Annotated in this window: 419 protein-coding genes, 3 tRNA genes and 1 other RNA gene (1 of these 423 only partly in view); 256 read left to right on the top strand and 167 right to left on the bottom strand. The window is 32.9% G+C overall.

The window, feature by feature from the left end; all coding sequences use genetic code 11:
* The 3 genes in view from ACXAFS_RS08220 to ACXAFS_RS08210 are tightly spaced (at most 57 nt apart) and all read right to left on the bottom strand, a layout consistent with a single transcriptional unit that may run on beyond the window.
* A protein-coding gene (locus ACXAFS_RS08220) for a hypothetical protein (RefSeq protein WP_475306324.1) crosses the window boundary here: on the bottom strand, positions 1–43 show its beginning. The gene continues 500 nt to the left of window position 1, outside the view; the window shows 43 of its 543 coding nt (coding positions 1–43); it begins with the start codon at positions 41–43; its stop codon lies beyond the left edge, outside the window.
* Positions 44–52: 9 nt separating this feature from the next.
* On the bottom strand, positions 53–289 hold the full coding sequence (locus ACXAFS_RS08215) for a putative signal transducing protein (protein WP_475306323.1): 237 nt from the start codon (positions 287–289) through the stop codon (positions 53–55).
* 57 nt (positions 290–346) lie between these two features.
* A complete protein-coding gene (locus ACXAFS_RS08210) occupies positions 347–1,060 on the bottom strand; it encodes a hypothetical protein (RefSeq protein WP_475306322.1) in 714 nt (237 codons plus the stop codon).
* Between the two features lie 273 nt (positions 1,061–1,333).
* Here ACXAFS_RS08210 and katG point away from each other — a divergent pair, with 273 nt between their 5' ends.
* Positions 1,334–3,568 (top strand): catalase/peroxidase HPI, encoded by a 2,235-nt coding sequence (gene katG, locus ACXAFS_RS08205; protein ID WP_475306321.1) that lies wholly within the window; start codon positions 1,334–1,336, stop codon positions 3,566–3,568.
* 78 nt (positions 3,569–3,646) lie between these two features.
* Positions 3,647–4,117 carry an ankyrin repeat domain-containing protein gene (locus ACXAFS_RS08200; protein ID WP_475306320.1) on the top strand — a complete coding sequence of 157 codons (471 nt, stop codon included), beginning with the start codon at positions 3,647–3,649 and terminating at the stop codon, positions 4,115–4,117.
* A 52-nt stretch (positions 4,118–4,169) separates the two neighbouring features.
* On the opposite strand, the gene ACXAFS_RS08195 is transcribed toward ACXAFS_RS08200, so the two are convergent.
* Entirely contained in the window at positions 4,170–4,808 is a 639-nt protein-coding gene (locus tag ACXAFS_RS08195) for a peroxiredoxin (RefSeq protein ID WP_475306319.1), read from the bottom strand.
* Between the two features lie 102 nt (positions 4,809–4,910).
* The gene (gene nhaC, locus ACXAFS_RS08190; protein ID WP_475306318.1) at positions 4,911–6,398 is read right to left on the bottom strand and encodes a Na+/H+ antiporter NhaC; all 1,488 of its coding nucleotides are present in this window, start codon (positions 6,396–6,398) and stop codon (positions 4,911–4,913) included.
* A gap of 182 nt (positions 6,399–6,580) precedes the next feature.
* Between nhaC and ACXAFS_RS08185 the strand changes: the two genes are divergently transcribed.
* Both ACXAFS_RS08185 and ACXAFS_RS08180 read left to right on the top strand, forming a co-directional pair.
* Positions 6,581–7,009 (top strand): hypothetical protein, encoded by a 429-nt coding sequence (locus tag ACXAFS_RS08185; RefSeq protein ID WP_475306317.1) that lies wholly within the window; start codon positions 6,581–6,583, stop codon positions 7,007–7,009.
* Positions 7,010–7,059: 50 nt separating this feature from the next.
* A complete protein-coding gene (locus ACXAFS_RS08180) occupies positions 7,060–8,082 on the top strand; it encodes a metal-dependent hydrolase (protein ID WP_475306316.1) in 1,023 nt (340 codons plus the stop codon).
* A gap of 42 nt (positions 8,083–8,124) precedes the next feature.
* Here ACXAFS_RS08180 and ACXAFS_RS08175 read toward each other — a convergent pair whose 3' ends face one another.
* Positions 8,125–9,339 carry an aminotransferase class I/II-fold pyridoxal phosphate-dependent enzyme gene (locus ACXAFS_RS08175; RefSeq protein ID WP_475306315.1) on the bottom strand — a complete coding sequence of 405 codons (1,215 nt, stop codon included), beginning with the start codon at positions 9,337–9,339 and terminating at the stop codon, positions 8,125–8,127.
* Positions 9,340–9,501: 162 nt separating this feature from the next.
* Between ACXAFS_RS08175 and ACXAFS_RS08170 the strand changes: the two genes are divergently transcribed.
* The 5 genes from ACXAFS_RS08170 to ACXAFS_RS08150 all read left to right on the top strand — a co-directional run bounded on the left by ACXAFS_RS08170 (position 9,502) and on the right by ACXAFS_RS08150 (position 13,305).
* Complete coding sequence (locus tag ACXAFS_RS08170; RefSeq protein ID WP_475306314.1) at positions 9,502–9,957, top strand: Lrp/AsnC family transcriptional regulator; 456 nt, start codon at positions 9,502–9,504, stop codon at positions 9,955–9,957.
* A 1-nt stretch (position 9,958) separates the two neighbouring features.
* Positions 9,959–10,585: a CPBP family intramembrane glutamic endopeptidase gene (locus ACXAFS_RS08165; protein ID WP_475306313.1), complete on the top strand. Its 627-nt coding sequence runs from the start codon at positions 9,959–9,961 to the stop codon at positions 10,583–10,585.
* A gap of 68 nt (positions 10,586–10,653) precedes the next feature.
* Positions 10,654–11,208 (top strand): porin family protein, encoded by a 555-nt coding sequence (locus tag ACXAFS_RS08160; protein ID WP_475306312.1) that lies wholly within the window; start codon positions 10,654–10,656, stop codon positions 11,206–11,208.
* 5 nt (positions 11,209–11,213) lie between these two features.
* The gene (gene lpdA, locus ACXAFS_RS08155) at positions 11,214–12,614 is read left to right on the top strand and encodes a dihydrolipoyl dehydrogenase (RefSeq protein ID WP_475306311.1); all 1,401 of its coding nucleotides are present in this window, start codon (positions 11,214–11,216) and stop codon (positions 12,612–12,614) included.
* Positions 12,615–12,699: 85 nt separating this feature from the next.
* Positions 12,700–13,305 carry a hypothetical protein gene (locus ACXAFS_RS08150; RefSeq protein WP_475306310.1) on the top strand — a complete coding sequence of 202 codons (606 nt, stop codon included), beginning with the start codon at positions 12,700–12,702 and terminating at the stop codon, positions 13,303–13,305.
* A gap of 10 nt (positions 13,306–13,315) precedes the next feature.
* On the opposite strand, the gene ACXAFS_RS08145 is transcribed toward ACXAFS_RS08150, so the two are convergent.
* From ACXAFS_RS08145 to ACXAFS_RS08135, 3 genes are all read right to left on the bottom strand, one after another.
* The gene (locus ACXAFS_RS08145; RefSeq protein ID WP_475306309.1) at positions 13,316–13,906 is read right to left on the bottom strand and encodes a hypothetical protein; all 591 of its coding nucleotides are present in this window, start codon (positions 13,904–13,906) and stop codon (positions 13,316–13,318) included.
* A 66-nt stretch (positions 13,907–13,972) separates the two neighbouring features.
* The gene (locus ACXAFS_RS08140; protein ID WP_475306308.1) at positions 13,973–14,683 is read right to left on the bottom strand and encodes a LytR/AlgR family response regulator transcription factor; all 711 of its coding nucleotides are present in this window, start codon (positions 14,681–14,683) and stop codon (positions 13,973–13,975) included.
* Positions 14,676–15,677 (bottom strand): sensor histidine kinase, encoded by a 1,002-nt coding sequence (locus ACXAFS_RS08135; protein WP_475306307.1) that lies wholly within the window; start codon positions 15,675–15,677, stop codon positions 14,676–14,678. Before ACXAFS_RS08135 ends, ACXAFS_RS08140 begins: the two co-directional genes overlap by 8 nt.
* A gap of 260 nt (positions 15,678–15,937) precedes the next feature.
* Between ACXAFS_RS08135 and ACXAFS_RS08130 the strand changes: the two genes are divergently transcribed.
* The 6 genes from ACXAFS_RS08130 to ACXAFS_RS08105 all read left to right on the top strand — a co-directional run bounded on the left by ACXAFS_RS08130 (position 15,938) and on the right by ACXAFS_RS08105 (position 19,216).
* The gene (locus ACXAFS_RS08130) at positions 15,938–16,324 is read left to right on the top strand and encodes a MotA/TolQ/ExbB proton channel family protein (RefSeq protein WP_475306306.1); all 387 of its coding nucleotides are present in this window, start codon (positions 15,938–15,940) and stop codon (positions 16,322–16,324) included.
* On the top strand, positions 16,311–17,006 hold the full coding sequence (locus ACXAFS_RS08125; protein WP_475306305.1) for an energy transducer TonB: 696 nt from the start codon (positions 16,311–16,313) through the stop codon (positions 17,004–17,006). Before ACXAFS_RS08130 ends, ACXAFS_RS08125 begins: the two co-directional genes overlap by 14 nt.
* Before the next feature lie 100 nt (positions 17,007–17,106).
* Positions 17,107–17,511 carry a DUF2721 domain-containing protein gene (locus ACXAFS_RS08120; RefSeq protein WP_331810124.1) on the top strand — a complete coding sequence of 135 codons (405 nt, stop codon included), beginning with the start codon at positions 17,107–17,109 and terminating at the stop codon, positions 17,509–17,511.
* Between the two features lie 88 nt (positions 17,512–17,599).
* Positions 17,600–18,193, top strand: coding sequence for an RNA polymerase sigma factor (locus tag ACXAFS_RS08115; protein WP_475306304.1), 594 nt, complete (start codon positions 17,600–17,602; stop codon positions 18,191–18,193).
* Positions 18,177–18,350 carry a hypothetical protein gene (locus ACXAFS_RS08110; RefSeq protein ID WP_171032484.1) on the top strand — a complete coding sequence of 58 codons (174 nt, stop codon included), beginning with the start codon at positions 18,177–18,179 and terminating at the stop codon, positions 18,348–18,350. Before ACXAFS_RS08115 ends, ACXAFS_RS08110 begins: the two co-directional genes overlap by 17 nt.
* A 32-nt stretch (positions 18,351–18,382) precedes the next feature.
* Positions 18,383–19,216 carry a mechanosensitive ion channel family protein gene (locus ACXAFS_RS08105; protein ID WP_475306303.1) on the top strand — a complete coding sequence of 278 codons (834 nt, stop codon included), beginning with the start codon at positions 18,383–18,385 and terminating at the stop codon, positions 19,214–19,216.
* Positions 19,217–19,310: 94 nt separating this feature from the next.
* On the opposite strand, the gene ACXAFS_RS08100 is transcribed toward ACXAFS_RS08105, so the two are convergent.
* Together ACXAFS_RS08100 and ACXAFS_RS08095 are read right to left on the bottom strand one after the other, a co-directional pair.
* Positions 19,311–20,669 carry a DEAD/DEAH box helicase gene (locus ACXAFS_RS08100; RefSeq protein ID WP_475306302.1) on the bottom strand — a complete coding sequence of 453 codons (1,359 nt, stop codon included), beginning with the start codon at positions 20,667–20,669 and terminating at the stop codon, positions 19,311–19,313.
* A 39-nt stretch (positions 20,670–20,708) separates the two neighbouring features.
* Positions 20,709–21,599, bottom strand: coding sequence for an aldose 1-epimerase family protein (locus ACXAFS_RS08095; RefSeq protein ID WP_475306301.1), 891 nt, complete (start codon positions 21,597–21,599; stop codon positions 20,709–20,711).
* Between the two features lie 83 nt (positions 21,600–21,682).
* On the opposite strand from ACXAFS_RS08095, the gene ACXAFS_RS08090 reads away from it, so the two are divergent.
* Positions 21,683–22,984 (top strand): anthranilate synthase component I family protein, encoded by a 1,302-nt coding sequence (locus tag ACXAFS_RS08090; RefSeq protein ID WP_475306417.1) that lies wholly within the window; start codon positions 21,683–21,685, stop codon positions 22,982–22,984.
* Positions 22,985–23,083: 99 nt separating this feature from the next.
* On the opposite strand, the gene ACXAFS_RS08085 is transcribed toward ACXAFS_RS08090, so the two are convergent.
* Positions 23,084–23,773 carry a hypothetical protein gene (locus tag ACXAFS_RS08085; protein ID WP_475306300.1) on the bottom strand — a complete coding sequence of 230 codons (690 nt, stop codon included), beginning with the start codon at positions 23,771–23,773 and terminating at the stop codon, positions 23,084–23,086.
* Between the two features lie 113 nt (positions 23,774–23,886).
* Between ACXAFS_RS08085 and tilS the strand changes: the two genes are divergently transcribed.
* Both tilS and ade read left to right on the top strand, forming a co-directional pair.
* Positions 23,887–25,218, top strand: a complete 1,332-nt coding sequence (gene tilS / locus ACXAFS_RS08080) for a tRNA lysidine(34) synthetase TilS (RefSeq protein WP_475306299.1) — start codon at positions 23,887–23,889, stop codon at positions 25,216–25,218.
* Positions 25,219–25,256: 38 nt separating this feature from the next.
* Positions 25,257–26,909 (top strand): adenine deaminase, encoded by a 1,653-nt coding sequence (ade, locus tag ACXAFS_RS08075; protein ID WP_475306416.1) that lies wholly within the window; start codon positions 25,257–25,259, stop codon positions 26,907–26,909.
* Positions 26,910–26,918: 9 nt separating this feature from the next.
* Here the strand turns inward: ade and ACXAFS_RS08070 are convergent, their stop codons facing one another.
* Positions 26,919–27,110: a hypothetical protein gene (locus ACXAFS_RS08070; protein ID WP_475306298.1), complete on the bottom strand. Its 192-nt coding sequence runs from the start codon at positions 27,108–27,110 to the stop codon at positions 26,919–26,921.
* A gap of 160 nt (positions 27,111–27,270) precedes the next feature.
* Here ACXAFS_RS08070 and ACXAFS_RS08065 point away from each other — a divergent pair, with 160 nt between their 5' ends.
* The 9 genes from ACXAFS_RS08065 (at position 27,271) to ACXAFS_RS08025 (ending at position 41,562) form a co-directional block, all read left to right on the top strand.
* Positions 27,271–29,163 (top strand): CocE/NonD family hydrolase, encoded by a 1,893-nt coding sequence (locus ACXAFS_RS08065; protein ID WP_475306297.1) that lies wholly within the window; start codon positions 27,271–27,273, stop codon positions 29,161–29,163.
* A gap of 152 nt (positions 29,164–29,315) precedes the next feature.
* Positions 29,316–30,278 (top strand): YheT family hydrolase, encoded by a 963-nt coding sequence (locus tag ACXAFS_RS08060; protein ID WP_475306296.1) that lies wholly within the window; start codon positions 29,316–29,318, stop codon positions 30,276–30,278.
* A 78-nt stretch (positions 30,279–30,356) separates the two neighbouring features.
* Positions 30,357–33,035 carry a hypothetical protein gene (locus ACXAFS_RS08055; RefSeq protein WP_475306295.1) on the top strand — a complete coding sequence of 893 codons (2,679 nt, stop codon included), beginning with the start codon at positions 30,357–30,359 and terminating at the stop codon, positions 33,033–33,035.
* A 9-nt stretch (positions 33,036–33,044) separates the two neighbouring features.
* Positions 33,045–33,641, top strand: coding sequence for an N-acetylmuramoyl-L-alanine amidase (locus ACXAFS_RS08050; RefSeq protein WP_475306294.1), 597 nt, complete (start codon positions 33,045–33,047; stop codon positions 33,639–33,641).
* A gap of 78 nt (positions 33,642–33,719) precedes the next feature.
* The gene (locus tag ACXAFS_RS08045; RefSeq protein WP_475306293.1) at positions 33,720–35,258 is read left to right on the top strand and encodes a YifB family Mg chelatase-like AAA ATPase; all 1,539 of its coding nucleotides are present in this window, start codon (positions 33,720–33,722) and stop codon (positions 35,256–35,258) included.
* A 27-nt stretch (positions 35,259–35,285) separates the two neighbouring features.
* Positions 35,286–38,081, top strand: a complete 2,796-nt coding sequence (locus ACXAFS_RS08040; RefSeq protein WP_475306292.1) for a hypothetical protein — start codon at positions 35,286–35,288, stop codon at positions 38,079–38,081.
* Between the two features lie 116 nt (positions 38,082–38,197).
* Complete coding sequence (locus ACXAFS_RS08035) at positions 38,198–39,478, top strand: LVIVD repeat-containing protein (protein WP_475306291.1); 1,281 nt, start codon at positions 38,198–38,200, stop codon at positions 39,476–39,478.
* Positions 39,479–39,592: 114 nt separating this feature from the next.
* Positions 39,593–40,150 (top strand): RNA polymerase sigma factor, encoded by a 558-nt coding sequence (locus tag ACXAFS_RS08030; protein WP_475306290.1) that lies wholly within the window; start codon positions 39,593–39,595, stop codon positions 40,148–40,150.
* Positions 40,147–41,562, top strand: coding sequence for a hypothetical protein (locus ACXAFS_RS08025; RefSeq protein WP_475306289.1), 1,416 nt, complete (start codon positions 40,147–40,149; stop codon positions 41,560–41,562). The genes ACXAFS_RS08030 and ACXAFS_RS08025 overlap by 4 nt, the downstream gene beginning before the upstream one ends.
* A 16-nt stretch (positions 41,563–41,578) precedes the next feature.
* On the opposite strand, the gene ACXAFS_RS08020 is transcribed toward ACXAFS_RS08025, so the two are convergent.
* Positions 41,579–43,750, bottom strand: a complete 2,172-nt coding sequence (locus ACXAFS_RS08020; RefSeq protein WP_475306288.1) for a tetratricopeptide repeat protein — start codon at positions 43,748–43,750, stop codon at positions 41,579–41,581.
* A 170-nt stretch (positions 43,751–43,920) separates the two neighbouring features.
* On the opposite strand from ACXAFS_RS08020, the gene ACXAFS_RS08015 reads away from it, so the two are divergent.
* The 7 genes from ACXAFS_RS08015 (at position 43,921) to ACXAFS_RS07985 (ending at position 50,632) form a co-directional block, all read left to right on the top strand.
* The gene (locus ACXAFS_RS08015; RefSeq protein ID WP_475306287.1) at positions 43,921–45,033 is read left to right on the top strand and encodes a DUF2891 domain-containing protein; all 1,113 of its coding nucleotides are present in this window, start codon (positions 43,921–43,923) and stop codon (positions 45,031–45,033) included.
* Positions 45,033–46,256: an Nramp family divalent metal transporter gene (locus ACXAFS_RS08010; protein ID WP_475306286.1), complete on the top strand. Its 1,224-nt coding sequence runs from the start codon at positions 45,033–45,035 to the stop codon at positions 46,254–46,256. The genes ACXAFS_RS08015 and ACXAFS_RS08010 overlap by 1 nt, the downstream gene beginning before the upstream one ends.
* Positions 46,253–46,993, top strand: coding sequence for a 5-oxoprolinase subunit PxpA (gene pxpA, locus ACXAFS_RS08005; protein WP_475306285.1), 741 nt, complete (start codon positions 46,253–46,255; stop codon positions 46,991–46,993). The genes ACXAFS_RS08010 and pxpA overlap by 4 nt, the downstream gene beginning before the upstream one ends.
* A gap of 6 nt (positions 46,994–46,999) precedes the next feature.
* Positions 47,000–47,728 carry a 5-oxoprolinase subunit PxpB gene (gene pxpB / locus ACXAFS_RS08000; protein ID WP_475306284.1) on the top strand — a complete coding sequence of 243 codons (729 nt, stop codon included), beginning with the start codon at positions 47,000–47,002 and terminating at the stop codon, positions 47,726–47,728.
* On the top strand, positions 47,721–48,566 hold the full coding sequence (locus ACXAFS_RS07995) for a 5-oxoprolinase subunit C family protein (protein ID WP_475306283.1): 846 nt from the start codon (positions 47,721–47,723) through the stop codon (positions 48,564–48,566). The genes pxpB and ACXAFS_RS07995 overlap by 8 nt, the downstream gene beginning before the upstream one ends.
* An 86-nt stretch (positions 48,567–48,652) precedes the next feature.
* Positions 48,653–49,150, top strand: coding sequence for a hypothetical protein (locus ACXAFS_RS07990; RefSeq protein ID WP_475306282.1), 498 nt, complete (start codon positions 48,653–48,655; stop codon positions 49,148–49,150).
* A 657-nt stretch (positions 49,151–49,807) separates the two neighbouring features.
* Positions 49,808–50,632 (top strand): sensor histidine kinase, encoded by an 825-nt coding sequence (locus ACXAFS_RS07985; RefSeq protein ID WP_475306281.1) that lies wholly within the window; start codon positions 49,808–49,810, stop codon positions 50,630–50,632.
* On the opposite strand, the gene ACXAFS_RS07980 is transcribed toward ACXAFS_RS07985, so the two are convergent.
* From ACXAFS_RS07980 to panB, 3 genes are all read right to left on the bottom strand, one after another.
* Positions 50,629–51,333 (bottom strand): RluA family pseudouridine synthase, encoded by a 705-nt coding sequence (locus ACXAFS_RS07980; RefSeq protein ID WP_475306280.1) that lies wholly within the window; start codon positions 51,331–51,333, stop codon positions 50,629–50,631. The two genes, ACXAFS_RS07985 and ACXAFS_RS07980, sit on opposite strands and share 4 nt — an antisense overlap.
* A gap of 1 nt (position 51,334) precedes the next feature.
* Positions 51,335–51,691 carry a four helix bundle protein gene (locus tag ACXAFS_RS07975; protein ID WP_475306279.1) on the bottom strand — a complete coding sequence of 119 codons (357 nt, stop codon included), beginning with the start codon at positions 51,689–51,691 and terminating at the stop codon, positions 51,335–51,337.
* 68 nt (positions 51,692–51,759) lie between these two features.
* A complete protein-coding gene (panB, locus tag ACXAFS_RS07970) occupies positions 51,760–52,578 on the bottom strand; it encodes a 3-methyl-2-oxobutanoate hydroxymethyltransferase (protein WP_475306278.1) in 819 nt (272 codons plus the stop codon).
* A gap of 107 nt (positions 52,579–52,685) precedes the next feature.
* Here panB and ACXAFS_RS07965 point away from each other — a divergent pair, with 107 nt between their 5' ends.
* Entirely contained in the window at positions 52,686–53,144 is a 459-nt protein-coding gene (locus tag ACXAFS_RS07965; RefSeq protein WP_475306277.1) for a nuclear transport factor 2 family protein, read from the top strand.
* 96 nt (positions 53,145–53,240) lie between these two features.
* Here ACXAFS_RS07965 and ACXAFS_RS07960 read toward each other — a convergent pair whose 3' ends face one another.
* A complete protein-coding gene (locus tag ACXAFS_RS07960; protein WP_475306276.1) occupies positions 53,241–54,665 on the bottom strand; it encodes an L-serine ammonia-lyase in 1,425 nt (474 codons plus the stop codon).
* A gap of 105 nt (positions 54,666–54,770) precedes the next feature.
* Positions 54,771–55,265, bottom strand: a complete 495-nt coding sequence (locus ACXAFS_RS07955) for a hypothetical protein (RefSeq protein ID WP_475306275.1) — start codon at positions 55,263–55,265, stop codon at positions 54,771–54,773.
* Positions 55,266–55,473: 208 nt separating this feature from the next.
* Between ACXAFS_RS07955 and dnaK the strand changes: the two genes are divergently transcribed.
* The 7 genes from dnaK (at position 55,474) to ACXAFS_RS07920 (ending at position 64,145) form a co-directional block, all read left to right on the top strand.
* Positions 55,474–57,378 carry a molecular chaperone DnaK gene (dnaK, locus tag ACXAFS_RS07950; RefSeq protein WP_475306274.1) on the top strand — a complete coding sequence of 635 codons (1,905 nt, stop codon included), beginning with the start codon at positions 55,474–55,476 and terminating at the stop codon, positions 57,376–57,378.
* Positions 57,379–57,595: 217 nt separating this feature from the next.
* Positions 57,596–58,144 (top strand): RNA polymerase sigma factor, encoded by a 549-nt coding sequence (locus ACXAFS_RS07945; RefSeq protein WP_475306273.1) that lies wholly within the window; start codon positions 57,596–57,598, stop codon positions 58,142–58,144.
* Positions 58,131–58,886 (top strand): hypothetical protein, encoded by a 756-nt coding sequence (locus ACXAFS_RS07940; protein ID WP_475306272.1) that lies wholly within the window; start codon positions 58,131–58,133, stop codon positions 58,884–58,886. Before ACXAFS_RS07945 ends, ACXAFS_RS07940 begins: the two co-directional genes overlap by 14 nt.
* On the top strand, positions 58,886–59,944 hold the full coding sequence (locus ACXAFS_RS07935; protein WP_475306271.1) for a hypothetical protein: 1,059 nt from the start codon (positions 58,886–58,888) through the stop codon (positions 59,942–59,944). The genes ACXAFS_RS07940 and ACXAFS_RS07935 overlap by 1 nt, the downstream gene beginning before the upstream one ends.
* Positions 59,945–60,153: 209 nt before the next feature.
* Complete coding sequence (locus ACXAFS_RS07930; protein ID WP_475306270.1) at positions 60,154–61,458, top strand: phenylacetate--CoA ligase family protein; 1,305 nt, start codon at positions 60,154–60,156, stop codon at positions 61,456–61,458.
* Complete coding sequence (locus ACXAFS_RS07925; protein ID WP_475306269.1) at positions 61,458–62,834, top strand: hypothetical protein; 1,377 nt, start codon at positions 61,458–61,460, stop codon at positions 62,832–62,834. The genes ACXAFS_RS07930 and ACXAFS_RS07925 overlap by 1 nt, the downstream gene beginning before the upstream one ends.
* Positions 62,835–62,861: 27 nt before the next feature.
* Positions 62,862–64,145 (top strand): phenylacetate--CoA ligase family protein, encoded by a 1,284-nt coding sequence (locus ACXAFS_RS07920; protein ID WP_475306268.1) that lies wholly within the window; start codon positions 62,862–62,864, stop codon positions 64,143–64,145.
* Here the strand turns inward: ACXAFS_RS07920 and ACXAFS_RS07915 are convergent, their stop codons facing one another.
* Complete coding sequence (locus tag ACXAFS_RS07915) at positions 64,146–64,811, bottom strand: acetyltransferase (protein ID WP_475306267.1); 666 nt, start codon at positions 64,809–64,811, stop codon at positions 64,146–64,148.
* Between the two features lie 215 nt (positions 64,812–65,026).
* Here ACXAFS_RS07915 and ACXAFS_RS07910 point away from each other — a divergent pair, with 215 nt between their 5' ends.
* Together ACXAFS_RS07910 and ACXAFS_RS07905 are read left to right on the top strand one after the other, a co-directional pair.
* Entirely contained in the window at positions 65,027–66,256 is a 1,230-nt protein-coding gene (locus tag ACXAFS_RS07910; RefSeq protein ID WP_475306266.1) for a class I SAM-dependent rRNA methyltransferase, read from the top strand.
* A 109-nt stretch (positions 66,257–66,365) separates the two neighbouring features.
* The gene (locus tag ACXAFS_RS07905) at positions 66,366–67,313 is read left to right on the top strand and encodes an NAD(P)H-dependent flavin oxidoreductase (protein WP_475306265.1); all 948 of its coding nucleotides are present in this window, start codon (positions 66,366–66,368) and stop codon (positions 67,311–67,313) included.
* A gap of 91 nt (positions 67,314–67,404) precedes the next feature.
* On the opposite strand, the gene ACXAFS_RS07900 is transcribed toward ACXAFS_RS07905, so the two are convergent.
* The gene (locus tag ACXAFS_RS07900) at positions 67,405–67,773 is read right to left on the bottom strand and encodes a hypothetical protein (RefSeq protein ID WP_475306264.1); all 369 of its coding nucleotides are present in this window, start codon (positions 67,771–67,773) and stop codon (positions 67,405–67,407) included.
* Positions 67,774–68,063: 290 nt separating this feature from the next.
* On the opposite strand from ACXAFS_RS07900, the gene ACXAFS_RS07895 reads away from it, so the two are divergent.
* The 3 genes from ACXAFS_RS07895 (at position 68,064) to ACXAFS_RS07885 (ending at position 69,890) form a co-directional block, all read left to right on the top strand.
* Positions 68,064–68,732 carry a gamma-glutamylcyclotransferase family protein gene (locus ACXAFS_RS07895; protein ID WP_475306263.1) on the top strand — a complete coding sequence of 223 codons (669 nt, stop codon included), beginning with the start codon at positions 68,064–68,066 and terminating at the stop codon, positions 68,730–68,732.
* Between the two features lie 207 nt (positions 68,733–68,939).
* Positions 68,940–69,458, top strand: a complete 519-nt coding sequence (locus ACXAFS_RS07890; protein ID WP_475306262.1) for a RidA family protein — start codon at positions 68,940–68,942, stop codon at positions 69,456–69,458.
* 108 nt (positions 69,459–69,566) lie between these two features.
* Positions 69,567–69,890, top strand: coding sequence for a YtxH domain-containing protein (locus ACXAFS_RS07885; protein ID WP_475306261.1), 324 nt, complete (start codon positions 69,567–69,569; stop codon positions 69,888–69,890).
* A 276-nt stretch (positions 69,891–70,166) separates the two neighbouring features.
* Here ACXAFS_RS07885 and ACXAFS_RS07880 read toward each other — a convergent pair whose 3' ends face one another.
* Positions 70,167–70,742 carry a GNAT family N-acetyltransferase gene (locus tag ACXAFS_RS07880; protein ID WP_475306260.1) on the bottom strand — a complete coding sequence of 192 codons (576 nt, stop codon included), beginning with the start codon at positions 70,740–70,742 and terminating at the stop codon, positions 70,167–70,169.
* Between the two features lie 173 nt (positions 70,743–70,915).
* Positions 70,916–71,569: an alpha/beta hydrolase gene (locus ACXAFS_RS07875; RefSeq protein ID WP_475306259.1), complete on the bottom strand. Its 654-nt coding sequence runs from the start codon at positions 71,567–71,569 to the stop codon at positions 70,916–70,918.
* Between the two features lie 54 nt (positions 71,570–71,623).
* Here ACXAFS_RS07875 and ACXAFS_RS07870 point away from each other — a divergent pair, with 54 nt between their 5' ends.
* The 6 genes from ACXAFS_RS07870 (at position 71,624) to ACXAFS_RS07845 (ending at position 77,290) form a co-directional block, all read left to right on the top strand.
* Positions 71,624–72,049, top strand: a complete 426-nt coding sequence (locus ACXAFS_RS07870; RefSeq protein ID WP_475306258.1) for a PaaI family thioesterase — start codon at positions 71,624–71,626, stop codon at positions 72,047–72,049.
* Positions 72,050–72,052: 3 nt separating this feature from the next.
* A complete protein-coding gene (locus tag ACXAFS_RS07865) occupies positions 72,053–73,168 on the top strand; it encodes a chorismate-binding protein (RefSeq protein ID WP_475306257.1) in 1,116 nt (371 codons plus the stop codon).
* Between the two features lie 30 nt (positions 73,169–73,198).
* Entirely contained in the window at positions 73,199–74,959 is a 1,761-nt protein-coding gene (gene menD, locus ACXAFS_RS07860; protein WP_475306256.1) for a 2-succinyl-5-enolpyruvyl-6-hydroxy-3-cyclohexene-1-carboxylic-acid synthase, read from the top strand.
* Between the two features lie 105 nt (positions 74,960–75,064).
* On the top strand, positions 75,065–75,403 hold the full coding sequence (locus ACXAFS_RS07855) for a DUF2853 family protein (RefSeq protein ID WP_475306255.1): 339 nt from the start codon (positions 75,065–75,067) through the stop codon (positions 75,401–75,403).
* A 104-nt stretch (positions 75,404–75,507) separates the two neighbouring features.
* Positions 75,508–76,338, top strand: a complete 831-nt coding sequence (locus ACXAFS_RS07850; RefSeq protein WP_475306254.1) for a CvfB family protein — start codon at positions 75,508–75,510, stop codon at positions 76,336–76,338.
* A gap of 43 nt (positions 76,339–76,381) precedes the next feature.
* The gene (locus ACXAFS_RS07845; protein WP_475306253.1) at positions 76,382–77,290 is read left to right on the top strand and encodes a DNRLRE domain-containing protein; all 909 of its coding nucleotides are present in this window, start codon (positions 76,382–76,384) and stop codon (positions 77,288–77,290) included.
* On the opposite strand, the gene ACXAFS_RS07840 is transcribed toward ACXAFS_RS07845, so the two are convergent.
* Together ACXAFS_RS07840 and ACXAFS_RS07835 are read right to left on the bottom strand one after the other, a co-directional pair.
* Complete coding sequence (locus ACXAFS_RS07840) at positions 77,287–77,715, bottom strand: hypothetical protein (protein WP_475306252.1); 429 nt, start codon at positions 77,713–77,715, stop codon at positions 77,287–77,289. The two genes, ACXAFS_RS07845 and ACXAFS_RS07840, sit on opposite strands and share 4 nt — an antisense overlap.
* A gap of 147 nt (positions 77,716–77,862) precedes the next feature.
* Positions 77,863–78,270 (bottom strand): hypothetical protein, encoded by a 408-nt coding sequence (locus ACXAFS_RS07835; protein ID WP_475306251.1) that lies wholly within the window; start codon positions 78,268–78,270, stop codon positions 77,863–77,865.
* Positions 78,271–78,384: 114 nt separating this feature from the next.
* Between ACXAFS_RS07835 and ACXAFS_RS07830 the strand changes: the two genes are divergently transcribed.
* Genes ACXAFS_RS07830 through ACXAFS_RS07820 form a run of 3 tightly spaced genes read left to right on the top strand, consistent with a single transcriptional unit; the run spans position 78,385 to position 80,854 of the window.
* Positions 78,385–79,224, top strand: coding sequence for a 1,4-dihydroxy-2-naphthoyl-CoA synthase (locus ACXAFS_RS07830; protein ID WP_475306250.1), 840 nt, complete (start codon positions 78,385–78,387; stop codon positions 79,222–79,224).
* A gap of 13 nt (positions 79,225–79,237) precedes the next feature.
* Positions 79,238–80,158: a 1,4-dihydroxy-2-naphthoate octaprenyltransferase gene (gene menA / locus ACXAFS_RS07825; protein ID WP_475306249.1), complete on the top strand. Its 921-nt coding sequence runs from the start codon at positions 79,238–79,240 to the stop codon at positions 80,156–80,158.
* Between the two features lie 18 nt (positions 80,159–80,176).
* Complete coding sequence (locus tag ACXAFS_RS07820; protein WP_475306248.1) at positions 80,177–80,854, top strand: metal-dependent hydrolase; 678 nt, start codon at positions 80,177–80,179, stop codon at positions 80,852–80,854.
* Here the strand turns inward: ACXAFS_RS07820 and ACXAFS_RS07815 are convergent, their stop codons facing one another.
* The gene (locus ACXAFS_RS07815) at positions 80,855–81,646 is read right to left on the bottom strand and encodes an SDR family oxidoreductase (protein ID WP_475306247.1); all 792 of its coding nucleotides are present in this window, start codon (positions 81,644–81,646) and stop codon (positions 80,855–80,857) included.
* Entirely contained in the window at positions 81,643–82,548 is a 906-nt protein-coding gene (locus ACXAFS_RS07810) for a sterol desaturase family protein (RefSeq protein WP_475306246.1), read from the bottom strand. Before ACXAFS_RS07810 ends, ACXAFS_RS07815 begins: the two co-directional genes overlap by 4 nt.
* Positions 82,549–82,607: 59 nt before the next feature.
* Here ACXAFS_RS07810 and ACXAFS_RS07805 point away from each other — a divergent pair, with 59 nt between their 5' ends.
* From ACXAFS_RS07805 to ACXAFS_RS07795, 3 genes are read left to right on the top strand one after another with little or no spacing between them, the layout of a single operon-like run.
* Positions 82,608–83,648, top strand: coding sequence for an o-succinylbenzoate synthase (locus ACXAFS_RS07805; RefSeq protein WP_475306245.1), 1,041 nt, complete (start codon positions 82,608–82,610; stop codon positions 83,646–83,648).
* Complete coding sequence (locus ACXAFS_RS07800; RefSeq protein WP_475306244.1) at positions 83,645–84,583, top strand: lysostaphin resistance A-like protein; 939 nt, start codon at positions 83,645–83,647, stop codon at positions 84,581–84,583. Before ACXAFS_RS07805 ends, ACXAFS_RS07800 begins: the two co-directional genes overlap by 4 nt.
* Positions 84,583–85,665 carry an AMP-binding protein gene (locus ACXAFS_RS07795; protein WP_475306243.1) on the top strand — a complete coding sequence of 361 codons (1,083 nt, stop codon included), beginning with the start codon at positions 84,583–84,585 and terminating at the stop codon, positions 85,663–85,665. Before ACXAFS_RS07800 ends, ACXAFS_RS07795 begins: the two co-directional genes overlap by 1 nt.
* Positions 85,666–85,753: 88 nt before the next feature.
* On the opposite strand, the gene ACXAFS_RS07790 is transcribed toward ACXAFS_RS07795, so the two are convergent.
* The 3 genes from ACXAFS_RS07790 to ACXAFS_RS07780 all read right to left on the bottom strand — a co-directional run bounded on the left by ACXAFS_RS07790 (position 85,754) and on the right by ACXAFS_RS07780 (position 88,159).
* Positions 85,754–86,611 carry an OmpA/MotB family protein gene (locus ACXAFS_RS07790; RefSeq protein ID WP_475306242.1) on the bottom strand — a complete coding sequence of 286 codons (858 nt, stop codon included), beginning with the start codon at positions 86,609–86,611 and terminating at the stop codon, positions 85,754–85,756.
* Between the two features lie 105 nt (positions 86,612–86,716).
* Entirely contained in the window at positions 86,717–87,709 is a 993-nt protein-coding gene (locus tag ACXAFS_RS07785) for a glycosyltransferase family 2 protein (RefSeq protein ID WP_475306241.1), read from the bottom strand.
* A complete protein-coding gene (locus ACXAFS_RS07780; protein ID WP_475306240.1) occupies positions 87,710–88,159 on the bottom strand; it encodes a type I restriction enzyme HsdR N-terminal domain-containing protein in 450 nt (149 codons plus the stop codon).
* Positions 88,160–88,207: 48 nt separating this feature from the next.
* On the opposite strand from ACXAFS_RS07780, the gene holA reads away from it, so the two are divergent.
* Positions 88,208–89,215, top strand: a complete 1,008-nt coding sequence (holA, locus tag ACXAFS_RS07775) for a DNA polymerase III subunit delta (protein WP_475306239.1) — start codon at positions 88,208–88,210, stop codon at positions 89,213–89,215.
* Here holA and ACXAFS_RS07770 read toward each other — a convergent pair whose 3' ends face one another.
* Both ACXAFS_RS07770 and ACXAFS_RS07765 read right to left on the bottom strand, forming a co-directional pair.
* On the bottom strand, positions 89,216–90,307 hold the full coding sequence (locus ACXAFS_RS07770; RefSeq protein ID WP_475306238.1) for a T9SS type A sorting domain-containing protein: 1,092 nt from the start codon (positions 90,305–90,307) through the stop codon (positions 89,216–89,218). It abuts the gene before it with no gap.
* Between the two features lie 83 nt (positions 90,308–90,390).
* The gene (locus ACXAFS_RS07765) at positions 90,391–90,903 is read right to left on the bottom strand and encodes a GNAT family N-acetyltransferase (protein WP_475306237.1); all 513 of its coding nucleotides are present in this window, start codon (positions 90,901–90,903) and stop codon (positions 90,391–90,393) included.
* Between the two features lie 93 nt (positions 90,904–90,996).
* Between ACXAFS_RS07765 and ACXAFS_RS07760 the strand changes: the two genes are divergently transcribed.
* Positions 90,997–92,553 (top strand): NAD(P)H-hydrate dehydratase, encoded by a 1,557-nt coding sequence (locus tag ACXAFS_RS07760; protein ID WP_475306236.1) that lies wholly within the window; start codon positions 90,997–90,999, stop codon positions 92,551–92,553.
* Between the two features lie 9 nt (positions 92,554–92,562).
* On the top strand, positions 92,563–94,098 hold the full coding sequence (hutH, locus tag ACXAFS_RS07755) for a histidine ammonia-lyase (protein ID WP_475306235.1): 1,536 nt from the start codon (positions 92,563–92,565) through the stop codon (positions 94,096–94,098).
* 13 nt (positions 94,099–94,111) lie between these two features.
* Here hutH and ACXAFS_RS07750 read toward each other — a convergent pair whose 3' ends face one another.
* Both ACXAFS_RS07750 and ACXAFS_RS07745 read right to left on the bottom strand, forming a co-directional pair.
* Complete coding sequence (locus ACXAFS_RS07750; RefSeq protein ID WP_475306234.1) at positions 94,112–94,483, bottom strand: hypothetical protein; 372 nt, start codon at positions 94,481–94,483, stop codon at positions 94,112–94,114.
* A 79-nt stretch (positions 94,484–94,562) separates the two neighbouring features.
* Complete coding sequence (locus ACXAFS_RS07745) at positions 94,563–97,115, bottom strand: ATP-dependent Clp protease ATP-binding subunit (protein WP_475306233.1); 2,553 nt, start codon at positions 97,113–97,115, stop codon at positions 94,563–94,565.
* Positions 97,116–97,377: 262 nt separating this feature from the next.
* Between ACXAFS_RS07745 and gyrA the strand changes: the two genes are divergently transcribed.
* On the top strand, positions 97,378–99,915 hold the full coding sequence (gyrA, locus tag ACXAFS_RS07740; RefSeq protein ID WP_475306232.1) for a DNA gyrase subunit A: 2,538 nt from the start codon (positions 97,378–97,380) through the stop codon (positions 99,913–99,915).
* A gap of 29 nt (positions 99,916–99,944) precedes the next feature.
* Positions 99,945–101,231: a tetratricopeptide repeat protein gene (locus ACXAFS_RS07735; RefSeq protein ID WP_475306231.1), complete on the top strand. Its 1,287-nt coding sequence runs from the start codon at positions 99,945–99,947 to the stop codon at positions 101,229–101,231.
* Positions 101,232–101,283: 52 nt separating this feature from the next.
* Here ACXAFS_RS07735 and ACXAFS_RS07730 read toward each other — a convergent pair whose 3' ends face one another.
* Together ACXAFS_RS07730 and ACXAFS_RS07725 are read right to left on the bottom strand one after the other, a co-directional pair.
* Positions 101,284–102,033 carry a C40 family peptidase gene (locus ACXAFS_RS07730; protein ID WP_475306230.1) on the bottom strand — a complete coding sequence of 250 codons (750 nt, stop codon included), beginning with the start codon at positions 102,031–102,033 and terminating at the stop codon, positions 101,284–101,286.
* 9 nt (positions 102,034–102,042) lie between these two features.
* Positions 102,043–103,221, bottom strand: a complete 1,179-nt coding sequence (locus ACXAFS_RS07725) for an acetyl-CoA C-acyltransferase (RefSeq protein WP_475306229.1) — start codon at positions 103,219–103,221, stop codon at positions 102,043–102,045.
* A gap of 113 nt (positions 103,222–103,334) precedes the next feature.
* Here ACXAFS_RS07725 and ACXAFS_RS07720 point away from each other — a divergent pair, with 113 nt between their 5' ends.
* Positions 103,335–105,377 carry an HD family phosphohydrolase gene (locus tag ACXAFS_RS07720; protein WP_475306228.1) on the top strand — a complete coding sequence of 681 codons (2,043 nt, stop codon included), beginning with the start codon at positions 103,335–103,337 and terminating at the stop codon, positions 105,375–105,377.
* A gap of 37 nt (positions 105,378–105,414) precedes the next feature.
* On the opposite strand, the gene ACXAFS_RS07715 is transcribed toward ACXAFS_RS07720, so the two are convergent.
* From ACXAFS_RS07715 to ACXAFS_RS07705, 3 genes are all read right to left on the bottom strand, one after another.
* A tRNA-Arg gene (locus ACXAFS_RS07715) sits at positions 105,415–105,488 on the bottom strand.
* Between the two features lie 34 nt (positions 105,489–105,522).
* Positions 105,523–105,597 (bottom strand) — tRNA-Pro (locus tag ACXAFS_RS07710).
* Positions 105,598–105,616: 19 nt separating this feature from the next.
* Positions 105,617–105,700 (bottom strand) — tRNA-Ser (locus tag ACXAFS_RS07705).
* A gap of 145 nt (positions 105,701–105,845) precedes the next feature.
* On the opposite strand from ACXAFS_RS07705, the gene ACXAFS_RS07700 reads away from it, so the two are divergent.
* From ACXAFS_RS07700 to ACXAFS_RS07675, 6 genes are all read left to right on the top strand, one after another.
* Entirely contained in the window at positions 105,846–106,439 is a 594-nt protein-coding gene (locus ACXAFS_RS07700; RefSeq protein ID WP_475306227.1) for a hypothetical protein, read from the top strand.
* 61 nt (positions 106,440–106,500) lie between these two features.
* Positions 106,501–107,538: a ligase-associated DNA damage response exonuclease gene (locus tag ACXAFS_RS07695; RefSeq protein ID WP_475306226.1), complete on the top strand. Its 1,038-nt coding sequence runs from the start codon at positions 106,501–106,503 to the stop codon at positions 107,536–107,538.
* Positions 107,535–109,124, top strand: a complete 1,590-nt coding sequence (locus tag ACXAFS_RS07690; protein WP_475306225.1) for an ATP-dependent DNA ligase — start codon at positions 107,535–107,537, stop codon at positions 109,122–109,124. The genes ACXAFS_RS07695 and ACXAFS_RS07690 overlap by 4 nt, the downstream gene beginning before the upstream one ends.
* A complete protein-coding gene (locus ACXAFS_RS07685) occupies positions 109,121–111,574 on the top strand; it encodes a ligase-associated DNA damage response DEXH box helicase (protein WP_475306224.1) in 2,454 nt (817 codons plus the stop codon). The genes ACXAFS_RS07690 and ACXAFS_RS07685 overlap by 4 nt, the downstream gene beginning before the upstream one ends.
* Positions 111,575–111,702: 128 nt before the next feature.
* Entirely contained in the window at positions 111,703–112,353 is a 651-nt protein-coding gene (pdeM, locus tag ACXAFS_RS07680; RefSeq protein ID WP_475306223.1) for a ligase-associated DNA damage response endonuclease PdeM, read from the top strand.
* Positions 112,354–112,473: 120 nt separating this feature from the next.
* The gene (locus ACXAFS_RS07675; RefSeq protein ID WP_475306222.1) at positions 112,474–112,887 is read left to right on the top strand and encodes a hypothetical protein; all 414 of its coding nucleotides are present in this window, start codon (positions 112,474–112,476) and stop codon (positions 112,885–112,887) included.
* Here ACXAFS_RS07675 and ACXAFS_RS07670 read toward each other — a convergent pair.
* From ACXAFS_RS07670 to tsaD, 7 genes are all read right to left on the bottom strand, one after another.
* A complete protein-coding gene (locus ACXAFS_RS07670) occupies positions 112,877–114,055 on the bottom strand; it encodes a THUMP-like domain-containing protein (RefSeq protein ID WP_475306221.1) in 1,179 nt (392 codons plus the stop codon). The two genes, ACXAFS_RS07675 and ACXAFS_RS07670, sit on opposite strands and share 11 nt — an antisense overlap.
* Positions 114,056–114,062: 7 nt before the next feature.
* Positions 114,063–115,157 (bottom strand): AI-2E family transporter, encoded by a 1,095-nt coding sequence (locus ACXAFS_RS07665; RefSeq protein ID WP_475306220.1) that lies wholly within the window; start codon positions 115,155–115,157, stop codon positions 114,063–114,065.
* A 37-nt stretch (positions 115,158–115,194) separates the two neighbouring features.
* On the bottom strand, positions 115,195–115,695 hold the full coding sequence (locus ACXAFS_RS07660; RefSeq protein WP_475306219.1) for a TrmH family RNA methyltransferase: 501 nt from the start codon (positions 115,693–115,695) through the stop codon (positions 115,195–115,197).
* Positions 115,696–115,784: 89 nt separating this feature from the next.
* A complete protein-coding gene (locus ACXAFS_RS07655; RefSeq protein WP_475306218.1) occupies positions 115,785–116,426 on the bottom strand; it encodes a DUF4159 domain-containing protein in 642 nt (213 codons plus the stop codon).
* 1 nt (position 116,427) lies between these two features.
* Positions 116,428–117,132 carry a 16S rRNA (uracil(1498)-N(3))-methyltransferase gene (locus ACXAFS_RS07650; protein ID WP_475306217.1) on the bottom strand — a complete coding sequence of 235 codons (705 nt, stop codon included), beginning with the start codon at positions 117,130–117,132 and terminating at the stop codon, positions 116,428–116,430.
* On the bottom strand, positions 117,132–117,761 hold the full coding sequence (locus ACXAFS_RS07645) for a peptidylprolyl isomerase (protein ID WP_475306216.1): 630 nt from the start codon (positions 117,759–117,761) through the stop codon (positions 117,132–117,134). Before ACXAFS_RS07645 ends, ACXAFS_RS07650 begins: the two co-directional genes overlap by 1 nt.
* Positions 117,762–118,322: 561 nt before the next feature.
* Positions 118,323–119,345, bottom strand: coding sequence for a tRNA (adenosine(37)-N6)-threonylcarbamoyltransferase complex transferase subunit TsaD (tsaD, locus tag ACXAFS_RS07640; protein WP_475306215.1), 1,023 nt, complete (start codon positions 119,343–119,345; stop codon positions 118,323–118,325).
* Between the two features lie 182 nt (positions 119,346–119,527).
* On the opposite strand from tsaD, the gene ACXAFS_RS07635 reads away from it, so the two are divergent.
* The 6 genes from ACXAFS_RS07635 to ACXAFS_RS07610 all read left to right on the top strand — a co-directional run bounded on the left by ACXAFS_RS07635 (position 119,528) and on the right by ACXAFS_RS07610 (position 127,654).
* Positions 119,528–123,919, top strand: a complete 4,392-nt coding sequence (locus ACXAFS_RS07635; protein ID WP_475306214.1) for a translocation/assembly module TamB domain-containing protein — start codon at positions 119,528–119,530, stop codon at positions 123,917–123,919.
* A gap of 136 nt (positions 123,920–124,055) precedes the next feature.
* On the top strand, positions 124,056–125,042 hold the full coding sequence (gene pfkA, locus ACXAFS_RS07630; protein ID WP_475306213.1) for a 6-phosphofructokinase: 987 nt from the start codon (positions 124,056–124,058) through the stop codon (positions 125,040–125,042).
* Between the two features lie 12 nt (positions 125,043–125,054).
* A complete protein-coding gene (gene gap, locus ACXAFS_RS07625) occupies positions 125,055–126,056 on the top strand; it encodes a type I glyceraldehyde-3-phosphate dehydrogenase (RefSeq protein ID WP_475306212.1) in 1,002 nt (333 codons plus the stop codon).
* Between the two features lie 85 nt (positions 126,057–126,141).
* Positions 126,142–127,005 carry an N-acetylglucosamine kinase gene (locus ACXAFS_RS07620; protein WP_475306211.1) on the top strand — a complete coding sequence of 288 codons (864 nt, stop codon included), beginning with the start codon at positions 126,142–126,144 and terminating at the stop codon, positions 127,003–127,005.
* Positions 127,006–127,368 (top strand): methylglyoxal synthase, encoded by a 363-nt coding sequence (locus tag ACXAFS_RS07615; RefSeq protein WP_475306210.1) that lies wholly within the window; start codon positions 127,006–127,008, stop codon positions 127,366–127,368.
* Between the two features lie 103 nt (positions 127,369–127,471).
* Positions 127,472–127,654, top strand: coding sequence for a hypothetical protein (locus ACXAFS_RS07610; RefSeq protein ID WP_475306209.1), 183 nt, complete (start codon positions 127,472–127,474; stop codon positions 127,652–127,654).
* 73 nt (positions 127,655–127,727) lie between these two features.
* Here ACXAFS_RS07610 and ACXAFS_RS07605 read toward each other — a convergent pair whose 3' ends face one another.
* Positions 127,728–129,371, bottom strand: coding sequence for an acyl-CoA carboxylase subunit beta (locus ACXAFS_RS07605; protein ID WP_475306208.1), 1,644 nt, complete (start codon positions 129,369–129,371; stop codon positions 127,728–127,730).
* A 155-nt stretch (positions 129,372–129,526) separates the two neighbouring features.
* On the opposite strand from ACXAFS_RS07605, the gene ACXAFS_RS07600 reads away from it, so the two are divergent.
* The 6 genes from ACXAFS_RS07600 (at position 129,527) to ACXAFS_RS07575 (ending at position 133,594) form a co-directional block, all read left to right on the top strand.
* Entirely contained in the window at positions 129,527–130,060 is a 534-nt protein-coding gene (locus tag ACXAFS_RS07600) for an NADPH-dependent FMN reductase (protein WP_475306207.1), read from the top strand.
* Positions 130,061–130,062: 2 nt separating this feature from the next.
* Positions 130,063–130,500 (top strand): MarR family winged helix-turn-helix transcriptional regulator, encoded by a 438-nt coding sequence (locus ACXAFS_RS07595; RefSeq protein WP_475306206.1) that lies wholly within the window; start codon positions 130,063–130,065, stop codon positions 130,498–130,500.
* A 24-nt stretch (positions 130,501–130,524) separates the two neighbouring features.
* Entirely contained in the window at positions 130,525–131,250 is a 726-nt protein-coding gene (locus tag ACXAFS_RS07590; protein WP_475306205.1) for a pirin family protein, read from the top strand.
* A 109-nt stretch (positions 131,251–131,359) separates the two neighbouring features.
* Complete coding sequence (locus tag ACXAFS_RS07585; protein WP_171032479.1) at positions 131,360–131,536, top strand: CAL67264 family membrane protein; 177 nt, start codon at positions 131,360–131,362, stop codon at positions 131,534–131,536.
* A gap of 2 nt (positions 131,537–131,538) precedes the next feature.
* Positions 131,539–133,230, top strand: a complete 1,692-nt coding sequence (ettA, locus tag ACXAFS_RS07580; RefSeq protein ID WP_475306204.1) for an energy-dependent translational throttle protein EttA — start codon at positions 131,539–131,541, stop codon at positions 133,228–133,230.
* Positions 133,231–133,429: 199 nt separating this feature from the next.
* Positions 133,430–133,594: a hypothetical protein gene (locus ACXAFS_RS07575; protein ID WP_475306203.1), complete on the top strand. Its 165-nt coding sequence runs from the start codon at positions 133,430–133,432 to the stop codon at positions 133,592–133,594.
* A 139-nt stretch (positions 133,595–133,733) separates the two neighbouring features.
* On the opposite strand, the gene ACXAFS_RS07570 is transcribed toward ACXAFS_RS07575, so the two are convergent.
* Entirely contained in the window at positions 133,734–134,504 is a 771-nt protein-coding gene (locus ACXAFS_RS07570; RefSeq protein WP_475306202.1) for an MBL fold metallo-hydrolase, read from the bottom strand.
* 167 nt (positions 134,505–134,671) lie between these two features.
* On the opposite strand from ACXAFS_RS07570, the gene ACXAFS_RS07565 reads away from it, so the two are divergent.
* From ACXAFS_RS07565 to ACXAFS_RS07515, 11 genes are all read left to right on the top strand, one after another.
* Complete coding sequence (locus tag ACXAFS_RS07565) at positions 134,672–136,012, top strand: microtubule-binding protein (protein ID WP_475306201.1); 1,341 nt, start codon at positions 134,672–134,674, stop codon at positions 136,010–136,012.
* 191 nt (positions 136,013–136,203) lie between these two features.
* On the top strand, positions 136,204–137,253 hold the full coding sequence (locus ACXAFS_RS07560; protein ID WP_475306200.1) for a hypothetical protein: 1,050 nt from the start codon (positions 136,204–136,206) through the stop codon (positions 137,251–137,253).
* An 86-nt stretch (positions 137,254–137,339) separates the two neighbouring features.
* Positions 137,340–139,301 carry an AAA family ATPase gene (locus tag ACXAFS_RS07555; RefSeq protein ID WP_475306199.1) on the top strand — a complete coding sequence of 654 codons (1,962 nt, stop codon included), beginning with the start codon at positions 137,340–137,342 and terminating at the stop codon, positions 139,299–139,301.
* Positions 139,302–139,359: 58 nt separating this feature from the next.
* Complete coding sequence (locus ACXAFS_RS07550) at positions 139,360–139,653, top strand: hypothetical protein (RefSeq protein WP_475306198.1); 294 nt, start codon at positions 139,360–139,362, stop codon at positions 139,651–139,653.
* Positions 139,654–139,657: 4 nt separating this feature from the next.
* On the top strand, positions 139,658–140,248 hold the full coding sequence (locus ACXAFS_RS07545; protein WP_475306197.1) for an NUDIX domain-containing protein: 591 nt from the start codon (positions 139,658–139,660) through the stop codon (positions 140,246–140,248).
* Between the two features lie 70 nt (positions 140,249–140,318).
* Positions 140,319–141,554 (top strand): DUF6638 family protein, encoded by a 1,236-nt coding sequence (locus ACXAFS_RS07540; protein ID WP_475306196.1) that lies wholly within the window; start codon positions 140,319–140,321, stop codon positions 141,552–141,554.
* An 87-nt stretch (positions 141,555–141,641) separates the two neighbouring features.
* A complete protein-coding gene (locus ACXAFS_RS07535) occupies positions 141,642–141,995 on the top strand; it encodes a four helix bundle protein (RefSeq protein WP_138433445.1) in 354 nt (117 codons plus the stop codon).
* Between the two features lie 66 nt (positions 141,996–142,061).
* Positions 142,062–142,610 carry a hypothetical protein gene (locus ACXAFS_RS07530; protein ID WP_475306195.1) on the top strand — a complete coding sequence of 183 codons (549 nt, stop codon included), beginning with the start codon at positions 142,062–142,064 and terminating at the stop codon, positions 142,608–142,610.
* Positions 142,611–142,699: 89 nt separating this feature from the next.
* On the top strand, positions 142,700–144,400 hold the full coding sequence (locus ACXAFS_RS07525; protein WP_475306194.1) for a hypothetical protein: 1,701 nt from the start codon (positions 142,700–142,702) through the stop codon (positions 144,398–144,400).
* 3 nt (positions 144,401–144,403) lie between these two features.
* Complete coding sequence (locus ACXAFS_RS07520) at positions 144,404–145,123, top strand: hypothetical protein (protein ID WP_475306193.1); 720 nt, start codon at positions 144,404–144,406, stop codon at positions 145,121–145,123.
* 107 nt (positions 145,124–145,230) lie between these two features.
* A complete protein-coding gene (locus ACXAFS_RS07515) occupies positions 145,231–146,886 on the top strand; it encodes a SulP family inorganic anion transporter (protein WP_475306192.1) in 1,656 nt (551 codons plus the stop codon).
* Here ACXAFS_RS07515 and ACXAFS_RS07510 read toward each other — a convergent pair.
* Together ACXAFS_RS07510 and ACXAFS_RS07505 are read right to left on the bottom strand one after the other, a co-directional pair.
* Positions 146,883–147,347 (bottom strand): GNAT family N-acetyltransferase, encoded by a 465-nt coding sequence (locus ACXAFS_RS07510; protein WP_475306191.1) that lies wholly within the window; start codon positions 147,345–147,347, stop codon positions 146,883–146,885. The two genes, ACXAFS_RS07515 and ACXAFS_RS07510, sit on opposite strands and share 4 nt — an antisense overlap.
* Positions 147,337–148,350, bottom strand: a complete 1,014-nt coding sequence (locus ACXAFS_RS07505) for a formimidoylglutamase (RefSeq protein WP_475306190.1) — start codon at positions 148,348–148,350, stop codon at positions 147,337–147,339. The genes ACXAFS_RS07510 and ACXAFS_RS07505 overlap by 11 nt, the downstream gene beginning before the upstream one ends.
* A gap of 110 nt (positions 148,351–148,460) precedes the next feature.
* Between ACXAFS_RS07505 and ACXAFS_RS07500 the strand changes: the two genes are divergently transcribed.
* Positions 148,461–149,348, top strand: a complete 888-nt coding sequence (locus ACXAFS_RS07500; RefSeq protein ID WP_475306189.1) for a chromosome partitioning protein ParA — start codon at positions 148,461–148,463, stop codon at positions 149,346–149,348.
* A 26-nt stretch (positions 149,349–149,374) separates the two neighbouring features.
* On the opposite strand, the gene hutI is transcribed toward ACXAFS_RS07500, so the two are convergent.
* From hutI to ACXAFS_RS07480, 4 genes are all read right to left on the bottom strand, one after another.
* Positions 149,375–150,643, bottom strand: coding sequence for an imidazolonepropionase (gene hutI / locus ACXAFS_RS07495; protein WP_475306188.1), 1,269 nt, complete (start codon positions 150,641–150,643; stop codon positions 149,375–149,377).
* Positions 150,644–150,736: 93 nt separating this feature from the next.
* On the bottom strand, positions 150,737–152,146 hold the full coding sequence (locus ACXAFS_RS07490; protein ID WP_475306187.1) for a T9SS type A sorting domain-containing protein: 1,410 nt from the start codon (positions 152,144–152,146) through the stop codon (positions 150,737–150,739).
* Between the two features lie 184 nt (positions 152,147–152,330).
* Entirely contained in the window at positions 152,331–153,728 is a 1,398-nt protein-coding gene (gene fumC / locus ACXAFS_RS07485) for a class II fumarate hydratase (protein WP_475306186.1), read from the bottom strand.
* A 141-nt stretch (positions 153,729–153,869) separates the two neighbouring features.
* Positions 153,870–154,604 (bottom strand): DUF6263 family protein, encoded by a 735-nt coding sequence (locus tag ACXAFS_RS07480; RefSeq protein ID WP_475306185.1) that lies wholly within the window; start codon positions 154,602–154,604, stop codon positions 153,870–153,872.
* Positions 154,605–154,788: 184 nt separating this feature from the next.
* On the opposite strand from ACXAFS_RS07480, the gene ACXAFS_RS07475 reads away from it, so the two are divergent.
* Positions 154,789–156,045: a hypothetical protein gene (locus ACXAFS_RS07475; protein WP_475306184.1), complete on the top strand. Its 1,257-nt coding sequence runs from the start codon at positions 154,789–154,791 to the stop codon at positions 156,043–156,045.
* A gap of 209 nt (positions 156,046–156,254) precedes the next feature.
* Positions 156,255–156,707, top strand: a complete 453-nt coding sequence (locus ACXAFS_RS07470) for a hypothetical protein (protein WP_475306183.1) — start codon at positions 156,255–156,257, stop codon at positions 156,705–156,707.
* Between the two features lie 5 nt (positions 156,708–156,712).
* Here the strand turns inward: ACXAFS_RS07470 and ACXAFS_RS07465 are convergent, their stop codons facing one another.
* On the bottom strand, positions 156,713–157,375 hold the full coding sequence (locus ACXAFS_RS07465; protein ID WP_475306182.1) for an ABC transporter ATP-binding protein: 663 nt from the start codon (positions 157,373–157,375) through the stop codon (positions 156,713–156,715).
* A 318-nt stretch (positions 157,376–157,693) separates the two neighbouring features.
* Complete coding sequence (locus ACXAFS_RS07460) at positions 157,694–160,246, bottom strand: DUF5916 domain-containing protein (RefSeq protein ID WP_475306181.1); 2,553 nt, start codon at positions 160,244–160,246, stop codon at positions 157,694–157,696.
* Between the two features lie 256 nt (positions 160,247–160,502).
* Here ACXAFS_RS07460 and ACXAFS_RS07455 point away from each other — a divergent pair, with 256 nt between their 5' ends.
* Positions 160,503–160,772, top strand: coding sequence for a hypothetical protein (locus ACXAFS_RS07455; RefSeq protein WP_475306180.1), 270 nt, complete (start codon positions 160,503–160,505; stop codon positions 160,770–160,772).
* A 56-nt stretch (positions 160,773–160,828) separates the two neighbouring features.
* Here the strand turns inward: ACXAFS_RS07455 and ACXAFS_RS07450 are convergent, their stop codons facing one another.
* The 9 genes from ACXAFS_RS07450 to ACXAFS_RS07410 form a co-directional block, all read right to left on the bottom strand.
* Entirely contained in the window at positions 160,829–161,386 is a 558-nt protein-coding gene (locus tag ACXAFS_RS07450; protein ID WP_475306179.1) for a type 1 periplasmic binding fold superfamily protein, read from the bottom strand.
* Positions 161,387–161,417: 31 nt separating this feature from the next.
* Positions 161,418–163,817 (bottom strand): TonB-dependent receptor, encoded by a 2,400-nt coding sequence (locus ACXAFS_RS07445; RefSeq protein ID WP_475306178.1) that lies wholly within the window; start codon positions 163,815–163,817, stop codon positions 161,418–161,420.
* A 78-nt stretch (positions 163,818–163,895) separates the two neighbouring features.
* Positions 163,896–164,237 (bottom strand): hypothetical protein, encoded by a 342-nt coding sequence (locus ACXAFS_RS07440; RefSeq protein ID WP_475306177.1) that lies wholly within the window; start codon positions 164,235–164,237, stop codon positions 163,896–163,898.
* A complete protein-coding gene (locus ACXAFS_RS07435) occupies positions 164,234–164,722 on the bottom strand; it encodes a DUF6787 family protein (RefSeq protein WP_475306176.1) in 489 nt (162 codons plus the stop codon). Before ACXAFS_RS07435 ends, ACXAFS_RS07440 begins: the two co-directional genes overlap by 4 nt.
* 28 nt (positions 164,723–164,750) lie before the next feature.
* The gene (locus ACXAFS_RS07430) at positions 164,751–165,188 is read right to left on the bottom strand and encodes a DUF6146 family protein (protein ID WP_475306175.1); all 438 of its coding nucleotides are present in this window, start codon (positions 165,186–165,188) and stop codon (positions 164,751–164,753) included.
* A gap of 190 nt (positions 165,189–165,378) precedes the next feature.
* Complete coding sequence (locus ACXAFS_RS07425; protein ID WP_475306174.1) at positions 165,379–166,014, bottom strand: DUF937 domain-containing protein; 636 nt, start codon at positions 166,012–166,014, stop codon at positions 165,379–165,381.
* Positions 166,015–166,118: 104 nt separating this feature from the next.
* Positions 166,119–167,069, bottom strand: a complete 951-nt coding sequence (locus tag ACXAFS_RS07420; RefSeq protein WP_475306173.1) for a D-2-hydroxyacid dehydrogenase — start codon at positions 167,067–167,069, stop codon at positions 166,119–166,121.
* Between the two features lie 28 nt (positions 167,070–167,097).
* Entirely contained in the window at positions 167,098–168,159 is a 1,062-nt protein-coding gene (gene serC / locus ACXAFS_RS07415) for a 3-phosphoserine/phosphohydroxythreonine transaminase (RefSeq protein WP_475306172.1), read from the bottom strand.
* Between the two features lie 113 nt (positions 168,160–168,272).
* Entirely contained in the window at positions 168,273–169,331 is a 1,059-nt protein-coding gene (locus ACXAFS_RS07410; RefSeq protein ID WP_475306171.1) for an acyl-CoA reductase, read from the bottom strand.
* Positions 169,332–169,407: 76 nt separating this feature from the next.
* On the opposite strand from ACXAFS_RS07410, the gene ACXAFS_RS07405 reads away from it, so the two are divergent.
* The 3 genes from ACXAFS_RS07405 (at position 169,408) to ACXAFS_RS07395 (ending at position 171,617) form a co-directional block, all read left to right on the top strand.
* Positions 169,408–169,761, top strand: coding sequence for a 4Fe-4S dicluster domain-containing protein (locus ACXAFS_RS07405; RefSeq protein ID WP_475306170.1), 354 nt, complete (start codon positions 169,408–169,410; stop codon positions 169,759–169,761).
* 119 nt (positions 169,762–169,880) lie between these two features.
* Entirely contained in the window at positions 169,881–170,798 is a 918-nt protein-coding gene (locus ACXAFS_RS07400; protein WP_475306169.1) for a hypothetical protein, read from the top strand.
* Positions 170,799–170,900: 102 nt separating this feature from the next.
* On the top strand, positions 170,901–171,617 hold the full coding sequence (locus tag ACXAFS_RS07395) for a toxin-antitoxin system YwqK family antitoxin (protein ID WP_475306168.1): 717 nt from the start codon (positions 170,901–170,903) through the stop codon (positions 171,615–171,617).
* A 78-nt stretch (positions 171,618–171,695) separates the two neighbouring features.
* Here ACXAFS_RS07395 and ACXAFS_RS07390 read toward each other — a convergent pair whose 3' ends face one another.
* A complete protein-coding gene (locus ACXAFS_RS07390) occupies positions 171,696–172,826 on the bottom strand; it encodes a carboxypeptidase-like regulatory domain-containing protein (RefSeq protein ID WP_475306167.1) in 1,131 nt (376 codons plus the stop codon).
* Positions 172,827–173,139: 313 nt separating this feature from the next.
* Between ACXAFS_RS07390 and ACXAFS_RS07385 the strand changes: the two genes are divergently transcribed.
* The 4 genes from ACXAFS_RS07385 (at position 173,140) to ACXAFS_RS07370 (ending at position 175,313) form a co-directional block, all read left to right on the top strand.
* Positions 173,140–173,721 (top strand): hypothetical protein, encoded by a 582-nt coding sequence (locus ACXAFS_RS07385; protein ID WP_475306166.1) that lies wholly within the window; start codon positions 173,140–173,142, stop codon positions 173,719–173,721.
* 188 nt (positions 173,722–173,909) lie between these two features.
* Positions 173,910–174,404, top strand: coding sequence for a hypothetical protein (locus ACXAFS_RS07380; protein WP_475306165.1), 495 nt, complete (start codon positions 173,910–173,912; stop codon positions 174,402–174,404).
* Positions 174,405–174,552: 148 nt separating this feature from the next.
* Positions 174,553–174,900, top strand: a complete 348-nt coding sequence (locus ACXAFS_RS07375) for a hypothetical protein (protein WP_475306164.1) — start codon at positions 174,553–174,555, stop codon at positions 174,898–174,900.
* Entirely contained in the window at positions 174,891–175,313 is a 423-nt protein-coding gene (locus ACXAFS_RS07370) for a hypothetical protein (protein WP_475306163.1), read from the top strand. The genes ACXAFS_RS07375 and ACXAFS_RS07370 overlap by 10 nt, the downstream gene beginning before the upstream one ends.
* Positions 175,314–175,518: 205 nt before the next feature.
* Here ACXAFS_RS07370 and ACXAFS_RS07365 read toward each other — a convergent pair whose 3' ends face one another.
* Together ACXAFS_RS07365 and ACXAFS_RS07360 are read right to left on the bottom strand one after the other, a co-directional pair.
* Positions 175,519–175,899: a Rid family detoxifying hydrolase gene (locus ACXAFS_RS07365; RefSeq protein ID WP_475306162.1), complete on the bottom strand. Its 381-nt coding sequence runs from the start codon at positions 175,897–175,899 to the stop codon at positions 175,519–175,521.
* A gap of 107 nt (positions 175,900–176,006) precedes the next feature.
* A complete protein-coding gene (locus ACXAFS_RS07360; RefSeq protein ID WP_475306161.1) occupies positions 176,007–178,811 on the bottom strand; it encodes a putative LPS assembly protein LptD in 2,805 nt (934 codons plus the stop codon).
* A gap of 110 nt (positions 178,812–178,921) precedes the next feature.
* Here ACXAFS_RS07360 and ACXAFS_RS07355 point away from each other — a divergent pair, with 110 nt between their 5' ends.
* The 9 genes from ACXAFS_RS07355 to bshA all read left to right on the top strand — a co-directional run bounded on the left by ACXAFS_RS07355 (position 178,922) and on the right by bshA (position 190,113).
* Positions 178,922–180,046, top strand: coding sequence for an N-acetylmuramoyl-L-alanine amidase family protein (locus ACXAFS_RS07355; protein WP_475306160.1), 1,125 nt, complete (start codon positions 178,922–178,924; stop codon positions 180,044–180,046).
* Positions 180,047–180,100: 54 nt separating this feature from the next.
* Positions 180,101–181,042: an MlaD family protein gene (locus ACXAFS_RS07350; RefSeq protein WP_475306159.1), complete on the top strand. Its 942-nt coding sequence runs from the start codon at positions 180,101–180,103 to the stop codon at positions 181,040–181,042.
* 5 nt (positions 181,043–181,047) lie between these two features.
* Positions 181,048–182,361: a 4Fe-4S dicluster domain-containing protein gene (locus ACXAFS_RS07345; RefSeq protein WP_475306158.1), complete on the top strand. Its 1,314-nt coding sequence runs from the start codon at positions 181,048–181,050 to the stop codon at positions 182,359–182,361.
* A gap of 91 nt (positions 182,362–182,452) precedes the next feature.
* Positions 182,453–183,235, top strand: coding sequence for a (Fe-S)-binding protein (locus tag ACXAFS_RS07340; RefSeq protein ID WP_475306157.1), 783 nt, complete (start codon positions 182,453–182,455; stop codon positions 183,233–183,235).
* A 13-nt stretch (positions 183,236–183,248) separates the two neighbouring features.
* Complete coding sequence (locus ACXAFS_RS07335; protein ID WP_475306156.1) at positions 183,249–183,884, top strand: hypothetical protein; 636 nt, start codon at positions 183,249–183,251, stop codon at positions 183,882–183,884.
* 1 nt (position 183,885) lies between these two features.
* Positions 183,886–184,371 (top strand): ABC transporter ATPase, encoded by a 486-nt coding sequence (locus ACXAFS_RS07330; protein ID WP_475306155.1) that lies wholly within the window; start codon positions 183,886–183,888, stop codon positions 184,369–184,371.
* Positions 184,372–184,534: 163 nt separating this feature from the next.
* Positions 184,535–185,755, top strand: coding sequence for a phosphoserine phosphatase SerB (gene serB, locus ACXAFS_RS07325; RefSeq protein WP_475306154.1), 1,221 nt, complete (start codon positions 184,535–184,537; stop codon positions 185,753–185,755).
* Between the two features lie 122 nt (positions 185,756–185,877).
* Positions 185,878–188,835 carry a glycoside hydrolase family 3 N-terminal domain-containing protein gene (locus ACXAFS_RS07320; protein WP_475306153.1) on the top strand — a complete coding sequence of 986 codons (2,958 nt, stop codon included), beginning with the start codon at positions 185,878–185,880 and terminating at the stop codon, positions 188,833–188,835.
* A 138-nt stretch (positions 188,836–188,973) separates the two neighbouring features.
* Entirely contained in the window at positions 188,974–190,113 is a 1,140-nt protein-coding gene (gene bshA / locus ACXAFS_RS07315) for an N-acetyl-alpha-D-glucosaminyl L-malate synthase BshA (protein WP_475306152.1), read from the top strand.
* 53 nt (positions 190,114–190,166) lie between these two features.
* Here bshA and ACXAFS_RS07310 read toward each other — a convergent pair whose 3' ends face one another.
* From ACXAFS_RS07310 to ACXAFS_RS07295, 4 genes are all read right to left on the bottom strand, one after another.
* Positions 190,167–190,517 carry a ribose-5-phosphate isomerase gene (locus ACXAFS_RS07310; protein ID WP_475306151.1) on the bottom strand — a complete coding sequence of 117 codons (351 nt, stop codon included), beginning with the start codon at positions 190,515–190,517 and terminating at the stop codon, positions 190,167–190,169.
* A 16-nt stretch (positions 190,518–190,533) separates the two neighbouring features.
* On the bottom strand, positions 190,534–190,905 hold the full coding sequence (locus ACXAFS_RS07305; protein ID WP_475306150.1) for a DUF2200 domain-containing protein: 372 nt from the start codon (positions 190,903–190,905) through the stop codon (positions 190,534–190,536).
* A gap of 237 nt (positions 190,906–191,142) precedes the next feature.
* The gene (locus tag ACXAFS_RS07300; RefSeq protein WP_475306149.1) at positions 191,143–191,514 is read right to left on the bottom strand and encodes a hypothetical protein; all 372 of its coding nucleotides are present in this window, start codon (positions 191,512–191,514) and stop codon (positions 191,143–191,145) included.
* A gap of 266 nt (positions 191,515–191,780) precedes the next feature.
* Positions 191,781–192,851, bottom strand: a complete 1,071-nt coding sequence (locus ACXAFS_RS07295) for an alpha/beta fold hydrolase (RefSeq protein ID WP_475306148.1) — start codon at positions 192,849–192,851, stop codon at positions 191,781–191,783.
* Between the two features lie 197 nt (positions 192,852–193,048).
* Here ACXAFS_RS07295 and ACXAFS_RS07290 point away from each other — a divergent pair, with 197 nt between their 5' ends.
* Complete coding sequence (locus ACXAFS_RS07290; protein WP_475306147.1) at positions 193,049–194,428, top strand: alanine/glycine:cation symporter family protein; 1,380 nt, start codon at positions 193,049–193,051, stop codon at positions 194,426–194,428.
* Here the strand turns inward: ACXAFS_RS07290 and ACXAFS_RS07285 are convergent.
* Positions 194,418–195,338 (bottom strand): AraC family transcriptional regulator, encoded by a 921-nt coding sequence (locus tag ACXAFS_RS07285; protein ID WP_475306146.1) that lies wholly within the window; start codon positions 195,336–195,338, stop codon positions 194,418–194,420. The genes ACXAFS_RS07290 and ACXAFS_RS07285 overlap by 11 nt on opposite strands.
* A 172-nt stretch (positions 195,339–195,510) precedes the next feature.
* On the opposite strand from ACXAFS_RS07285, the gene ACXAFS_RS07280 reads away from it, so the two are divergent.
* The 13 genes from ACXAFS_RS07280 (at position 195,511) to ACXAFS_RS07220 (ending at position 209,808) form a co-directional block, all read left to right on the top strand.
* Positions 195,511–197,007: an aldehyde dehydrogenase family protein gene (locus ACXAFS_RS07280; RefSeq protein ID WP_475306145.1), complete on the top strand. Its 1,497-nt coding sequence runs from the start codon at positions 195,511–195,513 to the stop codon at positions 197,005–197,007.
* Between the two features lie 69 nt (positions 197,008–197,076).
* The gene (locus ACXAFS_RS07275) at positions 197,077–197,439 is read left to right on the top strand and encodes a DUF779 domain-containing protein (protein WP_475306144.1); all 363 of its coding nucleotides are present in this window, start codon (positions 197,077–197,079) and stop codon (positions 197,437–197,439) included.
* A 281-nt stretch (positions 197,440–197,720) separates the two neighbouring features.
* Positions 197,721–198,140: a transposase gene (locus tag ACXAFS_RS07270; protein WP_475306143.1), complete on the top strand. Its 420-nt coding sequence runs from the start codon at positions 197,721–197,723 to the stop codon at positions 198,138–198,140.
* Positions 198,141–198,249: 109 nt separating this feature from the next.
* The gene (locus ACXAFS_RS07265; protein ID WP_475306142.1) at positions 198,250–199,473 is read left to right on the top strand and encodes a hypothetical protein; all 1,224 of its coding nucleotides are present in this window, start codon (positions 198,250–198,252) and stop codon (positions 199,471–199,473) included.
* A gap of 41 nt (positions 199,474–199,514) precedes the next feature.
* A complete protein-coding gene (locus tag ACXAFS_RS07260; RefSeq protein WP_475306141.1) occupies positions 199,515–199,775 on the top strand; it encodes a DUF4212 domain-containing protein in 261 nt (86 codons plus the stop codon).
* 30 nt (positions 199,776–199,805) lie between these two features.
* Entirely contained in the window at positions 199,806–201,581 is a 1,776-nt protein-coding gene (locus tag ACXAFS_RS07255; protein ID WP_475306140.1) for a sodium:solute symporter family protein, read from the top strand.
* A 71-nt stretch (positions 201,582–201,652) separates the two neighbouring features.
* Positions 201,653–201,847 carry a hypothetical protein gene (locus ACXAFS_RS07250; protein WP_475306139.1) on the top strand — a complete coding sequence of 65 codons (195 nt, stop codon included), beginning with the start codon at positions 201,653–201,655 and terminating at the stop codon, positions 201,845–201,847.
* On the top strand, positions 201,840–204,530 hold the full coding sequence (locus tag ACXAFS_RS07245) for an ATP-binding protein (protein ID WP_475306138.1): 2,691 nt from the start codon (positions 201,840–201,842) through the stop codon (positions 204,528–204,530). The genes ACXAFS_RS07250 and ACXAFS_RS07245 overlap by 8 nt, the downstream gene beginning before the upstream one ends.
* A gap of 20 nt (positions 204,531–204,550) precedes the next feature.
* A complete protein-coding gene (locus tag ACXAFS_RS07240; protein ID WP_475306137.1) occupies positions 204,551–204,913 on the top strand; it encodes a response regulator transcription factor in 363 nt (120 codons plus the stop codon).
* A 65-nt stretch (positions 204,914–204,978) separates the two neighbouring features.
* Entirely contained in the window at positions 204,979–205,206 is a 228-nt protein-coding gene (locus ACXAFS_RS07235; protein WP_475306136.1) for a hypothetical protein, read from the top strand.
* Positions 205,203–207,104 (top strand): acetate--CoA ligase, encoded by a 1,902-nt coding sequence (locus ACXAFS_RS07230; RefSeq protein ID WP_475306135.1) that lies wholly within the window; start codon positions 205,203–205,205, stop codon positions 207,102–207,104. Before ACXAFS_RS07235 ends, ACXAFS_RS07230 begins: the two co-directional genes overlap by 4 nt.
* A gap of 6 nt (positions 207,105–207,110) precedes the next feature.
* Positions 207,111–209,018: an acetate--CoA ligase gene (acs, locus tag ACXAFS_RS07225; protein WP_475306134.1), complete on the top strand. Its 1,908-nt coding sequence runs from the start codon at positions 207,111–207,113 to the stop codon at positions 209,016–209,018.
* 136 nt (positions 209,019–209,154) lie between these two features.
* Complete coding sequence (locus ACXAFS_RS07220) at positions 209,155–209,808, top strand: HAD family hydrolase (protein ID WP_475306133.1); 654 nt, start codon at positions 209,155–209,157, stop codon at positions 209,806–209,808.
* On the opposite strand, the gene ACXAFS_RS07215 is transcribed toward ACXAFS_RS07220, so the two are convergent.
* Positions 209,805–211,280, bottom strand: coding sequence for a helix-turn-helix domain-containing protein (locus ACXAFS_RS07215; protein ID WP_475306132.1), 1,476 nt, complete (start codon positions 211,278–211,280; stop codon positions 209,805–209,807). The genes ACXAFS_RS07220 and ACXAFS_RS07215 overlap by 4 nt on opposite strands.
* Positions 211,281–211,400: 120 nt before the next feature.
* Between ACXAFS_RS07215 and aceB the strand changes: the two genes are divergently transcribed.
* From aceB to ACXAFS_RS07195, 4 genes are all read left to right on the top strand, one after another.
* Positions 211,401–212,999 carry a malate synthase A gene (aceB, locus tag ACXAFS_RS07210; RefSeq protein ID WP_475306131.1) on the top strand — a complete coding sequence of 533 codons (1,599 nt, stop codon included), beginning with the start codon at positions 211,401–211,403 and terminating at the stop codon, positions 212,997–212,999.
* Between the two features lie 89 nt (positions 213,000–213,088).
* Entirely contained in the window at positions 213,089–214,720 is a 1,632-nt protein-coding gene (locus ACXAFS_RS07205; RefSeq protein WP_475306130.1) for an isocitrate lyase, read from the top strand.
* A gap of 255 nt (positions 214,721–214,975) precedes the next feature.
* Positions 214,976–215,815: a tetratricopeptide repeat protein gene (locus ACXAFS_RS07200; protein WP_475306129.1), complete on the top strand. Its 840-nt coding sequence runs from the start codon at positions 214,976–214,978 to the stop codon at positions 215,813–215,815.
* On the top strand, positions 215,812–218,733 hold the full coding sequence (locus tag ACXAFS_RS07195) for a T9SS type A sorting domain-containing protein (RefSeq protein ID WP_475306128.1): 2,922 nt from the start codon (positions 215,812–215,814) through the stop codon (positions 218,731–218,733). Before ACXAFS_RS07200 ends, ACXAFS_RS07195 begins: the two co-directional genes overlap by 4 nt.
* A 71-nt stretch (positions 218,734–218,804) precedes the next feature.
* On the opposite strand, the gene ACXAFS_RS07190 is transcribed toward ACXAFS_RS07195, so the two are convergent.
* The 7 genes from ACXAFS_RS07190 to ACXAFS_RS07160 all read right to left on the bottom strand — a co-directional run bounded on the left by ACXAFS_RS07190 (position 218,805) and on the right by ACXAFS_RS07160 (position 227,334).
* Positions 218,805–219,467: a 3'-5' exonuclease gene (locus ACXAFS_RS07190; protein ID WP_475306127.1), complete on the bottom strand. Its 663-nt coding sequence runs from the start codon at positions 219,465–219,467 to the stop codon at positions 218,805–218,807.
* A 1-nt stretch (position 219,468) separates the two neighbouring features.
* The gene (locus ACXAFS_RS07185; protein WP_475306126.1) at positions 219,469–221,358 is read right to left on the bottom strand and encodes a DUF294 nucleotidyltransferase-like domain-containing protein; all 1,890 of its coding nucleotides are present in this window, start codon (positions 221,356–221,358) and stop codon (positions 219,469–219,471) included.
* 74 nt (positions 221,359–221,432) lie between these two features.
* Positions 221,433–223,916, bottom strand: a complete 2,484-nt coding sequence (locus tag ACXAFS_RS07180) for a TonB-dependent receptor (protein WP_475306125.1) — start codon at positions 223,914–223,916, stop codon at positions 221,433–221,435.
* Positions 223,917–224,034: 118 nt separating this feature from the next.
* A complete protein-coding gene (locus ACXAFS_RS07175) occupies positions 224,035–224,508 on the bottom strand; it encodes a hypothetical protein (RefSeq protein WP_475306124.1) in 474 nt (157 codons plus the stop codon).
* A gap of 10 nt (positions 224,509–224,518) precedes the next feature.
* Positions 224,519–224,860 (bottom strand): arsenate reductase (glutaredoxin), encoded by a 342-nt coding sequence (arsC, locus tag ACXAFS_RS07170; protein ID WP_475306123.1) that lies wholly within the window; start codon positions 224,858–224,860, stop codon positions 224,519–224,521.
* Between the two features lie 45 nt (positions 224,861–224,905).
* A protein-coding gene (gene prfB / locus ACXAFS_RS07165) for a peptide chain release factor 2 (RefSeq protein ID WP_475306122.1) occupies positions 224,906–226,004 on the bottom strand; the annotation gives its coding sequence in 2 pieces (ribosomal slippage) (positions 224,906–225,940 and positions 225,942–226,004; 1,098 coding nt in all).
* Positions 226,005–226,143: 139 nt separating this feature from the next.
* A complete protein-coding gene (locus tag ACXAFS_RS07160; protein WP_475306121.1) occupies positions 226,144–227,334 on the bottom strand; it encodes a hypothetical protein in 1,191 nt (396 codons plus the stop codon).
* A gap of 288 nt (positions 227,335–227,622) precedes the next feature.
* On the opposite strand from ACXAFS_RS07160, the gene ACXAFS_RS07155 reads away from it, so the two are divergent.
* Together ACXAFS_RS07155 and ACXAFS_RS07150 are read left to right on the top strand one after the other, a co-directional pair.
* The gene (locus tag ACXAFS_RS07155) at positions 227,623–228,798 is read left to right on the top strand and encodes an ATP-grasp domain-containing protein (RefSeq protein ID WP_475306120.1); all 1,176 of its coding nucleotides are present in this window, start codon (positions 227,623–227,625) and stop codon (positions 228,796–228,798) included.
* Positions 228,799–228,829: 31 nt separating this feature from the next.
* Positions 228,830–229,849 carry a threonine aldolase family protein gene (locus tag ACXAFS_RS07150; RefSeq protein ID WP_475306119.1) on the top strand — a complete coding sequence of 340 codons (1,020 nt, stop codon included), beginning with the start codon at positions 228,830–228,832 and terminating at the stop codon, positions 229,847–229,849.
* A 2-nt stretch (positions 229,850–229,851) separates the two neighbouring features.
* Here ACXAFS_RS07150 and ACXAFS_RS07145 read toward each other — a convergent pair whose 3' ends face one another.
* Complete coding sequence (locus ACXAFS_RS07145) at positions 229,852–230,175, bottom strand: YbaB/EbfC family nucleoid-associated protein (RefSeq protein ID WP_475306118.1); 324 nt, start codon at positions 230,173–230,175, stop codon at positions 229,852–229,854.
* Positions 230,176–230,254: 79 nt separating this feature from the next.
* Between ACXAFS_RS07145 and ACXAFS_RS07140 the strand changes: the two genes are divergently transcribed.
* The 3 genes from ACXAFS_RS07140 (at position 230,255) to capB (ending at position 234,889) form a co-directional block, all read left to right on the top strand.
* On the top strand, positions 230,255–232,318 hold the full coding sequence (locus tag ACXAFS_RS07140; protein WP_475306117.1) for a S9 family peptidase: 2,064 nt from the start codon (positions 230,255–230,257) through the stop codon (positions 232,316–232,318).
* 70 nt (positions 232,319–232,388) lie between these two features.
* Positions 232,389–233,426 (top strand): cysteate synthase, encoded by a 1,038-nt coding sequence (gene capA / locus ACXAFS_RS07135; protein ID WP_475306116.1) that lies wholly within the window; start codon positions 232,389–232,391, stop codon positions 233,424–233,426.
* A gap of 203 nt (positions 233,427–233,629) precedes the next feature.
* Positions 233,630–234,889 (top strand): cysteate-C-fatty acyltransferase, encoded by a 1,260-nt coding sequence (gene capB / locus ACXAFS_RS07130; protein WP_475306115.1) that lies wholly within the window; start codon positions 233,630–233,632, stop codon positions 234,887–234,889.
* Between the two features lie 54 nt (positions 234,890–234,943).
* On the opposite strand, the gene ACXAFS_RS07125 is transcribed toward capB, so the two are convergent.
* Together ACXAFS_RS07125 and ACXAFS_RS07120 are read right to left on the bottom strand one after the other, a co-directional pair.
* On the bottom strand, positions 234,944–236,062 hold the full coding sequence (locus tag ACXAFS_RS07125; RefSeq protein ID WP_475306114.1) for a GTP cyclohydrolase: 1,119 nt from the start codon (positions 236,060–236,062) through the stop codon (positions 234,944–234,946).
* 8 nt (positions 236,063–236,070) lie between these two features.
* The gene (locus ACXAFS_RS07120) at positions 236,071–237,066 is read right to left on the bottom strand and encodes a transporter (protein ID WP_475306113.1); all 996 of its coding nucleotides are present in this window, start codon (positions 237,064–237,066) and stop codon (positions 236,071–236,073) included.
* A 104-nt stretch (positions 237,067–237,170) separates the two neighbouring features.
* On the opposite strand from ACXAFS_RS07120, the gene ACXAFS_RS07115 reads away from it, so the two are divergent.
* The 4 genes from ACXAFS_RS07115 to ACXAFS_RS07100 all read left to right on the top strand — a co-directional run bounded on the left by ACXAFS_RS07115 (position 237,171) and on the right by ACXAFS_RS07100 (position 242,789).
* A complete protein-coding gene (locus ACXAFS_RS07115) occupies positions 237,171–237,464 on the top strand; it encodes a DUF4834 family protein (protein ID WP_475306112.1) in 294 nt (97 codons plus the stop codon).
* A gap of 75 nt (positions 237,465–237,539) precedes the next feature.
* Positions 237,540–239,993, top strand: coding sequence for a YfhO family protein (locus ACXAFS_RS07110; protein WP_475306111.1), 2,454 nt, complete (start codon positions 237,540–237,542; stop codon positions 239,991–239,993).
* A gap of 12 nt (positions 239,994–240,005) precedes the next feature.
* Positions 240,006–241,295, top strand: a complete 1,290-nt coding sequence (locus tag ACXAFS_RS07105; RefSeq protein WP_475306110.1) for a glycosyltransferase family protein — start codon at positions 240,006–240,008, stop codon at positions 241,293–241,295.
* 36 nt (positions 241,296–241,331) lie between these two features.
* On the top strand, positions 241,332–242,789 hold the full coding sequence (locus tag ACXAFS_RS07100) for an oligosaccharide flippase family protein (protein WP_475306109.1): 1,458 nt from the start codon (positions 241,332–241,334) through the stop codon (positions 242,787–242,789).
* Positions 242,790–242,883: 94 nt separating this feature from the next.
* On the opposite strand, the gene ACXAFS_RS07095 is transcribed toward ACXAFS_RS07100, so the two are convergent.
* Positions 242,884–244,179: a hypothetical protein gene (locus ACXAFS_RS07095; RefSeq protein ID WP_475306108.1), complete on the bottom strand. Its 1,296-nt coding sequence runs from the start codon at positions 244,177–244,179 to the stop codon at positions 242,884–242,886.
* A gap of 159 nt (positions 244,180–244,338) precedes the next feature.
* On the bottom strand, positions 244,339–244,995 hold the full coding sequence (locus ACXAFS_RS07090) for a hypothetical protein (protein WP_475306107.1): 657 nt from the start codon (positions 244,993–244,995) through the stop codon (positions 244,339–244,341).
* A gap of 212 nt (positions 244,996–245,207) precedes the next feature.
* Here ACXAFS_RS07090 and ACXAFS_RS07085 point away from each other — a divergent pair, with 212 nt between their 5' ends.
* Positions 245,208–246,278, top strand: a complete 1,071-nt coding sequence (locus tag ACXAFS_RS07085; RefSeq protein ID WP_475306106.1) for a DUF3667 domain-containing protein — start codon at positions 245,208–245,210, stop codon at positions 246,276–246,278.
* Here ACXAFS_RS07085 and ACXAFS_RS07080 read toward each other — a convergent pair.
* On the bottom strand, positions 246,275–246,934 hold the full coding sequence (locus tag ACXAFS_RS07080; RefSeq protein WP_475306105.1) for a hypothetical protein: 660 nt from the start codon (positions 246,932–246,934) through the stop codon (positions 246,275–246,277). The genes ACXAFS_RS07085 and ACXAFS_RS07080 overlap by 4 nt on opposite strands.
* Before the next feature lies 1 nt (position 246,935).
* The gene (gene uvrA, locus ACXAFS_RS07075; protein ID WP_475306104.1) at positions 246,936–249,725 is read right to left on the bottom strand and encodes an excinuclease ABC subunit UvrA; all 2,790 of its coding nucleotides are present in this window, start codon (positions 249,723–249,725) and stop codon (positions 246,936–246,938) included.
* 230 nt (positions 249,726–249,955) lie between these two features.
* Between uvrA and ACXAFS_RS07070 the strand changes: the two genes are divergently transcribed.
* Together ACXAFS_RS07070 and ACXAFS_RS07065 are read left to right on the top strand one after the other, a co-directional pair.
* On the top strand, positions 249,956–250,540 hold the full coding sequence (locus ACXAFS_RS07070; protein ID WP_304140873.1) for an RNA polymerase sigma factor: 585 nt from the start codon (positions 249,956–249,958) through the stop codon (positions 250,538–250,540).
* Positions 250,541–250,597: 57 nt separating this feature from the next.
* Positions 250,598–250,744: a hypothetical protein gene (locus ACXAFS_RS07065; RefSeq protein ID WP_171032501.1), complete on the top strand. Its 147-nt coding sequence runs from the start codon at positions 250,598–250,600 to the stop codon at positions 250,742–250,744.
* Between the two features lie 25 nt (positions 250,745–250,769).
* On the opposite strand, the gene ACXAFS_RS07060 is transcribed toward ACXAFS_RS07065, so the two are convergent.
* Entirely contained in the window at positions 250,770–251,321 is a 552-nt protein-coding gene (locus tag ACXAFS_RS07060; RefSeq protein WP_475306103.1) for a hypothetical protein, read from the bottom strand.
* A 48-nt stretch (positions 251,322–251,369) separates the two neighbouring features.
* Positions 251,370–252,026: an endonuclease III domain-containing protein gene (locus ACXAFS_RS07055; RefSeq protein WP_475306102.1), complete on the bottom strand. Its 657-nt coding sequence runs from the start codon at positions 252,024–252,026 to the stop codon at positions 251,370–251,372.
* Positions 252,027–252,231: 205 nt separating this feature from the next.
* Here ACXAFS_RS07055 and ACXAFS_RS07050 point away from each other — a divergent pair, with 205 nt between their 5' ends.
* Both ACXAFS_RS07050 and bcp read left to right on the top strand, forming a co-directional pair.
* A complete protein-coding gene (locus tag ACXAFS_RS07050; protein ID WP_475306101.1) occupies positions 252,232–253,347 on the top strand; it encodes a glycosyltransferase in 1,116 nt (371 codons plus the stop codon).
* Positions 253,348–253,426: 79 nt separating this feature from the next.
* Entirely contained in the window at positions 253,427–253,882 is a 456-nt protein-coding gene (gene bcp / locus ACXAFS_RS07045; RefSeq protein WP_475306100.1) for a thioredoxin-dependent thiol peroxidase, read from the top strand.
* A gap of 66 nt (positions 253,883–253,948) precedes the next feature.
* On the opposite strand, the gene ACXAFS_RS07040 is transcribed toward bcp, so the two are convergent.
* Complete coding sequence (locus tag ACXAFS_RS07040) at positions 253,949–255,400, bottom strand: TonB-dependent receptor (RefSeq protein WP_475306099.1); 1,452 nt, start codon at positions 255,398–255,400, stop codon at positions 253,949–253,951.
* Positions 255,401–255,492: 92 nt separating this feature from the next.
* Between ACXAFS_RS07040 and ACXAFS_RS07035 the strand changes: the two genes are divergently transcribed.
* Together ACXAFS_RS07035 and ACXAFS_RS07030 are read left to right on the top strand one after the other, a co-directional pair.
* The gene (locus ACXAFS_RS07035; RefSeq protein ID WP_475306098.1) at positions 255,493–256,254 is read left to right on the top strand and encodes an MBL fold metallo-hydrolase; all 762 of its coding nucleotides are present in this window, start codon (positions 255,493–255,495) and stop codon (positions 256,252–256,254) included.
* A 9-nt stretch (positions 256,255–256,263) separates the two neighbouring features.
* The gene (locus tag ACXAFS_RS07030) at positions 256,264–256,770 is read left to right on the top strand and encodes a hydrolase (RefSeq protein ID WP_475306097.1); all 507 of its coding nucleotides are present in this window, start codon (positions 256,264–256,266) and stop codon (positions 256,768–256,770) included.
* Here ACXAFS_RS07030 and ACXAFS_RS07025 read toward each other — a convergent pair.
* The 6 genes from ACXAFS_RS07025 to ACXAFS_RS07000 form a co-directional block, all read right to left on the bottom strand.
* Positions 256,767–257,411 (bottom strand): alpha/beta hydrolase, encoded by a 645-nt coding sequence (locus ACXAFS_RS07025; RefSeq protein WP_475306096.1) that lies wholly within the window; start codon positions 257,409–257,411, stop codon positions 256,767–256,769. The genes ACXAFS_RS07030 and ACXAFS_RS07025 overlap by 4 nt on opposite strands.
* A 2-nt stretch (positions 257,412–257,413) precedes the next feature.
* A complete protein-coding gene (locus ACXAFS_RS07020; protein ID WP_475306095.1) occupies positions 257,414–257,746 on the bottom strand; it encodes a magnetosome magnetite crystal formation protein family in 333 nt (110 codons plus the stop codon).
* A 3-nt stretch (positions 257,747–257,749) separates the two neighbouring features.
* A complete protein-coding gene (locus ACXAFS_RS07015) occupies positions 257,750–259,009 on the bottom strand; it encodes a dihydroorotase (RefSeq protein WP_475306094.1) in 1,260 nt (419 codons plus the stop codon).
* On the bottom strand, positions 259,006–260,931 hold the full coding sequence (locus ACXAFS_RS07010) for a BatA domain-containing protein (protein WP_475306093.1): 1,926 nt from the start codon (positions 260,929–260,931) through the stop codon (positions 259,006–259,008). The genes ACXAFS_RS07015 and ACXAFS_RS07010 overlap by 4 nt, the downstream gene beginning before the upstream one ends.
* Before the next feature lie 27 nt (positions 260,932–260,958).
* Positions 260,959–261,705, bottom strand: coding sequence for a hypothetical protein (locus ACXAFS_RS07005; RefSeq protein WP_475306092.1), 747 nt, complete (start codon positions 261,703–261,705; stop codon positions 260,959–260,961).
* 67 nt (positions 261,706–261,772) lie between these two features.
* A complete protein-coding gene (locus ACXAFS_RS07000) occupies positions 261,773–262,780 on the bottom strand; it encodes a glycosyltransferase family 2 protein (RefSeq protein ID WP_475306091.1) in 1,008 nt (335 codons plus the stop codon).
* 86 nt (positions 262,781–262,866) lie between these two features.
* On the opposite strand from ACXAFS_RS07000, the gene ACXAFS_RS06995 reads away from it, so the two are divergent.
* Positions 262,867–264,756 carry a M61 family metallopeptidase gene (locus tag ACXAFS_RS06995; protein WP_475306090.1) on the top strand — a complete coding sequence of 630 codons (1,890 nt, stop codon included), beginning with the start codon at positions 262,867–262,869 and terminating at the stop codon, positions 264,754–264,756.
* Positions 264,757–265,025: 269 nt separating this feature from the next.
* Here ACXAFS_RS06995 and ACXAFS_RS06990 read toward each other — a convergent pair whose 3' ends face one another.
* On the bottom strand, positions 265,026–265,796 hold the full coding sequence (locus tag ACXAFS_RS06990) for a TIGR02757 family protein (protein ID WP_475306089.1): 771 nt from the start codon (positions 265,794–265,796) through the stop codon (positions 265,026–265,028).
* A 108-nt stretch (positions 265,797–265,904) separates the two neighbouring features.
* Between ACXAFS_RS06990 and ACXAFS_RS06985 the strand changes: the two genes are divergently transcribed.
* From ACXAFS_RS06985 to ACXAFS_RS06955, 7 genes are all read left to right on the top strand, one after another.
* Positions 265,905–267,782, top strand: a complete 1,878-nt coding sequence (locus ACXAFS_RS06985) for a transglutaminase domain-containing protein (protein ID WP_475306088.1) — start codon at positions 265,905–265,907, stop codon at positions 267,780–267,782.
* Complete coding sequence (locus ACXAFS_RS06980) at positions 267,748–269,778, top strand: DUF3857 domain-containing protein (protein WP_475306087.1); 2,031 nt, start codon at positions 267,748–267,750, stop codon at positions 269,776–269,778. Before ACXAFS_RS06985 ends, ACXAFS_RS06980 begins: the two co-directional genes overlap by 35 nt.
* Positions 269,779–270,161: 383 nt before the next feature.
* Positions 270,162–271,256: a redox-regulated ATPase YchF gene (ychF, locus tag ACXAFS_RS06975; protein ID WP_475306086.1), complete on the top strand. Its 1,095-nt coding sequence runs from the start codon at positions 270,162–270,164 to the stop codon at positions 271,254–271,256.
* A gap of 410 nt (positions 271,257–271,666) precedes the next feature.
* Positions 271,667–272,128, top strand: coding sequence for an SRPBCC family protein (locus ACXAFS_RS06970; protein ID WP_475306085.1), 462 nt, complete (start codon positions 271,667–271,669; stop codon positions 272,126–272,128).
* A gap of 123 nt (positions 272,129–272,251) precedes the next feature.
* The gene (locus ACXAFS_RS06965) at positions 272,252–274,111 is read left to right on the top strand and encodes a DNA topoisomerase IV subunit B (protein ID WP_475306084.1); all 1,860 of its coding nucleotides are present in this window, start codon (positions 272,252–272,254) and stop codon (positions 274,109–274,111) included.
* Positions 274,108–274,581 carry a hypothetical protein gene (locus ACXAFS_RS06960; protein WP_475306083.1) on the top strand — a complete coding sequence of 158 codons (474 nt, stop codon included), beginning with the start codon at positions 274,108–274,110 and terminating at the stop codon, positions 274,579–274,581. The genes ACXAFS_RS06965 and ACXAFS_RS06960 overlap by 4 nt, the downstream gene beginning before the upstream one ends.
* Entirely contained in the window at positions 274,582–277,269 is a 2,688-nt protein-coding gene (locus ACXAFS_RS06955) for a DNA gyrase/topoisomerase IV subunit A (RefSeq protein WP_475306082.1), read from the top strand.
* 2 nt (positions 277,270–277,271) lie between these two features.
* Here ACXAFS_RS06955 and ACXAFS_RS06950 read toward each other — a convergent pair whose 3' ends face one another.
* The 5 genes from ACXAFS_RS06950 to ACXAFS_RS06930 all read right to left on the bottom strand — a co-directional run bounded on the left by ACXAFS_RS06950 (position 277,272) and on the right by ACXAFS_RS06930 (position 281,377).
* Positions 277,272–278,213, bottom strand: coding sequence for a hypothetical protein (locus ACXAFS_RS06950; protein WP_475306081.1), 942 nt, complete (start codon positions 278,211–278,213; stop codon positions 277,272–277,274).
* 2 nt (positions 278,214–278,215) lie between these two features.
* A complete protein-coding gene (locus ACXAFS_RS06945) occupies positions 278,216–279,625 on the bottom strand; it encodes an MBOAT family O-acyltransferase (protein WP_475306080.1) in 1,410 nt (469 codons plus the stop codon).
* A gap of 141 nt (positions 279,626–279,766) precedes the next feature.
* Entirely contained in the window at positions 279,767–280,549 is a 783-nt protein-coding gene (locus ACXAFS_RS06940; protein ID WP_475306079.1) for a TerC family protein, read from the bottom strand.
* Between the two features lie 5 nt (positions 280,550–280,554).
* Complete coding sequence (locus ACXAFS_RS06935; RefSeq protein WP_475306078.1) at positions 280,555–280,944, bottom strand: hypothetical protein; 390 nt, start codon at positions 280,942–280,944, stop codon at positions 280,555–280,557.
* A gap of 64 nt (positions 280,945–281,008) precedes the next feature.
* Positions 281,009–281,377, bottom strand: a complete 369-nt coding sequence (locus tag ACXAFS_RS06930; protein WP_475306077.1) for a helix-turn-helix domain-containing protein — start codon at positions 281,375–281,377, stop codon at positions 281,009–281,011.
* Between the two features lie 303 nt (positions 281,378–281,680).
* Between ACXAFS_RS06930 and ACXAFS_RS06925 the strand changes: the two genes are divergently transcribed.
* Entirely contained in the window at positions 281,681–282,826 is a 1,146-nt protein-coding gene (locus tag ACXAFS_RS06925; RefSeq protein WP_475306076.1) for a M14 family metallopeptidase, read from the top strand.
* A gap of 74 nt (positions 282,827–282,900) precedes the next feature.
* The gene (locus tag ACXAFS_RS06920) at positions 282,901–283,380 is read left to right on the top strand and encodes an Lrp/AsnC family transcriptional regulator (protein ID WP_138434066.1); all 480 of its coding nucleotides are present in this window, start codon (positions 282,901–282,903) and stop codon (positions 283,378–283,380) included.
* A gap of 65 nt (positions 283,381–283,445) precedes the next feature.
* Here the strand turns inward: ACXAFS_RS06920 and aroB are convergent, their stop codons facing one another.
* Positions 283,446–284,519 (bottom strand): 3-dehydroquinate synthase, encoded by a 1,074-nt coding sequence (aroB, locus tag ACXAFS_RS06915; RefSeq protein ID WP_475306075.1) that lies wholly within the window; start codon positions 284,517–284,519, stop codon positions 283,446–283,448.
* Positions 284,520–284,616: 97 nt separating this feature from the next.
* On the opposite strand from aroB, the gene ACXAFS_RS06910 reads away from it, so the two are divergent.
* Positions 284,617–285,789, top strand: coding sequence for a proline dehydrogenase family protein (locus ACXAFS_RS06910; RefSeq protein WP_475306074.1), 1,173 nt, complete (start codon positions 284,617–284,619; stop codon positions 285,787–285,789).
* A gap of 37 nt (positions 285,790–285,826) precedes the next feature.
* On the opposite strand, the gene ACXAFS_RS06905 is transcribed toward ACXAFS_RS06910, so the two are convergent.
* From ACXAFS_RS06905 to ACXAFS_RS06820, 18 genes are all read right to left on the bottom strand, one after another.
* Positions 285,827–288,190 carry a GumC family protein gene (locus tag ACXAFS_RS06905; RefSeq protein WP_475306073.1) on the bottom strand — a complete coding sequence of 788 codons (2,364 nt, stop codon included), beginning with the start codon at positions 288,188–288,190 and terminating at the stop codon, positions 285,827–285,829.
* Positions 288,191–288,207: 17 nt separating this feature from the next.
* The gene (locus ACXAFS_RS06900; protein ID WP_475306072.1) at positions 288,208–288,990 is read right to left on the bottom strand and encodes a polysaccharide biosynthesis/export family protein; all 783 of its coding nucleotides are present in this window, start codon (positions 288,988–288,990) and stop codon (positions 288,208–288,210) included.
* Positions 288,991–289,026: 36 nt separating this feature from the next.
* On the bottom strand, positions 289,027–290,922 hold the full coding sequence (locus tag ACXAFS_RS06895) for a polysaccharide biosynthesis protein (protein ID WP_475306071.1): 1,896 nt from the start codon (positions 290,920–290,922) through the stop codon (positions 289,027–289,029).
* Positions 290,916–292,043 carry a DegT/DnrJ/EryC1/StrS family aminotransferase gene (locus tag ACXAFS_RS06890; protein ID WP_475306070.1) on the bottom strand — a complete coding sequence of 376 codons (1,128 nt, stop codon included), beginning with the start codon at positions 292,041–292,043 and terminating at the stop codon, positions 290,916–290,918. The genes ACXAFS_RS06895 and ACXAFS_RS06890 overlap by 7 nt, the downstream gene beginning before the upstream one ends.
* A 218-nt stretch (positions 292,044–292,261) precedes the next feature.
* Positions 292,262–292,876 carry a sugar transferase gene (locus tag ACXAFS_RS06885; protein WP_475306069.1) on the bottom strand — a complete coding sequence of 205 codons (615 nt, stop codon included), beginning with the start codon at positions 292,874–292,876 and terminating at the stop codon, positions 292,262–292,264.
* A gap of 68 nt (positions 292,877–292,944) precedes the next feature.
* Positions 292,945–294,078, bottom strand: coding sequence for a glycosyltransferase family 4 protein (locus tag ACXAFS_RS06880; RefSeq protein ID WP_475306068.1), 1,134 nt, complete (start codon positions 294,076–294,078; stop codon positions 292,945–292,947).
* Between the two features lie 4 nt (positions 294,079–294,082).
* Positions 294,083–295,987, bottom strand: a complete 1,905-nt coding sequence (asnB, locus tag ACXAFS_RS06875; protein WP_475306067.1) for an asparagine synthase (glutamine-hydrolyzing) — start codon at positions 295,985–295,987, stop codon at positions 294,083–294,085.
* Positions 295,988–295,992: 5 nt separating this feature from the next.
* A complete protein-coding gene (locus tag ACXAFS_RS06870) occupies positions 295,993–297,144 on the bottom strand; it encodes a glycosyltransferase (RefSeq protein ID WP_475306066.1) in 1,152 nt (383 codons plus the stop codon).
* Positions 297,145–297,258: 114 nt separating this feature from the next.
* A complete protein-coding gene (locus tag ACXAFS_RS06865; protein WP_475306065.1) occupies positions 297,259–298,332 on the bottom strand; it encodes a glycosyltransferase in 1,074 nt (357 codons plus the stop codon).
* A 30-nt stretch (positions 298,333–298,362) separates the two neighbouring features.
* Positions 298,363–298,947: a serine O-acetyltransferase gene (locus tag ACXAFS_RS06860; protein ID WP_475306064.1), complete on the bottom strand. Its 585-nt coding sequence runs from the start codon at positions 298,945–298,947 to the stop codon at positions 298,363–298,365.
* Positions 298,948–299,880, bottom strand: a complete 933-nt coding sequence (locus ACXAFS_RS06855) for a hypothetical protein (protein WP_475306063.1) — start codon at positions 299,878–299,880, stop codon at positions 298,948–298,950. It lies immediately after the preceding gene.
* A gap of 5 nt (positions 299,881–299,885) precedes the next feature.
* Entirely contained in the window at positions 299,886–301,319 is a 1,434-nt protein-coding gene (locus tag ACXAFS_RS06850) for an MBOAT family O-acyltransferase (RefSeq protein ID WP_475306062.1), read from the bottom strand.
* 12 nt (positions 301,320–301,331) lie between these two features.
* Positions 301,332–302,303, bottom strand: a complete 972-nt coding sequence (locus ACXAFS_RS06845) for a hypothetical protein (protein WP_475306061.1) — start codon at positions 302,301–302,303, stop codon at positions 301,332–301,334.
* 176 nt (positions 302,304–302,479) lie between these two features.
* The gene (locus tag ACXAFS_RS06840; protein WP_475306060.1) at positions 302,480–303,196 is read right to left on the bottom strand and encodes a GDSL-type esterase/lipase family protein; all 717 of its coding nucleotides are present in this window, start codon (positions 303,194–303,196) and stop codon (positions 302,480–302,482) included.
* A 25-nt stretch (positions 303,197–303,221) separates the two neighbouring features.
* A complete protein-coding gene (locus ACXAFS_RS06835) occupies positions 303,222–304,436 on the bottom strand; it encodes an O-antigen ligase family protein (protein WP_475306059.1) in 1,215 nt (404 codons plus the stop codon).
* A 1-nt stretch (position 304,437) separates the two neighbouring features.
* Entirely contained in the window at positions 304,438–305,499 is a 1,062-nt protein-coding gene (locus tag ACXAFS_RS06830; RefSeq protein WP_294070593.1) for a glycosyltransferase family 4 protein, read from the bottom strand.
* Positions 305,496–306,839 carry a murein biosynthesis integral membrane protein MurJ gene (gene murJ, locus ACXAFS_RS06825; protein WP_475306058.1) on the bottom strand — a complete coding sequence of 448 codons (1,344 nt, stop codon included), beginning with the start codon at positions 306,837–306,839 and terminating at the stop codon, positions 305,496–305,498. Before murJ ends, ACXAFS_RS06830 begins: the two co-directional genes overlap by 4 nt.
* A gap of 180 nt (positions 306,840–307,019) precedes the next feature.
* Positions 307,020–308,129 (bottom strand): acyltransferase family protein, encoded by a 1,110-nt coding sequence (locus ACXAFS_RS06820; protein ID WP_475306057.1) that lies wholly within the window; start codon positions 308,127–308,129, stop codon positions 307,020–307,022.
* 250 nt (positions 308,130–308,379) lie between these two features.
* On the opposite strand from ACXAFS_RS06820, the gene ACXAFS_RS06815 reads away from it, so the two are divergent.
* Together ACXAFS_RS06815 and ACXAFS_RS06810 are read left to right on the top strand one after the other, a co-directional pair.
* Entirely contained in the window at positions 308,380–310,044 is a 1,665-nt protein-coding gene (locus ACXAFS_RS06815) for a glucosamine inositolphosphorylceramide transferase family protein (protein WP_475306056.1), read from the top strand.
* Positions 310,045–310,258: 214 nt separating this feature from the next.
* The gene (locus tag ACXAFS_RS06810) at positions 310,259–314,104 is read left to right on the top strand and encodes an Ig-like domain-containing protein (RefSeq protein ID WP_475306055.1); all 3,846 of its coding nucleotides are present in this window, start codon (positions 310,259–310,261) and stop codon (positions 314,102–314,104) included.
* A gap of 74 nt (positions 314,105–314,178) precedes the next feature.
* On the opposite strand, the gene ACXAFS_RS06805 is transcribed toward ACXAFS_RS06810, so the two are convergent.
* From ACXAFS_RS06805 to porX, 8 genes are all read right to left on the bottom strand, one after another.
* Positions 314,179–315,558: a nucleotide sugar dehydrogenase gene (locus ACXAFS_RS06805; RefSeq protein WP_475306054.1), complete on the bottom strand. Its 1,380-nt coding sequence runs from the start codon at positions 315,556–315,558 to the stop codon at positions 314,179–314,181.
* Positions 315,559–315,718: 160 nt separating this feature from the next.
* Positions 315,719–316,741 (bottom strand): NAD-dependent epimerase, encoded by a 1,023-nt coding sequence (locus tag ACXAFS_RS06800; RefSeq protein ID WP_475306053.1) that lies wholly within the window; start codon positions 316,739–316,741, stop codon positions 315,719–315,721.
* An 80-nt stretch (positions 316,742–316,821) separates the two neighbouring features.
* Positions 316,822–317,199, bottom strand: coding sequence for a hypothetical protein (locus ACXAFS_RS06795; RefSeq protein ID WP_475306052.1), 378 nt, complete (start codon positions 317,197–317,199; stop codon positions 316,822–316,824).
* A 13-nt stretch (positions 317,200–317,212) separates the two neighbouring features.
* Positions 317,213–318,412: an alanine dehydrogenase gene (locus tag ACXAFS_RS06790; RefSeq protein ID WP_475306051.1), complete on the bottom strand. Its 1,200-nt coding sequence runs from the start codon at positions 318,410–318,412 to the stop codon at positions 317,213–317,215.
* A 108-nt stretch (positions 318,413–318,520) separates the two neighbouring features.
* Positions 318,521–318,940, bottom strand: a complete 420-nt coding sequence (locus tag ACXAFS_RS06785; RefSeq protein WP_475306050.1) for a hypothetical protein — start codon at positions 318,938–318,940, stop codon at positions 318,521–318,523.
* A gap of 76 nt (positions 318,941–319,016) precedes the next feature.
* The gene (locus ACXAFS_RS06780) at positions 319,017–319,160 is read right to left on the bottom strand and encodes a hypothetical protein (RefSeq protein WP_475306049.1); all 144 of its coding nucleotides are present in this window, start codon (positions 319,158–319,160) and stop codon (positions 319,017–319,019) included.
* A gap of 156 nt (positions 319,161–319,316) precedes the next feature.
* A complete protein-coding gene (gene tsaE, locus ACXAFS_RS06775; RefSeq protein ID WP_475306048.1) occupies positions 319,317–319,781 on the bottom strand; it encodes a tRNA (adenosine(37)-N6)-threonylcarbamoyltransferase complex ATPase subunit type 1 TsaE in 465 nt (154 codons plus the stop codon).
* A gap of 98 nt (positions 319,782–319,879) precedes the next feature.
* Entirely contained in the window at positions 319,880–321,433 is a 1,554-nt protein-coding gene (gene porX / locus ACXAFS_RS06770; RefSeq protein ID WP_475306047.1) for a T9SS response regulator signal transducer PorX, read from the bottom strand.
* A 33-nt stretch (positions 321,434–321,466) separates the two neighbouring features.
* Between porX and ACXAFS_RS06765 the strand changes: the two genes are divergently transcribed.
* The 22 genes from ACXAFS_RS06765 to ACXAFS_RS06660 all read left to right on the top strand — a co-directional run bounded on the left by ACXAFS_RS06765 (position 321,467) and on the right by ACXAFS_RS06660 (position 343,670).
* Positions 321,467–322,696, top strand: a complete 1,230-nt coding sequence (locus ACXAFS_RS06765; protein ID WP_475306046.1) for an HD domain-containing protein — start codon at positions 321,467–321,469, stop codon at positions 322,694–322,696.
* Between the two features lie 51 nt (positions 322,697–322,747).
* Positions 322,748–323,776, top strand: coding sequence for a UDP-3-O-(3-hydroxymyristoyl)glucosamine N-acyltransferase (gene lpxD / locus ACXAFS_RS06760; RefSeq protein WP_475306045.1), 1,029 nt, complete (start codon positions 322,748–322,750; stop codon positions 323,774–323,776).
* Positions 323,763–325,169, top strand: a complete 1,407-nt coding sequence (locus ACXAFS_RS06755; RefSeq protein ID WP_475306044.1) for a bifunctional UDP-3-O-[3-hydroxymyristoyl] N-acetylglucosamine deacetylase/3-hydroxyacyl-ACP dehydratase — start codon at positions 323,763–323,765, stop codon at positions 325,167–325,169. Before lpxD ends, ACXAFS_RS06755 begins: the two co-directional genes overlap by 14 nt.
* A 91-nt stretch (positions 325,170–325,260) precedes the next feature.
* Positions 325,261–326,046, top strand: coding sequence for an acyl-ACP--UDP-N-acetylglucosamine O-acyltransferase (gene lpxA / locus ACXAFS_RS06750; RefSeq protein WP_138434034.1), 786 nt, complete (start codon positions 325,261–325,263; stop codon positions 326,044–326,046).
* 21 nt (positions 326,047–326,067) lie between these two features.
* Positions 326,068–326,634 carry an elongation factor P gene (gene efp / locus ACXAFS_RS06745; RefSeq protein WP_475306043.1) on the top strand — a complete coding sequence of 189 codons (567 nt, stop codon included), beginning with the start codon at positions 326,068–326,070 and terminating at the stop codon, positions 326,632–326,634.
* 47 nt (positions 326,635–326,681) lie between these two features.
* Complete coding sequence (locus ACXAFS_RS06740) at positions 326,682–327,617, top strand: UDP-3-O-(3-hydroxymyristoyl)glucosamine N-acyltransferase (protein WP_475306042.1); 936 nt, start codon at positions 326,682–326,684, stop codon at positions 327,615–327,617.
* A 98-nt stretch (positions 327,618–327,715) separates the two neighbouring features.
* Complete coding sequence (gene sucD / locus ACXAFS_RS06735; protein ID WP_475306041.1) at positions 327,716–328,588, top strand: succinate--CoA ligase subunit alpha; 873 nt, start codon at positions 327,716–327,718, stop codon at positions 328,586–328,588.
* Between the two features lie 128 nt (positions 328,589–328,716).
* Positions 328,717–329,463, top strand: a complete 747-nt coding sequence (gene fabG / locus ACXAFS_RS06730) for a 3-oxoacyl-[acyl-carrier-protein] reductase (protein WP_475306040.1) — start codon at positions 328,717–328,719, stop codon at positions 329,461–329,463.
* A gap of 34 nt (positions 329,464–329,497) precedes the next feature.
* Positions 329,498–330,034, top strand: coding sequence for a hypothetical protein (locus ACXAFS_RS06725; RefSeq protein WP_475306039.1), 537 nt, complete (start codon positions 329,498–329,500; stop codon positions 330,032–330,034).
* A 4-nt stretch (positions 330,035–330,038) separates the two neighbouring features.
* Positions 330,039–332,072, top strand: coding sequence for a VWA domain-containing protein (locus tag ACXAFS_RS06720; RefSeq protein WP_475306038.1), 2,034 nt, complete (start codon positions 330,039–330,041; stop codon positions 332,070–332,072).
* A 10-nt stretch (positions 332,073–332,082) separates the two neighbouring features.
* Complete coding sequence (locus ACXAFS_RS06715; RefSeq protein WP_475306037.1) at positions 332,083–332,898, top strand: prohibitin family protein; 816 nt, start codon at positions 332,083–332,085, stop codon at positions 332,896–332,898.
* 253 nt (positions 332,899–333,151) lie between these two features.
* Positions 333,152–334,009 (top strand): ATP phosphoribosyltransferase, encoded by an 858-nt coding sequence (gene hisG / locus ACXAFS_RS06710; protein ID WP_475306036.1) that lies wholly within the window; start codon positions 333,152–333,154, stop codon positions 334,007–334,009.
* 78 nt (positions 334,010–334,087) lie between these two features.
* Positions 334,088–335,407 carry a histidinol dehydrogenase gene (gene hisD / locus ACXAFS_RS06705; protein WP_475306035.1) on the top strand — a complete coding sequence of 440 codons (1,320 nt, stop codon included), beginning with the start codon at positions 334,088–334,090 and terminating at the stop codon, positions 335,405–335,407.
* A gap of 2 nt (positions 335,408–335,409) precedes the next feature.
* Positions 335,410–336,462 carry a histidinol-phosphate transaminase gene (hisC, locus tag ACXAFS_RS06700; protein ID WP_475306034.1) on the top strand — a complete coding sequence of 351 codons (1,053 nt, stop codon included), beginning with the start codon at positions 335,410–335,412 and terminating at the stop codon, positions 336,460–336,462.
* A 108-nt stretch (positions 336,463–336,570) separates the two neighbouring features.
* On the top strand, positions 336,571–337,704 hold the full coding sequence (gene hisB / locus ACXAFS_RS06695) for a bifunctional histidinol-phosphatase/imidazoleglycerol-phosphate dehydratase HisB (protein ID WP_475306033.1): 1,134 nt from the start codon (positions 336,571–336,573) through the stop codon (positions 337,702–337,704).
* 60 nt (positions 337,705–337,764) lie between these two features.
* Positions 337,765–338,358, top strand: a complete 594-nt coding sequence (gene hisH / locus ACXAFS_RS06690; RefSeq protein WP_475306032.1) for an imidazole glycerol phosphate synthase subunit HisH — start codon at positions 337,765–337,767, stop codon at positions 338,356–338,358.
* A 15-nt stretch (positions 338,359–338,373) separates the two neighbouring features.
* The gene (gene hisA / locus ACXAFS_RS06685; protein ID WP_475306031.1) at positions 338,374–339,108 is read left to right on the top strand and encodes a 1-(5-phosphoribosyl)-5-[(5-phosphoribosylamino)methylideneamino]imidazole-4-carboxamide isomerase; all 735 of its coding nucleotides are present in this window, start codon (positions 338,374–338,376) and stop codon (positions 339,106–339,108) included.
* 84 nt (positions 339,109–339,192) lie between these two features.
* Positions 339,193–339,948, top strand: a complete 756-nt coding sequence (hisF, locus tag ACXAFS_RS06680; protein WP_475306030.1) for an imidazole glycerol phosphate synthase subunit HisF — start codon at positions 339,193–339,195, stop codon at positions 339,946–339,948.
* Positions 339,945–340,280: a cyclic-phosphate processing receiver domain-containing protein gene (locus tag ACXAFS_RS06675; RefSeq protein ID WP_475306029.1), complete on the top strand. Its 336-nt coding sequence runs from the start codon at positions 339,945–339,947 to the stop codon at positions 340,278–340,280. Before hisF ends, ACXAFS_RS06675 begins: the two co-directional genes overlap by 4 nt.
* Positions 340,277–340,876, top strand: coding sequence for a bifunctional phosphoribosyl-AMP cyclohydrolase/phosphoribosyl-ATP diphosphatase HisIE (gene hisIE, locus ACXAFS_RS06670; protein ID WP_475306028.1), 600 nt, complete (start codon positions 340,277–340,279; stop codon positions 340,874–340,876). The genes ACXAFS_RS06675 and hisIE overlap by 4 nt, the downstream gene beginning before the upstream one ends.
* A 95-nt stretch (positions 340,877–340,971) precedes the next feature.
* Positions 340,972–342,774 (top strand): zinc-dependent metalloprotease, encoded by a 1,803-nt coding sequence (locus ACXAFS_RS06665; protein ID WP_475306027.1) that lies wholly within the window; start codon positions 340,972–340,974, stop codon positions 342,772–342,774.
* A 110-nt stretch (positions 342,775–342,884) separates the two neighbouring features.
* A complete protein-coding gene (locus tag ACXAFS_RS06660; RefSeq protein WP_475306026.1) occupies positions 342,885–343,670 on the top strand; it encodes a tRNA pseudouridine synthase A in 786 nt (261 codons plus the stop codon).
* Positions 343,671–343,722: 52 nt separating this feature from the next.
* On the opposite strand, the gene ACXAFS_RS06655 is transcribed toward ACXAFS_RS06660, so the two are convergent.
* Together ACXAFS_RS06655 and ACXAFS_RS06650 are read right to left on the bottom strand one after the other, a co-directional pair.
* Entirely contained in the window at positions 343,723–344,148 is a 426-nt protein-coding gene (locus tag ACXAFS_RS06655; protein ID WP_475306025.1) for a hypothetical protein, read from the bottom strand.
* Between the two features lie 162 nt (positions 344,149–344,310).
* Positions 344,311–344,532: a hypothetical protein gene (locus ACXAFS_RS06650; protein ID WP_138434016.1), complete on the bottom strand. Its 222-nt coding sequence runs from the start codon at positions 344,530–344,532 to the stop codon at positions 344,311–344,313.
* 252 nt (positions 344,533–344,784) lie between these two features.
* Between ACXAFS_RS06650 and ACXAFS_RS06645 the strand changes: the two genes are divergently transcribed.
* The 7 genes from ACXAFS_RS06645 to ACXAFS_RS06615 all read left to right on the top strand — a co-directional run bounded on the left by ACXAFS_RS06645 (position 344,785) and on the right by ACXAFS_RS06615 (position 348,293).
* On the top strand, positions 344,785–345,276 hold the full coding sequence (locus ACXAFS_RS06645; RefSeq protein ID WP_475306024.1) for a Dps family protein: 492 nt from the start codon (positions 344,785–344,787) through the stop codon (positions 345,274–345,276).
* Between the two features lie 53 nt (positions 345,277–345,329).
* Complete coding sequence (locus ACXAFS_RS06640; protein WP_475306023.1) at positions 345,330–346,232, top strand: mechanosensitive ion channel family protein; 903 nt, start codon at positions 345,330–345,332, stop codon at positions 346,230–346,232.
* A gap of 107 nt (positions 346,233–346,339) precedes the next feature.
* The gene (locus tag ACXAFS_RS06635; protein ID WP_331809893.1) at positions 346,340–346,504 is read left to right on the top strand and encodes a DUF1328 family protein; all 165 of its coding nucleotides are present in this window, start codon (positions 346,340–346,342) and stop codon (positions 346,502–346,504) included.
* A 45-nt stretch (positions 346,505–346,549) separates the two neighbouring features.
* Entirely contained in the window at positions 346,550–346,732 is a 183-nt protein-coding gene (locus ACXAFS_RS06630; RefSeq protein ID WP_475306022.1) for a hypothetical protein, read from the top strand.
* 11 nt (positions 346,733–346,743) lie between these two features.
* Positions 346,744–346,956 carry a hypothetical protein gene (locus tag ACXAFS_RS06625; protein ID WP_475306021.1) on the top strand — a complete coding sequence of 71 codons (213 nt, stop codon included), beginning with the start codon at positions 346,744–346,746 and terminating at the stop codon, positions 346,954–346,956.
* A gap of 48 nt (positions 346,957–347,004) precedes the next feature.
* Complete coding sequence (locus tag ACXAFS_RS06620) at positions 347,005–347,544, top strand: hypothetical protein (RefSeq protein ID WP_475306020.1); 540 nt, start codon at positions 347,005–347,007, stop codon at positions 347,542–347,544.
* 71 nt (positions 347,545–347,615) lie between these two features.
* The gene (locus ACXAFS_RS06615; protein ID WP_475306019.1) at positions 347,616–348,293 is read left to right on the top strand and encodes a DUF2461 domain-containing protein; all 678 of its coding nucleotides are present in this window, start codon (positions 347,616–347,618) and stop codon (positions 348,291–348,293) included.
* Here ACXAFS_RS06615 and ACXAFS_RS06610 read toward each other — a convergent pair.
* A complete protein-coding gene (locus tag ACXAFS_RS06610) occupies positions 348,290–348,706 on the bottom strand; it encodes a glyoxalase (RefSeq protein WP_475306018.1) in 417 nt (138 codons plus the stop codon). The two genes, ACXAFS_RS06615 and ACXAFS_RS06610, sit on opposite strands and share 4 nt — an antisense overlap.
* A gap of 180 nt (positions 348,707–348,886) precedes the next feature.
* On the opposite strand from ACXAFS_RS06610, the gene ACXAFS_RS06605 reads away from it, so the two are divergent.
* The 3 genes from ACXAFS_RS06605 to ACXAFS_RS06595 are packed head-to-tail and all read left to right on the top strand — an operon-like array spanning position 348,887 to position 350,674.
* Positions 348,887–349,780: a DUF72 domain-containing protein gene (locus tag ACXAFS_RS06605; protein ID WP_475306017.1), complete on the top strand. Its 894-nt coding sequence runs from the start codon at positions 348,887–348,889 to the stop codon at positions 349,778–349,780.
* Complete coding sequence (locus ACXAFS_RS06600) at positions 349,746–350,276, top strand: hypothetical protein (RefSeq protein ID WP_475306016.1); 531 nt, start codon at positions 349,746–349,748, stop codon at positions 350,274–350,276. The genes ACXAFS_RS06605 and ACXAFS_RS06600 overlap by 35 nt, the downstream gene beginning before the upstream one ends.
* A gap of 5 nt (positions 350,277–350,281) precedes the next feature.
* Positions 350,282–350,674, top strand: coding sequence for an acyl-CoA thioesterase (locus ACXAFS_RS06595; protein WP_475306015.1), 393 nt, complete (start codon positions 350,282–350,284; stop codon positions 350,672–350,674).
* On the opposite strand, the gene ACXAFS_RS06590 is transcribed toward ACXAFS_RS06595, so the two are convergent.
* Both ACXAFS_RS06590 and ACXAFS_RS06585 read right to left on the bottom strand, forming a co-directional pair.
* Positions 350,671–351,909, bottom strand: a complete 1,239-nt coding sequence (locus ACXAFS_RS06590; RefSeq protein WP_475306014.1) for a mechanosensitive ion channel family protein — start codon at positions 351,907–351,909, stop codon at positions 350,671–350,673. The genes ACXAFS_RS06595 and ACXAFS_RS06590 overlap by 4 nt on opposite strands.
* Entirely contained in the window at positions 351,902–352,195 is a 294-nt protein-coding gene (locus tag ACXAFS_RS06585) for a DUF3817 domain-containing protein (RefSeq protein ID WP_475306013.1), read from the bottom strand. Before ACXAFS_RS06585 ends, ACXAFS_RS06590 begins: the two co-directional genes overlap by 8 nt.
* A 137-nt stretch (positions 352,196–352,332) precedes the next feature.
* Between ACXAFS_RS06585 and ACXAFS_RS06580 the strand changes: the two genes are divergently transcribed.
* From ACXAFS_RS06580 to ACXAFS_RS06565, 4 genes are read left to right on the top strand one after another with little or no spacing between them, the layout of a single operon-like run.
* Positions 352,333–354,804 carry a zinc-dependent metalloprotease gene (locus tag ACXAFS_RS06580; RefSeq protein WP_475306012.1) on the top strand — a complete coding sequence of 824 codons (2,472 nt, stop codon included), beginning with the start codon at positions 352,333–352,335 and terminating at the stop codon, positions 354,802–354,804.
* A gap of 5 nt (positions 354,805–354,809) precedes the next feature.
* Entirely contained in the window at positions 354,810–355,265 is a 456-nt protein-coding gene (locus ACXAFS_RS06575) for a DUF4251 domain-containing protein (RefSeq protein ID WP_475306011.1), read from the top strand.
* Positions 355,266–355,748, top strand: coding sequence for a GyrI-like domain-containing protein (locus ACXAFS_RS06570; protein ID WP_475306010.1), 483 nt, complete (start codon positions 355,266–355,268; stop codon positions 355,746–355,748).
* Positions 355,741–356,679 (top strand): hypothetical protein, encoded by a 939-nt coding sequence (locus ACXAFS_RS06565; protein ID WP_475306009.1) that lies wholly within the window; start codon positions 355,741–355,743, stop codon positions 356,677–356,679. Before ACXAFS_RS06570 ends, ACXAFS_RS06565 begins: the two co-directional genes overlap by 8 nt.
* Here the strand turns inward: ACXAFS_RS06565 and ACXAFS_RS06560 are convergent, their stop codons facing one another.
* Together ACXAFS_RS06560 and ACXAFS_RS06555 are read right to left on the bottom strand one after the other, a co-directional pair.
* Positions 356,680–358,899 (bottom strand): type IA DNA topoisomerase, encoded by a 2,220-nt coding sequence (locus ACXAFS_RS06560; RefSeq protein WP_475306008.1) that lies wholly within the window; start codon positions 358,897–358,899, stop codon positions 356,680–356,682. It abuts the gene before it with no gap.
* Positions 358,900–358,957: 58 nt separating this feature from the next.
* Positions 358,958–359,890, bottom strand: coding sequence for a peptidoglycan DD-metalloendopeptidase family protein (locus ACXAFS_RS06555; RefSeq protein ID WP_475306007.1), 933 nt, complete (start codon positions 359,888–359,890; stop codon positions 358,958–358,960).
* Between the two features lie 123 nt (positions 359,891–360,013).
* Between ACXAFS_RS06555 and ACXAFS_RS06550 the strand changes: the two genes are divergently transcribed.
* From ACXAFS_RS06550 to ACXAFS_RS06460, 19 genes are all read left to right on the top strand, one after another.
* Positions 360,014–361,567 (top strand): DEAD/DEAH box helicase, encoded by a 1,554-nt coding sequence (locus tag ACXAFS_RS06550; protein WP_475306006.1) that lies wholly within the window; start codon positions 360,014–360,016, stop codon positions 361,565–361,567.
* A gap of 42 nt (positions 361,568–361,609) precedes the next feature.
* The gene (locus ACXAFS_RS06545; protein ID WP_475306005.1) at positions 361,610–362,059 is read left to right on the top strand and encodes a DUF2452 domain-containing protein; all 450 of its coding nucleotides are present in this window, start codon (positions 361,610–361,612) and stop codon (positions 362,057–362,059) included.
* A gap of 84 nt (positions 362,060–362,143) precedes the next feature.
* Positions 362,144–363,448, top strand: a complete 1,305-nt coding sequence (locus ACXAFS_RS06540; protein ID WP_475306004.1) for a GAF domain-containing sensor histidine kinase — start codon at positions 362,144–362,146, stop codon at positions 363,446–363,448.
* Positions 363,449–363,507: 59 nt separating this feature from the next.
* Positions 363,508–364,080, top strand: coding sequence for a DUF4251 domain-containing protein (locus ACXAFS_RS06535; RefSeq protein WP_475306003.1), 573 nt, complete (start codon positions 363,508–363,510; stop codon positions 364,078–364,080).
* A 60-nt stretch (positions 364,081–364,140) separates the two neighbouring features.
* Positions 364,141–365,013, top strand: a complete 873-nt coding sequence (locus tag ACXAFS_RS06530) for a helix-turn-helix domain-containing protein (protein WP_475306002.1) — start codon at positions 364,141–364,143, stop codon at positions 365,011–365,013.
* Between the two features lie 91 nt (positions 365,014–365,104).
* Positions 365,105–365,506, top strand: a complete 402-nt coding sequence (locus ACXAFS_RS06525; protein WP_475306001.1) for a DUF5367 family protein — start codon at positions 365,105–365,107, stop codon at positions 365,504–365,506.
* Between the two features lie 3 nt (positions 365,507–365,509).
* A complete protein-coding gene (locus ACXAFS_RS06520) occupies positions 365,510–366,016 on the top strand; it encodes an anthrone oxygenase family protein (protein ID WP_475306000.1) in 507 nt (168 codons plus the stop codon).
* A gap of 55 nt (positions 366,017–366,071) precedes the next feature.
* On the top strand, positions 366,072–366,920 hold the full coding sequence (locus ACXAFS_RS06515; RefSeq protein ID WP_475305999.1) for an NAD(P)H-binding protein: 849 nt from the start codon (positions 366,072–366,074) through the stop codon (positions 366,918–366,920).
* A 47-nt stretch (positions 366,921–366,967) separates the two neighbouring features.
* Entirely contained in the window at positions 366,968–368,356 is a 1,389-nt protein-coding gene (locus ACXAFS_RS06510) for a serine hydrolase domain-containing protein (RefSeq protein ID WP_475305998.1), read from the top strand.
* Entirely contained in the window at positions 368,349–368,759 is a 411-nt protein-coding gene (locus tag ACXAFS_RS06505; RefSeq protein WP_475305997.1) for a hypothetical protein, read from the top strand. The genes ACXAFS_RS06510 and ACXAFS_RS06505 overlap by 8 nt, the downstream gene beginning before the upstream one ends.
* 92 nt (positions 368,760–368,851) lie before the next feature.
* Positions 368,852–369,733, top strand: a complete 882-nt coding sequence (locus ACXAFS_RS06500) for a TolB-like translocation protein (protein WP_475305996.1) — start codon at positions 368,852–368,854, stop codon at positions 369,731–369,733.
* Positions 369,734–369,983: 250 nt separating this feature from the next.
* Positions 369,984–370,586: a hypothetical protein gene (locus tag ACXAFS_RS06495; RefSeq protein ID WP_475305995.1), complete on the top strand. Its 603-nt coding sequence runs from the start codon at positions 369,984–369,986 to the stop codon at positions 370,584–370,586.
* 93 nt (positions 370,587–370,679) lie between these two features.
* A complete protein-coding gene (locus tag ACXAFS_RS06490) occupies positions 370,680–371,264 on the top strand; it encodes a hypothetical protein (protein WP_475305994.1) in 585 nt (194 codons plus the stop codon).
* A gap of 98 nt (positions 371,265–371,362) precedes the next feature.
* The gene (locus ACXAFS_RS06485; RefSeq protein WP_475305993.1) at positions 371,363–371,800 is read left to right on the top strand and encodes a hypothetical protein; all 438 of its coding nucleotides are present in this window, start codon (positions 371,363–371,365) and stop codon (positions 371,798–371,800) included.
* A gap of 399 nt (positions 371,801–372,199) precedes the next feature.
* Positions 372,200–372,766 carry a hypothetical protein gene (locus tag ACXAFS_RS06480; protein WP_475305992.1) on the top strand — a complete coding sequence of 189 codons (567 nt, stop codon included), beginning with the start codon at positions 372,200–372,202 and terminating at the stop codon, positions 372,764–372,766.
* Positions 372,767–372,882: 116 nt separating this feature from the next.
* Positions 372,883–374,103 carry a DNA cytosine methyltransferase gene (locus ACXAFS_RS06475; RefSeq protein WP_475305991.1) on the top strand — a complete coding sequence of 407 codons (1,221 nt, stop codon included), beginning with the start codon at positions 372,883–372,885 and terminating at the stop codon, positions 374,101–374,103.
* A 5-nt stretch (positions 374,104–374,108) separates the two neighbouring features.
* A complete protein-coding gene (locus tag ACXAFS_RS06470) occupies positions 374,109–374,918 on the top strand; it encodes a hypothetical protein (RefSeq protein ID WP_475305990.1) in 810 nt (269 codons plus the stop codon).
* A 4-nt stretch (positions 374,919–374,922) separates the two neighbouring features.
* Entirely contained in the window at positions 374,923–375,669 is a 747-nt protein-coding gene (locus ACXAFS_RS06465) for a hypothetical protein (protein ID WP_475305989.1), read from the top strand.
* Between the two features lie 7 nt (positions 375,670–375,676).
* A complete protein-coding gene (locus tag ACXAFS_RS06460) occupies positions 375,677–378,250 on the top strand; it encodes an RAD55 family ATPase (protein ID WP_475305988.1) in 2,574 nt (857 codons plus the stop codon).
* Between the two features lie 982 nt (positions 378,251–379,232).
* Here the strand turns inward: ACXAFS_RS06460 and ACXAFS_RS06455 are convergent.
* Positions 379,233–379,898 carry a hypothetical protein gene (locus ACXAFS_RS06455; protein WP_475305987.1) on the bottom strand — a complete coding sequence of 222 codons (666 nt, stop codon included), beginning with the start codon at positions 379,896–379,898 and terminating at the stop codon, positions 379,233–379,235.
* Positions 379,899–380,014: 116 nt separating this feature from the next.
* Between ACXAFS_RS06455 and ACXAFS_RS06450 the strand changes: the two genes are divergently transcribed.
* On the top strand, positions 380,015–380,518 hold the full coding sequence (locus ACXAFS_RS06450; RefSeq protein ID WP_475305986.1) for a hypothetical protein: 504 nt from the start codon (positions 380,015–380,017) through the stop codon (positions 380,516–380,518).
* A gap of 81 nt (positions 380,519–380,599) precedes the next feature.
* On the opposite strand, the gene ACXAFS_RS06445 is transcribed toward ACXAFS_RS06450, so the two are convergent.
* Positions 380,600–381,184 carry a hypothetical protein gene (locus ACXAFS_RS06445; protein ID WP_475305985.1) on the bottom strand — a complete coding sequence of 195 codons (585 nt, stop codon included), beginning with the start codon at positions 381,182–381,184 and terminating at the stop codon, positions 380,600–380,602.
* Between the two features lie 426 nt (positions 381,185–381,610).
* Here ACXAFS_RS06445 and ACXAFS_RS06440 point away from each other — a divergent pair, with 426 nt between their 5' ends.
* The 6 genes from ACXAFS_RS06440 to ACXAFS_RS06415 all read left to right on the top strand — a co-directional run bounded on the left by ACXAFS_RS06440 (position 381,611) and on the right by ACXAFS_RS06415 (position 397,166).
* Positions 381,611–382,078, top strand: coding sequence for a hypothetical protein (locus tag ACXAFS_RS06440; RefSeq protein ID WP_475305984.1), 468 nt, complete (start codon positions 381,611–381,613; stop codon positions 382,076–382,078).
* A gap of 267 nt (positions 382,079–382,345) precedes the next feature.
* Positions 382,346–383,665: a hypothetical protein gene (locus ACXAFS_RS06435; protein WP_475305983.1), complete on the top strand. Its 1,320-nt coding sequence runs from the start codon at positions 382,346–382,348 to the stop codon at positions 383,663–383,665.
* Between the two features lie 69 nt (positions 383,666–383,734).
* A complete protein-coding gene (locus tag ACXAFS_RS06430) occupies positions 383,735–385,204 on the top strand; it encodes a T9SS type B sorting domain-containing protein (RefSeq protein WP_475305982.1) in 1,470 nt (489 codons plus the stop codon).
* Between the two features lies 1 nt (position 385,205).
* Positions 385,206–387,857 carry a PorP/SprF family type IX secretion system membrane protein gene (locus ACXAFS_RS06425; RefSeq protein ID WP_475305981.1) on the top strand — a complete coding sequence of 884 codons (2,652 nt, stop codon included), beginning with the start codon at positions 385,206–385,208 and terminating at the stop codon, positions 387,855–387,857.
* A 65-nt stretch (positions 387,858–387,922) separates the two neighbouring features.
* On the top strand, positions 387,923–396,145 hold the full coding sequence (locus ACXAFS_RS06420) for a T9SS type B sorting domain-containing protein (protein WP_475305980.1): 8,223 nt from the start codon (positions 387,923–387,925) through the stop codon (positions 396,143–396,145).
* Between the two features lie 31 nt (positions 396,146–396,176).
* On the top strand, positions 396,177–397,166 hold the full coding sequence (locus ACXAFS_RS06415; RefSeq protein ID WP_475305979.1) for a PorP/SprF family type IX secretion system membrane protein: 990 nt from the start codon (positions 396,177–396,179) through the stop codon (positions 397,164–397,166).
* A gap of 76 nt (positions 397,167–397,242) precedes the next feature.
* Here the strand turns inward: ACXAFS_RS06415 and ACXAFS_RS06410 are convergent, their stop codons facing one another.
* Complete coding sequence (locus ACXAFS_RS06410) at positions 397,243–397,623, bottom strand: hypothetical protein (RefSeq protein ID WP_475305978.1); 381 nt, start codon at positions 397,621–397,623, stop codon at positions 397,243–397,245.
* An 11-nt stretch (positions 397,624–397,634) separates the two neighbouring features.
* On the bottom strand, positions 397,635–399,755 hold the full coding sequence (locus ACXAFS_RS06405) for an elongation factor G (RefSeq protein ID WP_475305977.1): 2,121 nt from the start codon (positions 399,753–399,755) through the stop codon (positions 397,635–397,637).
* A 144-nt stretch (positions 399,756–399,899) separates the two neighbouring features.
* Between ACXAFS_RS06405 and ACXAFS_RS06400 the strand changes: the two genes are divergently transcribed.
* Positions 399,900–400,466 carry a pseudouridine synthase gene (locus tag ACXAFS_RS06400; RefSeq protein WP_475306415.1) on the top strand — a complete coding sequence of 189 codons (567 nt, stop codon included), beginning with the start codon at positions 399,900–399,902 and terminating at the stop codon, positions 400,464–400,466.
* Here the strand turns inward: ACXAFS_RS06400 and ACXAFS_RS06395 are convergent.
* Together ACXAFS_RS06395 and ACXAFS_RS06390 are read right to left on the bottom strand one after the other, a co-directional pair.
* On the bottom strand, positions 400,456–401,196 hold the full coding sequence (locus ACXAFS_RS06395) for a hypothetical protein (RefSeq protein ID WP_475305976.1): 741 nt from the start codon (positions 401,194–401,196) through the stop codon (positions 400,456–400,458). The genes ACXAFS_RS06400 and ACXAFS_RS06395 overlap by 11 nt on opposite strands.
* 97 nt (positions 401,197–401,293) lie before the next feature.
* Positions 401,294–402,802, bottom strand: a complete 1,509-nt coding sequence (locus ACXAFS_RS06390; protein ID WP_475305975.1) for a DEAD/DEAH box helicase — start codon at positions 402,800–402,802, stop codon at positions 401,294–401,296.
* Between the two features lie 137 nt (positions 402,803–402,939).
* On the opposite strand from ACXAFS_RS06390, the gene ACXAFS_RS06385 reads away from it, so the two are divergent.
* Positions 402,940–403,506 carry an ExbD/TolR family protein gene (locus ACXAFS_RS06385; protein WP_475305974.1) on the top strand — a complete coding sequence of 189 codons (567 nt, stop codon included), beginning with the start codon at positions 402,940–402,942 and terminating at the stop codon, positions 403,504–403,506.
* Here ACXAFS_RS06385 and ACXAFS_RS06380 read toward each other — a convergent pair.
* Positions 403,503–403,820 carry a 3D domain-containing protein gene (locus ACXAFS_RS06380; protein ID WP_475305973.1) on the bottom strand — a complete coding sequence of 106 codons (318 nt, stop codon included), beginning with the start codon at positions 403,818–403,820 and terminating at the stop codon, positions 403,503–403,505. The two genes, ACXAFS_RS06385 and ACXAFS_RS06380, sit on opposite strands and share 4 nt — an antisense overlap.
* Before the next feature lie 475 nt (positions 403,821–404,295).
* The gene (locus tag ACXAFS_RS06375) at positions 404,296–406,296 is read right to left on the bottom strand and encodes an alpha-ketoacid dehydrogenase subunit alpha/beta (RefSeq protein ID WP_475305972.1); all 2,001 of its coding nucleotides are present in this window, start codon (positions 406,294–406,296) and stop codon (positions 404,296–404,298) included.
* Between the two features lie 143 nt (positions 406,297–406,439).
* On the opposite strand from ACXAFS_RS06375, the gene ACXAFS_RS06370 reads away from it, so the two are divergent.
* The 5 genes from ACXAFS_RS06370 to ACXAFS_RS06350 all read left to right on the top strand — a co-directional run bounded on the left by ACXAFS_RS06370 (position 406,440) and on the right by ACXAFS_RS06350 (position 410,449).
* Positions 406,440–407,390, top strand: a complete 951-nt coding sequence (locus tag ACXAFS_RS06370) for an isopenicillin N synthase family dioxygenase (RefSeq protein WP_475305971.1) — start codon at positions 406,440–406,442, stop codon at positions 407,388–407,390.
* On the top strand, positions 407,390–407,719 hold the full coding sequence (locus ACXAFS_RS06365) for a translation initiation factor (protein WP_475305970.1): 330 nt from the start codon (positions 407,390–407,392) through the stop codon (positions 407,717–407,719). Before ACXAFS_RS06370 ends, ACXAFS_RS06365 begins: the two co-directional genes overlap by 1 nt.
* 5 nt (positions 407,720–407,724) lie before the next feature.
* Positions 407,725–408,666, top strand: coding sequence for a DUF1835 domain-containing protein (locus ACXAFS_RS06360; RefSeq protein ID WP_475305969.1), 942 nt, complete (start codon positions 407,725–407,727; stop codon positions 408,664–408,666).
* Entirely contained in the window at positions 408,656–409,528 is an 873-nt protein-coding gene (locus tag ACXAFS_RS06355) for a nucleoside phosphorylase (RefSeq protein ID WP_475305968.1), read from the top strand. Before ACXAFS_RS06360 ends, ACXAFS_RS06355 begins: the two co-directional genes overlap by 11 nt.
* 66 nt (positions 409,529–409,594) lie before the next feature.
* A complete protein-coding gene (locus tag ACXAFS_RS06350; protein ID WP_475305967.1) occupies positions 409,595–410,449 on the top strand; it encodes a substrate-binding domain-containing protein in 855 nt (284 codons plus the stop codon).
* A gap of 351 nt (positions 410,450–410,800) precedes the next feature.
* On the opposite strand, the gene ACXAFS_RS06345 is transcribed toward ACXAFS_RS06350, so the two are convergent.
* Complete coding sequence (locus tag ACXAFS_RS06345) at positions 410,801–411,475, bottom strand: uracil-DNA glycosylase (RefSeq protein ID WP_475305966.1); 675 nt, start codon at positions 411,473–411,475, stop codon at positions 410,801–410,803.
* Positions 411,476–411,576: 101 nt separating this feature from the next.
* Here ACXAFS_RS06345 and ACXAFS_RS06340 point away from each other — a divergent pair, with 101 nt between their 5' ends.
* The 3 genes from ACXAFS_RS06340 (at position 411,577) to ACXAFS_RS06330 (ending at position 415,543) form a co-directional block, all read left to right on the top strand.
* Positions 411,577–413,742 carry an endonuclease MutS2 gene (locus ACXAFS_RS06340; RefSeq protein ID WP_475305965.1) on the top strand — a complete coding sequence of 722 codons (2,166 nt, stop codon included), beginning with the start codon at positions 411,577–411,579 and terminating at the stop codon, positions 413,740–413,742.
* 59 nt (positions 413,743–413,801) lie between these two features.
* Positions 413,802–414,224: a thiol-disulfide oxidoreductase DCC family protein gene (locus ACXAFS_RS06335; RefSeq protein ID WP_475305964.1), complete on the top strand. Its 423-nt coding sequence runs from the start codon at positions 413,802–413,804 to the stop codon at positions 414,222–414,224.
* 572 nt (positions 414,225–414,796) lie between these two features.
* Entirely contained in the window at positions 414,797–415,543 is a 747-nt protein-coding gene (locus tag ACXAFS_RS06330; RefSeq protein ID WP_475305963.1) for a hypothetical protein, read from the top strand.
* A 1-nt stretch (position 415,544) separates the two neighbouring features.
* Here ACXAFS_RS06330 and ACXAFS_RS06325 read toward each other — a convergent pair whose 3' ends face one another.
* The 8 genes from ACXAFS_RS06325 to aroC form a co-directional block, all read right to left on the bottom strand.
* Positions 415,545–416,300, bottom strand: a complete 756-nt coding sequence (locus tag ACXAFS_RS06325; protein WP_475305962.1) for a hypothetical protein — start codon at positions 416,298–416,300, stop codon at positions 415,545–415,547.
* Between the two features lie 120 nt (positions 416,301–416,420).
* Positions 416,421–417,581 carry a flavohemoglobin expression-modulating QEGLA motif protein gene (locus ACXAFS_RS06320; protein WP_475305961.1) on the bottom strand — a complete coding sequence of 387 codons (1,161 nt, stop codon included), beginning with the start codon at positions 417,579–417,581 and terminating at the stop codon, positions 416,421–416,423.
* A complete protein-coding gene (locus ACXAFS_RS06315; protein WP_475305960.1) occupies positions 417,581–418,411 on the bottom strand; it encodes an N-formylglutamate amidohydrolase in 831 nt (276 codons plus the stop codon). Before ACXAFS_RS06315 ends, ACXAFS_RS06320 begins: the two co-directional genes overlap by 1 nt.
* Complete coding sequence (locus tag ACXAFS_RS06310; RefSeq protein WP_475305959.1) at positions 418,411–418,746, bottom strand: hypothetical protein; 336 nt, start codon at positions 418,744–418,746, stop codon at positions 418,411–418,413. The genes ACXAFS_RS06315 and ACXAFS_RS06310 overlap by 1 nt, the downstream gene beginning before the upstream one ends.
* A 5-nt stretch (positions 418,747–418,751) precedes the next feature.
* Entirely contained in the window at positions 418,752–419,549 is a 798-nt protein-coding gene (locus tag ACXAFS_RS06305; protein WP_475305958.1) for a sulfurtransferase, read from the bottom strand.
* Between the two features lie 54 nt (positions 419,550–419,603).
* Positions 419,604–420,641 (bottom strand): glutathione synthase, encoded by a 1,038-nt coding sequence (gene gshB / locus ACXAFS_RS06300; RefSeq protein WP_475305957.1) that lies wholly within the window; start codon positions 420,639–420,641, stop codon positions 419,604–419,606.
* A 62-nt stretch (positions 420,642–420,703) separates the two neighbouring features.
* The gene (locus ACXAFS_RS06295; RefSeq protein WP_475305956.1) at positions 420,704–422,029 is read right to left on the bottom strand and encodes a dicarboxylate/amino acid:cation symporter; all 1,326 of its coding nucleotides are present in this window, start codon (positions 422,027–422,029) and stop codon (positions 420,704–420,706) included.
* A 42-nt stretch (positions 422,030–422,071) separates the two neighbouring features.
* Positions 422,072–423,145 carry a chorismate synthase gene (gene aroC / locus ACXAFS_RS06290; RefSeq protein ID WP_475305955.1) on the bottom strand — a complete coding sequence of 358 codons (1,074 nt, stop codon included), beginning with the start codon at positions 423,143–423,145 and terminating at the stop codon, positions 422,072–422,074.
* Between the two features lie 208 nt (positions 423,146–423,353).
* Here aroC and ACXAFS_RS06285 point away from each other — a divergent pair, with 208 nt between their 5' ends.
* Positions 423,354–424,205, top strand: coding sequence for a UDP-2,3-diacylglucosamine diphosphatase (locus ACXAFS_RS06285; protein WP_475305954.1), 852 nt, complete (start codon positions 423,354–423,356; stop codon positions 424,203–424,205).
* Here ACXAFS_RS06285 and ACXAFS_RS06280 read toward each other — a convergent pair.
* Positions 424,197–427,121 (bottom strand): FAD-binding and (Fe-S)-binding domain-containing protein, encoded by a 2,925-nt coding sequence (locus ACXAFS_RS06280; RefSeq protein WP_475305953.1) that lies wholly within the window; start codon positions 427,119–427,121, stop codon positions 424,197–424,199. The two genes, ACXAFS_RS06285 and ACXAFS_RS06280, sit on opposite strands and share 9 nt — an antisense overlap.
* 147 nt (positions 427,122–427,268) lie before the next feature.
* Here ACXAFS_RS06280 and ACXAFS_RS06275 point away from each other — a divergent pair, with 147 nt between their 5' ends.
* The 10 genes from ACXAFS_RS06275 (at position 427,269) to ACXAFS_RS06230 (ending at position 436,966) form a co-directional block, all read left to right on the top strand.
* Positions 427,269–427,745 carry a hypothetical protein gene (locus ACXAFS_RS06275; RefSeq protein ID WP_475305952.1) on the top strand — a complete coding sequence of 159 codons (477 nt, stop codon included), beginning with the start codon at positions 427,269–427,271 and terminating at the stop codon, positions 427,743–427,745.
* Between the two features lie 135 nt (positions 427,746–427,880).
* Positions 427,881–428,963, top strand: a complete 1,083-nt coding sequence (gcvT, locus tag ACXAFS_RS06270; protein ID WP_475305951.1) for a glycine cleavage system aminomethyltransferase GcvT — start codon at positions 427,881–427,883, stop codon at positions 428,961–428,963.
* A gap of 27 nt (positions 428,964–428,990) precedes the next feature.
* A complete protein-coding gene (locus ACXAFS_RS06265) occupies positions 428,991–429,821 on the top strand; it encodes a sugar nucleotide-binding protein (RefSeq protein ID WP_475305950.1) in 831 nt (276 codons plus the stop codon).
* A 152-nt stretch (positions 429,822–429,973) separates the two neighbouring features.
* Positions 429,974–430,261, top strand: a complete 288-nt coding sequence (locus tag ACXAFS_RS06260) for a 4a-hydroxytetrahydrobiopterin dehydratase (protein WP_475305949.1) — start codon at positions 429,974–429,976, stop codon at positions 430,259–430,261.
* 21 nt (positions 430,262–430,282) lie between these two features.
* The gene (locus ACXAFS_RS06255; RefSeq protein ID WP_475305948.1) at positions 430,283–432,322 is read left to right on the top strand and encodes a S41 family peptidase; all 2,040 of its coding nucleotides are present in this window, start codon (positions 430,283–430,285) and stop codon (positions 432,320–432,322) included.
* Between the two features lie 16 nt (positions 432,323–432,338).
* A complete protein-coding gene (locus ACXAFS_RS06250) occupies positions 432,339–433,364 on the top strand; it encodes an LIC11966 family surface protein (protein ID WP_475305947.1) in 1,026 nt (341 codons plus the stop codon).
* A 98-nt stretch (positions 433,365–433,462) separates the two neighbouring features.
* A complete protein-coding gene (locus ACXAFS_RS06245) occupies positions 433,463–434,209 on the top strand; it encodes a YebC/PmpR family DNA-binding transcriptional regulator (protein WP_475305946.1) in 747 nt (248 codons plus the stop codon).
* 169 nt (positions 434,210–434,378) lie between these two features.
* A complete protein-coding gene (locus tag ACXAFS_RS06240; RefSeq protein WP_475305945.1) occupies positions 434,379–435,053 on the top strand; it encodes a class I SAM-dependent methyltransferase in 675 nt (224 codons plus the stop codon).
* Between the two features lie 12 nt (positions 435,054–435,065).
* Entirely contained in the window at positions 435,066–435,812 is a 747-nt protein-coding gene (locus ACXAFS_RS06235; RefSeq protein ID WP_475305944.1) for a class I SAM-dependent methyltransferase, read from the top strand.
* Between the two features lie 59 nt (positions 435,813–435,871).
* On the top strand, positions 435,872–436,966 hold the full coding sequence (locus ACXAFS_RS06230) for a heparan-alpha-glucosaminide N-acetyltransferase domain-containing protein (RefSeq protein WP_475305943.1): 1,095 nt from the start codon (positions 435,872–435,874) through the stop codon (positions 436,964–436,966).
* Here ACXAFS_RS06230 and ACXAFS_RS06225 read toward each other — a convergent pair.
* Positions 436,963–437,886 carry a LysR family transcriptional regulator gene (locus ACXAFS_RS06225; protein WP_475305942.1) on the bottom strand — a complete coding sequence of 308 codons (924 nt, stop codon included), beginning with the start codon at positions 437,884–437,886 and terminating at the stop codon, positions 436,963–436,965. The genes ACXAFS_RS06230 and ACXAFS_RS06225 overlap by 4 nt on opposite strands.
* Before the next feature lie 106 nt (positions 437,887–437,992).
* Here ACXAFS_RS06225 and ACXAFS_RS06220 point away from each other — a divergent pair, with 106 nt between their 5' ends.
* Genes ACXAFS_RS06220 through ACXAFS_RS06210 form a run of 3 tightly spaced genes read left to right on the top strand, consistent with a single transcriptional unit; the run spans position 437,993 to position 439,554 of the window.
* Positions 437,993–438,217: a hypothetical protein gene (locus ACXAFS_RS06220; RefSeq protein ID WP_475305941.1), complete on the top strand. Its 225-nt coding sequence runs from the start codon at positions 437,993–437,995 to the stop codon at positions 438,215–438,217.
* 12 nt (positions 438,218–438,229) lie between these two features.
* Complete coding sequence (locus ACXAFS_RS06215) at positions 438,230–438,541, top strand: hypothetical protein (RefSeq protein ID WP_475305940.1); 312 nt, start codon at positions 438,230–438,232, stop codon at positions 438,539–438,541.
* A gap of 41 nt (positions 438,542–438,582) precedes the next feature.
* Positions 438,583–439,554 (top strand): sodium-dependent bicarbonate transport family permease, encoded by a 972-nt coding sequence (locus ACXAFS_RS06210; RefSeq protein ID WP_475305939.1) that lies wholly within the window; start codon positions 438,583–438,585, stop codon positions 439,552–439,554.
* Positions 439,555–439,624: 70 nt separating this feature from the next.
* Here the strand turns inward: ACXAFS_RS06210 and ACXAFS_RS06205 are convergent, their stop codons facing one another.
* Positions 439,625–440,677 carry a hypothetical protein gene (locus tag ACXAFS_RS06205; protein ID WP_475305938.1) on the bottom strand — a complete coding sequence of 351 codons (1,053 nt, stop codon included), beginning with the start codon at positions 440,675–440,677 and terminating at the stop codon, positions 439,625–439,627.
* A gap of 102 nt (positions 440,678–440,779) precedes the next feature.
* On the opposite strand from ACXAFS_RS06205, the gene ACXAFS_RS06200 reads away from it, so the two are divergent.
* Positions 440,780–441,244 carry a nuclear transport factor 2 family protein gene (locus ACXAFS_RS06200; RefSeq protein ID WP_475305937.1) on the top strand — a complete coding sequence of 155 codons (465 nt, stop codon included), beginning with the start codon at positions 440,780–440,782 and terminating at the stop codon, positions 441,242–441,244.
* 97 nt (positions 441,245–441,341) lie between these two features.
* On the opposite strand, the gene ACXAFS_RS06195 is transcribed toward ACXAFS_RS06200, so the two are convergent.
* The 5 genes from ACXAFS_RS06195 to ACXAFS_RS06175 are packed head-to-tail and all read right to left on the bottom strand — an operon-like array spanning position 441,342 to position 445,927.
* Positions 441,342–441,890: a 1-acyl-sn-glycerol-3-phosphate acyltransferase gene (locus tag ACXAFS_RS06195; protein WP_475305936.1), complete on the bottom strand. Its 549-nt coding sequence runs from the start codon at positions 441,888–441,890 to the stop codon at positions 441,342–441,344.
* Between the two features lies 1 nt (position 441,891).
* Positions 441,892–442,974: an iron-containing alcohol dehydrogenase family protein gene (locus tag ACXAFS_RS06190; protein WP_475305935.1), complete on the bottom strand. Its 1,083-nt coding sequence runs from the start codon at positions 442,972–442,974 to the stop codon at positions 441,892–441,894.
* A 40-nt stretch (positions 442,975–443,014) separates the two neighbouring features.
* On the bottom strand, positions 443,015–443,725 hold the full coding sequence (locus ACXAFS_RS06185; RefSeq protein WP_475305934.1) for an HAD family hydrolase: 711 nt from the start codon (positions 443,723–443,725) through the stop codon (positions 443,015–443,017).
* The gene (gene kdsB, locus ACXAFS_RS06180; protein ID WP_475305933.1) at positions 443,716–444,444 is read right to left on the bottom strand and encodes a 3-deoxy-manno-octulosonate cytidylyltransferase; all 729 of its coding nucleotides are present in this window, start codon (positions 444,442–444,444) and stop codon (positions 443,716–443,718) included. The genes ACXAFS_RS06185 and kdsB overlap by 10 nt, the downstream gene beginning before the upstream one ends.
* Positions 444,445–444,484: 40 nt before the next feature.
* Positions 444,485–445,927 carry an ATP-dependent DNA helicase gene (locus tag ACXAFS_RS06175; protein WP_475305932.1) on the bottom strand — a complete coding sequence of 481 codons (1,443 nt, stop codon included), beginning with the start codon at positions 445,925–445,927 and terminating at the stop codon, positions 444,485–444,487.
* A gap of 140 nt (positions 445,928–446,067) precedes the next feature.
* Here ACXAFS_RS06175 and ACXAFS_RS06170 point away from each other — a divergent pair, with 140 nt between their 5' ends.
* From ACXAFS_RS06170 to rsmD, 3 genes are read left to right on the top strand one after another with little or no spacing between them, the layout of a single operon-like run.
* On the top strand, positions 446,068–446,793 hold the full coding sequence (locus tag ACXAFS_RS06170; RefSeq protein WP_475305931.1) for a hypothetical protein: 726 nt from the start codon (positions 446,068–446,070) through the stop codon (positions 446,791–446,793).
* Between the two features lie 2 nt (positions 446,794–446,795).
* Complete coding sequence (locus tag ACXAFS_RS06165; RefSeq protein ID WP_475305930.1) at positions 446,796–447,602, top strand: DUF3822 family protein; 807 nt, start codon at positions 446,796–446,798, stop codon at positions 447,600–447,602.
* On the top strand, positions 447,602–448,141 hold the full coding sequence (gene rsmD, locus ACXAFS_RS06160; RefSeq protein WP_475305929.1) for a 16S rRNA (guanine(966)-N(2))-methyltransferase RsmD: 540 nt from the start codon (positions 447,602–447,604) through the stop codon (positions 448,139–448,141). Before ACXAFS_RS06165 ends, rsmD begins: the two co-directional genes overlap by 1 nt.
* Before the next feature lie 206 nt (positions 448,142–448,347).
* Here rsmD and rnpB read toward each other — a convergent pair.
* Positions 448,348–448,664, bottom strand: an RNA gene (gene rnpB / locus ACXAFS_RS06155) — RNase P RNA component class A.
* A 102-nt stretch (positions 448,665–448,766) separates the two neighbouring features.
* Here rnpB and ACXAFS_RS06150 point away from each other — a divergent pair.
* Genes ACXAFS_RS06150 through ACXAFS_RS06135 form a run of 4 tightly spaced genes read left to right on the top strand, consistent with a single transcriptional unit; the run spans position 448,767 to position 452,841 of the window.
* Positions 448,767–450,491: a DNA polymerase III subunit gamma/tau gene (locus ACXAFS_RS06150; protein WP_475305928.1), complete on the top strand. Its 1,725-nt coding sequence runs from the start codon at positions 448,767–448,769 to the stop codon at positions 450,489–450,491.
* Positions 450,492–450,495: 4 nt separating this feature from the next.
* A complete protein-coding gene (locus ACXAFS_RS06145; RefSeq protein WP_475305927.1) occupies positions 450,496–451,080 on the top strand; it encodes a hypothetical protein in 585 nt (194 codons plus the stop codon).
* A gap of 4 nt (positions 451,081–451,084) precedes the next feature.
* Positions 451,085–451,666: a MiaE family protein gene (locus ACXAFS_RS06140; RefSeq protein ID WP_138433911.1), complete on the top strand. Its 582-nt coding sequence runs from the start codon at positions 451,085–451,087 to the stop codon at positions 451,664–451,666.
* Between the two features lie 38 nt (positions 451,667–451,704).
* Positions 451,705–452,841 (top strand): META domain-containing protein, encoded by a 1,137-nt coding sequence (locus tag ACXAFS_RS06135; protein WP_475305926.1) that lies wholly within the window; start codon positions 451,705–451,707, stop codon positions 452,839–452,841.
* A gap of 48 nt (positions 452,842–452,889) precedes the next feature.
* Here ACXAFS_RS06135 and ACXAFS_RS06130 read toward each other — a convergent pair whose 3' ends face one another.
* The 4 genes from ACXAFS_RS06130 to ACXAFS_RS06115 form a co-directional block, all read right to left on the bottom strand.
* Positions 452,890–453,423: a porin family protein gene (locus ACXAFS_RS06130; RefSeq protein ID WP_475305925.1), complete on the bottom strand. Its 534-nt coding sequence runs from the start codon at positions 453,421–453,423 to the stop codon at positions 452,890–452,892.
* A gap of 106 nt (positions 453,424–453,529) precedes the next feature.
* Positions 453,530–454,435, bottom strand: a complete 906-nt coding sequence (locus ACXAFS_RS06125) for a Ppx/GppA phosphatase family protein (protein ID WP_475305924.1) — start codon at positions 454,433–454,435, stop codon at positions 453,530–453,532.
* A gap of 1 nt (position 454,436) precedes the next feature.
* Entirely contained in the window at positions 454,437–456,491 is a 2,055-nt protein-coding gene (gene ppk1, locus ACXAFS_RS06120) for a polyphosphate kinase 1 (protein ID WP_475305923.1), read from the bottom strand.
* Positions 456,488–456,976: a SixA phosphatase family protein gene (locus tag ACXAFS_RS06115; RefSeq protein ID WP_475305922.1), complete on the bottom strand. Its 489-nt coding sequence runs from the start codon at positions 456,974–456,976 to the stop codon at positions 456,488–456,490. The genes ppk1 and ACXAFS_RS06115 overlap by 4 nt, the downstream gene beginning before the upstream one ends.
* Positions 456,977–457,342: 366 nt before the next feature.
* On the opposite strand from ACXAFS_RS06115, the gene ACXAFS_RS06110 reads away from it, so the two are divergent.
* On the top strand, positions 457,343–461,373 hold a 4,031-nt coding region (locus ACXAFS_RS06110; protein ID WP_475305921.1), incomplete at its 3' end, for an Ig-like domain-containing protein.

Raw genomic sequence — 461,373 nt, 5'->3', positions numbered from 1 at the left:
CATTGTGTCTAGAGGCAATTTTTTCTAAAGACTTTGCAATCATCTACTAGTATTAAGCCTCCATCTCAGCTTTTACTTGTTCAACTATGGCAAGTGCTTTGTCTAATTCGTCATTATTAACATAGATTTCTTGGAAACCTTGGTTAAGCGAGCCATAGCCAGCTAAACGTTGCGATTCGCCCTCATCTTTTATGATAGGAATAATACCGTTGTTCTCTAATTCGCTTTTAATTCTGGTAATTAAAACAAAATTACCGTCGTATATTTTGGTGTATTCAGATGTGTTCATAACTCATGGTTTTAATATTACTATAAGTTACGAAAAAATTAAAAACCTTACAATAGATTAGTTGTTATAATATTTGCTATCCCAAATGGCTGAGCTGAAGTTTTTTCCTGATAAAAACCCGTAATAAAGTGTTACAGCAACCATGCATTTAAACATAAACAAGAAGATGACACCAGCATTAGCCGCAGTTTTTTCACCATGAAAAGTGCCATCAGGTATTAAACCCGTTAAAAACATGCTTAGAATAAAAACACAAAACACAAAGTTTTCAAAATTCTTAAAAGGCCACATTAATAGCTTCCTATATGGGCTTAAATCATTTCCCCATTTGTGGATTAGGTAATAGTAGCCATTTCCAATAGGAGCAAATAATAACGGATCGTCATAATTCTCTAACTTAAATAGTTTAGATGGCGCCATAATTTTAAAACCACTTAGGGTTATGTTATGGTTTTTCTCTAGCTGCTTAATCTTAGAAATAGCTTCATATGGTAGTTCACCTTTAAAAAACCGACTATCTAAAAACCGTAATCTGTAGGTCACACAGATTTTTTTTATTTGATCTATGTGATAAATTTTATCCGATTCTAATAAGTTAAAATCAAAGTTGTTATTTGTAGTGGTGTTATGTCCAGATAATGTTTCAAGAATTGTATTATCTTTTTCATTGTCTTCCTTCAATATATCTTTTACAGCAGTTAAGATATCCTCTTCTTTAAAGCTTTTGTTTTTGAGTTGATTAAGCTTCTCTTCAAGATTTACATTTTTCATTAACATAAGCGCTTTTATTTCTAAAATTAATAATCATTCTTTTTCATTCCAAGTCTTTAACACTTGTGTTTAATCTTTTTAGGTTTAAAATTGATTAAAATGCCATAGAAATTAAACAAAAGATTAGTTTTTTCAATTGTTTAAAATAATTCTAAATAAACTCATCATAGATAATGGCTATTGAAAAATAAATAGATAATATATTTTTAACTAAACAGCACTACATAATTTCATAATTTTATGAAGTAAAAATTTAATCTTAAAACCAAAAAAATGGACAATAACAACACAGACACATTTGAGCTTAATGAAAGCGACGCAAGCAAGTGCCCTTTTTTAAGCGGTAAACAAAATACTGTCGGAGGAGGCGGTGTAAGAAACAGAGATTGGTGGCCAAACGAACTTAAATTGAATATTTTAAGACAGCATGCTGCCAAATCTAATCCACTTGGTGAAGATTTTGATTATGCTAAGGCGTTCAACAGCCTTGATTACGATGAATTAAAACAAGACTTAACAAAATTAATGACCGATTCACAAGATTGGTGGCCTGCAGATTATGGGCATTATGGAGGTTTTATGATTAGAATGGCTTGGCATAGTGCAGGTACATACAGAGTTGGTGATGGAAGAGGAGGCGCAGGTACAGGTAACCAACGCTTTGCGCCAATTAATAGCTGGCCAGATAATGGAAATTTAGACAAAGCGAGATTGTTGTTGTGGCCTATTAAAAAGAAATACGGAAACAAAATCTCTTGGGCAGACTTAATGATTTTAGCAGGTAATGTAGCATTAGAGTCAATGGGATTCCCAACATTTGGTTTTGCAGGTGGTAGAGAAGATATTTGGGAGCCAGAACAAGATGTATATTGGGGAAGTGAAACAGAATGGGGAGCAAACGATGACCGTTATGGTAATAGCAGCAATTATGCAGAGCGCGATTTAGAAGATCCTCTTGCAGCAGTGATGATGGGTTGGATATATGTAAACCCAGAAGGTCCAGACGGTAAGCCAGATCCTATAGGTTCAGCTCATGATGTAAGAGAAACTTTTGGACGTATGGCAATGAATGATGAAGAAACTGTAGCATTAGTTGCAGGTGGACATACTTTTGGAAAAGCACATGGTGCTGCAGATCCTGGTCAATATGTTGGTGCAGAACCTCATGGTGCACCAATGGCAGAAATGAGTATGGGATGGAAAAATACTTATAAAAGTGGTGTTTTAGATGATACAATAACAAGTGGAATAGAAGGAGCTTGGACACCAAATCCAACACAATGGGATGCTGATTATTTCGATGTACTTTTAAATTACGATTGGGAGTTAACTAAGAGTCCTGCAGGTGCGCATCAATGGACACCAACAGCAGAATCTAAAGCACGTATGGCACCAATGGCAGGTGATGCTTCTAAAAAGCAAGCCTTAATGATGACTACTGCTGATATTGCTTTAAAGATGGATCCAGAATATTTAAAGATTTCTAAAAGATTCCATGAAGACCATAAAGCTTTTGAAGACGCTTTTGCTCGTGCTTGGTATAAGTTAACACACAGAGATTTAGGTCCAAAAGACCGTTACTTGGGTCCTGAGGTACCAAAAGAAGATCTAATTTGGCAAGACCCAATACCTAAAGTAGATTACACATTAAGTGATTCTGATATTGAGTCATTAAAGAAAATGATTTTAGCATCTGGATTAAGTATTCCAGAATTGGTAAGAACAGCTTGGGCTTCAGCATCAACGTATAGAGACTCTGACAAGCGTGGTGGTGCAAATGGTGCACGAGTAAGACTAGAGCCTCAAAGAAGCTGGAAAGTAAATAATCCTAAAGAACTAAATAAAGTTCTAAATGTTCTTGAAGGTATTCAGAACGAATTTAGTGGTACGGTTTCTATGGCAGATTTAATTGTATTAGCTGGTAATGCTGCAATTGAAGAAGCTGCTAGTAAAGCTGGTCATAATGTTTCAGTGCCATTTGCTCAAGGTAGAGGTGATGCAACACAAGAGCAAACTGATATTGAGCAATTCAATTATTTAAAGCCTCTTGGTGATGGATTTAGGAATTATATGAATGCTAACCTAGATGTTAAAGCCGAAGATTTATTAATAGATAAAGCCAATTTAATGGCATTATCTATACCAGAAATGACTGTTCTTGTTGGTGGTATGCGTGTGCTTGGAGCTAACTATGATAGTTCAAAACATGGTGTATTTACTGATAATGTTGGTCATCTGACTAATGATTTCTTTAAAAATCTTGTAGATATGACCTATACTTGGAGTGCTACTTCTGATGAAGAAACTCATTTTGAAGGTAGAGATCGTAGAACAGGTGAAGTGAAATTTACAGGTACACGAGCAGACTTAATTTTTGGTTCTAATACAGAATTAAGAGCGGTTTGTGAAGTTTATGCTGCTGATGATGCAGAAGAAAAGTTTGTAAGCGATTTTATTGCAGCATGGACTAAAGTGATGAACGCAGATAGATTTGATTTGAAGAAATAATCGATTAATAGCAAAATTCAACTAAAAGAAGGAATGTGTTAGATTTTAGCACGTTCCTTTTTTAATTAAAAAATAAAAATGAACGAACAAGAACTATTTTTTAGAACGATACAAACAGGCAATATTGAAAATTTAGGACTTCAGTTAGATAGAAATCCAGATTTAGCCAATATTAAAGATACAAGAGGATTTACCCCGTTAATTTTTGCAACGTATTTTGGTCAAGAAAAGATTGCAAAACTACTGATTGAAAAGGGATCGAATATTGACGCACAAGATGCCTCTGGAAATACAGCCCTAATTGGCGTAAGTTTTAAGGGTAATAAAGATTTGGTAGATTTACTATTAGCTCATAATGCTAATGTAAATATTCAGAATAAAAACGGAACAACTGCATTATCCTTTGCTACGCAGTATAATCAAAAAACTATCGTAGAAACTTTACTAAAGCATGATGCTGATAAAGCTATTAAAGATAGTGATGGTAAAAATGCTTTAGATTATGCTGAGGAAAAAAGCTTAAATGATATTATAGAAATATTAAAATAGAGTTATAAAAAAACCACTTCAATTGAAGTGGTTTTTTATGAAATGAATTTTTTTAATTCATGTGTTTTTCTAAGAAATCTGCAACGCCTTCGTGTGTAGCTTGCATTCCGGTTTCACCTTTATTCCAGTTAGCAGGACAAACTTCACCATTTTCTTCAACAAATTGTAACGCATCTACCATACGCAATGCTTCATCTACATTTCTACCTAAAGGTAAATCGTTAACTATTTGATGACGCACAATCCCTTCTTTATCTATTAAAAATAAACCTCTGTATGCTATTAATTCACCTTCCGCTTGTAACATATCGTTTTCATCGTAGTAATAATCACCAGCCAATACATCAAAATTCTTAGAGATGGTTTTGTTGGTGTCAGCTACTAAAGGATAAGTAATTCCTTTAATACCACCTTGATTTTTTTCAAGTTGTAACCAGCCAAAGTGAGATTGCTCAGTATCAGTAGATACTGCAACTACTTCTGTATTTCTAGATTTAAATTCTTCTAATTTTCCTTGAAAAGCGTGTAGTTCTGTTGGGCAAACAAATGTAAAATCTTTTGGGTAAAAGAATAGTACAACATGTTTTTTACCAATGAATTGATCTAGAGAGAAATTTTCTACAAAATCACGACCATTTACTACTGCTTGCGCATTAAATTGAGGGGCTTTTTTACCGACTAATACAGCCATTTTTATATTGTTTTTAGTTAAAATTTAAAATCGGCTGCAAAGATATACATACACTTTACATTTAACAATGATAAATGCTTTAAAAATGTATAAAATTTCTTATTAAAGTTTACCTGAAAGTTGCTTTATTTTTATTCTAAAAGCGGCAAAAAGTAAGGTTGTAAATGGGCTTAACCAATTAAAAATGGCATAGACAAAATAATCTGCAACAGGTACACCTAAAACACCACTTTGATAAGCGCCACATGTGTTCCAAGGAATTAAAACAGAGGTAACCGTACCAGAGTCTTCTAAAGTTCTACTTAGATTTTCGGGTGCAAGTCCCTTGTCTTCATATGCTTTTTTGAACATTTTGCCTGGTACTACAAGAGCAAGGTATTGGTCAGAAGCTGTTACATTGAGAGCTAAACAACTTGCAACTGTACTTGCAAATAATCCAAATGTTGTTGATGCTAAACTTAATAATGCCTTACTGATTCTCGCTAGTGCGCCAATAGCATCCATAACACCACCAAATACCATAGCACAGATAATAAGCCATATCGTACCTAACATTCCAGACATTCCACCTGATGAAAATAAATCATTTAGTTCTTTGCTTGTCGTTTCTACAGAAGTATCTACAGTCATCGCTTTCATAACTCCTTTGTAAGCAGAGTTAAAAGTTAAATTTTTGGCTTCTGCAATAGTGGTAACTATTTCTGGTTGTGCAATAATAGCTGCAACACCTCCCAACAGTGTTCCTATCAACAACGCCACCAGAGGTGGTGTTTTCTTTATAATGAGAAGAATGACCACAATCGGTACTAAAAATAACCACGGAGATATATTAAATGCACTTTTTATTGCCTCAAGCTTGTCTGAGATATCAGGTGTACCTGTAGTATCTATTGATAGGCCAATAATTATAAAAACTATTAGTGTGATTACTACAGTTGGCACAGTAGTAATAGCCATGTACTTTATATGAGAAAATAATTCGCCACCTGCCATAGCTGGTGCTAAATTTGTAGTGTCGCTTAAAGGAGACATTTTATCACCAAAATATGCGCCAGATAAAACAGCACCAGCTGTCATTCCTAATGATATTCCTAGAGATTCACCAATTCCAATTAATGCAATACCAACAGTTGCTGATGTGGTCCATGAGCTTCCAGTAGCTACTGAAATAATAGCACAAATAATAACACAAGCTGCTAAAAATATTGTAGGATTAAGGATTTGTAGTCCATAATAAATCATAGTTGGAATTATACCGCTAATTAGCCATGTACCTGCTAAAGCACCAACCATTAGCAAAATTAATAATGCTCCAGAGGTAGACTTTACGTTTTCGGCTACTTCATCTAACATTTGTTTATATGAAACATTGTTGTAAAAGCCAACAATAGCTGCAACTGCAGCACCTAATAAAAGAATAAACTGATTACTTCCGCTTAATGCATCATCACCAAATACAAAGAAAACATTGTAAAAAAGCATCACTATCAAAGCAAATACAGGGATTAAAGCTTCCCATATGTTGAGTTCTTTATTTTCTATGATATTTTCGTCTTGCGGTTGTCTTGGCTTAATATTTTGACTCTCCATGGATTTTTATTTATCTCTGTAATGTTACAACTTTCATTACTTATTTCAAAAATTCATAATTATTACAGTTCGTCTAAGATTTCAATCGTTTTAAAATGTTTAACATGTATTTCATCGAAAAGTTGTGACTAAACCTGTGGTTAACTGTGTCTTAAAAATAGTTAACCCAAATATATTTTGTTATGTCTATCATTATTTATGTTTTAATTTTTGCCATATTGGTTTTTACAGTTGGTGCTTATTTTATGACTATGAGTCCAAGTCCAATTGCTTTCAATAATGATACTTCTCATAATGGGTTATATGCTTTTAACTCTAAATCTAATTTTAATATTTCTGTTTTCTCATCTTCAAAATGCAAAGAAGATAAAGAGTACATAATAAATAAAGAGTTGGAGATTCAGCAAGAGATAAAAAAACAGCGTAGACAACTAAAAAGAAATTTAAGAACTCTAAACTATATTACACTTCTACAAGCAGATGCACACATGATTAAAGATCCAAAGCGTTTAGAGGAAATTAGTAATTTAAAAGAAGGTATAGAGCGTCAAATTGTAAAAAATACAAGACTTTTAAACAATTACAGACAATTACAGATTACTTCAAATTAATTCAGTTTTAAATCTACTGTAATCCTTTAATTGTACTTTTGTGTACACTTATGGATTCATTAACTCAAATAGTCTTAGGTGCAGCTTGTGGTGAAGCTGTACTAGGAAAGAAAATAGGCAATAAAGCGTTACTTTTTGGTGCCATTGGAGGTACAATCCCAGATCTTGATGTTTTTGCTGGAGCTATTCTATATAATAACGAGATTGATACTATGCTCTTTCATAGAGGGTTTATGCATTCTATTCTGTTCTCTATTTTGGGAGCTTTTTTATTAGGATGGCTAGTCTATAAGTTATATAACACAGGTAAGCGCCTTAATACAACAAGCCTTAGTGATTGGATAAAATTATTCTTTTGGTCATTATTTACGCATCCAATCTTAGATAGCTTTACGCCATATGGTACTCAGCTATTTGCGCCATTTTCTAATTATAGAGTTGCTTTTAATAATATAGCAGTGGCAGATCCTTTATATACAATTCCTTTTTTACTTAGCATAATTGTTTTAATGTTTTACAATCGTAAAAATGAAAAACGACGATTTTGGTTAAAAGCTGGAATAGGAATAAGTTCTGTTTATATGCTATTTACAATTTTTAATAAGCTTTACATTGATAATGTCTTTAAGTCCTCATTGAAAGAAAATGATATAAGCTATGCAAGATTTAGTACACAACCTGCAATTTTAAACAATATTCTTTGGTATGGCATTGCTGAAACAGAGCGTAATTATCACGTTGGTTTTTATTCGTTATTTGATACATCTAAAAGTTTTTCAGATTGGAAAACCATTCCAAAAATTAGAGCACTCACATCGTCTGAATATAAGGACATTGAAGATTTAGCTTGGTTTAGCAACAATTATTATAATGTTGAATCTCTTGAGAACGAAGAATATATTTATAGAGATTTAAGATACCCTTTAGTGCAAACCAAAGAAGGTTATAAAGCAATTTTTAATCTAAAATTATTTAAAGATAATAATCGCTTAAATATGATGCCTTTTGAACCTGAGATGGAAGATTTTAGTTTTACAATGACAGCACTTTGGATTCGTCTAAAAGGAAAATAAAAAGCCTGATTTTTATAATCAGGCTTTTTTAAATATTTATTTTTAAGCTAATTCAGCTTCTAGGATATTGAGTTCAATCATACAAGCTTTCATCATTTCGTAGGTACGATGTATATCTGCATCTAAACCTATAGAAAAACGAATAAGCCCATCGCTCAAGCCCATTTCTTCTTGTTCGTCTTCTGGTATTTCAGAGGATGTAGAACTACCTGGAGCACTAAATAAAGTTTTGTAGAAGCCTAAGCTTACAGCCAAATAACCTAAGTTACGTTCTTGCATTAATTCCATTAATGCATTGGCTTTGTCTAATGATCCAACATCAATAGTTAACATACCTCCAAAGCCATACATGTCATTCATCATGGATTTAAACAATTCGTGAGAAGGGTGAGATGCTAACCCAGGATAAACAGTTTTTAGACCATCTTTTTCAAATTTATCAGCTAGGTAGCTAGCATTATGGCTGTGCTGTTGCATTCTAATGTGTAATGTTCTAAGGTTTTTTAACACAGATGCAGAGCGCAAACTATCCATTGTTGATCCTAATAACATTGCAGCACCATCATTTACATTTCTTAATTGATCTATAAACTCTTGCGTACCACAAACAACACCACCAACGGTATCTGAAGAACCATTAATAAACTTTGTTAAACTATGAATCACCACATCTGCTCCTAATTTTGCAGGTGAGATAGATAATGGCGAAAATGTATTGTCTACTACCAATTGCAGATTGTGTTTTTTTGCCAATTCAGCTAATCCTTTAATGTCAGCAACTTCCAGCAATGGGTTGCTTACAGATTCGCAATAAAGTACTTTAGTTTTTGGTGTAATGGCAGCTTCAACAACATCTAATTTAGTAATGTCAACAAATGAAGTATTAATGCCAAGTCTTGGAGCAAAGTTTTTTAAGAAAGCATAAGTTCCTCCGTAAATGGTTCTGCTGCTTACAATATGTTCTCCTGCTTCGCACAATTGCATTAATACAGGTGTAATTGCTCCCATACCAGAAGCTGTAACTGTTGCAGTTTCTGTATCTTCCATGGCAGCAAGAGCTTCACCTAAATACAAATTTGAAGGTGAAGAATGACGCGAATATAAATAGCAACCATCTGCATTACCTTCAAAAGTATCGAACATGGTTTTGGCAGATAGAAATGTGTAAGTAGAAGAATCTGAAATCGATGGATTTACACCACCAAACTCACCAAAATATTGTAAGTCTTGTATGTTGTTTGCAGGCTTAAATTTCATTTTAATAATATTTAATTGGTTTATACAAAATTGATTTATTTTAGAATAAAAATCAATAGTATTTAAATAATGGTGATTATTATTCTGTAAATATTCTATTTAATAGAATAATAATCCTTATTTTTAATCAAAATATGTTATTATCCGAAAAATATTAATCAAATGTTAGATGATTTAGATAAAGAGTTGCTAAAGCTTCTTCAAAAGGATAGCAAACAAACTAATAAAGCGCTTTCTTATGCTTTAGGGCTGTCCGTTACTGCGGTTTATGAACGTATTAGAAAGTTGGAAAAAAATGGCATCATAAGTAATTATGTTGCTTTAATAGATAAAAAAAAGGTAGATAAAGCTTTTGTTGCTTTTTGCCATGTAAAATTGGTGCAGCATTCTCAGGACTATGTTATGAAATTTGAGCGAGAAGTTCGTAAATTAGACGAAGTGCTAGAGTGTTACCATATTAGTGGAGACTATGATTATTTATTAAAGGTTCTTGTTAAAGATATGGAGGCGTTTCGAGATTTCATGGTAAAAAAGCTCACTAAAATAGATCATATAGGCAGTACACATAGTATGTTTATGATTAACGAAGTAAAACACACCACAGCAATAACATTATAATATGCAAAGCATAAGGTATAGACTTGTTGAGTTTTTTATCGTGTTTATTTTAATACCGATAAGTTTTGTATTAGAGTTTCAGCTATGGTTCAAATTAGCTATAGGATTATTTGGTTTTATTTATGTGGTTTATGTTTTATTAAAGGTTGAAAATAATAAGTTCAAAATAAGGCAGCATATTAACTGGACACAGTTTTGGCAGAGAACTCTTATAAAGCTTATTGTAATAGGTGTTATAACTACTTTGTATATGTATATAGTTGACCATAAAAATTTATTTGTAGTCATAAAGTCTAAGCCATTATTGTGGGTAGCAATTTTGTTTATATATTCTGTCTTTTCTGTATATCCACAAGAATTGGTCTACAGAACGTTTTTCTTTCAACGTTACGAATCCTTATTTAGAAGTAACGCCTTGTTTATTTTAGTGAATGCAGCCTTATTTTCTTTGGCACATATATTCTTTAGAAATACTCTGGTTATGATACTCACATTTGTAGGTGGTATTTTATTTGCATTAACATTTCGGAAAACAAAATCAACACTTTTAGTTTCTGTAGAACATGCTATTTATGGCTGTTGGCTTTTTACGGTAGGCATGGGTGAGATGTTAGGTTTTCCGACCTAAGGCTTTAAGAGATATTTAGTAGTATTTCAATAAACTATATTGTATTTTTGTGGCTCACTAAAGAATAGATGAGACTACTTTTTGTTGTATTGTTTTTTGTTTGTTGCAATCTTAGCGCACAACAGCACCCAGTTGGTATAAAAATAGGAGGTAACCTTGCAAGTCTTGCAGGTGATGGTACATTAGATTTATCATCATTAGTTAATTTTCATGCTGGATTTTTTATGGAGATTGATATAACTAAAGATGTGAAAGTTCAGCCTGAATTGTTATTCACAGTTTATGGTTTTGAGTTGAGTGAAGGTGAGAATAAAAGCGTAAGACTAAATTATGTTGCTTTACCAGTAATGGCAAAGTATTATTTGTCCGAAACATTTAGCCTAGATGCAGGTCCACAAGTAGGTCTGTTGGTCACAGCAAAAAACGGAACAGGTTCTTTGGCTGATGTAAAAGCAGATTTTTTTGATAGAGACTTTGGTATTAACTTAGGAGCTAGTTATGCAATTTCCAATAAGGTTAGCGCGTCTTTGCGTTACTATTTTGGTTTAACAGATGTTACCAGAGTAGAAACGAAAAATCAAAATAGAGCATTTCAATTATCATTACAATTTAAAATAAAATAAAATATATGAATTCTTACGATGTAGCAGTAATAGGTTCTGGTCCTGGTGGTTATGTAGCAGCAATACGCTGTGCGCAACTAGGTATGAAAACTGCAATTATTGAAAAATATTCTACACTAGGAGGTACATGTCTTAATGTAGGATGTATTCCAAGTAAAGCCTTATTAAGTTCTTCGCATCATTACGAAGAAGCTACAAAACACTTTGAAGAACACGGTATAGAAATACCAGGAGAAATTAAAGTAAATCTTGAAAAGATGATAGCGCGTAAGCAAGCTGTTGTTGACCAAACCACAGGAGGCATAGATTTCTTAATGAAGAAAAATAATATTGATGTTTACGAAGGTTTAGGATCTTTTAAAGATGCTACACATATTAAAATTGAAGGAAAAGATGCTGGCGAGATAGAAGCTAAAAATACCATTATAGCCACAGGTTCTAAGCCATCAAACCTTCCTTTTATCAATATTGATAAAGAACGAATTATCACATCTACAGAAGCTTTAAAATTAAAAGAAGTACCAAAGCATTTAATGATTATTGGAGGTGGAGTAATTGGTTTAGAGCTAGGACAAGTTTACCGTCGTCTTGGTGCTGAGGTGACTGTAATTGAGTATATGGACAGAATTCTACCTACCATGGATGCAGGTTTGTCTAAAGAGCTTAATAAAGTCTTTAAAAAAGCAAAATGCAGCATGATGGTGTCTCATAAAGTTCAGTCTGTAGAACGTAATGGAGATGAAGTTGTAGTTAAGGCTGAAAACAAAAAAGGAGAAGTTGTAGAGTTTAAAGGAGATTACTGTTTAGTATCAGTTGGTCGTCGTCCATATACAGATGGATTAAACGCAGAAGCTGCAGGAGTAAAACTTAACGACAGAGGACAAGTAGAAGTTAATGAGCATTTACAAACCAATGTGTCTAACATCTATGCAATAGGAGATGTTGTTAAAGGAGCAATGTTAGCACACAAAGCTGAAGAAGAAGGTGTTTTTGTAGCTGAAACTTTAGCAGGTCAAAAACCGCATATAGATTACAACCTAATTCCTGGAGTAGTTTATACTTGGCCAGAAGTTGCAGCAGTAGGTAAAACAGAAGAAGAATTAAAAGAAGCAGGTACTGAATATAAAGTAGGTCAGTTTCCGTTTAGAGCTTTAGGAAGAGCCAGAGCAAGTGGAGATATTGATGGCTTTGTAAAAATATTAGCAGATAAAACTACAGACGAAGTTTTAGGCGTACACATGATTGGTGCACGTTGTGCAGATTTAATAGCAGAAGCAGTAACAGCAATGGAGTTTAGAGCATCTGCAGAAGATATATCTAGATACTCTCACGCTCACCCAACCTTTGCAGAAGCTGTTAAAGAAGCTGCATTAGCAGCAACAGACGATAGAGCGTTACATGTTTAAATAGAAATATTATTATTTAAATTTGTTTCAGAATCAAAAAAGCGGACTCAAAATGGTTCGCTTTTTTGTTATTAATTTTTTACAAATGAACCTTCAACCCTTAAAAATACCTTCAGGCTGGTCAGTTGATTGGAATTTGTTAACCGATACAGATCCAACGGAAGACACTATAAACGACTTTACAGGTAGTTCTTTATTGCTTATCAGTTCGCATACACGACTAAAAGCTATTGATGTATCATGGCGGCCAGAGGGAGACATTAACGGTGCATACCAACTACAGGTTATTTATTTACTTCCAAAATTCAATACAAAAACCAATACACTTGATTATGAAGGTGTTTGGGAGGCACCAGAGTTAGAATTTTCTACCAAAAACCGATTAGAACTAGTTGATAAGTTAAATCATCTACTGTTTTATTTAAAGCCTTATACAGATACACGCATTTTGCTAAAACCTGGTGTTGTAGATGAGCCTAATGAAGCTATAAGACAAGAGTTTTTAACCAATGGTTTAACAGAAGAAATTGCAGAAAAAATATTGTCGTCTAACCATAAAAAACTTCAAGAGTTAATTCTGGATTGTGCAGATGTTTCAAAAGTTATTGTGGAAACATTAATGCAATCAGGTGCAAGTAGAGGAGTTAAGAATAAAGCTAAACAAATACTTTCCAGTAAACGCTTTAAGTAAAGTAAAAGGATTATAACTCTTGCATTAAATCAATAATTCTTAATCGCTTGGCATAGCTGTCTTCGTTAACATCTCTAACAAAACAATAGGCGCTAATAGCTTCGTTTTCTACCTTTTCTTTCAGTTCTTCAACTGTATTTGGTCCAAATTCTTTAGATTTAGAAATGTAGTAGAATTCGTGTTTGTGTATAACCTTATTAACCTTCTTTTTGTATTTTGTTTTTAAGTATTCCTGAATGTCTTCAATAGAATTTAGTTCTTCAGAGTAATTTGTAGTATTTATATACATGGCAAACTCTTCCTTGTCCTGATGATTTAAAACTAAAATATCATCGTCCTTAAAATAAGCCTTAACAGTAATAACACCGTCTTCAGTTTCTATAGTAAAAATGTTGTGAATGCTTATAGTCCAAGATGTTGTAATGGTAGCATCTTTCCTCTCGATTTCTAGGATATTATCATCTCTAAAGGTGTAAATAGCTTTCTTTTTAGAAATACCATTTACCAAAACCCATTGCTGATTTATAAAATGAGAATCGTGATGACGATCGTAATCAAACGGTTTTAAATTAGGGATGGTATTATGAAGATATGCACTCATTAAGCAGTTAATAACATAGTCTAGAGACTATGATAACGATAGATTTGGACTTTTATTTACCTAAAGTTAATAATTTTCAAGATGATTTAAAACATCTTTCTTGTAACTTCGACTAATAGGTATTGCTTTTCGATTAACTGTAACCTCTTCATTTGTAAAGGATTCAATTTTGTTTAAGCTTACGATATAAGACCGATGAATTCTTAAAAAATCTTTTTGAGGTAGTTTAGCTTCAATAGCACTTATTGTTTCTCTTGTAACGATGCATTGATCTTTAAGGTGAATTTTAATGTAATCGCTCAAACTTTCGATATAAAGGATATCGCTAAAAGTAATTTTTAGCATACGTCTGTCTGACCTCACAAAAATGAAGTCATTATTATCTGTAGGTTTTAATTGAATGTCTGATTGAACTGTATTGACTTCAAAATAACGATTTACGGCTTTTAGCAATCGCTCAAAAGGTATAGGCTTTAATAAATAATCTACAGCTTGAAGATCAAAGCCCTCTACAGCATAGTCTCTGTAAGCGGTTGTAAAAATTATTTTTATGTTTTTATTGATGGATTTAGCAAAGGCTATGCCTGAGATTTCCGGCATGTTAATGTCTAGAAAAATCAAGTCAACGTCATTATTATTTATAAAATTAAACGCTTCAATGGCATTTTTACAATGTGCAATGACTTCAATATTTTGTATTTGAGCTAAGTGTGTGGCAATGATGTCTCTAGCCATACTTTCGTCATCAACTATAATACAAGAAATAGGTTTAGTCATTAGTATGCTTAGAGTTTATATTCAGTTTTAAATCTACATAAAACATAGAATCATCCTGATTGATATTTAAATCATATCTGTTAGGATACAACAGTTCTAATCGTTTTTTTATGTTTTGTAATCCAATACCTTCATTGTAATTGTTTGTATTAGATTTACTGTTACTGATTTTAAAATCAATAGTTTCGGCAGTCGCAACTAAGTCTATATTTATCGTTAAAACACCATCTTTTAAAGTGCCATGCTTGAAGCTATTCTCTACAAAAGGAATAAATAGCATTGGTGCAATATGAATAGTCTTTGATTGAATATCTTTTGAAAACGAAACATTTAAGGTGTCACTAAATCGCGTTTTTTCTAAAGCAATATAATCTTCAATATGATGTATTTCTTCTTCTAAACTTACAAAAGGTTTATCGACTTGGTAGAGCAAGTAATCTAGTAGGTTAGATAATTTTAAAATCATTTCTGGTGTATCATCAGATTTTTTTAGCGCAGAACCATACATTGTATTTAATGTATTGAATAAAAAATGAGGATGAATCTGCATTTTTAAATATTTGAGTTCCTGCTCTTTTAGTTTCAGTTGTGTTTCTAAAATTTTTGTTTCTAGTTTTTTTGTAATTTGACTTTGCTTTAGGTTGAGTTTTAAAAGTTTGAAGGCACTCACTACAATAACTATTAGATAAATACTGGTGATAATAAACAAAGCACTTTTACCTATAGCATTCATCTTTTCAAATTTAAAATTTGTGAGATAGGCCAAAGCAAAAAATATTGAAAGGCATATCCCAAAAACCGAAATAATTACGGTATACAAGCTATAAATACAGAATTGTACATAACGCTTGGTGATTAAGTAATCTGGAATAAGCTTATAAATAGAGACATAAGTTGTTGCTATAGTTATAGGCATTAAAAACAACGAGAAATAGATAACTTTGCTATCTAGAGAATTATCAACATCAAATACTGAAGCAAAAAGGAGAAGCACTAAAATCCAAAATATAATATGCAGGAGTACTTGTTTTATTCTTAAGATAAGGACGTTGTTCAATGCTTAAATAATGATGATAATACAATAATAACCTAAATTTAAATAGAAACTATCTTTTGTAGACGAATGACGGATTTAGTTATGGTTTTAACATTAAGGTTATAACCATAGCTAAAATGGTAATTCGTCGCATTTCAAATTTTTAAGACAATACTTACTGTAAGTTTGTTTTAAGTTTAACCATTAAATTAAAAAATATGTTTTCATTAATTCTTTTAGGAAATCGCTTGCAAGAAGGTGGGCCAGCAATGTATATTATATTATTAGTCTTTCTGCTTTCATTAATCTTTGTCGTTATCGCCTTCGTAAAAAGAAAGAAAGACAGTTTAGTGGCCCAAAAAATGATTAGCCTAGCTGCTGAGTGCAGTCTCATTGCCTTGGTAGTTGGATGTTTGGCATCAGTTGTAGGAATTATACAGTTGTTTGATATGGTAGAATCCCTTGGAGATGTAAACCCAGCATTATTTTCAGGTGGTCTAAAGGTGTCTTTACTGACAATTACATTTGGGTTGTTTTCATTTACAGTGGCACGTATTGGTATTTTGACTTATAAATGGAGTTTAAAACCAAATGAAACCAACTAAAAGAAGTCTCATGAGATTTTATTTAAAAAGAAGAAGATTACTAGATCCAAAACTTTTATCAGTATTAACTATTGTTTTTATGTGTTTTTCTTGTAATGAAGCACCAAGCTCTACAAGTAAAACGGATAGCGAATTAATAATGAAAATCAACGCTGTACAAGAGCAGATCATGGTGCAAGGTAATATTACAGAAAACGAAGAGCAGGCTTTGTTAAGTTTATGTAGTATAATATCCCATAATGATGGTTTAGCAAATTATGATTCTAATAGTAGAATGGTGCTTAAAGATGTAGAATTAGCACCGATTTATAAAGGCTGTGAAAAATTGTCAATAGAGGAAACAAGAAAATGTTTTAATAACAAAATTTCAACATTTGTAGAACAGGAGTTTAATTTAAGTCTGTCTAAAGTTTTAAACCTTTCAGAACCAAAACATGTTGATGCTTTTTTTATAATTGATGAAAACGGAAAAGTCACTGGCATGAAAGTTAGAGATGCTGAAGTAACTATTCAAGCAGAAGTTTTAAGGGTTCTTAGAAAGATGCCAGAAATGAAACCAGCCTTACATAATGGAAAGCCAATTTCTGTTTTGTGTTCAATTATTATCAAATATGGAAATGAAATAGAGGTCGATGCTGTTTATATTCCAGAAATACCTGATGATTTAGAATTAAATAATTAATTATTGTAGCTAGAAAAAGTATTATTTAAAAGCGAACCTTAAAAAGTTCGCTTTTTTTATATCTAGAAATTAAATTCATTAATTTTGTAAAAATTTTCTTATGGAAGAGCTAACATTAACAACACCAGCACTTTTGTTTTCAGCTATATCTTTAATTATGTTGGCTTATACCAATAGATTTTTGGCTTATGCTGCAATCATAAGAAACCTTAGTGATAAGTATTTAGAACGAAAAGAAGTAGTGTTAATTAGACAAATTAATAACTTAAAACTAAGATTGAATCTTACAAGATGGATGCAAATCTTGGGTATCTCCAGTCTATTACTCTGTGTGCTAACAATGTTTTTAATTTATATAGATCAGCACAATGCGGCAGTTTGGATATTTGGATTTGCTTTGTTGCTACTTATTTTGTCTTTAGCGTTATTAATACGAGAGATCCAAATTTCAACATTGGCGTTAGAGCATCATCTAAAAGATATGGAAGACCAAATAAGTGAGTAAAATTTTATAAATTTAATTGTGACCTGTTAAAAAACTATGTGTCTTAAACGTATAACCAACCAAGTTAAAATAGAATTTACAAAGAAAATTGACTAAAGACGCAATTCATAGCCTAACCGATGAAGCGCTCGTAGAAGCAATCGTTAAAACCAACGACACTATGTTGTTCGAGGTGCTGTACGACAGATATGCTACTATGGTGTACAATAAGTGCTATGGTTTTGCTAATGGTGTCGATGAAGCTAAAGATTTAACACAAGACGTTTTTTTGAGAGTCTTTATTAAATTAGCTAGCTTTAAGGGTAAATCTAAATTTTCAACTTGGCTTTACGCATTTACATATAATCATTGTGTAAATTACGTAACCAGAAATACAGCAAAAAAGATTGAAAAACAATCTGTAAGTTCTGAAAATGTTGATATTCAAAATATAGGTGAGGAAGTAGATTCTACGCGTGAGTTTGAAAGTATGCGAGTAGATCAATTGAAGAAAGTGATGGAGCTGATTTCACCTGAAGAAAAAATGATACTATTACTAAAGTACGAAGATAATTTAACCATTAAAGAATTATCAGAAGCTTTAGAGATTGGTGAGAGTGCAGTTAAAATGCGCCTAAAAAGAGCAAAAGAAAAACTTGTACGTAAGTACGAAAATTATACGAAAGATGGAGAATCCATTTAAACAAATAAACCAGCCTTTAAAAGAGGTTCCAGCAGAGCTGAAAAGCAAAGTCATGCACGACATTGCTATGGCGAAGCTATTTATGGAGCTGGCTGAGTTATTCTCGTATAATATTGGCCACATTATAGATAGTGTAACGGCTAGCAGAAAAGAATAGATACTTAACACCCTAACAAAAAACGAATAAGTATGGATAAGGTAAACGAATTTTCAGATGTTGCATTAAAATCGCTAACCAATATTTGGTTTGAGATTACTAAAATATTTCCAAATATAATAGGTGCTTTTATTGTTTTGGTTATCGGTTGGATTGTAACCAAGCTGGTAGTTAAGATTATTAAAAAGGTACTTAAGGTAGTTAAAGCAAATAAATTAGACGATAAGCTTAATGATATTGAAATTATTGAAGGCAAAAAGCTAAATTTCGATACAGTAAAGGTGGTCTCTAATATTGTTAAATACTTAATGTATATGATAATATTTGTTACTGCTTCAGATATTATGGGCTTAGACATTATAACAGAACAGATTAGTAATCTGCTTTCTTACATTCCACAGTTATTGTCTGCAATAGTTATTTTCGTAATTGGTTTATTATTCGCAAATTTTGTAAAGAATGGATTAAAGTCTCTTTTTGAGTCAATGGATCTTTCTGGCGGAAAAATGATTAGCCAAGTGGTATTTTTCTTAATGCTAACTTTTATTGGCGTAACAGCTTTAAATCAGGCAGGTATTGATACTGAAATTATTACAAACAATATCAACATGATTATTGCAGCATTCTTATTAGCATTTGCAATTGCTTTTGGTTTAGGTGCAAGATTAGTAGTTGGTAAGCTAATGCAAACATTCTATGCAAGAAAGATGTTTGAAGCAGGTCAAAAAATTACATTTAACGGAGAAGCATATGAAATTGATGAGGTTAAGAGCATCTCTGTAATCTTAAAGAATTCTAAAGGAAAATTAATTGTTCCGATTAATGATTTAATGGAAAATCAAGTACAAATGCAGGATCAACTATAAGGTTAGGGTTATAGATTTTATTTACATAAAATGCGATCCTGCAGTACTTGACGTATAAGGACGACCTCTTCAATTTTTGAAGAGGTTTTCTTTTTTATCTCCGTTTCTTTTTATTGCGTTTATTATAATTTTTGTCACCTCTTGTTTTAGGTTTCTTGTATTTTTTAGCAATTTCTCTTCTATAAGAACCACCTAGGTTTACTTTTTTGTTTTTCTCTTTTTTCTCATGAAAAGCAGGTCCAGGTATATCTTCTGTGCTTCGTTTAGTAGGATTATTGCGCTCACGAATTTGAGGACGTTCCTCTTCAATCAGTTCAGTAGAAATTGTCACATCTTCAGGTAGTTCCACTAAATCAATTTTCATTTGCATTAAGCCTTCAATACGTTCTCTGGCTTCCTGTTCTTTCTCAGTAGAGAATAACAAAGCATTACCTTGTTTCTCGGCACGACCAGTTCTACCAATTCTATGCATGTAGTTTTCAGGATAGTCAGGTGTGTCAAAATTAATAACATGCGTAACATCATCAATATCTAATCCTCTTGCCATAACATCTGTAGCAACGAGTATGCGATGTTGCCCTTCACTAAACTGTTCTATACTTCTAAGTCTATAGTTTTGTGTTTTATTAGAATGAATTACGCATGAATCTCCTGGGAAAATCTCTTCAAGCTGATCAAATAAACGGTCAGCCATTTTCTTGTAAGCTACAAAAATCAGAACTCTAGAGTATTCACCTTTATCACTAAGTAACGATTCAAGTAAGTTGACTTTCGTATAAAAATTAGGAACATTATAGCGTTTTTGCTTTATATTTTCTAGAGGTGTACCAGAAACAGCAATCGATATCTTTGTCGGATTAATGAAAAAATCCGTAATCAATTCGTCAACATCAGCAGTCATTGTTGCAGAAAACATTATGTTTTGTCTGCGTTCTGGCAAGATGTCAAAAATATTCATTAGTTGATGTCTAAAACCTAGATCTAGCATCACATCAACCTCATCAATAACTAATTTTTGAATAGATTTAAGCTGTAACACTCTACTCACTGCTAAATCATAAAGTCTTCCTGGTGTTGCTACAATAATATCTAAGCCTTGAGCTACAGCTTGTTTTTGAGTATTAATATTTGTACCTCCATAAACACCTAAAACACGGTTATTAATGTATTTAGACATTTTTTCTATTTCGCTTACAACCTGTACAACGAGTTCGCGTGTTGGTACCAAAACTAAAACTCTTGGGTTGTCTTGTCTTGAGTATTTAAGATGACGCAGAATAGGTAACATATAAGCAAAGGTCTTACCAGTACCAGTCTGAGCGATACCTACCATATCTTTGCCAGAAGCAACAACATTAAAAGCTTCAGCTTGTATTGGAGTAGGACTCTCAAAGCCTAAGTCTTCAATAGCATTGTATAAAGGTGTGTTTAGATTTAAGTCTTGAAACGTCACTACTATAGATTTTGTGCAAAGCTACTATTAATTATCTAATCAGTTTAACAAACTATTATTAACTGTAATACTATAGGTGGCAATAAACGTTTTATTTGGCCCTAAAGAGATAATACCTTCCTTATTTTCAATTTGTTGATTAGTGTCTTCTGCATCTGCAATACCAATCCAAGGCTCAATACAAACGTATGGTGCATTTGGTTTTGCCCAAATACCTAAAAATGGAAACCCTTCAAACTTTACATTAAGAATTTCACCTTTTTCTTGATGTTTTAATGCTACCTGTCTCGATTTTAATTCTTTGAAAATTAAAGCATCTTCGTTAAATAAATCTCCATGAAGATTAATATGTTTTGGAGTATCAAAAACTGCTTTGGTTTTTTCTGTAACCAATCCGTTTTCCATGTTTAAAAGATAAGATTGGCTAAATTCTTCATTTTCAAATTCCAAAAAATAATCGGTATATAATTCATCTTTAAACAAAGGGCAAGCAAAAGCAGGATGCCCTCCAAGTGAAAAATACATAGTCTTTGAATCTAAATTTTTAACTGTGTGATGTATCAAAAGTTCATTACCCTTAAGCTCAAAAGAGATTAAAAATTCAAATTCAAAAGGGTAAATAAGCCTCAGTTGATTATTTGATTTAAGCTGAAATGTAATTTCCGAATCTGAACTGGAAATTACATTAAAATCTTCATTATGCCTTACAAAACCATGCTTGGGCATGTTGTATTGGTTTCCATCAAAGAAATAGCTATCATTTTTCATGGCTCCAATAATTGGAAACAGATTTGGTGCATGACTTCCCCAAACATTTGGATTAGCTTCCCAAATAAACTCAATATTGTTTTTTACGGAATTAATGCTGCACAATTCAGCACCTTTTGATTTTATTTCAACTTTCAGTAGGTCGTTTTCTAAAAATGGCATGGTTTTTATTTTTTATTGAAAGATACAATTCTTCTACGCTAGAAAATGTATTCTCATTATTTTTACAAAATTATTTTACTCGGTTGAGAAGATCACACAAACAAAGTATAAAAAATCAAGAAGCTTTTAAACTACAATTGTTGTATTGGGCACAACAATTTGATGATGTTGTTTGGTTAGATTCTAATGATTATAAGGCGCAATATAGCAGCTATGATGCTGTATTGGCAGTTGATGCCTTTACAAGTTTACAAACCGATTTTATTGAAGCTTTTGAGCGCTTAAAAGAATACCAGCAAACAGTTAACGACTGGATTTTTGGGTATTTAACTTATGATTTAAAAAATGCAACAGAAGATTTAAAATCTAATAATTATGATGGATTAGGATTTCCGGATTTGTATTTTTTTCAACCAAAAAAACTAATTTTAATTAAAGACAACATTGTAGAGTTTCAATATCTAAAAATGGTAGATGATGAGATAGAAGGTGATTTTAATAATATAATGAATTGTCATTGCGAGGAACAAAGTAACGTGGCAATCTCTCATAACCCAATTAAAATAAAACTCAGAATTCACAAAGACGAATACTTTGAAAAAGTCAACACAATGTTGACTCATATTCACAGAGGTGATATTTATGAAGCTAATTTTTGTCAGGAGTTTTATGCTGAGAATTCTACCATAAATCCAATAGAGACTTATAAAAAGCTAAACAAAATATCCAAACCACCTTTTGCAACGTTCTTTAAGTCTTTTGATAAATATTTGTTGTCTGCATCGCCAGAGCGTTATATAAAAAAGATAGGAGATAAGGTTATTTCGCAACCTATAAAGGGTACCGCAAAACGCTCAACAAATAAAGAAGAAGATAAGCAATTAGCAGAGGCGTTATCTAATGATCCTAAAGAGCGTAGTGAAAACATTATGATTGTAGATTTAGTACGAAACGATTTGTCTCATACAGCAACAAAGGGAAGTGTACAGGTGGAAGAATTGTGTAAAGTGTACTCCTTTTTACAAGTACATCAAATGATATCTACCATAACTTCAAAAGTTTCAGAAAATATACATCCTGTAGATATCATAAAAACTACATTCCCAATGGGAAGTATGACAGGAGCACCAAAAATCTCAGCAATGAAAATCATTGAAGACCTAGAGGAAACTAAACGAGGATTATATTCTGGTGCAGTAGGTTATTTTACACCAGAAGGCGATTTCGACTTTAATGTAATTATCAGAAGCATTCTTTACAACGAGACCAAAAAATATGTGTCTTACTCAGTTGGTAGTGCCATTACAGCAAAGAGCAATCCTCTTAGAGAATACGAAGAATGTTTGGTTAAGGCCAAAGCAATGCGAGAGGTGTTGGAAAATTAGATCATTAGATAGTAAGACTCCTAAGCCTTCAGAAGCTTTCTAATAGTAACATTATCTAACTCATCTAAACATCTAACAATCTAACAGATCCAATAAAACTTATTCCAAATGACTTCTAAAACTCTTTTTTACTTTATCGAAAATTAACTCAACACGCGAAGTTGCTATATTCTTAATTTTAGCAATATCATCAAAATCTAGATTACCAAAAATGTATAAATCTACAATGTTAGAGATATTAATTGGCAGCCAACTGTAAAAACGACCAAAGACTTTAGGTGATTGGGTTTTAGATAAATTTTCAAGCTCAAAAGCTCTTAGGATAGAGGTTTCCTTATCTTCATATAAGTACAATTCATTGTCCATATCTTGTCTATAAGAAATATCATTGAGCTCAGTATTTAGAATTAAATCCAAATCAGCATCTATGGTGTAATCTTCACCAAGTTTGGCAATTTCATGCTTTCTAATTTCATCTGTACTAATAGTATTCTTATGAAAGACTTCCTTCTTAAATAGTTCGTTCATATAATTATCTACAAGTTTAAAAAGCTCAAGTTTAATAGCCATACGTTCAGCTTCTATATTAAAACCATTGCTGTATAATTGTATGATACATTCATCAATAATACCATTAGACGAATACATGTTTTTAGGTAAAATACCTGTGGATTCTGCAATGTAAATTCTATGCTTTACATAAGGATGCAAATGTGGCACTGCAGAAAGTACTTTTTTATCAAAAGCAGTTTGTGCAGACTTTGACGATAGTTCTTTAAAAGTGCTCATAACCATTGTTTTAAAGTTATTTCTCTAAAGTTACTAATAAACAAAACAACACTGCATGATAATTATCATTTTTAACTAATGGTAAGCGCAGTACATTATTGTATCTTTACGCTATGTTTAGTGCGTTTTCATCTCATATTAATAATCGTTTTTCGTTTTTGAAAAATGCCAAATCTGTCATTGCCATTTCTGGAGGTATTGACAGTGTGGTGCTTGCACATTTGTGTCACAAACTCAATTTTAATTTTGCTTTAGCACATTGCAATTTTAATTTAAGAGGAAAGGAAAGCGATGCAGATGAAGCCTTTGTTTTAGAATTAGGAGAGCAATTAGATGTTGAAGTTTTTATTCAGAATTTTGATACGGAAGTCTATGCTGAAGAAAACAAATGTTCTATTCAGATGGCAGCACGTGAGTTACGATATGATTGGTTTTCTGAATTAGCGCAACAGCTAAACTTCGATTACATCTTAACTGCGCATCACGCAGATGATAATCTCGAAACCTTTTTAATTAACTTCACCAGAGGCACAGGACTTAACGGTTTAACAGGAATTCCCGAATTGAATGGAAACATTGCTAGACCCTTATTGCCATTTTCGAGGGAAACGATAGAAGCATACGCCAAAAGTGAAAACATTACTTGGAGAGAGGATAGTAGTAATTCTTCGAGAAAATATCTAAGAAACAAACTGCGTCACGATGTGGTGCCGATTCTTAAGGAAATTAATCCAAATGTTTTAGATAGTTTTCAGAATACTTTATCAAACCTCAAGGAAACCGAAACTATGGTTAGCCAAACTATTCATGGTTTTTTGGGTAGAGCAATAGCTAAAGTTGAAGGCAATACTGTAACCTATAATATTTCAGAATTTAAAAATCAAAATAATCCTAAAGCATTCTTATACGAAGTTTTCAAAAACTGTGGTTTTACCGAATGGAACGACGTTGCAAGTTTATTAGATGCCGAAACAGGAAAGTACATAGCTTCTAATACACATAAACTCACTAAACATCGTGAATTTCTAATTCTAACAAACTGTCATTCTGAACTTGTTTCAGAATCTCAAGACTCACTTAGCTTTTCAAAATCTGATATTGAAAAAGATAAAGTTAAAACACCAATTGGCATATTACTTTTTGATGAAGCAAATACCATAAAAGACAATTCGAAAACTGAAATCTACGTAGATGCAGTTAAGCTCAAAGATCCCTTAGAACTTAGAAAATGGCAAACCGGAGATATTTTTCATCCTATTGGTATGAAAGGAAAGAAGAAAGTAAGTAAATACCTAAAAGATGAAAAGTTAACACCAATTGAAAAAGAGAGTACTTGGGTTTTAATATCAGAAAATAAAATAGTTTGGGTTGTTGGAAGAAGAGCAGATGACCGTTTTAAGGTGACAAGCCAAACCAAGAAAATTTTAAAAATAGAATTAAAATAATGCTGTCATTCCTGCGTATGCAGGAATCCATTTATAATATGACATTAAAAGGAAACATCGTAGATATCCAAAATCGCAGTATCTACAAGGGAGAAATCACCATAGAAAATGGTAAGATTAAATCAATTGAAAAAAAAGACTGTGACGAAAACCACTATATCTTGCCAGGCTTTGTAGATGCACATATTCATATTGAAAGCTCTATGTTAGTGCCAAGTGAGTTTGCGAAAGTTGCTGTAAAACATGGTACAGTGGCTACAGTTTCCGATCCACATGAAATAGCCAATGTGCTTGGTGTAAAAGGTGTGGAATTTATGATAGAAAACGGGAAACAAACGCCTTTTAAATTCAATTTTGGTGCACCAAGTTGTGTGCCTGCTACAAGTTTTGAATCGGCTGGAGCTGTTATAGATTCCGATGACATAAAAAACTTAATGGCAAATCCAGATATTAAGTATCTCGCGGAAATGATGAACTATCCAGGAGTCATTTACGACGATGCTGAAGTTTTAAAAAAGATAGAATGGGCAAAATATTACAACAAGCCTATAGATGGTCATGCACCAGGTTTGCGAGGTGAGGATCTAACCAAATATATTTCTGCAGGTATTTCCACTGACCATGAGTGTTTTACCTATGACGAAGGCTTAGAGAAACTTCAAAAAGGCATGAAAGTAATCATTAGAGAAGGTAGTGCAGCCAAAAATTTTGAAGCATTGATAGACTTGCTAGATAATCATTATCAAAACATGATGTTCTGTAGTGATGATAAGCATCCAGATGATTTGTTGGTTGGCCATATTAATCAACTTTGTGCAAGAGCAGTTGCAAAAGGCAATGACATTTTTAAAGTTCTTCAAGCTGCTTGTGTTAATCCTGTTAAGCATTACAATTTAGATGTCGGCTTGTTGCAAGTTGGAGATACAGCAGATTGTATTGTGGTTGAAGATTTAACCGAATTTAAAACCCTTCAAACGTATATTAATGGCGAATTGGTTTATGATAAAGGTGAATCTAAAATAGAACATGTCAATTTCGTTATACTCAATAATTTTAATACTGAAAAGAAACAAACCTCAGATTTTCTAATTCAATCTAAAAAATCTAATCTGTCTAACGAATCTAACCCATCTAAAATTAGAGTTATAGAATGTTTAGACGGAGAATTGGTTACCAATCAAATCATTGAAAATACCACAGTTATAGATGGCAATCTTGTTTCAAATACAGAAAACGACATCTTAAAAATGACTGTCGTTAATCGTTATCAAAACGATAAACCAGCGATAGCATTTATAAAGAATTTTGGACTTAAAGAAGGTGCGATTGCAAGTTCTGTTGGTCATGATTCTCATAATATTATTGCGGTTGGAGTATCTGATGATGCCATTTGCAAAGCTGTTAATCTGTTAATTGAAAATGAAGGAGGTATTTGTGCAGTAAGTAATACAGAGCAAAAAGTAGTCGCATTGCCTGTTGCTGGTATTATGAGCGATAAAGATGCCGAAACTATTGGAAAACAGTATTCAGAATTAGATAAAATGGGTAAAGAACTAGGTAGCAAACTTCACGCACCATATATGAGCTTGTCATTTATGGCATTGTTAGTAATTCCATCTTTAAAACTGAGTGATAAAGGACTGTTTGATGGAGGTGAGTTTGAGTTTACGGATTTACAGGTTAGTTTGTAAGTTGTATTTTTATTCTGTAAGGTTTTTATAGATTGTAATTATACCTCCAACGAAAATTAATGATCCACCTATAATCATTAATTCTTTATTGTCTATTTTACCATCACCATCTTCATCACCCAATATAAAAGTACAAGTTAGTATTAAGGCAACACCAATATAAATCAAATAATCTGCAATTTTATAAATTCTATTTTTCATTATTAGTTTCTTTTATATCCAAATATAAGTGTGTTTATCTTTTATACTATTTTTTTGACTAAAATACCTTTTTCTAAGTTTAGTTTATTGATGATATTTAACAAAATCTTACAAAACAAATCTATTATCTTTAAACTTTCAAAAAAGATCCAGCCAAATTATGATTAAGAATTTCACACTTGTTTTAGTACTATTTATTGCATTCGTAAGTTGTAAAGAAGAAAAACACCAGGCACTCGAACATCCTGAAACTGAAAAAGCAGAAGATACTTTTGTAAAGGATAATTATGCCAAAAAAGAGGTCATGATTACCATGAGAGATGGTATTAAGTTACATACAACAATCTATTCACCAAAAGATACGTCCAAGACTTACCCAATCTTAATGATGCGTACTCCTTACAGCTGTAGACCTTATGGAGAAGATGAATACAGAAGTAAGATAGGACCAAATAAATACCTTATGGTAGAAGGTAATATCATGGTGTATCAAGATGTTCGTGGTCGATGGAATAGTGAAGGAGTTTATGATAATATGCGAGCTTATATTCCAAATAAAACAGGAACACAAACCGATGAAGCCAGTGATACTTACGATACCATTGAATGGTTAATTAATAATGTTGAAAATAACAATGGCAAGGTTGGTACATATGGTATTTCGTATCCAGGATTTTATACCACGTATTCATTGTTAGATGCGCATCCAGCTTTAAAAGCAGCATCTCCACAAGCATGTATTGGAGATTTCTTTTTTGATGATTTTATTCATAATGGTGCGTATTTGTTAAGTTATTGGCGAGCAACGTCTGTTTTTGGTTATATGAAAGATACACCAACAACAGAGTCTTGGTACGAATTCCCAGATATAGGTACCGAAGATCAGCATCAGTTTTTCTTAGACAACATGCCTTTGAGTAAATTGAATAAATTTTACGACAGCACCAATGTGTTTATGGAACAATTAAAAACACATGTTACTTACGATGATTTTTGGAAAAGTAGAGGTATAATTCAGCATTTAAAGGATATAAAGCCAGCAACAATGATAGTAGGTGGTCAATTTGATGCTGAAGATTTATATGGTCCTTATAATACATATGAAAGCATTGAAAACAATAGTGATAATTACAACACTGTAGTTTTCGGACCTTGGAGTCATGGAGATTGGGCAAGAACTAAAGAGCGTCAAGTTGTGGGTAATATTCACTTTGGAGATGGTATTTCAGACTATTTTCAAAAAGAAATTGAAACAAAATTCTTTAATCATTTCTTAAAAGGTGAAGGAGATGGGAAAACTGGATTGCCAGAAGCACATATGTTTAATACTGGTACAAAATCATGGCAATCTTTTGAAAGTTGGCCACCACAAAATACTGTTAAAGAAAGTTACTTTTTACAACCATACGAGCACTTAACGCAGCGAGCTACTAGAAACATCGCAACTTCAGATTTTATAAGCGATCCAAAGAAACCAGTGCCTTACACTGAAGATATTAAAGTTGGGTTTACACCAAGAAAATTCATGACAGACGATCAACGTTTTGCATCAAGACGCCCTGATGTCTTAACGTTTGAAACCGAAGTTTTAGAAAATGATATTACGCTTGCAGGTGATATTTTAGCGAAACTAAATGTGTCCACAACAGGTACAGCAGCCGATTGGATTGTAAAGGTTATTGATGTTTATCCTGCGGATACTAAACCAGAAGAAGGTACTGATGACGTTCAAGATCATTTAAAGTTGAGTAATTACCACATGATGGTACGTAGTGAAGTGTTAAGAGGTCGTTTTAGAAATAGTATGGAAACACCTGAGCCTTTCGTACCAAACAAAAAGACAGCAGTAAATATTAAGTTGCAAGATGTGTTTCACACGTTTAAAAAAGGACATAAAATTCAGGTGCAAGTACAGAGTACATTCTTTCCTTACATAGATGCGAATCCTCAGACCTATGTGGATAATATTTTTGAAGCCAAAGAATCAGATTTTAAAGTGCAAACGCACAAGGTGTTTAATGATTCGTCTATAGAGTTTACGGTTTTAAAGTAGTACTATCGTCACTTCGAGTGATTTTGAGGCACGAAAAATTGTATCGAGAAGTTTTTGATTAATAAAGTTTCAGATGGTTCTCGATACTAATTTTACACTCATAAAAGTGTAAAATTCACTCGAACTGACGAAATAATTACAGATTTTAGAAAATGCCAATAATAGAATCCACATACAAACCACCATTTTGGGCAAAGAAAAGCTTTGTGTCTACGGTGTTTTCAGGATTAGCCAGAACAGTGAATGGAGTGGCGCAAACTAGAGAACGTATTGAGTTAGAGGATGGAGATTTTATAGATTTGGATTGGAGTTATGCTCAACAATCATCAGACAAAGTAATTATTCTCTTGCATGGTTTAGAAGGTAATGCGCAACGACCATATATTACAGGATCAGTAAAATTATTCATTGAAAATGGAGTAGATGCTTGTGCTGTAAATTTTAGAGGTTGTAGTGGTGAGCCTAATCGTTTGTACAGAAGTTACCATTCTGGTGCTACGGAAGATTTGGAAGCGGTTATAAATCATATTTTAGAGAAAGACAAGTACAGCGAAATCTATATAAAAGGCATCAGCCTTGGTGCTAATATGGCTTTAAAATATGCAGGTGAGCGAGAACAATTACCAAAAGCACTAAAAGGTATTGTTGCTGTGTCCTCTCCATGCTATCTAAAAGGGTCGTGTGATGCCTTGATGAGTTTAAGAAATAAACACTATGCAATCAGGTTTTTGGCACATCTCAAAGACAAATTAAAGCCTAAGTTAAAACAGTTCCCTCAAGACATTTCAGTAGCAGATTTTAACTCAATTAATACCTTAGTGGATTTTGATGATGTCTACACGTCTAAAGCTCACGGATTTAAGAATGCCTTAGATTATTATGAACAATCTAGTAGTTTACAGTATTTGCCAAGCATTAACATTCCGACTTTAATTATCAATTCGCTTAACGATTCATTTTTGTCTGCTGAATGCTATCCTGTAAAAGACGCTAAAAATAATCCAAATATCTATTTAGAAATGCCAAAATATGGAGGGCATGTTGGTTTTATTGATAAAAAGAATGTGTATTACAATGAAAGACGCGCTTTGGATTTTGTTACAGAGTATGCTTAACTTTTTTTTGTAACTTACACATATCAAACCCTAAGACTTAAAAATAGTTCTTGTTGACTACAAACTAATTTTTAAGCCATGTCCGAAAATCAATCTACAGAGGTAAATCAGCCTCAGAAAGAAGAGCATACCAGTTATCCACCAATTGAGTTTATCAATAATGTAGTCATTGGTTTTGATAGGTTTCTGAAGTCTTCATATCTCAGCATTACTTTTATTGTTATTATCCTATTGTTAGTGCAGTCCTTAGATCAAGCTAATACATTATTAGTAGATATGATTGAAAAAGACAAGTTATCCTTGGTCTTATGCTTTGCGGTTATATCCTTTTTTGCGGCAGTTTTGTCTCATTATCCAATATATATTTATTATTCAAAAGATATTAATAATAGTAAGGATGTCCACTCATGGTATGCCTATAAATTATGGCTCAATTATTACATCTTTACTTATAAACGCTTAGATGATGATTATGAACAGGACTATAAGGCTAAATTTTTTAGGCAAGTATTAGGGCTGGTTATATTCTCAATTTGGCATTACTACATTTATCAAACATTTTATCCGAAGTTTGCTGTAACACTAGAAATTATTGGTGCTACAAAGTATTTGACCTTCGCTTTGGCTATCGTGCCAGTAGTGAGTCTCATTGTTCTGTTATATATGCTTAATAGGTATCAAACAGGAAAAAGAAACGCAAAAAACATTAATAAAACCTTGTACGATAGTATTGATGATAAACGTAAGAAGTTTACAAAAAGAGGTGCTTTTTCGCTTTTAGTCTTAATGGTCGTGGTGATTTTGGCTGCAATTTTAACCTTAGCATTACTAAAATTTAATTTACAAGGTTATTGGCTATTGCAAATAATGACATTTTTAATCACAATGCTTTATGTTTTGTTTCGAGTGTTTAGGGTGTATGTTATCTCCTATAAATTTAAGTTTTATCATATTAGCAATAGTGTAGGTTATTTAAGGTTTTATTTGGTTGTTTTCTTAGTGCTTGTTGCACATTTGGTTTATTCCAATTTAGCGGTTTACTTTAATTTTTGGTTGGCTAATGCGATGTTCATTTTATTATCCTGCTTCTTTATTATCTATTACATTCTAGCCTGTTCATTGAAGTACTATTTTGTTTTAGATGTACTAAAAGATCAGAAGGAATACTTACTAAAAGTAAGAACCAAGAAGCCCAAAATTACTTCTGCAGGCTATTTAAATAACTCAATGCTCATAAAGAAAGAGAATCGAGAGAAACTTTTAAATTTAGATGATCAAAAGACGTTTGCAGAGCGAAGACGTCGTATTTCATCTGTTTTAACCATTCTGTTTTTAATCATTGTTGCTATATCATTAAATGCAGAAAAAAGCACTCATGAACTTGAAGTGTTTAACACCAATGGAGAAGCCTGTGAAACTATCGACGAGACAAAGAATTCTGTTAAAATGGATGCTTTTAAATCCAAAATTTTAGAGAATGTACCAGAAAATGAATCCATGTTGTTCGTAGCTGCTCATGGTGGTGGACTAAAAGCAAATATTTGGACCATGAAAGTGCTTAACGAAATTCAGAAAAAGTCAGAAGGTCAATTCTTTAATCAATCCGTTTCTCTGTCAGGAGCTTCAGGAGGCATGATGGGATTATCATTATACTCTGTTTTAAGCGGTAAATATCCAAATGACTTTAATGCTATTGCAGTTGACATAGATTCTGTGGCCTGTGAAAATTTTGCTTCAAGAGATGTTGCATTTACATTCGGTTACGATTTTGTAAGAAAGTTTGCGCCGTTTCATTTGTTGGGCAAATATAGAGATCGCTCATACTATGCCATGGCTCACTATAGGAATGTTCTAGAAGATAAAACCTCAATGACTCTAAGTAACACATCATTTAATACCTATTGGAAAGAAAATATATACGATACTAACAATAAATATTTCCCTTCGTTAATTGTTAACACAGCAAAAACTAATGGTAAGCGAGGCGTGTTTTATTCTATAGATTATGAAGGTGATATATTTTCAAATTCAGATAAATTATCACAGCTCAATGATGGTCATATTGCATTTTATGAAGCAGTATCGTCAACCAATAGATTTCCTGCTTTAAGTCCTGCAGCCAAGATAAAAGGCTATGGTCATTACATAGATGCAGGAGCTATAGACAACAGTGGACTTTTAAGTTCTTTGGATTTGTATACCTACTTTCAGAAAGACAACAGATTTAATAATAGAAAGAAGGTTTTTGTCGAAATTCTCAACGGAAAGAGTAGCTATATATGGTATCTCATCAAAGAGTTTGAAAAAACTATGAAAGCCAATGGAAAAACCTATGCAGAGCACATTTTTATTGATGAAATAGAACAAGACAATATAGTTGCAGATATTAAAACAGGTTTAAATCTTGATAAGATACCAAACTATTTAAGCGATATGTTAGAAGGTTGGCAAGACGATGGAATGATTACATACGTTCCTGTTTATCTGCCATTTCGTGTTATGATTAATGATGTAGAAGACTTTATTGGTGGTGATATTGAATGTGACACATTAAGAGGTGAATTAGAAGAGTTTTTAGACATTCAAAATAAAAGATTGGATGAAGATTTAAATGATACAGGTTCCGTTTGGAGTACTTATGAGCCTACTTTGGCAAGACATCTTAGTAAGAGTACTATCAAATATTATGATAATACTATAAAAGGTAAGATTATGTCTGAACAGATAAATAAAGTTTTAAAGTTGTTGAAAAAATAATTTATAAATATGATAGTACTTTTAGATAACGGTCATGGTGGTCTCATAAATGGAGAATATACCACACCAGGTAAGCGCAAGGATTGGGACGCAGACGGTATTATTTACGAAGGTGAATTTAACAGAGCCATTGTTGGTGGTATCATTGAGCAATTAACAGTGTTAAACATAAATTATGTAAATATTGCTCCAGAATATCGCGATGTACGATTAGAAACACGTGTCAATCGCGCTAATAAATATCCTGTAAGAAAAAGTTTTTATTTAAGTATTCATAGTAATGCTGGTGGAGGACATGGTAGTGAAATATTCACTTCACCTGGAAATACCAAAAGCGATAAGATAGCAACTATTTTTGGTGAAGCGTTTAAAGAAAAATTCCCTGACCGAAAACTACGAACAGACTTCTCTGATGGTGATTTAGACAAAGAAAGACGCTTCTATGTGTTGACCAAAACCAAAATGCCAGCCATCTTAACCGAAAGCTTCTTTATGGATAACTTAGACGAGTTTAAAACAATCCTAAATACAAGAAAAGGTCGGCAAAAAATTGTGGATTATCATGTAAAAGCAATTATTAGAGCTAGAGATGAAATTTTTGGATAATACTGAGTTATTGTTTTTCACTTAAAAACTTTTAGGATGTTTTTATAATTTTCCTACATTTAAGCAAATCAATTCTTTATGCTCAAAAAAGTTTTTGGAAGTGCCGTTTTTGGTGTTGAAGCTACAACGATTACAGTTGAAGTCAATGTAGATAAAGGTGTAGGTTATCATTTAGTAGGACTTCCAGATAATGCCATAAAAGAGAGCAATTACCGTATTGCGGCAGCTTTGCAAAATAACGGTTACAGAATTCCAGGAAAGAAGATTACTATTAACATGGCTCCAGCCGATTTGCGCAAAGAAGGTTCGGCTTATGACCTTACTTTAGCTGTGGGAATTCTAGCTGCATCTAACCAAATTAAAGCAGAAAATTTAGACGAGTATCTCATTATGGGAGAATTGTCTTTAGATGGAAGTTTACAACCTATTAAAGGCGCGTTGCCAATTGCAGTAAAGGCGAGAGAAGAAGGTTTTAAAGGTTTTATTTTGCCAAGCCAGAATGCCAAAGAAGCAGCAATTGTAAATGATCTTAAGGTTTATGGTGTGGATAATATTAAGCAGGTTATTAATCATTTTGATAAAGATGAAACCTTAGAGCAAACCATCATCAATACACGAGAGGAGTTTTATAAAAACCTAGATTTTCCTGAGTTTGATTTTGCAGACGTCAAAGGCCAAGAAAGCATAAAACGCTGTATGGAAATTGCAGCAGCAGGTGGTCATAATATTATTCTTATCGGTCCACCAGGATCTGGTAAAACGATGTTGGCAAAGCGTTTGCCAAGTATTTTGCCACCAATGACCTTGCATGAAGCGTTGGAAACTACCAAGATTCATTCAGTTGTAGGTAGAGTGAAAGATCATACTGGTTTAATGGCGCAACGACCTTTTAGAAGTCCACATCATACCATTAGTAATGTGGCCTTAGTCGGAGGCGGTAGTTATCCACAACCAGGTGAAATCTCATTATCTCACAACGGAGTTTTATTTTTAGATGAGTTACCAGAATTTAAACGAGAAGTCTTAGAGGTAATGCGTCAACCCTTGGAAGATAGAGAAGTGACTATTTCTAGAGCAAAATTTACGGTTACTTATCCAAGTTCGTTTATGTTGGTTGCAAGTATGAATCCAAGTCCAGGTGGTTACTTTAATGATCCTGATGCACCTGTAACGTCTAGTCCTGCGGAAATGCAACGCTATATGAGCAAAATTTCGGGACCATTATTAGATCGTATAGATATTCATATTGAAGTGACTCCAGTGCCTTTTGAAAAACTTTCTGATGACCGAAAAGGTGAATCTTCCGTAGATATTAGAAAACGTGTTACCGCAGCCAGAGAATTACAAACCAAACGCTTTGAAGCTTTAGAAAACGTACATTATAATGCACAAATGAATACGAAGCAAATACGTGAGTATTGCAAGTTAGATGACGCTTCTTTAGAGCTTTTAAAGTCTGCTATGGAGCGACTAAATCTTTCTGCAAGAGCATACGATAGAATCTTAAAAGTATCTAGAACCATTGCCGATTTAGAAGGCTCAAATGATGTTACTGGAGCGCATATTAGCGAAGCTATTCAGTATCGAAGTTTGGATAGAGAAGGATGGTTAGGATAAAATATTAAACCCAAAGTATCATTTTAAATGAAAATCAAAAAGTATTACATTTTTGTTTTAGTGTGCATGTTTTCAGTTTTTGGGAATGCACAAATTATTGAAGAAGTCGTGGTAGAATCTCCAGAGATGAGTCTGGTAAAAATTCCTACACCAGACTTAAGTCTCAGAACACCACCAACACATCAATATGTAAATGATACACTCTGGTATAGTTATGATTGGACAATCCTAGAGGATAAAAAATTAGCACATTATTACAGAACAAAACCAAAAAAAAGTGATGATTTATTCCTCATAGAAGATTATTATCTAGATGGTACACTTCAAATGTCAGGGACCTTTATTGACTTTGATGGTAACATAAAGCATGGTGAGATCCATTACTTTCATCCTAATGGCGCATTAGAGTATATTGCTTATTATGGAAACGATAAGTTCCTCGAAATTGATAGATTCGACAATAATCTTAATGTTATTGAGGTAAAAAATAGTTATATCAATTTTAACCTTCCAGATGATATAGAAAAGAAGACGATTAAAGAATCAGAATCTGACTTTTCATTTAAAGATTTATTTAATGTAGAGAAACAGATTATGGCAGATCTTAATATTGATGAATCGGTCTACAAAACCAAGCAAGAGGGCAACAAAATAACTACCACTGAACTCAAAACCGGCAAGGTGGTTTCTACATTGTATACTGAGAACAGTACCATCACAGACGGATTTTTAAATTTATATTCGGGAAGTCGGCTTATAGCTGATGTGAAGCGAAATAAGGAAAGCAATGCTTTTGAATATCATATTTATCATAAAAATGGGAATATTTTTCTGGTTACGGAGATTGAAACTGGAGCGTCAAAATATTTTTCCGCTGATGGTAAATTAATAGCAGAAAACGATGGTAATTCAGGATCATTTATATTAGGTGTTGATGCGACTGCTGTCTTAGGGTTTAGTTATGTAAAACCAATAGAAGAAGGGCAAAGCTTCGTGATAACATATCTCGAAGATGGTAAAATATTGCATACTAATCAATATTACAGTTATGGTGTACCATATAGACTCTATGACGAGAAATCAGGATTCACAAGAGAATATAAAGAGGATGGCACCATAATAAGTGAATATATTAATCCAGACCCAAGTAATATTTATGGCTTTGGCTTAGAAGACAAGCTTACTGATGGTTATAGAAGTTCTTTATACAAATCTAAACGCCTTAAAAGAAAGGCATATTTTAAACCAACTACTAAAACAGTTGAGTATTATAGAGATGATGAAAGCGAATCATTAGATTACAAAGAGTTTTTTAAGAAGGATGATGTTGATGATTCTTATTTCTTTCCTCACCAGATCATAAATTACAACAAAGATGGTGTTAAGATATTTGAAGCCCAATTAGACGATTCAGACGAGTATACCTCTGTAAACTACGACGATAATGGTAAAAAGATCGGAGAATTTAAATGTGATACCTATGGTTCTAGTTTGTCGATTTATCCAACGCGTGGTAGAAATCAAGATGGTTACATCACAAAATCCTTGACTACGGATAGTTATGAAATGTTTAAATCTCCCCAGTATGAAGATATAAATGTCGATATGAAATTCGAAGTTGAGTATGATGAGGAAGTTAAAAAGAAAGAGTTTTTGTCTATAAATAACATAGTATTTAAAGATTTTGATTGGAACGGTGAAAGTACATTTTACGATCCCATAGAGGGTAAGCATGTAACATGTGTATATAAAGAGGGTAAACCTTTTTCTGGTCATATCGTAAACTACGATGTGTCTGCTTATTCAATAGAGCTAGAGACTATTGAAAAATATAGTAACGGTGAATTATGGTACAAAGCTGAATATAAAAGCGAGTATTTAAAAGGTACTTATATCGATACAAAAACAGAAATCATTGATGGTGATGAAATAATTACCAGATACTTAAGTGGAGTTGCTTATAGATATAATAAGACTAAAAAAGACGGGAGATATTTGGGAAGTCGTTGGGGAAATAAGAAAATTTTAGAAAATAATATATATTATCCTCTTGGCGCCGATTTATGCATTATTGAGTTTAAAGATGGAATACTTTTGAATGTAGAGAATTATAAAAAAAGATTTTTTAATAAAGCAGGAAAAGAAACACCTAATACCGAACATTATTTGTTAGCCAATAAACTAATTTATGATAATGGGAGTTTAGAACGCATAGAATCCTATTACGATCCTGATCACATGTTTAAAAATTTACGGAATAAAATGATATTACAATTCCGTGATGAGATGCCTTATGATGGAGAATTATTAATTGAGAACTTTTCAGGGAAACAATACTATAGAGTAAGAAAAGGTGAGGTAGTGCAGAAACTATTAAGCGATTATAAGGGATTTTATGAAATAACACCAGAAAAAATAACAACTAAGACTTTAAGAGACAAATACGATGCTAGTAATATTAGCTATACTGATTACATTCAAAAAATAGATTTTTTAAAAGAAGACTACAGTTATGACTATACAGCGATTGGACCTGATAAAAATGAGCATAAATCAGAATTTGATGGTATAAAAATGAAGAGTGGTGTTTTTTATTTTGAAAAGACTTTTGATGGAGTTTACACTCTAATTGTTAAAGATGACATTTTGTATATGGTAGATAAGTATATAGATCCATCATTGTTTAGAACGTCACAAGCTATTAAGCAAATCCCAATATCTAGTTCAAAAGAAGAGTTTGAAGAGTTTTATGATTTATATGATTCAACAGAGTTAATGTTTATTGATGAAGATAATAGTTTAGAATTAAACTTTACAGATTAATTAGTTTCGTTATATTAATAGTGGTAATAAATTTTTCACGGAGAAGCTCGAGAGATTATTTTTTAAAATCACTGCAACCTTTTGTGTTTTTTTCATCTTATAAGAAAACCAATATTATGAAGCATAAGATTTTACCTTTAGTTCTTTTTGTTACAGTGTGTTTGCAATTAACCAATTGTAACAATGATGATGAGGGATTATTAGATCCTGTTACTGTAACAATTCCTGTTATAAAATCTAAATCAGAATTTAGAAATTCAATAGCAGTTACAGATGCGCAGCCCACAAATTCTGATGGAAAAATATATGTTTATGCAGATTTGTTGTTCTATATAGCACAAAACTCAGGTATACATATCTTTAACAATCAAAATCCTGCTTCACCTATAAATTTAGCATTTATTCAGTTAGAAGGTGTTAATGATATTTCTGTAAAGAACGATATTCTTTATGCAGATAATTATATGGACTTAGTGGTTTTTGATATTAGTAATGTGTCAAACATTCAATTGGTTAATACAGAAGAAGATATGTTGCCGTTTTATGCAGACTTTCCTAGTGATGTGTCTTACTTTTTAAGTGGTGAGTATTCAACTTCAGAAGATGAGTTTATTGCAGGATACACTACAGTAGAAATGGAAAGAACAGTTGTAGAAAACGATCCAAATATCTATAACATTAATGACGATATTTTTTGGGGATGGGAAAATTTTGATGGAGCTGTTTTATCAAATGAAGTAGGTGTTGGAGGCTCTTATGCCAAATTTCAAATTTTCAATAATGCCTTGTATACTATCAACGATTATTCATTATTAACTTTTGATATCAGTAATTATAATGCTATAACTCAGGTTTCAGAAACCTGGATGGAAGGCTGGTTTGGAGGTGCTGTGTTAGAGACTACCTTTATCAGAAAAGATTACATGTTTATTGGTGCTACAAACGGAATGCATATCGTTGGACTTCAGGATGAATTTAATCCAGCCTATACATCGTCATTTTTGCACGCAACAGGTTGCGATCCTGTGGTTGTAGAGGAAAATACAGCTTACATTACAGTGAGAGGTGGCAATAGTTGTGGTGCTATAGACGATCAGGTAAATGTTATCGATGTTTCTGATATTACATCTCCAGTAGAGTATTCTACTTACTTTTTATCAAGCCCTTATGGTTTAGGAATAAAAGATAATATTCTCTACGTCTGTAATGATGATGGTATTAATGTGTTTAATGCTGCAAATCCAAGTAACATAATTTTAGAAAACACTTATAATGTAGATTCAAAAGATGTTATACCACTTTCGTCACATCTTATCTCTGTTGGAGAAAATGTAATTCACCAATTTAATTATACAGATAACTTCGGGTTGGAGCTAATAGGAACTGTTCAGTTCTAGAACAAAATATGTTTCTTTTGTTCTAATGCTCTTAATATGAAATGGTTATTGATTGTTTAATAGTAAATATTAATAAATTTATTACTTATAGTAAACATCTAGATTAATACCAACTTGGATAATAAACTTCGTATACTCGTACAAAAATGTATTGAGAAAGATAGGGAAGGGCAGCGCGAATTATACACGCTGCTTTCACCTGTATTGTATGGTATTTGTCTAAAATATATGAAGAATAAAACCGAAGCAGATGATGTTTTTCAGGATGCGTTTATAACACTTTTTCAAAAGATAGATCAATATAAATTTAAGGGAAGTTTTGAAGGTTGGGCAAAACGCATTTTTGTAAACGAGGCCTTAGAGGTTTTGCGTAAGAAGCAGCGTCAATTACATATTGCTGTGAATACTGAAATTCAAATTGAAGATAATTATGATAATACAAGTGAGAATAACAGAATTTCAATAACACAAAACGAATTAATAAAGCACATACAGCAGTTGCCAGATAATTATAGAATGATTTTTAATCTTTTTGTTTTTGAAGGTTATAGCCATAAGGAAATATCTGAAAAATTAAATATAGCGGAAGGCACATCTAAGTCATTATTAAGTAGAGCAAAAAATTTGTTGCGATTAAAAATAAATGAGGAAACAAGTAAAAAAGTATCATGAAGAAGGATAATATAGAAGAGATATATAGCGAACTAAAGTCCTTTGCTCAGGAACCTCCAAAAGAGCTGTGGGATAATATAGAAGCTAGGTTACACCCAAAAAAGAAACGTAGAGCAGCCTTTTGGCTTTGGGGCTCAGCAGCAGCAATATTGGTGTTGATGTTAGCATATACATTTTTTAAGCCAGGAAATGATGGTGTTAATATACCGATTAATGAACCGGTTGAAGAGATTTCAGGCACAAAGCAACCAAATGATGAAACAGATAATGTAACAGATCAATCTGATACAATTAATGATGAAATTGTTACTAGTAAAACAAGTAAAGATTCTATCGAAGAAATAATAAAAACTACAAATAAAGCTTTACAGCAGTCAAGCTATAAGAGCCAATTAGTAAATAGTGAAACTTCACAGCAATCAAAAAATAATCATGAAGAGAATAAGCTGAATAAATCACTATTTAAAGAAAACATAAGTAACAAAAGTAAAATAGCTAAAACTATTGATGGTAAAAGCAGAGATAATATTAGATCTGAGCAAGATAAAAATAGTGAGCTCATTCCTAATTTATTAAGGAAAAAAGAAAGCTTAATAGAAAAAAGTAAAGAGACTGTGATTGCTGGAGTAGATTCTATTACAACTGATAAAACAGCTGTAAAACTAGATTTGTACGAAGAGTCAATGGCAGAACATAGTAAAGAAAAGGATTCTGTAAATACTGATGTTGCAAATAGTGCTAAATGGTCAGTAGAAATTTTAGGAGGATTATCTAACACAGCTTCAGACGCATCTTTTCAGCAAACATCTGTAAATACGAGTGCCCAAAATGATTTTGTGTATGCTTTTAAAGTGGGTTATTCAATATCAGATAAGGTACAGATAAAGACAGGTGTTGGGAAGAATAATTTAGGTCAACAAGTAAATAATATTGCTTATGCAACAGCTGATGGATCCCTATCGTCTAATGAAGGTCAGACCATTGTAAGTGATGAGTCTTTAGTGTTCTTTGGTTCAACAGAGTTAGCTAGCAATGATGCATCATTTAATGAATTTAGTGAGAATGGAACCTTGCAGCAACAGCTCGATTATGTACAGGTTCCTTTAGAGGTTTTTTATAAGCTACTTGCTAAGGAAAAATATGATGTATTACTTGGTGTTGGTGGTAATGTTAATTTTATATCCGACAATAAGGCTTACCTCAATGGTGAAGAAATAGGTGAAAACATAGGTGTTGACAATACTATTTTTGGAGCTACTTTAAGCACCAACTTTTCTTACTATTTATCCAAAAAGACTGTGTTGTTTTTAGAGCCAAGCTATAACTATTTCGAAAAGCCTATAGATAATAACGCTCAAAATTTTAAAAACACACAGCTAAGGATTGTATTTGGGCTACAATTTAAACTTTAAAAAAGTATAAATTAGCCTAATCGTTTTTTAGAAAATAGTTAGTGACATTGGCGTTGTCTCCAGAGTTGTGAACCCATTCAAATTTTAGCTCTTTCCCGATAATAAAGCTATAGCTCTTTGAGGCCATTTTACCAGATGGTTCTTTTTCAAATGCCATAATAGTGCCCAAACGGGTTAAATCCATGTATCGATTTTCTGAAATTGGGAGTAATTCTACTTTAGCTAACTCGGTCTTGTTGTCTTTTCGTTTGTAATAAAACTTACCATCTTCTATCCAAAACTTCCTTGGACCATAATCACCAGAAAACGATTCATTTTGCTTTAATATGGTGGTTTTGTCATTGTCTTTAATGTACTTTAAATATGAAATTATATTGGGTATATAACCATGTTTGGGATTTTCTACTTGTGCTTTTTCATAAAGCTTTAAAGCATTTTCAAAGTCGCCATCATCAAATGCTTTATGTGCATTTCGTATTGACTCATCTTCTTTCCAGTACCAATAAGAGTTAGTGCTATTGTAATTAATTTGATTAAAATCAAGCCCAATAGGCTTACCAGAATCACTGAGTATGAGGTCGCATTTTTCCACACCATCATTTAAAAAACCAGATACAGCAGAGTTTTCTCCTGCAGGAAAAAATGCTTGCATAGTTTGATTTTTAACATACTGTATGAGTCGGTTGTTTTCTATCCAATACATTTGTTCTTGCTCGTTAAAGCTTGCTCTGTAAGTGCCTTCAAACTTCTTTAATCTAGAGATATCATAGCCTTTTTTCTTAAGGTAAGCAATGGCAGTATCATATGCCTGTGCTCTATACTTTGTGTAAGGATAAAGTGATTTGATATCCTCTAAAAGTTTTTCTGCCTTTTTGATGTTACCCTTAAAAATTAATGGTTGAAGTCTAAAGAGTTTCAAATTTGGGCTTAAAAGTTCATATTTTTTAATCTCTTCAATTAGCATATCGTCATTACCACTTACTAAGGCTGCTGTGGCTAGATTGGTGCCTGTATCAGCATTTTGGTCAATATCAAATAATTTAAAAGAAGATTCATAAAACTTGTCAGTTTGTTTGGTTTCACCGTAAATGCTAAAAAGTACGTCGTTGTAAAATTCGTTATGTGGATCAACCTCTAATTGTAATTTTACCTGCTCTGTAGCCTCATCAAAATTTTCATAAGCTAAATTTCGTTGTATGTAAACTTCTAGCTGCTTTTGTAAAGGCAATCGTGTTCTATATTCAAAAGCTTTGTCTGCTAAGTCCTGTACTTCTAGTTTTCCTCTACTGACACGTAATGAGCGTTTTGCATATTCTAAATAAGCCAATGCAAACCTTTTGTCTATAGCTACAGCTTTATTGTAGTTACCTTCAATAAACTCTCTAACAGCTTCTAAAGAATCGCTCATAAATTCATTGATAGGATAATCTAGATAGCGTAATTCTTTACTTTCAACAAAGCCGGAATTTTCTATTACAAACAAAGAGACTTCGTCAATAAGTGGTAGTAGATCTTTGCCTGTAAAAGTGTTTTCTTTTAATATTTTTCCATTGTTTGCTTTTCGCTTGTAAGCAGTAATACTATAGTTTTCTCCTTCTTTTTTAAAGCTGCCATCAATATAAAAGTCATTAAAAATAGTTGACTCTTCAATCTTTGTAGAAGTGTCTGTGTAGAAAGAAAAATCTGGACTCAGGCTTTTGTTCTGACTTAAGTCTTCTTCTAAGAGCCTTCCAATACCATATCGCATCCAGTCTATAGATTTGTCCTTGCTTAGATTTTTAAATCCATAAATAGGTACACCAATTCTAAATTCTTCCTTAGTTATAGTTTTGGTCTGTGCTTTTCCAGACTCGTCTGTATAATTAATTTCTTTTGTTGTGGCGCCCAAATCACTATTACCAAAACCAAAATAAAGACCTATGAAGAGTAGAATAAAATTAAGAGGAATAAGAATTTTTTCTCTCAGTTTTACAATTCTTTTACTCAAACGCTCTTGGTGATAAAAGTAGATAAGTAACGATGGACTAATACCAATAAAAAACCACAATAAAATATCTACCCAATGTGGAGATATGTTGTAACGGTTTAAAATCCAATCTACAAACTGAAGAAAGGTCCATGCCGCAACCAGATAGGCTGCAAAGAATTTCAGTGTATTAATCCATTTCTTTTTGGCTTCAGGAGTCATGTTTTTCTAATAGCTTTTTTTTGAAAATACAATGTAAAATTCACCATTAAAGATAAACAGTATTGTGAGTATATCAAGAGTAATCAGCCAAAAGTTATGTAAAACTACTTTTTAATGTATTTTTACTAAGCTATCAAATACCATTAAAAGTATTTATACACATATATTATATGAAATATTTTAAACTTCTATTAGTGCTTCTTCTGTTAGTCAATTGTCAGAATTCAGAAGACACAACTAAAAAAAATGCAATTGAAGAAAAAGTAAAAATTGTTGAGGTTCCTAGGTTAAACCTTGAGCAAGCCAATCGCTTAGCAACATTGCCAATTCATTGCATTAATACCGAATATCCTAATAAGCTAGGGCAGGTTTTAGGTGGTAATGAAGATTTAAAATCTCCACAAGAATTGCATCCTGCGTTTTATGGTTGTTTCGATTGGCATTCTGCTGTGCATGGGCATTGGAGTTTGGTGAAACTGTTGAAAGAATTTCCAGATTTGAGTAATCGTGAAGCTATTATTCAAAAATTATCAGCTAACATTTCAAAAGAAAATATTCAGCAAGAGGTTTTATATTTTAAAGGAAAACACAACACATTTTACGAGCGTACTTATGGTTGGGCTTGGTTGCTAAAACTGGCAGAAGAACTGCATACTTGGAGTCATCCTGAAGCTAAAACCTTAGAAGAAAACCTTCAACCTTTAACCGATTTAATTGTTGAGCGTTATTTGGAATTTTTACCAAAACTGAATTATCCAATTAGAGTAGGAGAGCATCCTAATACTGCTTTTGGGTTGAGTTTTGCTTATGACTATGCTTCGTCAGTTGAGAATACGCAGCTAAAAACTTTGATTGAAACCAGAGCAAAGGAATTTTATTCAGACGATCAAGATTGTCCTTTGGAATGGGAGCCGAGTGGTTTCGATTTTTTATCACCTTGTTTAGAAGAAGCTGCATTAATGAAGCGTGTTTTAGCTAAAGATGAATTTTTGTCTTGGGTGAATGATTTTCTTCCAGAATTAAATAATGAAGATTTTGATATCGAAGTTGGTAAAGTGTCAGATAGAAACGATGGTAAGTTGGTGCATCTCGATGGAGTGAATTTTTCAAGAGCATGGAGTCTAAACTACATTGCGAAGGATTTACCAGAGTTTAATCATCTTCAAAATTTAGCAAACAAACATATTAACTATTCTTTGCCAGGCATTGTTGGCGATAGTTATGAAGGAGGGCATTGGTTAGGTAGCTTTGCTATTTATGCGCTAAACTCAGTAAGTAATTAATGAAAAACTGGTTCAAAAATAATGGGCCAGGACCTTTGGTAGCGGCTGCATTTATTGGTCCAGGGACTGTAACCGTTTGTACTCTAGCAGGTGTTAATTTTGGTTATGCCTTGCTTTGGGCAATGGTATTGTCGGTTTTTGCAACCATAGTTTTACAAGAGATGGCAGCACGATTAGGAATTATTGCCCAAAAAGGATTATCTCAGGTTATTCGAGAAGAGGTAAAAAGTCCTGTTTTAAGAGGTTTTAGTGTTGTTTTAGTATTATCTGCCATTGTTGTTGGTAATGCGACTTACGAAGCAGGAAACATCAGTGGAGGTGCGTTGGGTTTAGAAACACTTTTAGGGCATCCAACCGTTAGTGTGTTTAATGTAGAGTTGTCTGTTATTCCATGGGTATTGGGTTTTCTAGCCTTTATATTATTGTACTTAGGAACTTATAAAGTGCTTGAAAAAGTTTTAGTGAGTCTCGTTATTTTAATGAGTTTGGCGTTTATGTCAACAACAATTCTTACCAAACCAGATGTTATCAGTATACTGAAAAATATGCTGGTACCACAATTTCCTGATGAAGGTATATTAACCATTGTAGCGCTTATTGGTACAACTGTAGTGCCTTACAATCTGTTTTTGCATGCGTCTTTGGCAAAAACGAAATGGAACAAGAAATCAGATATTCAATTAGCAAGAAAAGATACTGTTTTAGCTGTGGTTTTAGGTGGTATTGTTTCTATGAGTATTATTATTTCTGCAGCAGCTATACAAACACAGCATGTTACTAATGCGACAGACTTGGCAAAAGGATTAGAGCCACTTTTTGGGACAAATGCCAAATATTTTTTATCGGTTGGCTTATTTGCAGCAGGAATCACAAGTGCCATTACAGCTCCTTTAGCTGCAGCTTATGTGGCAAGTGGTTGCTTGGGTTGGAAAGCTGATTTAAAATCTTTACGATTTAGAGCAGTTTGGATGTTTATCATAGGGCTTGGAGTTGTATTTTCCTCAGTTGGTTTTAAATCCATAGAAATTATAAAATTCGCGCAAGTTGCTAACGGTTTGCTTTTGCCAATAATAGCAGGCTTTTTATTGTGGATTATGAATAAATCCTCTGTTTTAGGAACGTATAAAAACTCAAAATTTCAAAACTTTTTAGGCTTAATTATTTTAGTAATCACTATCTTATTGGGACTAAAAGGAATTTTAAGTGTTTTCAATCTTATATGAGTTTTAAAACCATTGATATAAATGCAGATGTAGGTGAGGGTTTAGGTAATGAAGTTGCATTGATACCTTATTTATCGTCGTGTAACATAGCTTGTGGTGGTCATGCAGGTGATGCCAAAACCATGACTGAAGTAGTGCGTTTAGCAAAAAAACATAAGGTGAAGATAGGTGCGCATCCTTCATTTCCTGATCCATTGAATTTTGGAAGGGCAGTTATGGATATCTCTGCTGTAGATTTGTACAGTAGTTTAAAATCGCAAATCCGAAATTTGCAACAAATTCTGCATAAGGAAAATGCACAATTGCATCATATAAAACCACATGGTGCGCTTTATAATTTAGCAGCTAAGGACGAAAAAACTGCAAGAATAATTATCGAAGTTGTGAAAAGTATTGCTATGCCAATTCAACTTTATGTGCCCTATAATTCTGTGATTTCTAAACTTGCTGAACAGGAAAAAATCAGCGTTACTTTTGAAGCTTTTGCAGACCGAAATTATGAAGAAAATTTAAGCCTGGTTTCACGTAAAAAAGAGGATGCAATTCTGCATGAAAATTCAAGAGTTTTGAACCATATTTTAGGGATGATTCATCGTGAAAAAGTAACTGCAATTAATGGAGTAGAAGTGCCGATAAAAGCATCAACATTTTGTGTGCATGGAGATACTAAAAATGCAGTTGAAATTTTGAAATTTTTAAGCAAAGAACTACCAAAATATAATGTAAAAATTCAATAGTTTTTTATGGATTATGAATTGAAGTTTTCGCGTTATAATGAGTACTCTATTTTAATAGAATGGCCTGCAGTAATGGATGAAAATATGTTGAAAAACATATTGAATTACAAAAAATCGATTCAAAATTCATGTATTAAATCAATTGTTGATATAATCAATACATATAATTCATTATTAATAATTTACGACTTAACTATTGATGATGTCTATGGTGAAATTTCAAGATTAAAATCACTAAAAATTGAAGCAGATACTAATGAAGAGTCGTCATCAAAATTATGGCGAATACCTGTCTGCTATGATGATGATTTTGGCATAGATTTGGAAGCGTTTTCTAAAGAAAAACAGCTTTCAAAAAATGAAGTTATTGAGCTTCATTCTTCTGCAATATACACTATTTTTTTTATTGGTTTTTTGCCTGGATTTTTATACTTGGGTGGACTTGATAAGAAGCTTTATTTAGATAGAAAATCTACACCTAATTTAGATATAAAAAAAGGGTCTGTTGGTATAGGTGGAAACCAGACCGGAATCTATCCAAAAAACAGTCCTGGCGGATGGCACATTATTGGCAAAACTCCTGTTGATTTTTTCAATGCAAAAAGTAGTCCTCCATGTGTTTTTAATGCAGGTGATAAACTTCAGTTTTTTGCAATTTCAAAAACGGAATTTTTAGACTTAGAACAGGATATTAAAAACAATAAATTTCAACTAACACCAGAATTGTATGCTTAGGATTTTGCAAGCAGGATTTTTTTCAACCATACAAGATCTAGGGAGGTTTGGTTACAGAGATAAAGGGGTTCCTGTTTCTGGCGCTATGGATTTGTATTCTGCGCAGTTTGCAAATGCGTTATTAGGTAATGCTAAAGATGCTGCGCTTATTGAAATGACAATGCTTGGTGGGAAATTTCAGTTTTTAGAGCGAACTGTAATTGCGGTTTCAGGTGCTTTTATGAATCCAACATTAAATGGCGACGCTGTGCTTCAGAATAAGTTAATTAAGATCCAACCGAATGATGTATTGTATTTCGGAGGTGCAGAGAAGGGCTTCAGGACATATTTGGCTGTAAAAGGCGGTTTTAAAACCGAAACGATTTTAGGTAGTAGAAGTATGTGTCCATCTGTTACAACTCACAGTGTTATAAAAAAGGACGACCACATTATTTACGAGCCTTTTCAAGGTGTCGAAGAAGCTTTGTCTAAAGTAAAATATCAAGATTCGCACTTAGAATCAAATATTTTAGACGTTTTTGAAGGTGTAGAGTTTGATATGCTTTCAGAAAATCAAAAGCAACAATTGTTTTCAAAAGATTTTTTGGTTTCAAAAAATAACAATCGTATGGCATATCAGTTAGAACCTCTACTAGATAATAACTTAAAACCTATATTAAGTTCACCAGTTTTACCTGGTACAGTACAGTTAACACCTAATGGTAATTTAATTGTTTTAACGAGAGATTGCCAAACTACAGGAGGTTATCCTAGAGTGTTGCAATTAACTGAAAGATCTATAAATATACTAGCTCAAAAAACTTCAGGAAATACATTAAATTTTAGATTAAAAGAGTAAATTTGTAGGAAAATATACAATAATAGTTTTGTTTCTTTCATAATTTCAATATATTAGGTTAACTATTAATTAAAACCTCAACAATTATGAAAAAGCTATTATTGCTATTGGTAGGTCTGGTTTTAGGAATTGCCGCGACTTACTATTATTTATCAACCAATCAAAATTTAGAAGAAATGGCAAACCCAAAGGGATTAATTTCTCCATCTGAAATTGAAGCATTAGATCAGGCTTACAACAGTAGACACACCATTATTAGTGATTCTTTAATAAAAACACCAGATAATAGGTCATCTTGGTATTCTATAGAAGAGATTGAGTCTTACATAGCGTATGCAAAAAAACAAGCAGATTCTTTAGGTTACACCTTAGATGGATTAAGACTTTATGCAGGAGCTCATCCAGATACTAAAGAAGGTCCAGGATTAATGACTATGTTTTTTGTACCAACAGGTTCGCAGAATATTTCTGAAGGCTCTATGATACCGATAGCTCAAGGTGGTGGAAGTAATGATATACAAGGTGCTGATGGGCTTAATAAGGGAGGTAAAGGAGATCCACCGAGTGCTAATTATCCTCAGTAGGCCAAAATAAGTGTCAAATTATTTACTAGCAATTCATATTGTTGAGTTAATTGCCGCTCTTGCAGGTACTTATTACTATCTCAAGACTATGGATAAACAAATGAAAATTTTCATTTGGTATCTATGGCTTGTGGTTTTTGTTGAAACTGTTGGGATGTATGGTCATGTATTACTAAACAATTATGATTACGATTGGTTTGTATGGCTAAAAAACAGTGTTTTTTGCACTAATACTTGGTTGTATAATATCTATTCATTTGTCTCAATTCTAATATTCGGAAAGTTTTTTAGAAATATTATTCATTCAAAACCATCTAAAATTATCATTAAAACCACAGTTGTTTTATATGTGATTTTCACAATTTCATATTTTTTAATTAGTGAGACGTTCTTTGAGAAGTCATTACCTTATGATGAATTTTTGGGAACATTTGCCGTTCTTATCTTTGTAATTTTATATTACAAACAATTATTGGCTAGTAATAAAATTTTGCTTTTTTACAGATTACCAGTATTCTATATAAGTTCTGGGCTACTTTTATTTTATTTATGTGTAGCTCCACTGTTTACTTTTGATACTTACTTTTACGAAATAAATAAAGGATTCATACATTTTAGACAAGTTTTCATGTTCCTTATTAATATGTTTTTGTATTCATGCTTTACATTTGCTTTCTTATATACTATTCAATTCAAAAAAGAATAACGGAAGAGGAGATTGCATTAATTGTATATGTTGTCTTTTTTGTATTAACTATTGTTGTTGTTTTTGTTGTTTTCTTTTTGACCTTTCAAAAGAGAAAAAACCAACTATTATTAAAAAACATTCAGCAGCAAAAACAATTTGACGAAGAGCTTATAAAAACACAACAGGAAATTCAGGAGGAAACGCTCAAGAATGTTGGTAGAGAACTGCACGACAATGTTGGTCAGTTATTAGCCTTTGCAACTATGCAAATGAATAGTGTGTCTCGTAATGCTACTGAAGACCTTAAGCCTAAAGTGGAGAATGCTTCGGAAGCTTTAAAGGAAAGTTTGGCTGAAGTCAGAGCTTTATCGAAATCATTGAACAGTGATGTGATGCAGAATTTGGGTTTTAAAACGATTTTAGAAAATGAAATCAATCGCTTAAATAAATCAGGCTTAATAGAAACATCACTTAAAATTGAAGGCAAGGATCAGAATCTTGAGAATAAAAAAGATGAGATTATCTTATTTAGAATTTTACAAGAATTTTTCTCTAATACCTTAAAATATGCTGAAGCTGAAACCCTAAAGGTTTATTTAGAATATGCTACCGATAAACTCAAAATTAAGGTTGAAGATGACGGAGTAGGTTTTGATCTTGAAAATGCAGAACAAGGTTCAGGTATGACCAATATGAAAAAGCGAGCAGAGCTTTTAGAAGCAGAATTTAATTTAGTGTCACAACCAGATAAAGGTACAGTACTAACTTTGATTTACCCTTACAGAAACGTTTAATTTTCGCAAGCTTGCCACAAAGCATCTTCTGGTAAGGGTGCAATAATGCTAAGTTTTTCTTTCTTCACAGGATGTGTAAATTCCAGTTTTCTTGCATGTAAACTTATGCTGGCATCTTTGTTACTTCTTGGAAAACCATACTTTAAATCTCCCTTTATAGGGCACCCAATTTTAGATAACTGACAACGGATTTGGTGATGTCTTCCGGTTTCTAAATCAATTTCAAGCAAGTAGAAATTATCTAAGGTTTTAATAACGCGATAATTTAAAATCGCTTTTTTACTGCCTTCAATTTCTTTGTTAAAGGCAGTTGACTTGTTGTTTTTTGGGTTTTTCTTCAACCAGTTAACCAGTCGGTCTTGAGATTTCGGTAGTTTGTTTTTTACCAAAGCCCAATAGGTTTTATTGGTTTTCTTTTCAGCAAATAGTTTATTTAAACGAGGTAAGGCTTTACTGGTTTTAGCAAAAAGTACAATACCAGTAGTTGGTCTGTCTAAACGATGCACAACACCCAAATATACATTACCAGGCTTGTTGTACTTGTTTTTTAAAAAGTCTTTTACAATATCGCTTAGCGGTTTGTCTCCAGTTTTATCACCTTGTACAATATCACCTGCACGTTTATTAACCACTATGATGTGGTTGTCTTCATATAGAACTTGTAAGTTAGATTTATTAGATCTCCTAGATGCTTTAGACATGTTAGATGTATAGAGAAGATTTAAATTTTGAAATCATTTTTATAATTTCATTTAAGTCATTGTTTACTTGCTTTAATTCTTGTTCTGAGATAAATTTTAAATCATAAGCAATTAATAACTGCGTTTCTATTTCATAAGCTGAACCTATTGATATAGTTAAGAATCTAATAAAATCTTTGTTAGAAGGTCTTGATGAGCCTTCTGCAATATTTGAAGGAATAGAAACAGAGGCTCTTCTTAATTGATTTACTAAACCAAATTTTTCTGTCTCTGGAAAATCAGCTGTTAATTTATAGATTACAGAACAGAAAGCTCTACTTTTTTGCCATATTTGAAGTTCTTTAAACTTATGCACCATAGAAATTAATTTAGTAAAAAAGAGTGATCTAACCAGTCTAAAAATCTAACCAATCTAATAAGCCTAATTTAATACTGTTCTTTCTCATTAGGAAAATCCTGACTCTTTACATCCTCAACATATTGACCTATAGCACTTGTCATTTCTTCATATAAATTCATGTAGCGACGTAAAAATCTAGGATTAAACTCGTGAGTCATACCAATCATGTCATGCAATACTAAAACTTGTCCATCAACACCATCTCCAGCACCAATTCCAATAACAGGAATACTTACGCTCTCAGCAACTTCTTTAGCCAAAGCAGCAGGAATTTTTTCTAATACAATGGCAAAGCAACCTGCTTTTTCAAGCATTTTCGCATCTTCTCTCAAGCGTTGAGCTTCTTCTTCTTCCTTAGCTCTAACCGTGTATGTTCCAAATTTATAAATAGATTGTGGAGTAAGACCTAAATGACCCATCACAGGAATACCAGCATTTAAGATACGTTTTATGGAATCTTTAATTTCTTTACCACCTTCTAATTTTACGGCATGCCCACCAGATTCTTTCATAATTCTAATAGCAGAACGGAGCGCTTCCTTAGGATCGCTTTGGTATGTTCCAAAAGGTAAATCTACGACTACTAATGCTCGGTCTATGGCACGTACTACAGAAGATGCATGGTATATCATTTGATCTAACGTTATTGGTAGTGTTGTTTCATGACCTGCCATAACATTACTAGCAGAATCGCCAACTAAAATAACATCAACTCCAGCACCATCTACAATCTTTGCCATCGTATAATCATATGCGGTCAGCATTGAGATTTTTTCGCCTCTAGACTTCATGTCTACAAGGCTTTTTACGGTGATTCTTTTATATTCTTTTTTTGCAACAGACATATTTTTCAAAATTTGTGTTTGTAAAAATAAAGAGATTTGTTAAACTTTTGTTTATTAGAACTTAGAAATACAGACGAAATATTTAATTTCAAAAAAACTATAACAAGATGAAAAAATTATCAGTCTTTATTCTTTTATGTTTATCATTAAACACACAAGCACAAAATTTAGATTCTGAAGCTGTAAAAATAGCTATAACGGACTTTTTTGAAGCTTTTCACAAGCAAGACACTACGGCCTTAAAAACCATGGCAAAAGGTGATATAAAGTTGCAGTCTATTTCGGTAAACAAGGAAGGGAAATCAGTATTAACAGAAAGTGAATACAGTCAGTTTTTAAAAAGTATTGCAAGTATCCCAAAAGAAAACAGATTTGAAGAAAAGTTGTTAGGCTTCAATATTCAAGTAGATGGAAATATGGCAAATGCTTGGACACCTTACGAATTTTGGTATAATGGAAACTTTAGTCATTGTGGTGTTAATTCCTTCCAACTAATAAAAGAGGATGACAAATGGAAAATTATTTATTTAGTAGATACTAGGCGAAGAGAAGGGTGTCAAAAGTAGATTCTTATATTTTTAGAACTTTAGATTTCTAGATTTATAATAGATTCTAATACGTCTTACAAATCTAACCAGTCTAACTAATCTAAAAAGTCTAATTTAACAATCACTCAAATGCACACCAACAGCTAGTCCTCCTTCAGAGGTTTCTTTGTATTTTGTATTCATATCTTTAGCGGTTTCCCACATGGTATTTACCACTTTGTCTAAAGGAACTTTCACATTATTAGGATCGGTTTCTAAAGCTAATTCTGCAGCATTGATGGCTTTTATAGCACCCATAGAATTACGTTCTATACAAGGTATTTGTACCAATCCACCAATAGGATCACAGGTAAGGCCAAGATGATGTTCCATAGCAATTTCAGCAGCTACTAAAACTTGTTCTGGTGTTCCGCCAAGTAATTCGCACAATGCACCAGCAGCCATTGCAGAAGATACACCAATTTCGGCTTGGCAACCTCCCATTGCAGCACTTATAGTAGCACCTTTTTTAAAGATGCTACCGATTTCACCAGCAACGAGTAAGAATTTTTTGACATGCTCAAAATCGGCATCATGGTTTTCAATTACCATGTAGTACATTAATACAGCAGGTATAACACCAGCACTACCATTTGTTGGTGCTGTAACCACACGACCAAGCGATGCATTAACTTCATTAACTGCCAAAGCAAAACAGCTTACCCATTTTAGGATTTGTCTAAACTTTACTTCGGTTTTTCTGATCGTTTTAAGCCATTCTTGAGGACTTTCGTAGGTATAATCGCCAATCAAATTTTTGTGCATATCATATGCACGTCTGCGCACGTTAAGTCCACCAGGAAGTGTACCTTCTGTATGGCAACCAACGTACATACACTCTAGCATGGTATCCCAAATGCGTTGCAATTCAAAATCAATGGTTTCTATATCTCTTATAGACTTTTCATTTTCTAAAACAACACCAGAAATAGGTAAATTAAGCTGATGACAAAATTTCAACAATTCATCTCCATAAGATGTAGGATAAGGAAACGTACAGTAAAAAACTATTTTATTAGCTTTTGAAACTTTACGTTCTTCTTGTACCACAAATCCGCCACCAATAGAGTAGTAGGTTGATTTGTAATTTCTACCGTTAATTAATGCTGAAAATGACATGCCATTAGCATGAAAAGGTAAGAAGTTACGATTAAACTTAATGTCTGTATTAACATCAAAAGCAATAGGTCTTTCGTTGTTAAACATTAAGGTGTTGGTGTTTTTTATTGAAGAAATAATAATATCTATAGTATCAACCGGAATACGCTCTGGATCAGCACCTGTTAAACCAAGTAAAACAGCGAGATCTGTAGCATGGCCTTTTCCTGTTAAAGACAATGAACCATATAGGTCTACGGTTATTTTTTCTACTTTATGAAAACGATTTTTGTCTTTCAGTTCTTTGATCCAACGTTCAGCTGCACGCCAAGGTCCTAAAGTGTGAGAACTCGATGGTCCTACACCAATTTTTAGCATATCAAAGACAGAAATACATTCCATTAAATTCAATTTAATTGGACAAATATACTTTATTGTTTGATTCTAATATGAATAAAAAAAGCGATGATAATTATCATCGCTTGACTTATTTTCTATTGTAAACAATTACTGTACATATTGTACAACATCATTATAATTATTGATATCTATATCACTGCTATTTACAAAATCTACTGGTAAAATAACTATTCTAAATATTTGGTCTAATCTATCTTCATCTAAAAGTGAATCAAAGTTGAATGTAGATGGCGCATCAAGATAAATTGTAACAATATCATAATTGTGTTCAAAATTATATTGAAATTCTCCACCATCGTTAGTGTAAACAGTCTCAGGTAATGGTTTCCAAACATCAAATCCATCTACTTGACCAAGAAATCTGTAGACTAAAACCATGTCTGTCTCAAAGAGTTCTATATCAAGAGGAATTTCTAAACCTACTGTATAATCATTTGTAGAGGTGAAGTTTATTGTTCTTTCAAATGACTGACCAACAAAGTTCACACCATTAGCACCAGGAGGTCCCTGAGGTCCAGGATCACCTTCACAGGCAGTAAATAATAAAGTAAATACGGTAATTAAGGATAAAATACGCTTCATAATAACTAAATTTTTTTCAATAATACATCAAATCGTATTCCAAAGTATAGTTTCAAACAACTTTATTTTTTAGTTTTCAATTTCGTCTTCAACTTCGATTTCGATTTCAAGGCTGACATCATGTCACTTTTTTTGTCATGGCATAATCATTGACTATTAGTAAACGAGTTTAAAAATTAAATACACAAAAAATATATACACTAATATTATGAGTAAGATTATTGGAATTGATTTAGGAACAACCAACTCTTGCGTTTCTGTAATGGAAGGTAACGAGCCAGTTGTAATCCCAAACGCTGAAGGTAAGAGAACTACACCTTCGGTTATCGCTTTCGTAGAAGGTGGTGAAATTAAAGTTGGTGATCCGGCAAAAAGACAAGCAGTAACTAACCCAACAAAAACGGTTTATTCTATTAAGCGTTTTATGGGTAACAAATATTCTGAGTCTAAAAACGAAGCAGAACGTGTACCATATAAAGTGGTAAAAGGTGATAACGATACACCAAGAGTAGATATCGATGGTCGTTTATACACTCCACAGGAATTATCAGCTATGATTCTTCAAAAAATGAAGAAAACTGCTGAGGATTACTTAGGGCAAGATGTATCTGAAGCTGTTATTACAGTACCTGCTTACTTTAACGATGCGCAAAGACAAGCAACAAAAGAAGCTGGTGAAATTGCAGGTTTAAAAGTTCGTAGAATTATTAACGAGCCTACTGCGGCAGCATTAGCTTACGGTTTAGATAAAAAATCTACAGATCAAAAAATAGTAGTATTCGATTTTGGTGGTGGTACGCACGATGTTTCTATCCTAGAGTTAGGTGATGGAGTATTTGAAGTATTATCTACAGATGGCGATACACACTTAGGTGGTGATGATGTAGATGAAAGAATCATTGATTGGTTAGCAGAAGAGTTTATTGCGGACGAAGATATGGACTTACGTAAAGATCCAATGGCTTTACAACGTCTTAAAGAAGCTGCTGAAAAAGCTAAGATAGAGTTATCATCTTCTGCACAAACAGAGATTAACTTACCTTACGTAACAGCTACAGCGAGTGGACCAAAGCACTTGGTACGTACATTAACACGTTCTAAATTTGAGCAGTTAATCGACGATTTAATTAAACGTACTATTGAGCCTTGTGAAACTGCGTTAAAAGCAGCAGGTTTATCTAAATCTGATATTGATGAAGTTATTTTAGTAGGTGGATCTACACGTATACCAGCTGTACAAGCAGCAGTAGAGTCTTTCTTCGGAAAAGCACCAAGTAAAGGTGTTAACCCAGACGAAGTTGTATCTCTTGGTGCAGGTATCCAAGGTGGTGTATTAACAGGTGATGTAAAAGACGTTCTTTTATTAGACGTAACTCCATTATCTCTTGGTATCGAAACTATGGGTAATGTAATGACTAAGTTGATTGAAGCTAACACTACGATTCCTACAAAGAAATCGCAAGTATTCTCAACTGCAGCAGACAATCAGCCATCGGTAGAAATTCACGTATTACAAGGTGAGCGTCCAATGGCAGCAGATAATAAGACAATCGGTCGTTTCCACTTAGATGGAATTCCACCAGCAAGAAGAGGAACACCTCAGATTGAAGTAACGTTTGATATTGATGCCAATGGTATTATAAAAGTATCTGCAGAGGATAAAGCTACAGGTAAGAAACAAGATATTAGAATTGAAGCATCATCTGGATTAACAGAAGAAGAAATTCAAAAGATGAAAGCTGAAGCTGAAGCTAATGCAGAAGCAGATGCTAAAGCAAAAGAAACTGCTGATAAATTAAATCAGGCAGATGGAATGATTTTCCAAACTGAGAAGCAGTTGGAAGAATTTGGCGATAAATTATCTGATGATAAGAAAAAGCCAATCGAAGATGCTTTAGCTGAATTAAAATCAGCTTACGAATCTAAAGATATCACAGTTATAGAACCAGCTTTAGAGAAAATAAACGAAGCTTGGAAAGTAGCTAGCGAAGAAATGTACAAAGCACAAGCAGAAGCTCAAGGCGGAGCTGCAGGTCCTGATGCAGGAGCGCAAGGTCAGCCAACAGACGAAGCTAGCGATGTAGAAGACGTAGACTTCGAGGAAGTGAAATAATTATTTGTCATTCCTGCGAAGGCAGGAATCTAGAATAAAATTAAACGCAATCATTCATTTGGTTGCGTTTTTTTATTGTGGTGATATAGCCTGTAATTTATAGGGTTTATCATATTTTTAGTTCTAAATAAAAAAAAAATTGACCATCCATCCAACCTTTTTATTATCAAAAGCGTTTTTATTAATAGAAAGCGAAAGGATGTCAAAACTAATTTCTATGAATCAAAGTGTAAACGAGCTTATAAGGTTGGCTAAAAAGTCTAACCAAAAGGCGCAACTCGCACTTTATGATTTATACGCACCAAAAATGCTTAGTACGTGCAGACAGTATATAAAAGACTTACAGTTTGCAGAAGATACTATGTTGATTGGATTTCAGAAAACCTTTCAAAATTTAAATAAGTACGAACCTACGGGAAGTTTTGAAGCATGGTTACGAAAAATAATGATTAGAGAATGTATTTCGTATTTACGTATTCGTAAAAACAAATTCGATGTAGTAGAAGTTTATGATCATCATTTTTCTGTCCAAGTCGTTGAAAACTATGATGAGACTTTAAAAGATGTTCAGAGTGCTATTGACAAATTACCTGTAGGATGTAAAACGGTATTTAACCTATTTGTTATAGATGGTTATAAGCATAAGGAGATTGCCGAATTACTAAAAATAAGCGTGGGAACTTCCAAGTCTCAACTAGCACATGCAAAGTCTTTATTGAGAGCACAGTTAGCACATTTAAAGCCAAATAATTATGGAATACGATAATACAGAAGATTTAATTAAGGAAATTATTGGCAATCGAGAAATAACACCTTCGGACAATGCCAGAGAGCGCCTAATAGAAGCTTTAAATGCAAAGCAGAAGAAAAAGAGAATGGTTTGGTTACCATATGCCGTAGCTGCTTCAATAATTTTGATGTTGTGTTTTGTGGGTGCAAAAATGATGTTTGGAAGTTTAGATGATGAGGCACCTATTCAAAAAATAGTAAATGAAGAACCACAGCAACCAATTAATGAACAGCCAACAAATATTGAGGACAAATTAACTCAAACTAAGGAGGAAGAATCGAACAAAATTGTTGTACTAGAAGAATCAGAGAAACTACCATTAATTACTGCTAAAAAAAGCGTATCTCAAATAAAAGAAGAATCTTTAATTTCAAGAGAAGAAAAAGATAATAAGCTGGTCGTTGTAGAAGAAAACAGAGATGTTGTAAAAAAGCCAGATACACTAAACCGTAAATTACCTAAACACTTTATTTATATCACAGCAGAGGATTTGCTAGCATCCACAGCTACTGATAGTAGTTCATTAAAGCTTAATGGTACTCTAAAAAAAACAACAGAAAAATATGTAGAGTCTGATGCGCTTTTAATTGAATTAGAACGCCAATTATTTGATGAAAAGAATAAAGGGATTTTTAATAGAGCCAGTAGGGAAATTAAAAAAGTAAAGGAAGCCTTTGCAAACAGAAATTTTGAAAAACAAGAATTAAAAAATTTGTAATGATGAAATATATAATAATCACATTATTAGCTCTAATATCTTCACAGACTATTTGGTCTCAAAATGAGATATTTGAAAAACAAGCCTCTAATATTGCTTCTAGTATAGACTCTATCTCCAAAGCAGAGAAAAAAGCCTTGAAAAAAGCCATAACCCAAATTGATAAAAAGCTTAAAAAGAAAGAAATAACTGAAGAGGAAGCGGAAGCTAAAAAGAAAGAACTGGCAACGTACCACGCAGATAGAATAAATAAAGCTATTGCTACCCAAGAACAAAGATTGCAGTTGCTGGTTAAGAATAGACTTAACGGCACACTAGAGTTAAGTGATAGTGAATCTAGAAATGCCTTTACACGGAGTTTTGAGAATATTAATTATTATAAAGACAGTGTTTCTGGTATTAAAATCGAAAAACGATGGACGTCTCAATTTGTTATTGCTTTAGGTGTCAATACTGTTATTAATGGAAACAATGACTATTATGGCGATGGTTTTGATACCAACCCATTAGGATATGGAGAAGTGGGAGCAACCTTTAAGTATAGATTAAAGGAAGATACCAACTTGTGGAATATAAAATTTGGTTTTATGAATATGATGACAGACCTTACTTTTAATAATGATGATGCTGTTCTAGTTACTAATCAAGGTCAAACCACTATTGAAGATTCGGGTTTAAATCTCAAAAGTGCACGACTTAGCTATTTTAATATAGGTATACCCTTATTTTTAGAACTTGATTTTTCAAAACCTAAGTATGATAAAAAAACAGATCAAACCTATTTACGTTCGCAAGAAGGTTTTAGGATAGGAATAGGAGGTTTTGCAGCTTACAGGCTATTTACCAGGCAATGGATATCATATAAAGAAGATGGAAAACGCATAACAGAAATACAGTGGGATGATTTTAACACTAATAAGTTCACCTATGGACTCAATGCCTATATAGGTTACAAAGACTTTAGTGTGTTTGTAAAATATGATATGAATCCAATATTTAAGAATAATCCTGTTGATATTAATAATCTTGCAGTAGGATTAAGAGTTGATTTTAATTAAAAAATGAGATTGCTTAAAGGCGTTAAGTAAGGGTTTTTGTCATTCATCTTAAAGCAGAATCTAAAGTAAATGAAACGCAATCATTCATTTGATTGCGTTTTTTTTTCACTTTATCTATAATTATTAATGAAAGTCTATCTTTTTAGTATAATTGTTTCATAAGCCTAATAATTAATGTGTTAGGCTTTGTTAGCTATTAATCAATTATAATGAAAAGAGGCATAAACCTTAGGCAAAAGATATTTTGGCTCAGTGACTCCGTAAAAGGAAATCCAGTTAAAACAGAGTTGAATAATACCCAAAAGCTACTTGATAACTCAAAACCTATTTCTAATTCTATAGAGAGTACGATAGAATACTTGCTACAGCACGCAACAACTTCAACACATTTTTACAAAGGGCTTAATCCTTTAGATGGATTAGATAGTTTTCCGGTTATCAATAAAAACATTATTAGAGATCATTTTGATGAATTTAAATCTTCAAAATATGATATCTCAAAATGCAGAAAAGTCTCTACAAGCGGTTCTACAGGTTCTCCTTTTAGTGTATATCACAACAAAGAAAAAATTCAGAAGAATATAGCTGATAATATTTATTTCTCAGCGAAATCTAATTACCAATTAGGTGACTTTTTGGTATACGTGAAAATTTGGTCAGATACGTTTAGTTTGAAGAAAAAACTAGATTTTCAGTTAAAAAACATGTATCCTTTGAGTGTTTTTAATCTTTCTGATAATGAATTAAAAACGTTTATCGAAAAGCTAAACAAACAATCCTCAGAGGTTTGTTTTATAGGCTATGCTTCTTGTTTCGAAAAAATCTGTAAGTATCTAGACAAGTTAGAAGAGAACCCAATTACTTTCAAAACAAAATCAATAATTACAATCTCTGAAGCTTTAAATGATTACACAAGGAATTCCGTAAAACAATATTTTGGTACTCAACCGTTATCCAGATATTCAAACAACGAAAATGGCATTATTGCTCAACAAATAGAAGAAGGTGATTTAAGATTTAAGATCAATGACTCTAGTTATGTTGTGGAAATTTTTGATTTGAATTCTGATAAAAAATTAGATTATGGTCAACGTGGTAGAATTGTAATTACGGATTTATACAATTGGGCAACACCACTAATTCGATATGATACAGGAGATGTTGGTATAATGCAATTAGATGAAAATAATAGACCTTATTTTACAGAAATTTCAGGTAGAGTTTTAGATTTACTATACGATACTAAAGGAAATATAGTACCATCTCATCTTTCTGCTAAACTTTGTAAATATGGACAATACAAACAATTTCAACTAGTTCAAAAAGATAAAAAAGCATACGAAGTTAACCTGAATACTGATAAAAAAGTAGACGAGAAACAATTGGTAGAAGAATATAAGTCTTATTTTGGGGCTGATGCCGAGATTACAATTAATTACGTAGATGATATTCCATTATTAAACTCAGGGAAGCGTAGGGAAGTGGTTAACGAGTATTACAATTCAATTAGTTAATGGGTAAGAAAACCGTTTACTTCATCTTAGGATTGCTTGCCTTTGGTTTTAGATTGTTTCAAGAATTTCAATCGTCTATCATCAAAGGTATTAATGGAGGTTACTATCCTGTACAGGTTAGAAGTATTTTAGAGCAAGGTCATTTAGCTATGAATGACATGCCTTTAATATTCTATATCAACGCATTGTTTGTAAAGGTTTTGACTTTTGTTTTTCCTTCACAGTCTATAGAGTATCTTATTATTTTAGGAATTAAAATATTGGGTGCGCTGAGTATTCCTTTATTGGTTATTCCACTATATAAATTAATCAATAACTATCTTGAATTTGAGTTACCAAAATCTTTTGAATATACAATTGTTGCATTTGCATTATTCTCGTTTTCACCACTTTATTTAGGTGCAGAGATGATGAAAAATGCTTATGCAATTGTTGGGTTTACATTCTTTTTGTACTTGTTTCTGAAGTTTTTCGAGGACAAATCAGCAAAGCACGGATTACTTATACTTTTAGTTCTATTTTACATTGCGTTCACACATTTTGGTGTATTTGCGATATCTATCATTTTCCTTGTGATATATTTAATTTCAGCATATAAGGTAAAAGCTGTTGCTCCAATTCTTATAACTGCAATTATAGGGTTTGCTATTGTCTGGTGGTTAGATTCATTTAGAGCATTTAACGCAATTAATATTTTTGAAGAGTGGTTTGGTTTACCATGGAGAATTGCTTTCTATCCTGCTGGTATTGCTAGTTTTATTTTAAGTGCTTTAATTGGTTTGGTGTTGTTTTTAGCTATTAGAAATCTAAAAGTAGAAACCAGACAAAAGCATTTGTTTACAATATTTTTGTGGTTTATTGCTTTGTTGTCAATACCATTATTACGTTTTGAACTTTGGAGACGCTTTAACCTCATGTTGTTTATACCGCAATTAATCGCTTTGATTTTAGTGTATCCATACCTAAAAGCATCATACAAATCAAAGTTTGTTGTTTTGCTATGTGTATTTATAGGAATATCAGTAATTTATAATCTTATATTTCCAAAACAGAATAGCATAAGCGTTGAATCTTACAATGATTTAGTTGTAATGAAAGCAAAAATTCAGAATCCAGATAAGACGATTGTTATGGTAAGACATGGTCTTGATTGGTGGGTAGTTTGGCAACTAAAAACTAAAGTAGGACAGGCTCATCTTAAGGTTGATGAGTCTATAACTTCTAAGTATGATGAGGTTTTGTTGTTAAGACAAAGCAAAGGTCATAACGATTTGTATCCTGGTCCAGGAAGTCCGTTTTTTAATCCTTCAGTCCCTGAAAATAGTATACTTTTGTACACCTCAGAGTATTTTGATTTGTACAAATGGTCTGAGTGATTGAATCTCAAGTAAATACATTTTCTATTGAATTTAAGACGAAACATTTTTTGGTTTCTAGATAAGATTTTAGGTCAACCTTTAAAGCGGTTGTGTACTCAAACTCACGCAATTTTAGATGCGGAGAATCGAGAATGGTCCAAAGCTGAAAATGCAAAACAATTGAATAAGTTGATTGCACATGCAAAGCAGACCACATCATTCTACAACGATAAAGAAATTAAAACCCTCCAAGATTTCCCTGTAATTAATAAGAATATTATTAGAGAAGATTTTGATGCCTTTTTTTCTTCAAAATTTGACAAGAAGGAATGTAAAATAGCTTCAACAAGTGGTTCAACAGGTTCACCTTTTAGTCTTTATCAAAATCCTGAAAAGGTTTATAAAGTACAGGCTGATAATATTTACTTCTCACAAAAATCGGGTTATGAAATTGGTGATTTTTTAGCCTTTATCAGAATTTGGCCAAAACGAATTGATAGCAAATTGCGTTTTAATTTCTTATTGAAAAACTTTATGCCATGGAACATTTTAAATCTATCAGATAAAGGTATAGAGCAACTCATTTCAAAATTGAATAAACAAAATGAAGAGATTAGTTTTTTGACTTATCCTACAGCTTTAGAAAAGATTTGTAAGTACATTGATGGGTTAGAGCACAACCCAATTCAGTTTAAGACCAAGTCCATAATTACCATGTCAGAAGCCTTAAATGATTATACCAGAAATCAGACAAAACACTATTTTGGTATAACACCTTTGTCGCGTTATTCTAATAACGAAACAGGTATCATGGCACAACAAGTTAGTCCTAACGACCAACGCTTCAGAATTAATGATTCTAGTTACGTTATGGAAGTTCTAGAGTTAGATTCAGACGCTTCAGTACCATATGGTCAACCAGGACGAATAGTGCTTACAGATCTTTATAATTTTGCAACACCTTTGTTGCGTTACGATACAGGTGATATTGGTATTATGGAAGAAGAAAATGGTATACAATATTTCACTAATATTTCAGGTAGAAAGGTAGATCAGCTTTACGATACTAAAGGGAATTTAATTCCATCGCACTTATCATTGCGATTAATGGATTATGGTAAGTTTAGACAGTTTCAGCTCGTTCAAAAAACCAAGACTGAATATCATATCAATCTCAACACTGATACTAAAGTTGATGAAGCCAAAATCATCGCAGATTATAAAGCACATTTTGGTGATGATGCTATTATAAAAATTAACTACGTAAACGAAATACCGCTTTTATCTTCTGGTAAACGACGCGAAGTGGTAAACGAGTACTATAAGTAATTATGCAGTATGCATTAAGTCTAAATTTCTGTCTTTTTCTGTATGGATAGGCACACCATAAGCTAATTTAAAATCTCCAATAGATTTTAAAACCAAAGAAGCACCGCCAATAACCGTATGGTCTCCAATAGTAATGCCTTGGCTCACTGAAGCGCTTAGGCAAATGGAGGAACAAAATCCAATAGTAACATTTCCAGCAATAGTAACACCAGAAGAAAGACTAGAAAAATCAGACATTACAGAATCGTGTCCTAATGATGCTTTTGTATTTAGTAAGGAGAATTTACCAAGCTTGGCATTAGCATTTACAATTGTGCCAGCCATTAAAACAGCACCTTCTGGTACTAATATATCCTCTGCTAAAATTGCGCTTGGATGAACAATCGGAACAAACTCAATTTTCGGAACTATTTTTTTAATACTTCTGTAAATACTTAATCTTAGATCATTATCACCTATTCCGATAACAATACCTTCAATATTAAATTTCTTAATTAATACAGAAAGCGAGTCTAAATTTCCAATGACTTTATGGCCATATACTGTAGAGTTCACAGGTTTATAAGAATCTATAAAACCGATGAGGTTGTAGTCATTATTCTTCAAAATAATGTCTACAATCATTTTAGCATGGCCAGAAGCACCATAAATTACTATATTTTTCATTTCATTAGGTTTTGACAAATTAATTGGTCTAGGGTCAACAATCGAATTGTCAAAGTAGATTTGGTTACGGCTCGAATATATCCAATCATTGCTAAATACAGCAGTAATCACGCTAAACAGTGTAATTTCATCCATTAAATGTGAAAATCTTGTACTATTTAGAGCTATTTTTGCAGTAAATTCTTAGAATTCAATACTTAAGATTTATTCAGTTTATGGCATTTAACAGATCTTTTTCAGTAGAAATAAAACCTAAAAACTTAGCAGTAAAGCTTAATGCAAAAGGTGAACAATCTGTTGTAAAAGGTCATCCTTGGGTATTTTCTAATAGTATTGTTAAGATAAATCACGATGCAAAAACAGGTGATTTAGCTATTGTTTTTAGTAAGAATAAAAACAAGGTTATTGGCATTGGATTATATGATGCCAAATCGCCAATTCGCATTAAGATGATTCATAATGCACAGACCAAAGCCGTTATAAATTCAGAATTTTTCCAACAAAAAATAGAAACTGCTTATCAAAAGCGTGAAGAACTACTTGAAACTAAAACCAATAGCTATCGATTATTGTTTGGTGAAAATGACGGATTTCCAGGTTTAATAGCAGATGTTTATGATACCGTTTTAGTCGTAAAATTGTATTCTGAAATATGGTTACCATATTTAGAGTGGATTTTACAAAGTCTTCAAAAGGTCTCTAATGCTGAAACCATAGTGTTAAGGCTAAGCAGACAATTAGAGAACAGCAGTCATCATAATTTTGCAGACGGAGAAGTGGTTTATGGTGCTTTAGAAAATGAAGTAGTTAAATTTATAGAGCATGGAGTCCATTTTTCCGCAAATGTTTTAAAAGGTCATAAAACAGGCTATTTCTTAGATCATAGAGACAATAGAAGACGCGTTGGTGAGTGGAGTAAAGGCAAAACAATGCTCGATGTCTTTTCATATGCTGGCGGATTTTCGGTACATGCATTAGCAAATGGAGCTACTGAAGTCACCAGCTTAGATATAAGCAAACAAGCGCTTGATGTCGCCAGAGAAAATGGAAAGTTAAACGACTATTCTGGTGTGCACAAAACTATTTCAGGTGATGCATTCATAGAAATGGAAAACCTCATTAAGCAAAAAAAGACTTTTGATTTGGTTGTTATAGATCCTCCAAGTTTTGCCAAGCAACAAAGTGAAATTGAATTGGCAAAGAAGAAATACAAACAGTTGGCAGAATTAGGTGAAAAGCTTACGGCAAAACAAGGTTTGTTGGTGTTGGCTTCGTGCTCATCTAGAGTTACAGCGCAATCGTTTTTCGATTTGAATCAAAATGTATTAAATGGTCAAGATCGACTCTTTGAAACCCTTTTAAAGACAAAGCACGATGTAGATCATCCTGTTGCTTTTCCAGAAGGTGCTTACTTAAAATGTGGATATTATCGCTTTTTAGAATAAAAGTGTTATGCATGCATAATATATTTTAGTATATTTGAATTCGATTGTCGGTTGCATTTGTCACACTGAGCGCAGTCGAAGTGCAGTTGAAACCAAATTAATAAAACGTATGCAAACTAAACTAACCGAACTACTCAATATAAAATATCCTGTAATACAAGCACCAATGTTTTTGGTGTCTAATGTGGCTATGGTCACAGAAGCCATGAAAGCTGGTATAGCAGGTTGTATACCTGCGCTCAACTACAGAACTTTAGAAGAGTTAAGAGCAGCTATTAAAGAGTTAAAGGCAAATAAAGTAGAAGGCGGTTCATTTGGTTTTAACCTTATTGTAAACAAGTCTAACATTAAATACAAAGGGCAGCTTGAGGTGCTTTGCGAAGAAGGTTGCGATTTTATCATTACCTCATTAGGAAGTCCGGAAGAAACCATAAAACAAGCACATAAAGCCGGAATTAAAGTCTTTTGTGATGTTACCGATTTAAGGTTTGCCAAAAAAGTGGAAAGTTTAGGTGCTGATGCAGCTATTGCAGTAAACAACGAAGCAGGTGGTCACAGAGGCAATATGTCACCAGAAGAACTAACGAGTTTACTGAACAAAGAATTATCAATTCCTGTGATTTCTGCTGGTGGAGTAGGTTGCAGAGCAGATATAGACAAAATGTTGAGTTATGGTGCTTCTGGAGTGTCGGTTGGTAGTCCGTTTATAGCATCGGAAGAAGCAGGAGTTACAGATGAATATAAGCAAGCTTGTGTAGATTATGGCGCTGAAGATATTGTAATGACAGAGCGTATCTCAGGTACTCCTTGTACTGTGATTAACACACCTTATGTTCAAAAAATAGGAACAAAATCTACTTGGATAGAGAACTTGCTCAACAAAAACCGAAAGCTGAAGAAGTGGGTAAAAATGATACGTTTTTCAATAGGTATGAAAGCCACTGAAAAAGCTGCCAAAAAAGCCACTTACAAAACAGTTTGGGTTGCAGGACCAAGCATTGAGCATACCACAGAAATACTACCAGTAAAGGATATTGTGACTAAGCTTGTCAATTAAGTTTTGAGAAGTTAGTGTAATTTTTTCTCAACAGTTTTCGATACAAAATTCGTTTAGAATTTTACTCGAACTGATTTGTGATGAAAAAATATTAAGGCTTATAACGTAAAGCAGCCAGTTCTTCTTCTCTCTTTTTCTTTTTACGCTTACCTGTAAAAATATTAAAGGTATAACTTGCCGAAAGTCCACCCAACATGGTAGAAATCATCTCACTGTTGTCAAACTTTCCTGAAATTATATTACCATCGTAGAACTCTTTTGCAATACCAGCTAAAGAAGACAAACCGAAACTAAACCAAAAGGCTTTGCTCTTATTTTGGGTTTTAGAATATATATAAGCATACGTTCCGCTTGAGATGGCAGCACCAACTGCAAAATGTAAACCGTCATCTTCTAAGGTAATCTGTGCTGAACTGACACTAAAACAGAACAGCATAAAGCATAAAACTATAGTTTTCATAGGTGTAATAGATTGGTTGAGCGTAAAATAACCGTTTAGATATGGAATGCTCAAAATTCTCGGTAGGACTTATATTTTTACGATAAAACGGTTGGGTTTTCCTTCATTTTTCGAAAAATACGTAAGGTTACGTATTGACTTGTTGCTTAAAAAAAGTGAACTTAGCTCACCTGTGCTGAACTTGTTTCTGTATTAATCGATATAGTTCATTGAAACGGAACTATATCTTAACGTTGGCCAAAATTTTGACTCCAATATTTATAATAGATCTGAAAACAAAAATAACAAAGATGAAACGTCCAATTCTTGCCATTCTAGTTCTAATATTATTTCTTTTCGTTAGTTGCGATAAGAAGGCATCAAAGACAATTATTAATATAGATGATGATAAAATCGGAATGATTGGATATGGTTCTTTAATGTCAAAGCGTAGTATGGAAAGAACTTTGAATCGTCCTTACAATGATTCCGTATTTATTGTTCATCTTCAAAATTATCAAAGAACTTGGAATCATTTTCGTTCAATGGATGGACTACCTAATGATCTGTTCTACATTAATAAAAAAGATACAATTCCATTTAAAAATGAACTAGCATTGAACATTGAGGAATCCGAAAACGATAGAATGAATTGTGTATTATTTTTTATTACCCCTGAGGAATTGACGGAATTTGACAAACGAGAATTCGGGTATAAAAGAATTGATGTGACGGATAGAATTGAAGAATATGAAATTAGAGGCACGAAAGTATATGCCTATCAAGCTGATGATAATCACATCTACGAGTACCAAAAAGATGACAATACATTTTTACCAGACTTCTATGTGAACACTGTGATAAATGCATGTGATAGTATTGGAAAAGAATTCAGGGAAGAATTTGAATCTTCAACAAAACCTTACGACAAAAATAAAGTGATCTCTCCATCAGATGTTTATGTAAAGCCCAAAAAATAAACGTTGGCTAACAACGTGTAAGCCCAATAACGGTTGAATTTCCAAAATTCAACTCGTTTTGCTAAATTAGGTGCGTCAGCGGAATGTACTTGCGCACTTTCACGTTACTGACACTTACACAAAACCAGATAAGCACCATACAAAATCCTCTCCCTAAAAATGCCATAGAACGAAACCAAATTAATTAATCACTAAACAACAAAGATTATGAAATATCTAACCAACCAAAAAATTTTGTTCGTAATGCTTTTTGCATTAGTTCTAGGGCTTCAAAGTTGTAAACAACAACCTAAGGAAGACATTAAAGAAGTAGAAAAAGAGGTTATTATTAAAGCTGAAAAGCCTGAGTATTTTCTGTTACGACCAGATGTAGAAAAAGCATATGGCTATTCTCACGCAGTAAAAATTGGAAATGACATTAAAATATCTGGAGCAGTAAGTATGGATGATGAAGGTAACCCAACAGCTGTTGGTGATATAGAACAACAAATGAAAAACTGTTATGCCGACTTAGCAAAAATATTGAAGCACTTTGGCTGTACTTTTGATGATGTAGTTAAAGAAGATATTTTTACAACTGATATGGCATCAATGCTCGAAAAATCTGCCTACAGAGCCGAAGTATACAAGAACGGTTTTCCTACTGGTTCTTGGTTAGAAGTGAAAGGTTTGGCACTTCCTGAGTTTATGGTAGAAATAGAATTGGAAGTACATAAATCGGAATAGCGTTACAAATTTTTAGATTTAAACCTTTGGCACTGAATTTGTTTGTAACAAAACACAAGATTTTACTACCAATAAGTAAAATGAGGTTTAACTTAAAAAAGAAAAATTATGATTCAGTATAAAGGAGCATTAGTATTAGGAGCATTAATTGGTGCAGCAGCAGGTGTGTTATTAGCACCAGATAAAGGCAGTGTTACCAGAGATCATCTTAAAAAAGAAGGCAAGGAGATAAAAGACAAACTTGTAGATGATTTTACAGAAGTAAAAGACGATTTGTCTAAAGCCGCAAAATCAGGTAAAGACAAGTTTAAAGAAGATATGAAAGACTTTGCTTCTAAAGCCAGTTACAAAACAGAAGAAGCCATCATCTTTTTAGAAAAACAATTGGCTATTCTTAAAGAAAAGAATAAGACCTTACAGCAAACAAGTTAGTAATAGAAGCCACAATTAAATTGTGGCTTTTTTATTTCCGTTATTGCGTGCGCAGCGTGGCAATCTTTTAATTGAATTTGTCATTCTGAATTTATTTCAGAATCTGAAACGAGTTCAGATTTGCAGCTTATGTTATCTCCGTCAGTTCGAGTGAATTTTATGAGTGAAAGGAATAAAATTTGTATCGAGAACCAAGTAAGTAATACTTCTCGATAGAATTTTTTCTGGCTTCGACTATGCTTAGTCAATAGAAAATCACTCGAAGTGATGATACCATTAACCAATAACTCTAAGCAATTCAGCTTTTATACTTTGCCATTCTTCTTTTAAAATGCCATAACAGCATGTACTGCGTCTGTAGCCATCTTTCATAAGTACATCTCTGCGAAGAATACCTTCTAAAGAAGCACCAAGTTTTTCAACAGCGCGTCTCGATTTATTATTGCGTTGGTCAATTCTAAATTCTACTTTTTCAAACTCAAGGGTTTCAAAAGCATACTGTAGCATCAAAAATTTCATGTTCACATTCAATCCAGTCCCTTGAAATTCGTGCCCAATCCATGTCCAGCCAATATGCAGTAATTTGTTTTTCCAATTGATGAGCCCAAAACGTGTTGAGCCAGCATAGGTTTGGGAAGCTTTATCAAATACAATAAACGGAATAACAGTTTTATGGTAGTAGCCATCTACAGCCACTTGCACATAATCCCTTAGTTTTTCTGGTGTAGAAATATCAGAAGGTGAGTAGTAGATGAGGTCTTTTTGCTGAGCAATACTTTCTAAATGTTTGTAATTACTTAAGTCTAGCAGACTTAGTTTTACACGGTTGTTTTCTAGGGTTGGTGCTTTCATAGTTACTTCCTATTGAAATTGGGATTTTTTTTAATTCATTATATCGTCAGTTCGAGTGTTTTGTGTCATGCTGAGCGCAGTCGAAACAGATACAAAATGTATCGAGAACTTTAGTAAAATTGCTTCTCGATACAATTCTTCATCCTTCAGAATCACTCGAAGTGACGTTATCATCAAACCAATTCATTAATATAATCTACATTAACCACATGCTTACCTTCAAAAGGAAGAATTGTTAGTTTTTCACCAAAGAGTTCTTCCGCACGTTGCGATTCTTGCGCTATTCGTTCAGCATCTAAATATTCGTCTTCTGTACCGTAAATGAGTTTTACCTTCATTCCTGCGCAGGCAGGAATCTCATCTAAGTATTGAAAATCTTTAGCAGTTAATTCCTTAGGAATGCCACCAGAATGTAATACCAATTGTGAACATTGTAATTGTCGTTTAGCCAAATAACGCATAGCAACACTCACGCCTTGTGAGTAACCTAAAACAATAAGATTAATATCTTCAGGAATATTTTCAGCTTCAAAAACAGCATCAAAATAATTAAGAATGTTTTGCATGCCGCTTTCGGTATTGTCTCTTGTTAACCAGTTGGCACCAACATGCATTTTTGGTTGTATGTAATATTTGCTAGGTGCTTGTGGAGCTATAAAGTAGTTTTCTTCAGCATTTAGATGTTTAAAATAACGCAAAAAGTAACGGCTTAGGTAACCCATACCATGAAACACAAACCACACATTTTTAGTGTTTTCGGTTAGTGTGTTTAGAGTAGAGTAGGAGTTGCGCGTTGTATATGTGATTTCTTTTTCTTCTGAATTCATTATTCTTGGTAGTTTCAGTATTTTTGTTATCGATTTTAAAAATACATTTTTTCTATGCAACTATCTAAAGAGGAAATTCTAGCAAAGGCCAATGCTGTCAGTAAAAATACTTTATTGGAAACCTTAAGCATAGAGATGATAGACTTTGGTGAGGATTTTTTGGTGGCCAGAATGCCGGTAACTCCAAAAGTACATCAACCAGATGGTGTTTTGCATGGTGGAGCTACTGCAGCATTAGCGGAGAGTGTTGGGAGTTTTGCATCGCACATTTTTATAGATTTAGAGCAGTATTTTGTTAGAGGTTTAGAGATTACAGCTAATCACCTAAAGAGTGTGAAAGAAGGTTATGTGTATGCGAGAGCTACATTTTTACATAAGGGTCGTACCACACAATTGCTAGATATTAGAGTTACAGACGAGCAGGATAATCTAATCTCTATTTGTCGATTGTCTACCATTTCATTACCACTTAAAAAGTAATAGATGACTCAAGATTCTTTTTTTGAAACTTTAGAGCGTCAATACCAAAACCAACTGCCTTTTGTTGTATATAGCAGAGCAATTAATTCTATTATTAAGTGCTGGTTACAAAATGACGATTCCCTGTATACCACATCAGACTTTACAGAAAGTGGATTTGTATTTGCACCTTTCGATTTAAATAACAAGAGTATATTACTTCCTGAAACTGAATGTGAGCATCTTACTTTAGAAATCTCTAATTTAGATTTAGATGAAGATTTTAAAACTACAACTATTGAGAACTATGGTGAGGAACAGCATGTGCAGCTCGTTTCAAAAGGTATAGATGCTATAAAGCAAGGAGAATTATCTAAAGTTGTGTTATCTCGTAAGGTTGAAAAAAATATAGTAAACACAAATCCACTTACCATTTTTAAACGCCTTTTTAATACCTATAAAAATGCGATGGTGTATTGTTGGTATCACCCAAAAGTAGGGTTGTGGTTAGGCGCAACACCTGAATTGTTATTCAAAGTAGAAGGCAAACAACTCACAACAATTTCATTAGCCGGAACACAACCTTATTCAGAAAAAGATGAAGTCTCATGGACAAACAAGGAATATGAGGAGCAGCAGATCGTAACCGATTATATTACAAAACAGATAGAGCCTCATACAAGTGATATAAAAATTTCTGAAGTTGAAACTGTAAGAGCAGGAAATCTCTTGCATTTAAAGACCTATATACGTAGTAGAATAAAAGCAGAAAGTAGCTTAAAATCTGTTATAGAAGCCTTACATCCTACACCAGCAGTTTGTGGTTTTCCTAAGGAAGCGTCTAAGGAATTCATTCTTAAAAATGAAAATTATAAACGCGAATATTATACAGGGTTTTTAGGAGAATTGAATTTAAAAACCTCTAAAACCAGAAATACTAACCGACGTAATGTTGAGAACAATGCCTATGCTGTAGTAAGGAAGCATTCTAATTTTTATGTCAATCTGCGTTGTATGCAATTAAAGGATGAAAAAGCAATGATTTATGTAGGTGGAGGAATTACTAAAGACTCAGTTCCACAAAACGAATGGGAAGAAACCGTAAATAAAACTAAAACAATCGTTAACGTTTTAAGTTAAAACTAAGAGAATCCTTATCTTTGTTTTTTGATGAAATACTCTAAAATTCCCTTATCCCAAACGGTAGTTACACTATGCAAAACGCATAATGTTAAGCATATAATTATTTCGCCAGGAAGCCGAAATGCACCTTTAACCATAGGTTTTACACACGATGATTTTTTTAGCTGCTATAGTATTGTAGATGAACGTTGTGCTGCTTTTTTTGCGCTTGGTATTGCACAGCAAATACAAGAACCAGTAGCTTTAGTATGTACGTCTGGTAGTGCGTTGCTTAATTATTATCCTGCTATTTCCGAGGCGTATTACAGTAATATCCCTTTACTAGTTTTATCGGCAGACAGACCAAAACATTTAATAGATGTAGGAGATGGACAAACCATAAAACAGAAAAATGTTTATGGAGAGCACGTATTATATAGCACCAACCTAAAATTAGATTTAAAAGATAAAGAACATAAATCTACAGATGATGAGTTGCCAATAATGCGAAGCATTGAGAATAAGCTAGAACGTTTCTTAGGTCTTCAAAAAGACATACAATCTTATAACGAGTCTGAAATACATGATGCTATAACCGTTGCAAGATTAAAGTCAGGTCCAGTTCATATTAATATTCCTTTTGATGAGCCTCTTTATGAAACTGTTGGTGAGCTAAGTATTAATCCTAAACCATTTAGTATAGCTGACCGTACAGAGAAGATAGATGAGTTTGAAATAAAAAGTCTATTAGATGTCTGGCATTCTGCAAAACGAAAAATGATTCTGGTAGGTGTATTGCAACCAAATTCTATAGAAGAACAATGGTTACAAGAGTTAGCAGATGATGATAGTATTCTGGTTTTTACTGAGACCACATCAAATTTGCATCATCCTGATTTTTTTCCTGGAATTGATAAAATGATTGCTCCGCTTGATGAGGAAGCGTTTCAATCATTACAGCCAGATATCCTTTTGACATTTGGTGGTATGATTGTTTCAAAAAAGATTAAAGCTTTTTTAAGGCAATATAAGCCAGAAGATCATTGGCACGTAGATTTGTTTAAGGCAAATGATACCTTTTTCTGCTTAGATAAACACATTAAACTTACACCAAATACGTTTTTAAAAACCTTTTTACCACAAGTAACACATCATACTAAGAGCGATTATAAAGCAAACTGGTTGAAATTGAGACAAAAGCGTAGAAAGCTTCATGATGACTATTTAAAGACTATTCCGTATTCAGATTTTACGGTTTTTAATACGTTGCTAAAGAGTATTCCAAAGCAAAGCCAATTACAGGTTGGTAATAGCTCTGCGATACGTTACACACAATTATTTCAATTAAGAAAAGATATTACTGTTTTTTGCAATAGAGGAACAAGTGGTATAGATGGTAGTACGAGTACAGCAGTTGGTGCTGCAGTGGCTAATAAACAACGTACAACCTTTATAACTGGTGATTTAAGTTTCTTCTATGACAGTAATGCACTTTGGAATAATTATATACCAAATACCTTTAGAATCATTGTTATTAATAATGAAGGTGGAGGTATTTTTAGGATTTTACCAGGTCATAAGAATACTGAAAACTTTGATACATACTTTGAAACCAAACATCATTTAACCGCTAAGCAACTGTGCGAGATGTATGGTTTTGAATATTCTAAAGCAACAGATGAAAAATCTTTGGATGAAGGATTGGATAAATTTTACAATGTTTCAAAAAAACCAAAACTTTTAGAAATTTTTACTCCATCGACTATTAATGATGAGGTGCTTTTAAATTATTTTAAGTTTATAAAGTAATTTAACAGTTAAAAATCAATAAGATGTGACTTCTCAGCTTTTTAGGTGTCTAAAAAATACTTACCTTTAGTGAGACAATTTATTTAACCTAAAACAAATATAAAAATGAGTAAAAGAGACGAATTAATCGCAAAGTACGCAGCAGATTTAAAAGACAAGTGTGGTGTTAATCCAGATATGGATTTATTAACTAAAGTTACTGTAGGTTTAGGACCTTCAATTTACAATGCAGATTCTTCAACAGTTTCTGGTTCTGACGATAGCGAGTTAGCAACTGTAAAAAACAATTACTTAATAAAAAAATTAGGTCTTAGCGAAAGCGATGATTTAGATGGTGCTATCGATGCTGTAATGGAAAAATACGGTCGTTCTAACAGAACAAAGTATAGAGCTGTAGTATACTATTTATTATGTACTCATTTTAACAAAGCTTCAGTTTACTAGTAGACTTTGTAATATAAAATATCAAAGCCTTTCTGTTAAGAGAGGCTTTTTTTATTTCTGTAACTTTCTACTTTTCACATGCAACTTATTTCTACCTTTGCAGCATGATACATTTAGGAGAATACAATACATTAGAAATACTAAGAGATACAGAACCAGGTTTATTTCTTGGTGATGGTGAAGATGGAGAAGTTTTATTACCAAACAGATATGTGCCAGAAGCATTTGAAATTGGTGACAAACTAGAAGTATTTGTGTACTTGGATAATGAAGAAAGACCTGTAGCCACAACAGATGAACCTTTTATTAAAAAAGGAGACTTTGCTTTATTGCGTTGTAATCAGGTTACTAAGTTTGGTGCTTTTTTAGATTGGGGTTTGGTAAAGGAATTGTTCTGTCCATTCAAAGAACAGGCTTTTAAAATGAAAGCAGGTGGTTGGTACTTAGTGTATTGTTACTTAGATGAAGAAACCGAACGCTTAGTAGCGTCTAGCAAAACCAACCGTTTTTTAGATAATAAAGAACTTACGGTTAAGCAATTTGATGAGGTGGACTTAATTGTATCTCATCCTTCAGAGATAGGTATGAATGTTATCGTTAACAAAAAACATTTAGGTTTAGTGTTTAAAGATGATATTTATAAAGATATAAGTGTAGGAGACAGACTTAAGGGAATAGTTAAGAAAGTACGACACGATAATAAGTTAGATATATCTCTTAGCCAAATAGGTTATAGAAATATAGAGCCTAATGCTGAATTTATTCTTAATGAATTAAAAGATAATAGTGGCTTTTTACCATTACACGACAAATCGAGTCCAGAAGATATAAAAGAGCAATTACAGATGAGTAAAAAGGCATTTAAAAAAGCTATTGGATCTTTGTATAAAGAGCGACAAATAGAAATAAAGAATGACGGTATCTATTTAAAATAAACTCTAAATTCTTTTAATTTTTGAAAACACCAAACCAAACTCTATGAAAAAAATATTACACTGTCTATTAATATTGTTTGTTAATTTTTCCTTTAGTCAAACTACAGTAGACCTTACGCCTTCACAAGATAATTCCATTTTTTCAGAATCTAACAATTCAAATGGATTAGGAAGGTTGTTTTCTGGTCAAAATTCTATAGGAAATAATAGAAGATGTTTGTTTCAATTCGATTTTTCGGCAATACCTTCAACAGCAATTGTTTCTTCTGTTACGCTTACACTCAATGTAAACCAGGTAAGTTCTAGTACAACAGATACTTTTACATTACACAGATTAACGACACCTTGGGGCGAAGGTACTTCATTTAGTGGTGGAGGCTCAGGCTCTGCTGCTGTGGCGCCTGATGCTACTTGGTCAGATGCTATGTTAGGAACATCTAATTGGACTACACTTGGTGGGGACTTTATTACAGATGCAACACATTCTTTATCTATGGATAATACCACAGGAAATAAAGTATTTAGTTCAACTAGTACTTTGGTAGAGGATGTTCAGAATTGGATAGATGGAACCAATAGTAATTATGGTTGGATATTAATTGGAGACGAATCTACTTCAAACACTACTAGGAGATTTGGAAGTAAAGATCAAGATGTAGCGCCAGTGCTTAGCATTACCTATGCAACCTTAAATATCCAAGAGTTTGAAGCTAAAAATGTATCAATTTATCCTAATCCATCAACTACAGGTAAGTATACTGTTACATCAAAAATTAATTTGAAGGAAATTATGGTATATGACATGCATGGAAAACTATTAAAAACTGTAATAACTGACCAACTGCCTACTGATTATGAGTTAGATATTACAGATTTTGTAAATGGGATGTATGTTCTAAAGGTTTTTGATGCCAATGGCAACTCTACTGCTAAAAATATCATCAAATATTAATTTAGACTATCACTAAAATTGTTTTCTATTCGCTGTTGAATGGTGTTTAAGCCTTCGTAAAGGTTATTAAAACAGATGTCTTTCCATTCGCAAAAGCTACTTTCAATTTTAGCATTCATTCGTGTAGCATCGTTATAACTTACAATACCGTATGCAGCTAGATTCGGTAATTTTTGTCTTGCTTTTTTTAAATCTAAAATTGAGATAGAGTAGGAGTTAACTCTATTGGCAATGATTCCAAATGGTTTAGAGGAACCATAGTGCTTTTTTATGGATTTTAATGTTGGATTTACAGCCTTTAAGTCTATATGTGTACCTTCATTAAACTCTATAACTGCGATATCTTTAAAAAAATGAGTAATTCCAAACTCAGTTGAGGTTTGATCTATAATCTTTGATGCTAAATCTGTATATTCAATTCCCATAATCTTCAAACTTTAATTATAGCTAAACTTTAAATGTTATTACCTAAAGCTATAATTAGACACATGTTTTTCAATTTAGTCACTTAAATAAATGAAAAACATATAGTTATACGTTACGGAAAACGATTTAGATGTTATAAATAGAAATTATTCAACTTCGGAAAGTGTACGCTCTACCCAATCTATTGCAGCATCAAGATCTCTAAAAGATTTTCTATTGAAAGTAAAAAAGCGCTCCTCTATTTCAAAAACCTTTTCAGTTAATGAATTATGAGCTACAACAGCATAAGCTTTAACGTTAGGAAATACTTTATTAAACTTTTTAGCATCAGAAAGATTAATAGAATAAGAGTTTATTCGATTAGAAATAAAACCAAAAGGTCTATCACCAAATTGAGATTTAATAATATTAGTTACTTCACTAAAGTTTTTAAAATTTAGGTCAACTCCTTCATTAAATATAGCTATCATATACTTCTCATCATAGTATAGCTTACCCAAACTAACTTCTTTAAAAGTGAAATCTGTATTATTAATCTTAGGGGATGTAATCATAATAATAAAAATTCAGCCGCAAATATAGTATGCGTGCATAGTAAATTCAAACAAAATTTAGCCTTTATGCATTATTATTAATTCCTTATTTTTGCTATCAAAATTTTGAAGAATATGAGCCATATAGATTGGAAAGTTGCCAAATCTTATGAAGATATAACATATCATAAATGTAATGGAGTTGCAAGAATTGCATTTAACCGTCCAGATGTACGAAATGCCTTTCGTCCAAAGACAACATCAGAACTTTACGATGCATTTTATGATGCCAATGAAGATGTAAACATTGGTGTTGTATTATTAAGTGCTGAAGGTCCATCATCAAAGGATGGAATATGGAGTTTTTGTTCTGGTGGAGATCAAAAGGCAAGAGGTCATCAAGGTTATGTAGGTGATGATGGTTACCACAGATTAAATATTTTAGAAGTTCAGCGTCTTATCCGTTTTATGCCAAAAGCCGTTATTGCTGTTGTACCTGGTTGGGCTGTTGGTGGTGGTCATAGCTTACATGTAGTTTGCGATTTAACTCTGGCAAGTAAAGAGCATGCTATTTTTAAGCAAACAGATGCCGATGTTACTAGTTTTGATGGTGGATACGGTTCTGCTTATTTAGCGAAAATGGTAGGGCAGAAAAAAGCAAGAGAGATATTTTTCTTAGGGAGAAACTACTCTGCACAAGAAGCATTTGAAATGGGAATGGTAAATGCTGTTATTCCTCACGATGAATTAGAAGCCACAGCTTATGAATGGGCTCAAGAAATATTAGCAAAATCACCAACCTCAATAAAGATGTTAAAGTTTGCCATGAATCTAACAGATGATGGTATGGTTGGTCAGCAAGTTTTTGCTGGCGAAGCTACTAGATTAGCTTACATGACAGATGAGGCTAAGGAAGGCCGTGATGCATTCTTGGAAAAAAGAAAGCCAAACTTTCCTAAAAAGTGGATTCCATAAAATAAAAGGCTTAATGAAAAAAATTAAACCTTGGCTTTCTGCCATGAGGCTTAGAACCTTACCGCTCTCCGTTTCTGGTATTATTTTAGGAACGTGCTTTGCAGTATATAATGGTCGTTTTAGTTGGTGGGTTTTGGTGCTTGCTATTTTAACTACGATAAGTCTTCAGGTACTATCTAATTTAGCCAATGACTATGGTGATGGAGTAAGAGGTACGGATAATGAGGATAGAGTAGGACCACAAAGAGCAATACAGAGTGGCATTATAACTCCAGATGAAATGTTAGATGCCATAAAATTTAATATAGTGTTAGTTATTATTCTCACATTATCATTAATAATGGCTGCATTTGGTCCAACCAACTTTTTATTTTTATTGTTGTTCATTTTTCTTGGAGGTTTATCTGTTTATGCAGCTTTAAATTACACTATGGGAGATTCACCATATGGATACAGAGCCTTAGGTGATGTTTTTGTTTTTATTTTCTTTGGACTTGTAAGTACAATAGGTAGTTATTTACTTTATGCACACAAAGTTGATCATGTCGTTATTTTACCAGCAATAGCACTTGGTCTATTGAGTGTTGGTGTTTTAAATCTTAATAATATGAGAGATTTAGAAGCAGACGCCAATGTTGGTAAAATTACATTTGCTGTTAAATTAGGTATTAAAAGAGCCAAACAATATCATTATTTTCTTATTGTTGGGGCTATGCTGGTTACGGTATTATTTTCAATCTTTTATTACGTTTCACCTTATAACTTCTTGTATTTAATTGCTTTTATTCCATTATCAATTCACTTAAAAAAGATAAAAGCTGCCAAAGTACCTAACGATTTTGATAGTCAGTTAAAAGTATTGGCATTATCTACATTTCTTTTTGCTCTATTATTGGGTTTTGGTTACATTTCTTTTAATTTTATATTGAATTAACCATAAATTCCATTGAAGATGAAAATTACATTTTACGGTCATGCTTGTCTAGGTGTAGAAATAAATGGTGTGCATATACTTGTAGACCCTTTTATTTCTGGTAATGAAAAAGCATCTCATATAGATGTAGATAGTTTAAAGACAGATTATATTTTAATTACTCATGCGCATCAAGACCATATCTTAGATGTTGAAAGGATAGCAAAACGGACTGATGCAATTATTGTCTCTAATTATGAAATAGTAGTACACTATCAAAATCTAGGTTTTAAAGGACACCCTATGAATCATGGTGGCTCATGGAATTTTGAATTTGGTAAAGTAAAATATGTCAATGCTATACATACATCATCGTTTCCAGACGGAAAATATGGTGGTCAGCCAGGTGGATTTGTAATACAGTCAGGCAAAAAAACACTATACATTGCAGGTGATACAGCACTACATTACGATATGAAAATACTAGGTCAAAGTTATGATTTGGACTTAGCAGTTTTGCCAATAGGTGATAATTTTACAATGGGAGTAGAAGACGCTATTGTAGCAACCCGATTTTTAAAGTGTGATAGAGTTTTAGGATATCATTATGATACTTTCGGTTATATTGAAATAGACAAGGTGAAAGCAAAAGCCAAATTTGATTCTAAATTAAAAACATTGAAATTATTAGAGATTGGTGGCAGTATGGACGTGTAGTTATCTTACCTGACTTCTCAAAACCAATTTGTGTAGTAACTTAGGAAAAAACCGTTTTAAATAAACACCTTTGGTTTCACTTTTGCCAATATAAGCTTCAAATTTTTCTTTTTTAATGGCTTTTAGCATTCGTTTGGCAAAAACAGAAACCTCTAATCCATTTTCAGTAGCTTTGTCTTGTTCATTTTGTGTGGATCCATCACCAGTTAATGCATTGCGTGCTACATTTGTATTTACAAAGCCAGGACAAATCATAGTAACTTTTATGTTGTCTTTATCATGCTCTAATCGTAATGCATCAAAAAAACCATGTAAAGCATGTTTTGCACCACAATAAGCAGAGCGATAAGGTGAAGAAAATTTTCCCATTAAACTAGTAACTGTTACAAAGTGTCCAGTTTTTTGGGAGATAAAATGCGGAAGCAGAGCTTTGGACAAAGCGATCGTTCCTAAATAATCAATTTCCATCAACTTTTTATCAACTTCAATATCAGTATCAATAATTAAGGAACGTTGACTAATACCTCCATTGTTAATAAGTATATCAACATTACCAAACAAAGAAATAGCTTTTGTTACAATTGTTGGCATTGTTTGATAATCAGCTAGGTCTAGCGGTAAAACTTCAATGTTTTTAGGTTGTAAACATTCATTTTTTACATCATTCAAAACGGTAGTTCTACGTGAGGAAATTATGAGTTTACAATTGTACTTAGATAATTCTAAAGCGACAGCTTTACCAATACCACTGGATGCTCCGGTAATCCAAATGACTTTATTATTAAATGTCATGATTGCTTTTTAGAATTTAACCATTCTTCACGCAAGTCATTACTTAATTTTCCTGTACCATCATGCTTCCAACCTGGTGGTTTAATTAAATATTGAAAACGATCTTTTAGAGATTTCTTTCCGGTTAATGTGTCTTTTAGCATGTTCCACCACTCAATAAAGGCAATTTTTACTGGGTTATACGTATTGATATTGGTAACAAGTCCATATTTTACTTTTTCTTCATCTAATTCTGGTTGAAATGTTCCGAAAAGTTTATCCCAAATAATGAGTATTCCGGCATGGTTACGGTCCAAATAAATCGGATTACTACCATGATGTACACGATGGTGAGATGGTGTATTAAAAATAGCTTCGAACCAACGTGGCATTTTGTCTATAGCTTCTGTATGAATCCAAAACTGATATAACAAACTAATGGACATCTGTAATAATATCATAGCAGGATGAAACCCTAAAAGAGGTAGCCATAGCCAAAACACAAAACTATAAAATCCACCAGACCAAGTTTGCCTCAAAGCTGTACTTAAATTGTAGTGTTCAGATGAATGATGAACCACATGCGATGCCCAAAATAAGCGACATTCGTGCGAAACTCTATGAAACCAATAATATGCTAAATCATCAGCAAAAAATAACAATACAAAAGACCACCAAGCAAGCGGAATAGTAAATAATCTCAAATTACTGTATACCCAAAATAAAGCTAGCCAAACCAAGCCTTTACTTGCAAATCCTAAAAATACATTTCCTAAACCCATTGCGATAGAAGCAAAAGCATCTTTAGGTTCATAACCTTTTACATACTTTAGTTGCTCTCTTGTGGTAACATATAATTCAAGTAGCATAGCCAAAATAAAAAAGGGTATGGCATAAAGAATAATATTCGGAAAATCTGGCATTAGTAGGTGTGTTTAAGCATCTAAAATACGAAAATATTTAACTATTTTTACATCTAATTATGACAGCTACTTACCATAAGTATATTCTCAATTTTAAGCGCCCAAGTGGTACCTCTAGAGGTGTAATGACTACTAAGGAAACTTGGTTTATTATCTTAAACGAAAGTAATAAAATAGGAATAGGTGAATGCGGTATATTAAGAGGTTTGAGTATAGATGACAGACCAGAATATGAAAGTAAATTAAAATGGGTCTGTGATAATATTTGTTTAGGGTTAGATTCCTTATTAAATGAGCTGATCGAATATCCAAGTATTCAATTTGGATTAGAAATAGCATTTAAATCTTTAGAAAGCGAATCAGAATTCGATCTTTTTCCTTCAAACTTTACAAATAGCCAAGATGCCATACCAATTAACGGTTTAGTTTGGATGGGAGATGAAACCTTCATGCGTAAGCAAGTTAAAGAGAAAATTGAAGCTGGTTTTGACTGTATTAAACTTAAAATTGGAGCTATTGATTTTCAAACTGAGCTTAATATTTTAAAATCGATTCGAAAAGAATTTTCTATTTCAGATATTGAATTACGAGTAGATGCTAATGGAGCGTTTTTACCCAATGAAGCCCTTGAAAAATTGAAGCGTCTTTCAGAATATCAACTTCACTCTATAGAGCAACCTATAAAGCCTAAACAATTTGAGGAAATGGCTAGGCTTTGTGAGGAGACACCTTTGCCAATTGCTTTAGATGAAGAGTTGATTGGTGTTTTTTCAGAAAAGGATAAGCAAAAGCTACTTCAAATCATAAAACCACAATACATCATTCTAAAACCAAGTTTAGTTGGAGGTTTCAAAGGAAGCCAACAATGGATTGATATTGCTGAAGATTTGGGTATAAAATGGTGGATAACGAGTGCTCTAGAAAGTAATGTTGGCTTAAATGCCATTGCACAATGGACCTATACACTAAATAATGATATGCCTCAGGGATTAGGAACAGGAAGTTTGTTTACTAATAATTTTGCTTCGCCATTAACGGTAAAAAATGGTACTTTGCAATACGATAAAAATAAAGATTGGAATTTTAATTTAAACCTATGAATTATATACAACAAGCATATAAAGGGCAACGAGAATTGTGGATGTTCATCCTCACTACCATATTAGTTGCAGGTATCTTTTTATTAAACTTTGTGTTTTATCTTATAACAGATCCTGCAGATTTAGAAGCTGCTTATGAAATGATGAAGGGTATTCCTTCTAGTTTAAACCTAGCTATAAATCTCATTCCATTTGCCTTTCTGTTAGGCTTACTTTTTATTTTGGCCAAGTATGTACACCAAAGAAGTATTTTATCATTAACAACAGCAAGATCTAAGGTAGATTATGGTAGGGTATTCTTTGCTTTTATGATGATTGCAACGTTTACAATTGTTTCTTTCATTATAAGTTATAATATAGATTCTTCAGAGATTATTTATCAATTCGATTTTAAGAAGTTTTCTATTTTATTTTTGGTAAGTATTGTTTTATTTCCTTTTCAAATTGGATTAGAAGAATATCTTTTTAGAGGCTATTTAATGCAGCATATAGGCGTTATGGTGAAGAATAAATGGTTTCCTTTAATTCTAACCTCTGTTTTATTTGGTATTGCACATAGTGCTAATCCAGAAGTAGCTAATGTTGGTTTCTGGAAGATGATGATATTCTATATTGGTACAGGTCTGTTATTAGGTATAATGACTTTAATGGATGATGGATTAGAACTTGCTTTAGGTTTTCACTTAGGAAACAATTTGTTAGCATCACTTTTAGTTACTGCAGATTGGACAGCCTTACAGACAGACGCCATCTTTAAAAGTACAGCTGAACCATCCATGAGTATTATTGGCGAAATCTTAATACCAGTATTGGTTGTTTATCCAATTATGTTATTAATTTTATCAAAAAGATACGGTTGGAATAACTGGCAGGAACGTTTATTTGGTAAGGTAACAGAACCACCAAAAGAAGATTATAAAATCATTGGAGAATAATGACACCAAAGTACGATAAAGTTCATAATAGATTTAAACTAAACGATCTGCATTATGACCACGAAGAGTTAAAAGAAGTAGCCTATAGTCTTATAAAAGAGGGAGCTCCCTTTGAAAAAGCAACAGGAAACTTTTTGATAGATTGGCTTAATGAAAAAGATTACATAGAAGTAAAGACGTCTGGTTCTACAGGTAAACCAAAGCTTATAAAGTTAAAAAAACAAGCTATGGTAAATTCAGCCATTGCTACAGGAGATTTCTTTGGTCTCGAGCCAGGTAATACAGCTATAGACTGTTTGCCAAGCCATTATATTGCAGGTAAAATGATGTTGGTTAGAGCTATGATTTTAGGTTTAGAATTAGATCATGTAGAACCTAGCGCACACCCAATGTTTGATTATGAAAAGCATTACGATTTTTGTGCAATGATTCCGCTGCAATTAAAGCATACTCTTAAATACACCTATAACATCAAAACGATTATTGTTGGTGGATCTAAAGTTACGCTTCCGTTATTAGAGCGAATTAAAGACTGTGATTCTAAGTTTTTTGAAACCTATGGCATGACAGAGACAGTAACTCACGTTGCAGTTAGACAACTACCTTCTAAGGCGTCTAAAGGCGAGAAGTATTTTAATGCTATTCCTAATGTAACGTTTTCTCAAGATGAGAGGCAGTGTTTGGTAATTAACGCATTAAATTTAGTTGATGAACCTCTTGTAACTAATGATATTGTAGATTTAAAATCTGAAACTAGTTTTCAGTTATTAGGTCGCTATGACAATGTTATCAACTCTGGTGGAGTTAAGTTATTTCCTGAACAGATAGAGGATAAACTACAGCCAGCTATTGATGAGCGTTTTATTGTCGCAGGTGAAGAAGATGAGACATTAGGTGAACGCTTGGTTTTAATAGTAGAAAATCCAAGAGATTCTGCTGATAGTATAGCCAATAGAATACGATTTATAAAAGGCTTAACCAAGTTTGAAGTGCCTAAACATATCTACATAACAGATAAGTTTGTTGAAACTGTTAACGGTAAAATTCAACGTACTAAAACTATTGAATCTGTTTTAGGATAGGTTTATTCATTAAAATAAAGATAGGCTTTAACTAAATAAAAAACCCAATGCAACGCATTGGGTTTTTTTATATTAATAAATTAAAGAATTAATTACCAGCCGAAAGGTTTTTCATTTCTTCTTCAATCATTTCGTAGAACTCATCAATTTTAGGTAAAACGATGATACGTGTACGTCTATTCTTGGCTCTGTTTTCAGCAGTATCATTATCAACTAAAGGAACATGGTAACTACGACCAGCTGCGATAAGTTTTTGAGGATTTACATTTAACTCTTCTAAAACTCGCACAACAGCAGTAGCACGTTTTACACTTAAATCCCAATTATCTAATAATGGTGGTTTGCTGTATGGTACGTTATCTGTATGAGACTCTACCATAGCTTCAAAATTTGGCTTTCCATTAATAACGGTTGCAACTTTACCTAAAACTTCTTTAGCTCTATCAGTTACATTGTAGCTTCCACTTTTAAATAAAAGCTTGTCTGCAATAGAAATAAATACAACACCCTTTTCTACATTAACTTCTATATCTGGATCATTAATACCAACCTCTTTCTTTAAGCTAGACACTAAAGCAAGTGTAACACTGTCTTTTTTGTTTAATGCATCTTGTAAACGCGATATTTTTAAATCTTTTTCTTTTAGGCTTTCTAACGATTTTTCAAGATTCTCTGCACCTTTTTGCGTTAAGGTTGTTAAGTTTCCTTTAGTGTCAATTAAATCTTGGTTAGCTTTACGTAAATCCGCTAACTGGTCTTTCATTGTCTCTACTCTGGCATTAGCTGCTGCAGCATCAGATAGACATTTATTTAATTTTACAGTTGCACTGTTTAATAAGTCTTGTGTTTCTTGTTGTTTTGCTTCAAGCGCTGCATATTCTTTCTTCGATACGCAAGATGCAAGCAACACCATTGAGCAAACACTTAATAACATTAGTTTTTTCATAATTTTCATTATAGTTTAAATTGTTAATTTTAACATATCAAAATTATACAAAAGAAAATAGGCTAGAACATAGATTAACAAAAATTTTAACAGTTTTATAAACAGTTAAAACGTTTGTTTTTTCTTTACATAATAAGACCAAATAATTGAAGAGGTTTGGTAATAATTAGGAAGTTTTTTGAGTGTTTTACGTTCCTTTAAAACATTACTCAAATTGAGATAAAAAGAACCATGAGCTTTTAAAATAGCAATGAAATGAGCAGGTTTTAATTGCAGTAAAAACATAACACCAGCAACACCATCTAAAAGCATTCTGGTTATAGTCTTAGAAAATACATTATTGTCAGTGTTTTTAACTAATGTCATAAGACTATTTCTAAAGTTGAGGTATGTTTTTTTAGGATTGGAATTCTTTAAGGTTGCACCACCAACATGATACACTGAAGATATACCAACATATTGTGTTTTATAATTACTATTGAAAGCGCGCCAGCACAAATCTATTTCTTCCATATGAGCAAAATAGCTTTCGTCAAAACCGTTTAAAGATTTAAAAACTTCATTTTTTATAAAAAAGCAAGCACCAGAAGCCCAGAAAATATCTATAATATCATTGTATTGGCCTTTATCTTCCTCAATGCTGTTAAATATGCGACCTCTACAAAAAGGATAACCATACTTATCCATAAAGCCACCAGCAGCACCAGCATATTCAAATTTAGACTTGTCTTTGTAATCTAATATTTTAGGTTGAAGGATATCTGGTTTAGCCTCCGAATTGAAAGCGGTCAGAATTCCATTAAGCCAATTTTCTGTAACCTCAATATCACTATTAAGTAGGCAGAGTAGAGGCTCAGCAACGTATTGTAAGGCTTCGTTATAACCTTTTGCATATCCACCATTTTCAGAATTCTGAATGATAATAACCTTAGGAAACGAAGTTTTTAAAAATTCAACAGAATTATCAGTGGATGCATTATCCGCAACATAGATTTTAGCGTCTTCAGAATATTTTAAAACTGACGGTAAAAATTGCTCTAGTAGCGATTTACCATTCCAATTTAAAATAACAATTGCTATATCCTTGTCACTGTACATTTATGCCTTTTTATAATTAGGAATATCTCTTAAGAACTGATAACGTTCAGCCTCAGTGTCCATTTGACAATAATAGTGATTTATACCGTTTGTTACCATGAGGAATTCGGCATTTAACGCTAAATTATAACGTGCAATCTGGTCAAAAGTATCTTGGTTTATGGTAATGTCGTACGATTTGCATTCCACGATGAGTAGAATACTACCATCAGAATTAAAAATTACGATATCGTAGCGTTTCTTTAAGCCATTGATGTTTAATTCCTTTTCAACATTAATCAAAGATTTTGGGTAATTCTTTTCGTTGATAAGGTAATGTACACAATGTTGCCTTACCCATTCCTCTGGTTGAAGAATGATAAATTTTTTCCGAATGACATCAAAAATAGAAACTTTATTTTCTGTACTTTTGAATCGGTATTCAAACTGTGGAAAGTTGAGTTTTTGCACTTCACAAAATTAAAATTATAATATCATTCGAGCAAACGATTTAAGAGATTGGACGAAGTAAAAACAATAGTAGAAGACTTAAAAAAGGGGCAAATTAAACCCATCTATTTTTTAATGGGTGAGGAGGCTTACTACATTGATAAGATTTCAGATTTTATTGAAGATAATCTTTTGGATGAAGCCGAAAAAGGGTTCAACCAAATGGTGCTTTATGGAAGAGATGTTAGCATTGACGATATCGTAAGTAATGCCAAGCGTTATCCTATGATGGCAGAGCGTCAAGTAGTTATTGTAAAAGAAGCGCAAGACCTTAGTCGTACTATAGAAAAGCTAGCATCGTATGCCGAAAATCCACAGCCAACAACCGTTTTGGTCATAAATTACAAGTATAAAAAAATTGATAAGCGTAAAGCGTTATACAAGGCAATAAATAAAAATGGTAGTGTCGTTTTTGAAAGTAAAAAACTCTATGATAATCAGGTTCCGGATTGGATAAGACGTGTATTGAAAGGACAAGGTTATGATATTTCGCCTAAAGCCGCACAAATGCTGGTTGAGTTTTTAGGAACCGATCTAAGCAAGGTAAATAATGAACTCAATAAGCTAAAAATTGTTTTACCAAAAGGCACACAGATTACACCAGAGCATATTGAAGAAAATATAGGTATAAGTAAAGATTATAATAATTTTGAACTTCGGAAAGCTGTTGGTGCCAGAGATATTGTTAAAGCACAGCGTATTGCAAAGTATTTTGGTGATAATCCAAAGGACAATCCTATGGTGGTGACTGTAGCGTTGCTATTTAATTTCTTCTCGCAATTATTGCATTTACATGGTATGACAGACAAAAATCCAAGAAGTGTAGCTTCGGCATTAAGGGTTAATCCATATTTTGTGAATGAGTACATAATTGCAGCTCGCAACTACCCAATGAAAAAAGTGAGTGCTACAATAGCATTGCTGAGGGAATTTGATGTAAAAGGTAAAGGAGTAGGTGCAAATGCAGTACCACAAGGCGACTTGCTAAAAGAACTTTTGGTAAGGATAATGGGTTAATTACTCTATTAGCAAACGTCTTCTTATTGTGTTTTTACCAAAAGTATCTTCAATAGTTATAAGATATATCCCAGAAGTTAAATCTGAAACATCAATATGTTTTTTGTTTGATGTTTTTACCAATTGACCAGTTACATTATAGATTTTAGTTTGAAGGTTGTCCTCGCTCAACGTAATTTCTGTTTTAGCTGGGTTAGGGTAAAATGAAATAGCCGCAAGTTCAGTTTCATCTAAAGAAAGTGTAGAGGTATTGAAACTATATAAAGCTGGTTGAAGACTACCATTTTCTTCAGCTGTTATATAATATTCGTTGGCGTTTATAGGATATATACCTTCAATCTGAAACGAATAATTTTCTGGTACTGCAATAGAAGTTTTTGTAACTGTTCCGTTAGAAAATAAGCCAGAATTAAATCCGCTTAATTCAATTAAAAAAGCACCACTACCATCAAATCCTGTGACAATAATTTCATTACTTGTTGTATTGAATGCTGCTCCTGAGACCAAACCTCCTGCTATAATACTATCAACCATAGAAATGCTATGTGAGCCAGGTGTTTTTGGTAATTCGTAAATGTTGGTGTTGCCATCTAGCCAATTTCTGGTGAACACATAAAGACTGTTATTATAATGTATTAAGCTCTCTGCATCAAAATTGGTAGCAAACGGACTTGTTGTAAAATCTGTTTGGTCAGCGTAGTTAAAGTTAATGACATCTGCAGAAACTGAAGTATTATTTAAATAATCTGAAATAGCAATTCTATAAATCTTTAAATCGGTTCTATCTCCTTGGTAATTGCCAAAATCTCCAATATATATGTAAGTACCATCTTGTGTAAGATCTTCCCAATCTATGTTGGTGGCATTAGTAATAGTAACTGTTCGTGTAACATTTCCTGTGGTTACATCAATATCAAAAAGTTGATTGGTATTTGCACTGTCGTTATGCGTAATCAGTATATTGTTTATATACAATAATCCTGAGGTTTCATTAACGGTTCCGTCTAATGAAGTTTCTAATGTAAACTGTTGAGCATTGACACAAAAAAATGATAAAACCAAAAATAGATTAAAACAGAGCGTAAGTCTCATATATAATGATTAAACCTTAAATGTACATAACTAAAAGTTTTGTAGGCAAAAAAACATATGATTCACCTTTATTTGGGTTAAAACTATAGTTTTCTATGATAATGCAACAATTCTTCATCAGATGTAGGCAATGTTCCAATACCTTTTAGTTCAAAACCTAAACGCTCTAGTAGTTTTCTTGAGGATAGATTTTCTTCTAAAGTATAGGCACTTAGTTCAGCTAGACCATGATTCTCTTTCATTATTTCTACAAGCTTTGAAGTTGCTTCAAACGCATAACCTTTTCCTTCGTTAGAGGGCAAAAACGCAAAACCAATATCTGGTGTTTCTATACCTTCTCTATGGTAAACTCCGCAAGTACCAAGTTTTACGTTATCAGATTTTCTAATAATAACATTATTACCATAACCATGAGTTGCTATTTGAGGTAATGCCTTTTCAGCAATATAAGCTTCTGCAGCTTCAACAGTTCTTACATTTCTGTCACCAATAAACTGAATCCATTTAGGTGTATTCATTAATTCTAAAATGAATGGTGCGTCCTCTTTTGTTATTAGTCTAATGCGAAGACGATGGGTTTTGAATGAATCTTTCATTATTCAATTAATCTAAATACATTATTATTCTATTGGCTCGGAAAACCTTATTTTTACTTCCCAAAAAGTTTTTTCAATATACAGAATTTATACATGAAGTTATTCTCTAAAGAACAAATATACGAAGGTGATAAGCTTACGACTGAGCGTCAAAATATCTCTTCAACTGATTTAATGGAACGTGCAGGAACCCAAATTTTTAATTGGATTCATATGCGTATGCAAGGTGCACAAGTGCCAATTCATGTGTTTTGTGGTATAGGTAATAATGGAGGTGATGGTTTGGTATTAGCAAGACATCTATTAACTCATGGTTATAATGTGGTGACGTATATTGTAAACTGCAGTGATAAACGCTCTAAGGATTTTTTGATTAATTACGATAGAATTAAGACAGTAACTAAGGATTGGCCAAAAATGCTTAGTTGTTCTGGTGATTTTTCAAATGTTGTTATTGATGAAAAAGATATCATAGTTGATGCTGTGTTTGGTATTGGTCTTAATCGTCAGCCAAATGAATGGGTACAAGAATTATTTCAGAAATGGAGAGCGTCTAAAGCATTTACCTTATCTGTAGATATACCTTCAGGATTATATACAGACAAACCAATAGAAGATGAAAATGCGGTTGTGCATGCTAATTACACGATTAGTTTTCAGTCACCAAAGCTTATTTTCTTTTTGCCAGAAACTTCAAAGTTTACGGTACAATGGGAAGTTTTAGATATTGGTATTGATAGAGACTACCTGATGCAAACTGAAGCCGAAGCAGAATTAATTTCAAAATTTGAAGTTTTACCATTATACAAACCAAGAGAAAAATTTTCGCATAAAGGGGATTTTGGTCATGCTTTAATCGTAGGTGGAAGTTATGGAAAAATAGGAGCTGTTAATTTAGCGAGTAAATCAGCATTAAGTTCTGGAGCAGGTTTGGTTACAGCGTTTATTCCAAAATGTGGTTATCATAGTATGCAAGCATCTTTTCCAGAGGCAATGGTAATTACTGATAAAGATGAAGAACGAATCACTGATATTTCTTTTGATATAGAACCTAGTGTCGTTGGTATTGGTGTAGGATTAGGAACGGCTGATAAAACAATTAAAGCTTTAGAGTTGTTTTTGAATACTAATAAAACACCGCTTGTTATTGATGCAGATGGTTTAAACATCTTATCTAAAAAGAAAGTGTTATTAGAATTATTACCAGAACAAACAGTTTTAACACCACACCCAAAAGAACTAGAACGATTGGTAGGTGAGTGGACAGATGATTTTGATAAGCTTAAAAAAGTAAAAGCATTTTCTAAAAAGTATAAAGTTATCGTCGTTATAAAAGGTGCAAACACTATAACAGTTTTTGGAGACAAGCTTTATATAAATACAACAGGAAATCCAGGAATGGCAACAGCAGGAACAGGTGATGTTTTAACAGGAGTAATAACAGGCTTAATCGCTCAAGGTTATGAACCATTAGCAGCAACTATTTTTGGTGTGTATTTACATGGAAAATCTGCTGATATTTCTTTAGAGGATTATGGATATCAGAGTTTAATAGCGAGCCATATTATTGAAACTATAGGCGAAGCTTACATAGATTTATTCAAACAACCAGAACAAGAACAGCAGCAACAAGAACAACAAGAAGCATAATAGGTAATTATGGATAACTATCATATTATTTCATCTGAAGCTTTAGATATTGTAACCATTTACAACATTTTTAAGGATAATAAGAGGCTTAAACTTTCTGAAGCTTCTATTCAGAAAATAGAAAATTGTAAAACATATCTCGATAATAAATTAGCCAATAACAAAAATCCAATGTATGGCATTAATACTGGTTTTGGGTCATTATATAATGTTAAGATTTCAACTAAAGATTTAACTAAGTTACAAGAGAACTTGGTAATGTCTCATGCTTGTGGTACTGGTGATCGCGTGCCAGAATCTGTGGTTAAGGTGATGTTGTTGTTGAAGATTCAATCCTTAAGTTACGGTCATAGTGGAGTACAACTAAAAACGGTTGAGCGGTTAATAGATTTTTTTAATCACGATATTTTCCCATTTGTTTATACCCAAGGGTCTTTAGGCGCTTCTGGTGATTTGGCACCGTTGGCTCATTTGGCATTACCATTATTAGGAAAAGGAAGTGTTGTGCATGATGGTGAAAATTATGAAGCTTCAGAATTGTTAGAAAAATTCAATTGGGAACCGATAAAATTGGAAGCTAAGGAAGGATTAGCACTATTAAATGGAACGCAGTTTATGAGTGCTTATGGTGTGTATTTGCTCTTAATGTCTCATAAGACCTCTTATTTGGCAGATATAATCTCAGCAATATCCTTAGATGCGTTTGATGGTAGAATAGATCCATTTCATGATTTGGTACACGATGTAAGACCACATCCTGGTCAGCGTAAAGTAGCCAAACGTTTTAATGAACTTTTAGAAGGAAGCGAGTTAATTGCTAGAGAAAAAGAGCATGTACAAGATCCATATTCGTTTAGATGTATACCACAAGTCCATGGTGCAACAAAAGACACTTTAGACTTTGTTGAAAAGGTGATCTTAACCGAAATCAATTCCGTAACAGATAATCCAAATATTTTTTCAGAAGAAGATTTAATAATTTCTGGAGGGAATTTTCATGGGCAGCCTTTGGCTTTAGCTCTAGATTATTTAAAAATAGCTATGGCAGAAATCGGCAATATTTCTGAACGTAGAATTTTTCAATTAGTATCTGGTTTACGAGGCTTACCAGCCTTTTTGGTTGATAATCCAGGATTAAATTCTGGCTTTATGATACCTCAATATACTGCAGCGAGTATAGTTAGTGCTAATAAGCAATTAGCATCTCCTGCAAGTATAGATAGTATAGTGTCTAGTAATGGACAAGAGGACCATGTAAGTATGGGAGCAAATGCTGCTACGCAAGCTTATAATCTTATTAGAAATGTAGAGCGTGTTATTGCTATAGAATTGATGAATGCATCACAAGCCCTTGAGTTTAGAAGACCAATGAAAACATCACTATTATTAGAGTCTTTTTTAGACCATTACAGAAAAGTAGTGCCTTTTATAAAAGAAGACGAAGTATTGCATGATGATATAGAAGCTTCTATTCAATTTTTAAAAGATGTAGATATTGAAGTAGAAGAATTATTTCTAAACAATTATGGAGTAGAGAAGCATTAAAAAGTACAGCTAATTATCCTTCAAGGATAATATCATTTGCCCATTTAATGGCATCATCTAGTTTAGTGAATATTTCAAACGGTTTTCCAAAAAACATTTGTTCTATTTGTGCATTAATCTTTGCTTGATATTTATCTGAAACAACAGCAAATCCCTTTAAGTATTTAACCTTTGTAGCTCTAGGATATACGCTGGGGTCTACAGAATAAGAGTTTACTCTATGGGTAATGTACACAAAAGGTTTGCTGAAATGATTTTCGATTACTTCAATCAAAGCCTCATTGTGGAGATGGTCTAAGTGTACACCTTCGTTAATTTTAGCAATAACATATCTATCGTAGAAAGAAAGTGTACAAAACTTTAATTTTACAACAGTTTCTTGCATTTTTAGAACAGTTTTATGTCTTAAGATAAAAAAAACTCCTCAAAAAATGAGGAGTTTTAACTTAAAATATTAAAAAGTCTTAAGATTCTGTAGGTTTACTAGAGCTTTTAACTTTGATTTTTAACTCATCTTTTTTAGTATCCAAATCCATGGTAATAGTATCACCTTCTTGGATTTTAGCATTAATGATTTCTTCCGCTAATGCATCTTCTACATACTTTTGAATTGCTCTGTTTAGTGGTCTTGCACCATATTGTTTGTCAAAACCTTTTTCCGCTATATAATCCTTGGCTTTATCCGTAAGTACCAAATCGTAACCTAACTCTTTAATACGTTTTACGAGCTTAACTAATTCAATATCAATAATTTTATCAATATCTTCTTTTTCTAGAGCGTTAAACACTATAACATCATCAATTCTATTTAAAAACTCAGGCGCGAAAGCTTTTTTAAGTGCATTTTCAATTACTCCTTTAGCATATTCAGTTTCTTGGGCTTCCTTAGCTGAAGTACCAAATCCAACACCAGTACCAAAATCTTTAAGTTTACGAGCTCCTATATTAGAAGTCATAATTATGATAGTATTTCTAAAATCAATCTTACGACCTAAGCTATCTGTTAAATAACCATCATCAAGAACTTGTAATAGCATATTGAATACATCTGGATGCGCTTTTTCAATTTCATCTAAAAGAACTACAGCATAAGGCTTACGTCTAATTTTTTCGGTAAGTTGTCCACCTTCTTCGTAACCAACATATCCTGGAGGTGCACCAATAAGTCTAGATACAGCGAATTTTTCCATATACTCACTCATATCTATTCGCACTAAGGCATCGTTACTGTCAAATAATTCGCTAGCTAAAACCTTTGCTAATTGCGTTTTACCAACACCAGTTTGTCCTAAAAAGATAAATGAACCAATCGGTTTGTTAGGATCTTTAAGACCTGCCCTGTTACGTTGAATAGCTTTTACAACCTTAGCTACTGCTTGGTCTTGTCCAATAACACGTCCCTTAATAAGCTCTGGTAAACTTGCTAATTTATTAAGCTCAGTTTGAGCTATTTTATTTACAGGAATACCAGTCATCATGGATATAACATCTGCAACGTTATCTTCCGTGACAATTTCTCTGTGTTGCTTTGTTTCTTCCTCCCATTTTTCTTGAGCGGTTGCTAATTCCTTTTCAAGACGTTTTTCGTCATCTCTTAGTTTAGCAGCTTCTTCATATTTCTGTTTCTTAACAACACTGTTTTTAGTTTCCTTAACTTCTTCAAGTTTTTTCTCTAGTTCAATGATTTGTTTAGGAACATCAATATTGGTAATGTGCACACGAGAACCTGCTTCATCCAAAGCATCAATAGCCTTGTCTGGTAAGAAACGCTCTGTCATGTATCGATTTGTTAACTTTACACAAGCCTCAATAGCTTCAGGTGTATAGTCAACATTATGATGTTCTTCATACTTACCTTTTATATTGTTTAATATTTCAATTGTTTCCTCAACTGAAGTTGGTTCAACAATTACTTTTTGAAAACGACGCTCTAAAGCACCATCTTTTTCTATATATTGTCTGTACTCATCTAGTGTAGTTGCACCTATACATTGAATTTCGCCTCTTGCTAATGCAGGTTTAAACATGTTAGAAGCATCTAAACTTCCTGTTGCTCCACCAGCACCAACAATGGTATGAATTTCATCAATAAAGAGAATGATGTCATCGTTCTTTTCAAGCTCATTCATCACGGCTTTCATGCGCTCTTCAAATTGACCTCTATATTTTGTGCCAGCAACTAAACTTGCTAGATCTAAAGTAACAACACGTTTATTAAAAAGTGTTCTGGATACCTTACGTTTTACAATACGTAGTGCTAAACCTTCAGCAATAGCAGATTTACCAACACCAGGTTCACCAATTAAAAGCGGATTATTCTTTTTACGTCTACTTAATATTTGTGAAACACGCTGTATTTCTTTTTCTCGACCCACTACAGGATCTAATTTACCTTCTTCGGCAAGTACGGTTAGGTCTCTACCAAAGTTGTCTAAAACTGGTGTTTTAGACTTTTTATTTGTTTTACCAGGCTGACTTCCACCGAAAGGATTTTGCTTAGCATCATCCTCTTCATTTATCTCATCATCAGAATATGATTCGGCTTTAGGTTCGTCTAGGTAATCATCTTCGCTTGTAATCATAGATTTAAATTCGTCTTTTACATTATCATAATCAACTTTAAGCTTGTTTAATAACTTAGTAGTTGGGTCATTTTCATTTCTTAATATGCACAATAATAAATGTGCTGTGTTTATAGAAGTGCTCTGAAACAATTTTGCTTCTAAAAATGTTGTTTTCAAAGCACGCTCAGCTTGCCTTGTGAGGTGCAAGTTTTTCTTTTCGTTTGATGTAGTAACGATGTTTGGATTAGCTGGACTTAAAATCTCAACTTTACGTCTTAAATGATTTAAGTCTACCTCTAATGCACTTAGTATATCTATAGCCTTACCATTGCCATCTCTTAAAAGACCTAACATTAAATGTTCTGTGCCAATAAAATCATGACCTAGGCGTAAAGCTTCTTCTTTGCTAAATGCTATAACATCTTTAACTCTTGGGGAAAAATTATCATCCATAGTAAACTCCTTTCTGCATTAAAAATAGTAAAAACATATTATCTAAATGGCAAAAACCATACCTTAAATAAAATGGTTTAACGAATAGACTAAAAAAGCATTTTAAATCAAAGCAAATTTAATGATACTTATTAACGAAAAAGATATCAAAAATTGTTAATAAAAACTCTTAAAATTAGCTTTTGAAATCACTTTAAACACTACTGAAATGCTTATATTAGCACGTTTTGAAAACCTAGAAAAATTCTAATAAATTTTATATATGGCAGAAGGAGAAAAACTCATTCCGATTAACATTGAAGATGAAATGAAATCAGCCTACATTGATTATTCAATGTCGGTCATTGTGTCACGTGCGTTACCAGATGTAAGAGATGGCTTAAAACCAGTTCATAGACGTGTGCTTTACGGTATGCACGAATTGGGTGTTAGAGCAAATACAGCCCACAAAAAATCAGCAAGAATTGTTGGTGAGGTATTAGGTAAGTATCATCCACATGGTGATACTTCGGTTTACGATACAATGGTACGTATGGCTCAGGAATGGAGTTTAAGATATATGTTAATAGACGGCCAAGGTAACTTTGGTTCAGTGGATGGTGATAGTCCTGCAGCAATGCGTTATACAGAGGCTAGAATGCAGAAGATTTCTGAAGAAATGTTAGCAGACATTGACAAAGAAACCGTTGACCATAAACTTAATTTTGATGATACTTTAGAAGAACCAACAGTTTTACCTACGCGTATTCCCGGTTTATTAGTTAATGGAGCTTCTGGTATTGCAGTTGGTATGGCAACAAATATGCCACCTCACAACCTCACGGAAGTTGTAAACGGAACCATTGCTTATATAGATAACAATGATATAGAGATTGATGAGTTAATGCAACACATCAAAGCACCAGATTTCCCAACAGGTGGAACTATCTATGGTTATGATGGTGTTAAAGAAGCGTTTCATACAGGTCGTGGTAGAATCGTAATGCGTGGTAAAGCCAATATCGAAGAAGTAAATGGACGTGAGTGTATCATTGTAAATGAAATACCTTACCAAGTTAACAAAGCAGATATGATTAAAAAGACTGCTGACTTGGTTAACGATAAAAAACTTGAAGGTATCTCTACCATTAGAGATGAATCTGATAGAAAAGGAATGCGTATCGTCTACGTTTTAAAGCGTGATGCTATTCCTAACATTGTACTTAATAAATTATACAAGTACACAGCCTTACAATCATCATTTAGTGTAAATAATATTGCCTTAGTAAAAGGTCGTCCTCAACTTTTAAATCTTAAGGATTTAATTCACTATTTCGTAGAGCACAGACACGAAGTAGTTGTAAGACGTACACAATATGAATTACGCAAAGCTGAAGAACGTGCTCACATTTTAGAAGGTTTAATCATCGCTTCTGATAATATTGACGAAGTAATTGCTTTAATCAGAGCATCTGCAAACGCTGAAGAAGCTAGAGAAAAATTAATTGAACGTTTCAAGCTTACTGAGATACAAGCTAAGGCTATCGTAGAAATGCGTTTACGTCAGTTAACAGGTCTAGAACAAGACAAGTTAAGAGCAGAGTACGAGGAGTTAATGAAAACTATAGAAGACCTTAAAGATATCTTAGATAAAAAAGAGCGTCGTATGGATATCATTAAGCAAGAGCTTGAAGTTATCCGTGATAAATATGGTGATGAGCGTCGTTCTGTAATTGAATATGCTGGTGGAGATTTAAGCATTGAAGATATGATTCCAGATGAAAAAGTAGTCATCACTATTTCTCACGCTGGCTATATTAAACGTACCTCTTTAACAGAATACAAAACCCAAAATAGAGGAGGAGTTGGTCAAAAAGCATCAACAACACGAAATGAAGATTTCTTAGAGCACCTATTTGTTGGTACAAATCATCAGTATATGTTATTCTTTACTCAAAAAGGAAAATGTTTCTGGATGCGTGTCTATGAAATTCCAGAAGGTTCTAAGACCTCAAAAGGTAGAGCTATTCAAAACCTTATTAATATAGAACAAGATGATAAGGTAATGGCGTTTATCTGTACACAAGACCTTAAGGACGAGGATTACATCAACAGTCATTATGTCATAATGGCAACGAAAAAAGGTCAGGTTAAGAAAACATCATTAGAACAATATTCTAGACCTCGTACTAATGGAATTAATGCAATTACTATTAAAGAGGGTGATGAATTATTAGAGGCTAAGTTAACAACTGGTGAAAGCCAAGTAATGTTAGCCCTTAGGTCGGGTAAAGCCATTCGTTTTGAAGAAGCAAAAACAAGACCGATGGGTCGTAATGCTTCGGGTGTTAGAGGTATAACTTTAGCAAATGATAATGATGAGGTAATAGGAATGGTTGCTGTTAATGATTTTGAAAGTAATATCTTAGTAGTGTCTGAAAATGGTTACGGAAAACGCTCTAGTTTAGATGATTATAGAATTACTAATAGAGGTGGAAAAGGTGTTAAAACCATTTCTATCACTGACAAAACAGGTAATTTAGTAGCAATTAAAAACGTTTCTGATGAGGACGATTTAATGATTATTAATAAGTCTGGTATTGCAATTCGTATGGAAGTTGCAGATTTAAGAGTGATGGGAAGAGCAACTCAAGGTGTAAAGCTTATCAACTTAAAAGGTAATGATTCTATTGCTGCAGTTGCTAAAGTAATGAAAGATGATGATGAAGAAAATGTTGATGAATTAGATGCTGAAAACGCTGATGAGCAAACAACAAATGAAGATGGCACGGCTATTGATAATAATGAAACTGAAAACTAAAAATTAACAACATAAACTATTTATTACAAATGAAAAAATTAATGACATTAGTGCTTGTTTTTACAGTGACAGCTATGTCTTTTGCTCAAAAAAATGAAGTGAAAGCTATGGAAAAAGCACTTAAAAATATGAATTTTGCTGATGCCAAGTCTGCTATGTCTGTAGCAGAAGGATTAATAAGCAACATGGATGATAAAATGAAGGCTAAGTTTTTATTTTTAAAAGCAAAAGCTCTTTATGCAAATGGTGCAGGTTCTGATAGTGACGTTGATAGTGCAATAGCAACTTTAACTGAATTAAAGAATCACGAGTCTTCAATTGGAAAGCTAAGATATACAGAACAAGCTAATGAAATGAAGACAGAAATTTACAACTCATTTCTGAAAAAAGCTAATGAAGCTTTTAACAATAAAGATCTTTCTGTAGCTTCTAAAGCTTACGAAAATATTTATAAGATATCTCCCAAAGATACTGTATATCTTTATAATGCAGCTTTACTTGCAGCTCAGAATAATGATTATGATACATCATTAAAACATTTCATTAAGCTAAAAAATCTTGGTTTTACAGGTATAAAGACGAATTATGTAGCAACTAATAAAGAAACTGGTGGTGAAGAGTTTTTTCCTGAAAAAGCGAATAGAGATTTTGCTGTAAAGACTTTAAAAACCCATATTAAACCTGAAGATAGAAAAGAGGAGTCAAAACGAGCTAATATTGTTAAAAACATAGCATTCATTTATGTTTCACAGGGAAATAATGAGAAAGCTTTATCTGCAATTGATGATGCTAGAAATGAATTTCCTGATGATAATAATCTCATACTAACTGAAGCTACGATTCAAATAAAGGTTGGCAATAACGACAAAGCTTTTGAATTATTCAAAGAGGCTCTTAAAAGAGACCCTAATAATCCAGATTTAAATTATAACGTAGGTATTACCGCAATGGAAGTGGAGCAATATGAGGTTGCAAAACAAGCATTTGAGCAGACCTTAAATATTCAGCCTGATTACGCTAATGCAGCATTAAATCTTTCATTTTTAGAAGTTAATAAAGGTAATGCTATGAATGACGAAATGAATACATTAGGTAATTCGGCTGCAGACAATAAGCGTTATGATGAACTTAAGGCTCAAAAGAATGAGTTGTTTAAAGCTGGTGCAGAAATTTTAGAAAAGTTTGTTAAGAACAATCCAAATTTAATGAACGCAGATATTTACAACCAGTTGGCTAATATATATAGTGCGCTTGGTGAAATGGATAAATTCAAAACTAATAAAGATATAGCAAAAGCTATTGAAGCAGGAAACTAAGATCTTTGCTTGTAGGATAAAAAAAGCGACTTTATTAAAGTCGCTTTTTTTATTATATAATTTTCTTGATTACTCTTAGCCTGTGTGTATGGGTATTCTTGTCAATATTATAAATACCGCTGTGATCTAAACGATCAATTCTAACTTTGCCATGTGCATGTATAATATAATTATCTTTCATTATTATACCAACATGAATAATATCACCTTCTGCATTATCAAAAAAAGCCAAATCTCCAGGTTCGCTTTCTTCAATAAAACTTAAGGCTAAACCCTGAGTGGCTTGCTGGGACGCATCACGTAATAAATGATAGCCATTAAGCTTATATACCATTTGTGTAAAACCAGAACAATCAATTCCGAAAGGAGATTTTCCTCCCCATAAATATGGTGTGTTTAGATATAAAAAAGAGGTGTCAATAATTTTTGATTTTTCACTTTTTTCGGTAATCTTATTGCCTTCAAACTTTTGATTTAAAAGATTTAAACAGTTTAGGTCTGAGCCTAATGGAATAGGATATATACTATTAGCATTATCAGATACAAACTGTATTAAATCTTTTGACAAGGAAATATCAGAATTAGCTAATTGGCTATATTGATTTTCTTCAATCTCAAGATACTGTTTATTATCTATCCAGCCTTCATATTTATCGTATGCAAAACGAATGCGACTCCATTTTTTACGCTGTTCTAATACTTTAAAAAAGTCACCATACAATGCCTGAGTTACCATCTCACTGGTATCAGCAGGCTCAAATCGTATAGGTACAATGCCTAGATTGCAAACTCCGTATTGCATAGAAGATATTTAAGCGCGTTCTAATACCATTGCAGAAGCGCCACCACCACCATTACAAATAGCAGCTGCACCAATTTTTGCATTGTTTTGTTGTAAGACGTTTAATAAAGTTACTAATATTCTGGTACCAGAACAGCCAAGGGGATGTCCTAAAGAAACTGCACCACCATTCACGTTAACTTTATCGTCAGATAATCCTAAAATTTTCATATTTGCTAAGCCAACAACAGAAAAAGCTTCATTAAATTCAAAGAAATCCACATCACTTAATTCTACATTGGCTTTAGCTAACGCTTTAGGTAATGCTTTGGCGGGAGCAGTAGTAAACCACTCTGGTTCTTGAGCAGCATCTGCATAACTTTTTATAGTCGCAAGAGGTTTTAAACCTAACTCTTCAGCTTTTTCTTTACTCATAAGTACTAAAGCCGCTGCACCATCATTAATGGTGGAAGCATTTGCTGCAGTTACAGTTCCGTCTTTAGTAAAAGCAGGACGTAAGGCTGGAATTTTTTCCATCTTTACATTAGTGTATTCTTCATCTTTATTAATAACTAAAGCATCACCACGACGTTGAGGGACTTCAACAGGAATAACTTCATCGTCAAATTTCCCAGCTTCCCAAGCTGCTTTGGAGCGTTCATAAGATTGTATCGCAAATGCATCTTGGTCCTCTCTGCTAAAGTTGTACTCTTCTGCACAAGCGTCAGCACAAACACCCATAGCGTTGTTATCATATGCATCGACTAAGCCGTCTTTTTGCATGCCATCTACTAAAGTAGCAGGTCCAAACTTTGTAGCACTACGTGCATGGTAATAATGTGGAATAGCACTCATATTTTCCATTCCTCCGGCAACCATAATATCAGCATCACCAAGACTAATGGCTTGTGCTGCTTGCATTACAGCTTTCATACCAGATGAACATACTTTATTTATTGTTGTGCAAGGAACAGTATTTGGAATTCCAGCGAATATAGCTGCTTGCCTCGCTGGTGCTTGTCCTGTACCAGCTTGTACTACATTACCCATTAATACTTCATCTACCATTTCTGGTTTTAAGTTTATTTTGTCTAATGCACCTTTTATAGCAACAGCTCCAAGTCTTGGTGCTGGTACACTAGATAAACTCCCTAAAAAACTTCCTATTGGTGTTCTAACGGCAGATACGATTACTACGTCCTTGTTCATTGTTGATTTGTTTAAATTAGTTCTCGCGAAATTAATGATTTTTTGAGATATTTCGGAATGTATTGCAGATTATAGATGTTTTAAATTTTAATATTTGTTACATTTGATTTTATATGAAGGAACTTCTAAACAAATGGTATAAAAATCATGCATTAGTATATAAAATACTTTTGTTCTTATTGACTACATTGTTTATAGTTTATTTATTTCCTAAGACAGGTAAGTTTAGGTATTCTTTTGAAAAAGGAAAACCTTGGCAGTCCGAAAACTTGTATGCACCTTTTAATTTCGCGATTCAAAAGACTCAACAAGAAATTAATGAAGAACAGCTTGAAATTGAAAATAATGCTTCCGTTTATTTCGATATTGATCTAGAAATCCCAAAGGCCCTAAAGCTGAATTACATTACTAAATTCAATGAGGTTTTTAATGATTCTATTTCCTCCAAAAAAAATCTATTCAAACAAGGTACTGATATAATTGAGACCTTGTATGAAAATGGAATTTTAGATACTGACTATCCGTATTCTAATGATAAACCTGTTGTATTGGTTGCTTCTAATACGGTTGAAAAACGTTTAGAGTATAAAGGTCTGATAGAAATAAACCAACTTCGTGATCGGCTTGAGAGTTATTTGACTAATTCAACTTCTTCTGAGAATAAAAATAGAATGATATCTCTGTTTTTTGATATCATTAAACCTAATGTAACATTAAATGAAACTCTTACAAAAACTACATTAGAAGAAGAGCTTTCTCAAATAGCATTAACTCGTGGAAGCATAGATAAAGACCAATTAATTATTTCTAAAGGTCAAGTAGTAGAAGATGAGGAATATAATATTTTAAAATCACTTAAATCCGAGTATGAATCTCAAGTTTGGAATACAGCTAATTATAATTGGGTTCTTGTAGCCTATACATTATTAGTTGCTCTAGCACTTTTAATGTTATTGCTGTTTTTGCAAAAATACAGGTTGGAGGTTTTTCAAAATAACACCAAAGTAACCTTTATTTTTTTTAATATAGCTCTGATGATATTGCTCACCACTTTGGTGATTAATTATAATTCTCAATACATATACGTGGTGCCATTATGTATATTGCCATTGGTATTAAAAGCTTTTTTTGATGCGCGACTTGGTTTATTTGCACACGTACTTACGGTTTTGCTTTTAGGCTTTATAGTACCTAACAGTTATGAGTATATGTTTCTGCAAATTATTGCAGGAATCGTGACTATATTAACAGTTTCAGAGTTATATAAACGTGCCAATCTTTTTATATCAGTTGGTCAAATAACGCTTATATATATCATTGCTTATTTTGCCTTTTTCGTAATCCACGAAGGGCAAATAACGACTTTGAAGTGGGATACGTTTGGATTATTTATTCTATGTGGTTTGGCAACACTTTTCGTTCAGCCACTTATATACATTTACGAAAAGATATTTGGGCTTGTATCTGATGTATCACTTTTAGAATTATCAGACACCAACACAAAGCTTTTAAAAGAATTATCTAACAAAGCACCAGGTACATTTCATCATTCATTAAATGTTGCCAATTTGGCTGAAGCTTCTGCAAATGAAATTGGTGCAAACGCTATGTTGGTTAGGGTAGGCGCTTTGTATCATGATATAGGTAAAATGAAGAATCCAACCTATTTTACAGAGAATCAAAGTAACGGTATTAATCCTCATGATGAATTGTCAAGTAGAGAAAGCGCAACGATTATAGTAGATCATGTGTTGAATGGTATTGAAATCGCAAAAAAATATAATTTACCAGATCGTGTTATTGATTTTATTAGAACGCATCATGGTACCAGTGTTGTTTATTATTTCTACATGAAGGAGAAAGCTGAAAATGATGCTATAAAAATTGAAGAATTCTCATATCCTGGCCCAAAACCATTTAGCAAAGAAACAGCTATTTTAATGATGTGCGATAGTGTTGAGGCCGCATCAAAAAGTTTAAAAGAGCCAACTACAACGAAGATTAATGATTTTGTTGAGAATATCATTAATAAGCAAATGGAAAGTGGACAATTCTTAAACGCTAATATTACTTTTAAGGAAATTCAATCTATCAAAAAAGTAATAAAACACAAACTTGCCAATATCTATCATTTAAGGATAGAGTACCCAGAATAAAACAAAAAAGCCACACTATTACAAGTATGGCTTTATGTGATCGCGACAGGATTCGAACCTGTGACCGTCTGCTTAGAAGGCAGATGCTCTATCCAGCTGAGCTACGCGACCATTCAAGAGATGAACTCTGAAATTCAATAAAAAGTCGGGGTGGCAGGATTCGAACCTGCGACCTCCGCGTCCCAAACGCGGCGCGATAACCGGGCTACGCTACACCCCGAAAATTGGTTATCTTGTTGCGGAGAGACCGGGATTCGAACCCGGGCAACACTTACGCGTTGACAGATTAGCAATCTGCTCCATTACCACTCTGGCACCTCTCCAATAAATTTTATAAGAACGTTTCTTAAAATTGCGGATGCAAATGTAACTTATCATATTAATTATCGCAACAATTTTTTTGAGTTTTTTAATTCAAATACCCTAATACTTTGAAAGAGTATAGAATATGATTAATTTTATTGTCATATGTCGAAATATTCTAAAGATAGAGCCTTTACTAATTATGTCCACACAAACTTAGCTATTCCTTTAATTTATAATCCCTTAGACTGGTCGGAAGTACAATTGAGAAAGGATTATTCAAAGTATATCGATATGATGGATGGTATTGATTACGTTTTTCGAAAAGGAAATACTATAATGAGCGTTCAGGAGCGATTTAGAGAAAAACAATACCAGAGTTTTACAGATTTTACAATTAGATATCGCAGAGACTCAAATAAAATTGAAGAACGACACGAGTCTGAGTACTATAAAATGAAAGCTCACTATTTTACCTATGGAATAATTGACAGTTCTAAAAATGAGACTCATAAGGCATCAGCATTTATAAAGTATGCAATAATTGATTTAAAAAAAGTTTATCAAAAGTTAGACGAAAAGAAAATTTATATTTCTGATAACGGTAAAAATAAATGTGAAATAATTGATGGTAATCGTCTAGAGTGTCCTGTAAAATATAATTCAGATGGGTCATCATCCTTCTTTCCAATTGATATTTCGTATTTGGTTAAACTTTGGGGAGGCGATATGTTGGTTACTCAAAAGGGTTTTTTGTAAAACTAACTTTAACGAAATTTTACTATTATAAATCTAACTTTTTCAATAGCTTCGTTAAGCTATGTCAACAGAAAAAAGACTTATCAAATTCACCAAAAAAGGAATTTACTGTCCGCAAGGTAAATTTTATTTAGATCCTTGGTATCCTGTTGATTATGCTATTATTTCTCATGGACATGCAGATCATGCACGATGGGGAATGAAACGTTATTTATGTACTGATGATTCAAAGGCCATTTTACAGTATCGCTTAGGTGCTGACATTATTATTGATAGCATGTCGTATGGTAAGGAAATTAATATTAATGGAGTGAAGGTGAGTTTTCATCCTGCAGGTCATGTCATAGGTTCAGCGCAAATACGTTTGGAGTATAAGGGCTATGTGGTCGTTTTTACAGGTGATTATAAAACACAACCTGATTTTATAACAACACCTTTTGTATCTGTAAAGTGCAATACTTTTATTACCGAAAGTACTTTCGGACTGCCCATTTATAACTGGAAATCCGAAGAGACTTTACAAAATGAGTTGCAATCGTGGGTAAAAACGAATCAACAAAACGATAGAACGTCTGTTTTTCTCGGCTATTCCTTAGGCAAGGCACAGCGTTTAATGTCTTTATTAGATGGTTGTGATGATATCTATGTGCACCGTTCTATTCATAATTTAAATAACGCTATTTCTGGCTCAGGAATTAAATTGCCAGACACCAAACTATGGTCGGCAGATTTTGATAAGAAAATACTTCAGAATAAAATCATTATTGCACCACCAGCAATTTTGGGCTCTCGAATGCTAAAACGTTTACCAAATCCTGCAACAGCCATTTGTTCTGGATGGATGCAAATAAGAGGTAATAGACGTTGGCAAGCTGTCGATGCTGGCTTTGCTGTAAGTGATCATGCGGACTGGAATGGATTGATAAATGCCGTGAAAGCATCAGAAGCTGAGCAAGTTTATGTAACCCATGGCTCTCAAGCCGTATTTTCGAAATATTTAAATGAAATTGGCATTAAAGCAGATGAGCTAGTCACCGATTATGGAGATGAAGCCCTTGTAAAAGCTGAAGCAGAAACCGATAAAGTGACTGCCGAATGAAGCTATTTTCTAATCTCATCAGTGCAATAGAAATCACAAATAAAACCAATTCTAAAATAGAAGCTCTGGTCAATTATTTTAAAATAGCACCAGATAAGGATAAACTTTGGCTCATTGCTTTATTTACTGGTAAGCGACCATCGCGTCCAGTAAAAACAACCTTAATGCGCGAATGGTGCATGGAGATTACCAAATTACCAGAATGGATATTCTTAGAAAGTTACAGTGCTGTTGGTGATTTAGGAGAAACCATGGCACTCTTACTACCAGCACCAACACATAAACTCGATTTGTCCTTACACGAATGGATGACCGAACTCAAGGCTTTAAAACCAAAATCTGAAGACGACAAAAAAGCCTTTGTTCTTGAAGCTTGGTCTGGTCTAGACCAACAAGAACGATTGATTTTTAATAAGCTTATTGGTGGAAGTTTCCGGATTGGTGTTTCTAAAAAAACGTTAGTTAATGCCTTATCAAAATTAACGAGTATTGATGCCAACCAACTCATGCACAGTATTATTGGTAATTGGGATATCGATTCAATAACCTTTGAAGAACTCATTCATGGAAAACACATCAATTATGATAATTCTAAACCCTATCCTTTCTGTCTGGCTTATGCTTTGGAAAAAGAATTACCTGAATTAGGCGAGCCAAATGTTTGGATTGTAGAGCAAAAATGGGATGGCATTCGTGGTCAAATTGTAAAACGTAATAATGAAATTTATATCTGGTCACGAGGCGAAGAGTTGGTCACCAAGCAATTCCCAGAATTGGTAGAAGCCATGCTGAATTTTAAGGATGACTTTGTTATCGATGGTGAAATTCTGGCGATGAAAGACAATGATGTATTGTTATTCAACGATTTACAAAAACGCCTTAATCGCAAGAATGTGACCAAGAAACTTTTAGAAGAAGTTCCGGTTGGGTTTAAGGCTTACGATATTTTAGAATACAATGGTGATGACATTCGTGATGTGGCTTTTATTGACCGTCGTAAACGTTTAGAATCTTTATTTAATTCAGTGGCCTTACCAGAGCATATCAAATTGTCTTTTCTGGTGGATTTTAAAAAGTGGGAAGAACTTTATACCATAAGAGATAATTCAAGGGCTATCAATAGTGAAGGCTTAATGCTAAAAATGAAGCAATCGCCATATCATTCAGGTCGCAAAAAAGGCGATTGGTGGAAATGGAAAGTCGATCCATTAACTATAGATGCTGTGATGATTTATGCCCAAAAGGGAAGTGGTAGACGAAGTTCTAAGTATACAGACTACACCTTTGCTGTTAAAAAAGATGATGCTTTAGTAACGGTTGCAAAGGCCTACTCAGGTTTAACAGATAAAGAAATCACTGAGATCTCTCAATGGGTCAATAAAAATGCCATTGAACGATTTGGACCTGTAAGAACGGTTAAGCCAGAACTTGTTTTTGAGATTGCTTTTGAAGGTATTGCGCTAAGTAACCGTCATAAATCAGGAGTCGCCTTGCGATTCCCACGTATTGCAAGATGGCGTAAGGACAAACCAGTCGAAGAAATCGATACTATAGAAACTGTAAAACAATTAATAACCGCACCTTGAGTCAGTTCAGAGAAAGCGAAGGCCTACGTATAATAAACAATTGGATGGCGGAAAGAGGTCATGCACCTTTTCCGTTCCAAATGCAGACATGGCAACGCTATGCTAATGGTTATTCGGGTATGGTGGTTGCACCAACGGGTTTTGGTAAAACCTTTTCGGTTTTCTTAGGCGTTGTTATAGATTATTTGAATCATCCAGGTAAGTATCCAAAAGGCTTAAAATTACTCTGGATTAGCCCCTTACGTTCTTTGGCTAAAGACTTGGCCAAGGCTATGACGGAAGCTGTGGAAGATATTGGTCTAGACTGGTCTGTGCAGGTTAGAAATGGTGATACACCAACTGCAGTAAGGCGTAAGCAAGAACGCTTAATGCCAGATGTGCTTTTGACCACACCAGAAACCATGCATCTACTATTCTCCCAGAAAAAGAATTCCAGATGGTTTAAAGGAGTTAAATGTGTAGCTATTGATGAATGGCATGAACTGATTGGTAATAAACGCGGTGTACTCACAGAATTAGCCATTTCACAATTGAGACACTATTCACCAAAACTGAAAATTTGGGGAATCACAGCGACTATTGGTAATCTTGAAGAAGCAAAGCATGTACTTCTGCCATATTCAGATTTAAAAGTCACTCAGGTTACGGCTAAGCAAAAAAAGAAATTAGACATTATTTCGGTCTTACCCGATGAAATTGAGGTGTTACCTTGGGCTGGCCATTTAGGTGCTAATATGGTGGATAAAATTCTTCCGATTATAGCTTCAAATACGACGACTTTAATTTTTACGAATACACGAGGACAAGCAGAGCTGTGGTATCAGCTTTTACTGAATGCGCAACCAGATTTGGCAGGACTTTTAGCCATTCATCATGGTTCAATTGATAAGAAACTGAGAAATTGGATTGAAGATAATATCGCTTCAGGTTATTTAAAGGCCGTGGTTTGTACGTCTTCTTTGGATTTAGGTGTTGATTTTAAACCTGTCGATTGTGTGATTCAGATTGGTTCTGTTAAAGGTGTAGCACGCTTTATGCAACGCGCAGGACGCAGTGGCCATTCACCATTTGAACGGTCCAAAATTTATTTTATTCCAACACATTCTTTAGAGTTGGTGGAAGTTTCTGCATTGAAGGAAGCAGTGAAAGACAAGCAGGTCGAATCTCGTGATCCAATGGTATTAACGTTCGACGTTTTGGTGCAATTCATGGTCACCTTGGCTGTTGGTGAAGGCTTTAATTCAAGTGAATTATTTCAACGTGTTCAGCAGATACATGCCTTTCAATATCTCACAGAAGATGACTGGCGATGGTGTTTACACTTTATTACAAAAGGCGGAAAGACTTTAAATTCTTATGAAGAATTCCATAAGGTCATTTTAGATGAAGATGGTTTGTATAAGGTAAAAAGTCGACGCATTAGCATGTTGCATCGTATGAATATTGGCGCTATTGTTAGTGAAGTCAATGTAATGGTGAAGTACATGTCTGGAGGTTATATTGGTATGATTGAGGAGTTCTTTATTTCGAAATTAAAACCGGGTGACAGCTTTATTTTAGCAGGTCGAATATTGGAGTTGGTTCAGATTAAGGATATGACCGTTTTAGTACGAAGAAGTAAGGCCAAGAAGGCCGTTTCACCGAGTTGGTTAGGTGGACGATTGCCCTTAACATCGCATTTAAGTCATTATTTGAGGTTGAAGCTATCAGACGCCTTACAACCAGGACGTTTGGAGAAAGAACTACGATTTTTGAATCCTTTAGTATCTCGACAAGACGAACACTCTCACATACCAAAAGCCGATGAGTTTTTAGTGGAGTTAATCGAAACCAAAGACGGTCATCATTTATTTATGTATCCTTTTGAAGGCCGTTTGGTGCATGAGGTATTTTCGGCATTGATGGCTTATCGCATTAGTAAGCTGAAACAACTGACCTTTACCATAGCCATGAATGACTATGGCTTTGAATTGCTGAGTGATCAACCTATTCCAGTTGATGAATCAAATATTGAAGCCTTGTTGAGTAAAGACAATTTAATGGATGATGTTACTGCCAGTATTAATGCTTCTGAAATGGCATCACGAAAATTCAGAGATATCGCTGTAATTGCTGGTTTGGTGGTGCAATCGCAACCAGGTACACGTAAGAATAATAAAAGTTTACAATCGTCTTCAGGACTTATTTTTAGGGTTTTGGAGGATTACGAGCAAGATAATTTGTTATTACGACAAGCTTATACAGAGGTGTTTAATCAACAGTTGGAAGAGGCAAGGTTACTGCAAGCTTTTGAGCGTATTTCAAAGAGTAAGATTGTTGTAAAGCACGCCAAATCTTTTACACCTTTGAGCTTCCCCTTGAAGGTAGATAGCTTACGAGGTACTATGAGTAATGAAAGTTTAGATAAACGCATTCAACGTATTAAAGAACAGGCGTTTAAAATCGATTAATACGTCAGTTCGAGTGTTCCGAACTTGTTTCGGAATGTATCGAGAACAACGTAAAATTCTATTCTCGATACTGTTTTTCTCATTTTGATTTCGAAAAATCACTCGAATTGACGAATTTCACTTTTGTATTGAAAATTGTAATCGAACATATCACAATTAAAAATGAGGAATTAATCCTTACAAATCAACGTGCGTTGTATTGGCAACGAGAAGATGCTTTGATATTATCAGATGTTCATATTGGAAAAACAGCACACTTTAGAAAACATGGAATACCCATGCCAGATGATGTGTTGCAAAAAGACTTAGAACGCTTAAAACAACTCATTCTACATTTTGATGCCAAGACACTCTTAATTGTTGGTGATTTATTTCATGCAGAACGAAATAGTGATATGACCACTTTCAAGACTTGGCTTGCTCAATTTTCAGATTTAAAATTGGTATTGATAAAAGGAAATCATGATAGACAATCTAAAAGACTAATGGACGATTTAAATATTGAGGCTATAAAGCAACTAGAATTAGAACCTTTTGTATTTCTTCATGAACCTTTAGAAAATAAGAAGAGCCATTTTACAATATCAGGCCATACACATCCAGGAGTATTAATAAAAGGCAAAGGCAGACAGAAGATTAAGTTGCCATGCTACCAAATCACTGAAAATCAAATGATTTTGCCTGCTTTTAGTTTATTTACAGGATTAAATACTAGTGATCTTACTGAAGGCGTAGTTCAATTTGCCTTTACAGATTCTTCAATTTTTAAAATTCAATAAAAAAATGCATTTCGTCGAATAATTTGTGCATTTTATCGGTATTTTAAAAAATCTTTTATATGTTTGTCTTCCCAAATTGATTGTTAGGGCTTAATGCTTTAGCAACGAAACTATTAACCGATGAAAAACCTACTTAAAAGTACACTTTTAGTGTGTCTGGCATTAACGCTATTTACTTGTACGTCAGACCCAAGCGGAAATGACATTTCTACTGATTTAACTCCTAGCCAGCTTAATGACCCTTGTGTGGATCAAGATCCAATTACACGAGTTATTAATAATGGTACTGTTACTGTTGATTTTAAAGTTGTTGACAGCGATGGTGTAGTGTTAGTAGATATTCCTGGTATACCAGCAAGTACAACAACATCTTGGGCTAGCTTTGAAGAAGGAGAGGTGCTTTTTTCAATAGATAGTAACCAAACTCTTGTAAGTGATGATAAGGTTTTGCTTAATATGGATTCTTGTATGGCATACGAGATTGAGATTAATAGCAATAATGAAATAGTGTCTTATATTCCTACTATACTTTAGTACATAAGACTATAATTTTGGTATTGTTTATATCTGTAGTAAAAAACAGATAAGAGGAGCCACCATCTTTTATTTTGAGTTTTTTTCTAATATCACTTACAGATATTGGAAAATTACGAGTGGTGACATTTGCCTTTTTTATGCCTGATTTAGCAAATTCTTTTTTGTTGAATGGGATGACTTTTTCTATCTTGAATCGTCTTCCAGGGAAATTTATTAGTTCATAAGAGGTGTACAAATGCGAATGCTTGTGTAGTTTACTTACATTAAGAGTACTTGATATAATGTTAAACGCTCCTGCCTTTAATACTGCTGAATTTGGTTCATACAAATAGGTGAGAGGTTCAGAGTATTCTACTAAAGCTTTATATTCATCACAATAGTTGAATTTAAAAGCTTCGTTTTCGTCCTTTTTAAGATTGATGGTCTTAATTTTTAGCTCATCCTTGTAATCTCTTTCTAAAATCCAAAGAAGTTCTTTTACTTCATTATTAACTGCAACAATATGAAGTTCTTTTACTTGGTCTAAATCATTTTTCGTAGCAGAAATATCCAATAAAGGAGATGTTTTTATCATCACGTTTTTTGCATACTTAAAAAACAATCCTTGGAATGTTTTTACATTTGGAGTACAATCTGAGAGCAGGAAAACTTTATTTTTAGAATCGTCTCTTCGTGAAGGGTCAATATAAATCCAATCAAATAGTTTATCAATAGATTTTAAGGCATCTATACCATTTTTATTAAGGCAGGTTATGTTAGTAACATCAAGTGCTTTATAATTATGCTTTACAATTTCAGAAAGTTCTGCGTTTATTTCACAATGTGTTATAGCTTCAATTTGTTTTGAAAAATAGTAAGCATCAACACCAAAACCACCTGTGAGATCTATTAGAGATTTTCCAGATACCAAATCGGCTTTATACTTTGCGGTGATTTCTGATGAAGTCTGCTCAATATTTAGCTTGTTAGGATAGTAAATATTTTCAGTATTAAACCAAATGGGTAGCTTTTGTTCGCATCTTTTTTTGGCTTCAATCTGTTCTATTATAAGTTTTTGGTCTATAGCTGTAAAAGGTATTCCTTTGAGTAATAAATCTGAAATATTGGATTTTAAATTAAAATTTATAAAACCTTGTATTTCAATATTTAAAATATCTTTATTCAAACTAAAACTATAAACCCTTTGTAAGTTTGTTTACAATTTTATGACCAGACAAAAACTCTTTTAAAATAACCTTTATTGCAGTATATGCAGGCACAGCGACAATCATACCTACAATACCAAATAAAATACCAGCAATGATAATTATTAAAAAGATTTCTAAAGGATGAGATTTTACACTTTTGGAAAATATAAAGGGTTGACTAAAGAAATTGTCGACCAATTGCGCAATGATAAATCCAATCATTACATAAGTTGTTTTTGGTAAAATAACATCACTAAAATTTTCACCTAAATTACTTGACATACTCAGTATTAACATCAAAAAACCACTTACCAAAGGGCCAACATAAGGCACTAAATTTAATAGCGCACAAAGGAAAGCTATAACAACTGCGTTATCAATACCAAAAATGAGTAAAACAATAGTGTAGATAACGAAGAGAATTAAAATCTGAAATATAAGCCCAACAAAATAGCGAGACAAAAGGTCTTTTATCTTATTCCAAGAGCGCTTAGAGCGTGTTTCGTTTCCTTCTGGTACAAAAGTCATCATGCCATCTTCAAACAATTTGCTGTCCTTTAAAAAGAAAAATGAAATAAATAATACCGAAAACAAACCAATACTAAAACTTCCCAATCCGCTAACCAAGCTGTTGAAGAAATTTGGAATTAACGAAAAATCGAGTTTTGATAGTATGTTTGAGTCTTTTATTGATTGCTCAACATCGATGTTGTTAAACTCAAAATAGGTAACGATCTGTTGGTATAAATTATCAAGATTACGTTCTAGTTGATCAAAATCTAAAAGTGCTAAATTCTTACCTTGGTCTGTTATAAGAGGAATAAACATACCAATTAATCCACCGAGCAAACTAATAAACAATAACATGGTTACAACAACTGCTATGGTGTTGTTGAACTTTAATTTGCGTCTAAGAAATAGCACAATTGGTCTACCTACTAATGAAATTACAGCAGCAATGGCTATGTAAACTATTACAGATTGTATTTTGTATAGAAAGAATAAAACCAAGGCAATACCTAGGAGAATTCCTAAGGCTCTTAAGATGCCATTTGCAATGATTTTTGAGTTCTGATTCATATCTCAAAGATGCTGAAATAAATTCAGCAAGGCAAATTTAAGAATTAAGTTGTTTGGTAAATTCATAAAGAGTGATGCTCGTAGCTTGAGCAACATTCATGCTGCTGTTATTTCCATACATATTTATGTGAACAACAGCATCGCATTGTTCTAAAACAAATTCTGAAACTCCAAAGTTTTCATCACCAAGAATTAAGACTATTGGTTTATTGGTTTCAAGTTTGTAAGAGTTTAGCTCTGTACTATTTTTTGTAATTTCTAAAGCAATGATTTGGTGTGTTTCTTTTAGCTGAAGGATAACATCATCAATCTTTTCTTCAATTCTGTGGTTCACATATTTTTCGGTAGAACGCGATGTTTTGGTCATGCGCCTTCCGATAGGAATGTTATCTCCGCAAAAAATAAGTTTTTCAATATTAAATGCATCTGCAATACGAAATAAGCTTCCAATATTTGGTGCATTGGTAATGTTATCACAAATTAAAGTGATGGGATGCTTTTGCTTTTTAAAGTTAGAAGTGTAGTGGGTGAGTTGCATATCTAGATTTTAGAAATTAGACTTGAGATAAGAGAAGTTTTGTTTTTCAGAATAAACAAGTCTCATATCTGGTGTCTATTATCTCATTTCTAATTTTCAAAAACATATTTCATAATATTCGCTCCCATTTTTAGTGCTTTTTCACGCACATCTTCTGGATCATTGTGTACTTCAGGGTCTTCCCAGCCATCTCCTAAATCACTTTCAAAGGTGAAGAGTAAAACTAATCTATCTTCATAAAAAATTCCAAAAGCTTGTGGAGCTTTACCATCATGCTCATGGATTTTAGGTAAACCATTAGGGAATTCGTAAGCTGCGTTGAATATTTTGTGATCTTTTGGTATTTCTTTCAACTCGTTATTAGGAAAAACCTTTTTTAGTTCTTTGGTAATGTACGGCTCCATACCATAATTGTCATCAATATGAAGAAAACCACCAGAAATGAGATATTTTCTTAAGTTTTCTGCATCATCATCACTAAAGAACACATTGCCATGACCTGTCATGTGTAAAAACGGATACTGAAAAATGTCTGTACTACCAACTTCTACAGTTTGTGTGTTTTCATTGATATTAGTGTCAATATTATCGTTACAAAACTTTACCAAATTAGGTAGTGCTGTAGGATTGCTATACCAATCGCCACCACCTTTATACTTTAACACAGCTACATCTTGAGCAAAAAGTGAAAAAGTAAAGAGTGTAAGGAATAGAACTATTAATTTTTTCATGTTATTCATTTACAAAAGCCACCGAATGACAAGCTGCAATGGCAGCAGTCTCAGTGCGCAAACGAGTGTTACCCAAAGTTACAGGAATAAAATCAGCAGCCAAAGCTATTTCGATTTCTTTAACGCTAAAGTCACCTTCTGGTCCAATAAGAATCAAAGTATCATCATTATGCTTTAACTGAGACTTCAAAGATTTTTTGTCGGTTTCCTCGCAATGCGCAATAAACTTGGTTGCTGAGAAAGAAGTTTCTACAAAATCTTTAAAAGCAATAGGTGCGTTTAGTTTTGGTAAATAGCATTGCAAAGATTGTTTCATTGCAGACTGTAGGATCTTTTCAAATCGTTCTAGCTTTACAACTTTACGCTCGCTGTTATCACAGATGATTGGTGTAATTTCTTCAATACCAATTTCTGTTGCTTTTTCTAAAAACCACTCATATCTGTCGTTCATTTTAGTTGGTGCAACAGCAAGGTGCAAATTAAAAGGACGTTTCGGTTGTAGACTTTGTGATAAGATATTTACCGAACAATGTTTAGCATCTGCCGATGTAAGTTCTGCAGTAAATAACCAACCCTTACCATTGGTTATATGTAATTGGTCTCCAGCTTTTTTACGAAGCACTTTTACGATGTGTCGGCTTTCGTCTTTATCAAAATTAAACGTAGTATCTCCTTCTGAAATGTTAGGATTGTAGAATAATTGCATTAATCTGTAGCTTCTGAGTATTGTAAAACAGTAATCTCTTCAATAGTTTTAGCATCGTGAGTTTTAAGAACAACATAATACCAGTTTCTATCTTCAATGTCTAAAGTAAAAATTTCATTAGTATCATGGTCTTTTACAGCGTCTTCAAACATTTGATGCATTTGTCCTTCGGGAAACCAACCTAAATCACCACCTCTTTTGGCATTTAAATCCATAGAGTGTAATTGTGCTAGCTTATCAAATTTATAACCTTGTTGGTATTGAGAGATAATTTTATCACGCTTTTCATTGATGTCTTCTAAGCTCATTTTACTACCATCAAAAAAGATATAGCTAGCTCTATAATGCAAGGTTTTTTCTTTTTCAACAACTTTGTAGTAGGTCTTTTTATATTCACCTTTTACAACTTTTTTTCCACCTTTAGAGAGTTTAAAAAGTTCATCTGCCAAACGTGTTTTATGCTTTTCTTTATTGAATGTAAAGACCTTACTTTTATTAGATTTTTTGTGAGCTTTAGCAAAGGTTTTAGCCTCTTCGATAGAACTAATGGAATCGAGTTCGGTTTCTAAAGCGTCTTGAGAAAAACTTAAAAAAGGAATACAGAGGAGTATAAAAAATAGTTGTTTCATTGTGTATTTGATTTAGTTTAATTTGGGGTATTTACAAAACAACTAAATTTTAAAATGTATTTAAAGTCAATTGCTATCTGTTATCAACAGATGTTTTAACAATTTAGGTCTTGTAAGTAAAATACTTGATAAGACTAATAATTATATTGAAAACAATAAGCAATTGTGCTAACAATCCAACTAAAGTAATAATGGTAATTAGTAATTGAGAATTTTGAGTATCATCAAAAAGAGGAAAGTTAGAAGGCGGATAAAGTAATTCCAATAAATAACTACAAATAAAGTATAAGGGAATAATTATTATGCTTATCGAAGTGTGTAATTGGGTTAAAGGTTTAACTAGCTTGATATTCATTTTTTGAAAAAGCCAATAGATAAATCCTAAGAAACTATAGATAATTGCTAAGAGTTGAAGAATATGAGAATGATGAATTACAAAATATGTATCATGAACATTAATGACTAACACCGCATCTTCTAAATTAAACCAATAGATACTTAAGACAATTAATACTATTGCAGTGATCCAGAAATAATAATAAACATTTTGTTTGAGTAGCTTCATATCTTCAACCTAGCTGTAGCCATAACATCAAAGTCTGAAAAGTCTTTTTCTAAATATTTTAAATACCCAACAATCGCAATCATAGCAGCATTGTCTGTGGTGTATTCAAACTTTGGAATGTAAGTGGTCCAGCCATGTTTCTTTTCGGCATCTTTAAGTGCTTTTCTAATGCCAGAATTTGCAGAAACTCCACCACCAATAGCAATGTGTTTAATACCAGTTTGCTTTACGGCAAGTTTTAATTTATCCATTAAAATACCAACAATTGTATATTGAATAGAAGCACAGATATCATTTAAATGCTCTTCAACAAAATTTGGGTTGGCTTTAGTTTCTCGCTGTACAAAATAAAGAATAGCTGTTTTTAAACCAGAGAAACTAAAATTAAGACCATCTACTTTAGGTTTCGTAAACTTATAAGCTTTAGGGTTCCCTAATTGTGCACGCTTGTCAATTTCTGGTCCTGCAGGATAACCTAGACCTAAAATTTTTCCACTTTTATCATAAGCCTCACCAACAGCATCATCAATGGTTTCGCCAAGGACTTCCATTTCAAAATGACTATTTACTTGTACAATTTGTGTATGACCACCAGAAATGGTCATAGCCAAAAATGGAAAAGGTGGTTTTTGGTGTCCTTCTTCTTCAATAAAATGCGCCAAGATATGCGCTTGCATGTGGTTAACATCTATCAAAGGAATATCTAAACCAAATGCTAAAGACTTAGCAAACGAAGTACCTACAAGTAATGAGCCCATTAAACCTGGTCCTCGTGTAAAAGCAATTGCACTTAATTGATCCTTAGAAATACCAGCACGCTCAATGGCTTGATTCACTACAGGAACAATGTTTTGTTGGTGTGCTCTAGAGGCTAATTCTGGTACAACACCACCATATTCTGCATGAATTTTTTGGTCTGCCACAACATTGCTTAAAATGGTATCGTTACATAGTACAGCAGCAGACGTATCATCACATGATGACTCAATGCCAAGGATATAAATATTTTCTTTTTTCATTAACTAAAAAGGGCGCAATAATTGTTAATTTTACGGAATATAGTCTAAGACTCCACTTGCCAACGTATTACAAGTGCAAATGTAGTGAAGATTTCATCAACAAGTAATTATTAATCCGTATCAAAAGAGTACTCAAAATAATAGGTAAAATAGCAGGCATTATTCTGCTCTTGTTCCTTATTGTGTTTTTAATTCTGGGTATTCCTGCCGTTCAAACCAAACTTGGTAAATACGCTACACAAAAAGTTAATGACGAATTTAAAACCAATATTAATATTGGTAAAGTTGGTCTTCAGCTTAATGGAGATATAGAATTAAAAGAAATTCTAATTAGAGATTATAAAAAAGATACACTTATAAGTATTGGTGAATTAAATAGCTCCATTATAAGTTTCAAAAACCTATACAATAGTAAATTTAATCTAGGCGATATAGATATTCAAGATTTAGTATTTAATCTAAAAACGTATGAAGGTGAAGAAGATACAAATCTCGATGTTTTTGTAGATAAGTTTGAAGACGACAACCCAAGACAAGGGCCAAGTAGTTTCTTGTTTTCGTCAAGCGATCTGTCTATAGAGAATGGTATTTTTAAGTTAACAGATGAAAATCTAGAAACACCAAAGGTCTTTGAGTTTACAGAGCTTAATGCCAATACAACCAATTTTTTAATTAATGGTCCAGATGTAAGTTCGCGTATAAATAAATTCAGTTTTAAGGATAGTAGAGGTATAACAGTTGAGAATCTAAAGGCCAATTTTGAATACACCTTAGACCACATGAATTTTGCTGATTTGAGTATTGAAACTGAAAAGTCTGAATTAAAAGGTGATTTAAGATTTGATTACAAACGCGAAGACCTAAAATACTTTACGGATAAGGTCAACGTTACAGCCAGTTTTAGAGATTCTGAAATATCGTTAACAGAATTGAATGTGTTTTTTGATGAATTTGGTGTTAATCAACGCGCAAGTTTCAATGCGGATTTATCAGGTACTTTAAATAATCTTGAAGCTAAAAACTTAAATGTAAGTACCACAAGAAATACCAGAATTATAGGTGACATCACATTTAAAAACTTGTTTACTAAAGAGGATGATAGTTTTGCCTTGGATGGCAATTTTAAAAATCTAGCATCAAATTATAACGATTTAACAGCCTTATTGCCAAGAATTCTTGGTAATGCAATCCCAACGGTCTTGTCTAAGGTTGGTAATTTTAAAATTACAGGAACATCGCAAATAACAACAAAGCGTATAAATGCAGACATAGCAATTGATACAGATTTAGGTTTTGTGAAATCTGATTTAGAGCTCACAGAAATTGATGATATTGACAGAGCAAGTTACATAGGAAACATAGTTTTTGATGAGTTTGATATCGGTAAGCTAATTAATGATCCAAAAGCTAAATTTGTGTCAGCAAATCTCGATGTAGATGGTAAAGGTTTTACGCTAGATAATTTACGTTCAGATATAACAGGCGATGTTTTTAGCCTTGAATATAATGGTTATAAGTATAAAGGCATTCAGGTTTCAGGTGATTTAGGTAATAAGATTTTTAACGGTAACCTTGTTGCTGATGATCCAAACCTTCAACTAGATTTTGATGGTTTAGTAGACTTTGCTGAAGAAAAAAAGAAGTTCGACTTTAAAGCTAATGTTGGTTATGCCAATCTACGAGTACTCAATTTTGTAACAAGAGATAGTATTTCAGAATTTAGAGGTCTTGTAAATATGACGGCAACCGGATCTACTTTTGATGATGTAACAGGTGCAGTTAATATCAAAAATACAACCTACAAAAATCAAGATAGTAGATACAGATTTGAAGATTTTGATATAGTATCATCTTTTGAAGGTAATGAACGTACCATAGCTATAAACTCGCCAGATATTATAAACGGTAATATTAAGGGTAAATTTAAAACTGAAGATATTTTAAAACTGGTTGAAAACTCTGTTGGAAGTATCTATACCAATTATGTGCCTTTTGAGATTGAAGAAGGACAGTATATAGATTTTAGGTTTAATATTTATTCTAAAATAGCAGCTGTCTTTTTTAAGGATTTGTATTTAGGAAAAAATACCTTTATCGAAGGGAGAATTGAAACTGATGCAAAAGGGTTTGAGCTTACTTTTAATTCTCCAGAAATTAAGTTTAAAGATTATTTTGCTAATAACATTAATCTTAATGTAGATAATAGTAACCCACTTTACAACACTTTCATTGAAATAGATACACTTAGTACAGGTGTTTATAATGCATCAGATTTTACATTGATAAATGTTACAAAACGCGATACACTTTTAGTTAAAACCGAATTTAAAGGCGGTAAAAACAATAAAGATAAATTTAATCTAAATCTTTTTTACACTATAGACGAAGCGAATAAATCAGTTGTAGGTTTCAGAAAATCTGATGTTGTGTTTAAAGGTTATGAATGGTTTATCAATTCAGAAAAAAACAATTTCAATAAAGTAAGATTTGATAGAACACTATCAGCTTTCGATATTTTTCCAATCACGATTAATCAAGATAATGAAATTATTGAGGTATCAGGAATAATTAGTGATAGTATTAATAAGAATTTGAGAGTTGATTTTAAGGATGTAGAATTGGTTAAAATAACTCCAAGAATCGATAGCTTAGATTTAGCTGGTGTTGTAAACGGAAAGCTAGATCTCATTCAGAAAAGTGGTACTTATTTGCCAAAATCTAACTTAGAAATTAGTAACCTGTTTGTTAATGATTATGATCTGGGTAATTTAACTGCAGATGTAGAAGGAAATAACTCCATTACAAATTATAAGGTAGATGTTTCTTTGGTTAATGATAATCTTACATCCTTTTTAGCAAAAGGGAATATAGATGTAGCAGAGCGAAGACCAACAATAGATCTCGACGTTACTTTCGAAGAATTTTTACTAGATCCGCTTAATCCACTTGGGGAAGGAGTTATAAGTAATATTAGAGGTTTGGTTTCTGGTGAAGCAAGAGTAACTGGAAGCCTTAACAAACCAAGAATTGATGGAGAGCTTTTGCTAGATAGAGCAGGCCTTTCTATTCCATATCTAAATGTAGATTATGGGTTTGATTTTGATTCTAAAGTATCCTTACGTAATCAACAATTTATTTTTAATAATGTGGCTATGACAGACTCTAAGTACTTCTCACAAGGGTACTTAAATGGTTTTGTTCAGCATAATAATTTTTCTGATTGGGAACTTGGTTTAGATTTAAGTACAGATCGTTTGTTGGTTTTAAATACTGAAGAGTCTGAGGATGAATTATATTACGGAACTGCCTTCGTGTCTGGAGAAGCTAGTATTAGTGGGCCAACAGACCAGTTAATTATAGATGTTGAAGGGAGTACAGCACAAGGTACAGTATTTAATATTCCGTTGAATGATTCCGAGAGTTTTGGTGATAACTCATTTATTCATTTTTTAAGTCCAGAAGAGAAAAAAGCCAGAATTAATGGTGAAGTAGTGGAAGCTATTGAGGTAAAAGGTCTAGAACTTAATTTCGACTTAGATGTCAATCCAAATGCCACAATAGAAATAGTAATAGATAAAGAAGCTGGTAGTACTATAAAAGGTAAAGGAGAAGGGAACTTAGGATTTTTTATAAATACTAATGGCACCTTTAATATGTGGGGAGATTTTACTGTTTATGAAGGTGTTTACAACTTTAAGTATAGTGGATTGGTAGAAAAGAAGTTTGAGGTTGAACCTGGAGGTATTTTGGTATGGGAAGGTGATCCTATGGGAGCAGAAATTAATCTCAAAGCTATATATAAAACTACAGCTAATCCATCTGTTTTGTTAGACAATCCTATTACTCAAAGAATTCCAGTTGAGGTAGATATTTACTTAACAGGAGATTTAGAGCAACCACAGCCAGATTTCGATTTACGTTTTCCAAACGTGTCTTCTACTGTTAAATCAGAGTTGGATTATAGGCTGTCTTCAAAAGATGAAAGAAATAATCAAGCATTAACCTTGTTGGGTACTGGAGGTTTTTCAAACGGAATTAGAGGTGTTAATTTTACAGGTACCATTTCAGAACGTTTGTCAGGTATTGTGAACAACATTCTAGGAGGTGGAAATGAGAATCTAAATGTGGGAATTGATGTTGAGCTTGGTGAAAACACACCGGATTTACAAACCGATAATAGATTTGGTTTTACGGTTCAAACAAAGATTTCAGAAAAAGTATTAGTTAATGGTAAGCTTGGTGTACCTTTTGGTAGTGCTCAACAAACTACTATTACGGGAGATGTCCAAATAGATTGGCTGCTTAATGAAGATGGTACGCTAAGAGCAAAAGTATTCAATAGAGAAAATACTATAAGAAACTTTGGTGAAGAGATTGGTTATACTCAAGGTGTTGGTATGTCTTATAGTGTGGAATTCGATACTTTTAAGGAGCTACTAAACATTATTTTTTCTGGTAAAAATCGTAAAGATAAAGATGAGATTAAGGAGGAAAAAGAAGATGAAAATGATAAAGATGACCTTATGCCAGAATACATGTCTATGAAGAAAAAGAAGACAAAATCTAAGTCTTAACTTCACTTTTTTAAAATTTATTAAAATACTTATTAACGAAAACGTTTGAATTGATTTTCGTAACATTTTTTTATGACAATAGTCACTTTATTCCACCTATTGTTTATTAATTTTACTGTGTTGAATAAAAATAAATATGCTACATACAATAAAAAAAGTTGCTGTTTTAACATCTGGAGGAGACTCTCCAGGTATGAATGCTGCCATTAGATCTGTGGTTAGAACTTGTGTTTTTCATGGGTTAGAATGTTACGGTGTTTACAGAGGTTACCAAGGAATGATAGAAGGTGACTTTGAGAAAATGGATGCTCGTAGTGTAAAAGGTATTGTTAACAAAGGAGGAACAATACTAAAGTCTGCACGTTCAAAAGAATTTAGAACAAAAGAGGGTAGGCAAAAAGCTTATGATGCTTTAAGAAACGCAGGTATAGATGCCTTTGTTGTCATTGGTGGAGACGGTAGTTTCACAGGAGCTATGGTTTTTAATCAAGAATTTGGTTTTCCTATAATGGGAATTCCAGGTACTATTGATAATGATATTTTTGGTACAACGCATACCTTAGGTTATGATACAGCTTTAAATACTGCTGTAGAAGCTATAGATAAGATCAGAGATACTGCTAGTTCTCATAATAGATTATTCTTTATAGAAGTTATGGGAAGAGATGTTGGGCACATTGCTTTAAATGTAGGAGTAGGTGCAGGTGCTGAAGAGATTTTAATTCCTGAAGAGGATCTAGGATTAGATAGGTTGTTAGATTCTTTACGACGAAGCAAACAGTCTGGTAAGTCATCTAGTATAGTTGTGGTTGCTGAAGGTGATAAAATCGGTAAAAATGTATTTGAGCTTGCTGATTATGTTGAAGAAAACATGAGTGAATACGAGGTTAGAGTTTCTGTTTTAGGCCATATGCAACGTGGAGGAAGCCCATCGTGTTTCGACCGAGTTTTAGCAAGTAGAATGGGAGTGAAAGCAGTAGAAAGTCTTATTACAGGAAAAAGTAATTACATGGTTGGTCTTAAAAACGATATTATGGATTTAACACCATTTGACCAGGCAGTAAAAGGAAAATCAAAAATTAACATGGAACTACTTAGAGTTTCAGATATAATGACAATTTAAAAACAAGAGAAAATGTCAAACTTAAAATTAGGAATTAACGGATTCGGAAGAATAGGAAGAATAGTATTTAGAGCAACAGTAAAGCGTCCAGATGTTGATGTAGTTGCAATAAACGATTTATTAGATGTAGAGCATCTAGCATATTTATTAAAATACGACTCAGTTCATGGACGTTTTGATGGTACTGTAGAGGTTAAAGATGGTCATCTTGTAGTAGATGGTAAAACTATTAGAGTAACTGCAGAAAGAGATCCAAAAAATTTAAAATGGGACGAAGTAGGAACAGATGTTGTTGCTGAGTGTACAGGTATTTTTACAACTTTAGAAACAGCGCAATATCACATTGACGCTGGTGCAAAGAAAGTAGCAATTTCTGCTCCGAGTAAAGATGCTCCAATGTTTGTAATGGGTGTTAACGATGATGAGTTAACAGCAGATCATAAAATCGTATCTAATGCTTCATGTACAACCAACTGTTTAGCTCCTGTTGCAAAAGTAATAGATGATAACTTCGGTATAGAAGAGGCTTTAATGACAACGATCCATGCATCTACAGCAACGCAATTAACAGTTGATGGTCCTTCTCGTAAAAATTACAGATTAGGTCGTTCGGCTTTAAATAATATTATTCCATCAACAACTGGTGCAGCTAAAGCAGTAGGAAAGGTTATTCCTAAGTTAGACGGAAAGCTTACAGGTATGGCATTTAGAGTGCCAACTGCAGATGTGTCTGTTGTAGATTTAACAGTAAGAACAAAGCAAGAAACGTCTTTAGAAGAAATTAAAGCAGCATTTAAAAAAGCTTCAGAAGGTGCAATGAATGGTGTTTTAGGTTACACAGAAGAGCCAGTAGTATCTCAAGATTTTGTAAGTGACACACGTACAAGTATTTTTGATGCTAGTGCTGGTATTGAGTTAAACTCAAAGTTCTTCAAGGTGGTATCTTGGTATGACAATGAGTTTGCATATTCTAACAAATTAGTAGATTTAGCATTAAAGATTAATTCTTTATAATACATCTCTTATTATTAATTCAGAAATTCCGTAGGAAGGATTAATTTTGAATTAGTCACTCTACGGAATTTTTAATTTTACAACTATGATTTTAATAACCGATGGCGGTTCTACAAAATGCGATTGGATTGCGATTGATAATGATGGTAATCAGGCAACCAAAAAAATAAGAACCAAAGGTCTAAATCCTGCAATATTAACGGAAAAAAAGCTTAATAAGATTATCCGCAAAAGCGATGAGCTTATGGCAATGAATACTCAGGTTGACCATGTATTCTTTTATGGAGCTGGTTGTGGTACTGAAAAGCCTCGAGCAATGCTCAAAGAGATTTTAGAGCAGATTTTCCCTAAGGCCAGTGTTGATGTTCAAGAAGATACAATGGCAGCAGTAAGAGCAACAATAAATTCTAATGATGAAGCTGCAGTAGTCTGTATTTTGGGTACAGGTTCTAATTGTAGTTACTTTGATGGTAATGTTTTGCACCAACGTGTTAAAAGTTTAGGTTATACTTTAATGGATGAAGCAAGCGGTAATTATTACGGTAAAGAATTAATAAGAGATTATTACTTCAACATTATGCCACATACCTTAAAGTTGGCCTTTGATCATAAGTATAATGTAGATGCCGATTATATAAAGTATAACTTGTACAAGCAACCTAATCCAAATGCATATTTGGCTAATTTTGCTGAATTTATGTTTTTAAATAAAGACTCAGTTTATATAAAAGAACTTATAAAGAAAGGCCTTCGTAAATTTACCGAGCATATGATTCTTCAGTTTAAAGAAGAGTTAAGTACAGGTATACCTGTTCATTTTGCAGGATCTATTGCTTATTTTTCACAAGAAGAAATTAAAGAGGTTGCTGAAGAATATGGCTTTAAAGTTGGAAACTTCGTTCGTAGGCCAATTGAAGGATTGGTAGATTATCATATTAAGAATATTTAAATGGAGATAGCAATAATTGCTCACGATGGGAAGAAAGCTGAAATGGTTCAGTTTTTAAATGAACATAGAGAAATTTTAGAGCAAAAGAAAATTTCATTAATTTCTACAGGAACGACTGGTGAAAAAGTTAAAAAAGCAGGTTTTGAAGTCAATGCGCTTTTATCTGGTCCTTTAGGAGGAGATGCACAAATAGCAGCAAGAGTAGCAGAAGGTAAATGCCATATGGTACTATTTTTTAGAGATCCATTAGATAAACATCCACATGAACCAGATATTCTTATGCTGATGCGTTTATGCGATGTTCATGATGTGCCTTTAGCTACAAACCCAGCTACAGCAGAATTATTGATTAGAGCTGTGTAATATTCATTGTTCATTTTCTGTTAATAAATCTGAAAAAGCCTATTGTAAAACTTATATTTTGGTTATATCTTTGTGACATCTTTAAAATAAACGAAACGTAATTATGTTTGAATTTGATCAATATTTAGGATTTTTAGCATTCTTAACCATTTTAACAATAGGATTCTGGTTAATGATTTTCCTTTTAACATTTGTAATTCCTTACTGGGTATTTGGTTCAGCTATTGAGCGTTTTAAAGAAATAAAAGAAGAAAAGAAGGCTGAAAGAGAAGGTTTAACTCACTAATCAGTTAATCATATTAATAAAAAAGAGCGCAATTTGCGCTCTTTTTTTATTATTGATAATTTTTAAGAATTCCTTAAACCTGTAAAACACCTAAATTAAAAGGTTTCTCAATAGGTGAGTGGTTGGCAGCCTCGATTCCCATACTAATCCAAGTTCTAGTGTCTAGTGGATCTATAATAGCATCTGTCCATAATCTTGCAGCAGCATAATATGGTGACACTTGGTTATCGTATCTCGTCTTGATCTTATTAAACAGTTCTTCTTCTTTTTCCTTAGTAATAGTTTCACCTTTCTTTTTTAGTGAAGCAGTTTCAATCTGAAGTAAAACTTTTGCTGCAGATTTTCCACTCATTACAGCTAATTCGGCACTTGGCCAAGCAACAATAAGTCTTGGGTCGTAAGCCTTTCCACACATAGCATAATTACCAGCACCATAGCTGTTGCCAATCACAATAGTAAATTTTGGCACTACAGAATTGCTCACAGCATTTACCATTTTAGCACCATCTTTTATTATACCACCATGTTCAGATTTGCTGCCAACCATAAATCCGGTAACATCTTGTAAAAAGACCAAAGGAATTTTTTTCTGATTGCAATTCGCAATAAAACGAGTTGCCTTATCGGCAGAATCATTGTAAATAACACCACCAAACTGCATTTCACTTGGTTTTGTTTTAGCACCTTTGGTTTTTACGATTTGCCTTTGATTGGCAACAATACCAACAGCCCAACCATCAATACGTGCATAGCCAGTAATTATAGTTTGTCCATAACCTGCTTTGTATTCTTCAAATTCAGAATTATCAACTAAGCGTTTAATAATCTCGTTCATATCATATTGATCTGATCTACTTTTAGGCAGTATTCCGTAGATATCTTCAGGGTTTTCAGAAGGTTTAGATGGTTTAGCTCTATTAAAACCAGCTTTATCAAAATCACCAATTTTATCCACAATATTTTTAATGGTATCTAAAGCATCCTTATCGTCTTTAGCTTTATAGTCAGTAACACCAGAAATTTCGCAATGTGTTGTAGCACCACCTAAAGTTTCGTTGTCAATAGTTTCTCCAATGGCAGCTTTTACCAAGTAACTTCCAGCTAAGAAAATACTTCCGGTTTTATCTACTATTAAAGCTTCATCGCTCATTATAGGCAGATAAGCTCCACCAGCAACACAACTTCCCATAACAGCAGCTATCTGAGTAATACCCATGCTACTCATTACAGCATTATTTCTAAAAATGCGTCCAAAATGTTCTTTGTCTGGGAAAATTTCATCTTGCATAGGTAAAAATACACCAGCACTATCTACAAGATATATGATAGGTAGTTTGTTTTCTATAGCAATTTCTTGTGCTCTAAGATTCTTTTTCCCTGTTATTGGAAACCAAGCGCCTGCTTTTACAGTTGCATCATTGGCAACTACAATACATTGTTTACCTTTTACATACCCAATTTTCACGACAACTCCACCAGATGGACAACCACCATATTCAGGATACATATCTTCACCTGCAAAAGCACCTATTTCTATAGACTTAGATTTTGGATCTAATAAATAATCTATACGTTCTCTAGCTGTCATTTTTCCTTTGTTATGGTGTTTGGCAACACTTTTTTCGCCACCACCAAGCTTCACTTTTGCTAATCGCTTTTTTAAATCTGAGAGTAGTAGTTTATTATGATCTTCGTTTTTATTGAATTTTATGTCCATATCAATTGGTTTGTATCGCCACGAATTTACGAAACATTACTATTATTTTTTAGCGCTATTTTCTAAATGAAATGTTAAATACATATTACATGGAAATATTTTCCTTGGAAAATAAAATATTTATTTCTAAATTTGTATCATCAAAAACATAAAAAATGAAAAAAATATTAGCATTTGCAGGTAGTAATAGTAGAGCATCAATTAACAAGCAGTTGGCTAAATATGCGTCATCTTTATTAGAGGATGTAGATGTTAACTTAATTGACCTAAACGATTTTGAAGCTCCTTTATACAGTATTGACTTAGAGGGCGAATTAGAAGAAATGCCAGAAAGCGCCAATAGACTGCTAAACTTAATCAAAGAATCAGACGGTATTGTGCTTTCATTAGCAGAACATAATGGAGTTTACGCTACTGTATTTAAGAACCTTTTTGATTGGATGACAAGAATTGAAGGTAATTTCCTTTTCAAGAAACCAATGTTATTAATGGCTACATCTCCAGGAGCAAGAGGAGGGCAAACGGTTTTAACTATTGCAGAAGCAAGGTTTCCGTGGCATGATGGTAATATTGTGGCTAAATTTTCTCTTCCGTCGTTTAATGCAAATTTTGAAAATGGTAAAATTACCAACGAAGAGTTAAATAATGAGCTTTTAGCCCAAGTAGAAGAATTACAAAAATCGTTATAAAAATGGGTGACATAGCGAAAGATGTAAATTCAAAATTTAAGGATAATAAAACCAAAGCCTTAATAAATATTTTATATACAGCCAATTGGATTACAGCAAAACAGAATACATTTTTTGCAGGATTTGGAATTTCTCCTCAACAATATAATATACTTAGAATTTTACGAGGAGCTAATGAGCCGTTATCCATGCAAATTGTTAAGGATAGAATGATAGAGCGTGCTCCAAATGCTACACGACTTACTGATAAGTTATGTGCTAAAGATTTGATTGAGCGTATTCCATGCGAAAATGACAGACGCGTAGTTCATGTACAAATAACTAAAAAAGGTTTAGAACTACTAGAAGAAATTTCGGATGATTTTAATGAGGATTGGATGGGAGAAATAACAGAAAAAGAAGCAGCGCAATTAAGCGATTTGTTGGATAAATTAAGATGATTAAATTAAGAAAGGAAAAGAAAAATGAAAACAATAATTCACAAAGCAGAAGACAGAGGGTTTGCAAATCACGGATGGTTACAAGCTAATCATTCCTTTAGTTTTGCAAGTTGGTATAACCCTGAAAAAGTTCATTTTGGAGCATTAAGAGTTCTAAATGACGATATTATTGCACCAAAAATGGGATTTGGCACACATCCACACGATAATATGGAAATTATAACCATTCCATTAAAAGGTGTGTTAAAACATAGAGATAACATGGGAGACGATTGGATACCAGTAGTTCCTGGAGAAGTGCAAGTTATGTCTGCTGGTACAGGCGTGCAGCATTCAGAAATTAATGGTTCTGTTGATGAATATTTAAGTTTATTTCAAATTTGGATCATCCCAGAAGAGCGTAGTGTAAAACCTCGATATGATCAAAAAACATTTAGTGAAAATGATAGAAAAGGAAAGCTACAAACTTTGGTAACATCTTTTAAAGATGATGACGAGAAGAGTTTAAAAATCCATCAAGACGCTAAACTATCTCGTATTGATTTAAGTGAAGGCGATACATTCACTTATGATTTAAAAAGTGAAAATCATGGAGTCTATGTAATGAATATAAGCGGAAGTGTTTCAATTTCAGATATTAATTTAAGTACAAGAGACGCTATAGGTGTTTCCGAAACTTCTGATTTTGAAATTAATGCAACTGAAGACACAGAATTATTATTTATAGAAGTGCCAATGATTAGTTTATAATAGAACTTAGTTTATTGAAGAAGCACCACAATTTGTGGTGCTTTTTTATTTTAAAATAACGATATTTGTTTCTAACTAACTATCTAAAATTAAGAATACGATTATGGCGATGAATAAAAATACGGTTTTGGCTTGGGCCACAACTATTATGATTATTGTTGGACTAGGTTTAATTGCATTGGGAGCTTTTAAATATCAAGAAGTTGCAGGCTATGGTTTTGCTTCTGTAGGTGTAGGTTTCTTTGCTATTGCTTGGGTGTTTAATGCATTAAAAGGAAGAGTTTAATTATGAGTGACGATAAGCAAATAATCTTCTCAATGTCTGGTGTTACAAAGACCTTTCAGTCTGCAAACACACCAGTTTTAAAAAATATATACCTAAGTTTTTTCTATGGTGCCAAAATAGGTATCCTAGGTCTTAATGGTTCAGGTAAATCTACCTTATTAAAAATTATAGCTGGTGTAGATAAAAACTACCAAGGAGATGTCGTTTTTAAACCTGGTTATACCGTTGGTTATCTTGAGCAAGAGCCGCAGCTAGACGACGAAAAAACAGTTATGGAAGTCGTTAAGGAAGGTGCGGCAGAAATAGTAGCAATCCTTGATGAGTATAATAGTATTAATGACCAATTTGGTTTAGAGGAAGTGTATAGCGATCCAGATAAAATGGAAAAGCTTATGAACCGACAAGCAGAATTACAAGATCAAATTGATGCTACAAATGCATGGGAACTAGATACCAAACTAGAAATAGCAATGGATGCTTTACGTACTCCAGAAGGTGATAAGAAAATTGCTGTGTTATCTGGTGGTGAGCGTCGTAGAGTTGCGCTTTGCCGTCTGCTTTTACAAGAGCCAGATGTATTACTCTTAGATGAGCCAACTAACCATTTAGATGCCGAATCTGTTCATTGGTTAGAGCATCACTTGGCGCAATACAAAGGAACTGTTATTGCTGTAACGCACGATAGATATTTCTTAGATAATGTTGCTGGTTGGATTTTAGAACTCGATAGAGGAGAAGGTATCCCATGGAAAGGAAATTATTCATCGTGGTTAGACCAAAAGTCTAAACGTTTAGCACAGGAGAGTAAATCTGCTTCTAAACGTCAGAAAACGTTAGAGCGTGAGTTAGAGTGGGTAAGACAAGGCACTAAAGGTCGCCAGACAAAACAAAAAGCACGTTTAAAGAATTATGATAAACTATTAAGTCAAGATCAAAAACAACTTGATGAAAAGCTAGAAATCTACATACCAAACGGTCCACGTTTAGGAACAAATGTAATTGAAGCTATTGGAGTAAGTAAAGCATATGGAGATAAGTTGTTATATGAAGATTTAAACTTTAATCTACCACAAGCAGGTATTGTTGGTGTTATTGGACCAAATGGTGCTGGTAAAACCACTATCTTTAGAATGATAATGGGTGAAGAAACTCCAGATAAAGGAGAATTTAAAGTTGGAGAGACTGCAAAGATTGCATACGTCGATCAAAAGCATGCCAATATAGATCCAGAAAAAACGATTTGGCAAAACTTTAGTGATGAACAAGAGCTAATTATGATGGGTAACCGTCAGGTTAATTCAAGAGCATATCTAAGTCGTTTTAATTTTTCAGGAAGTGAACAGAACAAAAAAGTAAAATTACTTTCTGGTGGTGAGCGCAACCGCTTGCATTTGGCAATGACCTTAAAAGAAGAAGGTAATGTATTGCTTTTAGATGAGCCAACTAACGACCTTGATGTTAATACATTACGAGCTTTAGAAGAAGGTTTGGAAAACTTTGCAGGTTGTGCTGTAGTTATTAGTCACGACAGATGGTTTTTAGACCGTATTTGTACACATATTTTAGCCTTTGAAGGTGATTCTCAAGTTTACTTCTTTGAGGGAGGATTCAGTGATTACGAAGAGAATAAGAAAAAGCGTCTTGGTGGTGATTTAATGCCAAAACGAATTAAATATAAAAAGCTAGTAAGGTAGTACTTTGCTAAAATCATTCATACAAAAAAAGCCAGCATTTGCTGGCTTTTTGTTTATCTAAGTCTTAGTGTCTTAATTATCACCATAAAGGTGCCCACTAGTAAAATCTTTATAGGATTCATCTACATCTTTAAAAGCATTTGTTTCCATCAATTTTTTATTCTCTGCTTTCAATTTATACATCTTAACTATCGCAATAATGATGAAAACAAGAAATATAGAGGCTACAGCGATGAGAATCATGGTAAGCTGTGTTGTAGTCACTAATAAAGCTTTGGAATACAGTGTGTTAAGCATGATTGATGTGTTTAGATTTGGGTTCTATGATGCTAAGATAGAAAAAAAAGTGCATCCAAATACTTAATTTTAAATAATTTACAGTTTTATTTTGAACATAATCATCGTTGAAAAGTCTTAAAAATGCGATGAACAGCAGTGTTTTCGGCTTAAATTTAACTTTCAGTAAGTTATTAACAACTCAAAAATTTAACATTTAAATACTATTAATACCAGTCCAAAAGTTTCACTTCAATCGATTTGTTGCCATCATTGACAATTTTCTTAAATAAGTTTACGTCACTTAACCCATCTGTTCCTCTGTAATGATATGGATAAACTGTTTTTGGCTTAAAATCTAGAACCGCATCAGCAGCACTTTCAACTGTCATAGTATATGGGAGATTCATACAAACAAAAGCTTTGTCAATAGCTTTTAAATTTCGCATTTCAGGAATATCTTCTGTATCTCCAGAAATATATATACGTTCATTATTAATAGTTAATACATAGCCGTTTCCCCTTCCTTTAGTATGGAATTTTAAAGCTTCTTCTCTGAGGTTGTACATTGGTATAGCTTCAATGTTAACATCATTATGGTCTAGTTTTTCATCGTTATTTAATGTAACAATGTTTTTGCTTACTGTACTAGGTATTTTGTCCGTTACTGCTTTAGGTCCTATAACGGTTACATTAGTTAGGTTTAATGCTTCTAAAGTAGATGTGCTTAAATGATCTCCATGTATGTCGGTAATTAGGACTAAGGTTGGAGGTTTTTGACCGTTTAAAGCTTCTGCACCACCAGTTGGGTCTATATAAATGACCTCAGACTTTGATTCTAGTACAAGTGTCCCGTGTGTTATAGGTATTACTTTTAATTCGTTTTCAACAATTTTGTCAGAACTGTTTGTCGCAAGTTCATTGTTGTTCTTTTCGTTTTTACAGCTTAAAACAGTAAATAATAATACTGCGCTAAGTGTGATTTTTAAAAGATTCATAGTAGTTGATTTTTTATAAAGATATTCAACAAATAGCGGTAACTAAAATTTTGTAACATTTTTATAACAAATACTACCTATAATTTGACGGTAAAGTTTTTGTAGTCTTAAAAAATTACCGAAATTGCTTATCCTAAAAATTGTTCAACTAAATAACACGTTACAACATGTCTGATGATTTTGACTTATTAGAAACCAACTCACAAGAGAAACCTGAAAAAGTAGATGTAAACTGGGGAAAAGCCATAGACCAAATGAAGTCTAAATTGGCTCAAGAAGATGATCCTGAAAGTCGTCAGAAAATCTTAAACGCTACTCTAGATAATGTTGTAGACATGGCAGAGAAGGATAGAACGACCCTTTTAGATGCTATTAAGGATTTAACAGATTACCAGGACGAAGTTGGTATTATGTTCGAAGGGTTTTCAGCGTTAAATGCTGCTGAGCAAAAAATCATTGATGATGCTGTTAAACGTTTAGAGCGCGCTAAGGTTGAGCTAGAAGATGCTAAAGCAAAACCAGATACTTGGTGGAATAACCTTTGGGGAAGAAAATCTAAAATTAAAAAAGCTGAGGACGAATTAGCTTCAGCACAAAAGCAACGTGATGGTGCGGATAACAAGGCCAAAGCTATGTTTCAGCAACGTATTGAAACTGCAGATGTACAGACATTGTTGAATGAATTGTCATTCAAAAGTCAGGCTGCAATTAAGCGTTTAAAAGATAGAGAACTTGAAATTAAAGAAGTTGAAGAAAGCTTAAAGTCTGCTATCGTAGAAGCAAGTAATAACCATACTAAAGCACTTCAAAAGAAAGAGGAAGTTGAAGCAAAACTTGAAGAGCAATATGCTTTACTAAAGCAAGCAAGACAAGCTTTAGAAGAAGTGGCCGACAAACAATCTCCTGAATACTCTGAAGCTCTTGAAAAAGTGACAGGCTTAGAGCAAAAGGTGGAAGAATTGGAAGGTCTTAAAAATGCTTACACCACATTAGCAGCGTCAAAAGACAGCTTTGTCCACAAGCATAATTTAACAATTAAGGTATTAACGTCTTTACGTAGTAACCTTCAAACGCATCGTGCGAAATTAAAATCAGATACAGATGAGCGTTTAAAGTATTATGATGGTTACGTAGTGGCTTTAAAAGCGCGTACAGACCAAGAATTTGCTGCGATTTTAGAACATTTAGGTGTTAAAACCGATGAGCATATCGGTGAAACTTTAGCAGCAATGCATACGGCAAGTGCTAAGGCACGTCAAGAAATGATGGATAACATTCCTGTACACGAAAAAGTGATGCAAGGTATTTATGGAAGTTATGCTGAAGCACTTAAGGATATTAGATCTAAAGATGCCGAAATTCAGAAAAACTTTGCAGACCGTTATGGTATTGATATGAAAGAAATTTTTGACGAATACTATAGCGCAGATTCTAATGCACCTTCAGGTGATGGAGAACCAGCAGGCGAACCAAAGCCAGAAGCTAATGAAGATGATTTATTAGGATAGGTTTTGAAGAAGTTCTTAACAATTAAATCTCTAAAAATATTTCTAGCTTACTCTTTGGTTTTTAGTATTGTTATTTATTTTGTTCATGGAAACAATGACTATTTAGGTTCCATTTTATTTGGATTTATTTTAGGCATTGCATTATTTGCCATTCATGCATCATTTAACGAAACTAAAGAAGATTCAAATAGATGATAGTTACACCATTAGATTCCGCAGTGTTAGATTCTAAAGAGCAGTATGTGTTCTATCACAAAATGATAGATTTTACGCTTAAAGAACTAATTACAGCTGTACAGGCTAAGCAAATACTTAATCAACAAGAAATATTGCTGTTTAAGCAGTATACCGATTTACTTTTATATTCTATCGAAGCCATGCGTGTAAAGTACATGTATGACGATGAGGAAAACATGAAGGTAGATCTTACAGATTCTAGTTTTCCAAATTATTTAGAATTTAGATATCTCTTTAATGATCTAGAGTTGCGCGAAGAGTTTTTAACCAAACTCACAGATATTGATATCCTAAAAGATGAATTTCTAGATACGTTGATGCGAAAGAAAGAACCAATTTCTAAGCGTAAATTGTTTCAGGCAGCATCTATTGTTTATTACACATCTGCTAAGAAAGAGTATATCTTCAATCGTTTTGTACAAGGTAAGATTATAGCTGCACCGCAAGGCTCACCAGCTGAGCATATGGTAAGTTGGAGTTTTTATGATGTAACTCACAACAGGCCTTTTGTTTGCTACATGTATTTTAATTACGATGGGAGAGATGTTAATTCATACAAGGACGAGATTTATTCGGTTCTAAAGAATACGTCAGATCGTGAAATGAATTTAGATACCATGGCTTATGCCATAGACAAGCGTTTACCAAAGGTTTTGCCAAAACTCATTAAACGTATAGATTTAGGCCCAATACATAATGTGTTTGCTAAAGATGAAAACAAAATAACACATGCTATTTTAGATGGTATTGCCAAGAAAGATATTCCGTTAGAATCATTTGTAGTTTCATTTAAGGTAGATGAACTCGTATCTAAAAGTGAATTTAAGGAAGGTAGTTTTTTTAGCAAACAAACCTTTCAAAAATGGGCAAGTCCGTTTAGACAGCGTTATGTTTTCGCACCACATAGAATCATACAATTACTATATAACAAAACACCAGAAATCATGAATAAGTTGGCAATTCCGCCAGTTCAGGTTTCTGATTTAAAAATAAATAAAAAGTAACGTCATAACAGGAACAGAGTGACGTGGTTATCTTTTCAATTAAAAAGATTTCTTCACTTTGTTCGCAATGATGAAAAAGTATAAAAATGCAACACAACTCAACTTTTCCAATAAAACAAAATGAACTCAATATGCTTCGAGATGAAGCAACCTCTTACCTAAAATCTATTCAATGGGAGCAAAGTCAGCGTGCTAAGAATAGAGACAACAACGGTAAGGACGAGTCCATTCTGTTGTATCTATCGCGTGCTAACAATGGCAGTAATGTTTCTGTAACCTCAGTTTCAAAAACCATTTTAAGCTTAAAAAAGAAATTATTACCAGAGTCGGTTGCAATTCCGTTATACCTTAATCAAACATTATATGCTGTACAAGAAGGTATTACACTTGGTATTTGGGTAAAGGATAGTTATTATGATGCTTCGGGTTTATCAACTTTAGCAGAAAACAAATCTGCTTTAGATAACTCAGGAAAACGCGAATACGAAAGCAAAATGCTTACAGCAACAGCGTTTATGCTATTTGCTACAGCTTATAAAATTCTGCACGATTTAAAACCGCATGCTTCAGACGATTTATCGGTAATGAAGCAGAAGTTTGCAGGCATCCCAGAAGTGTCATTTTTATCGCCTTTAAAAGGAATTTCGTGTCAATTATTCTATTATGATAAGTACTTAGGCCATCCAGATATTATTAAAACTGACAAAGATGTTATTGATTTTACGGTTGTTTATTTTGAAGCGCTTATTGATGAAATTCAATTAAGAAAAAGTACCTTAGAATATACAGATACGATTGAAGATCGTTCGTTTAAATTAGAAAATTCAGACTTCACGATTGATGGTTGGAACAACGTTTTTGCAGGAACATCAGTAAGTGTAGAGTTTAATAAAATTCAATTTGAACAAATTGTTGGTAACAAAGATGCCAAGCATTTTGCCAGACGATTAACAGAGCGATTATTAAGCTACGATTTTGAAGCAAAAAAGAATCCATTTCAAGAGCTTGGTGGTTTTATGCCAGTGTTTATGGGTTATGGTATTCCTGGTACAGGTAAAAGTATGCTTATCGCAGCTATTGCAACACGTTTAAAAGAGCATAGCGAAAATTTAGACATTCCATTTTTATTTCACCCAATGCCAGATACTTTGATTTCAACATTTCAAGGTGGTTCAGCAGAGAAAATGGTGGAGTGGATGAAACCTTTGCAAGATCCAACACGTCTCATTTTTGCACCAATTGATGATGCAGAGAATAACCTGCAAGAGCGTACCACACAAGGTGTTTCTGCAGGTGTTAAGGAAGTGATTGGCGTATTTCTTAGATATACCGAAGGCGCTTATGCAGTTAACTATGGTAACAGTTCAATAGGTTTATTTACCAACTTACCAGAAATGTTGGATAAGGCTGTGATTTCGCGTGTGCAAGGACGATTTAAGATAGATGGAGCACGAAATGAAAAAGACTTTGTAGACCAGGATTATTTATGGTGGAGAAAGCTCGAAGACACCATGCCAGATTTCATAAATATGAGTAATCCTGGCGATTATAACTATCTCGATGCACAAAAAGTAGCTAAGAATCTAGGCGAAATATTAGAAAAAATAGATAAGCCAACTGAAGAACGTGTATTAGATACGTTTGATAAAGTATCGAGTAAATATAAAGATGATGAGCATATGTTCTATGCGCATTTATATACTGAAATTCAGAAGATATTTCCATTCTTCTCATCTCGTGATGTACGAAACATTCAAAAAGCCGTGTCTTTGCGTTTAACGGATTTCGATTTAGAAGATGATTGGTTCAATAATCCTGACGTGTATTTCAAAAAAGATTATGAAACCAAATTCGGTATGCTTCAAGAATTGATGCGAGCCAACATGAAAGGTCTCGATTTTAGTGACATTAGACGACAAGAAGTAGTACGTTATTTAGATAATGTAGCAACGATTGCAGATACTGATTTTAAACGTAAAGTTGATGCCAGAATTGATCAATTAAATATAGAAACTGAGGCAAGAGAACGTTTTGGAAAAGGAAATTAAAAAGAATTTAGTTATCGTTCCTGCGAAGACAGGAATCTAAGCTATTTAAATAAAAATCATGGGATTAGGTGCAGGACATGTTTTGGATATGATAAATCGGATGAAACAAAACCGAGCGCAGCGTCCATCTAATCGTGACAAGTTTAAACAAAACAATAGGGAAGGGATTTATTCTTCTGAAGTAAAGAAAAAGCCAAAATTTAAAACAGTATCTGAAGAAGAGCTATTAAAAATTAAAGAACAAATAAAAGCAAATGTCCAAAAACAACGTAAAAAGGAAATTAAGATTTTCAGTGTTGTCTTTATTCTAATTATACTTATAGTGTTTGGTTTTATAAAGTTCTTACTGTAGTCTTATGACCAAACGTATCAAAAATATCAACCGAACGGTTCTTTCAGATAAATACTTTACCTTATCTCAGGTAAAATTTAATTATCAATTAAAAGACGGAAATTGGGTTGATAATACTTGGGAAGTTTTAGAACGTGGCAATGCAGCAGCAGCCTTGTTGTATAATGTAGAAAAGCAAACCGTTATTTTGGTAAAGCAATTCCGTTTACCAGCTTATATGAATGGAGTAGAAGATGGTTTTTTATTAGAAGTACCTGCAGGAATGTTAGAAGATGATGATACTTCCGCAGCAGAAGCCATGAAAAGAGAACTGCTAGAAGAAACAGGTTATAAAATCCCTGAACTTAAAAAAGTTTATAGCGCTTTTGCAACACCAGGTGGTAGCACAGAGCGGTTTTCTTGTTTTGTTGGAGAATATACTGATGAGATGAAAATCAATGAAGGAGGTGGTTTAGAAAGTCTTAATGAAGATATAGAAGTTCTAGAAATCCCATTGGCAAAAGCCATAGAAATGATGGCAAATGGAAATATAATCGATGCAAAAACTATTATGTTATTGCAATATGCACAGATAAATAAACTAATTCCTGTGTAGACAGGAATCTCAAAAAACAAAAAATTAGCGCTTAAGTTCATCTTGAGCGTAGTCGAAAGGCGGCAATACAATGAACAAATTAAAACAAGCAAATCTATACAGAAGCGAACTTATACCAGTAAGTGGTAAACTGGTAGAGCGCTACAATAAATGTTTAAAAACACTTGGTTTTAAAGAGACCAAGCTCACTTCCTTTTCCATAGATGGTGTTGGTTGGAGTCCAGAAGTAGCAGAAGAAAAGAAGGATGTACATTACCTAAACCATGGAGATGCCAATCCACATGGTATCATTATTTCACCTTTACAAAAAGGAAAACCAGTGTATTTGCCGTTTCATTCTTTCGATAGAGATATGATGCAACACATCTTTAGAACACATGGAAGCAAGATTAACGATATTACCAGAGATTCAGCTATCTGTATCGATTTTGATCAGGATATTGATGTGTTTTATGAGCCTTTAGATATTTTAAAATACGATGATGTAAGCATTAGTTTTAGACTTATAGATAACCTTGAAGAACGACAAAAAGAGCAGCTTCAATTAGTAGATAAGTTTAGAACCGGCAATAATTTTATTGATGAAGACATTCATAACGAATTACTCGAATCAGCAAAGACCTACGGAGATTTGCGCAATAGAGATTTAAACCTTCATGCATTGCATTATACCACAGGTTCGTTTTATACACGTGCCTTTGGAGGTGTGTACTTGTTGCGAGATTTTATTCAAACCATTTTGGTTTTCGAAAATGAAAATTCTTATAAAGAAGCCATAAAAGATACGGTTCATGATGTGTTGATTTATCATATCAGCCAACCAGAATTGGTTGAAAAACTTAAAAGCCATATCATTATTGAGTGCGATCTAGAATATATGGTAAAAACACCTAATTATGATCGTATTAAAAAGTTTGAATTATTCAGCAAACTAAAAGAAACTGAACATTCTATAAAAGAGATTTTAGATAGCAAAGCGCTTTTTAAAAGTTACTTAAATAAAATCGATATTTCAGCTCGAAAACAAGTAATGGGAGTGGAGTTGTATTTAGAAAAATTAGAACGAAGTAATGCTTACAAAATTGAAGACATGGTAGATGAGTCAATGTATTTTGCATTGCATCAACCACATTCGTCGTTATCGGCAGAACATCGTGATTTAATTCATAAGTTATTAATAAATATTGCGCCAAAGGATGTGTTATTCTTGTATTGGTATGATAAAGAGCAGTTTTACAAGAATTATGAAACTTGGGATGCATCTTTTCAGGATTGGGTGATTGATACGATTAGTAACAATATATAGATTTAAGTTGGAAGCTTGAAGCAGGAAGCAGGAAGTACGGAGTTAAAAGCTAGAAGTAACAATTTTATATATAAATAGACTAATAGCATGAAGTTTAAATTTGAAAGCTTATTAATTTGGCAAAAGGCAATGGACTTAGGTGATAATATGGATAAGCTCACAGAGTTGTTTCCTGAAAAAGAAATTTATAATTTATCATCTCAAATACGAAGAGCTTCAGATTCAGTAGCACTGAATATTTCTGAAGGTTCAATATTGCAATCTGGTGCTGAATTCAGAAAGTTTTTAGGATATTCAATTCGTTCAATTGCAGAAGTCGTAACTTGTTTGCATAAAGCAAAACGAAGAAGTTATATTAGTCAAGAAGTTTTTGACGGTTTTTATAAAGATTGTTTTGATTTAATGAATATGACGATTGCTTTTAGAAATAAAGTGAAATAATATAATAATATAGCATAAAGATAGAGCTTCAATCTTCTAACTTCTTGCTTCAAACTAAATTATAACATGGGATTAGGAATAGACATCATCATTTTCGTTTCAGCCATTTTATTCGGCATTTTTCTGTATTGGAGAGAGTCTAACGGAAATGGTGCGTATCGTTTCATTAATAAAATAATGAATAGCAAAGAGTTACAAATGAAAGCTAATAATCCAAAAGGATTTATTTATAAACAACCGTTTATTCCAAGATTACTTTTTGTAGTAATTACTTTGTTGGTTGTAGGATTGATACTACAGTTTTTAACACCAATCGAAATCTTTTCAAATTACTTTGCATTATCTGGCTTTGCAACCTTTGCTACAGGAACCTTAATAGGAACATACCTTGCTAATTTTGTGATTAAAACCACAGAGGTTGTTGAAGAAAAAAGTGATTCTTTGAGTGATTTTGTAGAAGATGCAATGGAAAAGGGCAAAGATCTCATCGAAGATTTAAAAAATAAGGATAATAAAGCAGTAGAAGAGGCAAAGAAAGAGATTGCAAAAGACCCAGAACCAGAAGCAGAACAAAAATCTGCACGTGACCGATTAAAAGATAAGGGTCTTATGTAACAGTATTCCTGCGAAAGCAGGAATCTCATAAAAAGAATAAAGTAGAATAAATAAAAAAGAGATTCCTGCTTTCGCAGGAATGAGAAGTCATGATAAAAAACTATTGGAATAAAGGAAAAAAACAGAAAACAATAACAATAATTGTTGGACTGTTACTACTTATACTATTGTTCTTTTTTAGAGACGATTACCAACCAGTGTTATTGTTCTTTAGAAAATACATTTTTGTAATTCTACTGAGTGTTATCATCTTAGTTTTAGGATTAAGAAAGTTCAGAAAAACAGCAAATACAGGTGGTCGATTAGGAATTTTAGGCATTTTAATTGTGTTTTTTGGGTTGTTGTATTTTCTCGGATGGAATCAAGGCCTTTACGGTTACATGAAAACCTATAATGTATTCAATAGCCTCAATAAAGTTGAAATTGATGAATTACCATTAACTCAAAACGAACGTATTCAGCCTCTCAGAAACATTTTTTCTATGGCTAATGAAAGTGTAGGCGAAACCAAAGATGTATCGCTACCACATTTGGTAAGAATTGGTACAGAGAATAAATGGACAATGGCCATTCAGCCAAGTGAGAAATACGTTATGCAGCAAGTAACTGACAATACGGAAGAAGTTTTTGCTGTGAGTAGTACCACACCATTCCCTAGATTTTCAAACGAAAATAGAATAGATGTTACCTTTTCTATAGGTGAATCACTGAAGTTTAGTAGAAATACATACAATGCAGTTGTACAGCGTTTTAATCCTTGGATGCTCTTTAATTATGAGCCAAGTGATACGTTTTACATGAAAAATGATGAAGGTGCTTGGGTGCAAGTGGTAAGTTTAATTAAGTGGAAAGGTTTCTTCTTTCCGTATCCAACCTTTGGAGGTGTAATGATCATTGAGAGTGGTGAACACGATTTTAATGATTACATAGAGCGCGTAGCCATTGGTAAAGGCACGTTTGTAAGTCCAGACGAAATAAAGAATTACAAGTTTTTGCAAAAGCAGAATACTCTGGCTGAAAGTGTATCGCAGTTACAAGCAGAATCTTTAAAGTTTTTAGGTGGCTTTAGTGATCCTTTACCATGGAATATGGAAACTGCAGTTAAAATTCCACTAATGCCAAAAGATCAAAATCAGCAACCTTATGTGACAGATTTTGATTTTGCAGGAAGTAACTCAGATGCATACAGTGGTTTATACCATTGGTTTGGTTTAGAACCAGTAGGTGAGGAGCGTACCAGTTTGAGCTATAGTGTGTTTGTGCCAGCAGATGGAACGGACAAGATGTATTACTATGACCATGCAACCAAAAAGCAAGGATATGCAGGCGTTTCTGCGATGCCATTAAAGGTGAAAGAATCTCGTAAAGAATACGATTGGAAAGCCAGTACACCAGTAGAATTTAGACCTTATATAAAAGATATTGCAGGTAGAAAGCGTATGTTCTTTCTAGGAACAATTTCTTCAATAAGTGAGGAAAATGCACAACAGTTTGATGGTTCTGCTACACCAGATTTAGTCTTAATCGATAGCGAATATCGTGATGTGATTTGGATCGATGTAAAGCATCCAAGCACTTGGGATGAAACTGTATATAATCAATTAAACGAAGCTTGGAGATCTAGTGAAGGTATTGGATACTACTTCCAAGAGCAACCAAAAGATGAAGATTTAATGCAAATGCAGATAGACTCTCTAAAAACCATTCCACAGGTTAATGAAAACTCAGAAATGATAGATGCTTTACAACGTCAGATTGATTCTTTGAAGGCTTTAAATACCAATAACTAAAAGTTGATAATAGCTAAATTCAAACTTTTTAATTTTTATTTCTACAAGCGAAAGCGTTTAAGCGAAGAAGTCTTTGACATAGATTTTGATAGCTATTACTGTGATGATATAGGTCTATATGTCATCTATACCGATCCTAATTTTGAATATGATTTTGTCTCTTTTTCAGAAAAAAAAGATTGGAAAATGTTTGCTCTATGGACATACAGATTGTCAATTTTTAATTTATTAATTTCTAAGAATATCCAGTTAGTTCGTTTTAAAGATGAAAAATCGTATTTCAATGGACTGAGAAAGCGTGATTATCAAAGCTTTTATTTTAAAGTTGTAAATGATAAGTGCCAAGGAAATGATAAGTTTTGTAATGAGATTTTAAGGTATATTATTCAAGCTAATAATGAATTGAATGAGAAAGTAGAGCTTAGCTATTATTTACGCCTTATTAATGATAAATACCTTAGAAAGGATGGCGAATATAACAGACCTGAAAAGCGATTTATTATTGAGTTGGTAAAACAGTATGCTAAAGACTATAAATGGATTAATATTTCTTCGGAAAAGAAAATGTTTGGTTTATATAAGCATCATAAAATAGAACTGAATAAGATATATATTCCTAGATTAAAAATTCACCATAAAGAACTCGAAAACTATTATAATGATTGTCTTAAAGAACACTATGTTCTTAGACAATTTGCTTCAAAAATAAGAGAAGATCTGTAAAATGATTTTGATAGACGTCATCCTAAAAACGACGATGTAGATTAATTATAGTTTTAGTTCAAATTTTTATAGATTATATTTAACCTAAATTTCAAGAAACGCAACCTATGAGTTCAAAATTCTACGATTTTAAAAATTTAAAAGGTGATTTAACAGGTGGCTTAGTTGCTGGTGTTGTAGCTTTACCATTAGCACTGGCATTTGGTGTACAATCTGGTTTAGGAGCTATTGCAGGACTTTATGGTGCCATTGCTGTTGGTATTTTTGCGGCTATTTTTGGTGGTACAACAACACAAGCCAGTGGACCAACTGGTCCAATGACTGTTGTATCTGCGGCTTTGGTTGCTGCTGCTATTGAGATAACAGGTAGTTTAGAAGCAGCTATGCCAATAGTAATATTAACGTTTTTATTGGGTGGCATTTTTCAAATTGTATTTGGGCTTATAAATATTGCAGGTTATGTAAAGTACTTTCCGTATCCTGTGGTTTCTGGTTTTATGAGTGGAGTAGGACTCATTATCATTATTCTTCAATTGTTTCCTTTTGCAGGTTTAGGTTCAGAAAAATCGACCTGGTTGGTAATGCAAGACTTACCTAGACTGTTCTCTGATTTTAATTTGCAAGCAGTTGCTTTGGGTTCATTTACAGTTGTAGTCTATTTGGTATTTCCATACATCACTAAAGCCATTCCGAGTGCATTGGTAGCTCTAGTATTAGCTTCTGTGGCAAGTTTCTTTTTAAAGTGGGACGTACCAATTATTGGAGATATTCCTTCAGGTTTACCAAGTTTACAAGTATCAGGATTATTTTCTATAGATGCTAGTGCTTATGCCTTAGTGTTAGAGTATGCCTTAGTTTTAGCGGTTTTAGGCTCTATTGATTCCTTATTAACCTCTGTAATTGCAGATAATATGACCAAAACCAAGCACAACAGTAATAGAGAATTAATTGGTCAAGGTATTGGAAATGCTATCGCAGCCATTTTTGGTGGTATTCCAGGTGCTGGTGCGACAAAAGGAACGGTTATAAATATCAATTCAGGTGGACGTACAAGATTGTCTGGTGCAGTGCATGGTTTGTTCTTGTTAGCAGTTTTATTAGGCTTAGGAAAATTAGCAGCTTATATTCCGTTGTCAGTTTTAGCAGGTTTACTAATTCCTATTGCATTTAAAATTATTGACGTTAAAGGATTAAAACACTTATTAAGAGTGCCACGTGCAGATGCTGTAGTTTTAATAATTGTATTGTTAATTACAACCTTTGGTAGTTTAATTCAGGCAGTAGGTATTGGATTGTTACTAGCTTCTTTATTATTTATGAAACGCGCAAGTGACATTGGTGAAAAAGGAATGGAAGTTGGTACCATTGCTGGTTTTGATGGCGAAAAACCATGGCAAGACGAAGTTGAGTTCTACGAAGAATACAAAGACAAGGTGTACATCAAACACCTTTATGGACCTTTGTTTTTTGGGTTTACATCGCATTTTCAAGATGAAATAAAGAACATACCAGAACAAGTTAAAGCATTAATTATACGTATGGATCGTGTGCCATACATAGATCAATCTGGTCTGTATGCTTTAGAAAATGCCGTTTTAGATTTAGAACAAAGAGGTATACAAGTCTTATTAACCGCTATCCAAGAGCAACCAAAGGACAAATTAGTATCTATAGACATTGTACCAGATTTAATTTCAGAAGAACATATTTTTGAAAATATTAATGGCGCCTTTGATTATTTAAAGTCGCATTTTAAACTTTAAAATTCTAATAACATCTTTATATCCGAACGTGCGTAAGGGCTATTAGATTCTAATTTTAGTTCTTTAAATCCATATTTTCTATATAGATAAATTGCATTTTCTAATTTGGTATTAGAATAGAGTAGAAGGGCTTTAAGCTGTTTTGTTTTGGCAAAATCGATACAATGTTGTAAAAGTCTTTGCCCTATTTTATGGCCACGCATTTCTGGTAGTACAGCCATTTTTGTCAATTCTAAAACATTAGATTCTTCTGTTGGCATTAACGCTACAGTGCCGACTACAGTTTCATCTTTTAAAGCAAAGAAAATGTAACCACCCTTGTTAATAATATATTGTTCTGGTTTACTAAGCACTTCTTCATCAAAAGGCTCTACATAAAAGTAGGTCTTTAACCATTCAATATTAAGTTCATAAAAGTGCTTTGCGTGGTGTGAATTATAATCTACAATTTTAACGTCCATTAGCTCTAATAAAATCAGTGATTAAATAGGTGATAAGTTTTCCCACTTTAGATTCAGTTTTTTTGGTTGGTGCTGCTTCACAGATGTGTAGATAACTTGCGTTGTTATGCTTGGCAAAATAACTTACAAATTGTCTGGCTTGTTTGGTACTAAATCCGCTTGGAGTCACAGCACTACTAGGAATATTTTCTATGGCGTCACAATCTATTTCAATGCCAAAAGGTTTAGAAGCGATATGATTTAGGCCTCTTTCTATTTCAGCATTATAGTCTAATTCGTTTCTAACTTCTAATGCTTCGTATGTATTGTGCTTAATGGCTTTCACTTTTTTTAGTGTTTTAAAAAGCTTGTCAGACGTGTAGTTTTCATGCAAACCAAAAATGAAGTAGTTTTTTAAAAACCCTTCAGCATAGGTATAGCTAAACCCATTTCCGCTATGTCGTCCTTCTTCTGCTCTAAAATCGGTATGTGCATCAAAGTTGATGACATTTACGCTTTCGTTTTTAGCTAAGGATAGCCCTTTAATATTTCCGTAAGCGTTATTGTGTCCACCTCCAATTATAATTGGTGTCTTTCCTGCTTTTATAATAGTAGAAACTAAATATGTCACATCTTTATCAATCTCTTCAACAAAAGCTCTGGCTTTGGCAACATTCTTTTTTGATGGTTTTTCTTTTACCATCTTTCTTGCTTCACCATAATCAAGATGACCTAAAATCAAAACACGTTTGGGGTTTGTAAAGCTGTTATTTTGAATATTTAACAAAACTTTTATTACAGCTTGCCAGGCAGTGTAAGTGCCTGTTTGTCCGTAATTTGCATAAACACCAATATCTTCAGAAACACCAAAAATAACATAGTCAACATCTAAATCGGCAATGTCATCGTATATGTTAGTGAGGTTAGATATTAACTGAATATGTTCTCCAAATTTTGATTCTCCTTTACGAAGCTTTAAAAGTGTATCGCGATCTTTTGAAGTAAATAATACGAGATTCTGCATTTGGATGTTTAATTAAAGATTGAAATAAAAGTACAGCTTTATTTAAAAAATTTAACCCTTAAATTAGATTAAAAAGACAAGAATTAACAAATTACTTAAACACAAATTTTATGGAAGGTTCACAAAAAACAAGCATCGGTCTTAAAGTAGGATTAGGTATACTATTAGTATTATTTTTAGGAACTGCATTTTACGCTTCTAAATTATATACAGATAATAAAGAGACTGAAAAAACACTTATTACTGAAAAGCAACAAGTGATGAATGATCTTAACAACATGGCAAAGCAATATGACGAAGCCATTGCAGCTAGCGAGATTAAAGATCAGGATTTAATTGAGGCAAGAGAGCGTATACAAGGCTTAATGGATTCTTTAAAAGTATCTCAAAATAGTGTTAACTCTTTATGGAGATACAAAAAGAAATTCTTAGCGCTACAGGAAGAAATGGATGAGTTATTAGTTGAAAATGATCGTTTAAAGGTAGAAAACGAATATTTAGCTACATCATTAGATAGTACACAAGTACAACTAGCAGAGCGTACTGTATTTACAGATTCTTTATTAGTACAAAACACAGAGTTAGCAAGTGTTGTTGAAGATGCGGCTGCATTACAAACTGTTGGTTTAAAAGGTATGGGAGTTATTGAAAGACGTAGCGGAAGACAAATACCTACTGAAAGAGCAGGACGAAGCGATAAAATTAAAATCTGTTTTACTGTTGCAAAGAACACACTAACAGAGGCAGGTGACAAAGAATTATACGTACAAGTTATTGACCCTAAGAACAATGTTTTAGGAACTAATGACCAAGTACAGTTTGAAGATCAAGTATTGAATTACAGTTTAATTAGCCGTTTCAATTACGAAAACAGAAACCTTAATATCTGTGAATATATAGCACAGTCTGAAGATGCAGATTTTGAGAAAGGACGTTACCAAGTAAACGTTTTTAACGATAAAGAATTGATTTCGACTTCTGAGTTTACTTTGAAGTAAGATTTCAAAGATTGATTGATTGATAGTTAAATCCGGAGGTTTTCTTCCGGATTTTTTATATCCTTTAATTGCCCATTAATAATAACTTGCTCAACAGGGTCGTGAGCAAAAGCATATGGTATTTCGCTATAGTCGCTTAATGGTTTTGTAATAATTAGATTTGCTTTTTTTCCTCTGGTAATGCTACCATACATACTACTTATTCCCATAGCATAGGCACCATTAATAGTTGCCGCATTTATAGCTTCCTCAGGAGTCATTTTCAATTTTACACAAGCTGCACTTACAATAAAATTCATGTTTCCGCTAGGAGCAGAGCCAGGATTATAATCTGTAGCGATAGCTATAGGTAAACCAGCATCAATAATTTGTCGAGCAGGAGTATACGGAATGCTCAAAAAGTAAGAACAACCAGGTAATGCCACTGGCATAGTATCAGACTTTTTTAAAGCTTTTATGTCGTCATCATTCAATTCTTCGAGATGATCTACAGATAAAGCATTGTATTTTACACCAAGACCAACACCACCAAGTATATTAAATTGGTTGACATGAATCTTCGGTCGCATGTTATATTTTGCAGCAGCTTTAAGAATAGCATCTGTGTCTTCTAGATCAAAATACCCTTTCTCGCAAAAGACATCAATATAATGGCTAATGTTTAATTTTGATGCTTTCGGAATAAGTTCTTCTGTAATGAGCTTAACATATTCGTCCTTTTTGGTTTTATATTCTGAAGGAATAGCGTGTGCAGCTAAGAGCGTAGGAGTAATCTTAGCAAGACTTTCTTGTTTAATACGTTTTATGACACGAAGCATTTTTAATTCAGCTTCAACTGTTAAACCATAACCTGTCTTAATTTCAAAAGCACAAGTTCCCATTCTTATGAGCTCTTCAAGACGGTTAATAGATTGTTCGTATAAGTCATCTTCAGAGGTGTCTTGAAGTAATTTTGCAGAGTTTAAAATCCCACCACCACGATTGGCAATGTCTTCATAACTCAATCCATTTATACGATCTACAAATTCTGATGTTCTATTGCCAGCATAGACAATATGCGTGTGCGAGTCGCACCACGACGGTAAAACAATTTTTCCTGTCGCGTCAATAATGGTTTCAGCTTCAATACCTTCACAATATTCCATCTCACCATATTCTATAATGGTATCGTGTTCTATATAGAGGTAGGCATTCTCTAAGACAGGAAGTTTTTTCATGTCTTCACCTTTAACAATCATTACATTATAATCATGAACTTGTAAAAGCTGTTTTATGTTTTTTATAAGAATGGACATAAGTTGGTTTTTTGTAAAGTTGCCTATTTTTTTTGATAAAAAAAAACGCTGATAACAAGTATCAGCGTTTTAAAATTGAAATATTTTATAATTCTATTCTTTAATGAACTTTGAAGCAAATTTTCCGTTGATGGTTATCGTATAAATACCATCTGCTAAACCAGAAACATCTAAATTTTGATTAGAGTTTTGTAATTTGGATAGTACAGTTTTCCCAGAAACGTCTACAATTGAAATATTAATTGTTTCGTCTTCTAAACCTTCAAAATGTAAATTATCTTTTGTTGGGTTAGGGAAAATAGAAAATGTTGCAGATGTACTTTCATTAATGGTTAAAGTTTCAAGAATGTTTTCGTACCAATCTACAGTATTACTAAAATAGCCAATCGTAGCAATATCCTTATCACCATCACCATCAAGATCTGCAATAGTTATTCCATAATGTTGATAGTTGTTATCGTAAATTAGAGCTTCAGGATTAAAGGTACCAACATCTGTACTTTCAAACCAGATAATAGCGTTATCTGCAGAACTTCCATCGGTTAAAATAACATCATTATATGTGTCGTTATCTAAGTCAGCTACAGCAACAACTGCAGGTCTGTCTATAATTGAATCATCTGATATTATAGTCTCTATAGATGGTCCATTTTTTGTTTTACTGTACCACGCTACATCACCACTGAAATTGTCAGATTTAATAATATCTAAGGTGCCATCATCATTAACATCTGCGAAGGCAGCTACAAACAAATACGGATTACCACTATTAACGGTTACTGTATCTTTTATCCAAGAAACAGTCATTGTTCCGCTTTCTACATATTGATTATAGTATATTTCTATGGTTCCAGAAGTAGTACCGTCTACATAGCCTATTAAAGCATCTTGGTCACCATCACCATCAAAATCATCAAAACTAACGTTTCCAGGAAGGCTTGCCGCAACTATGGTTTGTTTAGTACCAAAAGTACCATCACCATTACCAGGCAACCAAGAAGCAATTCCACCATCATATTCTGCAATAGAAATGTCTAAGTTACCATCATTATTAATATCTACAGCAGTGAGTTGTCCTGCACCATCTGCAGTTGTGGATACTGCTACTCCTGCATCAAATCCACCAGCACCATTATTGGCATAAAACATTACAGTATCATTAGAATATGAGCTTACAACAATATCATTTCCATTTACACCATCGTAATCTGCAATAACGATTCCTCCAATACCACTTAATGTACCCACATCTGAAACCGTAGGCATTATTGTAAAGTTTCCATTACCATCGTTTTGATACCATTTAACAACATCTGCCGAAAAATTATAAGTACCAATGGCAAGGTCTATATCTGTATCACCATCTAAATCACCAGAAGCAATAACATAAGGGTCATTACCAGTGTTTGGATCTATATTTTGAATAGAATTCCATAAAGTTTGCGCATCAGCAGAATACGCAATCATTAAAAAAGAGAAAATTGTAAGTAAAGTTTTTTTCATGTCGAATTGGATTTGTTTGTGCTAATGTAAGAATTTATTTTAATCTATTAGTGTTTTGTGTTGATATTCAGTTGTTTAAAAAGTGGCTAAATCTGATTGAAAACTACATAAAAAATCGTCAATCTGAGTATAATTTCTTGTTGTTTTTAAACTCAAATTGACGACTATTATAATATACGTAGTTCTACTTTAAACTACCTACCATGTCTTCTGGTTTTACCCAATTGTCATAGTCTTCTGCAGATACGTAGCCTAAGTTTATAGCTTCTTCTTTTAGCGTTGTACCATTCTTATGAGCTGTATTAGCAATTTCAGCTGCTTTATAGTAACCAATCTTAGTATTTAATGCTGTTACTAACATTAAAGAGTTATTAAGCAATTCTTTAATCACTGCATGGTTTGGTTCAATACCACTAGCGCAATTTTCTTCAAAGCTTACGCTTGCATCACCAATCAATTGAGCAGATTGTAAAATATTAGCGGCCATCATAGGTTTAAAAACATTTAGCTCATAATGACCTTGTGTGCCACCAACAGTAACAGCTACATCGTTGCCCATAACTTGTGCGCAAACCATTGTTAATGCTTCACATTGTGTTGGATTTACTTTTCCTGGCATAATAGAACTTCCTGGTTCGTTGGCAGGAATAATAATCTCACCAATACCAGAGCGAGGACCAGAAGCCATCATTCTAATATCATTTGCTATTTTGTTTAGTGATACTGCTAATTGTTTTAATGCACCATGCGTTTCTACAATAGCATCATGAGCAGCTAAGGCTTCAAATTTATTTTCAGCCGTTACAAAAGGAAGGTTAGTAAACTCAGCAATGTATTTAGCAACTAAAACATCATAACCTTCAGGTGTGTTAAGTCCTGTACCAACTGCAGTGCCACCTAATGCTAATTCGCTTAAATGGGCTAAAGTATTTTCCAATGCTTTTAAGCCATGGTCTAGTTGAGAAACATAACCAGAAAATTCCTGACCCAAGGTTAATGGAGTTGCATCCATAAGGTGTGTACGACCAATTTTTACAACATCTTTAAAAGCAATGGCTTTGTTGTGCAACGTATTTCTTAATTGTATAACACCAGGAATCGTTGTTTCTACCACTTTTTTATATGCAGCAATGTGCATACCAGTAGGGAAGGTGTCATTAGACGATTGCGATTTGTTAACATCATCGTTTGGTTGAATGGTTTTATCACCTTCGCCAATAACTTTACCAGCTATTTGGTGTGCTCTGTTCGCAATTACTTCATTGACGTTCATGTTACTTTGTGTACCAGAACCTGTTTGCCAAATTACTAATGGAAACTGATCGTTGTGCTTACCTTCTAAAATCTCATCACAAACCTGTGCAATAAGGTCGCGTTTACTTTTGTCTAAAACGCCTAAATCGCAGTTAGCATAAGCCGCAGCTTTTTTAAGATATGCAAAACCATAAACCACTTCTAAAGGCATAGAAGCTGGTGCACCAATTTTAAAGTTATTACGAGATCGCTCGGTTTGTGCTCCCCAAAGTTTATCAGCAGGCACTTTAACTTCACCCATGGTGTCTTTTTCTATTCTATATGTCATGATAATGTATGTTTTTTAACGCTTTACAAAATTACAGTTTTTGTAGGTGTATTGCTACTAAAATTATGGTTTTATCTTAGCGTTTATACAAATAAAAAAGCCCAGAATACTCTGGGCTTTTTGTATAAATAAATTTTAAACTTATTTTTTTGTAGAGGTCATTGTAACGCTGGTTTCAATAGCTTGTCCTTCTGCAGTAACAGACATGTTAACTTCCGATTTTATAACATTGCCAGTTGCTCTTTCTATACTACTACTACCTTCTAAAGTACCTTTAGCTGAACCAGAAACGTTTCCTGTTAACTTTAGTTCTACGGTATCATCAGTAATAGAAGCTACTTCATAAGTAGTTTCTATATTCATACCTTCTTGGTTTTTGGTCTCGTTCCATTTGTAGCCAACTGTAACAGCTTCTTCAGGGAAGATCATACCACTCATATTGTCCTTAAAAGAACTAACATCAGCCATACCAGATTTTATATCTGTTTTGGTAACATTACCTAGCTTGTCATTTTCTATAGTTACAACGGTTTCTAGTAATTTTTTCATCTCAACGTGCATGCCTTTACCAAATGGGCTCAATTCAGACTCTTCTGTGTTAGAATCATAATCCATTTTTTGACCCATAGATTCCATATCCATTTTTACATGGCTAAATGTAGCCTCAGAGATTATTGCATTGTCTTTAGTATCTGTAACGTTAAGATCCATAGACATGGTCATATCCATTTTCATAAATTCGCCCATGCTTTGTTTCATTACCGTTTTTACCTCATAGGTATCACCTTTTTCATAGTTTAGACGTAATAAGGCTGTCTCTTGCGAAAAGGCTAAGGTGCTAACGCATAACAATAGGACTACTAGTACTTTTTTCATTTTGTTTTTTATTAATGTTATACTAACAAATATAAGATTTAAAATGAGTTAGCAAATTTTTAATTTATTAAAGCCATTGTTTGAAAAATACGTAGGGTTACGTATTGACTTTTCTTAAGTAGAATATTAAATTCGTTTGACTAGAACATGATTACTCAAAAATTTAAACTTTAAAAATGATCTTATGATTGATTTGACTGAATTAGAAGGGATTAAATTAAAAGTTAAATTTAAAAACTCTGAGGCCTTTATAACAGAAGATAAGTCAATCAGTATTGAAAATACTGATGTGAATATACATTTATCAAAGTTTCAGTCTCAAGCCTTCTGGGTTATTAAAGTACGAAATGTATTTCATGATAAAATGCGACTTTTCTGTGATGTAATTTCATATAATAGAGGAGAGACAGATTTTGAAACTCACCAAATACGCTTATCCACAGAACTAAACCAAATTAATACTGTTTCATTTAAGAGTGTCAATACAATTAGTTTGATGTCAACGTTTTCAAATAAATCAAAACAATCAAATCAAAGAAGTTATCTTCACAAAGAAGAGTCGATAGAAAATAGATTTCTTAGGAAAAGTGACATAATCAAAAAACCAATTAAGTTCAGTATTATAGAGTCTTTTTATTTCCCAATTGCTCAGCTAGAGTTTAATGACGGTTATGTGTCATTTAAAAAGAAGTTTGATGTTTATCCTAAGCCAATTAATTTAACTATAAAAAACGACCAATTAATTAAGGAATATGATGCTATTAAAAATTATTTTGAAAATATACTTAGAGTTAAGAAAGTAAAAGTTTCAGTTCAAATAGATATAGAAGATAATGAAGTAAAATCTAGTTACACTGAGTCCCTTGATATAAATAAGATAAATAAATCGCTAATAGATGAGGTAAAATTTAATTATATTAAATCTACGATTAAAAATAATACAAAACCACAGATGGAGCATGACATCCTCACTGTTGAAGAATATTTTAATACATTCTCTGAAAAGAACTTTAAGATTAAAACATTTTATAGTGATGATAGTTTGTTTCTTAATGATTTATTGAGGATTACAAATACTAAACATTACAAACATCTTAGATATTTATCAGGTGTTCATTCTTATAAATTGATGAAACTTAGACTTATTCATAGACCTTTTTCATTCATGTTTTTAATTGACGGTATTAATTTTTATCATTTTATTTGGGAAACATTAAATACTGAAGAGGCTACATATATTTGGAGGACAAAAAAGAGTAATGAAAATTTAATGACTTTTTTGAAAAAATTAAATGACACAATAAAAACAATTAAGGTTGAAGGTAAAAAGAAGTTTTTAAATAAATCAAGTGATGAATTTAAACGAATTTACCATGATTATAGTGACTTAGATAAAGGGTTTTTTAAGTGGAAAAAAGAAATAGAAAAAAGGCTAGTTTGAAAAATACGTAGGGTTACGTATTGACTAGTTGTTTTTTAAATTCTAACTTGCTTACATGTGCTGAACTTGTTTCAGTATCAATCGATATAAGTCATTAAAACGACATTATATCACTAAAGATAAGCGTAACTCTATTTATTTTTAGCTAAAACAAAAGTTTGGTAAAAATTAATATATTTGGCTAACCCTAATTTTAACCTACTTACACAATGAAAAGAATACTTCCGCTTTTTGCGATTATCTTAATTCTTAATTTATCTTTTTCCCAAACCTCAGAAACCAACGGAACCACATCAGAAGAATATAACTACATGATTAGAGGCTACGAAATGCAGCTATCTTCTGGTCTCGATATGAAAAGTGGTTATAAAGTAGATCATATAAACACTATAACCAGAAGTGATTATTCGTTTAGCTTTAATGCACTTGTTAGAACTGAGGAAAACAAATTAGCAGGTATTTTAATAATTGCTACATCAGAAGTTTCTGGTAGAACCTATTATTTAGGTATGCCAATTAACAATGCGCAATTACAGCAATCTTTTGAAAATGATGTGAAGAATTGGGATGAAAGTATGACTACAGCTTTTGCACAAGCACTAGGCGAATTGTATGCTACGCAAGCAATTTTAGGATACAGGGACGCTAATAAAACGGAATAACGGTCTTAGTTTACAATTTTTCCATCAACCATTGTTAATTTTCTATCAGCCATATTGGCTAAGTCTTGGTTGTGGGTAACGATGACAAATGTTTGCTTAAACTCATCTCTCAACTTAAAAAAGAGTTGGTGCAGTTGTTCTGCAGATTCGCTATCTAAATTACCTGAAGGCTCATCGGCAAAAATAATATTTGGTTGATTAATCAACGCTCTGGCAACAGCAACACGTTGCTGCTCACCACCAGACATGCTATTAGGTTTATGGTGTATTCTATCTTTTAAACCTAAATAATCTAGCAATTCTATAGCACGTTTTTCGGCTTCAGCTTTTGGTGTGTTATTGATAAATGCAGGAATACACACGTTTTCTAAAGCTGTAAACTCTGGTAATAATTGATGAAACTGAAAGATAAAACCAATATGCTTATTTCTAAATTTAGCTAGAGCTTTATCGTTTAATGCTGTGATGGATTGTCCGTTGATTTCTAGTGTGGTATCACTCTTATAATCTGGTTTATCTAGCGTGCCTAAAATCTGTAATAAGGTTGTTTTACCAGCGCCTGATGCACCAACAATAGAAATGATTTCGCTTTCTGCAATGTTTATATCTACGCCTTTTAAAACGTGTAAATCTTTATACGATTTATGGATGTTGGTAGCTTTTATCATACAAGAGCGAAAATACTATTTTTTTAGATTATGAGATGCTTGGATTTTTGTTTAGTTTTAAAATGAATTGAGATGTCACTTCGAGTGGAATTGCGCTAGCAATTATGTATCGAGAAGTCTGATAAAGGATACTTCATTTTTCGACCTATCTGTTAATAAATGAAGTTTGGATTACTATGGTAATTTAAACTAAGAACTTGTTCTCGATACAATTTTGACACGTCAAAACCACTCGAACTGACGGAGAGTTCAATACAATGTAGAACCTCTCGAACTGATGTTAGTTGCGTATGATACAAATATTGGAACTAGTAAAAACTAAGAGTTGATACCAAATCTTCTGTTTCGAGACGAGAAGAAGTTGTTGGCTTGTCCGTTTTGGGTATTATTTCTCTTCTTAAAAATAGATTTTATACCATTGAAATCTAAGAAATACTGTAATCTCACAGAAATGGTGTGTTGTATTGGCTGATCGAAAAGTGTACCTAAGCTTTCAGAATAACTGTCTTCTGACATACTATTAAAATTAAAGAGTTGATTTCTGTACAAAGCTGTTAAGAAGCTACCTGGAGCAAATTGCCATGAGTAGCTGAGGTCGATATTCCAAGTACTAAAATTAATGTTTGGTGACTCACTCACATTATCAACGGTGTAACCTTGTTCTGTTGTAAGACGACCATTATCTAGTAAGGTGAAAAGCTCATCATCATAATTTACGGTATCCCAATAATGTCTAAATGTTAAAGCAATAGAGTTAAAAGGATTAAAGGTATAATTCGCAGAGACGGTATTTGTAATTCGTTTTCTGTTACGCTCACCAAGAATTGGTTGGTCATCTTCAAACGTTGCATAACCACGTGAGCCGTTAGACATATTTAAGCTAAAGCTATATATCATCAAAAGTTTGTCGTTTGGTCTCACTCTTGGACTCAAGAAAATATTGTAACCAAACAGATCTCTGCCATCTTCAAAGATTTTAAAAATACCTCCATCAACATCAAAAGCAAATACTTTATTGTAGTTGGACGAGTAGAAGCCACCTATACTGGCAATATTCTCATAAATGAAAGGCCTGCCATCTCTAGATTCAAAATAATCATATTGTTTGCCTGGTTCTATGTTAAAATTAAAACCATAGGCATTGAGTTTTTTGGTTTGCGCAAAATAGCGTCCACCAAAATTCATTCCTGTAAAAACACCAGGATTTGCTAGGTTTCGGTAATTAACCCAAGCATTGATTCGATAGCTATTTAAATTTCCTTTTGGTTCAAAGATTTGATACCAAATATCGGCACCAAAATTGTTGAAGTTATTTCTAAAGTTAAGCCCTAAGTCGTTGATTTCGTATTTGGTATCTGCAAAGCGATGGTCAAAACTGTAGCGTAGATTACCATGCGTTTTTCCTATGTAGAAAAATGAACTAAAACCAGTTTCGCTATCAGCGTTTTGATAGTTAACATTACTCATTTTAGCTTCTGCATTTATCACATAAGTATTTCTCTTGTTTTGTAAATTGGTAACGATTGCAGTAGCATTTCCATCTCTAAATTCTCCCTCGCGCATTACATTGGTATTGATAAGACTTATTGAAGAATTACCATTAAACTGCTGGTCTACAACCAAAATATTGTAATTTGTAAAAGGCTCAACAACCTCACGACGTTTAGTAATTAGCGTATCTATAACTTGGTTATTTTCATCAAAAATTTCTTCGCTTCTGGTTATAGTAGCATAAGTTTTTTCGGTAATAGCATTAAAAATACCTACACCAAGTCCTTTTTTAGTTCTTCCAGATACTTTTACAGCATTTAAAACTTTTACTTCATCTGGAATATCGGCTTCCTCATTTTCTTCTAAATCTAGTTGACCACTTGGTGCATTACCCACACGCCTAGAGAAGAATAAATCTCCTTTGGAAAATAAATCAACACCTTCAGTGAAAAACTGACGTTGTTCTGAAAACGTTTGCTCAAAAGGTCCAAGGTTTAGAACTATTCTGTCAAAACCAGCTTGGCTAAAGTCTGGAACAAGCGTTGCATCTAGTGTAAAGTTATCTGTAATACCATACTTAACATCCATACCAAAGGTTAAGTCTGTTTCAGTATCACCATCATAACTGTTTAGAATTCCTGTTGAAAAAGGGTAGAGGTTAAGCCTTACAGGTGGTTTAAGATTTTTTAGACCTTTTAATTCACCATGGTACAAACCTATGTTACCTTGTGTTGGGTCAAACTCATTCCATGTATATTGTGAGCGGTCTCTTCTAAAATGTCTGTGAAACTGAAGTCCCCAAGTTGGTTCTTCTTGGTCTGGAAAACGTAATGTTCTGTACGGTATTTCTATTTCAACTATCCAACCGTCATCTACTATTTGCACTGCGCTTTGCCAAACAGCATTCCAGCTAAAGTCCTCACCAATACTAGGATTGGCTATAGCATCTGCTTGCTGGCCAGAGCTGAATACAAAAAATTGGGTGTCATTTTGTGCATCGTTATTTGGGTTTAAAATCACAGCGAAGAAATCATTCTGACCAAAATTATCTCGAGTTGTTAGCTGCTTCATGATTTTAGTTGGATCGTCGTATAAATAAGCAGCCACATAGATAGCATCATCGTCATAACTCATTTTTACCTCAGTTCTTTGTTCTTTTGGTAGCGTATTGCCAATATCTGGTCTAAACTGTATAAAGCCTGTAGCGATTTCTGCATTTTCCCAGATTTTGTCGTCTAAAACACCATCAATTTTTGGTTTTTTTGGTGCTCTGGTAATGTTGAGTGTTTTTTTGTCTTTGGTAAGGACTGTGTTTTCTTGCGAAAGTGCAACGCTAAAAAAACAGAGGGTAAATAGAATGAAAAAAGAACGTATGTTCATAATGATTGATTGATGATTCTTTGGTTCGTTTTTTATAGATGAACGTTTTTGACGATTGTTACACTTTTACTTTATAATGCTAGTCATGCTTTACATAAGCAATTTTTACAAAACTAACTTGTGATAATATGCAAGCCTCTTAATTAAACGTTAAAAAGGTTTAAGGTATGTTAATAGAATTAACACTATAAATGACAAGAGTGAATTTTGGAATGCTTATTGCTTAATATTCATTGAATTAAAACTATAATAATACATGAATAGATATAGAAAACTAGGACTCAGTATACTTTTTGATGCATTAGGTTATGCGTCTATTGTTTTTCCACCTTTTGATTTTATTTGGGCACCATTATCTGCCTATTTAATGACTAAAATGTATAAAGGAATAGAAGGTAAAGTAGCAGCAGTCATCTCATTTGTAGAAGAAGCGTTGCCGTTTATGGACATGGTACCTACATTCTCGTTAATGTGGTTGTATACCTTTGTTTTTAAGAAAGAAAGTGATAGTGTAATACATGCATAAAAAAATGGCTGAATACTATATTCAGCCATTTTTTTCTGTATTACAAACTAAATTTATTATTGCACAGTAACAGCGTAAGTTACTTCAACATCTGTGCTACCACCTGCACCAGAAGATGTTCCATCATTTGGCTTTGTAGGCTCATGTTTTAAGATTACTATAATGCTACCTGTAGATGCTGCACCAGTTGAAACACTAGTTTCAAGACCTAAAGGATTTCCTTCACCATCAACATCAGTTTTAGTAATTGTTAAGCCAGCAGTATTGGTGTAAAAGAACTCATGCTCATCTGCTTCTGCTTCAATTTCTTCGTTAATATCTTCAGCAGGATTTTCCGTTGCGTTCCATAATTGCATTGCACCAGTATACATAGCATTTGCTGTTAATGGACCAGAAATATTATAAGTACCATCAGCACCACCTTCTCCATCTAAATCAGTAAAAGTTAATGTAACAACATCACCAGCATCTGCATTATTGGTTAATGTATAAATTACAGTAGTGATTAACTCTTCATCGTTTTCACCACCTCCATCATCATCGCTAGAACAGCTTGTAAAAGCTAAACTAGAGATAAAAAATAAGGCTAATAGTTTTATTGTGTTTGCTTTCATAGTTTTAAATTTAAAGTTTGACATATTTTTATTAATAATTGAGTTTTAGAATTATATTGAAATTTCTTCCCAGATCATCAGCAAAGTAACGCAGTCTGTTTAAATAGTTTCTGTATGAAACGTTAAATAGATTATCAACATTAAATGAAAGGTTTAGAGTTGATGTATTAGATACTTTAAAGTTTGCAGAACTATTAAAACTGAACAGTGTATATGCTGCAGGTGTTGAACTTATATCTACAAAAACATCGTCTTGTAGTACAGGATCGAAAGTAAAAAAATTATAATCTGGAAATCTTTTTTGTTGTAATACAGTATGTTGTTTTAAACCAAGTGTTAATTGGTTAAGTTTTTCATTTTTATATGTTATAGTATTTGAAAAATTTGTTGATGGCATATGAATAAGCGGAATATCATCAGAAGTGTTATCTCCTTGCAATAGGCTTAAACTACCATTATAACTAAAATTGTCAGAGATTTTTTTGTTTAAATCTAAGTCAACCCCAAATATTCTGGCATTTACTTGATTGTATTCCCAAACAGGAAAAGCACCTCTAACAGTGGTTGTTGCTCCAATAGGGATTAATTGGATAAAATTATTTATGATTTTGTAGTATGGACTTAAGATAAAACCAAAATTTTCATTGTTACGTTCTAAAGAAACAATGAACTTATTGGCAACTTCTTTTTCCATAGTTAATCTGCCTATTTCTATTCTGGCAGCACTATGGTGCAGACCATCACTAAAGAGTTCAGAAGGATTAGGCATTCTGGAGGCTAAACCATAATTTGCTAATAGTTGAATGTCATTTTCAAATTGCTTTGTTAAGCCTAAGCTAGCAGATAGATTATGGAATGTAAATTCTGGATTGGTCTTGTATCTAGAATTTTCGATTTCACCAGAATTAAACTGTGGAAATAACTCATCATAATTATAAGTATCGTCCCAATCCGAAATTCTGTAATCCTTTTGCGCATCAATGTGAGAGAAATCATATCTAATTCCGGCACTTAACTCAGTACTGTCATTTAAATCATAATTGCCTGTTGTGTATATTCCTATTTCAAACTTATCAAAATCAGGAATTAATGGACTTACACCTGTACCAGAAACAGCATCATTTTGTTGATAACGTAATAGAAATCCAGTATTTAAAACTAAATTATCTATGGCGTCAATTCTCAAATTAGGCTGAAATGAAGTAGTAAAGAGTCTAAGATCTATAACAGGAATGTTTGCTCTATCTCCTCGTCTTAAATCAAATTCTTTTCGTCTGTTAATCTGAAAATCGTACTGCAATGTTAACTTGCCAAGTCCTTGAAAACGTTTGTAGGCTTCTACCTTCCCTAAATGATGTAAAATCTCTTGTTTTGGATTTTCAATATCGTAAGAGAAGTCGTTAATTACTTGTGGAGTCCCTTCGTTAATTGCTCTTACCAAATCATTTACATTACCAATATGAGAAGCACTTAAAATACCAATGTTGTTTTTTACAAAACTGTAGTAGGCATCAAATCCTTTTTCAAAGGACTTGTAGCCAATTCTAGCAGAACCGTTAATACTCTTAATACCAGTATTTGATAAATTGTAGTCAGGCGTTTCAAAATCTCCAAACATTTTGTAACTGGCTTGAGCTCTGGCATAGAAACCGCTTTCGTAAGTTTTTACAAGTTCAGAATTTAAATTGCCTCCCCAACCATTTGTATTAAACGATAAAGACGTACTCCCAAATAAACTGTCTTTTGCAGCGTAATTTTCAGGACGAATTAAAATTAATCCACCTATTGCATCACTCCCATACATTAATGTATTTGCGCCTTTGATGACATCAATTCTTCCACTAGAATTAATATCTATGTTAGGTGCATGTTCATCTCCCCATTCTTGATCAAATAGACGTACATTATTGTTTACGATTAATAGTCTACTGCTATGTAAGCCATGAATCATTGGTTTTACAATGGTATTACCAGTATTTAAAGACGATACACCACTAATAGTATTCAATGCGTCACCTAATGATTTATCAGTAAATACTACAATCTCTTGTTTTGATATTGATTGCTGAATACTTGTATTTTCAAGTTTAGAGCTTCCGGCAACGGTAACTTCTGTAAGTGCTTCAATATGATGCTCTAGAGCAATACTTTTAAAAATATCACCTTCAATATTATATGTAATCGTTTTGGTTTCACAACCAACGTGAGATATAACAAGTGTTAATTCTCCTTTGCAAAGATTTTCAATTTTAAATTTTCCATCTACATCTGAAGTGGTGTACTTATTTAAATTTTGCATAAATATAGTAGCACCAACAATAGGAGTATTGTTGTGAAAGTCTTTAATCTCTCCTAAGAATGTATAATTACACTCTTGAGAGTGACTAAATTGAAATGTAATTAAAAGTATAAATAAAGCCAGAAGCCTCATAACCATAAAATATAGTAAGTTGACGTTACCATATATTTAATAATAATGGTAACTTAAAAGTATTTCTTTACTGAAGTTTTAGGCTAGGGTAGGTGGACCTCTTAAAAATGAAGCGTTTTGCTGATGCGTTCTTAAGAACAAATAAAAGCAGGTATTTACCTTGCTTAAGTTATTTTGAATGATAGTTTCAAAAGCGTATAAACCAGAATAGTAGTTTGTATTAAGTTTAAACTTATAAAATTCACAATCTACATCTAATTCGTGGAAATGTGTCTTGTCATTACTATCGTTTTTACAAACTTCGTGTTTGTGGTGCGTAAAAACATGAGATAATTTTACAGCAGATGGTAATAATACTGCAAATATTAATACCAATGCAAGTACTTTAAATGTAGGTTTTATGATAGTTTTTCTACTCAATCTACAAAGCGTTTTAAGCCAAATCTCCTCAACATTTTTTTCTCAAATTCCCAAAAGAATTGGAACTGACCAAATAACCAACCAAAGGTAACTAAAAGAATTTGATAAAAAATGAGTCCAATGATAATAAATAATATCCAGTAGAGGACAGGGTTTAAGTTTTCTTTAGTAATTCCTAAAAGTTTAATAATTGGTCGCCCTACATACAATGACGATGAACCTGTAACTGCAAAAACGATAAATACCCTTATCATTTCCCATCTATATTGAAGTTTCCAACGTTTTTCTAAAAACTTAAATAGTTTTAAAGTTAAAACCAATAGACTAACAAAAAGGGCAACTGATGCAATGATGATGTAGCCAAAACTATCAAAGTAAGCTAGTGCTAATTTATATGATGAATAGCCAAGACTTAAAAGACCAATTAATGGAAATATTAACTGCCAGTTATGCTGAATTTCCCAGTTTTCTTTAAATTTTTTCATAGCACCTTTAAAGTGGTGCAAAGTTACGCTAAATTCTAGGAATCATAGAGGTTAATTGTTGTTTATATTTTAACTGAAAATATAAAAAGTAGTTGTAGAGTTTATAGTTAACTTCATAACCATAATCTGTACGTGTATCGTAATCTATTCTTACCTGATACAAATTTGGGTCATAGCTGTGAGGTTGAAGATTCCTTTGGTTCCAAGCTTGTACAAGAAAAGCATTTCTGTTTTCTAACCACCTTTGGGAGTGAAAACCTCGTGGTCTTGCAGTACTTGCCAACCAAGCATTAAAACCAGGCTCTATGATAATAATTTCATAATCAGTTTCATCACTGCTTATTGAAACAGTGTCGTTTTCTACTAAAGCACTATCGTTGCCATTATTAATTGTTGGATTACTATTGTAGGATTTACAACTAGCAATTAATGCAATAAGAACAACGAATGGAATAATCTTTTTCATAACATTAAAGGTATTAATAATTTTAGTCATTTGATAATTATAGATGTTAAAGACAAAGTACAGTGTAAATAATGTCATTGAAAACAAGAAATGAGCCAACCGATATAATCAGTGAGTAAAAGTGTACATATTGAAAATAAAAAAAGCAACTCCTTGGAGTTGCTTTATTATATATAATAATGGTAGGATTTTATTTTCCGAATAAGCCTCCTAAAAGACCACCAAGTCCACCTTTTTTCTTAGCACCACCAAGTACCATTCCTGCAACGTCATCTATAACGCTACCATCTCCATCAGCATCTAAAATCTTTTCTAAGAAACTTTGCTCTTGTCTTGTATCGTTACCACCAAGTAAACCACCTAATAGACCTGTAAGGTCGCTCTGAGAACTTACATTGTTTTGACGAGATTGCTTACCTAAAACACCCATTAAGATTGGTGCTGCAACTTTTAGAATGTTTCCAACAGAACCAGCATCTAAACCAGACTTTTGTCCGATTACTTGCTCAACACCTTGTTGTCTGCTACCTAATATATGACCTAAAATTTTAGACCCATCAGTTTTTACTTCTTCATCAACTCCACCGCCAAAAAGACCGCCTAAGTTATCTAAGATACTTCCATCGTGTTTACCACTTAACGCACCCATAAGACCTTGTGCGCCTTCTGGTGTAGAAGCGTTACGCTCCATTGCTTTCATAAGAACAGGTAATGCCATTGTTAAAACACTACTTGTTTTCCCTTGATCAGTTCCTGTAGAACCAGAAACACCACTTATGATGGTTTTTCCTAAATCACTATTTAATAAGTCTAAAATTCCTTCCATTGTTTTATAAAATTAAGGTTAATAAAATTTAGTTTAATAAGGTACAAAAAAAGTCCCATACAATTATAGGACTCATTTTCTTTAACTAGGTCACAATTATTTTGTTAGCCTAATATTTTTATGATTTGATCTGCAAGTTCTACACCAATTCTATCTTGTGCTTCACTAGTAGCTGCACCAGTATGAGGAGTTAACGATAAAGCAGGATTCATAAGTAATTGTACTTCTGGTTGTGGCTCTTTTTCAAACACATCTAAAGCAGCTCTTGCCACTTTTCCGCTTTCAATAGCTTTTACCAAAGCAATCTCATTTACAACTCCACCACGTGCGGCATTTGCTATAATAACTCCATCTTTCATTTGGTTAAAGTCGGCTTCATCAATAACATAATCTTTTTGAGCAGGTACGTGAAGCGTAATAAAATCTGCTTGTTTTAAAACGTCTTCTTTAGACACGGTTTTAATGTTGAAACTTGCTTTTTGACCATCAAAAAAGTCTAATTCTAAAGTTGTTTCTTCAATAAAAGGATCAAAGGCTACGATCTTCATACCAGCACCAATACCAATCTTAGCAGTAGCTTGTCCTATTCTACCAAAACCAATAACACCTAGAGTTTTTCCTTTTAACTCAACTCCTTTAGCGTAGGCTTTTTTAAGCGCTTTAAAGTTAGAATCTCCTTCTAAAGGCATATCGCGATTAGAGTTATGAAGAAATCTTGCCAAGCCATAAAAATGGCCAAATACCAATTCTGCTACAGAGTGCGATGATGCAGCTGGTGTATTGATAACATGAAGTCCTTTTTCTCTAGCATAATCAACATCTATGTTGTCCATACCAACACCACCACGACCAATAATCTTAAGGCTAGGGCAGTTGTCGATAATATCCTTTCTAACTTTGGTAGCACTTCTTACCAGTAGTACTGTAATATCATTGTCGTTAATGTAATTTTGTAATTGTTCTTGTGCAACAGTTGTTGTTAACACTTCGTAACCAGCTGCTTCCAGAGCGTCAATACCACTTTGAGAAACACCATCGTTTGCTAGTACTTTCATGTAATAGGAATTCGTTTGTTTTTATTTTTTAAGCTTTTCTTTCTAGTTCACTCATAACTTCAACTAGTGCTTTTACACTGTCTAACGTTAAAGCATTGTACATAGATGCTCTGTAGCCACCAACACTTCTATGACCATTTAGACCATTAATACCAGCTTCTTTCCACATAGCATCAAACGTTTCTTTTAGATTTTCGTTTTCTAATGTGAAGGTCGCATTCATTGTGGAACGATCTTCTTTTACTGCGTAGCCTTTAAATAGTGGATTTAAGTCTATTTCTGAGTAGATCAAACGTGCTTTCTTTTCGTTTTCTTCTTCAATGGCTTTGATGCCTCCTAAATCTTTTAACCATTGTAACGTTAGCATAGATGTATAAACTGCAAATACAGGAGGAGTGTTAAACATACTTCCTTTACTGATATGCACTTTATAGTCCATCATTGAAGGAATTTTACGAGATACCTTACCTAAAATATCTTCTTTTACAACCACTAAGGTTGTACCAGCAGGACCCATATTTTTCTGTGCGCCAGCATAGATTAAATCAAACTTTGAAAAATCCAACTCACGAGAAAAGATATCACTACTCATATCACAAACCATAGGAATTGGTGAGTTTGGAAAATGCTTCATCTGTGTTCCAAAAATGGTGTTGTTAGACGTACAGTGAAAATAGTCGTAATCCTCAGGAATATCGTAACCCTTTGGTATGTAGTTAAAGTTTGCACTCTTAGAAGAAGCAACTTCATAAATGTCATCATAAATTTTAGCCTCCTTAATAGCTTTGTCACTCCAAGTACCAGTATTTAAATAACCAGCTCTTTTTTCAAGAAGATTTAAGGCAACCATTAAAAACTGTGTGCTTGCACCACCTTGTAAGAACAACGCTTTGTAACCTTTACCTTCTAAACCTAAAAGTTCTAAAGCCAAAGCTCTAGCGTTTTCCATAACATCAACAAAAGGCTTACTACGATGCGAAATTTCTATAAGCGATAAACCATCGTCAAAGTTTAAAAGTGCTTCAGAAGCTTTTTGAATTACAGATTTTGGTAGTACACATGGACCTGCGCTAAAATTATGTTTTTTCATGAAAAATATAGTTTCATTTCTGATGCTTCAGAAATTTGTTGTTTTTTGTTTAGTCAGTTACAAAGGTGCTAATTAATTGCCTATAAAACATTACTAAATTGATAATTTTTGTATCAAATTTTTAACAGGAATTCAACAGTATCAACAGCATCTGCATAATCCCAAAGTTCTGGTTTTTGTGTATGCCCAAATGCAATTTCATTATCAGCAAAACCATTAGCAACTATGCATTGAATCTTATCGTTATCTTCTTGTAATTTATTATTTAATTGTTCCTCACTTTCATAATATTCGTAAAAAACGGTGGCAATAGGCGATGCATAGCTGGTGTCTTCCTTTATCATTAAAAAGCCATTCTCTAGCATATCAAATTCGCTCATTAAGTATACAGCCTTATTATAGTCATAGTTGTTAGCATACTTAGCTTCATGTATTACAGGATGCCATTTGTATACTGCATTAAAGAAGGCATCAAAATTATAGTCTTTAGGTACAAATAGTTTCGATACGTTTCTACAACCCAAACCGTAATATCTAAAGATATCATCAGATAAGGCTTCTAAATCCTCTTTAGACTCATTGCCCTTGAGAATCGCAACCGAATTTCTGTTTTTTCTAATGATAGACGGCTTGTTTTTAAAGTAATATTCAAAATAACGTGCTGTATTGTCGCTACCAGTAGCAATAACAGCATCAAAGTTTTCTAGCTTATCTTGTGTAAACGTCATTTTACCTTTAAATCCAGGTTCTACAACTTCGAGATACTTGGCTAAATAGGGTAGAAGGTGCTTATCGTTAGAGGATTGTTTTACTAGTACATTATGACCAGAAATAAGCACAGATAAAAAATCATGAAAACCAACCAATGGAATATTGCCTGCCATGATAATACCAACCGTTTTAGGTACAACAGCATTAAAATTATAGTCTGCCAACCACTTGTTAATGTTATCAGTGGTTAAGGCATTAGCCCAAGACTCTAAACTAAAGAAAACATTCGCCTCAGTAAACCAACCGTTATGCTCTTTAGCCAATTTTATTTGGTGCTTAAAACCATCAAAAAATAGATCATTGGCTTCTACAGTATCATCTTTTTGAATACCCTTAGTGGTAAACTGGCTTAAAAACTGACCTAATTTTGAGAAAGCGTTAATTCTTTGTTGTAAATCCATGCAGAGTTTGGTAAAACGCCATTTTGGCTTTATTTTTGCAACTGCAAAATTACGCAATAAAAACCTAAAATTTACTATGGCAATTATAATCACAGACGAATGTATAAATTGTGGTGCTTGTGAACCAGAATGTCCAAATACAGCTATTTACGAAGGTGCTGATGATTGGCGTTACAAGGATGGTACAAGTTTAGAAGGTAATATAGTATTACCAAATGGTAAGCAAGTAGATGCAGACGAAGCTCAAGAGCCTATAAGTGATGAGTTATATTACATTGTACCAGATAAGTGTACAGAGTGTATGGGCTTTCATGAAGAGCCACAGTGTGCCGCAGTTTGCCCAGTAGATTGTTGTGTGCCAGACGACGACCATGTAGAAACGGAAGAAGAACTATTAGGTAAACAGCGTTTTATGCATCCTGAAGACTAGAGGAATGATTAATTATTAATTTATAATGACTAATAATCCTGAGCGTAATGCTTGGGATTTTTTTTGCCTTAACATGCTTAATCTTATATTAGATGGTGAATAATGAATTATTTTAAAAAATGAGAATACTTAAAATACTTGCCTTTTTAATTATTACAAACATAAGTGCACAGGAAAATTCTAAAGAAGCTGGAGAATTTCTTGATATAATGAAGTCAGAAAAGATAATTGATGAACATTATGCCAAATACAAAAATAAAATATTGAATTCTACTGCTTTGCTTTTTAATGATTATGATTTAGATATAAAAGACAGTACACTTCTTAAATCCTATAATGATTCTGTTGACAAACTATTTAAGGCCTATGCTGATGAAGCTAAAGACCGGGTTTTCTACATTTATTCCAAATACGATTTTGAGCGATTAGAGAAATTTATAAAGCTAGCCAAAGAAGAACCAGATTTTAATAAGGTACTACTAGAAACAAACTATTCTAAAATTATAGATGAAATTACCAAAGAGCATAGCGAATATATTGTTCATGATATTTTAATCACAGTAAGAGAATTAAAAGCTATGTCTCAACCTTTAAAATTAAGGCTACTTATAGATAGAGACACTATAACAAACATTAGTAAATTAGACTTTAATTTAGAACTCATCACTAATAATGCACAATACAAGAAAATACAAATTCTAAACAAGAATACTTTAGAAATCTCAATACCTGAAGATTTAGATTACAATGATATAGAGCACGTTATCATAACTTACAATAAAAATGAATATACTTTTTTTGAAAATCATTATGAGCGCTTGCCAAAAGAGCTAAGAGCAATTTTAACTGAAAAAGATAAAGAACTTCACAATCCTTTGTCTAAATATTGTTTTGAAAAGCTATTGTTTTGGGAGATTGAAATTGATCATGACCCTGAAAAAAATCCAGACTACGATCTACTAAAGTCTAAAAACGAATACCCTAAAGGTGTAATTAGTTTTAAAACTCGAATAAAAAGTATTGGAGGCTTAGACTAGCTATATAAACACTAATAGTATTTAATTTTTATTACATTAGTTCCCAAAATTCAAGATAACACCATAAACTGGTTACCCAAAACATAAAAAACACATTTAAAAATGAAAAAAATCTACTTGTTAGTCGTTCTTATTTCTATGTCTTTAACAACTGTTGCTCAGACTCAGAAATATTATCATGATAATGGAAATCTTAAAGCAGAAGGAAGTTTTTCTGATAAAAAACAAACCGGAGAATGGAAGTTTTACTTCGAAAGTGGTGCATTAAACATTGAAGGAAGTTTTATTAACGGAAACAGAGTTGGAGAGTGGAAATTCTATTATGAAAATGGACAAATAGAGCATATTGGAAGCTACAATGAAAATCAACAGAAAACAGGAGAATGGAAAGAGTTTACTGACGAAGGTGATCTTTATAGAATCTTTAATTATAAAGATGGTGTGAGACATGGCCTTATGGTAGGTTATTCTGCACCTAATCAGGTTTTTGTAGAAGGCAATTACGTTGACGGCAAGAAAAATGGTGTATGGAAACATTATGATTTAACTAAAGGTTATCTAAAAAAAACAGGTACCTATGTCGATGGAAAAGAAAGTGGAACATGGACAAGTTATCATGAAAATGGACAGATTAGAAGAGTAGAGCAATACGAAAATGGTTATAGACATGGACAGTACACCAGCTATCATAAAAATGGTAAAATAGATGAATCCGGTTTATATAAAAAAAGGCGAAGAGAAGGAGAGTGGCTCTTTTATGATGAAGAAGGCAAACTAATTGAAACGAAATTATACAGTGAAGGTGAAGTCCAAAACTAAACCTCTAATAAATGATAAAGCCTAAAGTTTAATACTAACTTTAGGCTTTTGTTTTAAGATTGAAATCTTTTATTCTGTCTATTCCACCTCAACCTTCATATCTGCCAATTCAAAAACCATATACTGCATTAAGCGTTCAACAGTTGTTGCATCAGAGGTGTTGTTTTCGGTATGAAATGAAGAATATAGCACACCACCATCTCCATGTAAAAAGGTGTAAGCTAAATGCTTACTTTCGCTAATACCATCATATTCCACAGGACCATACAACCAAGGTAAAACCGTAGAGGAATCATACGTATCTACAACCTGCCAACCTGGTAAAAACTCGTCTATGGTTACAGTAGCATTCGGAATATCGATATTAAAATTAAGTGCAATCCAATCGATTAAATCCTGATTAAGGATTTGAGCCTCTGTAGAAACTGAATCTCCACTCTTGTAAGGGTCGTAAAAACTCATGTATTGTGTACCATCTGCAGTAATATCGTTTAAGTACTTAAAAGCCCAATCTGTAGCATACATTAAGCCACCATTATTCACATAATCAGTAAGGTTACCGCTAAAGTCTGTTTTAGTTTCATTAAGCCCACAGTTTAAAAAGATAATATCGTAATTATCTAATAAGTCTGGATCTTCTATAAAATCACCAAAACCAAAATCTACATTTGGCTCTAGCATAGGATTAGTTCGTCTTGCTGTAGTCGTGTTTTGGTGATGACCATGATCTGCATTACGATCTGCTACATCACCACCATCAATAATATCAAAAAGAGGTTCATCGGTAACTGGGTCTACCAAACCAATGTTGTACAGGACTTCTTCAATATGGTCATAGCTACCAGTAACCACAGCAATAGATGGTAACTCGTCAATTGGTAAACTATCTAAATCAAAGGTAAGCGCATCAATAAGATCGCTAAGGTTTACAGACGTAGTGGTTCTAAACTGCCCTTTAGATATAGAAAGGTCGTAACTGTCTTTAGTAAGGTTGTCGAGTAAAAAATGACCTTCGCTATCGGTAACAGCATCTTGTATTAAGGTGCCATCTTTATAAAGCTTTACACTAGCTTTAGATACAGCGTCCAGGCCATTTGGTGTTACAAATTTTCCTGTGATGCTGTAGTCACCAGAAGGGTCATTGCTTTGGTCTTTAGAACAAGATAGGGCGAAAATAAAAACGAGGAGTAGTACGATTGATTGTTTCATAGTGAAGGATTTAATTAATTAGATATAATATACAGTAGATAGCCATGTTATAAAACGGTTAGGTTGGCGCTACAAGTATATAACAGATAAGGTGGTGTTTTTCCTAGTCTAGTTATAAAAATATGAAAAATAAGTAAGGTAACGTGTTGACTTGTTGATTTAAAAAAGCGAAATTAGAATTTCAATTTCTATAAAAGTTCAAACTAGGGTACGATAAATTTAAAACTTAGCTTATCTCTTGATTTTACCAAATAAAGCCATATATTAGTTGGTATATAACGAGTTACAAACAATTTAAACCAAAATCTGCAAAATGAACAAACTTAATTTCTTATTATTAATTTTATTCATCTTTTTATCGTGTTCGAGTGATGATAACGACAACGAATTTGAAAACTTAAATTGTGCTTTTGAAAACATTTTTGAACCAATAAATTTTGGTATATCCGAATCGGAAATGATTTCACAATACTCAATAACAGCTCAACCTGAATTTACTAATGGTAGTGGAAACAATAGGTATGATGTAGAATATACTAATGGGATAGAAAATTTAAGAACATATTACACAAGAAATGAATTGTTCAATAATGATGAAAATTTGACTAAATATTATTATGGTCATCAAATAATTTTTGAACCCAGTAACTTTAAATGCGTCAGACAGTGGATGTTTGACAAATATGGACAACCAGATTTTGACAATGTAAACCCTAATCAACAGTTAGTAAGGTATAGTTGGCATTTAAGTGATCCCGATGAAAATGGAAATTATCCTAAAAAAATTAATCTTGAATTTGCACAAGATTATGATCCAGAAACCTCAGATTATAATCCGAACGAAGCAGACTATGTAAGGGTGGTTTATTGGGATGTTACTTTTTTTGATAATTAACACTATTTCATTTAATAAAGAGGAATATAAAAACTGTTTGTAACAACGCCTATACTTCATTGCTTCTGACTTTCCTCTCGGAAAGTCATCGCAAATTTACTATCTTCGGTTTACGGCGGAAAATCCTCGCGGATTTTCACGCAACGAAACCATAGCCAAGACTGTTGAGGTAATTTAAAACACAAACTATGAATAACATTAAAATGCTGATTTGCTTATTACTTGTAAGCACAAGTTTAATAGCTCAAGAAGTTGAAATTCCAAATGATTTGAAACTAGAAAACGCTGAAGACTATAAGAAAACTGAACAATTAGTTCTGGATTCTACCGAGTGGTTGTTAAAAACACCTATTTCTGAGAATCCAACTAAGAGAAAAGAAATCAATGCTTTTTTGATGAAATGGATGAGTGGAAGTCCGACCGTTTCAATAGAATTGGTTTCTGGAATTGTTCCTTTAGACTGTCCTGATTGCTTGATGTCATTTATGAGTGGATGGACTAAATATAGCCTCAATAATGACTACTCGAAAAACAAAGTGGAATGTGCTGTGGCTGGAGCTGAAAATGCAATTGAATTCTATCTGAAAAATAAATCAGAACTTGGAAAAAAATCAGATATGGAAAAGCTGATAAAACAACAGAAAAAGGGAAAACTGAAAAAATATATTGAATCAAAATTCTAAAAACCATCTGCAATAACCTTTATAGCCTATTATTATGAATGAGTTCTAGATAGAATTCTTTACAATCTATAACTTTGGTTTATGGAGTAATATATGCTATGATTTTACGCAACGAAACTATACGCAAAACCATTGCAGTAATTTGCGAATGAAAAACAAAGAGGACATAATAGAATATATTTCAATCTATTGCACTGCTTTTTATAATGAATTAGAGAAAAAAGCCATACGTCATCATGTCGCTCAGGTAAAGTTTCTGCCTTATAAGGATCGAATAGAGAAAATGACTATTGCATACAATAGAGATAGCTCGGATGATCCAAAGGTTCTTCAGTTATTAGAAAATGGAATACAAGAATTTCATCGAAATGCAGCAGAAAGAGTTTTGAAAGAACACTTCAATGAGCTGACGTTGAATACGTGTCCTAAATGTAGTGGTATCGCAAGAACCCCAACCGCTCAACAATGTAGATATTGCAAACATAATTGGCGTTAAAAATGGCTCTCGATATAGTGTTAACGGTAAATGGAAAAGAGCCTGAATACAATGAAGAGACCTTAATCAGGTTTGACGATGAGGATGCAAATGGAGATTTTTGGTTCCTACAACCCTTTTTTGAGAAACTCAGAACTAAAACTAGTCAAGTAATAGACCTTTATGATGATTGCATCTTCGAAAATGACAATCTGAAAAAACTAAAACAAGAATTAATTAGCGAAATAAATAGATTAAAATCCGAATCATTTGAACAAAAAATAGTTTATACAGGGACTCAAGTTTATCCAAAAAAAAAAGAAATTTATAAACCTGTTGTTAGAAGGTTGTTGCTAGATAAGTTAGAGAAATGGTTGATTATTACCGATTTGGCAATTCAAAAAAATGAAAAACTCATTGGAATTGGAGATTAAAAAATTGGTAACACTGTATATAGTAAATAGAGAGTTTAGCGAATAATGGAAGTTCAGAGCTATTTACAAACACCTCCAAATCGTTGATTTGCCTTTTAGGAATGAATAAATTAAAACCAAAATACAACGATTTGGCCCAATGTAAACTTGAAGAGTTATAGCTTTCTATTGCCTTACTTTCCATAAACTAATCCGATAAGCACAACTATCCCACAGCAATCATACTAATTTCAACATTCACAAACTTAGGTAGGTTAGACACTTCTACAGTTTCTCTTGCAGGTGCAGTGTCTTCATTAAAATAGGTAGCATACACGGCATTAATCCTCGCAAAGTTGTGCATATCGCTAATAAAGATTGAGGTTTTAATAACGTTTTCAAAAGTCATGTCTGCTGCGGCTAAAACGGCTTTCATGTTTTCCATAACCTGAGTAGTTTCGGCTTCAATGGTATCCATAACCAGTTCCATAGTTTCAGGATGCAAGGCTATTTGCCCAGAAGTGTATAAGGTATTGCCAATTAAAACCGCTTGGTTGTATGGTCCTATTGGTGCTGGTGCGTTTGGTGTGTTTATGATTTTTTTCATAGTATTTCCTGCGAAAGCAGGAATCTCTTTTAGATTATGGTATTGTTCAAATTTAAAGTATTTAAATTAAAGAGACATTTCGACTGCGCTCAATGTGACAGAAAAATTTAATTACCCAATTGACGGTCTGGTTGTCTACGCTGATCGTACTTTAAGTCTTTTAATAAATTAGATTTAATACCTATAAAGAAATTCCACGATTGGTTTCTGCCAAATGGTACCCAAGAGAAGTTCATTCTCCAGCTTAATAAGTCGCGCTCAAAACGTAACTGTGTAAAGGTAAAGCCTTGGTTTAAAAAGTCGTAACCAGAGGATGCACCTACAGACCAGCGTGGTGAAAGTTCTACATCACCAGAAAACATTAACGAGTGTGAGGAGATTTCGTTTTGTCGCCTTGTATTGTTATAGTTAGCTACATAAGACAACCTTAAGCTCCATGGCATTTTATAGTTATAGAAATCATTGTTTTCTTCTTCCTCATCTTTGCTTTTGTCCTTTTTTCGGTCGCCTAGACGTTGGTCGGCAAAGTCTTGAGAAACTCCAAAAAGATCATCGGCTCTTGCATTGGCTGTAGCACTATTACGATCTGCTTCTTCGTCTCTTTCGTCTTCCTTATCCTTACCAGAAAAACTATCGTTATTTAAGCTATAGCTTACATTTAAGTTGGCAGACGTCATACGGAATAAACTTCCGCCATTGTTAATGTTAAACTTATCGATAACATTATTATTGCTGTCTAAGGCATACGGATTTAATGTCATACCAAAGTTGATGTTCATCTTCTTATTAAGAATTTGGGTTCCACCAGTCACTCGTAATGGACTCCAGTTTAAAGAGTCAGCGGCCAAATCGTATGATGTTGCCAGGTTGAGGTTGTTTAATAAAAAGATCTTCTTTGGTTCGGTTTCGGTGGAATCTTTTGAACGTATTTTGGCTTCAAAATTATTACCAACAGCAATACCAATACTACTAGAGTAGCGATTACCTGGACTTCCAAAAAGCGAATTTTCAAAGCGCGTATATTCTACCTGATCGCTCGTTGTACCATCTGCCGCAATAACATCGTAAGTTTCGTAATACTGATCAAAAGCAGGTGAAATATTATAGCTAATAGAAGGACGCATTACGTGCCTAATGGCTTGTATTTTTGGGTCTTTGCCTTTCTTCTGAAAGTTATACATACCATACAAGGTGGTACCAATACTAGCTCCAAAATTATAGGTTAAAAAGCGGTCAAAACCATTAACCTTTATAGGTTCTGAAGTTTCACCTTCAAAAATATTGTTTCGTTTTACGGTATTAAACGTCCAGTTCTCATCAAAATTAGCACTTACACTGGCACTAAAATGATTAAAGACTTTAAAGTTGGTGGTTACAGGAATAGAGTGACGCATTCCTGCAAGGGCATCGTCAAACATTTCACTTTTACCAAATAACGAATCTGTGGTTTGTATGCGGTATTCGCCTCTTGTATTCACCTGAAAGTTAATATTCTGAATTGCACCTTTTTTAGCACCAGATTTCGGAGCAAAAGGAAACACTCTAGTCATAGAGGCTTGCATGGTTGGCAAGGTTAAATTAATAGCCTCAGTATTTGTATTTTGATTATGCGTAGCCGTTAAACTCAGGTTAACCTGTGGTTCACCTTGAAAAGTTTTAGAATACGATACCGAAGACGCTAAGGTATTGGTAAGCGTATTGGCTAAATTGGCCTGATTAATAGACTGCGAAAAGAACTGGCTACTACCTAAGTTTACAGAAGCCGAGAATCTAGAATTTGGATTAGCCTTAGCGTCCTGACTATGCGACCAACGTATGTTATAAATTGTACTTTGCCTAAAATCTGGGAAACCACGTTCGCTATTAAGTAGATTTTCATATCTAAAGCCAAAGTTTCCTCTAAACTTATAGCGTACAGCATAGTTGCTCTGTAACCTAATACCATAACTACCATTGGTGTAATAGTCACCAAGTACTGCTAAATCTACATAATCGTTAATGGCAAAGTAGTAACCACCATTTTGTAAAAAATAACCTCTGTCGTTACCAGTATCTTCACCAAACGACGGAAAGATAATACCAGACGTTTGTTTCTTGGTCATAGGGAAGAAGGCAAAAGGCAAAGCAATTGGTGTTGGTACATCATAGATATACATTTGGCTCATACCAGTTACAATCTTCTTGTTAGGTACAATTTTAGCTCTGTTCATTAAAATGTAATACTCAGGATCTTCGAGATTTTCTGAAGTGGTAAACTTTCCTCTGTGTATAAAATATACCGAATCGTTTTCTCTTTTAGTACGCTCTGCAATGACAGTTCCGCCACTTTGTTCCGTTACGGAATTAAAAATTAAAGCCTTTCTGGAGTCGGTATTAAAAATAATAGAATCTGGTTCAATAACGTTTGCACCCTGCGTAAAAACAGGTTTTTGAGAATATCCTGTTGAATCTTTTAATCTACCAGCATAAACTAAGTTTTTACTGTAGTCAATAACTATAACACCAGCGGTAATTTCCATATCTTCATACTGAACTACGGCTTCGTTGAATAATCTAATTTGCTGCTTTCTTTGGTTTACAGCGACGTAATCCTTAGCCTTATAGGTTACAATATCCTTTAGAAAGCCTTCCTTTTTTACAGAGTCGCTATCTGTAGAGTCAACTACTTTGGTATTTAAAGGAGGATTTAATAAAGAATCGGCAGAGATTTCAACTTTGTCTTTGGCAACAACTGTAGTATCGCTTTTTTGCTCAGATGGAATTCCTTCGTTCTTTTTTGGTAATTCCTGAGCCAAGCTAAAAGTGTTGATAAACACTGTAAAACTCAAGGCAAAAAGTATGTGTAAGCTATTTGTACGCAATCCTTTTAGATGTATTTTTGTAAAAGTATGGCTCGGTTTTTGAAACGCCAAAAGTACAGATATTTTTTTGTGATTATCTTATTAAATTTCTAAAGTTTAAAAATAGGATATTACTAAAAACACTGCGTAATAATTCGAGTTTATAAACCGTTAGATTAAATATGCAAACGACGCGAAAATATATAATAGTATTCTTACTACTTACTTTTATCACTTCTTTAACATGCTTAACACCTTTGCATGCGCAAGACGACAAGTTTGTTGTGGTATTAGATGCAGGACACGGAGGGCACGATTCAGGTAACTTAGGTAATGGTTATAAAGAAAAAAACATAGCGCTTAATGTAACTTTGGAAGTAGGTAAGGAGTTAGAAAAGAATAAGGACATTAAAGTCATCTACACACGCAAAACAGATGTGTTTATTGAGTTGCACGAACGTGCTAATATTGCAAACAAAGCTGATGCAGACCTATTTGTATCTATACATTGTAACGCACACAGTTCTCAGGCCTCTGGAACAGAAACCTTTGTTTTAGGTGAAAAGAATACAGGTAGAAATTTTGAGGTTGCAAAGCGTGAAAATGAGGTGATCTTCCTAGAGGATAACTACGAGCAGCATTATGAAGGCTTTGATCCAAGTTCGCCAGAGTCTACTATTGCTATTGGCATTGAGCAAGAAGTGTATGTAGAGCAGAGTATTGTTTTAGCTCGAAAGATTGAAGATAATTTTATAAACAATGCTAAGCGAAAAAGTAGAGGTTTAAAACAAGCGAGCCTTCTGGTAATTCGAAATACGTACATGCCAAGTGTTTTGGTAGAAGTTGGTTTTTTAACAAACAATAAAGAAGGTGCTTATTTAAATACTAAAGCAGGTCAGTCTAAAATGGCAAAAGCTATTAAAGATGCTATTTTATCCTACAAGAAAGAAATAGACCAGAATGTAGGTAGCAGTATTTTGGGTACTGAGAAACTAGATACAGAGACTGTAGAGACTTTAGAGAATATACCTTTGGTGTATGAGGATATTACCTTTAAGGTACAGATTGCTGCGAGTTCTAAAGATTTAGAACCTAAATCCTACAACTTCAAAGGTTTAACAGATATAAGTAAGGTTAAAGTAGGTAAGTTCTACAAATATTTCTACGGAAGCACTTCAGATTATAACAAAGTAAAACAACTACAAGAAGAAGCAAAGTCCAAAGGCTATACAACTAGCTTTGTGGTGGCTTATAAGGATGGTGAACAAATTAGCATTGATGAGGCTTTAAAATCTGCCACTAATTAGAATTATTATTAATAATTTTATTCCTAATTTTGTTTTCAATCAAATCTAAGCCCATTGAAAATTTCAAGAGAAGTTAAAACCGCAGTATTAGTATTATCTGGTATTGCACTTTTCGTTTATCTGTTTTCGTATTTAAAAGGAGACGACATTTTCTCCAATACAAATACTTATTATACCGAGTTTGATTATAATGCTTTAAGCCCTTCATCTTCTGTTACTGTAAGAGGTAATAAGGTTGGTAAGGTAGAAGAGATTAAATATGATTTTGAAACTGGTAAAACCAGAGTCTCGTTTTCGGTAAATCCCAAGCTAAAGTTTTCTAAAAGTAGTGTTATTAGACTTTATGAAACAGGTCTGATGGGAGGAAATGCACTCGCCATTGTAAACTCAAATGAAGGTGAATTGGCAAAACCTGGTGATTTTATAGCTTCTGAAGTACAACCAGGACTAATAACATCCTTAAAAAGTAATTTTTCAGGTATCAGTTCTGATTTAGATAGTACTATTCGCTCAGCAGATACATTAATGACTAATCTTAATAGGTTGGTAGTAGACGAATCTGAAGCAGGATTAAAAAGTACAATTGAAGAATTAAATGCTACGCTAAAATCTTTCAAATCTCTATCGTATTCTGTGCAAGGCCTTATAAAGGCAAACGACGCTAAGATTGATTCCATCTTAGATAACTTCAATAGTACTAGTGAAAACTTATCTAAATTATCAGACGATATTAAAGACATAGAGTTGGCAAAAACCATTGCAAAATTTGATGAGTCTCTAACATCAATAAATACATTGTTAGCAAGTGTAAATAGCAATGATGGCACACTTGGTAAATTACTGAACGATGATGCACTGTATAATAATCTTGAAGCTGCATCTAAAGAAATGGAAGAGTTATTACTCGATATAAAATTACATCCTGCGAGATACAGAAGAATTTTATCTAAGAAAGAAATTCCGTATCAGCCACCAACAGAAGACCAAAAGAATTAATTTTTATGGAATATATACCAAATATACTTTTTGCTGTTATCCTTGCTTTAGGTATCGGCTATTTTGCAAGAAATATTAAGAAACTCATTCGTAATATTAAGCTTGGTAGAGAAGTAGATGCAAGCGATCATAAGAGTGAACGTTGGAGCAATATGGCCAGAATTGCACTTGGTCAGAGTAAAATGGTAAAGCGACCAATAGCTGGTTTTCTACATATTGTAGTTTATGTTGGTTTTATAATTATAAATATTGAAGTTTTAGAAATTATTATCGATGGACTTTTTGGTACACATCGTATAGGACTTAAAGTGTTACCAGAATCGGTTTATGGCTTTTTAATAGGTGCTTTTGAAATCCTTGCCGTTTTGGTTTTAGTGTCTGTTGTAATTTTCTGGTTACGTCGTAATGTCATTAAACTAAAACGTTTCTTAAGTTCGGAAATGAAAGGCTGGCCAAAGAATGATGGTAATATCATTTTATATTTCGAAGTAGTACTTATGTGTTTGTTTTTAGTAATGAATGCAACTGATACAACATTTCAGAATTTAGGTCATGGTAATGTTATTTCGCAATTTATAGCACCATGGTTTGGAGATAATCCAGATACTTTACATATCATAGAGCGCACAGCATGGTGGCTACACATTGTAGGTATACTGATTTTCTTAAACTACCTGTATTTTTCTAAGCATTTGCATATTCTTTTAGCATTTCCAAATACTTATTTCGGAAGTGTGGAACCAAAAGGAAAATTCAACAATTTAGAGGCAGTTACCAATGAAGTGAAGTTAATGATGGATCCTAATGCAGATCCATTTGCATCAGCACCAGAAGGAGCAGAAGATGAAGTGCCAGCTAAGTTTGGAGCTAGTGATGTTATGGATTTAAACCAAATTCAACTTCTTAATGCCTATACTTGTACGGAATGTGGTCGTTGTACATCGGCTTGTCCTGCTAACTTAACAGGTAAGAAATTGTCTCCTCGTAAGATTATGATGGATACGCGAGATCGTCTGGAAGAAGTAGGTAAGAACATAGATGCCAATGGTGGTGAGTTTAAGGATGATGGCAAACAACTACTAGGCGATTATATTACTAATGAAGAACTTTGGGCATGTACCACGTGTAATGCTTGTGTGGAAGAATGTCCTGTAAGCATTAATCCGTTATCTATAATACTCGAAATGCGTCGTTATTTGGTGATGGAGCAGAGTGCTGCACCAATGGAATTGAATAACATGATGACCAACATAGAAAACAACGGTGCACCTTGGCCTTATAACCAAATGGACCGTTTAAATTGGGCTAAAGAAGACTAGAAAGTTGATGTGTTTATGCGTTTAATTTCCTTTTTGATTCTACGCATAAACAATTAAACGATTCAACGCATAAAAAATAAACATCTAAGTGATGAGCGAAGAACTAAAAGTGCCAACAATGGCAGAATTTATGGCAGAAGGCAAGCAACCAGAAATATTGTTTTGGGTTGGTTCTGCTGGTAGTTACGATGATAGAGCAAAGAAAATTTCAAAGGCTTTTGTTAAAATTTTAAATAAGGCTAATGTAGAATTTGCTGTGTTGGGTGAAGAGGAAAGTAATACAGGCGATGTTGCTAAACGTGCTGGTAATGAGTTTTTGTTTCAGATGCAAGCCATGATGAACATTGAGATTCTAAATGCTTATGAGGTAAAGCGTATAGTAACTTGCGATCCGCATTCTTTTAACTGTTTAAAAAACGAATATCCAAGTCTTGGTGGTAATTACGATGTGGTACACCATACCCAATTTATAAAAGAATTGATAAGTTCTGGTCGTTTAACTTTAGAAGGAAATACTTATAAAGGAAAGCGCATTACATTTCACGATCCATGCTATTTAGGTCGTGCAAATAGTGAGTATGACGCACCAAGAGACGTTTTAAAGAAGACCAATGCTAATTTGGTTGAGATGAAACGTCATAAAAATACTGCACTATGTTGTGGAGCAGGTGGAGCGCAGATGTTTAAAGAGCCAGAAAAAGGCAATATGGATATCAATGTTCTTAGAACAGAAGATGCTTTAGAAACTAAGCCAGATATTATTGCTACAGGTTGCCCATACTGTAATACTATGATGACAGATGGTGTAAAAGCCAAAGAAAAAGAAAATGAAATTTCGGTGTTAGATATTGCCGAGTTAATTGCCAATTCCTAGATAGAAAACATTTATGAAGAAAATAGCACTTTTAATAGCTGTAATCCTTTTTGGAGCAAATGTTTTTGCTCAAAAAAAATCAAAAGAAGAGGTTGCAGAGCTTATGGCAGAGGACACTTGTGAGTGTATTTCTAAAAAGAAGTTTGATAAGTCTGACGATACTGAAGAAAAGGAAATGGCTTTAGGACTTTGTTTATTTGATAGTTTTAATAAACACAAATCTAAATCTAGATATTACAGTAAAAAAACCTTAAATGATATCGAAGAAATAGGTGAAGATGTAGGTTTTGTGATGGCAACCATTTGTGCTGATGACTTTTTATCCATTTTTTCTTCAGAAGAATTAGTAGAAATTGTAAGTGACGATGAGGATGAAGTTGGTCTGGATGAGTCCACGGATTCTGGATTAACAATAGAGGTAGAGTTGGTAACAATGAACAACGATGCTATTTCTTATTTTGTAGCTAAAGACGATTTTGATAAAACTCACATTTTTTTAATTACTGAAGAGTTTGAAGGCTATGAGTTGCTCAAAAAATCTAACTTCGGTAAATCTTATACCGTAACGTTTAAGGAAGTAGAGTTGTTTGATTTAAGCGAAAAACAATACATCACCAAAAAAGTAATTACCAAGCTAGAAGAACTTTAGTATGCTAGTAGATTTTGATACGTTACCAGAAGAATCACGTGTTTGGATTTATCAAGCCAACAGAAGTTTTTCTGAAGAAGAAATAACAGAGTTAACTTCTAAGCTTAAAAGCTTTATAGAAGCTTGGACTGCCCATGGAAAAGACCTTCAGGCAGGATTTAAGATTGTCTATAAGCGTTTTATCGTTATTGCTTTAAATCAAAATCTTAATATGGCAACAGGTTGCTCAATTGATGCTTCTGTACATTTCATTCAAGAGTTAGAGAAAGACTATAATGTAGATTTAATGGATAAAATGAATGTGTCCTTTAAACAAGGAGAATTCATTGCCTACAAGCCATTAATGGACTTCAAAAAAATGGCTAAAAATAACTCTGTCTCAAAAAACACAATTGTTTTTAATAACCTGGTAACTAATATCGCAGAGTTTAAAGAAAATTGGGAGGTACCAGCAAGTGAAAGTTGGCATAGTCGTTTTATTAAATAAATCTTCAGATTGAAGAATTCTTAATTAAATCACCTAAAAATTACAGTATTTGCATTACTAATGACTTTCATTTTTAAGAAAGAATGTTCATTTTTACAATAACTAATTTCTGAATGTAAATTCCCTAATTCATCATTCTAAATTCTTAAATCGTCAATAGAAAGTGGGCACAGATATTTTCTTATTAAATATTTCAGGACAAGATAAACCAGGTTTAACATCGTCATTAACGAGTGTTTTAGCAGCTTATGATGCTAAGATTTTAGATATTGGTCAGGCTAATATCCACGATACCTTATCGCTTGGTATGATGTTCGAAATAAAAACCGGAAAAAAATCTGCAGCTGTACTTAAAGACTTATTGTTCAAGGCTTATGAGTTAGGTATTACAGCAAAGTTTACACCAATTTCATTAGAAAATTATGAGGATTGGGTAAGCATGCAAGGTAAGGATCGTTACATTGTTACCATATTAGGAGAAAAACTAAAAGCAGAACAGATTTCTGAGGTCACTAAAGTCATTTCAGAAAAGAATCTGAACATAGACTCTATAAAGCGATTAACTGGTCGTACATCTTTAATAAAAGAAGAAGAATATCCTAGAGCATCAATTCAACTTTCAATACGAGGAAAACTGAATGATAAATCTGAATTTACATCAAGATTTATGGAAATATCACATGAGTTGGATGTTGATATTGCTTTTCAAGAAGATAGCATGTTTAGACGTAACCGTCGTTTGGTATGTTTTGACATGGACTCTACATTAATCCAAACCGAAGTTATAGATGAACTTGCAGAGCGTGCTGGAGTTGGTGATGAGGTAAAGGCTATTACAGAGTCTGCAATGCAAGGGGAAATTGATTTTCAGGAAAGTTTCAAGAAACGTATGAAGCTTTTAGAAGGCCTTAGTGAAGATGTTTTAAAGGATGTAGCTGAAAATTTACCAATCACTAAAGGTGCTAGACGACTAATTGATACATTGCATTATTATGGTTATAAAACAGCAATTCTATCTGGTGGATTTACTTATTTTGGTCACTACCTTCAAGAAAAATTAGATATAGATTTTGTGTATGCCAATGAGTTAGAAATTAAAGATGGTGTACTTACAGGTGGTTATGTTGGTGACATCGTAGATGGCAATAAAAAAGCAGAATATCTTCAGTTATTAGCTGATAATATGGGTATAGATATTGAGCAAACCATAGCTGTGGGTGATGGCGCCAATGACCTTCAAATGCTTAATTTGGCTGGCTTGGGTATTGCCTTTCATGCTAAACCAAAAGTTAAAGACAATGCTCAAAACTCTATTTCTAGTATTGGATTAGACGGTGTATTATATTTGTTAGGTTACCACGACCGTCATATAGATTTGGTGTAACTATATCTAACTGTTAATTATACGGTTTATAAAACTATCCTAAAGTCTTTTTACTTCTTATTAAATATGCTATTTTGGCATAGTATTCGTTATTTAAATTACAAACGAGAAAAGATTGATGTATGCGATATTTGTCCCTTATTCTAATAGCTTTTTGTGTTCAAATTAATTTTGCTCAAGAGGCAACTCCTAATCCATTATTAACCAAAGATGCTGCTCAACAACAAAAATGGGTAGATAGTATATACAATGCTATGACCTTAAAAGAGCGTGTAGGACAGCTTTTTATGGTTCAGGTATTTTCAAAAAATAATGAGAAGGTTAATAATAAAATTGTCGATTTAATAAAAGACGAACACATTGGAGGTGTTATCTATTCTAATGGAGGACCATACCGTCAAGCTAAATTAAATAACCTTTTACAAGCAACATCTAAAGTACCTTTATTGGTTGGTATGGATGCAGAATGGGGTTTGAGTATGCGTTTAGACTCTACGTATGCGTTTCCGTGGAATATGACGCTAGGTGCAATAGAAGATGATAGTTTGGTAGAGCAAACCGGAAGACAAATCGGTGAGCACTGCAAACGTTTGGGAGTACACTTTAATTTTGCACCAGTTGTGGATATCAATACCAATCCTAAAAACCCAATCATTGGTAATCGTTCTTTTGGTGAAGATAGAGATAATGTTACAGCCAAAGGATTAGCATTTATGAATGGTATGCAAAGTGCTGGAGTTTTAGCTAATGCCAAACATTTCCCAGGGCATGGTGATACCGAAGATGATTCACATAAAACCTTACCTACGGTTTCGTTTAGTGAAAAACGAATAGATTCTATAGAACTGTATCCTTATAGAAAGCTCATAAGCGAAGGTTTATCTAGTGTTATGGTTGCTCACCTTAATGTACCTAGCTTAGAAAAAAGACGAGGTTTTCCATCGTCCTTATCAAAGCATATTGTTACAGATATTCTCAAAGGTGAATTAGGTTTTAAAGGTTTAATCTTTACAGATGCCTTAACCATGAAAGGTGCCGCAGATTATGTGGAAAAAAACGTTGATGGTATTACGACTAGTGTATTTTCAAAAGGTGGCGAAATTGATTTAATGGCATTTTTGGCTGGAAATGACGTTTTGCTAATGTCTGAAAATCCTGAGAAAGGCATCGAAAGGATAATGGAAGCTTATGAGGATAAGAAAATAACCGAAGAGCGATTGGCACATTCCGTTAAGAAAATCCTCATGGCAAAGTACAAGGTTGGTTTGCACAACTATTCTCCAATTGGTTTATATGGTTTAGGAAACGACTTAAACAGAGTTAAGGATGATGTACTCTATGAAAGCTTAATGGAGAATGCTATTACTGTGGTAAAGAATAAAGATGATGTATTACCTCTTAGAAATCTGCAAACTAAAAATATAGCATATGTTGAATTAGGTGATGTTAGTGGATCTACCTTTTATAACGAATTAAAAAAGTACACTAAAGTACATCATATAAAGGGAGAAAAATTAGACGAAATTATAACCAAACTACAGAATTATAATACTGTGGTAGTTGGTTTTCATAAATCTAATGATAATCCATGGAAAGATTATGAATTCTCACAAAAAGAGTTAGCATGGCTATACGAAATTGCTAGAAGCACTACTGTAATTCTAGATGTTTTTGCCAGACCTTATGCGTTAAACGATTTACGCTCTGTAGAGAATATTGAAGCTATTGTAATGAGTTATCAGAATAGTGCTATTGCACAGCAAAAATCGGCTCAGCTTATTTTTGGAGGAATAGATGCAAAAGGAAAATTACCTGTAAGTACTGGTGAGTTCTTTCCAGTAGGTACAGGCTTGAGTTATAATGCGCTATCAAATCTTAGTTATGGTTTACCAGAGCGTGTTGGTATGGATTCTAAGCTTTTAAGCAGAATAGATTCTGTAGCCAATCATGCTGTTAACAATAGAATGACGCCTGGTATTCAACTATTGGTAGCCAGACGAGGAAAAGTTATTTACAATAAGAATTTTGGATATCATACCTATTCAAAAAAGAACAAGGTAGACTTTGATGATATTTACGACGTAGCATCATTAACAAAAATTATTGCGACACTTCCTGTTCTTATGGAATTAGAGCAACAAGGCTCAGTATCATTAGATTCAAAGCTAGGAGATTTACTTCCAGAGTATAAAAAGTCAAATAAAAAGAACATTACTTTAAAACGAATGTTATCGCACTATGCGCAGTTAAAACCCTGGATTCCTTTTTATTATGCAACATTAGATACTGTTACTAAAAAGCCAGATCCTAAATATTACAGAACAAAACGTTCTAAGGATTTTAATATAGAGGTTACCAACACACTTTTTATGCGCAACGATTACAAGGACTCTATACAAGAAATTATAAAGGAGAGCGATTTACTTTCAAGGTTGCGTTATCGTTATAGCGATTTGCCATATTATATCCTTAAAAATTATCTGGAAGGCTTCTATGATAAATCTTTGCACGAAATCACTCAAGATCGTTTCTACAAGTCATTAGGTGCAAATTATACCACATACAACCCAAGAAAAACGTTTAGTCTAAAAGACATTGTACCAACTGAAGTAGATAACTATTACAGATATAAAAAAGTTCATGGTTATGTGCACGACATGGGAGCAGCTATGCAAGGTGGTATTGGTGGACATGCTGGTGTTTTTAGTAATGCCAATGATGTTGCTAAGATTATGCAAATGTATTTGCAGAAAGGCTTTTATGGTGGTAAGCGCTACTTTAAATCCGAAACTATAGATAAGTTTAATACTTGTTATTACTGTGAAAGTGACAACAGGAGAGGCATAGGTTTCGATAAACCACAATTAGGAGAAGAAGGGCCAACCTGTGGATGTATTTCTATGACAAGTTTTGGACATTCAGGTTTTACAGGTACTTATGCATGGGCAGATCCTGAAGAAGAAATTGTATATGTGTTTTTAGCTAACAGAACATATCCTGAGGCTGGTAAGAATTTGTTACTTAGAGAAAACATCAGAACAGAAATTCAAAGACTCATCTACGAAGCGATTATAGACTAGTAGCATACGTTAAAAAGTGCTAAAAGTTTCTGTGTACTACTTCAAATCCGCTAACTTTAACACGTGTTATTAAGTTGTAAGGTTTTAAATAGATCCAAGACTTTATACATATCAGCTTTAATTATTCAATAGAAATAAATGAAAATAGGAATTGTTTGTTACCCAACATTTGGTGGTAGTGGTGTAGTAGCTACAGAATTAGGTTTAGAACTCTCTAAACGAGGTCACGAAATTCACTTTATAACCTATAGTCAACCAGTACGTTTAGAGTTGTTGAGTAACAATGTTCATTTTCACGAAGTACATGTTCCTGAATACCCTTTATTTCATTATCAACCTTATGAGTTGGCATTGTCTAGTAAGTTGGTAGACATGGTGCAGCTTTATGGTATAGAGTTGTTACATGTGCATTATGCAATACCACATGCTTATGCTGCATATATGGCACAGCAAATGCTTTTAGATAAAGGTATTCTTGTACCAATTGTTACAACATTACATGGTACTGATATTACGCTGGTTGGCAGTCATCCGTTTTATAAGCCAGCAGTAACCTTTAGTATTAATAAATCTGATGCCGTTACTTCGGTTTCTGAAAGTTTAAAGAAGGATACCATGCGTCTTTTTGATATTAAAAAAGACATTCATGTGGTGCCAAATTTTATTGATTTAGATAAACATCTCAATAATTTTACGGATTGTCAACGCGCTATGATGGCAGAAGATAATGAGTTTATCATTACGCATATTAGTAATATGCGTGAAGTAAAGCAAATACCAGATGTGATTAAGGTTTTTTATAATATTCAGAAAGAATTTCCTGCTAAGTTAATGATGGTAGGTGAAGGACCAGAGAAAGAAACCGCTGAAATTTTAGTTGAAGAATTGGGTATTAGTGATAAGGTTATTTTCTTCGGAAACAGTAACGAAATAGACCGTATCCTATGTTTTAGTGATTTGTTTTTGCTACCATCGCAAACTGAAAGTTTTGGTTTAGCAGCTTTAGAAGCTATGGCAAGTGGTGTGCCAGTAATATCAACAAATACAGGTGGATTGCCAGAAGTAAATATTGATGGATATTCAGGCTATCTAAGTGATGTTAATGCTGTTGCAGATATGTCAGCCAACGCTATTAAAATACTTAAGAATTCAGAGACGTTAAAGACATTTAAAGCTAATGCCAAAGCACAGTCTAAGAAGTTTGATATTCATGCTATTGTGCCACAATACGAAGCCATCTACGAAGAAACTTTAGATAAATTTTTGGTTGTTAAATAACGGGATTAGATTCTGAAACGAGTTCAGAATGACAAATTAGAGAAGTATTCATTTTAATTGGACCAAACGGCATAGCGTTCTCTGCGTAACTCTAGAGCGATTTCTTTTTCTGCAATAAGGGCTTCTTTTCGTGTTAAAAAAGGATCTATATGATTGTAAAGACTTGGCCTAAGATACAAGCCATATTTTTCTACAATATTAGACGATAATTTATGTCCTTTTTTATTTCTATGGCCTGTTTTGTGTTGCTCAAAGCGTTCTTTAGGACTTTTACTCGTCATACCAACATACAAACACTCCAAAACACCGTTATACTGTGGGTTTGCATTTCTAAACTTTGTGTTTTCAGTATAAACACGTTTAGAAAGTTCTACAACATAAATGCGATATAGCGTTTTTGGCATGTTTAAAATGGAAAATTTATGGTTGACGGAGAATTTTTTCCATTTTTCTACCTTTTGCTAACTCATCTACGAGTTTGTCTAAATACCTACATTGTTGGGTGGTAGTATTGGTAATATCCTCAACTCTATAACCACAAATGACACCTTTTATTAGATGTGAATTTTCATTAAGATTGGCATTTTCAAAAAAGTCTTTAAAATTAACTTTCTGCTCAATGAGTTCATTGAGTTTGTTTTCATTATAGCCAGTAAGCCATTCAATAACTTCGTGTAATTCTTCTTTGGTTCTGCCTTTCTTTTCAACTTTGGTAATGTAGTGTGGATACACTGATGCAAAACTCATGTTAGCGATACGTTCATCGTGATGGCTGGTGTCAGATTTACTCATTTTATTCTGTTTTTTAGAAGGAAAGTAGTTTTTTGGGAGTTGCGCTTATCGGTCTCGTGTATGAGTAGTAGCGTGGTTTAGCAGTTAACTTTGCAAGTACACACCAAACTGAAAATCCGCGAGGATTTTCAGAAGTAAGCGAGAACAAGCAATTACTTATAGCCATTGTTGTGCGTTCGTACCTTTTTTACTATTAAGTTCATTACATTTTAATTCAAGTCTATTCAATTCATTTTTTCATTTCTTTAAAGTATTCTCGATAATTATTAAGTTATTAAACTTAATACAGAGCATACTAAATATTTCTTTACCTATAACTTTTGAAATATTATTCTTTTCATCTGAATTCACAGAATAATGGCTCCATTCTCTATTATCCATAAATGTTGAAACTTTAAGCGTAGAGCTATCCTTTTCATTAATCTTAAAATCAATTTTATTCTTATGGCAAAGTTCTATTATAGCTTCATATTTGTCAATCCCTTGAGAAAGCAAACTATTAATTTCAGACATCAATCTTCTTCTTTCAATAACACTACCCATATTCCCTTCTAAATCATTAGAATCAAAAAAGGAATCAACAAATTCTTTTCTATCTAGCAAATTCATAAATTAATTTATTTTATTTAATATTTTTCCTTATTAATTTACGCACCATTTTTAAAATAAACTCCTTTTTTTTAGTTAGCTGGTTAGTATGACGCACAACGTTAAGATATAGTTCCGTTTCAATGAACTATATCGATTGATAAGCGAAGTTAGCTTTTTAATTTTTGAAAATCAATGGCTTACAGTTATTACTTTCAGTATATTATTAACATAAATACATGGCTCTTAGCTGAGTTCAGCGTTATAAAACCTACATTTTACGACTCTTAATCATTTAACATCATTTCCAGTCCATCTTTTAAAAGTAGTTTGAAATATTCTCCGTGTTCAATTTTCACACTTACGACTTCAGCGTTTTTTGATTTGAGGAATGCTATTTCCTTTTCTGTTAGTTTGCCAACGCTTTGGTCGATTTCGCTATAAAAGAAAATGAGGTTAGAAAGATCTACATCTTTTAGTAGTTCAGTATATTTAATGTCTCTATTCATTGCTGCGGCAATTTTTCGCATATTAACTGTATATACATTGTCAGATTTTTCCCCAATTATTGGCGTAATTGCGTCTTCTTCAAAATTAGCGTCATATCCTTTAGAATAAGCTGTACTGACTTCTTTAGTCATATCAAGTCTGCCACACATTAATAAATATCCGTCTGCAATATTGTTGTAATCAGCAAGATATTGTAAACCGACCAAAGAGCCATAAGAGCCACCGACAACATATACTTTTTTATCTTCTGATTTAAAATAGTTAATGAGTTCGTAAAGTGTTTTTACCGTCTTTATATTATAATTTTGTGCCTGTTCCCACGAAATTTCTTCCTTTTCAGTTTCTTCTGGATGTAGTGTTTGCGATTCACGCATATTTATCAAAAAATAGTTGCTTTCATCCAGTCCGCCTAGAATGGTAAATGTATATTCAAAAATATACGTTGCAAGATCATTTTCAGGTCCACCATCTATGTTTATGATTACAGTATCACTGTCAGGATTTCCAAATGAATAGCCTGACTTCGATAATGATTCAGGTATGTTTTCATATAAAATTCTTATGTCTTCATTTTTAAGCGTGCTTTTAACAACCAATGCCTTGTATTCTCCATTTTCATCAACAAACATGCGAGGTATTAATTTTCTTTCCATTATTAGTGGTAACACTTCTTTAAAGGCTACTTGTGTTCCATCCTCATAATAAACGGGTTCAAAATCTGCTGGTGGTTCTTTTTTTATCAGTTCTTGCATCGGAAGTAAACTTAAGCTATCAGAAATGAATGTGTATTCTTGGCCTTGCGCGAAAATACTTGTAAACAAACTTGCAATTAGGATTAGTTTTTTCATTATATCTTGGTATTTATGGTTGGTTTATGTTTTATAACAGTTAGAAAAGGTCAGTTAATAATTGACTTTATCAGATGAAACTGAAATAATTTCAGTACACGTAAGCAATTTAGTTTTTAATTTCTGAAAATCAATGGCTTACGGTTAATACTTTCAATATATTATTAACACAACCAAGGATTCCTTATTTTTAGCCTATGAAGACTTTAGAGAATCTAACAGCTGCTTTTTCGTCCTTTGCTTGGGGTTTGCCATTGCTTATTCTATTGGTTGGTGGTGGATTGTATTTATTAATCCGTTCTCAATTCTTACCATTTCGGTATTTGGGCCATGCTATTGCTGTGTTACGAGGTAAGTACGATAATCCTAATGATTCTGGTGAAATCTCTCACTTTAAGGCTTTAACCACAGCCTTGTCTTCAACTATTGGCATGGGCAACATTGCAGGTGTAGCTTTAGCAATTTCGGTTGGTGGACCAGGTGCTATGTTTTGGATGTGGGTAAGTGCTATTGTGGGCATGAGTACCAAATACTTTACATCAACATTGGCGATTTTATACAGAGGTAAAGACAGTAATGGAAATATACAAGGTGGACCAATGTACTTTATTACAGAAGGTCTTGGTAAAAACTGGAAATTCTTAGCAGTTTTATTTAGTGTGTTTGGAATGTTGGGTGCTTTGCCTGTGGTGAATGTTAATCAGTTAAAACAAGCTATTAATGATATTATATTAAGACCCAATGGAGTAGAAGTGTCTTTTGGTAGTAATCTTATTATTGCTATTATTTTGGTCATCGTCACAAGTTTTGTAATTCTTGGTGGTATTCAACGCATTAGTCGTTGGGCTTCTAAAATGGTACCAGCTATGGTAGTGCTGTACTTTGTGTTGGTATTGATTATTCTAGGTGTTTACATAGAAGAAGTACCAAAATATTTATCCTTGATTGTTAGAGATGCTTTTACAGCGGATTATTTTCCTGAAGATAAGCCGTTTTTAGGAGGTGTTTTAGGAGCGTTGATTTTGCATGGTATAAAGCGTGGAGCATTTTCTAATGAGGCTGGTTTGGGTACAGCACCAATGGCACATGGAGCTGCGAAAACGGACGAGCCTGTAAGAGAAGGCTTGGTCGCAATGCTTGGTCCTGTTATAGATACGCTAATTGTATGTACGCTCACAGCTTTAGCGATTTTGGTTACAGGTGTTTGGCAAACTACAACGGATAATGGTGTGAGTCTTACAGCTTCTGCCTTTGAGCAAGCCTTACCGTATGGTCAGTATTTATTAATGGTTTGCGTGTTTTTCTTTAGTGTATCGTCGTTGTTTAGCTACTCGTATTATGGTACTAAATGTTTATCGTTTTTAATAGGTGCAGACAAAAAGCATTATTACAACTATTTCTATATCCTGAGTATTATTCTAGCTGCAACTACGTCTTTTGATGCCATGATTAACTTTATTGATGGTGTGTTTGCATTTATGGCATTTCCAACAATGATAGCCACAATTCTATTGGCACCAAAAGTGCTTAAGGAATCTAAACGCTACTTTACGAGTTTAAAGAAGACTAAGAATTAGCAATGGAAGATTTAAATTGAGCAGGAGTCATCATTTCCATTTTTTTGAATTGCCTGTTGAAGTAACTCGTATTATTAAAACCAGATTTAAAAGCGATTTCAGACATTCTCACATCTTTAGATTCTTTAATCAATTTCTTTGCGAATTTAATTTTTTCAGAATTGATGTAGTCAATAGGAGACACACCAAGCGTGTTTTTAAATTGCTTATGAAAGTGTGAAGTGCTCATATAAGCTTTTTTTGCTAGCTGATCTACACTGATGTCCTTATTGGTAAGATTGTCTTTAATGAATTTTATGACTGTACCAATACGAGTATCATTAAAGATATTATTGGTGTCATTAATTATTAATGATTTCGCTTTCGTTTGAAGCAATCTCACAATTAATTCTTGAATCATCAAATCTAGCAAGACATCTTTAGACTTATTGTTGTTGGTGAAAGTATAAGTGAGGCGCTCAATAAGATGATTTACATCAGTATTATTGATAAGATGCGACGCTGTATGATCTAAATCCCAATTGTTGTTTTCGTTTTCAATTGCTACATTTTGATTGAATTTCTCTACAACTTCTTCAATCTTAAAAGCATCAATCCCTAAAGCCAAACATTGTGTTGGCTGTTCTTCAGTAGCAAGCGGAAAGTCAATAACCATTTCTTTATTAGTTGGCATTACAACAGATTCGCCTGGAAAAAAATCAAAAGCTTTAAAGCCATCAATATGCATTACTTTTTTGCCAGTTAGCATACTAGCAATGATTGGAAACCCAAAAGTAAGTGCAACTTTTTCAGCATATGCATGGGTTTCATAAATGTTCAATTCAGCGTATTCAGCATTATATGTCGTTCTGTTCTCAACTAAAGTCGTGAGTTTTCTGTTGCTTTTGTGTTGATTTAATAATGATGTCATACTCAATAATACAAAAATTAAATGCTAAAACGCCTAAAAAAGAGATATGTTCAAAAGTATGATAAATACGTTCAATTATTTCAGAATATGACAAAATAACTTAGCGAAAAGTAAAAAATAGTCAATTTTTTGGCTGAAAAAATCAAAAACTAATAAATAATCTAAATTTAAGATGAGTTATTCTAAACCACAATTTAAAGCATCCTATGACAATTTTATCAACGGTAAATTTGTTGCACCAGTAGGAGGAGAGTATTTTAAAAATACCTCACCAATAGACAAATCACTAATTGCAAAATATCCAAGATCTCAAAAAGAAGACGTAGAATTGGCACTAGATGCTGCTAATGCTGCAAAAGAATCCTGGGGAAATACTTCGGCAACAGAACGTGCAAACCTACTTAATAAAGTAGCAGATATTATTGAAGCCAATTTAGAAGAATTCGCTTTGGTTGAAACCTGTGATAATGGTAAGCCGATTAGAGAAACATTAAATGCAGACATCCCTTTATGTGTAGATCATTGGAGATACTTTGCATCTTGTATTAGAGCAGAAGAAGGTAGCGCTACAGAATTAGATGCCAATACCTTATCTATGAATATTAAAGAACCACTTGGTGTGGTTGGGCAAATTATTCCATGGAATTTTCCATTATTGATGTTGTCCTGGAAATTACCACCAGCATTAGCAACAGGAAACTGCGTGGTGTTAAAACCAGCTGAGCAAACACCATCATCAGCGACTTTACTAATGGAAAAAATAGCAGATGTTTTTCCTCCAGGAGTTGTAAATGTAGTTCACGGATTTGGACCAGAAGCAGGAAAGCCTTTAGCATCAAGTTCTCGTGTAGATAAAGTTGCCTTTACAGGTGAAACTACAACAGGACAATTAATTATGCAGTATGCGTCAAAAAACCTTAATCCTGTAACTATGGAATTGGGTGGTAAGTCGCCAAATATTTTCTTTAATTCTGTTATGGATGAAGACGATGCGTTCTTAGACAAAGCCATTGAAGGAGCTGTATTATTTGCGTTTAATCAAGGTGAAGTTTGTACATGTCCATCTCGTATTTTGGTACAAGAGGATATTTACGATAAGTTTATGGAGCGTGTTATAGAGCGTACTAAAGCTATTGTACAAAACAGTCCTTATGATACGAGTTGTATGGTAGGTGCGCAAGCATCTAATGACCAATACGAAAAAATTCAGTCCTACATTAAAATAGGTAAGGATGAAGGAGCTAAAGTGCTTTGTGGTGGAGATGCTAATAAAGAAGGAGATTTGGCAAACGGATTCTTTATTCAACCTACAATTTTAGAAGGTCATAATAAAATGCGAGTATTCCAAGAAGAGATTTTTGGACCAGTAGTCTGTGTCACCAAATTTAAAGATGAAGCAGAAGCATTAGAGATTGCTAACGATACACTTTATGGACTTGGAGCAGGTGTGTGGACGAGAGATGCACACCAATTATATCAAATTCCGAGAGCAATAAAAGCAGGTCGTGTTTGGGTAAATTGTTATCACGCTTATCCTGCACATGCACCATTTGGTGGATATAAAAAATCTGGATTCGGTAGAGAAAATCATCAAATGATGATGAGCCATTATAGACAAACAAAAAATATGTTAATCTCTTACGATAAGAACAAGTTAGGATTCTTTTAGAAATATTTGATTAATAGCTTTAAAGGCTGAATGGTTAGGGATTCAGCCTTTTTTTGATATTTTCATAGTATGAAACGCGTAGAGATTACAGAGAAAGCAAAAAAAGTTGTCAGGCAATTAAAGGATAAGCATGGTGAATTAATTTTTCATCAAAGTGGAGGTTGTTGTGATGGTTCTGCACCAATGATTTTTGAAAAAGATGATATGTACTTGGATGAGAGTGATATTTTTCTTGGTGAAGTAGAAGGTGTTCCTTTTTACATGAACCAAGACCAGTTTGAATATTGGAAGCATACCCATCTTACCATAGATACAACAGAAGGAAGAGGAGCGAGTTTCTCTTTAGAAATTCCATTAGGTATACGATTTATTATCCATTCCAGAATATTAACGGCAGAAGAGGATGCGTATTTTAACCCGAAATTGAGTTAACAAAAATTACTTTTATATATAAACCCTGAAAATTAGTTTTTTCAGGGTTTTGTTATTTACTTAATTATTGATTGAAATAGTTATGGATTATTCAAAATATTAATATTAAAATTTCACAATAATCAGAAAATTCAGATTTATGTTGTGTATATATTGCTAAATTAATATATTTATGCTAAATTAATATATATGAAATAAGCCATAATAATAAGATGGATACCAACCGATATGATTAAATGGCGATTCCATCTGACCGCTTAAAAACAATAAAATATAAACAGATGAAAATAGATCTTTGTCCTAACTGTGGTTCTGATAGCTATGTAAAAAGTGGAATTGTTAACGATAGACAGCGCTACAGGTGTAAATCTTGCAACTATTATTTTACGGTAAACAAGTTAGGTAAAAAGATTGATGACTACTACGTTAATAAAGCACTACAGTTGTATTTAGAAGGATTAACCTATCGTGAAATTGAACGCATTCTGGGTATTTCTCACGTCAGTATTATGAATTGGGTAAAAAAGTATAATATAAAGCGACCTTATAATTCAAAATACCATCCTACGTATAAAATTCTCAACGCAGAAGAGCTTGCTATATTCTTCTCTAATGCTAAAAACTTATCTGGAGCAGGTGCTTTAGTAACAGAGCTTGGTGATAAGTTTATGCTTATAAAATGGGAGCGTTTCCGAGATTGATATATACATAATTACCAAAAAGATATATTAACTTTTTTTTTAGAGATTGTTTTTTAGAGTTTAGTGGTGCACACAAAACCAATGTTTAACTAACTAACAACTAATCTTTATGAAAAAACTTAATTGTTTTATAGTGGTATTTACACTATGCTTTTTCTATGGATTTTCCCAGTCAGAAACCGAAACAGGTTATGGGAAAGGCTATAGAATTAATTTTGATGATGATGGTACCAAGTACATGAGATTTATATCTTGGGGACAATTCTGGGCACAGTATAATGATGATGCACCAGATGGTACTGAAAAACTTGCTTTAAGTGTAAGAAGAGCCAGAGTCCTTAGCTGGATTAAATTTAGCGACAAATTCTCAATGGTTGCTCATTTTGGTCTCAACAGTTTAAATGGCGACAATGCTGGTCCTGTTGGTAAAGATGCAAGCGCACAATTGTTCTTCCATGATTTTTGGGGAGAATATAAGGTGGCAAAGGATTTTTACATAGGTGGTGGGCTTCACTACTGGAACGGAATTTCTCGTCTTAACAACCAAAGTACCTTAAACATGCTTACCTTGGATAACAACCGATCTTCTTGGTCAACAATTGGACTTTCAGATCAGTTTGCGCGTCATATAGGTGTCTATGTAAAAGGTAAATTTGATAAACTTCAGTATAGATTTGCTTTAAATGAAGCCAATACCAATACCTTAGATAATGATGGTACACCTAGAGATGTAGGTTCTGCTACAGTATATAGAGGTAGAGAAGTTCTAGGCTCTGAAGAAGCTGGTAAAGTCATTCAAGGTTATGTAGATTATAACTTTTTAGATCAAGAATCTAATGCTTTACCATACAAAGTTGGTACTTATATGGGTAGCAAAAAAGTCTTCAACGTTGGTGTAGGATTCTTTAGTCATCCAAATGGTGTTGTATTACCAAATGGAGAGGGAGATGATGTACTTTTATTTGCTGCAGATGCCTTTTATGATGCACCAATTGGTGATAATGGCTCTGCAATAACAGCATATGCAACGTATCAAAACAATGATTATGGTGAAGATTTTTATTTAGGTCCATACGCAACGGGTAATATGATTTACGGTCATGTTGGTTATGTACTTCCTGGTGACAAAACTAAAACTAGATTTCAGCCTTATTTAGCGTATTCAAACAGAAGTATTGATGCTATAGATGATAATGCTAACCAATTTAAGCTTGGTGCCAACATCTTCTTTACTGGTCATCATTCAAAATTAAGTTTTGATTACACTAACAACAAAGTTGGTGATGCTGATGCTACAGGAGTTTTCACTGTACAAGCAATGATCTTTTTATAAAAATTACCTGATTTAACAATAACGAATAAACAATTCAAATTATGTCAGAACAACAAAAAAATGCTTCAGCATATTGGAAAGAAAATGTAAAATACCTTTCCATATTACTAGCTATATGGTTTTTAGTGTCTTATGGCTGTGGAATTTTGTTTAAAGATGCTTTAAACGAAATAAGACTTGGTGGGTTTAAACTAGGGTTCTGGTTTGCTCAACAAGGCTCTATATACGTATTTGTAATTCTCATTTTCGTATACGTGCGACTAATGAATAAACTAGATAAAAAATATGGTTATGACGAGTAGTCTTAACTAATAACCAAAAAATTAAAAATTATGAGTGTACAAACTTGGACATGGATATTAGTAGGCGTTACGTTCGCACTATATTTCGGAATTGCAATTTGGGCCAGAGCAGGCTCAACTAAAGAATTTTATGTTGCAGGTGGAGGTGTATCTCCGCTTGCAAATGGTATGGCGACAGCAGCAGACTGGATGAGTGCTGCATCGTTTATTTCAATGGCTGGTATTATTTCTTTTACAGGCTATGACGGATCGGTTTACCTTATGGGTTGGACAGGCGGTTATGTTTTACTCGCCTTATTGCTCGCACCTTACCTGAGAAAATTTGGAAAGTTTACAGTGCCAGATTTTATTGGCGATAGATACTATTCTAACACAGCAAGAACTGTAGCTGTAATATGTGCTTTATTGGTGTCATTTACATACGTTGCAGGACAAATGCGTGGTGTTGGAGTTGTATTTTCACAGTTCTTACAAGTAGATATTAACATTGGTGTTGTCATTGGTATGGCTATTGTACTTGTATTTGCCTTTTTAGGTGGAATGAAGGGTATTACCTATACGCAAGTAGCACAATATTGTGTTTTAATCTTTGCATTTATGGTGCCTGCATTCTTCATTTCTATGCAAATGACAGGAAACATTATTCCACAATTAGGAATGGGTGGAACAGTCGAAGATGGCACATTTCTACTCGATAAATTAGATGCTCTGCACACACAATTAGGATTTAAAGAATATACAGATGGAAGCAAATCTACTTGGGATGTATTTGCAATTACATTGGCCTTAATGGTTGGTACTGCTGGTCTACCTCACGTAATTGTACGTTTCTTTACAGTACCTAAAGTAAAAGATGCACGTAAGTCTGCTGGTTTAGCATTGTTATTTATAGCTATTCTTTATACAACAGCACCAGCAATTGCTGTATTTGCAAGAACAAACTTAATCGAAACGGTAAGTAATACTGAATATACTCAGGTGCCAGATTGGTTTAAAAACTGGGAGGATACAGGTTTAATAGCTTGGTCAGATAAAAATGGAGATGGTAAAATTCAGTATGTAGCAGGAAGTGCTATCGATGGTAAAAAACCAGTTTATACTGATGCACGAGGAACTTCTGGTGAGCGTATGATTTCAAATGCTAACGCAGGTGAAAATGAACTTTATGTTGATAGAGATATTATGGTATTAGCAAATCCTGAAATTGCTAAACTTCCAAATTGGGTAATTGCACTGGTTGCGGCTGGTGGATTGGCTGCTGCATTATCTACAGCTGCAGGTTTACTACTGGTAATATCTACTTCAATTTCTCACGATTTGATTAAGAAACAAATTAAACCAGACATTTCGGATAAAGGAGAATTAATGTGGGCAAGAATAGCTATTGTATTTGCTGTAGTTATCGCAGGATTAGCAGGTATTAAACCACCTGGTTTTGTCGCCGCAGTGGTCGCACTTGCCTTCGGATTGGCAGCGGCTTCATTCTTCCCAGCAATTATATTAGGAATTTTTGATAAGCGCATGAATAAACAAGGTGCCATAGCAGGTATGGTGGTTGGTATTTCTTTAATGTTGTTTTACATGATTAGATATAAAACAGGATTAATCGGAACATTCGATCCAAGACCAGCTAGCGAATGGTGGTTTGGTACTTCGCCAGAAGGTTTTGGTACCATTGCAATGCTTGTTAATGTTGTTGTATCGGTTGTAGTGTCTCGTATGACACCTGCACCACCACAACATGTACAAGAAATTGTAGAAAACATCAGAATTCCATCTGGTGCAGGTGAAGCGCATAGTCATTAATTGACAAAGTTTTATTAGTTAGTAAAAACAGTGTTGTGTTTGCAACACTGTTTTTTGTATTTTAGTTTTCCATGAAAAAAAGACACGAGCAAAAATTAGTTATTCTTTCGGTTACAGCATTCGCAATATTGAATGTGCCTTTCTTGCTTATTTTTAATCATGATGGTCATGTGTTTGGTATTCCAACGTTTTACTTTTCCATTTTTTGTATTTGGCTTGTGGTTATTGTAGTGTCTTATATTGTTTTAAAGCGTCATTATGAGTAATTACGTTTTATTTTTAATCATCATTATTTATCTGGCTGCATTATTTTTTATTGCCTACTTAGCTGAGAAAAATTCTAAAAGTAAGTGGGTAAATAATTCAGTTGTTTACACATTGTCTTTAGCAGTATATTGTACTGCCTGGACGTATTATGGAAGTATTGGAATAGCAGCAAATTCTGGTATAAATTTCCTGCCTATTTATTTAGGGCCAGTAATTGCGGCACCACTTTGGATCATCTTATTAAAAAAGATTATCAGGATTTCTAAGCAACATAAAATTAGCTCTATTGCAGATTTTATATCATTGCGCTATGGTAATCATAGGTTTTTAGGTGCATTGGTTACTATTGTTTGCCTCATGGCAATTGTGCCTTACATATCATTACAGTTAAAGGCGGTTTCTGAGACTTTTCAAATTTTGTCAGACAAGACAAGCTATATTTCAACGTCTGTTTTTGATGACTCTACTTTTTATATAGCCTTGCTACTGGCTGTTTTTGCTACTTTTTTTGGTACACAAACCACTGATGCATCAGAAAAACATAAAGGCATAGTAATGTCTGTAGCTTTTGAATCTATTTTAAAACTCGTTTTCTTTTTGTTTGTTGGTATTTATGTTACTTGCGTTTTGTTTGATGGTACTGAAGATATTTACGGTAAGATGTCTCAAGCCGAAAATTTTAATACTCTAACCACTATTAGCGGGTTTGAAGAAGGCTTCAATTGGTTATATACCATCATGTTGTCCTTTATGGCAATATTTTTATTGCCAAGACAATTTCAAGTTTCAGTAGTTGAGAATGTAAGAGAGAAGCATTTAAAAAATGCAATTTGGATGTTTCCATTGTACTTATTGTTATTTAACATCTTTGTTATTTTCATTGCTTGGGCAGGAAACTTAACTATAGGTAACGCTGAACAAGCGGAATATTACGCCTTGTTGTTGCCATTACAAAACGGAAACACTTTTCTTTCTGTGTTAGTGTTTCTAGGAGGATTTTCTGCGGTAATCTCTATGGTTGTTGTGGCTACTCTGGCATTATCAACTATGGTGAGTAATAACCTGGTAATTCCTTATGGCTTTTTAGATTACTTTATTAAAAGTCATCCCGAACGAAATGCAAAATATATTAAGAATATAAGGCGTATTTCTATTTTTCTAATAATTATTAGTGCTTATGCATTTTACGTAAATTTTTCTTTTGAATTGTCCCTTTATTCCATTGGTTTAATGGCATTTGTGATTATAGCACAATTGGCTCCATCGTTCTTTATTGGTTTATTTTGGAATAGAGGCTCTTCTAGCGCTACAATCATAGGAGTTATTGCAGGTGTTGCAGTAGTTTTTTATACATTGATCCTACCTTTTTCTTTGCATGCCTTAAATGGATCTGATGACTTAGTGCAATATGGCTTGGCTGGTATAGAGTTCTTAAAACCGCACGCCTTATTTGGTATCGATTTTTTAAGTCCACCTGCACATGCTTTTTTCTGGAGTATCTTGGTAAATCTATTTTGTTATATGGCATTTTCGGTTATGCACAAAGGAAACTATAGGGAGCGTAACTATGCTGAGATGTATGTGGACAGTAAGAATTATTCGGATTTACAAGATGGTGCTTTAGTGTGGAAAGGTGAAGCTTATGTTGCTGATATAAAGAAGGTATTGGTAAAGTTTTTAGGCGAAACTAGAACAGAACGTGCTTTAAATCTATTTTTTAGAAAATACGATTTACCCTTGGATACCCAAATGGCAGATGCAAGATTGATAAATTTTTCTGAAAAGCTATTGACAGGAAGTATAGGTAGTGCTTCGGCTAAAATATTAATTGCTAGTGTAGTAAAGGAAGATGAAGTAAGTTTGGTAGAAGTGCTTAAAATTCTTGAAGAATCTAAAGAAACCATTGCCAGAAATAAACTACTCAGGGAAAAGTCTGTCGAACTCACCAAGCTAACAGATCAGCTAAAAGATGCTAATGAAGAGCTTATTGAAAAAGATAGGCAGAAGGATGAATTCTTAGATACCGTTGCGCATGAGTTAAAAACTCCTATAACAGGAATTAGAGCTGCAACAGAGTTGTTAATGGACGATGATGACGATATGCCACAAGAAGTAAAAGCACAGTTCTTAAAGAATATGCTTCAGGATAGTGATCGACTTTCGCGATTAATTCATAATATCTTAGACTTTGAAAAACTGTCAAAAGGGCGTTCAACTCTAAACATCAAAAAGTATAATATTAAAGACACGATTAAGAAAACTATTGATAGTTTAATGCATATCGCAGATAAAAAGCAGGTAGAGATAATTAATTCTAACAATAGTGATTTAAATGCAGAATATGACGAAGACCGTATTGTACAAGTACTGACAAATCTTATTTCTAATGCTATAAAATTTTGTGATGTTAAAAAAGGCAAGATTGTTGTTGATTATAAAATTGATTTAGGATATTTGGAGGTAACTATAAAGGATAATGGTAAAGGTGTGCCAAAGCGCGATTTACCATATGTTTTTGATAAATTTTACCAATCCAAAAATCAAAATATCCAAAAACCAGAAGGCAGCGGTTTAGGTTTAGCTATATGCAAACAAATAATTGAAAAGCACGACGGAAAAATCTGGGTAATAAATAACGAAAAAAGTGGTGCAACCTTTGGTTTTAAGCTACCTTTTAAGTAAATTGTAATCGGTTTTCAAGAATGAAGAAAATTGTAATCGTCGATGACGAACCAAATATTGTAATGACGTTAGAATACACTTTTAAAAAACACAATTTTGAAGTGTATATCGCAAGAGACGGAAGTGAAGCTTTAGAAATCTTGCAAAGTGTTATTCCAGACGTAATTATGTTAGATGTTATGATGCCAAAAGTTGATGGTTATCAAACACTTAAGTTAATTAAAGAAAACGATCAGTTAAAAGATACTAAAGTAGTGTTTTTAACTGCAAAAAATAAAGCTTCAGATATTGAAAAAGGCTTAAAACTTGGAGCAGATAAATATTTAACAAAGCCCTTTTCAGTAAAAAAAATAGTTTCAGAAATTAATGAGCTTTTAGCTTAGAGTTTCACTTTGTTAAACATTGGTTTTGTGTGCAAAAGAACTAAGTTTAATTAAAGTAAAACAAAATGAAACGTCTTCGTATCAATGCTTTAGCGTCTGATATCATAATCAGTATCTACGTTTTAGTAACCTTATATTTCCGTTTTAAATTAGAAAGTGAAACAGCAACAGGTCCATTAGAATCGCTCATTATGGGTGTTTGCTTTGTGGTAATTCTTTGGGCTTTGATAAAGCTGAAAGTATTGAATCCCAATTGGTTTGGTTTGTTTAATTCTAAAAAAGTCAAGCCATGAGTTATCATGAAATTTATCAAGAAAGTATAAACCATCCTGAAGCTTTTTGGAAAAAGCAATCAGAGCAATTAGAATGGTTTAAAGCTCCATCAAAAATACTTGGAAGAGATAAATATGATTATCCGCAATGGTTTCAAGATGGAGAATTAAATCTTAGCTATTTGTGTATAGATAAGCATATAAAAGATGGCTATGGTGAACAAAGTGCCATTATTTATGATTCGCCAGTAACAGATACAAAACAGCACATTTCATTTAATGAATTACATGCAGAAGTTTCTAAACTTGCAGGTGGTTTGCAAGCACTAGGCTTACAAAGAGGTGATACATGCGTTATTTATATGCCAATGATTCCTCAGGCCTTGTATGCTATGTTAGCTTGTGCGCGTTTAGGTGTTATTCATTCTGTGGTTTTTGGTGGTTTTGCACCTCACGAATTAGCAATAAGAATTGACGATTGTAAACCTAAAGCAATCATTACAGCTTCTAATGGCATAGAGATAAAGCGTATAATTCCTTATAAGCCTTTTGTTGATGAGGCAATAACGTTGGCATCTTATAAACCAGAACACGTTATCGTTTTTGATAGGCAACTAGGTGTAGATATACCGCATCAGAAAAGAGATGTTGACTATGTTGAGTTGGTTTCAAAATCAGATGCTATAGAACCTGTAAGAATGGAGTCTAATCATCCTTCTTATATTCTGTATACATCAGGTACAACAGGTAAGCCTAAAGGAATTATCCGAGATACAGGTGGTTATGCTACTGCATTAAAATTCTCTATGAAACATGTATATGGAGTTGAAGAGGGTGATGTGTATTGGGCAGCAAGCGATGTTGGTTGGGTTGTAGGTCATAGCTATATTGTTTATGGACCTCTACTTAATCGAAATACCACTATTTTATTTGAAGGTAAGCCAATTAAAACACCAGATGCATCTACTTTTTGGAGAGTAATAAGTGAGCATAATGTAAAAGTAATGTTTACAGCTCCAACAGCCATAAGAGCTATAAAAAAGGAAGATCCCAATGGGAAATTTATTGAGAAATACGATTTAAGCTCGCTTAAATATCAATTCTTGGCTGGTGAACGTTGCGATGTAGCGACTTTGCGATGGACAGAGCAACATCTTAAAGTTCCGGTAATAGATCATTGGTGGCAAACCGAAAGTGGTTGGCCAATGTTGGCAAATATGGCAGGAGTGGAGTTAATGGAAGTAAAACCAGGCTCTGCATCATTACCAGTTTGTGGATACGACATTCAAATATTAAATGAAGAAGGAAAAGAAGTGGCGGCAGGAGTAGAAGGCTATGTAGCAGTAAAATTACCATTACCACCAGGAACACTTTTGAATCTTTGGGGAAATCCTGAGCGATTTAAAAACGGTTACCTAAACAAGTTTCCAGATTATTATTTTTCTGGTGATGGAGGTTATAAAGATGAAGATGGCTATGTGTTTATTACTGGTCGTGTCGATGATATTATAAACGTAGCTGGTCATCGTTTATCTACCGCAGAGATGGAAGAGATTGTAGCGTCTCATAAATCGGTGGCTGAATGTGCGGTTTTTGGTGTGCATTGCGATATCAAGGGTCAAAAACCTTTGGGACTAATTGTTCTTAAATCTGGAGAACACGCTGAAGAGAGTGAAATTTCTAAAGAAATTATACAAGACGTACGTCAAGAAATAGGTGCTGTAGCAGCTTTTAAAGATGTTTTTGTAGTTAAGCGATTACCAAAAACAAGATCTGGTAAAATTCTTCGTAAATTGTTGAGACATATTTCAGACGATTTAGAATACAACGTACCATCTACAATTGACGATATTGCTATAATACCAGAAATAGAATCAGTTTATAAAAGAAATCAAATAGGAATACATAAAAATATATAATCAATCATGAGTAATTATCATATCAAACACTTTGAAGAGTACTTTCAAGTTTACAGAAAATCAGTAAGAAACCCAGAATCGTTTTGGGAAGAAATTGCCGAAGAACACTTTGTGTGGCGCAAAAAATGGGATAATGTCTTAAGTTGGGACTTTACAAAACCAGAGGTTAAATGGTTTGAAGGCGCAAAACTAAATATTACAGAAAACTGTATCGATAGACATTTGCACACAAGAGGTGATAAAACCGCTATTTTGTTCGAGCCGAATGACCCTAACGAGCCAGCAGAACATATTACCTATAAGCAGTTGCACGAGCGTGTGTGTAAGTTTGCTAACGTGCTCTTGGATAAAGGTATAAAGAAAGGTGATCGCGTTTGTATTTACCTACCTATGATTCCAGAATTGGCAGTTTCTGTATTGGCTTGTGCACGTATTGGGGCTGTGCATTCTGTGGTATTTGCAGGGTTTTCTGCTACTGCACTTTCAACACGTATAAATGATTGTGATGCCAAGATGGTATTAACATCAGATGGGTCTTACAGAGGTGCAAAAACAATAGATTTAAAAGGTATTGTAGACGAAGCTTTAGAGGATTGTCCTGGTGTAGAATCTGTTTTGGTAGCTAAACGTATCAATTCTGAAATAAACATGAAAGAAGGACGTGATGAGTGGTTACAACCATTGCTAGATGAAGCTTATAATGATCTTACAGCTACTGTTATGGATGCTGAGGATCCATTATTCATTTTATATACTTCGGGTTCTACAGGAATGCCAAAAGGAATGTTACACACTACAGGAGGTTACATGGTGTATTCGGCATATACCTTCAAAAATGTATTTCAGTATAGAGAAGAAGACGTCTATTGGTGTACTGCAGATATAGGTTGGATTACTGGTCATAGTTACATTGTTTATGGGCCGTTATGTAATGGTGCTACAACGGTTATGTTTGAAGGTGTGCCAAGTTATCCAGATTTTGGACGTTTTTGGGATATTGTAGAAAAACATAAAATCAATCAATTCTATACAGCACCAACTGCTATTAGAGCTTTAGCTAAACATGGAACAGAGCTTGTAGAAAAATACGATTTATCATCACTCAAAGTTTTGGGCTCTGTAGGTGAGCCGATTAATGAAGAGGCATGGCATTGGTACAATGATAATATAGGTAAAAAGAAAAGTCCTATAGTTGATACTTGGTGGCAAACAGAAACTGGTGGAATTATGATTACACCAATACCATTTTCAACACCAACTAAGCCGACTTATGCAACGTTACCTTTTATAGGTATCCAGCCAGCTTTAATGGATGAAGAAGGTAAAGAAATTAAAGGAAATCAGGTTGATGGTCGCTTGTGTATAAAATTCCCTTGGCCATCTATGGCACGTACTATTTGGGGAAATCATCAACGCTATAAGGATACCTATTTTTCGGCTTTCGAAAACATGTATTTCACAGGTGATGGCGCATTGAGAGATGAAGTGGGTTATTATAGAATTACAGGTAGAGTAGATGATGTAATTATCGTTTCTGGCCATAATTTAGGAACTGCTCCAATAGAAGATGCTATTAACGAACATAATGCTGTGGCAGAAAGTGCTATTGTTGGTTTCCCTCATGATGTTAAAGGTAATGCGCTATATGGCTACATTACATTAAAAGATACAGGTGAAGACAGAAACCATGATAACGTTCGTAAAGAAATTAATCAATTAATTACAGACCGAATTGGGCCAATAGCCAAACTCGATAAAATTCAGTTTACAACAGGATTGCCTAAAACACGTTCTGGTAAAATCATGAGACGTATTTTAAGAAAAATTGCGTCCAATGACACGAGTAACCTTGGTGATACAAGTACATTGTTAAATCCAGAAGTTGTACAAGATATTATGGATAATGTCTTGTAAAAAAGATTAAAGATTAATATCCAAATCCCAGATTCCGAAAAAATAAAAATGTGTGCAACGGAATTTGGGATTTTTCTTTCTGTTTGTTCTGCTTTTGTTAGCTTCTTTTCTAATTTAGCCAAAAAATTAAATTTCTATGCTAAAAGCTGTTTTGTTTGATATGGATGGTGTTATTGTAGACACAGAGCCTTTGCATCGAAAAGCTTATCATCAAATGTTTAACGATGTTAACATTAACGTCGAAGAAGATTTATATGCGTCTTTTACAGGGCAGTCTACCATTAACATTTGCAAGCGTTTAGTGGACCATTTCAATTTGAATGAAACACCAGAGCATTTAGTAAGTTTGAAGCGTAGGCACTATAAAGTATTCTTTGAAAATGATGATTTAGACTTAATAGATGGTGTTTTAGAAAGGATACAAGATTATCATAACAATGGTGTGAAATTGGTTGTGGCTTCCTCAGCTTCAATGCCTGGGATAAAGCAAATTTTTGAACGTTTTGACCTTAATCAATATTTCAGTGCTAAATTTAGTGGTGCAGATTTAAAAAAATCAAAACCACATCCTGAAATCTTTCTAAAAGCAGCAGAATCTACAGGGTTTGATAAATCAGAATGTATTGTTATTGAAGATTCTACAAATGGAATAAAGGCTGCTCATTCTGCAGGAATTTTTTGTATAGGATTTAGGAGTCCGCACTCAAGTCATCAGGATTATACACTTGCTAATAAGGTAATTACAGATTTTACAGAAATTGCATATAAGAAAGCCGTAGATTTTGTTTAGCTATACTTCTTAGTAATATTTTGAACAACTTCAGAAGTCTTTGCTTCTTTATTCATAGATTCTAATATTTTAGGTGGAGACTGCCTAACACTACAATTTATAATACCACAACGCTCACAAGTAACACCTACATGTGGTGACTCAATACTTTTATGATTTAAGAAATTAACTTTGCGTTGAAGTTGTGTGTTTAACTGAATACCTATCGAAATACTACGATAACTGTTTTGTTTAAAAGGGTCTTTGGTAGCAGAAGCTAGTACCAAGTACTTTTTATCCTCAGCCACGTAATCGGAAATTTGAATAGAAAACTCATGTTCAGAATTATTTGTGCTAATAGCTTGCAAAACCTTTATAGAAGCCCATCTTCTGCAATATTGCTCATTAGTTTCTCTTGCTCTGGGTGATTGTTGTTTTTCTAAATGCAACTCTTTGTTAAGTGAAAACTGATTGGTTCCTTTCTTGTGTGAAAATCTTAAAAAGAACAAATTTTTAAGTTTAAATTCTTTAGGAAGCACATTGGTTAATCTTTGATATATACTTTCTGGTGAGGCATTGTACTCTTGTAGCAAGTGCTCAAAATCCTTGGTTTTAAATTGCTTTTTACTGAATAAATCTTTTAGGTTGTTTACAATACTTTCTTTAGGTATAATAAGTGCACCAGCAAAATAAGACGCGTAAAAATTGTTTAAAACCTTGTCGAAATTATCAAATTTTATCCACGAAAACGTGTATAAACGCTCTTTTATATTTAAGTAATTATATGCTAATTCCTTGGCGTAAATAAAAGCACGTTGTGCATCATCTATACTTTTGGTAATAAGAAGTGTTTTTGTTTTAGGAACAAAAATAGAACGCAGATTATCAAGCTCGCTATGCGCTTCTAATTCATCATTATTAATATTGTATCCAAACTCTTCAATAAGAATATCCTCTAATTCTTTTGAAGTAATTTTTTTTGAAAGATCTACTTGATAGGTTTTGGCAAATCTTAATACTTGCTCTTCTAAATCTTCGAAATAATTGTAGTTAGCTTCTTGAAAAGACCTTACAGAGGCTAGGAAAAAATTTTCTCTGCTAAAATTGTAGTTATTAGCAATTTCTATAATAGTACTTATAAATGCTGTTACTTTAACAGGCGCATTAGAAATGATATCTATTAGTGTACTTTCTTGAATGCCAAATAAATCTAATGGAATCTCTTTCAGCAATTTTGATTGTAAAATTTCACCAATAGGAGCAAGATTTTTATCAAGTTTTAATGATACTAATTCATCATATGGCACTTCTAAATGTTCTGATAATGCAGAAATTTTATCTGGTTTAGGATATTTTTTTCCTTTTTCAATTTCGTTGAGATAAGACTTAGACAAACCAGAAAGTTTAGAAAGTCCAAATAGCGAAAGCCCACGATCTGTACGTATTTGCTTTAGTTTTAACCCAAAAATTAATTTGATATAATCTTGTTCCATATTTACAAATATAATACTATTTGCGAATTTAATTTTTTAGCGAAAATAAAAAAATAGCGAACGTTCGCTTGTTTTTTTAAAAAATAGGTTGTAACATTGTTTCATCAAAATCAATAGGTTATGGAAATTACAACATCAAATCAACAAACTGTCAAGTTTAATTTAGCAGTAAAAAATGTTTATCCAGAAATTTTAACGGATGACGCTTTAGTATTTTTAAATGCTTTACACGAAAAATTCAATTCATCTAGATTGGCATTATTAGAACGTAGAGAAAAACAGCAGTCTGTTTTTGATGCAGGTAAGTTTCCATCATTTCCTGTTGAAACTGTAGATATAAGAGAATCAGATTGGACAGCTGCACCAATTCCAGAAGATTTATTAGATAGACGAGTAGAAATTACAGGTCCTGTAGACCGTAAAATGGTAATTAATGCGCTCAATTCTGGTGCTAAGACCTTTATGGCAGATTTTGAGGATAGCAATGCACCAAGTTGGACAAATAATATGGATGGGCAAATCAATCTTAGAGATGCCAACACTAAAACCATAGAACTTGTTGATGAGGTAAGAGGTAAGCATTACACACTTAACGAAGAAACAGCAGTGCTCTTAGTAAGACCAAGAGGTTTACATCTTAATGAACGCCATTTATTAGTTAATAATGAAGAGATGTCAGGTAGTATGGTAGATTTTGGATTGTATGTGTTTCATAACACAAAAACATTGATGGAAAATGGTTCTGCACCATATTTCTATCTGCCAAAATTAGAGCATTATCTAGAGGCACGTTGGTGGAATGCCGTTTTTGAATTCGCACAAGCTTATCTTGGTGTACCACAAGGAACATTCAAAGCAACCTTGCTTATCGAAACAATTACAGCAAGTTTTCAATTAGATGAATTTATTTATGAATTAAAAGACCATATCGTTGGGTTAAACTGTGGTCGTTGGGATTATATCTTTTCATACATTAAAAAGTTTAGAAATCACGATGGTTTTGTGGTGCCAAATAGAGACCAAGTAACTATGACAACGCCTTTTATGGCTGCGTATTCTAATTTGGTAATTCAACGTTGCCATAAAAGAGGCATTCACGCAATGGGCGGAATGGCAGCTCAAATCCCGATTAAAAACAATCCGGAAGCTAATAAAGCTGCACTAGAAAAAGTACGATTAGACAAAGAACGTGAAGCAAAAAATGGTCACGATGGTACTTGGGTAGCGCATCCTGCTTTGGTTGAGGTGGCAATGAAAGAATTTGATAAGTATATGCCAACTCCAAATCAAATCTTCAAAAAACGTGAAGATATTACAGTGACGGAAGCTGATTTGGTAGAGTTGCCACAAGGCACAATTACCGAAGCTGGCGTTAGAAAAAACATCAACGTTGGTATACTGTATATGGAAGCTTGGTTGCGAGGTTATGGTGCAGTTGCGCTGTACAATTTAATGGAAGATGCAGCCACAGCAGAAATATCTAGAACCCAAGTATGGCAATGGTTGAAGAACGAAGCGTTTTTAGAAGATGGACGTCAATTTACCAAAGCCTTATTTGATGAAATTTTTGATGATGAAGTTGAAAAAATCATAAGAGAAGTAGGCGAGGGCAAAATAAAAGAAACAAAGTTCTGTGACGCCATCAACCTTTTCAAAAAATTGGTAACACAAGAAAAGTTTGAAGAATTTTTAACGCTTTCGGCATATCAACAATTATAAATAATAAAATAAAAAGAAATCCCGCTAATGCGGCAACATTAAACGGGATCTATATTAAATCTAAAGTATCATTAATACATTTCAAAATTATGAAAAATTTACCACAATCTAATTATGCTTCTGCTTTACAGACTGTAAAAGATTTAAAAACAAAATTTGGTAACAATTGGGCAGCAATTAATCCAGAAAATGCTGCAAGAATGGCAACTCAAAATCGTTTTAAAACAGGTTTGGATATTGCAAAATATACAGCAGCCATAATGCGTCAAGATATGGCGGATTATGATGCAGATTCTTCAAACTATACACAATCATTAGGTTGCTGGCACGGTTTTGTGGCGCAACAAAAAATGATTGCAGTAAAGAAACACCACAAAACAACAAGTAAACGTTACTTATACTTATCTGGTTGGATGGTTGCGGCATTACGTTCAGAATTTGGACCATTACCAGATCAATCTATGCACGAAAAAACGGCTGTACCTGCTTTAATTGCTGAGATTTACGATTTCTTACGTCAAGCAGATGCTATTGAACTTAATGATTTATTCAGAAGACAAGCCAATGGAGAAGATGTTCAAAACGAGATTGATAATTTTGAAACACATATTGTACCAATCATAGCAGATATCGATGCTGGTTTTGGTAATGAGGAAGCGACGTATTTATTGGCGAAAAAGATGATTCAAGCTGGTGCTTGTGCTATTCAGATTGAAAACCAGGTTTCTGATGCTAAACAATGTGGTCACCAAGATGGAAAGGTAACCGTTCCGCACGAAGATTTTATAGCTAAATTAAATGCAGTACGTTATGCATTTTTAGAGTTAGGTGTAGAGGATGGTGTTATTGTCGCTCGTACAGATTCTGAAGGTGCAGGATTAACACAAAAACTGCCTGTAAGTAAAGAGCCAGGTGATTTGGCGTCAAAATATTTAGCATTTGTAGATGCTGAAGAAGTGACTATGGATGATGTAAAAGAAGATGAAGTATTATTGAAGCGAGATGGTAAACTCGTAAGACCAATAAGATTACCAAATGGGTTGTATAAATTTAAAGATGGTTCTAACATCGATAGAGTAGTGCTAGATTGTATTACGAGTCTACAAAATGGTGCAGATTTGTTATGGATTGAAACTCCAACACCAAACGTAAAGCAAATTGCACATATGGTAAATCGCGTACGTGAAGTGGTGCCAAATGCTAAGTTGGTGTATAATAATTCTCCATCATTTAATTGGACTTTAAATTTCCGTAATCAAGTCTTTGAGGAAATGCTTGCTGAAGGAGAAAATATGACCGCTTATGATAGAAATAACCTAATGAGCGCAGAGTATGACGGTACAGAATTATGTCACAGAGCAGATCAGAAGATTAAAACGTTCCAAATAGATGGTGCTAGAGAAGCTGGTATATTCCACCATTTAATTACGTTGCCAACATATCACACCACAGCATTACATATGAATGATTTAACCGAAGGCTACTTTGGTAATGAGGGTATGCTTGCATATGTAAGAGATGTGCAGCGTCAAGAAATTAGAAAAGGTGTGTCTTGCGTAAAACACCAAAGAATGGCAGGTTCTGACCTTGGTGATGACCACAAAACATTCTTTGCTGGTGATAAAGCCTTAAAAGCAGGTGGCGAAAAGAATACTTCAAATCAGTTTGAGGCAAAAGGAAATGAAATTAAAGAAAAAAAGAAATTAAGCGTAGTAGCTTAATGATATGGCCATATAGTTAATTTGACAATAATCGGTTGTTTATTAATTTAGTTAGGAGAAAACACATCCAATTTTGGATGTGTTTTTTTGTTTTAACATTTTGATGGTTAGCGATTTAATTTACATTTTGACGTTTATTTTTTTAATGCGCTGTATTTAAACAAGTAATATTACACTTTGTCTAAATTTTTCAATTACTGTTTAAATTTTAATTTCTTTTGATAAGCTATTAATTACCCCAAACAATTATAAACTTTGCGATTTAAATTACTCTATATATTGTTGTTTGTACTCTCTGGTACAGGTCTTTATGCCCATGGTGATTTGCACAAGAGGATTGTAAAAGTCACTGAAGAAATAAAACAATACCCAGATAGTGCTTATCTATATTTCAAAAGAGGTGAGCTTTACTACCAGCATAATAATTTTACCAATAGTCTAAGCGATTTTAAGTACTCAAAGAAACTAGGTTTAGATAGTTTTGAACAGAATCACTTAATAGCTAAAAGTTATTATCATCTTCATAAATACAGTAACTGTAGAAGAATTATTAAAAAAATATTAAAAGACGATAGTGATAATATTCATGCACTGAAGTTACTTGCAGATATATCCTTTAAAAAGAAAAAGTATGAGAAATCTGCACAATTATACAATGAAGTAGTACAGAAATCTAATGTCGTTCTTCCCGAATATTATTTATACGCTTCAAAAGCTTGGTATGCAATAGATACTGAGCAAGGTAAGCAACGTTCACAAAAAATATTAATTCAAGGAATAGAGGATTTGGGTGATATCATTGTTCTTTACAATAAACTTATTTCAAATTATATAGATATGCAAGATTTTGATTCTGCTGCAAAGTTTCAAACTAAAGTTATTGAAATAAGTAACAGAAAAGAACGCGCATATTTAAAACTTGCTAATATTCAGATTGAACAGCAAAAATTTAAAGAAGCAAGATTTTGTATAGCTAGGGCTGAAGAGAGCTATAGGAAACTTCCATATAGATTAAGAAATACAAAATTCATGAAGGAATTTTATTCAGAATTACAATCAAAAAGAAACGAGCTTGAGAAAATAGAAAAAATATGAGAAGAAATTACACACTTTTACTTTTACTATTTATTGGTTTGTCTTCGTTTGGACAAACATTAGATAGATTGCCATATCTTCAAAAAGGAACTGAAACAAGTGTTACTATTAAATGGCGAACTGATGTAAATGATACATCGGTTGTAGAATATAGTACTGATGCAACCTTTGCATCTTATTCTACTTATAGTGATGCTACATTAAAAACAGATCATGAGGTTGATATAAGTGGTCTCACTGCAGGAACTGTGTATTACTACAGGTTGGGTACAGGTGGTAGTCTTTTATCTAATAGTAATGATATATATTTTAAAACGCATCCTACAGTTGGTACTGTAGATCCTTATACTTTTTGGATACTTGGAGGTATAGGAAAAACTTACTTTAATCCGACAAACACAGGTGCTGTTAGAGATGCATACCATTCATACGTGGGAAATAATGTAACAGATGGAATTATTTTAACAGGCGATAATGCTGATTCTCATGGTACAGATGTTCAATATCAGAACCATCTATTCAGCTTTTTTTATGAAAAGTTACAGAACTCCATTTTATGGTCTACAATTGGTAATATTGATGGGCAGTATGTTGGTTCTACTAATCCTGAAGGAGCTTATTATAATATTTTTACTTTTCCAACAGCTGGTGAATCTGGTGGTTTAGCATCGGGAACGGAATCTTATTATTCATTCGATTATGGTAATATTCACTTTATAGTTTTAAACTCATTTGGTGAAGACAGATCTGTTGGTGGTGCTATGTATAATTGGGCATTAAATGATATTCAAAATACAACACAGCAATGGGTTATTGGTGTTTGGCATCATCCGCCATATTCAAAAGGTTGGCATCCTTCCGAAGGTTTTGATAGAAATGGTAATCCTGCTGAAATAGAACTTATTGAAATGCGTGAGAACGTTATACCAATGTTAGAAGCAAATGGTATAGATTTGATTATTGCAGGACATAGTGAATCTTATGAAAGATCTTATTTTATTAACGGTCATTATGGCGAGTCAGCTTCTTTTGACGCTAGAATAAATACTATTGGTCCAAACGGTGATGGAGATGGTAAACCCAATGGTGATGGTGCATATAGTAAATCTTCAATCGGTGATAATGCAGGTATAGGAACTGTTTACTCTGTAAATGCCACAGCCTCTCGTCGTGCTAGTGGAGATTTAGATCATAACGCAATGTATTACTCTGTAAGAAATTATGGATCAGGTATTTTAGAAGTCAATGGAAATAATCTAACAATGAAATATCTAAGAGATACAGGTGTTGTTGAGGATACTTTCACTATTCATAAAGGTCCAGATTATGTATACGATAATGGTTGGCAAGATGGTAATAATCCTAATGGTGTAGCAACAGCATCTGATGATTTGATTGTCGTTGCAGGTGATGCTAATATAACAGCTAATACTACTTTTAATACAGTAGTTGTTAATCCTGATGGTAATTTAATCGTTGACTCTGGTATTAGTTTAACTGCAAAAAGTATTGTTTTAGAATCAGATTCAGATGCTTATTCTAGTTTGCTTCCTTCGTCTACAAGCACTGTGAGTGGTAGGACTAGATATGAGAGATATGTTAATCAAATTGGTTCTTCTTCTGGTGGCGGAAATGATTTAGTATCGTCTCCAGTGACTGATGGTACCATGGAAGCTTTTAGTGATTTTGCTGATTGGAATAAAAACATAGCTGCATCTAATAATTTAAGAGCATTTGCTCCTTTTAACAACGTATCTGGTAATTATGAAAACTATGATATTGTTGTAAATGAAACCACACCTCTTGAAGCTGGTAAAGGTTATCGAGGAGCAACAATAGATGGTAGTCCTGTTGTATTTACAGGAGCAGTTAGTGTAGGTGATGTTTCTACTACAATTTCAGCTGGTTCTGCTAGTTCATGGAATTTGGTAGGTAATCCGTATACAAGTTACCTAGATGCTCAGGCATTTATTAGCGAAAATGGATCTTCTGGTAATGATGTGTTAGATTCAAACTACAATGCTGTTTATGGTTATAATGCTGGTACCGATGGTTCTGGGATATGGACAATTATAAATAATGTTCAGAATGTTGGTAAAAATATTGCACCAGGACAAGGGTTTTTCGTGTTCTCAAATGGTACTGGCGGTTCGGATAACTTATCATTTACATCTTCGATGCGAACTACGATTGGTAATGATGATTTTATTTTGGGTAGAAACAGTAGTTCAATCTCTCACCTGAGTTTAAGAATTGAAAATGCTGCTAATAATTACGATACGGACTTCTACTTTTCAGAGAATTGTTCATCTGGTTTAGATATAGGTTATGATGCAGGATCTCTAGATGCAAGTGATGCTAATTTCTCATTATATTCTCATTTAGTTGCTGATAATGTTGGAGTAGACCTAGCCATCCAATGTTTGTCTTTTGAAGATGTGGAAAGTGTTGTGGTGCCATTAGGAATCAATGCTTCAAATGGTGATAATATAAATGTTAATATTCATGAAAGTGATTTGTCTGAGGACATTAATGTTTATCTGGAAGATAATTTAGAAAACACTTTCACCCTGTTAAATACAAATAGCTATAGCTTTACAGCAATTGAAGATTTACAAGGTACTGGTAGATTTTTCTTGCATTTTTCACCTTCTACATTGTCTAATGATTCAAATAATATCAGTGGATTAGAGATTTTTACAAGTAGTAATCCAGATGTATTGAATGTTAATGGTAAGTTGAATGGTTCTGCGCAATTGAATCTTTACGACGTTCAAGGTAGATTGGTGCTAACACGTACATTAGAAAACGGAAGTACAGTAAACTCAATAAATGTTGAAGCGCTACAATCTGGTGTATATATCGTAAAGCTTAATGTTTTAGGTGCGATAAGAACAGAAAAAGTAATTATAAACTAATAGTACTTAATCAGCCAAGAAATTTAAACACATTCAATTTTGAATGTGTTTTTTTGTTTGTAAAATATTGGTTACAAAAGCCCAATACGTCTAGGAATCCTTTCCAAATCACTCAAGGTAATTTTAGAGTTTGATTTTAACTTAAAAACTAACTTTAAAAAAAGTAATGCAGTTATGTAGGCATCACCAGAGGCTGTATGTCTATCATGAAGCGGTATATTAAATCGGTTAGATAATTCATCTAGACCAAAATGAGTTTTGCTAGTGTCTAGTTTTGTTTTTTGAAAGATCTGCCCTGTATCCAAAACTCGATTCTTTAGTTTTGGTAATCCTAATCTTGTAAGAGCTGTATTGATCATGGCAACATCGAATGCAGCATGATGAGCCACTAAAACCGCGTTTTTAATATATTCTAAGAAATGCTCTATTGCTTCAGGCTCTTCATGCTTAATAAGTTTTCCTTCTTTTAATAGACCATGTATTTTTACAGTATCAGCATTAAATGTTTCTTGTTTGATATACAATTCTAATTGGTCTGATACTTTAATTTTTAATCCCTCTATAGCTATACAGCCTATTGATAAAATTCTATCAGTTTTAGTATTCAATCCTGTAGTTTCAGTATCAAAAACTACAAATCGTATGTGTTCAATATTTTGCTTTTGTGTTCTTGAAAAGCAACTTTTGTAATTCTCCCAAAATTCAGGGTAAGATTTCCGTTTAAACCAATTCATTTTAAAGTAATTGAGAAAGTTTAAAGCGCATTTTTATAAGTTCTTGTACATCCTTTACAGCTTTAAAAGTACGTTTTAATTGTAGACGATTGCCTTTGTCTAGGGATTCTAAATCTATAAACCTACCAGAATCATTATGTCTTAGACCTTGTTCTGTTCTAAAGGTTAAAAGGTTTTTATAAGCTTCTATACAAAACAAATAGGTGTCTTTGTTTTGTGGTTCTAATTCTACGAGTTTTTCAAAGCGTTCTATAGTGTTATTTACAGCTTTTATATTGTGGGAAAGAATTAATAATCTTGCTGCATCTACCAGAGGCATCATAGCACGAGCTTTTATATCAAACTGGTCTTTATGTTCGCCATCGTCTTCTACTAGGAACTGTCTAAAAAAGCTTAATGGTGGTGGATTTTGCAACGCATTTCTTCCTAAATAAGTTAAAAAGATGTCATAACTATCAATACTCTTAAAGATGCTTTCAGACAATTGATTCACAAGTTCTAAATCGCCATAAACATGTTCGTAATCAAAGAAAATAGTGCAGAGCATAAGGTTGTCTTGGTCTGGTGTGGTAATCCAACTATTGAATTGTTGAGACCATTCTGAAACCGATTTGCACCATTTAGGATTATTAGCCATCATCTTTGCTGGACACAATTCAAAACCTACTATTTCTAAATCTTTATTTATATAATCTGATAGTTTTAAAAAGTATGACTGCGTACTATTATGCTTTTCTTCATCAACATCTTCAAAAACTAATGCATTATCCTGATCTGTCATTAATAATTGTTCTTGCCGACCTTGACTACCAATTGCTAACCATGCAAATTCTGTTGGTGGTTTTTTATCCATTTTAGCAATAGAAAACTCAATGATTCTTTGCGTTATAGTATCGTTTATAGCAGATACTAATCTTGAAATAAAATCTATAGGAATATCTTGTTCTAAATAACGTGTTAATAGTTTTTCTGTACGTCGTCTTATATCTTTAAGTTGTGCCGCAGAACGGCTTCTTTTAATTTCTTTGATTAGTGCTGAAGCATTATTCTCTCTGAGAACAATTATGTCATGTTCAGAAAGTATTCCGGTTAACTCTGAATCGTTTGTGCCATCTTTGGTAATACATAAGTGTGTAATCTTATGTTTTAACATGGCAATTTGGGCTTCGGCAACAGTAATGGTTTCAGGATAAGTAATAACAGGTGAAGACATTATACTAGAAACCGAATCTTCTATAGAATGTTTGCCTGTTGCAATTTTTGTTCTTAAATCTTTGTCTGTAATAATCCCAATAGGTTTATTTTCTTTTGTAATTACAATAGAACCTACATGCTTTTCGGTCATGATGCTTGCAGCTTCATTTATTTTGGTGTCAATGCCACAAGTAATAGGATTTTTAGAATAGTCTGCCGTTTGTAAATAAGTATATTCAGTTGAGCTTTGTAGTGATTTTACAAAATCGTCATCATTAGGATTTTTTCCTCTTGTGTTAGAGACAAAACTTGCCATTAAAAACTGGCTTGCATCAACATTAGCTGTAATATAAGCTTCCAAATTTTCAAGAGAGATACTGTAAACAATACTTTCTTCTATTGCTCTTGCGTTGAGTTTATACTCTCCTTTGCGAAGTAGGGCACGAAGACCAAAAATATCGCCTTCGTCGCATTTGTCTACAAGATTATTATTTGCTCTAAATAGACCTATTGCACCATCTCGCACAACATAAAAATGATTAACAACAGGCTGTCCAATCTCAAAAAGAAACTGATTGTTTTCTAAATAAATTACATCAACTGATTTTGAAACAGATAGAAGCTGATCTTTTGTCAATAAATTGAATGGTGGAAAACCCTTTAAGTAATCGTATATACGCTCTGCAATGGTATTCATGTAAGCAATTTAACTAAAAAATGACCTATCATATATGAGAAAGGTCATTTTTGTTGCTAAAATGCTATAGATTTTTATCCTTCAAAATCAAAATCTTCTCCACCACCTTCACCACGTCCACCACGTTCGCGTTTCTTTTGTTGGTTGAAACGATATGTGAATGCTAAATTAAATGAACGTACGCGCCATTGAAACTCACTATAATTAGTAAAGGTATCTGTAAAGTTATCACTTCTACGCTTACGAGAGTTAAAAACATCTCTTACGTTAAAGGCTATAGATGCCTTATCATTAAATAAGTCTTTACTAAATGCCAAGTCAGTAGAAAATATACCTTGATTTTTGCTCTGAGCCGTTTCACTTGGTCCTCTGTAGAATAAGCGTGTTTGCCAGTCTATATTGCCTGGTAATGTGTATTTGTTGTTTAAGCGCACAAACCAACTAAGGTTATCCGCGTCAAAGTTTTGTCCTTCAAAATCACCTCTAGTGCTTGAGTTGAATAAGTTGAAATTACCATTAAGATTCCACTTTTTTGTTGGTCTGTATGTTAAAGTAAATTCTAAACCAAAACGATCGTTAGTAGCAAGATTTATTGGTGTTCGTCTTATGACTGGTACAAGATCAAAATCTTCATTTAATTGCTCAAAATCAGGATCGTTAACATTTACTGTCTGGTTGGTTTCAAAAATGTAGAAATTATCGGTTTCTAGAGCTACAAAGTTAAATGCATCTTTAGCACGTTGGAAATAGATAGAACTTGTTAATGATAATTTACCGAACTTCTTAAAATAACCGATATCAAAAGCATCTGACGTACTTGGGTCTAAATCGGGATTTCCTTGGAATAGGTTAGTAGCACTACTTCTCGAAGGAAATGGGTTAATAAATCTAGATCGTGGTCGTCTTATACGTCTGTTGTAGCCTAAAGTAATATTTTCATCTTCGGATAACTCAAATGCCAGATTTACAGTTGGGAATAATTGATGGTAATCCTTTTTATCAAAGTCTCCACTAGTAACTTGGTCTATTGTTATTCTGGTGCCTTCGTAACGTAATCCTAATAGATAAGAGAATTTTTCGCCTATTTTATTACCGTATTGCGTGTAGAATGCATTAACGTATTGTTTAAAGTTAAGCGAATTACTCAAGTTGGTGTTTACCTGAAATGTTTCTCCATCATCAAAACTAGATTCAACTAAGTAATCTGTGAACAAGTCGAAAAACTCACCACGATACCCTAATTCTAACTGACCAGTTTCATTAATTGGTTGCACATAGTCGGCTTGTAATAGTATACGGTCTTGGTTTTCATCGGTTTCTACAAACTCTACATCAAAGCCATTTTGGTTTATGATAGACTGTTCTAACTCTCTACTGTCTTCGTATTGAAAATCGAAAGTTAACTTATGTTGGCTGTCACCATTAAACTGTTTGTCATAGCTGAGAGCATACTGTACTGTTTTATCGTCTTCAAATTCTGGATCCTTACGAATGGTTGTATTAAGTAAAGTATTATTTGCGTCAAACTCTCTGGTAACATTAAATGTATTGCGCTCATTATCGCTATCTCTGTAAACCAAAGAAGCTGTAATAGAACTTGTTTCATTAATATACCATTCTACACCTGTATTAGTACTGTAACCCTTACGTATACGATCGAAATCTCTGTCTTCCGTTAAGAATGTACTAGGCTCATCATCGTTAAAGTACTCTGTTTCATTTGTAGCATTACCTGGCGATTCTCTGTAATCGTAGCTTGTTGTGTTGAATATATTTACATCACCAGTTCTGTAGTTTATGTTTCCAGATACACCTGCTTGCCAAGGATAACCACCATTAACTGTAATGGCACCATTTAGCCCTTCGAGTTTACTACGTCTTAAAATTATGTTTAGAATACCAGCTGAGCCTTCAGCATCATATCTAGCAGATGGTGAGGTAATTACTTCTACGCGCTCTATAGATTCTGCTGGCAATTGTCTAAGAGCATCTGTTGAGTTTAGACCTACTAAACCAGAAGGTTTTCCGTTAATGAGAATTCTAACATCATCATTTCCTCTAAGTGATACAGCACCTTCTACATCTACAGAAACAGAAGGTACATTGTCTAACACATCACTAACGGTTCCGCCTCTTACGGTTAAATCCTTACCTACATTATAGATTTTTTTATCGAGCTTGATTTCTACTGTGGTTCTTTCAGCTACGACGGTAACTTCATCTAAAGAAGCTACATCAAGAGCTAAACTTACAGTGCCCAGATCAATAGAATTTGTTAGTGTTTTGTTTAAATATTCTTTTGTTACATAAGAAATATATTCTACATATATATTGTATGAGCCAGAGGCAACTTCTATACTGAATTTTCCATCAATGTCAGTAATACCTCCAGTTACAACTTTATTGTCAGTAGTAGTTTTTAGAGTTATTGTGGCGTATTCGAGCGGAATGTTTGTGCCTTCTTCGACTACTTTACCCTCAATTTTTATATCCTTTTGAGCGAAAGATAATGAGAGGTTAAACAATAAGATTAGGAATAGAGGTAAATTTATTTTCATCACAAGTGGTTAGTTGTTTTGCTTTTTTAGATGAGCAAAATTACTTTTACTTGCGGTGCATTTGGTTAATCTTATGTTAAAGGAAAATACGGATTTTCAATTTTAGAATAGATATTGACTATTGGTCTTTGTCTTTCTTTTTCTTCTTGCGTTTTTTCTTCTTCTTCTTCTTCTTCTTTTTGACCTCACTTTCGTCAAAGTCGCCTTTAATCATATCTTTAATTTTGGTCATATCATTTTCTGATATTAACTCTTCTAAGTCCTTAAAGTGAGATTCATCTAATTTTTTTATGGCTTGTTCTCTGTCAAAAATGCGTTCGTACTTTACTTTTAAAACTTCCTTTTTTGCCTCGAAGTAAGAATTAAGATATTGTTTAATAATTTCTTTTTGAAAATCGTCAGCCTCTAGTGTTGTCAAGAAGTTTGCAATATATTCGTCTTTACGTTCTTCTAACTTTTGTTCGTATTTTGCTATTTCTTCTTTTGATGGTTCTCTGTTTATTATGGGATTTCCCATTCGATCTCTACGAGTTTGAGCGTTTAAGCTAAATCCTAGGAGTAATGCTAAAGCTAATAATGTTATTTTTTTCATGATTATAAAACTATATAATATCTAGTATTAATTCTTTTGGTCTGCCAATTACGGCTTTTTTACCATTAACAACGATAGGTCTTTCTATTAGTTTGGGATGCTCAATCATAGCGTTAATGATTTGCTTGTCTGATAATTTTTTGCTTTTATAGTCTGATTTCCAAATAGCTTCATTTTTTCTAATCAGATCAATTGGTTTTATGCCTAATTTTGAGATAATTGCCGTGAGGTCTTCCTCATTTAATAAATCTTCAAGGTATTTTACAACTTCAAAGGTTTTGCCGGATTCTTCCAGTAAAGTTAGACCCTCTCTAGATTTTCTGCATCTTGGATTATGGTAAATTGTTATCATACTATTTTATTGTTCAATTTTTATGCCAATAGTTTTTTGAAACTATTACTCATCACTTTTCTGTCCCATCATCATAAGGTATGCCTTTAAAAATGGTTCTAAATCACCATCCATTACAGCATCTACATTACCGGTTTCGTGTGCTGTACGCACATCTTTAACTAATTTGTAAGGGTGCATAACATAGTTTCTAATCTGACTTCCCCATTCAATCTTCATTTTACTAGCTTCAATATCTTCGCGTTGTGCCATTTGTTTTTGAAGTTCTATTTCATACAGCTGAGATTTAAGCATTTGCATTGCTCTGGCCCTATTATCATGCTGTGAGCGTGTTTCTGAACATTGAATTTGTATACCAGTAGGCTTATGTAATAGTTGAACTTTTGTCTCAACTTTATTCACATTTTGCCCACCAGCTCCACTAGATCGTGCTGTTGTTATCTCTATATCTGCCGGATTTATTTCTATTTCTATGGAATCATCAACCAGTGGATATACATATACTGATGCAAAACTTGTATGACGTTTTGCATTACTGTCAAAAGGTGAAATCCTTACCAAACGATGTACACCGTTTTCACCTTTCAACCACCCAAAAGCATAATCGCCTTCAATTTCTAATGTTACTGTTTTAATACCAGCAACATCACCTTCTTGATGATTGAGCTCTTTAACTTTAAAACCACTTTTTTCAGCATACATTAAGTACATACGCATAAGCATACTTGCCCAATCACAAGATTCTGTACCACCAGCGCCAGCGGTTATTTGTAAAACAGCACTTAAACTATCACCTTCTTCAGAAAGCATATTTTTGAACTCAAGTTTTTCAATAGCTTTAACAGCTTTTCCAAATCGATTTTCTACATCCTCCAAAGAGGCTTCCTCTTCTTTATAGAATTCGTAAATGACTTCTAAATCTTCAAAAAGTGTGTTGGCAGCATTAAAATCATTTACCCAACTTTTCTTTTCTCTTATAGATTGCATAACCTGTTCGGCTTTTTTTGAATCGTTCCAAAAGTTAGGGTCAAAGGTTTGTTCTTCTTCGTTGGCAATTTCTATGAGCTTAGTATCTAAGTCAAAGATACTGTCTAAGTATGTCTAGACGGGAATTAAGATCTTTAATTTGATCTGATGTTATCATAAATTTAGGTGTTTCTGCAAATATAATAGCCATACATAAAGTGCCATAATTTTTGAAATGCTTTTTTATGTGGAAATAAAAAAACCGCCTAAATATTGATTTAGACGGTTTGTATTTTATTATTGGTAACAATAATTGATTACCACCACCAACAGTAGTGTGTTGGAGGCTCGTATTCACAAAGTTCGCCACCCTGTGTACTAGTTCCACTAACTACTTCAACAACACCACGCTTGTAGCCAGGTCCTATGTTTAAGTAACAGTTAGTTTTAAACTTAGTGTAATAACAGTTACCTACGTAAACATAAATCCACTTACCGAAAGTACCATCATGGTTAGCACCACTAACAGCCATTTCATCATCCTGACCTACAACATCGTCAAATATTTTAACAGCATAACAAGTGTTTTCGTAACGTTGGTATAATCTTACTCTATAATCGTTATGCCAATCCCACTTAAATGTTATTTGGTTTACTTTACCTACACAATCGTTACATTCAGGCTCAGGTAAATCTTTTGAGATTAATAACGCTTGTACATTATCATAATCTTCAGGTATTAAAAGTAATCCTACTTTTTCACCACATCCTGGTGTATATCCTTCACCATTTGCCACTGCAGCATCATAAATTTCTTCTCCTAATGCACCGTCAATTTCTTCATTCCACTGAAGAACAGGGTTTGTTAAGTAATTAGGGAAATCATTTACGAAAGGTCCTTCAATAAGTCTCCACATTGCATATTGCACATGACCATAAGTATATTGTGATCCAGCACTAATGTCAATATTGTTTAAAATCCAGTTAACTTTGTCAAAGTTTTGAGGATTTGTATAAACGTCTCCGAAAGAACCACCAGGTAAAATAGCTGTATCATACGTAGATACTACTGTGAAATCTAAGAAATCATCAGTTGCTCTCAGTGTTGGTTCTCTATCAGAACAGTAAGCCGATATGATATCAGCACCATCTATTGAAATATCAAAGTAACCATTTGTTCCTGGCTTACTTATAACTTCAATGTTTACAGTTGCATCATAACCAGTGTCAAGTAAATCTGGAGTACAATCTGTATTATTGTTACCGCCATAGTTGCTTCCATAGCTTTCACCGCTTATTGTGAAGCTTTCAGATGGAGATACAAGGTCTTCACTTCTTTCGTTGAACATTAATTCCTTGTCTTCTTCACCGTCAGATACAACCATGCCCTTTTCATCGAATCTTAAGGGGTCTTGTTGTTGATTTTCAGTTTCTTGTGTGCTCTCGTTTTGACATGAGGCAAAAACTACAAGGGCCACAAGCAATACTAATTTAGTAATGTGTTTCATAATTATTAATTAGGTTAATAGCATTATTTGTGTAAAAATATTTGTTAAAAATGTTAACACATTAAAAAGTTGATAAAGTTGAAGATTTATTAGTTGAATAGTTAAACTTCAATTTTTATCGATAAAAACAATTTTTCAGATAACTGAATAAGTATTCCATTTATCGAAGAAAATTTTATCTGGTTTATAATTATTTACTTTTGGGCAACTTTTTAAATGCCATCCATCGTTTACACTTAAGTTGTTATTAAATGTGCAATGATTATTAGTAGCTCCAAATACTTTTAGATGAAAAAGAAACGTAACACTTTTTCTGTTTTGATACCAGATGGTGAAGCCACATTGATTTATAATGTAGTGTATAGTTTTTCTTTGATGAAAAACGTAAAGATATATGTGCTTTCTTCTCACACAAATAGATTTTTTGATCTATCAACTAATAATAGTTGTTGTCTTAAGTACTCAAGGTATATTGAAAAGTATTTTTACGATCCAATTACTACAGATTCTAAATGGTTAAATAGAATTGATGACATTGTTCTAAACAATAATATAGATTGTATAATACCAGTCCTAGATAAAACAACGAAGCGAATAGTTGAAAATGAACACTTGTTGAAGAGTAGAGGTAAACTCTGTACATTGCCAGAATTATCATTTTTAAGATTAGCAATGGATAAAGGTTTATTGTATAAGCATCTAAAATCAAATAATATCCCTTGTCCTAATAGTGAGTTAATATCTGCTGAGACTACAAATTATCATTCTAAACTAAGTTTCCCATTTATAGTAAAGCCTACAACAGATACACAAGGTGGTTCAGGTGTTTTTCTCTTAAAAAATCAAAAAGAGTTTATTGATTACCTTAAGTTGCCCAAAAAAAACCACGAAATTTTACTCCAAGATTTTATTGAAGGCTTTGATGTAACTTGTAATGTATTTTGCGAAAAGGGCAAATTACTAGCTTATACCATGCAAAAAGCAGCTTTAGTAAAAAGCGTTAAAGTTACACCTCAAACTGAATTTATTTTTTTTAATGATGACAGTCTATTAGAATTAATGAAAGATTTAATGTTATCCCTAAATTGGTCTGGTGTTGCGAATATTGATTTTAGGTTTGATAAAATAGAAAAGACCTACAAAGTGATTGAGATTAACCCTAGGTTTTGGTTTAACACAGAAGCCTCTGCAATGATGAATGTAAATTTTCCTTACATATTGTGTTTGTCTTCAATGCAAAGAAAAATTAATTTTAAACCTGTAGAAAATAAAAGCTTTGTTAATGTAGATGGGCTATTAAATCGGATACTAATTAATCCTTTATTAATTTTCAAAATCAAGTTTATCTTTAATAATACTCCGATTAAATTTTTATTAAAAGATCCATTGGTCGTCTGGTGTAAGTTTATATGGATAATTAACAACGTCATATCTTCAAAAATTCTTAAAAAGAAAATGTCTTAGAATATTATCTTTACAACAGATAAATAAGTTTATGATAATAGATTTAAGAAGCGACACAGTTACAAAGCCAACAAAGGAAATGCTAGATGTTATGATGTCTGCCAAAGTTGGTGATGATGTTTATAAAGAAGATCCTTCAGTAAATGCACTTGAAAACAGACTAGCAGAAATGTTTGGAATGGACGAAGCTTTGTTTTTTCCAACAGGTACAATGGCAAATCAAACAGCACTAAAGTTACACACTAATCCTGGTGATCAAGTTATTTGTGATAAGTACGCACATATTTATAATTATGAAGGTGGAGGTGCATCATTTAATAGTGGTATATCATGCAAATTAATAGATGGTCATAGAGGATTGTTTACTGCGGAACAAGCAGAAGCTACTATAAATCCTCCAGATTTTTATCATAGTCCATTAACCTCTTTAATTGAGATTGAAAATACTACAAACAAAGGTGGTGGTGCATGTTGGGATTATGAAGAACTAAAAAAGATTAGGCAAGTTGCTGTTAAGCATAAATTAGGTTATCATTTAGATGGAGCAAGACTGTGGAATGCTCTGGTTGCCAAACAAGAAAGTGCTAAGCAATATGGAGAATTATTCGATACTATATCTGTTTGTTTAAGTAAAGGCTTAGGCTGTCCAATAGGATCTGTGCTCATAGGAAAAAACGAGCTTATGAAAGGCGCACTTCGTATAAGAAAAATTCTAGGTGGTGGAATGCGTCAAGTAGGATATTTAGCTGCAGCAGGTTTATATGCTTTAGATAATCATATTGAACGTCTTGAGGAAGATCATCAAAAAGCTAAAGAAATAGGTGAAGTTCTGTCTGGATTACCTTTTATCAAAAAAGTAGAACCTATAGAAACTAATATTGTCATTTTTGAAGTAAATGATACAATTAGTGAGGAGGATTTTCTTAACCGATTAAAAGAAAAAAATATACATATTATTGGTATGGGTAGTAACAAGTTACGCATGGTAACGCATTTAGATTACACCAACAATATGCATGAAGTAGTGTTAAAAACGCTTAAGAGTTTATAAAACTATTTAAACATATCCATACCAGGTATGTTTGGCATGCCTTCTTTAGCAACTGCAGCGATTTCGGTTTCGTTTACATTTGTTGCATTTTCAATGGCTTTATTTAGGGTTAGGATAAGATAATCTTCAAGCATTTCTTTATCTTGAAGTAACTCATCATCAATTGAAATAGACTTAATTGTTCTATTTGCAGTAATTGTTACTTTCAACTTGTTATCACTACTGGTTTCGTCAATTAAAACCGTATTTAAACGTTCTTTAGTTTCCTCAACTTTTTTCTGAGCTTCTTTTAATTTGCTCATCATTCCCATCATATCTCCAAACATATCTTTGTCTTTTAAAATTTACGATGCAAAATTACTAAATTGCGACACTTTTTCAGATTAAAATTTTCTTAAAAACAATATGAGTAAGAACTCTGTAGTAAATCCGCCAATAGCCAAAAAGATTCCTCACCAATTAGAAAAACATGGTGATGTGAGAGTTGATAATTATTTCTGGATGAAAGATAGAGAGCATCCAGAGGTTATAAACTACTTAAAAGCTGAAAATGCTTATTGTGATGCTCAAATGGCACATACCAAAGCATTTCAAAAGGATTTATTTGAAGAAATGAAAGCCCGAATAAAGGAAGATGATTCTTCTGTACCGTATAAATATAATGGTTACTGGTATATTACCAGGTTTGAAAAAGGCAAGGATTATCCAATATACACCAGAAAAAAAGAATCTCTTGAAAACCCTGAAGAATTGCTATTTGACTGTAATAAAATGGCAGAAGGACAAAGCTATTTTAAACTTGTTGGTATTAGTATTAGCCCAGATAATAAAAAAGTCTCTTATGGCATAGATACAACTGGTAGAAGGCAATATACCATTCAGGTTAAAGACATAGCAACTCACAAAGTTTATAAAGATAGCATTGAAAACACAACAGGATCTTCGACTTGGGCAAATGACAACCAAACTTTGTTTTATACACTAAAAGATCCAATAACCCTTAGAGCATATCAAATCTTTAGGCATAAACTATGCTCAAAAGAAGAAGATACTTTAATTTTTCAAGAAGGAGATGAAACCTTTGGTACAACAGTTTACAAATCAAAATCAAGAAAATATATCATTATTGCGTGTTATAGTACCTTAACTAATGAATATCATATTCTTAATGCTGATAATCCTAATGGTAAATTTGAAGTTTTTCAACCTCGTGTAAGAGGCTTGGAGTATAGCATTTCGCACTATAATGGTTATTTCTATATTCTTACTAACAAGGATAAAGCTATTAACTTTAAGTTAATGAAATGCCCGGAAAAAAATAGGTCATTAGATCAGTGGGAAGAAGTCATACCGCATAGAAAAGAAGTGCTCTTAGAAAACATAGATATTTTTAAAAATTATCTTGTAGTTAGTGAGCGTGATAATGGACTTAATAAAATTAGGATAATACGTTGGGATAATAAACAAGATTATTATCTGCCATTTGATAACGAAACTTATACAGCGTACACTACGACCAATGTAGAGTTCGATACAGCCACTTTGCGTTATGCGTACAATGCACTAACCACTCCTGCTTCTGTTATTGAATTCAATATGATAACAAAAACCAAAACAGTTTTAAAAGAACAAGAGGTTTTAGGCGGAAAATTTAATAAAGAAAACTATATATCTGAGCGTATATGGGCAACTGCTGAGGACGGAACAAAAATACCAATGTCTGTGGTGTACAAAAAAGGGATTAAAAAGGATGGTAATAATCCGTTATTACAGTATGCATATGGTAGTTATGGCTCCACAGTAGATCCTTATTTCTCTACAATAAGATTGAGCTTGTTAGACAGAGGTTTTATCTATGTAATAGCTCATATTAGAGGTGGAGAGTATTTAGGACGCCAATGGTATGAGGATGGAAAACTCTTAAATAAAAAGAATACATTTTCAGATTTTATTGCGTGTTCAATTCACTTAATTAAAGAACGATATACATCTTCAAAGCATTTGTACGCAATGGGAGGAAGTGCAGGAGGCTTATTAATGGGAGCAATTATTAACAAGGCACCAGAACTATATAATGGAATTATTTCAGCTGTGCCTTTTGTAGACGTGGTTACCACTATGTTAGACGATTCAATTCCTCTTACAACAGGTGAGTATGATGAATGGGGAAATCCTAATGACAAATTGTATTATGAATACATGAAATCCTATTCTCCATACGATAATATTGAAGCAAAAGATTACCCGAACATGTTGGTAACTGCAGGCTTACACGATTCTCAAGTTCAGTACTGGGAACCTGCAAAATGGGTCGCTAAGCTTAGGGATTTTAAAACCGATAATAATAGATTATACCTTAAAACTAATATGGATGCAGGACATGGTGGTGCTTCTGGACGTTTTGAAAGTATTAAAGAAGACGCGGAAGAATTTGCTTTTCTATTAGATTTAGAAGGTATTTCGAGTTGATTTAAAAAAAAAGTATTAGTTTTGCGAGGTTTTAGAGTGTAATTTTTTTGCACTTGATTAAATAGCATTTATGGACAAAATCAAAAATGTATTTGATAACGTATTACAACTTATAGGTAGTACACCACTTATCAAGTTAAACAGAATGACCGCAGACTACGATGGTGAGTTTTATGCTAAAGTAGAAGCTTTCAATCCAGGTCATTCTTCTAAGGATAGAATTGCATTACACATTATTGAAGAAGCTGAGCGTCAGGGCATTTTAACACCTGGTGATACAATTATAGAAACAACTTCTGGTAATACAGGATTTAGTATAGCTATGGTTAGTATTATTAAAGGTTACGAATGCATATTAGCTGTGAGCTCAAAGTCTTCTGCAGACAAAATAGACATGTTAAGGTCTATGGGAGCTAAGGTTTATGTTTGCCCAGCTCATGTAAATGCTGATGACCCAAGATCTTATTACCAAGTTGCAAAGCGTTTACACGAAGAGATTAAAGGTTCTATTTACATCAATCAATATTTTAATCAATTAAATATTGATGCTCATTACAACACCACTGGTCCAGAAATTTGGGATCAAACTAATGGTGAAATTACACATTTAGTTGCTTGTAGTGGAACAGGAGGTACCATTTCTGGAATTGCTAAGTACCTTAAAGAGCAAAATCCAAACGTAAAAATAATTGGTGTTGATGCTTATGGCTCTGTATTACAGAAATATCATGAGACAAGAGAGTTTGATGAAAAAGAGATTTACCCATACAGAATTGAAGGTTTAGGTAAAAATCTAATACCAACAGCTACAGATTTTGATGTTATCGACAGGTTTATAAAGGTAACTGATGAGGAAAGTGCTCATACAGCAAGAGAAATATCTAACACTGAAGGATTATTTGTTGGTTACACAAGTGGTGCTGCAATGCAAGCTATAAAACAATTAAACGAAGAAGGAGAGTTTAAACCAACGGATAAGGTTGTTGTTGTTTTCCCAGATCATGGTTCTCGTTATATGAGTAAAGTTTACAGTGATAAATGGATGGAAGACCAAGGATTCTTTGATAGTAAAAACGAAGTTTCTACGACAATTCAATACATAAAGTAAATAATTAACTAAAAATATAAAGCCTGCCTACTTAGGGCAGGCTTTTTTTATGTTTAAAACTTAGTGAATAGTTAGGTTAAATAATATTATGATTGCATAATAATATTGCCTAATTTTGCTCCCACTAATAAAACTAATATAATGTTAACTTCTGTTTTAATACCTTAACTTTAGAATAGAAGAATTAATAGCAATCGCAACGTATGAAGGATTTATTTGAAAAGATTTATCGAGATAAAGGACCTTTAGGAAAATGGGCTGCTCAAGCAGAAGGTTATTTTGTATTTCCAAAGTTAGAAGGAGAAATTTCGAATAGAATGAAATTTCAAGGAAAAGAAGTGATTACTTGGAGTATTAATGACTACTTAGGTTTAGCGAATCATCCGGAAGTGAGAAAGGTAGATGCTGAGGCTGCTGCTAAATATGGTTCTGCTTACCCTATGGGAGCTCGTATGATGTCTGGTCATACAGATTTGCACGAACAATTACAAAATGAACTTGCTCAATTTGTAAATAAAGAAGCAGCTTATTTGTTAAACTTTGGTTACCAAGGAATGGTATCTACTATAGACGCATTGGTTTCTAAGGATGATATTATTGTTTACGATGTTGATGCGCATGCATGCATCATTGATGGTGTCCGTTTGCACATGGGTAAGCGTTTTACATATAAGCATAATGATGTTGAGAGCTTGGAGAAAAACCTTGAGAGAGCTACAAAAATGGCCGAGCAAACTGGTGGTGGAATTTTAGTGATTTCTGAAGGTGTGTTTGGTATGCGTGGTGAGCAAGGTAGATTAAAAGAAATCGTAGCGCTTAAAAAGAAATTCAATTTTAGATTATTTGTTGATGATGCACATGGTTTTGGAACTTTAGGTGAAACAGGTGCTGGTGCAGGGCAGGAGCAAGGAGTACAGGATGATATCGATGTATACTTTGCAACGTTTGCCAAGTCTATGGCAAGCACTGGTGCTTTCATTGCAGGTGATCAGGAAATCATTGATTATTTAAAATATAATTTACGTTCGCAAATGTTTGCTAAATCGTTACAAATGCAGCTTGTTGTTGGTGCATTAAAGCGATTAGATATGTTACGTACAATGCCAGAATTGAAGCAAAACCTTTGGACAATTGTAAATGCGTTACAATCTGGTTTAAAAGAACGTGGTTTTGATATCGGAACAACGCAGAGCTGTGTTACTCCTGTATACTTAAAAGGAAGTATTCCTGAAGCCATGGCTTTAGTAAAAGACCTTCGTGAAAATCATGGGATATTCTGTTCTATAGTAGTTTACCCTGTAATACCTAAAGGATTAATTCTATTAAGAATGATTCCTACAGCAACGCATACATTACAAGATGTAAAGGAAACCTTAGATGCTTTTGATGCTATTAGAGAGCGTTTAGAAAATGGTACTTATAAAAGAATGTCTGCAGCATTAACTGCTGCAATGGGAGAATAATTCTTCTATTTTAACAATAAAAAAGGCTCTGTTTAATTACAGAGCCTTTTTCTTTTATAAATCTTTTCGGAATGTTTTTCGTCGCTTATAAACAACAGGGTCAAAGTGTTTCCATATTTTATGAATTGCTTCATTGTCCTCTAATTCTGGTGTTCTGTAGCAAGTTTCAATACCTTTTTGTGTAAAGGTTTCATAGTATTCGTTAAAAATTACAGCATGAACACCTTTATTTTGATAGTCTGGATGTATTCCTATTAAATAAAAAATTACATCCTTACTATTTTTCTTGGCTTTTAAAATATGTCTAAAACCAAATGGGAATAGTTTACCTTTTGCCTTTTGAAGAGCCTCGGCAAATTTTGGCATTACAATAGCAAAACCAATTAATTTATCGTTTTCGTCTACAACAAACTTTATATATTCAGGATTAACAAAACTGATAAATTTCTTTTTAAAATATTCTTTTTGAATATCTGTAATCTCAACAAATGACGATAAGGATGCATAGCTTTCATTGAACAGATCAAACATCTTATCAGCATAAGGCATTACTTCTTCAGTCTTAGTAAATTTTAAAGCTTTTAATTTATATCTACGCTTTATAAGTTCTTGAGCCTTTTTAAATGTTTCTGGTTTTACATTTTTAAAAGGAAATTTACTTTCCGAATATGCTTTTTCAATAGCATAACCATGAGTTGTATAATGATTTGCATAATATGGATGGTTATACCACGTAATCATTGGTGCTATACTATCAAAACCTTCTGTCATTACACCAACCTTATCAAGGTTAGAAAACCCAACAGGTCCTTCGGCATATTCAAGCTTATGATTGCGTCCAATATTTTCTATGGTATCTAATAGTGTTTTGCTCACTTCCATATCATCAACAAAATCAAACCAACCAAAGCGCATTTTTTTTATTTGTTGTTTATTGACTTCTAGCCAATTTACAATAGCAGCTATTCTTCCTACGACAGAATTTCCTTTATAGGCTAAGAAAAACCTAGCTTCAGCATCTTTAAATATTGGATTTTTATCCTTGTTAAACGTTTCTAATTCTTGCTTTATAATAGGCGGAACCCAATATTTTGAGTCTTTGTAGAGTGAAAACGGAAACTTTACAAAGGTTTTTAGGCCTTTTTTGTCGGTTACTTCTTTAACTGTAATCATGTAGAAATTTATAAGCCATCAGAGTCAAAATCATCTTCTTTTTTCTTCTTCTTTTTCTTTTTTCGTTTTTTCTTAAAATTACCTGTGTTACCATTACCATTGTCAATTTCCTTGTCTTGATGAAAATCTAATCGGTAAGAAGCCCCAAATGCAATATTGAAAACTGAAGGAGTGTCTTTGGTATTAAAAGCGATATTGGCATCTAGTTGAAAATTCTTGTCCCATAAATAAGCACCACCAACTCTAAAAATATTATCAGCATAAAAATCACTGCTTATACCTTGTGCTTCACCAAATACAACCCATTGCGGTGTGAACGAATGCGTGAGTGTGAAAATGTATTGAAAATCAGAAAAATCAGAACCAATTCTATCTTTTATTAAGTTCATAACAAACACCCATCCACCATTAAAGTTGTTTTGGGTTGCAATCATAACTTTTGGACTAATACTGCTTTCATCACCAGAATTGCTGAAGGGAGTATAGGGTACAAAAGGATTGTTTTTAGTGTCAAAATTTGCACCAACATAAACAGAAACAGCTGGTATCAAGGATTTCCACTGAAATTTTCTATTCGCATGATAACTATATAGGTTAGGCTTAGCTTCTTCAGCATTTTTATACGGATCGTAAACTAAATATTTTGCACCTAAGGTTAAGTTTCTAAAATTAGCACGTTTGTCTTCAAAAGATACAGAAGCACTATTGTTCGTAAAAGTATCGTTTTGATAAACACCATCTAAAGAAATTTCGAGCTGCTCAAATAATAGACCATATCTAATTGAAAAGTCTATTCCAAAGCCAGATACTTCATATTGTAAAGGTGTATGCTCTTCTTTTACAGTAAATGCTCCTATTTCGGCTTGTACAACATTAGTACCTACTGAAAATGCACTTTCTGAAACACCAGGACGGTTAGAGTTAATAACTTCTGTATATTGAGCATTTGCAATATTGTAGGTTAGTGCTGTAAGCAGAATAAAAAAGGATTTGAGAACTCTCATAGTTTCTTGGTTTAGGTTCAAATATATAGATTTTATAGTTTTTTTAAGGAATTATAACGGAATATAAGGAAGTATAATTGTATTTTTGGACATTACTTTTCTTTATGGTACACGAAGCATCTCTTATGGGATTATTGAGAACAATATTAATTATTCTTTTAGTTTGGTATGGGCTGAAGATTTTAGCAAGACTTTTTGCACCTTTTCTTATGAAATACGTTGCTAAAAAAGCTGAACAACGTTTTGGACAACAATTTGGAGGATTTCAAAATCAGTCACAGCAACGTAATGAACAAAAACGTAGAGAAGGTGAAACAGTTATAGACAAGATGCCTGAACGCCAGAAATCTTCTAATGACGAAGTAGGTGAGTATATTGATTACGAAGAAATAGATTGATTTTAATGGTCTCAAATTTGAGATTGTCATTAAATTTTAAGTACTTTTCAATCTGAATTATTTAGATACTTTTTCATGTCATTTTCATTCAAACGAATTTTACCACATATCCTTGTTCTTTTAGGGTTTGTAATATTATCATTAGCTTATTTTAGTCCGGTTTTACAAGGCAAAAAAATATTTCAAAGTGATATAATGCACTACATTGGTATGGCGCAACAACAAAAAGATTTTGCGCAATCTACTGGTGAAGAAACGTATTGGACTAACAGTGCATTTGGTGGTATGCCAACCTATCAACTGGGAGCTAAGTATCCGCACAATTACATCAAAAAACTAGATTTAACATTACGATTTTTACCAAGACCAGCAGATTATCTGTTTCTCTATTTTATTGGATTTTATATTCTACTTTTATCCCTAAAGGTTGATTTTAAGCTTTCAGCGCTTGGTGCTTTAGCTTTTGGTTTTTCAACCTATCTCATTATAATTTTAGGTGTAGGGCATAATGCCAAGGCGCATGCAATTGCATATATGCCAATGGTTTTAGCAGGAATTATTCTCACTTTTAGAAAAAGATATATTCTGGGGTTTTTACTCACTGTAGTTGCTTTAGGTTTAGAGATTGTTGCCAATCACTTTCAGATGACCTACTATTTATTGTTCTTAGTGATAATATTGGGTATAGTTTATTTAATAGATGCTTACAAAAAGAAAGTTTTGCCTCATTATTTTAAATCGGTTGGATTATTGACAATTGCTGCCCTGTTAGCTGTTGGGCTTAATGCAACTAACTTAATGGCAACGCAAGAATATGCCAAGGAAAGCACACGAGGTAAAAGTGAACTCACCATAAATCCTGACGGTTCACCAAAAGAAGCTACTTCTGGTTTAGATAAAGATTATATTACACAATATAGTTACGGTTTGGCAGAAACTTTTAATCTGTTTATTCCGCGATTTATGGGTGGTGGTAATTACGAGGATGTAGGTAAAGACTCAGAAACTTACAAGGCTTATGTTGACATAGGTGTTTCTCCAATAGACGCTTTAAACGCTTCCAAAAGTGCACCAATGTATTGGGGAGAACAACCTATAGTAGAGGCTCCTGCTTATGTTGGTGCGGTTATTATATTTTTATTTGTCCTTGGGTTATTTTTGGTTAAAGGACGTTTAAAGTGGTGGTTAGTTATTGGTACAATCTTTTCTTTATTATTATCCTACGGAAAAACAGAACCCTTTAGTTTTATTACAAATTTCTTCATTGATTATGTTCCTCTTTATGACAAATTTAGAGCTGTAACATCAATTCAGGTGTTGTTGGAATTATGCGTGCCTGTACTCGGAATTTTTGCTTTGGTAAGACTTTTTAATGATTTTCTTAAAGATGAAGAAAAGCTCAAAGCTCTTAAATATGCTACAATAATTACAGCTGGTTTAGCACTAATCTTTTTGTTATTCAAAAATTTGTTTTTTGATTTTAAAGGTTTGCATGATGATGACTATATAAAGGCTTATGGTCAATCTTTTATAGATGCAGTTATTGATGATAGAAAATCTTTATTTACAACAGACACTATAAGGTCATTAATATTAGTACTGCTATCAGCAGGTACTATTTATTTATTCCTAAAAAAGAAGCTGTCAGAAAGTCTTGTGGTTGTGGCTTTTGCTGTTTTAATTCTTTTTGACTTGGTGTCATTTAATAGAAACTATGTTAACAACGATAATTTTGTTTCGGCACTAAAAGTAGATAGACCTTACCAGCCAAATGCTGCTGATAAAGCAATTTTAAAGGATAAAGGTCATTTCAGAGTATTAGATTTGTCAAGTAAGTATCCAGCACGAGCTTCATATTTTCATAATTCTTTATTTGGTTACCACGCTGCAAAAATTGGTAGATATCAAGAATTATGTGATTTTTATTTAGATTTTGAAAACAATAGGGTAAGCTTAAGCGTTTTGGAAATGCTAAATACCAAGTATATTATTGAGCAGAATAAAAATGGAGCGATAGTTGCTTCCAAGCAATACACAAATGCCAATGGAAACGCATGGTTTGTTCGTGAGTTAGAAGAATTACCAAGTGCCAATGACGAAATAAAAGCTTTGGGTACATTAGATACTAAACAAAAGGCAGTTGCAACAATGTCTGATTATAGTAGTTATCCTGAAAGTTCAATTTTTAAAGTAGATTCAACAGCTTCAATAAATTTAAAAGAACATAAGCCTAATTACCTTAAATACGAATCTAATAATAGCAACGACGGTTTTGCAGTTTTCTCTGAAATCTATTACAAAGATGGATGGAATGCCTATGTCGATGGTGAATTAAAACCACACATTAGAGTTAACTATGTTTTAAGAGGTATGGAAATTCCGGCAGGTAAGCACACTATTGAGTTTAAGTTTGAGCCACAGGTCGTAGAAACTGGAAGTAAAATTGCATTAGCAAGTTCTGCTATTTTTGGTGTTTTATTGTTGTTAGGTGTATTTCTTCAGTTTAAGAAAGAAAAAGAAGTTGTGTAGCTCTTCTAAATTATGAATTCTAAAAAAGTACTCATAATTGCTTACTATTGGCCACCAGCAGGTGGACCAGGTGTCCAGCGATGGTTAAAGTTTGTAAAGTATTTACCTGAATTTGATATAGAACCAATTGTATATTGTCCGGAAAATCCTAATTATCCCATAATTGATGAAAGTCTGTCAGATGAAATTCCAGAGGACGTTACAATTATTAAACAGCCTATTAAAGAGCCTTACCAAATGGCAAGTTTTTTATCTAAAAAGAGCTCTAAAAAAATTAGTTCTGGTGTTATACCAAAGGCTAAAAAGCAATCTTTTGTAGAAAAAATGATGCTGTATGTGCGTGGTAATTTCTTTATTCCAGATGCGCGTAAAAATTGGATTCAACCTTCAGTTGCGTTTCTTTCAAATTATATTAAAGAAAACCATATTGAAACAGTAGTGAGTACTGGACCGCCTCACAGTTTGCATGTTATAGGTTTAAAACTAAAGCAAAGTTTGAATATTAAATGGATAGCAGATTTTAGAGATCCATGGACGACGATTGGTTATCACAAAGCATTGAAACTTTCAAAATCATCGCATCAAAAACATGTCGAATTAGAAACAGAAGTTTTAAATTCTGCTGATGAAATTGTTGTTACCAGCAACCATACTAAAATCGAGTTTGAAACAAAAACCAACAAACCTATTTCAGTTATAACTAATGGTTACGATACTCATTCCGTTAGAGTAGAAGAAAAGGACGTAAAATTCACCTTGTCTCATATTGGATCCTTGTTATCGGATAGAAATCCAAAAATTTTGTGGGAGGTTTTATCAGAATTAATCTCTGAAAATGAAGCATTTTCAAAAGCATTTCAATTAAACCTTATTGGTGTTGTAAGTGATGATGTATTAGAGTCTATTCACAATTCAGGACTTAAAAATCACACGAATGTTGTAGGTTATGTTAGTCATGATGAAGCTATAAAGTACCAGATGGCATCTCGTTTATTATTATTAATAGAAATAGATTCAGAAGACACTAAAGCTATTATTCCTGGTAAATTATTTGAATATTTAATTTCTGAAACACCAATACTAGCCATTGGTCCAGACGACTCTGATGTGCAACAGATTATAACTAAAACTAATACTGGAGTATATTTTAATTATAATCAGAAAGAAAAATTAAAATCTCAAATAGTAACGTATTTTGAAGCCTATCAAAAAAATAGCCTCAATGTAAATGCTATTGGTCTTCAGCCATACAGTAGAAAAGCCCTAACAGAACGTTTGAGTGCTATTATAAAAGCGATGTAATCTTCAAGTTAATATCTTAAGTTGTATTTTGCGGTAATGGGAATCGTATTAAATCAATCATTTAAAAATACTATTAGTACTTACATAGGTTTTGGTATTGGTGCCATAAATACACTTTTCCTTTACACTAATTTTTTAACCGATGAGTATTATGGTTTGGTTGCATTTTTACTATCTGCAGCCAATATTATGATGCCTTTTATGGCTTTTGGTGTACACAATGCCATCATTAAATACTATTCTACTTTCAAAACAAAAAATAGCTTAAACAGCTTTTTAACGCTGATGTTGTTCTTGCCTTTTGTCTTTATAATTCCAGCTATAATTATTGGTTGGCTGTCTTATGAAAGTCTTTCAAGTCTACTTTCAAGAGAAAATAATATAGCAGGCAATTACCTATGGCACATTTTCATATTGGCTGTAGCCATGGCTTATTTCGAGATATTCTTCGCATGGTCTAAAGTGCAGCTAAAAACTGTTTTTGGTAATGTGATGAAAGAAATTTTTCATCGTGTAGCAATAATGATATTACTTATTTCGGTATATCTAGAATGGTTAACAGCAGATCAATTCATATTAGCTTTAGTGATTGTTTATGTTTTGCGTATGATGATTATGAAATTGTATGCTTATACTGTACGATTTCCAGAGCTAAAGTTTCAAAAAATTAAAGACATTTCTTCAATCATAAAGTATTCACTTTTAATGATTGTAGCTGGCTCTGTAGCCATGCTTATTTTAGATATAGATAAGTTTATGATTGGTCTAATGTTAGAAAACATTGAAGAAGTGGCCTATTATAGTGTAGCAATCTTTATTGCGACGGTAATTGCTGTACCACAACGATCAATGCACCAGATAATGATGCCTCTAACGGCAAAGTATCTGAATGAAAAAGATATGGGTTCACTTGAAAATCTTTATAAACGTAGTTCTATAAGTTTATTAGTGGTAAGTGGATTTATATTTCTTTTAATTATTCTGAATATCAACGAGCTCTATAAAATTCTTCCAGAGGAGTTTACAGGCGGACTATTTGTGGTGCTCCTTGTGAGCCTTGCTAAGCTATATGACAATAGTTTAGGAAATAACAATGCTATTTTATTTAATAGCGATTATTATAAAATGGTTCTGTTGTTTGGTGTTCTATTAGCGGTTTTGGCTATAGTTCTCAATTTTGTATTTATTCCTATTTTCGGAATAGAAGGCTCAGCATTTGCGACATTCTTGGCAATTGTTGTTTATAATACCGTAAAGATTGTTTTTGTAAAACAAAAACTTAATGTTCAGCCGTTTTCAAATTCAACTTTAAAAATGGTTTTACTCCTCGTATTCATAACTTTAACGATGTATTTTTGGGAATTTCCGTTTCATCCCATTATGAATATAACGTTGAAGTCTACTGTAATATTAATAGTATATTTTGTATTAGTACTTAAGTTAAATATATCTGAAGATATATCTATACAAATAAAAAAGTACCTAAAGCTTTAGGTACTTTTTATAAATGAGAAATCCCGTAAGGTGCTCTGAGGCATACATCATACGGGACTTCTACTAACCAACCAAAAAAATCATGTTTTATCTTTTATCCTCTAGTTCGTCTTGAGCTTGATCTGATAGAACTTTGATTACTTTTTCTACTTGTTTTAGATCTTGCCGAAACTGAAGATGACTTTCTTTTATTTTGAACTGTACTTCGTTGTCTGTTACTTTGAGAACTGCTTCTACTATATGTACGAGAATTAGTGCTCTTTGGTTTTGATATCGAAGTGTTTTTTGTTCTCTTCACTTTATTAGACACAGAACTATTGCTTCTGGTCACATTATTTCTAGAATTTGTACTTCTAGAGATACTATTAGAGCGTGTAGACCTTGTAGGTGTTGACACTCTTGTACTAGATCTTGTAGTTCTAATGCTTCTACTATCGTTATTACTTCTTGTACTTGGCGAAGATATACGACTTGTAGAACGTGTTCCAGAGGTGTTATTGTCTCTTGTAACACTACGTGAAGTACCAGCTTCAGAATTACGAGATGTTGTGCTTCTAGTAGTGAGTGTTGTAGTACTTCTAGTTGTACGTGTTGTATTTTGTTCAGCTAAACGTGTCGTACGAGTTCTAGTAATTTCAGCATTTCTTCTGCTAACCGTTCTTTGTATTGTACGCTCGCTTCTGTTTCTAGGTGTTTGCGCATAACTGTCACTACTGTTTCGTCTAACAACCTGAGTGTTTCCTCGTCTACCAGCATTAACATTATAGTATCTAACATTGTTTCTATAAGGTCTGTACCAAATATGTCTTACAGGTGAATAAAACTGTCTGTACGGATTTACATTTATTACACAGAAGTTAACTGGCGGAATAATATAGAACCTGTGCCATGGTCTGTAAATATATGTTCTGTTATAGATGTTAATAAACCCATCGTATCTCCAGTATACATTATTTCTGTAGTACACATTTAATCCACCAATTCTACTAATTCTGTTAAAACTATTATATGTTATGAAAATGTCACCAATTTGGTTTACTCTTCCGTAAAAATCATAGTAGATAGGTGTATTTTCAATTTGAATGATGGCACCAAAACGATCATACTGCACGTAAGGATTGTAATCGTATCCAGAATTAAAACTAAGCGTAAAACCTGGTGCATCTATATTTACGTTTACGTCTGGTCCATAATTTGGAATATAAAAGTCGAACTGACCATCTCTGTAAACAGAAAACTCAATACCTCCTTCTGTAAATATGAAAGAATTGCCATAACCTCTCACATAGTTATTTGTTGAAGCATCTGCTTCTGATGTTGTTGTGGTGGTTGCGAATGAAGCTGTGGAAAAAGCCACTAAACTTGCAAATAAAAATAGAATCCGTTTCATAATAAAGGGTTTTAAATTAAACTCGTTATCTATAAAACAAACAGCGTGCCAAAAAACTTAATGTATTGAAAATTAGATATTTATTAAAAATATAAAACCCTGAATTATTTGGGGAAATATTCAGGGTTTAGAAACCATTAGATTAATTGTAATGGTTTATTATGCTTTAATCTTTTTTTGCTTTTTTACTTTGCCATTCTTTCGGTAATAGTAAAATTCATTATCATTCCAATTATCGTCCCAATCATCTTCATAACTATATGGGTAATGGTTATCTGATTCATATATGCCGTTTCCAATATTATTATGATTTACAAAACCTCTGGTTCCGATAACCATACCATATCTGTTGTAAAGAATTCTTAGTCCACCAACTTGTTTCAGTTGTCCACGTCTATAAGTCATATACACTGTACCTGCACGTTTTATTCTTCCTTGTCTGTCATAGTTAATAAACACGTTACCAATTTGTCTTACTCTGCCTAATCGATCATGTCTAACTATAACACCTCTGCCAGTATGGTATTGACTTGTGTTTGGGGCACCATAGGTTCGGTTTGTACTACGTCTATTACGTCTGTAATAGAAATCGTCATTACCAGGATTAGTGGTAAACACTTCGGTATTAAAATCAAAGCTTCCATCCGGAAAGATTAAAAATTCCACACCTCGCTCTACAAACGATATTGGCTGTGTAAAACCAAAACGATTAGTTTTTAAATCTTCCCCATTTAAAACAGCATCTCCTGCTGTTGTTGCTGTGGCAGATGTTAGTCCTACTAACACCATTGCCATAAAAAGTAATTTACTTTTCATAATGTATAGGTTTTTAAGATTTACCCAATTCTAGCTTGTCTAGAATTTTAGGTCTAATGCTTTAGAAATTCCAATTAACGTGCCAAGATTTCAAAAGTTTGTTATTCAGTGTTTTAGGTGTTGCGTAATTGTGATTTTTCTTAATTAAATGGAAATGATAGAAGGATGTTATTATAAAAAATGATTACTTTTAGTGAAGCTAACCAACAATTATGAGTGCCAACCTAGATACTTGTCAAAATTGTGAACAGCAATATGAAAAGGGATTTAAGTTTTGTCCGCATTGTGGACAAAAAACTAATGACGAACTTACCCTTGGAGTACTGTTTTATAATACAATAAGTAATTACTTTTCTTTTGATGCTCGGTTTTTAAAAAGTTTTATTCCTTTAATGTTTAGACCAGGTTATTTGGCTAAAGAGTTCATAAAGGGAAAGCGATTGTTGTATTTACATCCTGCACAAATGTATTTGTTTGTTGCAGTAATCTTCTTTTTTGTTTTTAGTTTTTACGCCAGAGAAGGCAGGGAAGAGCTTGATAAAAGTATGCAGCGTGTTTTAGATAGTAGATCTGAAAAATTGATTGCAAAAGATAGTATATCAACTCAAGATTCCATTGATATAAAAGAATTAGTGGCACCAATAAAGAATAATGGAACAACTATTGGATTAAATGACGAAGATTTAAAAGAGTTGGATTCAATAACAAACATTAAGATACCTAAAGAGAACATGGGAATGTCTTTTAGTTTTGATCAAGAAAAAATAGATTCTTTAATAGCTGAAGGTGCGACAGATAAGGAATTATATAAAGCAATGGGAATGCCTGATGATGCAGGCTATTTTACTAAAAAGATCTATGCGCAAGGGTTAAAATTTTATAAAACCATGGGATTAGGGCAAGTCTATCAAACATTTATAGATAGTATACCTCTGGCTATGTTTTTCTTATTACCAATTTTTGCTTTTTTATTAAAGATTTTTTTCTTCAAAAGAGGAAGGTACTCGCATCACTTGGTATTTAGCTTCTACTACTTTTCGTTTCTCTTTGTTGTTTTTACTATAATTTTTGGTGTAAATAGATTTTGGCCAATACCAGATGTTATAGATTGGTTAATTGCGCTATCTACCTTTCTATATTTATTAATAGCTATAATTACATTTTATAGACAAAATTTGTTCCTAAGTTTTATAAAGAGTGGTGTGGTAAGTTTTCTATTCTTACTGTTTGTATTGCCACTATCCTTTGTGATTTTAGGGTTTATATCGTTTCTGTTTTATTAGGATTTTGGTGTTTCTGCATGCCAAATTGGTACATTTAAAAATGCACTAACAATATGTGCATCATCAATAATAGCTTTAAGACTACCATGGTCTACAACATTACGTCTTGAACTGTCTTCTAAAACTAAATTTAATTCGTAACTACCATAAGAACCATCACTATCTCTAATGGTTTCTCCTATAATTTGAACAGCAATAATAGTATTTAGCTTAAACTGGTGTTCTAATTCTCGTTCGTTAGGTTTAAAATTATAGCCTTTGTAATAATAGCCTGATTGTTTGTCAAAAACACGTGGCTTGTATAAATGATAAAGTATATAACCTCCTGCAAAGGCAAATATTAACCCAAAAGCTAGACCAAACAAATTAAATAAAGATGGATTATCCATAAGTCCATCTTCAAAAATCAGGTTAAAGATTACAAACCCTAAACCAATTCCAAAAAATAAAAATCCAAAAAGCGCACCACCAACCGATGGTCTGTACCTTAATTGAGAAGAAGAGCTTTCAACAAGGGCGTGTGTTTTAAAATTAGACCCACCAGGTTTTAGAGGTGTGATTTCAACATTATTTTTTATAGAAGTTTCTGTAAAATCAACAGTGTTATTTTCCTTGGCTTCAATAACTTCTCTATGAAATCCTTTTGGTAATTCCATGTTATAGTTTTTCTACAAGGTATTTTCCTGTAACAGAAGCCTTGTTAGCAGCAATTTCTTCAGGTGAACCATATGCTACCAACTTGCCACCTTGTTTTCCGCCTTCTGGTCCTAAGTCTATAATATGGTCAGCGCACTTTATAAGATCTATATTGTGTTCAATAACTATGATGGAGTGGCCTTTTGCTATTAAAGCTCTAAAGGATTTTAGTAACTTCTGAATGTCATGAAAATGTAATCCTGTAGTGGGTTCATCAAAAATGAATAATGCATTATCGCTTTTACTACCTTTTCCTAAAAAAGTTGCTAATTTTATACGTTGTGCTTCACCACCAGAAAGGGTCGAAGAGGACTGACCTAAGGTAACATAACCTAAACCAACATCTTGAAGTGGCTGTAATTTACCTTGTATTTTGGTTTCGTTGTGTGATTGAAAAAATGCAATAGCATCATCAATCGTCATATTTAGAATATCATCAATTGATTTTCCTTCAAACTGAACTTCTAACACTTCTTTCTTAAAACGTTTACCTCCACAAGTATCACAAGTAAGGTGCACATCTGCCATAAACTGCATTTCAATAGTAACTTCTCCTTCACCTTTACAGGTTTCACAACGTCCACCATCAACATTAAAACTAAAATGCTTGGCTTTATAGTTTCTAATTTTACTTAGCTTTTGCGAGGCATATAATGCTCTAATATCATCGTAAGCTTTAACATAAGTTACAGGATTAGAGCGCGACGAACGACCAATAGGATTTTGGTCAACAAATTCAACATGCTTTACATTACTGAAATTACCTTTCATTTCACTAAACTGACCAGCTTTATCACTAAAGCCTGTGAGTTTCTTTTGTATCGCAGGAAATAAAATTTTCTTTACCAACGTACTTTTTCCACTACCAGAAACACCAGTAACAACGGTAAGCATTTCTAATGGAAAAGTGACATCAATATTTTTTAAGTTATTTTCTCTGGCACCAACAATATCTACATGGTATTTTGATGTTTTGCGTTTTTCAGGAACTTTAATTTCTAATTGTCCATTAAGATATTGCGCTGTTAATGAGTCTGAAGTTAAGATATCTTTAAACGTTCCTGTAGCTACAACTTCACCACCAAAGGTTCCTGCTTCTGGGCCAATATCAATGATTTCGTCTGCTGCTTTCATAATGTCCTCATCGTGTTCTACCACAATTACGGTATTACCAAGATCGCGCAAGGCTTTTAAGACATTAATTAAGCGTTCGGTATCTTTAGGATGTAAGCCAATACTCGGTTCATCGAGTATATACATAGAACCTACAAGGCTACTTCCTAAAGATGTTGCCAAGTTAATACGCTGGCTTTCTCCACCAGATAACGTATTAGATCTTCGGTTTAGAGTTAAGTAACTTAATCCAACGTTAGTTAAGAACTCTAAACGTGTGTTAATTTCGGTTAGTAGACGCTTGGCAATTTTTTCTTCGTATTCGTTTAATTTTAAATCCTTGAAAAATACAGTTAATTCATTAAGAGGTAAGTCTACTAAGTCCGTAATGGTTGCTCCGTTAATCTTTACGTAGTTGGCTTCTTCACGTAAGCGCTTACCTTTACAAACATTACATTTTGTTTTTCCTCTGTAACGCGATAGCATTACACGATTTTGAATTTTATAAGCTTTTGATTCTAACTCGGCAAAGAAGCTGTCTAATCCTTCAAAGTATTTGTTGCCCTTCCAGATTAAATCTTTTTGTTCGTCACTCAGTTCAAAATAAGGTTTGTGTATAGGAAAATCGAATTTATGCGAGTTATTAACCAACTGATCTCTGTACCAGCTCATACTTTCGCCTCTCCAAGGAAAAATAGCATTTTCATAAATTGAAAGTGCTGTGTTAGGTATCACCAAATCTTCATCTAAGCCTATAACATCACCATAACCTTCACATTTTGGGCATGCTCCATAAGGATTATTAAAACTGAACAGATGTACATTAGGTTCTAAGAACGTCATACCATCCAATTCAAACTTATTGTTAAAAACAGTTTGCTTATTGTCTTCTAATGACTCTATAATACAGGTGCCAACACCTTCAAAAAAGGCTGTGCCAATGGCATCTGCAAGTCTGTTAAGAAAATCTTCATCATCTTTGTAAACAATTCTATCTACAACAAGATATAGGTCTTTTGCAGATGTTATGCTTTGTTTTAAGGCATCATCAATTCTAAGCACATCATCTTTGTACTTTATTCTTGCATAACCTTGCTGTAATAAGGTTTGAAGTTTATTTTCAATAGTTCTACCTTCTTCCAAAATGATAGGAGAGAGTAGAAGTAACTTAGAGCGTTCTTCAAATGTTTTTATAAACTCTATAACATCTGTAACCGTATGTTTCTTAACTTCATTACCAGAGATTGGTGAGTAGGTTTTGCCAATTCTGGCAAATAACAACTTTAAATAATCGTAGATTTCTGTAGTTGTACCAACTGTAGAACGTGGATTTGTAGAGTTGACTTTTTGCTCAATGGCAATAGCTGGTGCAATACCTTTTATATAATCTACTTTCGGTTTGTTTAATCTGCCCAAAAACTGACGTGCATAACTCGATAAACTTTCTACGTAACGACGTTGACCTTCAGCGTATAAGGTATCAAATGCCAAACTAGACTTACCAGAACCTGACAATCCTGTAATAACAACCAATTTGTTTCTGGGAATGACAACATCAATATTTTTTAGGTTATGCAGTTTTGCACCTTTTATAATAATGTTTTCTTTTGGGTTAACGTCTAAAACTGTAGTGTTCATAGGATTGTTGAGCATATAATTTTGCAAAGATACGTTATCTATTTAAGCTGATAAAATGCATTATTGTTAGGTGAAATGTTAAAATTTGGCGGGAAATTTTGTTTTTTCGGAATGATTGTTGTTATATTTACCACATAATCATATAAAAACACCTGCGTATAGCATAATATTACTTTAACAAATTTAACCCCTTGCACAGAAGTTAGCTTCTGGCTACTAAGAGTAATATTATGAAAAGAGAACTTATCCAAGACGCAGAGTTGGTCAGCAACTACATTAGAGGAGACGAAAGTGCATTATCAGTTTTGATAGAAAGGCACAAGCAGAAAATTTACAGTTTTATTTATTCAAAAGTTTATGATAGAGATATTACTGAAGATATTTTTCAGGATACCTTTATCAAAGTTATTAGAACCTTAAAACGTGGAAAATATAACGAAGAGGGTAAATTTTTACCTTGGGTTATGCGTATTGCACACAACCTTGTTATTGATCATTTTAGAAAAAACAGTCGTATGCCTAAGTTTGACAACGCAGGCGAGTTTAGTATTTTCTCGGTATTAAGTGACTCTAGTCTCAATGCTGAAAAAAGTATGATTAAAGACCAAGTAGAGTCAGATGTTAGACGAGTTATTGAAGAATTACCAGAAGACCAAAAACAAGTACTTTTAATGCGTATGTATCAAGATATGAGTTTTAAAGAAATATCTGAGCGTACAGGTGTAAGCATCAATACTGCATTAGGAAGAATGCGTTATGCACTTATTAATATGCGTAAGGTAATAGAGCAGAATAATATTATTTTAACAAATTAATACAATAAAGTGTTTTAAGTTGCGTTTTAGCCATATATAAACCCTAATATTGGTAATATGGCAAACATTTACTTTAACGCTTCCCCAAAAAAGAATAATAACCTAAAACCAAAAGATGAAACGATAAGTTTCCTTTTGAATTACTCAAAGGCTTTAAGTGTTATACATTATAATAAATTGAAGTTTGAAGCACTTCAGAATTAAGTTGGAAGAAATCCTGATTGAAAAATCAGGATTTTTTTGTAAATAATAATTCTTCGTAGTTGTGTGTTTTTAGATACTCTTGTTGCATATTTTTCAAATGTTGAAGCACTTCTTGTTTTTTAGGATGCTTATCTATTAAACAGTTTTTTAAATTTTCGTCATAAACTGTAATAACTATATACCAATGCCCTTTTCTGCTAGAATAATTATTTTCAAAAGCTTTAACGCCTAGTTTTTCATCTAAAACTAAATCTGTAAACACTAAGCCAATATTTGCGGTTTGGTCTGTTCGTTCAACTTCATGATAAGTAAAGAAGTATGTTTTGCCATTAATTTGAATAGGTGAGTTTAGCCCAACGTTATTATGGTTAAGACTGTATTTAGTGTTTATATAATTATAGAATTCATTTGCCTCTTTAGGATCTTTAAAAATGAATGAGGTTTCCTTGGCCAATGTTTTCTTAAACTTTTTAGCTTTTATTACCTTGTAATCTTCATTTTTAAATTTAGGCGCAATTTTATAGGGTATACATGATGATAATAGTAATGAAATTAAGATTATTGATGCCCTTTTCATTGATTGATAGTTTCCAGAAAAATCATCAATAATTATACCAACCAGCACCTATTTTTTCTTTTTGTAATAATCATCTAAAACTGATTTTCTGCCAATAGTTTTTGTGATGATATCTTTTTCTAAATCCCAACCACGAGCAGGTGAATACTCTCTACCATACCAAATAATTTGAAGATGGAGGTCGTTCCATAATTCCTTAGGAAATAAACGTTTAGCGTCTTTTTCGGTTTGAACTACGTTTTTACCATTTGTTAAATTCCAACGATACATTAATCTATGAATATGAGTATCAACAGGAAACGCAGGTATACCAAAAGCTTGCGATAATACTACAGCAGCCGTTTTATGACCAACTGCAGGTAAAGCTTCAAGTTCTTCGTAGGTTTTAGGGACTTCACCATTATGTTTATCAATAAGGATTTGAGATAAACCATAAATGCCTTTACTTTTCATAGGAGATAAACCAACAGGTTTTATAATCTCTCTAATTTCTTCTACACTAAGCTTTACCATATCGTATGGATTGTCAGCTTTTTCAAATAGAAGCGGAGTAATTTGATTAACACGTACATCTGTACTTTGTGCAGACATAAGTACAGCTATTAATAATGTATAAGGATCTTTATGGTCTAATGGTATTGGAATTTCAGGATAAAGTTTGTTCAGTGTTTTTACAACAAAATCTACCTTTTCTTGTTTAGTCATTCATAATTGGGTTAAGAAAAACAAATTTAAATAAATTGGTTTTGAAATCTTATAAAAACGAAAGATTAGAAAGTACTTTTTGCAATAAAATAACCCAGTTAATCCTTAATATTTCACTCTTTAACAAGTAATTAGATTATTATTTTGATAGCAAAATCAAAATCTTAAAATTTAATTGTAATTAGTTGAATATTGAATAATTAAAGTGAAACTAGCCTATATCGTAAATAAAATCAATGGTACATCTGGTATTCAAAGGATGGTTGCATTTCAGATTAATTATTTTATAAAGAATTACTATTATAAGGTTGATTTAATACTTTTAGATCAGAATAAAAATGAGGAAAAAAGCTTTTATGCTGTTGATAGTGCTGTCAGTTTTCATTTTCTAAAATCTTCTTTAAGTATAGTCAAAGACTACTATAATAAGATAGTAGCCATTAATAGAACCCTTAAAACTATAAGTCCTGATATAGTTATGGTTTGCGAAAGTGATATCTTCAGTTTGTATTTACCATTATTTATAAAAGGGAAGTATAAAATGATTTACCAAAGACATGATCTAAAAGAGTTAAATCTAATAACAGGTAGAAAATCACTAAAAACAAAAGTTAAAAATCAAATAAAGAAACTATTCCTTTCTGGTGCTGGAGAGCATTATGACAAGTTTGTATTACTGTCCAAAGCACATCGTGTAGATTGGAAAGGGCTCAAAAATATTCATATTATAAGCAATCCTATTATAATTGATGCAAAGGGAAATAGAGCGAACTTAGATAGCAAAATTGTGTTAGCTGTTGGTAGACATGATCCAATCAAAGGGTTTGATATGCTGTTGAAAAGTTGGCAAAATGTTGTAGAGCGGCATCCTGATTGGACACTGAAAATGGTAGGAAAGCATACTCATGATACTGATCTTAAAATTTTAGCCAAAAAACTAGATATTTCTGAATATGTAGATTTTAAAGAGCATACTAGAGATATGTCTCCTATCTATCTTGAGTCATCAATTTTTGTATGTAGTTCTAGGGTAGAAGCTTTTCCATTAGTAGTTATAGAAGCAATGTCATTTGGTGTTCCAGTTGTGTCTTTTGATTGTGATTATGGTCCAAGAGAAATAATTTCAGATTCTGTTGATGGCATTCTTGTGCCACCAAAAGATATCGATTTTTTAGCAGAATCAATATGTAGTTTAATTGAAAATGAAAATACTCGAAAGGAAATGGGTGAAATGGCCAGTGAAAATATTAAGAGATACTCGGTCGATAAAATAATGAATCAATGGAAGTTGTTATTTGAAGAAGTAACCTCAGATGACTAGTTTAACGTATTTATAACAAAATCTACCTTTTCTTGCTTTGTCATTCATTGTATTTTTACAAAAAGAAATTTAAGCAATTATGACGCATTTAAAAGTAGGTGATAAGGCGCCAGATTTTTCGGCAAAAGATCAAGATGGAAATACTATCTCATTATCAGATTATAAGGGAAAGAAATTAGTGGTATTCTTTTATCCAAAAGCAAGTACTCCAGGCTGTACTGCTGAAGCATGTAATCTTAATGATAACTATGACAGGTTTAAGACTCAAGGGTATGAGATTTTAGGTGTAAGTGCAGATAGTGCTAAACGTCAATCTAATTTTAAGAATAAGTATGGTTTTCAATATCCTTTACTTGCAGATGAAGATAAAGCTGTGATTGAAGCATTTGGTGTTTGGGGACCAAAAAAGTTTATGGGAAGAGAATATGATGGTATCCATAGAACCACTTTTGTAATTGATGAAAATGGTGTGCTAGAGGATGTAATAACTAAGGTAAAAACCAAAGCACATACTTCACAGATTTTGAGTGAGTAAAATTATAGAAGCATTAATAAAAAAACGCAACCAAATTTGGTTGCGTTTTTTTATTTAATGAATATTTTACTTATGAATTACTTCTTCAGACTCACATCCAAATAAGCTTTTCTCTTTAATAAGTTTAGCAACTCCTTCTGGTAACATTTCTTCCCAATCTGTATCTCCGTTGGCAATCTTCTTAAGCACAGTTCTAGAAAATACAGCCAAGTTAGAAGCATCATAATCTGTAATATCAACTACTTTACCGTTATACTTAAAGAACTTATAAAGCTCTTTCATACGTGGATGTACCTTTAAGTTTTCACTAGTAGTAATGCTACCATCTTCATTTTGCATTGGGTAGAGATAAACTCTAAGATCTTTGTAGAAAAGTTTACCAAAAGCTTCTAAGATACCTCCACTTAGATGACGATAATACTTTTCATCAAAAATATCTACAAGATTACTTACTCCCATGGTAAGACCCATTCTATTCTTAGAATATTGAGAGAAGTATTCAACCAGTTTATAATACTCCTGAAAATTAGAAATTAGCACGGTTTGACCCAATGAACAAAGCAATCTTGCTCTATCCATAAAATCTTGTTCGTCTATTTCTCCTTCAGCTCTAAGGTTAGATAATGTAATTTCGAAAATTACTTGAGTCCTCTCTTTATCTACCTTATTCTCTTTTATAAACATTTCATATGATTTCTCATACATATCCATGTTTACTTTGGTTACAGGTCTAAAGCTTCCTCTAAGTGCTAAAATATTTTTTTTGTAAAGTACACGAGCAGGTAAAACATTATTACCGTCTGGTGCAAACATTACAGCATCTGTCATACCGTTTTTAACAAGCTGTAAACTCATTAAACGGTTATCTACATCTTTAAATACTGGACCAGAGAAATTTATAGTATCAATCTCTAATTGGTCTTTATCTAAATGATCATATAAATAACGGAGCAGCTTTCTTGGTTGATTGTATTTGTAAAATGCACCATAAATTAAGTTAGTTCCTAATTTTCCTAGTGTTTCTTGTTGTAATCTGGCATCATTTTCTTTAAAACGAATATGTAATACAATCTCACTGTATTCGCCTTCTGGCTCTACCTGAAATTTTATACCAACCCAACCATGTCCTTTATATTTCTTGGCGAAATCAATAGTAGCAACAGTATTTGCATATGAGAAGAAAATCTTATTAGGATTGTCGTCTCTAGGTATGCGCTGTTCCATTAAATTAACTTCGTGAATTAGCATTTTACGAAGTCTTGCTTCAGTAACGTAGCGCTTATCGTCTTCGATACCATAAATAGCATCACTAAAGTGTTTATCGTAGGCAGACATGGCTTTTGCAATAGTACCAGAGGCACCACCAGCTCTAAAGAATTGACGTACAGTTTCTTGTCCTGCGCCAATCTCGGCAAAAGTACCGTAAATGTCTTTATTAAGGTTAATACGTAAGGCTTTGTCTTTTAATGAAGGAATATTTTCTATTTCAAAGTCGCCTTTATACGTTATTTCTTCCATGGTTATTGGGATTACATCGTTATCGCAAAGGTATTAATTTAGTATTGCAAACAAAAAAATAACCTTATTTTTGTTTTTAAACTAAAAGGCATTTGAAAGTAACATTTTTAGGCACAGGAACATCGCAAGGTATACCCATTATTGGTAGTACGCATCCAGTATGTTTAAGTGAAAATCCTAAGGATAAACGATTAAGGGTTTCAGTTTTAGTTGAGTGGGACGACTATGTTTATGTCATAGATTGTGGGCCTGATTTTAGGCAACAAATGCTTAACGCAAATGTCTCAAAAATAGATGGCATTGTTTTTACGCACGAGCATGCTGACCATACTATGGGTTTAGATGACATTAGGCCTTTTTTCTTTAAACAAGGCGATATCGATTTGTATGCTCATAAGCGTGTTTTTAAGGCTCTTAAAAAACGCTTTGATTATATTTTTACATCAAAAGAAAAGTATCCAGGTGTTCCAGGTGTAACAACGCATACCATAAAAAATAAACCATTTAAGCTTGGTAATTTAAAGGTTACTCCAATAGATGGATTACATTATAAATTACAAGTATTTGGTTTTAGGTTCAAGGATTTTGCTTATCTCACAGATATGAAGACGGTTGTTGATGAAGAAATTGACAAACTAAAAAATCTTGAAGTATTAGTAATAAATGCACTTAGGGAAGAACCGCACATGTCTCATTTTAATCTTGAAGAAGCATTACATTTTATTGATAAAGTAAAACCTAAACGTGCCTATTTAACACATATTAGTCATCACATGGGTTTTCATGATGATGTACAACAAAGATTACCAGAAAACGTTTTTTTAGCATACGATAATTTACAAATCACCATTTAAAATATAGATATGAAGAATAGAATTTTTATGTACTTGTTTATTTTTTCGGCATTAGCATTCATATTTCAATATGTGAATTCTAAGAATATTTTAGACAAATATGAAAAGGACATAAAGACTTTTAAAAATACCATAGCAACTCAAGAAAAAACAATTACTGAGCTAGAAGACCAAAATTTTGAGCTTACTTATTTTGATATTGACAGAAATGACAATGCTTTAGATTACTTTATAGCTCAAGGCTATGATCCTGATGAATTGATAAATGCTATTAGAGAAGGCCTTTACAATATGAACGATTATGAAGGCGAAGAACATCCTATTGTGCCATTTGTATCCATGACTGGTTCTAAATTGTTAATCAACAAAATAAGAATTGTAAATCACAAATGGATTTTAGCCAACTTTACAGATGGCGAATATTGGGGAGAAATCTTTGTGAAATACGATATAGACGAAAACAATGACTTAAAGTATACTTTAGTAGAATACTTTATGTATCCGAAAATAGGCTAGAGGTAGTGCTTTAACCAGTCTTTAAAATCGTAGAAGTTTTGAGGTGCAACACCATGTCCTACTGGATACTCTTTGTAAACATGATTTATGTTTAACGCCTTTAGAAATTCTGGTGTTTTTCTGGCCCATTCTACAGGTATTACCTGATCTGCATAACCATGAGAACTAAAAATATTTAAGTGAGAAACTTTGTCTTTGTCAATCTTTTCTGGTAAAATTTCTTCATTTAGATAACCACTAAGTGCTACGATGTTTTTTAATTTTTCAGGATAATTCATCGCTACAGATAAGCTTAAAATTGTTCCTTGGCTAAAGCCTAAAAGCGTTACGTTATCTTTGTTAACAGAATAAGTTTTACAAGCATAATCAATAAAATCAGCAATTAAATCAACGGATTGTCTGGCTTGTACATTATCGCTCCATTTTCCTTTTTCGGCATCAAAATTTATAGCATACCAAGCATTTCCATAGGGTTGCATAGCATAAGGTGCTCTTAGAGAAATAATAAAAAGTTCTTCGGGTAGCTCTGGAGCAAAAGAGAACAAATCGTTTTCATCGCTACCGTAGCCATGGCACATTATTAATAAAGGCGCATTATTAGACAACGAACTCGGTCTTTTTAGGTAGTGTAGGTTTGTCATGATTACTGACCAATATTTTTAAAGAAATTTTGAAAAAAATCACCAAGTAGTGGAATCTTGTTGGTTTTGCCTGTAATAGCTCCATAGATACCATAGAGGTACAATACCGAAAAGAATAACCAAAAGGCAACACTAATATTCATACTGTTAAAACTGCTTACAACAAAAGCAATCATTATATACAACAAACCTAAGCCTAATGCTTGTCTTATATGAAAAGAGGTGAAAGTGTTTTTCTTATCCTGATTCATGAAAAAGGCTATTAAAGTGCCAAATAAAGTAAGGTAAGATACTAAAGCTAGTGTTTTACCTTCGTTGATTGTGTTTTCTGTCATCTATTAAATTTTTTTTAAGACAACTTTATTGTTCGCAATTACTCCGTAAACATTTCCTTTTAATTCCATGCCAAGAAATGCACTGTTCTTTGATTTTGAAGTAATGTTTTCTTTGCTAAACTGGGATTTACCTTCAGGATTAAACAAACTTAAGTTAGCAACTTCGCCAATGTTTATTGAACTTTCAGGTACAGCAAATCTAGCTTTCCCTTGGGTTAGTAAGCTAACCACTTTCTTTGTGGTAAATACAGTTTGTAAAGCACCAAATGCAGATTCTAAACCAATAGTGCCGTATTTTGCGTGGTCAAACTCTACCTTTTTATCTTCAATATCAATTGGATTATGGTCTGTGGTAACCATGTCTATCGTTCCGTCCTTTAGTCCTTCAATTAAAGCATCGCAATCGTTTTGTGTTCTCAGAGGAGGTAGAACCTTATATCTGGTATCAAATCCTTCTAAGCTATCATCTGTTAATACTAAATTGTGTATCGCTACACTACAAGTCACATTAATTTTCTTAGCCTTTGCTTCTCTAATGAGTTCTACAGATTTAGCCGTAGATATCGTTGGTATATGTAGTTTACCTTCTGTATATTCTAAAAGGAACAAATCTCTGGCAACTTGCAATTCTTCTGCCAAACCAGGATTTCCTTTTAAGCCTAAACGTGTACTGTTTATATTTTCATTTACCACACCTAAACCAGAAATCTTTGATTCTTGAGGAAAAGACAATACTAAACCATTAAAATTACTTGCATATTGTAAGGCAATCTTTATAAGATTTGGGTTGGAAATAGGTTTCTGATAATCATAAAACGCAACTGCTCCTGCATTTTTCATGTCAAATAACTCAGCCAAATCTGTACTATTGCTAGCTTTTGTTAAAGCTCCAATAGGATAGAGGCTAGTGGCTTTGTTTTGGGCTTTTGCTTTAACAAGCGTAATATCAGCAAAACTATCTATTATTGGATTTGAATTTGCATTAAGAGCCACAGCAGTAAAACCTGACTCAGCAGCAGTTTTTAGGCCGTTTTCTATAGTTTCACGTTCTTCATATCCAGGTTCTCCAAAAGAAACACTACTGTCAAACCATCCTTGGGAAATATGGAGGTTATCTAGTTTAATTTCTTTGTAATTATCAGGATTAGAAATGCGTTTAGAAATCTTAGAAATGCGACCTTTTTCAATTAAAATATCTACTGTTTCGTTGTGAAATTCACTTTTAGAATCAACGATGGTGGCAGATTTTATGAGTGCGTTCATTTAAGATATTTTAGTAGAAGTATCTCTATTATTAAAAATACTAGCGCAAAAATAACAAACCATTTCCATAGTGCATTAATAGTTGAGCTACTTTTTATGTCGTTTATTGTTGTGGCTAAGCTATCGTTAACAGATGTATTAGTAATATTTTCAATATCTAAATAGTTTAGATTACTTTCTTCTCTGTTGAAATTAAAACTTAGGTTTTGAATGACTTCGGATTTGTTTTTTACTTCGTATATACCAGCATTTTCAGGATACTCTTGTGTTTCTAATACCACAGTTTTGCTAAACGTTTTTTGTAGCGGAATTACAGTATTCTCATCTGTGCCAAGGGTTAAGATGTCATCTTGTCCAAGCACAGCATTTATAGCAATTGTGTTTGGTTGACCTATAGAATAATAGAGTTGTGGTAGTTTTAAACTTTGCTTGCCTAGATTATATAGCACAGGAACGATTAAAGGTGAATTTTTAAAGTTTGAATTCTCATCATTAAGGGCACTCGAAAATGAATAAACACCATTGTTTCCGACTAAAAAAGCGTTGCCGTCTTCATACGATAAAACACTATTTGCATTGGAAGAAAAACTATATGAAGTTTCTACTTTTGGATACTGAAAATTACTAACTTTAGAATAAAAGGCATTGGCTAAAAGCGGATGATTATAGTTAATGGTTATGATACGTTTTTGCTGATTATTGGTTTTACCTAAAGATGATAGGTTTAAATTCTTAAACAAATGTGTATAAGTATTTAAGGTTGATTTACTTGAAGGTATAATTAATATATTTCCTCCGTCGTTTTTAAACGACACAAGAGCTGTTCTTAGAGCGTCAGATATGCTTTCTAATTCATTTAAAACAATTAGATTTTGATCTGGAATAATATTGAAATTAAGATTGTTTATTTTAAAAGAATTATACTCAAATTCATCATCTGTATAGATGCGTTTTAAGAAATTATCATCGGTATTTTCGTTTACTGAAAGAACCTTAATTTTCGGTTTAGCATTAATGTTGAAATAAAAGCTATTATCGTATTGCAAACCTGCATCTTCAATCACTAATTTTCCATTAATTACGGCATTGTTAGAAATCGAAAATGTAGCTTCTGTATTTTCACTTATGTCAACCGCATTTTTCGCTAATAAAACATCGTCATTAAATAAGGAAACTGTTATATTCTCAATAGCTTCACCTTGATTAGATAGTTTTACATTTAAGTCTAAAGTTTCAGCATTAGAATTCGCAACATAAACACTGTCAATACTCACATTAGAAACTAATGCAGATTTTGGCTGAACCAACTTAAGGTTAATTGTACTGTCGGTTTCAACCGAAAAAGGATTGTCTTTTTGCTGAAAATCTGAAATTAGAATAAGGTTTTTGGAAGACGATTTATCTTTAGAAAACAATTCTTTTCCTTTAATAAAAAGCGCATCATAATTTAGTTGCGTAGGCGAGTGCTCTAATTGAATTAAATCATTTTTTAAAGCCTTTAAACTTGTGTTTCTAAAGGTTTGTGTATTAGTAAACAGGCTTATTTTTTCATCTTCAGGGAAGTTGTTTATCATATCCTGAATGGCTTCATTTAGCAGACTTCCGTTTTTACCTGTGGCCTGCATACTGTATGAATTATCCAGATAGACAACGGTTTCTTGTGCTTCATTAAAATCTTCAGTATTTGGTATAAATGGTTGTGAAAACGCAATAATGGCGCAAGCCAACAATAACATTCTGGTAAGTAATGTCAGCCACTTTTTTAGTTGAGAACTTTTACGGGTTTGAAGTTTTACAGCTTTTAAGAATTTTACGTTGGTAAATTGTACTTTCTGAAAACGGCGTAATTGAAATAGATGAATAAGTATAGGAACTATCAGTAAAAAAAGTGCGTAAAGTAATTCGGGATGTTTAAACTGCATTCCTAGTGTTCAATTTTTTAAGTTAAATTATTTCTGGAGAACAAATTTATCATTTTCTAATAACCATATTCTTTTATTCTCTTTAGGGTCGTAAAAACCAACAGATGCGTCATATTCGTAATGATTATGTGTTAGCTCTTTAGTTTCAGAGTTGTATTGTAAATCAATTTTACCAACTCTAGGAGCACCAACATGTAAATATTTCTCACCATCAAAAAAAGAATCACATAAGACGACTTCTTCATCTTTAATCTTATAAACTCTGGCTAAGCTATGATGAAGTCCTCCACCATGAGTTCCCCAACCTAGTAGTAAGTAATAAGATTCATCTTTTATTTTAATATTGTGAATATCATAGATGATAACATCAGTAGGCTCACCGGTTTCTCGTTCAATACCAGAGTCTAATCTTTTATATTTTATCTTTCCAGATTTGGTTTTAAATTGAAGATAAGACGCGTTATCATGCCAGCTTCCGCCACTAATTCTATCCCAACTGTAGGTTTTTACTAAGCTATCAGAAGATGTTCTAATAGAAATGTAGTGCGATAATTTTTTAAAAGGGTTGTAAAAACTTGATGAGTCAGCCAAATCTGATACTAGTCTTTCTTCAACAATTGGCGCAATACAATAGGCCATCTCAGTATCAACAGAATATAAAATTTCAAAATTTGAAGTAATATAATCGTCGGTAAAGTTAGATTCACTTTTCTGTCCATAAGAATTATTTGCAAAAGCAAATAAAAGCATAATTAAGAATGGAACATGTTTCATTTTCTTCATGTGTTAGTAACAAATATAGGTAACGAAGTGTTATTACTAGAGTTAGCTTTTGAGAAATTTAACAAAAGAAGAAATAATCAGTCATAGACTGCATTTTTAACGTTTTGTAATACTGTTTTATGTCTTTTTGTGCGTCTTCATTAGCAACGGTAATAATACTCTGAGGTTGATTGAGTTGTTCTATGTGATCGTATTTTAATAACTCTTGTCCGTAAATTTCTTTGCCTATTTTCTTTTTGTTATTGCAAATCCAGTAAAACGAAATATCATTTTCTATTAACAGCTTGGCTATTGTTTTTCCTTTTTTTCCTGCTCCCCAAACCACTAAAGGTTTTTCGGGTTTATAATCTAGCTCTAAGAAGTAATGTAGCTTTATGTCTAAAAAGTAATTTGCAGCATAATGCTCGTGTGTTCGGGACGTTCGTGTACTGTAATCGCGCCAATGGAGCAGTACTTTATCGCAAGGAATACATTTGTATTTTGCTCTGTAAAACCGAAAGGTTAAATCATAATCTTCAGGATAACGATTAGGCTCAAAGCCTTCACAGGCTACAAAATCGTCACAATGTAGCATCCAACAAGGTGAAGGGATTACACACTCTTTGTAAATTTCAGAATAGTTGTTGCCTTTTTCGGTAAGCTCATTAAGCCAACGTTCGTAGCGTGCATAACCATTGCTAATGCCGTCAGTTCTAAAATATTTTACTTGCCCAACAGCAAGATGATGTTTGCCGTGTTTTAAAAGACTATTCAGCATTACTTCAAGCCTGTTTTCTACCATTATATCATCGCTGTCCATTCTAGTGATATAAGCGCCTTTACAGTTACTAAAGGCTGTTTGGAGTGCAGAAATTATACCTTCATGTTTATTATTGTATAATTGAATTCGGTCATCATTTTCTGAAAATTTTTCAACAATAGTGTAAGATGCATCATCAGAATGATCATTCACAAAAATAGCTTCCCAATTGGTGTAAGTCTGGCTAATGATAGAAGTAACACATTCAGAAATAAAGGCTTCTGTGTTTTTAAAAGGAATTAAAATGCTGATTAATGGCTGAGACATGGCACGAATTTAACAAAACCTTTAGATTTAAAGTGGTAACAGATTGTAGATTTGTGCGTCTCGTAAAAAAAAATAAATAATTATTCATGAAGAACTATTTAGCCGTTTTGGGCTTAAGTGTAATTTTGGTAGGTTGTGGTTCAGCCAAGCCAAAAGCAGATGATTTAGCAGTTAATAATCCTATCGAAACTGCTTTAGATTTAACAGCAGTGGTAGATGATAAAGTGCCAGTAACTATTAATCCTGGTCGTTTTACCACAGAAACGGTAACGTACCGATTGCCTAGAGTAGTACAAGGAACATATTCTGTTAGTGATTTCGGTAAGTACGTAGAAGGTATGAAAGCTTTAGATTATAAAGGTAATGAGCTTGAAGTAACTAAAGTAGATACCAACACTTGGACGATTGCAGATGCTACCAATTTAGATAAATTAACCTACTACGTTAATGATACTTTTGATATTGAATCTACTGGTGGTATAGGTGGTGAAAACCCATTCTCACCAGCTGGAACAAATATTGAAGAAGACAATTATGTATTAAATCTTCATGGATTTATTGGTTATTTCGATTCTTTAAAAAACAACCAATATGCTTTAGATGTTACTGCACCAGCAACCTTTGTAAGAACTTCGGCTTTAGAAGACAGAGGAATGAAATCTAGCGCAGACGGAAAGTCTATAACCAGCAGTTATTTTGCACAACGTTATTTTGAAATTACCGACAACCCAATGATGTATGGTAAGCTAGATGTTGAAGAGTTTATGGTTGGTGACATTAAAATTGTACTAAGTGTATATTCTCCAAACAAAGTTCATACTGCAGCGAGCCAAAAAGAAACGGTTTATAAAATGATGCAGGCGCAAAAGAAGTATTTAGGTGATATTAACAGTACAGAACGTTACGACATCTATTTATACTTATCAGATGGTTCTGATACAGCACCAAAAGGTATGGGAGCTTTAGAGCACCACACGTCTACAGTGGTTGTATTACCAGAATCTTCTAGTAAAGAAGGTTTAGCGGCTTCGATCATAGATGTTGTAGCGCATGAGTTCTTTCATATTGTAACTCCATTATCGGTACACTCAGAAGATGTGCATTATTTCGATTATAACAAGCCAACATTCTCTAAGCATTTATGGATGTACGAAGGTGTAACGGAGTATTTTGCACAACACTTTCAGGTTTATGAAGGTTTAATTGAGCCAACAGATTTTTACAATACTATAATGACTAAAATAGCAACATCTAAAAATTTAGATGATGCCATGAGTTTCACTGTAATGAGTGAAAATGTGCTAGAAGAGCCCTATGCACATAATTACTATAATGTATATATGAAAGGTGCTTTAATCGGGATGTGCATCGATATTTTAATGCGAAAAGAAAGTGATGGAAACAGAAGCATGTTGTCTTTAATGAAAGAATTATCTGCTAAATACGGTAAAGAAAAACCTTTTGATGATGATAAAATAATTGCAGAAATTACTGAAATGACATATCCTAGCGTTGGTGAGTTCTTAAAAACACATGTAGAAGGTGATGTGCCAATTAACTATAACGAGTTTTTTGAAATGGTTGGTTTAACAAAGGGTGAAACAGAAGTACCTACAAACTATATCTTTGCAGGTGGACAAAACATCATTTTTGATGGTGATCCTAACAAAGGTATTTTCTTTTCGCCAATGGCATTAAAAAATTCATTTTGGGCTTCTCAAGGTGTGCAAGCAGGTGATATCATTAAGAAAGTAAACGGTAAAGATTTAACCTTACAAAATGCACAACAAGTTATTACTGGCATGTACAGCTGGCAAGAAGGTATGGAGTACAGCTTAGATTTAGAGCGTAATGGAGAGGCTATAGCTTTAAAAGGAACTTTAGGTAAGGCTACTGCTAAAAGTGAATCTTTAGTAGAAGATGAAAATGCTACTGAAGCACAAAAAGCTTTAAGACAAGCTTGGTTAAAAGGGTAATCAATTCCTGCGAAAGCAGGAATCTCAAAATACCATAAAAGGTTTCCAGTTCGGAAGCCTTTTTTGGTATAGTCTTGTCATTCTGAACTCGTTTCAGAATCTACTATTTGTGAGTTTTAGATGCTGAATCAAGTTCAGCATGACAGTAAATTGTTTGTTATTTTTTATATTGATTTGTCATTCTGAACTTGCCTGTGCTGAACTAGTTTCAGTAATTCAGAATCTAGTTGAATTAATTATCACTCAGAGATTCCTGCTTTCGCAGGAATTTAAAACCCCTCAAAAACACCCAAACCAAACAATGCAAAATCATACTTCACAGGATCGTAAGGGTCTAACTTGCGTAAGTTTGCATCTAATTCCGCTAAGGCTTTAGCGTCATTCTGTTTGCGTTTTAGCAAGCCTAATTGTCGTGCAACATTACCAGAATGCACATCCAACGGACAACTGAGTTGCGCAGGAGAGAAGCTGTCCCAAATGCCAAAGTCTACACCTGCATTGTCATTACGTACCATCCAGCGCAAATACATATTAATACGCTTGGCAGCAGACTTTTTAAGAGGATCGCTCACATGCTTTTTGGTACGCTCTAAATGCGGAATCTCAAAAAACAGTTTTTTAAACTCGTGGATACTTTGTTGTAAAGAGTTGGGCTCAGCATATTTTGCAAACACAGTTTCTAAGCCATCATGCGCTTTATAAATATGTTGCAGACTTTTTATAAACTGTATAAAATCATCTCCATTAAACGTTCTGTGTACAAACGACTGCAAAGCCTCTAAATCTGAGTCTTGGTGTTGGGTTACAAACTCATAAGGTGCATGGTCTAACAGTACAATCATTTTAGTTGCATTGTTAATAATGCTTTTGCGATTTCCCCAAGCAATGGTAGCGGTTAAAAACCCAGCAATCTCAATATCCTCTTTTTTAGAAAATTGATGTGGCACTTGTATTGGGTCGCTCTCAATAAATTTTGGGTTATTGTACAGGTGGACTTTCTCGTCTAAAAAGGTTTTAAGTTCTGATGATTTGAGTTTCAACTTTTTTTCTGATATATGATGCTTCAAATACAAATTTACAGATGTTATTCTATTTAGTCTAAAGATAATGTTGGTATAAACAAGGATGCTTATTATAATTATTTTTTAATGACTTATATTGCGATAAATAGTAAAATCTATACAATTGATTTTTCTTTTATGCGAAATACCTACTTTTTATTTGTAATAATTTCATTCTTTCTTGGTGCTTCAGGATTTTCCCAAGACCTACATTTAGCTGAAAGATCCGAAAGAATAATAATAGAGAAAGACTCATCTTTTAAAACAGAAGTTTCAATAACATTTAAGAAGAACGAAAATATACGTGTTTATCCTGTTTTTTATGATACCGAACTTGAAAAGGTATATGATTTTGAGCTTTTTGAAATTAAAGGAAAGCGGTTAAAAAAAATAAAAATAAATAAGATTATTGAAGAAGATGTTAAATTAGACTATATAACAAGCAAAAAAATCAAATCTGTATTAATACCAGCTGATAAGGATATTAGTTTAAATTATACTATTTCTTGTAAAGAGTTAATGTACTTTACAAGTTTGCCTTTTTTTTCATATAATAAAATCGATACACTTTTGTATCATATCGAAGTACCTAATGACTATATATTAAGTCACAATAATATAGATGAAGACTCTTTGTCGTTTTATAAAATAGATTCTACAAAATATGACGATAAATCAATTTGGAAAATAAAAGTTTCGCCAAAAAAGGTTATTCCAGATCCGTTACAGTTTTTCGGAATTTATAAAAATATCAATGTGCCGTTAATGAGAACATTGGTTTACCCAAACTCTTATAAAAATCAGCCCAAGAAATATCTTAACGATTGGTATTTAAAAAACTTATCTCATCAAACAGGATTAAATGTTTCTGCGATAAATAAAATAGACCAACTAACTATTGGTATTCAAGACGAAACAAAAATTGTTAATATCCTATATAATTATGTTAGGAGCAATTTTAAATATGTTGCAATTGAGGTAGGTATGGGAGCTTTTATTCCATCTCATGTTAATGAGGTTTTTATGAATAAACAAGGAGATTGTAAAGATTTATCTAATTTTTTATCAGAAGCTTTAAAATATAAGGGGATTAAATGCAATTTAGCTCTAGCAGCTACTTTTGACCATGTAAGTGATTGTGATTTTCCGTCATTGGGCTCAGCTAATCATGTTATTTGTGTGGCTAAAATCGATGGAAAGGAAATACTCTTAGACCCTACGGATTCTGTGCATGTGGAGGGAACACCTATTCAGAGTATACAAGGTCGAACAATATTAATTATTGACCCTTCGGGTGGTGAGTTTTACGAAGTAAGTCCATTTGTACCAGAAAGTAATGAAATTTTATATCGTTTTGATTTAGATTTAAATAGTGATAAGGATATCATTGAAGGAAGTTTTAAAATTAACTATGAAGGAATATCTGGTAATTATCTCAAGCGTATAATAAATACCAATAAAAAAAAGGATAACACTGAAATTTTAAAAACTTATTATGAAGAAATTTTTGGAGATCAAGATATTTCTAACATTTCAACTATAAATGAATACAAGAAATTAAATTTTAATGGGGATATTTCAATAAAAGGAAAGACTTTTAGTGATGACAATAATAAATATTTGTTCTTTGATTTTTTACCTAGACTTTTCGAAACGGAAAATAGAGAAACCTTAATGAGTGGAACCTTTTTAGGAAATAATTTTTCTAAGAGGGTACTTCTTAAAATCACTTTAGACGAACAAATTGAAGACTTTAAAACAATAAATCATAAGTTTGAGGAAGAAGGTGTATCCTTAAAATTTGAAATTACCTTAATTTCCTCTAAGGAAATTGAACTCAAATATAACTTTGTCTTTGATTACGTTTTTATTGATAGTAAAAATGTTGATTTGACTAATAAAATTATAACAGAATATAATAGTATTATTAATGAGCCATTTGTTTTCAAAAAGAGCAAAAACTAGTTTGTTAGTTTTTTGTTTTAGCACTTTACTATTTAGCATAGCTTCTTTTCCTTTAATAAAGGAAGACCCTTTTTTAAAAGTATGTGAAAAATCAGATGCCTATTATTTACATTCCTATGTAGATGTAACTTATGTAAAAAATTGGACTAGGCACAAAAGATATGTGGCTATAAATAATAAGTTGGTTGTTAACACAATACAAGGTGTAGAGGATTACGCTTTTTTAAAGTTAGATGAGTATGTGAGCAATCATTTGGAAAGCATCAAGATCAGAACCTTAAAAGCTGATGGCACAATTGTAGAATTAGACTCTAGTCTGGTTTTTAGTCAAAAATCTGACAATAAAAAGTTTGGTTCTATCAGTTACCCAATACCAAGTGTAGAACCAGGTGATACAATTGAAACAGACTATGTTTACTATGAGAATTTAAAAGGGTATGAATTAATGGATTATGTTGACCTTAACTCAGTATTACCAAGTATTAATTCACAGTATACAATTAAAACTGGACAAGATCTACAAGTAAGATATAAGACTTACAATGAATTTCCAACACCAAGAGTAATTGCTAACGATACATTGGTTTACTTACAATTCTCTAGAGACTCAATAAAAAGTTTAGTGAGTAATGATTATAACTGTTTACCATGTGAAAAGCCATATTTTTATTATACTTTAGAGAAAAAGGAAAGTGAGTTAAGAACATGGAAAGATGTCTATAATGAAGAATTCAATTTTCTTACTCAGCCTATGGCTCTAGATTATGAAAATTCATCATATTACAAAAGATGGAAAAAAAGAGTAATAGGAGAAGCGAAGGATAGCTCCAAGTATTACAAGTTTAATTTACTTCACAAAGAAGTACTAAGAACCATAAATATTGAACCTATAAAAGATGGGCACGAGCTTATAAAGTCTAGCGGTTATTTTTTAAAGGAGGAAAGATTTGACCCTTTAAGTATCAGGAGGTTTTACAGACAGATTTTAGAAGATTTGGATATTAAATATTGGGCTGTTTTTGCGCGCGAAAAGCGATTAGGTCCAATAGATGTAAATTTAATTAGAAAGGGTGAGTTTGCTCATATATTTTTTGCTATCGAGAATGAAAAAGGACACTTAAAATTTCTTTATCCTCACGAAGAGAATTATAAGTATTTAATTGATGAAATACCTACATCATTATACGATACGCGTGCGGTATTGGTTAAGCCTATTAATAATGGTGAAGTAAAAAAGAAAGACAAGTTTATTAATAGAGACTTAAAGTTGGCTGAAGCAGATTCAATAACCGTAGAAGTAATCAACTTGCCTAGCATGAATTCTGACTATAATTATATCAGACAAACTGTTTTTAGTAAGGTAGATTTAGAGGCTAAAAGAACAGATTTAAAATATAGGTTCAAGGTGTCTGGTGGTACATCAACAGATTTAAGATCCTTTTTCGAAATGCTAAATAATAATGAAGAAGTAGAAGAGTATTATGATACGCTCTGGGAATATGAGGGTGACGATAATACAATTCAAATAGACTCGGTATTAAATAGAATACAAAATGATGAAAAACCATTTAGTTTTGTCTTTGATGCCAAAGGCACACTAAATAATGTAGTTAATTTTGTTAATGATAGCTTAGTCAGTGTATCCATAGATAAGTTAATAAAACATAATCAGATAGAAGAATCTTCAGAAAAAGGTACATTAAGCTATTACTTAGATTACAGTTATTCAGATTTATTTATGTTGAATATCGAATTTCCTTGCAAAATAGAAGTATTGGGTATGGATGATAGTAACATTAAGTATAATAATAAATACAGCGAATATTTTTTTGATGTAAAATCTATTAATGGAAATCAGTTAAAAATCATATCTAATTATAAGATATTAGAAAATTATATACCTAATATAGATTTAAAGGATATAAAAACACTAAATGACCATTACCGTGATTCAAAAAAAAGAAGATTGTTAGTTAAACTCAAACGAAAAGAATAAAGAAAAGAGTAAGAATGCTATTGGGTCGCTCTCAATAAATTTTGGGTTATTGTACAGGTGGACTTTCTCGTCTAAAAAGGTTTTAAGTTCTGATGTTTTAAGTTTCAAAAAGCTAAGATTTAGACTGCAAAAATAAGGCTTTGTAAAAAATACGTAACGTTACGTATTGACTTGTTGGTTTAAAAATGCGAACTTCGCTTATCAATCAATATAGTTCATTAAAACGGAACTATATCTTAACGATAAGCGTAACCAAAAACCACCCTCAAACTTTTCAAAAAACTTTAATAAAAACTATTCTACTATTTAATTACATTTGCAATCTCTTAAAAAGAGAGAAGAAGTTTAATTAAAAAAAGATTCCTGCCTTCGCAGGAAATATTATGAAAGCTGGAATAGTAGGATTACCAAACGTAGGAAAATCAACCTTATTTAACTGTTTATCTAACGCTAAAGCGCAAAGTGCAAACTTTCCGTTTTGTACTATAGAACCAAACATTGGTGTGGTTAACGTACCAGACCCAAGATTATCAAAACTTGAATCTTTGGTTAATCCAGAGCGTGTAATGCCTGCAACTGTAGAGATTGTAGATATTGCAGGTTTGGTAAAAGGTGCCAGTAAAGGTGAAGGTTTAGGAAACCAGTTCTTAGCCAACATTAGAGAAACCGATGCTATTTTGCACGTATTACGTTGTTTTGATAACGATAATATTGTTCATGTTGATGGTTCTGTAGATCCTATAAGAGACAAGGAAACCATTGATATGGAGCTTCAGCTTAAAGATTTAGAAACTACTGAAAAGAAGTTAGATAAAGTAAAGCGTGCTGCTAAAACTGGTAATAAAGAAGCGCAAGCAGAAGAAGCAGTGCTTTTAAATATAAAAAACGGTTTAGAATCTGGTGTGTCTGTGAGAGCTATAGAGTTTTCAGATGAAGATTATGCAGACTACGTAAAGCCATTACAGTTTATTACTGACAAGCCTGTAATGTATGTGTGTAATGTAGATGAAGGATCTGCAAACACTGGTAATGCTTATGTAGAGCAGGTGAGAGAAGCGGTTAAAGATGAGCACGCAGAAGTATTGGTATTGGCTGTTGGTACAGAAGCCGATATTAATGAGTTAGAAGACTACGAAGAACGACAAATGTTCTTAGAAGATATAGGATTAGACGAGCCAGGTTCAGCAAAATTAATCAGAGCGGCTTATAAGCTTTTAAATCAGCAAACTTACTTTACAGCTGGTGTAAAAGAAGTAAGAGCGTGGACGGTTACTGTTGGTGCTACTGCGCCACAAGCTGCTGGAGTAATTCATACCGATTTTGAAAAAGGCTTTATTAGAGCAGAAGTTATTGGTTACGATGACTATGTTAACTACGGAAGTGAAGCCAAAGTAAAAGAAGCAGGTAAAATGCGTGTAGAAGGAAAAAACTATATTGTTAAAGATGGAGATGTGATGCATTTCTTGTTTAACGTCTAGATGACATGCTCATTGCTTCAATAAAATCTAACAAGTATCCTGGATTAAACAATCTAAATGATGTTCCAGTAATTGGAGGTGCAATTATAGCCATGGGTTCAATGTTGCCAATGTTTTTGTTTCATGAAATAATTCAAGAGATTTTTGGTAGACATGAGATGTTTGATTTAAGTGTAACTTTTTTCTTGAACAATTTATTTTTTCATTCATTCTTATTAATTGTCCTTGATATAAGGATTAGATTATTTTTTATTCCTACAACATTGTTTTGCCTAGGTTGTTTTGTCTACAATTTTTATAGAGAATACGACTTAATAGTTTCATTAATAAACACATAAAAAACTTCCACATTAATTGAAAAAATAAGTGACCTTTCATAAATGTAGGTGTCTTACTACAAAATAAAAATTATGCCCCAAATAATTGAAGAAACTGAAATAGAATCAGACATTGAGATTTGCTTTGATTTAGCAAGAGATGTTAACTTCTACAAACAGTCTCTGAAGCACAAAAATGAAATCCCAGTTATGGGAAAAATTTCTGGTCTTGTAGAAGAAGGTGACTCTATCACATGGGAAACCAATCATCTTGGTTTTATGCAGCACCTCACCTTAAAAGTTTCCGAGTTAAAAAAACCTTATGTATTTACAGATGAAATGACTGATGGTAGCTTTAAATCTTACAAACACGACCATATTTTTGAAACGCGTAACGGTAAGACCGTAATGATAGATAAACTTCATTTTTCTTCTAAATACGGAATTCTGGGAAAAATTGTAGATAGCCTAATTTTGAAAAGACATATTAGAGGCATTATGATTGCCAGAAATGAAATTTTAAAGCAAAAAGCTGAGGAATTATCAAAACATTAAAAAATGGTTAAGGTTCTCAACAATAACGGTACTTTATTGTTAATTACTTTACGAAAAGCGTGTTTCATTTTTTAAGCTATAGTCTTATATTAGCGTTCTATCATTAATTTCGTCCTAATGTCTATGGCAGAACAAACTAACTATACTGAAGACAATATTCGCTCACTCGATTGGAAGGAACACATCAGGATGCGTCCTGGTATGTACATCGGAAAATTAGGTGATGGATCCTCTCCAGACGATGGTATTTACATTCTTGTTAAAGAAGTGCTCGATAACTCTATCGATGAGTTTGTAATGGGAGCTGGTAAAACCATTGAGATTTCCATACAAGGCGATCGTGTTATTGTGCGAGATTATGGTCGTGGTATTCCGTTAGGAAAGGTTGTAGATGTAGTATCTAAGATGAATACTGGTGGTAAGTACGATTCTAAAGCCTTTAAGAAGTCCGTAGGTCTTAATGGTGTTGGTACAAAAGCAGTTAATGCGTTGTCAACCTATTTTAGAGTAGAGTCTACCAGAGACGGAAAATCGGCTTCTGCTGAGTTTGCTTTAGGTGAGTTAACAGATCAGGAATTTTTAGACGATACTTCGAGACGAAAAGGGACTAAGGTAACCTTTGTGCCAGATGAAAGCATTTTTAAAAACTACAAATTCAGAAATGAATATGTGGTAAAGATGCTGAAGAACTATGTGTACCTCAATCCTGGGTTAACCATAGTTTTTAATGGCGAAAAATACTATAGTGAAAATGGTTTAAAGGATTTACTTTCAGAAAATATTAATGATGGTGATATACTTTACCCAATTATTCATTTGCGAGGCGATGATATTGAAGTTGCTATAACGCATAGCAAAACACAGTATAGTGAAGAATATCATTCATTTGTTAATGGACAGAATACCACGCAAGGTGGAACACATTTAGCAGCTTTTAGAGAGGCTGTTGTTAAAACTGTCCGTGAGTTTTATGGTAAAAGCTATGATGCTTCAGATGTAAGAAAATCGATTGTATCTGCAATCGCTATCAAGGTAATGGAACCTGTTTTTGAGAGTCAGACCAAAACCAAGTTAGGTTCTACAGATATGGGAGGTGATTTACCAACGGTAAGAACTTACATCAACGATTTTGTAAAAACATATTTAGATAATTTTCTTCATAAAAATCCTGATACAGCTGAAAAGATTCAGCGAAAGATTCTTCAAGCAGAACGCGAACGTAAGGAATTATCTGGTATTAGAAAATTAGCCAAAGAGCGTGCAAAAAAGGCGAGTCTTCATAATAAAAAGCTTCGCGATTGTCGTATTCATTTTGCTGATACCAAAAAGGATGGTTACTTAGATACCACCTTATTTATTACTGAGGGAGATTCGGCTTCTGGTAGTATCACAAAATCCAGAGATGTTAATACACAAGCGGTATTTAGCTTAAAAGGTAAGCCTTTAAATTCTTATGGGTTAAGCAAAAAGATTGTGTATGAGAATGAAGAATTCAATCTTTTGCAAGCGGCTTTAAATATAGAAGAATCAATAGAAGACCTTAGATATAACAACATCGTCATAGCAACTGATGCCGATGTTGATGGTATGCACATTAGATTGTTGTTAATTACATTTTTCTTACAGTTTTTTCCTGAAGTGATAAAGGAAGGGCATTTGTATATACTTCAAACTCCGTTATTTAGGGTTAGAAATAAAAAGAAAACGATTTATTGTTATTCAGATGAAGAGCGTAAAAATGCGATTGAAGAATTAAAGCCAAAACCAGAGATTACTAGATTTAAAGGATTGGGTGAAATTTCGCCAGATGAGTTTAAACACTTTATTGGTGAAGATATGCGATTAGATCCTGTGATGTTAGACAAGGACATGTCTATTGAGGAACTTCTGTCTTTCTATATGGGAAAAAATACTCCATCGCGTCAAGAATTCATTATTGAGAATCTTAAAGTAGAACTTGATATTGTTGAAGAAAACGTATGAGAACCGACAATAGAACTGTAAAAAACACCGTTGTTTCCATCTACTTTATACTAATCGTTTTTGGTATATTAATGATAACTGTCTTTAATTCTCTTGATTTTTTTGTGGACAGTACCTTCTTTATTTTTCTGGGTTTATTTGTTGTTTTAGTATTGTTTCATTCAATAGCAGGTTATTTTGAGTATGACAGTGATGGGTCAAAAATTATAATCCTTAATAAAGGTCTCATATTAACAGAGTACATTAATTATCGAGAGAATAAAGTTGAATTTGCTAGGCATCAACTTATTGGGTATAAAATAAAAGATTATTTCCTCTATAAGTCTTTGGTTGTTCTTTTTAAGACTTATGACGGAAAACAAGCAAAAGAGCGCTTTAACGTAACGCTTCTTAAAAGACGTAAGATGAGGTATGTAAAGCAATCGCTAAGAAAAACACTAAAAGAAAACAAAAAGCGAAAAGAAGGATAGATGGCAGAAGATCAAAATGACGAATTATTAAATGAAGATAATGGTAATCAAGAAACGATTACCAAAGTAACAGGAATGTATAAAGACTGGTTCTTAGATTACGCTTCTTACGTAATCTTAGAGCGTGCAGTACCTGCTATAGAAGATGGTTTTAAGCCAGTGCAGCGTCGTATTATGCATTCTATGAAAGATTTAGATGATGGTCGTTACAATAAAGTGGCTAACATAGTTGGTCATACTATGCAATACCATCCACATGGTGATGCAAGTATTGCTGATGCCATGGTTCAAATTGGTCAAAAAGATCTTTTAATAGATACCCAAGGTAACTGGGGAAATATCCTAACAGGAGATAGAGCAGCAGCATCACGTTATATTGAAGCCAGATTATCAAAGTTTGCGCTAGACGTTGTTTATAATCCTAAAATTACAGAGTGGCAAGCCTCTTATGACGGTAGACGCAAAGAGCCAATCAATTTGCCAGTAATGTTTCCTTTGCTTTTAGCGCAAGGTGGTGAAGGTATTGCGGTAGGTTTATCAACTAAAATTCTACCACATAATTTTATAGAGCTTATAGATGCTTCAGTAAAGCATTTAAAAGGTAAGCGCTTTACAATTTATCCAGATTTTCCAACAGCAGGTATTGCAGATATCAGCAACTACAATGATGGTATGCGTGGCGGAAAGGTTAGAGTACGTGCTAAAATTTCGCAAGTCGATAAAAATACACTTGCTATTACAGAGATTCCTTTTGGTACAACTACATCATCCTTGATAGATTCTATCTTAAAAGCTAATGATAAAGGCAAAATCAAAATAAAACGCATTGAGGATAATACTGCTGCTGAAGTTGAAATTTTAATTCATTTGCCATCAGGTTTATCACCAGATAAAACGATTGATGCCCTTTATGCATTTACAGCTTGCGAAACATCAATTTCACCATTAGGATGTGTTATTGAAAATAATAAGCCATTCTTTGTAGGTGTAACAGAAATGTTACGTCGTTCTACAGATAATACGGTTCAGCTTTTAAAACAAGAATTAGAAATAAAGCTTGGTGAGTTTGAAGAGCAGTGGCACTTCGCATCTTTAGAACGCATTTTTATTGAAAATAGAATTTATCGCGATATTGAAGAAGAGGAAACTTGGGAAGGAGTTATTCAAGCTATAGATAAAGGGCTTCAGCCACATATCAAACATTTAAAGCGTGGGGTTACCGAAGAAGATATAGTTCGATTAACGGAAATAAGAATAAAGCGTATTTCTAAATTTGATATTGATAAAGCGCAACAGAAAATAGATGCTTTAGAAGATCAAATTGCAGAAGTAAAGCATCATTTAGCCAATCTTATAGATTATTCAATTGCTTATTTTGAGCGATTAAAGAAAGATTACGGTGAAGGGAAAGAGCGTAAAACCGAATTACGCGCTTTTGAAGATGTAGATGCTACAAAGGTTGTTATTAGAAACACTAAGCTTTACGTCAATAGGGAAGAAGGTTTTATTGGAACCTCGCTAAGACGTGATGAATATGTTTGCGATTGTAGCGATATAGATGATATTATTGTATTTACCAAAGAAGGTAAAATGATGGTAACTAAAGTAGATTCCAAAACTTTTGTTGGTAAAAATATAATCCACGTTGCTGTATTCAAGAAAAAGGATAAGCGTACCATTTACAATATGATTTACAGAGATGGAAAGAAAGGACCATCTTATGTAAAGCGTTTCGCGGTAACTAGTATTACCAGAGATAGAGAGTATGATTTAACCAATGGAAATAAAGGTTCGATGGTTTGGTATTTCTCCGCAAACCCTAATGGTGAAGCCGAAGTTGTTACCGTATTACTGCGTCAAGTTGGTAGTATTAAGAAATTGAAGTGGGATCTCGATTTTGCTGATATTTTAATAAAAGGACGTTCTTCTAAAGGAAATCTGGTTACAAAGTATTCTATAAAACGAATAGAGCTAAAAGAAAAAGGTGTATCTACATTAAAGCCACGTAAAATTTGGTTTGATGATACAGTACAGCGTCTTAATGTTGATGAAAGAGGTGAATTGATAGGCGAATTTAGAGGTGAAGATCGCTTGCTGATAATTACCCAATCAGGAAATGTAAAAACTATTATCCCAGAATTAACAACACATTTTGATAGCGATATGATTGTGCTTGAAAAATGGATCCCGAAAAAACCAATTTCAGCAATTTACTATGATGGTGAAAAAGAACGTTATTACGTGAAGCGTTTTTTAATTGAGCAAGAAGGAAAAGAAGAAACATTTATTTCCAGTCATCCAGAGTCGCAATTAGAAATTGTATCTACAGATTGGAGGCCAATGGCTGAGGTTGAGTTTACCAAAGAGCGTGGTAAAGATCGTAAACCTAACATGGAGGTTAATCTTGAAGAGTTTATTGCAGTAAAAGGTATTAATGCGCTTGGAAATCAATTGACTAAAGAAAAGATAAATCAAATAAATTTATTAGATCCTTTACCTTTTGAAGCGCCAGAAGAAGTCCATGCTGATGAGTTAGAAGTTGTAGATGAAGAAACCGTTTCTGTGGATTTAGATATTGATAAAACGGAAGAAAAAACAGAACAACCTAAAGATGATTCTTCAACTAAAGCGGATGATAATGACGACGATTTAGACGTGGATGATAAAGGTCAGGTGACGCTTTTTTAGTATTACATCTGAGTTTTTAATTCTTTCTGAAAAAATTTAGAAAATTGTTTAGCTCCTATATCAGAGAGATGTGTTTTATCTTTCCAATAGGAATTATCATTTCCGATTTCTTTAAATAAGTTAGTATAATCGCTATAATTTAGGTTTAAATCCTTCATTATGCCTTTAAAAAGATTATTATCCTTACCACAAGGATCATCATAAATTGGAGAGGTAACGAATATAAAAGTTTTGTTTTTTGAGTTTTCTATATAAGTTTTTATGCTCTTTAAATATTCCAGAGCTATTGGATTAATATCAATATCCTCTTCACACTCAATTGAATTATCCTTCAGCAGTAAAGCATCTCGCATAGGTTTTTGAGACTCATTTATAATTATTGGATTATAACCATTATATGACCTGTAATCGTAACTAGGTTTAAAATAATTTTTTAAAATACTTATAGCGTTACCATTATAATTCATGCTATAGTAAAAGTTTTGTATTGGTGATATTTGATTTGATTTTTTAAGTGCTTTGGTGATATTCTCGTCTCTGTTAAATTTAGTTTTTAGACCTCTAATATCAGACCCATCATAGGACTTATCAAAAAAATTCTTGGTATCTATATGTATTAATATTAGTTGCGGTTTATCTTTTTTAAGGGTACTTACGAGTGTGCTAGTGTAGGCTATACCTGTGCCATCAACTCCCATATTATAGCCTTTGGTGTTAAATAAATCCATATCGAAATGATGATTGGCTCGAGAATTTCCAAAAACTAAAAAATCTGTTGAATCTTTAATAGTTAGAAACTGATTTAACTTTCCAATAGCTTGTCCAGTCATTACTTTATCACTCATTGTATTGAGTCCTAAGAACACCAGTTTGTCTATAGCGTAACTTATCACTAAAGTGATTAATATGATTTTTAAGAGTTTATTTATTGTTTTTGAGTCCATACCTAAAATTGAAAATAAATAAAGTTCTCAGCAGTAGAATAGAATAGGCATAGCATAATAATGATTACCGATACTATAAACGAAAGTCGTACAATGTTAAACTTACTACCATATTCTTCAAGAGGAGTATTTGATCTAAAAATCCTTAAATCAATCAAAAGGCCTAATATCATTAACAGAGAAGCATTAACGAAAGCATTTGAGTCACCAATAAAAAGGCTTCCAAAGTCTAATGTAAACCATTTGCTTATTATGGACCAAGCAGTATCAAAATCTACAGCTCTAAAGAAGACCCATGCTATTAAAACCACTATAAAAGTGTAGATGTATCCAAAGGCATTAAAGGTTTTTATTTTTAATGCAGAAAAAGTATATTTTTCTATGCTTAGAAATAAGCCGTGAATTCCTCCCCAAATAACAAAATTCCAAGAACTACCGTGCCACAAACCTCCAAGGAGCATTGTAAGCATAAGATTTCGATATGTAATTACAATTCCTTTTCTGTTTCCGCCTAAGGATATATACAGATAATCCCTTAACCAAAATGATAGTGACATATGCCAACGTCTCCAAAATTCAGTGAGAGTTCTTGAAAAATATGGGAAATTGAAATTCCTATTGAAATTAAATCCAAATAGTTTAGCACTACCTATTGCAATATCTGAATATCCGGAAAAATCAAAATATATTTGGAATGCATAAAAGACAGTAGCCACTAATAAAGTTGTGCCATTATGAATGTCGTAATTAGCATAAGCAGAATCAACATATACACCTAAGTTGTCGGCAATAGCAACTTTTCTAAATAGACCTATGAAAATTTGAAAAATACCAGTTTTTAATAAATTGATATTTAAAGAGCGTTTACTCTCAATCTGAGGAATTAAATTCGAAGCTCTTTCAATTGGTCCAGCAACCAGTTGTGGAAATAGACTTACAAAAGTAAAAAAGGCAACAATGTCTTTACATGATTTTATTTTCTCTCTGTAGATATCTATACTGTAACTAAGTGTCTGGAAAGTATAAAAACTAATTCCAACAGGTAATATTATATTTAATGTCAAATCATTGACTTGCCATCCAACAAAAGACATTGTACTGGCAAAAGAATCTGCGAAGAAGTTGTAGTATTTAAAAACACCTAATAATCCAAGGTTAGAACATAAGCTGACCAGTAACCACCTTTTCTTATTCTTTTTAATCTGGGCTGCTTCAATTTTTTGGCCAACATAATAATCTAAAAAGGAACTAAAAATAATTAATGATAAAAATCTATAATCCCACCAACCATAAAAAACATAACTAGCAATTAATAAGAGTATATTTTGATTCTTATAATTGGACTTTAGTAACCAGTATAGAACAACGACTATAGGTAAAAAAATAAGATATTCAATCGAGTTAAAAAGCATTGAATGAAGGCTTTATGGATTTGGGTTCATAAAAAATCTTACAAAAATTTTCTGAAATATAGTAAAACCCATTTTTCAACACCCAAAAAGGTTTGATATTTTAGTTAAGCGGATTGAAAACAACGTTATATAACTTTTGTACTACTTTTTTTTAGTCTTAAAGTTTAAAAATTCTACAAACAATGAAAAAGCAATTGCGAAGTATAAGTAACCTTTTGGTATTGCGCCAACTGTTTTTCCAAAGAATTCAGTGTGGGATAGGTGAGCTGCCTCGGTAATAAGCATAAAGCCTATAAGAATTAAAAAGGCTAAACCTAGTATTTGCATACTTGGATTTCTGTCTATAAACTTTCGAATAGGATTAGCAAAGCCTATCATTACAACTATTGAAATAACAACTGCTATAATCATTAATATTAAAGTATAGTTGCTATTTGGGTGTAAACCATTGGTCATACCAACTGCAGTTAAGATAGAGTCTACTGAGAAAATAAAATCAATGATTAAGATTTGTGTTATAGCTTGAGAAAGCGATTTAATCACTTTAGATTTCACACCTTTTTCATCATGACCAGGATCTTCTACTTTTTCCCTTATTTCAGATGTGCTTTTGTAAATTAAAAAGAGTCCACCTGTAAATAGTATAATAGCTTGCCAACTAAGCGCTATTTTAAACCAATCAGATTCATATTCTAAAAAAGGCTCACTTAAGCCAATAAGAAAGGTTACAAAAAACAATAATACAATACGTTGCACCATTGCTAAGATCAGACCAATATTAGTGGCTTTACTTCGTTGGTTTTCTGGTAGTTTATTGGCCGCAATAGATATGAACACGATATTGTCTATTCCTAGAATAATTTCCAGAAAGGTTAGCGTTAAGAGCGCCATAATAGCGTCAGATGTTAATAAAAATTCTAACATGTTGTTTAATTAATTCTGTATGCGACTCCTTTTTCGCTTCTTAAGGGTTTGTTTGGCTTCTTTGCTGCAAGTTTATATTCAAAGGTGTAAGAAGATGTACCATCTGTTGTGAGTATTTTCATGTGAATAGCGTCTCGCTCAGAATTTGTTTTTGGATTAAGTTTCTTTAAAATAAATTCACAATCATTTATCCAGCGTACAGAAGAGGAATCAATTTTTCCTTCGTAATAGTCTATATTTAGTGTATCTGTTCTAACAAACCTCCCAGTTTTTTTTACACCATCAATGGTATAGCTGAACTCAAATTCTCCTGTTTTAAAATCATCACAGTTACGTTCTACTTCAAAACAGCTTGTAAGTGGTAGTAATAAACAAAGCAAAAAAATATTTTTCATACTTAAGGTTTGCGCAAAGATAATTAATTGATAAACTATATCTGAGCAAATTCTGAAGTTAAGCTTAAGGCTCATAACTTTTAAATGTGCCGTCTTTGTAAAAGATAACTATTTTTTCAATTTCAGAATTTTTTACCTCAGGTTCGCTAGTGCTGTCAACTTTTAAATCTAACTGTGGATTTGGAAAGTTTGAAATTTTATTCTCTGTGGTCGGAAAATTTCCTTTTCCATTTAATAGCCAATACAATTCTACTTCAGGATAGGAGTGAAGTACCTTCATTACAAAGTCTAAACTTGGTTTGTTTCTGCCAGAAAGAATATGAGAAATACTAGATCTTTGGACACCAATTTTTTCTGCAAAACCAGATGCGGTTTCGTCATAAAAATCTATGACTTTTTGTAATCGAGCCGCAAAATCTGATGAGTTTATCATTGTAAACAGTTATTTCTTTTTTGTAACGACACAAATGTAAACAATAGTGTTGTTTTGGTCAATATTCTTATGTTAATCTTTGTTCTTTAATTAAAGTAAAACTTCGTAAATAATATATAAAACACTGAAAACAAATAAAATAATTTCAATTAAGTATTTCTATTGAATTTTTTTCAATTATTTTGGTGCTATAAGATTTTATAACATGTATTAATGTATACATGTGTAACACAATCCATTGTTTTTGTTGTTTACAATTGTAAAAAATCAAATAGTTACATTTGTAACACATAAAAATCGTTGATGGAATTAGAGCAACTTAAAAGTTTATATTCTTTACTTAAAACTCCGGAATTATTTGGTAGATATATTACCAATTCTCATATAGAAAAATGTCTGAAAAGAATGCCACATTCTATGAGTTCGATTGTTGGATGTTCTGTTGAAGATAGACCTATTTATTGTTTAAAATTTGGAACAGGATCTAAGAGAGTTTTAATGTGGTCTCAGATGCATGGAAATGAGTCTACAACAACGAAAGCACTTTTTGATTGTTTTAATCTGTTTCTTACTAATAATAACTTTCCGAATTTGATTTTAGAGTCATGTACGTTATTGATTATTCCAATTCTCAATCCTGATGGTGCAGAACGCTACACACGTTTTAATGCTAATGAGGTTGATCTCAACAGGGATGCGCAAGATCTATCTCAGCCAGAGAGTAAGGTGTTAAGACAAGTATTTGATGATTTTAAGCCACACTATTGTTTTAATCTCCACGGACAGCGCACCATTTATAATGTTGGTTCAACAAACAATTCTTCTATTTTGTCATTTTTATCTCCTTCACAAGATGCTGAGCGTAGCCTGACACCAAACAGAAAAGAAGCTATGGCATTGATTGTTGAGATTAATTCTTTACTGCAGAATAATGTTCCAAATAGTGTAGCAAGATATGATGATGGTTTTAATTTAAACTGTGTTGGTGATACATTTCAAAGTTTAGATATACCAACAGTTTTGTTTGAAGCTGGTCATTTTCCTAACGACTACAAAAGGGAAGAAGTTAGATATTTGATGTTTGTGGCTATTTTAAAAGGATTAGATGCTATTTCGCGAGGCATAGATGTAAATACACATAAAGATTATTTTTTAATCCCAGAAAACGCTAAACAGTTTTACGATATCATAATTAGAAATGTGAAGTTAGAGGAGAATACTAATGAATTAACTGATATAGGAATACTTTATAAAGAAGAATTGGTAGAAAAAACTATTGACTTTATTCCTACAATTGAAGTTATTTCGAAGTTAGATGATTTTTATGGTCATAAAGAGATTGATGCAAAAGGGCAAGTTGTAAAAAATCAGGATGATACAGTGATAAAAGTTACTAACGAAAACGATTTCGTATTGATAAATAATGAAAAAATCTCACTAAAACCTTAAAAAAACTCGTTTTTGATGCGTAATTGATAATAAAAATCCTTTATTTTTGCATAAAGTTTAAAGATTATATAATTATGGCAAAGTTTAAATTAGACGAAGTAGACCACCAAATATTGGATATGCTAATAGATAATACTCGTATTCCTTTTACAGATATAGCAAAAAAATTATTGATTTCTGCAGGTACAGTTCATGTGCGTGTTAAGAAAATGGAAGAGGCAGGAATCATTAAAGGTTCTTCGCTAACTTTAGATTATAAAAAATTAGGGTATTCATTTATTGCTTATGTTGGTGTTTTTCTTCAAAATACATCGCAAACCAAGTTTGTATTAGAGCGTATTGAGAGTATTCCTTATGTAACAGTTGCACATATAACTACAGGAAAATTCAATATTTTTTGCAAAATTAGAGCAAAAAATACCATGCATGCAAAAGATATTATTTTCAATATAGATGACATTGAAGGTGTTTATAGAACAGAAACAATGATATCTTTAGAAGAAAGTATTAATGATAAGAAGCGTTTAATGCATACAATCTTCAACGAATTATAAATTATGGTCAAAGATATTTAGTTCGTTAAAAGAAAAACCCTTAGCTCTTTACTAAGGGTTTTTTTTTATAGAGATGTGTAATACTTAAAAGCATCCTGTATAATATCATTGTCTACTTCGCAGTTTATTTTTGGCTTACCAATAGCTTCTAGTAAAACAAAATTTACTTTTCCATGACTATTCTTTTTATCATATTTCAGCAAGTTGATTATAATTTTTTGATCATTTTCTGTTATTTCAACTTTAGAAAAAGTTTTTAGAATACCATTTTCAATATCTTTAAACTCTTTACTAGAAAGACCTACAGTCTTTGTGGATATATAAGCTTCTAATAACATCCCAATCGCAATAGCTTCTCCATGTAGAAGAGGAGTTTTGTCAGCATTACCTAAAAAATAGCTTTCAATTGCATGCCCTAAAGTATGCCCAAAATTTAAAATTTTTCTAAGACCTTGTTCTGTTGGGTCTTCAGAAACGATTTTGTTTTTAATAACAACAGAATCATGAATCATACTATCTAATGCAGAGCCATCTAAATTTTCAAAATTTATTAGAGTTTGCCAATAAGATTCGTCATTTATAAGTCCGTGTTTTAACATTTCTGCATAACCAGAAACCATGTGGTTTTTTGGTAATGTCTCTAGGAAAGATGTATCAATTAATACCATGCTCCCTTCACTAATAACACCGATCTGATTTTTTAAATTGCCAAGATCAACACCAGTTTTACCACCAACAGAGGCATCAACCATAGCCAAAAGAGATGTAGGTACATTGATGTAATCTATACCACGCATATAAGTACTAGCTACAAAACCACCAAGATCCGTGACGACTCCACCTCCTAAATTTATCATAAGACTTTTTCTGTCTGCGTAATATTCTGACATAGCTTCCCACACACCAGTACAAATATCTATAGTTTTGTGGTCTTCGCCTTCTGGCATTTCCATAACCTCAAAAACAATATCACCAGACTCTAGTTGTGATAAAAACTTTGGTAGGCAAGCATCATGTGTATTTGTATCTACAAGTACAAATATTTTTGAAGGGTTTGTAGTTTTTATGTATGCATTTAGTTCTCTATACACATTATCGTTAAAATGAACTATAGCATTTTTTGTCTTTATTGATTTCATTTTGATAAATCCTCAATTTTGGTGTGAAAATACTCCCTTTTTTTAGAAAAAAATACGCTTAGGATTAAATATATTTGTAATATTATTTTCAATATCTATGATTAATCGTTCTCTGTTTGAAAACACAGCAACTGCATTTGCACTAAAATCTGACTCTGAGTTAGAGCGTGCTTACTTTTTATTTAAAATGATTTCATCTCAACCTCTGGTTCGTATAGGAACAGCTGCAACAAATTTTGCGCTAAAAGCCAATTTGCCTGTTGAAGGTTTGATTAGATCTACCGTTTTTGATCATTTTTGTGGAGGTGTAAATGAGGAAGACTGTCTGTCAGTTATTGATAAACTGTATACTAAGGGTGTTAGTTCCGTCTTAGATTATTCAGTAGAAGGTAAAGAAATAGAGGAGGAGTTTGATAACGCACTTCAAAAGATTTTAAAGATTATTCATTTCTGTGAAGAACGAGAAGCTATGCCGATAGTAGTCTTTAAGCCAACAGGATTTGGACGATTTTTATTATATCAAAAGAAGACTGAAGGGAAAGAATTTTCTGCATCCGAAAAGGAAGAATGGAGCAGAATTGTAGAGCGTTTTGATGCTGTTTGTAAGCTAGCTAAACAAAAAGATGTTGAAGTCTTAATCGATGCTGAAGAAAGTTGGATGCAAGATGCAGCAGACGATTTGGTTGAGGATATGATGCGCAAGTATAACAAAGGAAAAACAATAGTATATAATACACTTCAATGTTATCGTTGGGATAGGTTAGATTACCTTAAAACATTACATCAACGAGGAAAGAGTGAAGGTTTTAATATTGGAATGAAAATAGTGCGTGGTGCCTACATGGAGAAGGAAAGAAATAGAGCAGAGGAGAAAGGGTATAACTCACCAATTTGTGAGAACAAAAAAGCAACTGATGATACATTCAACAGTACACTTGTTTATATCCTTGAAAATTTAAATGAAATTTCAGTTTTCATTGGAACGCATAATGAGGAAAGTTGTTATTTAGCAATGGAGCTAATGGAGAAGTATAATATTGCTAAGGAAGATAATAATGTGTGGTTTGGTCAATTATATGGAATGAGCGATCATATTAGCTATAATCTAGCTTCTGAAGGCTACAATGTTGCGAAGTATATTCCTTTTGGCCCTGTAAAAGATGTTATGCCGTACTTAATTAGAAGAGCAGAAGAGAATACCTCTGTTGCTGGGCAGACCAATAGAGAGTTAACATTGTTAAAAACTGAGAGAAAGAGGCGAAAATTATAAACGTCTTACCTTTTGTAGATAAGACGTTTAAATCGTTTTAAGAAAAGCTATACCACTTTTTCTTTTTATTTGGATTGTTGCCATAACCGTATCCGTAACCATATCCTTTTTTACCAGGCTTAACACCATTTAAAAGCATTGTCATGTTAGGGAGTCGTTTATCATCGTATAATGGTTGAGCTATATTTACAAGTCTTCTTTTGTCTACATTATCTACACTAACCACATAAACAAATAGATCTGCAAATTCAGATATTAGTAAAGTATCACTAACCAACCCTACAGCAGAGGTGTCTGCAACAATGTAATCATATTTGTTTTCGAAATATTTAAAAAGCTCAGTTACTCTTGGGCTCATCAACAATTCTGATGGGTTAGGAGGTATTGTACCTGACGGAATAATATCCAAAAATTCATTTTCAGGATGTTTTACAACAACATCTTGAGGTTTTATTGTGCTATCCGCAATATAATCAGACAAGCCTTTACTTGGTTTTTCCTTAATTCCTAGATAGTCTAAAATTTTAGGAACACGTATGTCCATCTCAATTAACAGTACAGACTTTTCAGAAAAAGATATAGAACTTGCGAGGTTAGTACTCGTATGAGATTTACCTTCTTGCGCTTTGGTAGAAGTAATAAAAAGTCTTTTTTGTTGTTTTTTTAAATCTCTTAGAATAAAATCTATATTAGATCTAACTATTCTAAAAGCTTCAGCTTTAGGTGAATAGTCAACTCGCTTTATTAGTTTTTCTTTTTTGCCAGTCTTTGGGATATCACCTAAATAAGTGATAGGTAATAAATCAATCAAGTCGTTTTTAGTATACAATTTTGTATCTACTAATTGTAATATGTAAATGAAACCTATAGGGATTAATAGCCCAATTAGAAGTGACGCTATATAAGTCATTTTTGGACTAGGTGCTACTGGTAGGTACGTTGAATATGCTTTCTCAATTACTTTGGCATTTGGTGTATACATACCCAATCTAATAGCAGATTCTTCTCGTTTTTCTAAAAGATATAGATATAAAGATTCTTTAATATCTTGTTGTCTTTTTATATCTCTAAATTGTCTTGCTTTTGTTGGTGCTGCATAGAGTTGTCCGCGAATTCTTGAGTTTTCTTTATTTAAGTTATTTAATGTTAGCTCAGAAGTTTGCTTCATGTTGCTTAGTGAACGTTCCAAATTAGATTTAATGGCATTAATCTGATCGTTAAGATTGATAACGACAGGATTTTTTGGACTTGAATTTTTTAGTATTCTGTTACGTTCAGCAACTAACTCATTATGGCTAGATATCATTTGAGCTGTTGAGGCGTCTCCAATACCTACATCGGCAGGAATCATATCGCTACTTCTATCTTCGGCTTGAATTTCTTCTTGCAAAAAAGAGATTAATTGAATATCTGTAGCAGTATTAGCAATTTGTTGTTCTAGTTGTTTGTTAGCTTGTAAATTAAGGTCTGTTTGGGCTCCTAAAGATGTAATGTTTCTGCTTTTTTGGAGCTCTTCAGCGGTATAGTCTACCTCTTCTAACTCCTTAGAAACTTTTTGTAATCTATTAGTAATAAAATCTGAAGTAACCTTTACGACCTCTTCTTTATCCTTAAGTACATCGTTATTATATTCATTGATTAACTCGTCTAAATAATCAATTGCTCTTTGGGCAACAGTTTCTTTTAACTCTAAGCTTATGACACTAGATCCTTTTTCGGTAAATATCTCGACGTTATTTGAATAAGCTGAAACTAATTTTGATATTGGCGTGATAGCAATTTTTAGATTGCTTCCTACTATAGGTGCATTTTCACCTACATTAGGAACGATTACAAATCCACCGTATGAAGTCTCAACTTTTTCACCAAAATCATATAGTTTACCATCAGAATCTTCTCTGTTTTCAAATAAAGATTGTTCTTTGTCATTAAATAATAAAAACTGAGTAGGGGATTTTATTTTTAAGTGTAAGACTGCTTTAATCTTGTTAATGATTGAGTCGCTTTCAAAAAAACTTATTTTAACTGGTGCGTTTTTATAGTATTCTTTTTCTTTTATTTTACCATCAGCAAAATACCTAATATTCAGATCTAGTCTTTTAATAATACTTTCGGCAATTTCACGAGATTTTATAATTTTAATCTCATCTTTAATTTTATCAGCACCACCAGAGAACAAACCATTTGCTTTTACATCATCTAAACTTGGTAACTTTTGCGACTGCTCTTCATCTCGAATTTTAATTGTTGCATTTGCTTTATATATGAAATCGGCATAACGAAGTTGTGTGAAACCAAGGATAACAGCTAAAATTACACAAAGCAAAATCCATTTCCAGTACGATAGGAATAGTTCTAAAGTTTGTTTTAATTCTACAGATGATGATGTATTAGATTTCATAAATTATATTTCTCTTCTTAATTTCTCACTAAAAATACTGCAATAATGGTTGCTAGAGTACCGATAGCAGAGATTAATACACTATTGTTTTGGTTATAAGATGAAGCTCTGATTTTTGCGTTGTTAGGTTCAACATAGATGACATCATTTTGTTGAAGATAATATACTGGTGAATTAACGGCATTTACTGAGGTTAAATCTACCTTAGCAAACTTCTTTTTACCGTCAATTTCTCTAATGAGTAGAACGTTTTTACGTTTTCCAAAAATCGTTAAATCATTCGCCATTCCTAATGCTTCGATAATAGTAATTCTCTCATCTGGGATTGTAAATGTACCAGGACTTTGTACTTCTCCTAATATTGTAAAAGTAAAATTAGATAATCTTACGTTTACAATAGGATCCTTAGCATATTCACTTATTTGTTCTGTAAGCATATCTGTTAATTGAGTTCTAGTAAGACCAGCAATCTTTAAAGTTCCCAAGACAGGAAATTCTATATTACCTTCATAATCCACTAAGTAAGTTTGCTGTTGTAATCCACCTTGAGCATTTAGGGGATTGCTTAAATTACCACCAGAAATTAAAGTTAAATTAAAAGGGGCAACAGTAGCAGGATCTAGAGCAGAAACATTAATTGTAAGAATATCGTCAGGTTTGTATATTAATTCTTTAGGTTCTGATACCAAAACATCTTCTTGAAGAGGCTCATCTTGGAAGTAAATAATATTTTTACGAGATCCACAAGAAGTCAATACTATTATAGCTATTAATTGAAGTATAAGGTTACGTTTTTTCATGATTCTGTTTTTAGGAGTAGTTTTTGGTATTGTAAATTATTTTTTTGAGTCTAAAACTTCGTAAGTAGAATTGTTAGATATATATTCAGGGATTAACGCTTTAATATACGATACAATTTCCAATGGCTGTGTTAATGAGTTAATACTTGTTAATTTATTGATTTGTTTTTCAACAGTATCTATATCAACATGTCTAGTTTTTGCTATCATTATTTTTTCATGATATGTTTTCTTTGTGTTTTCGCCATCAGCTAACAACTCTTCATAGATTTTTTCACCTGGACGTAAACCGGTGATTTTAATATCAATATCTTCTGGATAGCGTAAACCTGATAGTATAATCATGTTTTTGGCAAGGTTGAAAATCTTAATAGGTTCACCCATATCAAACACAAAAATTTCACCACCATTACCCATAGCAGCTGCTTCTAAAACAAGCTGACATGCTTCAGGTATTGTCATGAAATATCGTGTTATTTCCTTATGGGTAACTGTCAAAGGGCCTCCTTTTTCAATTTGTCTTTTAAAAAGTGGAATAACAGAACCGTTAGATCCTAATACATTTCCAAAACGTGTCGTTATGAATTTAGTGTGACCTTTTCCTTTTAGACATGATACATATAACTCAGCAATACGCTTAGTTGCTCCCATTACGTTTGTTGGGTTTACAGCCTTATCAGTAGAAATCAATACAAATTTATCTACACTATGCTTCACAGCAACATCAACAACATTTTTAGTGCCTGCAATATTTACACTTACAGCTTCAAAAGGATTGTTTTCCATTAGCGGTACATGCTTGTAAGCTGCTGCATGAAATACAATTTTTGGTTTATATAAATTAAAAATCTGATCTATTCTGGTTTTATTTCTAACATCAGCAACAATAGCGATGATATTATCTAAACCTTGTTGTCTAAATTCTTGTTGAATGTCATATAAAGCAGATTCAGCATTATCTACAAGTATTAGCTTTTTATAGTTATAAAGGCTAGCTTTTCTAGATATTTCACTACCAATAGAACCGGCAGCACCTGTAATCAATATAACTTTGTTATCATATTGATCTATTAAGTCTGGGTTTTTAATGTGAATTGGCTCTCTCCCTAATAAGTCTTCAATTTTAACTTCTTTTATTTGGCCAACACTTAAATCACCATCTATCCAACTTTGAACAGGAGGAACTATCTTTACCTTTAGTCCAAGATTAAATAAGCTTCCTGTTATTTGAAGTAACCTTGAAGGATCAATATTCTGAATAGATATAATAACATCTTCAACTTCGTTCTTTTGAATGAAATTTTCATCAATATCTGTGAGGCTATAAACTGTTACTAAGTTTATTTTCTTTCCAATTTTTCTTTCATCATCATCTATAAAACCAACAACATTAAACCCGTTTTTAGTGTCATTCTGAATAGCATCATAGGTAAGCATTCCAGAGTTTCCAGCACCAAAAATAAGTACGTTAGCAGTTTTATGAACGTCTTGTGTTATTTGATTATAAAGAGATTTAATAAATAGTTTTGCTCCAATTAAAAAAAGGATATTTAATAATAAATGTATATAGATAATTGATCCTGAAATATTAAAAATACTATTATCTCCTAGAAGTTTTCTACTCAGAAAAGTACAGCATATGAGTATTGTAGCTAAGATGTTGGCACCAATAACAACATTGATAATGTCTTTAAAACCGGTAAATCTTACAACACCCTTGTAAGACCCTACGGCAATTAAGCTTATTGCAGCCACAACCATTACATAAGGTACTTGTTGTAATAGTTTTGAAAAATCAAAATCTAAAATAAAGTTGTACCTAATTAAATAAGCCAAGAAAAAAGCAGCAACTACAACCATTATATCAAATAGCAGCACTACCCATTTAGAGGCATATCTCTGAGATATTTTATTTAGAAATTTTTCTAACATACTGCAAAATACATATTTATAGCTGAAATTACTCTATCTAATTCTTCATTGCTTAAGTTTGATCCACTTGGTAGGCATAACCCTCTATTAAACAGATCATCTGAAACACCATTTAGGTAACTAGGAGCATCTTTAAAAATAGGTTGCTGATGCATTGGTTTCCATAATGGTCTGGATTCTATATTTTCTTTTTCTAAAGCTAATCTTAATCCTTCTCTTGTTTCAAAAGAATCTAAAAGAATACAAGATAGCCAACGATTAGAAAAGTGACCTTCAGGTTCTTTTAAAAAAGTTATTTGATTATTGTCTTTAAAATTATTGTAATATAACTCATGGTTAGAACGACGTTTTTCAACGTGGCTATCTAAAATAGTCATTTGTCCTCTTCCAATACCAGCTACGATATTAGACATTCTGTAGTTGAAACCTATATGCGTGTGCTGATAATGAGGTGCATTATCTCTGGCTTGAGTTGCAAGGAAAACAGCTTGCTTTTTATGTTCTTCTTTTCTGGTCACTAAAGCACCACCACCAGAAGTTGTTATGATTTTATTTCCGTTAAAGGATAAAATAGATAAATCACCAAACGTACCACAATTTTGACCTTTATAGTGACTACCTAGAGATTCAGCGCTATCTTCAACAACTGGAATCTCATATTTTTTTGCTACATCATGAATTTCATCAACCTTGTAAGGCATTCCATAGAGATGTACAGCAATTATTGCTTTAGGTTTATTGCCTTTTGCTATTCTGTCTTTAATTGCAATTTCTAGTTGAATAGGGCAGATGTTCCAAGTTTCCACTTCGCTATCCACAAAAATAGGTGTGGCACCTTGATAGATAATAGGATTCGCTGAAGCTGAAAACGTTTTGCTCTGGCAGATAACTTCATCACCATTTGTAACTCCTAAAAGTATTAAGCTTAAGTGAAGCGCAGAAGTGCCAGAAGCTAATGCTGCAACATATCTGTCTTCATTTAGGTAAGATTCTAAGTCTTTTTCAAATCCATTCACATTAGGTCCTAATGGAGCAACCCAATTGGTATCAAAAGCTTCTTTTATGTAAGTCTGTTCATTGCCACTCATATGTGGTGACGATAACCATATTTTCGGTTTCATAAGTAAAATTGTTTTAGTAATTAATAATTACTGTCTCAATTTCATGTCTTAGAGGGATTTGGGACACGATCTAAAATCGGTTTAAATATGCGTTAATATTCTTGCTCATCCCAAATAAACACGATAAAAGGTAAATATTTACGTTGTTAAATTTTAGCTCCAATAGTTTAAATACTAAAGATTTAAGGTCTGATTAAATAATATCAAAACCTTAGTCATTAAGCTTTACCTTCAGTACCCATAAATTCTGGCATCGGTTGGTTTGTAGAAGAATTTATATCCTTTTTGCCAATAACATTTTGTATGGTCTTAAAGAAGATTTTACAATCTAAAATAAAAGATTGATTATCTACGTAATAAGTATCTAGCTTAAACTTTTCTTCCCAGCTTATGGCATTTCTGCCATTAACTTGTGCCCAACCTGTAATTCCAGGAGTTACGTCATGTCTTCTAAACTGTTCCTTTGTATAGCGTGGAAGATATTTTGGAAGTAGAGGACGAGGACCAATTAAGCTCATATCTCCTTTAAGCATGTTGAACAACTGAGGAATTTCGTCTAAAGAGTAGCGTCTACATATGTCTCCGACTTTGGTAATTCTTACATGGTCTGGTAAAAGATTACCATTAGCATCTTTTTTGTCGTTCATAGTTTTTAGCTTCACTATGGTGAATATTTTTCCACCTTTTCCTGTTCTCTTTTGATAGAAAAACGGTTTACCATTGTTAGCTATAGCTAATAAAATAATAATGGTAATTATGATTGGAGACAGAATTAAAAGTCCTATCAAAGCAATCATAAAATCGATTAGTCTTTTAAAAAATAACTTGTACATAATTGGTTGATTATTTGTTGGTTATTTACGTTTTAGTGATCTATAAATTTAAAATAAATTAACAGCCTTTAGTTTAATGATTTATTGATAAGTTCAATTAAATCGTTGTTAATTATATTCACGTCAAAACGTTCTTCAGCGTATTTACGACTGTTGATTCCCATTTCCTTTATTTTATCAGGATTGGTAATAAAGTATTCCATGGCATCAATTAAAGCTTCTAAATTTTGAGGCTCTATTAGCTTTCCGTTTACACCTTCTTTTACAGATTCTCTACAACCTACAGAATCTGTCGTAATTATTGGGTTTCCACAGGCAAGCGCTTCAAGAGTTGTTCTTGGTATGCCTTCTCTGTAGTAACTTGGAAGTACAAAAACATCCCTTTGATGAAGATGTTTGTCAACATCCATTTGCCTTCCGTGAAAAACGATAATATTTTTCTCATGTAAGTCATGTAATTCATCTTCACTAATGGCGCTAGGTGAAGTTTCTAAAGCTCCAATAACATGAAATTCAGCATTTGGATATTTTGGCTTCAATGCTCTGGCAGCATCCATGTATAGTGCAATACCTTTTTCCTTGATTAATCTGGCAATAAGTAAAAAACTAACTTTATCTGTCGGATTTTTTTCTTTGAAAGTGAATTCATTCAGATTAACACCAGAGCCACTTACAAACGCTACAGGTTGTTTTTTTGAAATTACTTTACGATCTAAAAACAGTTGATAATCATCCTTGTTTTGAAAGACAATAAACTTATTTTTTCTAATTGAAAGCTTGTATAATGTTTCATTAAAACGCTGTAAAATTCTTGCTTTTCGTGTAAGTCCTGTAAACGCAAAGCCTAATCCTGTAATTAATGAAATTACCGGAACTTTACTCATATTAGCAGCTAATGAGCCGTAGATTACAGGTTTTACCGTATAAGGAAACACCAAATCTATTTTGTTTTCCTTCATGATAGATTTTAATTCTAATATGGATTTAAAATCCTTGAAAGGATTTAAACCTGTACGTTGTAAATTAAATTCTATAGGATGTGCACCTCGTTCTTTTATTAATTGTAAGTCCTCTTCGGTATAACTAGGTGATGCTGTAAAAACTTCAAAACCATTAGCAACTAGGCTTTTGATAAAATCGCCTCTAAACCGAATTAAAGAACCAGCAAAGGATGCTATAATAAGTACTCTCTTCTTTTGCATTGTATTAGTTTTCATTTAGAAAATTAAATTTGTACCACTTTTGAAAACAGTAGTAAGACCATACTCTAAACGTACTATCCTTCTTGCTATCAAGGTGATCTTGAACCAACTTGGTTATAACGTCTACTTTAAAAATGCCTTGTTTTTTCAGCATTTCTGGCTCTATATAACTTTCTAATTCTTTTCGCAGACTTTGTCTTAGCCAATCTCCTGTTGGTGAGCCAAATCCGCTTTTCCCTTTTTCTAAAAAGTCTTGCGGAAATTGATCTCTAAAAGCTTCTTTTAGAATATACTTTTTGTTCCATCCTTTCATTAAGTAGCTTTCTGGTAAAGTATTGGTGAATTCCCAAATAGACTTATTTAAAAATGGTGCTCTACATTCTAAAGAGGTTAGCATACTGGTTCTGTCTACCTTTGCTAACATACCACCTTCAAGACTTAAGATCTTGTCTACAAGCCTAAAGTCTGTAAGACTTTCAATCTTTTGTTTACCTAAAACTTTTTTATACTCTTGAAATAAATCACTATCGTAATAATCGTCTTTCATTATTTCTGATAGTAGTTTGCTGGTATTGGCTAATGAAATGATGTCCCAGTAAAAATCACCTTCGTAATTAATAGCATTTAGCAGCTTATTAATTTGAAATCTTTTACCACGCGTATCATCTTTATTGATTAAGTATTTATTACTCAGCTTAGCAATAGTTTTATGAAGCGCTTTTGGTACCACACTGGTATACCTTTTGTTCATCTTACCAATGTAATATTTGTTGTAACCTCCAAATACTTCATCACCACCATCACCAGTTAAAGCAACAGTAACGTGCTCTCTGGTTTTTTCAGAAAGTAGGTGTGTAGGCAAGGCTGCAGTATCTGAGAAAGGCTCATCAAAATTAACGAGTATCTCATGGATATTGTGCTTTAAATCATCTTCATCTATAATAAATTCATGATGATTACTGTCTAACATTTTAGCAACCACACGAGATTTGTCGGTTTCATCATAAGATGCTTTTTTAAAACCTATCGAAAAGGTATCAATCTTTTTGTCTGTTGCTTGCGATAAACAAAGAGAAACAATAGATGAATCTACACCTCCAGATAAAAATGTACCTAAGCCAACATCTGCAATAGATCTGCTATCTACACTGTTGTAAACCAGTTCTTTTGTTTTTGCCTTAGCATCTTCAAAAGAGATATCTGCTGTTTTTGGTGCTGGTTCGTGATTGATTTTATGGATACTATATTGGAATGATTCAAAATCATATTCTAAATAGTGATTAGCCTCTAACTTGTGAATGCCTTCATAAATTGTATGTGGAGCAGGAATATAGGTTAATCTAAAATAAAGATTCAATCCTTTTTTTGAGATATTTGGCTTATAGTCAATAGTTTTTATAATAGACTTTAATTCTGAAGCCCATAAAAACTGCTTGTCATTTTGAGTGTAATACAATGGTTTTTCACCAAAGAAATCTCTTGCGATGAAAAGCTTGTTTATGTTTTTGTCATATATACTAAAACCGTACATGCCATCTAACCATTGAAATGACTCAACACCATATTTTTCATAAGCTTTTAAGATAACTTCAGTATCGCTTGTAGTGTTGAAAGTAACACCTTCTGATACTAATCTAGATTTTATAGTTTTGTAATTGTAGATTTCACCATTAAAAACAATAACAATCTGCTTATCATCAGAAAAAATAGGCTGCTTTCCGGATGATAAATCTATAATTGATAAACGACGCATCGCCATGCCAACAGTACAATTATCATTCTGATCTGCAAAAACACCATCCTCGTCAGGTCCTCTATGAATGATAAGATTGTTCATAGCATTGAGAACAGAAGACATTTTGTCTTCACTCATCTTGGTTTTATCTATAAGTCCGTTAATTCCGCACATATACTTTAGCTTTTAATAAATTGGTTGAATTGGCTGTAAATAGATTTTAGCTCATAAGCTTTTGCGCGTTCTAAGCTAAGACGACTAAATCGTTCTCTTTCAGCAGGATTTTGATGGTAATAATCTAAAGCTTTACTCAGTCCGATATGATCGTCGTTATTAACCAACAAACCGTATTTTCCTATATGAAACTCACCATTTTTTATGTTAATTGATTCGTTTTCGTTAAGTAATTCTAACGGACCAGACAAGCAATTGGTAGATACACTTGGTAAACCAATAGCCATAGCTTCTATTAATGCATTTGGGAAACCTTCCGTAAAGGATGATAACACAAAACATTGATTATTTATAAGATATTCATTTACTTTTTTTACTCTCCCTTTGAGTGTAATTTGATCTTCTAATTTAAGCTTTGCTATTTCTTCTGTTAGATAAGTTCTTAAATCGCCATCTCCAAGAATAGAAAAATCGTAATCTAATTTAGATTCCTTTATGGCTCTAACAACCATGATTTGATTTTTTCTTTTGTTGATGGTACCTGCAGTAATAAGCTTTAACTTGTTTGTGTTGTTGTTCAGGCTTTCTGGGTGTATTGCTTTGCTTGGTAATTCTATAGGATTATAGATAACTTCCATAGGAATTTTTATACCAAAATTATCTTTTAAATCTTCATTTATATAAACCGAATTAGAAAACAATTTATCACATTTATTATACAAAATAGGGTAAAAGATCTTAGAAATATAAAAGGATAACTTACTAGTTACATTGTCTGAAGGAAAACCTCTTTCGCTAATAATTGTTTTTACATTTTTATTAAATGTTGCTACAATTCCGTTTATTAAATTCGGAAATGCTAAAAATGAAACAGAGATTTCAATATTATTCTTTTTGATAAAACGGTAATACCTAAAAATAAAGCTAATTGAATCAAAAAACTTCTTGTAGAAAGGTCTGTTAGCATGTTTATCGCTCATAGCGAAAATTTCTACACCCTCAGGAACAGGGAAGTGTAAAACTTTATGAAAAAGGACTAAAGTAACATTGTAATCGTGTCTTAACTCTTTTAAGAGTAAGCTAATAACTTTTTCGGCGCCACCACTTGCTAATGATATGGCTAGAATTGTAATATTTTTTTTCTGATTTGGGGTCATAAAATTAATATCTTGTTGATATTATGCATATTAGTGTCAAACATAGCAACAATTAATAGACTAAACTTATTTTATCGATAATTGTAGATTTTCTATGTTAAAAAGAAAAATGAATTATTTCTTCATCACCTCTAAAAAAAGATTTTCATATTCTTTTAAAATCTTTTCACTATTAAACTTTTTGTATACAGAATCTCTGATAATATTTGGGTCCCAAGTTTTGTTTTCGTTCAGTTTTTCTAAAAACTCTTCTTGGTTTTCAACTATGTATCCGTTAACTCCATTGTCAATGATTTCTTTTGTGCCACCTGGAGCGTTGAAGGCTATTACAGGTGTACCAACTACACAGCTTTCTAGAGCTGCATTAGGAAAACCTTCAACATAAGAGCCTTGTAAGAATATGTCGTTTTCTGAAAAATGTTTACTTAACTCACTTGAAAACTCAATATGAGTGATGTTTTTCTCTATTTCTAGTTCTTTAGCTTTGCTGAATATTTGTTCTTTCAAACTACCATTACCAATAATAGTATAAACAAAAGGTGTTTTTAGCTTTGAAAGTATTTCTAAAATACGCTCATAACCCTTTACTTCCGTTAATCTTCCTACTGTAATAAATCTTTTCTCGTTCTCCTTTGGTTTATTTTGTTTTACTTTAGGTAAGCTAGAGATAGGATTATTAATAACACATGTTTTTTCCTTTGGTACGTTATAGTTTTTTATCATATCCTCAGCCATATCTTGAGATTGACAAATAAGTTTATCTAAATTTTTGAAACCATCAGGTAAAAAATATGCAGGAGACCATTTTCTAGATTTTTTTTCATTTTTGCGTTTGCTTAAAACTGTGGATTCTCTTCCAATAAATTTTGTTTTTCTAAACAGTGGTGAAATTATTGACATGGCTGTGTTAACATGAGATATGGAGCTAACCACAATGTCAGGTTTTAAGCGTAAAATTGTTGTAATTATAGAGGGTATAGCAGTAAGGATTCTAGACTTTTTTAAGTAGATGGTATTTGTTTTGCTAACATCATAAGCATTATCCTTATCAAAACCTGCTATTACGAGAACAGGTTCAAATATATCCCTATCTATATTATTTGCAACAAATGAAATTACACGTTCTGCACCGCCTGGTACTAATGAAGGCAAAACGAATAGAATTTTTGTTTTTTGGTTGGATTCCATTTTGGTTTGGATTTAGGAAGTTTTAAAAAACTATTGAATATGTTTTATGATTTTTCGTATGTCAATAGCTTTTATTTTTTTTGCTGGATTTCCTGCAATCATAATACCTTCTTCTTCAAAAGATTTATGAACAACTGCATTGGCACCTATAGCACAGTTATTTGCAATTTTTATATTGCCATAAATTTTTGCTCCTGGTGCTATATATATATTATCACCTAACTGCGGAGCTTCTTTTTTACCACCAGATGCACCAATATTTACACCAGCATGCATACGACAATTTGCACCTATTGATGATGCAGAATTGACGACTATAGTACCGTAATGTACAATTGAAAGTCCCGGTCCAAATACATTAATAGGAATTGAAAAGCCAAGTTTTATAGATATTTTTTTGAATCTGTATCTTAAATAATAACAATAGATTTTATTTAATCCTTTGTTTTTACAATTTGTATAATATTCTAACTTTCTCAGCGATTTTTGAAACGTCCATATAGGATTTGGCGAGATAAAATTAATTAGCTTACTCTCAAGACTCGAGGATTTGACTCCTAGAGCAACTTTATCTTTATTAAGATAGTCTTTATAATCAGATTTAGATTTAATCATTTATTGGCCTTTTCCTTTTAAGTATTCATTCAACCCAATCGTAACTTGATTGGCTACTTGTTCGTGTCCATAGCATGTCCAATGAGAATCGTAATCAAATGTCCATGATTTATTATCCTTACTAGAGTCTAATACGATAGTTCTAAATCCATGTTCTTTGGCCAACTTTATAAAATAGTCGTTGGTTTTGGGGTGAAAAATTAAAGTTTTGTTTGATGTTTTATAATTAATTTTTATGTACTTAAATAATTCTAAAATTTCATTTTTAAACTTTAATGCTTTATCAAACTCTGGTTCTTTTATTTCATTTTCTTTTTTCTCTTTTGAAAAATTAATAGGATATCTGTTATAAAAATAGTAGAGTAATTTCCAATTGTATAGAACTTTTTTTAATCCTGGTGATTTCATTTCACCATATATTATCTGATCTTTTTCTAAGTTGAGTTGAGTAATATCTCTCATTTTTTTAATCTCGGTAATACTCTCATAGAAATCATTATCATTAACATAGATTAAGGTTTGTACAGGCTGTAGTGTGTCTAAATGTTTACTGATTTCCATTGCCTCAATAAAAGATACACCAGACCTTCCTGCTTCCATGAAATTGTAGTCCGACATTCTTTTCTTTAATAGAGGAGCCTGATGACACTCGTTAGGATTCATGAAATTTTCGATATAAGAGTCGCCAATAATGGTTATTAAATTATCAAAAGATGAGGGTAAATCACCTGGCCAGCCTAATTCGTTAATCTTCCATTTATGGTCACCACCTTTCCAATAACCTGTTTGATTTGTAAAGTATTTTTGAATACCTGTATTATCTATTGTTCTTCTTGGTATATCAGAAACAGCATGAGTAAACCTTACTACAAATTCACCTACTATTAATAATAATAGAAAAAATAAAACACAGTTTTTAATAAACTTTTTCATCAAACTTAGAATTGAAAGTAAATGAATTCTTGCTGCTCGCCAGTAAAGCTAAATATTAATACAACCAGTAAGAAATAGAAGCACCATCGAACCGGGCGTTTCATAAAATCAACTTTTTCAATAGCATATTCGCCAGACCTTCCTAGCCACTCTATAAACGTAAAGAAAGCTACTAATCCTAAAATTGTAAATGGTAAGATTTCAGGTGTAGTAAATAATGATGTTGTAAACATATCTTTAATGTATACAAATGCATTTGTTACATTATCTGCTCTAAAAAATATCCACGCAATTAAGGTTATAAAAAATGTTGTTGCCATTTGAAATACCTCCCTTATTGTTGGTAAATATTTTCCTTCTGCAACAAGGTTGGTGTTTACTCTATTCTTATTTAAAAGAAGGAGAGGTAAGAAATATATGGCATTTAATGCACCCCAAACTACAAAAGTCCAATTGGCACCATGCCAAAATCCGCTTACAATAAAAATTATGAATGTATTTCGGACCTTCATCTTTGTGCCACCTCTACTACCACCTAACGGAATGTATAAGTAATCTCTAAACCATGTTGACAAGGAAATGTGCCAACGTCTCCAAAATTCTGCAATATCCCTTGAGAAGTAAGGAAAAGCAAAGTTCCGTTTTAGGTTAAAACCAAATAGACGCGAAATACCAATAGCTATATCTGAATACCCGGAAAAATCACCATAAATTTGAAAAGCAAAGAAAAATGCTCCCATAAGAAGTGTACTGCCAGAATAATCCTCTTGATTATTGAAAATCATATTGGCATAAGTTGCACAATTATCAGCAATTACAACTTTTTTGAATAATCCCCAAAGTGCTTGGCGTAACCCATCAACAGCATTCTTATAAACAAATTCTCTTTTTACATGAAATTGTGGTAATAGGTTAGTGGCTCTTTCAATAGGTCCGGCAACTAACTGAGGAAAAAAGCTAACAAAAGCCATAAAAGCCAGAAAATCTTTGGTTGGCTCTAATTTTTTATTGTAAACATCTATGGTATAGCTTAAAGTTTGAAAAGTATAAAAACTTATACCTACTGGAAGAATAATGTTTAATGTGTTAATGCTTAGTTCACTACCAAAAAAGGTAAAGGAGTCAACAAGACTATCAACAAAGAAGTTGTAGTACTTAAAGAAACCAAGGAAACCTAGATTTACACAAATACTAACCCATAATAAGGCCTTGCGTTTGGATGGTTTATCCTCGGATTTAAGCTTTAGACCTATAGTATAATCTACTAAAGAGCTAAACAAAATCAAAAACAAAAATCTCCAATCCCACCAACCATAGAACACATAGCTAGCTATGGCAATCAAAAGGTTTTGTTGTTTAATGCGCTTATTACCAATGAGCCAGTATATAGTGAATACTATTGGTAAGAAGATGAAAAATTCTATTGAATTAAATAGCATAATTGTTATTAATTAGTTTGATTGGTTTTTTATAATATCAGAGAGTTGAAGACTAATTTTATTAGCGCCTGTTAGGTTAGCATGGTGATAATCTGAAAAGTCTTCATCTCTATATTTAAATATATTAGCTTTATAATGATTTAAATCGTAGTACTTAACATCTTTAATGTTTTTAAAATAGTTTTTATAAAAACTTTCTTCATCTGTATTATCATCTAATTTAAGTCGAGTAGGAGGATAAGGAGTTCTTAAAACTATTAGTTTAATTCCTTTAGATTTGGTTAACTCGTCTATCTTATTAAAATAAGTATTAAATCGCTCTTTATTAAAAGATGTATTATCAAAATTGGGCACTGGACTTAAAGCAGCTATTTTCTTTTTAGTAATAATTAACGTGTCTCTTAAATATCCTTTATACCAATCGGTCTCAGGTGCTTTTTGAGCAGCGTTAGAAAAAAGAGTTCTAATATCTTGTTTTATGTAATTATTAAACTTCATTAATGGTATGAGATAGTTAGCTATTCCGTTACTTCCATAACCATTAGTAATTAATTCAAATTTATTTGATGAAGATTTGAAAAAAGAAGCATTTGAAAAAATCTGATAATAATCGTGTACATCGTCAGATAGATCAAAGTATGTTTCAAGAACTATGTATTTAGGATTTTGATGATTTAATATTTCAATTAAAGAATGATAGGACTCTGCTATATCTTGTGCAGAAGTTCCCATATTAAATGATTTTAGTTTTAATACAGAGTCTATGACTTTTGGATTAAAACCAGTATACGATCTACTTGATCCTAAAATTATTAAATCGTAATTGTTTTTATTTTCATAGATACTATTCCACTTTAAGTAATTTTTGTGGGTTTTTTCTTTTATAGCTTTATATGCTGGATACTCGTACTTTAATACAATTAAAAGATTGATTAGCACAAAGAAAAAGAAACCATAGGTTATATGTTTCAGAAATTTTTTCATCTAAAACAATTGAATATGAGTCTTATAACAGACTAATTTTACTTGGGAAATAACTATTCGCATTTCGCTTTTAGATTTGGGTTGATTACGTTACAAATATGATTAACAATGTCAAAAAATCAAAATTATTCCTTTAACTGTCAAGTAATTACTTTTATCTGCAATAACAGTTACTATTAATCGGATAATTGGTGATTTTTCATTTCCATAGCAAGTATTTTCTTCCATTCAAGGTAGCCTTTTCCATTGAGGTGAATTCCATCTGTGGTGTAAGAATCTTTGAGATTTTTATTTGCGGAAAGTGTATTGTTTAAGTCTAAATATTTTACATTAAGTGATTTGCTTAATTGAATAAGTCTTGAATTCAGACTATACACTTTATTATTTATAGAATTTGCATTTTCATAACTCTCAGAAACAAAGAGGGTGCTTTGGATTATTGGAATAATATTCTCGGCTTTTAAAGTAAGAACTATGTCTTCATAATTAGCAAGAATTTCATCAACCTTTATGTTGAAAAGAATATCATTTATACCACCCATAATAAAACAATATTTGGGTTTTAAATTGGTAACATGATTTAGTCTGTCTTTAAAACCAGCAGTAACATCTATACCAATACCGCGATTAATAATGTCTGTTCTATTTAATAACTCGTTCCAATTAACATATTGAGTTATTGAGTTACCAAGCATTACGTAATTACATTGCTTTTTTGAGTATACCTTGTATAAGTCTAATTGTCGTTTATATTCTCTGTTTGATTTATAATTGTGATTACTGTCTTTGAATAGGATTAATCCTAACTTACTTAAGTAGTCGTTTCTTACAACTATGACAGCGAGAAGTATTAGTAATATAACATTTAATACTTTATGATTGATTTTAAACATCAGGAATTAAAATTGGTTTAAAATTTCACTCTTCAATTTGTGTTACATCCTCCACCTCGCTGTCTTGAGCAAAATCTATTTTATACCCAATGTACATAAAAAAGGCTATCAAATATGGTTGGTTAATTATAGTTTGGAGACTAAGCATAAATATGCACATAGCAATTAAAAGAGGTAAAACAAAGAATCTAGTTTCAGTGGAAGATTTTATGGCCCTAACAAAGTAAGTAAAGAGCATTCCTAAGAAAAACAAAAGGACAAATAAACCAGCATCTGCCCAAACACCTATAATTGTATTATGACCGTGTTTTGAAATTGCAAAATCTACACCATTACCAAAAAAAGGATTTTCGTATACGTAAGTTAAAAGTTTCGCAACCAACTCATTTCGCCCAGAATCATCAACCTTATCAAAATTGAGAGATACTATATTAACAATGTTATTTATTTTATCACGCTGCTGCCCAACCAAATCTAGGTCTGCTGTTAAGTTGTTTAAGTTGAGTAAAAATATATAGAGTACAGGTATTAATATAATTCCTATGAGAAGTCGTATGCCTTTAAAAAAGTTGTGGTTTAACATTACCAATGATACAATAAGTACCATGAAGCCTGTATTTGAAAAAGTTACAAATAAGCTATAAAACATGGCAAATAATAATGCTAATTTTAAAATAAAAAGCATTTTATTTTTTGGCTGAAAAACCTTGTAGACAAAAACAAAAGCTATTATTGAAGTTAAGGCCATGTTATTTGCATCTCCGTAAACTCCTTGTGCCCTGTCTACGGTGTATATATGTACGCCACCTTTATCTAAATCAAAGTTTATATTATACCAATGAATACATAATAGACAAACGATTATAAGACATATAAATGCTACCTTTTCAAATAAAACTCTATTTTCTTCAAAACTTAGGTAGTAGTAGAAACCAACAACATAAAATAAAGGGATAATGCTGACAATTATATTAGCAGGATGATCGTGAATAATACCAGCTGTCATACCAATTGTAAAATAAAGTATGAAAAAAATTATCCACATTTTAGCTGTTCTAGAGAATTCCCCATGATTTTTAAACAAAAGGACAACACCTAAAACGAGCAGGCCTAAATTTGCATAAGCCATTATCTGAGCATATACATCATATACTAAGATACTTATTAAAACCTGTGCATTAAATAAAGTAAAAACAAAAGGTAACAGAAAACAGATATGTATTAATGTCTTTAGTTTCACATTAAAAGCTTTTTATAATTTTCATATACCTATCATATATTGAGGATATATCATACCTGTCTAACGATTCTGTGGCAGATTTTGCTAATTTATTTCTTTTATCTGGGTTATTAATAAGATCCTCTAATTTTAGAGACATTTCTTCAATATTTTGATCTTCAACTAAAATTCCGTTTGTTTCATTTTCAATAATTTCTGAGGGACCAGTTTTACAATCATAAGAAATACAAACCAAACCTTGAGACATGGCTTCTATAAGTACCATTGGTAATCCTTCCCAACGAGACGTCATAATGTAAATATCTGATTTTTTCATTATATCAGATACCTCTGTTGAAAATCCAGTAAATATAACTTTGTCTTGTATATTATGCTCATCTACAAGTGCCTTTAAAAAGTTAGTTCCTTTGGTTCCACCACCTACCAACTTAAGCTTCCAATCCTTGTGTTTCTTTAGGATAGGTGCTATCAATTTAATAAGATTATCAAATCCTTTATGATGATATCTATTTAAAGCACCAACAGCTAAAATGATTTTATCTCTTTTTCTTATTTCTTCTTCATAGATATCAAATGTGCATGGATTTGGCATTACATAAGTGTCTACACCTAATTTATCGTAGTGAATTTTATCAAAATGAGTTAATACGGTTAGTTTATTGGCTAATCTATAAAAATATTTTCTTGTCATTCGTCCTATGCGATCAGTCTCTTTCAGGTGGTTGTTATGCTCTGATGCGATAACCTTTATTCTATATAGCTTGCTAACTAGTATACCTATTAAGTTAGTTTGAATCATAAATGAAATAAGCACATCTGGTCTGTTTTTCTTTTTAGAATAGTACTTTGTAAGATTAACCAAACTCCTTACCATATGATTCTTAATCTTTCCGCCATGTAATCTTGCTCTTGTGATTTCTGGATCTGGCTTCCATATCTCGGGTTCGTTAAAAGTTATTATCGTAACATCATGCCCTTGTTTTTTAAAAAAATTTGCAAGTAAAACAAGAACTCTTTCCGCTCCACCTGGAACTAAAGAATTGACTAGAAAATCAATTTTCATAAACTTAATTTTTTAAATTGTTTATAAGTAAAACCAAAATAGAAAAAACTACTAATAATTAATACCAATGTTGTGCTAAATGCCAGTCCATAAACATCATAGTATTTTATTAATATTATGTTTAAAATAACATTGACTACTAAATTGAGTAGTGACACCCAAGCCATAAATTTATTTTTATTTATGCTTGTTAAGAATTTAACTATTATTCTGGTACACAAATAAAAAGGTACATTAATGAGAAGAATTTGCTGAATTCTAGATACCTTAATAGTATCTTCTGCAGTAAATTCATCACGTTCTAACCACAATTCTATAATTGAATCAGAAAATAAGATAAGAATGACTACTACTATAATACCTGAGAAAAAAATCATTTTTAAGGTCTTAAAAAGATGGCTGTATGCCATTTTTAAGTCTTCATTGACTAGTCTTGAAAAATGTGGTAAAAGAACGCTCCCAAATGCCATAATAACAATTGTGACACCAAAAGCAGGAAACCTATTGCCGTAATTTAAAGCAGCAATAGAGCCTATAGCTAGTTGACCAGCAAAAAACTGATCGATAAAATTATTCATAGCAGATAAAAAACTTGAAGAAATTTTTGGCGGCAATTGATTCACCATTTCCCAAGAGTTTTTGTTCATTACCGGCTTGCCTATGTATATAACTTTATGGTGTAATCCAAATAATAGAATAAATATAAAACTAATGATACTCCCAAAGAGACTACCATAAGCCAGAACCATATCTCCAAAGTAAGACTTGAAGTACAACAAGCATAAAATTACAGTAAGGATAGGGAAGACACCTTGAATTGTTGATACCAAAAATTTATTGCTAATTTCTAAAAGACCAGATATGACAGAAGTAAATCCCCATAATGCTAAACAAGGTAAAATGATGAAAAGTTGCTTTTTTACTTGTAAATAATATTCTACGGATTTGTTAGGAAACACCTCTTCAAGAAATAAATCAATAACAAAATATGCTAAAAGTGTTGAGAATAGAGCTACAGCAAATGCCATTAAAAAAACGATACTCTGAAAACCAGCAATGTTACCCTTATTCTTTAACTCTACAATGTAATTTGGAATAAACAGGTTTGTTAATGAGTTAAGAAATACACTTTGAATAAAAGAGGGTATAAGTAAGGCAACTAAAAATGTATCTAGATCGAATCCTAAACCAAATTTACTGGCAATAATTGTTTCTTTATAAAAGGCCAAAACCTTTATAAAAAGTGTAACTAAGGCTACAATAATTACATTTCTTACTAAAGGACTTTTTAGCTTTGAAACTAAACTAGAAATTAATGATTTTATATTTATAGAAGCCATTTCTGTTTATTTGTAAGCTATTTGATTTTTCTTTAAGTGTTATAGTTATATGAGAATTATCTAAAATATATGTTGTCTAAAAATTGATAATGATGTTAATTACCGTTTTAGGATTTAAGGTATTTAATTTCTTAATTGAAATATTGATTTGGAATTGATGCATCTTGTAATTTTTAGCAATTAGCTTGTGGGCTCTGTCTTTAGTCTTATATTATTTAAAACTTTGCTACTGGTTAGCTTATTTCTTATTGATCTACTTAGAGGCTTTTCGATAAATTTATGGATTAAATATGAGGCATATATCATAAGAATCAAAACTATGCTAAGCAATAACCATTTGTTCATTGATTTTCCGAGTGTATTAAATATTATGAAACCTATATTTTGATGTATTAAATACAAAGGGTAGGTTAGTATACCGAAATAGTAAAATATTCTTTTATTCAAAAACATTAACTTACCATAGCTTATTAAAAACATGAGGATGAAAAATGCTGTGATAAGAATAGCAACTACGTTCTCATCGTATGCATTATCATATCTTAGATTCCTGTCTTGTACCTTACCTACAGCGTATAATATTGCAACTACGTAGGAAATAAGTATAGGAATTATATTGAAAATTGATCTTTTTCCAGTTTTGATTAAAAAGAAAAACATTCCTGCAACAAAGTATGCACTATACTTTGCAAAAGTTGCATAGTAAATAACTTTTAGTAATGTAGGCGCATCTTTAAAAGGAATTATTAATTGAGCAATAGCGAAGAATAATAAAATGTAAGCAAAAAGTTTGATATGCTTCATCAATCTAAATAGTAATATCAAACCTATTAATATATAAAATTTGAGTTCTATTAATAATGACCAATACACTCCATCTACATATTCAATACCAAAAAAGCCATTTAACATGGTTAGATTAAATAAAACCTGTGGTAAGGTTACTTTAAAAATATTTCCATCAAAGAAATAAACTACTAACGCTGTTAGAATTACACAAAACCAATAAGCTGGATATAAACGTGTTATTCTTGAAATCATAAAGTCTATAAAACTAGATTTACTTACAGATAAAAGAATTACAAAACCACTTATTATAAAAAACAAATCAACACCTAAGTAACCGTATTTAGAAAAGCTTTCTAACTCTGGGAATTGTAATATAGAGAAATTATCCTTTGCATAGCCTCTATATCCATAATGATATAGCACAACATATAAAGCAGCAAAAAAACGAATTAAATCTAAGTGATATAATCTACTTTTCTTTTCTTTTTTGGTTGAATCCATAAGCAGGTTAATTTTGCGTAAATATGCATAAAAGAGAAATAAATGCCATTTTTTTGGGTTGACATTACAGATAAATTCGTTTATGTAATAAAATGAGCAAGTTATAGTTTGTTTTTCACCTTTACTTTACTCTTTAATACGATAAAGAGTTCAATGAACAAAAAACTTTTTTTATATAATTAAAATATCGCATATTTGAATTTCTTCAATTATTTAATTACAAAAGCTTTTACCTCAATACTTTATTATAATGATGAATCGCAAATTGAAAATAGGATTATTAGTAGACAGTGACAATATTCCTAATTGGGCATATAAAATGCTTGAAATATTAAACTCTTCAGATTATGCTGAAATATCCCTTATAATAAAGAATGGTAGTACTAGTAATAATAAGAAGTCTAAGTTTAGAACAATTTATGAACTGAGAAAAAAGCTAGTATGGATTTTATATAACAAAATAGATTCTAAATTATTTAAAGTTACACCAGATGCTTTTAAGTCTAAAAAAGTTAAAGAACTGGTTAGTTGTGACGAAATTGTTGTTGTTCCTAAACAGAAAAAGTTTAGTGATTATATTATAGAAGATGATATTGCTGAAATAAAAAAATATGATCTGGATATTTTAATAAGATTAGGATTTAGAATATTACGAGGAGATATACTGAAAATAGCTAGATATGGTATTTGGTCATATCATCATGGTGATAATACTGTAAACAGAGGTGGACCTGCAGGTACTTGGGAGGTATTTGAAAATTGGGATGTGACAGGTGTAATACTACAGATTTTATCAGAAGATTTAGATGGAGGATTAAAGTTGTCAGATTCATTTAGTTCTACAGAAAAATTAAGTGTCAAACGAAATAAAAACAAATATTATTGGAAGGCGTTAAATATGATGCCTAGAAAATTAAAAGAGTTACATACGTTAGGTCCAGATGAGTTCTTTAATAGTCTAGATAAGTCTGAAGATTTGGATTTTTATAGTAATAGATTGTTTTTAACACCAACAAATTTACAAGTTCTAAAGGCTATGGGAGTTATTGCCAAAAGAAAGATTAACTCTCTTTTCTATAATTCATTTTATTTTAATCAATGGATACTACTTTTTAAATTCAATTCTAAACAAGAGTGGTCTAAATCATTTTTTAGATTTAAAAAGATAGTGCCACCTAAGGACAGGTTTTGGGCAGATCCATTTATTGTTGAAAAAGACAATAAGTATTATCTTTTTATAGAAGAATTAATATATAAAGAAGGTTTAGGTAAAATATCTGTAATGGAATTAGATCAAAAAGGTAATTATACAAAGCCTAAAACTATTATAGAAAACGATTACCACATGTCTTATCCCTTTATTATTGAAGAGGATGGTAAATTATATTTAATTCCTGAAACTGCAGCTAACAATAGTGTGGATATTTATGAATGTATTGAATTTCCTTATAAATGGAGCTTTAAGCAAACGCTTATGAAAGGAATTCATGCTGTGGATTCTACTATATTGAAACATGATAATAAGTATTGGTTATTTTGTAATGTAAAAGAAAATAATGGTGCTTCTTCTCTTGACGAATTATTTTTATTTTATTCAGACAGTTTACTAACCGATGAGTGGATAAGTCATCCTAAGAACCCAATAGTTTCTGATGTTAGAAGATCTCGTCCTGCTGGTAATATCTTTAGAGATGAAAAAAATAATTTATACAGACCTTCACAAGACTGTGCAAAAAGATATGGACACAGTATGAAAATTAATAAAATAGAAGTCTTAACAACTAATGATTATTCTGAGAAAACCGTAAATAGCATTTTACCAAATTGGGATAAAAAATTACTTGCCTGTCATTCCATTAATAAACAAAGTAAACTTACAATTATTGATGGTCTTTTAAAAAGACGACGTTTTTGATAACATGTTAATAAAAGTTTATTAACCTGACGTCCAACAACCTACTTCTGGTCGTATATTGTGCAAATAAATTAGATTAATAGCACATTGGTAGGTTTATACTTACAAATATAATCTTTTTATCGAATAGTTTAGCTTTTTGACGTTAAATCTTATTCTGTTAAATATATTTGGATTTATAATAAACCTACTTAGATTTTAAATTGCCCCCAAAATGAAAGAACTAAGAGCAAGAACCTTATGTGGATTAAATTCCGCACTCCTTTTTATTTTATTAACATTTAGTTTTCAGAATACTTTTGCCCAACAATTAGCATTTCCATCCGCTAAAGGTGCAGGTGCATATGCAACTGGTGGTCGCGGAGGACAAGTAATACATGTAACAACATTAGATTGGGATGCTCCAGGAGGACTTAAAGAAGCCATTCAAACTCAAGGACCAAGAACAATAGTTTTTGACGTTAGCGGTGAAATTGATGCAACCCAAGAAGGAGCTTTTGCAGTAATAATAAATGGTAGTAATTATGACGATATGACTATTGCGGGTCAAACAGCACCAGAAGGTGGAATTACTATTAAAACTTCATACCTAATGTTCCAAGATGTTGATAATGTAATTATACGTTATGTTAGATTTAGAAATGAAGGTATTGTTATTCAAGTGGGCACAAGTCAATATTTGCCTGATAGTTTTAAATACTTAGGTGGTACCGATATAATCTTTGACCATTGTACGTTTAGCCACGGAATGGATCAATCTGCGACTTGGGGAAATACTTCTGGAACAATGGGGAATGTTACGATTCAAAACTGCTTTTTTCAAGATAGCAAAACTGGAAGTATCTTAGGAGTTGATGAAGTTGAAGGCGACTTTACTTTTATAAATAATGTATATAGTAGTATTTCTCACAGATTTCCTAATCCTAAAGGTAATGGACAATACGATATTATCAATAATGTAGTATATAATTGGAGAACTAGATTAATAAGAATTACTCATGAAGGAACTTATAACGTAATGAATAATTATTATAAACCTTCAGTAGGTGGTCTTAGAAGTAACGCATGGTATGGTGATGGAGTTATATCTGCTAATACTTTACAAAAGCTTCAAGCAAAAATAAATAAAAGTCCTTTAATTTATACTTCAGGAAATATAGTAACAGGTCAAAGAGAGACACCACAAAGCGATGATAGAGATATGTGGGTTTATTTTACTGCAAGTGATGCTCCTTATACACCTAATACACCTGTTGGTGACCAATTTTTTACAAGTACTCAATTTCCTTTAGTTGGGGAAAACTTTACAATAGAGACCGCAAACGATGCTTACAATAACGTTGTTGTAGGTGGAGATTTAGGTGCTTATAAAACACTAAATGCAGATGGTTCAATAAATATATATCGAGACTCTAAAGATACAGGTGATTTAAATATGATTATTAATGATACCTATAACGGATCTTTTTTTGATGACATAAGTAGTATACCACATCCAACATTGCCTACAAATACTAGACCTACTGGATACGATACTGATAATGATGGTATGCCAGATGCTTGGGAAACCGCAAATGGTTTAAATCCAAATGTAGCAGATAATAATGGTAATGATTTAGATGCAGGTTATACTAATTTAGAAGTATTTTTAAATCAAGTAGATGGGGCAATTGTTCCAGTTGAAGAGCCTGAAATTATCTTACTAGGTGATGAAGTAGTTGATGTTATTGTAAATAGCGGTGCTTATACTGATGAAGGAGCTACTGCCTTTGACCAACAGGATGGTGATATTACTTCGAGTATAGTTGTTGGTGGTGATGCCGTAGATACTTCTGGCATTGGTACCTATGTGATAACATATAATGTAAATGACAGTGAAGGTAATGCTGCTGAAGAGGTTACAAGAATAGTTAATGTTAGTCCAGAAGTTAATGTTACAGGTGTTTTGGTAACACCAGAAACAGTTACTACAAATGTTAGTGAAACATTAACTTTAAATGTTGAGATTCTACCTAATGATGCTACGGATCAAACAGGCTTCTGGTCAAGTTCTGATGATAACATTGCTACAGTTGACGCAAATACGGGTCTTGTAACCGCAATCTCAGAAGGGGTAGTAGATATTACTTTCACATCCAACGATGGTGGCTTTACCGATAGTTCAACCATAACCGTTGAGTCATTACTATTACCATTACCTCCAGTGCTGGTAAGTGCTATTCTTAGTGGTGATGATTATATTTTAACATTTGAATTAGATACAGGTAGTTTAGAACCACAAGGTGGATTCGATACCATAATAAATGAAGTTGATCAAAACGATAATGCTACTGCTACAAATTATACAAGAACAATTACAGGATTAGATACATCGATAAATCAAACTTTTCAAATCGAAGCAAGATATACACAGTTTGCAGAAGGGGAAATACCGAATCGTTTTCTTAGAAGTAATCAGATAACGGTTTTGCCAGGAGCGTTCGCTGCGAACGCTGGACCAGATCAAACTATCTGCCAAGGCGAGTCCGTTACGCTCTCTGCATCTGGTGGGCAAACCTATTTATGGAGTAATGGTGAAACCACAACTTCAATAGAAGTTAGTCCAACAGTTACAACTACATACACGGTTACTGCTTTTGATGGTTTTGGAAATAGTGATGACGATTCTGTTACTGTAATTGTGAATGATTTACCTATTGCTGCAGCTGGCAATGACCAAACCATTTGTGAAGGTGATTCTGCAATACTTACTGCTAGTGGTGGAGATGAATACTTGTGGAGTACAGGTGAAACTACAGCTTCAATCTCTGTAACACCGAGTTTAGATACTACTTATACCGTTGAAGTAATTTCTAATGGTTGTTCAAGTACAGATGAGGTGACCGTAATGGTTAATAGCTCGCCAATATTAACAATAACTGAAGATTTAACTATTGTTGAAGGTGAAAGTGTACAATTGACAGTTTCTGGTGCAGATACATATCAATGGAGTACTGGTGAAACAAGTGATACTATAGTCATAACTCCAAATTCAACTACAACATATACTGTTTTAGGTACAACAGCAACATGTTCAGCTGAAGCACAGGTAACGGTGACGGTAGAAGAACTTTTAGTTGTATCAGCTGGGCAAGACGAGAATGTTTGTGAAGATTCAGGTTATGAAGTAGTATTAACATGTAGTCCTGGTGATAGTTATTTATGGAGTACAGGGGAAACAACACAAACTATTGTTGTCAGCCCTTTGTCAACAACTACTTATACTGTAACGGTTTCTTCTGGTATACAGGAAGATACAGACGATGTTACTGTTTTTGTAAATCCTAATCCAGATGTTGTGATTCTAAATGGAGATAATGTAGACATTATGAGTGGTGATTTCGTTACATTATCTGCATCTGGCGCAAACACCTATGAATGGAATAATGGCGCAACACAGCCAAATATTGCTGTTAGTCCTTCTCAAACAACAACTTATGAGGTAAGAGGCTACATAGGTGATTGTTACGATGAGAAACAAGTAACAGTCAATGTTATACCAGAGGTAGAAGCATATGCAGGAGAAGATCAAGAGATATGTTTAGGCGATATAGTAACATTAACAGCAACTGGTGGTGATGAATATGTTTGGAGTACAGGCGAAACGACACAGTCTATACAAGTGTCACCAACTGAAACAACTGAATATACAGTAACTGTATTCAATGCTTTAGATTTCGATGAAGACTTCGTAACAGTTTTTGTAGATAATGATTGTAGTGATGATGAAGTAGTTATTGATGAACCTATAGATGGACCTGCTTTAGAATTTGAGTTCTCAGTTTATCCTAATCCTGCTAGCAACTATGTAGATATCAAGCTTTCGGGAAGTGATCAATTAACAGGTTTTTATATATATGATTTAACCGGAAAACTCATTTATCAAAAAAGTGTTGAAAATGAAAGTTTAAGTGTTTCTTCTACTACAAGAGTAGATGTAAGTGGCTTAAGACCAGGTATTTATTTGATAAAATTAGCTGATATTGAACAAGAGTTGTTTAAAAGGCTCATAGTTCGATAAAGAAGTCAGTTTATTAATTAAAAAAATCCAATGCTAGGTATTTAAGTTAACATCAGCATTGGATTTCTTTTTTATTATTTTCCAATAGAAGAGTATTCAAAACCTATCTCAGCCATTTCATCTTTATTAAGTATGTTTCTACCATCAAAAATGAAAGCTGGTTTTTTCATAAGGTCAAAAATCTCTTTCCAATCGTAAGTTTTAAACTCATCCCATTCTGTCATTATAGCAATAGCATGAGCGTCTTTTACAGCTTCATAAGGATCTTCAAAAGTTTCTACTAATGTTTTGTTTTCTTCTTCTGAACGTGTTTGTAAGTAGTTTAAATCAGCATAAACTTTTTTACTCGGCACTTTTGGGTCATATACTGCAATATTAGCTTGTTCACTTAATAAATGGTCAGCTACATATATTGCTGCCGATTCTCTTGTATCGTTTGTGTCTTTCTTAAATGCCCAACCAAGCATAGCAATTTTCTTTCCTGATACAGTGTTATAAAGTGTACTAATCAGATTGTCAGAAAACCTTCTCTTTTGATGATCATTTAATATTATGACTTGTTCCCAATAGTCAGCAACTTCATTTAATCCGTAACTTCTAGCTATATATACTAAATTTAATATGTCTTTTTGAAAACATGATCCACCAAAACCAATTGAAGCATTTAAGAATTTAGAACCAATTCTAGAATCCATACCGATTGCTCTCGCAACTTCGCTCACATCAGCTTCAGTTCTTTCGCAAAGCTCAGAAATAGCATTTATGGAAGAAATACGTTGGGCTAAAAATGCATTAGCTGTTAATTTAGATAATTCTGAAGACCATACATTAGTTCTTAAGATTTGATCTTGAGGTACCCAACTACCATAAATATTAGCTAGAGCCTCTATTGCATCTTCAGATTCACCACCAATTAAAACACGATCTGGATTTAATAAATCTTGAATGGCTGTGCCCTCAGCTAAAAATTCAGGATTTGATAAAATGTCAAATTTTACATTACTTCCTGTATTGTGTAAAATACTCTTAATGGCCTGAGCTGTTCTTACAGGTAATGTAGATTTCTCAACTACAATTTTATCCGTTTTAGCTACGTCTGCAATATTTCTGGCACATAACTCTACATACTTTAAATCTGCAGCCATTCCTTTTCCTTTACCATATGTCTTGGTTGGAGTATTAACTGAAATAAAAATCATTTCAGATTCATCGATGGCTTTATCTATTTCTGTTGAAAAGTGCAGGTTTTTACCTCTGGTTTCAGCAACTATTTCAGCTAATCCAGGTTCATATATTGGTAATTTTGAAACATCTTCATCGTTCCATGCAGCTATTCGTTCTGCATTAATGTCTACGATGGTAACTTGTATGTTTGGATTCATTTTAGCGATTACAGCCATTGTAGGTCCACCTACATATCCAGCTCCAATACAGCAAATTTTAGAAATTTTCATTTTATATTTATGTGTTTGACTCGGGTTAATTTATTTAGCGTCACAAAAGTGTTGGAATTATTTAATTATATACAAATTAATATATCAACGACTAGTTTTTACGATAAACTTCATTTAATTTAAATAGAAATGTTTATTTAATCGTTGCATTACGCTAATGCTATTTATTGTAATATGATTTATACCAATTTACAAACGATTTAACTCCTTCTTTTATAGAGGTGTTAGGCCTATAATCATAGTCCTTTATAAGTTGATCTACGTCTGCCCAGGTTTTTTCTACATCACCTGGTTGTATTGGCATCATATTTTTGTCAGCTTCCTTACCTAAATTAAATTCTATTTCTTTGATAAAATCTAATAATTTTACTGAATTATTATTGCCAATATTATAGACCTTATACAAAGTCTTGTTATCAATGCGTTCATGTGTTGATTTTTCACAAATACGGACGACACCTTCAACAATGTCATCAATATAAGTGAAATCTCGCTCCATTTTTCCGTGGTTAAACACCTTAATAGGTCTATCGTTTATAATAGCATCTGTAAATAAGAACATTGCCATATCAGGTCTTCCCCAAGGTCCGTAAACAGTAAAAAATCTCAAACCAGTGGTAGGAATATTGAATAAATGACTGTATGTGTGAGCCATTAATTCGTTACTCTTTTTTGTGGCTGCATATAGACTTATCGGATGATCAACATTATCGTCTGTTGAAAATGGTATCTTTTCGTTTAGCCCATAAACACTAGAACTACTTGCATATACTAAATGTTTAATATCATTATGTCTACAACACTCAAGAATATTCAAAAAACCAACTAGGTTAGAATCTATATAAGTTTCTGGATTTTCAAGGCTATATCTAACACCAGCTTGTGCAGCAAGATTACAAACAACATCAAATTTTTCTTGTTCAAAAAGTTTTGGTAATGCTTCTCGGTCTTCAAGATTCATTCTTACAAACGAAAATTTATCATTTGTACTTTTACATAAATTATTGAAGTTTTCGGCATCATTTCTTTTAATACCTAATTCTTCTAATCTTAAAAATTTAAGATTAACGTCGTAGTAGTCATTAATATTGTCTAGACCTACAACTTCATGTCCTTTTTCTAATAGTACTTTAGATGTAAAAAAGCCAATGAATCCTGCAGCACCAGTTACAAGTATTTTCATTTTTTGGTAGATTTAAGTTAAGAATCCAAATATTACAATTATATATCTAGATTAGATATTTATACTATGAAACTATAATTTTATTCGTTAATGTAACTCATAACTAATATTTTAGCTATTGAATCACAATTCTCAATACTGAGCTCAATGCCTTTGTCTTTATATATATTATCTATATAATAAATCTTACAAGAATCTAGTTTAGTATTACTCTTCGAAAAATCAACATTTCCATATTTAATTAGATTTACAACCGTTGATGAATCAATGGAATGATCAGTTACAAAATTTGAAACCTCACTTGAATATTGAATAGTTTTTGAGCTTATATTTTTTGTTGTTCTAGCGTTAGGTCCATAATCACAAGAAGCATCTTTACCATTAAGGAAGAACATTAATATAATGAGACCTATAGTAAAACCGCCTAGATAATAAGCTAAGCGTTGAGTAAATTTCATATAATGGGATAAATTAAAAAATTAATAGGTTGGCATCATTATAATCTAAACCGAACCATTCTGCAACGGATCTATTAGTTAAAATACCGTGGTAAAAATACAACCCATTTTTTAATCCTCTATCAAAACGCAAAGCATTTTCTAATCCACCGTGTTCACCAATTTGAAGTAGGTAAGGGGTGAAAATATTACTTATAGACACAGAAGCAGTTCTAGAATATCTAGCAGGTATATTTGGCACACAATAGTGTATTACACCATTGTGCTCAAACGTAGGATGATCGTGAGTTGTTACTTCGCTAGTTTCAAAACAACCTCCCATGTCAATACTTACATCAATAACCACTGAGCCAGGTTTCATATGCTCTACCATAGTCTCTGTAACCACAACAGGCGAACGATTAGTGCCTCTAACAGCACCAATAGCAACATCGCATCGTTTTAATGCTTTTAGTAAATTCTTTGGCTGCATTGTAGATGTATACACAGACCTACCAAGATTGTTTTGTATGCAACGTAATTTGGTTATTGAACTATCAAAGATTTTAATATTTGCACCAAGTCCAATAGCAGAACGTGCAGCAAACTCACCAACAGTACCTGCACCAAGTATAAGAACCTCAGTTGGTGGTACACCATTGATGTTTCCCATCATTAATCCGTTACCACCATTAACGTTAGACAATAGCTCTGATGCTATAAGTATAGACGCAGTGCCTGCAATTTCACTAAGTGATCGCACAGCAGGATAAGCTCCATCTTCGTCTTTTATATATTCAAAAGCAAGTGCTGTGATTCGTTTTTTAGCTAATGCTTCAAAGTAAGCTTTACTTTGAGTTTTTATTTGTAATGCAGAAATTAATATCGTTTGTGGATTAATCAGTGCTATTTCATCTAATGATGGTGGCTCAACTTTTAAAACCATAGGGCAGGAGTATACTTTTGCTGTATCTTTGGTAACTTCCGCACCAGCTTCACTGTAATCCTTGTCTTTAAAATTGGCACCTTCTCCAGCACCGGACTCAAATAAAACGCGATGTCCATTAGCTGTTAATGCCGAAACTGCATCTGGTGTTAGACAAACACGACTTTCTTGAAAATGTGTTTCTTTAGGAATACCAATAAAAAGTTCACCTTTTTGTTTAAAAACTTCTAAAGTTTCTTCTTGTGGTAATAATTGGGCCTTTGTAAATGGTGATAAAGATTTACTCATTAAGTTAGTAATTGACTTAGTTGTTGCAAGATAATAAAACACAAATTTGCATTACTAAATTATCTAACTTTTAAGTTACAAATTAAATTTTAATGAATAAAATAATAACTAAAAATACTGCTTAATCTTACCCCATATGGTCTTTGGCTTCATCATAAACTCTTCTTCCATTTCTTGAAGGGTTTTATCCGCATCATTAATTTTATTGAACATTTTAGCTCTAATCAGATAAATTGAAGGAACGATTATAACTAAAATTGGAAGTAAAACTACAAAGGTACCTTCATCTATATTTCCAGCTTCCGAATTCCAACTATTTACAGCTTGAAACGCAAACATAACAATCGGAACCAGAATTGCGTGGTACCACCAATGACGACATGTAAAAAACCAAATTGATAGTAAAAGTAGTGGGATGAATTTACTGGTATATACCCACATTGCGTATTGGGCTTCTTCCCAAACTCCGCTTTCATAAGTAAACAAAAAAGTGTCCCAAACCTTTGTGGTTGGAACACTTTCATGCAAAGAATATAAAAGTGGCGTAGAAGCTATTATTGTTGCAATTATTGATCCTACAATTGCGCTTCTACTTAAACTTTTTTTATCCGTTTTTGATGAGCTTACGCTTTTTCTTTTCGATTTTCGTAGTAGTTTGTCCATCTAGATCAATAATGTTAGTTGCTTGAACAGTGAATAACATTCCTCCGAAGATAGCAATTGCTAATACTAGTTTTTTAGCTTTCATAATTTAAGGGATTTAATTAATTAATTACTACAAATTTATGGTGATAGTCACCCTTGTAAAAATCAATTGATGTTAAAATCCAAGAAATCATGAGGTTTTAATTACGGTTTTTCCGTAACTCCATAACTCTTTCAGAAAAATGTTTGTTGAAATTTTTTAAAATTTCGGTTCTGTCATAGCGTTATTTTCGGTTAAAAGTTTCTTATTTATAGTTAATTTGAGGGATCTTGTGTTGTTGTCTATCTTAGTAATAGCAATTGTTTGTGTGTTTTCTGGCAATAATTCTTCTATACGATCTGGCCACTCAATAAATAACCAGTTATCACTGTATAGGTAATCTTCTATTCCAAAATTATAGGCTTCTTCAATAGACTCTATTCTATAGAAATCAAAGTGGAAGATTTTATCATTCTGCAATTTATATTCGTTAACTATAGAAAAGGTTGGGCTCGTAGCAACATCATCACTTTTCATAGCTTTTAATAAAGCATTGATTAATGTTGTTTTGCCTGCACCCATTTTACCATCAAACAAAATGACTTTAGAGGTTAAATGTTTTAGTACATCTAAAGCTATAACGTCAATGTCGTTTATATGATATGTTAACTCAATTTTATTCACACTTACCTATTACTAATTAGGATACAATGTTAGTAATAAAATATTGAAAAACCTAGAAAAAAGTGTATTTCGTCGGATTTTTTTGCTTTTAAAAGATTTTATTTAGGGTCTAAAACCACAAATGGAATTATCATTTCCTCTAAAGAAACACCACCATGTTGATAGGTGTTTCTGTAATAACTTACGTAGTGATTGTAATTGTTTGGGTAAGCTAAAAACAAATCACCTTTTGCAAAAATAAAGGAGCTGCTCATAGTTAATGCCGGCAAATGAACGGATTTAGGATCTTTAACAGCAAGTACATCTTTGTCTTGGTAAGTAAGGCTACGACCTGTTTTATATCTAAGATTAAGACTGGTATCTCTGTCGCCAATAACTTTAGATGGAGCTTTTACATTAATAGTCCCATGGTCTGTGGTCAAAATTAATTTAAAACCCAACTGTTGTGACAATTGAATCATTTCCAATAGAGGTGAGTTTTTAAACCAACTCTGTGTTAAAGATCTGTATGCTTTATCATTGGAAGCCAATTCTTTTACAACTTCCATTTCGGTTTTAGAGTGGGAAAGCATATCAACAAAATTGTATACAATGACACTTAAATCGTTGTTCTTTAAACTCCTGAAGTTTTCTACTAGTTTCTTACCAGATTTTAAGTTAGTGATTTTATGATATTCGTACTTAATATTGCTTAGACCAAGTCGTTTTAATTGCTCTCTCAAAAAATCATCTTCATGTAGATTTTTACCACCTTCGTCAGTATCGTTTTTCCAGTATTGAGGATAAAGTTTCTCCATATCAGCAGGCATTAAACCAGAGAAAATGGCATTTCTTGCATATTGTGTGGCTGTAGGGAGAATACTATAAAATGATAATTCAGAAGCTTTTTTATAGTAGTTATTTACTATAGGTTCAAAAGCTTTCCATTGATCGTATCGTAAGTTATCTATCACCACCATAATTGTAGGTTGCTTATCGCTTAACTCTGGCACAACCTTTTCTCTAAATAGCGTATGAGACATTACAGGCGCATCAGCATTGGGTTGAAACCAATCTTCATAGTTCTTTTCAATAAACTTTCCGAATTGAAGATTAGCTTCTGTCTTTTGAGATTCAAGAATATCAGTCATGCCAACATCTTCAATGTCTTCGAGTTGCAACTCCCAATAAATCAGTTTTTGATACAAATCAGCCCACTCTTCATAGGTATTAACCATAGATAGATCCATAGCTATTTTTCTAAACTCTTGCTGGTAATTAGATGTAGTTTTTTCAGACACTAAGCGTGAATGATCTAAATTCTTTTTTAAGCTTAATAGAATTTGATTTGGATTAACAGGCTTTATAAGGTAATCGGCTATTTTACTACCAATAGCTTCTTCCATAATATATTCCTCTTCACTTTTTGTAATCATTACTACAGGAAGGTTAGGACGACGCTCTTTAATTTCGTTTAGAGTTTCTAGACCTGTAAGTCCTGGCATATTTTCGTCTAAAAAAACAATATCAAAATTAGTATCATTAATAATCTCTAAAGCTTCTGTACCACTTTGGCAAGTTGTTACCTTATATTGTTTTTGCTCTAAAAAGAGAATATGTGGCTTTAATAAGTCGATTTCGTCGTCTACCCAGAGAATATTTATGTTGTTCATGTATATTTGTTTTCTAATTAATGAATATTCAGTTTGAAGTCTAATAATAAACTCAAAATATTTAACGATCCAATTTACGGATTTATTACGATTCCTAATTCGTTAATTTTTGATCTTATTCAGCATAAATACTTTCAAAGATTACGTCGTATTACACAAATGGGTTTGTCTTATTTGGTTTATCCAGGTGCGCATCATACACGTTTTCATCATGCTTTAGGAAGTATGCATTTAATGCAGAAAGCTATAAATGTGCTTCGTTTTAAGGGAGTTACAATTTCTGAAGCCGAAGAAAACGGATTGCTCATAGCTATTTTATTACACGATATTGGTCATGGTCCATTCTCTCATGCTATGGAGCATAGCATTGTAAACGATATTTCTCACGAGGAAATTTCGCTGCAATTTATGGAAAAACTCAATGAAGAGTTTAACGGAAGTTTAACGTTAGCTATTTCAATTTTTAAAGGTGAATATCCTCGAAAGTTTATGTGTCAGCTTATATCTAGTCAATTAGATATGGATCGAGCAGATTATCTAAAACGAGATAGTTTTTACACAGGAGTTGCCGAAGGAAACATAAATAGTGAGCGATTAATTACGATGCTTAATGTGGTTGATGATGAGCTGGTTGTAGAAGAAAAAGGGATTTATAGTGTAGAAAAGTTTTTAGTAGCAAGACGATTTATGTATTGGCAAGTTTATTTGCACAAAACTGGGATTGTTGCAGAGCAGTTACTCACAAGAATTTTGAAAAGAGCTAAAGAACTAGTTCAACAAGGTGAGGAATTAGGTTGTAGTGAATCATTGAACCACTTTTTAACTTCTGAAGTTACCTTTAAGAGTTTTGACAATAACACTTTGGCAATATTTGCAAAGCTAGATGATTATGATATTGTTGCAGCTATGAAGTTATGGAGAAATCATAGTGATTTTGTCCTTAGTAATTTATGCCAAATGATTCTTGATAGAGATTTATTAAAAATTAAAATAAAGAACAAGCCAGTAAAGATTTCAGACTTGCAAATGCATAACAAAGCATTAATAGATAAATATGGTATTTCAAAAGAAGAAGCAGACTACTTTGTTTTTAGTGGTAAAATAACCAATTTAGCTTATCAGAGTAAAAAACAGCACATTAATATTCAATTAAAGTCAGGTAAAATAAAAGATATTGTAAAAGCTTCTGACCAACTCAACCTAAAAGCACTTAGTAAACCAGTCACCAAATATTATATGTGCTACCCTAAAAAGAAAATGTGATACATTTTTTCTATTTTTGCGGAAACCAACAATCATTTTAAAGTCAATTAATTGAAGTTTACAGCAGAACAAATCGCAGGTATTTTAGAAGGTACAGTCGTTGGTGATCCAAATATTGAAGTTTCTAAACTTGCTAAAATAGAAGAAGGAACAGAAGGATCGTTAACGTTTTTAGCGAACCCAAAATATAAATCCTATATATATACAACAAAATCATCAATAACAATTGTTAATTCTGATTTTGAACCAGAAGAAGCATTGAGTACAACACTTATTAAGGTAGAAGATGCATATGGTGCGTTTACAAAACTCTTAGAATATTATAACCAAATAAAGTTGAATAAATCAGGAATAGAACAACCAAGTTTTATTTCAGATTCAGCTAAGATGGGAGAAGATTTATATGTAGGCGCTTTTACATATATAGGTGATAATGTAAAAATAGGTGATAATGTAAAGATATTTCCTAACTCTTATATAGGAGATAATGTAATAATTGGAGATAATACAATAGTTTTTTCTGGCGGAAAAGTCTATTCAGATTGTGTAATTGGAAATAATTGTGTCATTAACTCTGGTGCAATTATAGGCGCAGATGGATTTGGTTTTGCACCAAACGAAAAGGGTGAATACTCAAAAGTGCCACAAATAGGAAATGTTATACTTGAAGATTTCGTAGATATTGGTGCAGGTACAACCATAGATAGAGCGACTTTAGGTTCTACGATTATCAGAAGAGGTGTAAAGTTAGATAATCAAATACAAATTGCGCATAACGTAGAAATTGGTAAGAATACTGTAATTGCTGCACAAACAGGTGTTGCAGGATCAACCAAGATTGGTGAAAACTGCCAGATAGGTGGGCAAGTAGGTATTGTTGGCCACATTACTATTGGTAACAATGTAAAAATTCAAGCGCAATCTGGTATAGGCAGACATGTTAAGGATAATGAAGTGTTACAAGGATCTCCTGCGTTAACCTATGGCGATTATAACAAGTCTTATGTGTACTTTAAAAACCTACCTAAGATTGTAAAAAATATAAATGAAATTGAAAAGAAAGTAGATGGCAATAATTAAAACAGAAATAAAACAAAAGACCATTGAAAAAGAAGTTAAACTTGAAGGAGTTGGACTTCATACAGGTGCAGATGTAACCTTAGTTTTCAAACCAGGTGCTGAAAATTCTGGTTTTTTATTCGAACGTATTGACCTCGAAGGGAACCCAAAAATTGAGGCAGATGCAAACTACGTAACTAATACACAGCGTGGTACATGTTTAGAAAAAAATGGTGTTACTATTCAAACTTGTGAGCATGTATTAGCAGCTTTAGTTGGTTTAGATATAGATAATGCAGTTATTGAATTAAATGCATCAGAACCACCAATAATGGATGGCTCTTCTAAGTTTTTTGTCGAAGCTTTAGAAAAAGCAGGTATTGTAGAGCAAGAAGCCTTAAGAGAAGAGTATGTGGTAAAAGAAGTGGTTTCTTATGCCGATGAGTCTACCGGAAGCGAGATTATTCTTATGCCTTCAAGCACATATAAAGTAACTACAATGGTAGATTTTGGTACTAAAGTATTAGGTACTCAAAATGCAACCATGAATTCTGTATCAGAATTTAAAGATGAAATTGCAGATGCCAGAACATTTAGTTTCTTACATGAGTTAGAAATGTTGTTAGAGCATGGTTTAATAAAAGGTGGTGACTTAAATAACGCAATTGTTTATGTAGATAAAGAATTATCTGATGAAACTATGAACAAACTGCGTAAAGCCTTTAAGAAAGATAATATAGCGGTAAAACCAAACGGAATCTTAGACAACTTAACTTTGCATCATCCTAATGAAGCTGCTCGTCACAAGCTCCTAGATGTAGTTGGTGATTTAGCTTTAATAGGTACTCGTATCCGAGGGAAAGTAATTGCAAATAAACCAGGACATTTTGTAAATACACAGTTTGCAAAAAAGATGTCTAAGATTATAAAAAACGAAAGACGTAACAACGTACCTCAAATAGATTTGAATTCTGCACCATTAATGGATGTAAATCAAATCATGAATATGTTGCCACATAGGCAACCTTTCTTATTATTAGACAAGGTTTATGAGCTTACAGAAAACCATGTTATTGGTATGAAAAATGTTACTATGAATGAGGAATTCTTCAAAGGGCATTTTCCGGGAGCACCTGTAATGCCTGGTGTACTAATTGTAGAAGCCATGGCACAGACAGGTGGAATTCTAGTACTAAGTACAGTGCCAGATCCAGAAAACTACTTAACGTTTTTCATGAAAATGGACAATGTGAAGTTTAAACAAAAAGTTGTGCCAGGAGACACATTAATCTTTAAGTGCGAACTTATAACGCCAATTAGACGTGGTATTTGCCACATGCAAGGTTATGCCTATACAAACGGCAAACTTTGTGCAGAAGCCGAGTTAATGGCACAAATAACAAAAGTTAAATAATGAACCGAGCGAATATTAATTTTCAAATCGTTCATAATATGTTAATAGGCGAACACATTTTCACCTATTTATCAAAAATAAAATTCCGAAAATGAATCAACCTTTAGCATACGTACATCCTGGAGCAAAAATTGCCAAGAATGTAGTAATAGAACCTTTTACAACAATTCATAATAATGTAAAAATTGGTGAAGGCACATGGATTGGTAGTAACGTTACTATCATGGAAGGGGCAAGAATTGGTAAGAATTGCAATATTTTTCCAGGTGCAGTTATTTCTGCAATTCCACAAGATTTAAAATATAATGATGAAGATACTACTGTAGAAATAGGTGATAATGTTACTATAAGAGAGTGTGTTACCATAAATCGTGGTACTTCAGACAAAATGAAAACTGTTATAGGTAATAATTGTCTCATAATGGCTTATAGTCATATTGCTCACGATTGTATTGTTGGCAATTACTGTATTTTTTCAAATAACACAACACTCGCAGGTCATGTTACTATTGGTGATAATGTAGTGCTAGCAGGTATGGTGGCTGTTCATCAATTTGCTTCAGTTGGAAATCATGCCTTTGTAACAGGTGGTTCTTTAGTAAGAAAAGATGTACCACCATATGTTAAGGCTGCTCGTGAGCCTTTATCTTATGTAGGTATTAATTCTGTTGGATTACGAAGAAGAGGATTTACTACAGAAAAAATAAGAGAAATTCAAGATATTTACAGAATCCTATATCAGAAAAATTACAATAACACACAGGCTTCAGAAATTATTGAAGCCGAAATGGAAGCCACACCAGAGCGTGATGAAATTCTTCAATTCATTAAGAATTCTCACAGAGGTATTATGAAAGGTTACTTTAAATCAAATTAATAAAAGAAATAAAATAATATAATGGCAAGTACATCAGATATTCGCAACGGATTATGCATTAGATATAATCACGATATTTATAAAATTATTGAATTTTTACATGTAAAACCTGGAAAAGGTCCTGCGTTTGTAAGAACTAAGCTTAAAAGTGTTACAACAGGTAAAGTAATAGATAATACCTTTTCGGCAGGTCACAAAATTGACGATGTAAGGGTAGAAACGCACAAGTTTCAATATTTATATAATGATGGTGAGTATTATCATTTTATGAATGAAGCAGACTATTCTCAAATTCAATTAACCGAAGGAGCTTTAGATAGACCGGACTTAATGAAAGAAGGTGAGATTGTAACTATTCAAATTAATTCTGAGGATAACATGCCGTTGTCAGTAGATATGCCAGCAAGTGTTATTTTAGAAGTAACGCATACAGAGCCTGGTGTAAAGGGTAATACAGCCACAAATGCTACAAAGCCTGCAACAGTTGAAACAGGTGCTACAGTTAATGTTCCTTTATTTATTAATGAAGGTGATAAAATTAAGATAGAAACTGAGAAGGGTACGTATAAAGAACGTATTAAAGAATAATTGTCATTCCTGCGTATGCAGGAATCTCATATTCAAAATCAAAGAGTTTGAAATTTCCTAGACAATTTTCATTAAAAGAAATAGCCAACCTAATAGGTGCAGAGTACGTTGGTACTGATGATTTTCCTGTTTTAGGCATGAATGAAATTCATGTTGTTGAACCTGGAGATATCGTTTTTGTAGATCATCCCAAATATTATGATAAAGCATTGCAGTCTGCTGCAACAATTGTCTTAATCAATAAGGAGGTTGAATGTCCAGAAGGTAAAGCGCTTTTAATTTCAGACGATCCGTTTAGAGATTTTAATAAGCTTACACTTCATTTTAAACCATTCAAATCTTCTAATGTATCTATTGCTGAAGATGCAAAAATTGGAGAAGGAACAATTATACAGCCAAACTGTTTTATAGGTCACAATGTAACTATTGGTAATAATTGTGTTATCCACTCTAATGTTAGTATTTATGACGATACAGTTATTGGTGATAATGTTATTATACATGCTAATACTGTTTTGGGTGGAAGCGCATTTTATTACAAAAAGAGACCTGAAGGATTTGATCAGCTAATTTCTGGTGGTAGAGTTGTTATAGAAAATAATGTAGATATAGGTGCTGGATGTACCATAGATAAAGGTGTTACTGGTGATACAACCATAAAAGAAGGTACTAAAATAGATAATCAGGTTCAGATTGGACATGATACTGTGATTGGTAAAAAATGTTTAATTGCATCTCATGTTGGTATTGCAGGCTGTACTGTTGTAGAGGACGAAGTTACTATTTGGGGACAAGTTGGTATTACTAGTGGTGTTACTATTGGTACTAAGGCTGTTATTTCGGCAAAAGCAGGTGTAAGTAAGTCTTTAGAGGGCCATAAAAGCTATTTTGGTATTCCAGCAGATGACTTTAGATCTAAGTATAAGGAGATTGCATCTATTAAAAAAATCCCTGAAATTCTTCAAAAATTAAAAGATTTATAATTCCCAATAGAAAAAATAAAAAGGGTTCGTAAATACGTTTCAAAAGACTTATTTTTGTGCAACTAAAATTATAAAAACTTAAAAAATAACAATATCAAATGAGCGTTTTAGTAAATAAAGATTCTAACATCATTGTTCAAGGTTTTACAGGAAGTGAAGGTACATTTCATGCTGGTCAAATGATTGAGTATGGTACTAATGTAGTTGGAGGTGTTACTCCAGGAAAAGGAGGACAAGAGCACTTGGGAAAACCAGTCTTTAATACAGTTGCAGAAGCTGTTGAAAAAGTAGGAGCCGATACAACTATTATTTTTGTACCACCTGCGTTTGCTGCAGATGCAATTATGGAAGCTGCAGATGCTGGAATAAAAGTTATTATTACGATTACAGAAGGTATTCCTGTTGCTGATATGGTAAAAGCTGCAGATTATATAAAAGATAGAGATTGTAGATTAGTAGGTCCAAACTGTCCAGGTGTTATTACTCCTGGCGAAGCAAAAGTTGGTATTATGCCAGGTTTTGTTTTTAAGTCTGGTAAAGTAGGTATCGTTTCAAAATCAGGTACATTAACGTATGAAGCTGCTGATCAAGTTGTAAAGCAAGGTTTAGGAATTACTACTGCAATTGGTATTGGTGGAGATCCAATCATAGGAACAACCACTAAAGAAGCTGTAGAACTTTTAATTAACGATCCAGATACGGAAGCCGTTGTTATGATTGGTGAGATAGGTGGTCAGTTAGAAGCTGATGCGGCTAATTGGTACAAAGCGAGTGGTAGTAAAAAACCTATTGTTGGATTTATAGCTGGTGAAACTGCGCCTGCAGGTCGTACGATGGGTCACGCTGGCGCTATTGTAGGTGGAAGCGATGATACTGCACAAGCAAAAAAGAAAATTATGAGAGAATGTGGCATTCACGTTGTAGATTCTCCTGCTGAAATAGGAAAGAAAGTAGCTGAAGTTTTAGGCTAAAATCTTTCTCATAAACTGTTAAAAACCTTACAAAATGTTGTGAGGTTTTTTTATTTGATGCAATTTGTAATTAGTATATTTGAAAGACATCAAAATAAACAAACATAACTAAACCAACAATATTTAATATGAAATTATTAGAAGGTAAAACAGCTATTATTACTGGTGCCAGTAGAGGTATTGGCAAAGGTATTGCTGAAATTTTCGCTGATCATGGAGCTAATGTAGCATTCACATACAGTTCTTCTGTTGAAGCTGCTAATGAACTAGAAAAAGAGCTTAACGGTAAAGGCGTAAAAGCAAAAGGTTATCAAAGTAACGCTGCAAGTTTTGGTGAAGCGCAAAAGCTAGCAGAAGATGTTGTGGCGGAATTTGGATCCATAGATATATTGGTAAACAATGCAGGTATTACTAAGGATAATTTGCTTATGCGAATGGGAGAAGAGGACTTTGATAAAGTTATTGAAGTAAATTTAAAGTCTGTATTCAATATGACTAAGGCTGTTCAACGCACAATGCTTAAGCAGCGTAAAGGTTCAATCATTAACATGAGTTCTGTAGTTGGTGTAAAAGGTAACGCAGGACAAACCAATTATGCAGCTTCTAAAGCAGGTATCATTGGTTTTTCTAAGTCTGTAGCATTAGAGTTAGGTTCTAGAAATATTAGAAGTAATGTGATTGCACCAGGATTTATCGAAACCGAAATGACTGCAAAATTAGATGAAGACACTGTTAAAGGCTGGAGAGCTGCAATACCATTAAAACGTGGAGGTACTCCTGAAGATATTGCAAATGCTTGTGTTTTTCTTGCAAGTGACATGAGTGCTTATGTTACTGGTCAAACTTTAAATGTGGATGGAGGAATGTTAACATAATCTTCTTTTAACTCTGAAATGTAAAAATTACCTTATGAAACTATTTTTAACATCCATCTTTTTATTTGTTTTTACTTCCACAGTAATAGCTCAAGATTGGGAAAAATATAAGTCTGAAGAGCTTGCATTTATAGCTGAATTTCCCGGAACACCAGAAAAATCTGTGCAGCAGATTAAAACTGCTGTAGGAGAATTAGATATGCATATGGTTGCTTACTCTACAGTAAACACTAACGACAATGCTTTTTATGGTATTATTAGAAGTGATTACCCAAAGGAGCAATTCTCAGACATGTCTGAAGAAAAAATAAAATCTATATTAGATGGAGCTGTTAATGGTGCCGTAAGTAATGTTAACGGAACATTGGAGTCTGACGAAAAAGTTACTCTCAATGGTTATCCTGGAAGAAAAATTAAGATTAAAGCCACTGGCATGGAAATGTTTATGAATGCTTATTTAGTTGATAACATAATGTATATAGCTCAAGTAATAAGCATGGAAGGCAGTGTAAATACTGAAAATTTAAATAAATTTTTAGATGCATTTGACATTATTAATGTAAAACAGTAAATCGTTGACAGAAAGTAGTGTTATTTATATTATTCTAGCATTTATAACAGCGCTTTTATTAGCGCTGTTTCAATATGTATTTAAGTCAAAGCTTAATACTACACTTAAAACTATTTTAACAGCATTAAGAACAGCTTCAGTTTTTGGTATACTATTGCTACTTATAAATCCAAAATTTGAAACTAATATCTACTATGATCAAAAGCCAACACTTGTAATCGCTGCCGATAATTCAGAATCTATAGCATATTTAGAACAGAATGAGAAGCTACATAAAGTTTTAAAAAAGCTTCAAACTAATCCTGAAATTCAAAAGAGATTTAATATCGAGTCATACAGCTTTAGTAAAACATTGCAGCCTATAGATTCCTTGCACTTTATCAATCAACAATCTAATATTTCTAGTGCCTTAAAGCAAATAGGTGAGGTCTATGCCAATCAAGTAGCACCAATAGTGCTTCTTAGTGATGGTAATCAAACTTATGGCACAGATTATAGTTTTATTTCAAATTTTGTAAAGCAGCCTATTTATCCAGTAATATTAGGCGATTCTACTATATATACAGATTTAAGTATTAAGCAACTCAATGTTAATCGCTATGTATTTTTAAAAAATAGATTTCCTGTAGAAATCATAGCTAATTATAATGGGTCGGAATCTGTAAATACTGAGCTTAAAATTTGGTCTGGAAATTCAGTCGTATTTAGAAAACCTGTACAATTCGATGCGGAAAAAACTTCAGAAATCATTTCAACAACTTTACCTGCAAATTCTGTTGGAGTAAAAACATACAGAGTAGATTTGACACCTCTAACTCAAGAAAAAAACACAGTAAACAATTCTAAAAACTTTGGTGTTGAAGTTATAGATCAAAAAACTAATATAGCTTTAGTTTCTGATATTTTGCATCCAGATTTAGGTGCATTAAAAAAGTCTATTGAAAGTAATGAACAACGAAGTGTTTTGATTTTAAAACCTAGTGAATATCTTGATAAGATTAAAGATTTTCAATTAGTTATACTTTATCAGCCAAATAATAACTTTAACGAGGTTTTAAGTAGTGTTTCAAATGAAAACCTAAATAGTTTTATCATTACTGGCAATACAACAAGCTTTAGTTTACTTAATAATCTACAACAAGCTTTTAAGCAAACAGTAACAAATCAGTCGGAAGATTTTCAGCCAGAATTAAACAGGAATTATAACACATTTATAATAGATAATTTAAGTTTTGAAGGTTATCCACCATTGCAATCAGAATTTGGAACTGTAGAGTTTTCTGTGCCTAACGACGTTATTTTATCAAAATCTGTAAATGGTATAGACACTAATCAACCAATGTTGTCAACTTTTGAAATAGGTAGAACAAAGCACGCTCTATTATCTGGTGAAGGTGTATGGAGATGGAGAGCACAATCTTTTTTAGAGTCTGAAAGTTTCAATGATTTCGATAATTTTATTGGTAAATTAGTACAATATTTAAGTTCTAATAAAAAGAGAAGTCGACTCAATATTGATTATAAATCCTTTTACAATGGTAATGACGATGTTATAATTTCGGCACAATACTTCAATAAAAATTATGAATTTGATAGTTCTGCTGCATTAACAATAGTCTTAAAGAACAAAGATGATGACAGCATTAGAGAAGTACCATTATTGCTAAATAACGGAAACTACAGTGTCGATTTGAGTGGAATATCTGCTGGTTCCTACAATTTTACAATTAAGCATAATACCGAAGCTATTGCAGCTTCTGGTAGCTTTGAAATTTTAGAATATAATGTTGAACAGCAATTTCTAAACGCAGATGCAGAAAAACTTAAAGCTTTAGCTAACAACAGTCAAGGTATAGCTGTGTTTAGTTCAGAAACCGATAAATTAATATCAAGTTTAGTTGAAGATTCAAGATATGCTACCATTCAAAAAAGCACTAAAAATATCGTACCTTTGATAGACTGGAAATATCTACTTGGTTTGATTGCAATTTCGCTATTTATCGAGTGGTTTATTAGAAAATATAATGGATTAATTTAAAAAATTGAAAATGGAAAGATTACCAAAAATTGGATTGCCAATCTTAATAGGAATAGTTTTTTTAATCATTGTTATCGCAAAGTCTGCTGTGACTATCGGTTCTGGTGAAGCAGGAGTATTATACAAAACTTTTGGCGGTGGAGTTGTTACAGATGAACCGCCTCTGGGTGAAGGGTTTCATATAGTTGCACCATGGAATAAAGTTTACATTTATGAGGTAAGACGTCAAGAGATTTTTGAAAAAATGAAAGTTTTGTCTTCTAACGGATTAGATATTCAATTAGATGCTTCAGCTTGGTATAAACCTGATGTAAAAAGCTTAGGTAAATTGCACCAAGAAATTGGTGATGATTATTTACAGCGTATCATTCTGCCAACAATTCGATCTGCTGCGCGTAGTGTAGTTGGTCGTTACACGCCTGAGCAATTATATTCTAGTAAGCGTGATGCAATTCAAAGAGAAATTTTTGAAGAGACTAAGAAGATTGTAGATGATCAATATATTGTTTTAGATGAAATTTTGGTTCGAGATGTAACATTACCTCCAACAATAAAACAGGCTATTGAGCGTAAATTAAAACAAGAACAAGAATCTTTAGAATACGAATTTAGACTTGTTACAGCTCAAAAAGAAGCAGAACGTCAAATTATTGAAGCAGAAGGTAAAGCAGAAGCTAATAAAATTTTAAGTGCTTCGTTAACAGACAAGATCCTTCAAGATAAAGGTATTGAAGCTACTAACAAGCTTGCAGAATCGCCTAATAGTAAGGTGGTTATCATTGGTTCTGGCGATAGCGGAATGCCAATAATATTAGGCAATCAGTAAAAAATTTTTGTTAAACGTTTGGAATTCTAAATTTATTTTTTGAAAATTTGTACAGAACAAAACAAGACATGATTTTTATTCAATTACATCATCATCATTTTCATACTTGCACTCAAGCGAGCTGAAAATGTATTGAATAAAACCAAGATATTTTTAAAACCGTTTGAGTAAATCAAGCGGTTTTTTTATTCCTGTGAAAACAGGAATCTTACCCCAAAAGATTTACTCAAACACTTTTAACTAAAAAAGAAAAATGAGTAAACTAAAAATTGCAATTCAAAAATCAGGACGATTAAACGAGGATTCTATGAAAATCCTTAAAGACGTTGGTATATCTATTGATAATGGTAAAGACCAACTTAAAGCTTCGGCTAAAAACTTTCCATTAGAAGTCTTTTATTTACGTAACGGAGACATTCCGCAGTATTTAAAAGATGGAGTTGTAGACGTCGCTATTATCGGTGAAAATGTCTTGGTAGAAAAAGGGCAAGACATCACTATTGCAGAGAAATTAGGTTTTTCAAGCTGTAAAGTGTCTGTAGCGATTCCAAAAGGAAAAAGCTACAATTCCATTAAAGATTTGGAAGGGAAACGTATTGCGACGTCGTACCCAAACACAGTCTACCAATTCTTAAAAGACAACAATGTTAACGCAAATTTGCACATCATTAATGGTTCTGTTGAAATTGCGCCAAACATTGGATTAGCAGATGCTATTGTGGATATTGTATCTAGCGGAAGTACCTTATTTAAAAACAATCTTAAAGAAGTTGAAGTTATTTTAAAATCGGAAGCTGTTTTAGCAGTTTCACCTCAAATTTCTTCTGAAAACCAAGCGATTTTAAACAAGTTGCAGTTTAGATTACAATCAGTTTTAAAAGCTAGAAACTCACGCTACGTGTTACTTAACGCACCAAATAACAAGGTCGATGACATTATAAATATTTTACCAGGCATGAAAAGTCCAACCGTTTTACCGTTAGCTGAAGAAGGTTGGAGCTCATTACATTCTGTAATCAATAAAAACGATTTCTGGGAAATTATAGACGAATTAAAAGCCAATGGAGCAGAAGGTATATTAGTTTGTCCAATAGAAAATATGGTGCTCTAAATTCCTGCGCAGGCAGGAATCTAATATTTAAAATTAATGTCTGGCTGAGCGCAGTCGAAGCCAAATTAACGAGAAGAAATGAAAACAATAAAATACCCAAATAAAACCACCTGGTCAGAACTTTTAAAGCGACCAACGCAAACTGTTAACGATATAGAAAGTACGGTTAATCAAATTTTTGAAGACGTACAACGTAACGGTGATGCTGCAATTTCAAAATACACAAAGTTATTTGATGGAGCAGACTTACAATCTAATCTTGTAACTGAGGAGGAGATTGAAGACGCATCTTTTAAATTAACATCAGAATTAAAATTTGCGATTAACCAAGCGAAGTCAAACATTGAAACGTTTCACAAAGCACAAAAAACAGAAAAGGTAAGTGTAGAAACCTCTGTTGGAATTACCTGTTGGCAAGAAAAACGTGCCATTCAAAAAGTTGGAATTTATATTCCTGCTGGTACAGCACCTTTATTTTCAACAGTTTTAATGTTGGCAATTCCTGCAAATATCGCTGGTTGTAAAGAAGTTGTGTTATGTTCACCACCAAATAAAGATGGTAAAATTGCTAACGAAATTTTATACGCAGCTCAACTTTGCGGTGTGACTAAAATTATAAAAGTTGGTGGTATTCAAGCGATTGCAGGATTAACATTTGGAACAGAAACGATTCCGCAAGTCTATAAAATCTTTGGTCCAGGAAATCAATTTGTAACCGTAGCAAAACAATTGGCTACAAAATTCGGTGTCGCTATAGATATGCCTGCAGGACCAAGTGAATTGTTGGTTGTGGCAGATGATAGTGCTAATGCAAGTTATGTGGCTTCAGATTTATTAAGTCAAGCAGAACACGGAACTGATAGTCAAGTCATTTTAGTATCAACATCTGAGAATTTTACAAATGAAGTTGAAACTGAAATTAACACGCAAATCAAAGCATTACCAAGACAATACATTGCGCAACAAGCTATCAATAATTCAAAATCTATTTTAGTAAATTCAGATGATGAAGCTTTAGAATTAATTAATGATTATGGTCCAGAACACTTTATTGTTGCAACAAAAAACAACGATTTTTATGTTAATGGCATTCAAAATGCAGGTTCGGTATTTATTGGTAACTATACACCAGAAAGCGCTGGCGATTACGCGTCTGGCACCAATCACACCTTGCCAACCAATGGATTTAGTAAGGCCTATTCTGGCGTAAATTTAGACAGTTTCACAAAAGCGATTACGTTTCAAAACATCTCAAAAGAAGGTTTAAAAAACATAGGAAGCACCATAGAACTAATGGCAGAAGCTGAAGGTTTACAAGCGCATAAAAACGCAGTTTCGATTAGATTAAAAGACCTAATTCCTGCGCAGGCAGGAATCTCAAACTCGAAAAAGCAATAACAATGGGAAAACAAAATTTCAATTTATCAGAGTTTGTAAGACCAAACATCGCAGCCTTAAAACCGTATTCTTCTGCGAGAGATGAGTTTAAAGACGCAACATCAAACCAAATGATTTTCTTAGATGCTAATGAAAATCCGTTTGAAAATGGCGTTAATCGTTATCCAGATCCGCAACAAAAGGATGTAAAATCGATGTTGTCGAACATAAAAAATATTTCTACCGAGAATATCCTGTTAGGTAACGGAAGTGATGAAGTGTTAGACTTGATTTTCAGAGCGTTTTGTGAGCCAAATCAAGATAATATCATCACATTACCGCCAACATACGGTATGTACGACGTATTAGCAAATACTAATGCAGTAGACGTTATAACGGTTGAATTGAATACTGATTTTCAACCAAAAGTTGAAGCTATTTTAAACACTCAAAACGACAACACCAAACTGTTATTTTTATGTTCGCCAAACAATCCAACAGCGAATAGTTTTGAAGCTTCAAAAATTGAAAAATTATTAACTAATTTCAATGGAATTGTAGTAATTGATGAAGCATATATCGATTTTTCAGAAGACGAAAGTTGGATATCAAGATTATCAGATTTCCCAAATTTAATTGTCACACAAACGCTATCTAAAGCTTACGGAATGGCAGGAATCAGACTCGGGATTTGCTATGCTTCTACCGAAATTATTTCAATTTTAAACAAAATAAAACCACCATATAACGTCAATCAATTAACGCAGCAAAAGGCAATACAACGATTAGAAAATCAACAAGACGTTCAAAACGAAATTCAGAAAATAATTTCAGAAAGAAGCTTGTTAATTAAAGCTTTAGAGTCGGTGACTTGGATTGATACTATATATTCAACACAAGCTAATTTTGTGTTAGTAAAGGTAGATAATGCGACTAATCGATACAATCAGTTAGTTGAAAGAGGCATCGTTGTTCGCAACAGAACCAATCAACCACTTTGTGAAAACTGTTTGCGTTTTACGGTTGGCACAAGTGATGAGAATGAGAAATTGATTGCAGTATTAAATATTATATAAACGTCATATCGAGTGATTTCGAAGAATGAGAAATTGTATCGAGATGTTAAAGTTCTCGATACGATTTTCAAAAGAAAATCACTCTAACTGACGAAAACATAGAAAAAAATGAAAAAAGTTTTATTCATAGACCGTGATGGCACATTGATTAAAGAACCAGCAGACGAGCAAATCGATAGTTTTGAGAAATTGGTGTTTTATCCAAAAGTCTTCACGTATTTAAGTAAAATCGCTAAAGAATTAGATTTTGAAATCGTAATGATTACCAATCAAGATGGATTGGGAACAGATGTGTATCCAGAAAATACGTTTTTGCCAGTTCATAATTTTGTGCTTCAATCTTTTGAAAACGAAGGTGTTATTTTTGAAGAACAATTTATAGACAGAACTTTTGCGAAAGACAACGCACCAACACGCAAGCCAAATACAGGTTTGCTAACCAAGTATTTTAGCGAAGATTACGATTTAGAAAATTCGTTTGTGATAGGTGACCGATTAACCGATGTTGAATTAGCTAAAAACCTTGGTTCTAAAGCCATTTTCATCAATGATAATACCAATTTAGGAACCGATGAAATCACGGTAAAACGAGATGCTTTAGACCAGTTTATCGCTTTAGAAAGTAACGATTGGGAAGAAATTTACAAATTCTTAAAAGCTAAAGAACGTACAGGAAGTATCGAACGAAACACCAATGAAACCATGATAAAAATCGATTTAAACCTTGACGGAACAGGACAAAGTAATATTGATACAGGCATTGCATTTTTTGACCATATGTTAGACCAAATTGCACGTCACGGACAATTAGATTTAAACATCAAGGTTGACGGTGATTTAGAAGTAGACGAGCATCACACTATTGAAGACACAGCAATTGCTTTAGGTGATGTATTTGCTACAACTTTAGGAAATAAATTAGGTATAGAACGTTACGGTTTTAGCCTACCAATGGACGATTGTTTTGCGCAAGCTGCAATAGATTTTGGTGGTAGAAACTGGCTGGTTTGGCAAGCTGATTTTAAACGCGAAATGATTGGTAAAATGCCAACCGAAATGTTTTTTCACTTCTTTAAATCCTTTACAGATGGTGCAAAATGTAACCTAAACATCAAAGCTGAAGGCACAAACGAGCATCACAAAATTGAAGCAATTTTTAAAGCATTTGCAAAAGCAATAAAAATGGCTGTAAAACGAGACGTTGAAAAAATGATTTTACCAAGTACAAAAGGAATGTTGTAATTAGCTTTTAGTCTTTAGCGGTTAGCTAAAAACTAAAAACCAAAAGCCAAAAGCTTAAAAATGAAAATAGTCATCATAAATTACGGTGCAGGAAACATCAAAAGCATTCAATTTGCTTTTAAACGCTTAGGTTTTGAAGCGTTGTTAACTAATAATCCTGAAGAAATTAAAGCAGCAGACAAAGTGATTTTTCCTGGTGTAGGCGAGGCGAGTAGTGCAATGAAAAAGCTAAAAGAATCAGGTTTGAACTCGTTGATTCCGAAGTTAAAACAACCTGTTTTAGGGATTTGTTTAGGTATGCAATTAATGTGTAAATCTACAGAAGAAGGACATACAAAAGGCTTAGGTATTTTTGATGTAGATGTAAAACGATTTTCAAACACGGTAAAAGTGCCACAAATGGGTTGGAATACGATTAATAATCTTCAAACAGATTTGTTTAAAGAAATAAAAGACAATGAGTTTATGTATCTCGTGCATAGTTTTTATGCAGAACAATGCCAAGAAGCAATTGCAACAACAACTTATGATGTAGAATACGCTTCAGCATTACAAAAAGATAATTTTTACGGTGTTCAATTTCACCCAGAAAAAAGTGGAAAAGAAGGAGAAAAAATTCTTAAGAATTTTTTAGAACTAAATACTAATAACTAAAAACTAACAACAATTTTGAGAATAATACCAGCAATAGATATAATAGAAGGAAAGTGCGTAAGATTAACTAAAGGTGATTATAGCACTACAAAAATATACAATGAAAATCCGTTAGAAGTTGCCAAGCAATTTGAAGATGCAGGCATAGAATACTTGCATATGGTAGATTTGGATGGCGCTAAAGCAGATCACGTAGTCAATTACAAAGTGTTAGAAAAGGTGGCGACAAAAACCAATTTAAAAATTGATTTTGGTGGCGGACTTAAATCGGATGACGATGTATTTACTGCTTTTAACTCTGGAGCAAGACAAATCACTGGTGGAAGTATAGCCGTAAAAAACACAGACACTTTTTTACGATGGATTAATAAATATGGAACCCAAAAAATTATTCTTGGTGCCGATTGTAAAAACGAAAAAATCGCTATTTCTGGTTGGTTAGAAGAAAGTAGCTTAGAAGTTGTACCATTTATTCAGGAGTATCAAAAAAATGGTATTCAGTATGTAGTATGTACAGATATTTCTAAAGACGGAATGCTTCAAGGACCATCAGTAGATTTGTATAAAAAAATAATCAACGAATGTACCAATGGTAGCGCAGATCAATCTGTAAAACTTATCGCTTCTGGTGGAGTAACAACTATTAAAGATGTTGAAGTTTTAGCAGACATAGGTTGCGACGGAATAATAATCGGTAAATCCATTTACGAAAACAGAATAAGCTTAAAAGAATTAGAACGCTTTTTATAATATAAATAATTAGCCTTTAGCTTTTTGCTTTTAGCAACAAGCTAGAAGCAAAAAGCAAATAGCCAAAAGCCAAAAGCCAAAAAAATGCTAACAAAACGAATCATACCTTGTCTAGATATTAAAAACGGTCGAACCGTTAAAGGCGTTAATTTTGTTAATTTAAGGGACGCAGGCGATCCTGTAGAATTAGCAAAACAGTATGCTGAAAAAGGCGCAGACGAATTGGTGTTTTTAGATATTTCTGCAACTTTAGAAGGTAGAAAAACAATGATTGAAATGGTGCTAAAAGTCGCCGAACAAGTTAATATTCCATTTACTGTTGGTGGCGGAATTTCAAGTATTGAAGATGTTGATGATCTATTGCACTGTGGCGCAGATAAAGTATCCATCAATTCATCGGCAGTAAAACGACCAGAATTGGTAAACGAATTGTCAAGTAAATTTGGTAGTCAATGTGTTGTGGTTGCTATAGATGCCAAACAAGTTAATGGACAATGGAAAGTATATTTAGCAGGTGGAAGTATTCCAACCGAATTAGATTTATTTGATTGGGCAAAAGAAGTTGAAACAAGAGGCGCAGGCGAAATCCTGTTTACTTCTATGAATAACGACGGAACAAAAAACGGATTTGCAAACGAAGCTTTAGCTAAACTGTCAGACACTGTAAATATTCCGATAATTGCTTCTGGTGGTGCAGGAACTATTCAGCATTTTACAGATACATTTAAAGAAGGAAAAGCAGATGCAGCTTTGGCTGCCAGTGTATTTCATTTTGGTGAAATAGAAATAAAAAATTTAAAAGAAGAATTAAGAGGAAATAATATATCAGTTAGATTATGAAAAAACTATTTCTAGATGATGTCAGAACTATTGAAATGGTTTATGACAAATCAGAAGAACAGAAGTTTCACATTGTAAGAACTTATGATGCCTTCATAAACTATATTACCCAAAATGGTTTGCCCGAATTTATAAGCTTTGACAATGATTTGGGATTGGATATAAATGGAAATGTTGCACCAGATGGTTATGCTGCTGCGAAATGGTTGGTTTATGATTCAGGACTCGATTTAAGTAGTTTGAATTATAAAGTTCATTCAGCTAATCCTGTAGCAGCTGAACAAATTAGAGGATTACTTGATAATTATATAAAATTTTTGAATAAAAAATGAATATAGATTTTAACAAAAATAACGACGGATTAGTACCAGCAATAGTTCAAGATGCAACAACTAAAAATGTATTGATGCTTGGTTATATGAATGAAGAAGCGCTAAAAAAAACACGAGACACTAAGTTGGTGACCTTTTTTAGTCGTACCAAAAACCGACTTTGGACCAAAGGAGAGGAAAGCGGTAACGTTTTAAACTTAGTAGATATTAAATTAGATTGTGATAACGATACGTTATTAATCACAGTAAATCCAAAAGGACCAACATGCCACAAAGGAAGTGATACGTGTTGGAATGAATCTAATACCGAATCTTACGGATTTTTAACCCAATTAGAAAACACCATACAAAGTAGAGTAGAAGCTGGTGACAAAGAAAAATCCTATGTAGCTTCATTATTTGCAAAAGGAATTAATAAAGTGGCTCAAAAGGTTGGTGAAGAAGCAGTTGAAGTTGTTATTGAAGCTAAGGACAATAACGACGATTTATTTTTAAATGAAAGTGCCGATTTATTATTTCACTATTTGATGTTACTGCAAGCTAAAGGGTTTAAGTTTGAAGATGTTGTTTCTATTCTTAAGGAAAGGCATAATTGATAATTTTTATCGATTAAATGTAAATTTTTACGATAAAATGTTGTTTTTTATTGAAAATGTGTATATTGCACATCTAAATCTTAACCCAAATCTCAATGAAAAACTTTACGTTTAGTGCTTTAACTGCATTCTTTTTTTTATTCACTTATTCTGCTTTAGCACAACAATGTGCTTTTGATAATCAAAGGGAAGCATTATTGCAAAATCCAAATTATGTTCAGCAAGAGCAACTAGCTGAGCAAAAGATTCAGAATTTTATTTCAGATAGTGAACTGGCTCAACGAAATGGTACTGTATATACAATTCCTGTTGTTGTACATGTATTACATTTAGGAGAAGCAGAAGGGACAGGTTCGAATATTTCAGATGCTCAAATTCAAAGTAGTATAGATAATCTTAATGATTTTTACAGAGGTCTGACTCCTGGTAGTTCAGTTGATTTTGAAATTGAATTTGCATTAGCACAAAGAGATCCTAATTGTGCTGCTACAAATGGCATAAATAGAATAGATGCTTCTGGTTTGGCAGGTTATTCACAATATGGTGTAAATGTTTTAAACTCTGATGGTGCTGACTATAGTGATATTGCTTCCTTAATCAGTTGGCCACAAACAGACTACCTTAACATTTGGATTGTTACTGAATTAGATGGTAATAACGGTGGTTTTGGTTTTCAAGGATACGCTTATTTCTATAATGAAACATTTAGTACTCACGGTTCAGTAATGATGTCTACTGTTTTTGGTTATGATCCAGGAAACACTAATGGTTGGGGATTAAATTCAAACGGTGATAATAGCACTGTAGTTCATGAAATAGGGCATTATTTTCATTTATACCATACATTTCAAGGCGATGACACCAATAATGATGGTGTTGCAGATGCATGTCCTGCAGATGTAGCAGTTGGTACAGATAGTGATGGTTGTGCAGATACAGTGCCACATCAAAGAGAGACAAGTACTTGTCCTGCAAATAATACATGTACTGGTAATCCATGGGTAGATAATAATACGATTAACAATGTTATGAGTTACTATTTTTGTACTGATAGGTTAACTGAGGATCAGAAAACAAGAGCAAGAGCAGCCATGACAGGAACTAGAATTGTAGACTCTAAAGGTGAGGAAGCACCAGAATCTGGATTTATGGCACCAACTGCTGTATGTTCACCAAATTCACCTGCTGGTACTAATTTAGCAGGGATATTGAGTGTTGAATTAAATTCTACGACATTAATTTCATCCACAACAGATAACGATGGCGGAAACTTAGATAGAAGCGTTAATTGTAGTGGTCTTTTTAATATTGATACAGATAATCCATATACTATGAATGTTGAAATTGCAGCAGGTAATTTTCATCAATTAGGTGTTTGGATAGATTGGAATAATGATGGTGATTTTGATGATGATGCTGAAGATCAGCATTATTCAGAAGACATTGCAGGAAGCTCAATAGTTCCTGTGGCATTAACTTACCCTACAACTATACCTTATGATAGCTATGTAAGAGTTAGATTAATGACAGATGTTGATAATAGATACGGAGGTGTAAATACTATAAATTCACCTTGCTACACGTCATTAGCTTATGGTCAGTCGGAAGATTATGTACTTTACATAGAGCCAGGTACATTATCGATTGAAGATATTGAAACTAATGAGTTGATAATCTATTCTGATAATTCCAACGATGAGCTAATCGTAAAAGGACAATTACTTGAGGCATCGACAGTAAACTTATACGATATACATGGAAGATTGGTTAAAAGTGAAGTTCTGAACATGGCATCAACTAAAAACACCATCAACGTAAGTAGCTTAAGTAGTGGAGTTTATATTGTGAAAGTTTCAAACAATTCACAAATAAAAGTAAAGAAAGTTGTTTTAGATTAATAAATAGTTAGTTAGTAATTCTTAAAAGGTTATCATGTTTTTTTACTTGGTAGCCTTTTTTGTTTGTTTTAAATTTTTGCATTCTTCTGCAAAATAACGTTCTTGCAAAAATGTTTGATAAGCGTTATTACTATCTTATAAAAATTCAATATTTAGGGTATCGATTTCATGGTTGGCAAAAGCAACCAGATGTAAAAACTTTGCATCTTATGATAGATAGAACCTTAAAGTTTATTTTGGGAGATACAAGGTTTAAAACTCTTGGTGCTGGTAGAACAGACGCTATGGTTTCTGCTAATGAAGCTGCATTAGAGTTATTTATTTATAATAATCCAATCACCGATTTTACTGAATTCTTAGCACTATTTAATCATAATTTACCACAAGATATAAGAGCATTATCAATAAATGAAGTAGACAAAGATTTCAATATTATTCAAGATTCTAAGATTAAAGAATACCACTACGTATTTTCTCATGGACAAAAAAACCATCCTTTTTGTGCACCTATATTAACAACTATTTTAGAACCTCTTAACATTGCATTAATGAAAGAGGGCGCAAAGCTATTTCAAGGTTCTTACAACTTTAAGACGTATTGTTACAAGGCTACAGACAAAGGAGAATATCATCGAACAATAGAATATTGTGAAATTATAGATAACGATATTTATAAAGCTAATTTTTTTCCACAAGAGTCTTATGTTTTTAAAATAAGAGGAAAAGGTTTTATGCGAAACCAAATTCGTTTGATGATGGGTTGCCTTATAAAATTAGGTAGAGAAGAAGTAACTTTAGATTACATAAAAGAATCCTTAAAAGAGGACAGCAAAGAAGTTATGGATTATATAGCACCTGCTTCTGGACTAATACTACACAAATTAGATTTTGAATAAAAAAAGGAACTAACAAAAGTTAATTCCTTTTAGAGTTTGGTTGGTTAATATATTAGCTAATCCAGCCTTTAGTAATTGCATTTTTTGCGTACCATATTAAGAAAAGGCAAACTATTATTACCAAAATAGGCATCACTATAGCTGCACCATCCATTTCTACGTTCATAAATAAGTAAACGTGTTGAACAATAGCACCTATTGCAGATAATACAAATAAAATATAAGCCCATTTTTTTCTTAGCAATAATGCTAAACATCCAAGAGCACCACAAAAGACAGCTATAGCGAAAGCTGCTGTGTACCAAGCAGGATATTCTACTAAAAACTCTGCTTGCTGTTCTTCTGGTAATGCTGCAATCATTTCATCTGTTGCAAATGCACGACCAAGATAAGCCATAACACCAAGGCCATTCCAGATAAGTGCAATAACACTTATTACCCAAAAAGTAATAGGTGGTTTGTTAATTGAAGTTGTCATAATAAATTGATTTAATTAGTTAGTTTTTTTAACAGTAATAACCTGCTATTTAATTAACAATTTATAAAAAAAATTATAGACTATGATTTTTGGCTCTGGTTTATAGGTAATAAAAAAGGGTGAAATTTATATTTTCACCCTTTTCGTAATTTGTATATTTTGTTATTCTACAACATGTAATTTTGGTTCTTTCTCAACAAATTTTCCATTTACGGATTCACCTAATATAAGTACTTCTTTAGAACGTTCGTACATTTTTATTGCTCGGTGCATTTGTAATTTGGTGCCACTATATAGCTTAACACCCGATTTAGAACCTTTGTTTCTGATTTCAATATAGAAACCATCTTTAAGCTTTGTTGGTCTTGTTGCTGGTCTACCCATAAAATTAGTGTGTGTTTTTAAAAGTACCGCATAATACTGAAAATTATATCAACTCACAAGTTTATTTTTAACAATTCTAATTTAAGATATCAACACGTTAAATTCTATTAACATTTAAAGGTTTCTTTAACAAAATATTATGTTAATAGCTTACCAAAATGGTTAAAGCCTGTTAAGTCACTTGACAAAAGTGTATATGCCCTTATATTGAATGGAAACGAAACAAATCATTTAAAAATTAAAACAATAGTTATGAGTTACTTAAATATGAACGACGAAAAATTATTACCAACTGTTGTAGAATTAAACACTTTATTAGCAGACTACCACATTTATTATCAAAACTTAAGAAATTTCCACTGGAATATTTTAGGAGATAATTTCTTTGAATTACACGAAAAGTTTGAAGAATTATATACAGATGCAAGAGTAAAAATAGATGAAATTGCTGAGCGTATTCTTACTTTGAGATACCATCCAATGAGTAATTTAAAAGATTATTTAAAAACATCTTCAATTGAAGAAGTGTCTTCAAAAAAAACCGATAAGGAAATGGTAGATGCTATTTTAGACAATCATGCAGTATTACTAAAGCAAATGTCTAAGGTTATTGAAAAAGCAGAACAAACTAACGACGAAGGTACTATAGATCTTATAGGTGCTTACATAAGAGAACTAGAAAAAAGTAGTTGGATGTTAGATGCATTCACCAAAGAAACCGCATCACAATTAAATGAGGTTTAGTAGGCTTACACAGAGCTTAAAAACAAACATTTAATCACTAAAACATCTTAAAAATGAAAGAGCAATTCAATACTGCCCTTGGGAATCTTATTTCTAAACTCAAGGGTTGGTTTAACACAATCATAGAATATATACCCAACTTTATACTAGCCATTTTGGTTATGGTAGCATCATATTTTGCTGCTAAGTACATTAGTAAATTAGTGAGTAAGCTAGTATCTAGAAAGGTAAATCAAGAATCAATAACAACAGCTATCGCAAGAGTAACAACTGTTATCGTAGTAGCTATAGGCTTATTCGTTGCATTAGGTGTAATGAATTTAGGTAAAGCATTAACCTCGTTATTAGCAGGTGCTGGTGTAGTAGGGTTAGCGATAGGTCTAGCTTTACAAGGTACATTGGCAAATACTTTTGCAGGTCTTATATTATCGTTTAGAAAGAAAATTCAAATCGGTAATTGGGTAGAAACAACAGGTTTTTCTGGTGAGGTTATCGATATTAATCTTAAAGACTTTACATTAAAAGAAGCTGATAATAATATTGTTGTTATTCCTAATAAAACAATATTAGAAAATCCACTTAAAAACTACTCCTTAACTACAAGGATGAGAGTATTCTTAGAGTGTGGAGTAGGATACGAGTCTGATTTAGAAAAGGTAGAACAACTAACCAAAGAAGTTATCGCTAAAACTTTTGATCAGGTTGAAAAACCAGAAGATGTAGAGTTCTATTATACAGAATTTGGGGACAGTTCTATAAACTACTTATGCAGATTTTGGATAGATGCCGAAAGTATGCTCGAAAAATTAAGAGCAAAAACTAAAGCCATAATAGAAATTAAAAAGGCTTACGATAAAGAAGGTATTAATATTCCTTTCCCTATAAGAACACTTCAATTTGATAACAAGCTTAGTGTTAAGTCACCAGACTTGCAAGAAGCGTTTTCAAACAACTAAACCAAACAAATCCTACACTATTATCTATTCAGTGAAAGTCACTGAAAGAACCATGGTTTCTGAAAGTCAGAAACTAAAAAACACTAATCATTTAAAAATTTAAAATTATGTTACGTTGGACAATCACATTTGTAATTATTGCAATCATAGCCGGAATCTTAGGATTTGGTGGAATAGCAGGAGGAGCTGCAACAATAGCAAAAATATGTTTCTTTCTATTCTTAGTACTATTTGTTATTTCTCTTTTTAGAGGATCAACAAAAAAACTATAAACCAAGTATAGTAAAATAAAACATTAACCACTAAAATTTAAAACAATGAAAAAGTTCACATATTTATTTATAGCATTATTTAGTCTTAGTTTATTAACCACAAGTTGTAGAGAACAAAAAACTACTGGCGAAAAAATAGAAGAAGCAGTAGATGATACTGGTGATGCTATTGAAGATGCTGCAGACGATGTGTCTGATGAAGTAGAAGATGCAGTTGATAACAAATAAAACAGACAATAATGAAACGATTAACATATTTGTTTTTAGCTCTGTTTAGCTTGAGTGTATTTATTACAAGCTGTAGAGAGCAAAAAACACCTGACGAAAAAGTTGAGCAAGCATTAGACGACGTTAGCGATGAATTAGAAGAAGCTAGTGATGATGTAAAAGATGCTGCAGAAGACTTAAAAGACGAAATAGAAGAGGTTAAAGAAGAAAATGGAGGTAAGTAATAATCTGCCATTAAACTTTAATCACAGAATCAAATAAATTATAAAAAGATGAAAATTAAAATATTAGCCTTAGCACTTACAATGTTCGTTAGTGTACAGGCACAGAAAGAAAATAAAGATAAAATTGTTGAAACCAAAACCAGAATCATAAACGTTATGGAAGATGGTGAAATGGTCGAAAAAAAGGTCATGGTAAAAACAACAAAAGAGCAAGAAATTAAAACAGATCCTAAATATAAAGGTACAATAGATGCTCCAAGGGTTTTTCCCGCTACCAAAGTTTCAAAAGTTATATATATAGATAATGATGACGATCCGTTTTATGATGAACAAGCAAAAGTAACTTATTATAAAAAAGACGGAATGGTCTATAATTTTAATCCAACTAATTCTGGATTTGAAATTGTTGACAATAAATCAAAAAAGTTAATTGGTAATGCCAGATTTTCAAACAATGCCGATGTGTATTTATTTAACACAAATGATTATACTGGTATTGGGTATTTCAAAAACAACATGTTTGTTATTGAGTATTATGATGATGAAGGCACACTAATTATTGAGAAATTTAATGATAGTGAGCTGTAATTACAGATAGATAACTTTAAAAAGCCATCACAATTGATGGCTTTTTTTTATTTTTATACAAACAAAAAACTATGAGTACTACCATACCAAAAGAGACTTTTTCCTTCTTCAAAAAACTAGCTAAAAACAATAATAGAGATTGGTTTAATGAACATAAACCTGAGTTTAAAGCTATTGAAGCTAAAGTGAAATCTGCATACAACCATTTAGGTGAATTAATGAGTACTCACGATCAGATTGAAAAGATTAAAATTTTCAGAATATACAGAGATGTACGTTTTTCAAAAAATAAGCTACCGTACAAAACTCATTTTGGTGGATCTTTTGCAAGAAAGAAACCAGAACTAAGAGGTGGTTATTATCTGCACATTCAACCTAATAATGAATCGTTTATTGCAACAGGTTTTTGGGAGCCTAATAAAGAAGATTTGTTCAGAATTAGAAAAGAATTTGAAATGGATGATAGTGAGATGAGGGATATTCTTAATGATAAAACTTTTAGTGAAACTTGGGGAAGTTTCGTTGGTGATGAGCTAAAAACTGCACCTAAAGGTTTTGATAAAGAGCATCTTGCAATAGATCTTATTCGTAAAAAGCAATACATTTTCATCAAAAAGTACTCAGACAAAGAAGTGATGCAAGACAATTTTCTTGAAAATGTAAACGATGCGTTTAAAAAAATTAGACCATTCTTTGATTACATGAGCGATGTACTTACTACAAATCTTAATGGCGAGTCGTTGCTTTAAACAGCCTTCAAAACTTCTGGTTTAGTAAATGCTTGAATACTATCTAATAAGCGTTCCTTTACGATATTCATCATACGCTTATTTAATGCTGAAGAATTTTCTATATAAAGCGCATATTCTTCTTCTGTAAATTGTCCAATAATCATTCCTTTTACAGAATTTCTAAACTTCATATCCTTATGTATCGCGTTATCTATATAGGATAGTTGTTTCGGTAAACTCAATTCGTAAAATACATTTTTGCGTTTAGCAATGTAATTTTTAAAAACAGAAATAAACAAATCGTGCTGCATCTTTATGATAGGGCGTAATGTTTTGTTCTGAAATAACTCATCAGAACTCATAGAATCATAAATCTTTGCAGAAGAAATTACAGGTCTAATAGATAATAAATGCTCTGTTCGTGAAGCCATGGTTAAGTCATTTAGGATTAATCTGGAATTAAAATTAACCATTAACACTTTGTTTGAGTAGGCTAGGCGATATTGTTGTTAACGGTCTTATTAACATTTCTGATTTTAGTATTTAAAAATCTAATTCAAAAAAATATAGCAAATCACCATTAACAACTATCTTTGAGAAAACCCTTTTTTATGAAATTCGGAAGCGTCGATAACCCAGAACATATAGATTTTACTCTACCACCAGACCATCCTGATACACTTAAGACATTACAAAAAAATCCTTCAGATAATACTAAGGTTTACGTAGGTTGTGCAAAATGGAATAAGGCAGATTTAAAAGGATTCTATCCAAGAGGAACAAAAGACGAATTAGAGTATTATTCGCGTCAGTTTAATTCTATTGAGTTAAATGCAACGTTTTATAGAATTTTTCCACCAGAGCAATTTGAAAAATGGCACGATAAAACACCAGATAATTTTAGATTCTTTCCAAAATTAAATCAGGAAATTAGTCATTGGAAACGTCTTAATGATGATATTGCTCCTGTTGTAGATAATTACCTTTACAGTGCTGTTAACCTCAAAGAAAAGCTGGGATGTGTCTTTTTGCAAATGCACAACAATTTTGCTCCTAAGGATTTTGATCGTGTGATAAATTTTATTGAAGGTTGGCCAAAAGAAATTCCGTTAGCTGTAGAGTTTAGGCATACAGGTTGGTATAATGATGAAGCTGTAGCTGAAGATTTATATCAACTCTTGGAAGAAAATAATATTTCTAACATCATTGTAGACAGTGCTGGTAGACGCGATGTTATGCATATGCGACTCACCAATTCCAGAGCATTTGTACGCTATGTTGGTGCAAATCATCCAAGTGATTATACGCGTTTAGATGATTGGGTAGAACGTCTAAAGCATTGGAAAGACAATGGTATTAAAGAAATTGACTTTTTTGTACATCAAAATATAGAAAAAGAGTCTCCATTGCTTTCGGCCTATTTAATTAAAAAGTTAAATGCTGAATTGGGAACGGATTTAAAGATTCCTAATGATGATTCCGAAGGGCAACAAAAATTATTATGATTCTTATAATAAGAATAGAATGGAAGAACTTGAAAAGATTAAGCTCGAATTAATTGGAAAAAAACTCTTAAAAGTTTTTCATACTGATCAAGGTAAAGGAATAGAGCATCTTGAAGGTCTTGGAAATGCCTATTATTTTTCTACAGTATTAGAATTAGAAAATAATTTAAAATATGGTTTTGGAAATAATTGGATTAGTAAATGGACTGATTCAGAACCTCTACATGAAGTTACACATGAAAATTGGGGAATTAAAAAGAATATAGAATATAATAATGTCATAATTTCAGATTTAATTATTGATGATGAAGATGATATATACATTAAGCTTAAAAACGATGTAGTTATATACCATACAATAGACTATGGTGATGGACTATATTTCAATCAATTTTCTGATTTATTCAATGTAAAAGACGAATCAAATAAAGGAGTAAATACAAGAAATAATTCTTTCAATCTTTGGCAAAGAATAAAAAATAAATTTAATCTATAAAATACATGAGATTCCACACACGCAAATGGGTAAAACCCGAAGACTTAAATCCTAACGGTACACTTTTCGGAGGTCAACTTTTGGCCTGGATTGACGAAGAAGTGGCTTTATATACTATAATTCAGTTAGAAAATTCTAAAGTAGTTACCAAATACATGTCCGAAATTAACTTTATGGCTTCTGCCAAAAAAGGAGATATCGTAGAAATTGGTATTGAAGTTATAAAATTTGGTAATTCTTCATTAACTATGAAATGTGAAGTCCGTAATAAAATGACCAGAGAAACCATTCTTACTGTAGATAAGATTATTATGGTAAACCTTGGACCTGACGGTAAGCCTAAGCCACATGGCAAAACAGAAGTAGAATATGTAAAAGATAGATTAGAAGATAATTAATCTGAACTGGCAACAGCCAATTCGTAAATTTCTAAATCAAAATATTTTACCGACGCCAAAACATGGTCAAAAATATCACCAATAATGTACTCGTAGTTTTGCCAGCGAATATCACTACTAAAGGCATAAATTTCCATAGGAATCCCTTGTGGAGTAGGCTCTAACTGGCGAACCATCAAAGTCATATCTTTATTGATTGCAGAATGCCTGTCCATGTAGGTCTGCAAGTATTTTCTAAAGACTCCAAAATTAGTAAGGTTTCTACCGTTTATTAAGATCGATTTATCAATACCCTTTTCTGTATTAAATTTCTTTATTTCTTTTGAGCGTTGATCTATATAATTAGAAATAAGCTCAATCCTTTTAAAGCGTTCAATATCTTCATCGGTTAAGAACTTAATTGTAGAAGCTTTAATAATTACAGAACGCTTTATACGTCTACCACCAGAATTCATCATACCTCGCCAATTCTTAAATGAATCAGAAATTAAAGCGTATGTGGGAATAGTAGTTATGGTTTTATCCCAATTCTGCACCTTTACTGTGGCTAAATTGATCTCTATTACGTCTCCATCTGCACCATATTTTTCAAATGTAATCCAGTCACCTATACGAACCATATCATTAATAGTAACTTGTATACTAGCTACAAAGCCTAATATTGTATCCTTAAAAATCAATAGAATTACTGCAGAAGCTGTTCCAAGAGAAAGTGCAAAATTCAAAAATGTAATACCAGTGAGAATTGAAAACGCTGCAAAAATCCCAAGAACCCAAGCAAATATCATAAATACTTGGATGTAGCTATCTATAGGTTTATCCTTGTAACGTGGTAATGTTTTAAGATAATCTTTTACTGAATTAAGGAAACTCCTAATAATCCTTAGCGTTAGTAAAATGGCAATAATCTTCAGCGTTTTTTCAACTATATTTTCAAAATTGCTAAAGTCAGAAAACACATCTGGTACAAACTCAATGAGTATGATCAGTGGAATGATATGGGCAACGTTCCTAGGAAGTTTATTGCTGATTAAGATATTATCAAAATTAGTTTTGGTTTTACTGGCAATGGTTGCAGAGAATTTCCAGAGTATACGTTTGGTAATATAATCTACAATAAAAGCAACAATGAGCAAGGCTATCAAAAGCGCCAACATATTTAAGTACTGTGCTGTGTTTTCAGAAACACCACGCTCTAAAAGCAAATCGTATATGTAATGTCTTATACTAAGCATTTGCAGGTTTCAGATATTTTTTATCTATATAAAATGTACCGAAAGGAATTATAGCTGCTATAAGTACAATCCATAAGGTACGGTTATTCCATTTCATGTCTTTACTCATTAAAACTGCCATAACAATATAAGCAATAAATAGTAGGCCATGTGGCATACCTAGCATTTTTACATACTGTGGGTCGTTAGCAAAGTATTTTACAGGTGTTGCTATAAACAATAACAAAATATAAGATACACCTTCAAGTAGTGCTACAATTCTAAATGTTGATAGAAGTTTAGACATGTTTTAAAATTTTATGCAAAAGTACTTTACAAACAAGTAATAACCATAGCATTTTAACAGCTTTTAAGAAATAAAGGCAAACTACAATTCAATTAATTATCTTTAGGCGTTCAACCAAAAATCAAAGTTTTTTAAGAATGAAAAAAATTCTGGTACTATCACTCATTTCAAGCCTATGTTTTTCATGTGCTACAGTAAAAAATTCATCTAAAGCAAAAAATCAGCAACCAGCTGTGGCTACAAAACCACAAGCTCCAAAAAAGAAACCTGGTAAAATAAAAGATTACGACAAGGTAATTACCAAAGATGCTGTAACAGACAAAGGCCTATTTGATGTACACGTAGTAGATGATAAGTATTATTTTGAAATTCCGACCAAATACTTAAATACAGACATGCTTTTGGTAAGTAGGTTGGCTAAGTTACCAGCAAATCTTGGTGGTGGATATGTTAATGCAGGTACCAAAACCAATACCAGAATGATTAATTGGGAACGATTTAGAGATAAAATTCTCATTAAAGAAAAATCATCGAGTGCAATAGCTGCGGATAGTTTGCCTATAAATGTATCTGTACGTGCCAATAATTACGAGCCAACCTTGTATGCTTTTGATATAGCAGCCTTTTCTAAAGATTCCTCTGCTGTAGTGGTTGATGTTACTAAATTCTATAGTTCAGATGTTAAAGCTATAAGTGGATTACCTTCATTTTTTAGAAAACAATATAAAGTTAGAAGTTTAGATAAATCAAGAAGTTTTATAAACGCCATGCGTAGCTATCCTGAAAATATTGAAGTCATACAGGATTTTACTTATAATGCTGCGGAGCCACCTTCTAATTACGGAACCGAAACTATTAGTGTTCAAATGAATCAATCTATGATTTTATTGCCAGAAGAACCAATGCAGCCTCGTTATTTTGATGAGAGAGTAGGTTGGTTTACACTAAGTCAATATGATTATGGAAGTGAAGAACTTAAAGCGGATGAAAAGACTTATATAAGACGTTGGAAACTCGTTCCTAAGGATATTGAAGCTTATAAACGTGGCGAATTGGTTGAGCCTGTTAAACCAATTGTGTATTATTTAGATCCTGCCACACCAATGAAGTTTAGAAAATACATGAAAGAAGGTATAGAGCTATGGCAAAAGGCATTTGAAGCAGCAGGATTTAGAAACGCTATTATAGCAAAAGATCCACCTAGTAAGGAAGAAGATCCTGAGTTTAGTCCTGAGGATATTCGCTATTCTGTGGTACGTTATGTGGCTAGTACTACACGTAATGCCACAGGACCAAGTGTGTCTGATCCTCGAAGTGGTGAAATTATAGAAAGTGATATCATTTGGTATCATAATCATTTACGCTCATATAGAAACCGTTACATGTTAGAAACCGGAGCTGCGAATCCTTCTGCAAGAACTTTGAACACACCAGATGAAGAAATAGGTGAAATGATGAAAATGGTAATTGCACACGAGGTTGGGCATACCTTAGGTTTACCACATAATATGAGTGCAAGCTATGCCTATGATGTTGAAAATTATAGAGATGGTGCGTTCACTCAAAAAAATGGTATTGCTGCCACGATTATGGATTATGCACGTTATAATTACATTGCTCAACCAGGTGACAAGAATATTAGATTTGTTCGTCAATTAGGACCTTATGATGATTATGCCATCAATTATGGTTATCGTTACATTCCAGATGCTAAATCTGCTGATGACGAAAAGGAAACTTTAAACCGTTGGATCATTGAAAAGGCAGGAAATCCTATTTATAAGTTCGGTAAGCAAAGTAGTCGTTTCGACCCAACAGCACAAACCGAAGATATTGGCAATAACAGTATAAAAGCCAGTACTTATGGGATTAAGAATCTCAAAATTGTTGCTAAAAACTTACCTGATTGGACGAGCGACAAAACTAACAATTACGAAGATTTAGAAGAACTTTATGGAGAACTTTTAGGTGTTTGGAGTCGTTATGTTGGTCATGTCGTCACACATGTTGGTGGAGTAGTAGAGGATACTAAGAATCCATCTCAAAAAGGTTTGGTTTACAATCCTGTGGATAAAGCATATCAGAAATCCGCAATGCAATGGTTGCACCAAAATGCTTTTGAAACGCCAGAGTGGTTAGTTGATGAATCTATTTTAAGAAATATTGATTTTGCTGGTTATACAGATAGAATTCGAAGATTACAAACCAGACATTTGAATAATTTGATGAATTTTGAACGCTTAGGCAGACTTATAGATCATAAAGCGATGAACAGTGGAAACTATTCAGCCTTAGATATGATGAAAGACTTACGTATTGGACTATGGTCAGAAACAATGTCGTCTTCTAATGTTTCAGTATATAGAAGAAACTTGCAACGTGCTTATGTGGACAGGATGGAGTACTTAATGACAGAAAACATTGATTCTAGGAGAAGCAATCAATATTTTAACGTTAACCAATCTGATGTTAGATCCATTGTGAGAGGAGAATTAAATACACTTAAACGTATCTTAACTTCTGCTGCAAACGCAGGTGTAAATACAGACACAAAATACCATTACAGAGACTGTATTGAAAGAATTAATACTATATTAGAGCCAAAATAAAAATCATGAAAAAACTAATCATATTTTGCTTATTGGCTACAATTGTAATACCATCAATAAGCTATTCGCAATCTGGCTTATCAAAAGAGGAAAAAGTACAGGCAATGTACGATCTCAATAAAAAAATAGTTGAGTCTCAGAATTTTAGTTTTATAGCAACTTGGGTTTTTAGTGATGATAAAAGAGGACAAGTATCTGAAAGTGCGAATACAATTACTATAAATAATTCTAATATTTATGGTTCACTGTCTACTTTAGAAGCTGACAAACCTTCTGTAATGCTCAAGGGAGCAATGCAAAACTATAGCGTTAATTATAAGGATGACGCTCATGAAATTACTATCAGTTTTAATATTGGTGGCTATAATGCTTCACTAACTGTAAAGCCTAATGGTAATACGTTTTTAGAGTTAGACTATGCCAATGGCAAGAAGTTGAAATACAGAGGAGCAATAAAATAAATGGCTTTAGTGCAACCTAAAATTTTAACGCTTCAAGAAAAGAAATTAGTTGGTATGCAGAGTCAAATGCTCGTACATCAACATGATGAAATCATAAAGCTTTGGAAAAAATTCATGCCACGAAAGCATGAAATTAAAAATGTACTAAACCAAGAGTTTATTGCACTTCAAAATTATACACATTTTGGCGATTTTAGTAAGCCCTACAATGTTTGGGCTTCTGTAGAGGTTTCTGAATTTATAGAGTTGCCAGATGAAATGGAAGGTTTTACAATCCCAGAAGGTACTTATGCTGTTTTTCTTCATAAAGGGATGGATGCTGGCAAAACATATCAACGAATAATGACAGAATGGTTGCCAAATTCTGGATATATAATTGATGATAGACCTCATTTTCAAATTATGGGTGAAAAGTACAAAAACGGAAGCCCAGATTCTGAAGAGGATTTTTATTTACCAATAAAGCGAAAAAAAGATGCGTGAATTTAAAGATTTATTAATTATCCTAGTTGTCTTTTTCTTTTCATTTAGTGTATTTAGTCAAGATAATATTTGTGATTGTTGTTCATATGCTTCATTGCAATACCAGCAAGATTATGATGAAATATTCAGTCCTTCACTTATAAAATCAGAAAGAATTAAAGAAGTAGTGGTTTATACAAAAGCCAAAAGTGATTCAGATTCTATACAATTTAAAAAGTATAAAGAAATTAAATTTAAGTTTAATAAAAATGGTCAAGTCATTCTAAAAACGCATTATAATAGAAGAGGAAAACCACATTCTACATATGAGTTGAAAAGAAATAGATATGGAAAAATATATCAACAAGTTTTTAATTATATAGATAGTTTAGAGCAAAAGGCTGACTTTTTCAGTTCTGAAATAATAGATTATACATATGATACAAGAAGACGTCTATTAAAGATCAAAGAAAGAGATTACAAGGGTAAAGTTTTACCAGATAATAAAGCTATGTATACATTATTTAGATATGATAATAAAAATAGAGTAGTTAATATTACTAACCACAGAAATTATAATGATGAATCATCTATTTCAATTACAAAGTACTTGTTTAAAGATGACTCATTAAGCTCAACTTTTCAGGTTTTAAGAAATGGTAAACTAAGTACTTCCGGTAAATCAACATATAACAGAAATTGGAAGTTACTAACAGAAAAAATTTATAATGAAGTCTTAAAGAGTATGGCTTTTGATTGTTATTATGAATATGATAAAAATGATAGACTAGTTAAGTTTAAGTCTGTTTCTGGACCTGGTTCAGCAGATGAGTGCCCAGAAGACAATACCTTTATTGATACTTACAAGTATGACTCCAAAGGATTCTTAATAAATATAAATCATACCTTTAGGAATAATTCATGTGAGATGACATTTGAATACAGGAAATAATTAAAAAGGCTTGCGATAATCACATCCTGTTTTGTAGTTACTACATCCAAAAGCCGTTTTTCCTTTTAATATTTTGCCAATTTTACATTTTGGGCAGGCATCACCAACTTTGACTTGAGGTTTTGTAGTTTGTTTAGGTTCGAGTTTAAGTTTAAAGTTGTCATCAAATCGTAATAAACCTTCAATTGATTTTCCATTAATTTTGAAACCTTTAAGATTAACTGTAGACCCTTTGTCTAACAATCTTAAATATTGATTTTCAGATATCTTTTTGTCGCCAAATTTAAAAGGCAAAACAAAATCACAGCTTTTGCCATAAAGGTTGCAGCCATAAGCCGATTTTCCTTTAATCAATCGTCCTTTTTGGCATTTAGGACAAGTAGAAGCAACAATCTTTTTAGATTTAGACTTAGAATTAGCCTTGGTCTTATTAACAGGTTTATTATTTATCGCCGAAATACGTGTTTCTACCTTTTCGCTTCTTACCTCATAAACTAATGCATCAACCATACGTTTCATTCCTTTAATAAACGTATTAGCGCTTATTTCGCCTTTTTCTATATCTTTTAATTGCTTTTCCCAAGTACCAGTGAGTTCGGCTGATTTCAACAATTCATTCTGAATAGTATCTATTAATTGTATTCCTGTTACTGTTGGTAAAATTTGCTTTTTATTTCGCTTAATATATTTACGTTTAAAAAGCGTTTCTATAATATTCGCTCTCGTAGAAGGTCTGCCAATACCATTCTCTTTCATTAAATCTCTCAACTCATCATCATCTACTTGTTTGCCTGCAGTTTCCATGGCACGTAGAAGAGAGGCTTCGGTATACTGTTTTGGTGGTTTGGTTTGCTTTTCTAAAAACGAAGGCTCGTGTGGTCCCTTTTCACCTTCAGCAAATGTTGGTAATATCGTCTCTCCTTTGGTTTTAGAGTCATTAGACTCAAATACTACACGCCAACCTTTAGATAATATTTCTTTACCTGTAGTTTTAAAATTGACATTATCTGCTTTACCAATAACTGTAGTATTAGATACTTTACAATCATCATAAAAAACAGCTATAAATCGTTTGGTAATGATGTCATAAACACGTTGTTCATTATGCTGTAAATGCGTTTGCATTCCCGTGGGAATTATAGCATGGTGATCCGTTACTTTTTTATCGTTAAATACACGAGACGATTTCCTTATCTTTTTATTTAGTAAATGTGCTGTAAACTGATTATAATCAGTGAGTTTAGAAAGTATATTTTTTACTTTAGGATAAATATCACTAGGTAAAAATGTAGTATCAACTCTAGGGTATGTTACGACCTTTTTTTCATAAAGTTTTTGTGCGATTTTTAAGGTGTCATCTGCGGATAAACCAAACTTGGTATTACAGTAAACCTGTAATCCAGTCAAATCAAAAAGTTTAGGTGCATATTCTGTACCTTTCTTTTTGGTAATAGACACAATTTCATATTCATGTTCTTTTACTTTATTAGCTAACTTTTCACCATCTTCCATTTTTAGAAAACGTCCTTCTTCATAACTAAATAAAGTATCTCTGTATAGTGTTTGAAGCTCCCAATAAGGTTGTGGCACAAAGTTTTCTATTTCTTTATAGCGATTAACCAACATAGCAAGAGTAGGAGTTTGCACTCTACCAACAGAGAGTACTTGTTTATAACCACCATGTTTAACGGTATATAAACGAGTAGCATTTATACCTAATAACCAATCTCCAATAGATCTAGAAAATCCTGCATGATAGAGATTATCATAATCTTCAGCTGGTTTTAGATTTTCAAAGCCTTCTTTTATAGCTTCTGTAGTAAGCGATGAAATCCAAAGACGCTGTACTTTTCCTTTATATTTAGCTTCACTTAAAACCCAACGCTGTATCAGCTCTCCTTCTTGTCCAGCATCACCACAATTAATAACAACATCTGCTTTATCAAAAAGGCTTTTTACAATGTTAAACTGTTTTTTTATGCCTTCATTATTCGAAACTTTAATCTTGAATTTTTCTGGAAGCATCGGTAAGTTGTTAAGATCCCAACTTTTCCAATGAGGTTTATAATCACTCGGCTCGCACAACGAACAAAGATGACCAAAGGTGTAAGTTACAGCATAGCCATTACCTTCAAAGTAACCATCACGTTTGGTGTTGGCTCCTAAAACATTCGCAATTTCTCTTGCGACACTAGGTTTTTCGGCTATACAGACTTTCAAAATTTATTGAATTTTTAAGACTGCAAAATAAGTAAAATATAGAATTATAAAAGTGATTTTAAAGCTCTAAAATCAGCTTTTGTCCAATTCTAAGCGTAGAGTTCCTTTTAATTTTATTGGTTCTGCAAATTGAAGCAATACTTGTTTGGTTACGCTTAGAAATTCTGGAAAGTGTATCTCCTTTTCTTACAACATATACTTTGCGTTGCTTTTCTAAACTCGCTAAGGCTTCTTCCTTAGTATTAAACAGTGTTAGTTTTGCTAAACCCTTAGAACTATGGTATGTTGCTCTGGTCCATTTGTGGGTTACCCAAAGATCTTGAGAACGAATGGTATTAGTATCATCAAAATTGAAAAGATATTCAGGATGAATATATTCACCTTTATAGCTTGTTACCAAATGCAAATGACTGCCTGTTGAGCGTCCTGTGTTACCGCCTTTTCCTAAGTATTGTCCTTTTGCTAACGTATCATTTGCCTTAACTGCTATATACGAAAGGTGAGCATAAGTCGTTTCTAAACCATTAAAATGACGAACAACAACAGTTTTGCCATGACCACGACTATATCTTGCAAATCTTACAATACCTCCAAGAATAGAAACTACAGAATCTCCTGTTACTAAATCAATATCAATGCCTTTGTGTGGTCTCCCTTTTCGCCATCCATAACGAGATGTAATTACCTTTTTATGCGATACAGGAGAAGCATAGGTACTGTCAGAAAATGTGATGTTAATAGGGAATTCAGATACGGTGTACTTGTAAGGGTTGTATACAGTTGTGTCCCAATGCTCAGCTTTTATATCTGGTAAAGCATTAAGAAGAGTGTCGGTATCTGATTGTAAAGGTATTTCTATTTCCTTTACTAAGCTAGCCTTTTTAAATGTTGATGGTAATGTGATTTTTAAAGTATCTGAAGGACTTTCATTTTGGGCAATTACACAGGTTATACCCATAAAAAATGAAATGGCAAATAAGAGGGTTTTCATTAATTTAAAAATAATCTTTCGGTTGAAAGAACGCTAAATTAAAACAAATATTGTTAATCACAAATCACTTTATTCATCAATGAAAAAGCTTTAATTTTGCACCTTTAATTTAGAATACTATTTATGTCGCAAACAAACCAAGCTGTTCAAGAGAAGAAAACCGATAAAGAATTATACGATTATCAACAAGGAGCAATTAGTAAGATTTTTGAAAAATTCGACACTGCTCCAGACGATTATCACTTGTTATACCAACTGCCAACTGGTGGTGGAAAAACAGTTATCTTTTCTGAAATGGTACGTCAATACTTAAAAAATCACAATAAAAAAGTATTGGTAATGACGCACAGAATTGAGCTTTGTAATCAGACTTCTAAAATGCTGACTAGTTTTGGTGTTACTAACAAGGTTGTAAATAGTAAGGCGAATTTAGATGACCAGGCAGAGTATTCTTGTTTTGTTGCTATGGTGGAAACTTTAAATAACCGTCTTAATGATGATATGCTAGATATCTCTGATGTTGGTTTGGTAATCATTGATGAGGCACACTATAACTCATTTACTAAACTTTTTAAATTCTTTGAAAAGGCTTTCATTTTAGGTGTTACGGCAACACCATTAAGTTCTAATAAAGAACTGCCTATGAAAGGTAATTACAACGAGCTTATTACTGGTGAAACTATAGAAAACCTTATCGAAAATGAGTTTTTAGCACGTTGCGAAACGTATGCCTACGATATGGGATTAACTTCGTTAGAAGTTGGGTCTAATGGCGACTATACCGTAAAATCTTCAGAAGATTTATATACAAGTCCTGCAATGCTTCAAAAAACAGTCGATGCGTACAAAAAACATTCGCTAGGGAAGAAGACTTTAATATTTAATAATGGTATCAATACTTCCATAAGTGTGTATTATGCGTTTAGAGAAGCAGGATTACCAATTATGCATTTAGATAATACAGCTACGAAAAAGCAACGTAAGCAGATTTTAGATTGGTTTCACGAAACACCAAATGCCATCTTAACCTCTGTAAGTATCTTAACTACTGGTTTTGATGAACCTACTATAGATACTATTATTTTAAATAGAGCAACAAAATCGTTAACACTCTATTACCAAATGATTGGTCGTGGCTCTCGTATTCTTAATAATAAAGAAAAATTTACGGTAATAGACCTTGGTAACAATTTGTACCGTTTTGGTCCTTGGGGAGCAGACTTAGATTGGCAATTAATTTTTAAATCGCCAAACTGGTATACAGATCGTATTAAGGATGACGAAGCTATTGAAGCCAACTTTAAGCACGATTTAGATGACGAAATCAAAGGCGAATTTTCTAAATCTGAAGATACTTATTTTGATATCAGACAAACTTATAAAGATGCTGTTACTGCTGGTGAATCTTCAAAGGTTGTATTAGAGCGTTCTATTGAACATCATGCCAAAATATGTATAGAGAACAGTGAGGATGTTTATGATGCTTTAGCTTTAGCAAAATTACTTAAAGACGATATTAATCAACGTATAGAAATCTATGCGAAGTGTATTAGTAAGAGCACACATAATTTCTTAAAATGGTTAAAAGACGATTACCAGAAAAAGCTCAACTCATACCTTAGAACTAACTTTGATGAAAAGTTTGAGGAGATTCACGGATATCCTCCTGAAGAATAAAAACTTTAAAACCCTTACGAAAAGTTGTACTTTTATACTGCTATGAGTAAAGTAAAGGATAAAATAAAAAAGAAACCAGATTTAGTAGTCTTCGATGAAGAAAAACAACGCTATGATGCTGCATTTAGACCCTACGCAACTAATGTTGGTGCACCACAGATAAAGTTACCAAATAATGGAACTTGGAAGAGTTCTCAAATATACAAGGCTAACAAACATCTTAAGGCTAAGTATGAGGCCATTAAAGCTGAGTATGATGAGTTGTTAAAGGTTATGGAATATAATGAATTGGTGACCAATGCTAAGTTTACATTTGAGCCTTTAATAGGTGAGACCTATCATTTATACAATAACTCAAAGCAAGAACCATTTCTTTCTATCATTGAGCCCAACAGTTGTAATTTTGAGTATTTAGGTAGTTTCCGCTTAACCTCAGATTACCTTTGGGAAAAGGTTGCGCATCAAAAAGGGTCTTCAGTAGCTAATATCTAAGTAAATCTCTGTATTTTCTTAAAAATTTATTTTTTAAAATAAAGGATATATAGTACTTTGTTCATTTGAATAAAGTCTACACATATGCCATTAGAAAAAGATAAAATTATAGAGCGCCAACTACGATTTCAAGAGTTGTTAATTAGTATCTCCACAACTTACATTAATGCAGATATATCAGATATAGATCAACTTATTCATAAATCACTTAAACAAATAGGTGAGTTTGTTGAGTCTGACCGTAGTTATATCTTTTCGTATGATTTTGTAAACAATACTACAACAAATACATACGAGTGGTGTGCGGATGGTATTACTCCAGAGATTGATAACCTTAAGGATGTTCCTGTAGACTTTATTCCGCAGTGGTTAGAAGCACATCGCAAAGGAGAAGCTTTTTGGGTAGAAGATGTTAGTGCCTTGCCAGATGAAGGTGAATTTGGACTCAGAGCTATTTTAGAACCTCAAGGCATCAAAAGCTTAATCACTATTCCTAAGTTTAAGAAAGATGAACTTATTGGCTTTATTGGTTTTGATTCAGTTAAAAAACTCAATAAATATAACGATCACGAAAAAGAAGTCCTTTTTGTCTATGCCAATATGTTGGTAAATCTAAGACAACGTAAGGAATACGAAGAGCGTATAAAAGAACAAGAAGCCAAAAAGCAAGAGCTTTTAGAGCACCTTTCGCAACAAAATAAATCTTTGAATGAATATGCACATGTGGTGTCGCACGATCTTAAAGCACCACTTATTAATATTCATACTTTAGTAAGTTGGTTTATGGATGATAACAAGGATAAAATTACAGACAAAGAGTTTTATCCTTTACAACAAGTTCTATTTAATGTAGAGAAAATGGATTTACTCATTAAAGGAATTTTAGACTACTCTACCATAGACCGTATCGATACAGAAGACAGCCTTGTTAACCTTAATAAGATTATAGATGAAATTCTGCAAACCATGCTCATCCCAGATCATATTACGGTTAAGCTTCAAGATAAAATGCCAACGTTATATGGCAATACTTGGAGATTTAAACAAGTGTTTCAAAACCTCATTCAAAATGCTGTGAAGTATAGCGATAAAGATCAAGGCACTGTAGAAGTTGGTTATACAGAAACTGAAGAGGATTATCAGTTCTTTGTGAAAGACAACGGAGTTGGTATTAATCCTAACTATTTCCATAAGATTTTTAAAATCTTTACAAAGCTAGAAAGTACAGGGTCTTCATCTGGCATTGGATTATCCATCGTAGAAAAAATTGTGAAATACTACAAAGGTAATATTTGGGTTGAGAGCGAAGAGGGTATAGGTACTACCTTTTATTTTAACTTACCTAAGTCTGAGGTAACTAAACCTGAAGAACAAACTAATGAAGCATAGCTAAAAGCATGTTAATGTTCTAGCAAATTTGAGCTTAAATAATTATATTTAAGGTACTTATGAAAAGTCATCGTGTCATTAAATCATTTTTCTACTGTATAGCATTTTCAATGCTTGTAGTAGTATTATCTTGTAAATCTTCAGAGACTTCGGCAGAGCGCGCTCAAAAACTCAATGATTTAGAAAACAAACTGAATAGCAAAGACTTTAAAATTGATGTCAACACTGTGTATCCCTTTAATACCAGAGCGACTACTCAGGTTTTAAATCAGGTGACTCGTAATACTGGTAATACAGCTAATCAAATAAACATTAATGGTTACGATATTACCTTTAAAAATGACAGTATTATTGGAGAATTACCTTTTTATGGTGAACAACAAATGGGAGGTGGACGTTATAATAACCATTTAGGTATTGTACTTAATGACATACCAAAAGATTACAGCTTAACCAAACACAAAAAAAAGGATGCATATATCATGAAGTTTACTATGGATGATAATTCAGATTCTGTAGAAACATATAACGTAATTATGACATTCTACACTAATGAAACTGTAAATATTAGCATTTTATCTTCCCACAGAAATACAATCAACTACAGAGGACGATTAATCGATACTGAATGACCTCAAGCTGTCTCATAGATATTTACAATTTGAAATCTATTCTCTAAATTTGAATACCACATGACCAGGGACATCATCAATATTAATGACTTCATCATTTTGGTGGAGGAAGCTAAAGTTGGCACTAATGCTACAGATTTAGTGTCAGAATCTAGCGCTTGCTCTTTTGATGAACCAGTGATTGCAGTAGCTTTTTACGGCTCTGGCAATGTTGATCTTACAGTAAAATATGGTAAAAAGGAAAAGGAATTCAATTATACCAAAGGCTTAGTATTGTCTTTTTATGCTGATGAAAACGTAGTTTTCGATCATACTGTTGAAAACGACAAACCATTAGAGTGCTTACTCATTGCAACTACAACAAGAGCTATAGACAAACTACCGAACCAGGAAGGAGAGTTATTTGGCGAAATGCTCAATGAGCTGGTCAATCCGTCTGACCATTATGTTGAAGGCCCAAGCTTCATCATGACACCACAAATGCAAACCATTGTTGATGGACTCTTCAATATTCAATATGAAGGCAAAACCAAAATGATGTTCTTTCGCAGTCAGATTACAGCATTATTATCACATTTCTTTGGAGAACTCGCCAATTTAAAAACCGAAAAACTAAAAACACCAGAGCGTGAAAAACTCAATCAGGCAAGAGATATTTTATTAAACAATCTTGACAATCCTCCGTCCTTAAATGAAATTTCAAAACGCATAGGACTCAATACCTTCAAACTCAAAAAAGAATTTAAAGAACTATTTGGTGTACCAGTATTCAAATACCTTCAAAATCAACGTCTTACTATAGCACATAAGATGATTAGAAATCAAGATGCTACGGTACAGGAAGCCGCTTGGCATGTTGGTTACGACAGTTTAAGTTCCTTTTCTAATGCCTTCGAAAAAAAGTTTGGTTATAGACCTAGCCAAATCAAGTAAATTCCGTTTCGAACAAATCATAATCCTTTTTAAACAAGTTAATCCTTTGCCTTAGAGATAGCTTTGTCCTGAATTTAAAAACTAAAAGGACATGAAAACTAAAAGAGCTATCGTAATAGGATTCATCATATGGATGATAGCCATACTATGCTACACAGTAGCAGGCAGTATAGCAACTTCACAACAATTAGAACACCTTCCAGGAACTGTCTTATTCATAGTGGTAATGCCATTGGTATGGTTTGGTGCTAAGTTTTATTACAAAAACGACAACAAAACCCATGGTTATTGGGTAGGGCAGACCATGCTACTTACAGCTGCAGCCTTAGACGCACTCATTACAGTACCAGTATTTATTATACCAATAGGAGGCAGCTATTACAGCTTTTTTACTGCTTTGGAATTCTGGATTATCGCATTTGAATTTTTAGCTGTAGCAACACTGTACTACTACATACGTGTGTATCCTAAAAATGCAACTTCAAAAGCTTAAGTCATGAATATCTCTATTGAAAACACAGCAATCATACTATTAATAGTACTAACAGGTTTATCAGCAGGATTGTGCTTTACATGGTCTAACTCCATTACCTCAGGACTAGGACGATTAGATGACTTGGGTTACCTGAGTGCATTTCAACACATAAACAGAACTATTCTTAATCCAACCTTCTTCATAGTATTCTTTGGTCCATTCTTCTTAAGCATCATCAATATATATGTCTTTAGGAATACACCATCAAACATAAAGGGATTACTAATCGCAGCAGCAATAATATATACAGTTGGAGTAGTGGTGGTCACCATTTTTGGAAATGTACCCTTAAACGAACTGGTAGACAAAACCAATATAGCAACTGCAAGCACTGAAGAGTTAAAAACTTTAAGAGCAACCTTTGAAACCAAATGGAATCAATTTCACACTATTAGAACAATAACGGCAACAATAGCCTTTGTACTGCTCATTATTAATGCTATGCAAATCGCAAAAAACAATTTATAAATCATCAATCAAAAGACGAACAGTAATTAAGAACTAAAATTAAAACACAACAACCATGAAAAACAAACAAAACATCTTAGTCATTGGCGGAACTGGTAAAACAGGTCGCAAAATCGTAAATAAACTAAACACCTTAGGACATAACGTAAGGATAGGATCAAGATCAGCAACTCCAGCTTTCGGTTGGGATAATCCAGATACTTGGGAAGATGCTATGCAAAACATAGACAAGGTCTATATCACTTTTCAACCAGATTTAGCAGTACCTGGAGCATTAGAAGCTATTGAAACCTTAGTCAAAAAAGCCAAAAAATGTAACGTAAAAAAGCTCGTCCTTTTATCTGGTAAAGGTGAAAGAGAAGCAGAACTTTGTGAGCAGGTTGTTATACACTCAGGATTAGATTATACTATTGTAAGAGCCAGTTGGTTTAATCAAAATTTCAGCGAAAGCTTTTTAATAGATCCAATTCTTGAAGGTTTTGTAGCCTTACCGCAAGCCGAAGCTAAAATCCCATTTGTAGATACCAACGATATTGCAGATGTTGCAGTAGAAGCACTGTTGCACGATAATCACAACGGAAAAATATATCAGCTTACTGGTGCAAGAACGCTAACATTCAAGGAAGCGGTTGAAGAAATTGCTCAGGCAACCCAAAGAGACATCGCATTTACACCAATTGCCATATCAGCATACACGCACATGCTAAAACAACACGGTGTACCAGCAGATTTTGTATGGTTAATAGAATATCTGTTTACTGAAGTTTTGGGCAACCCTAACAATTCCGAAATTACAAACGATATCGAGTTGGTACTGGGCAGAAAACCAAAGGATTTTTCAGATTTCGTAAAAGAAACCGCAAAAACAGGAGTGTGGAATGCTAAAGTTGAAACCGTACAATAATCAAACGTTTTAATGTAACGTTTACCGTATCTTAACAACAAACAATCATGAAAAACCAATCAATCATATTCAGCTTGTTGCTGCTACTCGGATTAAATCTTGTAGCAGCACAACAAGCTACGCCAGACGCAAACACGCTAAAAGACAGAATAGACACCTACCTCACAAACAGTGCTACAAACGGATACGCAGCTTCGGTATTGGTGGCTAAAAACGATAAAATCATCCTATCCAAAGGCTATGGTTGGGCAAATAGAGAATACAAAATCCCAAACAGCCCAGCAACGGTCTTTAATATAGGTTCGGTGACCAAGCAGTTTACCGCTGCAGCCATCATCAAATTGGTAGAACAAGGCAAACTTAAGGTATCAGATAAGTTACCACAGTTCTTCAGCAACGTACCAAAAGACAAAAAAGATATCACCATCCATCAACTGCTCACTCACACCTCAGGTATTTCGCCTGCAACAGGTGGCTTTAGATACGATGAAGCGAGTAAACAAGAATTTTTAGATCTATGCTTTAAGGCCGACTTATTAACCAAACCTGGCGAAAATCATAGATACGCCAATGCCAACTACATTTTATTGGCTGCTATCATTGAGAAAGTGTCTAACCAAGCCTATGGCACCTTTTTAGAAGAGCAGTTTTTTAAACCGCTCAACATGAAACATACAGGCTACAAAAGCATTAACTTTAGTACTGAGCAATTGGCACATGGTTATTATTTTAACTATAGCGATGGCGAATGGAGAGATTGGGGAACCACACAACAACAATTACCAGATACCAACAAGCATTGGTTTAGCATTGGTAAAGGAGATATACATGCCACAACACAAGATTTGTTTAGGTGGCACCAGGCACTTCAAAACAATGAAGTCTTAACGGCCGAATCCCTAAAGCAAATAGAAACACCACACGTAGCCGAAGACCAGCAAGCACAATCACATTATGGCTATGGTTGGGCGATTTTCACAAGCAGTAATAACACCAAAATTGTTACTCATAACGGTAGCAATGGCATCTATTTTGCCAATATCCTAAGATTTGTAGAAGAAGATATGGTAATCATTGTACTATCAAATGTAAGACTCAACCAAGATTCAGAAAATACAGCATGGTATATAGCCAAAATGCTATACAATGAAGACTATACACCAAAACCAATCACCAAACTCACTTATGAGCTGGTCTATGACTTCATCAACCAAAACAAACCCGAAGATAGCCAACAACTACCAGCATTTTTAGAAAGTAATTTGGGAACTAAATTCAGCGACAAATCAGTATTAAATAGTGAAGCCTATCTTAAGTACAACCAAAACCAAAATGCCATTGTAGCATTTACCAAGGGACTACAACTAGCACCAAAGGATAATTGCCATTGGTGTAACAATGCCAAAACACAACTAAAAACACTCAAAAATGAATAGGCAAATTTTAAAATACAGCATTACATTCTCTGTATTGTTATACGCAGTAGTTGTACCGTTTCTTGAAATTAACCAAACTCATGTCTTTAATCCGGATTGGACTCCACATGTTAGAATTCACGAAGTATGGCAATTAATCACCAATTCTGGTATAGGACTACTTTGTTTATGGCTTGTTTGGGTTAAAAAAGAAATTAAAATTACTGCTGTTTTAAGTTTACTCATCACAGGTGGTTTTTTACTCGCATTTATATTAAAAGATTTTTATGGTGGTTCTATGAAATATCTAGATGGTAGTGAAAAAACGTTACTAGGCATCAACATAGGCATACTAGGTTTTGGTATTTCCAGCACGATATTACTCATAAGTCTAGCTCTAAACACCAAACAAAAACAAACCTAAAACATCATACAAACCGTCAGTTCAAGTGTTTTTAATCGCCACCAAAGCGATTAAAAATGTATCGAGAACCAAAAAGCACAAAACCAAAAACCATGAAAACAATACTACTAACCCTAGCACTAACCATTACAGCCTGTACCACCAAAACCAAAAACACAACAACCATAGCCCAACCGTACCTAGGCCAACAACCACCAGAACTAACGCCAATTCCTTTTGCGCCAGGACTAGTGTCTACAGATATTTATGAATATGATGGAGCATTTTCTAAAGATATGAGGGCATTTTATTTCATAAGAAGAGGTGAAGAAAATAAAACATCAGCGTTTTACGAATACAAATACAATGAAAAAAGTAAAAATTGGGAAAAGTCTGAAATAGCATCACCTTGGATAGGGAGACCAGTAATATCGCCAGATGGTAAAACGATGCATTTAGGTGACAATTATCTTAAAAGAACAGATTCTGGATGGTCTGAATTACTAAAGCTAGAGCCACCTACTGTAAGTAATGATTCTATGTTTATCATGAGACTGTCATCTTCCACTAATGGCACGTATTATTTTGACACATATAAAACTAACGATTCAACATTTCCAATTCGTTATTCACGCTTAGTTAATGGCAAACATGAAGAACCCAAAGCATTACCCAAAGTAATAAATACAGGAACCTTTTTGAGTCATCCTTTTATAGCGCCAGATGAATCCTATTTATTATTTGATGCTAAAAGGGAAGAAGGTTATGGTGATTCTGATATTTATATTAGTTTCAAACAAAAAGATGGTACTTGGGGCAATGCCATTAATTTGGGAGATAAAATAAATACCAATACTTGGGAAGCTTCAGCAAGTATAACGCCAGATGGTAAATACCTTTTCTTTAGTAGAAATGTAGGATCAGACAATTTCGAAAATGTAGATATTTTTTGGGTAGATGCACAAGTGATTGAAGAGTTGAAACCTAAGCATTAGACAAATTTTATGTGAAATTTATCTCAACACAACACTAAGTACTATTTCATTCAGAGATTGAATATATACCATCCAACTACGCCAAATCACGCTCTTTGATGAATTGAACAACTAACAAAATCAATTCATCCATACTATTTAACAGTTCAGTAATTTGATTTTCATTTTGACTGCCTTTCGAAAGTTATTTGCAGCATAAAATTCAATTAAAAAGAAGTCAATCAATTAAAAAATCAAAAAACGAACAATTATGACATCAATCAAAAAACAAATTTTATTAAGAATGGCATGTGTAGCCTTTGCATTATTATCTAGTATAACATACGCACAAAACACAGATTCAGAAACCACAACACAGAGGCAAGGTTTCATATTCGAATTTACCGTAGGAGGAGGCATTATTAGTTTAGAAGATAGTGCAGGTATTCAAACGTTTGACAAATCTCAAGGCACCTTCGTCTTTCCAGATTTAAAGTTTGGTCATATGCTAAATAAAAACCTAGCCATTACGCTGTCTATGCCAGGAAACATCTACGAGTTTCAGGATAACGACAGACATTTTGGTGGTTTTATTCCATCGTTACAATATTGGGTAAAAGAGCGTTGGTGGATACATGGAGGTATTGGTTTGGCCATAGATTCGCCAGCACTATATGATATTAAAGACAATGTCAATGACGATTTTAACTTCGGTTGTGCAGTTATGGCAAGTACTGGTTACGAAATTTACAAAAAGAGAAATTTTGCGCTCAATGTACAGTCTAAATTAGTACTTGGTCGTGCGTTTTTAGATGGAGATGCGCATAGAGATGCAGTAATCTTTAATGTAGGATTAGGGTTTAGCTGGTTATAAACCTTAATTTAAATTACGAACAAAAGAATAACCATTAAAATTTAGTAACTTTTACAACCAGTCTAATTGCTTTTAGACATAAAATATCATAAAATGAAAAATCTATGTATAGTATTTGCTTTGTTAATCCTTAGTGCTTGTAACAACAATACCAATACTGGTATAACTCAACAACCAACGCTAGCCGATTACGCTATTGGTGAGAAATGGGTTTGGAAATATAAAGGCGTCACTACGGAAGGCGAAGTACGTTCTGATGGAACAGACACCAGAGAAATAGTGGATTTTAGAGGTGCTCTAGGTATGACCATTGGTAAGGACACCATTCCTGTTACTGATATCGTTAAACCAGATGAAAGTAAAACACCAAAGTACGACTGGCCTCTCGAAGTAGGTAAAAAATGGAAATATGAAAATAATTGGACAAGTCAGGATGGCACTACTGGAAACCAAAGTCAGAATGCTGAAGTATTATCCTACCAAGAAGAAACGGTAGAGGCAGGAACCTTTATGGCTTATACCATAAAATACACTGGTAAAACCACAAATTCCAGAGGCTATAGTGCAGATGAAACTGAAATTTGGTTATATGCACCTGCTGTAAAAAACTTCATAAAATTGACTCAAAATCAAGGAGATTTTAGGTATGTGGAAGAATTAATCGAATATTCAAAATAAAGTATAACGCAGTGGCAGATTGCTTAAAGAAAGCTTTCTGCCATTGATTTTGTAACTAAATCATAGTTAAAACCGTTGGTAAACTAAAGACAATGCTTATGAAAAAACGACAACGTATTTCAGTATTACTTTTAATTGTTGGAGTTGCTCTAAGCATTGCCTTTGTAGTAAAGATTGATTTTCCTCAAGGATTAGAAGGCTATTTTAAAAGAGCCTACTACAACCAATTTGGGCCTTTGGTATTAAGCGTTGAGCTTTTAATTGCTGGTTATTATCTATTTATAGGACATAAAAAGACCAATTTTACATTAGCCCTTTTTGGATTTACAGCTTTGCTAGATCCTATTTTTAATCAAATTGGTCTTTTTAATAGCATCGTGCCTTTATACGGAACAATAATTTTATCTGTTTGTGCTTTAGTGTGCTTATGGTTGGCATTTGCAAATGCATTTAATTTAAAACGCTTATCTCCCTTTACAGCCATATTAAGTGCTATCCTTGGTGTTGTTGTTGAACTGTTTTTTAATTACCAATAGCGTTTAGCTTGCACTAAGTACAGAAGAAGTGTAAACTTCTGTTTCTTAAAAATTTATTTCTAAGTTAATGAAATCGAGGAATGAGATTAGGCGCAAGCCAAATTCATTATAAGATTCACGAGCACTTATTTATCAAATAAGTGTGTGGTGCAAACAAACACTCTTTTTCTAAGAGGGTGGAGTAGTGGTGCAAAATCGAGCTTGCGAGATTCATGAACACCTATTTATTTAATAGACAAATTGAGTGAGTAAATGTGTGTGCAATGGATTTCGAAATATTTATTATATTTAAACCACAATCACTGGATTATTAGTGATAAATCCCACCCTTATTTTAATTAATAGCTTTTATAAAAGTAGCCAACTGGTTATAATCAACCTTTTGAAAACCCTCTAATTATGGATGATAAAAATGCTTATTTATTACAAGAATATGATTCTGCTATAAAGCTAACATTTCATATTGATGAATTGAGAAATAAATTAACAACTATTTTCCTTACACTAACTACTCTTTTCGGTGGATTAGTTGCTTTGTTGTTTGAAAACAAATTATTAAATAAGGAGATTGATGAATATAAATCACTATCCTTAATTATGATTTTTATTAGTGCTATTGGTTTTATTATGATATGTATATTAGGAAGGTTAAGAAAAGTTCAATTTGAACATTTTAATATAATTAATAATATAAGAAATCATTTTTTGGGAAGTAGTGATGAATATAAAAGAATAACTATTTTAAATTTTGAAACACTCCCAAAAGAGAGTTTTCTATCTGGTAGTTATTTGTGGTCTTCTATTATTATGATTGGTTCTAGTCTTATTTTTACTTTTGCTATTTATTTTCTCAAAATCAAAAACGATATTAGCAACATTGAATTTCAAATGATTGCAATTTTTTTACTTTTCTTTGGGATTTGTAATCTAGCATATTATCAATTATCGAAATACAGATATGTATAGTAAGGAAGTATTTTTTAAAAAGTAAAGGAAAGAGAAGAAAATGTGCTTGGAATATATCAGCATATTAATATTTTATTTTATCTTCAATGTCAATTTTAATTTAGGAATTTTAATTAATGAATTTTATAGATTTATTTTCGGGTGCTGGCGGACTGTCTGAAGGCTTTATAAAAGCTGGATACAATCCAATTGCACATGTTGAAATAGATTCTAATGCCTGTAAAACTCTTGAAACAAGATTAGTATATCATAAATTAAAAAAAGAAGGGAGAATTGACATTTACCATGACTATTTGAGTGGTAAAATAAATAGAAGAGACTTTATATCAGAATTTGGGAATTTAGATATTGTTAAATCAATAATTAACTCCAAGATTGGTTCAAATAAAAATATTGATATTTTCGAAAAAATAGATGAGCTTTCCCTAAATAAAGGTATTGATTTAATTATTGGTGGTCCGCCTTGTCAAGCTTACTCTCTTGTTGGGAGGGCTAGAGATATTGATGGAATGATTAACGATTCCAGAAACTATCTATATAAAGATTATGCAAAATTTCTTCTTAGATATCAACCTAAGATATTTGTATTTGAAAACGTTTTAGGTTTATTATCTGCTCAAAATGGTTCTTATTTTAAGAACATGAAGTCTTATTTCAAAAGAGTAGGATATAAAGTAGAATATTCTATTCAAAATTCTAAAAATTTTGGTGTTCTTCAGACTAGGAAGAGAATAATATTAATTGGTTCACGAAAGGATATTGATTTTAATTACCCAAAATTTGAGTTTATTGAAAACAAGTTTAAGGTAAATGATATTCTTGAAGACCTAAAGTATCTAATGCCAGGTGAAGCAAATAATACTAGTAATTATGTTAGAGAGACTAATGATTATCTTAAGAGGTTTGAAATAAGAAATGGGGTTGATTTTGTTACTCAACACATTGCAAGAACGCATAACGAAAGAGATATAGAAATATATAAAATTGCTATTGAATATTGGCAAAATGGTAAAAGATTAAAATATACAGATTTACCAAAAAGATTAAGATCACATAAAAATGAAAAGTCATTTTTAGATCGTTTCAAAGTTGTAGATTCTAATAATTTATCACATACTATGCTTGCGCATATAGCTAAGGATGGCAATTATTATATTTATCCCGATATTAATCAAATTAGATCTCTTTCAGTGAGAGAAGCTGCAAGAATACAATCTTTTCCTGATGATTATTATTTTGAAGGAAGTAGAAGTTCTGCATTTAAACAAATTGGCAATGCTGTTCCGCCGTTAATGTCATATGGAATTGCTAATGGAATAAAGGCGCAACTTAAATAGCAATTATGGATTACAGAACTTCATCAGGTTATATTTGTTTAAAGAGCAATCCAGATTCTAATAATTTTCTAGATAAATTTCATAGCGATAATCAATTAGATGCTGATCAAAAGGAAGACTTTTTAGAATATTTGTCAAAGTATGAAGAAAGTACTAATGGTAATATTTTAGATTATGTAAAAAAGTATTGTCATGGAAATAAATTATTAGGTAATTTAGGAGATTTTGAAACCGAACCAGATGGATTCAAAAGAATTAAGCCTATTAGAATCTTGGTCAGTTGGATTCAGGAAATAACAGGTTTTGAACAAACAGATTTAATCGATTACATTTTAGACGAAGATGAAGATCCTGAAGATAGATTAATTGCCTTTACTGAATTACTTGAATTAGAAATTGCTGAAGATATAATTAATGATTCAGACAAATGCAAAGAATATTTAGGAATTAAAGCACTTTTGTCAGATAATGAAAATTCACTATATAATGCTAAAATTCAAAGGTTTATAGAATGGAGTTTTGTAAGTGATGAAAAATTAGAAGATATGGAAAAAAGTGAGATTGATAATTTAGTATGCAGGGCAGGACTATCTCAAACTATTGATCAAGAGAATCTGATTTATGTCCACAGTCTCGATGTAAAAAATGCATATAAACCAACAATAATTGATGCAGGTTTTTATGATGTATTTATACCCGGAGGTCTAACAAAACCATTAGAAGGCTGTGAGGATGAATTAGGTCTTAGCGAATATGTTCATAAGCCAAATCTATTTAAGAATTTCAGACCACTACCAATCAAGATAAATAACTAAAAGAATGACAGAATATCAAATACTAAAACAGCAAATTCTAAAGCCATCTGTGGACTCAAAGAATGGAAATTCAGAGCTAGAAAACAGAGCAAAGAAAAATCGCTTAAAAGTTAAAAGTGGTGAAGATTTGGAAGACGAATTAAAGCTATTAATAAAACTGAAAGATGATTTACTTGAATTTGATAGTCAAGCTATTACAAGGTTATGTAGTTTCATTTTAAATTCTGAAATAAAGGATAGTAAAATTGCTGAGTCATATCTCAATTTTATTAAGAACTCAACTGAAGAAATGAGTTACTACCAAAAAGCAAGTCTTTTAAACTACATTAGTAAAGTTATACCTGAAAGCCCAATGCTCAATACAGATATAATTAGTTATGAATTAGCTGAAGTAAAAAATTATGACCCTTGGCTTTATTTACAAATTTTATCAAATGTTTCAGTTTCTGAAGCAATAAAATTTTTAAGCTATCTAATTAAAAGTGGTAAAAACAACAACGCTCTTGTGAATAATCTGATTCTCAAATGGCTCAAAAATGATAAGTTAAATTTAACTTTAGCAAAAGAATTGTATATGATTTTACCAAAAACTCATCGATTAAGAAAAAAGCTTCATTCAAATTTTCAAATAAAAGAGCGGACTAAAATAGTAAGAACATCTGTGTTGTCCGGTTCAAATGAATTCAAAGCTTTTAAGAGTCAAAGATCTAGGCAAAGAGTTAAAAAAAGAGAGCTGATTTTTGCTAACTAATGAGTAAATGGAGGATAAAACTAACTTAAACTATTTAAAACTCTTTCCTTTGTTTTGGAAATCTATTTCGCACGCTTTATTAAAATGTGTAGAATATAAACAAGAGGGTCAAGAAGAATTAATGACAGAGGATAATGAGGAATTAATTTCTTGTTTTAAAGACTTAGAAGAGATTAATCAAAGACTAGATAAGCACATTCGAATAGGTCTAGTTCCAAGCCATCGTTCAAGGCAAAAACAATTTCCTCGAATACTTAAGTTAACAATCATGGCATTTAATGATGCCCAAAATATTGATACTAATAGTGGTTATTTAATTCCATCGCCACTAAATATTATATATAATCTCCTCACTGTTCCTGAGTATGCCTTTACAGCCGCCTATTCAGTATCAACATGTACTACATTTCTATATAATATTTTTAATTTATCTCCTGCTCATCCGAAAGTAGGACCTTCAGAAATAGCACAAAAACAGAGTAGAATATTTAGTGAGTCTCAAATTTTTTCTGCTTTAAATGACCTTGACAAGTTTAAAAAAATTAATAACAGGTGGCCTAAAGCGTTACCAAATGAAAATTCTTTTGTTTCGAATGGGCCTCTAAAAGTTCCTGAAATTCAGTCCTTTTTGGGAAATTTTCTGTCTTTCAAAGGAATAACACATTTATGGTTTGGTGATTCAAAAAGCGAAAATCGTATAGAAAAAAAAAGTATAGAAGTTGCAAAAGACTTTTTAAAATGTGATAGCATAAATAAAAAGAATTTTTTAAAAGAAATTCGTAAGAAATTAATTACTAACAGATTTAGAGTAAGTTCTAGATACAGGGAAATTCCTGAAAGAGGTAGAATAATAAATCAATTATTTGGATTCCCTATACCAATAGAGGGTGCTGATATTTTATTTTTTGGCGGGTTAAGACCGGCTTCTTATGGCGGCTTGGTAATGAGTGTAAGTGGTCGTGCTGGTGTTGGAAAGACTTCTTTTGCTTTATCAATTGCAAATGCATTCTCAGGTTTTGGTTCAAATTGTCTATATATCTCCCTAGAGGAAGATATTCTAGATTTAGAAAGAAGATTATATACTTTACGCCCTAAAGTAAATTCAGAGTTGAGTTTTTTTGATGATAATACAGATTGGTTTCATGGAATTAAACCAGAAAAAAACTTTAAGATTGATGAATTTACGGATGAATTAAAAAGAATAGGGGAGGAATTGAATCAAGATAATAATACAAGTGATGAATTAACTCATTTAACACCAAGTATTATTGTTATTGACAATATCAATGAACTTTTTGATGAAACTACAAATGTTGAATACGAAAAAATTGAAAATTTCATTGTAGCATGTAGAAAACTAAATTCCTTGGTTATTTTACTAAGCCCACAAGGAATACCAAAAGAACTGAAATTAGAATACTTAATTGATGTGGGGATTGAATTAGAACACAAGCATATTGATAAAGAAAATAAAAAACCAATTAGAGTCTTTAATTTATATAAAACTAGACATCAACTATCTAGACAAGGCTCTCACATTTATCATATGCATGGAAGTAATGGTTTTAGAATATCACCTCAAATTCCTTCACAAATTGACAGAAAGGAGCAAACACAGAGACTTTTAAGAGATACAGGCAAAATAATACATAGCCTAAATATAATAGAAAACAAGAAGTCAACTACGTTAGATATAATTAGAAATTCTAATAAAAAAGTAAAATCCAGTAGAGAATTTTATTTAGAATTGTATCCAAGATCTAACATTTTAGTGCATGGCTATGGCAGTTCTGGAAAAGCTGGATTTTCTTTAAATATACTTTTAACACCTCCAATGGACAAGACTTTGGATATTAGTGTAATAAATGATTTTGACTTTGGGCATAAAAATCATCAAAGAAATATTCTAATAATTTCATTTTTATATCCTGAAAAATATTATGAAGATGTCGTATATAAGACTCTTCAAAAAGATATACGCAAGACATATAAAAATATACCTAGCCCCTTATTAGATTTTATTGTGCTTTATCCTGGTTTTATTACTGCTCAAGATTTTTTAAAAAAAATAACTCAAAAACTCGATGAGGCTAATCTAAGAGGAAAACCATTTACAGGAGTATTGATAGATGGATTGCATAATGTATTTTTACAATTTGAAAAATTACAAGATAGCACAATGGTTTGGCCAATGTTGTATAATATTCTTTCAAGATATGACCTGACTGTAGTTAGTACATTTACGAACTTTTCCTTAAATGACAAATTATACGACAATGATTCATCGGACAGACATCAGTTGATTCATCAAGCAATACCAGACCATCTACTTTTGCAAAAGGGAATGGCTCCTTTTTTACACGCTTTGGTAAAGGCTTCCGATTTCTATTTTTTCATGGAAGAAGTAAGTTCGAAAAGAGATGGGGAAAAGAGATTTGTCCTGGCAGTTAAAAGTGCTATAAACCAAGATATACCTGAAGAGTTCTTAGAGTGGGATAGAGAGAATAGCAGATTTTTAGAAGTTTACACACACCCACAATTAATAAATTTTATTCTTGGTGATAGTAAAATTAAAAATTGAAATTTTAATTAGTCCCTTAGAAATTGGCCTCATAAAATTTTGGCTAATACAATAGGTGAGTGGAGCTTAAGATTTTAGGGATCTAGCAATACTAATTCTTAAAAGTTATAAACTTTAAATTGAATTTCAAAGCAATCTTAATTAGTTCAGAAGTTTCCTAAAATGTAGCGTAACGTGCCGTAATTGTTTCCAAAATTATATGCAGTCTTGATTTTTTTGTTTCTTTTATTAACAAGAAAAAAAGATATAATGTAAAACTTGGTCAGTTATAAAGTCTCGAATTCTATTTTACATAATGTTAATGCGGTTTATTAGAACTGTTCTAAAAAGACTTAAGAGCGATTTAAAGCAAGTCTCTGAGAATCGCGTAGAAAAAAATTTATCACACAAATATCCAAATACCTCAAAATTACAATAGCGTTAAAAATCTGGTTTTTTTGTGTGCTGGAATGATTTATCGGATGATTAGTTTTAATACTAATTGATACAATAATATGAATACTTACAAAGTTCGTTAAGGTTATTTTAGTTTAAAAACCACAATTTGCTTGTACATAATCATTGACGTTATAGAACACTATGTGTCTCTAGAACTATGATGATGTCAAATATCGCTAATAAGCGCTATTACGCAAATTGTTATAATTGTCCTATAATTTACATTATGTAAAATAGTATTTTTACAACCACACTCTATTCTTTGTAGTACTTCTCGATACTATTGCTCACCCTTCGCAATCACTCGAAGTGACGAAATATTGTTAACTAAATAACTCTAATAATACGCTAACGTCAGTTCGAGTGAATTTTAGTAGCCACAGCGGATAAAATTAGTATCGAGAACAAATATACCATACAATTACTTCTCGATACAATTGCTCATGCTTCGCAATCACTCGAAGTGACGAAAACATTAAGTTCATCAAATAAAAAAGCCTGTACATTACATACAGGCCATACTAACAAAATTTATGAACAATACTTATTGATGTTTCCTCACAAGAATAACTGCGCTACTATCAAAACAAGATCCAAAAAACGCAGCACCACCAAAATTAGAATTAAAACTCATCACGTACGGATGATAACCAACCTTAGTAGAAGTCCAGTAAAACTGGTTTTCATCAAAGTTACCAATGCCTTGCATATGCACATTATTAAATATAGCCTCTATAGACGCTTTACTTGGTACAAACCAATCGTCATGGTCTCTATACACCAAATCCGTAACAATCTTAAAGACATAGTCATCACTACCAAATTCTAACCCATTTGGTACAGTACTGTTATCGTTAAGGTTACCATCTACTAAAAGCTGTGTGTTGGTTTGGCCATCACCAATGAGCTCTCCATTGGTTAAATCAAAATGGTCTCCCCAAGATTTTGTACCAATTTCAGAATAATCTGCTACAATCATTAAAGAACCATCCGTTTCATCTACATAATAGATATATCCACCTCCAAATTCTAATCCATGTAAGGCTTCTACTCCAACTTCAGTTGTTATATCTAGGACTGCTACTCCATTCTCTAAGTTTTCTATTACACTAAGTTCTGCGTTGTATTGTGTAGGGTCTATACTGTTGTCGTCATCGTTAGAACAGTTAAACATGATTAATGCTAATGCGATAAGATAAATGTTTTTCATAGTTATTAATTAATTGGTTTATACATAGTAAACAATCTAAAACTAAAAACTCCTGAATTTTTTGATGACAAAATTCAAGTTTTACGATATAAGAGTAAATCTTAATATCTAACACCATGAAAAAATTAGTTTTTACCACATTTATTTTAGCAACCTTAATCTTTAGCTGTTCTTCTTCTGACGATAGTGATGATGGACCTCAAGATCCAATGCTACAAGGTCATTATTCATTACGAGTTAATGGAGATAGCTTTAATGATGAGTTATTTACATTCGATAGAGACACTATTGAAGCAGGGAATCTAGGTCTTAAATTTACATCGAGCGATAACAGTAATAATAGTCTGTTTTTTGCAATACCTAGTGCCAACGAAGGTACGCAATATTCCATAGCACCATATGTAAGTAATACGACCAGTACCTCTAGTATGATTTTATCTGGCAGTGGTATCTACTTATCTGAAGATGGTAATGTTTTTATTACTGAAGTGAATGTAGATGGCAATTGTGCAACTTATATAGGTTCTTTTAGTATTAACTACAGACGCCAAGATAATACACCTGGTACTATAAATGTGCAAGGAAGCTTCGATGTGCCTGTTGCATCGGTTTGTGATTAAATAGAGAACTACTACTCCACTAATAAAAAAGCCCTGAACATAACATTCAGGGCTTTTACGGTTAATTAATATGTATGTTGACTATTTTGTTGGTTCAGTATCATCAGACAATACAATATCTTTTTTGGCAACTAAAATGCCATCTTCTTTCTTTGTAGTTAATATGCGTTCTGTATTTCCTTTCTTAGCTAAACGCTTTCTACAACGCTTGGTTAACAAAGGGTCATCATCAAATAATAAAGATTCTAATTGTACTTCTTCTTTTGATGCTTCTTTAAGAATAGGAAAAATCTGCTGCATTTGGTTGTAACGTCTGTCGTTACCAGGTATAAATGTATAAAAGGTATATCTACCATCTTCATCGGTTTTTACCCAACTTCTATGAAAAACATAACGTTGATCACCAGCACGTCTTAGATCAAAATCACCATTCTCATCGGGTTGTTCTATAAAAAGAATAACATCCTTAGCAGGTGTAACACCATCACTTTGGTAAATAACACCAGTTAATTTTAATTTATTAGTCTTAGATCTAAAATCTGGAATAGTATCTGTGTTTGTCAGTTGGTCCTCTGCCCTATCGTATATTGGGCTTTCTTGTGCATAACTAGGATTAAATGCACTATAAAAACAAATCAGACAAAAAGCAGCGATTAGATTTTTCATGACGAATATGATTTGGGTTCGGTCAAATTTGCTTTAAAAAATCTGTAGTACCTTAAAAATCATATGATTGCAATAATTTTGCGACGAAATGAAAAAAAATGCAAAAATCAACGATAAAATACACTCTAAAACGCCATTCTAAAGCCTGTAATTTTTAATTTAAAACACATCATTTTCCATATTAAAATTTTCTAAAAACACATAAAAAAATGAATTTTTTTCACTCTAATTCTACTCGAAAAGTGTTAAAATTCACACATGTATTTTATCGACGAAATATGCCTTTAATCCACTATTTATGCAGTTTATCCATGAAATATGCATTTAAAGTGTTAAAATTTTTTCAAGAAAAAAGCCTGAAATTAGTTGTTTTTGTGATTATTTTATATAGATTTGTCACTGTTAGTCCAAATCAAAACTATAAATATGAAAACAAAACTTACTTTATTTGGTGCTTTATTTTTCCTAATGATAGGATTTGGAAATGCCCAAGATTCAGCATCTAAAAAGAGTGATAATTCACAAAGTATTATTAGTGGTAAAGTAAATATTTCTAAATACCACAGTAGAGAACAATTAGATGATATGTCTAAGGGTGAATTATTAACATTATATATAGAACGTATAGAAGTTATTGTAAATATTCTTCCAAATATTGCTTTTGCTACAAAACCTGGTGTAACTATGAAATCTTTAGGTATTCCAGAGACAAAAGAAAATAAAAAGGCCTTAGAAGATAATAAAGAAGCTTCTGACGAATATTTTGAAAGTACTGTAGAGTTTCAGACCAAGATCCTACCCTATTCAGACACTAATGATCTTATTGCAGCGATTTTGTTCTATGAATCTACTTTAAAGGCTTTACACACTTATAACGATTTTAAAGAGGATTAGTCTATAATCAATTTCATGTTTTTTAACCTCGCAATTTTGCGAGGTTTTTTATTTTATAAACATTTTTAATAAAATACTGATATTCAATATCTTAAATATTAAGTTTTTTTGCTTAAAATTCGTATTATTTGTAGGAAAAATAATAATCAACTCTTAAAATTATGTATTTCAACGATAATTTCTTGTATTTCATAGGATTAATTACTATGTTTGAGGCAATTAGTTGAAAAAATTACTTAAAAACCCAAATTAACGAATTTAACTACTATGAAAAATTTTATTCAAACCGCACTTATTTTTCTATTAGTGTTAAGCAACTGTTTTGCACAACAGGAAAAAGGAATAATTGGCTACGACAATTGGCTGAATTCATGGACAGAGTTTAAACCTAGTCAATCAGAGTATGGTGAACCAACTCAGATTCTGAGTGGGAAAATTTCAAAAGACACAAAACTACTTAAGAGAGATGTTTACCTTCTTATTGGTGATGTATTTGTAACTGACAGTGCTACATTAACTATTGAGCCAGGAACCAGAATACTCGGCGATTTTGATTCTAAAGCATCTTTAATTGTTAGCAAAGGTGCTAAACTTGTGGCAAAAGGAACTCAAACAGATCCTATCATATTCACTTCAAGCAGAGACAGTAAAAAAGCTGGTGATTGGGGAGGAATATTTATTTTAGGTGATGCTCCTTTAAACACTTACGGACAATTATCTTCTCTTAATTATGGTTTAAAACCATCATCTACTGAGCACATTGCTTATGGTGGTAATAATACAGAGAGTGATTCTGGAATTTTAAAATATGTAAGAATCGAATTTGCAGGAAAGCGAACAAAAAAGTTTGGTTACTTTAATGCTTTAACGCTTGCTGGTATTGGTAATAAAACTGTTGTTGAGAATGTAATGGTAAGCTACTCTGCTGGTAATTCATTTAATGTTCTTGGTGGTTCTGCAATACTTGAAAAATTGGTATCGTACAGATCAAATATTAATGACTACGAATTTAACTACGGAACACAGTGTCAATTAATTAATTCTTTAGCTATAAGATCACCTTATGTGTCTAGCGCAAATGGCTCAAGATGTATGGTTATAAAGTCTTATGACAACAAAGAAGAATCTGATACTTCAAAACGACAAACGTTTGTTAATGCAGAAAACTTAACCTTAGTTAATGTATCTGATAATATTAAGTCAGATATACAAGTTGGACTTGTACAAGAAGCTATTTATGTTGGTGCTGATGCATCTTTTGCAATAAATAAGAGTGTAATTTCAGGTTTTTATCCTGCTGTAATTTTAGATGATAAAATTAAGCTAAACAACGAAAACCTTGAAAAAATTCAGTTTACAAAAACCTACTTTAATAATTGTAAAGGGAATATCTACAGAAAAGGATACACTAATAATGATGATTTAGAAAGCTGGTATGGTAGCAGAGCGTTTAACAATCTTTACGCTAAAGGTTCTGATAAGGAAACTTTTATCGCAGCTAACAGTACCAGAAATCCTGATTTTAGATTACAAGTAAATAGAATCATTGCCTCAAATGATTTTATAGATGATGACGATGATGATTAGTATTTAGTATAATTATTGATTAACCATCTTAATACCAAAAGCCTATAGATTAAAAATTACAATAAGCATATGCCTCAAACTACTAAACTAAATAAACTGCTTATCTCCCTCTGCCTAGTTGTAACTTTTCTTTCAATAGAACAAGTTCAGGCACAGCTGGTTATTGGTCAACCTAATCTTGGGTTTAGTCAAGCATGTGCAAGTGATTCTTTTAATACATATAGTGCGACGTTTGTATTTTCACCCGAGTCAGCTTTAAATGCTTCAAATCAATTTACTGTTGAGTTATCTGATGCAGATGGTGATTTTTCAAATGCTGAAGTTATTTACACATCATCAGCTGGATGGATTACAACATCACCTGCAACGGTAGATTTTTCGATCCCAGAAACCACAGCTGGTGAAAATTATAGAATTAGAATAAAAAGTAGTGCTCCTGCTGCTACTAGTACACCTTCTGTACCTTTTGCAGCTTACTATAAGCTTCAGGATTCACCTTTTACAATTAATAATTTAGTTTCAACTGGTGCGTACTGTACAGGTGGTAGTTATTTGTTAACTATAGATAATCCTGGTACAGGTAATAATGATTCACCACTCAACTACCCTTCTCTTACCTTTAGCTGGTATAAAGAAACTAGTGAAACAACTTCAGTCTTTGTTGCTGAAGGGTCTTCTCTATTAGTAGATGAAGAAGGTACATATTTCGTAGAAACCAATTACGGTACATGTACTTCAAATTCATTTTCTAATCGTGTAACAATAAGTGAAGTCAGTACTTCTGGCGAAGCTGATGTTACCATTTCATCTAGTTTAGGAAATCCATATTGCCCAGAACAAGGACTTACAACATTAAGTACTGTAGGTGGCAATAGTTATCAATGGTTTAAAGATGGAATAGAAATACCAGATGCAACAAATCAAATGTACCAAACTGATGAGTCTGGTACGTTTTCAGTTCAGGTAGATTTAGGAGAATGCTCGGCAATAGGTACCATAGATTTAGTAAGTGAGCTTTTTAATAGCGAGATAAATGTAGATGAAGTTAATCAAATTCTAGAGGACGAATCATTATATATTGAAATTATAACAGATGCTGTTAGCCCGGAATTCACATGGTATTTAAATGATGAAGTTATTACGGAAGCAACTGAAAATACTTATGACGCTACAGAATTAGGAAGCTACAGTGTAGTAATTACTGAAACCGTAGGTTGTAATGGCTCTAGAACTTACGATTTTGTCGTAGAACGAGGTGTGGAACCTTTTCCAGATGTACCAAATATCCCAAATGTTATAAGTCCAAATGGAGATTTTATTAATGATACTTGGGTAATTCCATTAGAATACACAACCGGAACCAATACTGAGGTAATGATACTAAACGAACAAGGAAAAGTCGTTTTTCAAACCTTAGATTATCAAAATAACTGGCCAGAAGATGATTTAAATCTTACAAGTGTCAACCAGGTTTTCTACTATATCATAACACCTGTAGAAGGCAATGTTAAAAAAGGATCAATAACTATAGTAAAGTAGCATGAAAACACATCTATTCATACTATTCATATTGACCCTTACCATAGAGGTAGCATTTTCGCAACAAGATGATGGAGTTGTTTCTTTTGATTTACCAATAAGAAACTCTTTGGTTTTTAACCGTTACAACATCAACCCTACCTTCACTTTTGTTAGAGAACAAAACAAATACATAAGTTTTAACAACAAAAGACAATGGGTACAGTTCGATAATGCTCCAGAAATGTTCTTAGGAAGTTATTCTGGTCGTTTTGCCGAAAATATTGGTGCTGGTGTTGCAGCTTTTCAACAAAATTATGGTGTACTAACAACTTTTGGTGGCTTATTAAATTTTGCCTACAACGTAAAACTAAATACCAATAGTAACTTAACTTTTGGTCTTAATGCTGCTGCCTATAAAAGTGGAGTAAATACCTCAAATGTTGTAACAAATTTTGACGACCCATCTTTACAGAATGTACCTGAAAACTTTTTACTGACTGTAAATCCAGGTATCAACTACGGAACGGAATTTTTAGATTTTGGTATTTCTATCAATAATTTGGTGCTATACAACCTTGAAACCTCTTCTATGATTGAGGACGATCCTAAGCAAAGTATCAAAGCACATGTAATGCACACAGGATTTTTTGATGGACGTGGTTTTTTTAAGGATACTAAATTCTCAGGTATACTAATGTCAGAGTTCAGAAAAGATGAGACATTAATTTCTGGAATAGCAACTTTAAATGTTCCAAAAGGTATTTGGTTTCAAGTAGGTTACAATAATCGATATGGTGTATCTGGTGGATTAGGTCTTAATGTTACCAAAAATATTGCCTTAGAATATAATATCGAAAAGTCTATTGGTGAGCTCGTAGAGTTTGGGTCTTCACATGAAGTTACTTTGGCCTATAGATTTATCACAAAAAAGAAGTACGATTATAGTGGTGATGAAGAAGTTAGTGGATTATTCACCAAAAAACGAATCAAACCAATTGTACAAGCATCAGAAGAAGAATTGGCAGGTATAAGAGAACGTGCAGCAGAACGTAGAGCTCAAGCCAAATTAGATAGAGAAGCTGAAGAAAAAGCTAAGAAATATGCGGAGGCTAATGCGCTTGCAGAAGCTCAAGCAAAAGCAAAACAACTTGCTGAGGAAAAAGCTGAACGAGAGGCTAAAGCAAAATTAGCTCGTGAAGAAGCTGCTGAAAAAGCAAGATTACTAGCTGAGCAACAAGCTAAAGAAGAAGCCGAAAGAAAAGCACAGGAAGAGGCTGATGCTAAAGCAAAGCTATTGGCAGAGCAAAAGGCTAAAGAGGAAGCTGAAGCTAAAGCTAAGGCACAGCAATTAGCAGAACAGAAAGCTCGTGAAGAAGCTGCTGAAAAAGCTAGATTATTAGCTGAGCAACAAGCTAAAGAAGAAGCCGAAAGAAAAGCACAGGAAGAGGCTGACGCTAAAGCAAAGTTATTGGCAGAACAAAAAGCTAAAGAGGAAGCTGAAGCAAGAGCTAAGGCACAACAATTAGCAGAACAGAAAGCTCGTGAAGAAGCTGCTGAAAAAGCCAGATTACTGGCTGAGCAACAAGCTAAAGAAGAAGCCGCAAGAAAAGCACAGGAAGAGGCTGATGCTAAAGCAAAGCTATTGGCAGAGCAAAAGGCTAAAGAGGAAGCTGAAGCAAGAGCTAAGGCGCAACAATTAGCAGAACAGAAAGCTCGTGAAGAAGCTGCTGAGAAAGCTAGATTACTAGCAGAGCAAAAAGCTAAGGAAGAAGCGGACGCAAAAGAGGAATTAGTAGAAAATCCAAAAGATGAGATTGGTAAAACTATTGCCACGCTGACTAAAGATGCAGAATCATCTAGTGAACAACAAAATAAACTTCTTGAAGAATTTGAAAAGATTGTTGATATAAAAGATGAAGATTTAAAAGATTTAAAAGAAGAAAATGATTTAAGTGATCAAGGTATAGCTGTTAAACCTAAACCATTTAAAAGCGTTACTGCTGAGAACAACAAACTTAATGCTATAAAATCTGATTTAGATGAAGTTATTAAATCTCAAACTGAGAAGATAGACTCTTTAAATTCACTTTATGAAGAACGCTATAAAACAACTAAGCTTGATGAAGTCAATCTTTTCTATAGAAAGAAAATAGAAGATTTAAAACTCAAACAAGCTGAGGCAAAAACATTAAGAATTCAACTTGATAATAGATTAGAATTAATTAAAGAAGCAACAGAGTTCGAAAAGCGAAGACGAATTAAGCGTGCTGCTTATGACAATGAGCAAGACAGATATTCTCAGGACAGAGCCATGCTTCAAAACATAAAACGAACAACAAAACCAGCAGAAACACCATATACTTCTGAAGATTTTGACTTTGGTCAAGAGCAGAGTGAGAATATTCAGATTTTAAAGAATGTTAGTAATACAGAAAGTGGTTACTATCTAATTATTGCTGTACATAGTGATATAAATAAGAGAAATGAATTTTTAACTAAGGTCGTAGCTTCAGGACGTGCTAATGTAGATTTCTTCTATGATGTAAATACAAGTAAATACTACATTTACTATAGTAAGTTTGATAGTATTAGTGCAGCTAATAAAGCTATGGAAGACAAAGGAAACAGACCATATAATGTAAAAATGACCCTCGTGAAAATAGAAAACTAATAAGTTAAGCCATTCTTCACAAATACTTTGCCCCAAGTAAATGTGAGGAATTAAAACCAAGTATCATGAAAAAACCTACTTTTTCAAGAGCATTAATAGTCGTAATAGCACTATGCTTCGGCATGGTCAGTTATGCACAAAATTATGTGCCATTCACACCAAGATTTAATGAGGATTTAAAAGGAGACATAGTATTAATTGGGAATAATATTTTGGGTCCTAACAACGATGCTTTCAACGACGGAAGTGTTTACAACCACAATGTTAATATGCAATATATTGATATTGATGGTGATCCTTCAACTTTTAGTTCGTCAAGTGCGGATTTAGAAATCCCGAATCCAAATTGTTACCGAATCATTTATGCAGGCTTATATTGGGGAGCCGTAAATCCTGGTAACGAACCTATCACTGAGGTAAGGTTAAAAGGACCTTCTGGAGGCTATACAGATATTACAGGTAATATAATTTTTGATGCCAATGGTACAACCATAGATGGTGGAGACAGTTTCTCATATGCCTGTTTTGCAGATGTCACAGATTTTGTAACCAGCTTTGGGTCTGGTGCTGACTTAGGTACTTATACAGTAGCAAATGTTTCTTCTGGTGTTGGTGAGACTGCTAATTTTAATCCATATAATGGTACTGGTCAATCTGCTGGTTGGTCTTTATTTATTGTGTACGAAGATCCTACACTTCCTGGTAAATCAATTACTAGTTTTGATGGTTTCAGTGCTATTAGTGTTCCTGGTGGAAACCCTAACCTAGACATTCCTGTTAATGGTTTTAGAACTGTTCCTGCTCCTGCACCTGTAAGAGCTAATTTTGCGTTTGCTACGTTAGAAGGTGATAGTCCAATCTTAGGTGATAGATTACGATTAAATGGTGTTAGTTTATCTACTGCAGACCGTCCTGTGGCTAATTTTTTCAACAGTTCGGTAACAAGATTAGATGCTACTCCGGTTACAAACCGTGTGCCTAATAGCACAAATACACTTGGTTTTGATACAGGTACAATTGCCATTCCTAATCCAGGAAACTCTGTAATCGCTAATGATGCCACTTCTGGTACAATTCGACTAGAAACAAGTGGTGATACCTATTTCCCATATTTCTTTGCCTTTGCTGTTGAAATTATTGAACCAGATATTGTACTCACAAAACTTGTTGAAGATGATGCTGGTAATGATATTGGAGGCCAGTTAGTAGATCTTGGTGCTCAATTGAATTATGTTATTGGTTTTCAAAATGTAGGTAATGATAATGCGACTAATTTTCAGATTAGAGATATTTTACCAATCAATATTATTTATAATCATCCAACAGATTTAATTCTTCCTCCAGGTGTAACTGTGGCTAGCTACGATCCTGTAACTAGGGAATTGGTTTTTGATATCGATAACTCGCTTGTAGAAGAAAATGATCCTCGTTATGAAATTAGAATTGAAGTAGAAGTTGTAAGTAGCTGTGGTGATTTAGCAGATGCATGTTCTAACATTATTAATAATCAGGCATTTGCCACTTATAATGGATTTTTTAATCCAACATTTCAAATTACAGACGATCCAAGTTTAAACAGTAATACAGGTTGTTTGTTATCACCACAAGCAACAAACTTTTTAGCGGATTTAGATTGTGAATTTGTTGAAGAAATTATTCTTTGTGGTGATACTGTAGAACTTACTGCTGCTAATGGTTATGATTCTTATTCATGGTCTACAAGTCCAACAGGAACGCCTGTTATTGGTAATACTCAAACTATTACAGTTGATGCAACCGGAACTTATTATTCATTCAATACTGCTGTTGCTCCATGTCAATCTATAGAGCAAATTTATGAAGTTGAACTATTTGGTGGTGATATAGAAAATCCTGTAATCCCTTATGCAGATGAAGTTGTTACTTGTCCTAATGATGGTAAATTATTACCAAATATTTTCTTGTGTGGTGCGGATGATTCAAGATTTATTGAAACTAATATTTCAGATTCTATTTCTATAATCTGGGAACAATTAGATGAATCTAGTTGTGCTGCTGTTTCAGATCCAGATTGTGCTAATGAAGATCCTGGTTGTACTTGGAATGAAGTTGCGACAGGTGCTGACTTTTTAGCTAATACTGCTGGTCAATTCAGATTAACTATTAATTATCCTGGTGGTTGTTTCAATCAGTTCTATTTTAACGTATATCAAAACTTATTAGTACCAACAGTAGTATCAACAGATATTATTTGTACTACAAATGGAAGTATTACGGTTAATGATGTGCCTTCTGGGTATGAGTTTAGTATCGATGGCACAAACTATCAAACTAGTAATGTATTTACAGTAACAACACCTGGAACGTATTCGGTTTATGTAAGACAAGTTGGTGTACCAACGAATCCATGTATTTTCTCTGTTCCTGATGTTTTAATTAGAGAGCGTGATTTTACAGTAACTTCAACAATTACTCAGCCACTTTGTTTTGGTGAACTAGGAAGTATTCAGTTAGCAGCAAATGATGTAGACCCTCAGTATACTTTCACACTTAGTGAAAATGGAACCATAGTGAATACTGTTGGTCCAATAATGGAAAATTCTTATTTATTTGAAAACCTTAATCCAGGAACCTATACAGCAACTGTAGAAACTGAAAATGGATGTTTATATTCTGAAGACGTTACTATTGTTGAACCACCTTTATTAACGGTATCTGCAGCTGTAACAGTACCGTTAACATGTACAGATGGTGAAATAACCATTTATCCTGAAGGAGGAACACCACCTTACTTCTACTTTATTAATGGTTCTACAGATTTTCAAACTGTACCAGAAATTGTAGTGACTTCAGCAGGAACTTTTGACATTCTTGTGGTTGATTCAAATAATTGTACAGCAACAACTACAATCTCGGTAGATGAAATTCCTGCACCAGAATTTAATGTAACTTCAACAGATATTTTATGTGGTGGTACAGGAGATACTGGTACAATTACAATCAATGTAACCAATCCAAACGGAAATGCTATTGAGTATAGTATTGATGGCGGAACTACATTCTCTAACGCATCTTTATTTACAGGATTAGTTGCAGGAAACTATGATGTTGTTTTACAATACACATCAGGTCCTTCGGTTTGTACAACAGATCCTCAAACAGTAACTATTATTGAAAATGCAGCCATTTCTGGAACAGCAGAATTGTCGGCACCTTTTACTTGTAATGGTACAGGAGAGATTACTGTAACAAGTGTGTCCGGCGGAAATCCACCATACGAATACAGTATAGATGGTGTTAATTTTCAAACAAGTAATGTGTTCACTAGTTTAACTCAAGGCACATATACCATCACTATTAGAGATACTAATATTTGCACAGCTGTTACAAACACTATTACTATAGATGCGTTAAATCCTCCAACAGACATGGATTTTACAAGTACTCCTGTAACCTGTCCTGCATTAACTAGCGATGTTACAATATCTAACGTTGTTGGCGAAAATGGTACTTTAGAGTATCAAATTATAGCACCAGCTTCAGCTGTAACACCATATCAAACTTCAAATGTATTTACTGGTCTTGCACCAGATACGTATACATTTCAGGTACGAGATGAAAATGATTGTACATATAGCGAATCTTATACTATAGATCCTATCCCAAGTCCAACTATAAATGTTGTACTTACTGAAACATTAGATTGTACTGCAACTCCAGATGCTGAGTTAACAGGAACCATCACAGGTACTGCTCCTTATACTTATGAAGTTTCTATAAATGGAGCACCTTATAGTGCTTTAGGAAGTACTCCTTCAACATTTACTTATAATACTGCCACAGCAGGTACATATCAATTCCAAGTTACGGATGCTAATGGTTGTACTGCAGAATCTGGTGTTATAACAGTAAATCCAATTTCGCCACCTGCTTTTAATGCAGTTGTTGAAAGCCAACCTATACTTTGTAATGGAGATGCAAATGGCTCTATAGACATTACTATAGATACTACTGTTGGTACTCCTCCATTTACTATAAATGTAAATAATGACACCACAGCAACGGATTACGGTACACAAACATCTGGTTTAACTGCTGGTACCTATACCATCACAATAACAGATGCTAACTCGTGTGCTACAACTGAAACTATAACACTTTCTGAGCCAGATGCAATCACTTTCGATTTAAGTAAAGTAGATATTACATGTAATAATCCTGGAGGTTCTTCTTTAGGTTCTATTACCGTTGAAAATGTTGCTGGTGGTACAGCTCCATTTACCTATTTTATTTCTAACAATTTTGGTGATGTTATTCCTGGAAATCCATACAATGCCACTTCTAATGAAGATCATACATTCAATATTATTAATTACGGAAATTATACTGTAAATGTTGTAGATGCTAATGGTTGTAGTTTATCGCAACAAATAACGATGGCGTCTCCTCCATCAGATTTAGTGATTAACGTTAATATTTCTGTTCCAGATTGTACAACAGGTGGTACTGCTGAAGTTACTGCTGTGTCTGCAGTAGGTAGTGGTAGTTATGAGTTCGGAATTTTAGAGTTCAATACAATTCCATATACAACAAGTTATTTACCACCAGATACTCCAGGTGGAGATACAAGAACCTTTACAAACTTAATCCCTGGTGTAGTTTACACCTTTGTTGTTCATGATTTAGTGACTGATTGTTACTTTGTAAAAGCTGCGGATTTTGCAATAGATCCTGCTTCTACCCTAACTTCTACTGTGGCTCCTAACAATGTGACTTGTCTTGGTGCTGCTGATGGTAGTGTAACCTTTACAATAGATAATTTTGATAGCACAACAACATCTGTTGATTACACTATCTATTCTGCTTTTGATAATCAATTGGTAGATGGACCAAACACTATTGCGGTAACATTTGGTACTCCTGAAACGGTTACAACTCCAAATCCAGGAACATTATCACCTGGTCAATATTACTTAGTCTTTACAGAAAATGGTTCAGGTTCTTTTAATGGTTGTGAAACGGCTTCACAAATATTCGAGATTCTTGAATCTCCTGTAGCTTTAAATTTAACGGTTTCTGTTGATCAAAACGCTAATTGTAATCCAAACTCAGGTGTTATTAGTGCCATAGGACAAAATGGAACGGCACCATATCAATATCAAATCACAACTACTGCTACTGCTCCTCTAGCTACTGATGCTGGTTGGGATGCTTCAAGTGTGTTTAATGTTGATGCTGACACCTATTACATTCATGTTTTAGATGCTTATGGATGTATTGTAACAAGTCCTGCTACCATTGTAGATATGGATGACTCACCTCAAATATCAGCTTCAGTAACTAATGCTTGTGAGCTACAAGATGGTGATTATGAAATTGTAGTAAATTTAGACACACCAAGTACTGCTCCATATAGTTTTAGTATAGATGGAGGTGCTTTTCAAACTCAGTCTGCACCTTTCACTATTTCTAATGTATTTGCAGGTACACATACTATAGAAATTCAAGATGCTAATGGTTGTTCTGATTTGGTAACTATTGATGTTGCTGAACCAATCGCTATTGTTGCAGATGCTACTACAATACCTTCTTGTAATAATGATGATGGTGAAATTACAGTAACTGGTTCTGGTGGCTCTGGTTCTTATGCTTATAGTATTTCTCCTAGTCCTGCTTCAGTAAGTTTATCTGGTAACACCTTTACTGGTGTACCTTCAGGTATTTATACAATTACAATTACGGACACGGTATTGTCTTGTACTTCTGAAACTACAATTTCAGTAAGCGAGCCAACTTCACCGCAATTTACATTAACATCTGATAGTGTAACGTGTTTTGGTGACAATACAGGTGCCTTCGACATTAACATCACAAACTTTACAGGTGCTTATACCTATGAAGTATTTGATAGTGTTGGAACATCTGTTACAGGTATTGTAAATGCTAACACAGCTACAAACCCATTGACGGTAACAAGTATGGAAGCTGGTAGTTTTAATGTTGTAATCACTCAAACAGATTTCCCATATTGTTCTAATTCAGCAGGTGTCGTTATAACGTCACCACAAGAGGCTTTGACTTTAAATCTAGTTGAATCTTCAAGCGTAACGTGTACAGACAGTGAAGGTACAATAACAGCTATCGCTGATGGTGGTTGGGGCAATTATGAATATGAATTAACAGGTGAAGCTACTGTTGCTTTTTCTTCAAATAATGTATTCGAAAATTTATCAGCTGGAACATACACTGTAAATGTTAGAGATGTTGAAGGTTGTATTGCTTCAGAAACGATAACACTAAGTTTACCAAATCCAATCACAGCTACATTTACACCAAGCACTACAGTTTTAGATTGTTTTGGTGATCAGAATGCAAGTATATCTGTAGATATGGTTTCTGGTGGACAAGGCAGCAACTATGTATATACTTTAAATACCATTACGCCAGTTACAAGTTCTTCTGGTCCACAAACTTCTAACGTGTTTAACGATTTAGGAGCAGGAACTTATACAGTAACCATTACTGATGGTTTTGATTGTGAAATGACCTCATTAGAAATTGAAATTGCTAATCCTACTCCACTTGATGTTGATTTAGTAAGAACAACAACACAAACTTGTTTAACTGAATCTACATTAACACTTAGTGCTTCTGGTGGCACAGGACCATACGAGTATAGTAGCACTGTTGATTTTACAACAGTTATAGGAAGTTTTGCGTCTTCAACAACATTCTCAGTTCCTGAAGGTACGTATAACTACTACGTGAGAGATGCTAACGGTTGTATTTCTAACGTATCTAACGATATTACAGTTGATCCATTACCTGAGTTAGTGATTAATCTAGAATCTTCTAATCCAACCATTAATTGTGCTGGCGACAACACAGGATCAATTTTAGCCACAGCGCAAGGTGGATTAGGAGATTATAGTTATACTCTTCAAGACACATCTGGTGCAACAATCAATGCCACTCAAAATACACCTGGATATTTTACAGAATTAGTAGCAGGTGATTATTTGATCATGGTAGAAAGTGGAGATTGTGAAGTAACATCTACACCAATATCAATTACTGAGCCTACAACATCATTAGACGCAACTATAGAAGTAAATAACATTACATGTGCTGGAAACAATAATGGCTCTGTAATCGTTTCTGCTACTGGTGGAACAGGAACTATTCAATATGCTATTTCGCCACAGTTAAATCAGTTTTTTGAAACCAATACTTTTGAAAACTTATCAGCTGGTGACTATACTTTGATTGTTCAAGATCAATTAGGTTGTTATTTAACGTTCGACTTTACAATTGTAGATCCAGAACCAGTAATCATTACTATTCTACCTGATGCTTTCTTCCCAGAAACTTGTGATGGTGATGGAGATGGTGAGTTTAGTATTGAAATTGATGGTGGAAATTTACCATACAGCGTGAGTTTAGACAATTATGATGGACCATATACAACTGGAAGTGCAACTCAAACGGTTTTCGACTTTACAAATCTTGAAGGTGGAGATCACATCGTTTATGTTAGAGATGCGCAAGGTTGTGAATCTGAATGGAACATCACATTCCCTGAGCCTGTTGTTATTAACCCTGAAATTAATATAGAGTATATCTGTGAGGATAATGCACAGAGTAATATGGTTACCGTAACTATTGATGCATCAAATGAAGATTTATCTGAATTTGATTATTCATTAAACGGAGGTGATTATCAATTAAGTAATGTGTTTGAAAATGTACCTGTAGGAACAGGACATTACATAGACGTAAGACACACTAATGGTTGTATACAAAGAACAGAACTATTTGATATTGAAGGTTATGAGCCAGTTACCTTAAGCTTAGCTGAAGGTGAACTTAATGAAATCATTGCAAATGCAACAGGTGGAACTGGTGATTATACATTCACAATGAATGATGAGAATTATGGTAGTACAAATGTTTATACTATAACAGAAACTGGTGTCTATGTTGTGACGGTTACTGATAGTGCTGGCTGTACTGCTGAGGCAGAAATTGAACTAGAATTTGTTGGCCCTTGTATACCAAACTGGTTTACACCAAATGGTGATGGTGAATATGATACATGGGCTCCTGGTTGTGTAGACAACTACCCTAACCTAACCTTTGATATTTTTGATCGTTATGGTCGAAAGATTGCAACCTACAGAGTTGGTGAAGTTTGGGATGGTAGATACAATGGTCACGAATTGCCAACTGGTGACTATTGGTTTGTTGTACAGACTAACGACCCAAATGTGAATAAAGAATTTGTTGGCCACTTTACCCTTTACAGATAATCCCTTAATCTAATGAACTAAACCTACTAAGATGAAAAGAATTTTAATATACATACTATTCCTAACGGTAGCTCAAGGCTTTAGCCAAGAACTTAACTTACCAGTTTGGACACAATACTTGGCAGATAACGATTTTGTAATTTCACCAACTTACGCTGGTATTGGTGACAATTTAAAAATTAGGGCTAATGGATTAACGCAATGGGTTGGTATTAAAGATGCACCAGACAATCAATCTATATATGCAGATTTTAGAATATCTAACCGCTCAGGTATTGGTGTATCTGCATACAATGACAAAAATGGTAATACACGTCAAAAAGGTCTTAAGTTATCTTTTGCGCATCACTTAATTTTAGATTGGAAATCTAAACAGTACTTATCACTTGGGTTATCATATAACATCAACAATTTTAGAATTGATATTGAAAACTTTAATACTACTTATGAAATTCCAATTTTAGATCCTGCCATCAATGGCGATAGAGCCATTAATAACAATAATTTTGATGCTGGATTACTTTATCGCTGGAATAACTTTTATTTAAGTTTTAATGCTAACAATTTAGTTTCAAAAGATATTGATGATTTTACTGGAGGAATAGAGCCACGCTTACTATTAAACTATCAGGTGTATTCAGGATATGTGTTTAGCCCAAAGCGTAACAAAGATGTAGAATTTGAACCTTCAGTTTTCTTTCAGTTTTTTGATAGTGATAATCGTTCTGCTACAGACCTTAATTTTAAGTATAGAAAGTTTAATAGAAATGGTGATTATTATTGGATTGGTGCATCCTACCGTTTTTTAAATGACCAGTTTTTAGATCCATTAAACCTTGGTCCTATGGCAGGAATATTGCATAATCAATTATACTTTGCATATTCTTACCAATTAACTTTCAATGATTTATCTGGTTTTAATTCTGGTACACATGTTATTACCATTGGTTTAAACTTATTACAAAGTGCTAGTAATTGTCCTTGTACAAAAGGTAGTAGTCAGAGTTATTATCGATTATAAAAATTCAGCATAATAAATAACGGAAAAAGCCACGATTCATCATCGTGGCTTTTCAATTATTAAGCTATGAATAGAACTAAAGGACTTCTAAAAAATAGTCCATCATTTCCTCCTTAAGATCATAATGTAGTTTAATGTATGTACGCATATCTTCTTTTAACGTGTGTTGTTCATTCTGAAGTCTACCATCTATATTTTCATTAAAATCTACATTGTTAATGTTGGCTATTTTATTTCGGCATCTGTGTAAGAGCTTAGAAATAGCATCTTTTTCAATCATTATTCTATTTTGAAAAACTTCTAACTTTTTCAAAGCTATTGGGTCATCAATTCTCGCTACTGCTTCTTCCAACTTTTCTTGAAACGTATCCATCTCATTAAAATGAAATCTCAACTCTCTTTTCCATGTTTCTATATTAAACTTTAAATCGCTTAAATACATTACTTTACTGTGCATATCTCAATATTTTAAGTGGTTATTAATTCTTGTTCTTTTACTAATTCTTTTTGTATATGATTTGGTACTGATGCATAACCATCAAACTTTGTTGAATAGGTTGCTCTACCTTGTGTTAACGAACGTAATTGTGTAGAAAAATCTGTCAACTCAGCAGAAGGGATTGTACATTTTAGAATTTGATAATGTGCTTCTGTATCTATACCTTGAATAATCGCTCTTCTACTCTGTAGTTCTGTCATTACATTACCTACCATTTGTTCTGGTACTCGTAATGTCATTTGTTCTATTGGTTCTAAAAGCTTAGGATTAGCATTTAAAAATGCTTCTCTAAATGCATGAGATCCTGCTATTTTAAAAGAAATATCATTAGAATCTACAGCATGCATCTTACCATCATATACCATAACTCTTACATCTCTTATATAAGATTTGGTTAATGGTCCAGACTCCATTACTTCTAAAATGCCCTTCATTATTGAAGGTAAGTAACGTTGATCTATAACTCCACCTACTATACAATTGTAAAATACCAATTTACCATCCCAAGGCAAGTCTACCTCTTCTCTACCTCTTATTGAAAAACCTTCAGGCTCTGGCATACCTTCATAATACGGTTCAATTTTTAGGTGCACCTGACCAAATTGTCCAGAACCACCACTTTGTTTTTTATGTCTATAATTTGCTGTAGCACTTCTCTGAATAGTTTCACGATAGGAAATTTTTGGTGCTTCAAATCTAGCTTTTACATCATAGATGTTTTCAAGAATCCAAGTTAATGTTGCTAAATGAAGTTCACCTTGTGTTCCAACTAAGGTTTGATGCGTTTCTGTATTATAACTTAAATCTACTGTTAGATCTTGACTATGAATACGCTTAAGTGCTTCGCTTAACTTCTCTTCATCACTACTATTTTCAGCAAAAACAGCTTTTACTAAACGTGGCTGAGGAAACTTAATTGGTTTAATAGTTCCTGCTTCGGCTTTTGTTGCCAGTGTATCATTGGTTTCAGTATATTTTAGTTTTGTCGTTGCACCAATATCGCCAGTAGTTAATTTTTGTACAGTATGTTTTTCTTTACCATCCATAATGTACAACTGGTTTAATGTTTCGCTTTCACCTGTCCTAGTATTAAACAACTTATCATTTACATTAACCTCACCAGATTTTACCTTAAAGAATGTAATCTGACCTAAATTTGGTTGGTAAATCGTTTTAAAAACAAACAAAGATGTGTCTGCATCTACTTCTGGTTTTACTAAATTTCCTTCTAACGTTTGCTCTGGTTTTAAATCTGCTGCAGCTGGCGCCACATTATCTATAAAGCCCATAAGTCTTCCGGTACCCATATCTTTTAAAGCAGAAACACAGAATACAGGGAAAAAGTCGTGGTTAAGCATACCTAACTTAATGCCTTTGCGAAGTTCTTCTTCGTTAAGAGTACCTTTTTCAAAATACAACTCCATTAATTCTTCATCGTTCTCAGCAGCTTTTTCTACGAGCTCGTTATGAAGTTGATTAGCATAGTCTATTTGGTCTTCAGGAATTGGTAATTTTTCTGGCTTGCCGCCTTCTGGACCAAACTTATAGCATTTCATTTTTAAAACATCAATGATGCATTGTGCGCCATCTATTTTTATTGGATACTGTACCAATACGGCATTGTTACCAACAAGTTCTTTCAAACTATTAAAACTCATTTCAAAATTAGCCTTTTCACTATCAATTTTATTGATAACAAATAATGTAGGCTTATGGTATTTATCTACATAATTCCATATAATTTCTGTACCGATGTCTGCACCATGTTTTGCATTAATTACTGTAACAATAGTATCAGCAACTCTTATTGACGACATAATTTCACCTATAAAATCGTCTAAACCAGGTGTGTCTATAATATTAATCTTATAGTTGCGCCATTCTGTATGCAAAGGTGTTGCAAAAACAGAAGCACCTCTGCGGTGCTCAAATTCATGATAATCGGAAACTGTGTTTTGTTGCTCTACTGTACCTCTTCTATTTATTAAACCTGCCTCAAAGAGCATGGTCTCAGATAATGTGGTTTTGCCAGAGCGATGCGCACCAACAAATGCCACATTTTTAATGTGTTTGTTATCGAATACTTTCATATGTCATAAGATTTTGAATATTAAAACTCCTTAAAAATTATACCCTTAAAGGTAGTTCTCATACAAATGAAAAAACATGATATAAGTTAGGTTTTCGATATTTTTGAGTTTTAAAAGATTATAATTTTAGTGCCTGCTTCAGAAATGACTACAGATAACAGCTATTACAAGATTTACAAACCTTATGGTTATTTAAGTCAATTTGTTAACAATCAAAATAAACGAAAGAATAAAAAGTTGTTGTCTGAATTATTTGATCTTCCTGAAAATATTATGGCAGTTGGCCGATTAGATGAAAAATCTGAAGGTTTGCTATTACTTACAACAGACGGGAAATTCAGCAATTATATTACCAGTTCTAAAATTGAAAAGGAATATCACGTCATGGTTGATGGTATAATTAATGAAGCGCAAATAGATACTTTAAAAAATGGTGTAGAAATTTCTGTAAACGGAAAATCTTACATAACTAAATCTTGCCATGCAGAATTATTAAAAGACACATCTCATATTGTGGATCGCTTTGTAAGAGAAGAAAAGCATGGGCCAACATCTTGGATAAAAATAATCTTAACGGAAGGCAAGTTTAGACAAGTACGTAAAATGACGTCAAAAGTTGGTTTTCCTACACTACGTTTGGTAAGAGTTAGAATTGGAGATTATAAATTGGAAACAATGAAACCAGCTGAAATTAAAACGATTAGTTATTAGAAGCTGATTCTTTTTTTTCGGCAGCTTTTTCTTCTTCAGTTTTTTCCTTTATTACTGCTTTTTCATTATTAAATACAATGATAGCCTTTACTCCTGTTAGCAAATTCCACTCTTTGGATGAAATTTGTTTGCCTTGGTCATCATAAACAATAAACTCTGCGGTATTCGGGCCTGAGTCACCTTGATTTAGAGCTTCAATCTCAATGGTGTTTTTTCCTTGTATTAAATCTATCTCAACTCGTCTGTAGCTGCTTCTTAGCAACAAATTTTGCTGAACAATGATATCATTAACATAAATTCTTACACGATCACCATCTGGATATTGATGATCTCTGCAAATAATATTAACAAACTTTGTGTCTACGTTATGTTCGCCTAAAAACTGATCTGACATAGTCTTTATAACTCCACCTTTCTCCAAGTCTTTGCTCCAACGCTTCTCAAAGATTTCAGCAGGACTCTTCAACCCATCTTCTTCTGTCATTGAAAAAGGCTTGTCTGATTTTTTTATAATAAACTTCTTCTTTTCATCTTCTTTTCCACCTGCCTTCTCTTCTTTTTTATCAAGCTTAGGTGCTACTTTTATTTTAGTAGGAAGTGAATCTTTTTTGGTTTCTGAAGGTTCTGCAGGAATGCGAATGGTTTTGTTTTCTTTATCTGGTACTTGTGCATAAATCGATGTACCTAAGAGTAGACAAAATAAAACTAATATGTGCTTTAAAGTTTTCACTAAGATTTAGATGAATAAATGATTCTAAACTTGTGGTACAAAAACCATACCTACTTCAAAATAAACGTATAAAAATGTATTTCCTTACAAAAAAACGTTAAAACTTACCGTTGAAGCTAATGCGCAATTTACGGTTATACTCTTCAAACAACCAATCTTTATAGTTGTCTGTACTGTTCATAATACAATAGCAATATTGTTTTATACGATATGCAATTTCATCTTGTAATAATTTTACCAAGTCTCTTGCATCATACACATCCTCACTATTTTCAATACAAATTTTAGAATGTTGTTCTATGGAACGCTCTATAACTGTAAAAGATTTTTTACCAGAACCAATAACATCTTTATACTCAGATTTAACATCAAACTCAAGATTATCTGAGTTTTTAAATTTCTCTTTCAATGTATCTGGCATAACGTAGACAAAATCGCGTTCTAAAGCTTCGTCGTCTATAATGTTTTCGAGATATAAATCTGGATATTTAAAAATGTGTTGCCAATCTACGGGTTGACTCCAAGGACCAAAACGCGATACGTTATTACCTAAGTCTATAACTTGAAACGTTTTACGGTCTTTGTAAATACGACTTCCACGACCAATCATCTGAAAATATAGAGTTAACGATCGTGTAGCTCTGTTAAGAATTATAGACTCTACTGAAGGTTCGTCAAAGCCTGTGGTTAATATACTTACAGAAGTTAAGACAGCATCTGGTGTGTGTTTAAACCATTTAAGAATATCTTTTCGCTCTTGCTTACTAGCCGTATTGTCTAGATGCTGAACATTATAACCAGCCTTTTTAAAGGTATAGTAAACTTCTTTAGATGTGTAAATTCCGTTATTAAAAATCAAGGTTTTTTTACCTTTTGCTAACTCTTCATATGCAGAAAGCAGTTTCGTTTGCATTAAAGAATTGGTGTATAAAGCCTCAGAGGATTTAACCGTGTAATCACCATTAATACCAATCTTTAATGACGTTAGACCTACATCATAATGATATACATCTGCACTTGCCAAAAATCCATTACTAATTAAAGTAGCAATATCATCACCTACAATTAGCCTATCGTAATTATCCTTCATTGGTAGCTTTATATTACTACTAAGTGGTGTTGCAGTAACACCAAGAATAAAACAGTGTTCAAAGAATTTAAACAGCTTTCTAAACGAGTTATAATGTGCCTCATCAATAATAACCAATCCAACATTTTTTAGCTGAAAGTCATTATCCGACAAACGGTTATTTAATGTTTCAACCATGGCGACAAAACACTGATACTCGTCTTGGTCTGGCAATGTTTTTACCTTACTATTAATAACCTTGTTCTTAACGTTAAAACCAGAAAGCACATTCGATGTTTGCTTACACAACTCTATTCTATGTGTAAGGATTACTACTTTTTTATTGTGTTTTTTTATGTAGCGTCTAACAATTTCAGAAAAGATTACTGTTTTACCACCACCTGTTGGCAATTGGTAGAGCAAATTAAAGTTATCTGCTTCTTCTGCCATAACATCAAAAATGCGATACAAATCTTTGATTTGATAATCGTAAAGTCGCTTTTCTGATGTAGTATCCTTAATGGTGTCTGTAGACATAAAGTTTTTCGCTCTAAGGTTAATTTTGCAAAAATAACATATTGTAAGTGTTTTTGTTATGTATTGTTAATAACCTTTAACAACATTGGTACTGTTCTTGTGCTTAAGAAAATATTAACATTTTAAATATTCACATTATGAAATCATTTCGAAGACATTCTGCGACGGTCAACGCAGGATCTATGGCAGACATTGCCTTTCTGTTACTTATTTTCTTTTTAGTAACAACGACCATTTCAGCTGATAAAGGCATATTAAGACAATTACCTATTGATTGTCCAAATATTGCAGATTGTATTATTGATGTAAATGAACGTAACATTTTGAGGGTTAGTTTAAATCATAAACAAGAAATCTATATAGAAGATAAGGTGGTAAAACTTGAAGAAGTTAAAGACATCGTACAAGCTTTTGTAGATAATAATGGAGCTTCTGAATGTGATTATTGTAAAGGTCAAAAACTATCAATATCATCTGACCATCCAAGGGAAGCAATTGTTTCATTGAGCCATGATGCTTTAAGCAAATATGAATTGTTTATTTCTGTACAAGATGAAATTACAAAAGCATACTATGACTTAAGAGCTCGATATATTGAGACGAAGTTTAACAAAACACCAAGTCAAATTACTGATGAAGAATTAATAACTGTAAAGAAAGCATATCCTTTTATTGTTTCTGAAGTTATGGTGAAACGGAATTAGAGCAAAGTGTCATTGCCTTTGATGCAATACTCAATGTTTACCTTTTTTTTGCCCCATTTTTTAGCTTTGCGCACATCGTTTCCCATGTAAATATCTATACGTTTTCGCCAACGTCTATTCATTTTGTCTTTAACAGTAAAGAGACTATCAAAGCCTTCAATTTTTACTTGTGTGTTGTGTACTAAACCAGAATCGAGCAAATCTCTAGACACAGCAATATATTTTAATCCAGGTTTTAGACTATCACCAAAAGCAGTAATATTTGGATTAGAGTTTGTTTGATAAGCAAGCGAATTATAAGCAGTAGCAGTCACTACAAAAGATTTTGAAGCGCAATTTTGTTCTACAACTTTATTACAACCAAGGCACAAAAGACAACATAGGATCACAAGAACTTTAACTTTCATAAAACTAAATATACGTATAAAGTTAAAAACTGTTAAACTGTAACATGCTAATACATAAGAGTGTAACATTTTATTTTTTTGGTCGTCTATTAGATGTAATCAATTAAAAAACAATAAATCATGAGAACTTTGAACAGCAATCAATTAACAAGTACAACTACAGAAACAAGAAGTTACACTTGGAACAGTAAAAGACGTTATAGATAATAACGTAATTCATCAATCATTAAATCAAATCAATTATGAAAGCCTTATCAAAAATTGTCAATACATCTCACAGTTTAGATGATGACCTAGAAAACATTAAATTATGAAATGGACTTTTAACCTAAGTACATTAAACTAAAAAACCAATACTGCTATAGTGTTGGTTTTTTTATTCTTAATAGTTTAATAACTCTTGGAGTGCCTCTTCAAACTTTCCTTTGGCTAAATATTGTTGCTCTAATTGTGGTGCAAAAGGTATTGGTGTTTCCATACTTGCAACACGTTTTACTGGAGCATCTAAATATTCAAAACAGTCTTCCATTAACATTGCAGAAATGTCGCTAGCAATACCACCAAACATACTGTCTTCCTGAAGTATGATTGCTTTTCCTGTCTTTTTTACAGAACTGATAATAGCATCTTTATCTAATGGCTGAAGTGTTCTTAAATCGATTAAATCTGCTGATATATTAGTATTGTTTTCTAAAGTTTCTAAAGCCCAATGTACACCTGCACCATAAGTTATAATTGAAACATCGTTGCCCTCTTTTAACAAAGCTGCTTTACCAAAAGGTAACGTATAATAATTTGTTGGTACATCTTGTCTTATACTTCTATAAAGGGCTTTATGTTCAAAGAACAGCACAGGATTAGGGTCATTAATAGCTGTAGTTAACAAACCTTTAGCATCATAAGGAAACGCAGGATAAACAACCTTAAGACCTGGTGTTTTGGTAAACCAAGCTTCATTAGTTTGGGAGTGAAAAGGACCTGCAGCAACACCTGCTCCACAAGGCATTCTAACAACGACATCTGCATTTTGTTTCCAACGGTAATGCGACTTCGCCAAATAGTTTACAATGGGATTAAAACCAGATGTTACAAAATCTGAGAATTGCATTTCTACAACAGCCTTCATACCAGCAATAGACAGACCCATTCCCGCTTCAACAATTGCAGATTCACAAATAGGTGTATTTCTAACTCTGTCTTTACCAAACTTTTCTACAAAACCTTCAGTAATTTTAAAAACACCTCCATACTCAGCTATGTCTTGTCCCATAATCACTAAGTCTGAGTGCTTTTCCATAGATTGTTTTAAACCTTCAGAAATCGCATCAATTAGACGTTGTTCCTTTAATTCATTATTTGGCTTAAATTCCTCATAATTAAATATTTGATATACATCATCTAATTCAACACTTTTATTGGGTGTTATTTCAGCTTCTGCATATGCAGATTCAAGAGAAGCGTCAATTTCAGCCTTAATTTCAGTTACATATTTATCATCAATTTCAGCGGAAAGGATTTTTTTACTGAACAAGTAGCTTCTAAAGTTTTCAATAGGATCTTTTGCTTCCCACTCTTGCATTAATTCCTTCGGAACATACTTTGTACCACTTGCCTCTTCATGGCCTCGACGTCTAAAGGTTTTAAACTCAATTAATATTGGTCTTGGTCGTTTTCTTATGCTCTCAGCTAACTTTTTAACTTTAGAATAGGTCTCTATAATATTGTTGCCATCTAATATAAAAGATTCTATTCCATAACCTTTACCTCTATCTGCCAAGTGCTTGCAATAATACTGCTCGTTTGTTGGTGTTGACAAGCCGTAGCCATTATTCTCAATACAGAAAATAACTGGCAGTTGCCATACAGAAGCAACGTTTAATGCTTCATGAAAATCTCCTTCGCTAGTACCTCCTTCACCAGTAAAAACAGCTGTAACTTGTCCATTTTTTTTAAGAAGATTAGCTAAAGCAATACCATCTGCCACACCAAGTTGAGGTCCTAAATGAGAAATCATACCAACAATATTGTACTCTTGTGTACCAAAATGAAACGAGCGATCTCTTCCTTTGGTAAAACCACTTGCTTTACCTTGCCATTGGCAAAATAAACGATGAAGTGGAATCTCTCTGGTGGTAAAAACGCCAAGATTTCTGTGCATTGGTAATATATACTCGTTTGGCTTTAGAGCCATAGTTACACCGACCGAAATTGCCTCTTGTCCGATACCAGAAAACCACTTAGATATTTTCCCCTGTCTTAGCAATATGAGCATTTTTTCCTCTATAAGTCGAGGTCTCAACATGTTGTAATAAAGTTTTAGTAATACTTTATCACTTAGATTGCGCTTATCGTAGTCAATATTGCTTTTAGTTATGGTTGGCATAGATTGTAATTGTTATGCTTCAAATGTAAATAAAATGCATTAATATTACAGAATACTCTGTTGAAATGTCTTTAATACATGTTCACATTTTAGGACTATTTCGTTACTTTTGTATATTGACTTAATTTTTAAATAAAATTCCAATGGATAGAATACCTAGCGTAGATTTAAAGGATTTCCTTTCAGACGACCCAAATAGAAAACAAAAATTTATTGACGAAATTGGTAAAGCATATCAAGATATAGGCTTTGTAGCCTTAAAAGGACATTTCTTAGATGATGAATTAGTCGATAGACTTTATAAGGAAGTTAAAAACTTTTTTGATTTACCTCTAGAGGTTAAGGAAAGCTATGAAATACCAGGTATTGGAGGTCAAAGAGGCTATGTATCTTTCGGAAAAGAAAGTGCTAAAGGTAAAAAAGAAGGTGACCTTAAAGAGTTTTGGCATTTTGGACAATATGTTGAAGATGATGAAGAACGCAAAAAGGAATATCCTGCAAATGTTGAAGTTAAAGAACTTCCTGAGTTTAACAAGGTCGGTAAAGAAACCTACCAAATGTTAGAGAAAACAGCTAAATATGTGCTTCGTGCTTTAGCATTACACCTTGGATTAGAAGAAACTTATTTTGATAATTACATCCATAATGGAAATTCTATCTTAAGACCAATTCATTATCCACCAATTACCGAAGAACCTAAGAATGCTGTAAGAGCAGCTGCTCATGGTGACATTAACCTAATTACACTTTTAATGGGTGCTCAAGGGCGTGGTTTGCAAGTACAACGTCATGATGGTGAGTGGTTAGATGCGATTGCTGAACCTGACGAGTTAATGATTAATGTTGGAGACATGTTATCAAGACACTCAAACAACAAATTAAAATCTACTATTCATCGTGTTGTTAATCCGCCAAGAGAGCTTTGGGGTACATCACGCTACTCTATTCCATTCTTTATGCATCCAATCAGTGAAATGAAATTAGATGTTTTAGATAGTTGTATAGACGAAGAAAATCCAAAATTATACGAAGACATCACTGCTGGTGAGTTTTTAAACGAGCGTTTAGTAGAACTTGGATTGATTAAAAAATAATGGATTTACAAGATCAACTCAAAAATCTTTTTCCTGACCACATACCTGAATCATCAGAAGAACAAACTGATGAGCAAAGTGATATTTGGTTACAGGATGATCCTATAATTTGTAAATACGAAAAACGTAAAGGAAAACCCATCACAATTTTAGAAGGCTATACAGGTTCTACTGAAGATTTTAAAAAACTAGCAAAAGAGCTAAAAACTAAGCTTAGTGTTGGTGGTAGTTTTAAAGATGATAAAATTATCATTCAAGGAGACTACAGAGATAAAATTATGACCATTCTTAAAGAAAAAGGGTTTAACGTAAAACGTGTTGGAGGTTAATTTTTATGTCTAAGCAAATTCTTCATATTACCAATGGTAGTGCTCTAACAGAATATTTAAGAGAATTAGATTTTAAAGATGATATTTTAACATGGCAAGAGATGTTGTGCGAAGGACCAACAATCCCTAAAATTGATTCGGAAGCGTTCTTTCAGTTAAGAAGCGAGTTCTTAAAAGACTACTATGATATTGAAGTTGATGAAAATGAACTTCAAAAAGAGTTGTCTAAATTAGATAGCGCCATTAAATATGACGAAATTCATCTATGGTTTGAGTATGATTTGTTTTGCCATATTAACTTATTAGGTGTTTTAAATCTTTTGCACCAAAAGGAAATAAGGATACCGCTTTACCTTATTTGTAGTGGTCGTGTTGAAGGAGAAAAAAATCTTAAAGGATTAGGCGAACTCACCCAAACTCAATTATTAGATCATTACGATAAACGTATAAGATTAAATAAAGAAGATATAGAGCTTGCCATTACGCTCTGGAGAACATATTGTGGTAAAGACCATAATATTTTAAAACCATACATCGTAAAGGAATCTAGCTTTAAATATATGAGTAGTTGTTTAAAAGCACATTTAAAACGTTTTCCACATCAAAAAAGTGGTCTTAGTGTACTTGAAGACAACATACTAAGATTAGTTAGAGACAACGATATTAAATCTAGACATCATTTATTAGGTTATAGCCTTAATTATCAAGGTTACTATGGGTTTGGTGATACCCAACATCGTCGTTTAATAGATAATTTAAGTATCTTTTTTGAAGAAGATGAAAATAGCTTAAAACTCAACCGAAAAGGCCACGAAGCCTTACTAAGACAACATAATTTTGCTAATGAAGTTAATAACGACATGACCTACGGAGGTGTAAAACGTTTAGAATTTCAGTTTAGCGTAGATCAGAATAAACTTATTAAGACCATACTACATGTCGATTAAAGACTCAGAATTAATTTTAAATCCAGATGGTAGTGTTTACCATCTAAATTTAAAACCTGAAAATATCTCAGACACCATCATTTTTGTTGGTGACCAAGATCGTGTTGAAAAAATCACTAAACATTTTGATAGTATAGAATTTAGCACACAAAAGCGAGAGTTTAAAACCCAAACAGGTTACTATAAAGATCGGAGAATTACGGTACTTTCTACCGGAATTGGTCCAGACAATATTGATATTGTACTCAATGAATTAGATGCCTTAGTTAATATTGATCTTAAAACCCGTAAGCCCAAAACTCAACTCACTAGCCTAAATATTATTAGAGTTGGTACTTCTGGTTCTTTACAAGCAGATATACCTGTTGATGCATTTGTGATGAGTACGCATGGTTTGGACATCAATGGAATGCTTCATTTTTATCAGATTAATGGTATTAGTAATCCAGAAATTGAAGATGCCTTTATAGAGCATACCAATTGGGATAAAAACAAAGCAAGACCTATCATTATCAACAACAGTAAATATTTGGAAAAATACTTTGAAAGCGACAAAGTTTTTAAAGGAATGACAGGTACTGCAGGAGGTTTCTATGGTCCACAAGGACGTGTTTTACGATTACCTCTGCATGATGCTGGTTTAAATGCTAAATTAGATAATTTCCAATATAAAGAATTCCGCATTACCAATTTTGAAATGGAGACTTCCGTTATATATGGATTATCTAAGTTATTAGGTCATGAGGCACTATCATTAAATGCAATTATTGCTAATAGAGCAACCGGAGATTTTAGTAAAGATCCCAAAGGCACAGTAGAAAAGTTAATAGTGTACGCACTAGAGCGAATTGTTAATATTTAAAGTATTATCATACTGATTATAGTCAAAGTATTGGAATAAGGAAGAAGTATAATTTAGGGCATTAGCATGAAGAAAGTAAACATAGGTGGAGTTCCAGAACACTTTAATTTAGCTTGGTACCTCACTCTTAAAAATGGTGAATATAAAGCTGAAGACATTAATCTACGCTGGCATGATTATTATGGCGGAACTGGAGCAATGTGTAAAGGTCTTCGTTCTGGCGACATTGATATTGCAGTCATTCTTACGGAAGGAATCATTAAAGATATCATTGCTGGCAATCCATCAAGTATCGTTCAAACTTTTGTAGAGACACCATTAATTTGGGGAATTCACGTTGCTGATAAATCTAATTTTAAGACAATAGATGATATTAAAGGAACAAGAGCTGCTATTAGTCGTTATGGATCTGGTTCTCATTTAATGGCTTACATTAATGCAAAAAATCATGATTGGAATCTAGAGACTGATCTTAATTTTGAAGTTATAAAAAACCTCACAGGAGCTGTTGAAGGACTAACCAATGGTAATGCTGACTATTTTATGTGGGAAAAATTTACCACAAAACCATTAGTTGATGATGGTGTTTTTAGACGAATAGGTGAATGTCCTTCTCCATGGCCATGTTTTGTTATAGCTGTCAGAGATGAATTTATAGAAAACAATGAAGATGAGCTAAAAACAATTTTAGACATCATTAATACTACAACTTCAGATTTTAAATCTATACCAAGTATCGATAGAACAATTGCGAATCGTTACGATCAAGAAATAGAAGATGTACAAGAATGGTTGTCTCTAACGGAATGGTCTCAAGAATTAATTGATAAAAAGACCATCAACAATGTACAGGAACAACTCTTTAATTTAGATATTATCCCAAAAAAAGTTGATTACTCAGAGTTAGTTTACAAGCTTTAATAGCATTATCTGTTTATAAACAGATAAAATTCAGAAATTTAAAGCATATTATAAAAATCGCTAAAACACCAGTAAACATCGACTAATAACGTTAATTTTTGTTAAAAGAATTAAAGTTAAATCTTACACTTTTTGTTCATAACTTTCAGTATTTCAAATTTTTAGTTACATTTGCTTAACCAAATCAAAGCTATTAACACAAGAAAAAGATTAATATGATTCTAACAATTACTCTGATTCTATCATTTTTAGTTGCTGTAAACTTTTTATTATTAATATTTAGTTGCAATAAGTCTACTAAGAAAGTTGAAAACAAAAAACCACGTATTATACGTGTTGAAAAACCTACACCTACTCTAGTTTCCAATCAATTACAGACTGGTCAACTTGCTGCAACAGGTAGTTAGTTTTACTAAAATGTTTATTGCCAAACCAGTAGCCTCTGTTTGCACTAAGCGGAGATGGATGTCCTGTTTCTAAAATTGAATGAGAAGATATATCAATTAACTTCTTTTTCTTTTTAGCAAAACCTCCCCAAAGTAAGAATACTACATTTTGCTTTTTTTCACTTATGAGTTTAATAACAGCATCTGTAAATTGTTCCCAACCTTTGTTCTGGTGGCTTCCTGCTTGGTGAGCTCTAACTGTGAGTGTAGCGTTTAATAATAAAACACCTTGATCTGCCCAAGGCATGAGATTACCACTTTGTGGATACGGAATACCTAAATCAGATTCAATTTCCTTAAAGATATTAATTAATGAAGGTGGATGCGGAATACCATCATTAACAGAAAAGCATAAACCATTGGCTTGCCCAATACCATGGTAAGGATCTTGACCAATAATAACTACTTTGGTGTCATCAAACGAGCAATGATTAAAAGCATTAAATATTTCAGAGCCTTTAGGAAAGCATTTATGGTTTTTGTACTCATGCTTTACAAAATCAGTTAAACTATTAAAATAAGGTTTATCAAACTCAGATTGTAAATATGGCTTCCAACTTGGATGAATATCAACATTCATAAATATTAATTTTCTCAAAAATAAGAAATAGCACTTTATATAGTGTTAGGCTTATCACAACATTTAGCCTAAATTTGCAATTCTAAAAATTTAAAAATCTCATGATACGTATTCATGAAAAAACCTTGAAAGATCTTGAATTTTTCATGGTTTTAGACCAAATTTCCGAACACACCATAACGGCTCTAGGTAAAGAGGCTGTGTTAAATGTACGAACTATTGAGGTTGAAACACAATTGGTGCGTGAGTTAGAGTATGTAAATGAGTACTTATCTTCTTTTGATAATGATAACCGGATTCCAAATCATGGGTTTGAACCGATTTCAAGAGAAATCAAACTTCTAAATATTGAAAACACCTATTTAGAAGTCGCAAGTTTACAAAAGCTCGTTAGCATGTCACTAACGTCTAATGCAATTGTTGAGTTTTTAGAAAAATTTAAAGAATACTATCCAAAATTAAATCAATACAGTAGTCATATAGAAGTTACTACTGCAATTATAGAGCAGGTTGATGCAGTTATAGATCGTTTTGGTGATATTAAAGATGATGCCTCACCGCAGCTTTCAACATTAAGACAAGAAATTGGTAAGCTCAAAGGAAAAATTAATAGTAGTTTTTCATCAGCACTTTCAAGATATCATGGCTTAGATTATCTTGATGATATTAGGGAGTCTGTTGTAGATAACAGACGCGTGCTTGCAGTAAAAGCAATGTACAGAAGAAAGGTAAAAGGTGCTATAATGGGAGGCAGTAAAACTGGAAGTATAGTATATATAGAACCAGAAACGACCTTACAATATACTAGAGAGCTCAACAATTTAGAATATGAAGAAAAAGAAGAAGTCATTAAAATTCTGAAGGAACTAACTGATTATATAAGGCTTTTTCTTCCACTTCTAAACGATTATCAAACATTTTTAACTAAGATAGATGTTATTTCTGCTAAGGCTAAATATGCTAGAAGCATGAATGCTATTTTACCAGAAATTACCAATGAGCGCAATCTATTCTTAAAAGATGCATACCATCCACTACTATATTTAACAAATAAGGAAAAAGGTGAAAAAACATTTCCTCAAACTGTTGAGTTGCGCAGTGACAATAGAATTATAGTTATTTCTGGCCCAAATGCTGGTGGTAAAAGTATTACGTTAAAAACAGTTGGTTTATTGCAGGTTATGTTGCAAAGTGGCATGCTTATTCCTGTTCATGAACGCAGTGTAGCTTGTCTTTTTGATCGTGTAGTGAGTGATATTGGAGATAATCAATCCATCGAAAATCATCTCAGCACCTACAGCTATAGATTAAAACAAATGAATTATTTCTTAAAAAAAGTCAATAATAAAACGCTTTTTTTAATAGATGAATTTGGTACTGGTAGTGATCCTGAGCTTGGTGGTGCTTTGGCTGAAACATTCTTAGAAGTTTTTTACGAAAGAGAAGCTTTCGGAATAATTACTACCCACTACTCTAATTTAAAACTATTGGCCAACGAGTTACCACACATGCAAAACGCCAACATGCTTTTTAATGAAAAGAGTTTAGAACCTATGTACAAACTTGTTACAGGACAAGCAGGAAGCTCTTTTACCTTTGAAGTAGCACAGAAAAATGGTATTCCATATAGCTTAATAAACAAGTCTAAAAAGAAGATTGAACGTGGTAAAATTAGATTTGATGCTACAATTGCTAAACTGCAAAAAGAACGCAGTAAGCTAGAACGTACCGAACGCTCTTTAAAAGAAAACGAAAAAAAGAAGCTTTCTGAAGCTGAAAAGCTTGAAGAAACTAATGAAAAGATTCAAAAGAAGTTAGAAAGCTTTCAAGAATTGTATGACAGTAATCAACGCTTAATTTACCTAGGACAAAAAGTTAATGATCTCGCTGAGAAGTTTTTTGAAAATAAGCGAAAACGAGAATTGATGTCTGAGTTATTCAGACTAGTCCAAATAGAAAATGCTAAACGCAAAAAGATGTCCGTAAAACAAAAGCGTGCTGAAAAGGCGAAAGAAAAGCAAATAAAGCAAGAGGCTGAAAAGAAAGTCGAAGTTATACGTAAAAAGAAGAAAGCCAACAAAAAGAAAGCAGTTGTTGTAGAAAAACCAAAACCAATATTAAAAATTGGAGATCGTGTACGCATGCATGATGGTAAAGCGGTTGGTAGTATAGATGTCATAGAAAAAAATAAAGCAACTGTTAACTATGGCTTATTTACCACTAATGTTAGTCTTGATTTATTAGAATTGGTTGAAGCAAAAAAATAATAGCTTAAGACCTTGTTAATACCAATCTTAATAACTGTTCTAAACCTTATCTTTGCAATATGGTAAACCATTTGCCTAAAAATAAGCAACTAATTCTTTTTGATGGTGTCTGCAACCTATGTAACAGTAGTGTATTGTATGTAATAAAGCGAGATCAAAACGATAAATTTTTATTTGCACCACTACAAAGTGATATTGGTGAATCTATTACCTCACAATTTAAAATAGAAACTAATAAAATAGACTCTATTCTTCTTTATAATCCTATAAAACAAAAAGTATATTCTAAATCTACTGCAGCATTACAAGTTGCTAAACAACTTAACTATCCTACCAAATTAATGGCTATATTCTTTGTTGTACCTACTTTTATTAGAAATTGGGTATATGATTATGTGGCAAAAAACCGTTATAAATGGTATGGTAAAAAGGACGCATGTATGATACCAACACCAGAACTAAAAGCAAAATTCTTGATGTAAAAAAGCCTTTTAAAAATTTATTCTAAAAGGCTTTCTTTAAATTAACAACTTACTTAAAACTAATTTAACTCAAACAAAATTCAATTCGTTTTGAGGGAAAATCGAATTGGTTAATAGCACAATTTTGTTTACTCAAATTTATAACAAACAACTTTGTCTAATTAAAAAACTCGATATAAACCCATTATTATTGTTCTAAATGTTAAAAATGCACATATCATCCATGAGATGACAGCATACTCATTGAGAAACATTATTTACTTACTGAAAGCAAAATCTTACTAAATATTGGTTTTCTAAAAACATAACTTAAGATACTTTTGGTTATGAGCTTTTTTAAGTTAATGGTTTTAAGCTTAGTAATTTTAAGCCTCAAAGCAATATTATTTTCAGTTTAACCCTAACTTCTGTTAGTTGGGAACGAATTAAACTCCTTAAAGAAATAAGTCTAACCTTTTTAAGGTATCTTATAGAATTAAGATAGATAACATTTGCTTTGAGGTTTTTACTTAAAGTTTTTTTTGAAAAATATATACTATATATTTAAACTTTAAATTTTACTTCAGAAGTATATGATAGTATTTGGTCACAATAATTTTAAGATTAAGACTTTTACTCCAAGAGAATTAAACTTACCACCAGATGATAGACTCAAAGGTGCCGAAATTCAGATTAGACAAAAATATGCACACATATTTTGGATTCCATTTTTTCCGATAGGAAAAATCTGGGGCATTAAATATGAAGGGAGTAAAGATCTTTATCATTTACCTGAAGATATAAAGTTGAAAATAAAGCAACAGCACTCCATAAAAACACCATGGTATAGCTTTCTGCTTTTAATATTGATATGTCTTGGTGTTTCTTGGTTTGCTGCATCAGAAGCAATAAAAGAAGCTAAATGGGAAAGTGATTATTATTTAGAGTTGGCAGAAAACAAAATGCAAATTAAATATCCTACAACAGGAGACTTTTATTCTTTTAACATACACGATGAAGACGATGATTATGGCTATACACCTGTTATTTTAAAGGTGAAAAGTTATAATGATGAAAGTATAGAATTTGTTTCAGGTTATGAAGATCTATTAGCGCAGGAACGATATGAACATAACATTCCTGACGAAATGACTAATGCCTATAAATACATCTATTCGCCTTTTAAAATTAAAAAAGACGATCTGCTTAAAATGCTTAATACTGAATACTCAAAATATTCTTTTACCTCTGGTGCAAACAAAGTTGAAGTTCCAGAGTTTAATAACAGAAGATTTAGTTTTAATAAAATAGAAAGGCAAAAATTAGAAGCAGAAGAGTGAATTAATCAGAAAAATTAAAATACTTTTCAGTTTCTACTCGCATATTTTCATTTATATTATTGTTGAAGTCATTTGTTATATAATGATCTGAAAGATCATATGCACCTCTTCCCAGACTTACAACTGAGATTTCTTCATTATTTGTTGCACTAACAGAGTAATTATAAATTGGTTTATCGTTATGTATATCGTATACTACTATATCCGCAATAAATAGACCAGACTCAAACGATTTTGAGCCTGTAATTTTAGGCTCCATTAGTCTGTAACCATTAATTACAAATACATATTTTATATCTAAAAACTCTTTTATTACATCTAAATCAAGATTGCTACACTTATCCTCATCATTAGATTCACAAAAGTATAAAGCATCATAAGGCTCTTCTAATTTGCGGTTAAAGGAAGGTGTTCCGTCTTTTTCTTTCTCAAGAAAAACAGCTTTAAGCCCTTCTTTATTTCCTATATTATAATTTATAGCTTGTAATTTAATATCATCTAAGTAAAAGTCCTCTGTATTATTTACATTTTCAAAAAGCGTTGTTGTATCTTTTAGCTTCTTAAATAAATTTATTTTACTAAAAATAGCCTCTTTATTTTCTAAGAAAAATGATTTGTTTCCACCTTCTAATTTGGCTTTTAATTGTTCGTACTCTTGTTGCTCTTTTCTATAATCAGCTTCACTTAATTGAGGATCCTTTTCAACACAGCTAGTAAGAATAAATAAAGAAATAAATACTATAAGAGAGATTTTCATTTTGAGTTTTGTATGTGTAGACAATGTGCTACGATTATTTTTTATTTTTCAGATTCAATAATAATGAACCCTATTAAACTTAATAAACAACTTATAATCAAATATTTTTCTATGAGTTTTTTACTTCAAACTCTTTAAAATAAAATCTAAGTTGGGATCAGTATTATCATTAACCACATAAGCATCTGTAAAATACTTAGGTTTTACTGCTAAGCCCAAATCAATAAGTTTTTTCATAGTAGGTATATATTCCTGGCTAACTTTACCAGTTAAAAGGATGCCTAAATCATTTCCGCCTTTAGCATATTTGTAAATATTTCTAATGCCTTTAAGGTATAGATGATCTTTTGTAAATCCACCACCTCTATGTACTCTTAAAGTAATTGCAAAAGCTTTATCTCTATTTAGTTTATGTTGGTTATGCAACAAATGAAAGGTGTCAGAAAAATTATATCCTTTATTAAGGCTATCTACAGCAATAACCCTAAATGCCAACTCTTTTAACCTTTCAATGGTTAAACAACCGCTCATAAATTCAGAATACACGGCCAAGCCTTCTTGAGTTTCAACATTATTTGGTAAACCATTAGAAAATACTTTTAATGGCTGTTCTAGTCCATTAAATGTAGTCACCATGTGTACACCAATCTCATGATTAGTCAATACTTTAAGCTGATTTAAGCTGTATTTATGGCTTTTTCGTAATACTAAAGTTTGTGTATTATTCAATACCATTGCAGCTGCAGAAAGATTATTAGAAATCTTTATGTTGTATTTAAAATCGTAGCGCTTAGAAAATTCAGCAAAATAGTCTCTTGCTTCACTCGCATTATACATTGGGAGCATTTCCTCATCAAACTCAGAGTCATCAAAGCGAAGGATAAATTTTGCGTTTTCAATGTCTTTTTCGGTTGGAGTACCAAAACTTTTAAGACTATTAAAATAAAACTTACGTCCTTGGCCTATAGTTTCAATACATTCTATTAAACCTGAATATTCGTAAATAATATCTTCATACAATTGTCTAATATCCTCATCTTCTATACGTTCTAAACGTTGAGAAAAAAATAAGCGATGTAATTTATAGCCATTAAATCGCATTTTTGGATAATTAAACTCTGGCTCGTAATCAAATTTTGCTGAATAGAACTTTTTCTTTTCTGCAGCAATATTCTGAGGGTTTATATAATTGAGTAATTCAATATTCTTTACCAACCGATTAAGATTGGCGTCAATATCAAATAAATCTTGAAACTCTTCTGTTGTCTTTATTTGGGACATTAGGCTTTAAACTTTCTGTAAAATTCTTCTGCATGCTTTGGTATGAGTGTCTTTAATTGCTGTTCTACTGCTGCAACGACTTCAGGATAAATAACCTGTTTATACTCATCGCAATACACTTTAGCTATTTCGGTTGCCAAAACTAAAGTATTTTCAAAAGTATTGGTAATGAATTTTAAGAAATATCCATTTCCCTGAAAAGTGTCATTAATCTTGGCTGTTTGCTTAATCTTATTAGGCAATTCTATACTTGCAAGCATTTGTCTCCAAGATTCTACCTCTTCACCAAACCTATTATTATCAATATTCGACGTTCCTAAATTCCATGTTGGCACTTCCCTATCCCAACGTTGCCAATTATAACTATGCATATCGTAAACTATGCATACACCAAACTTTTCTTCAATTTTAGAAATTAAAGCTTTTACTACTTTATAAAAATTAGCATGCTTCTGCAGACTTTTGGTTTTTTCGGTTTTTGGTAAAGGATGCTTCCAAAGCTGTTTTCCCCAAGCAGTATCAAAAACTGCATTGCTTGGATCTCTATTAAGATCATATTCAAACCGTGAGTCGCAACCAGTTATTAAGATAGGATGCGAAATAACCATGTTTTTGGTTTCAGGATCTTCTTCGTACCATCTATCATATTCAGAATGCAGGCAGTTGTTCCAAAGATCTTTTCTAAATTGATGTCCATCATGTACTGCTCCACATACATAAGGCACATATTCATCTATTTTTAGTGTAAATGAATAATCATCAGAAACAGCATGAAAGGTTTCTTCTGATTCTATTTTAGCTACAATAGCATTTATTGAAAGTCGCTCCATTATAAAGTTTTAAACAGTCGTTCTAGAGATTTTAACATATTACGTTCATTGATATTAAACTTACCATCAGAAAAGAATAAAGTCTTGATATCTGACAATAGTACCTCTACATCATCTTTGTCGTAATTATGCTGTCTAAGACTCGTCATTATTTTTTGGATACCTTGATAGTCATTATCCTTATCAAATTCTTCATGAATTTCTGAAAAGGTTTTCATGTCTACTTTAGAAATAATGATATTACGCTCTTTGTTGTCCTCTCTAAAGTCTGAATTTGCCGCAAACAACAAGATGTAGGCAACGAGTTCGTCTCTTGTCCAGTCGATTGTTTTCATTTATTTTAGGTTAAAGTTCCATATTCTGTCCATGAGCCATCATAGACCGTTAAATTTTTATAACTACAAACTGAAGCTGCCAAGGCTAGAATACAAGCTGTAATTCCTGAGCCACAGCTAAAAACTAAATATGTTTCTTCTTTTACTAAGTTATCAAAGATTTTTAAAAGTTCTTCTTTAGATTTTAAAATATTACCATTAAATAGTTCTGTGTATGGTAAGCTTTTAGAGTTAGGAATTGTACCACGTCTTAAGCCTTGTCTTGGTTCATCGACTAAGCAATTAAATCGCGCTTCTGAGCGAGCATCTAAAATTAAAGTTTTAGTGTCTTTAGAAAATTGATTAACACCATTAAAGTCTGTCATTAATTCTGGTTGAAAACTAGAAGAGAAATTTCCTTTTTCAATAGATTCTTTCTTATAAGTCTCAATAGGAAAATTTTGCTTTTTCCATTCCTGCAAACCTCCATCTAAAACTGCTACATTTTTAAAACCAAATACTTTGAAAAGCCACCAAGCTCTAGCACTAGAATAGATACCTTTATCATCGTAGACCACAACAAAAGAATCTTTGTTTATACCCAAAGCTCTTGCCTCAGTTTCAAATTGCTCTGTACTAGGCAAGGTACTTGGAAACCTAGCGTTAGTGTCACTAAACTTTTGCTTTATATCAAAGAATCGAGCTTTTGGAATTCTTTCAGAATTATCCTCTATTATTTTGTTAATTGTGGCATCTAAAATAATAACACTAGGTGATTGAAGATTAGACTGTAACCATTTTGCATTAACTAATGTAGGATACATATAAAAGGTTTATTAGTTTGTACTAAAAACTAACTACTGAATACTGCATACTAATTATGCCTCATCAACCGTTTTGCGAAGTCTCGTACGTCTATCAAAAGCTTGAAGTTTATCAAGCACCTTACTTTCTAAGAAGTCAATCACTTTTTCTTCAACCTTAACCTTATTCTTATAAACTTTATTGATGTATGTGATTCCACCAGGCGACATTACATTAACTTCGACCAATTTACCACCTATAACATCAATACCTACAAAGTATAGACCATCGTTAACCAATTTAGGTCCTATTTGTTTGCATAGTGCTTTTTCAGCCTTTGTAAGTGTATGCTTTTGTACACTTCCGCCTGCTGAAACGTTAGAACGATGATCATCAGAACCAGGAACACGTTTCATAGCACCAACAGGCTCTCCATTTAGCATTAAGATCCTTACATCACCTTGGTCAGCACCTTCTATGTAGTCTTGTAGAATGACATAGTTAGAAGTACCATCAGAATTAGATATATAGAAATCTAAAAGCGAATTGATATTACTCATCGCAGATTTTTCAATTAGAATAACACCTGAACCTCCAAAACCATTAAGAGGTTTTATAATCATCTTATCCGACTTAGATTCTTTAATCTGTCGGACTAAATACTTTTTATTCTTAGATACATGCGTATTTGGAATAATATTACTGTGTGCATCTCCAAAAGCAGCAGTATATAGTTTGTTATTGGCCTCACGCATTCCTTCTAAAGAATTTATAATGAATACATCATCCTTTACAGAATCTAAAAAATTAAGCATTATTGGATCTAAAGGAGGATTTGCTCTAAAGAAGATGGCATCAAACCCAGCAAGAGGTAGCATTTCCTCTCTTAATTTTGCCTTATTGTAAAATGACTTTAGTGTTGATGGTACCTTATCCATTCTACCAACAACATTACAAAAAGCATTGGTAACACTATCTCTAATAGTTAAGTTTGCTGGTGTACACATGGCCACACCATGCCCTCTTTTAGAACATTCTTTGATTAAGGCAAGACTGGTGTCATTTTCAGGATCTATTTTATCCCAAGGATACATTATAAAGCAAATATTCATCTATGCTGTGGTTTTTGTTGGTTAATGAAGTTTCTAATTTAATAAAATTCTAATTACAAAAACTATTTTACAGCGTCGTAATTATCATCCCACTCTTTTGGTTTTGGATCATCGTGAAGCTTATCTAAAGATTTGGCAACCATCATTGATACCGTAGCATCTCCCGTAACATTAACAACAGTTCTACACATATCCAAAGGTCTGTCGACTGCAAAGATCAATGCTAACCCAATTGGTAATAATTCAGCCGGAAATCCAATAGATTCCAAAACAATCACAAGCATAACCATACCAGCACTTGGAACAGCTGCACTACCAATTGATGCTAATAGTGCTGTTAGTACAATTACCAACTGATTAGTAAAGGTTAACCCTTCTGGCCAAATTACCTGCATAATAAATACTGCAGCTATACCTTGGTATAAGCTAGTACCATCCATATTAACAGTTGCACCAACTGGTAACACGAAACCAGAAACTTCTTTGTCTACGCCTAGATGTTCTTCAACACGTTCCATGGTAACAGGTAGTGTTGCAGCACTACTACTTGTAGAGAATGCTAATAATTGAGCTGGACTAATTTTATTAAGAAACCACATTGGTGATTTTTTTGTAAAAACCTTTATTAATAACATATAGAAACTTATCATCAGCAATAAACCCACAACCACACATAGAGCATATTGCAATAATTTTAATAGTATTTCTGTGTCATCAAATGCAATTATAACATTAGCCATTAAGGCAAATACAGCATAAGGTGCAAAAAGCATAATAAGGTCTACCATTTTCATGACGACTTCATTGAGTGAATCAAAAATATCTATCATGGGTTTAGCTTTCTTTTCGCCGATTAAAAGCAAAGAAATACCAACAAACAATGCAAAAAAGATAACTTGAAGCATTTTAGCCTCTCCCATTGCTTTAAAAATATTACTTGGAAAAATGTCAACCAAAGCCTGTAATGGACCAGCATTTTTTTGAGCGCTTGCTTTGGCTAACTTATCTGTAACACCAGCATCATTTTCGTACTTCTGTTTTATTTTTTCAATTGTTTCTTCTGGCATTCCAGTTCCTGGTTGTACAGCATTTACTATTGATAACCCAATAATGATGGCCACTAATGTAGTACCTATATAGATTGAGATAGTTCTTAAACCCATATCTCTAATTTTTGAAATATCCTTTAAATCAGAAATACCCTTTATTAAAGAAGCTAGTATTAGTGGGACTGCGATTAATTTCAACAGATTAATAAAGATAGTACCAAATGGTGCAATCCAATCTGTTACGAATTGCTGACCACTTACAGAATTCATAATAAAACCAAAAATGATTCCGAGAACCATTCCTATAATAATCTTCCAGTGTAATGCTAGTTTCTTCATAATATTTGCCGCGAAAGCGGTAATCTCATTTAATTTACTCTTTTACTTCCAGTCATTAGACTCCTGCCTGCGCAAGAGTGTGTAATCTGCCAAAACTAAAGCAGCCATTGCTTCTACAATTGGTACAGCTCTAGGTACCACACAAGGATCATGACGTCCTTTACCTTGCATTTCTACGGTTTCACCCTTGCTATTTATAGTCTCTTGTTTTTGTAAGGTTGTAGCAACTGGCTTAAAGGCTACTCTAAAGTAAATGTCCATACCATTACTAATACCACCTTGTATACCTCCTGACAAGTTAGTTTTTGTTGTTCCATCTTCATTAAACTTATCGTTATGCTCACTACCTATCATTTTTGCTCCGCAAAAACCACTTCCATATTCGAAGCCTTTTACAGCATTTATAGATAGCATAGCTTTGCCTAATTCAGCATGTAACTTATCAAAAACAGGCTCTCCTAGTCCAGCTGGAACATTTTGCAAAACACAAGTAATTGTTCCACCAATGGTATCTCCTTGTTTCTTTACTTCTTGCACTTTGGCAATCATTTTTTCTGCAGAAGCCTCGTCAGGACAACGGATAATATTAGACTCAGTTTTGCTAAAATCTAAATCCTGATAAGGTTTATCTATAAAAATATCTCCTACTGAAGAGGTAAATGCATTAATCCTAATCGAAGTTAACATTTGCTTAGCAATAGCACCTGCCACCACTCTACTTGCAGTTTCTCGCGCAGAACTTCTTCCACCTCCTCTGTAATCTCTTACACCGTATTTTATATCGTATGTGTAGTCTGCATGACTTGGTCTATAAACATCTTTAATATGCGAATAATCCTTAGATTTTTGGTTGGTGTTTTTAATAATAAACCCTATTGGAGTTCCTGTTGTTACGCCTTCAAAAATACCAGACAAAAATTCTACTGTATCTGGTTCTTTACGCTGAGTCACTATTTTAGATTGACCTGGTTTACGTCTATTTAACTCATTTTGAATAGCTTCAAAATCTAATTTCAAACCAGAGGGACATCCATCTATTATTCCGCCAATTGCAATACCATGAGATTCACCAAATGTGGTGAGTTTAAATAGTTTTCCGAAGGAATTTCCTGCCATTAATTATTATTTTACGCTAAAGGTAAATGTATTATTACAGAAAATAAAATACATTATTTCTTTTGGTCAAACAATTACATCTAAAATGATGCATTTTCTAGGCCTTTTCTACATAACAATTTCATAACAGTTTGCTCATACTTAATTAATTATCTCGTTACAATCAATTAATAACTATACCTGTAATTTGTAACATTGATTTTTAGCCTTGAATTTAAAGAGAAAAGTAGAAATAGCAGTTATATCTGATGTTCATTTAGGAACTTTTGGTTGTCAAGCTAAACAACTCTTAACCTATTTGAATAGTATTGAGCCCAAGAAGTTGATTCTTAATGGTGATATTGTTGATATATGGCAGTTTAAAAAACGTTACTTTCCGAAATCACATTTAAGTGTTATTAAGAAAATAATGGACTTTGCAGCAAATGGCACTGAAGTCATTTACATTACTGGTAATCATGATGAAATGCTTAGAAAGTTTACGGATACTGAGATTGGAAATATCTCAATAGTGAATAAACTTGTTTTGGATTTAGATGGCAAAAAAGCATGGTTTTTTCATGGTGATGTTTTTGATATTTCCATTCAAAACGCCAAATGGCTTGCTAAACTTGGTGGTTGGGGTTACGATCTTTTAATTTTAATGAATAGCATGGTGAATTGGGGATTAGAGAAGCTTGGAAAAGAGCGGTATTCCCTTTCTAAACGCATTAAAAATAGTGTAAAAGGCGCTGTGAAGTATATAAATGACTTTGAAAAAGTTGCTACTGATCTTGCGATAGAAAATGGTTATGACTATGTAGTTTGCGGCCATATACATCAACCAAAAATGCTTATTAAAGAGAATAAGCACGGTAAAACTACGTATCTAAACTCTGGTGATTGGGTAGAAAACTTTACTGCTTTAGAATATCAATTTAAACGTTGGAAAGTCTACAACTACAACAATGACAAGCTTTCTCCTTTTTTTGCCGATGAAGATTTAAAGGACATGGATGTTAAAGATCTTATTGCAGCCATTACGATAGTTGAACAGCCTAAAAAGAAAAAATCAAAATAAAGCCTCTCTAAGAATTGAAATTGGATGTTTGGCTATTCTACCTGTACCATCCTTTATTTGATGCCTGCAACTTGTACCATTTGCAGCAATTATAGTATCATTTGACGCCTTTCTTACAGCAGGAAACAAAGTTTGCTCTCCTATTTGCATACTTAACTCATAATTATCTTTTTCATAACCAAAGCTACCTGCCATTCCACAGCAACCACTAGGTATTATAGTAACTTTATAATTTTCTGGTAAATTAAGAATATCAAAGCTAGATTTTTGATTTGCTAACGCCTTTTGATAGCAATGGCCATGAAACTTAATTTTTTTATGTTCTTTTGTAAATTGATTTGGAGTAATGTTACCTAATTCAATTTCCTTTTGAATGAATTCTTCTATCAAAAAAGTACAATCTGCAATAGACTTTGCAGTTTCTTTATCATCAGCTAATTTTAAATATTCATCCTTAAAAGTCAAGATAGATGAAGGTTCTATACCTATCAAACAAAAATCGTCATTTATACAATTTTTAAAGACTGATATGTTCTTGTTAGCTATGATCTTAGCCTCTTCTAAAAAGCCTTTAGATATAAAACCTCTTCCACTATCTATATTGCTGATAATATTTACTTTATAATTCAAATTCTCAAGTAATAGTTTAGCATCTAAACCAATATCAGATTCAAGGTAATTTATAAATTCATCAACAAATAAATGGACTGTTTTTTTGTGGGTTTTAATATTTTGAATTACGTGTTTATTTTGAGATAATTTAGAAAATGATTTGGTAACCTCAGGTAAACTTCTTTCTGGATGTAGACCTAAAGAAGCATTCATAAAACCTCTCACAAATTTGGTTTTAAATAAAGCATTAGCTAAATCAGGAAAACGAGATGCCATTTTGTTATACTTAGTTGCATTGGCATAAAATTTATCTTTAAAAGTTACTCCGTTTTCTTTTTGATATTGATATAAAAATTCAGCTTTTAAACTCGCAACATCCACACTACTTGGGCATTCGCTTGCACATGCTTTACAGCTTAGACACAAGCTAAAAACATCTTTTAATTCCTGATGATTGAATTTATTAGATTTCTCAGAGTTAGTTAAATACTCTCGTAATGCATTAGCTCGCGCTCTTGTGGTATCTTTTTCGTTTCGTGTAGCTCTATAACTCGGACACATTACACCACCAAACTCAGGTAATTTTCTGCAATCACCTGAGCCATTACATTTTTCAGCCTCTCTAAGAATGCCTTGCGAATGTGAAAAATCTAAAAGTGTTTCTATTTCTGGTTCTTCCCTATAAGTTTCGTACCGTAAATTTTTATCCATCGGAAAAGCATCTACAATCTTTCCAGGATTAAAAATATTATCGGCATCAAAAGCTGATTTTATTCGTTTTAATAATTGATAGTTTGCTTCACCAATCATTAAAGGGATAAATTCTGCTCGCACAATACCATCACCATGTTCGCCAGACATAGAGCCTTGATATTTCTTTACAAGCTTAGCCACATCTGTGGTTATAGCTCTAAATAACTTAACGTCATCACCCTTTTTTAAATCTAAAATTGGGCGCAAATGCAATTCACCAGCGCCTGCATGTGCATAATACACTGCATTTTGATTATACGAACGCATAAGTGTTGTAAACTCCTCAATGTAAGCATCTAAATCGTCTAATGCTACAGCAGTATCTTCAATACAAGCTACTGCTTTTTTATCGCCAATCATATTACCCAAAAGTCCTAAACCTGCTTTACGAAGTTCTAGGGCTTTGGCTATGTTTTCTCCTTTAAGAATTGGTGCTGCATAACTTAAACCGAGCTCATCAGCCGTCTTAATAAGGCTTTTAATTTCTACATCTAACACATCTTGAGTTTCAGCTTTTAACTCACACATTAAAATAGCTACAGGATTTCCTTCTATAAAAGCTCTGTTTTCTTGCTGTGTTTTGTTATGTTTTGTGAGATTCAATATAGAATCGTCCATCATTTCACAAGTGTGCAAATTATGCTGCATTAAGGGTTTTACAGCTTTCATACAGTTTGCTATACTTTCAAAATGAAAAGCCACCATAGCACTATTTTTTGGTGGTAAATCATCCAACTGAAGCGTTATTTCTGTTGTAAAGGCTAATGTACCTTCACTACCAGCTAACAATTTGCACATATTGAATTTTTCATCTGAATTAATGAAAACTTCAGATTTAATTAATTCATCAATCGCATAACCTGTGTTTCTTCTATGAATACTGGCTTTTGGAAAGTTTTTCTTAATCTGTTTTTGTACTGATTCAGATTTTAATTCTTCATCAATTGATTTGTAAATATGTCCTTCAAGAGTACTCTCCCTTGTTTTTTGAAGAAAATCATCTTTTGATATTGTCTCAAAAACAGCTTCACTTCCATCACTTAAAAGTGTTTTTAAACTCAGCACTTTATCTCGTGTTACACCATACTGAATAGATGTAGTGCCAGAAGAATTATTGCCTACCATGCCACCAATCATACAGCGATTAGATGTAGACGTATTTGGTCCGAAAAACAAACCATAAGATTTTAGATAATTATTTAACTGGTCTCTAACCACACCTGGTTGAACTGTGACAGTTTTTTCGTCCTTATTAACCCTTATAATTTTGGTAAAATACTTAGAAACGTCAACAACAATGCCTTTGCCCACAACTTGACCTGCAAGAGAAGTTCCGGCAGTTCTGGGAATGATTCCTATTTTGTGAGTTTTTGCAAATGAAATAAGTTGTTTAACATCTTCTACTGTTTTTGGTATAGCCACTGCAGTTGGTAACATTCTATAAACAGATGCATCTGTTGCATAGAGCTTCAGCATTAAATCATCAGAGTACAGTTCGCCTTCTAATTTTTTGCTTAAAATCTGTAAATGTGACTCTAAATTTCCCGACATTTTTTATTTCAATATTCAACATTAACAAATATTAATGTTGTCTTAAAACCTATGGTTAACACTCAATTTTAACATAATTTCGTCGTTATAATCTTACAACAACAAAACAACTTGTTGGAAATATAAACACTAAAACTTAAAATTCTTATGAAAAAAATAATTTTATTACTTACAGTATGTGTAAGCTTTACTTTTGCTGCTAGCGCTCAAGAAATTGCTGATAATGCAATTGGTCTTAGACTTGGAGATAGTGATGGATTTGGAGCTGAAATATCTTATCAACGTGCACTGGGAGATAATAATCGACTAGAGGCTGATTTAGGATGGAGAAGCGGAAATGGTTACGATGGTTTTAAACTTACTGGTTTATACCAATGGGTTTGGGAATTAGATGGTAATTTTAACTGGTACGCTGGTGCTGGTGGCGGACTAGGCTCTTATAGTTTTGACAACAACAATTTTGATGACGAAACATTTTTCTTCGTAGCTGGTGATATAGGTATTGAATATAATTTCGACATTCCTCTGCTGTTATCATTGGATTTTAGACCAGAACTTGGTTTTGGGGACTTTAGAGATGATCTAGATTTTGATATTGCCTTGGGTATTAGATATCAGTTCTAACTATTGAAAAACATATATAAAAGTCACCAAATTTTGGTGGCTTTTTTTATGATAATAAGCCATAAAAATTCTTTAATTTAGCGCAACTTTTAAAACCAACCTTATTCCTATTTTTGGAGGTAAAATATACAATTAATGAAAAATACTGCTTTAACAGAAACTCACATTGCTTTAGGTGCTAAAATGGTTCCTTTTGCTGGATATAATATGCCTGTACAATATGAAGGTGTAAACATAGAACACGAAACTGTACGTAAAGCTGTTGGTGTTTTTGATGTTTCTCATATGGGTGAATTTTTAATTGAAGGCCCTAATGCTTTAGAGCTAATACAAAAGGTATCGAGTAATGACGCTTCAAAATTAGAAATAGGAAAAGCGCAATACAGTTGTTTACCAAATGATGATGGTGGAATTGTAGATGATCTAATTATATATAAGGTTAAAGACGAAACCTACTTACTTGTTGTTAATGCTAGTAATATTGAAAAAGATTGGAATTGGATTGTTTCAAAAAATGATGTTGGTGCAGATATGCGAGATTTAAGTGAAGATTATTCCCTTTTGGCAATTCAAGGCCCAAAAGCTGTTGAAGCCATGCAATCCTTATCTAGTCATGATTTATCTGCTATTAAATTCTACAACTTTGTGGTTGGTGATTTTGCAGGTGTAGAGCATGTAATTATATCCGCTACTGGTTATACTGGTAGTGGTGGTTTTGAGATTTATTGTAAAAACTCTGAAGTAAAGCAAATTTGGGATAAAGTACTAGAAGCAGGTGCTGACTTTGGCATTAAACCAATTGGTTTAGCAGCAAGAGACACATTACGCTTAGAAATGGGTTATTGTTTATATGGTAATGACATAGATGACACTACGTCTCCTATAGAAGCTGGTTTAAGTTGGATTTGCAAATTCAACAAAGAATTTACAAACAGTGAATCTTTACAAGCCGAAAAAGAACGCACACCAGAGCGTAAATTAGTTGCTTTTAAATTAGACGATAGAGGTATTCCACGTCATGGTTATGACATTGTAGATAATAATGGTAATACCATTGGTAATGTAACTTCTGGTACAATGAGCCCTAGTTTAGGAGTTGGTATTGGCTTGGGTTATGTACCGAAAGTGTTTTCTAAAACAGATAGTAAGATAAATATTCAGGTTCGTAAAAAAGCGATTCCTGCTACTGTGGTAAAGCTTCCGTTTTACAAAGGATAGTTAGTTTTAAATAGGTTGTAGGAATTAATGAAGAAGCATTTAAGCAAACACAGAATCCTTATTCTTGGTGCAAGTGGATATATTGGTAATGCGCTTTATAAAGAGCTAGGTCCTTACTTTAAAACATTTGGTACCTACAGAACTCCAAAAAAAATATTTGAGAGTAATAAGCAATTCTTTCACTATAACGTAGAGGATGATGATGTTTATGAAATTTTAGAAGCCACTAAACCTACAATTGTTATATCAGCAATAAGAGGAGATTTTAACGCACAGACTATTGCGCATCATCACATTGCAGAATTTGCTTTAGAATATGGCTCAAAAATTATTTTCTTATCCTCAGCTAATGTTTTTGATGCTTATAGCAAATATCCAAGTTACGAGTTAGACAAAACGTTGAGCCATAGTATCTATGGACATTTTAAAATAAAAATAGAAAATATGTTGCTGCGCTTACCTAAAAAGCAAGTAGCGATATTGAGATTACCAATGGTTTTTGGACAGCAGTGTCCGAGAATACAAGAAATGAAGCTGTTCATTTCTGAAAACGAATCGGTCGAAATCTTTCCCAACTTAATAATGAATGTTACATTAGATAAGAAAGTAACGCAGCAAATCCATTATATTATTAACCGTGAGAAGTATGGGATATTTCATTTAGGGAGTACAGATTTAGTACATCATGATGAATTTGTTAAGCAAATTTTAGAAGCTATTAGCCCTAAAAAAGTGTCATTGAAACATGTTTACACTACTAACGACGACCGTTATCTTGCCGTTTTGCCAAAATTTAACAAATTACCGAAGCATCTTCAGATTACAAGCGACAAGGTTTTAAAAGAACTTAAAAAATAGCTTGACTACCTTACGGTATTTTCTTAAATTTCGACTAACAAATCATTAATACAATCTATGAAAACCCATAATGGGTATTTGACAAATACAAGTCATTACCACCACAGTAATTAAATAACTGTACCATAGGTTCTTGCAAATTTTTTAATTAGATGAAGTTAGACGACACTACTATAGAAAAGAAACTACTCCGTTTTCCAGAATGGGAATATTACGATAACGCTATTCATGTAGAACTAGAGTTTGACAACTTTAAAGATTGCTTTAGTGCCATGAGCAGGATTGCTTTTGAATGTGAAGCATTAAATCACCATCCTAATTGGAGCAACGTTTATAACGTTTTAAATATTTCATTATCTACGCATGATGCTGATGGTGTAACACAAAAAGATTTTGACCTAGCTGAAGCTATAGAAGCTATTGTAGAAGCTGATGAATAATTACTGTCTGCATTCATCTCTATGAAATTTTATTTTACCACTTTAATCCTATTTATTTTTAGTTGTCTTCAGGCTCAAAATGTTTCTTTTTGTAATGATTTACAAGCGGTAAACATTATTATTGCAGATTCACACTACAGCCCAAAAGCAGTTAATGACAGCCTTTCTAAAGGAGTCTTTAAATTATTCTTAAATAAAATAGATGAACATCAACGCTTTTTTCTTCAATCTGACATAGAAAGTTTTAAAGCAGATGAATTTATGTTTGATGATTTTATCAACAATAAACAATGTGATTTTATTAAACGCTATTCAGATATTTTATCAAAACGTATTACAGCATCAAAAACGTTTTTAGAAACACTTAAAAATGAAACTTTAGACTATTCTGGTGTAGATAGCCTATACTATAAATCTGACAAAAACTTTGATTATTTTAAAAATACAGATGCTACAAAAAAGTATTGGAACAAAAGAGTACGTTATAGAATTCTTAGAAAATTGGTAGAGAATGATTCTTCTTTAGAAGATATAACCTCAAACTTTAAGGAATTAGAAACAGACATAAAACCAAAGGTTATTGATAATGAAATATGTCTTCTTCAAGAATTTGAAAATAGTTTGGGTGGTATTAATCGCTTTGTTGAAGTTTCTTTTTTAGATGCTTTGGCAAAATACCAAGATCCCAACTCTGCATATTTAAGTGCTTCAGACAAAACACAATTTGAAAAATCCGTTTCAAATTCTCAATTATCCTTTGGTATAGAAACCACAAAAAACAATAATGGCGATATTGTTATTTCATATATCTCACCAGGAAGTACTGCATTTAAAAATGGTGAGTTTGAGGTTAATGATGTCATATTATCATTAACCAGTAAAAGAGAAACCATAGAGAGTTACTGCCTTTCTAACGAAACCATTACTAGCTTTATTAATGATGATAATATTGATGAAATCACCTTCAGAATTAAAAAGAAAAATGGGCAAATTAAATCCATTAAATTAGGAAAAAGCAGTTTAGAAGTAGAAGGCAATTCTATCACAGGTTTTGTTTTATCCGAAACGGTGAACATTGGGTATATCCAAATTCCAAGTTTTTATACAGATACTGAATCTATAAATGGTTTGGGTGTAGCTAACGATGTTGCAAAACAGATTTATAAACTTCAAAAAGAGAATATTTCTGGTATTATCATTGATTTACGGTTTAATGGTGGTGGTTCTATGAAAGAAGCCGCAGACCTTTCGGGTATGTTTATAGATAGAGGTCCTGTAGCTATTTCTAAAGTTAGAAACGAAGAGAACTACACTATAAGAGATCCTAATCGTGGTAGTATATTTAATAAACCTATTGTTATTTTAGTAGATCAATTTAGCGCTTCTGCTTCAGAGTTTTTTGCAGGTGCCATGCAAGATTACAACAGAGCTATTATAGTCGGTGGCACTACTCATGGTAAAGCAACATCGCAGTTAATTGTTCCTATTTCAGATGATAAAGAAACTAATTTCTTAAAGCTGACTATGGGACAATTTTTTAGAGTGACTGGCAAAAGTCACCAAAATTTAGGTATTGTACCCAATATTACACTTCCTGGTATTTACGACAATTACAAAACCCAAGAAAAGTATAAAGACTTTAGTCTAGAAAATACAGCTACAGATGTTACATTAAAACACAGACCTAAACCTAAACAAGACTTTAGTTCTATTGTTGATAAAAGCCAGAAACGAATAGAAAACGACAGTATATTTAATACAATTAAGACATTTAACCGCATATTTATTAACGATTATGTAAATAGAACTGGCAATTACCCGCTATCGTTAGAGTTTGTTTTCAATGATGATAAAAAATATAATGAAGCATGGAATGCCTATAGCACAGCGGTAGAGAATAACAAATCTATTTATCAAGTTTTAAACACAACTTCTACAGATGACATTTTAAGCTATAATGAAGAGGATAAAAAACTAAATAATGAGTTACGCGACAAAATCTCAAAAGATCCTTACATTCAAGAAGCTTTCTATATAATAAATGATATATTACAACTTTAAATTTCAATTCATTACAATGAAACAAATATTTACCATTGCCCTTTTCTTTTTTGCTATCAGCTTATCTGCACAAACCTTTGACAATGCACTACAATACTTAGAATTTGTAAGTGAGCAGCAAGAAGGGATTACAAAAAAAATGTGGAAATACACAAAATCTATTGCGCACAGTAGAAGTGATAGAAACATTGAAAACAAAAGAAAAAGTCTTCTAAAAACTTTAGATAAGGCTATAGATAAAATTAAAAAAGCACCAGGTTATGATGGTAATGAGTTTAAAAATCAACTTTTGAAACGATTACAATTCAGCAAAAACATGCTAAATGATGATTATGCAAAAATTATAGACATGAAAGCTGTTGCTGAACAATCATATGATGCTATGGAAGCCTATATGCTAGCCCAAGAAATGGCAGACAACAAGATGGAAGAAATACAAGAAGAGTATGAAACCAATTACTATGCTTTTGCCAACAAGCACAAGATAAACATTATAGAAAACGAGTCTGATTTAAGTAAAAACATGACAATTTCTAACGAAGTTTTCAGGCATTACAAAAAAATGTATCTCATCTATTTTAAGGTATATATCAATGAGGTTTATCTAATTGAAGCTTTAAATAATGGAGATGCAAATGCTATACAACAAAATGCAAATGCATTATCCGAAAGTGCAAAAGAAGGTTTAGAAATTTTAAAAACAGTAGAGCATTATAAAAATGACAAGTCTATTGCAAATACAACAAAAAAGGCTTTCGAATTTTTTATAGATGAAGCTGATAATAAAATGCCGCAAATTGTTGAGTTTCTGGTACTAAACGAAGATTTACAAAAAACTCAAGCTGCATTAGAAAAAACACCACAAAGAAAGCGTACCAAAGAACAGATAGATGGTTATAATAATATGGTTAATGATTTTAACAAGAAAGTTAAGATCTATAATAAGCTTAATAACGAGCTTAATAATAAAAGACAGACAGTTATCAATAACCTAAACAACGCAAATCAAAACTTTTTGAGCAAGCATATTCCAAATGATTAATTTAATATTTTTAAATTTGCTTGCCTTATCATAAAAGGAATAACATTACTTACAAATCAGTTTCCTAAACTATAAAAGGGACAAAAAATATATTTTAAATGGGAAGAGCTTTTGAATTTAGAAAAGCAAGAAAAATGAAACGATGGTCTGCTATGAGTAAGGCATTTACTCGTATTGGTAAAGATATCGTTATGGCAGTAAAAGAAGGTGGTCCAGACCCAGACAGTAACTCTCGTCTAAGAGCAGTAATACAGAATGCTAAGTCTGTAAACATGCCAAAGGATAACATTGAGCGTGCTATAAAACGTGCATCAGATAAAAGTCAAGGTGATTATAAAGAAGTTATTTTTGAAGGTTATGCGCAACATGGCATTGCCGTACTTATAGAAACAGCAACAGATAACAACACGCGTACAGTAGCCAATGTGCGTAGTTATTTTAATAAGTGTGATGGAAGTTTAGGTACATCTGGCTCTGTTGTTTTTATGTTTGATCATACCTGCAACTTTAAAATAAAAGGTGAAGACTTAGACTTAGAAGAACTAGAATTAGAACTTATAGATTTTGGTGTTGAGGAAATCTTTGAAGATACAGATGAGGATGAAGATGGAAATGAAGTAACAAGCGTAATGATTTATGCACCTTTTGAAAGTTTTGGAAGTATACAATCCTATTTAGAGGAAAATAATATTGAAATCATTTCTTCTGGTTTTGAGCGTATACCACAAGTAACCAAGAAACTAACAGCAGAACAAGCTGAAGATGTAGAAAAACTTCTAGAAAAACTTGAAGAAGATGATGATGTACAAAATGTATATCATACCATGGAAGAAACTGCGGAATAGTTTTATTATTAATTAAAATATTGATAGAGGGCTTCTGCCCTCTTTTTTATGCTTTAGAATAATCAAAGGTTTTTAATTATTTTTATAAAGTATACATACACTTACTTCTTTTTTTAAATTCTACTTCAACATGAAAAGAATCACTTATTTATTATCTTTTTTAGTTTTCTTGGGATGCAATAACCATCACAATAATACAGACATCAAACAACCAAAAGAAGGTGTACATGAGCATCATAATGATAAGACACATACAGAACATAATTCAGCCAATGAGCACATGCATGAGTCTTCTGTAGAGGATTTAATAGAAAGATTTGAATCTCCCGAACGAGACGCATATCAACAACCAGATAAGGTTTTGAAATATCTAAAAGATATACAAGGAAAAACAATTATTGATATTGGTGCAGGCTCGGGATATTTCTCCGTGAAATTAGCAGAAAATGGAGCAAAAGTAATTGCTGCTGATGTGGATGATGAATTTTTAGATTACATAAACAATAGAATATATAAAGACAAATTAACTAATATTAAAACTCGTAAAATACCTTACGATTCGCCAAACCTAAAAGAAAATGAAGTGGATATGGCATTGATCGTTAACACCTATCATCACATAGAAAATCGATCAGAATATTTTTCAAAATTAAAGCTAGGAACTAAATCTAATGGTGAACTAGTAATAATAGACTTTTTTAAAATTGATCTGCCTATTGGACCATCAAAAAATCATAAACTATCAATTGATGATGTCATTGAGGAGCTTAAGAGAGCAGGATATACTTCATTTGATGTAAATGTAGATTTACTACCTTATCAGTACATAATTAAAGCTAAATAATGACTCTAAACCATGAAGGTAAAATATGATGAAATAGGAATAAACTATGCCCAGAAACGCAAAAGTGATCCTAGAATAGCATCTCAAATCTTGGAAAGACTTGAAGGTGCACAAAAAGTAGTAAACATTGGTGCTGGCACAGGTTCATACGAGTCAGAACATTTAGATTTAATAGCTGTTGAACCCTCAATAGAGATGATAAATCAACGAAGTTCTAATGCACATTCTGTTGTTCAAGGTTCTGCAGAATCTCTACCCTTTCACAACAATAGTTTCACTCATGCGCTTACGATATTATCAATGCATCATTGGGTCAACAGAGAACAAGCTTTTAAGGAGATTAATAGAGTAGCTACAGAAAAATTTATTGCTATCACATGGAATCCTGATTCTGACCCATTTTGGTTAACTAGAGATTATTTTCCTGAAATATTTGATTTAGATAAAAGAATATTTCCAAATATTAAAGAACTCGAAAGTCATTTTGATAACATTGAAATTGATCCATTATTAATTCCTGAAGACTGCATTGATGGTTTTCTGGCAGCTTATTGGAAAAGACCATCAGCATATTTAGATGTAAATGTCAGAAACTCTATCTCTAGCTTCTCAAAGATTAGTAATCTATCAAAAGGTCTAGACAAATTGAAGTCTGATATCGACAGCAAAAAATGGTTTCATACGAATGAATCAATATTGTCAAAATCGATGTTAGATGCTGGTTATATTATAATTACTGTGAACACTAAAACCGTATAAAACACTAGCATTTAAAATTAAAGTCTAAATCCTATCTTTGTTACTCAACCAATCAACAATTGAATAAAAAACGTCTTTATTTTATTGATGCTGTAAGAGCCTTTGCTATCTTAATGATGTTACAAGGTCATTTTATAGATACGCTTTTAGATGTATCGTACAGAGATGATAGTAGTACGGCATTTACAGTATGGAAATACTTTAGAGGCATTACTGCACCTACGTTTTTTACAATCTCAGGATTGATATTTTCATACCTGCTCATCAAGGCTAAACGCAGTGGCAATGTAATCTTTAGAATGAAAAAAGGATTGTATCGAGGTTTATTACTAATTGGCATAGGATATCTTTTACGTGCGCCTATTTTTCAATGGCTTTATGGTGATTTTAATTCCCCATATTTTCTACTTGTTGATGTATTACAATGCATAGGTTTGTCATTAACATTAATTGTAGGTATTTATAAATTAACCTTAAAAAAGACATTACTCTTTTCAATATTAATGTGTCTTTTAGGATTTGCCATATTTCTAACAGAACCGCTTTACCGCTATTTAAATATACCAGATGTGCCAAAGATTTTCGCTAATTGGCTAACTAAAGATTACGGCTCTATTTTTAATATCATCCCATGGTTTGGCTATGTTGCTTTTGGTGCCTTTATAGCTACACTTTTTTATAGATATTTAGAAAGACCAAAGTTTAAATTTGGTATTATAATAGGTTTTGTTGTCTGTGGACTCTTTCTAATATTTAAGTCGGGTTGGTTATTAATGCAACTCTATTTTATAACAGATTTAGAACTTTTAAAAGATGTTGCATATTATAATTATCTCTTTACAAGATTAGGAAATGTACTTCTGTTATTTGCAATATTCTATGCAGCTGAAGATTACATTAAACAACCTTTGTTACTAAGAATTGGACAAAAAACCTTATCTATTTATGTTATTCACTTTATAATCATATATGGAAGTTTTACAGGCATAGGATTGCATCAATTAATTGGAAAAACATTACTACCATGGCAAGCTATAATTGGCGCAATAGTATTTTTAACTACTGTCTGTTTTATTTCATTTTACTATGTTAAAACCAATGCATTTTTATACAACAGCATCCGTAACATTGTAGAAAAAATAAAACGCATTTAGTAGGCCTCATACCAGTCAAAATTTTCTTTTATAATTCTCTCTTTTTCGTCATTAATAAAATCTAGATAAGCTTGCGCTACAGGTGAGAGATTTTTAGATTTTTGCCAAACTAAATTCCAATTGGTAATTATTGGTAAACCCTTATATGGTATAATTTTTAGATCACCATTTTTAAGTTCATTTTTAATGCCAATCAATGGCATTATAGAATAACCTAGTCCTGCTATTACCGCCTGTTTTAATGCCTCGTTAGAAGTAAGTTCCATGCGCTTTGGAGTATTAATATTATGACTGGCTATAAAGCTTTCCATGGCATTACGAGTTGCAGAACCTTCCTCTCTGTAAAGCATAGGATAAGTTTCAAAAATCTTATTCTTAGATACTTTATTATTAAATTTTTCTTTTGTGCCACCTACTAAATACAACCTGTTTTCCATTAACTCTACCCTATTTAAGTTCAGTTGATCTGGTATCACAGAAACCAAGGAAAAGTCTACTTCATTGTTTTCTAAACTTTTAATAACACTAGTTTTATTTGTAACATCCATAACGAGATCTACACCACTATTTTTATTAGTAAAATCAGACAAAAAATAAGGCATAACATATTTTCCGGTAGATACCACAGATATTTTTAATCGGCCAGCAATCTGACCTTTAAAAGACATCGTTTTATAGTTAATAGCTTGTACTTCATTAAGGATTTTCTCTGCAGCCTCAGCAATTTCCCAACCAAAATCCGTAACATATAGCTGTCTACCAACAACTTCTGTTAATGGAATAGAAAACTGATCTTGAAATTTTTTTAGTTGTATTGAGACTGCAGGCTGACTTAGAAATAAAGCTTCAGAAGCCTTAGTAATACTCTTTAATTGTGTGATTTTTAAAAAAATCTGTAGTTGATGTAAAGTGTAATTCATAAACTATAGTTATGTATATAATTAAAAATATATATAAAAATAAATAAAAAAAATGTTTCAATTTTGCCCCAGAAATAAAAATTAATAAACAATTAAGATTGCTAATATGGAAAGAATAGAGTCTAATACTTCTATAAAAGAAGTAGCTATGGATGATAAGAAAGCTTCGCAAAGAACAAAGATTAAAGTGGCTTTGACCTTTTTAATTTTATCTGGCCTTATCTCCTTATCCTACATTAATGGTAACATTTTTATGGAATACCTTGCTATATGTGCCTTTATTATATCGTGCATTTGCATCATAAAATTAACAGAAATTAAATCAAACTAATTTATAATTATCATGTCAAACACAAACACAAAAAACAGCGTTGAAAAAGCAACTCAAGAGGTTAACTTAGTAGAAGGTTTATTTACACCATCGGAAGCTAATCATTTAGTAAATGTTCTCATTGAGCAAAAAGTTAATTTTCATAAACTACAAAAATTAAGAATATGTGAAGGTCAGGAAGATGCAGACATTACTTACGAAAATAACAGAATAAAAGAACTATTAAACGAAAAACAGATAGCGAAAGACTACATTTCAATTGCAAGAAAAGAAGGTTATAATGTAGTGATTAATGGGACACTAAATATTTCGTTTGTAAAGTAATATATATCACTTTTAAAATCAGTCTCTGAAATTAATCAACAATGGATTTACACCTATTATTTGATAATTTAACAAATCCTGCATTACTGTTCTTTTTTCTTGGAATTATCGCAGTACAGCTAAAAAGTGATTTGGAAATACCTCCCAATTCCTCAAAATTTATTTCGCTCTATTTGCTTTTATCAATTGGCTTTAAAGGCGGACAAGAACTCTCTCACAGCGACCTTAATTTAGAAATAATTTGGTCGCTTTTATTTGGGATTTTCTTAGCTATAGCAGTGCCAGTTTACACTTACTTTATACTAAGGCGTAAATTTAGTGTGGCAAATGCTGGAGCTATTGCCTCATCCTACGGTTCTGTGAGTGCTGTAACCTTTGTAACAGCTATTTCTTTTTTAGAGATAGAGCAAATAACCTTTGGAGGTCATATGGTAGCTGTAATGGCTTTAATGGAAGCGCCATCCATAATTATTGGTCTATTACTTATATCTATATACGATAAAGAAAATACCATTAAAATGTCTATGGGTAAGGTTGCTAAACATGCATTAACCAACGGTAGTGTACTATTAATCTTAGGAAGCTTAGTTGTTGGATTTTTAGCAAGTGAACAACAAGCTGAAGGAATAAAGCCTTTTACAATAGACATCTTTAAAGGGTTTTTAGCTGTATTTCTACTAGATATGGGAATTACAAGTGGTAAAAAACTATCGTCTTTTCTAAAAAAAGGATGGTTTGCTTTAATATTTGCTATCATCATTCCAATAATAAACGGAAGTTTAGTAGCTGTTATAAGTTCTGTATTCACACAAAGTGATGGTAACCGTTTACTATTTGCAATTTTAGCGGCTAGTGCATCTTACATAGCAGTACCTGCTGCTATGAGAATTGCAGTACCAAAAGCAAATCCTAGTTTATATTTACCAATGGCTTTGGCAATTACATTTCCGTTTAATATTACATTAGGAATGCCACTGTATCTATGTATTATACAGATGTGTTCTATATTTTAGATTATAAAAAAGGCTTCCTAAATAAGGAAGCCTTTCTCTTTTTCATAACAATTTTAAAACTCAAAAAATATTAATTGTTAGATAAATACACCGACGAAGCCGATGCTAAAGCACTATTAAAAAAGGGTGTTAAGTTCCCTCCAGAACCAATATTATTAAAGGCTAATATTCTTCCTCCACCATTACCAGCTTCAGCAATGTAAACTGTTTGTGTTGTAGCGTCATAAGCCACATCAACAGGGTTTCCTAATAAGGTTGAGTTTCCTGAAACACGAATTTGATTTGATAATCCCAATGTTCCACCATTAGCAGTAGCATTTAATTTGTTAGTAAAGTTTTCTATAATATGAAACCCACCATCATCTTGTCCGTTAGATGCTAAGGCAATGTCTGTCATTACTAAAACATCAGAACTTGTATCGTATGTAATACCATGAGTTCTAACAATACCTTCAATTACAATTCGTTTAGAAGCACTCAGTGTAGTGGTTGACGTATTGGATAAAAAGTTAGTGAAAATTGCCAGTTCATTAGTTGCATCTACAACTGCATAAAGATCATTTCCGTTAAAAGTAATTCCCCAAAGTTTAAAATTGGTAGTAATTACATTTCTTAGAGAAAAACTTCCGTTAGACATTGAATAGATAAATAACCTTCCGTCTGGTGTATTTGTGTCTCCATCAACATCCGCATTATCTGCAACAACAAAGAAATTACCATTAACAGCAACTTCCCTTGGACTCATCATATCGCTTGTACCTGCTACATCTACGTTAATTGCAGCACCATTTACTAGACCATCCACATTTAAAAACCCTTCTAGATTATTACCAGATCTTGACGCCTGAAAAACAGACTCAGTTTCCTTATTATAAAACACTCCATCTGCTGCTGTAGAAGTTGTAATCAACGTTCTTGACATTATATTTTGATTAGATGTAACATCATAAACTGTTATATTACCATTAGAATTGTTTGAAGCAAAAAGGCTCACTGTCTGACTACTGCCATTATTATTACCTGAATCATCATCACTACATGAGGTTGTAAAAAATGAAGCCATTATGACTAAAGCTGCTATTAATTTTGAATTTTGATTTTTCATTACATTTTGAATTTTCATGATTAAATAAGTTTTTTGTTTGTACTTTACCTACGTAATTATGATAAAGTGGGTTTTATAAAATTGAAAAAAAGTTAACCCAAAACACATAAAACACTAAATATGAGAGACTTAATATCTGATTTTTATCATGCATTTGATGAACTAGATGCTAAAAAGATGGTATCATGTTATCATAAAGACATTATTTTTGAAGATCCTGCTTTTGGTGTTTTAAGAGGCAAGCAAGCCAATGCTATGTGGCAGATGCTTTGTGAATCTCAAAAAGGAAAAGATTTTAAGGTTGAAGCTACAAACATTACAGATAATTCTGCACATTGGGAAGCTTATTATACCTTCAGTAAAACCGGAAGAAAAGTTCACAATAAAATTGATGCCTCTTTTGAATTTAAAGATGGATTAATTATAAAACATACCGACAACTTCAACCTTCATAATTGGGCTAAACAAGCTATTGGGTTTAAGGGTTGGCTTATAGGTGGAACAGGTTTTTTTAGAAAAAAACTCCAATCTCAAACCAATTATCTTCTCAATAAATTTATGACAGAAAAAAAGCTATCAAATTAATTTGACAGCTCTTTGAGGCAATGTTTCTTTTTAGGGACTTAAAAGTTTACTTTATGTTTCATTGCATTATGTACAGAACAAATCTTGTGCCAAAACTTTAACTATAATCTTTTACTTTACCTTCTACCCCTTTATAAAAAGCCTTCATAAATTTAAAATCTTCTTCAACGTCGTCAGTAAGATAAAAAGGCTCTGAAACATTATTTTTTTTGTTCTTAAAATCTAGCGTAAACATGATGATTGGTACATTAGCAGCCTTAGCAATGTAGTAAAAACCTGTTTTCCACTCTTCAACTTTTTTACGCGTTCCCTCAGGTGCTAGAGTTAATCTAAACTCTTCTTCATCTTTAAATAAATTTGCAATAGCTTCAACTTTATTCTGTCCAGAAGTTCGGTCTAAAGCCTTACCTCCAACAGCTCTAAAATAATAACCAAATGGCCATCGAAATAACTCTTTCTTAGCTACAAAATTAGTCTTAACACCTGTTATTTTTCGTAATAAAATACCAATATAAAAGTCGTGCCAACTGGTATGAGGTACAGCAATAATAACAGCCTTTTTTATTGTGTCTTTAGAAAAATTGGTGTTACCGACAACTTTCCAACCCAAAAGTTTAAAATAAATGAATTTGGCCAGCCAACGCATGTTACATCTTTTTGTAAAGCTCTAAAAGTGTATCTCTGGTTATCTTAGTTTTCCAGTTCTTACCCAAAGCATTTTCCCATAAGGGTTCTAAACTTAATGCTACATCTATCATAGTATTAAACTGCTCTTCATCTAAGTGTGCACAAATACCTTGAGGTAAATCGATGCTGTGCTTTTCTTTCATTTTTTTAAACATTGCCACGCCTTCTGGATAATATGCTTCTAAATGATCAAAAACAATACAGTTTCCAATACCATGTTTAACACCAAGCAAATAACCTAGTCCATAACTCATAGCATGTGCAACACCTACTTGAGAGTAAGCTATGCTCATACCACCATGCCATGATGCCATCATTAACTTATCTTGAGATTCTTCTACAGATAAGTCATCACCTAAAAATATTTCTTGGCAAAGCTCAAAAGCTTTTTCACCATAACTCTGACTAAATGCATTTAAATATGTACCATTAAGTGACTCTACACAATGTACAAAACAGTCCATACCAGTGTAAAACCATTGATTTTTAGGAACATCTTTAGTTAACTCAGGATCTAGAATAACTTGGTCGAAGGGTGTGTAATCACTATTAATTCCTAATTTACGTTCTGGGCCAGTAAGAATTGTTGTTCTAGAAACTTCTGCTCCAGTACCAGAAATAGTTGGAACACCTACGTGATATATTGCAGGATTTTTAATTAAATCCCAACCTTGATAATCCTTAGACTGACCTTTGTTGGTTAACATTAGAGAGACGGCTTTGGCAATATCCATTACAATACCACCACCAATACCAATAATGCCAGATGGTAACTCGCTATACTCTAAAATAATATCTTCTACCAACTGGTCTATCTGAGACGTTTTAGGTTCTTCTTTAGTTGGTACGTAAATGATCTTGTCTTTATATGATAAAGTAATTCTAGAGGTTAACCAATGATTGCCCTTAAAGACATCATCTACATAATATATGAATGGTGCATTTCGTCCGTTACGTTTTGGCGCTAAAATTTCATCTAACTGATTAAAACTTCCGCGTCCGAAAACAACTCTGGACACCATTGGATAATTTTTATATATCATTTACTTTTAAATCTTTAACAAAAATAAAAACTTAGTTTGTTTATTTAGTTTTTATGTAATTTAATATCTCTTTTAGACTTTCTACTGTTTTATACTTTAAGCCATTAGTCTCATTTTTACTCACTTTTTCGTGTTGCCATGTGGTATGAAAAGGAACGTGTATAGCTTCTGCACCAATATTTACCAATGGTAAAATATCAGATTTTAACGAATTACCTATCATCAAAAATTCTGATGGCTGTATATCTAAATGTTTTAGTAGTTTTTCGTAGTTGGCTTCTTGCTTTTCGCTCAAAACTTCAATATGATGAAAATAATCTAACAAACCAGATTTTTCTAGCTTACGCTCTTGATCTAGCAAATCTCCTTTTGTTGCAAGGATTAATCTGTAATCTTTGGATAGGCTTTTTAAAACCTCTTCTACACCATCTAGTAATTCAATTGGTTTATTAATCATGTCTTTACCAATATCTAAAATCTTAGAAATTATCTCGTTAGAAACTCTACCATTAGATAACTCAATTGCTAATTCTATCATAGACAACACAAAACCCTTTACACCGTAACCATAAGTTGGAAGGTTTTTTATCTCCATTCTAAAAAGCTCTTGGTCTATTTTGTTAGGCGTTTCGTAATGCGATAGCAATTGGCCAACCTCCTCCTCTGCCTCTCTAAAATAGGTTTCATTTACCCAAAGGGTGTCGTCGGCATCAAAACCGATTACTTTTATTTTACCATAGTCTATTTCCACAATTTTTTGGCTCTTTCTAAATCTTCTGGTGTATCAATTTCTACACCTTGAATTTGGGTTTCTACCATTTTAATTTTTTTACCATATTCTAAGTACCGAATGCATTCAATTTTTTCAGTAGCTTCAATAAACTGCATTGGTAAAACAGTAAAATCTAATAAAGCTTGTTTTCTAAAGGCATAAATTCCTTTATGCTTATAATAACGTGCTCCTGCTTCTTTATCTCTTGGAAACGGAATTGGACTTCTTGAGAAATATAAAGCAAAATTATTTTGATCTACAATGACCTTAACGGTATTAGGATTATTGATTTCTTCCCAATCAGTTATTTCTACCATTAAAGAAGCTAAGTCAATTTCTTTTTTAGCATCATCTTTAAAAACCTCTAATACCTTTCTTAAACTTTCTGCTTCTGTAAAAGGCTCGTCACCTTGTACATTTACAACTATATCACAATCTACATTAGCCACAGCTTCAGCTATTCTATCACTTCCAGACTCATGCTCTTTCTGGCTCATTATAGCTTTTCCGCCATTGCTAACAATTTCATCGTAAATGATATCACTATCAGTAACAACGTAGACATCGCTAAAAAGATTTGTAGCAACTGTAGCTTCGTATGTTCTAAGTATTACTGATTTTCCGGCTAAATTTTGCATTAATTTGCCTGGAAAACGAGAAGCACTGTAACGTGCAGGAATCATGGATATAATCTTCATATATCTGCTTTATCTGTATTCAAAAATAAAGTTTTCTCTTTTAATTACTGTCGTTTTCAACAAACATTTCATCTTTAAAACCTATAAGATAAAGTTTCTCTTTGGCTCTTGTTACTGCAGTATACAACCATCGTAAATAATCTTTATCCATGCCATTTGGTAAATATGGTTGTTCTACAAAAATAGTGTTCCATTGTCCACCTTGTGACTTATGACAGGTTATTGCGTACGAAAACTTTACTTGCAATGCATTGAAGTATTTATTGTTTTTAACTCCTAAAAATCGTTTATAATTACTTGTTTCATTAGCATAGTCTTTAGCAACTTCTTGATAAAGTCTATTAGATTCCTCATAGCTCAATGAAGCACTTTCTGCATGTATTGTATCTAAGAGCAAAACCGTTTCAAAAGGTAGCATACGTGGGTAATCTACCATTTTCACCTTTACCTCTGCAAATTTAAAACCATATAATTCTTTAATACTAAAGATTTCCAATACCTCAATTATATCGCCATTGGCAATAAAGCCAGCTTCTGTTGTTGGTTTTACCCAAAAGTAGTTGTTCTTAACCACCATAAGGTAATCACCAGCAGACAATTCACTCTCGTTGAATAAAATACGCTCTCTAATTTGCTTGTTATAAAGATTTGCCCTCTTGTTGCTACGAACGATGATTACTGTTTCTTCGTAACCATTACTACTGTAGGCATCATTAATGGCATCCATAATTTCGTAACCATCAACTAATCTAACAATATCTTTATATGGTTTAACATTGAATTTGAAACTCTCATAAAACCCAGATTCTAATGTAGCTCTAAGCTCTGTGGCATTTTCTAAAATACCAGAATCTTGTTCTTGACGTACAACTTCATCTAACTCAACGCCGTAAACATCCTTATTATAATTTAAACTTAATTTGTCTGAATCTAATGCAGGACTTAAATCTGATTTAACAGGTGGTAATTGTGCTTTATCGCCTATTAATAAAAGCTTACATTGATGACCTGAGTATACGTATTGCATTAAATCATCTAACAACGACCCGTTTTCAAATAACTTAGAGTCTGATGGAGTGTCTGGTATCATTGAAGCCTCATCTACAATGAATATGGTATTTCTGTGCTTATTAGGCTGCATTACAAACTTAACACCTCCGCCTTTTTCTTTTTTAGGGAAATAAATCTTTTTATGTATTGTGAAAGCTTCCTTTTTCGAATAGTTAGAGATGACCTTTGCTGCCCTACCAGTTGGCGCTAACAAAACGGCACTTTTTTTTGCCTGCCATAGGTTATTTACAATTGTACCAATAATACTTGTTTTTCCTGTACCTGCATATCCTCTCAGTAAATAAATATCGTTTGAAGATTTATTAAAAATAAACTGAGACAATTGCATTAATACCTTGTCTTGCTTGGTAGTAGGTACAAATGGAAACTTAGACTTTAAGAGTGTATAAAATGCAGAAGCATTTGTAATCATATAGAAATTAAATTAGGAGCAATATACCATTATTATAACTTCATAAAAAACCTATCTTAAAATTGAATGATTTTTATTTAGATAGTTTTTCTCAATAAAAAAAAATTGTAGATTTGCGAAAGACCTAATTAATAAAATTTATGAAAGTAATTATAGCAATTGTAGCGATTATATTATTAACCATTCTTATTGTTTGGTTAATTGACAAATTTGTTCCTAGAAAATTAAAACCAGTAATTAATATAGTACTGTGGGCACTCATCATTTTTCTTGGCTACATTACCTTTATGTCTGTATATAAGGAAATACAATTCAATCAGTTAAAAGTTGAGCGTTACAAAGTTGTAATTGACAGATTAGTAGATATTAGAGATTCTCAGATAGCTTATAAAGAAGTAAAAGGTGAATATGCTGGTAGTTTTGATAAGCTTATCAGTTTTATAGAAAATGATAGTATACCTATTACGCAGAGAAGAGATACATTGGTTTTAGACGTTGAACGTACTCGTGCATTTGGTGGAGTTGAAACCATGAAAACAATTACGCTAATTGATACATTAGACTATTGGAATGTTAAAGATTCTATCTTTAAAGGCGATACACGATACAAAAAACTTGCTGATGTTGGTGTTGGTAAAGCTGGAGCAAAATTTAAACTAGAAGCAGGTAAGATAGAAGAAATTCCAGTTTTTGAAGCAAGTGTTGATAAAGCAGTTGTTTTAGATGGCCAGGAACAATATCTAATAGAAAAAGAAAAACAAGCTGTTTCTATAGCAGGTGTTAAAGGTGAAACCGTAAAAATTGGTTCTATGGAAGAAGTTAACACCAGCGGAAATTGGGGTAAAGATCTTTCAACTAAAGAATAATTTTGAATAAAAATAACATTAAAGAACTGTCCATTCAAGTTAATTTGAATGGGCTTTCTTTTTGTATACTAAACAGAACCACCAACACAATTGAGTTTCTAAATAGTATACAGTTTCATCATAAGCTAAACCCTTTTGATGTTTTAAATCGTCTAAAAACAGAATTGAGTGCCAACTCTGTGTTTTCAGATGAGTTCGACACAATTACAGTTATACATCAAAATGAGTTATCAACTTTAGTTCCTAAAGAACTTTATGACGAAAGTAATAAAGCCGACTATTTAAAATTCAATACAAAAATCTTAAAAACAGATTTCATTACCCACGATGAAATTGCAGTAAATAAGAGTGTAAACGTATATATACCTTACATTAACATCAACAATTATATTTTTGAAACTTTTGGTGAGTTTACGTATAAACATTCTTCTACAGTATTATTAGATTCTGTTTTACAAAAGGCTAATGAAAGTAATAATACAGAAGTATATCTTCATGTTAATACTACAATGATTGAGCTAGCTGTTGTGGAAAACAAGAAGCTTCAATTATTCAATGTTTTCGAATATCATAGTAAAGAAGATTTTATTTACTATGTTCTCTTTGTTTTTGAGCAACTAAACCTTGATGTAGAAACTACAGTAATTCATTTAAGTGGCAGAGTTGATAAAAATGATGAATTATATAACTTGTTATATACATATGTAAGACATGTAGAGTGTGAAAAGCTTAATTATAATTATAACTTTTCTGAAAAGGTTGACAAAGACCAACTACACCATCATTACTTGATATTAAATACCTTTTAATGCGTATAATTTCTGGAACATATAAAGGCAGAAAAATTGTAGCACCTGCAAAATTGCCTGTTCGTCCTACAACAGATATGGCTAAAGAAGCCTTATTCAATATCCTCAACAATCAATATTATTTTGATGACATCTCTGTATTAGATTTATTTGCTGGTACAGGAAATATAAGTTACGAATTTGCATCAAGAGGTACAGAACAAATCACAAGTGTAGACGATCATTTTGGTTGCATAAAATTTATTAACACCACTGCTGAAGCATTTGAAATGCCTATAGCAACAATAAAGAGTGATGTTTTCAAATTTTTAGAAAACAACAACCAGCAATACAGTATAATTTTTGCTGATCCACCTTACGATTTTAATGTTGAATTATTCTCAAAAATCCCTCAATTAGTCTTTGAAAACAAACTACTTCAAGAAGAAGGGCTTTTAATAATAGAGCACTCCAAACATACAGATTTAAGCCATTTAGAGCATTACTCTCATTCAAAAAAATATGGTGGTAATATGTTTAGTTTTTTTGAAAGCCTATAATGGGCTATTGGCATAGAATCGTCATTGCAATCTAAATAATGAAATTACTTACCAATAAGTAGTTGCGAAAATTTAAATAGATAAAAATTAATCTTTGAGAACCTTTGAGCCTTTTTGTGTATTTTGTGGAATAGCTTTATCACAAAGTAATCACAAAAGACTCTAAGAAAAAACAAAGCTTCATGGAAAACCAATGAAGCTTGTTTTTAATAAGCAAACCTATAAGCCGAATTCTGTATTGAGAACTTAATAGTCCCAACCCTTATCATTTATCTACGTTTACTGTTACCAGCAAACTTTAGCTGTCTACCCTCCAACATCGAACGTGCAGCCCTCAAGCGTTGGTATACATGACATTGCACCGCATAGAGTTTACCTGATTTCACTACAGCATTACCTGTACATACTTTCTGTTGCACTTTTCCTAGACTCTCGACTGGTGGCTGTTAGCCACTATGCTTGCACTATGGTGTTCGGACTTTCCTACCCTAATTAGATTAGAATCGATAAGGCGATTTACTAGGCGTCAAAATTACATAAATTGTTAATAACTCCTATTAAATTTTAATCTAGAGAAATTGCTATTTTGTGGTTATTCTTAAATTTGTGTTTCAGTTACTTTTCAATGGAGCATTTCGTAGTATCGGCACGTAAATACAGACCACAAACCTTTAAGGATGTTGTAGGCCAACAAGCTATTACAAATACGCTTCTTAATGCTATTGAAAATAATCACTTAGCGCAAGCCTTACTATTTACAGGTCCTCGTGGTGTAGGCAAAACAACATGTGCTCGTATTTTGGCTAAGATGATTAATAGCGATGGTAATACTAGCGAAAATGAAGATTTTGCCTTTAATATTTTTGAGCTAGATGCAGCTTCTAATAATTCGGTTGATGATATCAGAAACTTAACCGACCAAGTAAGGATTCCTCCACAAGTTGGTAAATATAAAGTCTATATCATAGATGAGGTACACATGCTTTCTCAAGCTGCTTTTAATGCTTTTCTAAAAACATTGGAAGAGCCTCCAAAGCATTGCATATTTATCCTTGCAACTACAGAAAAGCATAAAATCATTCCAACGATTCTATCAAGATGTCAAATATTTGATTTTAAACGCATTACCGTAACTGATGCAAAAGAATACTTAAAGTACATTGCAGAAGAACAAGGTGTAAAAGCAGAAGACGATGCTTTACATATTATAGCCCAAAAAGCTGATGGTGCCATGCGAGATGCTTTATCAATTTTTGATAGAGTTGTAAGTTTTTCTGGTAAAAATCTAACCAGACAAGCTGTAACCGAAAATCTTAATGTATTAGATTATGAAACATATTTTAACAGCACAGATTTAATCTTAGAAAATAAAATCCCAGATTTATTGGTGCAGTTTAATACCATATTATCTAAAGGTTTTGATGGTCATCATTATATAGCTGGTTTGGCTTCACATTTTAGAGATTTAATGGTATGTAAAAATCAAGCCACTATAGATTTATTAGAAGTTGGCGAGGAAACCAAACAAAAATATGTAGAGCAATCTCGAAAAACATCAAACACCTTCCTTCTAAAAGGCATTGAACTTGCTAATGATTGTGATTTAAAATACAAGTCAAGTAAAAACCAAAGATTACTTGTTGAATTAACTCTCATGCAATTAGCCTCTATCACTTTTGATGGAGAAAAAAAAAATGACAGACATTTCATAATTCCACCTTCTTATTTTCAGGCTAAAGGTATTACACCAATTCCTGTTAATAAGACAACTGAAGAAGCAAAACCTACTGTTCAACAACCAAAGGTTGAGGAAAAAGAAGAACAGAAAGAGACACTTACAGCAGTTTCAGAGCCTGTTACAATTCCAAAAATCTCAATAGATAAAGCTAAAAAATCAATTTCTGGCTTATCATTAAAAAGTATAAGAGAGAAAAAAGAGCATCAAATACGGCAATTAGATGTTGTTATTGATGAGGAAGATTTACCAAAAGAACCTGTGTCTCAAGAAGCACTGACAGAAGCCTGGAATGATTACACAGCTTCAGTGTCCAAAAAGGGTGAAAAAATATTAGCTTCCATTCTGCAAATGGATAAGCCTAAACTAAAGGACACTGCAATTCATCTCACATATTCAAACAATACTAATAAGATAGAATTAGAACGTGCTCAATTTCCACTTCTCGCCTATTTACGTAAAACATTAAAAAACTATGATCTCCATTTAGATATTACGGTAAATGAGGAAGTTGCAAAAAAATATGCCTTTACACCAAGAGAAAAATACGAAAAGCTAAAAGAAAAGAATCCAAATATAGAATTACTGAAGCAAACCTTCGGATTAGACATATAAGCTTATGAGAAACTTACTTTTTTTACTTTTAATTGTTGCTCTTGGTTTTGTTAGCTGTGAAGGACGCATAACCAAGAATCAGGCTTTAGTAGAAGATATTGAAGAATTTAAAAAAACGGTATCTTTTCAAATCGATATACACAAACCTGAAAATTATATAGAGCGCCAAGTTGACACTACACTCAGCAATGGCTTTAGAGTTAAGATAAAAGCCTATACTGATATGGATAACAGCGTTCTCTTCACTAAAATAAAAGATACCATTAACTATCAAACATATTATCGAAATTTTAAGTTTGATATTTTAGTTGAAAAAGATAGTAAGGTTATCTACAACAAAAGTTTCGATAAGCAAAAAGCGAATAAAGCTTTTAAATTTAATCCTAATCTGGTAAAAGGTTCAGAGCTTTATAACTTTGATAAACTTGCTATATTAAACGCTATACAAGTAGATGATGATCCAGGCTATACCAATACAGTGGCTATAGATGTTATTTATGCTATACCTGAGACAGATAAGGTATCTCATCATAAAATACTGATTAACAATAAAGGAAAAGCAAATTTCATTCAAACAGAAAACTATTAAAACTATGTTAGGTCTTAAACTCCCAACAGACCCAAGATGGGTAAACATTGTAGAAAAAAATATTGAAGAAATATTAACTGACCACGCTTATTGTGAGCAGAAAGCGGCTAGTACTGCAATTTCATTGATTGTAGGATTCCCTGAATACACAGAGCTAGTGCAAGAAATGATCGACTTAGTTGAGGAAGAAATGAGTCATTTTAAAATGGTTCACGACCTTATCTTAGAACGTGGCTGGACACTAGGTAGAGATCGTAAAGATGAGTATGTACTTGCTCTATTGAAGTTTTTCCCAAAAGGTGGAAGTAGAACCACACAATTGGTTCACAGATTGCTCTATGCAGCTTTAATTGAAGCACGTAGCTGTGAACGTTTTAGATTGCTATCCGAAGAACTTGAAGATAAAAAGCTGGCTAAATTCTACAGAAAGTTGATGATTAGTGAAGCCAACCACTATACCATGTTTTTAAACTTTGCAAGGCAATATGGAGAGAGAAAAGAAGTAGACCAAAAATGGCAACAACTCCTTGAATATGAGGCAGACATCATGAAAGATTTAGGCAAAAAAGAAACTGTACATGGATAATATTTTATAAATTAGAGCCATAATCAGCTCTAATTTCCATGAAACACATTTACATTTTAATCAGCTTCTTCACTTTAATCAGTTTTACTACTCATGGGCAGTCAGAGCTAATAGGCATTTGGCATTTAGATTCATTCACATTTGAGGGTAATACCTATCAGAATGTTTACAATGACTTGCCTATTGAATTCACAACAGACCCAGAACTAGAAATCTACCTCTGGTATGAAGGTGAATCCTCTTGTAATGCTATTTTTGGTGGTTATTCCTATGGCCCTGACGAATTAACACTCTACGGTATAGGAATGACTTTGGTTGATTGTGGTGCTGAGCCTAGAGGTCAGTTTGAAAATTTGTACGTTTCAGTATTATCTAATAATTACAGTGAGGAAAGTAATTTTAATTATACTATTGATGGTAACGGCACACAACAGACCTTAACTTTAACAAATGTAAATGGAAACCAAGTAAACTACTCTAAGATAGAAAATAATAACTTTTTAACGCAAACATGGTATTTACAAACTATAATAGAAAATGGTTTAACATATAATGTAAACCCAGTAAATTCGCCTAGTTTATCCTTAGGAATAAATGCTGATTATGTTTTTGGTGGCATTGAATATAATGGTCAAGGTATTTGTAATAGTTTTAATGGTAATTATAATATCTACTTTGAAAATGGTGACGAGTTAAGTATTTCTAGCTTTGTTCCAACATCAAATATTTGTGATCCGCCTAGTGATTTTGAGGATGCTTATTTCTCAATATTAAGTAATGACGAAACCAACCAATTTAGTTTCGAAATTATTAATGATGGAGAAAACTTAGTTCTCACAAGTATTCCTAATGTTGGTGGCAGATCTATAAACCTAAACGAAATGAGTCTAACGTTTAGTAAACAAGCTTTATCAATAGATGAATATGATGAGAATCAATATGATATTTCTTTACTACAAAACCCTGTTGAAAACAAGCTTTTGCTTAATGTAGATAATCAGCTTTTATCAGAAAACTTAAAGTATACAATATACTCTATTGATGGCAAACAAGTAAAATCTTCTGTTTTAAGTAGTGATTCTATTAATGTTGAAGATATGGTTTCTGGAGTTTACTTTATTAGTTTCGTAGGTAAGGATTCTTCAACTAAAACCATAAAGTTTATAAAAAAATAAAGACTTTAACCATTGGTTAAAGCCTTCAAAATTATTTAAATTTTTCTTTTAAATCTTTATCCCAAAACCAAATTGCATTACGTGGTTTTTAGCTTCTAGATTTGGTATATCATCTTCATCTAAGATGTTTGTTAATCCATAAGAAAATCTTGCATCAACAAACAACTCATCAGTTATCATATACTCTGCACCAACTACACCAGAAAACGCAAATGTTGAAAAACCATCATTGTCTTTCCATGTTTTAAGTGCTACTTGAGGTCCTGCCATAAAAGACAATCTATCTGAAGTAGATAATTTTAATAAAATTGGCATTTGTATATAATCTGCTCTTAGATCTTCATCTTTCCCACCTTCAGCAGACCATTGTAATTCTGTATGCAAAGCTAAATCTTCAGAAAAACCATAATCAACAAAACCTGCAAATGCAAATCCATTTCTATGCTGATTATTAAAAGTTGCATCTGGATCAAAATCTAGGTTAGATACATTAAGTGCACCTCTTACACCATAACGTACTTCTTGTGCTATACAAATTGTTGTAAAGCATACTAATACTGAGGCAAGTAAAATTTTCTTCATAATATTAATTTGAGACAGCGAATATAAATTAAATTCTCATATTGAAGTAAATGTATAGATTTTAATAGAGAAAAAGTAGTTAAACGGTAAAATTCAATTTACTAAACTAAATAGCTACACTAGAAACAGTTTCGTAATAAACACTCTTTATAATTCCGTCTGACAACCCTATTTTTGGCACATAAATATCTTTAGCTCCACTCCACTTCATTGCAGATAAGTATATTCTTGTTGCTGGAATAATAACATCTGCTCTGTCTTGGTTCAGGTTTAGCTCAGTTATGCGCTCTTCGTATGAGTATTGTTGTAAAGTATGATAATAATTACTTAAGTAGAAATAAGTCAGCGGCTTACCTAGTTGTTTTCCAGAAATTTTGAATATTTTATTGATGTTACCACCAGAACCTATTAGGTCTATTTTTTCGTAGACTGAAGCATTTTCTCTAATCCATTGTTCTAATTCATTCCAAGTTTCTCTTGTTACAATATCATTAAGAAGTCTAACAGTTCCTACTTTAAAAGACTTAGATTTAACTTTACTGCCATTATGTATGATTGAAAACTCTGTGCTACCACCACCTACATCTACATAGAGGTAGGTCTTGTTTTCATCAATATATGTACTTAAATCAGTTGCCGCTATTATAGCTGCTTCTTCTTCTCCATCGATTATGTCAATGCTGATTCCGCAGTTTTCTATAATCTTTTTAGATAGCGCTACACTATTATTAGCCTCTCGCATTGCAGACGTAGCACATGCTTTGTAACGAACTACACCATGAGATTTCATTAGCAAGCTAAATGCTTTCATAGTGTCTATCATTCGTTCTTGATTGTATTTTGATATTTTACCATTAATAAAAACATCTGCACCTAATCTAATTGGGACACGAACTAATGAATTTTTCTTAAATACAGTTGGTTTACCACTTTGTTCTATGATATTTGAAATTAATAGTCTTACTGCATTAGAACCAATATCTATAGCAGCGTATTTTTGAATCTTCAGCATATTATCCTTCTAACTTATTTACGTAATAATTATATGTGTCAAATTGAGCTCTCACTTTAGCATTGTCGTTTCTACGGTACGTATTATCTTGTGTTTCGTTAATGTGTCTAGCCTTAACATTATCATTCCAACAAATCTCAAATAAATCTTGTAATTCTTGCTTTATATCCTCATCATATATTGGGCAACTTACTTCTACTCTATGTTCTATATTTCTAGTCATCCAATCTGCTGATGAAATATAAACTAAAGGATCATTATCATTAGAGAATACATACAAACGTGTGTGCTCTAAGAACTTATCTACTATGCTAATAATTTCTATGTTTTCACTCATTCCTTTCACACCAGGAACCAGACAACATAAGCCTCTGACAATCATTTGTATTTTAACACCTGCTCTACTCGCCTCATACAGTTTATCGACCATTTTATAACTGCTAATACTATTCATCTTTAGTTTTATGTAAGCAGCTTTGCCATTTTTTGCATTCTCAATCTCTTTATCTATCAAAGAGAATAGTTTTGTTTTAGTGTAATGAGGAGACGCAATTATATGCTTATATCTATTAACGATATAATTAACTTCTAAAAAGTTAAATACTTTATTTATGTCTTTTAGAATTTTAGCGTTTGCAGTAAGAAGTGTAAAATCTGTATAAAATTTTGCAGTAGATTCGTTAAAGTTTCCAGTACTAATAAATCCATAACGTTTTAGCTTATACTCTTCTTCGCGCTCTATGACGCACATTTTGCTGTGAACTTTTAAACCAGGAACACCAAACAACATCTTAACTCCTGCATCCTGCATTTGTTCTGCATAATTAATATTGGCTTCTTCATCAAAACGTGCTCTAAGCTCTATAGAAACAGTAACATCTTTACCATTTTTAGCAGCATTAATGAGTGAACTCGCCACATGAGATATTTGTGCCAATCTGTAAATTGTAATTTTTATAGTTCTTACTTTAGGGTCTAGAGCTGCTTCTCTTAAAAACTTAACTACGTATGAAAAGGTATGATAAGGCGTATAAACTAAATAATCTTTCTTAGCCACTGTAGTAAAAATACTTTCTTGTAGACTCAGTCCCTTTACTGGTAAAGGCTTAATTCTATTATAGAGTAAATCTGTTCTTCCTAAACTAGGAAAATCCATATAATCTCTACGGTTGTGATAACGACCACCAGGAATTATACTATCCTTAGAATCTATCTCCATACGTTCTAACAAAAAGTTCAACGTATCTGGCTCAATATTTTTATCGTGTACAAATCTTACAGGATCGCCACTTTGTCTATCTTTTACACTTCGTGACAATTTGTCTACAAAACTTTTACTCAAATCACTATCAAAATCTAACTCACCATCTCTTGTAATCTTTATCATGTGAGACGAAATCGAATCGTATTTAAAAATGTTGAAAATTTCATCTAAACAGTAACGAATTACATCATCTACCATTATAATATAGTTGGCTTCACCTCTATTTGGCAAAACGATGAAACGCTCCATACTTTTAGAAATCTCAATAAGCGCATACTGATCTTTTCCACCAGAATTAGACATCGTAATGGTTAAATAACCTGCACTATCCTTAAGTTCAGGAAGCGCAATATCTTCATCTAAAATCATTACTACCAAAGCTGGGCTTATTTCTTGATAGAAATAGTTTTTTATAAATTCGTGATGATCAGTATCTATTTCAGTTTCATTAATGATAAAGATATTTTCGCTTTCAAGTTCCTGCTCTATTTTGTTCAATATCTCAACACTTTCTCTTTGCTGATCGATAACTACCTTAGTAATTTCTTCGAGCAGTTCACCTGCTTTAATACCACCTAACTCACTCTTACCACCTTTACCAGCATCATAAATTCGTTTTACTGTAGCATATCTTACTTTAAAAAACTCATCGAGATTATTTGAGAAAATACCCAAAAAGCGAAGACGTTCAATTAAGGGTACAGTTTCGTCAGCTGCTTCTTGTAGTACACGTGCATTAAATTGTAACCAACTTAATTCTCTGTTTATGTAAGTGTTTTTGTGTTTTGTCATCCTTTTAATTCCTTTGGAATTATTATTAGTTCGGTTGTTCCTTGTCTTAATTCTTTCCAATCAGAAATATCAAAATTAAGTTTAATTAGTCCACTTGTTGGAAGATTATCTATAAACTTATCACCAAATATATTAGCAATAGACGTAAAAGCATGGTTGTGCCCAAATATCATAACCGAATTGTAATTATTAGGTAATCTTTTGATAAAGTTTATGACACTTTCACCACCAAAATCATATAAATCGTCTTTAACAATAACAGAATCTTCTGACAAGTTAAATACCTCTAAAAATATCTTACATGTAGAGAAGGCTCTAACTGCTGGACTTGAGTATATGAAGTCTGGTAATTCATAGCTCTTAACAAACTGATTAGCAACTAATTTTGCATCATTAATTCCTCTATTTTTTAATGGTCTAAGAGAGTCTGAAACATCAAATTCCCATGACGATTTTCCGTGTCTTACGAGTGTAATTGATTTCATTATATTTCGATTAAATGCATTTTTTTTCGATAAAATGTTGCATATTTCCGTTTTAACGACTATTTTGGCGCTTTAACTCTAATGTTTGTTTAAGATTTTAGATATAAGTTCTTTTGTTTTTGTAAAATTAATGTAAATGACCCCAAATCAAAAATATATTAATCCATTCAAGATTTCATTTGCATTAGTAATACTTCCCTCTATTTTTTTGCAATTAACAAAACAAAAAATGTTGCTTAAATATTAAATGGTGTGTGCTATCATTATTTGAAAGTGTGTCATCGTCTAAAATTTAGTGCTGCATAGACTTTATAAGTTATTATGTATAGTATGAGAAACAAATACAATTGTATTTCAGGCTTAAGTATGGCTAAATATATACTGATAGTATTATTAGTTATACTACCAAATGTGTTTTTTGCCCAGCAATCACCTTCTATCCAGACTGGTGTTACTTTTCAGTGGGCTGATACACAATCTAACAATAGTGATCCGGCTACTATCCAATCAATTACGATTGATGGTACAGTTTACAACACATTTGTTGTACCTACAAGTTATGAGATGACAAGGTTAGGTCCTGACGGTCATAGTCCTAATAGAATTATGAACAATGGCAATAATGGTGGTGGTAATAGTAACACACCTACTTGGGTTACTAGAGCTACTGATGCTTTTCAGTCGACTAACTTAAATCATTTCTTTAATGCCAACCCGAATGGTAGAGATATTTGTTTAGATTTTGATGCTGTTGCCACAACAGATGCTCAAAAGCAAACGATTTTTTACAATCCTTCAATTCCATCAAATGAAGATGGTGTCTTGGCTGTAACAGAGCGTGGTGGTAATAATTGTTACTACATTGAAGTTTGGGGAATACCTGCTGGTGGAGGTGCAGAACAAAAATTAGGAGAGACTTTTGTACGTACAGGTGGAAACCACACTGGTTGTGGATTTGCTCCTCCTGTAAGTGGCTCAGATTACTGGCAATCAGGTCGATGTAACGAGAATGGGCAGACAATAGCTATTGGTCTATTTTATTTGGATGATATAGCACCCACTGGTTCTCAAATAACAAAGATTGAATTTATCGGAGCTACAAGAGATCATGGTGACGGTAAATTTTTCATTTTACAGAAGTATGCTGTTGATGATTATAAGACAGGGTGTATTAACGATAAAGTATCAGGTGATATTGGATCAGTGAGTAATGTACCGTCTGGTTCTACCTACTCTTTAATTTCAGGTCCAAATCCTGTTGGTGAAGCATTTAATTTAAATTCAGATGGAACATATAGTTATACCCCTTCAAGTGGTTTTACAGGAAATGTAACCTTCGAATATGAAGTGTGTTTACCTTCCCCAAACACATCTGTTTGCGACCAAGCTTCAATTACCTTAAATTTTGTTGACTTACCACCAGAACCAACCGCAAGTATTACATGTGGTGCTGGTGAAAATAACTTTACAATAAACATTGATGACCCTATTGGTTCTGAATTTGAATATTCTTTAAACAATGGTCCATTTCAATCTTCTACAAGTTTTACTGGCTTAACAGAAGGTTCATATTCAATATCTATCCGAAATATTTTCACAAAGTGTGAACTCGAAAATTCAACACCAATAAGTATTGAGAATTTAGAAATATCTGGTTCTGTAACAAATGTATTGTGTAAATTAGAAGACACTGGTGCTATTGATATAACAGTATCAGGCGGAAAACCGCCTTATACATATTCTTGGAGTAACTCTTCAGCATCAGAAGACTTATCAAATGTTTTTGCTGGTACATATACTGTTACTGTAACAGACGACAATGGTTGTTCTATTTCAGATAGTTTTACAATTAATCAACCATCTGAAGTTTTAACTTCTTCAATAGCTTCAACAACAGATGTATTATGTTTTGGTGAAGCAACAGGTGCAATTGACTTAACAATTACTGGTGGTACAGCTCCATATACAATTTTATGGAACAATGGCTCAACTGATGAAGACCAGAACAACTTAACTGCTGGTACCTATAATGTAACCATTACAGACGCAAATGGATGCTCTGTAACCAATCAGGCTACTATTAATCAACCTACAAATTCACTATCAGCTAATATTACAAACGTCAATAATGTTTCTTGTAAAAATGGTACTGATGGTAGTTTTACAGTAAACGTAAGTGGTGGCACTAGCCCATTTCAATATTCTATTGATAACGGTACAACAAATCAAAATAATGATTTATTCGAAAATCTTAGTGCTGGCACTTATAATGTATTAGTTACTGATTCAAATAATTGTACTACTAATTCACAAGTATTAATTACCGAACCAAATAAACTTAAGGTATCAATTACTAATGTAAACGATGTTGATTGTTCAGGAGAAGCAACTGGAGATATATCTATTTCTGTATATGGTGGCACACAGCCATACACCTATTCTTGGAGTAACTCTGCTACAACGCAAAATTTAACTGATGTTGTTGCAGGTGCATATAGTGTTACAGTAACAGATGTTAATGGATGTACAGCTTCTGCTAATACAACTATTTCAGAACCTTCTAGTCCTATCAGTTTAAATATCAGCAAGGTAGATGCAAACACAGCTCAAGGGTGTACTAATGGTGAAGCAACAGCGAATGTTTCTGGTGGTACTTCTCCATATACATATGCTTGGAGTCCTTCTGCTAACAACCAAACAACACAAACTGCTACTAATTTACCTGTTGGCTCACATTCAGTTACAATTACTGACGCTAATGGTTGTGAATTAACGCAAAGTATAGTAATAACATGTGTTAATACTTGTGATGCTGAAATATCAATTGGTAATATAACAAATGTTCTTTGTGTTGGTGATGCTACTGGATCTGGTACTGTAACCGCAAGTTCTAATGCAAATCCAAGTGCAACATTTACGTTTACATGGAGTAATGGTCAGATAGATGGAGGAGTAACTTCTAGTACTATTAATAATGTTACAGCTGGCGTGTATGACGTTAGTGTAACTATAGATGGAACGGTTTGTCAACCTGTTGAGGAAACAATTTCAATTTCTGAACCTAACAACGCTTTAAACCTTACAGCAAGCTCAACAGATGAGCTTGGTCCAAATACAAATGATGGTACTGCAAGTGCAACTGCAACAGGAGGTGTAGAGCCTTACTCTTACCAATGGTCACCAGGCGGAGAAACGACTCAAAATATTTCAGGACTAGCGTCTGGCTCATATACAGTTACCGTTACTGATGCTAATGGATGTACTGAAACTGCAACAGTTACTGTTAATCCTGGTTCTTGTCATAACTTATCAATTTCTGGAACTTCATCACCTGTAATATGTAACGGTGAAAGTAATGGTAGTGTAAGTGCTGTAGTCACTAATGGTGTTGGTCCTTTTACATATTCTTGGGATACTTTACCAAATACTACACCTAACGTTAATAATTTGCCTGCAGGTAGTTATACTGTTACTGTTACCGATCAAACAACATTATGTACACAAAGTACTACCATCACAGTTAACGAGCCAAATGCATTAAGTTCAGGAATTGCTGTTACAAATATTTTATGTAAAGGTGACAGTACTGGTTCTGTAGATTTAACTGTAAATGGTGGTACACCTCCTTATTTGTATTCATGGAATAATGGTGCTGCAACTGAAGATTTAGTTAATGTTACTGCTGGAACATATTCAGTAACCATTACTGATGCAAATGGATGTACTACTACAAATCAATCAACTGTTCAGGAACCTAACGAAATAGTAAGCGGTTCTATAGTAAGAGTTACAAATGTTGATTGTACTGGTGAAACTAATGGAAGTATTTCAGCTGAAGCTACTGGTGGAATTCCACCTTATTCTTACTCAATAGATAATGGAGCAACTAGTCAATCTAGTGGTGTTTTTGAGAATTTAGCTGCTGGTACCTATACTATTTTAATTACTGATGCTAATGGTTGTACTACAACTATTTCTGACACAGTAAATGTGGACGATACTGAGGATCCTGTGATTTCTGTTCCTGCTTCTATTACAACTGAAGGTTGTTCTGAAAACGACATAACAAACACAAATGCTGTATTTGAATATAGCAATACAACTTCTAGTGATATTCAATCAGTTTTTGCTTCAAATCCTAATTATAATGCATCTGATGATTTTAATATAGCGTCAATTACTTACGTTGACGTTATTATCTCCGCTAGTTGTCCTGTAACTGTAGAACGAACATTTACTATAACAGATAATTGTAGTAATACTGAAAATGCTGTTCAAACCATTACTGTAGTTGATACTACAGATCCTACAATCAACGTTCCTGCGGATATTACAATTGAATGTACTGAAGATGAGTCTTCTGCTAATACTGGTGTTGCTACTGGTGCAGATACTTG

It is taken from the genome of Winogradskyella sp. ABM4_392 (assembly GCF_056160445.1).
This window is presented reverse-complemented; position numbering and strand designations above follow the sequence as displayed.

Excerpts from the sequence above, each read along its gene's own strand:
- ACXAFS_RS07335 (WP_475306156.1), top strand. The coding sequence starts at position 183,249 with ATGAAGAAAATAGCACTTTTAATAGCTGTAATCCTTTTTGGAGCAAAT.
- ACXAFS_RS06445 (WP_475305985.1), bottom strand. The coding sequence starts at position 381,184 with ATGAAAAATCTAATCGCTGCTTTTTGTCTGATTTGTTTTTATAGTGCA.
- ACXAFS_RS07455 (WP_475306180.1), top strand. The coding sequence starts at position 160,503 with ATGAATAGATATAGAAAACTAGGACTCAGTATACTTTTTGATGCATTA.
- gyrA (WP_475306232.1), top strand. The coding sequence starts at position 97,378 with ATGGCAGAAGGAGAAAAACTCATTCCGATTAACATTGAAGATGAAATG.
- ACXAFS_RS07425 (WP_475306174.1), bottom strand. The coding sequence starts at position 166,014 with ATGGAAGGAATTTTAGACTTATTAAATAGTGATTTAGGAAAAACCATC.
- ACXAFS_RS06640 (WP_475306023.1), top strand. The coding sequence starts at position 345,330 with ATGAAAGAGCAATTCAATACTGCCCTTGGGAATCTTATTTCTAAACTC.
- ACXAFS_RS07095 (WP_475306108.1), bottom strand. The coding sequence starts at position 244,179 with ATGAAACGGATTCTATTTTTATTTGCAAGTTTAGTGGCTTTTTCCACA.
- ACXAFS_RS07620 (WP_475306211.1), top strand. The coding sequence starts at position 126,142 with ATGATTTTAATAACCGATGGCGGTTCTACAAAATGCGATTGGATTGCG.
- ACXAFS_RS06205 (WP_475305938.1), bottom strand. The coding sequence starts at position 440,677 with ATGAAAATTCAAAATGTAATGAAAAATCAAAATTCAAAATTAATAGCA.
- ACXAFS_RS06255 (WP_475305948.1), top strand. The coding sequence starts at position 430,283 with ATGAAATTTTATTTTACCACTTTAATCCTATTTATTTTTAGTTGTCTT.
- ACXAFS_RS07965 (WP_475306277.1), top strand. The coding sequence starts at position 52,686 with ATGAAAAAATTATCAGTCTTTATTCTTTTATGTTTATCATTAAACACA.
- ACXAFS_RS07465 (WP_475306182.1), bottom strand. The coding sequence starts at position 157,375 with ATGATAAAAGCTACCAACATCCATAAATCGTATAAAGATTTACACGTT.
- ACXAFS_RS06625 (WP_475306021.1), top strand. The coding sequence starts at position 346,744 with ATGAAACGATTAACATATTTGTTTTTAGCTCTGTTTAGCTTGAGTGTA.
- ACXAFS_RS07600 (WP_475306207.1), top strand. The coding sequence starts at position 129,527 with ATGAAAAAAATATTAGCATTTGCAGGTAGTAATAGTAGAGCATCAATT.
- ACXAFS_RS06535 (WP_475306003.1), top strand. The coding sequence starts at position 363,508 with ATGAAAAGTCATCGTGTCATTAAATCATTTTTCTACTGTATAGCATTT.
- ACXAFS_RS07000 (WP_475306091.1), bottom strand. The coding sequence starts at position 262,780 with ATGTCTCAGCCATTAATCAGCATTTTAATTCCTTTTAAAAACACAGAA.
- ACXAFS_RS07815 (WP_475306247.1), bottom strand. The coding sequence starts at position 81,646 with ATGACATTTAATAATAAAGTCATTTGGATTACCGGAGCATCCAGTGGT.
- ACXAFS_RS08215 (WP_475306323.1), bottom strand. The coding sequence starts at position 289 with ATGAACACATCTGAATACACCAAAATATACGACGGTAATTTTGTTTTA.
- ACXAFS_RS07220 (WP_475306133.1), top strand. The coding sequence starts at position 209,155 with ATGCTAAAAGCTGTTTTGTTTGATATGGATGGTGTTATTGTAGACACA.
- ACXAFS_RS06885 (WP_475306069.1), bottom strand. The coding sequence starts at position 292,876 with ATGTACAAGTTATTTTTTAAAAGACTAATCGATTTTATGATTGCTTTG.
- ACXAFS_RS07105 (WP_475306110.1), top strand. The coding sequence starts at position 240,006 with ATGAATTCTAAAAAAGTACTCATAATTGCTTACTATTGGCCACCAGCA.
- ACXAFS_RS07410 (WP_475306171.1), bottom strand. The coding sequence starts at position 169,331 with ATGGATTTACAACAAAGAATTAACGCTTTCTCAAAATTAGGTCAGTTT.
- ACXAFS_RS06420 (WP_475305980.1), top strand. The coding sequence starts at position 387,923 with ATGAAAAAACCTACTTTTTCAAGAGCATTAATAGTCGTAATAGCACTA.
- ACXAFS_RS06525 (WP_475306001.1), top strand. The coding sequence starts at position 365,105 with ATGAAAACTAAAAGAGCTATCGTAATAGGATTCATCATATGGATGATA.
- ychF (WP_475306086.1), top strand. The coding sequence starts at position 270,162 with ATGAAAGCTGGAATAGTAGGATTACCAAACGTAGGAAAATCAACCTTA.
- ACXAFS_RS08105 (WP_475306303.1), top strand. The coding sequence starts at position 18,383 with ATGGATAAGGTAAACGAATTTTCAGATGTTGCATTAAAATCGCTAACC.
- ACXAFS_RS07695 (WP_475306226.1), top strand. The coding sequence starts at position 106,501 with ATGTCAACAGAAAAAAGACTTATCAAATTCACCAAAAAAGGAATTTAC.
- ACXAFS_RS07120 (WP_475306113.1), bottom strand. The coding sequence starts at position 237,066 with ATGAGAGTTCTCAAATCCTTTTTTATTCTGCTTACAGCACTAACCTAC.
- ACXAFS_RS06995 (WP_475306090.1), top strand. The coding sequence starts at position 262,867 with ATGAAGAACTATTTAGCCGTTTTGGGCTTAAGTGTAATTTTGGTAGGT.
- ACXAFS_RS06870 (WP_475306066.1), bottom strand. The coding sequence starts at position 297,144 with ATGACCCCAAATCAGAAAAAAAATATTACAATTCTAGCCATATCATTA.
- ACXAFS_RS07570 (WP_475306202.1), bottom strand. The coding sequence starts at position 134,504 with ATGAATCTTTTAAAAATCACACTTAGCGCAGTATTATTATTTACTGTT.
- ACXAFS_RS06360 (WP_475305969.1), top strand. The coding sequence starts at position 407,725 with ATGTCTAAGCAAATTCTTCATATTACCAATGGTAGTGCTCTAACAGAA.
- ACXAFS_RS06145 (WP_475305927.1), top strand. The coding sequence starts at position 450,496 with ATGAGAAACTTACTTTTTTTACTTTTAATTGTTGCTCTTGGTTTTGTT.
- kdsB (WP_475305933.1), bottom strand. The coding sequence starts at position 444,444 with ATGAAGATTATATCCATGATTCCTGCACGTTACAGTGCTTCTCGTTTT.
- ACXAFS_RS06545 (WP_475306005.1), top strand. The coding sequence starts at position 361,610 with ATGAGTAAAGTAAAGGATAAAATAAAAAAGAAACCAGATTTAGTAGTC.
- ACXAFS_RS07985 (WP_475306281.1), top strand. The coding sequence starts at position 49,808 with ATGCTTTACATTTGCTTTCTTATATACTATTCAATTCAAAAAAGAATA.
- ACXAFS_RS06325 (WP_475305962.1), bottom strand. The coding sequence starts at position 416,300 with ATGAAAATCTCTCTTATAGTATTTATTTCTTTATTTATTCTTACTAGC.
- ACXAFS_RS06210 (WP_475305939.1), top strand. The coding sequence starts at position 438,583 with ATGGATTTACACCTATTATTTGATAATTTAACAAATCCTGCATTACTG.
- ACXAFS_RS06330 (WP_475305963.1), top strand. The coding sequence starts at position 414,797 with ATGATAGTATTTGGTCACAATAATTTTAAGATTAAGACTTTTACTCCA.
- ACXAFS_RS07375 (WP_475306164.1), top strand. The coding sequence starts at position 174,553 with ATGAAAAACAAAGAGGACATAATAGAATATATTTCAATCTATTGCACT.
- ACXAFS_RS07365 (WP_475306162.1), bottom strand. The coding sequence starts at position 175,899 with ATGAAAAAAATCATAAACACACCAAACGCACCAGCACCAATAGGACCA.
- ACXAFS_RS06150 (WP_475305928.1), top strand. The coding sequence starts at position 448,767 with ATGGAGCATTTCGTAGTATCGGCACGTAAATACAGACCACAAACCTTT.
- ACXAFS_RS06795 (WP_475306052.1), bottom strand. The coding sequence starts at position 317,199 with ATGAAATTTACTCAACGCTTAGCTTATTATCTAGGCGGTTTTACTATA.
- ACXAFS_RS07430 (WP_475306175.1), bottom strand. The coding sequence starts at position 165,188 with ATGAAAAAGATTATTCCATTCGTTGTTCTTATTGCATTAATTGCTAGT.
- ACXAFS_RS06515 (WP_475305999.1), top strand. The coding sequence starts at position 366,072 with ATGAAAAACAAACAAAACATCTTAGTCATTGGCGGAACTGGTAAAACA.
- ACXAFS_RS07180 (WP_475306125.1), bottom strand. The coding sequence starts at position 223,916 with ATGAAAATAAATTTACCTCTATTCCTAATCTTATTGTTTAACCTCTCA.
- ACXAFS_RS06280 (WP_475305953.1), bottom strand. The coding sequence starts at position 427,121 with ATGTCGGGAAATTTAGAGTCACATTTACAGATTTTAAGCAAAAAATTA.
- ACXAFS_RS06755 (WP_475306044.1), top strand. The coding sequence starts at position 323,763 with ATGGCAATAATTAAAACAGAAATAAAACAAAAGACCATTGAAAAAGAA.
- ACXAFS_RS06855 (WP_475306063.1), bottom strand. The coding sequence starts at position 299,880 with ATGAAAAAGTTTATTAAAAACTGTGTTTTATTTTTTCTATTATTATTA.
- ACXAFS_RS07510 (WP_475306191.1), bottom strand. The coding sequence starts at position 147,347 with ATGGACGTTAAAATTGTAGATTATAATTCACACCACGCAAAGCACTTT.
- ACXAFS_RS06505 (WP_475305997.1), top strand. The coding sequence starts at position 368,349 with ATGAATAGGCAAATTTTAAAATACAGCATTACATTCTCTGTATTGTTA.
- ACXAFS_RS06400 (WP_475306415.1), top strand. The coding sequence starts at position 399,900 with ATGACTACAGATAACAGCTATTACAAGATTTACAAACCTTATGGTTAT.
- ACXAFS_RS06605 (WP_475306017.1), top strand. The coding sequence starts at position 348,887 with ATGAAATTCGGAAGCGTCGATAACCCAGAACATATAGATTTTACTCTA.
- ACXAFS_RS07855 (WP_475306255.1), top strand. The coding sequence starts at position 75,065 with ATGAGTAAAAGAGACGAATTAATCGCAAAGTACGCAGCAGATTTAAAA.
- ACXAFS_RS07215 (WP_475306132.1), bottom strand. The coding sequence starts at position 211,280 with ATGGAACAAGATTATATCAAATTAATTTTTGGGTTAAAACTAAAGCAA.
- ACXAFS_RS06220 (WP_475305941.1), top strand. The coding sequence starts at position 437,993 with ATGGAAAGAATAGAGTCTAATACTTCTATAAAAGAAGTAGCTATGGAT.
- ACXAFS_RS06620 (WP_475306020.1), top strand. The coding sequence starts at position 347,005 with ATGAAAATTAAAATATTAGCCTTAGCACTTACAATGTTCGTTAGTGTA.
- ACXAFS_RS07305 (WP_475306150.1), bottom strand. The coding sequence starts at position 190,905 with ATGAGTAAATCTGACACCAGCCATCACGATGAACGTATCGCTAACATG.
- gshB (WP_475305957.1), bottom strand. The coding sequence starts at position 420,641 with ATGAATATTTGCTTTATAATGTATCCTTGGGATAAAATAGATCCTGAA.
- ACXAFS_RS06965 (WP_475306084.1), top strand. The coding sequence starts at position 272,252 with ATGGCAGAACAAACTAACTATACTGAAGACAATATTCGCTCACTCGAT.
- ACXAFS_RS06980 (WP_475306087.1), top strand. The coding sequence starts at position 267,748 with ATGAGCCATTTGTTTTCAAAAAGAGCAAAAACTAGTTTGTTAGTTTTT.
- ACXAFS_RS06615 (WP_475306019.1), top strand. The coding sequence starts at position 347,616 with ATGAGTACTACCATACCAAAAGAGACTTTTTCCTTCTTCAAAAAACTA.
- ACXAFS_RS06340 (WP_475305965.1), top strand. The coding sequence starts at position 411,577 with ATGATACGTATTCATGAAAAAACCTTGAAAGATCTTGAATTTTTCATG.
- pxpA (WP_475306285.1), top strand. The coding sequence starts at position 46,253 with ATGAGTTTTAAAACCATTGATATAAATGCAGATGTAGGTGAGGGTTTA.
- ACXAFS_RS07420 (WP_475306173.1), bottom strand. The coding sequence starts at position 167,069 with ATGAAAGTACTAGCAAACGATGGTGTTTCTCAAAGTGGTATTGACGCT.
- ACXAFS_RS06550 (WP_475306006.1), top strand. The coding sequence starts at position 360,014 with ATGTCGCAAACAAACCAAGCTGTTCAAGAGAAGAAAACCGATAAAGAA.
- capB (WP_475306115.1), top strand. The coding sequence starts at position 233,630 with ATGAAGGATTTATTTGAAAAGATTTATCGAGATAAAGGACCTTTAGGA.
- ACXAFS_RS08070 (WP_475306298.1), bottom strand. The coding sequence starts at position 27,110 with ATGAAAAATAGAATTTATAAAATTGCAGATTATTTGATTTATATTGGT.
- ACXAFS_RS07800 (WP_475306244.1), top strand. The coding sequence starts at position 83,645 with ATGAATTATATACAACAAGCATATAAAGGGCAACGAGAATTGTGGATG.
- ACXAFS_RS06850 (WP_475306062.1), bottom strand. The coding sequence starts at position 301,319 with ATGCTATTTAATTCAATAGAATTTTTCATCTTCTTACCAATAGTATTC.
- ACXAFS_RS06355 (WP_475305968.1), top strand. The coding sequence starts at position 408,656 with ATGTCGATTAAAGACTCAGAATTAATTTTAAATCCAGATGGTAGTGTT.
- ACXAFS_RS07540 (WP_475306196.1), top strand. The coding sequence starts at position 140,319 with ATGAACAAATTAAAACAAGCAAATCTATACAGAAGCGAACTTATACCA.
- ACXAFS_RS07905 (WP_475306265.1), top strand. The coding sequence starts at position 66,366 with ATGCAAACTAAACTAACCGAACTACTCAATATAAAATATCCTGTAATA.
- ACXAFS_RS08175 (WP_475306315.1), bottom strand. The coding sequence starts at position 9,339 with ATGAAATTTAAGCCTGCAAACAACATACAAGACTTACAATATTTTGGT.
- ACXAFS_RS07660 (WP_475306219.1), bottom strand. The coding sequence starts at position 115,695 with ATGCAACTCACCCACTACACTTCTAACTTTAAAAAGCAAAAGCATCCC.
- ettA (WP_475306204.1), top strand. The coding sequence starts at position 131,539 with ATGAGTGACGATAAGCAAATAATCTTCTCAATGTCTGGTGTTACAAAG.
- ACXAFS_RS06600 (WP_475306016.1), top strand. The coding sequence starts at position 349,746 with ATGATGATTCCGAAGGGCAACAAAAATTATTATGATTCTTATAATAAG.
- ACXAFS_RS06170 (WP_475305931.1), top strand. The coding sequence starts at position 446,068 with ATGAAAGTAATTATAGCAATTGTAGCGATTATATTATTAACCATTCTT.
- ACXAFS_RS08150 (WP_475306310.1), top strand. The coding sequence starts at position 12,700 with ATGAACCTTCAACCCTTAAAAATACCTTCAGGCTGGTCAGTTGATTGG.
- ACXAFS_RS06345 (WP_475305966.1), bottom strand. The coding sequence starts at position 411,475 with ATGAATGTTGATATTCATCCAAGTTGGAAGCCATATTTACAATCTGAG.
- ACXAFS_RS07240 (WP_475306137.1), top strand. The coding sequence starts at position 204,551 with ATGAAGAAAATTGTAATCGTCGATGACGAACCAAATATTGTAATGACG.
- ACXAFS_RS06375 (WP_475305972.1), bottom strand. The coding sequence starts at position 406,296 with ATGCCAACCATAACTAAAAGCAATATTGACTACGATAAGCGCAATCTA.
- lpxA (WP_138434034.1), top strand. The coding sequence starts at position 325,261 with ATGAATCAACCTTTAGCATACGTACATCCTGGAGCAAAAATTGCCAAG.
- ACXAFS_RS06295 (WP_475305956.1), bottom strand. The coding sequence starts at position 422,029 with ATGAAGAAACTAGCATTACACTGGAAGATTATTATAGGAATGGTTCTC.
- ACXAFS_RS07895 (WP_475306263.1), top strand. The coding sequence starts at position 68,064 with ATGAAACGTCCAATTCTTGCCATTCTAGTTCTAATATTATTTCTTTTC.
- ACXAFS_RS07925 (WP_475306269.1), top strand. The coding sequence starts at position 61,458 with ATGGGTAAGAAAACCGTTTACTTCATCTTAGGATTGCTTGCCTTTGGT.
- ACXAFS_RS06510 (WP_475305998.1), top strand. The coding sequence starts at position 366,968 with ATGAAAAACCAATCAATCATATTCAGCTTGTTGCTGCTACTCGGATTA.
- ACXAFS_RS07790 (WP_475306242.1), bottom strand. The coding sequence starts at position 86,611 with ATGAAAAAACTAATGTTATTAAGTGTTTGCTCAATGGTGTTGCTTGCA.
- ACXAFS_RS06430 (WP_475305982.1), top strand. The coding sequence starts at position 383,735 with ATGCCTCAAACTACTAAACTAAATAAACTGCTTATCTCCCTCTGCCTA.
- ACXAFS_RS07935 (WP_475306271.1), top strand. The coding sequence starts at position 58,886 with ATGATGAAATATATAATAATCACATTATTAGCTCTAATATCTTCACAG.
- ACXAFS_RS07945 (WP_475306273.1), top strand. The coding sequence starts at position 57,596 with ATGAATCAAAGTGTAAACGAGCTTATAAGGTTGGCTAAAAAGTCTAAC.
- ACXAFS_RS07150 (WP_475306119.1), top strand. The coding sequence starts at position 228,830 with ATGATAATAGATTTAAGAAGCGACACAGTTACAAAGCCAACAAAGGAA.
- ACXAFS_RS07275 (WP_475306144.1), top strand. The coding sequence starts at position 197,077 with ATGAAACGCGTAGAGATTACAGAGAAAGCAAAAAAAGTTGTCAGGCAA.
- ACXAFS_RS07760 (WP_475306236.1), top strand. The coding sequence starts at position 90,997 with ATGAAGTTATTCTCTAAAGAACAAATATACGAAGGTGATAAGCTTACG.
- ACXAFS_RS07280 (WP_475306145.1), top strand. The coding sequence starts at position 195,511 with ATGAGTTATTCTAAACCACAATTTAAAGCATCCTATGACAATTTTATC.
- ACXAFS_RS08040 (WP_475306292.1), top strand. The coding sequence starts at position 35,286 with ATGAAAATCAAAAAGTATTACATTTTTGTTTTAGTGTGCATGTTTTCA.
- ACXAFS_RS07885 (WP_475306261.1), top strand. The coding sequence starts at position 69,567 with ATGATTCAGTATAAAGGAGCATTAGTATTAGGAGCATTAATTGGTGCA.
- sucD (WP_475306041.1), top strand. The coding sequence starts at position 327,716 with ATGAGCGTTTTAGTAAATAAAGATTCTAACATCATTGTTCAAGGTTTT.
- ACXAFS_RS07015 (WP_475306094.1), bottom strand. The coding sequence starts at position 259,009 with ATGAACGCACTCATAAAATCTGCCACCATCGTTGATTCTAAAAGTGAA.
- ACXAFS_RS08095 (WP_475306301.1), bottom strand. The coding sequence starts at position 21,599 with ATGCCATTTTTAGAAAACGACCTACTGAAAGTTGAAATAAAATCAAAA.
- ACXAFS_RS06390 (WP_475305975.1), bottom strand. The coding sequence starts at position 402,802 with ATGTCTACAGACACCATTAAGGATACTACATCAGAAAAGCGACTTTAC.
- ACXAFS_RS06235 (WP_475305944.1), top strand. The coding sequence starts at position 435,066 with ATGAAGGTAAAATATGATGAAATAGGAATAAACTATGCCCAGAAACGC.
- ACXAFS_RS07380 (WP_475306165.1), top strand. The coding sequence starts at position 173,910 with ATGAATAACATTAAAATGCTGATTTGCTTATTACTTGTAAGCACAAGT.
- ACXAFS_RS07450 (WP_475306179.1), bottom strand. The coding sequence starts at position 161,386 with ATGAAAGCAAACACAATAAAACTATTAGCCTTATTTTTTATCTCTAGT.
- ACXAFS_RS06490 (WP_475305994.1), top strand. The coding sequence starts at position 370,680 with ATGAAAAATCTATGTATAGTATTTGCTTTGTTAATCCTTAGTGCTTGT.
- ACXAFS_RS06410 (WP_475305978.1), bottom strand. The coding sequence starts at position 397,623 with ATGCACAGTAAAGTAATGTATTTAAGCGATTTAAAGTTTAATATAGAA.
- ACXAFS_RS06485 (WP_475305993.1), top strand. The coding sequence starts at position 371,363 with ATGAAAAAACGACAACGTATTTCAGTATTACTTTTAATTGTTGGAGTT.
- ACXAFS_RS07735 (WP_475306231.1), top strand. The coding sequence starts at position 99,945 with ATGAAAAAATTAATGACATTAGTGCTTGTTTTTACAGTGACAGCTATG.
- hisG (WP_475306036.1), top strand. The coding sequence starts at position 333,152 with ATGAGTAAACTAAAAATTGCAATTCAAAAATCAGGACGATTAAACGAG.
- ACXAFS_RS08060 (WP_475306296.1), top strand. The coding sequence starts at position 29,316 with ATGCCAATAATAGAATCCACATACAAACCACCATTTTGGGCAAAGAAA.
- porX (WP_475306047.1), bottom strand. The coding sequence starts at position 321,433 with ATGAACAACATAAATATTCTCTGGGTAGACGACGAAATCGACTTATTA.
- ACXAFS_RS06140 (WP_138433911.1), top strand. The coding sequence starts at position 451,085 with ATGTTAGGTCTTAAACTCCCAACAGACCCAAGATGGGTAAACATTGTA.
- capA (WP_475306116.1), top strand. The coding sequence starts at position 232,389 with ATGGACAAAATCAAAAATGTATTTGATAACGTATTACAACTTATAGGT.
- ACXAFS_RS07355 (WP_475306160.1), top strand. The coding sequence starts at position 178,922 with ATGCAAACGACGCGAAAATATATAATAGTATTCTTACTACTTACTTTT.
- ACXAFS_RS07090 (WP_475306107.1), bottom strand. The coding sequence starts at position 244,995 with ATGAAAAGTAAATTACTTTTTATGGCAATGGTGTTAGTAGGACTAACA.
- ACXAFS_RS06675 (WP_475306029.1), top strand. The coding sequence starts at position 339,945 with ATGAAAAAACTATTTCTAGATGATGTCAGAACTATTGAAATGGTTTAT.
- ACXAFS_RS08195 (WP_475306319.1), bottom strand. The coding sequence starts at position 4,808 with ATGGCTGTATTAGTCGGTAAAAAAGCCCCTCAATTTAATGCGCAAGCA.
- ACXAFS_RS07650 (WP_475306217.1), bottom strand. The coding sequence starts at position 117,132 with ATGCAATTATTCTACAATCCTAACATTTCAGAAGGAGATACTACGTTT.
- gcvT (WP_475305951.1), top strand. The coding sequence starts at position 427,881 with ATGAAAAATACTGCTTTAACAGAAACTCACATTGCTTTAGGTGCTAAA.
- ACXAFS_RS07185 (WP_475306126.1), bottom strand. The coding sequence starts at position 221,358 with ATGAATACCATTGCAGAGCGTATATACGATTACTTAAAGGGTTTTCCA.
- bshA (WP_475306152.1), top strand. The coding sequence starts at position 188,974 with ATGAAAATAGGAATTGTTTGTTACCCAACATTTGGTGGTAGTGGTGTA.
- ACXAFS_RS07995 (WP_475306283.1), top strand. The coding sequence starts at position 47,721 with ATGCTTAGGATTTTGCAAGCAGGATTTTTTTCAACCATACAAGATCTA.
- ACXAFS_RS07810 (WP_475306246.1), bottom strand. The coding sequence starts at position 82,548 with ATGCCAGATTTTCCGAATATTATTCTTTATGCCATACCCTTTTTTATT.
- ACXAFS_RS07840 (WP_475306252.1), bottom strand. The coding sequence starts at position 77,715 with ATGGGAATTGAATATACAGATTTAGCATCAAAGATTATAGATCAAACC.
- ACXAFS_RS08165 (WP_475306313.1), top strand. The coding sequence starts at position 9,959 with ATGCAAAGCATAAGGTATAGACTTGTTGAGTTTTTTATCGTGTTTATT.
- ACXAFS_RS07845 (WP_475306253.1), top strand. The coding sequence starts at position 76,382 with ATGAAAAAAATATTACACTGTCTATTAATATTGTTTGTTAATTTTTCC.
- aroC (WP_475305955.1), bottom strand. The coding sequence starts at position 423,145 with ATGGCAGGAAATTCCTTCGGAAAACTATTTAAACTCACCACATTTGGT.
- ACXAFS_RS06940 (WP_475306079.1), bottom strand. The coding sequence starts at position 280,549 with ATGTTAGAATTTTTATTAACATCTGACGCTATTATGGCGCTCTTAACG.
- ACXAFS_RS06890 (WP_475306070.1), bottom strand. The coding sequence starts at position 292,043 with ATGAAACCGAAAATATGGTTATCGTCACCACATATGAGTGGCAATGAA.
- ACXAFS_RS08180 (WP_475306316.1), top strand. The coding sequence starts at position 7,060 with ATGGATTCATTAACTCAAATAGTCTTAGGTGCAGCTTGTGGTGAAGCT.
- ACXAFS_RS07475 (WP_475306184.1), top strand. The coding sequence starts at position 154,789 with ATGATTGATTTGACTGAATTAGAAGGGATTAAATTAAAAGTTAAATTT.
- ACXAFS_RS06815 (WP_475306056.1), top strand. The coding sequence starts at position 308,380 with ATGATGAATCGCAAATTGAAAATAGGATTATTAGTAGACAGTGACAAT.
- ACXAFS_RS08200 (WP_475306320.1), top strand. The coding sequence starts at position 3,647 with ATGAACGAACAAGAACTATTTTTTAGAACGATACAAACAGGCAATATT.
- ACXAFS_RS06260 (WP_475305949.1), top strand. The coding sequence starts at position 429,974 with ATGAAGTTAGACGACACTACTATAGAAAAGAAACTACTCCGTTTTCCA.
- ACXAFS_RS07910 (WP_475306266.1), top strand. The coding sequence starts at position 65,027 with ATGGCATTTAACAGATCTTTTTCAGTAGAAATAAAACCTAAAAACTTA.
- ACXAFS_RS07900 (WP_475306264.1), bottom strand. The coding sequence starts at position 67,773 with ATGAAAACTATAGTTTTATGCTTTATGCTGTTCTGTTTTAGTGTCAGT.
- ACXAFS_RS06365 (WP_475305970.1), top strand. The coding sequence starts at position 407,390 with ATGGATTTACAAGATCAACTCAAAAATCTTTTTCCTGACCACATACCT.
- ACXAFS_RS06930 (WP_475306077.1), bottom strand. The coding sequence starts at position 281,377 with ATGATAAACTCATCAGATTTTGCGGCTCGATTACAAAAAGTCATAGAT.
- ACXAFS_RS07795 (WP_475306243.1), top strand. The coding sequence starts at position 84,583 with ATGACACCAAAGTACGATAAAGTTCATAATAGATTTAAACTAAACGAT.
- ACXAFS_RS07870 (WP_475306258.1), top strand. The coding sequence starts at position 71,624 with ATGCAACTATCTAAAGAGGAAATTCTAGCAAAGGCCAATGCTGTCAGT.
- ACXAFS_RS07835 (WP_475306251.1), bottom strand. The coding sequence starts at position 78,270 with ATGATTACATCCCCTAAGATTAATAATACAGATTTCACTTTTAAAGAA.
- ACXAFS_RS06425 (WP_475305981.1), top strand. The coding sequence starts at position 385,206 with ATGAAAACACATCTATTCATACTATTCATATTGACCCTTACCATAGAG.
- ACXAFS_RS06575 (WP_475306011.1), top strand. The coding sequence starts at position 354,810 with ATGAAAAAACTAATCATATTTTGCTTATTGGCTACAATTGTAATACCA.
- ACXAFS_RS06320 (WP_475305961.1), bottom strand. The coding sequence starts at position 417,581 with ATGTCCCAAATAAAGACAACAGAAGAGTTTCAAGATTTATTTGATATT.
- ACXAFS_RS07535 (WP_138433445.1), top strand. The coding sequence starts at position 141,642 with ATGAAGTTTAAATTTGAAAGCTTATTAATTTGGCAAAAGGCAATGGAC.
- ACXAFS_RS07110 (WP_475306111.1), top strand. The coding sequence starts at position 237,540 with ATGTCATTTTCATTCAAACGAATTTTACCACATATCCTTGTTCTTTTA.
- ACXAFS_RS06715 (WP_475306037.1), top strand. The coding sequence starts at position 332,083 with ATGGAAAGATTACCAAAAATTGGATTGCCAATCTTAATAGGAATAGTT.
- ACXAFS_RS07545 (WP_475306197.1), top strand. The coding sequence starts at position 139,658 with ATGACCAAACGTATCAAAAATATCAACCGAACGGTTCTTTCAGATAAA.
- ACXAFS_RS06215 (WP_475305940.1), top strand. The coding sequence starts at position 438,230 with ATGTCAAACACAAACACAAAAAACAGCGTTGAAAAAGCAACTCAAGAG.
- ACXAFS_RS07065 (WP_171032501.1), top strand. The coding sequence starts at position 250,598 with ATGGCAAACATTTACTTTAACGCTTCCCCAAAAAAGAATAATAACCTA.
- ACXAFS_RS07500 (WP_475306189.1), top strand. The coding sequence starts at position 148,461 with ATGGAAGGTTCACAAAAAACAAGCATCGGTCTTAAAGTAGGATTAGGT.
- ACXAFS_RS07665 (WP_475306220.1), bottom strand. The coding sequence starts at position 115,157 with ATGAATCAGAACTCAAAAATCATTGCAAATGGCATCTTAAGAGCCTTA.
- ACXAFS_RS06175 (WP_475305932.1), bottom strand. The coding sequence starts at position 445,927 with ATGATTACAAATGCTTCTGCATTTTATACACTCTTAAAGTCTAAGTTT.
- ACXAFS_RS07285 (WP_475306146.1), bottom strand. The coding sequence starts at position 195,338 with ATGACATCATTATTAAATCAACACAAAAGCAACAGAAAACTCACGACT.
- ACXAFS_RS07940 (WP_475306272.1), top strand. The coding sequence starts at position 58,131 with ATGGAATACGATAATACAGAAGATTTAATTAAGGAAATTATTGGCAAT.
- aceB (WP_475306131.1), top strand. The coding sequence starts at position 211,401 with ATGGAAATTACAACATCAAATCAACAAACTGTCAAGTTTAATTTAGCA.
- hutI (WP_475306188.1), bottom strand. The coding sequence starts at position 150,643 with ATGTCCATTCTTATAAAAAACATAAAACAGCTTTTACAAGTTCATGAT.
- ACXAFS_RS07655 (WP_475306218.1), bottom strand. The coding sequence starts at position 116,426 with ATGAAAAAATTAATAGTTCTATTCCTTACACTCTTTACTTTTTCACTT.
- bcp (WP_475306100.1), top strand. The coding sequence starts at position 253,427 with ATGACGCATTTAAAAGTAGGTGATAAGGCGCCAGATTTTTCGGCAAAA.
- ACXAFS_RS06935 (WP_475306078.1), bottom strand. The coding sequence starts at position 280,944 with ATGAAAAATATTTTTTTGCTTTGTTTATTACTACCACTTACAAGCTGT.
- ACXAFS_RS06565 (WP_475306009.1), top strand. The coding sequence starts at position 355,741 with ATGCGTGAATTTAAAGATTTATTAATTATCCTAGTTGTCTTTTTCTTT.
- ACXAFS_RS06200 (WP_475305937.1), top strand. The coding sequence starts at position 440,780 with ATGAGAGACTTAATATCTGATTTTTATCATGCATTTGATGAACTAGAT.
- ACXAFS_RS08085 (WP_475306300.1), bottom strand. The coding sequence starts at position 23,773 with ATGAGCACTTTTAAAGAACTATCGTCAAAGTCTGCACAAACTGCTTTT.
- rsmD (WP_475305929.1), top strand. The coding sequence starts at position 447,602 with ATGCGTATAATTTCTGGAACATATAAAGGCAGAAAAATTGTAGCACCT.
- ACXAFS_RS07345 (WP_475306158.1), top strand. The coding sequence starts at position 181,048 with ATGGAATATATACCAAATATACTTTTTGCTGTTATCCTTGCTTTAGGT.
- ACXAFS_RS07290 (WP_475306147.1), top strand. The coding sequence starts at position 193,049 with ATGAAGACTTTAGAGAATCTAACAGCTGCTTTTTCGTCCTTTGCTTGG.
- ACXAFS_RS06275 (WP_475305952.1), top strand. The coding sequence starts at position 427,269 with ATGAAAAAAATAATTTTATTACTTACAGTATGTGTAAGCTTTACTTTT.
- ACXAFS_RS07055 (WP_475306102.1), bottom strand. The coding sequence starts at position 252,026 with ATGACTAAACAAGAAAAGGTAGATTTTGTTGTAAAAACACTGAACAAA.
- hisD (WP_475306035.1), top strand. The coding sequence starts at position 334,088 with ATGAAAACAATAAAATACCCAAATAAAACCACCTGGTCAGAACTTTTA.
- ACXAFS_RS06800 (WP_475306053.1), bottom strand. The coding sequence starts at position 316,741 with ATGAAAATACTTGTAACTGGTGCTGCAGGATTCATTGGCTTTTTTACA.
- ACXAFS_RS06350 (WP_475305967.1), top strand. The coding sequence starts at position 409,595 with ATGAAGAAAGTAAACATAGGTGGAGTTCCAGAACACTTTAATTTAGCT.
- ACXAFS_RS07615 (WP_475306210.1), top strand. The coding sequence starts at position 127,006 with ATGGAGATAGCAATAATTGCTCACGATGGGAAGAAAGCTGAAATGGTT.
- ACXAFS_RS07850 (WP_475306254.1), top strand. The coding sequence starts at position 75,508 with ATGATACATTTAGGAGAATACAATACATTAGAAATACTAAGAGATACA.
- ACXAFS_RS06810 (WP_475306055.1), top strand. The coding sequence starts at position 310,259 with ATGAAAGAACTAAGAGCAAGAACCTTATGTGGATTAAATTCCGCACTC.
- ACXAFS_RS08210 (WP_475306322.1), bottom strand. The coding sequence starts at position 1,060 with ATGAAAAATGTAAATCTTGAAGAGAAGCTTAATCAACTCAAAAACAAA.
- gap (WP_475306212.1), top strand. The coding sequence starts at position 125,055 with ATGTCAAACTTAAAATTAGGAATTAACGGATTCGGAAGAATAGGAAGA.
- pfkA (WP_475306213.1), top strand. The coding sequence starts at position 124,056 with ATGCTACATACAATAAAAAAAGTTGCTGTTTTAACATCTGGAGGAGAC.
- ACXAFS_RS07565 (WP_475306201.1), top strand. The coding sequence starts at position 134,672 with ATGTCTGATGATTTTGACTTATTAGAAACCAACTCACAAGAGAAACCT.
- ACXAFS_RS06580 (WP_475306012.1), top strand. The coding sequence starts at position 352,333 with ATGAAAAAAATTCTGGTACTATCACTCATTTCAAGCCTATGTTTTTCA.
- ACXAFS_RS06250 (WP_475305947.1), top strand. The coding sequence starts at position 432,339 with ATGAAACAAATATTTACCATTGCCCTTTTCTTTTTTGCTATCAGCTTA.
- ACXAFS_RS07235 (WP_475306136.1), top strand. The coding sequence starts at position 204,979 with ATGAAACGTCTTCGTATCAATGCTTTAGCGTCTGATATCATAATCAGT.
- ACXAFS_RS06125 (WP_475305924.1), bottom strand. The coding sequence starts at position 454,435 with ATGCTGAAGATTCAAAAATACGCTGCTATAGATATTGGTTCTAATGCA.
- ACXAFS_RS07700 (WP_475306227.1), top strand. The coding sequence starts at position 105,846 with ATGTCGAAATATTCTAAAGATAGAGCCTTTACTAATTATGTCCACACA.
- ACXAFS_RS06610 (WP_475306018.1), bottom strand. The coding sequence starts at position 348,706 with ATGGCTTCACGAACAGAGCATTTATTATCTATTAGACCTGTAATTTCT.
- ACXAFS_RS08125 (WP_475306305.1), top strand. The coding sequence starts at position 16,311 with ATGAAACCAACTAAAAGAAGTCTCATGAGATTTTATTTAAAAAGAAGA.
- ACXAFS_RS07590 (WP_475306205.1), top strand. The coding sequence starts at position 130,525 with ATGAAAACAATAATTCACAAAGCAGAAGACAGAGGGTTTGCAAATCAC.
- menD (WP_475306256.1), top strand. The coding sequence starts at position 73,199 with ATGAAATACTCTAAAATTCCCTTATCCCAAACGGTAGTTACACTATGC.
- hutH (WP_475306235.1), top strand. The coding sequence starts at position 92,563 with ATGGATAACTATCATATTATTTCATCTGAAGCTTTAGATATTGTAACC.
- ACXAFS_RS07115 (WP_475306112.1), top strand. The coding sequence starts at position 237,171 with ATGGTACACGAAGCATCTCTTATGGGATTATTGAGAACAATATTAATT.
- ACXAFS_RS06865 (WP_475306065.1), bottom strand. The coding sequence starts at position 298,332 with ATGGAATCCAACCAAAAAACAAAAATTCTATTCGTTTTGCCTTCATTA.
- ACXAFS_RS07310 (WP_475306151.1), bottom strand. The coding sequence starts at position 190,517 with ATGCCAAAAACGCTATATCGCATTTATGTTGTAGAACTTTCTAAACGT.
- ACXAFS_RS08055 (WP_475306295.1), top strand. The coding sequence starts at position 30,357 with ATGTCCGAAAATCAATCTACAGAGGTAAATCAGCCTCAGAAAGAAGAG.
- ACXAFS_RS07720 (WP_475306228.1), top strand. The coding sequence starts at position 103,335 with ATGAAGGAACTTCTAAACAAATGGTATAAAAATCATGCATTAGTATAT.
- efp (WP_475306043.1), top strand. The coding sequence starts at position 326,068 with ATGGCAAGTACATCAGATATTCGCAACGGATTATGCATTAGATATAAT.
- ACXAFS_RS08140 (WP_475306308.1), bottom strand. The coding sequence starts at position 14,683 with ATGACTAAACCTATTTCTTGTATTATAGTTGATGACGAAAGTATGGCT.
- ACXAFS_RS07585 (WP_171032479.1), top strand. The coding sequence starts at position 131,360 with ATGAATAAAAATACGGTTTTGGCTTGGGCCACAACTATTATGATTATT.
- ACXAFS_RS06475 (WP_475305991.1), top strand. The coding sequence starts at position 372,883 with ATGAATTTTATAGATTTATTTTCGGGTGCTGGCGGACTGTCTGAAGGC.
- ACXAFS_RS07605 (WP_475306208.1), bottom strand. The coding sequence starts at position 129,371 with ATGGACATAAAATTCAATAAAAACGAAGATCATAATAAACTACTACTC.
- ACXAFS_RS07330 (WP_475306155.1), top strand. The coding sequence starts at position 183,886 with ATGCTAGTAGATTTTGATACGTTACCAGAAGAATCACGTGTTTGGATT.
- pxpB (WP_475306284.1), top strand. The coding sequence starts at position 47,000 with ATGGATTATGAATTGAAGTTTTCGCGTTATAATGAGTACTCTATTTTA.
- ACXAFS_RS07525 (WP_475306194.1), top strand. The coding sequence starts at position 142,700 with ATGATAAAAAACTATTGGAATAAAGGAAAAAAACAGAAAACAATAACA.
- ACXAFS_RS07880 (WP_475306260.1), bottom strand. The coding sequence starts at position 70,742 with ATGAAAGCACCAACCCTAGAAAACAACCGTGTAAAACTAAGTCTGCTA.
- ACXAFS_RS07060 (WP_475306103.1), bottom strand. The coding sequence starts at position 251,321 with ATGAAAAGGGCATCAATAATCTTAATTTCATTACTATTATCATCATGT.
- ACXAFS_RS08170 (WP_475306314.1), top strand. The coding sequence starts at position 9,502 with ATGTTAGATGATTTAGATAAAGAGTTGCTAAAGCTTCTTCAAAAGGAT.
- hisC (WP_475306034.1), top strand. The coding sequence starts at position 335,410 with ATGGGAAAACAAAATTTCAATTTATCAGAGTTTGTAAGACCAAACATC.
- ACXAFS_RS06635 (WP_331809893.1), top strand. The coding sequence starts at position 346,340 with ATGTTACGTTGGACAATCACATTTGTAATTATTGCAATCATAGCCGGA.
- ACXAFS_RS06955 (WP_475306082.1), top strand. The coding sequence starts at position 274,582 with ATGGCAGAAGATCAAAATGACGAATTATTAAATGAAGATAATGGTAAT.
- ACXAFS_RS07005 (WP_475306092.1), bottom strand. The coding sequence starts at position 261,705 with ATGAAACATGTTCCATTCTTAATTATGCTTTTATTTGCTTTTGCAAAT.
- ACXAFS_RS07750 (WP_475306234.1), bottom strand. The coding sequence starts at position 94,483 with ATGCAAGAAACTGTTGTAAAATTAAAGTTTTGTACACTTTCTTTCTAC.
- ACXAFS_RS07030 (WP_475306097.1), top strand. The coding sequence starts at position 256,264 with ATGAAGAATAGAATTTTTATGTACTTGTTTATTTTTTCGGCATTAGCA.
- ACXAFS_RS06895 (WP_475306071.1), bottom strand. The coding sequence starts at position 290,922 with ATGTTAGAAAAATTTCTAAATAAAATATCTCAGAGATATGCCTCTAAA.
- ACXAFS_RS07690 (WP_475306225.1), top strand. The coding sequence starts at position 107,535 with ATGAAGCTATTTTCTAATCTCATCAGTGCAATAGAAATCACAAATAAA.
- ACXAFS_RS06520 (WP_475306000.1), top strand. The coding sequence starts at position 365,510 with ATGAATATCTCTATTGAAAACACAGCAATCATACTATTAATAGTACTA.
- ACXAFS_RS06945 (WP_475306080.1), bottom strand. The coding sequence starts at position 279,625 with ATGCTTTTTAACTCGATTGAATATCTTATTTTTTTACCTATAGTCGTT.
- ppk1 (WP_475305923.1), bottom strand. The coding sequence starts at position 456,491 with ATGACAAAACACAAAAACACTTACATAAACAGAGAATTAAGTTGGTTA.
- ACXAFS_RS07085 (WP_475306106.1), top strand. The coding sequence starts at position 245,208 with ATGAGTGCCAACCTAGATACTTGTCAAAATTGTGAACAGCAATATGAA.
- ACXAFS_RS08045 (WP_475306293.1), top strand. The coding sequence starts at position 33,720 with ATGCTCAAAAAAGTTTTTGGAAGTGCCGTTTTTGGTGTTGAAGCTACA.
- ACXAFS_RS06790 (WP_475306051.1), bottom strand. The coding sequence starts at position 318,412 with ATGAGTAAATCTTTATCACCATTTACAAAGGCCCAATTATTACCACAA.
- hisIE (WP_475306028.1), top strand. The coding sequence starts at position 340,277 with ATGAATATAGATTTTAACAAAAATAACGACGGATTAGTACCAGCAATA.
- ACXAFS_RS07930 (WP_475306270.1), top strand. The coding sequence starts at position 60,154 with ATGAAAAGAGGCATAAACCTTAGGCAAAAGATATTTTGGCTCAGTGAC.
- ACXAFS_RS07490 (WP_475306187.1), bottom strand. The coding sequence starts at position 152,146 with ATGAAAAAAACTTTACTTACAATTTTCTCTTTTTTAATGATTGCGTAT.
- ACXAFS_RS07675 (WP_475306222.1), top strand. The coding sequence starts at position 112,474 with ATGAAAAACCTACTTAAAAGTACACTTTTAGTGTGTCTGGCATTAACG.
- ACXAFS_RS07960 (WP_475306276.1), bottom strand. The coding sequence starts at position 54,665 with ATGGAATGTATTTCTGTCTTTGATATGCTAAAAATTGGTGTAGGACCA.
- ACXAFS_RS06905 (WP_475306073.1), bottom strand. The coding sequence starts at position 288,190 with ATGAAATCTAATACATCATCATCTGTAGAATTAAAACAAACTTTAGAA.
- ACXAFS_RS07255 (WP_475306140.1), top strand. The coding sequence starts at position 199,806 with ATGAGTGTACAAACTTGGACATGGATATTAGTAGGCGTTACGTTCGCA.
- acs (WP_475306134.1), top strand. The coding sequence starts at position 207,111 with ATGAGTAATTATCATATCAAACACTTTGAAGAGTACTTTCAAGTTTAC.
- ACXAFS_RS07645 (WP_475306216.1), bottom strand. The coding sequence starts at position 117,761 with ATGAAACAACTATTTTTTATACTCCTCTGTATTCCTTTTTTAAGTTTT.
- ACXAFS_RS07990 (WP_475306282.1), top strand. The coding sequence starts at position 48,653 with ATGAAAAAGCTATTATTGCTATTGGTAGGTCTGGTTTTAGGAATTGCC.
- ACXAFS_RS07190 (WP_475306127.1), bottom strand. The coding sequence starts at position 219,467 with ATGAATTGGTTTAAACGGAAATCTTACCCTGAATTTTGGGAGAATTAC.
- ACXAFS_RS07550 (WP_475306198.1), top strand. The coding sequence starts at position 139,360 with ATGGGATTAGGTGCAGGACATGTTTTGGATATGATAAATCGGATGAAA.
- ACXAFS_RS07400 (WP_475306169.1), top strand. The coding sequence starts at position 169,881 with ATGAGAATACTTAAAATACTTGCCTTTTTAATTATTACAAACATAAGT.
- ACXAFS_RS07250 (WP_475306139.1), top strand. The coding sequence starts at position 201,653 with ATGAAAAAAAGACACGAGCAAAAATTAGTTATTCTTTCGGTTACAGCA.
- ACXAFS_RS07040 (WP_475306099.1), bottom strand. The coding sequence starts at position 255,400 with ATGGAAGAAATAACGTATAAAGGCGACTTTGAAATAGAAAATATTCCT.
- ACXAFS_RS07300 (WP_475306149.1), bottom strand. The coding sequence starts at position 191,514 with ATGAATTTGCTAGATAGAAAAGAATTTGTTGATTCCTTTTTTGATTCT.
- ACXAFS_RS06190 (WP_475305935.1), bottom strand. The coding sequence starts at position 442,974 with ATGATATATAAAAATTATCCAATGGTGTCCAGAGTTGTTTTCGGACGC.
- ACXAFS_RS07080 (WP_475306105.1), bottom strand. The coding sequence starts at position 246,934 with ATGGAATTACCAAAAGGATTTCATAGAGAAGTTATTGAAGCCAAGGAA.
- ACXAFS_RS06780 (WP_475306049.1), bottom strand. The coding sequence starts at position 319,160 with ATGAAAGCTAAAAAACTAGTATTAGCAATTGCTATCTTCGGAGGAATG.
- dnaK (WP_475306274.1), top strand. The coding sequence starts at position 55,474 with ATGAGTAAGATTATTGGAATTGATTTAGGAACAACCAACTCTTGCGTT.
- ACXAFS_RS06440 (WP_475305984.1), top strand. The coding sequence starts at position 381,611 with ATGAAAACAAAACTTACTTTATTTGGTGCTTTATTTTTCCTAATGATA.
- ACXAFS_RS07560 (WP_475306200.1), top strand. The coding sequence starts at position 136,204 with ATGATAGTTACACCATTAGATTCCGCAGTGTTAGATTCTAAAGAGCAG.
- ACXAFS_RS07785 (WP_475306241.1), bottom strand. The coding sequence starts at position 87,709 with ATGTACAGTGACAAGGATATAGCAATTGTTATTTTAAATTGGAATGGT.
- ACXAFS_RS07160 (WP_475306121.1), bottom strand. The coding sequence starts at position 227,334 with ATGAAACACATTACTAAATTAGTATTGCTTGTGGCCCTTGTAGTTTTT.
- tilS (WP_475306299.1), top strand. The coding sequence starts at position 23,887 with ATGTTTAGTGCGTTTTCATCTCATATTAATAATCGTTTTTCGTTTTTG.
- hisH (WP_475306032.1), top strand. The coding sequence starts at position 337,765 with ATGAAAATAGTCATCATAAATTACGGTGCAGGAAACATCAAAAGCATT.
- ACXAFS_RS06115 (WP_475305922.1), bottom strand. The coding sequence starts at position 456,976 with ATGAAATCAATTACACTCGTAAGACACGGAAAATCGTCATGGGAATTT.
- ACXAFS_RS07020 (WP_475306095.1), bottom strand. The coding sequence starts at position 257,746 with ATGACAGAAAACACAATCAACGAAGGTAAAACACTAGCTTTAGTATCT.
- ACXAFS_RS07390 (WP_475306167.1), bottom strand. The coding sequence starts at position 172,826 with ATGAAACAATCAATCGTACTACTCCTCGTTTTTATTTTCGCCCTATCT.
- ACXAFS_RS06665 (WP_475306027.1), top strand. The coding sequence starts at position 340,972 with ATGAAAAACTTTACGTTTAGTGCTTTAACTGCATTCTTTTTTTTATTC.
- ACXAFS_RS06570 (WP_475306010.1), top strand. The coding sequence starts at position 355,266 with ATGGCTTTAGTGCAACCTAAAATTTTAACGCTTCAAGAAAAGAAATTA.
- ACXAFS_RS07155 (WP_475306120.1), top strand. The coding sequence starts at position 227,623 with ATGAAAAAGAAACGTAACACTTTTTCTGTTTTGATACCAGATGGTGAA.
- ACXAFS_RS08065 (WP_475306297.1), top strand. The coding sequence starts at position 27,271 with ATGATTAAGAATTTCACACTTGTTTTAGTACTATTTATTGCATTCGTA.
- ACXAFS_RS07505 (WP_475306190.1), bottom strand. The coding sequence starts at position 148,350 with ATGCAGAATCTCGTATTATTTACTTCAAAAGATCGCGATACACTTTTA.
- nhaC (WP_475306318.1), bottom strand. The coding sequence starts at position 6,398 with ATGGAGAGTCAAAATATTAAGCCAAGACAACCGCAAGACGAAAATATC.
- ACXAFS_RS08035 (WP_475306291.1), top strand. The coding sequence starts at position 38,198 with ATGAAGCATAAGATTTTACCTTTAGTTCTTTTTGTTACAGTGTGTTTG.
- ACXAFS_RS06415 (WP_475305979.1), top strand. The coding sequence starts at position 396,177 with ATGAAAAGAATTTTAATATACATACTATTCCTAACGGTAGCTCAAGGC.
- ACXAFS_RS07140 (WP_475306117.1), top strand. The coding sequence starts at position 230,255 with ATGAGTAAGAACTCTGTAGTAAATCCGCCAATAGCCAAAAAGATTCCT.
- ACXAFS_RS08025 (WP_475306289.1), top strand. The coding sequence starts at position 40,147 with ATGAAGAAGGATAATATAGAAGAGATATATAGCGAACTAAAGTCCTTT.
- ACXAFS_RS07145 (WP_475306118.1), bottom strand. The coding sequence starts at position 230,175 with ATGTTTGGAGATATGATGGGAATGATGAGCAAATTAAAAGAAGCTCAG.
- ACXAFS_RS06630 (WP_475306022.1), top strand. The coding sequence starts at position 346,550 with ATGAAAAAGTTCACATATTTATTTATAGCATTATTTAGTCTTAGTTTA.
- ACXAFS_RS07805 (WP_475306245.1), top strand. The coding sequence starts at position 82,608 with ATGACAGCTACTTACCATAAGTATATTCTCAATTTTAAGCGCCCAAGT.
- ACXAFS_RS07745 (WP_475306233.1), bottom strand. The coding sequence starts at position 97,115 with ATGGATGATAATTTTTCCCCAAGAGTTAAAGATGTTATAGCATTTAGC.
- ACXAFS_RS06495 (WP_475305995.1), top strand. The coding sequence starts at position 369,984 with ATGACATCAATCAAAAAACAAATTTTATTAAGAATGGCATGTGTAGCC.
- aroB (WP_475306075.1), bottom strand. The coding sequence starts at position 284,519 with ATGAAATCAATAAAGACAAAAAATGCTATAGTTCATTTTAACGATAAT.
- ACXAFS_RS07230 (WP_475306135.1), top strand. The coding sequence starts at position 205,203 with ATGAGTTATCATGAAATTTATCAAGAAAGTATAAACCATCCTGAAGCT.
- asnB (WP_475306067.1), bottom strand. The coding sequence starts at position 295,987 with ATGTGCGGAATTAACGGACTTATAGATAAAACCAAGATGAGTGAAGAC.
- ACXAFS_RS07295 (WP_475306148.1), bottom strand. The coding sequence starts at position 192,851 with ATGAAAAAACTAATCCTAATTGCAAGTTTGTTTACAAGTATTTTCGCG.
- lpdA (WP_475306311.1), top strand. The coding sequence starts at position 11,214 with ATGAATTCTTACGATGTAGCAGTAATAGGTTCTGGTCCTGGTGGTTAT.
- ACXAFS_RS07480 (WP_475306185.1), bottom strand. The coding sequence starts at position 154,604 with ATGAAAAAAGTACTAGTAGTCCTATTGTTATGCGTTAGCACCTTAGCC.
- ACXAFS_RS06830 (WP_294070593.1), bottom strand. The coding sequence starts at position 305,499 with ATGAAAATTGATTTTCTAGTCAATTCTTTAGTTCCAGGTGGAGCGGAA.
- ACXAFS_RS07820 (WP_475306248.1), top strand. The coding sequence starts at position 80,177 with ATGAAAATTACATTTTACGGTCATGCTTGTCTAGGTGTAGAAATAAAT.
- ACXAFS_RS07125 (WP_475306114.1), bottom strand. The coding sequence starts at position 236,062 with ATGATTACAGTTAAAGAAGTAACCGACAAAAAAGGCCTAAAAACCTTT.
- ACXAFS_RS06970 (WP_475306085.1), top strand. The coding sequence starts at position 271,667 with ATGCCCCAAATAATTGAAGAAACTGAAATAGAATCAGACATTGAGATT.
- ACXAFS_RS07445 (WP_475306178.1), bottom strand. The coding sequence starts at position 163,817 with ATGAGGCTTCTGGCTTTATTTATACTTTTAATTACATTTCAATTTAGT.
- ACXAFS_RS07100 (WP_475306109.1), top strand. The coding sequence starts at position 241,332 with ATGGGAATCGTATTAAATCAATCATTTAAAAATACTATTAGTACTTAC.
- ACXAFS_RS07395 (WP_475306168.1), top strand. The coding sequence starts at position 170,901 with ATGAAAAAAATCTACTTGTTAGTCGTTCTTATTTCTATGTCTTTAACA.
- ACXAFS_RS06645 (WP_475306024.1), top strand. The coding sequence starts at position 344,785 with ATGAGTTACTTAAATATGAACGACGAAAAATTATTACCAACTGTTGTA.
- ACXAFS_RS06660 (WP_475306026.1), top strand. The coding sequence starts at position 342,885 with ATGTTTGATAAGCGTTATTACTATCTTATAAAAATTCAATATTTAGGG.
- uvrA (WP_475306104.1), bottom strand. The coding sequence starts at position 249,725 with ATGAACACTACAGTTTTAGACGTTAACCCAAAAGAAAACATTATTATA.
- ACXAFS_RS07470 (WP_475306183.1), top strand. The coding sequence starts at position 156,255 with ATGAAAAGAATACTTCCGCTTTTTGCGATTATCTTAATTCTTAATTTA.
- ACXAFS_RS07875 (WP_475306259.1), bottom strand. The coding sequence starts at position 71,569 with ATGAATTCAGAAGAAAAAGAAATCACATATACAACGCGCAACTCCTAC.
- ACXAFS_RS07245 (WP_475306138.1), top strand. The coding sequence starts at position 201,840 with ATGAGTAATTACGTTTTATTTTTAATCATCATTATTTATCTGGCTGCA.
- ACXAFS_RS06455 (WP_475305987.1), bottom strand. The coding sequence starts at position 379,898 with ATGAAAAACATTTATCTTATCGCATTAGCATTAATCATGTTTAACTGT.
- ACXAFS_RS06595 (WP_475306015.1), top strand. The coding sequence starts at position 350,282 with ATGAGATTCCACACACGCAAATGGGTAAAACCCGAAGACTTAAATCCT.
- ACXAFS_RS07890 (WP_475306262.1), top strand. The coding sequence starts at position 68,940 with ATGAAATATCTAACCAACCAAAAAATTTTGTTCGTAATGCTTTTTGCA.
- ACXAFS_RS08110 (WP_171032484.1), top strand. The coding sequence starts at position 18,177 with ATGGAGAATCCATTTAAACAAATAAACCAGCCTTTAAAAGAGGTTCCA.
- ACXAFS_RS07405 (WP_475306170.1), top strand. The coding sequence starts at position 169,408 with ATGGCAATTATAATCACAGACGAATGTATAAATTGTGGTGCTTGTGAA.
- ACXAFS_RS07725 (WP_475306229.1), bottom strand. The coding sequence starts at position 103,221 with ATGAACAAGGACGTAGTAATCGTATCTGCCGTTAGAACACCAATAGGA.
- ACXAFS_RS06335 (WP_475305964.1), top strand. The coding sequence starts at position 413,802 with ATGGTAAACCATTTGCCTAAAAATAAGCAACTAATTCTTTTTGATGGT.
- ACXAFS_RS06950 (WP_475306081.1), bottom strand. The coding sequence starts at position 278,213 with ATGGACTCAAAAACAATAAATAAACTCTTAAAAATCATATTAATCACT.
- katG (WP_475306321.1), top strand. The coding sequence starts at position 1,334 with ATGGACAATAACAACACAGACACATTTGAGCTTAATGAAAGCGACGCA.
- ACXAFS_RS07915 (WP_475306267.1), bottom strand. The coding sequence starts at position 64,811 with ATGAAAAATATAGTAATTTATGGTGCTTCTGGCCATGCTAAAATGATT.
- ACXAFS_RS07205 (WP_475306130.1), top strand. The coding sequence starts at position 213,089 with ATGAAAAATTTACCACAATCTAATTATGCTTCTGCTTTACAGACTGTA.
- ACXAFS_RS07975 (WP_475306279.1), bottom strand. The coding sequence starts at position 51,691 with ATGGTGCATAAGTTTAAAGAACTTCAAATATGGCAAAAAAGTAGAGCT.
- ACXAFS_RS06555 (WP_475306007.1), bottom strand. The coding sequence starts at position 359,890 with ATGAAAACCCTCTTATTTGCCATTTCATTTTTTATGGGTATAACCTGT.
- ACXAFS_RS07025 (WP_475306096.1), bottom strand. The coding sequence starts at position 257,411 with ATGACAAACCTACACTACCTAAAAAGACCGAGTTCGTTGTCTAATAAT.
- ACXAFS_RS06805 (WP_475306054.1), bottom strand. The coding sequence starts at position 315,558 with ATGAAAATTTCTAAAATTTGCTGTATTGGAGCTGGATATGTAGGTGGA.
- ACXAFS_RS06500 (WP_475305996.1), top strand. The coding sequence starts at position 368,852 with ATGAAAACAATACTACTAACCCTAGCACTAACCATTACAGCCTGTACC.
- ACXAFS_RS07555 (WP_475306199.1), top strand. The coding sequence starts at position 137,340 with ATGCAACACAACTCAACTTTTCCAATAAAACAAAATGAACTCAATATG.
- ACXAFS_RS06385 (WP_475305974.1), top strand. The coding sequence starts at position 402,940 with ATGAAATCATTTCGAAGACATTCTGCGACGGTCAACGCAGGATCTATG.
- ACXAFS_RS07340 (WP_475306157.1), top strand. The coding sequence starts at position 182,453 with ATGAGCGAAGAACTAAAAGTGCCAACAATGGCAGAATTTATGGCAGAA.
- ACXAFS_RS07610 (WP_475306209.1), top strand. The coding sequence starts at position 127,472 with ATGTTTGAATTTGATCAATATTTAGGATTTTTAGCATTCTTAACCATT.
- ACXAFS_RS08050 (WP_475306294.1), top strand. The coding sequence starts at position 33,045 with ATGATAGTACTTTTAGATAACGGTCATGGTGGTCTCATAAATGGAGAA.
- ACXAFS_RS06195 (WP_475305936.1), bottom strand. The coding sequence starts at position 441,890 with ATGCGTTGGCTGGCCAAATTCATTTATTTTAAACTTTTGGGTTGGAAA.
- ACXAFS_RS06910 (WP_475306074.1), top strand. The coding sequence starts at position 284,617 with ATGATTAATCGTTCTCTGTTTGAAAACACAGCAACTGCATTTGCACTA.
- ACXAFS_RS06310 (WP_475305959.1), bottom strand. The coding sequence starts at position 418,746 with ATGAAAACAATCGACTGGACAAGAGACGAACTCGTTGCCTACATCTTG.
- ACXAFS_RS07175 (WP_475306124.1), bottom strand. The coding sequence starts at position 224,508 with ATGAAAAAAATAACATTATTAGCTTTAGCATTACTCCTAGGATTTAGC.
- hisB (WP_475306033.1), top strand. The coding sequence starts at position 336,571 with ATGAAAAAAGTTTTATTCATAGACCGTGATGGCACATTGATTAAAGAA.
- ACXAFS_RS06845 (WP_475306061.1), bottom strand. The coding sequence starts at position 302,303 with ATGAAAAAATTTCTGAAACATATAACCTATGGTTTCTTTTTCTTTGTG.
- ACXAFS_RS08020 (WP_475306288.1), bottom strand. The coding sequence starts at position 43,750 with ATGACTCCTGAAGCCAAAAAGAAATGGATTAATACACTGAAATTCTTT.
- ACXAFS_RS06585 (WP_475306013.1), bottom strand. The coding sequence starts at position 352,195 with ATGTCTAAACTTCTATCAACATTTAGAATTGTAGCACTACTTGAAGGT.
- ACXAFS_RS06655 (WP_475306025.1), bottom strand. The coding sequence starts at position 344,148 with ATGACAACTTCAATTAACAAACCACCTATTACTTTTTGGGTAATAAGT.
- tsaD (WP_475306215.1), bottom strand. The coding sequence starts at position 119,345 with ATGAAAAAAGAAAATATTTATATCCTTGGCATTGAGTCATCATGTGAT.
- ACXAFS_RS06540 (WP_475306004.1), top strand. The coding sequence starts at position 362,144 with ATGCCATTAGAAAAAGATAAAATTATAGAGCGCCAACTACGATTTCAA.
- ACXAFS_RS06880 (WP_475306068.1), bottom strand. The coding sequence starts at position 294,078 with ATGCAAAAGAAGAGAGTACTTATTATAGCATCCTTTGCTGGTTCTTTA.
- ACXAFS_RS08010 (WP_475306286.1), top strand. The coding sequence starts at position 45,033 with ATGAAAAACTGGTTCAAAAATAATGGGCCAGGACCTTTGGTAGCGGCT.
- ACXAFS_RS06315 (WP_475305960.1), bottom strand. The coding sequence starts at position 418,411 with ATGGAGCGACTTTCAATAAATGCTATTGTAGCTAAAATAGAATCAGAA.
- ACXAFS_RS07515 (WP_475306192.1), top strand. The coding sequence starts at position 145,231 with ATGAGTTCAAAATTCTACGATTTTAAAAATTTAAAAGGTGATTTAACA.
- ACXAFS_RS06135 (WP_475305926.1), top strand. The coding sequence starts at position 451,705 with ATGAAACACATTTACATTTTAATCAGCTTCTTCACTTTAATCAGTTTT.
- arsC (WP_475306123.1), bottom strand. The coding sequence starts at position 224,860 with ATGATAACAATTTACCATAATCCAAGATGCAGAAAATCTAGAGAGGGT.
- ACXAFS_RS06590 (WP_475306014.1), bottom strand. The coding sequence starts at position 351,909 with ATGCTTAGTATAAGACATTACATATACGATTTGCTTTTAGAGCGTGGT.
- ACXAFS_RS06265 (WP_475305950.1), top strand. The coding sequence starts at position 428,991 with ATGAAGAAGCATTTAAGCAAACACAGAATCCTTATTCTTGGTGCAAGT.
- ACXAFS_RS06920 (WP_138434066.1), top strand. The coding sequence starts at position 282,901 with ATGGCAAAGTTTAAATTAGACGAAGTAGACCACCAAATATTGGATATG.
- ACXAFS_RS07770 (WP_475306238.1), bottom strand. The coding sequence starts at position 90,307 with ATGAGACTTACGCTCTGTTTTAATCTATTTTTGGTTTTATCATTTTTT.
- ACXAFS_RS07955 (WP_475306275.1), bottom strand. The coding sequence starts at position 55,265 with ATGAAGCGTATTTTATCCTTAATTACCGTATTTACTTTATTATTTACT.
- hisF (WP_475306030.1), top strand. The coding sequence starts at position 339,193 with ATGCTAACAAAACGAATCATACCTTGTCTAGATATTAAAAACGGTCGA.
- ACXAFS_RS06480 (WP_475305992.1), top strand. The coding sequence starts at position 372,200 with ATGGATGATAAAAATGCTTATTTATTACAAGAATATGATTCTGCTATA.
- ACXAFS_RS06820 (WP_475306057.1), bottom strand. The coding sequence starts at position 308,129 with ATGGATTCAACCAAAAAAGAAAAGAAAAGTAGATTATATCACTTAGAT.
- ACXAFS_RS07195 (WP_475306128.1), top strand. The coding sequence starts at position 215,812 with ATGAGAAGAAATTACACACTTTTACTTTTACTATTTATTGGTTTGTCT.
- ACXAFS_RS08185 (WP_475306317.1), top strand. The coding sequence starts at position 6,581 with ATGTCTATCATTATTTATGTTTTAATTTTTGCCATATTGGTTTTTACA.
- ACXAFS_RS06435 (WP_475305983.1), top strand. The coding sequence starts at position 382,346 with ATGAAAAATTTTATTCAAACCGCACTTATTTTTCTATTAGTGTTAAGC.
- ACXAFS_RS06840 (WP_475306060.1), bottom strand. The coding sequence starts at position 303,196 with ATGTTTAAAATCAATCATAAAGTATTAAATGTTATATTACTAATACTT.
- ACXAFS_RS08145 (WP_475306309.1), bottom strand. The coding sequence starts at position 13,906 with ATGAGTGCATATCTTCATAATACCATCCCTAATTTAAAACCGTTTGAT.
- ACXAFS_RS08160 (WP_475306312.1), top strand. The coding sequence starts at position 10,654 with ATGAGACTACTTTTTGTTGTATTGTTTTTTGTTTGTTGCAATCTTAGC.
- ACXAFS_RS06130 (WP_475305925.1), bottom strand. The coding sequence starts at position 453,423 with ATGAAGAAAATTTTACTTGCCTCAGTATTAGTATGCTTTACAACAATT.
- ACXAFS_RS08015 (WP_475306287.1), top strand. The coding sequence starts at position 43,921 with ATGAAATATTTTAAACTTCTATTAGTGCTTCTTCTGTTAGTCAATTGT.
- ACXAFS_RS06470 (WP_475305990.1), top strand. The coding sequence starts at position 374,109 with ATGGATTACAGAACTTCATCAGGTTATATTTGTTTAAAGAGCAATCCA.
- ACXAFS_RS06650 (WP_138434016.1), bottom strand. The coding sequence starts at position 344,532 with ATGGGTAGACCAGCAACAAGACCAACAAAGCTTAAAGATGGTTTCTAT.
- fabG (WP_475306040.1), top strand. The coding sequence starts at position 328,717 with ATGAAATTATTAGAAGGTAAAACAGCTATTATTACTGGTGCCAGTAGA.
- ACXAFS_RS06530 (WP_475306002.1), top strand. The coding sequence starts at position 364,141 with ATGACCAGGGACATCATCAATATTAATGACTTCATCATTTTGGTGGAG.
- ACXAFS_RS08130 (WP_475306306.1), top strand. The coding sequence starts at position 15,938 with ATGTTTTCATTAATTCTTTTAGGAAATCGCTTGCAAGAAGGTGGGCCA.
- ACXAFS_RS07765 (WP_475306237.1), bottom strand. The coding sequence starts at position 90,903 with ATGAAAGATTCATTCAAAACCCATCGTCTTCGCATTAGACTAATAACA.
- ACXAFS_RS06960 (WP_475306083.1), top strand. The coding sequence starts at position 274,108 with ATGAGAACCGACAATAGAACTGTAAAAAACACCGTTGTTTCCATCTAC.
- ACXAFS_RS06245 (WP_475305946.1), top strand. The coding sequence starts at position 433,463 with ATGGGAAGAGCTTTTGAATTTAGAAAAGCAAGAAAAATGAAACGATGG.
- ACXAFS_RS06460 (WP_475305988.1), top strand. The coding sequence starts at position 375,677 with ATGGAGGATAAAACTAACTTAAACTATTTAAAACTCTTTCCTTTGTTT.
- ACXAFS_RS06305 (WP_475305958.1), bottom strand. The coding sequence starts at position 419,549 with ATGTATCCTACATTAGTTAATGCAAAATGGTTACAGTCTAATCTTCAA.
- ACXAFS_RS07010 (WP_475306093.1), bottom strand. The coding sequence starts at position 260,931 with ATGCAGTTTAAACATCCCGAATTACTTTACGCACTTTTTTTACTGATA.
- ACXAFS_RS06465 (WP_475305989.1), top strand. The coding sequence starts at position 374,923 with ATGACAGAATATCAAATACTAAAACAGCAAATTCTAAAGCCATCTGTG.
- fumC (WP_475306186.1), bottom strand. The coding sequence starts at position 153,728 with ATGACATATAGAATAGAAAAAGACACCATGGGTGAAGTTAAAGTGCCT.
- ACXAFS_RS06225 (WP_475305942.1), bottom strand. The coding sequence starts at position 437,886 with ATGAATTACACTTTACATCAACTACAGATTTTTTTAAAAATCACACAA.
- murJ (WP_475306058.1), bottom strand. The coding sequence starts at position 306,839 with ATGGCTTCTATAAATATAAAATCATTAATTTCTAGTTTAGTTTCAAAG.
- ACXAFS_RS07265 (WP_475306142.1), top strand. The coding sequence starts at position 198,250 with ATGAAAAAACTTAATTGTTTTATAGTGGTATTTACACTATGCTTTTTC.
- ACXAFS_RS07980 (WP_475306280.1), bottom strand. The coding sequence starts at position 51,333 with ATGTCTAAAGCATCTAGGAGATCTAATAAATCTAACTTACAAGTTCTA.
- serC (WP_475306172.1), bottom strand. The coding sequence starts at position 168,159 with ATGAAAAAACATAATTTTAGCGCAGGTCCATGTGTACTACCAAAATCT.
- ACXAFS_RS07830 (WP_475306250.1), top strand. The coding sequence starts at position 78,385 with ATGAGCCATATAGATTGGAAAGTTGCCAAATCTTATGAAGATATAACA.
- ACXAFS_RS07595 (WP_475306206.1), top strand. The coding sequence starts at position 130,063 with ATGGGTGACATAGCGAAAGATGTAAATTCAAAATTTAAGGATAATAAA.
- panB (WP_475306278.1), bottom strand. The coding sequence starts at position 52,578 with ATGTCTGTTGCAAAAAAAGAATATAAAAGAATCACCGTAAAAAGCCTT.
- ACXAFS_RS07320 (WP_475306153.1), top strand. The coding sequence starts at position 185,878 with ATGCGATATTTGTCCCTTATTCTAATAGCTTTTTGTGTTCAAATTAAT.
- ACXAFS_RS06985 (WP_475306088.1), top strand. The coding sequence starts at position 265,905 with ATGACTTATATTGCGATAAATAGTAAAATCTATACAATTGATTTTTCT.
- ACXAFS_RS06725 (WP_475306039.1), top strand. The coding sequence starts at position 329,498 with ATGAAACTATTTTTAACATCCATCTTTTTATTTGTTTTTACTTCCACA.
- ACXAFS_RS06370 (WP_475305971.1), top strand. The coding sequence starts at position 406,440 with ATGGATAGAATACCTAGCGTAGATTTAAAGGATTTCCTTTCAGACGAC.
- ACXAFS_RS07460 (WP_475306181.1), bottom strand. The coding sequence starts at position 160,246 with ATGAACATACGTTCTTTTTTCATTCTATTTACCCTCTGTTTTTTTAGC.
- ACXAFS_RS07575 (WP_475306203.1), top strand. The coding sequence starts at position 133,430 with ATGATGAAAACAAGAAATATAGAGGCTACAGCGATGAGAATCATGGTA.
- ACXAFS_RS07260 (WP_475306141.1), top strand. The coding sequence starts at position 199,515 with ATGTCAGAACAACAAAAAAATGCTTCAGCATATTGGAAAGAAAATGTA.
- ade (WP_475306416.1), top strand. The coding sequence starts at position 25,257 with ATGACATTAAAAGGAAACATCGTAGATATCCAAAATCGCAGTATCTAC.
- ACXAFS_RS07385 (WP_475306166.1), top strand. The coding sequence starts at position 173,140 with ATGAACAAACTTAATTTCTTATTATTAATTTTATTCATCTTTTTATCG.
- ACXAFS_RS06450 (WP_475305986.1), top strand. The coding sequence starts at position 380,015 with ATGAAAAAATTAGTTTTTACCACATTTATTTTAGCAACCTTAATCTTT.
- ACXAFS_RS06405 (WP_475305977.1), bottom strand. The coding sequence starts at position 399,755 with ATGAAAGTATTCGATAACAAACACATTAAAAATGTGGCATTTGTTGGT.
- ACXAFS_RS08120 (WP_331810124.1), top strand. The coding sequence starts at position 17,107 with ATGGAAGAGCTAACATTAACAACACCAGCACTTTTGTTTTCAGCTATA.
- ACXAFS_RS06925 (WP_475306076.1), top strand. The coding sequence starts at position 281,681 with ATGGAATTAGAGCAACTTAAAAGTTTATATTCTTTACTTAAAACTCCG.
- ACXAFS_RS06900 (WP_475306072.1), bottom strand. The coding sequence starts at position 288,990 with ATGAAAAAACGTAACCTTATACTTCAATTAATAGCTATAATAGTATTG.
- ACXAFS_RS07730 (WP_475306230.1), bottom strand. The coding sequence starts at position 102,033 with ATGCAATACGGAGTTTGCAATCTAGGCATTGTACCTATACGATTTGAG.
- ACXAFS_RS07865 (WP_475306257.1), top strand. The coding sequence starts at position 72,053 with ATGACTCAAGATTCTTTTTTTGAAACTTTAGAGCGTCAATACCAAAAC.
- ACXAFS_RS07435 (WP_475306176.1), bottom strand. The coding sequence starts at position 164,722 with ATGAAAAAATTTAAAGAAAACTGGGAAATTCAGCATAACTGGCAGTTA.
- menA (WP_475306249.1), top strand. The coding sequence starts at position 79,238 with ATGAAAAAAATTAAACCTTGGCTTTCTGCCATGAGGCTTAGAACCTTA.
- ACXAFS_RS07530 (WP_475306195.1), top strand. The coding sequence starts at position 142,062 with ATGGGATTAGGAATAGACATCATCATTTTCGTTTCAGCCATTTTATTC.
- ACXAFS_RS07070 (WP_304140873.1), top strand. The coding sequence starts at position 249,956 with ATGAAAAGAGAACTTATCCAAGACGCAGAGTTGGTCAGCAACTACATT.
- ACXAFS_RS07270 (WP_475306143.1), top strand. The coding sequence starts at position 197,721 with ATGAAAATAGATCTTTGTCCTAACTGTGGTTCTGATAGCTATGTAAAA.
- ACXAFS_RS06860 (WP_475306064.1), bottom strand. The coding sequence starts at position 298,947 with ATGATTAAATCTAAATCTGATTATAAAGACTATCTTAATAAAGATAAA.